Origin of the sequence: Microbacterium rhizomatis (assembly GCF_008710745.1) — a bacterium.
Lineage (GTDB): Bacteria > Actinomycetota > Actinomycetes > Actinomycetales > Microbacteriaceae > Microbacterium > Microbacterium rhizomatis.
This window is the reverse complement of the sequence record NZ_VYSA01000001.1, coordinates 1,252,440-1,713,812: the sequence shown is the minus strand read 5'-3', so window position 1 is coordinate 1,713,812 and position 461,373 is coordinate 1,252,440. Positions and strand designations below refer to the sequence as shown.

Here is a 461,373-nt window from a genome sequence, read left to right as displayed (position 1 = left end):
CGCCAGGGTGTCGAGGCCGCCGGCGAGCTTGTCTGCGCCGGAAGCGAGAGCTGTGGCGCCGTCAGTGAGGCCGCCCGCGCCGGTCGCGAGCTGCGAGACGCCGCCCGGCAGTTGCGCCGCTCCCGACGCCGCGGACGCGGCGCCCGTCGCGAGCTGTGTCGCGCCGTCGGCCGCCTGGCCGAGCTGGGTGGAGAGCGTCGAGAACCCGACGAAGACGTTCTTCAGGTAGGTCTTGGACAGCTCTTGGCCGAACACGTTCGAGGCCGTCGTCGCGATCTGCGCGGTGATCGCGTCGTCGACGACGCGGGCGTCGGGCGCGCTCTGGATCGAGATCGTCGCCTGCGTGGCCGTGGCCCCGTCCGCGACCGAGGTGGCGGCGGCCGAGAAGCCGGACGGGATCGTGATGACGGAGGTGTACGTGCCGTCGGCGAGGCCCGTGGCCGCGTCGTCGGCGTTCGAGATCGTCCAGGTGAGGTTGCTCGGCGCCGCGTCGCTGCCCTCGACGAGGCCGGCCGTCAGCTGGCGGCCGAGGGGTGCGAGCTGTCCGTTCACGGTCACGGGGACGTCTTCGTTGACGATCGCGGCGTTCATCGCGCCCAGACGCTCCACAGGGTTGTAGAGCGCGGCCACCAGGATGCCGCCCACGACGACGGGGAGGAGGAGCACGCCCAGGAGCGTCAGCCACGTCACCGGCCGCCGTGAGCGGGCCCGTTCGATCGGGAGAGTCATGCCGTCACCTCGGAGGGAGAAGATGTCGAAAAATCGGGAGAAACAGCCGCGGGGGAGCGGCGGACGGGGGCGGCGGCCACAGTCAATACCGGCGCGTTGACGCGCCCCACCTCGGCCAGCAGCGACTGCGCCGCTGATGCGTCGGCCGCCGAGGCGATGATCGTCACGGCGTCGGCGTCGAACAGTTCGTCCGGGGCGGCATCCCGCAGCGTCGCGGCGACCTGGTCGCGCACGGCGCCGGAGGTCGCAGCATCCAGCCCGTCGATCACCACGATCCTCGCCCGCCCCGACAGCGCCCTGCGGAGGGGGCCGACCGGATCGACGCCGTCCTGGAGCAGGGCGACGCCGACGTGCGAGCGGATCCAGGCGGACCGGCCGGGGAGGAGGTGCCCGGCGACTTTGAGGTGACCGTCGGTCGGCGCGGCACGCCCCGCGATCGTGAGGAGGAGCGCACGGGTGCGGCGCGGATCATCCGAGGTGACGACGAGCGTGCCGCCGGGCTCGACGCGCAGATCGACGTCGCGGTAGAGCGTCGCATCGCCCTCGCTCAGCGCCAGGTCGGCGGCGACGACAGCGGCGGTGGTCCGGGGCTCCGGCCAGTCGGCCATCGCGAGCTCGCGCTCGACGGCGGAGCCCTCGATGTCGAAGTGGGGGAGCACGCGGTCGAGCCAACGTGGGATCCACCAGGCGTGCGCGCCGAGCAGCTTCATCACGGCCGGAACGAGCGTCATCCGCACGATGAACGCGTCGAAGAACACGCCGGCGGCGAGGCCCAGCGCGATGGGCTTGATGCTCTGATCGCCCTCCGGAACGAACGAGGCGAAGATCGCGAACATGATGACGGCGGCGGCCGTCACGACGCGCGCCGACCCGACGAAGCCCGACTCGATCGCACCGACCGCGGCGGTGCGATCGCTCTCGTCTGGGTGGTCACGACGGCGGTGCACATAGTCCTCGCGCATACGCGAGACCAGGAACACCTCGTAGTCCATCGCGAGCCCGAACAGCACGCCCATCAGCAGGATCGGCATGAAGCTGATGATCGGACCGACGAACGAGACGTGCAGCGGCCCCGCGAACCACCCCCACGAGAAGACGGCCGAGACGACGCCGAACGCCGCACAGACCGAGAGCAGGTAGCCCACGGTCGCCTTGATCGGCACCCACACCGAGCGGAAGACCATCGTGAGCAGAATGAGCGAGAGGCCGACGACGAAGATCGCGAACGGGATCAGGGCGGCAGCGAGCTTGTCGGAGATGTCGATCGCGACGGCCGTGAAGCCGGTGACCTTGAGGTCGACCCCGTACTCCGCGAGAAGCCGATCGTGCTGGGCGCGCAGGTCGCGGACGAGCTGCGCGGTGGCCGGCGAGTCCGGTGCCGTGGTGGGGATCACCTGGATGATCCCGGTGTCGGCGGACTGGTTGGGCGTCGCGAGAGCGATCGTGTCGACGCCGGGCACCTTCGCGATCTCGTCGGCCAGGTCGTTCATCAGCTTCACGGGGTCGGTGCTCGTGACGATCGTGCCGGTGAGGATGAGGGGTCCGTTGAATCCGGGACCGAAGTGCTCGGTGACGAGGTCGTAGCTCTGCCGCGCCTGATTGTCTTCGGGCAGCATGCCGGCGTTGGGGAGAGCCAGGCCCAGGCTCAGGGCGGGGATCGCGACGATGCCCAGCCCGAGTACGACCGACACTGTCGTGACGACGGGATGCTTCGTCACGCCCCGCACCCAGCGTCGCGAGAACGGCACGCGTTCCTTCGGCGCGCGGGTGGCTGCGGCATCCTTCCCCGCGTCTTTCGGGGCGCGCGCCCGGCGCGGCGCCCACCCGCGTACGCGGCCCTTCACGAGGCCGAGGAACGCGGGCGTCAGGGTGACGGCGACCAGCACCGCGATGAGCACTGCGGCGGACGCCGCGATGCCCATCGTGGTGAGGAACGGGATGCCGGCGAACGACAGGCCGATGAGGGCGATCAGCACGGTGAGCCCCGCGAAGACGACAGCCGATCCTGCGGTGCCCGTCGCGCGGGCGGCCGACTCCTCCGGGTCGACGCCCGAGCGGACCTGGTCCTGATGTCGGGCGATGATGAACAGCGAGTAGTCGATCCCCACCGCGAGCCCGAGCATGAGCGCGAGCAGCGGGGTCGTGGACGAGATGGTGGCGAACGCCGTCGAGAAGAGGATCAGGGCCATCGACAGTCCGACACCGAGGATCGCCGTCATCAGTGGGAGACCGGCCACGACGAAGGAGCGGAAGGTGACGATGAGCACCATCAGCGCGATCAGGAGGCCGATCGCCTCGGTGATGCTCACGCCCGGCACGGATTGCGAGTACAGGTCGCCGCCCAGCGCGACCTTGGCGCCGGCGGGAAGGCTCGAGCTCAGCTCGTCGGTGACGGAGGCCAGGTCGGCCTTGGTCGCGGCGGTGATGTCGGAGGTCTGCCCGGCGAACTGCATGCGCACGATCGCCGCCGAGCCGTCGTCCGACACGAGCCCGTGGATGTTCTCGCCGAAGGGGTCGGTGACCGCGCTCATCTGATCGAGCGCGCCGAGGTCGGTGACGGCTTTCTCGATCTGGGGCTTGTACGCCTCGTCGGTGACCGACCCGTCCGCAGCGACCACCACGATCTGCGCGCTCGTGCCGCTGGCCTGCGGGAACGTGCGGTTCAGCTGCTCGATACCCGCGCTGGACTCGGTGCCGGGAATCGTGAATGCGTTGTCGGTGCCGGAGCTGAAGAGCACTGCTCCGCTCCCGGCCAGGATGAGCAGGAGCACCCACGTCGAGATGACCCGCCACGGGCGGCGATACGCCCAGCGACCCAGGCTGTAGAGCAGAGTGGACACGGTGCCTCCGGTGAGCGGGGAGTTTGGATACACCGATGTATCCGATACAGTTCTGTATCCTAGGCTCTGACGAGGACTCCAATCTGGGAGTCGCGTGTGAGGATGGAACCGGACGGGAGCGGACCGTGAGCGAAGTGATCCAGGCGTCCGCGCGCAGAGAGCGCACGCGGCAGCGTCTGCTCGATGCTGCGGCCGAGGTCTTCGCCGAGGAAGGCCTGGACGCAGCATCCGTCGAGGCGATCTGCGAACGCGCGGGGTTCACCAGGGGCGCCTTCTATTCCAACTTCGAGTCGAAGGACGAGCTGTTCTTCGAGCTGGCTACGCGGGTCTCGAACGAGAAGCTCTCGGCCGTGACAGCCAGGCTGCGTGAGCTCGAAGCATCCACGGATCGCCCCACCCATCCCGCCGAGATCGTCGGCCGCCTCCTGGATTTCGAGACCGACGACCGCCTCGGCGTGCTGATCCTCAGCGAGATCCGCAACCACTCGCTGCGCGACGCGACACTGTCTGCGTCGTACCTGGCGTGGGAGGACGCGATGAGTGCTCGGGTGGCCCGGGTCATCGAGGACGTCGCCCGCAGCAGCGGCCTTGCACCTCGGATGTCAGCCGACGAGTTGGCCAGGCTCTTCCTGATGACGTGGGAATCCGCGTCTCAGCGGGCCGTGATGATGGGGCTCGACAACGAGGCTCTGTGCGCCGCGGTCAGCGACCGGATGCGCGCGCTCGCCGAGGCGCTCGTCGGCTGAGGCGCCCGTCGGCTGAGCCCCCTCCGCTGACGGAGAAGCCGGCTCAGCGGCTCGCGTAGAGCTCGATGTGCGCGCGCGTCAGGCGGTCCATCCACCACTGCCTCCGCTCCGCGGGGGCGGCGAGCGCGGCAAGGGACGCGGCATCCGGCGTCACGCGTTCTACGGGGATCCGCCCCCCGACGGGCGCCATTCCCGGCGCGGCGACGTCGGCGGTGAAGAGGGATGCCGTACCCAGCCCGCAGTCGTAGTCGAGCTCAGGAAGCGCCGCGGCCAGTGCGGCGCCCATCGAGAGCCCGACCGACGTGTCGAGGGCGCTGGAGACCACAGCGGGAAGACCTGCGGAGGCGACGATGTCGAGGGCCCGGCGCAGCCCACCGAGCGGCTGCGCCTTGATCACGAGGAGATCGGCCGCGCCCGCCCGCGCCACCGCGAGGGGGTCGTCGGCCTTGCGGACGCTCTCATCGGCCGCGATCGGGATGCCCATGTACTTGACGCGGCGGCGCAGCTCGGCCAGCTCGTCGATCGTCATGCACGGCTGCTCGACGTATTCGAGGTCGAACTCCGAGAGCGCGTGGATCGCGTGCTCGGCCTCGTCGACGTTCCACCCGCCGTTCGCGTCGACGCGGATGCGGCCCTCGACGCCGACGGCTGCGCGCGCGGCGCGCACGCGCGCCACGTCGTCGGCCAGGCGCTGACCGGGTTCGGCGACCTTGATCTTCACCGTGCGGCACCCGTCGAAGCGGGCGACGATGTCGGCGACCGCGGCCGCATCCACCGCGGGGACGGTGGCGTTCACCGGGATCGACGAGCGCAGCGCGGCCGGGGAGGGGCTCCAGCCGAAATCGATGGCGGCGGCCAGCCAGACGGCGGCCTCGGTGTCGGGGTACTCGAGGAACGGCGAGAACTCGGTCCAGCCGTGCGGACCCTCGAACAGCATCGCCTCGCGGTGGTCCACTCCGCGGAACCGCGTCGCCATCGGCAGTCGAACGACGTGAGCCGTCGCGAGCAGCTCGTCGAGGGACGGGTGGGTTGCTCCGGCGTCTTTGCTCACGGCTCCATCATGCCTCCCGTGTGCCCGGATGAAGCCCGACGCGAACATTCGGGAGGATCGATGTGACGCCTGTCGCCTCCCGTGCCGCAAGATCCGGGCTTCACCGCCGTCCGTCCTTCGAGATGTACGCCGTGGCGGTCAGGGCGACCATAGGCTGGACGCATGCTCACCGATACTCCCGTGCGCTTCGGCGTGCAGATCAAGCCGCAGCACGCCCCTTACTCCGCGATCCGCGAGGCGGTGACCCGGCTGGAGGACATGGGGGTCGACATCCTCTTCAACTGGGACCACTTCTTCCCGCTCTCGGGCGAGCCCGACGGTCTGCACTTCGAGTCGTGGACGATGCTCGCGGCCTGGGCCGAACAGACCGAGCGGGTCGAGTTCGGTGCCCTGGTCAACTGCAACAGCTACCGCAACGCCGATCTCCAGGCCGACATGGCGCGGACGATCGACCACATCAGCGCGAAGGGCGGCGACGTCGGCCGGTTCATCTTCGGCACGGGCGCGGGGTGGTTCGAGCGCGACTACGACGAGTACGGCTACGAGTTCGGCACGCCGGGTACGCGCCTGAACGACCTGGCCGCGGGGCTCGACCGCATCGAAGCCCGCTGGGCGAAGCTGAACCCGGCGCCCACCCGCGACATCCCGGTCATGATCGGCGGCAAGGGTGAGCAGAAGACGCTGCGCATCGTCGCAGCGCACGCGAACATCTGGCACAGCTTCGTCGACGCCGGCGAGATCGCCCACAAGGTCTCGGTGATCGACGCGTGGGGCGAGAAGGACGGACACGACACGTCGGGGCTGATCGTCTCGAACGAGCTCGAACGACGCGATCAGGCGACGGCGGATGCTCTCTTCGAGGCGGGCACGCGCCTGTTCACGCTGGGTTTCCAGGGCCAGGACTGGGACTACGACCTCATCGCGTCGTGGCTGGCCTGGCGCGACGCCAAGAACGGCTGACCTCCGAGCGTTTCCCCGCATGGCGCAGCCCACGGCCGGGGACGAGAGGGGCGGCTAGAATCGCGCAGTGACCGCCCCCTCCGCCGTGCCTCGCTTCGCTCTCGACGTCGAAGGCGTCGCGCGCCCCGCGCGTTCCCAGGCGCTTCTGGACGCGGTGCAGACCCGCGTCGTGATCGCCGACGGGGCGATGGGCACCCAGCTGCAGGAGCACGACCCCAGCCTCGAGGACTATCAGCAGCTCGAGGGGTGCAACGAGATCCTCAACGTGAGCCGCCCCGACATGATCGGCGCCATCCACGACGCGTATCTCGCGGTCGGTGTCGACGCCGTCGAGACCAACACGTTCGGCGCGAACTGGTCGAACCTCGGCGACTACGGCATCGAAGACCGGATCACCGAACTCGCCGCCGCCGGGGCGCGCATCGCGCGGGAGCGCGTCGAGGCGGCCGAGGCCGCCGATGGCCGGGTGCGATGGGTGCTCGGCTCGATGGGGCCGGGCACAAAGCTGCCGAGTCTCGGCCACACCACGTACGACCACCTCAAGCAGACCTTCGCCGAGCAGGCCGAGGGGTTGATCGACGGAGGCGCGGACGCGTTCCTGGTCGAGACCTCGCAGGACCTGCTGCAGACCAAGGCGGCGATCAACGGGTGCAGGCAGGCGATCGTGAGCCGAGGAATCCGTCTGCCCATCTTCGTCGAGGTGACCGTCGAGACCACCGGCACGATGCTCATGGGCAGCGAGATCGGGGCCGCGCTCACCGCGCTCGAACCGCTCGGAGTCGATGCGATCGGGCTGAACTGCGCGACCGGCCCGGCTGAGATGAGCGAGCACCTCCGGCACCTGTCGAAGCACTCCACGGTGCCCGTGGCGTGCATGCCGAACGCCGGACTCCCGGTGCTCACGGCCGACGGCGCGCATTACCCCCTCGGCCCCGACGAGCTGGCCACGGCGCACGAGCAGTTCGTGCGCGAGTTCGGACTCGGACTCATCGGCGGATGCTGCGGCACCACGCCCGCGCATCTGAAGGCCGTCGTCGAGAGGTTGGGCGTTTCGTCTCGCTCCGCTCGCTCAACGACCGGGCGCGGCGATGTCCGGTCGTTGAGCGAGGAGCGCAGCGACGAGACGAAACGGTCGCCGGTCAGGGAGCCCGGAGTGGCGAGCCTGTATCAGCACGTGCCCTTCGAGCAGGATGCCTCGTACCTCGCGATCGGCGAGCGGACCAATGCCAACGGGTCCAAGGCGTTCCGCGAGGCGATGCTCGAGGAGCGCTGGGACGACTGCGTCGAGATCGCTCGTAACCAGATCCGGGTCGGGGCGCACCTCCTCGACGTGTGCGTCGACTACGTCGGCCGCGACGGGGTGGCCGACATCCGCGAGGTGGTGTCGCGCTTCGCCTCGGCCTCCACCCTCCCGCTCGTGATCGACTCGACCGAGCCCGCGGTGATCCGCGCGGGCCTGGAGCTGATCGGCGGCCGCCCTGTGGTCAACTCGGTCAACTACGAGGACGGCGAAGGTCCTGCCAGCCGTTTCGGTCGCATCATGCCGCTCGTCAAGGAGCACGGCACGGCTGTGATCGCCCTCACGATCGACGAGCAGGGCCAGGCCCGCACCGCGGTCGACAAGGTGCGGATCGCCTCGCGGCTGATCGACGCGCTGGTGGGCGAGTGGGGCATGAAGGTCGACGACATCATCGTGGACTGCCTGACCTTTCCCATTGCCACCGGCCAGGAGGAGACGCGGCGCGACGCGATCGAGACGATCGATGCGATCCGGCAGATCTCGGCGAAGTATCCCGGAGTGCAGACCACGCTCGGGGTGAGCAACGTCTCGTTCGGCCTGAACCCGGCCGCGCGGAGCGTCCTGAACTCTGTGTTCCTCCACGAGGCCGCCGAGGCCGGGCTGACGTCGGGGATCATCGACGCTGCGAAGATCGTGCCGCTCGCCTCCGTGCCCGACGACCGGCGCAAGGTGGCGCTGGACCTCGTGTGGGATCGCCGGGAGTACGACGCCGACGGCACCCTCACGTACGACCCTCTCGCGGCGATGCTCGACCTGTTCGACGGTGTCGACAGCGCCGCTCTGAAGGATGCGCGTGCCGCCGAGCTCGCGGCGCTGCCGGTCAACGAGAGGCTCGAGCGGCGCATCATCGACGGCGAGGCGAAGGGCCTCGAGGCCGACCTCGACCTCGCCCGCGCTGGTGGGCTCAGCGCCCTGCAGATCATCAACGACCACTTGCTCGAGGGTATGAAGGTCGTCGGCGAGCGGTTCGGCTCGGGCGAGATGCAGCTGCCTTTCGTGCTGCAGTCGGCCGAGGTGATGAAGACCGCCGTCGCGCTGCTCGAGCCGCACATGGAGAAATCCAGCGATGCGGGCAAGGGAAAGATCATCCTCGCGACCGTCCGCGGCGACGTGCACGACATCGGCAAGAACCTGGTCGACATCATCCTCACCAACAACGGCTACGACGTGATCAACCTCGGGATCAAACAGCCGATCGCCGACATCATCGCCGCCGCGGAAGAGCACGACGCCGACGTGATCGGCATGTCGGGGCTGCTCGTGAAGTCGACCGTCGTGATGAAGGAGAACCTCCTCGAGCTGCAGGCTCGCGGTCTCGCGAAGCGGTGGCCGGTCATCCTCGGCGGGGCCGCGCTCACTCGCGCATACGTGGAGGACGACCTCGCGTCGCTGTTCGACGGCGAGGTCCGCTACGCGCGCGATGCGTTCGAAGGGCTCGCGCTCATGGAGCCGCTCGTCGCCGTCGCGCGAGGGGCCGCGCCGGAGGACGTCGCCCTGCCGCCCCTGAAGAAGCGCATCCATGCCGCCGGCGCGCGCCTAACCCTCACCGAGCCCGAAGCCATGCCCGAACGCTCGGACGTGGCATCCGACAACACGATCCCGGCTCCGCCGTTCTGGGGTACCCGCGTCGTGCGTGGCGTCGCGCTCGCCGACTACGCCGCGTTCCTCGACGAACGCGCGACTTTCATGGGGCAGTGGGGCCTCAAGCCCGGTCGCAGCGATGGCGGCCTCACCTACGAGCAGCTCGTCGAGACCGAGGGCCGCCCCCGGTTGCGGTACTGGCTCGACCGGATCCTCGGGGAGGGGATGCTGGACGCCTCGGTCGCCTACGGGTACTTCCCCGTCGTCAGCGAGGGGAACGACCTCGTGGTGCTCCATCACGGCGCCGACCCGGGCGGCACTCTGGGCACGCCGGGGCTGCTCGCACCGGACGGGGGATCGGGTGGTCCGGTCGGCACCGACCGGCTGCGCTTCACCTTCCCGCGACAGCGCCGTGACCGGCACCTGTGCCTGTCGGACTTCGTCCGCTCACGCGAGTCCGGCCAGGTCGACGTGCTGCCGGTGCAGCTCGTGACGGCGGGCGCGCACATCGACTCGGTGACGGCGAAGCTCTTCGCCGAGGACAAGTACCGCGACTACTACGAGCTGAACGGGCTGGTGATGCAGCTGACGGAGGCCCTCGCGGAACGCTGGCACGCCCGCATCCGCGAAGAACTCGGCTTCGCCGACGAAGACCCGACCGACACCGCCGGCCTGTTCAAGCTGCAGTACCGCGGCGCGCGGTTCTCGCTCGGCTACCCCGCGTGCCCCGAGATGGAGGACCGGCGCAAGGTCGTCGAGCTGCTGCGGCCCGAGCGCATGGGCGTCGAACTCAGCGAGGAACTGCAGCTGCATCCGGAGCAGTCGACGGATGCCTTCGTGTTCCACCACCCCGAGGCGAAGTACTTCTCGGTCTGACGCTGCCCGCCACCGGCTTCGCGCGGCGCAGCGCCGAGAGCACCGCGCGACCGACGACGACGATGCCGATCACGCTCGTGATGGCCCGCAGGGTGTCCCACGTCGCGGTCGAGGTGACGAGGGAATAGAGCAGGAAGCTCGCGAGGTTCGTGGGGAGCGGAGCGCCCGGCTCGTACGAGATGCCGGTGCCGCCCCCGACGGCGAACGGCCAGAACCACAGGTTCATGATGAGCCCGAAGGCGTACGAACCGACGACCCCGTAGACGCTCAGCAGCGCGACCTCCGCCCATCCGCGGAGGCGGGGGAGCAGCCCCGCGCCCGCCCCCACCCAGCCGCACGCGAACATCTGGAACGGCGTCCACGGGCCGATCCCGCCCGATACGACCGACGACAGGGCGATCGTCAGCATGCCCAGCAGCAGGCCGAAGCGGGCGCCGTACGCGCGTCCGGCGAGGATGAGGAGGACGAAGACGGCCTCGACGCCGCCGACGCCGGTTCCGGCGATGCGGATCGCCGCGCCGATCGCCGCGAGCACGCCGAGGAGCGCGAGGGAGTGCGCCGAACGCACGGTGCCGTCGAGGAGTCCGAGCACGACGATGGCCGCGAGCGGGATCAGGGCCAGCGCCATGACCGGGACCGCCGCCTGGGCCTGCGCCGGCAGCGCGCTCGCGACGAGCGGCCAGCAGAACGCGGCGAGCGCGGCCGCGTTCGCCGCGAGCAGCGCGATGAGCGGGCCCGCCGACCGGGCTGACGGCCTGGGGTGCGCCGACGCCGGGCTGCCGTACTCGGGTGGGTCGAGGTTCGGGATCGGCGCGCGCTCGGACAGTCGGGCGGGACGCTCGAGCCCGCTCGATCCCTCCTGAGTGCGGTGCAGAGCCTGAGCGCGGTGCGGGGGAAGGACCGGTACCTGCTCACCCAGCCGCCCGTCCGCCATCGGCACGATGCGGCCTGCCAGCGCAGCGGCGAAGTCCGCGTCGTGCGTGGCCACCAGTACGGCGGCGCCTTCGTCCGCGCGGGCGACGAGGGCCCGGGCGACGAGGTCGCGTGCGGCGCCATCCAGCCCCCGCGTGGGTTCGTCGACGAGCAGCACGCGCGGCGAGGTCGCGAGCTGCAGTGCGAGCGCAAGGGCGCGACGTTGACCGACGGAGAGGTCGCGGGGATGCTGCATCCTCAGCCGTGCGAACTCCGGGCCGCCGGCATCCCACCCGATGAAGCCCGCGAAACGGGCCGACGTGCTGCCCGCCGACGCCCGTGCGCGACGATCCGCGCGTCGGCATTCGGCGGCGACCGTGTCGGATGTGAAGAGGTCGTCCGACGCGTCGGGGACGAGGGCGACGCCCCGCGCGGCGCGCACGCCGTCGACCGTGATGTCCGCTCCGGCCGGTGGCACGGCGAGGGCCTCCAGCAGGCTCGACTTGCCCGCCCCGTTCGGGCCGACGAGCGCGACGATCTCACCGGCCCTCACGCTGATCGTCGCCTCGTCGACGGCGATCGCAGAACCGCGCCGTACGGTCAGTCCCCGGGCTTGGAGCACCGGGTCGCCGATCGGGCTCGTCCGGGCATACCGCGGGGTCTCGACGGCGAGGTCGTCGCCACTGTCCAGGCGCCCGTCGCTCATGCGGATGCTGCGGTCGGCCACACCGCGCAGTTCGGCGCCGCGGTGCTCGGCGACGACCACGCAGACGCCGGCCTCGTGCGCGAGCGCACCGAGGAGCTCGATCACCCGACGTCGGTACGATGCGTCGAGGTCGGCGAGAGGCTCGTCGACGAGCAACAGGATCGGGTGCTCGACGATCGCCGCCGCAATCGCGACGAGGGTCGCTTCGCCCGCCGACAGCCCGCGCAGCCGTCGCGCGAGCAGGCTCGGGATCCCGACGCGTTCGGCAATCTCCGCGACGCGCGACGCGATGATCGAGGGTGCGACCCCGCGCAGCTCGAGTGCCAGGCCGATCTCGTCGGCGACGCGCTCCGTCGTGAACGCCTCGCGCGGGTGCTGAAGGACGACGCCGATGAGCTGCGCGGAGTCGCGCGGCGGAACAGCCGTTCGCTCGTGCCCCACGACCCGCACCGTGCCGGTGAGGTCGCCCCCGTCGAGGTGCGTGTGCAGGCCGCTCAGCGTGCGCAGCAGAGTCGACTTGCCCGACCCCGTCGGCCCGGAGAGCACCGTCAGGGTGCCCGCTGTGAGCGCGAGCGCGTCGATGTGGATGCCGGCACCTCCGCGGTGCGTGAGGTCGGCGCCGCGCACGGAGACCGGGGCGGCGCAGTCGCCGTCGACCGGTCGGCCCGCCAGGCCGCGGAGCTCGAGGGCGGCCGCCACCGCCGTCGCCCGTTCCAGGGTGTGCTCCAGCACGGGCGCGAGGAGGCGCACTCCGCCGCGCTCGCCGCGCAGGCGTTGCGCGAATCGGACCGAGCGCACGGCATCCGCCAGCGCGGGCAGGGTCGCCCAGGCGATCCCGAGGGTGCGAGCGATCCCACGCAGGGGCCCGCGGCGCGACCCCCGCGCGAACAGGCGGGCGACATCGAAGAGCGCGTTGAGGAGGCCGAAGACGAGGATCAGCGCGGCGATGGGCAGTGCGCTGGCGGCAGCATCCCACAATCCACCCGTCGTGACCGGCCCCAACATCACGACGTGCGCGAACGGCGCGGGAAGTCGTACCTCGGGCAGCGCGAGCAGCACCGGACCCGACCCGTCTGCGCCGTGGAACAGGACGCGGTAGATCACCCGCACCACGACGAAGCCGGCGGCGAGGGCTGCCGCCGCCTTGAGGGGTGCGGGTCGGAAGGTCACGCGGGGCGGCTCACCGGATCACGATCACGACGAGGGCGAAGCGGGAGCGCCGTTGAGGGTGAAGAGCAGCTCGAGGCTCTCGCCGGGTTGCAGCTGCAGCGTCGAGAGGCCCTCTTCCGCGTACGCCCACTCGCCGCCCGCGGGCTTCACCCACAGCGACCAGTATGCGAACGCGGCGGGCATCGCTGCGCACGTCTCGAAGTACTGCGAGCCGTCGGCGGCCGTCAGCGCGAAGTCTGCGGCGGGAACCCCGTTCACCCGGCACACGACCTGGTCGCCGTACTGGGTGGTTCCCTCCGTCTTCAGACCCGCGTCGGCGAGGACCGCGGTCGCGGCGATCGGTGCGGTCGTCGAGATGCACGTCGAGCCGGCGGGCCCGTTCTCGACCGCGAGGTCGCCGGTTTCGACCACGACCCGGACGCCGGTGCACTCGGCGGAGTCCGACGAGGCTGAGGCCGACGCCGAGCTCGAAGCGGCGGTCGTGCTCGAGGAAGTGGCGGCTGTGCTTGCACAGGCGGCGAGGGTGACCAGCAGCGCGGCGGTCGCCGCGGCGGTCACGAGGACGCGGGGCAGGGATATCACCGTTCCAGCGTAGGGCCGCGTCGTCTGCGCAACCCGCCGCATGACGCTCCGGGTCAGCGCCCCCGCCGTAGGCTGAGCGGGTGAGCGTTTCCGAATTGTTCGATGAGAGCGAATGGATGCCGGCACCCGGCTCCGAGACCTACACCGACGTCACGTCGCATCTCTCGAAGGACGGGCGCATCGCGCGGATCGCGTTCGACCGCCCCGAGGTGCGCAATGCGTTCCGCCCGCACACCGTCGATGAGATGTATCGCGCGCTGGATGACGCCCGCCAGAACCCGCGCATCGGGGTCGTCCTGCTGACCGGCAACGGTCCGAGTGCGAAGGACGGCGGGTGGGCGTTCTGCTCAGGCGGCGACCAGCGCATCCGCGGGCGCGACGGCTACACGTACGCCGGCGACGCCGCGACCGCGCCCGACCCGGCGCGCGTCGGGCGGCTGCACATCCTCGAGGTGCAGCGGCTCATCCGCTTCATGCCCAAGGTCGTGATCGCGGTCGTGCCCGGCTGGGCGGCAGGCGGAGGGCACTCGCTGCACGTCGTGTGCGACCTGTCGATCGCGTCGGCGGAGCACGGCAGGTTCAAGCAGACGGATGCCGACGTCGGATCGTTCGATGCGGGATACGGTTCGGCCTACTTCGCCCGCCAGATCGGGCAGAAGTTCGCCCGCGAGGTGTTCTTCCTGGCTGAGGAGTACTCGGCGCAGCGCGCGTACGAGATGGGCGCGGTCAACCGCGTCGTGCCCCACGTCGAGCTCGAGCGCGAGGCGATCTCGATGGCGCGGACCATCCTGACCAAGTCGCCGACCGCGATCCGGATGCTGAAGTTCGCGTTCAACGCGGTGGACGACGGCATCATGGGCCAGCAGGTGTTCGCCGGTGAGGCGACCCGGCTCGCGTACGGCACCGAAGAGGCGGTCGAGGGCCGCGATGCGTTCCTCGAGAAGCGCGAGCCAGACTGGTCGCCCTACCCGTGGCACTTCTGACCGGTCCGTCGGTGCGATGAGGCTCGAGCACGTCGCCGGCGACGATCCGCGCGACATCCTGCGCGCCCTCCGCGGAGCTCTGCACGGCGCAGGTCCCGCTCTCGGTCTGGGAATGGTCGGTGCCGAGCCCGTCGAAGTCGAGCCGGGCACGGCCGTCGTCGTCACGACCTCGGGGTCGACCGGCGTCCCCAAGAGCGTCGTCCTCAGCCGCAGCGCGCTCACCTCGAGCGCGCTGGCCACCGCCGCCCGCATCGGCGACGGCGCCTGGCTCCTCGCACTGCCGGCGAGCTACGTCGCAGGCCTGCAGGTGCTCGTCCGCGCGATCGTGTCGGGCCGTGAACCGGCCGTGCTCAGCGGGAGGTTCAGCCCGCAGGCCTTCGCCTCGGCGGCGCTCATGATGGCCTCGAGCGACGGCGGCCACCGCATCCCGACCTATACCTCGCTCGTTCCCGCGCAGCTGAGCAGGCTCCTGGATGCCGGCGAGAGCGACCGTTCCGTCGCGACGGCCCTGACGTCTTTCGAGGCGATCCTCATCGGCGGGCAGGCGCTCCCCGCCGCGACACTGGAGCGGGCCCAGGCCGCCGGAGTGCGCGTCGTCCGCACGTACGGCTCGACCGAGACGAGCGGGGGCTGCGTGTACGACGGCCGCCCGCTCGACGGCGTGCGGGCGCGGATCGTCGCCGGCGAGCTGCAGCTGAGTTCTCCGACGCTCGCGGACGGGTATCTCGGCGACCCCGAGCGAACGGATGCGGCATTCCTGCGTGATCCCGACGGCTCGCGCTGGTATCGCACCGGCGACACCGGCCTCATCGAGGACGGCGTCGTGCGCGTCCGGGGCCGGATCGACAACGTCATCGTGTCGGGCGGCATCAACATCTCGCTCGATCGGGTCGAACGGATCGTGCGGTCCGTTCCGGGTCTGCAGAATGCGGTCGTCGTGGGGATCCCCGATGAGAAGTGGGGCGAGGCGTCCGTCGTCGTCGCGTCCCGCGGCGAGGCGCTGCGGCGCAGCGAATCGGTGCAGCTCGAAGAGGCCCGCGCAGCGGTAGCGGACGAGATCGGTCCCCATGCCCGACCGGTGCGGCTCGTGCTCGTGGACGAGCTGGCGCTCCTGCCATCGGGCAAGCCCGATCGAGACAGCATCCGCCGCCTGGTCGCCGCGCTCCACTAGCGATCGTCAGCGCAGGGGCGCCCGAATCGGGCTTGCTGACTTAGCCTCTCGGCTCCGAGAGAGCATCCAGAGCGTGGCACCGACGACCGGTATGAGAGCGACGAAACACCACATCACCAATCGCCAGCCGGTGACTCTGAGAGTACGGAGGTGGAGGCGAGAGCCCACACAGCGTACGCAAGGGCGAGGAGCGCGAGCGTTGAGAGCACAGCGTCGAACAGCGAGGGAACCAGAGGATTGGCCGTGCCCACGCTCAACTCCAGCCCTGGGCGATCACTGTTCTTTACAACTTGAGAGCTGATCGCGGGCCTTATGCCGGGTGTGGAGATGAGATCAGTGACCGGCGGGTGATCACGAGGGGAAATGGGGAATATCGACGTGCGCCGGTGACGACGGACGGCCCCACTAACCCTCGCGCTGGCGTGCTCTCGCTGAATCTCGCGGGAAGAATCGCTGGGTAGAACGGTCGGCAACGCCGCGGTACGCGAGCGGGGGCGTCAGTTCTCCGGGCGGCGGTCGCTGACGTCGACGACGCAGAACCGATTGCCCTCGGTGTCTTCGAGCACGACGTAGTCGGCGTCGTCCGGATAGCCGTCCCAGTCGACCTCGCGGGCGCCGAGGGCGAGCAGCCTCTCGATCTCGGCCCCCTGATCCTCGGCGTACAGATCGAGATGGATGCGGGGCGGGTAGTGCTGCGGGTACCCGGTCACCGAGAGGGCGATGCTCGCCCCCGGGGCGTTCCACGACGGCTTGTCGGCCGGGTCGAGGATGACCCAGTCCTCCGACGGCTCGCGCCTGTTCACGTACCCCAGGGCCGACCGCCAGAAGTCGCCGGCGCGCGTGATGTCTTCTACGGTCAGCACGACCGTTCCGATGCTCAGCATGCCGCCATTGTCGCCTCACCGGCCGGATCGGCCAAGGGGAGTGCGCGGGGTCATCGCTGCGAGGCCTAGGATTTCTCCTCGTGGCAGGAACCCCGAGCAAGAAGCGCAAGACCGCAGGCACGAAGCGACGGCCGCCGCGCGGCAATCCGCAGCGGCCGCACCAGCCGCGCGACCCGCGGGCGGTGACCAAGGCGACCGCAGCGGACTGGATCGGCGCGGCCAGACTGCGCACGCTGCCCCTCACGATCACGCCGATCCTGATCGGCACGGGTGCCGCGCTCCTCGTCGACAACGCGCTGCACTGGGTGCTCGCGCTGCTCTGCCTGGCCGTGGCGGTGAGCCTGCAGATCGGCGTGAACTACGCGAACGACTACAGCGACGGCATCCGCGGCACCGACGACAATCGCGTCGGCCCTGCCCGCCTCACCGCGTCGCGCAAGGCCACGCCGCGGGCTGTGCTCGGTGTCGCCCTGGCGTTCTTCGCGATCGCTGCGGTCGCCGGGCTCGCGCTCACGATCCGCACGCAGCAGTGGTGGCTGATCGCCGTCGGCGCCGCCTGCATCGTCGCCGCATGGTTCTACACCGGCGGCAAGCGCCCGTACGGCTACGCCGGCCTCGGCGAGCTGTTCGTGTTCGTCTTCTTCGGGCTCGTCGCGACCGTCGGCACCACGTGGGTGCAGGTGCAGGCGATCCCCCAGGAGGCGTGGTTCGGCGCTGTGGCCGCCGGCCTCCTCGCGTGCGCCGTGCTCCTGGCCAACAATCTCCGTGACATCGACCAGGACCGCGCATCGGGGAAGCGCACGCTGACGGTGCTGATCGGACGCCGGGCCACCCGCATCCTGTTCACGGTCTTCGTGCTCGTGCCGTTCGCGATCGCGATCTTCCTGGCGCTGTTCTACCCGATCGCGTGGCTCGCGCTGCTCGCCCTGCTCGCGGCGCTCCCCGCGATCCTCATCGTGTGGACGTACCGGCTGCCCTCGGAACTCGTCGTCGCCCTCGCGCTGACCTCGCTCACCTCGGTCGCCTACGGGGCGTTCCTGTTCTGGGCGTTCCTCGGCTGATCCGGCGCGCTTGCACCGGTTCGGGATGCGGGGGCTCAGCGCGGGTCGGAGGCCTCGGTCGGGGCGGTGCGGGTTGCCCCGCTCTGCGTCGTGGTCGATGCGGCGGCGTCGGCCGCGGCATCCTCGATGTCTTCGTCCTTCGAGGCGGATGACGGGGCCTTCGCGCGCCGCTGCTGCACCTGCGCCGAGACCTGGGCGAGCGGGCGCCGCAGGAACAGCATCGACAGGCTCAGTCCGATCAGTGCCGCGAAGATCGCCGCGAGCCAGTAGAACTGCTGGAACAGCGGGAAGAGCATGAGGATGCCGAAGGGCACGAGGAACGCGAGGAGCCGGAGCACCGTATAGACCAGCACCGGAGGAAGCTTCACCTCCTCATCCTAAGACGGGTGCACGCGGGCGCCTCCGCCTGGGGGCTCCCTCACAGTTCGGTCTCGGCCGGGCCTGCGCCGGTGTGCGCGCCTAGGATGGGTGTGTGCCCAGAGTGCTGCTGATCCTGGCGCTGGTGCTGACCGCTTTCTGGGTTTTCACCATCGTCGACTGTGCTGTGCAGCCTCCGACGCGCCATCGCGGCGTCAGCAAGCCGATCTGGATCCTGATCGTGCTCCTGCTCCCCGTCCTCGGCGGCATCCTCTGGCTCCTGGTCGGCCGGGTCCGCGCGTCGGCGATCGCCGCACGCCGCGCCCCCGATGACGACCCCGAATTCCTCGGTCAGATCGGAACGCTCAGCGATCAGGACGAACGGATCCGCCGTCTCGAAGAAGAGCTCGCCCAGCTCGACGCCGAAGACGCCGATCCGCGATGGACGCCCCCGGCGAGCGACGTGCCGCCGGCTGCCGCCGAGTCGCCCGAGGCCCCCGCCGCGCCCCACGACGCCGAGCTCCCCGCTGACGGCGACGACGACGGCCGCGGTCAGCGCGGCGCCGTCAACTGAGCCGTGGACCATCCTTTCGAGCCCGAGCAGCCGGAGCCCGAAGGCGCTGAGGCGCCGATCGATCTCCGCAGCGCAGCGGCGCCCGCGACCGATGCCGCCGCGGCGCTGCTGTGCAGCCTCGTCGAGCTCGGCGTCCGCCACATCGTCCTCAGCCCCGGCTCGCGCTCGCAGGCGCTCGCTCTCGTCGCCGCAGAACTCGAGCGCCGCGGTGCGGTGCGCCTGCACGTCCGCATCGATGAGCGCGTGGGGGGATTCACGGCGCTCGGCATCGGACGCGAGACCCGGATGCCCGCGGTCGTCGTGTGCACGTCGGGCACAGCATCCGCGAATCTTCTTCCGGCAGCCCTCGAAGCGCACCACTCCGGGGTGCCGCTGGTGCTGCTGACCGCGGATCGGCCGCCCGAGCTGCGCGGAGTCGGCGCCAATCAGACGACGCGGCAGCCGGGAATGTTCGCGCCGAGCACCCGATTCGACACCGATCTGCCCGTACCGGAGGCGACCGACGTGGACGGCAGCGGCGAGCAGAGCGCGATGCTCCGCGATGTCGCCGAGCAGGCTGTTGCCGCCGCTCTGGGGGTGGGGACGCGGGCACCGGGGCCGGTGCACCTGAACGTGCCCTACCGTGAGCCGCTCGCGGGCGAACTGCCGCCGTGGATCGGCGTGCCGGCGACCGAGTTGGCGACGACGACCGGGCCCGATCCCGATGCCGTACCCGAGCCGGAGGGCTCCGAGTTCGAGCCGTCCGGCGCGCTGTATCAGGGCGGAGGCGGCATCGGCGAGGCCGATCTGCCCGCCGAGCCCGACGATGACCCCTATGTGGTCGTCCGCGGTCCGCGCACCGTCGTGGTCGCCGGCGCGGGCGCCGGCCCGGACGCCGAAGCCCTCGCCCACGCGGGCGGCTGGCCGCTGATCGCCGAGGTCGTGAGCGGTTCGAGGTACGGGCGCAACCTCGTGCACGGGTATCGCGCCCTGTTGCGTCGGCCCGAGCTCGGGGGCCGCATCGAGCGGGCGATCGTGCTCGGGCACCCGACGCTCAGTCGCGAGACGGCCGCGCTCCTGTCCGACAGCGAGGTCGAGGTGCTCGCCGTCCGGGGTCCGGGCGAGCCGCTGAACCTCAACGGGGCCACGGTGCCGCTCGACACGGTGGCCGTCGCCGGCGGCGACGTCGACCGGGAGTGGCTCGCGCAGTGGCAGCGGGCGTCGCGCGACGCATCCGTGGACCTCACTCCTCCTGCGCCGGACGCGGACGGCCTCGCCTCGGCCGTACCCGCCGAACGGCTCGGAGCCGTCGCGGCCGAACTCGAGGTACTGCGCGCACCGATCGACCGCGCGAACCTCGTCGATGCGGTCTGGCGGGCGACGTGGCCGCACGACCGGCTCGTCTGGGGCTCGTCGCGGCTCGTCCGGGTCGCCGATGCCCTGGTCGGCGGCAAGAAGGTGCCCGTGCACGCGAATCGGGGCCTCGCCGGCATCGACGGAACGATCGCGACGGCGATCGGTGTCGCCGTCGCGAGCCAGGACGCGGAGCGCGCGGGGGTCACCCGGGTAGTGCTCGGCGACCTCGCCCTGCTGCACGATGTGGGTGCTCTGCTCCTGCCCCCGGGCGAGCGCGAACCGCGCATCCAGGTGATCGTCGGCAACGACGGCGGCGGCACGATCTTCGACGATCTCGAGGTGTCGGCCGTCGCGGCGCCCGATGCGATGGATCGGGTGCTCTACACGCCGCAGTCGGTCGGCATCGAGGCGCTCGCCGCGGCCTATGGGTGGGACTACGTCCGGGTCAGCACCCGCTCGGCCCTCGACCAGGCGCTCACGTCGCCGGTCGGCGGGCGTCAGATCATCGAAGTCCCCCTCTCACGCTGACCTCGACACCCCGGGTGCAACCGCGCGACGTAGGGGCGGAGCATCCGTCATGATGTGTGCATGAACGCGAAGAACCAGCGCGACTGGTCAGTGGATGCCCTCGACGTCCTTCGAGTGGACGAGGGGTTCCGCCTCGCCGACGTAGACCCCGAGTCCTCGCCCGGCCACCCCGGTGGCAAGGCGCGCGGTGCCGACGACCTCGCGAGGGGGGCCGCCGGCCTCGACCAGCTGCAGGAGCGGCTCTTCGCCGCGAGTCGCACGGACGCGACGGACGCCTCGGTGCTGCTCGTACTGCAGGCGATGGACACGGCGGGCAAGGGCGGCATCATCCGCCACGTGGTCGGGTCGGTCGACCCGCAGGGCATCATGCTCACCGCTTTCAAGAAGCCCACGCAGGAAGAGCTCGCCCACGACTTCCTCTGGCGCATCGAGAAGCGCGTCCCGACGCCGGGCATGATCGGCGTCTTCGACCGTTCGCACTACGAAGACGTGCTGATCGGACGCGTGCGCTCGCTCGCGCCCGCCGACGAGATCGAGCGACGCTACGGCGCGATCAACGACTTCGAGAAGCGGTTGACGGATGCCGGAACCCGCGTCGTCAAAGTCATGCTGCACATCTCGCGCGACGAGCAGCGTGATCGGCTGATGGAGCGCCTCGACCGCCCCGACAAGCATTGGAAGTACAACCCCGGCGACGTCGACGAGCGCGAGCTGTGGGCGCAGTACATGGACGCCTACCAGGTCGCGTTCGAGCGCACCTCCACGGACTACGCGCCCTGGTACGTCGTACCGGCCAATCGCAAGTGGTACGCCCGGCTCGCCGTCCAGGCGCTCCTGCTCGAAACGCTCGAGGGGATCGACCCCCAGTGGCCGACCGCGACGTTCGATGTCGACGCGGAAAAAGCGCGCCTCGCGGCCGGCTGACCCCCCCGACCCCCCGCCCTCCGCGCCCCCCCCCGGGGCGGAGCATCCTGTGATCAAGTACTTGATGTGATACAGTACTTGCCATGACACAGGACGATGCCTTCGCCGCCGATCTGCTGCGCGGGCACACCGACACGATCGTGCTCGGGGTGCTGCGCCGCGGCGACAGCTACGGCTTCGAGATCTACAAGGCGATCCGCGAGGCGACCGGCGGCGAGCACGAGATCAAAGAGGCGACCCTCTACGCGACCTACCGCCGCCTCGAGAAGGACGGCCTCGTCGAGTCGTACTGGGGGGATGAGACGCAGGGCGGTCGCCGCAAGTACTACCGGATCACCGACGCCGGCCGTGCTGTCTTCGGTGGCAACGTGCAGGCGTGGGTCGCCACCCGCCGCGTCATCGACTCGCTGCTGGACGTCGCGTCCCGCCCACTCACCGGCCAGAAGGACTGACATGAACACCGACATCCACCGGCTCTTGGACGAGGCCTTCGCCGGCGTCGCGATGACCGCCGACGCGCAGGACCTCAAGGAAGAGATCCGCGCCAACCTCGTGGCCCGTGTCGCCGAGCTCGAGGCGACGGGTCGCCCGCCCGCCGACGCCGCCCGAGCGGCGATCTCCGAGCTCGGCGACATCCGCGAACTGCTGGGTGAGACGGATGCCGCGGCCCCGCCTCGCACGGATTCCGTGCAGGACGCATATCTGCGCCACCGGGTGCGCCCGAAGGCGGGGTTCGTCGTGAGGGTGGTCGTCTGGTCGCTCGCGGCCATCGTCGGCACCGTCCTCGGTGTCCTGGCCGCGACCGGCATCCTCCCGATCGTGCTCGGCCCCGTGTTCGCGTTCTTCGGAGTCGCGGCCACCGGGGCGGGCCTGGCCGTGGGAGATTCGCTCGCGCAGGAGACGACGACGAACCACCCGATGCCGCCGAACCGAGCGGCCGGATTCGCGGCCGCGACCTTCCTCGCCTTGTGGGGACTCGTGTTCGTGTTCCTCGTCGCGGTCGGGGCTCTCCCGGTCTGGGCGGTCGTCTTCGCCGCCCTCGGGGTGATCGCGGCGATCATCCTGTTCGCGTTCCTCGGTGCGACACAGACGAACCGCAAGAAGGCCTGGGTGCGTTCCGCCCATCAGGCCTACGAATATTCGAGCCGGTTCGAGGAGGAACCGCAGACCGCGGCACGCTTCGGCATCTACACGGCCGTCATCTGGCTCGTCACGTTCGCCGTCATCGCCGTGCTCGTCTTCACCGTCGGGTGGTGGTGGGCGCCGCTCGCCTTCGTCGGGGGCTTCGCCGCCATGATGCTCGTCCTCGCCCGCATGATGTTCGGCGCCCGCAAGAACGTCTGATCGCGCGGCCGTCCGGCCGCTCTCGCACACTCATCGAAGGAAGGGATGCTCCGCCATGCCCGCAACCACCACTCGCCGTGCCCTCGACGCGACCCTGCTCACGCCCATCGGCGCGGGCGTGTTCACGGTCGCCTGGCTCGTCCTCGGCGCTATCAGTCCGGGATACGAGCTGTTCGGCCACGTGATCGCGCCCTACTCGTGGATCGCCCAGCCCGTGAGCGGGCTCGGGCTCGGCGTGACCGCGGGGTGGATGAACGCCGCGTTCATCGTCGGAGGCGTTCTCGTCGCGGCGGGCACGGTCGCGGCGATCCCCCGATGGCGGGCCCTCGGGGGTCGCGGCACGACCGCCGTCGTACTCATGTCGGCGATGGGCCTCGGCATGATCGTATGCGGCGTCTTTACTCTCGAGTCGATGATGATCCACCTCTCCGGCTTCCTGCTCGCTGTGCCGGTGCCGGCCCTCGGTTTCGTGTTCGCGGCCGCGGCGACGCGTTCCACCCGCCCGCGCCTCGCTGTCGTCGGCGCGGGGGGCGGCATCCTCACCCTCGTCCTCTTCGCGATCTTCATGATCACGTTCGACGCGACCGGTGCCGGCGGCAACGCCGGCATCGCCGGCCTCACTCAGCGCTGCCTGATCACCGTCGCCCTGGTGACGCAGTCTCTCCTGGTCACCTCCGTCCCCGCCGTGCCCGCCCGCCCGCCCCGTCCTTCTTTCTCCCGCGAGACCGGATAGGCGCCACGAAACACCGACGAACGCGGCCGGTCTCGTCGCGCCTATCCGGTCTCGCGAAACGTGAGGGGAAGGGTCAGGCCAGGGCGTCGACGATCGGGCGGAACTTCACACGCGTCTCGATGAGCTCCGACTCGGGCTGGCTGCCCGCGACGATCCCGGCGCCGGCGTGCGCAACGACCCGGGTCGTCTCCGCGTGGGCGCGGGCGGGCGCGGAGCCGAACTGCGCGCACCGCAGAGCGATGGCCCACTCACCGTCGCCGCTCGCGTCGATCCACCCGACCGGGCCGGCATAGCGCCCGCGGTCGAACGGCTCGAGGCGTGCGATCAGCGCGAGCGCGGCATCCGTGGGAGTACCGGCCACGGCGGCGGTCGGATGCAGCGCCGCGACGAGATCGAGCGACGAGGCCGCATCGCTGAGCGCACCCTCGACGTCGGTGGCGAGGTGCCACACATTCGGCAGTTTCAGCATGAACGGCTGCTCGCTCGCCGCGAGTGCGCTCGTATGGGGGCGGAGTGACTGCAGCACGCTGTGCACGGCGTAGCGATGCTCGTCGAGATCCTTTGCGCTCGTTGCCAGACGGACGGATGCCGCCGCATCCGCATCCGCGTCCCCTCCGCGCGACGTCGTGCCGGCGAGCACCCGCGCCGTCACCGTCCCGGCCGAAACGGTGACCAGCGTCTCGGGGCTCGCACCGATGATGCCGTCCATGGCATACGTCCAGGTGTCGGGATACTCGGACGAGAGAGCGCGGGCGAGGCGGCGGAGGTCTGACCCCGCAGGGATCGTGCCGACGAGGTCGCGAGCGAGCACGACCTTGCTCACCTCGCCGGTGGCGATCGCGGCCAGCGCGTCGCGGACGGCGTCCTGATACCCCTCGGGCCCGAGCGAGCCCGGCCCGAGCGTCCCCGACCAGTACGGCCCGTACGGCGCCGGCGCGAGCGGCGGCGCCGGCGCGAGCGGCGGCGGGGAGTGCTCGATCGGGGCATGGATGCGGGTGAGCCACGACCGGCCGCCCCGGCGGCCGATGATCGCCGACGGCACGATGATCGAACTCGGCGACGCCGAGGCGTCGTCGAAGGCGAGAGCGCCGAAGCCGACGAGCCCGGTGCCGGGCACCCCGACCGCGTCGTCCACCTCGGCGACCGCCGTCAGGTCGCGCCAGGCCCGGGCGAGCCTCGTCGCACGGGAGAGGGGGGAAGCCTCGGAAGGGGCCGCATCGACGCGGAGCGTGGCGACGGCCGTCGATCCGGCCAGCGCCACCATTCCCTCTCCGCGTCGGAGCCAGGCCAGGGGCTGCCGGGGATCCGCGTACTCCAGCAGATCGTCGACCGGCTCGATCTCGCGGGTCTCGACGAAAAGACGCGGAGCATCGATCACTGTTCAACCTTAGAGCGTGTGCGAGTACCGGGTCCCGTGGGGACGCAGCATCCGAAAGTCGGAGGATCATGCGTATGTCGGAGGATTCGAGCGGGATGCTCCGGCTTTCGGCAGATTCTCCGACGTTCGGACAGACGCCGCGCCGGTGGCCCCGCAACCCTAGACTCGCGAACGTGAGCGAAGACCCGAAATCGACCTCCGACCAGCGTCCTGCCCCTGGAACACGGACGATCTTCCGATGGCGCAAATGGGACGGCGGACCTCATTGGGAGCACGACTGCGCCTACCTCGGTTCGGACCGATGGGGACAGTGGTTCGGTCAGCCCGCCGGATGGCGCAGCGCCCGGCCGGGGGCGGAGTTCGTGGCAGAGCATCCGAACGTCACCCTCCTTCCCCCCAGCGGCGACTACGCCTACACGCACAATGCGCCGCCGCACCATGTGCGCGTGTACATCGACCTCGCGTGGGACGCAGGCTGGCGCGGCGGCGAGCCGACGGGGATCGACATGGACCTCGACGTCGTGCGCGCCGACGATGGGCGAGGCACGTGGATCGACGACAGGGACGAATGGGACGAGCACCGGGTGAGGTTTGGCTACCCGCGCGACCTCGTGACTCGGCTCGAGGCGCTCGCGATCGATCTCGAGCGCGCCGTCGCGGCGCGCGAGGCGCCGTTCGACGATCGGACGGCGGATACCTGGCTCAGAGTGCTCGCGGGGTTCGACCTCAGCTGAGGTCGGTCGCGGCAGGCCGAACCGCGCGGGTCCTGCGCGCGTCGACGGCGGTGAGCGCGAGGAGCGCGACGCAGAGGATGCCGAGGGCCGGGGCCATGATGTCGACGGCTGCACCGAGCCCGAGTGCGGTGGCTACGGCGCCCGCCACTATCGCCGTGACAGCCTGGAGCAGATAGGCAAAGAGGTACAGGAGCGAGAGGGTCGCTCCTCGGTGCTGCACCGGCGCGGCGCGGTTGATGAGCCCGAGTCCACCCGTGAAGGCGAACGAGTATGCGACGCCGCCGACGACGCACCACACCAGGAACAGGCCGATCGAGCCGGTCGCGGCGACGACGGCCATGATTCCCAGGCTCGCGAGCGAGAGTGTGCCGCCCACCCAGGCGGCGGTGTGCGCGGGCACCCGGGAGAGCAGGAGGGCGGTGACTCCGATCGCGAGGGACGAGCATCCGAGCAGGCAGCCGACGACGATCATGTCGCTCGTCTGGCCGAACTGGCGCACCATCTGCGCGCCGAGCGAAAGGAAGATCGCGCCCACGCAGTACGCGATCGAGACTGACAGTGTCGCGATCACGAACACCGTCCGGATGCCGGCGGGCACGCTGAGCGGCTGAGGACGCCAGCGGGCGGTCGCCGCTTCGCGGTCGTCGGGCGTGGCCGCGAGGACACCGACGGCGACGGCTGCCAGGACGAACAGGACGACATAGGTCCACACGAGGGGGAGTGGAACGAGCTGCGCCAGGAATCCGGAAACGACCAGAGCCAGGGTCAGTCCCGTAGAGGTGGACACCGTGGCGAGCGAGCTGGCGAATCGTGGGTTGCGCGAGACGTTGTTCTCGACGAGCGCCGCGCTTGCGGCGCCGAGCGCAAGGGCCGTGCCGGCGCCCTGCAGCACGCGCCCCGCGAACAGGAAGCCGACGTTCGGGGCCACCGCGAAGATCACGGCGGATGCCGCGATCAGGCCGATCCCGATCATCATTGCGCGCTTCCGCCCGATGACATCGGAGAGGCCGCCGAACACCAGCAGCACGAGGATGAGAGCGAGGGGATACGTGCCGAACACGGCGGTGGTCACCGCGGGAGTGAGCCCCCACTCTGCCGCGTACAGCGGATAGAGCACGCTCGGTGCTCCGCTGGCCCATAGGCAGAGCGCCAGGACGGATGATGCCGACCAGAACGTGGCTCTCCCGCCGAGGCGGCGCCGGGCGCCCCGCCCTGCGGGCGCGTCGAGGGAGGACACGGCGGACGTGGGCGCTGCAGTCATGGCGCCACTGTAACGCCCTGGATTTGAATTGCCAACTCAGGGGGCGCGGCGTAGCCTGAGGGGCATGACTCCTCGTGATCCAGCCGGGCCCGACGGCGACCTCGGCGGCGTCGATCACGAGCGGGCTGTGTCGCGCCACGCCGATCCCGAGCCGCGCTGCCAGATCGTGCGCACGCTCGACATCGTCGGTGAGAAGTGGTCGCTGCTCGTCATTCGCGATGCGCTGCGAGGAGTCACGAGGTTCTCCGACTTCCGCGCCTCGCTGGGCGCACCGAGCGACATCCTCTCCGCGCGGCTCGCGCGACTGGTCGATGCCGGGATCCTCGAGAAGCGGATGTACCGAGAGGTCGGCCAGCGCGAGCGTCCGAGCTACCACCTGACCGAGGCCGGCCGCGGGCTTCAGCTCGTCATCGCCTCGATGGTGCAGTGGAACGACCGCTTCGATCCGGCGCCGGCGGGCGCGGCATCCGTCGTCGTCGACCCGGTCGAAGGCGCCCCGCTGGCCCTCGCCTTCGTCGACCTCGACGGCCGGGTGGTCGACCCCGACGAAGTGGCGATCGTTCCGGGTCCGGGCGCCCTCTCGACCTGGTAACCCGTAGGCCCCTCCGTTTCCCCATCGAGCGGTCGAAACACCGGGAGAGACCGCGTCCTACCGTCCTGTTCCGCCTCGTCGAGCCCATTCCGGCCCATTCGAGCCAGGGCTTCGACGCTCGGGCCGCTGACCGCCCCGCCGCGGGGCTGAGCCGGCCCGCCTAGACTCGTCGGGTGACCTCCGAGCCCCACCGCGCCGACCTCGGCAAAGACCCTGCGCGCGTCAGCGGCATGTTCGACGAGGTCGCCGCCGGATACGACCGCACCAACACGGTGCTGAGCCTCGGCAACGACCAGCTCTGGCGCGTGGCCACGACCCGCGCGGTGGCGCCCCGGCAGGGCCAGCGCATCCTCGACCTCGCCGCCGGCACCGGCGCCAGCTCGGTCGCCCTTGCCCGCAGCGGCGCCGAGGTCGTCGCCGCCGACTTCTCGCCCGGCATGATCGCCGAGGGTGAGCGGCGGCACGGGGCAGGGGCACCCGGAGGCGGGATCCCGAATCTGTCGTTCGTCGAGGCGGACGCGACGGCCCTGCCCTTCGGCGATGCCGAGTTCGACACCGTGACGATCTCGTTCGGCCTCCGCAACGTCAACGACCCGAAGAAGGCGCTCGCAGAGATGCTGCGCGTGACGAAACCCGGCGGGCGGCTCGTGGTGTGCGAATTCTCGCAGCCGCCCTCACGCACGTTCAACGGCCTCTACCGCTTCTACAACGACCGCGTGCTGCCGATCGTCGCCAAGGCGGTCAGCTCGAACGCGGACGCATACGACTACCTGAACGAGTCGATCAAGGACTGGCCCGACCAGCGCACCCTGGCGACGTGGATCCGCGAGGCCGGATGGACGGACGTGGCCCACCGCAACCTCTCGTACGGCATCGTCGCGCTGCACCGCGCGAGCAAACCTGGCGCCGCCCAGCCCACGGTAGGCTGAGAGCGTGTCCTCGAGTCCCTCAGCGCCGGGCTCGCCATTCGCGGGCAAGTTGGGCGCGGGCAAGCTGGGCCTGAGCGAACGCATCTTCGCCGGCCCGCGATCGCGCCGTCTCATGGCACGGGTCGAAGACGGACTCGCCGAGGTCGATCGCAACCTCTCCGTCGAGCTGACGATCACCGACCGGCTCGTCGACGCGGCGAGCCGCTACCTGTACGAGGCGGGCGGCAAGCGCATCCGTCCCCTGCTGGCGCTGCTGACCGCGCAACTGGGCAGGGGCGTCACGCCCGAAGTGGTGCAGGTCGCGACGGCGCTCGAGATCACTCACCTCGGCTCGCTCTATCACGATGATGTGATGGATGCCGCGGAGAAGCGCCGCGGAGTGCCCAGCGCCCAGACGGTGTGGGGCAACAACGTCGCGATCCTCACGGGCGACCTGCTGTTCTCACGAGCCAGTCAGATCATGGCGAAGCTCGGCGAGCGGGCCATCCATCTGCAGGCCGACACGTTCGAACGCCTGGTGCTCGGGCAGATGCACGAGACCCTCGGTCCCCAGGAGGGCGACGAACCGGTCGACTTCTACCTGAACGTGCTGTCCGACAAGACGGGTTCGCTCATCGCCGCTGCGGCCCAGGCCGGCGTGATCTTCTCGGACGGGCCCCGCGAGTTCGAAGACGCGCTCTCTCAATTCGGCGAGAAGGCGGGCGTCGCCTTCCAGCTCCTGGACGACGTGATCGACCTGTCGGCCGACCCCGACGAGACGGGCAAGGTGCCGGGCACCGACCTGCGCGCGGGCGTCCCGACCATGCCCTACCTGCTGCTCGGGCAGCGGACGGATGCCGCTTCCACCGCTCTTCGCGAGCGCATCGACGCGGGCGTCGCGGCGATCGCCGACGGCGGCGACCCGAGCATCCTCGATACTGACCTCAGCGAACTGCGCGAGCATGAGGCGACGAAGGCCACGCGCGAGCTCGCCAACTCGTGGTCGCGCGAGGCGGTCGACGCCCTCGAACCGCTGCCGGACGGCCCGGTGCGCGAAGGGCTGACGCGGTTCGCTCAGGCCGTGGCCGACCGCTCCAGCTGACCCGACGCGATCGGTCGCCGTGCTCGACGAAGCATCCGACGACGTTCCAGATCCCGTGCCAACCAAGGAGAACCACATGACCAAGCTCAGGCTGGCCATCGTCGGTGCCGGACCCGCCGGCATCTACGCAGCAGACATCCTGCTCAAGGCGGAGCGCAAGTTCGACGTGTCGATCGACCTGTTCGAGCAGCTTCCCGCGCCCTACGGGCTCGTCCGCTACGGTGTCGCTCCCGACCACCCGCGTATCAAGGGCATCATCACGGCGCTGCGCGACGTGCTCGACCGCGGCGACATCCGGATCTTCGGCAACGTCCGCTTCGGCGAGGACCTCACGCTCGACGACCTCAAGCAGCACTATCACGCCGTGATCTTCGCGACCGGGGCGATCCGGGACGCCGATCTCGACATCCCCGGCATCGACGCCGTCGGTTCGTACGGCGCCGCCGACTTCGTCAGCTGGTTCGACGGGCACCCCGATGTGCCGCGCGAGTGGCCGCTGGATGCGGCATCCGTCGCGGTCGTGGGGGTCGGGAACGTCGCGCTCGACGTCTCGCGCATGCTCGCCAAGCACGCGGAAGACCTGCTGCCCACCGAGATCCCCGAGAACGTGCACGCGGGCCTGGCCGCTTCGGCGGTGACGGATGTGCATGTGTTCGGCCGCCGCGGCCCGGCGCAGGTCAAGTTCACGCCGCTGGAACTCCGCGAACTCGGCGAGCTGCGCGACGTCGACATGGTCGTCTACGACGAGGACTTCGACTACGACGATGCCTCGCGCGCCGCGATCGCGAGCAACAAGCAGGTCATGGTGATCGACCGCGTACTGCAGTCGTGGCGGCAGCGACCCTCGGTGAACAACGCAGGGGGCGAGGCATCCCGCCGCCTTCACCTGCACTTCTGGGCGAAGCCCGTCGAGGTCAAGACCGACGCCGAAGGGCACGTGTCTGCGCTGGTGTACGAGCGCACGCGGCCCGATGCCGAAGGCGGGGTGGTCGGCACCGGCGAGATGCGCGAAGTGCCGATCCAGGCGCTCTACCGGGCCGTCGGCTACTTCGGGTCGCCCCTGCCCGGCGTGCCGTTCGACAAGCGTCACGGCGTGATCCCGAACCACGAGGGCCAGGCCGTGCACAAGGACTCGAACGAGCGGGTACCGGGCGTGTACGCGACGGGATGGATCAAACGCGGACCTGTCGGCCTGATCGGACACACGAAGTCCGACGCGATGGAGACCGTCCGCCACCTCATCAATGACCAGGCGTCGTGGTGGCAGCCGGCCGACCCGTCCGACGAGGCGATCCCGGCGCTTCTCGCCGCGCGCGGCGTGAAGTGGACCGACCTCGAGGGCTGGCACCGGCTCGACGAGCATGAGATCGCCCTGGGTGCGCCGCACGGCCGGGCGCGCATCAAGGTGGTTCCGCGCGACGAGATGATCACGGTCTCCCGCGGCGAGTAGGTCACCGCGCGCCGGCGGGCCCCCGAGCCTAGGCTGGCGCAATGACGACCTTCTGGGTGCCCGACCTCCTCGGCGACGGCTTCGAGCAGCTCACCCTGCCCCTCGGTCATGACGACGAGGGGTCTGTCGTGGCGACGCTGGTGCGGAGCATCCCGAACCGGCTCTCGCGCGTGACCGGCCCGCTCGCCGATGTCGACGTGCTCTACGTGCACGGGTGGTCGGACTTCTTCTTCCAGACCGAGCTGGCACACTTCTGGACCCGGCTCGGTGCCCGGTTCTACGCGCTCGATCTGCGGAAGTACGGCCGGTCGCTGCGCGAGGGTCACACTCCTGGCTACATCGAATCGCTCGAGACGTACGACGAAGACATCGCCGCAGCTCGGGAGGTGATGGCCAGGGATGCCGGAACCCGCCGCCTCGTGCTGATGGGTCATTCGACCGGTGGCCTGACGCTCACGCTGTGGGCCGCGCGTCATCCCGATGCCGCGTCGGCGATCGTGCTGAACAGTCCGTGGCTCGAGCTCCAGCTGGGTGCGGTGGGGCGCCAGGCGCTCGCTCCCCTCGTGGGCGTGCGGGCGAAGTTCGATCCGCGGGGCACCCACCCCGCGGTCGATCTCGGCTACTACACCCGCGCCCAGAACGAACTCGGCAGCCTGCCTCCGTCCGTCGACATGTCGGTCTGGCGTCCTCCGCGCGGCTTCGCCACCCACCCGGGCTGGCTGAACGCGGTCATCCAGGGGCACCGCACGGTCGCGGCCGGTGTCGAGGTCGGAGCGCCCGCGCTCGTCCTGCTCTCGAAGCGCTTCACGTCGCCTTTCACGTGGTCGGAGGCGCTGACGACGTCGGACTCGGTGCTCGTCGTGGACGACATCGCTCGCGCCGCGACGCGCATCGGATCGCTCGTCACGATCGCCCGCATCGACGGGGCCATCCACGACGTCTTCCTGTCGGCCGCGGAGCCACGCAGGCAGGCGTACGACGCGCTCGAGCAGTGGATCATCGGATGCCTCGACCCCCGGCATCCTCTCCTCTTCGGCGCTACAGATCCCCGACCGTGACGTAGACGAATTCGGGCGCCGCGAACGGGCCTGTGATGACGCAGATCACGGTGAGCGATGTGTCGGGGGTCGCGAGGCTCCACTCGACCGCGACGTTGGCCGCATCGATGCGCCACGAGCGCAGCGGGTCGGGGGCGACCGAGCCTTCGGCGTACACGGTCTGGACCTGGGGTATGCAGACCGACGCCACGGCCGCCGGGTCGTAGCTCTGGACCGTGCCGTCGGCCCCGATCGCGGGGCCGGGATCGGTCGGCGGGAGGTCGGGCTCGGTCGGGGCCTCGTCGGTGGGATCCGCGGGCTCGCTGGGCGCCGCGTCGGTCGGTGCGGCCGAAGCGCCGGACGAACCGGTCGGGGAAGCCGATGCGGTGGACGACCGAGTCGTCGTGGCCGACGGCGACGCGGAGGGCCCGGCCGAACACGCCGCCAGCGCGACTGCCAGCGTGGTGGCGAGCACCGTCGCCGTGAGGAGGGCGGTGGCGGCGCGGCGACTCATCCTTCGATGATCGCACCGGCCGGGCGGGGTCGAAACCACCTGGTGCCCCGGCGGACGCCGTGATATCGGCCCCTCGCGAATCGACCCCTCACGTGAGGTGGTCGAAGTCGCCGGAGACCCAGCCGATGTGCCGGTCGGCCGACGCGCGGACGATCTCGCCCGCGTGCGCGGGGATGACGTTGTCGAAGTTGCCGTAGAGCCGGTCGAACGCGAAGCGCTCCACGTGGGCCGCGACGCGCTCGACGACGGCGCCCGACAGCGGCAGACGATTCGGGAAGCTTCGCATGAAGCTCACCGTTGCGCGATCGGGGTTGGCGAAGATCGTGTCGCTCGACAGCAGCACGCCCCCGCCTTCGGCACCGCTCGCCCAGTGCACGACGGAGCTGCCGGGGAAGTGCCCGCCGGGCTGCGTGAGCGTCACCCCGGGAAGGATCTCCCGCTCACCCGACCAGGTCGCGATCGCTGCGTCGTCGCGAGCCACCCAGTGCCGGTCTTTCTCGGCCACGAGGATCGGCACGCCGCCCAGCGCGCGGCTCCATTCGACCTGCACGCCGTACATGTGCGGATGACTCGCGACGATCGCGACGACGGGGCCGAGTTCGCGGATGCTCTGCACCCCCGCGTCGTCGAGGAACCCGAGCGGGTCGAACAGCAGGCACCCCGCCGACGTGCGGATGATCTTGGACTGCTGACCGATGCCCGCCTCGGGAGTGCTGGTGAGGCCCCAGAGATCGGGCTCCAGCTCGACGATGTCGGTGCGGGTTCCCGCCCCCGCCATCTCCGTCAGAGTGGTCCATCGCTGCCCCTCGGCGGGGACCCACTGCCGCTCGTCGGCGCAGATGGCGCACACCTCGACCCGCTCGTCGTGCTCCACCGCGCAGGTCGCACAGATCCACCACGACGTCTCGGCCATCCTCCGAGCGTTGCGCCCGAGGCATCCCACGTCAACCGGCTGTACATGGACCGCCCACCTGGCGCATGACGCGCGTCGGCGCGAGGCGCGGCGGCCCGTTGTGCCAGCTGAGCGGTAAGGGAAGGGGGGGCGCGAGGAGCGGGTGGTCGTCATGGCACCCGGAGCTCGCGGATGGGCTCGCGACGGCTCGCGATGACGGCGGGAAGCAGTGCGGCGAGGACTGCGGAGAAGAGCGCGAGCAGGGTGAGTCCGGCCGTGAACCCGAATCCCGGGAGCGGGTCTCGTGTGGCGAGGAGGGCGATGACGGAGGCGGTGAGTCCGACGGCGATCCCTATGGCAGCCAGGACCGTGGTCTGAGTCAGCAGCAGCGCGATGATCAATCCGCGGCTCGCCCCGAGTGCGCGGCGGCGTCCGAAGTCTTTTCGGCGCATCATGACCAGTCCGTAGAGGATCACGCTGACAAACACAGCCGTCGCAGCGAGCATGACGAGCACGAGCCCGCGCGAGAACGTCTCGAGCTGGCTTTGGACGAGCGTGCGGAGCTGCGCGAGCGCTTCCGACGTCTGCACGCTGATCTTGGCCGGGTCGTCGACGGCGAGCACCGAGAGCACGGCCGCAGACACGGGGGTCACAAGGTCGGGTCGCTGCGCGATCACGACCATCAGGGTGACGGGTGCAGCGCTGTTCGCCTCGGCCTGCGGGACGATGAGGAGAGGTTCGAGGCCGCTCAGGAATTCGGGAGTGGCGACCCGCCCGACGACCGCGTAGTCGATTCCGGCGGTGGTGGTGACCGAACCGGCGACATCCGGGAGGCCCAGCTGGTCGAGCGCGCGCGGCGAAGCGTAGGCGGCCGTGCCCGAAAGGGCGGGCGCCCCCGGCACTCCGATGCGCTCGAGATCCGTTCCGTAGGCGAGGCGCGAAGGGACGCGGCGGCCGTCGGGCACAGCGGTATTGGTGGCGTCCGTCGCTGCCGAGAACGCTGCAGCCCACTCGATGCCTTCGATGCGGGCGATGCGGTCGAGAACCTCGGCGGTGAGGCCCGCGTCGCCCTCCGCGCGGACCTGAATGGCGCGCGTGCCGGCATCGTCGATCGTTCCGAGGACCCGTTGTTCGGCTCCGACAGTACGGCCCGTGGTGAGCATGACGGTCAGCACCATGCCGACGAGCACCAGAACCGTGATCGCAGACGCCACCGGCTGCGATAGTGCGGACGCCCATCCTTCTCGGATGACCGCACCCGCGCGCCCCATCACAGGTCTATCCGCCGATCGCATGCGCCCGCCACCGCTGGGGAATGCGTGACGATGACCACGACGGCTCCCGAAGCGGCGTGATCGGTGAGCGCGTCGACCACCACGGCGCTGGTGGCGGCGTCGAGGTTGCCCGTGGGCTCGTCGGCGAGAAGGATGCGGGGTTCGCTGACGAGGGCCCGGCAAAGGGCGATGCGTTGCGCCTGGCCGCCGGAGATCTGCCCAGGTTTGCGGTCCTCCGGCACATCGACACCGAGCCGCGTGAGGAGCTCTGCGCCCCGCACCGCGACCCCGTTGCGCCGTTCGCCGCGGTAGAGCGCTGTCTCGAGGATGTTGTCCATGACCGTGCGGGTGGTGTCGAGCGCGGCATCCTGGAACACGAATCCGAACTTCTGCGCTCGCAGGTGTGCCCTCGCTGCGTCGCGCAGCGCCGACGCGGGGGTGCCGTCGATGGAGATCTCGCCCGAGTCCGGACGCAACATCAGCCCGAGCAGGTACAGAAGCGTCGATTTTCCTCGCCCGGACGGGCCTGTCAATGCGGTCGTCGAACCGACGGGGAATTCCGCCGACCAGTCCGCCACCACCGGAGCGCCACCTCGGTGGTACGAGAACGTCACGTTGTCGGCGCGCAGCACGTCACGGTTCCTCGCCGGGCACGCGCACGCGTGTTCCCGCTTCCACACCATCGATGACGCTCATTCCCCTCGCAGCCGCCGTCACGATCACCGTCCGTCGCTCGCCGTCTTCGGTGAGAACCGCGACCTGGCCGCCGGCATCGGTCACCAGCGCTGCGGACGGTACGACGAGTCCGGTCACCGATTCGACCGTGACCACTCGCGAATCCAGCGCGACGTCGCCGGTGACCGGCACCTGGCCGCACTCATCGCCGCACACTGCCGCACCGCGCGCACCTTCGAGCGCGACCGTGACCGTCGCCGACTCGGGGTGGGCGGTACTCTCCGCCGTGTAGCCGAGCCACTGCCCACCGTCGGGTGACGTGAGCTCGACACGTGTTCCGGGGGGCAGGAGTCCGGCCTGCGTATCGGTGACCGGAACATCGAAGGTGGGCGATGAGGGAAGCGCTCGCACAGCAGGCTCGCCCCCGTTCAACGTGGCACCGCGGAACACGACGGCCCCGTCGAGCGCCACCCGCGTCGGAAGTGTAGGAACGAAGATCACGTCGCCCGGCTCGACGACACCGGTCTGCGCGACCCCCATGTTCTTCTGCCACGTCTTGATCGATTCGATCGTTCGGGCGCCGGCGGTCCCATCCGACGAGCCCGCGTAGACGCCCATGTCCGACAGCATCGTCTGCAACTGGGCGACGTCGGCTCCCTCGGCGCCCAACGAGATGGCACGAAATGCGGGCACCTCGCCCTCCGCGACCACGACAGGGCGCAGGTCGATCGTGTACAAGACCGAGCCCTGCCCGACCTCATCCCCGACGCCGACGGTCACGGAAGTCACCACACCGGTGCCGCGGTTCACCCCCACCGGGACGGGTTTCCACTCCACAACGGTGTTGAGGTGGATGCTCGCGCCCACCTCGCCGGCCACCACCGACACGTACGTGTACGGCGTCGCCTCCGACACATCCGGTGCCGGTGACACGACTGTCGTGACAGCCCACCCGATCGCACCACCCACCACCAGGAGAACAGCGGCGCCGGCAGCGAACCGGTACCAGGGGCGGCGCGGGGTCAGATTCTCAGGGAGATCGCTCAACGTCGACCCGCTCTCCGCCGACCGCATCCTCTTCTTCGCCTCACTTCTGCCCGGGCGGGTTCATGATCGGACAATCGGCTCGAGCCTGGACGATCTCCGCACCGTGAATGTCTTCGAACGGAAGCCAGGGATCCGAGTCGAAGCTGTCGATGAACGCAGCGAGTGTGGGGCGCTCGGGGACGGAGTATCCGTGGGCGGTCAGGCAGTTTGCGATCTCGACGTACCAGTCGTAGGCAATCTCGATCCTCTCCGGTGTCATCGTCATGTCGATGTTCCCGCCCACCTCGTCAGAGCAGGCGGCGCCGTCTTCGAAGTAGCGCGGCTTCTGGGCTTCGGGGATGTGGGCGACGATCGCGCCGTTCTCGAACGTGACGTCCCACCCTTTGTCGGCGAGGCATTCGGCCTTCTTCTTCATCACCTCGGTGCTGAGAAAGAGCGCCGTGGGTCCGGACGCCTCGGGCGGGGCGCTGGAACAGGCGGAAAGAGCGGCGCCCGTCAGCGCGAGGATCGCGACCATCGCGGAGTGCTTAATCACCATTTGCTGTCAAAACGACTGGCAGTAGCGTTCGACAGAAGACACTGTGCCGACGGTTGGGCCGCTATCGTATGCCTGCGTGATGAACGGGCCCGATCGACCTGTAATCCACTTCCATCCCCAGTAGGTAGTCGTTGAAGAGGTGCCCATCTCAATGACACCGATATCCGCCATACCGCCGAATGACTTGAGCTGGAAGTACACCTCACCCTTCGCGTACGCCGAGGTGCCGACGAAGATCGACGGCACAGCCATACATTCAATGTTTCCACCGACGGCCATCGCATCGCTGGCGAACGCGGCACTGGGCACCCCCGCGGCCACCGCCAGTCCCATGATCGACGCGATTGCTGTCGTGTAGATTCGCTTGTTTCGACGTTGCTTTTGCATGCGGTGGTCCTCATCAGATCCTTGGTTAGTAGTATCCTAACAAACATTACACTCGACACACCAATGCCCGTCAACCGGGCAGCCGGCTCGGCAACGGTGACATATCGTCCCGGTGGGATGAGCCGCCGGCGGCCGGGGATGAGTAGCTTCGGGCCATGAGCCACAGACCAGCCCTGCGGGCGGTGTCGCACCGGCGGACGGCACCAGCCCCGGCGCGCACGGGCCCGGCCTCCGTGCGGCGTCCGATCGCCGCCCTCCTCGAGCGGCCGCTCGGCATCGCCTTCATCGCCACTCTCGGCGTCCTGGGCGCGATCGTGTTCGGGTGGGCGATCGGGTCGATCACGACGATCCTCATCTACATCGTGCTGGCGCTCTTCGTGGCGCTCGGACTCGACCCGGGCGTGCGGCTGCTCGAACGGCGGGGGATGCACCGAGGGGCCGCGATCGGCGTCGTCTTCGGCGCGTTCGCGCTGCTTGCGCTGGGCGTGCTGGTGTTCGTCCTGCCGCCGGTGTTCGCGCAGATCGGGGAGTTCTTCCGCGCGATCCCCTCGTCGGTCGCCGAACTCGAGGCCACGGCGTGGTTCGGTGCGCTGTCGCCGGACGCGCAGGCCGCCGTGAGAGCCGGTCTCGACGAGTTCACCCTCGCGGTGTCCAAACCCGAGTTCATCGCCGCGATCGGGGGCGGAGCCCTCGCGATCGGGGTGGGGATCGCCAACGCGGTCACCGCCGGCTTCATCGTCGTCGCGCTGACTCTCTACTTCCTGTCGTCGCTCGGGTCGATGAAGCAGGCACTGTACGCCCTGGCTCCGGCACGGAACCGGCCACGCCTGACCGACATGACGGAGCGGGTGACAGCATCCGTCGGCAGTTCGCTGCTCGGGTCCGTCATCCTCGCGGCGATCAATGCGGCGGTCGTGCTGGTGCTGCACCTGCTGATCGGGTTGCCGTACGCGGCGCTCATGGCGACGTTCGCGTTCGTCATCACGCTCATCCCGCTGTTCGGATCGGTGATCTTCCTGGTGGTCGCCTCACTCGTCGCGCTGTTCTCCAGCCCCACCCAGGCGCTGATCTTCGCGATCTGCTACCTCGTCTACATCCAGATCGAGTCGTACGTCGTGACCCCGCGGGTCATGAACCGCGCGATCTCGATCCCCGCCGCGCTCGTACTGATCGGCGCGATGATCGGCGGGGCGCTGCTCGGCATCCTCGGGGTGGTGATCGCCCTTCCGGTGATGGCGACGATCCTGCTGATCATCCGCGAAGTGGTCATTCCGAAGCAGGACCTCAAGGTCTGATCCCGGCACCGTCACGTGGCATACGCGCGTGGCAGACGTGCGCCGGTGCGTCAACGGCCTCGTCGAATCGGCGGTCCGGGCGGAGACTGGGTTTCAGCGCGGCCCCAGGGGATCATGCATTCGCACGCTCGCCGCAGGGCCGCAGAAGGAGACAGGATGATCGACGACTCCATGGGCTTCAGGATGGTCCGAACCTTCGACGCCACGGCCCCGCAGGTGTGGGCGGCGTGGACCGACGCAGACGAGGCCGCACAGTGGTGGCATCCGCAGAGGATGACGACTCCCCGCGAGACCGTCGCGATCGACCCGAGGGTCGACGGTCGCTACACGTACACGATGGTCGATGACCAGACCGGCGAGAGCCATCCGACCGGCGGCGTCTATCGCGAGGTGGTCGAGGGCGAGAAGCTCGTCTTCACGTGGGGCAGGCCCGACTCCGACCCCGACGAGACCCCGGTGATCACCGTGACGATCACCCCGCTCGGTGAGCTCACGCGCCTGACCTTCGACATCCGCGGCGTGGACGGCATGAAGGGCGATGACAGCTACTGGGACGGGTGGGAGAGCGCACTGGACGAGCTCGCCGATCACCTCGGACAGACCGCTGTGCACGGCTGATCAGGGGTCCTCCAGGACCGCGTCGCGGCGATCAGCGCCGGGAGCGGAGGGGATGCGGCGACCAGACGTAGATCTGCGCGCACGCGAGCCCGAGCCACGTGAACTGCGCCAGGACGGCGATCCAGAGGAGGGCGACGCCGACCGGAGAGGTGCCCAGCGCCGCGCCCGCGAAGAAGCCCACGATCACCAGCACGCCGAGCACGATGCTCACGACCGCACGCCCCGGTGCCCCGATGCTCCGGCTCCAGGCGGCGTGTGCGAATGCGGCCACGGCGATCGCGAGGAAGCCGAGTGCTCCGAAGAGCAGATGCAGGATCCCGCTCAGCGTGAACTGCCCCCCGGTCGAACCGGGCGGGAACCCGGTGGCGGGGTCGGGGGTGAAGATCGCGCTCAGGATGAGTCCGCCGCCGTACACGATCACCAGCACGCCCATCGCCAGCCCGCGGCCGTTGCGGATCGCGCGCAGAATGCCGACGGCGGCGGCGATCGCCATCAAGCCGGTCAGGATGAGATTGGCGCGCTGGAGCCAGCCGAGGTCTCCGAGCGTGAGCAGTGACAGGGCGTGCCGGGTGAGATCGAAACCCGGCCTGGTCAGTGCGAGCACGAGGCCCACCACCACGTAGAAGGGCCCGGCGACGACGCCCCAGCCGAGCAGGCTGCGGGTGACGGCGGCGTCGCGGTCGAGGTCGGGATCGGCGGCCATGGGAGTCTCCTGCACTCTGGAGTGCATTAGTGCACTCGTGAGTAATCTAGCGGTATGCGGACGGGCACGCACGATCGGGATGGGCGTTGAGCGGGGGAGCCGAAGATCCGCGGATCGTCCGCTCGCGCGCACTCGCGCTCGACGCGGCGCGGCGGGTTTTCCTGGATGCGGGGTATCACGGCGCGACGCTGGAACGGGTGGCGGCGGAGGCGGGTCTGGCCAAGCGCACGATCTACAACCTGTACGCCGACAAGGACGCGCTCTTCCGCGCGACGATTCTGAGCGCCATCGCGATCGCGGAGGACTTCACGGCGTCGATCACCGCCGAGGTGCGCACCGTGCACGACGCGCAGCGCGATCTTCCGGCGCTCGCCGCGCGCCTTGCCGACGCAACCCTGCTCGGACCTGCGCTCGCCCTGCGCCGCCTCGTCATCATGGAGTCGATCCGGTTTCCCGAACTCGTCGTGGAGTACCGGGCGGGAGCGCCCGAGGCGGTGATGTCGGCGCTCGCCGCGCTCTTCTCGAGGATGTCGGCGGACGGGCTGATCCGCGAGTGCGTGCCGCGGGTGGCCGCCGAGCATTTCGCGTTCCTCGTGATGGGCGCCGACCTCGACCGTGGGACGTTCAGCGGCGAGCATCCCTCGGCCGACCGTGTGCGCACTCGCGCTCTCGCGGGAGCCGATGCGTTCCTGCGCGCGTACGCTGCCGATTCGGGATAGCCCGGGCCTGAGCATCACGCGGACGGTACCGGGTGTCGCCGTGTTACGGACGTGTTTCGGATCGCTCTGGCGTCCTGCTTATCGTCGTGGGGCACCGCGACGAGGCGAAGCGGGTGCGCGGCACCCGCCATGGCGGGGCACGATCCCGTCTCGCGGTGCTCGACCCACAAGGAGCACCATGTCCCGCAAGAGATTCCTGTCCGTCGCCGCGCTGGCACTTCCCCTCGCCCTGCTCATCTCCGGATGTGCCGGCTCCGCGAGCCCCGGCTCGACCGGCGACAGCTCGGACCCGATCCGGATCGGCGTCGTCGGTGCCGGCGACGCGTACTGGGAGACCTACAAAGAGGCCGCGGCCGCGGAGGGCATCAGCATCGAGCTGGTCGACTTCAGCGAGTACACGCAGCCCAACCCCGCACTTTCGGCGGATGAACTCGACCTCAACCAGTTCCAGCACATCATCTATCTGGCCACGTACAACGTGAACAGCGACGATGATCTGCAGCCGATCGGCTCGACGGCGATCTACCCGCTGGGGCTGTACTCGACGAAGTATGCTTCGGTCGCCGACATCCCCTCGGGCTCGACGGTCGCCGTCCCCAACGACGAGAGCAACCAGGCGCGAGGACTCCTGGTGCTGCAGTCCGCCGGCCTCGTCGAGCTCAAGGACGGCGGCTCGATCTTCTCGACCGTCGCCGATGTCGAGGCGAGCTCGAAGGTCAAGGTCGAGGCCCTCGATGCGGCGTTCACCGCGACGTCGCTGCCGGATGTCGCCGCTGCGATCATCAATAACGACTTCGTCCAGGATGCCGGTCTGACCTTCGACGACGCGATCGCGAAGGACGACCCGTCGGATCCGAAGGCGTTCCCCTACATCAACATCTTCGCCGCGAAGGCGGCCGACGCGAACAACCCGACCTACCTCAAGCTGGTCGAGATCTTCCAGACGAACAAGGACGTCCTCGCCGGCCTCCAGGAGGCGTCGGGCGGAACGGCCGTCACCGTCCAGACGCCGGCGACCGACCTCGTGGCCTCGCTCGCCGACGTCGAGAACGACATCAAGGCCAAGAAGTAGGTTCATGCCGGTGCGGCCCGTTCCACACGAACGGGCCGCACCGGCATGCCATCGCTCAAGGAGCTGCGAATGACCCTCATCCGACTCACCGACGTCACGAAGCGTTACCCCGCCACGACCAAGGACTCCGACCCGGTCGTCGCGGTCGACGCTGTCTCGCTGGACATCGCCGCGGGCGAGATCTGCGGCATCATCGGGTACTCCGGCGCGGGCAAGAGCACGGTGCTGCGCCTCGTGAACGCACTCGAGCAGCCCACGTCAGGGTCGGTCGAGATCGGTGGTCGCGACATCACGACGCTGCGCGAGAAGGAGCTGCGGTCGCTGCGCGGCGACATCGGAATGATTTTCCAGCAGTTCAACCTCTTCGACTCGCGCACGGTTGCGGGCAACGTCGCGTATCCCCTCGAGGTGGCGCGCCGATCGCGCGCCGAGATCAAGACCCGTGTGGCAGAGCTGCTGGAGTTCGTCGGACTCGCAGGCAAGGCGGGCAACTACCCCGAGCAGCTCTCCGGCGGCCAGAAGCAGCGCGTGGGCATCGCCCGTGCTCTGGCGACGAGCCCCCGCATCCTCCTCGCCGACGAGGCCACGAGCGCCCTCGACCCCGACACCACGCAGGAGGTCCTCGAGCTCCTGCGGAGAGTCAACCGGGACCTCGGCATCACGATCCTCGTCATCACCCACGAGATGGATGTGATCCGCACTCTCGCCGATCGGGTGGTCGTGATGGAGGGCGGGCGCGTCATCGAGAGCGGCGCCGTCTTCGACGTCCTGTCCGCTCCGCGGCATGCGGCTACCCGGCGATTCGTGGCGAGCATCATCGAGGACGTGCCGGTCGGCGCGCAGCTCGATACGCTGCGGTCCCGGCATCCCGGACGCATCGTGACATTCACGATCCGCGACGGCGACGTGACGCAGTCTGACGTGTTCGCGGCGCTCGCCGCGCAGGGCGTGCGGTTCGAGCTGATCCACGGCGGCATCAACGACATCCGCGGTCGTGTGTTCGGTCATCTCACGCTGGCGCTGGAGGGCGAGGCGGATGCTGTCGACCGCGCGATCACCGCCGCCTCGGCCTTCGCGCCGCTCATCGAGGAGGATGCTCGTGGATAGGCTCATCAGCCTGCTGCCCGAACTGTGGTCGGCGACATTCGAGACCCTGTACGTCGTCTCGCTCGCCCTCGTGTTCGGCGGGATCGCGGGGCTGCTGCTCGGTCTCGCGCTGTACGCGACACGACCGGGGAGCCTCTTCCCGCACCGCGCGGTGTTCGGCGTGCTCAACGTGATCGTCAACTTCTTCCGGCCGATCCCGTTCGTGATCCTGCTCGCGGCCGTCCAGCCGATCGCTCGCAGCGTCGGCATTCCCGGGATCGGGCCCGAGTTCGGCATCTTCGCGATCACGCTGGCCTCGATGTTCGCGATCAGCCGGATCGTGGAGCAGAACCTGCTCACCGTGCGCCCCGGCATCATCGAGGCGGCCCGCGCCGCGGGCGCGAGCCGGTCGCGCATCCTGTTCCGGCTCATTCCCCGCGAAGCGCTGGGCCCGCTCATCCTGGGCTACACGTTCATCGTGGTCGCGCTCGTGGACATGACCGCGATCGCCGGAGCCGTGGCCGCGGGAGGACTCGGCGAGTTCGCGATCGTCTACGGCTTCAAGCAGTTCAACCCGGTCGTGACCTGGGCGGCGGTGCTGATCATCATCGTCATCGTGCAGGGCGTGCAGTTCATCGGCAATGCGCTCGCTCGCCGGGTGCTGCGCCGCTGAGCGGTCGCCTTGCCGCCGCGGGTCCCTAGGGCTGCAGACGCTCCACGGCCCAGGCGCTCGCGGCCTCGCGGTCGCGCGTGAATACCAGCCGGTCGTGCAGGCGTGACGTGCGCCCCTGCCAGAACTCCACGCGCCACGGGCGCACGCGGTAGCCGCCCCACCGCGGCGGTCGCGGGACGTTCGTTCCCTCGGGGTAGCGGGCTTCGAGCTCGCGCACGCGCGCCTCGAGGTCGTCGCGCGAGGCGATCGGCTCGGACTGGGCGCTGGCCGTCCCGGCGATCCGTGAGCCGTGGGGGCGAGAGGCCCAGTAGGCGTCGGAATCGGCGTCATCCACCGGTTCGGCATCCCCCGTGACGATCACCTGCCGGTGGAGGGCGTACCAGGGGAAGAGCAGCGTCGTCACGGGGTGCGCCGCGAGGGCGCGCCCTTTGCGGGATGACCGGTCGGTGTAGAAGACGAAGCCGCCGGCATCCACTCCTCGTAGCAGCACCGTGCGGCTGGAGGGGATGCCGTCCTGGCCGATCGTGCCGACGACCATCGCGTTCGGCTCGTATACGCCCCGCTCGGCGGCGTCGACGAGCCAGCGCTCGAATTGCGCGATCGGGTCGCCGGCGAGATCGACCTCATCGAGACGCTCGACGCCGTAATCGGTGTGGCGGGACAGTGCGGCATCGGGATCGGTCACACCACGACGATAGACCGGCCAGGCTGCTCCGCGGCCGCGAGAGCGCGCAGCCGCTGAGCGATCGCACCGGCCACCCGGTCGGTCTGCCGCAAGGACAGGGAGTCCGACTTCGGACGGGTGAAGGCACCCGCCTCGGTCAGGGAGGTGAACGCACCGATGGCGAAGAGCCGTTCGTGCTGCGACCCGTCGGGAGCGATGACGCGGCCGTCGGCATCGGTCTCGATGCGGCCGAGCGACCCCGCGAACGACGCATCCGCAACACGGAACTCCCGCCCAAGCCCGGTCGCGAGGTCTCGTAGCGCGGCGTTCTGGCTGACGAGCGCGCCCGATCCGGGCAGCCACGCGTCCACGAGCGCCCGCGTCACGGTCTCGCCCGGCACCCGGGGGCTGGAGGCGACGAATCCGCGTTCGGGGATGACGCGCACCTGCACGTCCGGCCCGAGAAAGCGCACCACCCCCGCGTCCGCGAGCGCGATCAGCTCCTCGAGGCGGTGAGCGGGCGGGCCGCTGGCGACATAGCTGAAGAACGTGTGCCACGTGACGGGCAGATCGACCGCTCGTGAGCGGGCGCTCCACTTCTCGGGCGGCACGTCGGCGAGCGCGAGGAACGACAGGAGGATCGCGATGAAGACCGCCTGCGCGCTGCTGCGCTCCTGCGTCGTGCGCAGCGTCAGGTCGTCGCGGATGTGCGCGCGGATGCGGCGCTGCAGGTGATCGTCCGAGGCGAAGACCTCATCACCCAGAGGGCGATCCAGTGCCGGCACGTCGAACCGGTCGAGCGGATCCGGCACGAACTCCTCGGCTGCTCGCCGCAGCGCGTCGGTATCGCCGGCGTGATCGCGCAGCACCGCGGTGAACGCGCCCCACGTGCCGGTGACGCGGTCGGGGTGGCCGGTGAACAGCTCGCGGTAGTGACCCCAGACGAGCTCCTGGGCGATGAGCGGCCAGACATCCCGCGTGAAGTCCACCGAACCGGGGCGGGCGACCAGCTCCTGGACCGTCGAGGGGGTGAGCACGTGCAACCGGGGCGGGTCGCCCTGGATGACCGACGACACCTTGGACCGGTACGGCACGCCGCGGCGCGAGCCGATGTGGAGGCGCGGTTCCCGGCCGGACGGCTCGTATCGCAGCACGTCGTCTGTGCCGCGGTGGAAACGGCCGCCGCGACCTTCGGCCAGCAGCACGACGAGGTCGACGGCCGCGAGCCCCATGCCGCGCACGATCACGTCTTCGCCCGGGGCGAGCGCACTCAGGTCGGCATCGGCGGTGAACGCGGGCGGCACGTAGACCAGCTGCTCTCGGTCGGCCGCTGCGATCATCGCCGCGATCTCGTCGGCCGGCTCACGGCCGTTGTGCCCCACGGCGTAGACGACCAGGTCGGCTTCGAGCTCCGCAGCCGCCGCTGCGCCGCGGTCGAGGTGCACGGCATAGCCGTCACCCTCCGCGCGGAGCCCCGTGACGGTGGCTTGCACCCACCGCACGCTGGTGTTCCGCGGGGCACCGGCGACGGTCGTGCGCCAGAACCAGTCGAGGTAGGAGGACTGCAGTCGTCGCGTCGGGAAGCTGTCGCCCCGCAGGCTCTCGACCTCGGCGCGCACCCCGGCGTCGTCGATCTCGACCTCCGGCAGCATCCCGTCGCGAACCGACTCGGCCCAGGCGATGAGGGTCGGCCCGGGGCGCACGGGTCCCTCGATCGTGCACGTCTCGTCGGTGAAGACCGTGACGTCCTGCGCCATCGAGTTGAGCTTCAGCAGCGGTGACTGGTCGGCGCGCCAGATCCGCCCCGCACCCGGCGGGTACGGATCGATCAGGGTGATCTCCAGCGGCGACGCCGTCTCGCGAGCGAGCAGGCGCTCCAGCAGCATGACCGCTCGCGGTCCCGCACCGACCACCACGAGGCGCGCGGGTTCAGAGGGATCGTGCGGCGCGGCATCCGTCATCCTCAGGCCCCTCCTCCGGTGCTCGGTGCACGTCCTCCGGTGCTCGGTGCACGTCCCCACTGTCGAACCCGGGGCAGCCGATCTTCAAGTCGCGTCGTCACGGATCGTCAGATCAGGTCATCTCGCGTGATGTGGCGCGTCGCGGTGACCGCGGTGGTCGCTCGCAGGGTCCAATAGCAGGATGAGCAGATTCGTCCAGCAGTCCGAGATCGCCGACCCGTTCGTTCTGGAGGTCATCGATCGGCCCGAGCCGCACGCCGCACCCGGACAAGTGCGGGTGCGCGTCCGCGCCGCCGGGCTCAATCCGGTGGACTGGAAGATCGCGTCCCACCCGGAGGTCGCCGCTCACTTCGGCGTCACGGCACCGGCCGGATTCGGGAACGACTACGCCGGTGAGATCGACGAGGTCGGCGCCGGTGTCGAGGGCTTCGCGGTGGGGGACCGCGTCTTCGGCGGTGCCCGAGGGCGTGCCATCGCCGAGCATGTCGTTGTCACGATCGGTTCCGACACCCTCGCGCACACGCCGGCCGGGGTCTCGGACGAGGTCGCCGGCTCGCTGACCATCGCCGCGCGCACCGCCGACGCAGCGCTGAGGGTGGCGGCAGTCGCCGAAGGCGACACCGTACTGGTCGGAGGCGCGGCGGGCGGGGTGGGCGTGATCGTCGTGCAGCTCGCGGTGGCGAAGGGCGCGACCGTCATCGCGACAGCATCCGAGGGGAATCACGACTTCCTGCGCGGGCTCGGTGCGATCCCCACGACCTACGGCGACGGCCTGGCCGAACGGCTGCGATCGCTCGCGCCGAGCGGCGTGGATGCGGCGATCGACCTTCACGGCGTGGAGGCGGTTCACGCCGCACTCGAGTCGGGGGTCGATCCGCGGCGTATCGCGACGATCGCGGCCGGACCCCACCCGCCGGGGGGCGCGGTTCCGACCGGTGGACAGGATGCTGCTCCCGACGCGCTGGACCGGATCGCCCAGGCGATCGCCGACGGGGCTCTCGCCTTGCCGATCCAGGCGACCTTCCCGATCGAGCGGGTGAGCGAGGCGGTGGAGCTCCAGCGCGGCGGCCACGTGCGCGGGAAGATCGTCGTCACGGTCCCCTGAGGACGGTGCCGGCGCGTGAACGCGGTGCCGGTCCCTGAGCGCGGTGCCGGCTCCTGAGCGGGGTACCGGCTCCTGAGCGAGGTACCGGCTCCTGAGCGGGGTGCCGGTCGCTGCGGTCGCGCCCGTGCGCTACGCGGGTGTGCGCACCGCAGAGAACGTTGAACGCCGCCGCAGCGCGAAGCCGAGCCGTTCGTAGGCGGCGATCGCCCCGGTGTTCGTCGCGGCGGCATGCAGCAGCGCGCGGTCGCCGCGCGCCCGGATGTGGTGCGCGACGTCGAGGACGAGGCGCGATGCGAGGCCCTGACGGCGATAGTCGGCGTCGGTCGCGACCGCGCTGATCTCGGTCCACCCCTCCGGATGCAGCCGCTCGCCGGCCATCGCCACGAGCCTGCCCTCACGGCGGATGCCGATGTACCGGCCCAGTTCGTAGGTCCGCGGCCGGAAGGGGCCTGGCTGGTTGCGTTCGACGATCGCCAGCATCTCGGGAACATCGTCCGCCCCGAGCACGATCGCCTCCTCATCGGGCCGCGTGCACAGCGCGTCCGTCTCGACGAGCTGTACGCCCTCGCCCTGGCCGATGATCTCCCACCCGGGCGGGAACACGGGGTCGGCACCCGAGATGCCGATCTCGGCGCCGGGGGCGACGATGTGCGTGAGTGCGTCCCACACGCGCGGGTCGTCCCACGACCTGACCGCGACGAACGGCGCGACATCCTCCGGGTAGCGGCGGGCGATGTCATCACCGATCGCGAAAGACGCGTGCGGGCCGGTGAGAGCGTGCCATGCGGCGTTGTCGAGGACGATCGCATCCTCGTGGGGGACGACGTGCAGTGAACTCGCCATGGGTGCCTTTCCGCCGGATCGGACCGACGTGACGTCTACGGGGCAGGGGCGCCGACGGCGTCCCCCGTTCACGCTACGAGATCCGCGCGGCGCCTCGGGCCGGAAGTTCCCGCATTACCGCGTGTAACGGAGCATGTCCACGCTTGACGCACTCGCTGACGGCCCGCTCGGCGGTGCGTCACGCTCGAACCCACGAGGTCTCAGGGCCACCGCATCCACATCGCGTCCATCCCGCATCCACCCCCGACCGAAACAAGCAGGAGCACTCATGGGTTCATCACCTCAGCCGTCGTCATCCCGGCTGCGCATCGGCGTCGCCCTCGAGGGGGCCGGCTGGCATCCCGCCGCCTGGCGGGAACCCTCGTCACGTCCTGACGAGCTGTTCACGGCGGACTACTGGGTGGATCAGGTCACCACAGCCGAATCGGGGCTCATCGACTTCGTGACGATCGAGGACTCGCTCGCCCTCCAGTCGTCGGAGTTCTTCGACGCCGATGATCGCACTGACGAAGTGCGGGGCCGCCTCGACGCGCTGCTCATCGCATCGCGGGTGTCGCCGGTCACCTCGCGGATCGGCCTGATCCCGACCGTCACCGCGACGCACACCGAGCCGTTCCACGTCTCCAAGGGCATCGCCACGCTCGACTACACGAGCGAAGGACGGGCCGGGTGGCAGGTCAAGGTCTCGGGCCGCGCCGACGAAGCCGCGCACGTCGGTCGCCGTTCGCACCCCGGGCCGGCCGTCGACCCGAGCGATCCCGCCTTCGCGGAATTCGTCACCGAGCTGTTCGACGAGGCCGCGGATGTCGTCGAGGTGGTCCGGCGCCTGTGGGACAGCTGGGAGGACGACGCCGAGATCCGGGATGTCGCGACCGACCGCTTCCTCGACGCCGCCAAGGTGCACCAGGTCGACTTCGAAGGCCGCTGGTTCAGCGTCCGCGGGCCGGCCATCACGCCTCGCCCGCCGCAGGGCCAGCCGGTCGTGGCGGCGCTCGCCCATGCCGAGGTGCCCTATCGGCTCGCGGCGAAGTCGGCCGACATCGTCTTCGTCACGCCGTCCGACGAGGCGCGCGCCCGGTCGATCCTCGCCGAAGTGCGCGCGGCCGAGCGCGCCGAGGAGCGCGAGGGAGAGCCGCTGCAGGTGTTCGCCGATCTCGTCGTGCTGCTGGATGAGGCCGGGGGCGAGCTCGCCGCCGACCGCCTCGCCCGGCTCGACGGACTCGGGAGACCGCTGAGCTCCGACGCGCGGGTGTTCACCGGGTCTGCGCGCGGGCTCGCCGATGTCATCGCGTCGCTGGGTGAGGCCGGCTATGCCGGCGTGCGCCTGCGCCCCGGAGTCGCCACCGACGACCTTCCGCGAATCTCACGAGACCTGACTGCCGAACTGCGAGCTCGCGGCCTCTTCCACGACGAGTACGAGTCCGACACACTGCGGGGCCTGTTCGGTCTGCCCGAAGGCTTCCCCAGCCGCTATGCCGCCGCCTGCGCGGCCTGAACCTCGAGGAATTCTCCATGCCCAGCACACCGCGCAAGCAGATCATCCTCGCCGCGTACGTCGGCGGCGTCAACGAGCACACCCTGTGGGAAGACCCCGATGCGGGCAGCCAGATCGCGTTCTCGACGTTCCGTCACGTCGCGCAGACCGCCGAGCGAGGTCGCTTCGACTACTTCTTCCTCGCCGAAGGCCTCGCGCTGCGCGCGCGTGCCGGTGAGGTCTTCGACCACGACATCGCCGGTCGCCCCGACACGCTGCCGGTGCTGGCGGCGATCGCGGCCGTCACCGAGCACATCGGGCTCGTCGGCACGCTCAACGCGACGTTCAACGAACCGTACGAGCTCGCGCGGCAGATCGCGAGCCTCGACCACCTGTCGGGCGGTCGGGCGGGCTGGAACGTCGTGACGTCGTTCGACGCGTTCACGGGTGCGAATTTCCGCCGAGGCGGATTCCTCCCGCACGCCGACCGCTACGTCCGTGCCGAAGAGACCGTGGCCACGGTGCGCGAGCTCTGGGATTCGTGGGCCGACGATGCGATCGTCGCAGACAAGGCATCCGGCGTCTTCCTCCGGGAGTCGGACGCCGGCGCCTTCGCCCACCACGGCTCGCAGTTCGACATCGAAGGCCGCTTCACGGTTCCGCGGAGCCCGCAGGGGCGCCCGGTGATCGTGCAGGCCGGCGTCTCGCCGCAGGGCCGCGACTTCGCGGCCTCGACGGCTGACGCGATCTTCTCGCCGTACTCGACACTCGCCGAGGGGAAGGCCTTCTCCGCCGACATCAGGGAGCGCGCGACGCGGTTCGGTCGCCGGCCCGACGACATCAAGATCATCCCCGCCGCCGGCTTCGTGCTCGGCGACACCCTCGCCGAGGCCGAGGAGAAGGCGCGAGACATCCAGGAGCGGCAGTTGAGCGATCGTACGATCCAGGTGACCTTCGAACAGGTGTGGAACCGCGACCTCTCGTCGTACGACCTCGACGGGAGGCTCCCCGACATCGAGCCGGATCCGCAGGCACCGCCGATCATCCAGGGGCGTGCGTTCATCTTCCAGGATCGGTTCGAGACGGTGCGGAGATGGCGGGAGCTCGCCGACGCCAAGGGGCTTACGCTCCGGGGCCTCGCGCACGAGATCGCCGGGCGGGCCGGGTACGTCGGCACCCCCGAGCAGGTCGCGCAGCAGCTGGACGACTTCGTGCAGGAGGACGGCGCGGACGGTGTCGTGCTCGGCTCGCACCTCGTGCCGTCGGGGCTCGACGAGTTCGTCGACCGCGTCGTCCCGCTGCTGCAGGAGCGCGGATCGCTGCGCGCCGACTACGAGGGCACGACCCTCCGCGACAACCTCGGACTCCGGGTTCCCGGGCGCGCTGCGCTCGCGGGCGCCCGCTGACCCCCGCCCCCGCATCCCTCTCTCGCCGAGCCGGCCCTCTCTCGCCGAGCCGGCCCTCTCTCGCCGAGCCACCCCTGTGCCGACGTCGGTACCTGGCCGGTTCGGCGGGAAGAGGGTGGCTCGGCGGATGCGTGCGGCGCACGGGGGTGGGGAGCGGGATGCGTGCGGCGCACGGGGATGGGGGAGCGGGGTGGGTGCGGCGGGCGAATGCGGAGGTTCGGCGCGACGCGCCCAGCGCCGGCCTGCCCGTGTTACCGGCGATTTCCGTCGATGAGGAGGGCCGAGCGCCGACCGGCGAGACTGAGAGGGTGACTCACTCGGACGCCTCCTGGTCTCTGCTGCAGGTGGACTGGCATGACGAGCGCGCGATCGCGTTGCGCGCTGCGATGGACGACGAACTCGGCGCGCGGTACGCCGATCGGTTCGACGAGTTCGATGCCGAGACGATCGAGCGGTTCGACCGCGACTTCGCCGTGGACCCCGAGACGATCGTGGCGACCGTGCTCGTGGTCGATCCGACCGGCGAGGCGGTCGGGCACGCGGCGCTCCGCGCGCTCGGCGACGAACTCGAGGTCAAACGCGTGTTCGTGCGCACCTCGGTTCGGGGGCGCGGGGCCAGTCGGGCCCTGATGGGCGAGCTCGAGCGGATCGGCCGCGAGCGCGGCGCACGCCGGCTCATCCTGCAGACCGGCGACCGGCAGCAGGATGCGGTCACGCTGTACGAGCGCATCGGCTACACGCCGATCCCGATCTTCGCCCCCTACCTCGGCTTCGACTTCTCGCTCTGCTTCGAGAAGGCTCTCGGGCCCGCATGACCGAGTCGATCGATGTCGCGGTCATCGGTGCGGGCGCGATGGGCGCCGCCGCCGCGTGGCACCTCGCGCGCGGAGGGGTCTCGATCGAGGTCTTCGAGCAGTTCGAGCCCGGGCACGCGCACGGCGCGTCGCACGGGACCACCCGCAACTTCAACGTCTCGTACGACGAGCCGGGCTACCTCGCCTGGCTGAGGGACGCACGCGGACTGTGGCGCGAGCTCGAGGCAGAATCCGGCCTTCCCCTCCTGACCACGAGCGGCATCGTCAACCACGGTCCGGCCAGGGATCTCGCACTCGTCGCCGCCGCGATACGGGCGGGCGGCTTCGCCGCCGACATCCTTCCTGCCGACGAGGCGGCGAGGCGATGGCCGGGCTTCCGATTCGAGGGCGATGTGCTCTACACGCCCGACGCGGGGCGCCTCGACCCCGCCGCCGCGGTCAGGGCACTCCTGGACGGAGCCGCGGCCCGAGGTGCGGCGGTCTCGTGGCGCACCCCCGTGACCGATCTGCGGATCCTCGACGACGATCGCGTGCAGTTCACCGTCGACGGCGTGGACGGAGCGCGGACGATCCGCGCCCGTCGCGTCGTCGTCGCAGCAGGCGCCTGGAGCACGTCATTGATCGGGCGGATCGCGGGGACGGCCCTTCCGACCCTCCGGGTCACGCAGGAGCAGCCGGCCCACTTCGCTGTGCGAGACGAGTCGCTCGAGTGGCCCGGGTTCAACCACGGACCCGCCGCGGATGACCCGGCGACCGCATGGTTCCCGACGGGCGTCTACGGGATGCTGTCTCCCGGCGAGGGAGTCAAGGCGGGGTGGCACGCCGCCGGCCCCGAGATCGACCCCGATCGACGAAGCTACATTCCGGATCCTGCGCTGACCGCCGCCATCGTGCGCTACGCCCGCGAGTGGCTGCCCGGCGTCGACCCCGACAGCTTCACCGAGACGACGTGCACCTACACGTCGACCCCCGACTCGAGGTTCTTCCTCGATCGCATCGGCCCCGTCGTGATCGGTGCGGGCTTCTCGGGCCACGGATTCAAGTTCACGCCCGTGATCGGGCGAGTGCTCGCGGGGCTGGCCCAGCGGGACTGACTCGAAGGTTCTCCGGATCGACCTACGACGACCGAGCCGTGCGGCCCGGTCATCGACCGGGCCGCACGGGTGGATCAGGACTTCGGAAGCCCTGGCGGGTTGACGACCGACTCGTCGATCCCCTCGGACTCGAGCCCCCACGCCTCGAGTACGTCCTGATACTTGCCGTCGGCGATGAGCGCGTTCAGGACGATGCTGACCGGTTCGATCAGGCCGTTGCCCTTCGCCGTTCCCGCTGCGATGTTGGCAGCCAGCGGCCAGCCACCCGGGATGATGCCGACGAGCTTGGTCTGACCCGTCTCGCGCGCCGCCCACGCCGACGTGGCGTTGGGGCCGAAGTTGGCGTCCACACGGCCCGACTCCAGGGCGAGCGTCGCTGCGGCGTTGTCGTCGTAGTACTGCAGCTCGGCCGGTGCTTTCCCGGCGGCGGCGAGTTCTTCGTTCCACTTCAGCAGCACCTGCTCCTGGTTCGTGCCCGAGCCGACCACGATCTTGAGGCCCGAGATGTCTGCCGCTTCCTGGATCTTGTCGATCTTGCTGTCGGCGCGGACGTAGAAGCCGAGCAGGTCCTGGCGGTAGCTCGCGAAGTCGTACAGCTCCTTGCGCTCCTCGGTCACGGTGACGTTCGCGGTGATCAGGTCGTACTTGCCCGACTGGATGCCGAGCGGCCAGTCCGCCCAGGCGACGACGACCGGGTTGTACTCGAGGCCCAGGCCCTCTGCGATCAGCTTGCCGATGTTCGGCTCGGTGCCGGCGGGCAGCGTCTCGCCCTCCGGCACATAGCTGAGCGGCGGAACGAAGGCGCCGACGGCGACGGTGAGCTTGCCCGGCGTGGCGGGCGTGAAGCCGCTGGCCTTGAGCGCCGCGACGGCCTCGGGTACGGGATCCGTGTCGACCCAGGTGATCTCGTCCGTCGTCGTGTTCCCAGACGCGGACGCGGAGGGCGCCGGTTCGGCCGCCGCCTCTGCGGGGCGATTGAGCGTGACCGCCGTCACGATGCCCACGATCGCGACCAGGGCGACCGCTGCCGCTCCGATCGTGATGCCTTGCTTTCTGCTGAGTGCCATTTCTGTGTTTCTCCTTGGTGAGTGCTGCGGTGGGATGCTGCGGGTGCAGGTTCGGGTCGTGCGGGGCGTCAGCCCAGCACCTTGGCCAGGAACTCCCGCGTGCGGGGGTTCTGGGGATTGACGAGCACGTCGGAGGGCGGGCCCTGCTCCACGACGACGCCGTGGTCGAGGAACACGACGCGGTCCGATACCTCGCGGGCGAAGCCGATCTCATGGGTCACGATGATCAGGGTGGTTCCGAGCTGGGCCAGGTCGCGGATCACGTCGAGCACCTCGCCGACCAACTCGGGGTCGAGCGCGCTCGTCGGCTCGTCGAACAGCAGGACCTTGGGCTTGAGCGCCAGCGCACGGGCGATCGCGACGCGCTGCTGCTGGCCGCCGGACAGCTGCCGGGGGTACGCGGACGCCTTCTCGGCGAGCCCGACCCGGTCCAGCAGCCCCAGTGCCGACGTGCGGGCGTCGTCCTTGCTCAGCCGCTTGAGGGCGATCGGCGCCTCCGTGACGTTCTCGAGCGCGGTCAGGTGCGGGAACAGGTTGAAGCTCTGGAAGACGATCCCCACCTGCGTCCGGCGCTGGAGGATCTCGCGCTCGCGGAGCTCGTGCAGTCTGTCGCCGCGCAGCTCGTAGCCGATCAGCTCACCGTCGACGGTCACCGATCCGCTGTCGACGCTCTCGAGGTGATTGATCGTACGCAGGAGCGTCGACTTCCCCGACCCGCTCGGCCCGAGGATCGTGACGACCTCACCCGGTTCGATCGTCAGATCGATGCCCGAGAGCACCTCCACGCCTGCGTAGCTCTTGCGGACGTTGTGGATCTCGACGAGACCGCTCGTCGCGGTGGGTTCCACCGTGGCTGCGATGGTGCTCATCACAGACCCCCCTCGTTCTTCGCGGTGGCTGTCGTCGCGATGGTCGTGTCACGTCGGGTTGCGGGATCGGCGGCGGGCGCAGCATCCCCTCCGGAAAGAGGAGGAGGCGCGGGGGCGTCTCCGAGGCGCGCCCACTGGATGCCGATCCAGCCCCGCGCGCGCTGCAGCGGGGTGGGCGGCAGGGTGCGCACCGAACCCCGGGCGTAGTGCCGCTCGATGTAGTACTGCGCGATGCTCAGGATCGTCGTGATGATCGTGTACCAGACGACCGCGACCAGGAGCAGCGGGATGACGCGGCTGTTGCGGTTGTAGATGACCTGCACCGCGTAGAAGAGCTCGGGGATCGCGATCACGAACACGACGGATGCTCCTTTGACCAGCCCGATCACCTCGTTGGTCGCATTCGGGATGATCGAGCGCATGGCCTGCGGGAGGATGATGCGGAAGAGCCGCGTGCTCGCGGGGATGCCGAGTGCGGCCGCCGCCTCCTGCTGGCCCTGGTCGACCGAGATGAGCCCGCCGCGGATGATCTCGGCGGAGTAGGCGGCCTGATGCAGGCCCAGACCGAGGATGGCCGCGGCGAACGCGCTGATCAGCTGGACGGTGGGGAACTCGACGATCCAGAAGTCGGTGGTGAAGGGCGTGCCCAGCCCGAGCGTGGGATACAGGTACCCGAGGTTGTACCAGACGATGATCTGGACCACGAGTGGAACCGAGCGGAAGAACCAGATGTACCCCCACGCCGCCGCACTGAGCAGGGGCGACTTCGAAAGGCGTCCGAGGGCGATCACGGTCCCCAGGACGAAGCCGATGATCGCCGAGATCGCGGTGATCGACAGCGTGTACCCGATTCCGATCAGGACGGGCTCGGAGAAGAAGTACTGGCCGAACGTGTCCCACATGTAGCGGTCGTTCGTGAACAGGCTCCAGACGAACTGGGCGAGGACGAAGATGATGATCGCCGCGATGGTCCAGCGCCACCAGTGGCGGGTGTGCACGACCTTCACCGCGCCGAGGTCGACCTTGCGCCGCGTGTTCACGTTCGCCGGGGCGCTCGGTGCGCCTGATGGCGCCGGAGCGGTGCCCGGCTGCGCAGGAGCCTCCCGGACGGATGCGGCGACGGTGTGCGGCACGACGTGGCTGTTCACGACGGTGTCGGTCATGATGCTCCTCGTTCTCGAACGGCACCGGATGCGCCGTGGCCGCAAACGTAGGTGCGGGGTGGTGGCCGTCGCCCGCATCGGATTCATGTGCCGCAATGCACCGATACACGCCGTAACACGGGTGCCGCGGCTCCTGCGGAGGCGGTCGGAAGGTCTACCTCGTCGTCATGTGACGCGCGATGTCGCGCATCGGATCCCGGCTTCCTGAGCGGTGATAGCGTCTGCCGACATGAGCCCGATCACCGCGCTGCTCGCGCTCGCCGCCCTCGTGGTGGCGGCGGTGCTGTTCGCTGTCGTGGCGCGGCGCCGCGATGGACGCTCACGTCGCGTCCGCATCGCAGACGCGGTCGAACCAGCCGTCGTCGGGCTCGACCGCTGGGGCGACCGCGCGACGCTGCTGCAGTTCAGCACCGAGTTCTGCGCCCGCTGCCCGGGCGTCCACCGCACCCTCGCGGCGGTGGCCGACGCGCAGGACGGCGTGGAGCACGTCGATGTCGACCTCACCCACCGCGCCGATCTGGCCACGCGTTTCCACGTGCTCCAGACACCGACCACGCTCGTGCTGGATCGGCACGGCGTCATCCAGACCCGGTTCGGCGGCGTCGTGACCCGTGCCGCCGTCCAAGCCGAACTCACCCGCGTCGGAGGAGTCCATGATGTCCACGTCTAGCCCCACCTCGCCCGCCACCGCCGATCGCCCGAAAGGGATCGACCCGCGAGGGCCGCGCTTCGCCGCCGGGATCACGTCGGTGCTCGTGCTGATCGCCACATTCCTCTCGGCGATCGGCATCTCCACCGCGTTCGTGAACGGCAGCTGGGCGATCTCCGATGCGTCGCTGGCCCAGCGCGCGAGCGATCCCGGCTTCATCCTGTTCGTGATCATCGCTCTGCTGTTCCTGTGGGCGGTGCTCTCACCCGCGACACAGCCCTACGGCTGGCTGTACCGCACGTTCGTGCGGCCGCGCCTCAAGCCCCCCGCAGAGCTCGAAGACCCGAGGCCGCCGAGGTTCGCACAGGGTGTCGGCCTGTTCGTCGTCACCATCGGTCTGGTGCTGCACCTGCTGGGCGTTCCGCTGGCACTGCCGATCGCCGGCGCCGCCGCGTTCATCGCCGCGTTCCTGAACGCCTCGATCGGGCTCTGCCTCGGCTGCCAGCTGTACCTGGTCCTCGCCCGCGCGGGATTCATCGGCCGGAGCGCCCGCCCCGCCTGACGACGGGTCGGAAAACGGTGTCAGAGGTCGTGACCCGCCGGGGCCTCAGTGCTCGTGGACGGGCCGCGCGTCTTCCGCGAGTTTGAACGCGAGGCGCCCGTGCGCGTAGCCGCCGCCTGCGCGGATCGCGGTGGCGACCCAGGCGGCCTCGGCGAGCTCGGCCTCGGTAGCTCCCGCCTTGACGGCATTCTGCGAGTGCCCGTCGATGCAGTAGACGCACTGCGTCGTGATCCCGACGGCGAGTGCGATCAGCTCGCGGTACTTGAGCGGGATCGCGCGCCCTTCCGGCGCGAAGACGGCCTGGTCGAAAGCGGCGAACGCCGCCAGGATGTCGGGCGTCTCGTTCTTGTAGACCTTCGTGTAGGTCTTGTCGGCCGCGCGGTCGAAGTAGTCGGACATCGTGCTCTTTCCTCTGGGTGGTCTTCGGGGCGCTGACGGGCGACGCGCCCGCGTCAGGGGTGCTCGATCCTCGAGTGCTCGCCCAGGTGGTGCCACTGGCGGTTCACATAGACCAGGCCGCGACCGGAGTGCGTGTCGGGCACGTTGACCTGCACCGCGTGCGCGACGAACACGGTCGATCCGCCCGCGTCGAATCGATTGAGGACGCGGGCCCTGATCCATCGCGGAACGCCGTGGAACACGGGTTCTCCGGTGACGAGCCTGGTCCAGGCATCCGTGTCCGCGAAGCGGTCGATGCCGCTCGTAGCCCCGAGCTGCGCGAGCGGCAGCTGGTCGGCTTCGAGCAGGTGGACGACGACTGTCTCGGCCGCCGCGAGGGTGGGCGCGCTCGACGAGAGCGCCGAGACCGAGAAGACGAGCAGCGGCGGGTCGACGCTCACCGACGCCACGGACGTGGCGGTGAGGGCCACGGGCCCGTCACCGGCGTCGGCGGTGATGAGCGAGACGCCGCCGGGATGCTCGCGGAACGCGCTCTTGAAATCGTCGGCCGAGACGATTCCGAACGAACGGCCGGACGAGTGCGCGAGATGCTCCGCCGAGGCGTCCGCGGGTGTGCCGTGCGTCATGATTCCTCCGTCAGTCGTTGCCCTTCGAGCTTGCTGCACGACGAGGGGATCGGTGACGACTCCCGTCACGTGCGTTCACACACGGCACCAACCACCCGTCCGCGTGTGCGCGAATGTTGCGGCGCGTCTCGCCGGGTTGCTCCATGTTTCACCCGCCCGCGACGGAGCGGTGCAGATCAACCACCCTCGAGGTATGACCCCCCTCATCAGCGTCGGCGCTCTCGCAGAGCGCATACCGCGGGGGAGCGTGCGCCTGCTCGATGTGCGGTGGCGGCTGGATGCGCCGGAGGGCCGTGTTTCGTATGTCTCAGCACATCTGCCTGGGGCGGTCTACGTCGATCTGGAGCACGAGCTGGCCCAGCGCGGGCATCCCGAGCTGGGGAGCTATCCGCCGCCCACGTTCGCGCAGCTCGAGCGATCGGTCCGGCGCTGGGGGATCGATCAGGGCGATGTCGTCGTGGCCTACGACGACAACGACGGCGTCCCGGCCGCGCGAGCCTGGTGGCTGCTTCGCCGGCAGGGTTTCGAGGTCCGCGTGCTGGACGGTGGCCTGCGCGCCTGGGTGGCCGAGGGCCTCCCGATCGAACAGGGAGACGTGGCCCCGCCGCCGGGGAACGCGCAGATCGCCGACGTCGATCCCGGGGTCGCATCCATCGACGATGCGGCCCGGGCGCCCCGGCGGGGGTTCCTCGTCGATGTGCGTTCACCCGAGCACTATCGGGGTCGTGTCTCCGGCCGGGATCCGGTGGCGGGGCACATCCCCGGCGCGATCAACCTGCCCACCGTCGCGCACATCTCCTCGATCGGGACGCTCAAGTCCGCGGAGGAGATCCGCGCGACCGTCGCGGCGGCCGGCATCGACGCGCGTTCCGACATCGTGCTGTACTGCGGCACCGGGATCGCCTCCGCCCACTCCGCTCTGGCTCTCGCCTCCGCCGGGATCGAGACGCGGATTTTCACCGGGTCATGGAGTCAATGGGCGCTGCTGTCCAGTCGGCCGGTCGCGGTCGGCTCCCAGCCCGCCGCGGCGCTGAGGGGTGCCTGAGCGCCGCGCGACTCAGCACCACGCGGGCGAGACCGGCGGTCCTGTTCGCCTACGACGTCTGTCGGGTGCCCGCCAGATAGTCGACGAGCGTGAGGGGTGGCGTTCCGGTGATGTCGAGGACATCGGTGGTGACCTCCGCGAGCTCACCGGCGGCGATCGCGGTGTAGGTGCTGACCCAGGCATCGTTCTGCCAGTCGGGGGCGTTCCACTTCGCTCGCGACGCGTATGCCTCGTCCAGGGTCTCGTCGTGGAACCGCACCGTGCGCCCCGTATCTCGGGTGAGAATCGCTGCCACCTCGTCGAGGGTCAGCGCCTCGGAACCCGTGAGCGTGTAGGTCCGTCCCGCGTGCGCAGCGGGGTCGAGGAGGACGCGGGCGGCGGTGCGCGCGATGTCCGCACGGGTGACCGCGGCGACGCGCCCGTCGCCTGCCGGCCCTCGGATCACGCCGTCGTCGCCGACGAGCGCAGGCAGGAAATCGAGGTACAGGCTGTCGCGCAGCATCGTCCACCGCATGCCTGACGCCTTGATGCGCTCCTCGGTCGCATATTGGTCGCGCGCGAGCGTGAAGGTCGCGTCGGGTGCGGCGTTCTGGAACGAGGTGTAGACGATGTGCTGCACGCCGGCGTCTCGCGCGGCATCCACGAACGCGAAATGCTGGGCGAGGCGGTCGGCGCTCTCGGAGGCCGAGACCATGAACAGCACGTCGATCCCCTCGAGTGCGGATGCTGCGGCCGCCGTGTCGTCGTAGCTGCACGCGACAGCGGCCGAGCCGGGGAGCCGCGGCGCACGATCCGGCGTGCGCGCCAGCAGTCGCAGCTGTGCGCCGGCGGCGGAGAGGAGGGAGGCGACCTGGGCGCCGAGCAGGCCGGTGCTTCCGGTGATCGCGAGGGGCGGATTGCTCATGGGGCTCTCCCGGGTGGGGTGGAGGTGAGGCGGCGTGAAGGGGGCTCGACGCGGAGTCTAGCCCGCACGGCCGGCGTCCCGGCTGTCCCGGGACCGGCCACGATTGTGAGCGAGGCAGCGCCGGTTCCTAGACTCGACGATGGTGCTGCTCAACGACGTGCTGCTCAACGACGTGCTGCTCAACGACGTGCTGCTCAACGACGTGCTGCTCAACGACGTGCTGACGGCGTCGGCGAATCATCAGGGACAGGACAGACCACCATGCGGCAGCGACTCCGTTCGAACATCGACAACCTGCACCTCGCGCTGATGCTGGGGCTGACCTTCTCGACCGGTGTGGTCGACGCCGTCGGCTACCTCGGGCTCGACAAGGTGTTCGCGGGCAACATGACCGGCAATGTCGTGATCCTCGGCATGGCGATCGCGGGCGCCGACGACCTGCCGTGGGTGGGTCCGCTGCTCGCCCTGTTCGCATTCATGCTGGGTGCGGTGGTAGGCGGAAGGGTGCTTCGCCCGGTCGCGGCCGGATGGACGACCCGCACCACCTCGCTCATCGCCGCGGTCGGCGTCATCCTCGCCGGCCTCGCCGTGGCCATGTTCGTTCTGGGCGGCAGGCCGCCGCAGCCGTGGGAGCTCGTGATCACCGTCTTGCTCGCCGCATCGATGGGCCTGCAGGCGGCGACCGCCCGGCACATCGCCGTGAAGGATGTCACAACGGTGGTCGTCACCTCGACGATCACGGGCTTCGCCGCCGATTCCCGCCTGGCCGGGGGCAAGGGTCAGCCGTGGTTCCGCCGGGCTGCGGCGATCATCCTGATCGCCGCGGGGGCGGGTATCGGCGCTCTGCTGCTCATGGTCCACATCGCGTGGGGCGTCGCGCTGGCGGCGATCGTCACCCTCGCGGCCGCGCTGCTCGGGCACATCGCGGCACACGTGAAGCACGCCGAGTAGCCGAGCCGGAACGTGCCGGAGCGACCGCCCGGCGACGCGAGGGCGAAGCTCTCAACGCCGCAGCTCGGCGGGCGCGGCGAGGTGGCGGAGCTTGTCGGGATTGGCGATCGAGTACACGCGAGTCACTCGACCGGCGTGCACGGTGAGGCTCACGATCCCGATGAGGATCCCGTCGAATTCCATCCGGATGCCGGGCTGACCGTTGACCCAGGTCGCCACGGCCGCGATATGACCGTGCGCCTTCGCGAACCCGCCGACGAGATAGCGCGCGAGACGATCAGACCCGACGATCGGGCGCCGAGCGGCGCCGCGTACCTTTCCTCCGCCATCAGCGATCGACACGACGTCCGGGGCGAGCACCGCCATGAGACCTTGCAGATCGCCGTTGTTGAGTGCCACGACGAGGCGCGCGACCACCTCTTCGTGTTCCGTGCGCTCCACGCGCATTCTCGGGCGCCGGGCCGAGACGTGCTCTTTCGCGCGATGCGCGATCTGCCGGACCGCCGAGGGCGTCTTGCCGACGGCATCCGCGATCTCCTCGTAGGGCACATCGAAGACCTCGCGCAGAACGAAGACCGCCCGTTCGGCCGGCCCGAGCGTCTCGAGCACGGTCAGCATGGCGATCGAGACGCTCTCGGCGAGCTCGATGTCGTCTGCCACGTCCGGGCTCGTCAGGAGCGGCTCGGGGAGCCACTCGCCGATGTAGTCCTCGCGCCGGCGGGTGACCGTGCGCAGATGGTTGAGCGACTGGCGTGTGACGATCTGCACGAGGTACGCGCGCGGTTCGCGGACGTCGCTGCGCTCGACCGATGCCCACCGCAGCCAGGACTCCTGGAGCACGTCTTCGGCGTCCGCCGCGGAGCCGAGCAGCTCGTACGCGACGGTGAAGAGAAGGCTCCGATGGACGACGAACGGATCGTCGTCGGTGGGTACGACACCGCTGCTCATTCCGGTGAGCCTACGCCGGGGCCGACGCTGATCCCGGGGCAGAGGCCGAGGTCGCGCCGACGTTGGTCGCCACCGCCCGCACCTCGAAGGGGCGGCAGGCCGCACGCGTCTGCGAACTGCTCCGAGTGGATGCCCAGCGCGAGGTTCATCCGCGCCGACATGTTCATGAATGCCACCCGGGCGGCCAATTCGATCAGAGCGGGTGCGCCGAGCTCGGCCAGGAGCGCGTCTGAGAGCTCGTCGGTGACTCGAGGAGGGGTCAGGCTCGCCGCTTCGGCGTACTCCATCACCCTGCGTTCGAGGGGAGTGAAGACACCCGAGTCACGCCAGCGCACCACCTCGCGCACCTTCGTTTCGTCGAGACCATGGTCATGCGCGAGGAAGTAGTTCAGGTCCAGGCAGAAGCTGCAGCCGACCGTGGCAGCCGCCGCCATCCCGGCGTAGGAGGCGAGATTCGGATCGAGATCGTGCCACTTGGCGATCCTGCCGCCGACCCCCAGAGCCTCCTTCATGACTGCGCGGTTGTTCCAGAGCACTCCGAGCGAGTCGGGCACCCGACCGCTGATCCGGCGTGCGATGTACTTCACGACCGCTCCGGATATGCCGGTGACGGGCCGCGGAGGGATCCGGTTGGGTGCGTTCATGGCGAGCTCCTGTGTCGATGATCCGTGGGTTCGACATGAAGACACCGGCCGCGCCGCGTCTGTGACAGCGGGGTACTACGACCATCGGGCAATGGTGCAGTGCGTCGTGGCGGCGGAGTCTGGATACACAGGGCGCGGGATCACCGGAAGCGCCACATCCGGCCGGAACAGGCCAGAATCGAGGAGGACACCTCATGAAGCGAATTCTGATCGGCGCCGTCGTACTCGCGCTCGCCGCCGTGCCCGCGATCATCGGACTCTGGGGCAACGCGTCGTTCTCGCAGGAGGTGCCCGTGCGCGTTCCGGCCTCGGGGCAGATCGCGACACTCGCCCCCACTGCGTCGGCGACGCCTTCGCCCAGCCCCCGTGCATCGGACGACGATGCCGATGACAATGGCGGGGACATCCCTCGCGACCAGCGCGTCGAGCCGGGCGATGACCGCGATGTGCAGGGCGGGTCGTCCACCGGCAACGGCTCGGATGACAGCGGCTCCGGTTCGAGCAACAGCGGTTCCGGTTCGAGCAACAGCGGTTCCGGGTCGGACGACGGCGGTTCGCACGGCGGCGGGAACGGCGACGACAACGGTGACCGCCACGGTGGCCATGGGAGCGATGACTGAGTGACGACCGACGCGCACGCTTCTGCCCCGACCGGCCATGCCGTTGTCGGGGCGGGCGGCGTGCCGTGGGTCACCGTCGCGCAGGGCGACGCCGCCGTGTCCCCGCCCGAGCCGCTGCGCCCGCGCCGCGTGGTGCTGCGCCTCTCCCTGGCGCTCGTGGCGGCGGTCGTGGTGGTCGCGGCGCTCGGGGCGATCGCGGCGCAGCTGCTGGCCGAACGCCAGTCGGTCAACGACGCGGCGAGCCGAGCCGACCTCCTGGCCGAGGCGATCGTCCAGCCCGCGCTCACGGATGCGCTCGCCGACGGCGACGCCGCGGCCGTCGCGGCTTTCGATGCCCTCGTACGCGAGCAGGTGCTGGGCCAGAGCGTGGTGCGCGTGAAGCTGTGGCAGCCGGACGGACAGGTCGTCTACGCCGACGAGCCGCAGCTCATCGGTCGCTCGTTCCCGCTCAGCGCGGATCAGCGGGCTGCGCTGTCGGCCCCGCAGGTTCGTGCAGAGGTGTCGGACCTGTCCAGCTCGGAGAACCAGTTCGAGTCCGGAGGCCGCCTTCTCGAGGTCTACCGGCCGGTGTGGGCCCCGGATGGTCGCGAACTGCTGTTCGAGATGTACTCCCCGTACGCCCCCGTTGCCGAGAGGTCGGCCGAACTGTGGCGCGGGTTCGCCGGCATCACCATCAGCAGCCTGCTGCTGCTCGCGGCGCTCGCCGCCCCGATCATCTGGCGCCTCCTGCGCCGCACGCGCGAAGACGATCGGCAGAGGGCGACGCTGCTGCAGCACGCGGTGGATGCCTCGGATGCCGAACGCCGGAGGATCGCCGCGACGCTCCATGACGGTCCCGTCCAGGAGCTCGTCGCGACGACGTTCGCCGCCGAGAGCGCGGCGGCCACCGCAGCCGCGTCCGGGGATTCGGCCGTGGCCGACGACGTGCGGGCGGTCGCCGCATCCGTCCGCGGCAACATCCGCGTCCTGCGTTCACTGCTGGTGGACATCTACCCCGCCAGCCTCGCCGCTGCCGGCCTTCCGCAGGCGCTTCGCGACCTCGCCGACGGTGCGCGTGGTCGTGAGGTGGTCGTGCAGGTCGAGCTGGCGGATGACGTCCGGATGCTGTCGGACGCCGAGCAGCGCCTGGTGTACCGCGTGGCGCAGGAATGCGTTCGCAATGCGGTCGCGCACGCGGCCCCGTGCCGGGTGACCGTGCGTCTGGCCGCGGAGGGCGACCGCGTCGTGCTCGATGTGACCGACGACGGCCCGGGCTTCGCAGCCGAGACGCTGCAGGACCGCGCACCGGGGCATCTGGGCACACAGGTTCTCGCCGACCTGGTCCGCGAGGCGGGGGCGACGCTCCTGCTCGCGACTCAGCCGGGTGCGGGCACGCGGTGGCGCCTGGTCGTTTCGCCCACCGGTGCGGCGGCATCCGTATGATCCGGGTGCTCGTCGTCGACGACCACGCCATGGTGCGGGCGGGCCTGGCCGCCGTGCTCGCCGCGGACGGAGACATCGAGGTCGTCGCGCAGGCGGCCGACGGCCGGGCGGCGGTGGTCGAAGCGGCCGCGTCTATGCCCGACGTGGTGCTGATGGATCTGTCGATGCCGGTCCTGGATGGGGTGGCCGCCACCCGCGCGGTGCTCGCCGAGGTCACCTCGACGCGCGTCGTCGTGCTCACGTCCTTCGCCGATCACGAGCGCGTGCGCAGTGCTCTGGAGGCCGGCGCGGTCGGGTATCAGCTGAAGGATGCCGAGCCCGACGCGCTCCGCGATGCCGTGCGCGCCGCGGCGAGCGGTCATGTTCCGCTGGACGCCCGGGTCGCCGGGGCCCTGCTGCCACGGGTGGGCGATCCCGCCGATTCGCTCAGCCCCCGCGAGCGCGAGGTGCTGCTGCTCGCAGCGCAGGGGCAGGCGAACAAGCAGATCGCCCGCACGCTCGGCATCACCGAGCGGACGGTGAAGGCGCACCTGGGCAGTGTCTACCGCCAGCTGGGCGTGCCCGATCGCACGAGCGCGGCGCTGTGGGCCCGGGATCACCTCGCGTAGTGCCCCTGGGGTGATCCGGAGGTACTACGACCATCGGCCGATTGCCCGGTGACCCGGGGTTCGCGGAGGGTGGAGATACGCCTCGGGTCCCCGGGCGTCCTCCCCCGTGAAAGGCATCCATGTCGCTCTCCCGCACACCGCTCGCTGTGCTCCGCACCGCGGTCATCGCCACCGCCGTCGTGGTGGCCGGCTCGCTCGCGATCGCCGCGCCCGCCCAGGCCAAGACATCCGTGACCGGCGGCGACTTCGCCGTGACCGTCAACGGCACGACCTATAACCCGGCTCAGGGCAAAGACCTCAAGCTTTCGAACGTCGCACCATCGGGCCGTGTGGCCGTGCGGGGCATCCATGTCGGCTTCGACATCGACGTCGCCACTCTCGGGGTCTACGACTACACGCTGACCGGTGCGCCGGACCCGCAGCGCATGGTCACTTCGCCGACCGTCATCTTCGCGTCGAAGGTGCCGACGCTCACGCCCGCTCAGCTGGCGGGTGCGACGATCGAGAGCCTCGAGGTGAAGGACGACTCGGCCGTCATCATCTTCCAGACGGCGCTGGGCAAGTACAAGATCCAGGCGAAGGACGGCGCGCAGGGCGGAATCTTCCAGATGGAGACCGAGTTCGCCGGGCCCGTCGAGTTCACGCACACGCTCGCGCCGGGCATCTTCTACTTCCAGAACGCGTTCACGGGGAAGATCAACTTCGGCAACGGGATCGACGCGGTCACCGCAGCGCAGAGCGCGAGCGGCTATCACCAGATGCTCCTCGGCAAGGACAGCCCGCAGGTGGCGACCAAGACCCTGCAGACCGCGACCGTGACGAAGTGGATCGTGCAGCCGGGCGGACGCCTCGGCGGCGTCCTCGGCGAGGACGCGATCGAGCTCTCGGCCGGCGCGACGAACTGCACCAGCCAGTGCCAGGCCCAGAATCGTATCCAGGGTTCGCTGCCGGTTCCCCCAGACCCGCAGAACCCGACTCCGCTGCCCTGACCCCCAGGCAGGCCTGCGCGGCGCGGTCACCGGTCACGGTGCCCGCGCCGCGCGGCGCTTCAGCCCTCCGAGGCCGCGGGCTCGGATGCCGCGGGCTCGAATGCCGCGGGGTCGGATGCCGCGGGCTCGAATGACGCGGGCTCGAATGACGCGGCGACCTGATCGAGCACAGATTCGTCCCCCGCGTAGAGCCCGTTCTTCCGCGGCCAGTGCGCCACCACATCGGTGAAACCGAGCGTTTCGGCACGGGCCACCGAATCTTCGAACGCGGCCGCGCTCTGCAGCGAGTAGAACGACTCGTTGTCGAGGGAGAGGACGCGGGCGACACCATCCTGCCTCCCCGATGCCCGGTGCTCTTCCTCGAATCGCGCCGCCAGCTTCGCGACACCAGACCACCATTCCTCGCGGTCGGCCGCGTCGGGGCCGGTCGTCACCCAGCCCTCTCCGCGGGTCGCGGCGTAGCGGATCGTCTGGGGTCCGTTGCCCGCGATCAGCAGGGGCATGCGGGGTGCTCTCGTGGGCGTGCCGACCATGCGTGCGTCGTGCGCGGTGTACCACTGACCCGAGAACGAGATGCCGCCGGACCCCGGCTGCTCGAACCGCAGAAGCACGTCGAGCGCATCGGCGAACTCGATGAAGCGCGCGTGGCGCTCTCGGGCCGAGAGCTCGGGCTGCCCGAGCACGAATGCGTCGAAGCCTGTTCCCCCCGATCCGACGCCGACCAGCAGTCGTCCGCCCGAGATGTCGTCGAGCGTCGCGAGTTCTTTCGCGAAGGGTACGGGATGCCGGAAGTTCGGGCTCGCGACGAAGAATCCGAGCCCGATCCGCTCCGTCATGACCGCAGCAGCCGTCATCGCCGGCACCGTGGCATGCCATCTCTGATCGGCAAGACTCCGCCATGAGAGGTGGTCGTACGACCAGGCGTGGTCGAAGCCGTATGCTTCCGCACCGCGCCAGCGTCGCGCTGCAGCGGGCCAATCCTCCTGTGGAAGGATCACGATTCCATGTCTCATGCCGTCACGCTACGCGGCCTGGCCTGGTCGCCGCGACCGCGCCACCGGCCCGTCGGCTCGCGGCCGAGGGCACCTCACCCAGCCCTCCATCGCCTTCGATCGGGTGGTGGTGGTGGATCCCATGCCCACTTCCATGCCGCCTTGGTCGGCATCGCCGACGGTGCACCCCCGCCCGGCGGGTGGATCAGGAATTCCCCCAGGCCGTCGCGCGTGATTCGGGCCCCCTGGTTGTGCAACGCCATGTGGTGATGCCGGCAGAGCAGTATTCCTCGATCGATGTCAGTCGCGCCCCCTTCGCTGTACGGGTCGCAATGATGGGCTTCGCAGTACGAGGCCGGACGCGTGCAGCTCGGCCAGCGGCAGCCCCCGTCGCGGGCGGCAAGAGCGAGGCGCTGTCGCGGTGTGAACAGCCGCTGCTCCCGCCCGACATCGAGCGGGTTGCCGTGCGGGTCGACGGCGACCCGGACGGTGCCTGCGACGCAGACATTCCTATCGATCACAGACCCGGGCAGGGCGTCGCCGCCGTCTTCGGCGTGTCCCATGCCCAGAAGCCTTCCGAGGGGGTCGCGCGGCCCTGTGATGCCGTCGACGGTGATGACCCGCACGCCCGGTTGCCGCGCACCGTAGACATCGGGCGCTGTCGCGAGTGACCCTGCGCGCAGGACGTCCATGAGCAGGTCGTATGCGAGCTGATCATTCGTGCGCGGATCGTCCTGCAGCTTCTCCGCCGCTGCCCGCTCGTCGGCCGTGACGAACCTCGGCCCGCCGCGGCGGGGACGCAGCGCGGCGGCGAGCATCGCATCCACCCAGAGCCCCATCTCGTCGTCGTAGGCGATGCGGGCGTGGCGCTGACCGTCCGCGTCGATCCAGCGCCGATACGACCGGCTCTCGTATCGTCGGGCGAACCTCGATTCGGCCCCCGTCGGATCGAGCAGATCACGCATCGTCCGTGCGCGCTTGGCCAGTTCTTCCACCGGCATCGCCGAGGCCTCGTCGATGAGGCCCCGCGACGCCAGCGTCCACGCATCGCGCACGGCGTCTGCGTCACGGGTGTCGTCGTCGACGGCGGGTTCACCGAGACCGCCGCGGATCGCGTCGTGCTGCGCCGATGTGAGCACACCCGACAGCAGCGCGGCGCGCAACGAGTCATGCCACGGTGGCGGGGCTGGCGCGCGATCGTCTGCGAGACCGCCGCCCGGATGCGGCGCCCCGACGCACTCGAGAAGCGAGACACCCACCCGCACCTGGCGGGTTGCCTCTGCCTTGGTGCCACCCGTGATCGATTGGATCAGCGATGCGGGGCTCGCGTGCCCGCGCACTGCGGCAAGCCCTGCATGACCGTCCTCCCGGCGGGAGCGCTGCGATGCAACGCCCGCGAGCACCGCCTGCAAACGGCCCGCGTGATTGGCCAGGGCCGTCACCTCGGCAAGAGCGTCTATGACCGACGCATCGCTGAGCCGCACCGCCTGAGATGGCAGAGCCGCGGCGTCGACATCGAGTTCATCCCACGCAGCGAGGGCGTCGATTCGCTCTCGCATGGTCGTGAGAATATTCATATATACATTGTGCTCGAGGCGTCGGACATTCGTCTCTTCATACGAGGGGATGTGGACAGGTCGCGGTCGGGTCCAGCGCTGGGGAGGAGCCGATGCGACCATGCCCGGCATCCCACCCGCCACGGCGAGCCCCCGACGTGCTCAGATCTCGACGCGCGAACCCATCAGGATCGTGCGGTCGGGAGGCAGGTCGAAGTACTGGGCGGCATCGGCGGCCCCGCGCGACGTCGCGATGAACAAGGGCTTGCGCCATCGTGCGAGCCCGGGGGCCTTTCCTCGGTGCAGGTCGATCGTGGAGAGGAAGTACGACGCCTCGTCGAGCTCGATCGGGATCTCGAGACCCTCGGGGTCCAGCATCCCGAGCGTCTGCGGTACATCCGGGCGCTCCATGTACCCGAACTTCGCGCGCACGAGGATGATCCCGTCGTCGGTGTGCTTCAGCGCGTCGGTCGTGATGCGATCCTCGGGCGGGACGGTCGGGGTCTGGGCCGTCTCGATCGACAGGATGATCACGTTCTGGTGCAGCGAACCCAGGTGCCGCACCGTGGACTGCATCGCCAGGGGCGTGGTCTGCGTGCCCCGGTTGAGGTAGACGGCGGTGCCGGGCACGCGCACGACAGGAAGGGTGCGGTCGTGGAGGTGGTCGAGGAACTCGGCGAGCGAGCCCTCCTCGCGTTCCCGCCGGATGGTGACGAGCTGCCGTCCGCGGTACCACGTCATCAAGATGAGGTAGGTGACGACGGCGATCGCCAGCGGCAGCCACGCGCCATGGGTGATCTTGGTGAGGTTCGCGGCGAAGAACAGCCCCTCGACCGTCAGGAGGATCCCTCCGCCGACGAGCACGAGCCAGAGGGGTGCGCGCCACGATTCGCGCACGTAGTACAGGAACAGGGTCGTCGTGATGATGATCGTGCCTGTCACCGCCATCCCGAACGCGTATGCGAGTGCGGACGACTCGCGGAACGAGAGCACCAGCACGATCACGGCGATCAGCAGGATCCAGTTGACCAGGGGCACGTAGATCTGGCCGATCGTCCGAGCCGAGGTGTGCTCGATGCGCAGGCGGGGAAGGTACCCGAGCTGCACGGCCTGACGCGCGACAGAGAATGCGCCCGTGATCACGGCCTGTGACGCGATCACCGTGGCAGCCGTGGCGAGGATCACCATCGGGAGCTGCAACGGGCCGGGAATGAGGAGGAAGAACGGGCTGGCGACCGCAGCCGGATCGTTCAGGATCAACGCGGACTGGCCGAAGTAGCTCAGCACGCACGTGGGGAAGACGAGGATCAGCCAGGCGCGTGCAATCGGAACGCGGCCGAAGTGGCCGAGGTCGGCGAACAGCGCCTCTGCGCCGGTGATCGCCAGGACCACCGCGGCCAGCGCGAAGAAGGCGACGGAGGGGTTCGAGACGGCGAACGCGATGGCATACGTCGGCAGGAGCGCCCGGAGGATCTCCGGCTCGCGAGCGATGCCGAGGATGCCGAACACCCCGATCGCAAGGAACCAGGCGACCATGACGGGCCCGAACAGCCGGGCGACGGCAGCCGTGCCGAAACGCTGGAAGGAGAAGAGGACGACGATGATCACGATCGTGATCGGGATGACGAAGTCGGCGAGCGGGGGAGCGGCGACCCTGAGCCCTTCGACGGCGGAGAGCACCGAGATGGCCGGCGTGATCATGCTGTCGCCGAAGAAGAGGGATGCTCCGAAGATCCCGAGCGCGACCAGGATCGACTTCGTGCGGCGACTGCCCGCGAGAGTCTTCTTCCCGACGAGCGTGAGCAGCGCCATGATTCCGCCCTCGCCCTCGTTGTCTGCCCGCAGGATCAGCCCGACGTACGCGATCGTCACGATGAGCGTGACGGACCAGAAGATGAGGGATGCGATGCCGTACACGTTGTCCGGAGACATCGGCACGGGGTGCGGATCTGCGGGATTGAAGACCGTCTGGATCGTGTAGATCGGACTGGTCCCGATGTCGCCGAAGACGACGCCCAGCGCGCCGACCACGAGGAGTGTCTTGGCGAATCTTCGTGTACCGGGAGCAGCCATTCCCACAGTATGGGGCCGCGGATGCCGCCGCGGTGCTCAGCGCGCAGGGCGGCGCCTGGGCGGCCCCTGCGCGGCGGTGGTCAGGCGATGGGGTCGTTGTCGCTGACGCTCTGGCGGGTGATCCGCTCACCGGTGGCGGGATCGACCGCCGAGCGCGTGAGCGACTCGGTCTGCCGACGACGTGTCAGGAGAACGAGGCTGATGAGGAACACGAGGGCGCCGGCGCCCATGAGGATGTAGCCGATCAGATCGAGGTCGACGAAGCCGCCGGTGTCGATGTTGATCGCGAACACCAGGATCGCTCCGATCACGACGAGCGCGATGCCGCTTCCAATACCCATGAGCGTCGTTCCTTTCCGTGCCGCAACGGCTGCGACCCGCGGAGTCACGATATGGTCAACCCCGATCGGGTCGCACCCCGTGGACGCACGTCGTGGTGCGTGGTATGGCTGCGACGGTCTTCGAACCTGGACCGCCGCGCGCGACCATCGCGCGCGGCCGCCTCGGAAGGATCAGGACCGGCGGCGGGCGGCGCCGCCGCGTCCGCGCACGAGGCCGTACACGAGCAGCACGATGATGGCCCCGATGATCGATCCGATGATGCCGGCGGGCTGGAAGAATCCGTCCATCGCGTCATGCTGGAACAGCAGGAAGCCGAGGAATCCGCCGACGAAAGATCCGACGATGCCGAGCACGATCGTCATGAGGATGCTCATGTCCTGCTTGCCGGGAATGACGGCGCGGGCGATGAATCCCGCGATGAGGCCGACGATGATGATGCTGATGATGAGACCGAGCATGGTTTTCTCCTTCTGTCTGGTCACCAGGGGATGCCGATCGGCGGGTTCGTGACAGCCGATCGGATGAGGCAACGGATCGACTCAACCACCCCTGCGGGGGTATCGGCACACCCCTGGGGGTGTAAAGGTGAAGCATGCCCATCACTCGGACGCGCCCGGTCACCGTCGCCCTCATCGACGACTACGACGTCGTGCTGACGGGATTGGCGCACATGTTCGACGACTACCGCGACCGCGTCGTGGTTGCGGAGATCGATGCGAACATGCCCATCGACGATCACGTCGATGTCGTGCTCTACGACTCGTTCGCCCAACCCGAATCCGATGATGTCGAGATCGCGGGTCTCGTCGCGAACCCCCGAGCTCGGCGCGTTGTGGTCTACACCTGGAATTTCCACCCCGATCTCGTCGATCACGCTCGACGACAGGGGGTCCACGGTTACCTCTCGAAGACCTTGACCGCGCCGGAACTGGTGAGCGCGATCGAGGCCGTCCACGCGGGTGAGACGGTGATCAGCCAGCAGCGCAGGCGAGCGCCGAGCGCCGCGGGGTTGGAGTGGCCGGGTCGCCTGGAGGGGATCACCGACCGCGAGTCCGAGATCCTCGCGCTCATCACGCAGGGCAAGAGCAACGCCGATGTCGCGCGCCTCACCTATCTGAGTCCCAACACGGTGAAGTCGTACATCCGATCCGTGTACCGGAAGATCGGCGTGTCGAGCCGCACCCAGGCGGTGCTCTACGGGATCGACCACGGATTCGCGCCGGACACCCACCGGATCGACCACTGGCTCGGCGGGCCCTGAGGTCGCCGGACGACGGCGGCATCGGGCGGCGCGTCTGCGCGGTCAGGGCTCGATGACGGCGTAGCGGTCGGGTTCGGGCGCACGGTTGAATCGGCGCCCCGTCACGTCGGTGGGAGTGACGCGGACCCAGCGGTATTTGAGCGTGGGGATCCACGGCGTGAGCGGCAGCGTGTCGGCGTCGTCGATCTCGCTCTGCAGCTCGAGGCGTTCGGCGATTCCCTTCACGACCACGCTGGCGGCGGATTCCTCGTCGTATCGATCCACTTCGAACGCGACGCGGGGGTTCACGACCAGCTCGAGGAGCTTGGATCCGGGAGCGGTGCGGAAGTACAGAGTGCGATCGCGGACGACGAAGTTGACCGGGAACACGTCGATCTCGCCGCGCACCACCGTCACCAGGCGCCCGAGCGGAGAGTTCTCGAGCAGCTGCCAGCAGGCGTCGGCGCCGAGGCGCTCGACCGGGCTGTCCGCGCCGTCCGTAAGGGTCTGGGTGTTCATCTCGCTTCCTTCCCGCGGAAGGAGTCTCCCTCCGGGAGGGGGCGTGCGCACGGGTCGAAGGTCCCGTCAGGAGAATTCGCGAGGAACCTGCGTCCTGTGCTCCGCGCCGTACACGGCGGCCTGCGTGCGCCTCTCCATGCCCAGCTTGGCCAGCAGCCCGCTCACATAGTTCTTCACCGTCTTCTCGGCCAGCCCGAGGCGACCGCCGATCTCTCGATTGGTCAGGCCCTCGGCGATGAGGCGAAGCACCTGCGTCTCTCGCAGAGAGAGAGCCGGCGCGCCGGAAAGGCTCCCGTCGGACGCGGGTTCGAGGTCTCGCGCGGCCCGCGCCATGACGGCGGGTGCCTGGATGCTGCGACCTGTGGCCGCACTGCGGATGGCATCGACCAGCGCGCGGCTGCGCACATCCTTCAGCACGTATCCGCTCGCTCCGGCGAGCACGGCCGATCTGAGGGCCTGGTCGTCGTCGTAACCGGTGAGGATCAGGCAGAAGATCTCGGGATGCTGCGACCTGACCTCGCGGCAGAGGTCGATCCCGTTCCCGTCGGGGAGTCTGACATCCAGCACGGCGACGTCGGGAAGGGTGGCGTCGATGCGCCGCGCCGCCTCGTGCACCGTACCGGCTTCGCCGACCACTTCGAGGTCGGGCTCGGCGTCGATGAGCTGCGCGATCCCGCGGCGCACGATCTCGTGGTCGTCGACGAGGAACACGCTGATCATGGGAGGGCCTCGCTGTCTCGGTCGATCGGTCCTGGACTGTGGTCGATCGGTGCGGACCACGAGACCCTCGTGCCGCTTGCCGGTGCCGACACGATCGTGAACTCACCTCCGCGTGCGGATGCCCGAGCGCTCAGATTCGAAAGCCCGCTGCGCCGCTGAGGGTCGGTGATCCCCAGGCCGTTGTCCGAGACGACGAGGCTGACCTCATCGTCCTCCGCGACCACGACGATCTCGGTGCTGCTCGCATGGGCGTGCTTCCACACGTTCGTGAGCAGTTCGCGGAGCACCCCGACCAGATCGTCGGCGAGCGGCGCGGACACGAGGCTGTCCAGTGGTCCCGCGAACGAGATGCGCGGGGGAGTGCTCCAGCTTCCTGTGACCTCAGCGACAACATCCAGCAACCTGTCGCGGACGCGTTTGGACCCGGTCCGTTCGCTGTCGCTGAGAGCGAAGATGATCGTCCGGATATCCCGGATCGCGGCATCGATCGTGTCGATCTGTTCGTCGATGGTCGACGCGGTGGCCGCGTCCGCCGTCCCGGTCGCAGCCTGCAGCGCGAGCCCAGCTCCGAAGAGCTTCTGGATCACGTGATCGTGGAGGTCACGCGCGATCCGAGCGCGGTCGGCGGCAGTGTCGGCGCGACGTCGTTGTTCGCGCGCGCGGACGACCTCCATCGCGACGCTCGCCTGCGCCGCGAAGGCGAAGGCCATGTCGAGGTCGGTCGCGGTGAATCCGGGTCCATCGGCTCTCCGCGAGATCGACAGCACGCCGAACGCCTCGTCGCCGGCGATCAAGGGGATCGCGACCGTGGGCCCGAGGCTCGGCTGCGAGTCGAGGACGGCGCCGGCGGGTTGAGCGCGGATGCTGACCGCCTTGCGCTCCGCCAGCGCTCGACCGGCGAGAGTGTCGCCCAGCGGATACATCATGCCTCTGAGGGCCTCGGCGCCGCGACCGTGCACGGTGGTGATCTTCAACTCGCCCTCTCCGTGGGGGACCGTCACCGCGACCAAGTCGGCGTCGATGAGCGCGGCGACACGCTCGGCGATCACGTCGAGGACGTTCGCGCCCTGGACGTCGAGCATCGCGGCCATCACATCGGCGATGGTGGCGCTCCAGAGCTCTCGCCTCTTGGCCTGGTCGTACAGCCGGGCGTTTTCGATGGCGATGCCCGCCGTGGCCGCCAGGGCGACGACGAGGGTCTGATCGCCGTCGCTGAACGTGCCGTTCTCGCTGTCCGCCAGGTAGAGGTTGCCGTAGATCGCGTCACGGACCCGGACGGGCACTCCCAGGAAGGACTCCATCGGCGGGTGGTGGGCCGGAAAGCCCGCGAACCGGGGATCACCCGCGAGATGGTCCAGCCGGATCGGCTGTCGATCGGTGATGACCGCTCCCAGCAGACCCCGGCCCTCGGGGAGGTGGCCGATCCGTTCGGCCAGTGCACGATCTACTCCGACGTGGATGAACCGCTCGAGACCGCCCTCCGGACTGATGACGCCGAGCGCGCCGTAGCGGGCGCCCACCAGCCTCATTCCCGCTTCCACGATGCGTCGGAGAACGACCTCGAGGTCGAGTCGCTCGATGACGGTGGTGCTCGCATGCACCAGATCCTGCAGGCGCCGTCCCGCCTCCGCGGTCTCGCGTTCGCCGGCGTCGCGTCCCGCGGCGCCGGGGGCATCCTTTGACGAATGAGTGCTCTCGGTCATGGCCGTCCCCTGTCGCGGCGAGTCTAGCCATGTCTCTCCGAGGTAACAGGTGCCGGTCATACCGGGGGCGGGGTCGGCACGACGCAGACCGGGGTTGCGGAGTCGACCAGAAGGCTCTGCCCCACAGATCCGAAGAATCCTCCGGCAAGCACCCCGCGATGGTGCGTTCCCACCACGACGAGCGATGCATCGCGAGCGGTCCCCGCTATCGCCGCGGCGGGGCTGTCCCGTACCAGAGTCCGAACGATCCGCAGGCGGGGATGCGTTCGTGCGACCGACGTGCACGCGTCCTCCAGGATCACGCGGTGACGGGCCTGCTCCTCGATCGGCGACGCCAGGATCGCGACCGAACCGCTCATCTCGGGCGTGGGCATCTGCCACGCATGCACCAGGTGCAGTTCCGCATCAGCGGTGTCGGCCTCCCGCGCCGCGAAGGCGATGGCCGCGTCCGATGAGTCGTCGTCATCCACCCCGACCACGATCGTGCCGTCCGCGGCGGTCCAATCGTCGGGAACGACCACGACCGGCTTCTCCGATTGGGCTGCCACTCTGAGCGGCAGCCATCCGTGAATCGCTGCGCGGACCGGCCGGCGTCGATGCTCGCCGATGACGAGCAGGTCCGCATCCCTCGCTGCCCGCAGCAGCGCTTCGGGCATCCGGCCCGGCACGATGGTGGACTCGACCTCGGTGTTCGGTGCGATGTCCCTCAGGCGCGCTTCCGCTTCGGCGAAGGCGATGTCCTCGATCACTTCCGCGACGACCAGAGGAGAATCCACCCGCACGAGATCGACCCGACGGGTGGTGCCCGCGACCCGCTCCGCGACCCAGTCCACCGCCACCATCGACGGCTTGGACCCGTCGACTCCCACCACGATGGTCTCCATCGGATCCTCCTCCACGCCACGCACCGACTTCCGTGTCGACGGTAGGTCGGGCGCAGGGAACGCCACAGAGGCGAAAGTCCCTCGACCCGTCCGAGCCTGCGATCACGCGGTGGCGAGAGCATCCACGAGTCGCCCATCGACGAGGTGGACGACGCCGTGCATGCGGGGCAGGTGGACGAGGTCGTGGGTCACGAGCAGGGTCGACGTGTCGAGTTCGCCGGTCAGTCGCAGGATGAGGTCGATGATGCTCGCCCCTCGTTCCTGATCGAGGGCGCTCGTGGGTTCGTCGATGAGGAGCACGCTCGGGTCGTTCATGAGGGCGCGGGCGATGTTGATGCGCTGGCGTTGACCGCCTGAGAGCTGGTGCGGTCGCTTCTGTGCGTGGTCTGCGAGCCCGACGGCGTCCAGAAGCACGTCCGCCCTCGCGACAGCAGCGCTCCGGGTGCGACGACTGTGCCGAGCGCCGAGCTCGTTCATGACGGTCAGCTGCTCGCGAGCGGTGAGCGAGGGGATCAGGTTCGACTGCTGGAACACGATCCCGATCTTGTCGCGGCGCAGCTCGGTCGCGTCAGCGGCGTCCAGCCCGCCGGCGTCGACGTCGTCGATGCGGATCTGACCCGAATCGGGCCGGATCAGGGTGGCGGCGACGGCGAGGAGGCTCGATTTGCCCGATCCACTGGGCCCGGTGATACCGGTGACCGTCCCCGGGTGGGCGGTCAGTGAGACGTCGTCGACGGCCGTGACACGGCCGTCTCCGTCCGGGAAGGTCAGGGTGATGTGGTCGAGTCGGATCATCGGTTGCTCCCGAGGGCGGTGAGAGGGTCGGCGGAGGTGACGGAGCGGAGTGCGAACGCGGCCCCGGCAAGGCCGAGGGCGATCATGATCACACCCGGAAGGACGGTGGTGAGCGGACTGAGCAGGAACGGCAGCGCGGCGCCGGCGAGCGCGCCGAACACGGCGACGAGCCCCAAGCCGATTCCGATACCCGCGGCCAGCACGATCAGGGCCTGGCCGAGCGCGTCTCGGACGAGGGATGCCGTACTGGCGCCGAGGGCCTTGAGGACGGCGATGTCGCCTTTGCGCTGCATGGTCCAGACGGTGAAGAACGCGCCGATCACGAGTCCGGAGATGCCGAACAGCATCGCGACCATGAGCAGAAGCGAGCCGATCTCGGAGCGGAATGCGCTCAACGCCGTCAGCGATCCGATGATCGTCTCGGACACCGTGGCGTTCGCGGCGTCCGCCGCACCCCAGTCGGGGCTCCCGCTCACGGCGAGGACCGTGGCGTACGCGCCGAGATTGCCGGTGGCGGTCGAGGAAGCCTGCCAGTCGTGAAGGGTCATCTGCACGACCGGGGTGTGGCTGTACCAGCTGTCGCCGCCGACGGACTCGACGGTGTAGACCGTGCCCGCGATCGTGACAGCATCCCCGGTGGTGACGCCGAGGGCGGCCGCTGCGGGCTCGGACAGTCCGAGCCGGCCGTCTTGCGACGGGGCGGTGGCGTCGAATCCCGGGCGCACGCCGAAGACGGCGATGGCCGCGCGGGTGTCGCCCGCCTCGGCCCGGGTCTGGCTGATCCCCACGGGCGCAACCGCGGTGACGCCCGCCGTCTCCGCCCAATCGGTCGCCTGCTGCTCTGTGATCGTGGAATCGGAGAAGCTGACTGTGCCGCCGCCGGTCGGAGCCGCGAACACGATGCGGTCGCCGGGGAGCGCGAGCACCGCGGAGATGTTCTGAGTGGCGAGCCCTCCGGTCAGTCCGCTCAGGAATCCGACCAGGACGGTGATGAGGGCGACGACCGAGCCGATGAGGATGAACCGGCCTCGAGCGAAGCGGAGATCGCGCAATGCGACGAACATGGTGCGTGCCTTTCCTGCCGCCGGATGCGGCGACCACTCCACTCTCGCTCTCGGCCGAGTGCGCGTCATCGGCCACCCGGGCACCGTTCCCCGACCTGATGGTGGAGCGGCCGATCGTCCTTTCGTACGATGACCGCGGTCGGGGCGGCGCGTAAAGTTCAGCCCATGGCGCACACCGCATTGACCCCGGTTTTCGTGGGTCTGCGTACCGGCTTGCATGCGCTGTTCGTCGGCCTCAGCGTGCTGGTCGTCGTTCGCGCACTCGTGGCTCCGACGGATGCGAGCGTCACCGTGATCGTCATGACGGTGCTCCTCGTCGTCACCTACGCGCTCGGGGCTGTGCTCGCCCGGCCCGCCCGGGCCCGTGGCCCGCTGTCGTTCGTGTGGCTCGCGCTCCTGACGATCGAGTGGGTCGTCCTGGTGTGGGTGAGCCCGGATGCCGCTTACCTCGTCTTTCCGCTCTTCTTCCTCTACCTGCATCTCCTCGGTCGGGGGTGGGGCTCGCTCGCCGTCCTGGTGTCGACGGTCGTCGCCATCTGTGCGCTCGGTCTCCACAGCGGATGGACGGTGGGCGGCGTCGTCGGCCCGCTCGTCGGCGCCGGCGTCGCGCTCCTCATCGGACTCGGCTACCAGTCCCTCGCCCGCGAGGCCCGGCAGCGAGAGGCGCTGGTGGCAGAACTCCTGGCGACACAGGGGCTTCTGGCCGCGACCGAGCACGAGTCCGGAGTCCTCGCAGAGCGCGCGAGGTTGGCCCGCGAGATCCACGACACGCTCGCTCAGGGCCTCTCCAGCATCCAGATGCTCCTGCACGCCGCCGAGCGCGCCGACCCCGGCCGTCCCGGAATCGAGCACATCCGGCTCGCCCGCGAGACTGCGGCGGCCAACCTCGCCGAGGCGCGGCGGTTCATCCGTGAACTCACCCCTCCGCAGCTCGATGACCAGACCCTCGGCGGCGCGCTTCGCCGGCTCGCTCGCACGCAGTGGGCCACGCGGGGGCTCGACGTGCAGGTGCGCGTCTCCGACACGATCACCCTGCCGATGCACCTGCAGACGGCCCTGCTGCGCATCGCGCAGGGAGCGATCGCGAACGTCATCCAGCACGCCCACGCCACCGCCGCCACGATCGAGATCGCGATCGTCGACGACCAGCTCCGGTTGACCGTCTCCGACGACGGCACCGGGTTCGACCCCCGGGTCGCCCTGCAGGAGATGGGCGACAGATCGGACTCCTTCGGTCTGCGAGCCACCTCGGAGCGCGTCGAGCAGCTCGGTGGAACGCTCGCCATCGATGCCGCGCCCGGTCAGGGGACGACGCTGGCCGTCGACCTCCGACTGCCGGAGCCTGCATGATCCGGCTCGTGATCGCCGACGACCACCCCATCGTCCGCGCCGGCCTCATCGCCCTGTTCAGCACGGAGGAGGACTTCGAGGTCGTCGCCGAAGCCGGCACACCCGACGACGCCGTCGCACTCGCCCAGCGCGAGAATCCGGACGTGGTGCTGATGGACCTGCAGTTCGGAGCCGCTCACGCGGCGACCGGAGTGGACGCGACGCGGCGCATCCGCTCGCTCGACGCACCTCCTTACGTTCTCGTCCTGACGAACTACGACTCCGACGCCGACATCCTCGGCGCGGTCGAGGCCGGCGCCAGCGGGTACCTGCTGAAGGACGCCCCGCCGCACGAGCTCGTCGCCGCCGTCCGCGCCGCTGCGGGCGGCGAGAGCGCCCTGGCTCCCGTGATCGCGTCCCGGCTTCTGGGCCGGCTGCGCGCTCCGCAGGTCAGCCTCAGCAGCCGCGAGATCCAGGTCCTCGAGCTCGTTGCAGCGGGCCGATCGAACGTCGACGTCGCGGGGGAGCTCTTCGTGAGCGAGACGACCGTGAAGTCGCACCTGGCGCACATCTTCTCCAAGCTCAACGTCAACTCGCGCACCGCCGCGGTCTCGGCCGCGCGTCGGCAGGGGATCCTCCGCTAGGAGGGGATGCGGTGGCCCGATGCCGCCGAGTCACGCGTCACGGACCGCCCGCAGTACTCTGCGGGCGGTCCGGAGGCGATGGCTCATACGCGGACGCGAGCGGTCACGGTCTCGGGGAGATGTGCGGGATGGGGAGCGGTTTCGTGCTGCGCGAGCCCGTGGGCTCGACCCCGCGGTGGCCCGTTTCCGAGACGGACGCGATGGCACCCGCCTCCGCGCTCGAGCCGCGAGGTCGGGGCGGCACGCGAAATCGTCGCCCGCTGACGGAGCCGGGGGTGAGCCGGATGAAGTTGAACTTGCGCGTGGGGCTGGCTGACACGAGGTCGAGGACTCCCGCCTCGGTGATCTCGGCATCCACGTTCATCCGCTCCGCGGTCCCGCGCACCACCACGCTCCAGCGAATGCCCGCGACCCTCCCGTCCACTTCGAAAGCGACTTCGGGATTCTGTGCGATGCTGCGGAGTTTTCGACCCGGCGCCGAACGGAAGTACAGCTTCTCGTCACGCACGAGGTAGTTGACCGGGAACAGGTCAGGCGTTCCGTCGATGTTGTCGATGGCGACCCTGCCCAGGTCTTCGCTCTGAAGCATCTGCCAGCACTGGTCCACCGTCAGTTCCTCGACGCCGGACTCGGCTGCGCTGGGCGGAGGCGGGATGCTCATCGCGAGGTAAGGATTCGGATCGGTCGCCGAGGCGCCGATGGGTCGCCCCGTCGGGACGGCGGAGTGCGGTGACGCGGGGGTCTCGTTCACGACACGGCCCCGACGTGGTCGTGGGCTGTCCCGGAGGCGGCGGCCGCGCCGGGCTCGTCGACCGGGCGCATGATCAGCACGGGGCAGTGCGCGTGCTGGGCGCAGGACGTGCTCACCGAGCCCAGCAGCAGGCCGACGAATCCGCCCCTTCCCCGGCTTCCGACCACCAGCATCGACGCGTGCTCGCTCTCCGTGATCAGCGACCTCGCGCTCGGGCCTGCGACGGTGGCCGTCGTGAGGGCGAGGGGCGGCTCGTGGTCGAAGGCGCTCTCGATGGCGGAGTCCAGCAGCTCTCGGGCCGCCGTCTCCGGCACCCACGTCTCGGTGAGGCTTCCGTCGTACGTCACCGGGAACTGCCAGGCGGTGACGGCTCGGAGGGGCAGCTGGAGGGCTCGGGCGAGCTCTGCGGCTTTCCTCAGCGCGTCGATGGAACCGGGCGAACCGTCGACGCCGACGACGATCGGCTTCACGGCGGAGGCGTTGTCCATGATCGATCTCCGATTCTGTGCTGTCGTCCGTGCGGTGCCAGCAGCTCGTGCCTGCATCCACCTTCCGCTGACGCAGCTCCCCGTCATAGGGCCGTAGGTCCCATCGCCCGTGCGCCGCCGGCAGCGGTGGGGCGCTCAACGTTCGCGGGTGGCACGGAGAGCCCAGACGATCGCGATCACGTCGACTCCCTCCTGCAACCACGCGCCGAGGAGAGCGGGCACCAGCCCGAACGCGGCGACTCCCATGAGGGCGAGGCTGAGCGCGATTCCGATCCAGATGCTCTCGAGGCCGATGCGGATCGTACGCTGAGCGATCTGGACCGCATCCGCGACGCAGCTCAGGTCGTCGCGCAGGATCACGGCACCGGCGGCCTCGCTCGCCGCCGTTGCTCCTCGCGCACCCATGGCGATCCCGATGTCGGCGGCGGCGAGAACGGGCGCGTCGTTGACTCCATCGCCCACCATGGCCACCGGTCTGCCGGCGATGTGCTGAACGATGGAGACCTTGTCGGCCGGGAGGCAGTTCGCGTGCACGTCACGGATGTCGAGGTCGGCGGCGATGTGCTCGGCGGTCGGCGAGGTATCGCCGGTGAGCATGACGACCGTGCGCACGCCGGAGGATCGCAGCCGGTCGAGGGTGGCTCGCGCTTCGTCCCTGACGCGGTCCTCGAACACGAGCATCCCGGCGAAGCGGCCGTCGACGGCCACGTAGGTCGCCATCTCACCGGGTCGAGGACGGAGATCCGGGATGCCGGACTCGACGTGCTCAGCGACGTAGTCGCGCTTCCCGACCGAGACTCGTGCACCCCCGACGGTTCCGGTGATGCCGCTCGCGGTGGTCTCGCTCGCGTTCGTGGCAGGGGTGAGGATCAAGCCCCGCTCCCGTGCGCCTGCGACGGTCGAGGCGGCGAGGGCGTGTGACGAATTCGCCTCCACAGCCGCGGCCAGTCCCAGCACGGTGTCTTCCGTGAAGGGTGCGGCCGGCTGCACGCCCACGAGGGCCGGCGTGCCTTTCGTGAGCGTTCCCGTCTTGTCGAAGGCGAACGTGCGCACGCGATGGAGCTCTTCGAGCGTCGCGCTCGTCCGGATGATGATTCCATGCCGTGCCGCGCGGCTCATCCCGGCGATGAAGGCGACGGGCGCGGCGATGATCAGCGGACACGGCGTGGCGACCACCAGCACTTCCGCGAAGCGAGCGGGATCACCCGACATCCACCACGCCGCGCCCGCGATGACGTACGCGGCGATCGCGAACGGCAGTGCGAAGCGATCGGCGAGGCGCACGATCGGGGCCTTGGTCGCCGCGGCGTCCTCGACGAGCGCGACGATCTGCTGATACTGACTCTGGTCGGCGCGGCGGACCACGAGGAGGGTGATCGCGGTCCGTCCGTTCATCGCACCGCTGAGGACTTCGTCACCGGGTTCCTTCTCGACCGGCAGGCTCTCGCCCGTGAGCGAGGACTCGTCCAGCACACCGGGCGAGTCCAGCAGGGTCCCGTCGACGGGAATCATCTCGTCGGCGCGTACGAGTATCCGATCTCCCGGTGAGAGTGCCGCGACGGCCACGGGCTCGATGTCGCCACTGGGCTGGATGCGCAGAGCCGTCTGCGGATTGCGGGCCAGCAGCGCAGACAGGTCGCGTCGCGCGCGCGCAGCGGCGTACGCCTCCAGCGCCTCGCCCGTCGTCAGCATGAGCACGATCACGAGCGCGGCCCACTCTTCGCCGACCAGCACGGCGGCGGCGATCGCGGTCACCGCGATGACGTCGACGCCGAACGATCCCTTGACGAGGTCATGAACCATCGCCCACGCAGATCTGGCGGCCATGAGGACGACATAGGCGACGAGCAGCCACTGACCGGCGGGGCTCCACGGCGAGAGGGTCAGCAGCAGGGCGGCGAAGCCCACGACGAGTGTCGCCGCCACCCATGGGAAGCGTCGGACGAGCCCCACACCACGGCTCATCCACCCACCGACACCGCCGGCGCGACCGTCTGCGGTGCGTGCACGCGACGACGCGGGGGGACCCTCGAGCGATGACGCCCCGGACGCGGTCGGCGGGGATGCTCCCGCCCTCGCTCGCGAACCTCTCACGCTGTCCGGGTGCTCATTCCGAGTCTCTCAGTGCGGGCACCACGCACACCGGAATCGGCGCCGCGGGCAGGGTGTCTTGCGCGACGGAACCCAGGAAACCGCCCGCCAGCACTCCGCGATGATGGGTTCCCACCACGAGAAGGGATGCGGGCGGGGCGAGGCCGAGGAGTGCAGCCGTCGGATTGTTCTGGACGAGGAACTTCTGGAGGATGAGGTCGGGGTGCGCTTCGTGCAGTCGCGCGCACGCGTCCTCGAGAATGCGGCGATGCGCGGCTTTGGTCTCGGTCGGAGACACCACCAGCGACATCGCGCCATCCCGGTCGGGCACGGGCATCTGCCACGCGTGAAGGACCGCGAGGTCCACTCCCGCGGCGACCGCCTCGTGTGCCGCGAACATGAGCGCTTCAGCGGACGAGTCGTCGTCGTCCACCCCGACCAGCACGTAGCCGTCCGTCAGCTTCGCATCGTCGGGGACCACGACGGTCGGCACGGCGGCCTGCGCCACCGTGCGCAACGGTCGCCAGCCGGTGAGCGCGGTGCGCACCGGCCGATGCTGGTGCGCACCGATGACGAGAAGGTCCGCGCCGTGCGAGGCCGCCACGAGGGTGTCGGGCATCGATCCGATCACGGTGTGCGAGTCCACCTCCGCGTCCGGCGCGGCATCCAGGATTCGCCGTTCCGCCTCGTCGAACGCGAACTCGTCGGTCTCGTCGAACACGACGACGCCGGGGTCGATCCTCACGATCTCTACCCGGCAGGCCTTCCGCGCCGCGCGCTGGGCGACCCAGTCCAGGGCGGCGAACGAAGCCTCCGACCCGTCGAATCCCAGCACGATCGCTTCCATGTCCTGCCCCTTCCCTACCGGCGCGCTGCGCGCTCTCGGACGCTTCGACGCTAGGCGGGTGCGGTCGTCGCCGAACAGGGCCGAAGGTCCTGGGGTTCAGCCAGGGGTGGTGCGCTCGGCGAAGCGCGACGAGCGGCGGTGTACCCGGTGCGGGTAGCCGCGCGTGCGCCGCGGCGCCGCCGGCGCCCGCGGCGCGAGAGTGCGGAAGAACCACGTCTTGGCACCCTCCACGCAGACCAGATAGACGACGACCATGCCGACAAGAGCCAGGAAGAAGGGCGCGGGGAGCGGCTCGAAGCCGAGGAACCCGGAGGCGGGGGAGTAGGGCAACCAGACCCCGAGTGCGACGACCCACAGCGACGCGAGAATGAGTCCGACGGACGGCCGGCTGCGGAAGAACGGCACGCGCCGTGTGCGGATCGCGAAGATGATGAGGGTCTGGGTCGCGATGGATTCGATGAACCATCCGGCCTGGAACTCCCCCTCGACGGCATGGAACACGAACAGCATCAGCCCGAAGGTGGCGAAGTCGAAGAGCGAGCTGATCGGTCCGAAGAGCAGCATGAAGCGACGGATGTAGCCGATGTCCCAGTGCGACGGCCTTTCCAGCTGCTCCGGGTCGACGTGATCACCGGGGATGGCGAGCTGCCCGGTGTCGTAGAGCAGATTGTTCAGCAGGATCTGGCCGGGCAGCATCGGGAGGAACGGGAGGATCACCGAGGCGACGGACGCGCTGAACATGTTCCCGAAGTTGCTCGACGTGCCCATCAGCACGTACTTGATCGTGTTCGCGAAGATGCGCCGCCCTTCGGTGACCCCGTCGGCGAGTACGCCCAGATCCTTGTCCAGGAGGAGGACGTCGGCGGCGTCTTTTGCCACGTCCGCGGCGGATTCCACGGAGATCCCGATGTCGGCCTGGTGAAGGGCGAGCGCGTCATTGACCCCGTCCCCGAGGAATCCGACGGAGCGCCCTTTCTGACGGAGAATGCGGATGATCCGCGCCTTCTGCTCGGGAGAGACGCGCGCGAAGATGGACGCTCCAACGCTCCGCTCGCGCAGCTCGTCGTCACTCAGCGCGCTGATGTCCGTTCCGGTGAGGGTCCCTCCGGAGGTGACGCCGAGGTCTGCGAAGACCTTCTCGGCGACAGCGGCGTTGTCGCCGGTGGCGACCTTCACGGCGACGCCCAGCTGGGCGAGCCGGGCGAGTGAGGCGCGGGCATCGGCCTTGGGACGGTCGAGGAAGACGAGGAAGCCCGCCAGCGTCATGCCCTCTTCGTCGCTGGGCGCCAGACGCTGCACGCCGGTGGCGGGCTTGGTCGCAACGGCGACGATTCGGGCGCCCGTCGCGTACTCCGCGGCGAGCATCTCCCGAGCGGCGTCCGAGACGTCCGAACAGGCTGCCAGGACGTCCTCCGGCGCGCCCTTGGTGACCAGGAGGCGTGCGTTGTCCGGCGTGTCGACCAGGGCGGTCGTCCTGCGCCTCTCATGGTCGAACGGCACGATGTCGATTCGCCGATACAGGTCGGGGTGGACTGCCGGCGCTCGCGCGGCGCGCCAGAGGGCCGCGTCCAGCGCGTTCAGGCCGGTGACCTTTTCGGGCGCATTCTGATAATCGGTCTCGGTCATTCTGATAATCGGTCTCGGTGGAGAGGAGGCCGAGCAGGAGCACACGATCCGCCGCGGCGGCCGGGCCCACCGGCAGCGCCGTGGTGAAGCTGATGCGACCCTCCGTGAGGGTGCCGGTCTTGTCGGTGACGAGGATGTCCATGTCTCCCAGGTCTTCGATGCACACGAGTCGCTTGACCAGCACGCGGCGCTCGGCGAGTTCCCGCGACCCCGTGGCCAGGCTCGCGCTGACGATCGCGGGGAGCAGCTGCGGAGTGATGCCGACAGCGATGGCCAGGGAGAAGAGCAGGGAGTCCAGCACCGGACGCTGCAACAGGACGTTGGCGACGAAGATCGCAGTGCAGAGGATCAGGGCGACTTCGAGAAGAAGCACGGAGAACCTCCCGAGCCCGCGCTGGAACTCGGTCTGCGGCTGCTGCGCGGACAGCCCGATTGCGATCTTGCCGAACTCGGTGTCGGCACCGGTCGCCATCACGACCGCTGCCCCGCTCCCGGACTGCACGACGGTCCCCATCAGTACGCAGGAGGTCAGGGCGCCGATCTCGGGGTCGGCCTCGGCCGGTGCCATCGACTTGGCCGCCGGGAAGGATTCGCCGGTCACGATCCCCTCGTCGCACGACAGATTGCGGGCCGAGAGCAACCGCATGTCCGCCGGGATCACTTCGCCTACGGAGAGGTGAACGATGTCGCCTGCGACGATCTCGCTCACGTCCACGTCGGAGGGGATCCCGTCGCGCACCACCACCGCCGTGTGACGAAGCTGGTCGTGCAGCGCGTCCGCGGCACGCTCCGCCCGGAACTCATTGACGAAGCCGAGCCCGACGCTCGCCACCAGGATGACGCCGATGATGATCGCGTTCGCCGATTCGCCGAGGAACAGCGACACCCCGGCGGTGACGAACAGCAGGATGAGGATCGGACTCTTCAGCTGCCGGCCGAGCACCGGCCACGGCCGTGCGCGGTGGACGCGCAGCACGTTCGCGCCGGTCTCGGCGAGGCGGGCCGCCGCCTCGCCGGAAGTGAGGCCATTCGCGTGGGATCGCACCGTCGCAAGCACGGTGTCGATGTCCTGCGTTGCGGCCGTCCGCAGCGCGTCGGCGGCGGGCGTACCCGCCGCTGCCAGCATCCGGTCGTCCATCGCCCCCCGTCGCTTCGCTTCTGGCGCATCCGAGCCGTCTCGTCCTTCCTAGCCGGAGGTCTCCGCCCGCCGTCAGGACCTTCGACCCTCGGCGGGGCGCGGGACCTTCGGCCCTGCGCACGGGATGCGGGGGACTGAAGGATCGAGCTGAACATCCGGACAGCCGGACCCCGGCGAGGAAGCAGGAGCATCGCAATGGCCGCCGTCACCACCACTTCGCTCGAACCGCCCGTCGTCCTCCCGTCCGATCTCGCGCTTCCTCCGACCCAGCCGATCGACATCTCGGAGCTCGTCGCGGCGAAGCCGGCCACCCCATGATCCCGGTGGCGGCGTCGCTCACGGGAGCGCGCGATACCGACAGGGGGATGATGCGCGCGTGGGCGACAGCATCCGTCCCCGGCGTGATGGAGCTCATCGAACGGCCCGTTCCCACACCTTTGGACGACGAGGTGCTGGTGCGGGTCGAGGCCTGTGGAGCCTGCCGCACGGACCTGCATGTGGTCGACCGGGAACTCCCCGTCCATCTGGATCGCGTCACCCCTGGCCATCAGGTGGTGGGGATCGTCGCAGAGACAGGGCGGGCGGTGCGCGAACTGCGGATCGGGGACCGGGTGGGTATCGCGTGGCTTCGACACACGTGCGGCACGTGTCGCTGGTGCCGGGCCGGGCAGGAGAATCTGTGCCCATCGTCGGAGTACACCGGGTGGGATGCGCACGGCGGGTTCGCGGAGTACGCGACCGTCGCAGAAGCATTCGCGTACGTGCTCCCCGCCGATGCCGACCCTGTGGCCGTCGCGCCGTTGCTGTGCGCGGGGATCATCGGATACCGCGCACTGACCCGTGCGCACCTGCCGGTGGCAGGACGGCTCGGCATCTACGGATACGGCTCGAGCGCTCACCTCACCGCCCAAGTCGCCATGGCGCAAGGCGCGGACGTGTTCGTGATGACGCGGGGGGAACGCAACCGCGAGCTGGCGCGCCGCGCAGGGGCATCCTTCGTGGGAGAGGCGGCCGATCGGCCCCCCGTCGTCTTGGACAGCGCGATCGTCTTCGCTCCTGCGGGTGAGCTCGTCCCGCTTGCGCTCCAGGCGACGGTCCGGGGCGGAACCGTCGTGCTGGCCGGCATCCACATGAGCGACATACCCGCGATGTCGTACGCGCACAACCTCTTCCATGAACGCGACCTGCGCACGGTCACCGCGAACACGCGGGCAGACGGGGCCGAATTCCTCCGCGTCGCCGCAGCGCTCGGCATCGCCGCATCCACCACGACCTATTCGTTCGAACACGCCGCCGACGCGCTCGAGGACCTCAGAGCCGGCCGTTCCGCGGGCTCACTCGTCGTCGCGATCGGGCCGAAGTGATCAAGGAGTCCCCCATGAGTAACGTTCTCAGGTTCCGCGATATCCGCATGTCGGATCTACCCGAAGTCGGAGGCAAGAACGCATCGCTCGGCGAGATGGTCTCGCAGCTCGCGGGCCGAGGCGTCCGGGTCCCCGATGGTTTCGCGACGACGGCCACGGCGTTCCGTGCGTTCCTCGAGCAGGACGGCCTCGGCGCCCGGATCGATGCCGCCGTTGCCGCCCTGGACGTCTCCGACGTCACCCGGCTCGCGACCACGGGCGCGCGGGTGCGTGGGTGGATCGAGGCCCAGGGCCTCGCGGATGACCTCGTCCGAGACATCCGGGACGCCTGTGAGGAGCTGCTGGCGCGAGAGGACCACCCCGACCAGGTCACCTGGGCGGTCAGGTCGTCGGCGACGGCGGAAGACCTGCCTGATGCGTCGTTCGCGGGACAGCAGGAGACCTTCCTGCACATCTCAGGTGCCGACGACGTCGTCCGCGCAGTGAAGGACGTCTTCGCGTCGCTGTACACCGACCGGGCGATCGTCTATCGCGCAGAGCAGGGGATGAGCGCGGATCATGTCGCGATCTCGGCGGGTGTACAGCGCATGGTCCGCTCCGACATCGGGTCATCGGGAGTGATGTTCACCCTCGACACCGAGACGGGTTTCGACGGGGTCGTGCTGGTCACCAGCGTGTACGGGCTCGGTGAGACGATCGTGCAGGGAACGACGAATCCCGACGAGTTCTACGTCTCGAAGCCCTGCCTGCGGGCTGGGCGGCCGGCGATCCTGCGGCGGAAGCTGGGGACGAAGAGCACAGCGCTCCGGTTCGCGGCCATGAGCCCGTCGGGTGCGACCACCGCGTTGGAAGAGGTTCCGGCATCCGAGGGTGCTCGCTTCAGCCTGACCGATGCCCACGTCGAGGAGCTGGCGCGCAGTGCCCTCGTCATCGAGTCGCACTACGGGCGACCCATGGACATCGAGTGGGCATTGGATGGGGGGAACGCACTGCTCTACATCGTGCAGGCCCGACCGGAGACCGTCGCATCGCGCGCGTCGTCCGACAACGTCGTGACGCGCTACCGGCTGGAAGAGCGCGGCGATGTGCTCGCGCGCGGGCGAGCGGTCGGCGAGCGCATCGGCAGCGGAACCGTGCGTGTGCTCAGCGATCCGTCGAAGATGGCGGACTTCCGGGCGGGCGAGGTGCTTGTTGCGGAGCGCACGGATCCTGACTGGGAACCCATCATGAGGATGGCGTCCGCGATCGTCACCGACAGCGGCGGCCGGACTTGTCATGCGGCGATCATCGCCCGCGAGCTGGGCATCCCCGCCGTGGTCGGCACGACGACCGCCACACGCGACCTGAAGAACGGTGAATCGGTCACCGTCGCATGCGCGGAGGGCGATGAGGGGCTCGTCTACCGGGGAGCCCTCGAGTTCGCGATCGACGAGACCGCGATAGATCGGATGCCCGAGATCGGGGTGGATCTGATGCTCAACGTCGGCGCGCCCGACCAGGCCTTCAGCGTCGCGCGCATGCCCAGCGCGGGCGTGGGGCTGGCGCGGATCGAGTTCATCGTGAGCCGTGAGATCGGCATCCACCCGCAGGCGCTTCTCGATGTCGACAGCCTTTCGGATCCTCTGAGGTCCGCGGTCCTGCTCAGAACAGCCGCCTACGCGAGTCCCAGAGACTTCTTCGTGCGCAAACTGGCGGAGGGCGTCTCGACGATCGCCGCGGCGTTCGCGCCGCGTCCGGTCATCGTCCGCATGAGCGACTTCAAGTCCAACGAGTACATCGACCTGCTCGGGGGAGCCGGATACGAGCCGCACGAGGAGAACCCGATGCTCGGGTGGCGCGGTGCCGCGCGGTACACGACCGAGGCATTCGCGGAGTGCTTCAGGATGGAATGCGACGCGCTGCGATTCGTCCGCGACGACATGGGGTTCACCAACATCAAAGTGATGGTGCCCTTCGTGCGCACGGTGGGCGAGGCCACGGCGACGCTCGATCTGCTCGCGCGCAACGGCCTACGGCGCGGCCAGAACGGCCTCGAGATCGTGATGATGTGCGAGATCCCCTCCAACGCGCTGCTCGCGGATGCGTTCCTCGATCATTTCGACGGGTTCTCGATCGGCTCGAACGACCTGACCCAGCTGACGCTGGGTGTCGATCGCGAGTCCGCGCTCGTCGCGGGCGCCTTCGACGAGCGCGACCCTGCCGTCCTCGACCTCATCGATCGCGCGATACGGGCGTGCGTACGGCGAGGCAAGTACGTGGGGATCTGCGGGCAGGGCCCGTCCGATCACCCCGATCTTGCCCGCTGGCTGCTCGCGCGCGGAATCGACTCGATCTCGCTGAACGCAGACGCACTGATCACCACCTGGATGCGGCTCGCCGAGCCGGCCACCGAGGCCGAGAACGGTCACGCGGGAGCGGGCCTGCTCGAGGTGACGTAGCGCTCGGGCTCCGGGCCGCGCTCGAAGCGCCGGCCGGTCAGCGAGACGGGGGTGATCCTCACCCACCGGTACTTGAGCGTCGGGATCCACGACGTGAGCGGCAGAGCATCCGCTGCGTCGATCTCGTGCTGCAGCTGAAGACGCCGGGCATGCCCTCTCAGGACGACGCTGGCCGCGAAGGTCCCGTCGTTCTCCTCGACCTCGAAGGCGACCGCGGGGTTCACTCCGAGGTTCGCGAGCTTCGAGCCGGGCGCGGTTCGGAACAGCACGTGCGGCCCGTCGACGACGTAGTTCACCGGGAAGATATCGGGCTTTCCGTCCACGGCCACCGCGAGCCGCCCCACCTCTCCGCGCGAAAGGAGATTCCAGCACTCGTCTTCATCGAGCGTCCAGACGAACGGGCGAGGCGTTGAATCCATGGTGTTCCTCCTTCGGTGCGCCACTGCACGAAGAAGAGTCTCGACCCGCCGGAGAGTGGGAGACAGGGCCGAAGGTCACATTCGCCTGTCCGGACGGACGTGCGAGCGGCCGTGCGTCAGACCCCGAGTGCGCCGAGCAGGTGGTAGATGACGTAGGCCGGCCACACGGCAGCTTGCAGCAGGCCGACCACGACGTTCCAGAATTGCCCGTCCGACACCGAGATGAAGTAGATCGCCGCACCGATGTAGGCCAGGAGGAAGAAGAAGCCCCACGGACCGGCCGCCTGCTCGACGACTTTCACGCTTCGCCTGCTCTCGCTCACGGTGTCCTCATCGAGTCGTCGTGGGTGACGGCAACCATCTTCTCCGTGCGCTCCCAGGGGCGCCGACGGTAGAGCTCCAGGAGCTGTGCGCCGAGTCCGAAGAACACCATGGCGAGGAGCACCAGGATGTTGAGCCAGGGGATCTGAAGACCGACGATGAGGATGAGGCCGCCGACGAGCGCTTTCACGACGGGGTGGTGCGCGCCGCGGATCACGAGGCGTCCGAGGTAGTAGGCGCCGTAGACGAACGTCGCGAGCACCGCGCCGATCCACACCACGAGACCGGCGAGTGCGAGAGGTGCACCGACGATCGTGATGACGAGGAACAGGAGGACGGCGGGGACGGCGATGGATGCGAGGAACCCCACCAGCAGCGCCCGCCATGGCGACGGCAGGAGGTGATCGGTCACGCGCTCCAGCACGCGGGGGAAGAGCCACCCCGCGAGTGCCGTGACCAGGCTCAGCGCGATGAGGGCGTACAGAAGCGCGAGGATCCAGCCCAGGATCACCAGCCACGGCGAGATCTGGATGCGGGGGGATTGCGGAGGCTCGATGTGCTGGACGGTCCCCTTCACCGCGCCGTCCGAGATCTGTGCACTCTGGTCGCTCGTATAGGTCACATTCCCGCCGATCGACCCGGTGATCCCGAGGCGCCCGACGCTCACGAAGAGGTCCCTGCCGATCTTTCCCGCGATCGTCATCGCGCTGCTCGCGCTCACGAGATCGTCGCCGAGGGATCCGGTCGAGGCGACGGTCACGTTCGCAGCGAAGATCGTCCCGCTGCGCGAGACCTTGCCGCTGATCGTGACGTCCTGCCCCGCAAGGCGAACGTTTCCGTCGACGGTGCCGGTGACCGTGATGGTCTGTGCCGCCGCGATCACGTCGCCCGTCACGTCGCCGCTGATCGTCACCGTCTGGCCCGCCGCGTACACGTCGCCGTGCACGGCGCCTGAGACATCGATGAACGTCCCGCTGTAGAACTGCGGTCCGTTGCTCCCGGGAGGAGGAGCGGCGTCGGGGGTGGCTGCGAATGCGCCGAGGGGCGCACCGAGCGCCAGGAGCCCTGCCGCGAGAACGGCAGCGATGAGCCGTCGGGTGTGCGCCGCGAACTTCATTTCGAGCCTCTCGTGAGGGCGGGAGGACGCGACGACTCGAGCGCTCGTGCATGTCCCTCGCACCGCGGTGGTGCCCGCCGTCTGGAGTCTGCTGCTCTCGCGCATGAGGCCACAGGGTCGAACGTCCCGCCGGCGGTGCCGGGATGTCCGGAGTCGAGACTGGGCGATGCGAGGAGCCGCGAGCGGCCGGTGGGACCAATGGCCCTGGACCAGGCCTCGATGGTGAGGACGATGAGGTGTGAAGACCCGACCCGAAGGAGAGCAGTCATGAATGAGACACCCGTGAAGCCGATCGTCGTCGGCGTCGATGGTTCTGCCAGCTCGATCGACGCGCTTCGTCACGCGGCGGAGCTCGCCGCGGTGACGGATGCCCCGATCGAGGCCGTCACGGCGTGGCAGTTCCCGATCACCTACGACCGCACGATGACCCTCCAGCCGTGGGACCCCGAGAGCGAGGCGCGGAAGATCGCCGTCGAAGCGATCGAGGAGGCGTTCCCCGCGGGTGCTCCCGAACGCCTCACCAGCGTCGTCGCCGCCGGGCCGGCCGCCGCCGTGCTGGTCAGGAGGAGCGCGGAGGCATCCATGCTCGTGGTCGGAAGTCGTGGTCGAGGCGGATTCGCGGGAATGCTCCTCGGATCTGTCAGTACCGCGTGCGCACAGCATGCGCACTGTCCGGTGCTGATCATGCACCCGTCCGGCGACCGCCACGACCGGCACGGCGCGTCCGCCCGGACAGCCGCGGAGCCGGTCGCCCACTCCGTTCCCGCCTGATCGGATCGACGCCGATCCCACGGCGGGACGTGCGCCGAGCGCGATCCGACGAGAAGGAGCTCCGGTGCAGACGCCGATCGTGACGCTGACGATGAACCCCGCGCTCGATGTGTCGAGCGAAGTGGATCACGTGGTGTGCGAACGCAAGCTGCGTTGCGGACCGGCAGCACTGCATCCCGGGGGCGGCGGGGTGAACGTCAGCCGAGCGATCGCGAATCTCGGGGGTCGCTCCACCGCCGTGTACCCGCTCGGCGGGCCTACGGGTGCGACCTACCATGCGCTGGCCGCATCCGCGGGCGTCGCGGGCGTGGAGATCGCGATCGCCGAGAGCACCCGTGAGAACTTCACCGTGACCGACCGATCGACGGGCGAACAGTTCCGCTTCATCCTGCCCGGGCCCACTCTGCAGGAAGCCGAGTGGACGGCCTGCCTCTCCGCGCTCGAGCAGTGCATGCCGCACGGCGGCTTCCTCGTCGCGAGCGGGAGCCTGCCGCCGGGGACGCCCACAGACTTCTACGCGGTACTCGCGCGCGCCGTGGAGGGGAGCGACGTTCGGCTGGTCGTCGATGCGTCGGGGCCCGCTCTGACCGCGGCGCTGGAAGAGAAGGTCTTTCTCATCAAGCCGAGTGCCGACGAGCTCGCGGAGCTGATCGGCACGGATCACAGCCTGACACCGGATGAGCAGGTACACGCGGCCCGGTCGATTGTCGGGCGCGGAAACGTGCAGATCGTCGCGCTCACTCTGGGGGCCGCCGGAGCACTCCTGGTGACCTCCTCGCTCGTCCTGCGCTTGGCGACGCCGCCCGTCTCGGTCGTGAGCGCTGTGGGCGCCGGCGACGCTTTCCTCGCCGGGCTGGTGCTGCGGCTCGCGGAGGGAATCACGGTGGAAGGGGCATTCCGTACCGCGGTCGCCGCCGGCAGCGCCACCGCCGCGATGCCCGCCACGGAGCTGTGCCGCGCGGCCGACGTGGAACGCCTCGAGCACCTGGTTCTCGAGAGGGCCCCCGAACACGCCTGAGGGGATCGTGGTGGGTGACGAGGTCCATGACGCCGAACGGGTCGGTCGGGTCCTCCCGCCCCTGCGCACCAGATCGATCGACGCGTAGACCGCGGCGAGCCGATCGATGCCCGCCTTGTCCATCAGCGACCGGGTTCTGCCGCGCGACGAAGGCGGAGCCTCCTAGGATCTTCTACTCGCGCTCGTTCGCAAGACGCGCGCGGCGCTCCTCCTCGCGCTTCGAGTACGCGGCCGCGCGGATGGCATCGTCCGATTCGAGGCCCGTGCCCAGTGCGCCGCCGAGGGTCGCCACCGACGCGACGAACCAGGTGAGCACGAACAGGTCGCCATAGCCGGGGGAGTCGCCCACCAGTGACGGGTCGAGGACGAACAGCGCCCAGGCCAGATTCACCACGTACAGGGCCGAGTAGCAGATGACGACTCCGACCGTCAGGGTCAGCAGCGTCGAGGCGTTGTAGAGGCGTGACCTGGCCCGCGCCTGCGTCGATTCGTCTTCGGGGCGGTCCCACAACTCGCCGTCGATCACGATCCACGCGACCACGATCGCGATCGAGGCAATGGTCGCCACGGCAAGTCGCCAGCCTGACAGCGAACCCGCGAGCATCCATACCGTCGGCTCGATGGTTGCCACGGCGCCCGTCGCCAAGGCCGCCACGAGTGCCGACTTCAGACCGGCGGCGAGCAGCCACGGGCGGTTGGCCAGGACCATCCCGAGGAGCAGCCGCCCGCGCCCGCTCACGCCGGGAAGAGGCAGCCGCTTCTCTTCGCGGGAATCAGGTTCGGCCATTCCGCTGACGAGCCCGCGCACCGCCTCGCGGGCGCGGGTCTGAACCCGGAACCCCCCGAGCGCCGGCAGCGAGAGGACGGCGGAATGACGCTGGGGGTCTATCGCGGCGAGGAGGTAGCGGCCGTCATCGTCTCGCAGCGGAAGCTCGGTCACCCCGATCACGAGGTCCCACTCGCTCGTGATGCCCAAGGACCTCAGCCGTCGCAGAGCGGTGTCGATGTCTTCGGAGCCCAGGGTGAACGGCTCGCTCACGAGCTGGATGTCCCACCCCTGACGATCATCGCCCCCCGGCGGCGCCAGATCCGTCATCCGGCGCGCCACGTGGGTGGGTGAGGCCGGGTCGGCCACCAGTCCCACTCGGATCGGCTCCATCTCCGCAACGTACACCCGCACCGTCGAGTAGCCGCATACGAGTGGGCGGTCGATCCGTCTGAAGGGTTGACGTGCGCGCCGGTGCGGCCGGTGCGGCCTCACGACCGGCTTCGCGCGACCCGGCAGTCCGACCGCGGGTGACGGCGACAGGTACGGGGGGCGTCCGTCCCCCGGCGCGCTCGCCGCGTCAGTGGGAGTTCCAGAACGCGGCGATCTCGGATGCGATCGACCGGCCCTGGTCTCTGCCCGCTCGAGCCGCTGCCGGCCGGGTCGCCGGATCCAGCGGGTTGATGCCGATGGCCTCGATCGATGCGTCGTCGGCGAAGATCGTATGAACTCTTCCCGGTGCCAGAGCTGCCAGCTCGGCGTCGCTGATCGCCGGACCCATCGCGGTGATCGCGGCGCTGGGGACGATGATGAGGACGGTGTCGGCTCCCGCGGCGAGATCGGCGTTCGCGCTGGTTCGCGTACCGCCGTCGATGTACGACGTCCCGTCGATGTCGACCGGCGGCCAGACGCCCGGCACGGCGCAGCTCGCGGCGACCGCATCGACCAGGCCGACGCTCGAGTCGCGGTCGAAGACCCGCAACGCGCCCGTCTCGAGCTCCACCGCCGGGATCAGAAGGGGCTGCGCCGTCCACTCCTTCACGGGCAGGCGCGCGTCGATCGCGGCCCGGCGAGCGGCGGGGGCAACGGTGTCGGTGTCGGCGGCGATCCTCCCGATCCGGCGGCGGACCTCTTCGGGCGAGGATGCTCCGTCCATCGCCCCGGTCAGGAGCGCCACCAGTTTCGGCATGTCGAAGTCGACGCTCAGCTCGGCGGACTCCGGCGACACCTGTCGATCGAACAGCTCCGGCAACGGCGTTCCGCCGGCGAGCTGCGCGGCGACGGTCGATCCGGCCGATGTGCCGATGAACGTCGTCGTCGCCGACAGGATGCTCTCGATCAGACCGGGTTGCTCGTCCTGCAGCCCGGTGAGCACGCCCGTCTCCCACGCGATGCCCGCGACTCCGCCGCCCGCCAGTACCAGCGCTCTCTTCGTCATCCGCATGGCGCCATTCTCGACCCCGCCTGCGACATCGGGCCCGATCGATCCCAGCCGTTAGGGTCGAACCATGCGACCGGTGACGTTGACCTGGACGATCGGCGGGACCGGCCTCGTGCTGTGCGGCGTGCTGGGGATGCTGCAGTACTCCCTCTTCGGCGCGGGGCCGGTCGCGGGGATCGTGCAGGACCTGGTGTTCGCCGCGACGGTCCTGCTGTTCGCGCTCGGGCTGTCGAAAGAGGCGAGCGTCGTCGCCCGTAGGCCGCTGGGAGTGACCGCGCTCGCCGTCGTCGCCCTCTGGCCCCTCGTCGTCCTGCTCGCGAATCCACTTCTGCCGACCATGGACGCTGCGACGTTCGATGCCGGACTCGACGCGTATCGGGCGGCGGAGAGCATCCTGACGGCAGCCTTCTACGTGGACATCCTCGTCTCGATCGCCGCGGCCCTCGTCGCCGCCGTACAGATCGCCCGAGCCGGTGTCGTCCCGAGGCCGTGGCGGTGGGCGCCCCTGTGGGCGGTGATCGCTTCTGTCGCGGCAGGCGTGCTCCCTCAGCTGCTCTTCGCCTTCACGGGGCCCGGCGACACGCAACAGTTGGCGAACGCCGCCATGGTCATCGGCGCGCTGGGACTTCTTGTCCGCACCCTCGGGCTCGGCGTCCTGGCTCTGGTCCTCGCTGCGCGCGTCCCTCACCGCACCGTCGAGGTGTTCCGCTCGGCCTGATCCACGACGGCGAGCGTTACTTGGTCCCGGAGGGTGAGGGGCTGGACATTCTCCGCGCGATGTTTGCACGCTGCTCGATCCGGGTAGCGGGTAGGTGGCGAGTGGGGCCGTCGGCGCCCGCACATCCTGTTCGGTTGCGCAACCCCGGGTCGAATGCCCGCCTCGCGGGGTGAGGTGGGATCTCCGAATGAGAGGACGACACCATGTCGGCTCGAAACACCACCGTCCGAACGCTGCACGACCTCGGCCTCGCCGCATGGTTCGGCGGCACGCTGATGGGTGCCGTCGGGCTCAACGGCGGCACGGCGAAAGCATCCGATCCTGCCGAACGGCTGAAGCTCTCTTCGATCGGGTGGGCGAAGTGGTCGCCTGTGCAGGTCGGCGCGCTGATCTTGCACGGCATCGGTGGCGTAGGCCTCATCGTGGGAAACAGGGCCCGACTCGCCGCACAGCCCGGAGCGCGCACGAACACAGCCGTGAAGCTCGCCGTCACGGCCGTGGCCGTCGGCGCCACCGCGTACGCGGGAATCCTGGGCGCCAAGATCGCGCAACACGCGGACGAGGGCGGCGAAGGCGTGACCGAAGCCGACCGCACCGCCTCGGACGCGCTCGCATCTGCGCAACGGCAGCAGCGCGTCGTGCAGTGGGTCATCCCGGCCCTCACCGGTGTTCTGATCATCCTCGCCGCCCAGCAGGGTGAACAGCAGCGCCCGATCGCCGGACTGCTGCGCACGCTCACCCACCGGTGACGTGGGCCGACCCTCCCGGCGACAAACAGAAAGGCTTCGATGAGCACTCACGCTGACCACTCGGACTCCGAGGACTCCGACGACGATCAGAGTTCCTCAAGCGACTCGGCCGCCGAAGCGGGCGCCGAATCCCCCGAGGAAGGTGCCGCAGCGCTGGCCACCGCCGAAGACGCCATCGTCACGGACGAGGACTGATAGGCGCATGAGGTGCCGTTTCGCTGGCACGCTCACATTCTGACCATCCCCGCACCCGGGTTGCGTGTTCGGACCCGGTGCGCTTACATTCGAGAAAGTTGCCCCCGGTCCCCGGTCGACTCCACCGTCACCTCAGCGCTACGCGCGGGACTGGAGCAATCGTGGGAATCCTGAAGTTCGGCCGAACGCGGGCCTCCTTCGCACGCGTGCCCTGCGACACCGAGCCGCTGAGCGAGATCGGAGGGGCGGGCGACTCTTCGCACCCACGTGTCGTGGACATCGACCGTGCCATCGAAGACCTGCTGGGCCGAGTGGCGGGGGGCGACGAGTCGGCGTTGGCCGACCTCTACGACGTCGTCGCGCCGTACGCATTCGGTTTGGCTCTCCACATCGTGGACGATCGTTCGATCGCGGAGCAAGTCACCATGGATGCGTTCGTTCATGTCTGGCGTTGTGCAGGTCAATTCGATCGGTTGCTTGACGACCTGAAGAGCAGCGTCTGCCCCTCCCCGGGCTCAGCGCGCGTGGGCGGGTGCTTCTGGGCATGGTGCTGGCGAACCGTCCGTGGCTGCTGGCCGCAGGGCTCAAGTCCGCGCTCGTTGCGGCATTGGCAACCGGCGCGATCGCAACGATCGAACCGACGGTGTGGCTGCTCGCCGCGTCACTGTCGGGGTGGCGCCTCGCGGTGGCGACCATCGCGTCCATCGCGATCGTGATCACCTGGATCGTGATCGACGGGGGACTCTGGGGCCGTCCTGAAGACGGTTCGGCGCAGGCTCGGGAAAGGTCCCGCCTGTACAACACCTCGACTCTGCTGACCCTGACGGTCGGAGTCGTCATCTGCTATCTCGCCCTGTACGCAGTGAATCTGGCCCGGGCGCTGTTCGTTCTCGACCCGGCGGTGATGGGCGATTCGCTCGGCACATCGTTCGGCTACGTCGATCTGTTCGTGCTCACCTGGTTCGTCGCGTCGGTGGCGACCATCGGCGGTGCGCTCGGAACGGGCTTGGAGTCGGACGAAGCGATCCGCGCGGCGGCGTACTCGAAGCGTGAAGAGGATCGTCGCGCGCGGCTGGCAGGCGAGCCGGCATAGCAGGGCGCGCCGACGCGCGGCCGGGCTTCGTGACGAACCGACATCCTTCGGTCGGGAGAGCTCAGAGCGGGCTGACTCCCAGGGCAGCTCGCGCACGGACGGCGATGTGGAGGTTGAGCCGGGAGTCCGGGTCGGTGAGGTCACGCCCGGTGACCTCACGGATCCGCCTGAGCCGGTAGCGCAGCGTGCTGCGGTGGACCATCAGGCCATCCGCGGTGCGGTCGTAATTGCCCCCGGAGTCGAGGTACACGGTCAAGGTGTGGACCAATTCGGAGTGGTGGTCACGGTCGTGCCGGACCAGCTCACCGAGCCATTTGTCGAGGTACAGTCCAAGTTCGACCCCGCCGTCGGACGAGTTGAGGATCCGGAGCAGGCCGAGATCATCGTGGCTTGACAGTCCGTATGCCGGATGCGACCGCACCCGGACGTTTAACGCCGTGGTCGCTTCCGCGAAGGAGCGCGCAAGTTCGGCGGTTGTGCATCGTCCGCCCACACCGATCGTGCCTCGAGGGCTGGACACAGTGGATGACATCATGTCGTAGAGGTTCGAGATATCGCAGTCGGCGACCACCGCGAGGACGATGCCGGGTCGTCGTGAGATGAGGGCGGGCACCCGCATCGTCGCGAGTACACGCCGCAACGCGCCGCCGATGTCGACATGGTTCGGCGTCAGGTCCTCCCAGGAGACGAGCACGACGCGTTGGGAACGGCTGAGATCGAAATGGAGCGCCTCGGCGCGAGCGAGGGCGTCGACGACGTCGGCGCCGGTGACGAGGTCGTCCGCGAGGTCACGACCCAGCCGGATCTCGACCTCGGCGACCCTGCGATCATGGGCCAGTTCGACGGCGATCATCGCACTCGCATAGTCGACGGCGAATCGATCGTCGTCGCTGCGGACATCATCCGGATCATAGATCCCGATCACGCCGAGCATCTCCCTGCCCGACTGGATCCGGGTGGAGCGCCATCCGGCATTGAGCATGAGCAGGGCGGCGCTCAGATTCGTGACGAGGGCATACAGGTTTGACGGCGCGGGCGAGTCGCCGACGCCGATGAAGGCGCGTTGGTTGCCGAAGGAGTCCTGCAGCACAACCGATCGTCGGGTGATCGCGCTCAGCGCCTCGACGATCTGCGCCTCGCCATTGCTGGCGCCGGCGGCGGCGACGAGCGAATCTCGAATCTGCCCGTGCGAGTTCAGGCGCACGATCGTTGCCGCCAGCACGCGATTCGAACTCGCCTGAGTCTCGCCGACCTGCCGAAGCTCATCCGCTTGACGCCGCTCGCGCTCGATGAGTCCAGCCGTGGCCAGCGCGGCTCCGGTCGGCTCGGCGAGCGCGCCGAGTAGGAACACCACTTCACGCGACGGTTCGACGCCGGCGTCGAGCACCATTGCTCCCTGGACCTTGCCAGTCCCGCGGAAGAAGAGCGCGTACCGCCAGGGTTTTCCATGCTCAAGGACGCCGCTTATCCCTTCACGAGCATCCACCAATGAATCCAGTCGGCGATTCGCCCTGCCCGAGTACCGCACAAGATGATCCCCCGCGGCGACGTACACGGCGGGGATGGTGCATCCGGAGATCGCCCTCGCCGAGGCAACTGCGAGCCGGAGGGTTCGCTGCCTCGTCGGCTGCGCGAACATTTTCGAGCCCACTCTGAAGAGGCCGTATAGATCCGACTGTGTCGTGGCATCGAGGTCGGTTCTTGCGACGAGGTCTGGTTCGCTCCGGGGGCACATGCTGGTGGACTCCGCGCAGTCCACGCTACTCGCTCCCGGCCAGGCCCGACAGTGCTACGGCACCGACCTCTTCTGCCTCGCCAGGTCGAAGACACCGCCGCTAGGGAGGCGGACGCTCAATCGACCGAAGCGCAGACAGCGAAACCGCGTCGGGCGGTTGACACGACGACATCACGAAGGGGCGCATCTCATGGCCAAAGCAGTCGGAATCGACCTCGGTACTACCAACTCGGTGATCGCGGTATGGGAGGCGGGCGAGGCGAAAGTCATCCCGAATGCAGAGGGCGCGCGCACGACCCCGTCGGTCGTCGGGTTCACAGACACCGGTGAGCGACTCGTCGGACAGTTGGCCCGGCGGCAGGCGATCCTGAACCCCAAAGGCACCATCTCGTCGGCGAAACGGTTCGTCGGGCGCAATTTCGACGAGGTCGAAGAAGAGGCGAAAGCCGTGGGATTCGATATCGCGCCCGGTCCGAATGGGGAGGCCAGGTTCACGGTCCGCGGCAAGCTGTACGCGCCCGAGGAGATCAGTGCGCTGGTGCTCCGCAAACTCGTCGATGACGCCGCCAAGTTCCTCGGTGAGAAGGTCACCGAGGCGGTCATCACCGTCCCCGCCTACTTCAACGACGCGCAGCGCACGGCGACAAAAGACGCCGGCCGCATCGCCGGACTCGAGGTGCTCCGTATCATCAACGAACCGACGGCGGCGGCCCTCGCTTACGGGTTGGACAAGAAGGAGCACGAGACCGTGCTGGTCTTCGACCTCGGTGGCGGCACGTTCGACGTGAGCCTGCTCGACGTCGGCGACGGTGTCGTGGAGGTGCGCTCGACCTCGGGCGACACGCACCTCGGCGGGGACGACTTCGATCGCCGCATCGTCGATCACCTCGCCGATGAGTTCCAGAAGGAGAACGGCATCGACCTCCGCAACGATGCCCAAGCCCTCCAGCGGCTGTTCGAAGCGGCCGAGAAGGCCAAGGTGGAACTCAGCTCCGTGAGCCAGACCCAGATCAGCCTCCCGTTCATCACGGCGGACGCCGCCGGTCCGAAGCACCTCACAGCCACCCTCAAGCGCGCCACGTTCGAGAACATCACCGCCGACCTCGTCGAGCGCTGTATGGACCCGGTCCGTAAGGCGATGGCGGACGCGAAGGTCACCGAGAATGACATCGACGAGGTCATCCTCGTGGGCGGGTCGACCAGGATCCCGGCCGTGCAGAACCTCGTCAAGCGACTCACCGGGGGCAAGGACCCCAACATGACCGTGAACCCGGATGAAGTGGTCGCCATCGGAGCGGCCATCCAGGCCGGCGTGCTGAAGGGTGAAGTCACCGATGTGCTCCTGCTCGACGTGACTCCGCTGTCCCTGGGCGTCGAGACGCGCGGCGGCGTGATGACGAAGATCATCGAACGCAACACGACCATCCCGGCGCGTCGGAGCGAAGTGTTCTCCACCGCTCAGGACGATCAGGATTCCGTAGAGATCGTGGTTCTGCAGGGAGAACGCGAACGCGCTGCTGACAATCGCGTCCTGGGCCGATTCACGCTGACCGGCATCAGGCCGGCGCTGCGCGGAGAGCCGCAGGTCGAGGTCACGTTCGACGTCGACGCCAACGGGATCCTCAACGTGAATGCGCGCGATAAGGACACCGGCGTCGAGCAGGGGATCACGATCAGTGGCACCACCAACCTCGATCAGGCGGAGATCGAACGCATGGTGCAGGACGCCGAGCAGCACCGCGCCGAAGATCAGCATCTGCGCGAAGACATCGACGCGCGGAACGAACTGGATGCCGCGGCGTACCGGGTCGAGCGCACTCTGTCCGAGCACGGCGACTCTGTGCCGCAGCATGAGCGCGCCCGCGCCGAGATGCTGGTCGTGCAGGCGCGGGATGCGGTCGGACGGGATGTCCCCGCATCCGAGGCGCGAGAACTCACCAGCGAACTGCAGCAGGTCGATGCGGCTCTGGCCCTCGCTGTGGCGCGTGTCTCGGATGCGTCGTCACCCGGCGACCCCGCGGATGAAGACTCCGATGCGGATGACGTTGTCGACGCCGAGTTCGATCGAGCATAAGAGAGACCGAACATGGATGACCGGGATGCGCGGGCCGCGGACACCGATGACCGCCCTGCGTCGGACGAGCACGCCGACCTCCGGGAAGAGCCCCTGGGGGTCGCGTCCGACGAGGTGAGCCGACGGCTTGCCGAACTCGAGGATCGCTGGCATCGCGCGGCCGCCGACCTCGACAACGCGCGGAAACGGGCCGCTCGCGAACTCGCGTGGGCGCGCGACGCCGAGCGGGCTCGCGCCGCATCCGTCTTCCTCCCGGTCGTGGACGGTCTCCAGGATGCCGTCGCCTACGCCGAAGGGGCCAATGCCGGCCTTGTCGAGGGCATGGAGTCCATCCGGGACCAGGCAGTCTCCGCGCTCGAACACCTCGGATACCCTCGCATCGACACAGCGGGTGTGCCGTTCGATCCCCGGATCCACGAGGTCGTGTCGGTCGTCGACCCAGGGGAGCGGCCGCCTCAGACGGTGGTGGCCGTCTCACGTCTGGGATTCGGCACACCTGAGCGGCTGCTGCGGCCGGCAGGAGTCGTCGTCACCTCGGCAGACGGGTGACGCCGTGGCAGACGACTATTACCAGCTGCTCGGCGTCGCACCGTCGGCGGATGCCAAGGAGATCCAGCGCGCCTACCGCAAGCTGGCCCGCAAGTATCACCCGGACGTGAACAAGGGAGCCGGTGCAGAAGACACGTTCAAGCAGATCAGCGAGGCCTACCACGTGCTGGCCGATCCGGAATCCCGGACCCAATACGACAGGTTCGGGGCGGATTTCCGTCAGTTCGCGGGTGCCGAACGCGAGTACGCATCGCGAAGCCGCGCGGGCGAAGGCGCAGGCGGTGGCCGCGCGAGGACCCGCCCTGGCCCGTCCGGGTTCACCTGGTCGAGCGCGCGGGGCGCGGCCGGTCCCGGCGGAGCATCCGTCGACTGGGGCGACCTCTTCGGCGATGTCTTCGGTTCGGCGCGGGGGACGGATCACCAGGTCGAGATCGAACTCACCCTCGACGAGGCTTTCCGCGGCGGCTCCCGGACGATCGTCGTGTCCGGTCCGGATGGCGATCGTCAGACCTTCGACGTCCAGATCCCGGCGGGTGTTCTCGACGGCCAGCGCATGCGCATCTCCGGTGGCGGGGGCGCCGGGAGAGACGACGGCGGCGCCGGCGACCTTGTCATCACGTTCCGTGTGCGTCCGGACCGCCGCCAGAGGCTGGACGGCAAAGACATCGAGATCGATCTGCCGATCTCACCGTGGGAGGCCGCTCTGGGATCGAGCGTCCCGGCTCGGGCGCCCGGCGGCCAGATCACGGTTCGGGTCCCCGCAGGCTCGTCCAGTGGCCGTCGACTGCGGTTGAAGGGGCAGGGCATGCCGCAGCAGGGAGGAAAGCCTGGCGATCTGTTCGCGAGGGTCAAGATCATGGTCCCGCCCAGCCTCACCGACCGCGAACGCGAGCTCTTCGAACAGCTCAAGCGCGAATCCGCCTACGATCCGAGGTCCGCATCGTGACCAATCCTCTGCTTCCCGTGCTCCCGCCGCGGATGGACATCGGAATGGTCGCCGCGGCGTCGGGAACCCACCCTGAGCTCGTCCGGCGATTCGTCGAGCTCGGACTCGTACCCGCCCGTCCGGACGGCGCGGGGCGCTGGTGGTTCGACCCAACCGCGCCCGAGCTGGTGCGCCGGATCGTGCGCCTCCACGCCGATCTCTCGCTCAACTACGCCGCCGTCGCGCTCGTCATCGACCTGCTCGCACGGATCGATGTGCTCGAAGGCAAACGATGGCTGATCCGCTCCAGAACGGGGACCGCACCATGGATCTGAACAGACTCACCCAGAAGTCGCAGGAAGCACTGCACGACGCGCAGACCAAAGCGCTCCGATTCGGCCACCAGGAGGTGGATGGCGCGCATCTGCTGCTGGCGCTGCTGGATCAGAACGAAGGGTTGGTCCGGCCGCTGCTCGCCCGATCGGGTGCGGACGTGGACCGGCTGAGAGAAGACCTGGAGGCAGAGCTCGGGAAGCGCCCGCGCGTCACAGGCTCGGCTGCCGAGCCCGGGAAGGTGTACGTGACCCAGGGGCTCAATCGCGTCCTCGACGCTGCCGATCAGGAGGCCCGCAGGCTCAAGGACGATTACGTTTCCGTCGAGCACCTCGTGATCGCACTCCTCGACGAAGGTTCCGGCTCGGCAGCCGGCCGGATTCTCGCGCAGCACGGCGTGACCCGTGACTCGTTTCTGAAGACACTGACCGAGGTGAGGGGGTCGCAGCGGGTCACATCCGCCACCCCGGAAGGAACCTACGAAGCCCTCGCCAAATACGGTCGCGATCTCGTCGCAGACGCGGCCGCCGGACGCCTGGAGCCGGTGATCGGCAGAGACGCGGAGATCCGTCGCACCGTCCAGATCCTCTCGCGCAAGAGCAAGAACAACCCGGTGTTGATCGGCGAGCCCGGTGTCGGGAAGACCGCCATCGTCGAAGGACTGGCGCAGCGGATATACAACGGCGACGTGCCCGAGGGACTGCGCGACAAGTCGGTTTTCGCCCTGGACATGGCCTCCCTCGTCGCGGGTGCGAAATACCGCGGCGAATTCGAGGAGCGGCTGAAGGCCGTCCTCAACGAGGTGCTAGCCGCCGAAGGGGGGATCCTGCTGTTCGTCGACGAGCTGCACACCGTGGTCGGGGCGGGCGCGACGGAAGGTGCGATGGACGCGGGTCAGATGCTGAAGCCGATGCTCGCTCGCGGCGAGCTGCACATGATCGGCGCCACGACGCTCGACGAATACCGCACGCACATCGAGAAGGATGCGGCCCTCGAGCGCCGGTTTCAGCCAGTGGTGGTCGACGAGCCGAGCGTAGAGGATGCCCTGTCGATCCTCCGCGGCCTGCGGGAGCGATTCGAGGTGTTCCACGGTGTCAAGATCAACGACGGCGCTCTCGTGGTCGCGGTCAGCCTGAGCCACCGGTACATCTCCGAGCGGTTCCTCCCCGATAAGGCCATCGACCTGGTCGACGAGGCCTGCGCGATGCTGCGTACCGAAATCGACTCGATGCCGGCGGAGTTGGACGAGCTGACCCGCCGTGTCACGCGACTCGAGATCGAGGATGCCGCGGTGGCTCAGGAGACCGACCCGGCCAGTCAACGTCGACTCGAGGAGCTGCGGAAGGAACTGGCCGATCTGAAGGCGGCGGCTGACGCCATGCGTGCCCAGTGGGAAGCGGAGCGCCAGGCGCTGCGCGAGGTGCAAGCGCTGCGTCGGGAGATCGAGCAGGTGCGTTTGGAGAGCGAACGGGCCGAGCGCGAGTACGACCTGAACAGGGCGGCGAGCCTGCGTCACGGCAAGCTGCCCGAACTGGAGCGCCGGCTGCAGGCGGCCGAGGAACGTCTTGAGGCCAAGCAGGGCGCCAGACGTCTGCTCCGGGAGATCGTGACAGCCGACGAGATCGCCTCGATCGTGGCTCAGTGGACCGGCATCCCGGTCAGTCGCCTCCAGGAGGGCGAACGGGCGAAGATCCTCCGGCTCGACGAAGTGCTCCACGAGCGGGTGATCGGGCAGGACGAGGCGGTGCAGCTGGTCACGGACGCCGTGGTTCGGGCACGCTCCGGCATCAAGAACCCGACCCGACCCATCGGCTCGTTCGTCTTCCTCGGCCCGACAGGCGTCGGCAAGACCGAGCTGGCCAAAGCGCTCGCGGAAGCCCTCTTCGACAGCGAGGAGAACATCATCCGCATCGACATGAGCGAGTACCAGGAGCGGCACACCGTGAGCCGCCTCGTGGGAGCCCCACCCGGGTACATCGGCTTCGAGGAAGGCGGCCAGCTCACCGAGGCCGTTCGACGCAAGCAATACGCGGTGATCCTGCTCGACGAGATCGAAAAGGCACACGTCGACGTCTTCAACATCCTGCTCCAGGTGCTCGATGACGGGCGACTCACCGATTCGCATGGTCGTACCGTCGACTTCCGCAACACCGTGATCATCATGACCTCCAATATCGGGTCGGAGTACCTGCTCGAGGGCGTCACCCCGAACGGCGAGGTGACGTCGGAGGCCCGCACAATGGTGATGAGCTCGCTGCGGTCCCATTTCCGGCCCGAGTTTCTGAATCGGATCGACGAGATCGTGGTGTTCAAGCCGCTGACCTTCGCGGAGATCGAGCTCATCGTCGATCTCCAGCTCAATGAACTGCGCGAACGGCTGGCCGAGCAACGGATCACGCTCGAGACCACCGAGCAGTCTCGACGGTTCATGGCGGAAGAGGGCTTCGATCCGGCGTACGGCGCGCGTCCTCTGCGGCGGTTCATCTCCCGTGAGGTGGAGACACGCGTGGCGCGCGCTCTTCTGCGCGGCGACCTGCCAGAGGACTCCACCATCGTGGTCGACGTCGTCGACGGGGAACTCACCGTCGCGCCCCGCCAACCCGACAACCAGAAGGCAGCGGCATGAGCACAACGGTGAAGGGCCCGTCCACGGTCGTGGTGTGTCCGCATTGCGGCACGAAGAACCGGGCGCCCGCAGCGGCTCGAGGAACACCTCGCTGCGGAAACTGCAAGAACCCGCTTCCTTGGGTGGTCGACACGTCCGACGCGGATTTCACCACGGTGGCGGATGAGGCGACTGTACCGGTGCTCGTCGACGTGTGGGCGCCGTGGTGTGGTCCCTGCCGGATGGTCAGCCCTGCGCTGGAGCAGTTGGCAACAGAGCTCGCGGGAAGGCTGAAGCTCGTCAAAGTCAACGCGGATGAGGCGCCGGAGGTGAGCCGACGGTTCGAGGTGCAGGCGATCCCGACGCTGATTCTCATGCATCACGGCAGGGTGATCGTCAAGCAGGTCGGCGCCGCGCCCGTGCAGGTCCTGCGGTCGTGGGTCACCGAGCACCTGCCTACGGAGGATTCAGAGACCACCAGGGCGCAGAACCCATCGGCCGGGGAGGACGGGCTGTGACCGCGATCGCCGGTGGGGTGGTCCACGACCCGCACCTGCGCCTGGTGCGACCCGTGGGGCCGCCCAGAGCCAACGGCTGCGAGGAGTGCTTGCGACTCGGCACCCCGTGGGTGCACCTGCGGCAGTGCCTCACCTGTGGCGAAGTCCTCTGCTGCGACTCGTCCCCCATGCGCCACGCGCGCGCTCACGCCGCGACGACGGGTCACGTGATCGTGCGTTCGATCGAGCCGGGGGAGAGCTGGAGGTGGTGCTATGTCGACGAGCAGTTCGTCTGAAGCGGAGTTCTCCGACCTGCCCGAGACCCCCGACACGTACGGTGCGTATCCTCGGCTCGCCGACGAGCAGATCGGGCTGCTCTCTCGGTACGGTCAACGCAAGCGGCTGGCCAAGGGCTCGACGCTGTTCTGCGAGGGGGACCGGGACTGCGGTCTGTTCGTCGTGCTGGACGGACAGGTCCGGGTCGTCCAGGATGACAACCCGGAGGGGCCGCGTGTGATCGCCGTACACGGGCGCGGTCGATTCGTGGGCGATCTGTCGATGCTGACCGGGCAGGCCGTCTACGTCACCGCCGTCGCCCAGACCGACGTCGAGGTCTTGGAGATCCTCTACGACAGGCTCAAGGAGGCTGTCACCCAGAGTCAGGCCCTCGGCGACCTCATCCTGCGAGCCTTCATCCTCCGCCGCAACATCCATGCCGACCTCGGCATCGGACTCCGGATCATCGGCTCACGATATTCAGCCGACACTCGCAGATTGAGGGATTTCGCCAGCCGCAATCGCGTCCCGTACCGCTGGGAGGATCTCGAACAGGATGCAGAGGCCGAAAGCACACTGCAGGCATTCGACATCTCACCAGACGAGACCCCCATCGTCATCTGGAAGGGACACAACATCCTCCGCAACCCCAGCAACACGGAGCTCGCTGAGCTCCTGGGCCTTCGGGAGGACGCGGCGCCGCGCGATGCGGTCGACATTCTGGTGGTCGGCGCCGGGCCGGCCGGGCTCGCGGCGGCGGTGGCGGCGGCCTCCGAGGGACTTTCCACGGTCGTGCTCGATGCGATTGCGACCGGCGGTCAAGCGGGGACCTCGTCTCAGATCGAAAACTACCTCGGCTTCCCTGCCGGCATCTCGGGCGGCGAGCTCGCCGACCGAGCGGTGGTGCAGGCTCGCAAGTTCGGTGCCGCCTTCATGATCCCCGGCGAGGCTCAATCACTCGAACACATCGACGGCCATTTCGACGTGGGGCTGATCGACGGGGCTCATGTGGAGGCGCATACGGTGGTGCTCGCGACCGGTGTGCGGTTCCGCCGCCTCAGCGTCCCCGGAATGGACCGGTTCGAAGGACCGCATGTCTACTACGCGGCCACCGAGTTCGAAGCGCGCCTGTGCCGCGGCGACCCGGTCGTCATCGTCGGCGGTGGCAACTCCGCCGGGCAGGCTGCCTTGTTCTTGGCCCGCACCGCGGCGGACGTCACCCTCATGATCCGCCACGACGACCTCACCCGCGACATGTCGCGCTACCTGGCGGAGCGGATCACTGCGGACCCCCGTGTGCAGGTGTGGCGAAACTGCGAGGTCTGCGAATTGCGGGGTGACCAGCGCCTTGAAGAGGTGATCGTCCAGGACCTGAAGACAGGCGAGCGCCGCTCTCATGCAGCGACCGCTCTCTTCGTACTGATCGGCTCCGAGCCGCACACCCGATGGCTCACTGGCGCGATCGCGCTCGACGAACGGGGGTTCGTGATGACGGGTGCGGGCACGGGCGCCGCTGTGATGTTCGAGACCTCCAGCGCGGGCGTCTTCGCGGTGGGGGACGTACGCAGTGGTTCGGTGAAGCGAGTGGCATCCGCCGCGGGGGAGGGCGCTGTCGCCGTGCGCCTCGTCTACGAGCATCTCGTCCAGGCTGGCCGGAGGTGAGCTGGGCGGTGGAGGCGGCCGTCGACTCGCGGGTCTCCCGTACGAGTCCTCGCTGCATCGCGTTCGGACAGTTCGCATCGCGGGACGAGGATCGATACGCCAATCAGTTCTGTCCGCCTGGCGAGTACTGTTCGGCGGTCGCAGGGTCGAAATGTCCAAGAAAAGTCATGTGAGAGGAGCAGTCATGTCATACAACGTCGGGTACTTCGTGGGAAGCCTGTCGTCCACCTCCATCAACCGCATCGTCGCGAAAGCGCTGATCAGTGTGGCGCCGGATGATCTGGAGTTCACAGAGATCCCCATCCGGGAGCTTCCGCTGTACAGCCAGGACTACGACGCCGACTACCCGCCCGCGGCGCGGGCGTTGAAGCATGCGATCGCCGCGACGGATGCGGTGCTGTTCGTCACTCCGGAGTACAACCGCTCCATCCCGGGAGGTCTCAAGAACGCCATCGATTGGGCATCTCGCCCCTGGGGAGAGAATTCGTTCGACCACATCCCCGCCGCCGTCATCGGCGCCTCGATCGGCCAGATCGGCACCGCTGTCGCGCAGCAGAGCCTGCGCGGGGTACTGAGCTTCTGCAACGCTCGCCAGATGACGGCCCCGGAAGCGTACATCCAGTTCTCGGCTGACGACTTCGGTGAGGACGGCAGCTCGCTCAGCCCCCGAACGGCGGAGTTCCTCGGTGCATTCATGGCCGAGTTCCGCGATCACATTCAGCGTGTGCTCACCGTGTTGCCGCGGTAGGAGCCGACGTCACCTGACCTGCTGATAGGTGACTGGCACTGATGTCGTGAGACATCACAGTGCAGCGCGCCTCGAAAGATGTGGGCAAAATGTGGGCAAAACCGCTTTCGCCGTATACGCGAAGGGCCGCGATCCCTTATAAACACTGGGATCGCCGCTTACCGGAAGTGGACGCGACGGCGGGAGTCGAACCCGCAACGCTCCCGGGTATGAACCGGAGCCCGGGACCGCCCGGATCGCCGCGATGACTCGACGCTAACCGCCTGACACGCGCTGTGCCGTCGTATTTCCGCCCATTGCGCGGCGCGGCGGAGTATGACGGTCGGCCTCTGCGAACGTCATTCGTACCCGAATCGTCATACGCGCGATACCCACGGTGCAACGGGTGTGGCTAGAGTGACGCCCGGGACTAGTCGACGTACCGGGGGGCCACGTAGTGAGTGTCAGTGAATCGACGACCGAATTGCCGCGCATCGACGGTCCGCCGGCGAAGACGCCGAAGAAGCGACGCCGGGGTGGGCTGAGCATCCAGTCGAAGCTCCTGATCATGCTGCTGTCGGTGAGCCTGATCTCATCGGTCATCGTCGGCATCATCGGCTACGTGAATGGACGCGAATCGCTGCGCGAGGCGGCCATCGATCAGCTCACGACGATCCGCGAGCTGCGCGTAGGCGAGCTCGAGTCGGCCATGAAAGGCATCCAGGACGGCGTCGCCCTCGACTCTCGCAACCTGAGCGCGCAGACCGCGTCGAGGGCGATCAACGCCGGGTGGGACGACCTGCAGAATCGGCAGCTGTCGCCCGATGAGGAAGCGAAGCTCGAGGCCTACTACACCGATACGTTCAACCCGCAGCTCGAGGCGCGGACGGGCAATGCCTACAGCCCGACGGCTTTCATTCCGTCGTCCAACGCGGGCAGGTGGGCGCAGTACCACTTCACGACGCAGTTCTCCGATTTCGATCAGGCGCTCGCCGTCAACGACGGCAACGACGGCACCCCCTACTCGGCCGCGACGGAGCAGTACGGCGACTACCTGACGCGACTCGTGCAACAGGTCGGGTATGAAGACCTGCTCCTCTTCAACCTGCAGGGCGATGTCGTCTACTCGGCTTACAAAGGCATCGACCTCGGCACGAACGTGGTCGACGGACCGTTCCGCGACTCGGCGCTCGGCAAGGCCTATCAAGAGGCGATCGCGACCAACAGCACGTCGACCGTCATCACGACCGACTTCGAGCGGTACATCCCCTCACTCAACGCACCCGCGCTGTGGGTGCTCTCGCCGGTCGGCAACGACACCGCGATCACGGGGGTGCTCGCGGCACAGATCCCGATCTCGAAGATCAACGACGTCATGACCGGCAAGAACCGCTGGAAGGAGCAGGGGCTCGGCGACACCGGCGAGGTCTATCTCGTCGGCCCCGATCACCTGATGCGCAGCATCTCTCGCGGTCTCGTCGAAGATCCGGAGGACTACGCGCAGCGCGCCATCGCGAACGGCACGCCGCCTGATGTGGCCAAGCGCATCGTCGAGGTCAACGGCACGGTGCTTCTCCAGCCGGTCAACACCGTCTCGGTCGAGAACGCGCTGAAGGGAGAGACCGGCACCTCGATATCGACCGGCTACCTCGGCAATGAGAACATCACCGCCTACAGTCCGATCGACGTGGACGGGCTGAACTGGGTGGCCGTCGCCCGCATCGACACCGCCGAGGCGTTCGCGCCCGTCGTCGACTTCACGCGTACGCTCCTGCTCTCGCTGCTGGCGATCATGCTCGTGGTGAGCCTGCTCTCGCTCGTCCTCGCTCAGGTGTTCACGCGACCGATCAAGAAGCTCGTGGATGCTGTGCGCCGCGTCGCCGGCGGAGACCTCGCGGTGCAGGTGCCCAGCGGATCGCGCGATGAGATCGGCGACCTGGGCCTCGCGTTCAACGACATGGCATCGAGCCTGCGGATCAAGCAGGACCTCATCGACGAACAGCAGATCGAGAACCAGAAGCTCATGCACACGCTCATGCCCGAGGCTGTCGCCGACCGGTATCGCAGCGGTGAGGAGACGATCTCCGAGGAGCATGACAACGTCTCGGTCGTCTTCGCCGAGCTGGTCGGGTTCGACGAGCACGCGCGCGACCTGAACGGTGAAGAAGAGACCGTTCAGCTCAATGCCCTCATGCGCGGCTTCGACGAAGCTGCGACCAGGGCGGGCGTGGAGAAGGTGCGGGCCCTGCGAGGCGGGTACCTCGCCTCATCCGGGCTGATCATCCCGCGCGTGGACAACGTCCGGCGAGCGGTGGACTTCGCGAAGGAGATGCGCGGCGTCGTCGAGCGCTTCAACGCCCAGCACGGCGCCGATATCGACCTGCGCGCGGGTGTCGACACCGGAACGGTGACGAGCGGTCTCGTGGCGCGCACGAGTCTCGCGTACGACCTGTGGGGGGATGCGGTGAGCCTCGCCTACCGGGTGCGCAGCGTCACGGGTGAGCCGGGGATCTACGTGAGCGAATCGGTGCGCGACCGGCTGCAGGACTCCACGGTCTTCACTCAGGCCGGTACGGTCGAGCTGCAGGGCAAGACCCAGACGGTGTGGAGGGTGCAGTAGCCATGGCGGGGTTGTCGGACGCCTGGGTCACCTGGGCGATCATCGTCGCCATCGGGGTGCCGGTACTGCTGGTGGTCCTGACCGAGATCCTCGGCGCTCTCACTCGGCGGGGGAGCCCCGTCGCGGGCCCGATCAAGCTGCTGCGCAACTGGGTGATCCCGGTCGCGGCCCTGTTCGCCCTGCTGCTTTTCGCCGTACAGTCGCCGGCCGACATGGTGTGGACCCGCGTGGTCGCGACGATCCTCGGATTCCTGCTGATCCTGCTGGTGCTCTCGGCCTTCAACGTCGCCCTGTTCGCGAACGCGAAGGTCGGGTCGTGGCGCGAGCGCATCCCGTCGATCTTCGTCGAGATCGTACGTCTGATCCTCGTCGTCGTCGGTCTGGCTCTGCTGTTCCAGTGGGTATGGGAAGCGGATGTCGGTGGCTTGATCGCCGCGCTCGGAGTCACGTCGATCGTCATCGGCCTCGCTCTGCAGAATGCGGTCGGCGGCGTCATCTCGGGACTCCTGCTGCTCTTCGAGCAGCCGTTCAAGATCGGCGACTGGCTCGAGGTCGGCTCCATCAAGGGCCGCGTCATCGAGGTGAACTGGCGTGCATGCCACATCGACACGGGCTCCGGCATCCAGATCGTGCCGAATTCGACGCTGTCCGCCGCATCGTTCACGAACATGAGCCAGCCGACCGGCCCCTTCTACGCCGAGACGGCGATCAAATTCACGACGGACGATCCGCCGCACGAGGTCATCACCCTGCTGATCGAGGTCGCCGATTCGCTCCCGATGCGGGTGCCCGGCGAGCGTGCCTCGGCCGAGTACGCCGGCTCGGGGGCGTACAGCGTGACTCTTCCGATCGCCGGGCCGTCCGAGCTGCAGCGCGCGATGAGCCTGTATCTTGCCTGGCTCTGGTACGCGGCACGCCGCAGGGGTCTCGCGCTCGATGGCGATTCGACAGACCCGATCGCCGAGCCCGGCAGGCTCGAGGCCGCGCTCGAGGTGGTCGGGCCCACCCTCCATCTGGGGGAGACCGAGCGCGCGATGGTGCTCGCGAGCTCGCGTCTTGAACGCTACGGCGCCGGCGAGATCGTCATGCCGACAGGAGTGATCCCGGCCGAGATCCGCTTCATCGTCCAGGGCCACGTGCGCCTGGCCGTCGAGGCCGGCGGCGGCAGGATCGAGTTCGCCACCGCGGAACCGGGCGACTACGTCGGGCAGACCGCGCTCACGCGCGAGCGCACACTGACCACCGCGATCGCGGCCGACGTGCTCACGGTCCTCGTCGTCCCGCTCGCCACAGTGGACGAACTCGTGCGTTCCCGGCCCCGGCTGGCGGCCGAGATCGGCGAGTCGATCGAACTCAAGCGCAAGCTCGCCGCCGAAGCCCTCGCGGAGGCCGGAGTGGTCCGGGGGACTCTCCGCGGCTGAGTGCGGCACGTCGACCGCAAGCTTTTATGCGGTGAGTCGCTGACAATCTCCTATTTAGACGCTGGGAAGCTCCTGTGCAACCCTATTGACGATCGTGTGCGGATCTCTTAGCGTCGCCATGTAAAGGCGCCGCCGAGAACAGTATGCTGATATGCAGCATCGAACTCTCTTCATACGGTGCTCATCGCATCCCCCGAAAGAGGTAGCTGTGTACCGTCGTGTTCTTGCTGTCGTGGGCGCCGTGGCGCTCATGATCCCGGCTTCAGCGGCGTGGGCCGCGACTCCCACTCCCGACCCGTCCGCACGCTTCGAATCCGCGCCGTCGCGGGGCGAGGTGTACAGCGATGCAGAACCGTTGAGCGTCAATGCCGACGGCACGGTGAGTGTCGTCGTCGAGATGTCGGGCGATCCGGTCGCCGTCGTCGAGGCCCAGCAGGGTCGCGACCTGAGCGACGCCGAGAAGTCGTCGATCAAAGACACCCTCGCCGACGCGCAGGCACCCGTGGCCGACACGATCACGAGCGAGGGCGGGACCGTCGAGGCGACGATGCAGTCGGCCTACAACGGGATCCAGGCATCCATCCCCGCCGACAAGGTCGACGCGGTTGCCGCGCAGCCGAACGTGGTAGCCGTGCATGCGGCCGCGAATCACACGATCGAGAACGCCACCTCTGTGCCGTTCCTCGGTGTGCCGCAGGTGTGGCAGAACACCGGGTACACCGGCAAGAACGTCAAGATCGGGATCATCGACACGGGCATCGACTACACGCACGCGAACTTCGCGGGGCCCGGCACGGTCGCCGCGTTCGATGCCGCGAAGGCCACCTCCACACAGCCCGCCGACCCCGCGCTCTTCGGTCCGTCAGCGCCGCGCGTCAAGGGCGGCACCGACCTGGTCGGCGACGACTACACCGGCTCGAACACGCCCCAGCCCGACCCGAACCCGCTCGACTGCGAGGGGCACGGCAGCCACGTCGCCGGCACCGCCGCCGGCAGCGGCGTCGCGGCGGGTGGCGCGTCGTACACCGGTCCGTACGACGCCTCGACCCCGTCGCGCAGCTTCGACATCGGCCCCGGTGTCGCCCCGCAGGCCGACCTCTACGCCATCCGCGTGTTCGGCTGCACCGGATCGACGAACGTCGTCGTGCCGGCGATCGACTGGGCCGTGGCCAACGGGATGGACGTCATCAACATGTCGCTCGGCTCGGACTTCGGCCGTGGCGACACGCCCGACGCCGTCGCCGCGTCCAATGCGATCGGCGCAGGAGTGGTCGTCGTGGCCTCGTCCGGCAATGCCGGCACGAGCCCGTACATCACAGGGTCGCCGGCCTCCGGCGACGGCGTGATCTCGGTCGCCGCCATCGACAGCACGGCCAAGTTCCCCGGGGCCTCGCTCGCATTCGCCGGCAACACCGTCGACGCGATCAATGCGAACGGCGCCGACCTCACCGGCATCCCCCCGCTGACCATCGTGCGTCTGACCGGACCGAATGCGCTCGGATGCTCGGCTGCGGCCTTCACCGCGGCAGGCATCGTACCGGGGCAGAACCAGGTCGCCGTCGTCGACCGCGGCACGTGTGCGCGGGTGGCCAAGGCGATCTTCGGGCAGCAGGCCGGTGCGGCGGCCGTGATCATGGTGAACAACGTCGACAGCCTGCCGCCGTTCGAGGGCGCGATCACCTCGAACCCCGACGACGGCACGCCGTACACGGTCACGATCCCGTTCCTCGGCGTGACGAGCTCGACCGGTCCGGCGCTCACCGCCGCCGTCGGGCAGTCGCTCACGATCACTCCGAAGGAGCTCGACAACCCGAGTTTCCGCGACTACGCCGACTTCACCTCGAGCGGGCCGCGCAGCGGTGACAGCGCGATCTCTCCGGATGTCGCTGCCCCCGGTGTCTCGATCCGCTCGACCGCCGTCGGAACGGGGTCCGGTAGCGAGGTGCTCTCGGGCACGTCGATGGCCGCGCCCCACGTCGCCGGCGTCGCCGCGCTGACCGTGCAGGCGCACCCCGGCTGGAAGGCCTCGCAGATCTCGGCCGCCGTCGTCTCGACGGCCGACCCTGAGGGCGTCGCCGCGGTCAATCCGACTCGAGGCGGTCTGGGGCTGGTCGACGCCGCGCAGGCGGTGTCCACGCAGGTGACGGCGACCGGTGACGCGTTCCGCACCGACAGCGGGTGGCTGCGCGAGTCTGCGCTGAGCTTCGGCTTCCAGGAGTCGGCGCTGGGCTTCGCGGGGGTGAAGACGATCACGGTGGAGAACAAGAGCAATCACTCGGTGACCTACAGCGTCTCGTCGGCGCCGTCGCCGCAGTCCGCGCAGGCGAAGGTGTTCCTGAGCCGCAGCTCGATCACCGTGCCCGCCGGCCGGAAAGGCACGATCATCGTCGCCCTCGGCGCCGCCGCGAGCACCATCGGGACGTCGATGAGCACGACCGATCAGTTCGCGTTCTACGAGTTCTCGGGCGATGTCGTACTGTCGTCGGCTGATTCGACTCTCCGCGTGCCGTATCTGCTCGTGCCTCGTTCCACCAGCCGCGTCTCGGCCTCGAGCACGGGGGCGTGGTTCAAGCCGAACGCCACCGTCAAGGACCAGACGAAGAAGGTCACTCTGCGCAACCCCCTCGGGGCGCTCGCCGGCACGGCCGACTTCTACACGTGGGGTCTGAGTGACGACAGGGATGTCCCCAAGACACTGACCGACTCGGGCTACGATCTGCGAGCCGCCGGGGTGCAGTCCTTCGATGTCCCGGGTGACAAGCTGCTCGCCTTCGCGGTGAACACGCACAAACGCTGGTCGAACGCGGCAGCCAATGAGTTCGACGTGAACCTCGACACGAACGGCGATGGCACGACCGACTGGACGGTGTTCGCCGCCGACAGCGGCCAGGTCCGCACCCAGACGGCCGACGGGGTGAGCGAAGTGTTCCTCTTCGATCACGCCACGGGCGACACGTTCGCGGCGGGTTACCTGGCCACCGCACCGACGGACAGCAGCACGATCATCCTGCCGGTGAACGCGAGTGACCTGGGCCTGACCGCGGCCGCCGGCACGTTCAGCTACTCCGTCGAGAGCTTCGGTGTGGTCGATGGTGGATCGGACAGCATGCCCGGATCCGCCGTCTACAACCCGTGGTCGCCGGCACTGTCCAACGGACAGTTCGTGGAGGTCCCGCGCAACGGCTCGGTGAACGTCGACGTCGCGGTCAATGGTGCGGCCTTCGCCGCTCAGAAGCCGCTCGGCGTCATGAGCGTCGTGCTCGACAACGCGTCCGGCTCGGGGGAGGCCATCCTGATCAAGGCGAAGTGAGTCGCTGACCCGAGTTCCGAGTGGCGTCCCCTCGTTCGGGGGCGCCACTCGGCGCGAGGGAAAAGTCTCGAAGGACGCGGCATCTCCGTCTAGAGTATGTGGATGCTGATATATCCAACCGGCCCAGATTTGTCGTTCGCTCGGACCGTGCATCGCGGACTGGTGCATAAGTCGGCGGTGGGCGAAGTGTTCGTCACCGACAGTGCACGAGTGGCAGAAGACTCGTATGTCGTGGCTGCGCAGTGGCCCCGGAAGCACTGGTACTTCGGGGAGCCCGCCGTGTCGTTGAATCCGTTGCTGGTCGCCGAGACTCTTCGCCAAGCGTGCCTGGTCATCGTGACCGGTCACCTGGGGGTGCCCACGGACGCACGTGTGAGGGTCGACGACGTCGCGGTCTTCCTGGACTGTGCGCTGTTGCCGTGCCTCTTGCCTGCAGAGGTGACGATGAAGATCGACGCGAACGTGACCCCTTCCGCCGACGGGCCGATCCGATCAATCGCTGCGCGAGCCGCCTTCGTGTATGAGGGCGAGCAGTTCGCCACCGCCACAGGAAGGTCGACGATGGCGCCCGCGGTTCTCAGCAACAGTCTCCGGAAGCCGAGGGACGCCGATGGCGACGACGCAGTGATCGACGTGCGCCCGGAGTGGCCGCAGGTGGAGGTCGACCACGAGCACGCGGTGTACTGCGACCACCAGACCGACCACATTCCCGCCATGCTGCTCATCGACGCCGCCCTCAGCAGCGTGCGAGGAAAACTCACCGAGTCTGCCGGTGTCGTCGGTTTCGAGGCCACCTTCGACGGGATCGTCGAGTGGGAACCCTCCGCCGTCATGCGGCTCTCGTTCGATGAAGAGGACCCGAGGGGCGTGTCCGTGGACGTGATCCAAGGCGGGCGACGCCGGGCCGAGATCGTCGTCCTCGCCGCGTCGGAGGCGAGCTCGTGACGCCGTCCGACGGGAGGGCGCAGTGATGAAGCAAGAGCGCTCCCAGGTGACACGAGACCGGCTCATCGAAGCGGCGGGGGAGGTCTTCGCACGAGCAGGCTTCGAATCCGCCAGGCTGGCGGACATCGCACAGCTGGCGGGCGTCACGACCGGCGCTCTGTACTTCAACTTCGACGGCAAGGAGGCGCTCGCGGCGAACCTCATCCAGCGCCAGAGCGACATCGCCACCACCATCTCGAAAGAGGCTCTCGAGCGACCCGGCGAAGCGCTCGAGTCCATGGTCCAGCTCAGCCTCGACTGGGCGCGCCTGATCGGGTCCGACCCGGTGGCCGCCGGCGTCCGCCTCATCCTCGAACGCCCGGATCTGCTGCCGGATATCTCGACCCCCTACGCGCACTGGTTCTCCGTTGCGGAGCAATTCCTCCGAAGAGCCGACGCGAACGGGGAACTCGCCCGGCACATCGATCCCGACGAGGTGGCATTCATCTTCACCGCGGCCTTCGTGGGAGTCGACATCCTCAGCGGCGCAGTCCAAGCCCGGGAACGACTCATCGCCCGCGTCCAGCTGATGTGGGACGTGCTGCTCTACGGCATCGCAGACACGAGAAAGGCCCCCGGAGCAGCGCGGATTCTGAGAGGCACGGGGGCCACGATCTGATTCGGGCCTGCGGACGCCTGCAGGGGTGTCGGCTTCTGTATGACTTCCCGTTCGCGACACCCGGTAATACTTGCTGAATGGATACCGTCGGGATCGTCGCCTGGTCGGTCGCGTTCGTCCTGGTGACGGTCACCGTTACCGGGCTCGTCGGAAGGGTCGGCTTCAGCGCGCCTGTCGCCCTGGTCGTGGTGGGCGGGATCGCATCGTTCATCCCGGGCGTTCCCGGAGTGCACGTCGAGCCCGACGTCATCCTCTACGCGATCCTTCCGCCCCTGCTGTTCGCCACGGCGATCCGAACATCCTTGATCGACATCCGGGCGCGGCGCGACAGCATCCTGCTGCTCTCGGTGGGACTGGTCGCGTTCACCGTGGTGACCGTCGGGCTCACCACCTGGGTGCTCGTGCCCTCGCTCACCGTGGCGGCCGCCTTCGCCTTCGCGGCCGTGGTCGCCCCGACCGACGCCGTCGCGGTGTCGGCGATCGCGGGGAGGGTCGGCCTGCCTCGCCGGGTCGTCACGATCCTCGAGGGCGAGAGCCTGCTCAACGACGCCACCGCGCTGGTCGCGCTGAACGCGGCGATCGCGGCGATCGTCAGCGTGGTCGACCCGATCAGGATCCCCATCGACTTCCTCATCGCGGTCGTCGTCGGTGTCGGGGTCGGTCTCGGCGCCGGATGGCTCATCTCGCTCGTGCGCCAGCACTTGCGCGCACCCGTCCTCGATACGAGCCTCGTGCTGATCGTGCCGTGGGCGGTGTTCCTCGTCGCCCAGGTCCTGCACGGGTCAGGCGTCATCGCGGTGGTCATCGTCGGTATCTACATGGCATATCGCGCTCCCTCGGTGGCATCCGCCGAGTCGCGCGTCACGGTGAGGCTCAATTGGCGCACGATCCAGTTCCTGCTCGAGAACGCCGTGTTCCTGTTCATCGGCCTGAACCTCTCCGGAATCCTGGGGGGAGCGATGAACGCCGGCCCGGGGCTGTGGCCGACGGTCCTCATCGTCGCGGGCATCCTCCTGGCGCTCGTGGCTTCGCGATTCGCGTGGGTGATGGCCACCACGGTGATCTACCGGCACGGCCCCCGGCGACTTCGCGAACGCAGCTGGAGCTACGGCAACGGGGTGGCCGTGGCGTCCGCGAGCGTGCGCGGAGTCGTCACTCTGGCCGCCGTCTTCCTCCTGCCCGAGAGCACCCCGGAGCGCGCCTTCCTGCAGTTTCTCGCGTTCATCGTCGTGGTCGCGAGCCTCATCGGGGGGCTCGCGCTGCCCACGATCATCCGTGCCCTCAAGCTGCCACCGCCTAATCGGCAGCAGGAGCGTGTCGAGCTCAAGCTCCTTCTCGCCGAGGCCCGTCGCGCGGGAATCACCCGGCTCGACGAGGCGGTCACCCCCGCGGACGAGCCACGAGTGATCGAGCTGCTGCGTGCGGATGCGGCGTTCCTCGGCGACACCATCGACGGATACGAGCCCGAGGCCGCCTGGCCGCAGATCGAGTCGCAGATCCGATTGCGGCGGATCATGCTCAGCGCCCAGCGCGAGGCCGTGCTGACCGCGCGCAAAGAGGGGCGCTACCAGGAGCCGGCGATCGTCAGCGCGCTCAAGGCGATCGATGCCGAGGAGACATCGCTCAGCGCTCACGAGCCCGAGGAGACCGGCTGAGCCCTCGTGCGCCCGAGAGCCTCAGCGCTCGCAGAGGACGGGCGTGTCGTCGGCGCCGAAGCGGTAGTCGTAGGTCTTGCCGTCGACAGACATGATCACCTGCATGCCGTCGATGAGCGCCTGCGTGTAGCTCTGCCCCGGCTGCGGGCAGCCCAGTGCACCGTTCTGCCACGTGGTCGCGGTCGCCGAGACGATCTCGGGCGCCGACCCGCTGACGCCTCGCGTGGCCAGGTCGGCGATGATCGCGTTCCACTTGGCCGTCGGAAGCTCTGCGGGCGTGCCCGTGGCGGTGGGGATCGGTCCGGGGGTGGTGGTCTGGAAGGGCGGACGGGTGCTTGCGGATTCGACGGGATCGGCCACGGTTCCTCCTGAGCACCCAGTGAGCGACAGGAGCAGGACGACGCCGGTGAGCGCGATGGCGGTGCGGTTCATGTCTGCTCCTCTGATCGACCACACGATAGTCCGCGGACCTGCGCATTGCCCGAAGAATGCTCCCGTCGATATCGGACCGATCTCGATCGGGCGCCAGAGGGGTGGGCGGTGACGGGGGCGTCCGGCCGCTCCACTAGCGTTGTCGCATGACGACGGCGACACGGCGAGGGCTCCTCGCCGTCGTCGTCACCATCGTCCTCCTCGGCCTGGGCGCAGGCATCGGAGTCGTCGTCGGCGATGCGCTCGGCATCCGCTCGGAGCCCGCCGCCCAGATGGACTCCGCGCCGCCCGTCGTGCCCGCCGTCGCGCCCGCGATCCCCCCGCCGGTGTTCACCGCGGTGGATGTGCCGCAGACAGAGCGCGTGGGCGTGGCGATGCAGGAGCTGATGGATGCTGTGGCCGCCGCCTCCGCGCGTTCCGGTGAGGCCACGCTCACCGTGGTGGCCGGGGGCGGGGACGACGCGGACGACACCTACCGGCTCACGGGGACGCCCGCCGCGCTGCGCGTGGAGGCGGAGAGTCAGACGGGAGCGGTCCGCGGCATCTACGATCTTGCCGCGGGGATCCGCGGCGGGCATTCCGTCGCCGAGCACCTCGGCGAACAGGTCACCTCGCGCCTGCCGTTCCGGATGGTGGATCTGGGCGCCGTGGGCGTCACGCCCGATCCGGCGCAGTGGACTCCGGGCACCGACTATTCGCACGCGTCGAAGGCGTTCGCCGACGTGCTTCTCCCCGACGCTCCGTACATCGATCAGACCGCGCTCGCCGCGGCCTACGACGATTTCGACGTGTTCCTGCGCCATTCCCTCGCGAACGGCTACAACGCCGTGGCCTTCCCCGGCCTCGTGGAGTACCTGACCTTCGCGGACGTGCCCGACGGGCCCGTCTACGGCGAGGGCGACGATCACGCGGCCAAGGCGCTCGCCCTGCGCGACGCGTTCGGGCCCTTCTGGGCGCACGCGGCCGACCTGGGTATGAAGGTGTACCTCCGCACCGACATGCTCACGCTCACGACGCCGTTGCAGCAGTACCTCGAGCGGCGCTTCGGATCGCTCGACACCGAGAACCCCGAGCTCTGGGACGTCTACGCCGCGGGTCTCGACGAGCTCTACGCGGCCGAACCTGCGCTCTCGGGCGTACTCATCCGCATCGGCGAGGCCGGCCGGGTCTACGACGTCCCCGGCTGGGACTACTACTCCGCGCTGGCGGTGACGAGCGTCGACGCCGTGCGGACGATGCTGCAGACCCTCACTGCGCAGGCCGAGGCATCCCGGAAAGAAGTGATCTTCCGCAGCTGGAGCGTGGGGGTCGGCGCGGTCGGCGACATGCACACCAACCCGGTGTCGTACGAGGCGGTGCTCGCGGGGATCGATTCGCCGGCACTCATCGTCTCGACGAAGTACACCCTCGGCGACTTCTACAGCTGGGTGCCGCTGAACGACACGCTCGAACAGGGGTCGCAGCGGCGCATCATCGAGTTCCAGGCGCGCCGCGAGTTCGAGGCGTTCGGGTCTTTCCCCAACGACCTCGGCCCGCAGTACCAGTGGGCGATCCAGAAGCTGCTGGCGGCGAATCCGAGAATCGAGGGCATCTGGAACTGGACGCAGGACGGGGGCCCCTGGCGCGCCGGACCCATGTCGCTGTACCTGAAGTCGGGATTCTGGCAGCTGTACGAACTCGACACGCAGTTGGCGGCATCCCTCGCCCGTGATCCCGGGGCCGATGTCGGCGAGATCACGGTCGACTGGGCACGCCGATGGTTCTCGGACGATCCGGCCACCGTGACGGCGATCGCCGAGGCGATGGCGCTGTCGCGGAGCGCGGTCGAACAGGGGCTCTACATCCAGCCGTACGCGGAGCAGAAGGTGGCCGCGATCGGCCTCGAGCCGCCGCCGATGATGTGGATCTTCGAGTGGGACATCCTCACCGGCGACTCGGCGGCACTCGACGTCATCTACGCGATCGCCCGCGATGCGACCGGGGGCGACGTCGACACGGCGATCGCCGGGGGCCGGCAGGCCGTGACCGATGCCGAGCAGATGCGCGCGCTGATCGGGTCGACCGATCCGGCGACCTGGCATGACACCTCGATCCGTGACGCCTTCACCGGGACGATGGACTACCAGGTGGATGTGCTGCGGATGCTGTCGGCGTACCGGGCGATGGTGCTGCACCAGGCGCAATGGCACGACACCCTTTCGGCCGACGCCTATGCGGCGTGGTCTGCCGACCGCGACGCGTTCGAGGCGCTCGCCGCAGCTCACGTCGATCGGTACGGAGGGGACGTCTTCTTCCCGTCGTGGAACCTCGCCGCGGCAGAGCTCGGCGTGCAGCGCGCCGACCGCGACCTCGCGATGGCGTGGATGGCGCGCGCGCTCCTGCTGCTCGCGCTGGCGTGGGTCGTGATCGGCATGCTCGCCGCGCGCACCCGGCTCGTCGGGCGCCCGGGAGCGGCCGCCGCGCGGGCGACGTGGATCGCGTCGTTCCGCCCGTGGCGGGCGCGGGAGTCGACGCTCGGGATGCTGCCGCTGGACCGCTGGCTGCTCCTCGCCGTCCCTGGGCTGCTCCTGGTCGCCACGCGGGGCGTGCAGACGTCGTTCCTCGCCCCGGTGCAACTCGTCCTCACGCTCGGGGCGTGGTTCGTGTTCGTCGCGGTGGTGCGGCTGCTCCTCGGTCGGCGTTCACCGTGGCCGGTGATCACCGCGGTGGGCGGTGTGATGGTGCTGCGGTGCATCGTGACGCTCTCGGCGCTGTCGTTCACCGGGCCCGGCGGGTACTGGTTCGCATTCTGGACCGACCCCGTGCGCCGCACGCTCTACATCTCGATCGCGTTCGCCCTGTTCGTCTGGGTCTTCGTCGCGGCGGGGTGGGCGCTCGCGAGCCAGCTCGGCGCGCGACGCGCGTCCGGGGTGGTCATCGCCGCGGTCGGCGCAGGGCTGGCGGTTCCGTCGGCAGTCGTCGCTGCGATCGGTCTCGAATCCGCGCTGACCGCCTGGAACGACCAGCTCGGACTCCTCCCATGGGGGCTCGCGCGCATCCTCGGGATCACGGTCTACCTCGGCATCCCCGCCGACACCGCGCTGTGGGCTGCCGTGTTCGGTGCGGTGCTGCTCGTGATCGGCGTCCTTCTCGCGGTGCCCTGGCGTTCGCGCGCGGGCGGGGCTGCGGCATCCGTCCGCTGAACCGACCTCGTCAGCGAGGGATCGGCACGATGTCTTTGCCGAGCGGCATGAGCGAGATCGGCACGAGCTTGAAGTCGGCGATGCCCAGGGGGATGCCGATGATCGTGAGGCACAGGAGCGCGCCGGAGACGATGTGCGCGAGCGCCAGCCACCATCCGGCGAGGATCACCCACACGACATTGCCCAGGAACGACCCCACTCCGGCCGTGGGCTTCGCCACGATCGTGTAGCCGAACGGCCACAGCGCGTAGATCCCGATCCGGAACGACGCGATGCCCCACGGGATCGTCAGGATCAGGATGCACAGCACCACCCCGACGACCATGTAGCCGACGAACAGCCAGAACCCCGCCAGGATCAGCCAGATGATGTTGAGCACGGTGCGCATGCACTCATCCAACCAGTCGGCGGCCGACGTGCGCGCTCACTCGTCCCGAACCCGCCGCTGTGCGCGCGGCAGCACGGCGGACAGCCCGGCGACGAGCACGATCACGCCCACGCCGAGGACAGCGACCGCGATCCCGGTGGTAGGGGTGAGCGCCAGCATCCACTCGCCGACAGCGGCGCGGCGGGCAGCGTCCGGGAGGATCCAGAGGCCCGTCGCCGCGACAGCGGCGAAGAAGGTCCCCCAGACGATCGCGGCCCACCGCGTGCGAGGCGGCGCGATCGAATCGACGGGCACGGGGGATGCGTGGGGCTCGGTCATGGTGTCACCTCAGGGTTTGCGGAAGGGGTCGGGAGAGAGGTCGGGGTGGGATTCGGTGTGGCCCTCAGTCCGGGGCCGGTCATGGTGCCGGCGGGCGACCCGTCGGCCACGAGGATGATCGTGAGCGTGCCCTGTGTCTGGTCGAGCTCGATCGGCTGCGTCGTCAGGACGGGGACGTCGGCGAGCGCGTACTCGCCGGAAACGTCACCGGGCGGGACGACCTCGCTCGTGACCTCGTCGCTGGTCGCGCTCATCCGCTGCAGCCTGACCTCGGTGGTGCCGAACGTGCCGCGGAGGTCGACCGCGGCACCAGGTCTCACCTGGATGTACGTGTCGCCATCCTTCTTGGTCACGACGATCGGGGTCGGATCGGCCCGCGTCTGCTGCACGTCGATGAAGAGGTAGCCCGAGCGCTGAACGACCGGGCCCGTCTCGGCAGCGTTGGTGACGTACATGTTGTAGCTGGCGATCTCGGCGAGCACGGGCGGCGCGAACGCTGCCACGGTCGCCCCCGTCAGCACGAGTGCCGTGACGAAGGCGAGGAAGCCGCTCCGCCGGCGCACCGCGCCCGCGAGAATCATCGAGAGAGCGAGCACGAGGGCAGCCCCGAAGAGCCCCATCGCTCCCGCGAACATCGGGGTCGCTGACGCACTCGCGAGGGCGATCACCGCGCCGACCACCAGAGAGGCGCCCAGGGCGGCGGCGACGAACCCGGCGCTCGCGCGAGGCCGCGACATCCGCTCGACGCGTCGTCGTTCGTTCGCCTCGGCGGCGAAGGCCGCTCCGACTGCCGCACGCTCGATGCGGGCCTGCTCGCGTGCTGCGCGGTCGGCGTCCTGCTGCTGGCGTCGCCAGGCGTCGTTATGGGCTCGCCACGCGTCGTGCTGTGCGCGCCAGGCGGCGATCTCGGTGTCGGGCGCGCCGGGCGCGGGAGCGAGGGGTTCGGGCGCGGGGGCACGTGTCGCGTCGGCGTACGTGTCGTCGTATGCATCGCGGGCATGCTCGCCCGCCGGAGCGCGGAAGATCGGCGGCGGGGAAGGGAAGGCCGCGGGGGCTCCGTTCCCGGCGGAGCCCCCGGCGGCGCCCGAGGAAGACGCGCCAGCGGAAGCCGTGCGCGGCACCGTCTCAGAGTCCTCGGGAGTTCGGGTACGGGCCGAGGCCCGGGCGATCAGAATGATGACCGCGACGGCGAGCGCGAGGCCGATCTCCGTCAGAACCAACCCCACAGGCGACGAGCCGCCCCAGAGCCAGGACGGCACGAGCTGCGCACCGATCCACGGCACGGCGGGCACGAAGCTCACGATGAGCATGATCCCGATCCCGACCATCGCCGGATCGAATCGGCTCTTCAACAGCTCCTGAAGGTGGATACGGCCGCTCGAATCGGGAAGGAGCGCCCACGCGGTCGCATAGAGGAACAGCATCGGAAACCCGAGCACAGCGGTCACGGCGACGATTCCCCGCACGATCACGGGGTCGATCCGGAGCCGCGCGGCGATGCCGGCGCACACGCCCCCCAGCCAGCCGTCCGCACGCACCACGCCGAACCCGGTCACCCAGGCGAAGAAGCGGTCGGACACCGTCGGCACGCTGGTCGGAGCGGAACCGGCCGGGGGAGGAGGGGGCGGAGTCGTCGGCGGCGCGCTGGTCGGATCGGTCATGAGTCGATCGTGGCAACCCGGCCGGTCCGCGGCCATGGGGTGAATCCCTGACTCGACCCTGATTCTCGAACCCGTGGCGGGACGCGCGCGTGAGGGTGTGGTGGGATGGCGGCATGTCGTCGTCGCCCGCTGCGCTCGCGCGCCCGCCGCTCCGGCGCCCGCGTGAGTGCGTCGTGTCGGGTACCGCCGCGGCCGTCGCGGCACATCTGGGCTGGACCGTCGCCGGCGTCCGCGTCGTCTTCGTGCTTCTGAGTCTCGTCTCGGGCGCCGGCATCCTCCTGTATGCGTGGCTCTGGGCGTTCACGCCGTGGGCGGATGCTGTGGATGCCGGCGCCGTACCCGGGGCGCAGCCCTCGCGCCGTGCGCCGGTCGCCTGGATCCTCCTGTCGTCGTCGGTCGTGGGTGTGTTCGCGGCGATGGTCGTCACCGCCGTCTCGCTCTCGAACGGTGCGTACTACGCCGCGACGTCGTCCTGGTGGAGCGTGATCGTGCTGACCACGGTGCTGGCGAGCGCGGCCGGGCTGTGGGCGACATTCATCGACAGGCCGGATCCCGCACGTGGTCCGCGGCACGCGCTCGCGGTGCGCATCGCGGCGACGGTGGTGCTCGGCATCCTGCTCGTCGTCCAGGTCTCGTCGCTGCAGCGCGGCGGTGTGGTGTCGTTCGTGGGCGCGCTGGTCCTGATCGGCGGCATCGCGCTCATCCATTCTTCGACGTTCATCGATCGGTGGCGCGAGTTGTCGGGAGAGCGCGTGCGCCGCATCCGCGAGGAGCAGCGCAGCGCGATGGCCGCGCACCTCCACGACTCGGTGCTGCAGACCCTCGCGCTGATCCAGAACCGTTCGGGCGCATCCAGCGAGGTCGCCCGGCTCGCCCGCGCTCAGGAACGCGAGCTGCGGGCGTGGCTGTACGACGGCGACGCCCCCGCCGACAGCGATCTGCCGACCGACCTCCGCGACTACGCGGCCGCGCTCGAGCTCGACTACCCGGTCCACATCGACGTCGTCGCGACGGGTGCCTCGGGCGAGCGGGCGAGCGGCGAGGTGGCAGCCGCGGCGCGCGAGGCGATGCTCAACGCCGCCCGGCACGCGGGCGGCGAGGTGTCGGTGTACATCGAGGGAACCGCCGATGCGGTCGACGTCTTCGTCCGGGACCGCGGGCCCGGGTTCGACCTCGACGTCGTTCCCGACGACCGGCTGGGCGTGCGCGAGTCGATCGTCGGGCGCATGCGGCGCATCGGAGGCGCCGCGACCGTCCGGCCCGGGGCGGGCGGGACGGGAGTCGAAGTGCACCTGAGCTACGGGGGCGCCTCGTGAGCAGCATCCGCGTCGTGATCGTCGACGACCACTCGATCTTCCGCTCCGGTCTCCGCGCCGATCTCGACGCGGGCATCGACGTGGTGGGCGAGGCCGCCGACGTCGCCGCGGCGATCGAGGTGATCGCGCGCGAGCAGCCCGACGTCGTGCTGCTGGATGTGCATCTGCCCGGCAGGCCGGACGCGGGCGTCGAAGCGACCGGTGGCGAGTCGGTGATCGTTCAGGCCGCGCCGCACGCGCCCGCGACCCGCTTCCTCGCTCTGAGCGTGTCGGATGCCGCAGAAGACGTCGTGCGCGTGATCCGCGCCGGCGCTCGCGGGTACATCACGAAGGGCTCGTCGGGCACCGAGGTCAGCCGGGCTGTCGTGGCGGTCGCGGGGGGTGATGCGGTGTTCTCGCCGCGGCTCGCGGGGTTCGTGCTCGACGCCTTCGGAGCGGTCGTCGGCGAGACCGCCACGACGAGCGAAGAGCTCGACCGGCTCTCGGTCCGCGAGCAGGAGGTCATGCGGCTCATCGCCCGCGGCTACGCCTACAAAGAAGTCGCCGCCGAACTCTTCATCTCGGCCAAGACGGTCGAGACCCACGTGTCGGCGGTGCTGCGCAAGCTGCAGCTCTCATCGCGCTACGAGCTGACCGCGTGGGCGACCGAGCGCCGACTGCTGTAGACCGGGTGCTCGCCGGGGACTCTCGCGCTGTCGGAGCATATCGACATACTGACCCGTATGCTTGAGCATATGAGGACCACGGTCATTCTTCCCGACGAGCTGTACCGACAGGTCAAAGAGCGCGCGCGCGCCGAAGATCGGACGGTGACCTCGTTCCTCGAGGATGCGCTGCGGAGAGAGCTCGCGCGGCGTGAGCTCCCCGCACGGCCGCGCTACGTGGTCAAGTCCACAGGGAGCGGCGGAGTGATGCCCGGGGTGGACCTCACAAACAATGCCGCGTTGCTCGATCTTCTAGAAGAGGACCTCCCGATCGACAAGCGCCGCTGACCGTGTTGATGCCCGATCTCAACGTGCTCGTCGGAGCGTTCCGCCGAGACACGAACAACCACGAGTTCCTCAAAGATTGGCTCGAACGCGCCGTCGCTTCAGACGACGCACTGGGGCTCACGCCTGCGGTTGTGACGGGAACAGTACGGCTTGTGACACATCGACGGGTGTTCGCGCACCCCGATGATGTCGAAACGGCATTGCAGCACGTGGCGAGCCTTCTCGAACAGCCTGGCGTCTCGATGGTCTGCCCCGGCCCCCGGCACTGGCAGATCTTCTCCCGCCTGTGCCGCGAGGCGGACGCGCGCGGCAACCTCGTCAGCGACGCCGCGCACGCGGCGATCGCGATCGAGCACGGTGCGACGTGGGTCACTCTCGATCGCGACTTCGCACGGTTCCCCGGATTGCGGTGGGAAGTGCCGGGAGTGTCGCGATGACGGATGCCGGCACCCTGTGTCTGAGACCGCGCCTAAACTGAACGGGCCATGACCGACGCATCCATCCCGCTCATCGTCGGCGGCGACATCGGCCCGCAGGGCGACGCGGGCTCCGACCGGGCCCGCCCCGACGCCGACCTTCTCGAGGGCCTCAACCCTCCGCAGCGCGAAGCCGTCATCTACCGCGGCCCCGCGCTGCTCATCGTCGCCGGAGCGGGCTCGGGCAAGACGAGCGTGCTGACGCGCCGCATCGCGTCGCTGTTGCGCAGTCGCGAGGCGTGGCCCAGCCAGATCCTCGCGATCACGTTCACGAACAAGGCCGCGGGCGAGATGCGCGAGCGCGTCGCCCAGCTCGTCGGCGACCGCGCGCAGGGCATGTGGATCTCGACGTTCCACTCGGCGTGCGTGCGCATCCTCCGCCGCGAGGCCGAGGCGTTCGGCTTCACGAAGTCGTTCACGATCTACGATTCGGGCGACACGAGGGCGCTGCTCAAGCGCCTCGTGAAAGAGCATGAGGCCGATGCCTTCGGGCTGACGCCGGGCTCGGTGATGAGCAAGATCTCCAAACTCAAGAACGAGCTGGCGGACGCCGAGTCGTACGCCCGCTCGGCGAACATGTCCGATCCGGCCGAGCGTGTGTTCGTCGAGGTCTTCGGCGAATACCAGCGGGCCCTGCAGCGCGCGAATGCGTTCGACTTCGACGACCTGATCGGGCAGACCGTCTTCCTGTTCCGGGCGTTTCCGAAGATCGCCGACACGTATCGCCGGCGATTCCGGCACATCCTCGTCGACGAATATCAAGACACCAATCACGCGCAGTACGCCCTGATCAACGAGCTCACGCGGCCGGTCGGTTCCGACGCGCAGCCGTTCGACGGCGGCGGCGGGATGATGATCTTCGAGGCGACCCCCGAGCCCGGCTCCGATACGGATGCGGCATCCCTCACGGTCGTCGGCGACTCCGACCAGTCGATCTACGCGTTCCGCGGCGCCGACATCCGCAACATCACCGAGTTCGAACGCGACTACCCCGGCGCCAAAGTCGTGCTGCTCGAGCAGAACTACCGCTCGACCCAGAACATCCTGACCGCTGCGAATTCGGTCATCGGCAACAACTTCGACCGCAAAGACAAGAAGCTCTGGACCGATGTCGGCGCGGGCGAGAAGATCGTCGGCTTCACCGGCTACTCGCAGCACGACGAGGCCCAGTTCGTGGCCGACGAGATCGAGGCGCTGCACCGTACGGACATCGACTACTCGCAGATGGCCGTCTTCTACCGCACGAACTCTCAGTCGCGCGCGCTGGAAGAGATCTTCATCCGCTCCGCGATCCCGTACAAGATCATGGGCGGCACGAAGTTCTACGAGCGCGCCGAGATCAAAGACGCGATGGCGTACCTCGTCGCGATCGCGAACCCGGCCGACGAGATGGCCGTGCGCCGCATCCTGAACAAGCCGCGCCGCGGCATCGGCGACGTGACCGAGACGGCGATCGCCCGGTACGCCGCCGACCAGCAGATCACGTTCCGCGACGCGCTCGCCAACGCATCCGCGCTCGGCGTCGGGCCGAAGATCCAGGCCGCCATCGCACAGCTCGACGCGGTGCTCGCCGAGGCGGCCGAGATCATGCTGCCCTCGTCGGGCGAGCTCGCACCCCCCACCGCGGTCGCGGAGGGGCTCACGCTGCTGCTGCAGAAGAGCGGCTACATGTCGGCCCTGCGCCAGAGCAAAGACCCGCAAGACGAAGCGCGTCTCGAGAACCTCGACGAGCTCGTCGCCGTCACGCGCGAGTTCGCGCGCAACAACCCGGATGGCACGGTGATCGACTTCCTCACGGAGGTCGCGCTGGTGTCGGATGCCGACGACCTGGAGGACGCGTCCGGCTCGGTTTCGCTCATGACCCTCCACACGGCGAAGGGCCTCGAGTACGACGCGGTGTTCGTCACCGGCGTCGAGGAAGACCTCATCCCGCACCGGATCTCGGCCGGCGAGCCCGGTGGCCCCCAAGAGGAACGACGGCTCTTCTACGTCGGCATCACCCGGGCGCGCAAGCGGCTCTACATGTCGCTTGCGATGACGCGCGCCCAGTTCGGCGAGGTCACGGTGGCGATGCCGAGCCGGTTCCTGCAAGAGATCCCGGCTGACCTGATCGACTGGCGCCAGTCGCCGGGCGATGTGAACTCCCGCGGCGGCATCCAATCGCGGGCGCTGAACGCGAGGCGGCCCGGTGGCTCGGGCGGCGGATTCGGCGGCGCACCCGCTCGCCGGTTCGGCGACGACCTGGTGCCGAAGTCGACCGCGCTCGACCGCTTCCCCAACCGCATCCCCGCCCGGGTGCGCGACAACGGCGACATGATTCTCGGGCCGGGTGACCGCATCCGTCATGAAGACTTCGGCGAGGGCCGCGTGGACGCCGTGACGGGCGAGGGGGCGAAGCGGGTCGCGCACGTGCGGTTCGACAAGGTGGGGGCCAAGAAGCTGCTCATCAAGATCGCGCCGATCGAAAAGATCTGAGCTCCGCCGGGCGGTCGCGTGCGCCCGGGCTCCCCGCCGACCCGCGGGTTAGGCTGGCCCGATGGCCATGTTCTCGCGCCGTAAGAAGAACGATGTCGTCCGATCGGATGCTGCGGCATCTGCGCCCGATCCTTCGGCCCCAGATCCTTCCGCGTTCGATCGGGCAGCGGCGTCCGTTCCGTCCGCTCCGGCCGAGGCCGAGTCGACACCGACGCCGCCCGCCGAACAGGAGGCGCGTGCCGCACCGACGGTGGGTATCTCGGTCGGGACGTTCCAGGGGATCGGTGCGGCGACGATTCTGCGCGACGATCACGCCGACGCTGCGCCGCCGCCTGTTCGCCCGCCCGCGCCCGCCGAGGCGCCCGCGGCCACCGAGACGGTCCCAGGGCTTCGCGACAACGTCCTGCTGCGCGAGTCGGTCGCGACGCTGCCCGAGAACCCACGGCCGGTCGACCTACTGAATGTCGCCCGGCAGGTCCTCCAGGGAAACGTCTTCCTCCGCGTCAAGGGCGACGCGCGGTCACTGCTGTCGGCGGGGCGCGAACTGCCGTTCGCCGTCGCGGGCCAGGGCGACACCCAATTCGTGCTGGCCTACAGCAGTGGCGCGGCCATGCAGGACAGCCTGCGCGCAGATGGAGACACCGGCACGTCGGCGATGGGTCAGTCGTCTCTGTCGGTGATCAAGCTCGTTCTCGGCGGCCCCTACGCCGGCCTCATCATCGACCCTTCATCCACGCCGGCGCCGGTCATCCTTCCCCGTGAGCTGTTGCAGCACGCGGTCGACGACGGCGATGAGAACGCCGCGATCAAGACGCTGCTCGCGGGGCGGCGCACCGACGCGACGGCGCACGAGGTCGTGAATGCGATGATGGGCGCGCCCCTTTGGATCGCGGCCAACCGCGCGGCCGTTGACCAGCCGATGGGCATCGCCGAGTCGCGAACGCCGGACGGGGACAGATTCCTCGAGGTGTTCTCGCACCCGCTCGAAGTGCTCGCCCTCGGTCGCGGCGACACTCCGGTGGCGGTCAGGGCCGCGCAGCTGGGTGCTGCGCTCGCCGCCGATGAGGGGATCACCGGGCTGCTGTTCAATCCGGGCGGCCCGTGGCTGCGCGTGGTGCGCAGCGATCTGATGCCTGTCATCGCCCTCGCGCCCTGATGCTCCGGAGCCGCCGGACCTGCCCCTCCGGCCCGACCACCGCGCACAACGCAGGATCGATATCGGAATGAGCGCGCGACACGCCGTGATCTGAGTCTGCGTGAGCGGAACGGTCCTGCATTGTGCACCGCGCGGAGGAGGCAGGGGAATGCGCGGGGACAGAAATGACAGGGTAACTGTACAGTTTAACTGTGCAAATGCTACGCTGGTTGAATGATCGATTCCATCGACACCGATGACACGGCCGCCGCCCTCAGGACGGCCACCGCGCGCCTCAATCGCCGACTCCGCGCCGAAGCAGGGCAGTCGGAGTACACCTCGGCGCAGGTGAATGTCATCCGTCACCTGATGGAACAGGGTCCCGCCACGCCGTCCGAGCTTGCACGAGCCGAAGGCGTCAGGCAGCAGTCGATGAGCGCAACCGTCGCCGCGCTCGAGGCACAGGGCATCGTCGCGCGTCGGCCCGACCCGGACGACAAGCGCGCGTCACGCGTGTTCATGACGCCGGCCGGTGAGCGGGCGATCCTCGAAGGTCGCACGGCCAAGCAGGGCTGGCTCATCCGCACGATGACCGACCGCCTCACCGCGGACGAGCGGCGGATCCTGCGAGAAGCAGCCGCCCTCATCGAGCGGATGCTTGCGCCGTGACCGCTCCCGCCCGGTACCGGCCCGAAGGAGAACGATGACCATCACCACGATCGTCCCCCGCACGGCGAGGGCTGCCCACGAGCACGGCCACCACGTGACGATCGCCGTGGATGCGGTGGCCGACTTCGACCCGGAGGCTCACGCGAACTCGATCCAGCACATCGTTCCCGCGATCGGCGAGACCGGCACGACCGGCGAGATCGTCCGGATGCTCGAATCGCCCGAACGGTGACCCGCAACGCGGCCCCGACAAAGCGTCCCGAGCCCCCGTTCGGGCCTCGCTTCGTCGTCCCCCTTCTGTGGGGCACGTCACTCAACCCCATCAACTCGTCGATCATCGCGACGTCGCTGGTCGCGGTCGGCACGGCATTCGGCGTGAGTGCGGGTCAGACCGCCCTCCTCGTGGCCGCCGTCTACGTCTCCAGTGCCGTCGCCCAGCCCGCAATGGGGAGGCTGGGTGCGCACTTCGGGGCGCGACGGGTGTTCTTGTGCGGGCTCGGCGTGCTGTTCGTCGCCGGGCTGATCGGCACGTTCGCCCCGACGTTCGCGTGGCTCGTGGTCTCGCGGGCCCTGATCGGCATCGGCACCGCGGCGGGGTACCCCACCGCCATGTCGATGATCAGACGGCGGGCGGATGCCGCGGGCACCGGCATCCCCGGTGGGGTGCTCGGCGGAATCTCCATCTCTGCGCAGGTCACGGCAGCGCTCGGGCTGCCCATCGGTGGTGCGCTGGTCGGAATCTGGGGCTGGCCGGCTGCTTTCGCGGTGAACGTCCCGCTCGCGGCGATCGGCGTCGCGATGACGCTGGCATGGATACCGGCCGATGGTCCGATAGTCCGTTCGTCGACGCGCGAGTTGCTCCGCGCTTTGGACGTCGTCGGTATCGCGCTGTTCGCTGCTGCGGTGGTGTCGCTGATCGCCCTGCTCTCCGACATCCGTCATCCGGTGTGGTGGTTCGGGGTCGTCCTCGTCGCAGCGACCGCCGCTCTCGTGTGGTGGGAGCTTCGCTCCTCCGAGCCCTTCATCGACGTGCGGACGCTCGGCTCCAACGGTTCACTGGGCCGCACATACCTCCGCCAGATGCTCGCGCTGACAGCGAGTTATACCGTGCTCTACGGTTACGTGCAGTGGCTCGAGCAGGGCAGGGGGCTGACCGCGACGGGGAGCGGACTCATCCTGCTTCCGATGTCGATCGTTGCGGCGGCCGGGGCCGCCGTCATCTCACGGCGGGCGTTGGTGAAAGGCCCGCTGATCATCAGCGGGGTGGCCATCATCGCGGGCGGGGCAGCGCTCCTGTTCGTCGATGCGGGCACCAGCCTCGTCGCCCTCGTCGGCCTTAGCCTGTTGTTCGGTGTCGCTCTCGGGATGACCTCGACGAGCAATCAGGCGGCGCTCTACGTGCAGACCACGGCCGACCAGATCGGCGTGGCCTCGGGACTCCTCCGCACATCGAGCTACCTGGGTGCGATCTTCGCCTCCGCAGTGATCGGTCTCGCGTTCCCCGCGAGCGCGACCGATGACGGACTGCACGTGGCGGCCGTCACGATCGTCGGGGTCGGGGCCGTGCTCCTCCTCCTCATCCTCCTCGACCGCCGTCTCCCCGGTCGCGGTCGCTGAGCCGCTCGCGAGTCTCTGGTGCACAACGCAGGATCGACTATGGGTCTGAGGGGCGACACGCCGCGGGTTCGAGGCATCGGGCTCGATCGGTCCTGCGTTGTGCGCCGCGGGGAGGGGAGACGGATAAGGCGGGGGTGTCGCCGCGTCGTCCCTCACCCGTAGGGTCGGACCATGGCGAGCGAGTTCACGATGCTGACCGTGCCGGGGCCGTCCGGCGAACGCGAGGTGCGGCTGTCGAGCCCCAATCGGGTGATCTGGCCCGAGCCGGGAATCACCAAGCGCGAACTGGCCGAGTACCTCATCGCCGTCTCGGGCCCCTTCCTCGCGGCCAACGGCAATCGCCCCGTTTCGCTCGAACGGTTCCCCGACGCTGTCGGGGGCGACAGCTTCTTCTCCAAGAACCCGCCCAAAGGCGCGCCAGACTACGTCGAGGCCGTGACCGTCACGTACAACAGCGGGCGACGGCATCCGCAACTCGTCCTCACCGAGCCGGCCGCCGTCGTCTGGGCTGCCCAGATGAACACGATCGTCTTCCACCCGTGGGCATCTCTCGCCGATGCCACCGACAATCCCGTCGAACTGAGGATCGACCTCGACCCGCAGCCGGGAACCGACTTCTCGGATGCCGCGGCCGTCGCCCCCGCCCTGCGCGAGGTCCTTTCCGAGGCCGGCCTCGCGGCGTTCCTCAAGACCAGCGGCAATCGCGGCATCCACGTGTTCTGTCCGATCGAGCCGACGCACGAGTTCCTCGAGGTGCGGCACGCGGTGATCGCGGCGGCCCGCGAACTCGAGCGCCGGATGCCCGAGAAGGTCACGACGAACTGGTGGAAGGAAGAGCGCGGTCAGCGCATCTTCGTCGACTTCAACCAGGCCAATCGCGACCGCACGATGGCCGGCGCCTACAGCCCCCGCGCCCTGCCGGCCGCGACGGTCGCGACGCCGATCACGTGGGACGAGCTCGCCGGCGTCGACCCGACCGCGTTCACGATCCGCACGGTGCCGCAGCGGCTCGCCGATATCGGCGACCCGTGGGCCGACCTGCAGGCCGAGCCCGGCCGCATCGATGTGCTCCTCGAGTGGTGGGAGCGCGACCTGTCGAACGGGTTGGGCGAACTGCCGTTCCCGCCCGACTTCCCCAAGATGCCCGGTGAGCCGCCGCGGGTGCAGCCGAGCCGGATCAATCCCGACAACTGGGCCTGACCGCCCGGGTCAGTCGAGGACCGCCCCGACGTCGTACGCCGAGACCGACTCGAGCTGCTCGTACGTGCACGAACGCGGATCCCTGTCGGGGCGCCAGCGATCGAACTGCACGGTGTGCCGGAACCGCCATCCCTCGAGCTGGTCGTAGCGCACTTCGAGCACCCGCTCGGGGCGCAGCTTGACGAACGACGAGTCGCGATCGGCCGCCGAGAACCGCGACTTCTCACCCTCTCCGGTGAGCGCTTCGCCCGAGGCATCCGTCTGCACGAGCGGAGCGAGTTCGTCGACGAGCTCGAGTCGCCGCTTGTCGGTCCAGGCCGAGACGGCGCCGACGTTGTGCAGCCTGCCCTCGGCGTTGTACAGCCCGACGAGGAGCGAACCGACGCCCGCGCCGCTCTTGTGCACGCGGTACCCGAGCGCGACCACATCAGCGGTGCGGGCGTGCTTGATCTTGAACATCGTGCGCTTGTTCGGAGCGTACGGCTGGGCGAGGGGTTTGGCGACCACGCCGTCCAGGCCCGCGCCCTCGAACTCGGCGAGCCACCGCTTCGCGACGGCTGGATCGTCGGTCGTACGGGTCACGTGGATCGGATGCGGGAGCCCCCCGAGCAGGTCGACCAGCTGCGCGCGCCGCTCGGCGAACGGCTCGGACTGCAGGTCGCGGTCGCCACGGGCGAGCAGGTCGAAGGCGATGAACATCGCCGGCGTCGTTTCGGCGAGCATCTGCACACGAGACGCAGCGGGGTGGATGCGCTGGGTCAGTGACTCCCAGTCGAGGCGCTGTGCACCGGGCTCACCCCGAGGCACGACGACCTCCCCGTCGATCAGGCACGTCTCGGGGAGCAGCCGAGAGAAGGCTTCGACGAGCTCGGGGAAGTACCGGGTCAGCGGCTTGGCGCCACGGCTGCCGATCTCGAGGTCGGTGCCATCCCACGAGACGAGGCCGCGGAATCCATCCCACTTGGGCTCGAAGCTCAGTCCTCCGGGAGTCTTCGCCGGATCGGGGATGTCGGGCACGGACTTCGCCAGCATCGGCGCGGGGATCTCGTACTTCATGCGTCCATCCTGGCCCGGCGCCCGGACATCCGGGAGGATCGATGGGCCTGAGAGGGGCGGGAGCAGCCCCATGGGCCCACTTCTGCCCCTGGCATCCTTCGGGATGTCCGGGCCGGCCGCCGCGACGGGCCACGGCTACCCTTCGATCGGATGCTTCGGTCGCGCCCACCGGGCGGGTCGGTCCGGGCCGTCCCACACCTGGATGACGCCCCACGCCGCGGCGGTGATCGGTACGGCCAGCACAGCTCCGACGATGCCGCCCAATACGGTCCCGATCGTCAGGGCGACGAGGATGACGAACGCGTGCAGCTTCATCGACCGCCCCATGAGGAACGGCTGCAGGAAGTTGCCCTCGAGCTGGTTGACGAGGACGACGACACCGACGACGAACAGCGCGTTCACCCACCCGTTGGCGACGAGGGCGACCAGCGCCGCAAGGATGCCGGCGAGGGTTGCCCCGACGATCGGGATGAAGGCGAGAAGGAACACCAGCACGGCGAGCGGGATCGCGAGCGGCACCTGCAGGATGAGCAGGCCGATCAGGATGCCGATGGCATCCACGAGCGCGACTCCCGCGGTACCCCGCAGATACGATCCGAACACGGTCACCGTCTTGTCGCCGATGCGACGTGCGCGCACGTAGTGGTCGCCGTGGAACGGCCGAAGCAGGAACTCCCACATCTGCGGCCCGTCCTTGAGGAAGAAGAACAGCACCGTCACCAGGAGTACGCACCCGGTCACGAAGTTGGCAACGGCCCCGACGCCGGCCAAGGCTCCCGAGCCGAACTGCGAGCTCGTGAGGAAGCCGGTCACCTGTTGGCCCCACTCATCGAGTTGAGCCTGGTCGGGCGCGAAGGGAAGGGTCTGCACCCAGGTGATCAGCTGCGTGAATCCGTCCCTCGCCTGGGCGTACAGGTCGTTCCACTGATTCTCGACGGCCCACACGATCAGCCAGCCGACGCCGCCGAGCAGCACGACGATACCGAGCAGCGTGAGCACCGTTGCCAGGAGCGAGGGCACCCCGCGGCGGCGCATCCAGCGCATGACGGGCGCGAACGCGCACGCGATGATGAGCGCGAGCACAAGGGGGATCGTCACCACGGTGAGCGACTGGATGCCGAAGATCACGCCGCCCGCCACGATGAGGACGACGATCACCTGCACCGCGCGGATCGCGAGCCGGCCGAAGCCGTCGGCCCACAGGCTCCACGGCGGACGTGTGGCCGCCAGTTCGACGCTCGATTCCTCGAGGGTCACGCGTCGCCGATCGTCCGTCCCGAAGAGTCTCATCCCTCGAGGGTAGGGGCTGGATTCGGGATGCTCGGATCCCTTGTCGCGCGCGACTCCTGCCGCTAGGGCTCGGCCCTGATCAGGCGAACGCGCTCATCCCCGTGATGTCGCGGCCGATGAGGAGCGCCTGCACGCTCTCGGTGCCCTCATACGTGTGGATGGCCTCGATGTCGGCCATGTGCTGCATCACGCCGTACTCGAGCAGGATGCCGTTGCCGCCGAGCAGGTCGCGGGCGACGGTCGCGATGCGGCGCGCGGCGCGCGTGTTGTGGTACTTCGCGAGGGACGCCTGGGTCGGGCGGAGGGATCCGGCGGTCTCGAGGTCGGCCATGTGCCGGCAGTACAGCTGCATCGCGGTGAGCTCCTCGAGCATCTGCGCGAGCCGTTCCTGCACCATCTGGAACTTCGCGAGGGGCTTGCCGAACTGCACGCGCTGCTGCGAGTACTGCAGGGCCGCCTCGTAGCAGGCCGTCGCGTGGCCGAGCGCCGACCACGCGACGCCCGAGCGCGTGGAGTACAGCACGACCGACGCGTCCTTGAAGGAGGTCGCCCCCGGGAGCACCGCGGACGCGGGGAGGCGTACGTCGGTCAGCGTGATGAGCGCCTGATGGATCGCGCGCAGCGACGCCTTGCCGAGGATCGGACGGCCGTCGTAGCCCGGAGTCTCCTGCGGGACGAGGAAGCAGCGCACGGCGCCGTCGTCGTCGGCGCCGGGGGAGTCGACCCGCGCCCACACGAACGTCACGCCGCCGGACGCGCCGTTGCCGATCCACTTCTTCGCTCCGTCGAGCACCCATGAGCCGTCGGCCTCGCGGCGCGCGCGCGTCTCGAGAGAGACCGAGTCCGAGCCGTGGTCGGGCTCGGTCAGCGCGAACGACCCGAGCACCTCACCCCGAGCGATCGGCACGAGGTACCGCGCCTTCTGCTCGTCGCTGCCGAACAGCGCGAGGGTGCGGAGCGCGAGGCCGCCCTGGACGGCGAGGATCGTGCCCATCGACCCGTCGCCGCGCGAGATCTCCATGTTCACCAGGCCCGCGGCCAGCGGTGACAGCGACGTCAGGCCTTCGTGCTGGATGCCGTCGGTGAACAGATCGAGTTCGCCCATCCGGCGGGCGAACGCGAGGTTGTACTCGCCGCGATCCCACCAGTCCGCGATCTCGGGCTGGATCTCGGTCGAGAAGGTCCGTGCCCGGTCCCACGCGGCGCGATCATCGGGCGAGAGGTCGGCGAAGACGGCGTAGTAGTCGGTGTCGAGCGGCTGCGCGAGATCGTACGACTCGATCTGCTGGCCGGGCCGGGGGTGGAAATCTGACACGGCCGTGCTCCTGACGATGTGGGGTGGAGCATCCATCCTACTGGAACTGAATGCCGCGCCAAGGAGGACTGAGTCTCACCGCGATAGCCCCGCTGCCCGCGGTTTCGCCCGTGCTACAGTCGACGTGCAAACCGACTGGACGGTATGCGGGCGAGGAGGCGCACATGGCCGTAGGAGAGGGAATCCGCCGGATCGACGGCCGATTCGAGGGCACCGTGTCGCTCGTCACGGGAGCCAGCCGCGGGATCGGCCTGGCGATCGCCCAGCGCCTCGTCGACGAGGGCGGATCGGTCGTCATCACCGGTCGCAGGCAGGAATCGCTGGATGCTGCGGCCGCCCAGCTCGGTGAATCGGCCATGACCGTGGCGGGCCGCGCCGACGATGCCGAGCATCGCGCCGACGTGTTCGCGCAGATCGCCGAGCGCCACGGCCGGCTCGACCACCTCGTCAACAACACCGGCATCAATCCGGTCTTCGGTCCGCTGGTCGACGTCGATGCCGACGCGGCGCGGAAGATCCTCGAGGTGAACGTCATCGCGACGCTCGAGTGGACCAGGGCGGCGGTGGCCGCCGGCCTGTCGCGATCGGTCGTCACGATCGCCTCCGTCGCGGGGCTCGGGGCGAGCCCAGGTATCGGGCTGTACGGCATGTCGAAGGCCGCGCTCATCAACCTCACGATGCAGCTCGCGTATGAACTGGCGCCGGCGATCCGCGTCAACGCCGTCGCGCCCGCGGTCATCAGGACCCAGTTCGCCCGTGCGCTGTACGAGGGCCGCGAGCAGGAGGCGTCCGACGCGTATCCGCTGCGCAGGCTCGGCGAGACCGCCGATGTCGCAGGCCCGGTGGCCTTCCTCCTCTCCGACGACGCCGCGTGGATCACCGGCCAGACCCTGCCGATCGACGGCGGCGCCGGCATCCGGCCCTTCCTCTGATGAAGGAATCGCGCGTCGCGGAGGACGTGACCCGTGCCGCCGTCGAACTGTTCGCGACGCAGGGCTACGCCAACACGAGCGTCCAGCAGATCGTCGAGGCTGCAGGCGTCACCAAGGGCGCGATGTACCACTACTTCGAATCCAAGGACGACCTGCTCTTCGGCATCTACGAGACCCTCCTGTCGCTGCAGAAGTCGCGGATGGACGAGATCATCGCCCGTGGGGGCGCGGTCGGCGACGTGCTGCGGGCCGTCTGCGTCGACGTGGTCGAGACCACGATCGAGTTCCTGCCGGAGGGCACGGTCTTCTTCCGCAGCGCGCACCTGCTCTCGGAGCCGCGCCGGCACGAGGTCACGCGCCGCCGGCGGGAGTACCACGACGAGTTCTCGCAGCTCATCGTGCGCGGGCAGAACGAGGGCGTCTACCGCACCGACATCCCGCTCGCGGTGCTGGTGGCGCACTTCTTCAGCGACGTGCACTACCTGTCGAGCTGGTATTCGCCCGACGGACCGGAGGGGAAGACCCTCGTCGCCGAACAGCTCGCCGACCTGTTCATGATCAGCATCAGGAGGACGGATGCCTCAGCCTGACCGAATGCGCGCGTGGCGCGTGACCACGCTCGGCGAGCCCGCCGGCGCGCTGACGCTCGACGTCGTCGCCACTCCCTCGCCCGCGCCGGGGGAGGTGCTCCTGAGGGTCGCGGCCGTCGCGGCGAACTTCCCCGACGTGCTGCTCGCGCGCGGTCACTACCAGGTCAAGCCCGAGCTGCCGTTCATTCCCGGCGTCGAGTGCAGCGGCACGATCGCCGCCGTCGGGGAGGGAGTGACCGGCCTGGAGGTCGGCGACCGGGTCGTGGCCGCGAAGATCGGTGTGCTCGCCGAGTATGCCGTCGTGCCGGCGGCCGCGGTGCAGAAGATCCCGGATGCCCTGACCGACCTCGCCGCGGCGGGTCTGACGATCGCCTATCAGACCGCGTGGTTCGCCCTGCACCGGCGGGCACAGCTTCGCTCGGGCGAGTGGCTGCTCGTGCACGCTGCGGCCGGCGGGGTCGGCGCCGCGACCGTGCAGCTCGGCGCAGCCGCGGGCGCCCGCGTGATCGGGGTCGTCGGCTCCGAGGCCAAGGCCGCGGTGGCGCGCGCCGCGGGCGCGGAGCATGTCGTGATCCGCGGGGTGGACGACATCGCCGCCTCCGTGCGAGAGATCACGAGCGGTCACGGCGCCGATGTCGTGTTCGACCCGGTCGGAGGCGACGCGTTCGCCGCGTCCACGCGGTGCATCGCCTTCGAGGGGCGCATCGTCGTGATCGGCTTCGCGAGCGGCGAGATCCCCACGATCGCGGCGAGCCACACGCTCGTGAAAAACTACGGGGTGCTCGGCCTCTACTGGGGCCTGTACCAGGAGCGGTACCCCGACCTCGTCGCGGCCGCCCACGCCGATCTCATGCGGCTCTCCGCCGAGGGCGCGATCGACCCGGTGATCGACCACGTCGTGCCGTTCGACCGCGCGCCCGAGGCGCTGACGGCCCTCGCATCGGGAGCGACCGTCGGCCGCGTCGTCGTGGCGGTCGGCACGGGAGAGACGGGCACAGGCGGGACGGGCACAGGCGAGATGGGTTCCACGGGGGCCGACGCATGAGCGATCTGGGCGGGCGGGTCTGCCTCGTCACCGGCGGGGCGCGCGGGATCGGCGAGGCCTACGTCCGCGCGCTGCACGAGGCAGGGGCGCGGGTCGTCGTCGCCGATCTGCTCGATGAAGAAGGCTCGGCGCTCGCCGCAGAGCTCGGCGAGCGGGCGACGTTCGTGCACCTCGATGTGACGGACGAGGGGCAGTGGGAGGCGGCGGTCGCAGCATCCCTCCGCGCGTTCGGCGCGATCGACGTGCTCGTGAACAATGCGGGCATCGCGAACGCGGCTCCGATCGAGCACTTCACCACGGCGAAATGGGACGCCGTGATCGCCGTCAACCTCACCGGCACGTTCTTCGGGTGCCGCGCGGTCGTGCCGGCGATGAAGGCGCAGGGGCACGGTTCGATCATCAACATCTCGTCGGTCGAGGGGATGCGCGGCAGCCCCGGGCTGCACGGCTACACGGCCGCGAAGTTCGGGGTGCGCGGACTCACGCAGTCGCTCGCGGTCGAGCTCGGCCCCTTCGGGATCCGCGCCAATTCGGTGCATCCCGGCTTCATCCGCACGCAGATGACGACGCGGATCGATCCCGCGCACCTCGAGATCCCGCTCGGCCGGCCCGGTGAGCCGGCGGATGTGGCCGGCACCGTGGTGTTCCTCGCGAGCGACGCGTCGGCGTTCACGAGCGGTGCCGAGTTCGTCGTCGACGGAGGCATGATCTCGGGCATCCCGCACAAGTAGGGCGTCGCGCGGCGGTCAGAGACGCAGCTGGGCGCGGCCGAGACTCGACAGGTGCACTTCGTCGGGGCCGTCGGCGAGCCGCAGCGACCGCACGCCGGCGTACAGCTCGGCGAGCGGGGTGTCGGCGGAGACGCCGGCCCCGCCGTGCACCTGGATGGCGCGATCGATGATCGTCTGCACGGCACGGGGAACCGCGATCTTGATGGCCTGGATCTCGGTCATCGCCGCGCGATTGCCGACCGTGTCCATGAGCCATGCGGTCTTCAGGACGAGCAGGCGCAGCGATTCGAGCTGGATGCGCGCCTCGGCGGCCCACTCGCGGATGACGCCCTGATCGGCGAGGCTCCGGCCGAACGTGTGCCGGGCGTTCGCCCGCGCGGTGAGCAGGGCGAGCGCGCGCTCGCCCATGCCGAGGGCGCGCATGCAGTGGTGGATGCGGCCGGGTCCGAGGCGGGCCTGCGCGATCGCGAAGCCCGAGCCCTCGTCGCCGATCAGGTTCTCGGCGGGCACGCGCACATCCTCGAACGCGATCTCGGCGTGCCCGCCGTGATCGCGGTCGTCGTAGCCGAACACCGAGAGCGGCCGCACGATCCGAACCCCGGGTGTGTCGCGGGGCACGAGGATCATCGACTGCTGCCGGTGCCTGTCGGCGTCGGGATCGGTCTTGCCCATCACGATGAAGATCTGCGCGGCCGGGCTCATCGCCCCCGTCGACCACCACTTGCGGCCCGTGATCACGTACGAGTCACCCTCGCGGCGGATGCGCGTGGCGATGTTCGTCGCGTCGGACGAGGCCGCATCCGGCTCCGTCATGCAGAAGGACGAGCGGATGCTGCCCTCCAGCAGAGGCCGGAGCCACCTCTCCTTCTGCGCCGGGGTGCCGAAGTCGTGCAGCACCTCCATGTTGCCCGTGTCGGGTGCGGCGCAGTTGAAGGTGACCGGAGCCAGCCGCGGGCTCCAGCCCGTGATCTCGGCGAGGGGGGCGTACTGCAGGGCGCTGAGACCCGCTCCGTCCGCGCCGGGGAGGAAGAGGTTCCAGAGGCCCTCCGCGCGGGCCTTCGCCTGCAGCTCGCCGACGATCGGTGGAGCGCCCCACGCATCGGGCGCGGCGGCCAGCTGCTCGTCGAGAGTGTGCTCGGCCGGCAGCACGTGGTCGTCGACGAACGTGCGCACCCTCTCGATCAGCTCTTGCGTGCGTGCGTCGTGTGAGAAGTCCATGGTCACCGGTCCTGTCCGTGGGGGTGCTGTCCGTGGTGGGCCTGCTCCTGGTGGGCCCGCTCGTGGTGGTGCTGGCCGAGCCGGATGTCCGTGCCCGGATCGCCCGAGAGGTGGCGCAGACCGTCGGCCGACAGGGGTTCGACCAGGTCGCCGATGCGGTCGAAGCCGTCGCCGACGGTCTCGCCCGACCGGTAGCGCAGGTGGATGCCCTCGGCGATGACGGCGAGCTTGTAGGCCGCGAAGGCGCGGTACCACGAGAGAGCGGGCACGGCGATCCCGGCCCGCGCGGCGTAGGCGTCCACGAGTTCGTCGAAGCCGGGGTAGCCCGCGGCCGGGTCCACCGCCGTGGGCATCACTCGCGCGTCCTCGGCGATGTCGGCGATGTTCCAGTACATGCCGAAGATCCCCAGATCGACCAGGGGGTCGCCAAGCGTCGACATCTCCCAGTCGAGCACCGCCGCGATCCGCGGGGCATCGGGCGCGATGATCGCGTTGTCGAGGCGGTAGTCGCCGTGCACCAGACTCGTGCGCGCCGTTTCGGGCCGACGTTCGCCGAGCCGTTCCTGCAGGCGGTCGAGGGTGGGCACGTCGCGCGACCGCGAGGCATCCAATTGCCGCCGCCATGTCCGCAGCTGCCGCTCGAGGAAGCCGTCACCACGTCCGAAGTCGGCGAGCCCGACACGTGCGGGATCGATCGCATGCAGATCGGCCAGCACCTCGGCCAGCTCGATGCTGACCGAGCGGAGTGCGGCGGGGGAGCGACCGTCGTTCTGCGCCCGATGAGCGAGCACCTGTCCCTCGACGAACCGCATGACGAAGAAGGGGGTGCCCGTCACGCGCGCGTCGGCCGTATCGTCGACGAGGTCGACGACCTCCGGGACGGGCACCGCGGAACCACGCAGCGCGGCGATGACGCGATGCTCGCGTGCCATGTCGTGAGCGCTCGAGAGCACGTGCCCGAGCGGCGGGCGGCGCAGCACGAGCGGGACCAGGCCCCCGTCGAGGCGATAGGTCAGGTTCGACTTTCCGCCCGCGATCACCGTGGCGCGCAGCGCGCCGTCGGCGAGCTCGGGGTGGGTCTCGACGAGCCATGCGCTCGCGCCCGCGACATCCAGTCCGGGGACGGTTCCAGCCGTCACGCGGGCACCGCCTCGTGGCTGTCCGTCTCGGGAACCACGAGCACGAGCGTCTCGGCGACGAGGGCGGGCCGCGCGGACCCCTCGATCTGGACCGTCGTCGTGAGAGCGGCGCGGTAGCCCTGTGGCGAGGCATCCACTCGCGTGAGTTCGCTCACCGCCCGCACCCGTGATCCCACGACGACCGGCTGCACGAAACGCACTCTGTCGAGCCCATAGTTGACGAACATCGATGCGCCCTCGACCGCGAGGAGTCCCACCGTGAGGCGGGGCAGGAGCGAAAGGGTGAGGTACCCGTGCGCGATCGTCGCCCCGAACGGACCGGATGCTGCGCGCTGCGCGTCGAGGTGGATCCACTGCCGATCCTCGGTGGCGTCGGCGAATGCCTGGATGCGCTCCTGGTCGATCGTGAACCAGTCGCCCGTGGCGGATCCGCCGACGGCGGCGGCCAGCGCCGCGGGGGACGCCGCGGCGATCATGCCCGCGGACCTCCGGCGACGTAGAGCACCTGTCCGGAGACGAATCCGGCCTCCTCCGAGCAGAAGAACGACGCGGCGGCGGCGATGTCGTCGGGCTGCCCCGCCCGCCCGACGGGGATCTGCTCGGCGCTGTGCGCGATGAGCTCGTCGAATCCGACGCCCAGACGCTCGGCCGTCGAGCGCGTCATGTCGGTCACGATGAACCCGGGCGCGATCGCGTTCGCGGTGACGCCGAAACGCCCGAGCTCGATCGCGAGCGTCTTGGTGAGCCCCTGCATCCCGGCCTTCGCCGCGGCGTAGTTCGCCTGACCCCGATTGCCGAGCGCCGACACGCTCGACAGGTTCACGATGCGCCCCCAGCGGGCGGCGACCTGGTGGGCCTGCACAGCGCGCGACATGAGGAACGCTCCGCGCAGGTGCACCGAGAGCACGGCATCCCAGTCGTCCTCGGTCATCTTGAACAGGAGGTTGTCGCGGAGGATCCCGGCGTTGTTGATGAGGATCGTCGGCGCGCCGAGCTCCGACTCGACCTTCGCCACGGCCGCCGCCACCTCCGCGGCGTCGGCGACGTTCGCCCCGACGGCGATCGCGCGGCCCCCGGCATCCCGGATCGAGGCGACGGTCTCGGCGCCGTGGGCCTCGTCGAGGTCGAGGACGCCGACGGAGTTCCCGTCAGAGGCGAGGCGGCGGGCGATCGCGGCACCGATGCCGCGCGCGGCGCCGGTGACGATGGCGGTTCTGGTCATGAGCCGTTCCTTTCGAAGGCGACGCGCATCCGACGTCTTCGTCGGCACTGATCCTTCGCACGACAGCATACCGACCGCCCGGTATGTGATGTCTCTGCCCATCCGGACGTCGTCGACAAGTCGGAGAGTCATCCGGAAGTCGGAGGATTCGTCGCGAATCGTCCGAGATTCGTCCGATCCTCCGACGGAGCGCAGCCGGATCAGCTGTGGGGATACCCGCCGAGGCGTTCGCGCAGCCGGCGCGCCACTTCGGCCGAGGGCATCCGGCGCGGGAACACGGCGATGGCGATGTCGTCGTCGCGCGGTGTGGCGGCATCGGGATGCACGCCGAAGCGGATCATCGCATCGTCGAGCGCGCGCCGCAGCACGGTCACCGGCACGCGCCGAGGCCCCCGGAGCAGCTGGCGCAGGACGTGGTTGTGCACGGCGGTGACGAGTGCGGAGAAGCCGACCGCGTCGAGGGGGTCGAGATCGGGGATGGCCCGCCGCAGGTATTCGTCGAACAGGCGCTCGTAGCGGAAGACGGTGACGATCTCGCGGTCTCGCAGGGCCGGCACCTGCCGCACGACGACATAGCGCCGGCGGGCGAGCTCGGGATCGGCGGCGAAGTGGCGGAAGACGAGCACGGATGCTTCGCACACCGCCTCCCACGGATTGCGGTGCGGCTTGTCGAGGTACTCCCTGAGTTCTGCGAGCAGCTGCTCGTGATCGGCGAAGACGACGTCGTCCTTGCCGCCGAACTGGCGGAAGAAGGTGGAGCGCGACACCCCGGCGGCCTGGGCGATCTGCTCGACGGAGGTCTGGTCGAACCCCTGCTCGGCGAACAGCTCGATCGCAGCGGCCGCGACGGTGTTGGCGACGGCCGTGCGCGAGGGAGAGGATGTCGCGGTGTCGCTCATGGCGAGAGCCTAGCCGTCGAGCCCGGGCGGCCCGTGAGACCGCAACGGCGCGACCCCCTCGCGGACCGCGGTGCGGCCCTATCATTGCCGCATGCCAGTGGGGGTGGCGGGTCGTCGGCGTCGACGACGGCTGATCGCGGCCGTGTCGGTGACGTCGGTCGTCGCGATGGGCGCGGGAGCGCTCCTGGTAGCCGCGGACGTGCGCGCCCCCGACCCTCCCGGGGCGGCGGGTGTCTTCGTTCCGGCCGACGGATCGGCGGACTGGGTACGCACAGGAACGGACGTCGTGCAGCGCGAGAACGGCCGGACCGTGGGCGCATCGGTGCTGTTCGAGTTCGCCCAGCAGGCGCTCTTCACGGCCTGGAGCGACTATTCGATCGACTCCATCGGCACCGCGGCGAACTGGTCGGTGGTGTGGGCTGGAGGAACCGATCCGGCATCCGCCCCACGTGACCTGTATTCGCTCGACGGGGGCGCGGTGGGTCTGGTCATGACGACCGGCACCTCCACGGGGCTCGTCTACACACCGGCACTGCGGGTGCTCGCCGCGGACGCGCGCCCCGGATCGTCGTGGTCGAGCGAGGGCACGGCCCACTCCGCGGTCCCCGGCGGAGACGGCACGCAGGCCGTGAGCTTCGACTACGCAGCACGGTTCGCGGCCCGCGCGCCGCAAGACCCGGCGGTGCGCGAGTTCGCCGTCGACGGGTGCGTCGAAGTCGAGGCCCACCTCGTGTTCCGCGCCACCGGCGTCGCGCCGGCCGCCCCGATCACGATCGACGATGTGTCTCTCTGGTGCCCGGGAGCCGGGATCGTGGCCTCATCGACCTCGACAGGAGGCGCCGCTCCGCGGCGATCCGTCCCGGTCGTGGCTCCGACGGCGCGCGGCGTCACGAACGACACCGCCGTGTCGCAGTGGTCGTCGCCCGAGCTCTGGCGGGCGCAGGCGGTCTCGCCGACGGCGGTCGATGCGACGTTCGGGCCCACACCCCGTGCACTCTCGCCGGCGCTGCAGCCGATCGCGGTGGGAGACACGATCGTCGTGGCCGACATCCACACCGGTGACGTCTCGTTCCTGACCGCGTCGGGAGGCGGCGAGCCGGCCGGACTCGTCGAGAACCGCATCGTGCGACCGGGCGGAGACGTCACGGTCCTGGCGGCGATCGGCGATGCGATCGTCGTGGCGACCTCGCAGCGGCGGCTCGTCGCGTACGCGCCGGACGGCACGCGGCGCTGGGACCGTCCCCTCGCCGACATCGTCTTCGTCCCGCCGATCGGCGACGGCGGCACCGGCATCCTGATCGCCGGATCGGACGGGACCCTGACGGATGTGGATGCTGCGACCGGCGCCGAGCGCTGGGATGCACCCCTCTCGGGCGACGGTCTGACCCACCTCGTCCGCGACGGCGGCACGGTCGTCGTCGCCGACCAGACCGGCCGGATCACGGCGGTCTCGATCGATGAGGGCACGGTGAGCTGGACGGTCGACGGCCCGGTGATCACGGCGCTGACGGCGGTCGGCGGCGCCGTGTACGCGGCGGCCGACGACACGAGCGTCGCGCGGCTGGATGGCGCCGACGGGCACTCGGAGTGGGTCTCGTCCGCCGGAACCGGAGTCGATCAGCTCGCCGTGGTCGCAGGACGGATCATCGCCCTGACCTGGGAGGACCTCATCGCGTTCGACGCCGCCAGCGGGGCGCCGGCCTGGCGATCGCCCGGTGCCGACCGGATGGTGTCGGACGACGAAGCGGTGATCGTCGAGGGGCGCGGCGCCGCCCGGCTGATCGACGCGGACGGAGCGCAGGGGCAGCAGTGGCCGGTCGAGGCCGATGGGACGGCGGCGGCGCGCTACCTCGTCGCGCTCCCCGACCAGGTGTGGATCTTCGACACGGCGACCGGAGCGACGAGGATCGGCCCGTGACCGCCACCTCCCCCGTCGCGGGCCCCGAAGCGGCGCCCCCGAGCGCGAGCGGGCGGATCGTCGCGGCGCTCGCATCGATCCCGAAGGTGATCGCGGATTTCGGGATGCTGGTACTGGTCGATCCCGTCCGCCATGGCCGCCTGCGGGCCGATCGCTGGCCGCGCGGGCTCGCGCCGGTCGGCGTGATCGCACTCGTCGCGTACGCCGTCGCCGCCGTCGCGATCGTCACCGCGGGCTCGCTGCGCGCCGTCTCGGAGGTGAGTGCGTCGCCCGGCACGTCGCAACTGTCGTTCCCTCAGATCGCGGTCGGGCCCCTGCTCGCGCTCGTGGTGCTCGCGCTCGCGCTGGCGCAGACCGCTGCCCTCCACACCCCGATGTGGTTGACGGTCGCGATGACGGTCCTCACGACGCTGGTGCTGGTCTCGATCGGCGCGAACGACGTACAGGGCGAGGTGCCGGTCGGGCGGGTGGTCTCGGGGGTGGCGGCCGGCTGCGTGTGGGCGCTCGTGATCGTCCGCCGGCGCCGCACCTACGCGTGGGGCGAGTTCGCGGTCGTCTTCGGCGCGATCAGCGCCGGCGTCGCCGTGCCCTTCTGGATCGTCGCGCAGCGCTCGGCCGCATTCGGGCTCGAGATCGCACCTGTCACGCTCGCCTCGACGATGCAGAACATCGCCGCGCTCGCGGTGCCCGTCTCGGTCGCCGCGGGTGCTGCGGTGGCGCAGCTGTCGTGCGCGATGGCGACCGAATCGGTCACCTCGATGCGGCGCCACCTGCCGCTCGGTCTCGGAGTCGCCGTGCTCGCCGCGCTCGTGATCTGGCGGACGTGGGCCGTCGTCGCCGCGGCCGTCGACGGTGACATCGGGCGGTGGCAGGGTCTGGTCGTCGCCCTCCTGCTCGTCGCGGTCGTGGCCGGATGCTGGGTCGCCCTCGGTCGCCTTCGTCAGCGAGGATCCGGCCGAGGGGGACCCGGCCCGGGCGGGCCGAGCCTCGCGCCGGCCGCTCTCGAAGCGAACTTCGGCCGGATCGCGCAGCCGCTGGCGATGGCGCTCACGATCGGCGTCTTCCCCGCCACGATCCTCTACATCGGCTCGGGCGTCGTCTACACCTACACGTTCGCCGACGGCCCCGCGCAGGTGCTCTCGTCGATGGCGGACTGGCTGAGTCAGGAGTCGGTGGTGGCCGCCACGCGCATCGTCGTCGGGTTCGGGCTGATCGCGCTCAGCGTGCGAGATGCCCGGCGGGGGCGCGATGTCAGTCCCGAACTGTTCGTGGCGCTGGGCCTCGTGATCATTAGTCAGGCACTCTTCGCGCTGCTCGGCCTCGCCGAGTGGGCGTGGACGGGCACCAGCGTGACGGTGGCCGTCACGGTCGCCGCGGTGCTCATGCTGATCTGGCTGGTGCTGCGCCGCTCGCTCACCGTCGAACGCGGAGCGGCGCTCGGGGTGACCTTCCTGCTGGCCGCACTGTTCGACCAGCGGACGTTCGTGGAGGATCCGCTTCGCGTGTTCTTCGGCTTCACCGGATTCGCCTTCATCCTCTTCGGGTTCGTCTGGGCGGTGCTCACCGGTGCCGAACGGGCGAACGGCACTTCGCGTCGGTACCCCCGGTCGGCTCGCGTGCTGCTGTTCCTCGCCAACGCGCTCTTCGGTCTGACGGTGGTCGCGTTCTCCGCGCTCGCCCGCGACCCGTCCACGCCGATCGATCTCGCTGCGCTCACGGCGTTCGGCGACCGCACGCTCGGCAACGGGCTCCTCGCGGCTGCCCTGCTCGCGGCGCTCGCGACCGTGTTCCGGAGCCCGAAGCACGCCGTATGACGCGTGTTTCCGCGGCGGCGACCCGGGGAGCGCGTCAGGATCGGCCACTCACCGGTAGTAGGCTTGATGACCGTCCGATATCTCGATATCGAGACATTTCCGGCGCTCTTCGCGCCGCTCCCTGACCAGTCGCCCCCAGCGAAGGACTGCACTGTGGATCTGTACGAGTACCAGGCACGAGACCTCTTCGAGAAGTACGAGGTGCCGGTTCTCGCCGGCATCGTCGCGGACACGCCGGAGGAGGTGCGGGCCGCGGCCGAGAAGATCGGCGGAGTCGTCGTCGTCAAGGCGCAGGTCAAGGCGGGCGGCCGAGGCAAGGCCGGTGGCGTCAAGGTCGCCAAGACCCCGGACGAGGCGTTCGAGGCTGCGAAGGCGATCTTCGGTCTCGACATCAAGGGCCACATCGTCAAGCGCGTGATGGTCGCCCAGGGCGCCCGCATCGACAAGGAGTACTACTTCTCGGTGCTGCTCGATCGGGCCAACCGCTCATATCTCAGCCTTGCCAGCGTCGAGGGCGGCATGGAGATCGAGGAACTCGCGGTCGAGCGTCCTGAGGCTCTCGCCCGCGTCGAGGTGAACCCCCTGACCGGCATCGACCACGCCAAGGCGCTCGAGATCGCGAAGGCCGCCCGATTCGACGACGAGCTGGCCCCCAAGGTCGCCGACGTCTTCGTGAAGCTCTTCAACGTGTACAAGGGCGAGGACGCGACGCTCGTCGAGGTGAACCCCCTGGTCCTCACGGAGGAGGGCGACATCATCGCCCTCGACGGCAAGGTCTCGCTCGACGAGAACGCCGACTTCCGGCATCCCGCACATGCGGCTCTGGAAGACAAGGATGCCGCAGACCCGCTCGAGGCCAAGGCCAAGGCGAACGATCTGAACTATGTGAAGCTCGACGGCGAGGTCGGCGTGATCGGCAACGGGGCGGGTCTTGTGATGTCGACGCTCGACGTCGTCGCGTACGCGGGCGAGAAGCACGGCGGCGTGAAACCCGCCAACTTCCTCGACATCGGCGGCGGCGCCTCGGCCGAGGTCATGGCGGCAGGACTCGACGTGATTCTCGGAGATCCCCAGGTCAAGAGCGTTTTCGTGAACGTCTTCGGCGGCATCACGGCGTGCGACGCCGTCGCCAGGGGCATCGTCGGCGCGCTCGCCGAGCTCGGCTCGAGCGCCTCGAAGCCGCTCGTCGTACGCCTCGACGGCAACAAGGTCGAGGAGGGCCGTGCGATCCTCCGCGATGCGGCCCACCCGCTCGTCACCCTTGCCGAGACCATGGACGAAGGCGCCGACAAGGCCGCCGAGCTCGCGAACGCGTAAAGGACTGCAGAACATGTCGATCTTCCTCAACAAGGACTCCAAGGTCATCGTCCAGGGCATCACGGGCGGCGAGGGCACGAAGCACACCGCCCTCATGCTCAAGGCCGGCACGCAGGTCGTCGGCGGCGTCAACGCCCGCAAGGCCGGCACGACCGTGATCCACAAAGACAAGGACGGCGCCGACGTCGAGCTGCCCGTCTTCGCCTCCGTGGCCGAGGCGATCGCCGCCACCGGTGCCGACGTCTCGATCGCGTTCGTTCCGCCCGCGTTCACGAAGGACGCGATGATCGAGGCCATCGACGCCGAGATCCCGCTCCTCGTCGTGATCACCGAGGGCGTGCCCGTCGGCGACACCGCCGAGGCGTGGGCGTACACCCAGTCCAAGGGCGACAAGACGCGCATCATCGGCCCGAACTGCCCCGGCATCATCACGCCGGGCGAGTCGCTCGTCGGCATCACGCCGGCCAACATCACCGGAAAAGGCCCGATCGGGCTCGTTTCCAAGTCGGGAACGCTGACCTACCAGATGATGTACGAGCTGCGCGAGATCGGCTTCTCGTCGGCGATCGGCATCGGCGGCGACCCCATCATCGGCACGACGCACATCGACGCGCTGGCCGCTTTCGAGGCGGACCCCGAGACCAAGGCGATCGTCATGATCGGTGAGATCGGCGGCGACGCCGAAGAGCGCGCGGCCGACTTCATCAAGGCGAACGTGACGAAGCCCGTCGTGGGTTACGTCGCGGGTTTCACGGCGCCCGAAGGCAAGACGATGGGCCACGCGGGCGCCATCGTGTCCGGTTCCGCAGGCACGGCTCAGGCCAAGAAGGAGGCCCTTGAGGCCGCAGGGGTCAAGGTCGGGAAGACGCCGTCCGAGACCGCATCGCTGATGCGCGAGATCATCGCCGGGCTGTAGCCCGAACCCGCTCGACGACAGGGCGGATGCTGCGCGGAGAGCGCGGCATCCGCCCTTTCGTTCGTCCGCTCGCTTAGCAGCCGGATGTCGCTGGGGATGTATCACACGCGGCGTTGCGCAATCTTTCCTTGTGGCCGGTGACAGACAGGTCTACAGTCACACCCGGGCGCGATGGGGTCTTGATCCCGTCGTGCGTGGGGATGGGGACAGTGCAGCCGTTCGGGCGGAAAGGGCACCCCGTGCAACGAGCGACCCCCGATTTCGGGGATTCGTCACGACGCACCGCTGATCGCGGGGCGTCGATCGGCGAGCGTTCGGGCCGGATGGGTGCGCGCCGCGCCGGCATCGCGGCGGTCCTTTCGGCGCTGCTCGTCCTCGGTCAGCTGAGCTGGGGGATCCCGGCCTTCGCCGCGGTGCCCGCATCGGCTCCGACCGACGCGAACCGGTCTATTCCGGTGCCGGCATGGACGGCGGAACCGCCGGTCCTGACACCTGCCGCACCCGGCGACGATGTGCCTCCGACGGTCATCACGGACGTCGTCCAGACCGGTCCGAGCACCGTCCAGGTGACGGTGCCCGGCTCGTCCGACAACGCGCCGCTGACCGTCACGATCGAGATTCCGACGCAGACCCCGAGCCCGACTCCGAGCGCCTCTTCGCCGTTCGGTCCGAACTGCGTCCAGACCACGACAGGTTCCACCCCGGGGTCGGGAACGTCGTCCACCAGCACGAGCAGCACGAGCCTCACCTGCGGTCCCGGGACGGTAAATCCGGGCTCGATCGGCACGTCGCCCACCCCTGGCCCGACGCCGTCGATCCCCGGAGTCCCGACGCCCACGCCGACGCCGTCGCCCACGCCGACCCCCGCGCCGACGCCCACGATCCCGACGCCCACGCCCACGCCGTCCACCAGCGACACGCCCGCACCGACCGAGACGCCGCAGGCGTCCGGCGAGGTCGTCGGGTACGCCGCCGCGGTGTCGTGGCGACCCTTCGATGCCTCGGCTCCCGACGTCTCGACAGCCCCGGATGCGGCGGCCCCGTCTGACGCACCCACGCCGGGCGCGACGCCGTCCGATGCGGCCTCCGCTGCTCCGGCGGCGTCCTCCACCCCCGAGCCGACGGGCGCCTCGCCGGCGACCGATCCCACGCCCGACCCGACTTCGACGACCGACCCGGCCACGACCACCGAGCCCACGACGACGACCGACCCGGCGGCGACGCCGGCTCCGGCGCCGGTCACGACGACCGACCCCGGGGCGGCGGCACCCTCCGCATCGGCGGCTCCGGTCGCGCCCGCCCCGTGGGCGGTCACGGCGGCGGGCGATGTGACCGTGTCGGTCTCGGGCACCGACCTCGTGGTCGTCGCCGACGGGCACGAGGAGCGGCGGCCGGCAGCATCCGTCACCTCGCTCTCGATCACCGCCGGCGGACGCGTGACGGTACCCGCAGGACTCGCGGTCCCGATCTCAGTGGAATCGGCGGCCGAGCTCGCCGTCACCGGAGACGGCGTGACCTGGGTCTCCGACGGCGCGGGCGGCGGCACGGCCGGCGGCGTCGCGTTCCAGAACGTGGCCACCCTCGTCGCCGGCGGAACGGGAGCCGTGCTCGCGGGCCCTGCCGCCGACACCGCCTGGCAGGTCACCGGCACCGGTGCCGGCACGGTCGCGGGGCAGGCCTTCCGAGGATTCCTCGCCCTGCAGGGTGCGGCCGGCAACGACGACGACTTCGCGATCTCGGCCGGCGGATGGGTCGATTCGATCGACGGAGGGGCGGGCGGCTACGACACTGTCCGGTTCCCCGGCGCTCGCGCATCGGTCGTCTCGACCCCGACCGGACCCCAGTCCGGAACGATCGCTCTCGATGGCGGCGTGCTCACCTACAGCGGCCTGGAGCCGGTCGGTCCCGTCACGGTCGCCGACTTCAGCCTCAACGTGGCCGACGCCTCCGACACGGTCGAGGTCGCTCCCGACACGGCCAATGCCGGGTACATCCTGGTCCGCAGCATCGGATCGCTCTTCGAATCGCACTCGGTCATCCCGACCGCGTCGTTCACGATCACCTCGACCGGCGCCGGAGCGATCATCCGCATCGTCGGGCTGTTCACGTTCCACGGAGTGACCTTCCTCTTCCACGCCTCGCAGGTCGTCACCACAGCCGGGACCGTGCTGGACGCCGGATCGGGATCGATCTCGCTCACCGCCGACAGCGTGACCGCGGCGCCCGCGAAGGTCAGCGTCGCCGACACGCTCCTGCGCGGTGGGTCGGTCGCCCTGACCGCGACCGCGACGAACAGCTCGACGCCCGCGCCCACGGTCGGGCTCGCCGACGGCAGCATCTCGGCATCGGCGATCGTCGAGCTCACGGGCGCGAGCCGGATCGAGTCCACCGGCGATGTCACGCTCGCGAGCACGTCGACCGCGACCCTCACCACCGCCTCGACCGGAACGGGCGCGAGCCCCGCCGTCGACGCGGCCGTCGCGCACTCGGTCGTCGACAACACCGCGCGCACCTCGGTGACCGACACCTCATCGGTGCTCTCCGGCGGCGACGTGCGCCTCTCGGCCAAGACGATCACCACCGTGAACACATCCGCCGATGCGACTGCCGCGACGGCGGGTGCCGCGATCGCCACCTCCGCAGTGACCACCCGCACCTCGGCCGTCGTGGACACGACCTCGGCGCAGGGCGTCGCCGCCACCGGCTCCGTGGCGATCCTGGCCGACTCGACCCACGCGCTCGTCACGAGTGCCGTGGCGAGCCCCGGCGGCGCGACCGCGAACGGCACGTCCCCGAGCGCGGCGACGGCGACCGCCTCACAGCCGGGCGGCTACGCCTCCGCACCCGGCGGGGCGATCGGCATCGCCGGCGCGCTCGCGTTCTCGAACCTCGATCAGCAGACGGTCGCCACGCTGGGAGGCTCGACCCCGCTGGTGCTCGCCGCCGGCGGCACGGGCGTGGCTCTCTCGGCCCTCTCGTCCGGGTCGGCGTCCACCGACGCGAACGGCTCGGCCGTCGGCGGCTCGGCGACGGGCGTCGGCGTCGGCGTCTCGGTCAACGTCGTCCGGGCACGGACGAGCGCCCACGTGGGGCAGGTCACCATGACGGGCCCCGCGCTCGTCGCCGTCGCCACGGCGGCTCCGCGCACGAGCGCCGAGGTCAACAGCTACCGCGCATCGTCGACGTCGGGAGCCGGCGGCGCGACGCTCGTCGGGGCTGCGGGATCGCTCGCGGTCAACGTGGCGAGCTTCGACACGCGCGCGGTCATCGACCCGAGCGCCGTCGTCCTGGCTCCGGCGGCCGATGTCCGCCTGGCGGCGACCGCCGCGAACACGAATGAATCGCACGCCGTGCCCGGCACGCAGGCCGGTGCCACGACGGGGATCGGGGCGAGCGTCGCGGTCAACATCGTCAACGACGGCACGCTCGCCGAAGTGGGCGACGGCGCGACGCTCACGGGGGCCCACGACCTCACGCTCGCGGCCGACACGACGGCGCCCGCGACGACCGAGGCCCGCGGGGGCGTCTCGTCGGCGGATGTCGCGATCGCGACGGTCCTCGCCCTCACGATCTCGAACGTCAGCACGATCGCCCGCCTCGGCACCGGCAGCCCGACCGCCCTCACCGGGTCGTACGTCGGCAGCGCGATCCAGCGCGCCCCGGTCGTGACGACCGCGACGGGGAATGCGGATGCCGCGTCCGGCGCCTCGGTCGGCATCGTGGTCGCTCTGACATTCGCCAACCACTCGGCCCTGTCGCAGATCGCCCGCGACCTCGCCGCGGCAGGTGACATCACCCTCACCGCCACCGGCCTCGTCTCGACCGCGACCGCCGCGACCGCGTCGGCGACGGGGGCCGCGGGCAACGGGTCGCAGGCGACGCCGTCGGAGCACGCCGACGCGAGCCGCACCTACGCCGACTCGCTCGCACCGGCCGCGGGCTCGGCGAGCAACGGCACCGGCGGCACCGGGCCGATGCCCGCTCTGCCGCAGCCCGCGACGCCGCAGGGCAGCGTCACCGTCGCCGCAGCCCTCGCCCTCAACATCCACCACGCCGCCGCAGACGTGTCGCTCTCGAACGTGCACCTCACCGGATCGGCCGTGCGCCTCGATGCATCAGGCAACGTCGCCGCCTCATCGACGGCATCCGGTGCTCCGTCCGATCGCGGACCCCCCGCCGGCACATCGATCGCCGCGGCCATTGCGATCAATACGGCGGATGCTCTCATCCGCGCCGAGGTGGGCCCCTCCACTGTCATCACCGCCGAATCACTCCAGCTCTCCGCCGCCACCGCCGACCACAACGCGTCGGGCGCCGCGGACGCCACACACCGGTTCACCGCCACCGCCACCGGCGGCGCAGGTTCCGGAGGCGACCTGAGTGTCGCCGGCTCCGTCGCCATCAACGTCGTCGTCCTTCGCACGACGGCCGGATCGACCGGAAGCCCCACCGTCTCCCTCTCCGGAGGCTCCGCGGACGTCACCGTCTCCGCGTCGAGCTCCGCCGAGACGACAGCCCGCGCACTGCTCGCCAGCTCCGGCGCCGGCGCACCGACCACCGGCATCGGCGCGGCGTTCGCGCTCGCCAGTGTCGACCACGACACCGTCGCGTCGCTGGATGCCGCACTCACCGGAGCACGCGCGCTGTCGATCGCCGCTGCGACGAACGACGTCACGAGCAGTGAGGCCTCCGGTGCCGCGAGGGCCGCGACCACCGCGATCGCGCCGTTCACCGCCGTGACCCTCGCGCACGTCCACACCACCGCCCGGGTCGATGCCGGCACGCCGATCACGCTGACCGGTGCCCTCACCGTCACGGCGAACCAGACCGCGACGGCGAGCTCGCAGGCGAAGGCCGCCACCGGCACCACGTCCGGCACCGCGGTGGGCGCGGGCCTCGCCCTCACGATCGCCGACCACACCGTGCTCGCGACCCTGTCGCGCAGCGCGGCGGTCGGCGGCGCGGTCGCCCTGTCGGCCACCGGCCGGTCGGCGGCGACGTCGAGCGCAGAGGCGTCCGCGGCGGGCGCACCCGAGAACGCCGCGAGCTCCGGCGACGCAGGCAACCCGGGCGGCGCGGCAGGCGCGGGTGTCGACGACGCGGTCACCTCGACGCGCACGACCGCCGGCGACCTCGCATCGGCGTCCGGCGGCTCCGGCACCGGCACCACCGCTGCCACCCCGAGCGCGTCGTCGTCGCAGGGCAAGATCAACGCCGCGGCCGCGATCGCCGTGACCCTCTCGACCGCGACGGTCGAGGCATCCCTCGCCTCCGGCGTCGTGCTCACCGCCACCGGGGCGGTCACGCTGACGGCGCACGAGAACACGGATGCCGCGGCCACCGCGAACGGCTCGGCCTCGCAGGGCACCGACGCGACGATCGGTGCGGCGGTCGCGATCACCCTGGCCACGACGACGGCGCGGGCGATCGTGCCGATCGGCGCGAGCGTCGGCGCCGCGACGCTGACGATCGACGCCTCGACCGTCACCGCCGGCGCCGACACCACCTCGACGTTCGGCTCGTCCGCCGTCGCGGGAGCGGGTGGCGGAAAGGTCTCGGTCGCCGGAAGCTTCGCGCTGGCGATCGTGAACCACTCCGTGCTGGCGGCCGTCGACGGGTCGGTGACCGGTGCCGCCGTGTCGGTGACCGCCGCGGCGCGCGTCGCGGCGGCGACGTCGGCACTGCCCGCGGGCGAGGGCGTCACGTCGGCCGGCGACCTCGGGCTCGGAGCATCCGTCGCCCTCACCCTCTTCACTTCCGACACCGTCGCCCGGGTGGGCGACGGAGCGACCATCACCGCTGCACCGTCGCTCACGGTCGCGGCGACCGCGCAGACCGATGCCTCGAGCGAGGCGCGCATGGGCGCCAAGGGCGGCAAGATCGCGATCGCCCCGGCCGTCGCCGTCACTCTCTCGACCGCCACGGTGACCGCGAGGATCGGCACCGCGACCGGTGCGACGACGATCGCCGGTGCGGTGGAGGTCACCGCCACCCAGCACGCGTCAGCCACGTCGGTCGCCGGGGCGATCGTGACGGCGGCAGGCACCGCGGGAGTCGGGGTCGCGCTCGCCCTCACGATCGCGAACGACGCGGTCGCCGCGGAGCTCCTGCGGTCGATCGCCGCCGCCTCGCTCGCGCTCACCGCGGCGGGCGATTCGTCGTCGACGTCGACCGCGACCGCTTCTGCGGCGGGTGCCCCCGAGAACAGCTCCGACAGCGGGGATGCCGGAAGCCCGGGAGGTGCCGCAGGCGCCGGCGTCGACACGCTCGTCGAGGGTGAGCGGTCGAACGCGAGCGACACGGCCGCCGCGAACGGCGGGGCGGCGGCCCCGGCCGGTCAGGCCCCGAGCGCGTCGTCGTCGCAGGGCAAGATCAACGCGGCCGCCGCGATCGGGGTCACCCTCGCGACGGTCTCCAGCCGGGTCGAGCTCGGTGCGGGCATCACCGTCACGGCGACGGGCGCCGTGGCGCTGCACAGCTCTGCGAACACCGACGCGACGAGCTCGGCGAACGGCTCGGCCTCGCAGGGCGCGTCCGCGACGATCGGCGCGGCCGTCGCCATCACGCTCGCGAACGTCACGAACGAGGCGGTCGTGCCCGCCGGCGTCACGATCCACGCGCAGAGCGTGACCCTGACGGCCGACGTCACGACGAACGGCGCCGACACGACATCCACCTTCGGGGCGCAGTCCATCGCCGGCGCCGGCGGTGGGAAGGTCTCGGTCGCGGGCAGCTTCGCTCTCGCGATCGTGGGACACACCACCCGGGCCGGTGTCGACGGCACGGTCATCCTGGACGGCGGAGACCTGAAGGCCACCGCGACGAGCAACGTCGGCAGCACCGTCAAGGCCCTTCCCGCCGGGGCCGGTGTCACGTCGGCCGGCGACCTCGGGCTTGGAGCATCCGTCGCTCTCAACCTGATCACCGACCGCACGTCCGCGACCGTCGGCGACGGCGTCTCGCTCACGGGGGCTCGCAACGTCGAGCTCACGGCGACGGCGACCGACGACGCGATCACCGAGGCGCGGATGGGTGCCAAGGGCGGCAAAGTTGCCGTCTCGCCGGCGATCGCCGTCACCCTCTCGACCGTCACGACCTCGACAGGCATCGGAACGGGCGGCCTTTCGCTCGCAGGCAGCCTCACCCTGTCGGCGACGCAGAAGGCATCGCTCACGACCACCGCGTCGGCCGCGGTCCTGGCGGCGACGAGCGCGGGTGTCGGTGTGGGTCTCGCTGTGGGGATCGCGAACCACACCGTCACCTCGACGCTCGCCGGCAGCGTGACGGCCGGGGCGGACGTCGCGCTGACCGCGTCGAGCATCGCGTCCGCGACGTCGACGGCGTCGGCGTCGGCGGCGGGCGCGCCCGAGAACAGCGCCGACAGTGCGGATGCCGGTAACCCGGGCGGTGCCGCAGGGGGCGGCGTCGACGCGCTCGTCGAGGGCGAGAGGTCGCACGCGAGCGACACGTCTGCCGCGAACGGCGGTGCGGCTGCTCCTGCCGGGCAGGCGCCGAGTGCGTCGTCGTCGCAGGGCAAGGTGAATGCGGCGGCCGCCATTGCGGTGACCCTGTCGACCGTGCGCGCCGAGACGATCCTCGGCCCGGGCATCGCGGTCACGGCGACCGGTGGCGTGACCCTTCACTCGTCCACGAACACCGACGCGACGAGTTCGGCGAACGGCTCGGCGTCGCAGGGGGCGACGGCGACGATCGGCGCGGCCGTCGCGATCACGCTCGCGAACGTCACGAACCGGGCGGTCGTGCCGGCCGGGGTGACGATCACCGCGCACGACCTGACGCTGACGGCAGACATGACGGTCTTCGGGTCGGACGGTACCGCGACGTTCGGCGCCGAGTCGATCGCGGGCGCCGGTGGCGGCAAGGTCTCTGTGGCGGGGTCGCTCGCGCTCGCGATCGTGAACCACACCACCCGGGCCGGCGTCGACGGCGCGCTCGTCCTGACGGGCGGAGATGTCGCGCTCACGGCCACGAGCAGCGTGAGCAGCACCGTGAAGGCGCTCCCCGCCGGCGAGGGCGTCACGTCGTCGGGCGATCTGGGGCTCGGGGCATCCGTGGCCCTCAATCTGATCACCGACGCGACCACCGCCGACATCGCTGACGGCGCGTCGGTCGCGGGCGCGAAGAATCTGATGCTCACGGCGGCGGCCACCGATAAAGCGGTGACCGAAGCCCGGATGGGGGCCACGGGCGGCAAGGTCGCTCTCGCGCCGGCCGTCGCCGTGACACTCTCCACCGTGACGACGTCCACGCGAGTCGGCTCTCTCACCGGATCGCTGTCGCTGTCCGGGGACCTCACGATGACGGCCACGCAGAAGGCGACGGCCCAGGCGACCGCATCCGCCGCGGTGCTCGCCGCGGGCACCGCTGGAGTGGGGGTCGGACTCGCACTCACGATCGCCGGTCACACGGCGACATCCACGCTCGCGCGCAGCACCACAGCCGGCGGGAACGTGTCGCTGACGGCGTCGAGCGCGTCGTCCTCCACGTCAACCGCCTCGGCATCGGCCGCCGGTGCACCCGAGAACACCGCCGACAGCGGGGATGCCGCCAACCCCGGCGGAGCGGCCGGCGGCGGTGTCGATGCACTCGTCGACGGCGAACGATCCCACGCCAGCTCGACGGCGACCGCGAACGGCGGATCGGCGGCGGCCGGCGGCTCGGCGCCGAGCGCGTCGTCGTCGCAGGGCAAGGTGAACGCGGCGGCAGCGGTCGCGATCACCCTGTCGACCGTCCGCGCCGAGACGATCCTCGGGCCGGGCATCGCGGTCACCGCGACCGGCGGTGTGACCCTCCACTCGTCGACGAACACCGACGCGACGAGTTCGGCGAACGGCTCGGCATCCCAGGGAGCGACGGCGACGATCGGTGCCGCGGTGGCCATCACCCTGGCGAACGTCACGAACCGGGCCGTCGTGCCGGCCGGGGTGACGGTGACCGCCCATGACCTGACCCTGACGGCCGACATGACGGTGGACGGGGCGGACGGCACGGCGACGTTCGGGGCCGCATCGATCGCGGGGGCCGGTGGCGGAAAGGTCTCGGTGGCGGGCTCGTTCGCGATGGCGATCGTGAACCACGCGACCCGTGCGGGGATCGACGGCACAGTGGTGGTGACCGGCGGCGACGTGACGCTCGCCGCGGCCAGCACCGTCAAGACGACGGTCACGGCCCTTCCCGCCGGTGCGGGCGTGACCTCGTCGGGCGATCTGGGGCTCGGGGCGTCCGTCGCGCTCAACCTGATCACCGATGCGACCGCCGCCGATCTCGCAGACGGGGTCTCGCTCACCGGCGCGAAGAACCTCACACTCACGGCGGCGGCCACAGATGACGCAGTGACCGAAGCCCGGATGGGGGCGAAGGGCGGCAAGGTCGCTCTCGCGCCGGCCGTCGCCGTGACACTGTCCACCGTCACGACGACGACGCGGATCGGCACGGGCGCGCTGTCTCTGTCCGGCAGCCTCACGATGACCGCGGCGCAGAAGGCGACGCTCGCGACGACGGCCTCAGCCGCCGTGCTCGCGGCCACGACCGCCGGGGTCGGCGTCGGCCTCGCCCTGGGCATCGCCCATCACACCGTCACCTCGACGCTGGCGCGCAGCACCACCGCCGGCGGCAACGTCTCACTGACCGCGTCGAGCGTTTCGGCCTCGACCTCGACCGCCTCGGCATCCGCGGCCGGCGCCCCGGAGAACAGCGCTGACAGCGGGGATGCCGGAAACCCCGGCGGCGCACCCGGCGACGGCGTCGATGCGCAGGTCGAGGGCGCGCGGGCGAACGCGAGCGACACGGCGGCCGCGAACGGCGGCGCGGCGGCTCCGGCCGGTCAGGCGCCGAGCGCGTCGTCGTCGCAGGGCAAGGTGAACGCCGCCGCGGCGGTCGCCGTCACCCTGTCCACGGTGACGGCCGAGACCATCCTCGGTCCCGCCATCACCGTCACCGCGACGGGCGGAGTCGGCCTCCACAGCTCGGCGAACACGGATGCCGCGTCCTCCGCGAACGGCTCCGCGTCACAGGGGGCGACCGCCACGATCGGTGCCGCCGTCGCGATCACGCTGGCGAACGTCTCCAACCGCGCGGTCGTCCCGGCCGGCGTGACCGTCACCGCCCACGATCTGACACTCGCGGCGGACGTCACGCCGGACGGTGCCGATGCGACATCGACCTTCGGAGCGGAGTCGATCGCCGGGGCCGGCGGCGGCAAGGTGTCGGTGGCCGGCTCGTTCGCGATGGCGATCGTGAACCACGCGACCCGCGCAGGAGTCGACGGCACCGTCGTGCTGACCGGCGGCGACCTGACCGGCAGCGCGACGAGCAACCTCACGAGCACCGTGAAGGCGCTTCCCGCCGGCGCAGGCGTGACCTCGACCGGCGACCTCGGGCTCGGAGCATCCGTCGCCCTGAACCTGATCACCGACTCGACCGCCGCCGACGTGGCGAACGGCGTGTCGCTCACGGGTGCCCGGAACGTCTCGGTCACGGCCACGGCGACGGATGCCGCGATCACCGAGGCACGCATGGGCGCGAAGGGCGGCAAGGTGGCCCTGGCTCCCGCAGTCGCCGTGACGCTCTCGAACGTGACGACGACGACGCTCATCGGCTCCAGCGCCGGGTCGCTGTCGCTGAGCGGCACGCTCGCGATGACCGCCACGCAGAAGGCGACGCTCTCCACGACCGCATCGGCCGCGGTGCTCGCCGCCACCTCCGCGGGAATCGGCGTCGGCCTGGCCCTGGGTATCGCGAACCACACCGTCACCTCGACGCTGGCCCGCAGCACGGCGGCGGGGGGCGATGTGTCGCTGACTGCCTCGAGCTTCTCCTCGGCGATCTCGACGGCTCTCGCCTCGGCGGCCGGAGCGCCCGAGAACAGTGCGGACAGCGCGGATGCCGGCAACCCGGGCGGCGCCGCGGGCGGCGGCGTCGACACTCTCGTCGAGGGCGAGCGGGCGAACGCGGGCTCGACGTCGGCGGCCAACGGGGGCGCGGGCGCCGGCTCGGCGACGGCGCCGAGCGCGTCGTCGTCGCAGGGCAAGGTGAACGTCGCCGCGGCGATCGCGATCACCCTGTCGACCGTCCGTGCCGAGGCGATTCTGGGGCCGAGCATCTCGGTCACGGCGACGGGCGGCGTGACTGTCCACACCTCGACGAACACCGACGCGTCGACCTCGGCGAACGGATCGGCGTCGCAGGGGGCGACCGCCACGATCGGCGCCGCGGTGGCGATCACCCTCGCGAACGTCACGAACCGCGCCGTGGTCCCGACCGGCGTCACGGTGACCGCGCACGACCTGACCCTCCGCGCCGACATGACCGCGGAGGGGGCCGACTCGACGGCGACGTTCGGGGCCGAGTCGATCGCGGGCGCGGGGGGCGGCAAGGTCTCGGTCGCGGGCAGCTTCGCGCTGGCCATCGTGAACCACGCGACCCGGGCGGGGGTCGACGGCACCGTGGTCCTGACCGGCGGAGACCTCACCGCCACAGCGGTCAGCGCCCTGGCGAGCACCGTCAAGGCGCTTCCGGCCGGAGCGGGCGTCACCTCGACCGGTGACCTCGGCCTCGGAGCATCCGTCGCCCTGAACCTGATCACCGACACGACGCGCGCCGACGTCGGCGACGGCGTCGCACTCTCGGGCGCGCGCAACGTCGCCCTGACGGCGACCGCGACCGACGACGCCGTGACCGAAGCCCGGATGGGGGCGAAGGGCGGCAAGGTCGCCCTCGCGCCCGCCGTCGCCGTCACGCTCTCGACCGTGACCACGGCAGCGGGCGTCGGATCGGGCGGCGGCCTGTCGCTGTCGGGCGACCTCACGCTGAGCGCGACCCAGAAGGCGACCGCCCAGACCACGGCATCGGCGGCGGTGCTGGCCGCCACGTCCGCGGGCATCGGCGTCGGCCTCGCCCTCACGATCGCCGGTCACACCGTCACCTCGACCCTCGCGCGCAGCACGACGGCGGGCGGAGATGTCTCGCTGGCCGCGTCGAGCTTCTCGTCCGCGAGCTCCACGGCATCCGCGTCGGCCGCGGGCGCACCCGAGAACAGCGCGGACAGCGGGGATGCCGGCAACCCGGGCGGCGCCGCAGGCGGCGGGGTCGATGCGCTCGTCGCGGGCGAGCGCCAGAACGCGAGCGACACGTCCGCCGCGAACGGCGGCGCACCGGCTGCCGGTGGACAGGCGCCCAGTGCGTCGTCGTCGCAGGGCAAGGTGAACGTCGCCGCGGCGATCGCGATCACCCTGTCGACCGTCCGTGCCGAGACGGTCCTCGGGCCGAGCATCACGGTCACCGCGACCGGCGGTGTCACGCTCCACACGTCGACGAACACCGACGCGACGAGCTCGGCGAACGGATCGGCGTCGCAGGGGGCGACCGCGACGATCGGCGCCGCGGTCGCGATCACGCTCGCGAATGTGACCAACCGCGCGGTCGTGCCGGCCGGGGTGACGATCACCGCGCACGACCTGACGCTCACGGCCGATATGACCGCCGACGGCGCGGACGGCACGGCGACGTTCGGGGCCGAGTCGATCTCGGGGGCCGGCGGTGGCAAGGTGTCGGTGGCCGGATCGTTCGCGATGGCGATCGTCAACCACACGACGCGCGCAGGGGTCGACGGCACCATCGTGCTGACCGGGGGCGATGCCCGGGCCACCGCGACGAGCGCCGTCCTGAGCACCGTGAAGGCCCTTCCCGCCGGGGCGGGCGTCACCTCCACCGGTGACCTGGGGCTCGGAGCATCCGTCGCGCTCAACCTGATCACCGACACCACCACCGCGGATGTCGCGAACGGCGTCTCGCTCACCGGAGCCAAGGACGTCGTCCTCGCCGCGACCGCCGCCGACGACGCGGTGACCGAGGCGCGCATGGGCGCCAAGGGCGGCAAGGTCGCCCTGGCGCCCGCGGTGGCGATCACCCTGTCCAACGTCACGACCTCGACGCTGGTCGGCACGGGCATCCTCGCCGTCACCGGCAGCCTGACGATGGCCGCGACCCAGAAGGCGACGCTCGCGACAACGGCCTCCTCCGCCGTCCTTGCCGGGGCGACGGCGGGCATCGGCGTCGCGCTCGCCCTCGGCATCGCCAACCACACGGTCACCTCGACGCTCGCCCGCAACACGACAGCCGGGGCGAACGTGTCGCTCAGCGCATCGAGCATCTCGTCGGCGACCTCGACCGCGGTCGCATCGGCTGCCGGTGCCCCGGAGAACACGTCGGACAGCGGGGATGCTGCCAACCCCGGCGGTGCCGCAGGTGGGGGCGTCGACGCCCTGGTCGAGGGGGAGCGCACGAACGCGAGCACGACGTCCTCCGCCAACGGCGGAGCGGGAGCGGGCAGCAAGACGGCGCCGAGCGCCGAGTCGTCGCAGGGCAAGGTGAACGTGGCGGCCGCCGTCGCGATCACCCTCTCGACGGTGACGGCCGAGACGGTCCTTGCTCCCACGACGACCGTGCTGATCGCGGGCGCGAGGGTCACGCTCGCCTCGTCGGCCAACACCGACGCCGCCACGAGCGCGAACGGCTCCGCATCGCAGGGGGCGACCGCGACGATCGGCGCGGCCGTCGCGATCACCCTCGCGAACGTGACCAACCGGGCGGTCGTGCCGGGAACCCTGAGCCTCACCGCCCACGACCTCGAGGCCTCGGCGACCGTCACGAAGGACGGCGCCGACGAGACCGCGACGTTCGGTGCCGAGTCGATCGCCGGCGCCGGCGGCGGCAAGGTGTCGGTGGCCGGATCGTTCGCGATGGCGATCGTCAACCACGACACCCGCGCGGGCATCGACGGCACGATCGTGCTCACCGGCGGCGACGCAACCCTGACCGCGGCCAGCGCGGTGAAGAGCACCGTGAAGGCGCTCCCGGCCGGAGCGGGCGTCACCGCGACCGGCGACCTGGGGCTCGGAGCATCCGTCGCCCTGAACCTCATCACCGACACCACGACGGCGGACGTCGCCGACGGCGTCTCGCTCACGGGAGCTCGCACGGTCGCCCTGACGGCGACGGCCGTGGACGACGCGATCACCGAGGCGCGCATGGGCGCCAAGGGCGGCAAGGTGGCGCTTGCGCCGGCCGTCGCGATCACGCTCTCGAACGTCGCGACGACCACCCGGGTGGGCACCGGCATCCTCGCCGTCACCGGCAGCCTGACGATGTCGGCGTCGCAGAAGGCGACCCTCGACACGTCCGCCACCTCGGCGGTGCTGGATGCGACCAAGGCCGGTATCGGCGTCGCGCTCGCGCTCGGCATCGCGAACCACACGGTGACCTCGACGCTGGCCCGCAACACCACCGCAGGGGTGGATGTGACGCTGCAGGCGTTCGGCATCTCGGAGGCGTCGTCGAAGGCCACCGCGTCGGCGGCGGGCGCGCCGGAGAACACCGCCGACAGCGGGGATGCCGCGAACCCCGGCGGCGCGTCGGGCTCGGGCGTGAACGAGCTGGCCGCGAAAGAGAGGACGCAGGCCGACAAGCAGGCGGGCGACAACGGCGGCAAGAAGTCGGGCGACAAGGCGGCGCCGACCGCCGAATCCTCCAGCGGACCCGTGAACGTCGCCGCCGCGATCGGCATCACGATCTCGACGGTCGACGCCGAGGCGATCGTGACGAGCGATGTGTCCGCGATCACCGCGGGTGGCAGGGTCACTCTCGCCTCGTCGGCGAACACCGACTCGTCGTCGGCGGCCGACGGTGCGGCGACGGGCAACAGCGGCACGACGATCGGTGCGGGCGTCGCACTCACCCTCGCGAACGTGACGAACCGCTCGACGGTTCCCGCGACCCTCACGGTCACCGCGCACGACCTCACCGTCTCGGCGACGATCACCGCAGACGGTACCGACAAGACGTCGACGTTCGGCGCCGCAGCCGTGTCGGGCGCGGGCGGCGGCAAGATCTCGGTCGCGGGGTCGTTCGCCCTCGCGGTCATCACCCACACGACCCTCGCGGGCGTGTACGGCACGGTCGCCCTCACCGGCGGCGATGCGACGCTCACCGCCGAGAGCGACATCGCGGGAGTGGTCACCGCGTTCCCGCACGACGAGGGCGTGATCGCCACGGGCGACGCCGGGGTCGGAGCATCCGTCGCCCTCACGATCGACACGCACCGCACGACCGCCGAGATCGCCGACGGCGTCTCGCTCACGGGCGCACGGAGCGTCACGCTCACCGCGACCGCCGCCGACGACATGAGCACAGAGGCGAAGATGGGCGCGAAGGGCGGCAAGGTCGCCGCGGCGCCCGCCGTCGCCATCACGCTCTCGAACGTCACGACGATGACCCGGATCGGCACCGGCGTGCTCGCCCTCACCGGCAGCCTGCTCATGGCCGCGACCCAGAAGGCGCGGGCGCACACCGCGGCGACCTCGGCGGTGCTGAATGCGACGGATGCCGCGATCGGCGTCGCCCTCGCGCTCACGATCGCGAACCACACGGCGACCTCGACGCTCGCCCGCAACACCACGGCGGGCGGCAGCGTGACGCTCCGCGCGTCGAGCATCTCGGACTCGGCCGCGATGGCCAAGGCATCCACGGCCGGTGCGCCGGAGAACGCCGACTCGGGCGACCCGGCCAACCCGGGTGGCAAGCCCGGGCCGGGAGTGAACGAACTCGCGCAGGGCGAGCGCACCCACGCCGACAAGGTCGCGACCGACAACGGCGGCCAGAACTCGGGCACGAAGAGCAACCCGAGCGCCGAGACGAAGGACGGCCCGGTGAGCGTCGCCGCGGCGATCGGCATCACGGTCGCCACGATCGTCGCGGAGACCGTGATCGACCCGCTCGTGGCCGTCATCACCGCCGCCGATGCCGTGACCCTCGCCTCGTCGGCGAACACGGATGCCGCCTCCGGCGGTGACGGATCGGCCGCCGGCACCGGCAGCGCCACGATCGGCGCGGGCGTGGCCCTCACGCTCGCCGAGGTCACGAATCGCGCGACCGTCCCGGCGACGCTCACGATCACGGCCCACGACGTGACCGTCTCGGCTCTCGTGACGCCGAACGGCACCGACACGACGGCGACCTACGGCGCGGCTGCCGCCGCCGGAGCCGCGGGTGGCAAGGTCTCGGTCGCGGGCGCCGTGGCGATCGCGATCCTCACGACCGACACGCTCGCCGCGGTCTATGGCACGCTCGTGCTCACGGGAGGAGATGTCACCCTCACCGCCGCGAGCGACCTCAAGAGCACGGTCACCGCGCTCCCCGTGGGCGACAGCACCACGGGCGCGACCGACACCGGGATCGGCGCCGCCTTCGCCCTCACCCTCGACACGCACCGCACGACGGCGCTCATCGACGACGGAGTGAGCGTCACGGGCGCCCGCGACGTGAAGCTCAGCGCGGGCGCGACCGATGCCACCTCGACCGAGGCCCGCATCGGGGCGAAGGGCGGCGGAGTCGCGGTCGCCCCGGCGATCGCGATCGTGCTCTCGAACGTCACCACTCTGGCCCGCATCGGCACCGGCGTCCTCGTGGTCACCCGCGACGTGGTGATCCACGCCGATCAGCACGCGGCCGCCGACACGAAGGCCACCGCCTCGGCGATCGCGACCACCGACGCGGCCGTCGGAGTGGCCCTCGCCCTCACGATCGCGAACCACACCGTCACCGCGGCCCTCGGTCGCAACACGACGGCGGGTCGCGACGTCACGCTCGAGGCGTTCAGCTGGTCGTCATCGGCGGCGGCGGCCGCCGCATCCGCCTCGGGCGCTCCCGAGAACGACAAGAGCAAGGGCACGGGCGACCCGGCTACCGAGGGCGGCGCCTCGGGCGACGGCGTCGACAAGATGGTCGGCGGCCAGCGCACGTACGCCGACGGCGTCGCCGGATCGCACGCCGGCTCCGAGGGCTCGGGGTCGGCGGCGACCCCGAACGCCAAGACGAGCAGCGGTCCCGTGAACGTCGCGGCCGCGATCGGCATCGACATCTCGACGCTGCGCGCCCGTTCGATCATCGAGCCCGATGTCACCCTCATCACCGCAGGCGGCATGCTCACGGTCTCGTCCTCGGCCAACACCGACGCTGCGAGCGCCGCCGACGGCACCGCCGCGAAGGGCGGGGATGCGGCGATCGGAGCCGGCATCGCGATCACCTACGTCGACAGCCTCAACCGCTCGGTCGTCCCCGCGACCGTCGAAGTCCACGCGCACGCGCTCACCGTGACCGCGACGCAGACCGGATTCGGCGCCGACACGACCTCGACCGTCACGGCGATCGCCTCGTCGGGCGCCGGCGGCGGCAAGGTGTCGGTCGCCGGCTCGGTCGCTCTCATCATCGCGACGTTCGACACGCTCGCCGCGGTGTCGGGCACCGTCGTCCTCACCGGCGGCGACGCCGTCATCGCCGCGACGAGCTCGGTCGAGGCCACGGCCAAGGCGCTCCCCGCGGGCGTCGGAGTCGTCGCGACCGGCGACGCGGGCGTCGGCGCCTCGTTCGCGCTCACCCTCGCGACCTCCGACACGCACGCCCGGATCGACGACGAGGTGTCGCTCACCGGAGCGCACGACATCACCGTGGGCGCATGGTCGATGGACACCGTCAGCACCGAGGCGCGCATGGGTGCCGCCGGGGGAGCGGTCACGGTGTCGCCGGCGATCGCGATCACCGTCGCCACCGTCCGCACCTCGGCGAGCCTCGGGTCGCTCGCCTCCGGGCCCATCGCCGCGACCGGGTCGGTCATGATCGCCGCCATCCAGATCGCCGCCGCGCACACGATCGCCGGTGCCGTTGCGACGGGGGCGAAGGATGCCGCGGTCGGCGTCGCACTCGCCCTGAACTTCGCGTTCGACACCGTCACTTCGACCACCCTCCGCGACGTCACCGCCGGCGGCGCGATCTGGCTGGTCGCGACGGGCTCGTCGCTGAACGGCGCCGCGGCCGACGCCTCGGCGAGCGGGGCGCCCAGCACGAAGAGCAGCGACGCACCATCGGGTGGCGTCGACCAGCAGATCCTCGACCAGCGCACCTACGCGAACGACCAGAGCACGGCCACCGGCGGCTCCGGCGTGCAGAACTCGAGCAACCCGTCGGCGTCGACGAGCGACGGCGGTGTCGCCGTCGCCGCGGCGATCGGTCTCAATATCGCCGACGTCACCGCGACCGCATCGCTCCCCGACGGCCGTCACCTCGTCGCGGGCGGCGACGTCCGGCTGCTCTCGAGCGAGCAGGTCGACGGCATCGTGACGGCCGATGCCAAGGCCGTGACGAAGAAGAACACGAGCATCGGCGCGGCCGTCGCACTAAACCTCGTCTTCCTCACCAACCGGGCGTGGATCGGCGCCGACACGATCGTCGAGGCCAACGGCTTCACCGCGTCGGCTCTGATGACCACGGGCGTGGGCAACGGCATCCACGACTTCTCCGCGGTCGCGAAGTCCGGCGCGGGATCGACCGATGTCGGCGTCGCGGGTGCGCTCGGACTGAACATCGTCTTCGATCACACGGAGGCCTGGATCCCGGGCAGCGCCCGCGTCGACTTCGGCACCGGCGACGTCGTGATCGCGGCCCAGAACCTCCGCACCGACACCGCGAGTGCGACCTCCGATGCCAAGGGCGGCGGCTCGAGCACGGGGGTCGGAGCATCCGTCGCGATCAACGTCATCACCGACGACATCACGCGCGCCGAGATCGAGAACGGCGCCGATGTGACCGGCGGACGCAACGTGACCGTCAGTGCCGACGCCGCCGACACGGTCGTCGGCACGGTCAAGGCGGGGTCGCAGGGCGGCAATGCGGTCAGCCCCGGTGTGGGAATCAACCTCGTCTTCCACACCGTCCTCGCCCGCATCGGAACCCCCGGGCCCCGCCCGTTCGTCGCGACCGGCGACGTGATCGTCCGCGCCACGCTGGACGGGTCGGTGACGGTCACCGGCGACGCCGATGCCGCCGGGTCGAGCGTCGCGGTCGGGGCGATCATCGTCATCAACGTCGTCGACCTCTCTGTGCACGCCGCGGTCCTGCGAAACGTCACGGCGGCGTCGCTCTGGATGATCGCCACCAACGCGATTCACACGAGCGCGCACGCCACGGCCAGCGCGAAGGGCACCTCCAGCGCGACGACCCCTGGCTCCGCATCCGATTCGGACGGGCAGGCGCAGAGCCAGCTGGACGGCACTCCCGCCACCGCAGGCAAGTCCGGCACGCTGCCGTCGTCGCAGAGCCAGGTCTCGGGCGCCAATGGACAGGCATCCGGTCAGTCCGGGCAGTCGAGCGACGGGGTGGGTGTCGGCGCCGCGGTCGCGGTCAACTGGGTGACGGTCGACACGCAGGCGAGCCTCGCGCCCGCGCTGGTCGTCGTGCTCACCGGCCAGCTCGCCGCGCTCGCCTCGAACGAGACGGATGCCGAGGCCAAGGCCACCGGCACGAGCTACAGCCTCGAGACCTCGAGCGACAACATCGGCGCCGCCGTCGGGCTCAACGTCGTGAACGTGACCAACCGCGGCTCGATCGGCGCGGGCGCGATCGTGACGGCCGGCGGCGTCGCCGTCACGGGCATCACGCCCGCAGGCGCGCAGAACGACTTCCGCACGTGGGCCATCTCGGCGGCGGGCGGCAAGGGCGACGCGAGCGTCGCAGGGTCCGTCGCCGTGCAGGTCCTGAACCTCACGAACGAGGCCGTGATCGGCACCGGGTCGAGCTTCACGCTCACCGGCGGCATCGCGATGGACGCCTCCAACCCGATGGGCGTCCAGGCGATGGCCGTCTCGGGAGCCTTCACCACCAGCGGCACCGGAGTCGGCGCCGCGATCGTCGTCCAGGTGATCGACACCTCCACTCTCGCGCACATCGATTCGACCCTCGCCGACCCGACCACGATCGACGCCGGTGGGGCGATCGTCGGCCGCGCCACGGGCGGGATCGTCGCGCTCGCCGCCCCCGAGGTGCCGCTCGTCACCCTCCCTGCCTTCACCTCCGTCGCACTCGGCGCCGCGGCCTCCGGAGGCGACGCGTCGGTGGGCGGCTCGGTCATCGTCGACGTCGTGAACCGCCGCACGCTCAGCTTCCTGGGCGACGGCGCGGTCGTGAACCAGGGTCTGCCGGTCGCCGCCGGGCAGGATCTGGCGTTCACCGCCTCCGACCAGACCGAGTTCATCGAGCTCGCCGGGGCTCTGGGGCTCTCGACCGGCAGCGCCGGGGTCGGGTTCGCACTCATCGTCGGCGTCCACAACAAAGACGTCCGCGCCTCGATCGGCCGGGGCGTCACCGCCGACCTCGGCGGCTCGGTGTGGCTGACGGCGACCGCCGGCGAGACCTTCACCGAGGTCGTCGCCGGTGCCGCCGCCTCGACGAGCGCCGGAGTGACCGGGTCGTTCGTCGTCCTGATCGTGAACCAGGGATCGGATGCTCCGGGTACCCGCGCCTACATCGACGGCGGTGCGGAGAACCCGACGACGGTGCGCGCCCGCGGTGCGATGACGATCGCCGCGGCCGACCCGGTGAAGATGACGCTGTTCGCGGGCGGGATCGCGGCGGGCTCGTCCGCGGGCGTCGGCGTCTCGTCGGTCGTCTTCGTGCGCACCGGGATCGTGGATGCCGCGATCGCCGCGTACGACGTCGTGTGGGCGCGCGGTGGCGCGGGGCTCTCGATGACGGCGGCGCAGAGCGAAGACCAGTGGCTCGTCTCGGTCGCCGGAACCCTCGGGGGCACGGCCGGCGTCGCGGGGGCGGCCACCGTGGGGGTGCGCAACAACACGACCCACGCCCACATCGACCGGGGCGCCACCGTCGACGCCATCGGCGGCTCCGGATGGTCGTCGGCGATGCTCGCCGCATCCGATCACTCGATCATCCGCTCGGTGGCCGGCCAGCTCGCCATCGGCGGCACCGCAGGTGTCGGGGCGGGCGCCGACGTCCAGGTCGTGAACAAGGACACCCAGGCGTGGATCGCGCCACAGGCCGACGTCCGCGTCACGGGCGACGTCGCCGTCGACGCCACCTCGAGCGAGGAGGCGACGAGCATCTCGGCCGGCGGCAGCTTCGCCGGTACCGCATCGGTCGCCGTCAACGCCGCGGTCTCGGTCTACAACGTCGTCACGAAGGCGTTCGTCGGCGAGGTATGCGCGGCGGGAGCGATCTCGCTCGCGACATGCCCGACCTCGCGCGCCGTCGTCGTGGCGGGCGGCAGCGCCCGTGTCGCCGCGAACGAGACGCTCTCCATGAACATCATCTCGGGCTCGATCGCGGTCTCCGGCACGGCGTCGGTCGGCGTGACGGCCGCGGTGCCGGTGCTGAACAAGACGACGACGGCGTTCATCGGCGACCTGTCGCAGGTGACGGCGCTCGGCGGCGGTTCGGGCCTCACCGCCACCACGGGCGGGTACGACATCGGGTACATCGACACCCGGTTCGCACCCGCGAATGCCGTTCTCGGCGACGGCCGCACGATCGAGCTCGGCTATGCGCACGGCCTCGCCGAGGGCCAGCAGGTCAGCTACGACCCCGGCGGCGGAGCCGTCATCAGTCCGCTCGTGGCCGGGGGCGAGTACTTCGTGCACGTCGTCTCGCCGACCCGCATCCAGCTGTCGCTCACACAGGGCGGACCGATCCTCAGCCTCAGCGTGCCCGCGCGCGCCGGGCAGTCGCAGCGGATCTACCCGACCGACCAGGCCACCGTGCCGCAGCGTCCGTCGCCGTACTTCACACCGAGCGCCGACGTCTCGGGCGACATCATCACGCTCCCGTACGACCTGACCCTTTCCCTCGGCGACGCCGTCGTCTACAACGCGAACGGCGGAACGCCCATCGCGGGCCTGGTCGACGGCGGCACGTACTACGTCGTCCCGACGGGGGCACCCCACGCGTTCCGGCTCGCAGCGACCCTCTGCCAGGCCAACCCGGCCGCACAGGGGTGCGCCGGAACGCCCGCGCAGACCATCTCGCTCGGTCTCTCGGGCGGCGCGGGAGCCGGTCGCGCCCACAGCATCGTGCTGCAGGGCAGCCAGCCCCCAGGAGACCCGGCGCTGGTCACCGGCATCCGCGTGCAGACTCCGCGCACGGCGACGATCTGGGGCGTGGCGGTCGTCGCGAACAACAGCGACGAGATCCTCGCCGTCGGTGCCTCCGCTGCAGCCAGCGCCACCGCGGGTGTCGCGGTCGGTGGCAACGTCAACGTCGTCACCGCTCGCACGATCGCCTCGATCGGCCGCTTCGCCGAGATCAACCCCGACAACACCGGTGCGTCGAGCCTGCAGTCGGTCCGCGTCGGTGCGGGGTCGGCGTTCCGCCAGCTCATGGTCTCGGCCGCGGTCGGCGGCGGCATGGCCGGCGTCGGAGTGAGCGCCGCCGTCGACCTCGTGACCCTGACGACGGATGCCGTCATCGACGATTCCGCGCACGTCACGGCCGCGCGCGACGTGCGGGTGACCGCTGCCGGTGACGAGTCCATCACCGCGGTCGCCGCCTCGGCCGGCTTCGGTTTCGTCGGCGTCGGGGCCGCGGTCGCCGCCCTCGTCGCGCAGGTGCACACCTACGCCCGCATCGGCGAGCGGACGGTGATCGACGCCGGCAACAACGTTCTGGTCGCCGTGGCCGACGACACCAAGATCACCGTCGTCTCAGGCGGCATCGGCGGCGGTTTCGTCGGCGTCGGCATGGGCGTGTCGGTGGTGTCGATGACGAAAGACACGCGCGCGCTCGTCGGGGCAGGCAGCACGGTGGATGCGCGGGCCGAGCAGCCGGGTGCGCCGCTGAGCGGCATCCCGACCGGCACCGTGACCGACGACGGCTTCCCGGTCGGAGAGCAATCCGGCGTCGCCGTGCTCGCGAGCTCGACGCAGAAGATGTTCGGCATGGCCGTCTCGGCGGCGGGGGGCTTCGTCGGCGTCGCAGGAGCTGTCAACGTCACACTCGTCCGCGGCACGACCGTCGCCCGCATCGACAGCAACGACGCCCTGCGCACCCGGATCAACGGGGGAGCCGCGGGAGGTTCGCAGCAGTCCGTCTCGGTGTCGGCCACCGACATCACCCGCACCTTCACGATCGGCGGCGGCATCGGCGGCGGGTTCGTCGGCCTCGCCGGCGGGGTCGACATCGGCGTCGCTGACATCTCGACGACGGCGACGGTCGGCGACTTCGCCTCGCTGTATGCGGCGAAAGACCTCATCGTCCAGGCGCTGACGGTGCGTGACATCCAGTCCTACGCCGTGAGCGTGGGTGGGGGAGCGGTCGGGGTCGGCGCCTCGGTGTCGGTGTGGACCGCCGGCGGCTCGCCCACCGGCAGCTACAACAACGGCGAGGGCGACAAGGACGCGCTCACCTCGGCCCAGGGCACGCCGCAGGACACGGCCGGGCAGTTCGCCTCCGGCGGCGGCTCGAGCGGCTACACGAACATCCTCAACGGCGCGGTGAGCTCGTCGGGCGACAAGACGACGCAGCGCATCAACCCCTCGCTCGCGTCGGCGAGCGGCTCGATCGCCTCCGCCGCCCCGAACTCAGACCTGGTCTCGCGCGAATTCAGCCTCCCCGCGACTCCCGGTGGGACCTCGAGCGGGCTGGGCGTGGGAGTGACCGTCACGACCGGCGGATCCATCCGGGTCCGCTCCGGTGCCCGCGACGCGTTCTTCGCCCTCGCCGGGTCCGCCTCCGGCGGCATCGCCGCCATCGGCGTCTCGGTCGTCGTCGCCACCCTCGACACCCACGTGGACGCGGGAATCGGCTCGCGCGGCTTCCTGACGGCCGGGGGCGACATCGCTGTCACCGCCGCGCACACCGAAGACACCTCGGCGATCGCGTTCACCGGTCAGGTCGGGGGCTTCGCGATCGCCGGGCAGATCCTCGTGATCGACTCGCTCGGCTCGCAGAACGCGCACATCGACGACAGCACGGTGATCGCGACGGCCGGCGGAACCGTCTCGGCCGATGCGACGGCCTTCCGCCGCGTCGCCCCGCTCACGATCGGCGCCGCACTCGCCGCCGCCGCGGTGGGTGCCGCCGTGGCCACCGCCGACGTGCACGGTGACACGGTCGGCCGCATCGGCTCGGTCGTCATCGGATCCGCCGCACCGGCGGGCGCCCTGTCGGTGCACGCGGGCAGCGACATCGCCGTGCCGATCCAGGTCTACTCGGTCTCGGGCGGCATCCTCGGCTCGCTCACCGGCGCCGGCGCGACCGCCGAGATCTCGGGACGCACCGCCGCCGAGTTCGCCGGTGCCGCCACGCTCATCGGTGCCGCCGACGTCAAGGCCGACGCGATCAACGTGATCGACGCAGGCACGCTGAGCGTCAACACCGGGGCGTACTCGGTCGGGGCGAGCTTCGCCCGCGCCACGGTCTCGCGCACCACCACCGCGCTCGTCACCGACGGCGCGTCGCTCGCGACGAACGGCGCGATCACCGTCGCCGCCACGTCGCACAACCGGGCGAGCGCCTCGACCCCCGGCGGCAGCCTCGGCGCGATCACGCTGACCCTGCAGAACCCCGAAGCGCTCGTCAGCGGCCTCACCGAGGCGCGGATGCGCGGCGACGTCTCGCGCTCGGGTTCGCTCGCCGTGCTCGCCGCCGGGCAGAACCAGGCGTTCGCGCAGGCCTTCGTCGTCTCGGTCTCGTTCCTCGGCGGCGCGCAGGGCGTCAAGGTCAATGCCCGGGTGGCCGACACCGCTGCGGTGCGCGCGTCGCTCGATTCCGGGACGATCTTCAGCTCGGGCCTCGTCTCGGTGGGCGCGCGCGTGCTGACCGACGGCGGCTCGGGCAACGTGGCTTCGGCCCTGCTCACCTCGGGGTCGGGCGGCATCTTCCAGGCGGGCGTCTTCACGGCGACGGCACTGATGGATGCCGCGACCACGGCCGTGCTCGCAAGCCCCGTGTTCCAGTCGGGCGCCGTCGACGTCCGCGCCGAGGCGACGAACGCCGCGACGGCGAAGACCTCCACGACCGGCGTTTCGCTGTTCCAGGTCAGCGGCTCGGTCGTGGACGCCGAGATCCGCGCCGCCGCGGGGGTGAAGGCATCCATCACCGCGCCGATCACCTCGTCCGGTGCCACCGCGGTGGCAGCGACCGCCACCAACACCGCGGATGCGCGGACGGATGCCGCGAGCATCGGCGCCGTCAACATCAACGTCGCCGTCCCGACCGCGATCGTGGCGGCCGCAACCGTCGCCGAGCTGCGCTCGGGGCTGAGCGGCAACGGCCTCACCGTCTCGTCCACCGCGACCAACCGGGCCGAGACGCACGCGTCGCTCATCCAGGCGGGCCTCTTCAACGGCGGCATCGGCGGCGCGGTGGCGAAGATCCTCGATTCCGCAGCGGTCACCGCCGAGGTCGCATCCGGCGGCCTCGCCGTCCGGGCCGGCGCGGGCGCTGCATCGGTCAGCGCGAACGCGACGCAGACCGTCATCGCGGACATGGACCGCACAGGGGGCGGCGTCTTCGACATCAGCGGTCTCGTGCCCATCGCGACGATCGCCGCTGCCACGCGGGCGCTCTTCGACGGCGGGCAGGCCACCTCCGCGAACTTCACGGTCGGCGCTTCGGCCATGAACGCAGCGGACGCCACGGTCAAGATGCTCGGCTTCAGCGTGATCGGTGGCGGCGGATCGCTGGCCACGGCGACGATCGCCGATACCGCCGAGGTGCGCGCCGCGGTCTCGGCCGGCACGACCCTCACCGCGACCGGGTTCGTCTCGGTCGGCGCCGAGACGCGTGACGGCACGCACGCCCGCGCCGACGTCGACAGTGCGGGCGGCGGCGGAATCAAGGTCGGCCTCCTCGTCGCGCAGGCGCTGGTGGCTGCTCCGATCTCGGCGCTCTACGACGGTTCGATCGCAGGTTCGACGGGCGTCACGGTCGCCGCGACCGGTCGCGCCACAGCGACCGCCCGGATCCACGCCCTGTCGATCGCGATCGGCGCGATCGACGGCAGCGTCGCCGACGCCGAAGTTCTCTCGAGCGCGAACGTGCTCGCCCGCTACGGATCGGGCTCGCTCGCCACGTCCGGCGACGTCGCGATCCTCGCCGTCACGAACAACTCCGCGACCGCCGAGACCGACATGGCCTCGGGCGGAGTCCTCGTCGTCGGCGTCTCGGTGCCGACCGCCCGGATCTCCGCGGGCACGACCGCGGACTTCTCCGGCCACCAGATCGGCGGGACGAGCCTGACCGTCCGTGCGAACGGCACCAACACCGTCAGTTCGTCCTCGGGTTCGATCAAGGTCGGCCTGATCTCGGTGGCCGTCTCGTCGGCGGAGGCGCTCCTTCCCGACTCGGTCGTCGTGCAGGCGCGGATCCTCCCGGGCGCGACGGTCAACGCGCCGAACGCGGCGATCGTCGTCGAGGCCATCGCCACCAACACGGCCAACGCCACGGGCGGATCGCTGAGCATCGGCCTCGGCAGCATCTCCGACTCGAACCCGAGGGCGACCGTCGACACCCGCACCCACGCGGTCATGCAGGGCGCGGTGAACAACGGCGGAGGCGCCGGTGCGAAGTCGCTCGCGGTGCAGGCGACGGCCACCGACATCGCGGTCGCGAAGCTCACCAACACCTCGGGTGCGGCGTTCGCGATCGGCAACGCGAACGCGACGGCCACCGTCACCCCGACCGTCGACACGACCGTCGGTGTCGCGGGCGCTCCGATCGTGATCGTCGACGGGGTCGCCATCGGCGTCGCCGCGCAGCCGTGGGCCCGATCGGCGGCCGAGAACTTCTCGGTGGGCATCGGGCTGAACATCAACACGAACCGCGCGACGATCGTCAACACCCCCACGGTGGGCCTCTCGATCGGCAACGGCACGGTGCTCACGGCGGGTGGCACGATCACCCTGACCGCTTTCCAGAACACGCAGCCGCCGACGAACCAGCCGGGCCTCAGCTTCGACGCGGCGACCGGCGTCGACGTGGGCGGCAACAGCATCCAGCTCTCGGCGGAGCACAAGCTGACCGACGGTGCGACGGTGACCTATCTGCGCAACGGCGGCGGCTCGGTCGGCGGCCTCACCGACGGACACCGCTACAACGTGCTCGTCGTCTCGACGACGAGCGTGCAGCTCGGTTCGCTTTTCGACGGTGCGCAGGTCGATCCCGCCACCGACACGATCTCGTTCGGCCGCACCGTCGACGGCTCGTTCGTGCCGCTCAGCCACAACCTCGACGACGGCCAGCGCGTCGTCTACGTCGCCGGTGCCGGCGCCGTGCCCGGATTGATCTCGGGCCACACGTACATCGTGAAGGTCATCGACGACTTCCGCATCCAGCTCCTGGATGCCTCGACCCCGACCGCTGCGGTCACCGCGACCGGCAGCGATGTGACGGGTGGCGACACGATCACGCGGCCCAACTCCTACACCGACGGCCAGACCGTGCAGTACACGGCGCCGACGAGTCTCGGCGACTTCCGCAGCAACCTCGTCGACATCAAGGTCGACGGCGCGGGCAACCCCGTCCCGAACGACCCCTCCAACCCGACCGGATTCGTGCCAGAAGACAACAATGCGGTCGTCATCCACAACCACGGCCTGACGACGGGTCAGAAGATCATCTACCGCGCCACCGGCACCGCCGTCGGGGGCCTCGCGAACAACGCCGAGTACTACGTGATCGTGCTGGGCCCGAACCAGATCCGTCTGGCCGACTCGTTCTGCCACGCGGTCGGCACCTGCACTGACAGCGATGACAACCCGATCCCGGTCACCCCGATCGCCCTTGCCGCTGACACCTCGACGGCGGGCCTCGGCGTCCTCCACCAGCTCTTCGCGCCGGGCCAGCAGCCGATCGTCGGTCTCGAGAACGGCGGGCGGTACTACGTCGTCGGTGCGACCGCCACGAAGTTCCAGCTCTCGGCCACCCCCGGCGGCCCCGCGCTCGCGCTCAACGGCACCGGAAGCACAGGCACCGGCAGCTTCACGTCCGCGGTCGTCAACCTCGGCACCGGCGGCACAGGCGGCCAGCGGCTCGTGATCGATCTGACGAGCGTCGGCAGCGGCACGCAGATGCTCGGCTCGGTCGGCGTCACCGGGACCACCGCCGGCGGCGGCACGCTCTCCGAGGCCGTCGTCTCCGGCTCCGGAGGCGGATTCATCTCGTCCTCCACGTCGCGCCCGACCGCGACGGTCAACGCCACCGTGAACGTGACGGTCGGCGCCGGCGCGCAGCTCACCGCGGGCGGTGACGTGAATCTCCAGACCCGCTCGAACGCGGGAGCGCTGGCGGATGCCACGACCCGCGGCCTCGGCTTCGTGAGCGTCGGCTCGGCCCGCGGGCAGTCCAGTGCGACATCCACCACGACTGTCGACTTCCAGGGCGGAACCGCAGTGCGGGCGGGCGGCAGCATCCGCGTCCTTCCCGTGACCGTCGCCGACGCCCAGGCGTACGCGCAGTCCTCGGGCGGCGGTCTCGGCCACGGTGTCGGATCCGAGGCGCTCGCCCGCCCGGCCGTGACGTCGCATGTGACGCTCAGCGGCACGATGATCGCGGGCAACGACCTCACCGCGCAGTCGACGACCGGCCTGAACGGCAACACCGAGACCCGTGCGTCGGGCGGCTCGGCGATCGGCAGCTCGTCGGCGGGCGACTGCGGCGGCAACTGCGGGGTGCGCGCCACGTCAGACACGACGCTCACGGTCGGCGGAGCGGCCTACCTCCAGGCCGACAACGTGGCCCTGCGCGCGATCGTCGGCGACTTCGACCCGAACGCCTCGAACGAATCGCGTCTCCGCGACTTCGCCCGCTCGAACGCCGACGGCGCGTTCGAGGGCTCGTACGCGACGACCGCCGCGACGCTCGATTCCACGGCTTTCGTCAACATCCTGAGCGGCGCGAAGATCGTCGGCTACCAGAGCGTCGAGATCACCGCCGTCCACCGCGACATCCTGATGATCGCCGACTCGCGTGCCACGTGCGGCTGCTTCGGCGGCGACTCGACCGCGAACGCGAACATCGTGTACAACGCGGCGTCGCGCGTGACCGCCGAGCCCGGCTCGATCATCCGCACGGCTCGCCTCCTCGTCCAGACGCTGCACGAGCTGCCGACCTGGACGAACTCGGCCTCGACGGGCGGCGGGCTCATCGACATCGGCGGCAGCGGCGGGAGCACGAACTACAACGCGATGCGCAGCATCCTGTGGGAGGCGGACGTGATCCTGCACGCCGCGAACCCGACGCTCGTGGTGGATGCCGACGGCCGCATCGTCAAGATGTACAACGTCGTCGTGAAGAACACCGCCGGGACGGTCACGTACGCGCTCGGCGACGTGATCTCGGGCACGTTCGTCGTGCAGGACATCGTCAACGCCGGGGGCGGAAGCGCCACCTTCTTCTCGAACGTGCCGACGGGTCAGCCGCGAGCCGGTACCCCGCCGCAGTCGACGCTCACGGGGACCCTCGGCTCGTTCCGGGTGCAGAACACGTTCGACTTCGTGATCCTGCACAACTACTCGGGGCGCTCGATGATCGTCCAGCGCATCGAGGTGGCGAACCTCACGAACGTCGGCGCGACGGTGAACCTGCAGGTCAACGACTCGAGTGCGTTCCGCTTCACGATCCGGCCGCCGCTGTTCCTGCCGACCCTCGTCGACATCCAGAACTTCGACGGACCGGGGCTGCCGTCCCTCACGCTCGCCGGGGCGATCAACAACCCGATCGGCACGACGAACGTCATCAACCAGCACGGCGACATCCTCGGCACGGCGAACACCCTCATCCGCACCAACGTCGCCCTGCTCATGGCCAACAAGGGCACGATCGGCACGCTGTCGGGTCTCAGCCGCACGCCGATCCCGCTCGTGCTCGTGCAGAGCGACTACATCCTGGACGATGTCGACCCGACCCGCCTCATCAGCCTGATCGCCGACGCGCGCGACGATGTGGTGCTCGACATCACCTACAGCGTGCGCCAGCCGGCCGGCTCGCCGTACGCCAGCACGATGCAGCCCGTGATCGGCCCGATCCACGCCGGACGCAACATCGACCTCATCATCAACGACAGCCTGCGCGGGTCGGACGCCGCGCCGATGTCGTCCAACGGCGTGCAGGTGAACGTCTACAACCCGCCCAACATCTCCAGCCCGCTGCCGCCGCTCTCCGGCGTCTACCAGACCTACTTCCACCCGGACGGCACGTTCAGCTACAACGACCCCGTGCTCGTGGCCTGGGGCACGGTCAACGAACTCGTCAACAGCGGGTACCGGTTCACCGATCTCAGCGCGGGCAACGACATCACGGTCCTGCACCCCTCGACGAGCACGATCATCTCGTTCTACGCCTTCACGAACGTCGATGCGACGCTCTTCAGCCGCCAGTTCCCGTCGCAGCAGTACTCGACGTCGGACGGCACCGGCGTCATCACGATGTACACGAACGGACGCATCGACGACTTCGAGACGATCGCCGACCTGCGCGTCGGCACGATCACCTCGACGGGCGACGACGTCTGGCTCGAGACCCTCCAGAACACCGCATCGATCCTGGATGCCGGCACCATCGACGATGGAACCCCCCGCGTCGCCGGCCGCAACATCACGCTCCTGGCCGGCACGCTCTCGGGCCACATCGGCGGGACGGGCGCGACCCCGGACTTCCTCGAGATCCGATCGTCGCTCTCCAGCCGCGGCGCGGTCTACGCGGTAGCGGCGGGCGACGTGCTGCTCGACCAGGTCGCCGGCACCCTCTACGTCTCGCTCGCCCGCAGCCTGCACGCCGGCGACGTGTCGCTCCGCACCCGCGCCGGGTCTATCCGCAACTCGGCCGACGACGGAACCACGCGGGTCATCGGCGACAACATCGACCTCATCGCCGTCGGCGGCACGATCGGTGCCGACAGTGTCGACCGCTCGGCCGACATCACGATCGACACGTCGATCTACGGGCGCCTGTACGCGCTGTCGACGCCGGGCGCCGTCATCCTCGCCGTGCCGCCCACCGGTGTCTTCATCACCGAGGCCACCGGGTCGCTGCAGGTGCTGCGCGCCGAGGCGACGACCGGCGACGTGCGCCTCACCGTGCCGTTCGCCGCCACCGGCGACCCGACCAGCCTCTTCGTCATCGCCGACGGTGAGACGATCGACGGCCTCGTCGTGGTGACCGAGGGGCGCATCGTCGCCGGCCGCGATGTCACCCTCCTCGTCGGGCAGGACGTCATCGCCCCCGAGGCCACGCTCATCGAGGGCGCGACCGTCACGATCCGCGCGTCCTTCGGTCAGGGCAGCGTCGACCCGATCCCGTCGCTCCTCTTCTTCGCCGGCACCGTCACCGGCCACGACACGCGCATCTTCGGCGGCGCCGGTGGCGACGCGTTCTTCTTCTTCGGCACGCTGCTCGGGGGCCACACGCTGGTCTACGGCAGCGCGAGCGAGAAGGACGGCGCACCCGATGCGGGCGACCTGTTCATCGTGTGGATGCTGCAGGACATGACCGGCACGCACATCTCCCCGGCCGGCGACCCGTTCGCGGGCACCGAGGTGCGCGACTCGCTCGTGCTGTTCGGGCAGGGCGGCGACAACGTGTTCCAGATCCAGACGTGGGGCGGTGGAGACACCGTGACGCACGACTACGAGGTGATCGTCCGCGGCGGAGGCGTCCGGCAGGGGCTCAACACGCTGACGATCGACGGCACCGACGTGGCCGACACCTTCCTGTTCCGGGCGGTTCCCGCGATCGCGGGCCAGCCCGACGCGAAGTGGCCCGCTGCGGTGACGCAGATCGGCGGTGTCGACGGCACCTCCGAGCGCGTCGTCTACGACGAGGGCATCAACGCGCGGCTCACGGTCAACGGCTATGAGGGCGACGACACGTTCGTCTTCGACGACACCACCGTGCTCACCACCGTCAACGGCGGCGACGGCGACGACACCTTCATCGTCGGGCAGTTCTTCGCGACGCCGCGCATCGCCCCGAACGTCCTGCCGCAGGACGCGTTCGAGACGATCCCGACCGAATTCGGCTACGCGAGCCCCGGCATCAGCGCACCGACCACCCTGTACGGCGGAGCCGGCGACGACCACTTCATCGTGAACGGCAACGGCGCCGAGCTGCGCATGGAGGCGAACACCGGCGCCGACACCTTCCGCCTGCTGGCGAGCCGGCTCGCGGACGGAGCGACGTGGCGTCAGAACGCGCTCGTCTCGATGGACGGCGGGGTCGATTCCTCGGTCGCGACGGTCTACACCACGGGCCCCGCGTCCGACATCACCTCCACCATCGTGCACGTGACGGGAGCGGGGCTGAACGTCAACCTCTACAACCTCCCGGCGCCCACGATCGTCTCGGGGCCGTTCGTGCCCGTGCCACCGGTGGGTCTCGCCGGCGAGATGCTGCTGCCACCCCCGCCGCTCGTGATCCCGCTGCCCTCGCGCCCCGTCGGGCCGGGAGAGATCATCATCGTCGAGACCGACGGCGATACGACGCTCATCAGCGGGGTGAAAGAGACCGACAGCTACACGATCGCCCTCGGCGCCCCGTCGATCGAACGCGTCTACATCACGATCTCGTCGGCCTACGCGGGAGGCGAGCCGTACGCCGAGATCTCGATCGACGGCGGACTCACGTACGCCGACATGGTCGTGCTCATCTTCGAGCCTGGCGAGGTCGGGCCCAAGACTGTGATGGTGCGCCTGAAGGCCGGCAGCGGCGACCACCACCCGGTCGCCCTCCTGGCGCTGGCCTTCCCGTCGCCGCTGCCGCAGCCCGGCATGAGCGTCCAGACCGTCAGCCACATCGTCTCGAGCGACGACCCGCTGTACGACCACGCCGTCGCCCGCAACGTCTACATCAACCTCGTCACGCCGGTCATCCCCGTCGTGCCGGTGGTCCCGGTCGAGCCGGTCGTGCCGCCCGCACCCCCGGTGGTGCCCGTCGTGGCGCTCCCCGCCACCGGCGGCGTCGACATGGTGCCGGCGCTCCTCATGGGCCTGATGCTCCTGGCCGCGGGCGGGATGCTCGTGGGTCGCCGTCGCCGCCGGGCCTGACCCGTCGCCGGCGGTCGTAAGGTGAAGTCATGCCATTGACCGGAGAGTACAAACCGAGCACCGCCGAATGGGCCCGCGTGCAGGCCGAGAAGTTCGAGGCGTCGGGCGGCACCGAGGCGAACGAGCTGCGCGGCAAGCCGATCATCGTCCTCACGACCGTCGGCGCGAAGACCGGCGCGCTGCGCAAGACCGCGCTCATGCGAGTCGAGCACGACGGTCGCTACGCCGTCGTCGCGTCGAAGGGCGGCGCCCCCGACGAGCCGCGCTGGGGCGCCAACATGCGCAAGAATCCGCACGTCGAGCTGCAGGACGGCGCCGTCACGCGTGACTACCTCGCCCGCGAGGTCTCGGGTGATGAGCGCGCCGAGTGGTGGGGTTACGCGGTCGAGGCGTGGCCGGCCTACGCCGACTACCAGACGAAGACCGATCGGCAGATCGCCGTATTCGTCCTCGAGCCCATCGCCGACTGACCGCCGCCGGACGTCATCCGAAGGGGGTTCCGGACGACCCGGGACGTCACTGTGTCATTGGACTCCCGCACCGATTCTCAGCATCAAATAGGCCAGCCCGGTGATGAGAATTGATACTCCCATTCCTATGCCGAGCACTCGCCAGGGGCTTCGCCTCCATGCAAGCGCCCGGGCGAGAGAGAGCAGAGCTGTCACGGCCCACACTGCTATGAGCGCGGGCTGAATTCCGTTGACGGCGAGGTCGGTCATGGTCGCGTTGCAGGTCCGTTCCGCTCCGCATCCTGCCACCATGAGCCCATTTACCTGAACAAAGGTCCACGCGGCTACGGATCCGAGCAGATGAACGATGATTCCCGGCAGCGCTTCGAGTGCGTACCCGGAGCGCCGCCGAGAAGTATCAATAGGCTTCGTAACCACTAATATCTCCTCATCGCTGCTCCCGAAGGATATGCGTCATCTGAGCGATCTCGTCGGCATATTCGCTGGCATTGCGGGGCGTTATCAGTGCTACATTCGGCAGTTCCCCGGACCCTGGAGCCGGGAGCGAGTACGCAGATGGTTCCACAGTCGCCCCGTCGCGGGGTGTGCCTCGGGTCATTACTCTCAGCCTTTCCCCGAGGCTGTATCCGCCCATGACTGCTTCGTTGTTCGCATATCGATTGTGGGCAACGTTATCCAGCGCTCGCCCTGACTGGCAGTACCCGTCTTCGGCGTAGCAGTTATCCTCGATGAATCCCGCCCCAAAGGTTGCATTGATACTCGCGGTCACTGCCTCGTTGGAAGCCGCCGACGACATCGCTGCGAAGATTCCCTGGCCGTAGTTTGTGCCACTGCTCCACGATCTCCCGGGTGCGTAAAACATGGGACTTCCGTACAATTGAACGCTGCGAACCATCACGCGAGACTTCTCAGTGAGATACTCGTCGGCATTCGTCAGTAGGTTGATGATCACGGCCGCACCAAGAGAGTGTCCGGTAAGGAGAATAGCCGGGCCGTATGCGCAGGTATTTGCATACCAGTTGATTTCGTCCGCCAGGTGCTGCGCACCATCCCACACTTGTATGGGCGAAACTATTGAGGCGTCATAATTCAGACTTATTTCATAAGTGGGCCAACTCCAGTTTCTATTGTACGAACTGACAACCGACTGGGGAACATCGCCGTACCCGCCCGAAGTCCAACCGTGTCCCCCAGCTGATGTGCCGGTTCCTGATGGTGCCGTGAATCCGCGCACACCGATGAGAACGGAGAAATCACACGGATTGGCATTAACGTACGCAACTTCCGCGTCGGCAGGCGCAGGCGCGAAGACGGCACCGCCCGCCAAGGAGAGAGTCGCAACCGTGGTGGCAACTGCTCTATGGAGTTTCGATCTCATCTTCATCTCGGACCCTACTTCCTCGCGCCGAATCGTCTATTACGTGCACACTGTCGTGGCCGAGATATACCAGAAACCACAATGCGCATCTGACTATAACTTAAGTTCTGAACACACTGGTCCGACGTGAGCGAGGTCTCGGGTGATGAGCGCGCCGAGTGGTGGGGTTACGCGGTCGAGGCGTGGCCGGCCTACGCCGACTACCAGACGAAGACCGATCGGCAGATCGCCGTCTTCGTCCTCGAGCCCATCGCCGACTGACCGCGAAAGACGGGATGCCGCAGCATCCCGTCTCAGGTCAGCAGCGACTCGATCGGGCCACGGGCGAAGAACACGACGAACCCGGCCGCGACGATCCACAGGAGCGGGCTGATCTCACGCCCGCGGCCGGACAGCGACCGGATCACGACCCACGAGATGAAGCCGGCGCCGATGCCGTTCGCGATCGAGTAGGTCAGCGGCATGACGGTGACCGTCAGGAACACCGGGATCAGCGCCGAGAGCTCGGTCAGGTCGATGTGGCGGATCTGCGCCATCATGAGCGCGCCGACCATCACCAGCGCCGCTGAAGCGATCTCGGTCGGGACGATCGTGGTCAGAGGCGTGAAGAACATCGCCAGCACGAACAGCAGCCCTGTGACGATGTTCGCGACGCCCGTGCGTGCGCCCTCGCCGATTCCCGACCCCGACTCGATGAACACCGTGTTGGACGACGACGAGGTGTAGCCGCCGACCACCGCGCCCACGCCCTCGACGATGAGCGCCGAGCGCAGGCGGGGGAAGTCGCCCTTCTCGTTCGCGAGGCCGGCTTCGCGCGAGAGCCCCGTCATGGTGCCCATCGCGTCGAAGAAGTTCGTGAACACGAGGGTGAAGACGAGCATCGTCGCGGCGAGGATGCCGATCCGCTCGAAGCCGCCGAAGCTGACCTGCCCGATGAGACTCAGATCGGGGAGGCTGAACGGATTCCCGGGGATGGTCGGGACCGTCAGCGACCAGCCGTTCGGGTTGATCGCGCCGTCGGTTCCCACGCGAGGCCCCAGGTGCCAGATCGCTTCGACGATGACGGCGGCTACGGTTCCCGAGATCAGGCCGATCAGCATCGCTCCACGCACTTTCCGTGCCATGAGCACGGCGGTGAGCAGCAGGGTGAGCACGAACAGGAGCGTCGGCACCGTCGCCACCGAGCCCGCCTCGCCGAGTCCGACCGGGGGCGAGCTCGATCCGGTCGATGTGACGAAGCCGCTGTCGACGAACCCGATGAAGGCGATGAACAGGCCGATGCCGACAGTGATGGCCGTCTTGAGGGCGAGCGGAACGGCGTCGAAGATCATGCGCCGCAGACCCGTCGCGGCGAGGATCACGATGATCGCACCGTTGATGAGCACGAGGCCCATCGCCTCGGGCCACGTCACTTGCCCCACGACGCTGACGGCGAGGAACGAGTTGATCCCGAGGCCGGCGGCGAAGGCGAACGGCAGCCTCGTTACCAGGCCGAACACGATCGTCATGACGCCGGCGGTCAAGGCGGTGACGGCCGCGACGGCGCCGAAGGGCAGCCGGTCTCCGGCGACATCCGTCCCGCTCGAGAGGATGATCGGGTTCAGGATGACGATGTAGGCCATCGTGACGAAAGTGACCACGCCGCCGCGGATCTCGGTGCCGAGGGTCGAGCCCCGGCCGGTGATGTCGAAGAATCGGTCGAACCCGTTGCGGGGGCCGGGCGCGGAGCGCTGACCGGTTGTTGTCTCTGTGCTCATGGATGACCTCCGGGGGCTCGTGGATGATATCCGCGTACGACGTTAGTGCCCGCGCTCACCGCAACCTCGCAGGATCGCGAGCCGCGGCGAGCGGGCGTGGGGGCCGGGATCCGCGCCGGTCGCTGGGTAGGGTCGTGGAGGCATGAATCGGGTTCTCGTCGCTTTCCTCGCGGCCTTCGACGCCGCGCTCGCGGTCGCCGTCGGCCTCGTCGTGGTGCTTGCGCCGCTGACGGTGCTGTGGGTGCTCGGCCTGGGTCAGGGCGCGGATTGGACGGCGCTCTGGCCGGCGAGCGCGACCATCTGGCAGCTCGGCAACCTCGTCCCGGTCCTGATCACGCTGCCGCCCGAGTACCTCGCCGCGACGGGGATCGATGCGAGCACAGCATCCTTCTGGCTCTCTCTGGCGCCGCTCGGGTTCGCCGCGTTCACCGCGATCTTCGCCGCGCGCTCCGGCGCGCGGGCCTCACGTGCCGAGGGGTGGCTGACCGGAGTGGTGGCCGGCGGCCTCGTGTTCGGCGCGCTCGCGACCCTCGTCGCCGTCACCGCACGCTCGGGGATCGCCGCGATCCACCTGTGGCAGGCCGTCCTCTTCCCGACGCTCGTGTTCGTCGTCCCGGCTCTCATCGGCGCACTCGTCGTGGAGTGGCGCGAGGCGAGCGCAGGCCCGGTGGCGCGTCTGCGTGACCGGCTCGAGTGGCGCACGGACGGATGGAGCGAGGCGGTCGGACTCGCCGTGCGGGGCACAGCGGCCGTACTCGTCGGGCTCGTCGGAGCCGGCGCGGTCGTCGTCGCCGTGGCGCTGCTCCTCCGTGGCGGCGAGGTGATCGCGCTCTTCGAATCCGGCAACATGGATCTGCTCGGGGCGACGATGACGACCCTCGGCCAGCTCGCGTACCTGCCGACGCTCGTGGTGTGGGGCATGGCGTTCGTCGCCGGCCCCGGGTTCTCGCTGGGTGCGGGCACCTCGGTGTCGCCGGCCGGCACGCAGCTGGGGGTCGTCCCCGGCATCCCGGTGCTCGGTGCGATGCCCGAAACCGTCTCGTCCTGGCTCCTTCTTCTGGCTTTGATCCCCGTCGCGCTGGGCGCATTCGCAGGGTGGATCGTGCGGTCGCGCCTGGTCGGCGCGGGCGAGCGGGGCGCCGCGGGCCACGGCGTGGCGGAGCACGCCGAGCCGGTCCTCGTGCGATTCGTGCTCACGGTGGTGATCGCCACCGCGTCGGCTGCCGGCGCCGCCCTGCTCGCCGTGCTCGCCTCGGGGTCGCTGGGCCCCGGCCGGCTCGCCGACGTCGGCCCGCAGCCCGGCCCGGTCGCGCTGGCGGTCGGGCTGGAGGTGCTCCTCGGTGCCGGCATCCTGCTCCTCTCTCCGCGCCCGCATCGTCCCGACGGCCGGCAGGCCAAGGCCGACCGGCAGGCCAAGGCCGACCGGTCGGCGTCCGAGCTCGATGCGAGCCCCACCCCGGACATCTCGGAGGATGCCCGGTCCCGCGTCGACGAGAACGGCGACACAACGCCACTCGAGCCCCTGCCGTCCTTCGAGATGTCCGGTGACGCCGCGACACCACCGACCGAGCGCGGGCCTGCCGGCCCGCCGCCCCGTCGTCCGGCCGGTCTGCCGCCGATAGACTGACCGCGTGCTCACGGTCGCGGTCCTCATCTCCGGAGCAGGCTCCAATCTGCGTGCCCTCCTGGACGCCGCAGCCGACGCCGATTACCCCGCCCGGGTCGTCGTGGTCGGTGCCGATCGGGAGGCGGACGGCTTCGCGCATGCGGAGGCCTACGGCATCCCCACGTTCCTGGTTCCCTGGCGCGAGTTCGACTCCCGCGAGGACTGGGGTCGCGAGCTCTCCGCGCAGCTCGACGTGTGGCAGCCCGACCTGGTGGTGCTGAGCGGGCTCATGCGCCTGCTGCCGCACGGCGTCGTCGAGGCCTGGTCGCCGCGGATCATCAACACGCACCCGGCGTACCTGCCCGAGTTCCCCGGCGCGCACGGCGTGCGAGACGCGCTCGCCGCTGGCGCGACGCAGACGGGTGCGAGCATCATCGTGGTCGACGACGGGATCGATGACGGCCCCATCCTCGCCCAGGAGCGCGTGCCGGTGCTTCCGGGCGACGACGAGCACTCCCTGCACGAACGCATCAAACCCGTCGAGCGCCGACTTCTGATCGACGTCGTCCGGCGCATCGCGACCGGTGAGCTCGACCTCGCCGCGGCGACAACGACACTCTGACCCGAACCCCGAGGAGCCACCCCATGGCCGGACCGAGCCACGATCCCTCCCTGTACCGCCACCGCGACCGTGTGCCGGTACGCCGCGCGCTGATCTCGGTCAGCGACAAGACCGACCTCCTTCGGCTGGGCGAGGCGCTCGCCGCAGCGGGCGTCGAGATCGTCTCGACGGGCGGATCCGCGGGGATGCTGCGCGACGCCGGTTTCGCCGTGACCGACGTGTCGTCGGTCACGGGCTTCCCCGAGTCGCTCGACGGCCGGGTCAAGACGCTTCATCCGGGCGTGCATGCCGGTCTCCTCGCCGACCTGCGGCTCGAGGACCACGTGCGCCAGCTGGCGGAGCTCGACATCGAGCCCTTCGAGCTCGTCGTCGTCAACCTGTACCCGTTCGTCGAGACGGTGGCATCGGGTGCCGAAGGCGATGACGTCGTCGAGCAGATCGACATCGGCGGCCCCGCCATGGTGCGGGCATCCGCGAAGAACTATGCCAACGTGGCGATCGTCGTCTCGCCCGAGTCGTACCCCGGCATCATCGAGGCGCTCGGCGCCGGCGGAACCACCCTCGAGCAGCGCCGGCAGCTCGCGGCCCGGGCGTTCGCCCACACGTGCGAGTACGACCGCGCCGTCGCGACCTGGTTCACCGAGGGGACGCTGACCTCGGACGCCGACCTGCCCCAGCACCTCACGATCAAGGCGGAACGGCTGACGACGCTCCGGTACGGCGAGAACTCGCACCAGCGCGCGGCGATCTACACGCGGCTCGGCGGCCACGGCATCGCCCAGGCGACGCAGCTGCAGGGCAAGGAGATGTCGTACAACAATTACGTCGATGCGGATGCGGCGCTGCGCGCAGCGTTCGACATGGTCAAGCCGGCCGTGGCGATCATCAAGCACGCCAACCCGTGCGGCATCGCGGTCGCAGCCCCGAACGCGCTCGATCCCATCGCGAGCGCGCACCTGCGCGCACACGAGTGCGATCCCGTCTCGGCGTTCGGCGGCGTGATCGCCGCGAACCGTACCGTCACGTTGAAGATGGCCGAGAACCTGCGTGACATCTTCACCGAGGTGATCGTGGCGCCCGGCTTCGAGCCCGAGGCGCTGGAGGTCTTCGCCCTCAAGAAGAACCTGCGCATCCTGCAGCTTCCCGCCGACTGGCGTCAGGAGCGCATGGACGTGCGCCTCGTCTCGGGCGGCCTGCTGCTGCAGGACGCCGACCGCTTCCCGGACGACATCGAGTCGGTGGCCAAGGACTGGCAGCTCGTGTCAGGAGAGCGTCCTGCGGACGACGAGATGACCAACCTCATCTTCGCCTGGAAGGCCTGCCGGGCCGTCAAGTCGAACGCGATCGTGCTGGCGAAGGCCTCGGCGACGGTGGGAATCGGGATGGGGCAGGTCAATCGCGTGGACTCGTGCCGGCTCGCGGTCGAGCGCGCCGGGGATCGCGCTGCGGGTTCGACCGCAGCATCCGATGCCTTCTTCCCCTTCGCGGACGGCCCGCAGGTGCTGCTGGACGCGGGCATCTCGACGATCATCCAGCCCGGCGGGTCGGTGCGTGACGACGAGGTGATCGCCGCCGCGCGCCAGGCGGGCGTGACGATGTTCTTCACCGGAGAGCGACACTTCTTCCACTGATTCCGCGCTGATCTCCCTCTTCAGTCCGCGAGACCGGATACGCGCCACGAGACACGGGCAAAAGCCCACGGTTTCGCGGCGCCTATCCGGTCTCGCGCAATTCGGGGTGGGGGATGCGGCGGGTCGCGCGCGAAATACGCCGCTGGGGCGCGGGTGTCAAGGGGGTGGTCAACGACCTTCTGAACCGGTTTAGTAGCCACGTGCCCGCGACGCGTGGGCCACCACGAAGGAGTGACGATGGCCGACGAGCGACGACCCACGATCGCGGACGTCGCGCGCAGCGCCGGCGTCAGCAAGGGCCTCGTCTCGTTCGCCCTCAACGATCGGGCCGGTGTCTCGCCCGAGACCCGCGAGCGCATCCTCGCCGTCGCGCGCGACCTCGGCTGGACACCGAGCCTTCGAGCGAGATCCCTCAGCGTCGGTCGCGCATTCGCGGGCGGACTCGTCATCGGCCGCAGCCCCGACGTCATCGCCGCCGATCCCTTCTTCCCCTCGTTCATCGCCGGCATCGAAGACGAGTTCTCGGTGTCCGGCCAGGTGCTCGTCATCGCCGTCGCCACTCCGGGACGTCACGAGGCCGAGACCTACCGTGGTCTGGCAAGCGACCGGCGGGTGGACGGCGTGATCCTCACCGACCTCCGCGTCGACGACGATCGCATCGACCTGGTCGCGGGCCTCGGGCTGGCCGCCGTCACGCTCGGCGTTCCGGAATCCGCCAGCCCGTTCTCGTCGGTCTCCACCGATGACGGTGCCGGAATCCGGCTGGCCGTGGAGCACCTCGCCCAGCTGGGGCACAGAGACATCGCGCACGTCGCCGGCCCCGGATCGATGCTGCACGCCGATCGGCGCCGCCGCGCGTTCGACGATGCGGCCCGCCATGCCGGGGTGACCTCGCGCGTCGTCGAGACCGACTTCAGCGCGATCGAGGGTGCTCGTGCGACGGAAGAGCTCCTGGATGCCGCGATCCGGCCCACGGCGATCGTCTACTCGAACGACCACATGGCCATCGCCGGCATCGGCGTCGCCCAGCGTCGCGGACTCATCGTGCCGCGCGACCTCTCGGTCACCGGCTTCGACGACATCGAGATCGGCAAGCACGTCCACCCGACTCTCACGAGCGTGGCCACCGACGCGCGCGGGTGGGGCCGCATGGCCGCACGCGCTCTGCTCGCGGCGGTCGGCGGAGCCGCCCCCGAACACGTGAGCCTTCCGGATCCTCGTTTGATCGTGCGCGCATCCACCGGCGCACCCCCTCGCACCACTGCGGCTGCGGCCGCTCGACACCAAGGAGATTGACATGCGACGACGCATCATGGTCACAGCCGCGGCAGCGGTCGGGATCCTCGCCCTCAGCGCCTGCAGCGGGGCAGGCGGAGGCGGCGCAGGCATGGACAGCCGCGGCCCCATCACGATCTGGTATTCCAACAACGCCAGCGAGATCTCGTGGGGCAAGCAGATGGTGGATGCCTGGAATGCCGAGCACGCCGATCAGCAGATCACCGCTCAGGAGATCCCCGCCGGCAAGTCCAGCGAAGAGGTCATCGGCGCCTCGATCACCGCGGGCAACGCACCGTGCCTCGTCTTCAACACCTCGCCCGCCGCGGTCCCGGGGTTCGAGAAGCAGGGCGGACTCGTGAACCTGTCGTCCTTCTCCGACGGTGAGGCGTACATCACCGAGCGCAGCGGGGCGCTCGCAGATCAGTACCGTTCGAGTGACGGCGGCTTCTACCAGCTGCCGTGGAAGTCCAACCCGGTCATGATCTTCTACAACAAGGACCTCTTCGCCAAGGCGGGCCTCGACCCCGAGAACCCGAAGCTCTCGACGTATGCCGACTTCCTGCAGACGGCTCGCACGCTCAAGGATGCGGGAGTGTCGAAGTACGCGATCAATCCGGCGCCGACGAGCGAGTTCTTCCAGTCGTGGTTCGACTTCTACCCGCTCTATGCCGCGCAGAGCGGCGGCGCGCAGCTGGTCGAGGACGGAAAGGCGACGTTCAATGACGCCGCGGGAACTGCGGTCACCGACTTCTGGCACACGATCTACGCCGACCAGCTCGCCGGCAACGAGCAGTATCAGGGTGACGCCTTCGCCGACGGCTACGCGGCCATGGCGATCGTCGGCCCGTGGGCCGTCTCGGTCTACAAAGACAAGGTGAACTGGGGGTCGGTGCCGGTCCCGACCGAGAAAGGCACCCCGGCATCCTCGACGTACACCTTCAGCGACGCCAAGAACGTGGGACTGTTCAGCGCCTGCAAGAACAAGGCGACCGCGTGGGATGTCCTCAAGTTCGCCACCAGCCAGGAGCAGGACGGCAAGTGGCTCGAGGCGACGGGTCAGATGCCGCTTCGGCAGAACCTGACGACAGCCTTCCCGGACTACTTCGCGGCCAACCCCGCCTACCAGCAGTTCGGTGACCAGGCTGCGCGCACTGTCGAGGTTCCCAACGTCGCGAACTCGGTGGAGATCTGGCAGAAGTTCCGCGACGGGTACTCCAAGGCCGTGATCTTCGGTCAAGGCGACACCGCCGGCTTCCTCTCGACCGCGCAGCAGGACATCGACAAGCTCGCGGCGGGCCAGTGACATGAGCGCGACTCTCGAGGGTACCGCTGGGCTGACCGGGGGAGACCCCGGCCGGCCCAGCGGGAGGGGTGATTCCCACGCCGAGGGCGACTCGCGGAAGAGGCGCCGGCGCCTCCTCGGCGCCCAGCCGCTGGGCATCCTCTTCTCGGCGCCCTACATCGTCTTCATCGGGGTGGTCTTCGCCTACCCGATCGTCTTCGCGATCTGGATGTCGTTCCAGGACTACTTCTTCGCTGCTCCCGGCGCGAGCGTCGATCGCCCCTTCGTGGGATTCGACAACTACGTCGCGGTCCTCACCGATCCGGCGGTGCTCCGGTCGTTCCTGAACGTCGGGATCTTCCTGATCATCAACGTGCCCCTGACCGTCGGGCTCTCGATCGTGCTGGCGACGGCGCTCGACCGCGTCGTGCATGCGCGCACGTTCTTCCGTGTGAGCTATTACGTGCCCTACGTGACGGCATCGGTCGCCGTGGTCGCGGTCTGGCTGTTCCTGTTCTCGAGCCAGGGCCTGGTCAACAACATCCTCGGCCCGCTCGCACCGAATCCGTCGTGGCTCGTGAACTCGTTCCTCGCCATGCCGACGATCGCACTCTTCGTCACGTGGAAGGGTCTCGGGTTCTACATCCTGCTCTACCTCGCGGCGCTGCAGAACGTTCCCCGCGAGCTGTACGAATCCGTGTCGATGGACGGCGGCGGCCGCGTCCGCCAGTTCTTCTCCGTGACGGTTCCCGGCGTCCGGCCGGCGACCGTGCTGGTCGTGCTCCTGGCGACCATCACCGGAGCCAACCTGTTCACCGAGCCGTACCTGCTCACCGGCGGTGGCGGACCGGACGGCGCCTCAGCGTCGCCCGTGCTGCTGATCTATCAGAAGGGCATCCAGCAGCAGAACCCGGACCAGGCGGCCGCGATCGGAGTCATCCTCATGGTCGTCGTCCTGTTCATCGCGTGGCTCCAGCGGCGTTTCGTCGGAGGTGAGGAGCGATGAGGCGCGCACTCGGCAGCAAGATCGCCCTCTACATCGTGCTCGCTCTCGGTGCCGTGGCGTTCCTCTTCCCCTTCTATTACATGCTGGTCGGATCGTTCCAGTCGAACGTCGACCCGACCGTGGCCGGGGCGTTCCCCAACCCGGCGAACCTGACGACCGCGAACTACACCGCGATCAACGAGCGCGTCAATCTCCTCCAGGGGCTGGCCAACTCCGGCATCTTCGCCGGCGGAGTCGTCCTCGGCACCGTCGTGTTCGGTGTCCTGGCCGGGTACTCCCTCGCCGTGCTGCAGTGGCGCGGTCGTCAGGCGACGTTCGCGCTGGCACTGTTCGTGCAGGTCGTGCCTTTTCAGCTGCTGATGATCCCGCTCTACGTCATGATCGCTCGTGACTACGGCTTGTCGGACAGCTATCTCGGCATGATCCTGCCGTTCTTCATCAACTCGACGGCCGTGCTGATCTTCCGTCAGTACTTCCTGCAGTTGCCTCGTGAGCTGTTCGATGCTGCGCGGATCGATGGCGCCAAAGAGTTCCGTCTGCTGTGGAGCGTCGCACTGCCCCTGGTGCGTCCGGCGATTCTCACCGCCGTGCTGCTGACATTCATCGGGCCGTGGAACGAGTTCCTGTGGCCGTTCCTGATCACGAAGAACGCCGCGCTGCAGCCGCTGGCCGTCTCGCTCGCGAACTTCATCTCGAACGTCGCGGCCTCCACCGCCAACCCCTTCGGGGCGATGATGGCCGGCGCCGCCGTGCTGGCCGCCCCGGTCGTGGTGCTGTTCATCATCTTCCAGCGCTACTTCACCACGAATGACATCGGATCCGGAGTGAAAGGATGAGCATGACCACCCAGACGACAGTCCCTTACCGCCTCACACGCATGGGGATCGTGATGACCCCCGAGCCGGGGGCGTCGAACGAAGCCGAGGGGGTGCTCAATCCCGCGTCAGGACGCGGCCCCGATGGCGAGCTCTACCTCCTTCCGCGGCTCGTCGCCGGCGGCAACGTGTCGCGGGTGGGGCTGGCGCGCGTCGTGATCGAGGACGGGATCCCGGTCGGCGTCGAACGCGAGGGCGTCGTCCTCGAACCCGATCGCGGCTGGGAGCGCGGCGTCGGCAATGCGGGCGTGGAAGACCCGCGGACCACGTGGATCGAGGCTCTCGGCCTGCACGTCATGACCTACGTCGCGTATGGACCGCTGGGGCCGCGGACGGCGATCGCCGTGTCGGACGACCTGCGTGAGTGGCGCAGGCTTGGTCCCGCTCTGTTCCGGTACCAGGACGACCTCGACATGGACCTGAACCTGTTCCACAACAAAGACACCGTGTTCTTCCCCGAGCCGGTGACGGCTCCGGATGGCACCACCGCACTCGCCGTCCTCCATCGACCCATGTGGGACCTCGACGAGACGAAGAAGGGGCAGGGGGTTCGGCTGCCCGCCGGGATCGACGACCCTCGGCAGTCGATCTGGATCAGCTACATCCCGCTCGAGGCGGTGCGCGCCGATCTGACGAACCTCGCGCTGTGGGAGCAGCACCGGTTCGTGGCGGGGCCGGAGTTCTCGTTCGAGTCGCTCAAGATCGGCGGCGGGCCGCCGCCGCTGCGCATCCCCGAGGGCTGGCTCGTCCTGCACCACGGTGTCACGGGAGTGATCGACAGCGCGTTCAGTCAGCAGCAGAAGGTCAACTACGCGGCGGGGGCCTTGATCTTGGATGCTGTCGACCCGAGCCGAGTGCTCGCCCGGACGAGCGAGCCCCTGCTCGCTCCCGAGACCGACGACGAGCGCAGCGGCATCGTCCCCAACGTCGTCTTCCCGACGGCGATCGAGCAGATCGACGGACGCCTGTTCGTCTTCTACGGAATGGCCGACTCGAAGATCGGCGTCGCGCTCCTCGAGCGCACGACCGACTGACCCCCGAAAGGATCACTATGTCCACGCATGCACGATGGCGTGCGCGTGCGACCGCACTGGTCGGTGCGCTCGTGCTCGTCACCTCTCTGACTGCTCCGGCTGCCGCATCCGCTGCCGGAGCACCCGCACCGGCGGCGGCGGTGGCGGCCCCGCTCACCAACCTCGGCCACCTGGATTTCCTCCTCGATCAGGCCACCCCGGCGGCCGACGTCGCCGGGCACAGCACCTACCGACAGGCGGAGGAGCCCACGCTCACCATGCCGTGGACCTACGCGGATGCTCGCGACGGCGGCACGTTCGCCCGGGTGGGTGGGGGAGCCCTCGACCCCGCCACGGGTCAGTGGGGTCAGGGCGCCTACAACGCGGACGACATCGCGCGGGCGGCGGTCGTCTATATCCGGCACTGGCAGCAGTCCGGCGATGAGGCGAGCCGGACGAAGGCGTACGAGCTGCTCCGCTCGGTCGCCTACCTGCAGACCACCGATGGTCCGCACGCGGGCGAGGTCGTGCTGTGGATGCAGCCCGACGGAACGCTCAACCCCTCGGCCGAGCCCGTCGAGCTCCCCGATCCGTCCGATTCCGGGCCGAGCTACTGGCTCGCGCGCACGCTGTGGGCGCTCGGCGAGGGATACGCCGCGTTCGCGGACGAAGACCCCGCCTTCGCGGACTTCCTCGATCAGCGACTGTCACTGTCGCTCGGCGCGCTCGAACGCGACGTGCTCGTCGACTACGGCCGGTGGAACGAGGCCGACGGCGTTCGCGTGCCCGCGTGGCTCATCGTCAACGGTGCGGATGCCTCGGCCGAAGCCGCGCTCGGTCTGGCCGCCCGCGTCACGGCGCGACCCGACGACGACCGTGCCGCGACGGCCCTCCGCCAGCTCGCCGAGGGGATCGGCGCGATGTCGTCCGGCTCGACGCACGAGTGGCCGTACCGGGCGATCACGCCGTGGGCCGAATCCCCGGGCACGTGGCACGCGTGGGGCTCTCAGATGCCGGCGGCGCTGGCCGCGGCATCCGTCGCCCTGCACGATCCCGAACTGGCTGAACCCGCGATCGGCGACGCCGCGGTCTTCACGCCCACTCTGCTGACGGCCGGGGGGCCGGACAACGGGTGGATGCCGAGCCCCACCGATCGGGTGCAGATCGCCTACGGCGCCGATTCGCGTGTGCAATCGCTCCTCGCCGTCGCCGACGCCACCGGTTCGGACGGGTTCGCGCAGCTCGCCGGGATGCAGGCGGCATGGTTCTTCGGGGGCAATCATGCCGGCGCTGTCATGTACGACAGGGCGACCGGCGTGACCAACGACGGGCTGCAGCCGGACGGCACCGTGAATCGGAACAGCGGCGCCGAATCGACGATCCATGGGCTGCTCACCGCGATCGCGCTCGACGCGCATCCGGACGTCGCCGCTCGTGCGACGAGCATCACGCACATCGCCGCGCGTGACGGACTCGAGCTCGTCGAAGCCGAGAACGCGGTGTCGACGAACGGCACCGTCAGCACGCCGACCTCATGGACGGGCGAATCGAGCTGGTCTGGCGGCGCGCTCACCCTCGCACGGGGCCAGAACGCCGTCTTCGATATCGGCACCGACGCGACGCGCCGATGGGTCGAGCCCGTGATCTGGTCCGACCCGGGGAGCTCGAGCACGTCCATCTGGCGGGGAGGCGGATTGCCGAGCGGCCTCCTCCGGGTCACCGGACCGGCGCAGGGCATCTCTCCGGCGCCGGGGGTTCTGCGCCCGTACTCGCTGCAGCTGCCGGTCGCGGCCGACCGCTCGCAGGTGCGTGTCGACGTCCTGGCGGGGTCGCTGATGATCGATGCGCTCCTCGTGCGACCTGTGGTCTCGCGACTCGTGCTCGACGGCGACGGCGGGCGCACTGAGCTCGTCCACTCCAGCGCGACGCTCCCGCAGCTCGCGACCGTGGGCGGCGACGGTGTGACCGGCACGGCCCGGATCTACGACGATCACGGCGCGCTCGTGCGCCAGCGCGACGTGAGGGGCGCGGCATCCGTCCTGCTCCCGTCAGGAGGGTTCGCGATCGTCTCGGGCTGATCCGGAACGGAGGGCCACCTCCGAGGCGCGACCTCGGAGATCTGCGCAAGATCGGGGCGCCACCGCGAAATGGGGCCGAAGAACTGCAGATCTCCGAGGTAGTGCAGATCTCCGAGGTGGTGCAGATCTCCGAGGCAGTGCAGACCTCCGTGACACGACCTCGGAGATCTGCGCAAGATCGGGTCGCCACCGCGAAATGGGGCCGAAGAACTGCAGATCTCCGAGGTAGTGCAGATCTCCGTGGTGCTGCAGATCTCCGAGGCAGTGCAGACCTCCGCGGCACGACCTCGGAGATCTGCACAAGATCGGGCGCCCCCGCGAAATGGGGCCGAAGAACTGCAGATCTCCGTGGTGCTGCAGATCTCCGAGGCAGTGCAGACCTCCGCGGCACGACCTCGGAGATCTGCACAAGATCGGGGCGCCCCCGCGAAATGAGGCCGAAGAACTGCAGATCTCCGAGGTGGTGCAGATCTCCGAGGTAGTGCAGATCTCCGAGGTAGTGCAGGGATGCTGCGCCGCCGGCCGGGCGGGTCCCGCAGACGCCGCACGGCGATGTCCGATTTCCGCGAGCGAGGGTCGGAGGCGCATGTCAGGCTAGGTGTCGTGAGCCTGCAGATGTCGTTCGACGAGCGCTATCGAGCGATCGATTCGCGCGACGCGCGGTTCGACGGGCAGTTCGTCACGGCCGTGCGCTCGACCGGCATCTACTGCCGGCCCAGCTGCCCGGCCCGAACGCCCAAGCCCGCCAACGTGACGTTCTACCCGACGAGCGCCGCGGCGCACGAGGCGGGGTATCGCGCGTGCAAGCGGTGCCTGCCCGAGGCGGCGCCCGGATCGCCGGAGTGGAACCTCCGCAGCGACACGGCCGGCCGAGCGATGCGTCTGATCGCCGACGGCGTCGTCGAGCGCGAAGGCGTCCCCGGCCTCGCTTCGCGACTGGGCTACTCGCCGCGTCACCTCACCCGGCTGCTCACCGCCGAGCTCGGCGCCGGCCCGCTCGCGCTGAGCCGCGCGCAGCGCGCGCACACGGCGCGCATGCTGCTGGTCGGCACCGACCTGCCGGCGGCCGACGTGGCGTTCTCGGCCGGCTTCGCGAGCGTGCGGCAGTTCAACGACACGATCCGCGAGGTGTTCGGGATGACGCCGCTCGACCTCCGAGCGCGGCGCCGCGCCCACGAGGTGCACGTGCCGGGCGCGATCGACCTCGTGCTGCCGCACCGCGGCCCGCTCGACGCCGACGGACTGTTCGCCTGGATGTCGGCGCGCGCCATTCCCGGCGTCGAGACGGCGACGGCGACCTCGTTCGCACGGGCGCTGCGCCTTCCCGGGGGTCCGGTGTGGTTCGAGCTCCGGCTGGACGAGGCCGGCCGCGTCCACCTGAGCGCTCGGCTCACGCACCTCGGCGACCTCGCGACGCTCGTCTCGCGAGCGCGACGGCTCTTCGATCTGGATGCCGATCCCCTCGCCGTCGACGAGGCGCTCGCGGAGCATCCTGAGCTCGCCCCACTCGTGGCGGCGGTCCCCGGTATCCGCGTACCCGGGGCGGCCGACCCGCACGAGATGCTGATCCGCGCGATGATCGGCCAGCAGATCACCGTCGCTGCGGCCCGCACGGCGCTCACGCGGCTGACCGACGAGCTCGGCGAGCCGGTCGAGACGTTCGAGGGGGCGACCCGGCTGTTCCCCACGATGGCCGCGATCGCCGAACACGGGCACGAGGTGCTCCGGGGCCCCGCTGCCCGCATCCGCGCCGTCACCGGTGCCGCCGCCGCCCTCGCCGACGGTTCGCTCACCCTCACGACCGGCGACGACGGTGCCGAACAGCGCGCCGCGCTGCTGGCGCTTCCGGGGGTGGGCCCCTGGACCGCCGACTACGTGCGCATGCGCGTTCTCGGTGATCCCGACGTGGTCCTGCCGGGAGACGTGGCCGTGCGCGCCGGAGCGGCGGCCGCCGGCATCCCCTCCGATCCTGCGGGTCTCACCGCCTGGGCCGCCCGCACGGCGCCGTGGCGCTCGTACCTCACCGCACATCTCTGGCGCGCAGCGCCTGCCCGACCGACCAGAAGGAGCACTCCATGAGCACCGCGACCGCCCAGACCATCGACACCCCCGACGGCCCGTTCACGATCGTCGCCGACGACCAGGGCCGCGTGCTCGCATCGGGCTGGACCGCCGATGTCGACATCGCGATCGCCCGCATCCCGGCCGCGGCACGGCCCGCCGAGCTGCATGAGGGACGGACGGATGCTGCGGCCGCCGCCCTCGCCTACTATTCCGGCGACATCTCGGCGATCGACGGCGTGCCGGTGTGGCAGCCGGGCACCCCGATGCAGCACGCCGGGTGGGATGCCCTCCGTACGATCGTGCCGGGCGCACCGCTCAGCTACACCGAGTTCGCCGCGCAGCTCGGCGCTCCGCGCGCGGTGCGGGCCGCCGCATCCATCTGCGCACGCAACGCCCCCGCGCTCTTCGTGCCCTGCCACCGCGTGCTCCGCGGCGACGGGAGCCTCGGCGGATTCGCCTGGGGGCTCGAGGTCAAGCGCAGCCTGCTGGCTCGCGAAGCCCGGTGACCGGCCGGGGTGCGGAGCTGACGAGAGAGGACTTGCACGTTCCCCGGCACGGGCATAGCCTGGGGGGCTGTCTGCTGCGTCCGGCAGTGGGCCGTTCAGAGGAGGATGCCATGCACACGATCGTCGCCCGTACGCCGGTCCCTGCCGTCCTCCCGATCAAGACGCGCGCACCCCGCTCCTGAGCCGGGCCGGCATATCGCCGGCCGCCGCAGCGTTCTCGTTCTTCAGACGGCACCGCCCTCGACCTCTGTCACGCACGCGCGCCCGCGCGCCCCCCGCCCCACCCCGCCCCACCGGCACCAGAAATCCCACAAGGATCATGACTTCCACCGCCTCCGCTCCCGAGCGACTGTCCACGTTGAAGGCGCTCGCGCGCCTCATCCCGTTCGCGAAACCCGTGCTGGGCCGCCTCACGCTCGGCGCCGTCAGCGCGCTCATCGCGAGTCTGCTCGCGCTGTCGATCCCGCTTGTGCTCGAGGTCATCGTGCAAGGCCCCATCGCCTCTGGCGACCTCTCGCAGATCACGTGGGGCGCCGTCGCCGTGCTCGTGCTCGGGCTGTTCGAGGCCCTCATGGTATGGCTCAGGCGCTGGTTCGTGCTGGCCCCGGCGACGGGCGTCGAGTACGACCTGCGGAAGGGCTTCTACGCGCGGCTGCAGCGGCTGCCGGTGTCGTTCCACGATCGCTGGCAGTCCGGCCAGCTCCTCAGCCGCATGATGCAGGACATCAGCATGCTGCGGCGGTGGCTGGCATTCGGTGTCGTGCTGCTGCTCGTGAACGTGCTGACAATCATCGTCGGCACCGTCCTGCTCTTCCGCTGGCACTGGCTGCTCGGCACCATCTTCCTCCTCTGCTCCGCGCCGCTCTGGTACACCGGCTACCGCTTCGAGAAGACGTACGGCACGCTCGCCCGGCAGAGTCAGGACCAGGCCGGCGATCTCGCCACATCGGTCGAAGAGAGTGTGCACGGCATCCGCGTGCTGAAGGCCTTCGGCCGCGGAAAGCACGCCCTGCAGAAGTTCACACGTCAGGCCGAGACGCTGCGCGAGACCGAGCTGAGCAAGGCCCGCGCGGTCGGCGTCATCTGGTTCTGGCTCGTGCTGCTCCCCGACATCGCGTTCGCGCTGTGCCTGGGTGCGGGCATCTACCTCGTCCAGCTCGATCAGCTCACGGTGGCCGAGCTGATCGCGTTCTTCGCGATGGGCACGGTGCTGCGGTGGCCTATGGAATCGATCGGCTTCCTGTTCTCGTTCATGCTCGATGCGCGTACGGCGACCGACCGCATCTTCGAGGTGTTCGACGAGCAGAACACGATCACCGACCCCGCGGATCCGGCGACCATCGAACGCCCGCGCGGCGAGCTCGCGTTCGAGGGGGTGCATTTCCGCTATCAGGATGCTGCGGAATCCGAACGCGATCTGATCGACGGTGTCGACCTCGTGCTCCGCCCCGGCGAGACGATGGCCCTCGTTGGTCTCACCGGCTCCGGGAAGACCACCCTCACGACGCTCCCCACCCGGCTGTACGACGTGACAGGCGGGCGCGTCACGCTCGATGGCGTCGACGTGCGCGATCTCTCTCTGGACGAGCTGCGCACGCACATCGGCATGGCGTTCGAGGATGCGACCCTGTTCTCCCAGACGGTGCGCGACAACGTGCTGCTCGGTCGCGAAGACCTCGAATCCGGCAGCCCCGAGGCCGAGGCCGTCCTGCGCGAAGCGCTGTCGGTCGCCCAGGCGGGGTTCGTCGACGATCTGCCCCGGGGGGTCGACACCATCATCGGGGAAGAGGGCATGAGTCTGTCGGGCGGTCAGCGGCAGCGTCTCGCTCTGGCGCGCGCCGTCGCCGCACGCCCTGCGGTCCTCGTGCTCGACGACCCGCTGTCGGCGCTGGACGTCGACACCGAGGCACTCGTGGAAGACGCGCTGCGCGAGGTGCTCCACAGCACCACTGCGCTCGTGGTCGCCCATCGACCGTCCACCGTCATGCTCGCCGACCGGGTCGCGCTGCTCGAGGCCGGCCGGATCACCGCGGTGGGTACCCATTCCGATCTGCTCCGCGACAGCGAGCACTACCGTCACGTCATCTCGAGCCTCGAGCTCGACGATTCCCGCACGAGCGACAGAGCGCGCATCCGTGAAAGCGAGGGCAACCGATGAGCACCGTCACCGTCGCCGGCACCACCGGTGAAGACCGCTCGGATTACACGAAGGACGAGAGCCGCAGCATCCGGCGTCGCTCGCTGCGCCTGCTGAGCTCACTCGTCTCACCGCTCCGCTGGCAGCTCGTGCTGGCCGGTGTGGTGCTCATCGTCTCCACGGCGCTGCGGGTCGCAGGCCCCGCACTCATCGCCTACGGGATCAACACCGCTCTGCCCGCCGTCGTGTCGGAAGCCGACTGGCTCCCCACGATCGGTGTCGTCGCGGTGTACCTCGCCGCGGGAATCGGCGGGGCTGGGCTGATCGGGTGGTACGTGGTCGTCGCCGCACGCCTCACGCAGGCGATCATGCTCGACCTCCGCACGCGCATCTTCCTGCACACGCAACGGCTCAGCCTCGAGTTCCACGAGTCGTACACGTCCGGACGCATCATCTCGCGCCAGACGAGCGACCTCGACACGATCCGCGAACTGCTCGACGGCGGACTGAACGAGCTCGTCTCCGGCATCCTCTACGGCGGGTTCACACTCGTCGCCCTCCTGCTGCTGGACTGGGAGTCGGGCGTCATCCTGCTCGTCATGGGCCTGCCGCTTTATCTCTTGATGCGGTGGTTCTACCTCCGCTCGCAGCGGGTGTACCGCGAATCCCGGGTCGTGAGCGCGAAGGTGATCGTGAAGTTCGTCGAGACGATGACGGGCATCCGCGCCGTGAAGGCCTTCCGCAAGGAGGGGCGCAACGACGTCGATTTCGGAGAGCTCTCGAGCGACTACCGCGATGTGAACATGCGCTCGATCCGGCTGTTCGGCACGTTCGAGCCCGGTCTCATGGCCGTCGCGTCGGTCACCGTTGCCCTCGTGCTCCTGTGGGGTGGAATCCGCGTCGTCGACGGGACCCTCCTCATCGGCACGCTGTTGGCCGCCGTGCTGTACGTGCGCAACTTCTTCGCGCCGTTGCAGGAGGTCGCGTTCTTCCTGAACTCCTACCAGTCGGCGACGGCGGCGCTCGAGAAGGTCTCCGGCGTGCTCGAGGAGCAGCCGACGGTCCCCGACCCGACGCGTCCGATCGATCTGTGGCACTCTCGTGGCCACCTGCACTTCGATCGGGTGGAGTTCGGCTACGGCACGGGCAAGACGATCCTGCCCGACTTCACGCTCGACATCCCCGCGGGGCAGACGATCGCTCTGGTCGGCACGACGGGCGCGGGAAAGTCCACGCTCGCCAAGCTCGTCTCGCGCTTCTACGATCCGACGAGCGGTTCGCTCCGCCTCGACGGAGTAGATCTGCGCCAGCTGCATCCGAAAGACCTCCGGCGCGCCATCGTCATGGTGACGCAAGAGGCCTACTTGTTCAGCGGGACAGTGGCCGACAACATCGCGCTGGGAAAGCCGAGCGCGACGATGGAGGAGATCCGCGCGGCCGCCGAGGCCGTGGGTGCCGACTCGTTCATCACCTCGCTCCCGGACGGCTACGACACCGATGTCAACAAGCGCGGTGGGCGGGTGTCGGCCGGCCAGCGCCAGCTGATCTCATTCGCCCGCGCGTTCCTCGCCGACCCGGCGGTGCTGATCCTCGACGAGGCGACGGCGTCGCTCGACATGCCGAGCGAGAGGATGATCCAGGAGGCGCTGCAGACCCTGCTGGCCGACCGGACGGCGATCATCATCGCGCATCGCCTGTCGACGGTCGCGATCGCCGACCGCGTACTGGTGATGGAGCACGGGCGCATCATCGAGGATGACGATCCCGACACGCTGATCAGCGGCACGGGCAAGTTCGCGCAGCTGCACGCCGCATGGCGGGAGTCCCTCGTCTAGCAGGCGGGGCGCGAGGGTGGGCGTTGCGGGATGGCATCGCCCACCCTCGACGCTCAGGGTGCGCGCGTTCAGATCGGCCTGGTACCGTGCCCGGCGATGGCGACACGACTCGCGTTCCTCGCGCACCGCACGATCCGGGAGCCCCGATGAACGGGGTGGGCCGTGGTTCCGTGCGCCCGGGCCCGCGGCGCGCGGGGGTCGCGACGTTCGCGGTCGTGCTGGCCGTCATGCTGGGCGTCGCGGCGATCGCCGCGTTGAACCTCGCACGTGCACAGGCCGACGTCCCGTTCGGCTCCGGCGCCCGCATCGCGCAGCCGGCCGCCCCCGAGGCGGTGACCCCTCCCGAGGCTCAGGGCGTCAGCAACGCGGTGCAGCGCGTCGGGGTCGATCCGGCCTGGGTCGATGCGACGGCGCGGGCCACCGGCATCCCCACCCGCGCTCTCGCGGCATACGCGACGGCATCCCTCGTGATCTCGGGTGAAGAACCGGAATGCGGAATCGGCTGGAACACGATCGCCGGCATCGGTGCGATCGAGTCTGACCACGGACGCCACGGGGGCGCGACCTTGGGAGAGGACGGCTACTCGGTCCCCGCCATCCGTGGGCCGGCACTCGACGGGAACGGCGTCGCGGCGATCGCCGACAGCGACGGCGGACGGTGGGACGGGGATGCGACGTGGGACCGCGCGGTCGGTCCGATGCAGTTCATCCCCGATACCTGGGCGCGATGGGGTGCCGATGCCAACGGCGACGGGATCGCCGACCCCAACCAGATCGACGACGCGGCGTTGGCCACCGCGCGTTACCTGTGCGCGGGAGGCCCGATGACGAGCGTGGACGGCTGGCGCGCCGCCGTGTTCAGCTACAACCACCTCGACAGCTACGTCGACGACGTCGCCGTCGTCGCCAACCGCTACGCGACGGCGGTCGGCTGAGGCTCCTCCGCGTCGGAGGATCGCGCATACGTCGGAGAATCACCGCGGAATCCTCCGACCGAAGGCGGATTCTCCGACCGAGCCGCGCTCCGTGCGGGGGCTAGAGGCGGATCTCGGCGATGACCTCGCCGTACTCGGTCTCGCCGACCGGGGTGAAGCCGACCCGCTGGAAGAACGCCTCGGGCCCGCCCTCGCCGGCTTCGTAGATCACGTCGACGAGCTCCATGCCGCGCGCACGGGCTTCGTCCAGAAGCCGATCGACCGCGAAGCGGCCGACGCCGCGACCCTGGGTGTCGGCGTCGACGTTGATGCGCCACAGCACCGAGCGGAAATGCTCCTGCGGAGCCTCCGGATCGAAGTTCGCGCTCACGAACCCGACGACCTCGTCGTCGTCCAGGACGACGCGCTGCCAGCTCGTGCGCGGATCGATCACGGTCGCCGCGATCCCGTACGAGACAGGTGCGAGGAACTGCTCCTGCCCCGGCTTGAGTGACAGGTTGTTGACCGCGACGATCGTCGAGGCGGACAGTTCGACCAGACGCAGCTCAGCCATGTGCCCAGGGTAACGCCCCGGGCGAGAGCGTGCGCGCCGGATGTCACGGCGAGAAACCACGGTGCGGCGGAGATATCTCGATATCAAGATACTTTCGTCCTTGCGATAGGCTGGAATCACGACCCGAACGGAGACACCACCGGTGACTGAATCGACGATCTTCTACACCCACACCGATGAGGCTCCGGCGCTCGCGACCGCGTCGTTCCTCCCCATCGTTCGTGCTGTCACGAGCCGGGCGGGAGTGGATGTCGAGACCCGCGACATCTCGCTGGGCGGCCGTATCCTCGCGGCATTCCCGCAGCGGCTCACGCCCGAGCAGCAGGTCGGCGATGCGCTCGCCGAGCTCGGCGGCCTGGCGACGCTGCCCGAGGCGAACATCATCAAGCTCCCCAACATCTCGGCGTCGATCCCGCAGCTGAAGGCGGCCATCGCCGAACTGCAGGCGGCCGGCTACGACATCCCGAGCTATCCCGACGACGCGCAGTCGCTGGAGGAGAAGGACGTCCGCGCCCGCTACGACCGCATCAAGGGCTCAGCGGTCAACCCGGTGCTGCGCGAGGGCAACAGCGACCGCCGCGCGCCGCTGGCGGTGAAGAACTATGCCCGCAAGCATCCGCACCGCAACAAGCCGTTCGCCACGGGGTCCAAGACCCGCGTCGCGACCATGGGCCATGACGACTTCAAGCACAACGAGAAGTCGTGGGTGGCCGCGCACGACGATGTGCTCACGATCCAGCACGTCGGCGAGGACGGCACCGTCACCGTTCTGAAAGAGAGCCTCAAGGTGCTGCCGCGCGAGATCATCGACGCGACGTTCCTCTCGGCCGCCGCGCTCGACGCCTTCCTCGCCGAGACGCTCGACGAGGCCAAGAAGCTCGACGTGCTCTACTCCGTGCACCTCAAGGCCACGATGATGAAGGTCAGCGATCCGATCATCTTCGGCCACGTCGTCAAGACCTACTTCGCCGACGTGTTCGACAAGTACGGCACCAAGATCGCCGAAGCCGGGCTCACGCCCAACAACGGGCTCGGCTCGATCCTGTCGGGGCTGGCTGCTGTCGACGGCGGCGCCGAGATCGAGGCGGCCTTCGCCGCAGATATCAAGAGCGGTGCGCGCCTCTCCTACACCAACTCCGACAAGGGCATCACGAACCTGCACGTACCGTCGGACGTGATCGTGGATGCCTCGATGCCCGCCCTCGTGCGCAACGGCGGAAAGCTCTGGGGCGTGGACGGGGGCGAAGACGACACGCTCGCCGTCATCCCCGACTCGTCCTACGCGGGCGTCTACCAGGCCGTGATCGACGACGTGATCGCGAATGGGCCGCTCGACCCCGCGACGATCGGCACCGTCCCGAACGTGGGGCTCATGGCGCAGGCGGCAGAAGAGTACGGAAGCCACGACAAGACGTTCGAGATCGAGAGCCCCGGCCGCGTGCAGGTCGTCGACAGCTCCGGCGAAGTGCTCATCGAGCACGAGGTCGGCGCGGGAGACATCTGGCGTGCGACGCAGACCAAGCACATCGCCGTCATCGACTGGGTGCGTCTGGCCGTCGGTCGCGCGCGTGCCACCGGTTCGCCCGCGGTGTTCTGGCTCGACCTGAACCGCGCGCACGACGCGCAGCTGATCGCCAAAGTGCACCAGGCGCTCGCGACGCTCGACACGAAGGGCGTGCAGATCACGATCCTCGCCCCCGAAGAGGCGACGCGCTACACGCTCGCGCGCATGCGCCACGGGCTCGACACGATCTCGGTCACGGGCAACGTGTTGCGCGACTATCTCACCGACCTCTTCCCGATCCTCGAGGTCGGCACGAGCGCCAAGATGCTCTCGATCGTCCCCCTTCTCGCGGGCGGCGGACTGTTCGAGACCGGCGCGGGCGGCTCCGCCCCCAAGCACGTGCAGCAGCTGCTCGAAGAGAACTACCTGCGATGGGACTCGCTGGGTGAGTTCTTCGCGCTTGCGGCTTCGCTCGAGCACCTCGCGACCTTCACGGGCAACGCGAAGGCGCAGATCCTCGCCGACACACTGGATGCGGCGACCGGCACGTTCCTCGAGAACGACAAGTCGCCCGGCCGCGCGCTCGGCACGATCGACAACCGGGGCAGCCACTTCTATCTCGCGCTCTACTGGGCGCAGGAGCTGGCAGCGCAGGATGCCGATGCCGAGCTGGCGGCCGTGTTCGGCCCGCTTGCGGCCGACCTGGCTGCGCGCGAGGAGCAGATCGTCGGCGAACTGCTGGCGGTGCAGGGCTCGCCGGTCGACATCGGCGGCTACTACCGCCCGGACGAGCAGCTCGTCGAGGCCGTGATGCGCCCGTCGGCGACGTTCAACACGATCATCGACGCGGTGCACTGAGCTCACGAGGTCGGCGAACGCGCCGGCGCGCCCGCCCCGTGGCAGTGATCGGGGAGGCGCGCCAGCGCCGGATCGAGATCTCCGGACGTACGTGCGACGTCGGTTCAGCGGATCTCGGTACTCTCGCTGGCGCTGACACAACTTCGGAGAACCGCAGTTCTTCGGACATTCCGCGCGGCGAAGCTCCGATAACGCGCGGATCACCGAAGGTGTGCAGAGCAGCCCGCGCGTGCGGTCACCGACTCGCGCTCCCCACGGATCTCGGTACGCTCACGACTCGGTCACCACGACTCGGTCACCGCAGCTCGGCCGCACAGCATCATGCCGGTGGGGCCCCCGCCGGCGATGACGACGTCGCGCGTCGTGCTCAGTAGTGGACCCAGACCTCGGTGCCCATCGGAGCCCAATCGAACGTGTAAGCCGCCGCGCTCAGCGGCATGTTGACGCAGCCGTGGCTCATCTGGTTGCCGAAGTTGTTGTGCCAGTACGCGCCGTGCAAAGCCTCGTCGCCGTTGTAGTACATGACATTCGGCACGTCGGGCGTGTAGTAGTTCGGCGCCTTCGTCAGGTCGGGGTTGCCCATGTTCTGGTAGTCGAGCTTCGCGAAGACGCGGAAGTGGCCGGTCGCCGTGTTGTAGCCGTCGCGACCGGACGAGATCAGCCAGGACTGCACGACCTGCTCGTTCTCGAAGAGCGTGGCGCGCTGCTCGCTGAGGTTGACCTCGATGCGGCGAGCGAGGTTCGTCGTGGTGAACGCGGTCTCGGTGACGGGCAGCTCGTAGACGGCGTTGCCGGTCTTCAGCTGGGTCGCGAACGCGGCGGCGACGTTGTCCGTCGCGCCCAGGGCACGTCCGGTGACGCCGGCGGACTCCTCTTGCAGCACGCCGCCTTCGGAGTCGGTGATCACGGTGGCGTTCACGGGGGCGCGATTGACCGCCGCGGGGAGTGCGTCGACGGCGGTCTGGATCGCCGCCTGATTCACGTCGTATGTGACCGCACCGTCCGCGCCGGTGGAGAGAGTGATCCACGACGCCACGGTCGCCTTGTCGACCGGGACGGTGCGTTCGGTCCCGACGTAGAAGCCGGCGGTGTTCAGGATGTTGTTGAGCTTGTCGGCCGCACTCTGGGCCGCGGTCGTCGTGGTCTTCGCCTCGATCGGTGCCGCCTGGGCGGCGACCTCGACACGGGTCCGTCCCGTGTTGAATGCGTCCGTGACGGCTGCCTGTACGGCCGCGATGTCCACGCCCTGGCCCTCGACGGCCGGCGTTACGACGTACGCGGCGGAACCCGCGTCGAACGCGACGGCGGCGTCCACGGGATCCTTGTAGAGGCGGGGCGCGGCTTTGCGGAGGGCCGCGGTGGCGGAATCCGCGTTCAGAGTGACCGCAGTCGTGGCGGGGGAAGAGAACCAGGCGGTGGGATTCCAGGCGGGATGCTGCGCGAACGCCGCATCCGCAAGCGCTTTGGCGTCGATCCTCGCACCGAGTTCGGGGGCACCGATCTCTACGCCCGTGCTGGTGGAGGATCGGGCGACCGAAGCCCCGAGCTGGCCGGCGGTCACGGTGGCCTCGACACCATCGCCGGTGAGCACGATCGTGGTGTTGTCCAGCCGCTGCTGGAGGGCGTCTGCCGCACCGCCGGCCGTCATCCCGCCGACGGCGACGCCGCCGACGGTCGTGCCGGGGGCGATGAGGGTGAGCGACGCGGCGACGAGCGCTACAAGGGCGACGCCCGCCGGGATGCCGATCCACAGGCCCAGGCGCTTCTTCTTGCGCGCGGGCTCGGCGGGAGCCCATGCGTACGCGGGCTCGGCTGCTGCGGCATTGTCGATGGCAGTGGTGTTGACCCCGCTCGGGGTCGCAGGGGTAGTGTCGACAGCGGCATCGCCGACGACCGCGTCGTCGGCGATCGTCGCCGTGACGGATGCCGTGGGCACGCCGTCGTCGGACGCTGAGTCAGCGCCCGGCCTTGTGGCCAGATCGGTCACGCCATCACCCCCGGAAATGCGTATACGCGCTCCTTATGGTACGGGACGCGCAGATTCGAAGTCACAACGTTCCCATCACGGTGGGGGAGCAGAACCGGGGATCGCCCCTCAACTGCCGCAGACGGCCTGGAACTTCGCGCTGGTCTCGTCGAACTGGGTGCTCAGCTGGCTCAGGTCGCCGGCTTTGCTCACGTCGCCTTTCGCGACAGCACCCATGACGTCCGAGACCTTCGTGAACATGTCCTGCAGCGCGGGGACCAGGGGTGCGACCTGATCGTTCGTGATCGACGGAGCGGCGGCGGCGAGTTTCTGCGATGCGGATGTCATCGAGTCGACGATCGCCGCCGGATCGGATGACGTCGCCGACTCGAGCTGTGTGGTGGCGTCGGTGATCGCCTGCTGCACGAGCGTGCACGCCTCCGCGGCGGTCTGCGTGCTCGTGCCTGCGGCCGCCGAAGCCGCGGGGGACGGGCGGGAATCCGAGCAGGCGCTGAGCCCGAGAACGGCGGCGGCGGCGATGGTCAGTACGGCGATGGTGCGGCGCATGGAGAGTCCCCTCGTCTCTTCCAGCCTAAGCCGGGCTCCGCTGCCTCGAGGCCCGATGCCCTAGCGGCGGACTCGCTGATTGCCGCGTCTACGGACCCGCGCGTTGAGGACGACCGCGACCGTCAGGATCGCGACGCCGATCACGACGAAAGCCCCTCCGAGAGCCGGGGTCGGCTTTCCCTGCACCGATTGAGCCACGACGACGATGGCGCCGATCGCGGCCGAGATCGATGCAGTGACCACGACGATTATCACAGCAGTTCGTGACGAATTGATCATGCTCTGTGTTCTCTCTACCGAGTGAGGTTACCGCCGCAACGCGGCTACTCCCGAGGTTGCCCGTGCTGCCCGGGCGAGGTGGATTGCCATGATGACGCTGGCGATGGTCATCGCGAGGAGAGAAATTCCGATGCTGTTCCACACGACGAGCGGGTGCCCTGCCGCAACGCCGAGTGTTCCCGCGAGGAGTGCGGCACTGACGGCACCGGCGATGGCCCCTACACCTATGCCCAGGATCGTCCCGGCCCACTTCTGTGAGCGTGTCCACAGCTGGTTCCGCCAGAGCAGGACCACACTGGCCAGCCATACCAGCGGGAACACCAACGCGCTGAGCGCGACAGCGAGCACGGTAGTCATGAGCCGGCCGCGCCGGGCGGCCGAAGCCGCCGGGGCGTCAGGGAGAGCTTGCCGCGCGAGATCCTCCGGGGATCCGAGGCGACGGATCCGGCCGGGCACGTCCGCGTCGTCCAATCCGTGGAGGCTTTCTCGACCGCCAGCGAGTACCTCATCGCGCAGCGTCGGATCCGCGCCAGCCATCGCCCGCTTTAACCGTTGAAGGCATCCCTCCGGCATCATGTTCCCCTCAGTACGCACGCTCCACCCTTCCTCGATGCAGCCATCGGCTATCGCCGTGAACTCGCTCCGAGCCTGTCGGTCGGCCACCAGCGCTTCCCGTCCGGATGCATTTCCCTCGCGCGGTGATGGAGGGGCTGGTGCCGCCACACGAGGTGCAATGATCACGCCAGTTACATATACTAAAACTTTAAAAGAACATTTTGCCGCCAATGGGTGTCGAGTGATCAACTTCATCGGCGATGCTGTGGTGATCGCGTAGTAGAGGTGATGGTACGAGGCGCCTGTTTCGTTTTGATCCTCGCCCCGACACCTAGCGCAGGGGAGTCCGAGGCCGCCCCAGCGTCGTGTGGACTCCCGTCCTATCAAGCCCAAGCGCGCGTCCGACAGCACTGGGATCGCAGCTGCTGCGCTCAGCATTGGGGCTGGGGCATTCGGGGTGTGCGCTTGCTGGGGGAACGGGATCTACGGGAACACGCTCTACACGGGACACCGTTTTGCTGGGGGCAGTAGGGGATGGGGCCATGCTAAATAGTCATTGGATCGCCAGGGTTGTAGTAACGCTCCATGTGGCGCTCTCGCTCGAGCTCCGTCAGGCGAGATGGGCAGGAAGGGAATCCGGACTGTGAGCACTTCACGTCGCCGGCTGAAGGCGGTGAGTCTCACAGCGATCTGCCTCACTGCGGCGCTGGTTGTTGCCGGGGCCGCCATGACCGTGTATGCGGTGGTCGGCCTCGAGCGGGGTTCCGCCACCTTCACCGCCATCCTCTTTTGGGCACAGGCGTGCCTGATCGCCGGAGCAGCCATCGGACTGGGCGCCTTGCTCCTGCGGCGCGCATTGTCGCGACAGACGATGGCACGGGGGAGCGCCGGGACCTGATCGTCCGGGATGGATCGGAGGCACGTAAGTGCGGTAGCGGCAGAATCCGCTCGCTGTCTACGGCTCGGTGCCCGGGTCGGTTGCCGGCGGACCGCGCTCCGGGACGGTGGTATGTAACAAGTTTGTAAACGCGCCGTTCAAATTGCCGTCATGTCTTGCGCGGTGTTTGTTCGTAAGGTCTACTAACAAACATGTCCACGTCGGAAACGCACCGCGGCTCATCCACCCTCGACCCGCGCCCGAGCGTCGGCGCACCCCTGAGCAGCACGCTTTCGGCCGCGCGTTCCGTCGTCCCCAGCCGTGCCCTCCGCCACGGCGGCAAGGTCCTCCCCGAGCACGCCAGAGGCCACAACCGTTCCCTCGTGCTGCAGCTGCTCTTCCACCAGGGCGCCATGAGCCGCGCCGACCTCGCCCGCGAGACGGGCCTGACCCGTGTCACGATCTCCGATCTGGTGGGCGAACTCATCTCCGACGGATTCGTCGCAGAGATGGGCGTGCGTGAGGCATCCGGCCCCGGCAAACCCGCCATGCTCGTCGACCTCGACCGTGCGGGGCACCGGATCGTCGGCATCGACCTGTCGGGCAGCGACTCGTTCATCGGCGCGGTGCTCACGCTCGACGGCGACATCGTCGTCCGACGCGAAGTGCCGCTCCCCACGGACGACGTGGTGGGCACCGTCGTCGCCCTCGCCCGAGAGCTGGTCGCCGAGTCGCACGCGCCCGTGCTCGGAGTGGGCGTGGGCACGCCCGGTGTGGTGAACGACCGAGGCGTGATCCTCGCCGCGCCCGGCTTCGGGTGGGTGGACTTCGACCTGGAGGGCGCGCTGCACGAAGCGCTCGGCCTGCCTGTACTCGTCGCGAACGACGCGAACGCCGCCGTCCTCGCCGAATACACCTTCGGCGGCGCCGACGAAGACATCCTGCTCGTCAAGGTCGGCCGCGGTGTGGGCTCCGGCCTGCTCGCGTCGGGTCAGCCCATGCGCGGCAGTCGCTTCGCCGCGGGTGAGATCGGCCACGTGACGGTCGGAACCGATGGCGGCCCGGTCTGCGTGTGCGGCAAGGTCGGCTGCCTCGAGGCCTGGCTCGCGGTGCCGAAGCTGACGGCGCGGCTGGCCGGGGCATCCGACTCGGCCGCGCGCGACGGAATCCTGCGCGACGCGGGGGAGCGGCTCGGCATCGCCCTCGCCCCCGTCGTGGGGGCCCTGGATCTGTCGGAGATCATCCTCTCCGGCCCCACCGAACTTCTCGACGGACCCCTCAGCGAGGCGACCGTCGAGACGCTGCGCACCCGGACGCTCGCCGAGTTCCACGACGGCGTGCGAGTGCGGATGACGGGGCAAGGCCAGGACATCGTCCTGCGCGGCGCGGCCGTCATGATCCTCTCGGGACAGCTCGGCGTCTCGTAGAACCCCGCAGTTCCGGGTTCGCCCGGAGCAATCCCCCCAAGGTAATCCCCCCCGGATAGGCCACCCGGCCCGTCATCACATCAGGAAGAACAAGGAAGTCACCATGAACAAGAAGCTCGGAGCCCTCGCCATCCTCGGCGCGTCGGCTGTGGCGCTCGCCGGCTGCGCGGGCGGCGCGGGCGGCTCGTCGTCCAGCGCGGCAGCCACCGGCACCCTGACGGTCTGGCTCGTCGGCACGGACACCCCGCAGGACGCGCGCGACTACCTCAAGACCACCTTCGAGTCCGAGCACAGTGGCTGGACCCTCAACATCGAGGAGAAGACCTGGGCGGACACGAGCGACAACTACGTCGCCGCGCTGTCGTCCAACGATGCGCCCGACGTCGTCGAGGTCGGCAACACTCAGGCGCAGGGCTTCATCGCGCAGGGCCTCTTCGAGGACATCTCCGACATCCAGTCGACGCTCGGCGGCTCCGACCTGCTGCAGAGCTTCGTCGACCTCGGCTCGGACGGCGGAAAGCTCTACGCCGCCCCGTACTACGCCGGCTCGCGCGTCGTCTTCTACTCGCCCTCCACGTTCGGCGGCACCGTGCCGACGACGCTCGACCAGTACGTCGCCGACGGCAAGGCGGGCAAGACCGACACCAAGTCGGGCATCTACGCGCCCGGCAAGGACTGGTACAACGCGCTTCCCTACGTGTGGGCCAACGGCGGCGAGATCGCCGTGCAGGACGGCGGCAAATGGGATGCTCAGTTCTCCAGCGCCGACAGCCTCAAGGGCCTGACGCAGCTGCAGGATGTCTACCTCAACGCGAACGTGGCGCCCGCCGACAGCGACGAGACCGACCCGCAGGTGCCGTTCTGCGCGGGTGAAGTCGGCTTCCTCTCGGCCCCCGCGTGGGTGAAGTGGTCGATCCTCGCCGCGGCCGACGCGAAGGCGCCCGGATGCCCCGACACCTACGGCAAGGACCTCGCCGCGTTCGCGCTGCCCGGCACCACCGCAGGATCGGTCGCCCCGGTCTTCGCGGGTGGGTCGAACGTCGCCGTCGCCACCAAGAGCGACGCGAAGGACATGGCGAAGTCGGCTCTGGAGATCATGCTCTCGGAGGGCTACCAGAAGATCCTCGCCGAGAACGGCCTGATCCCCGCACTGACGACGTTCGCGAAGTACCTGCCGCAGGACCAGATCACCGCTGAGGCCGCGAAGGCAGCTGCCGGGTCTAAGGCCGTGCCGGCGAGCCCCAACTGGGCGCAGGTCGAGTCGTCGGGCGTCATCAAGGACGCGCTCGTGAAGATCGCGCAGGGCGGCGATGTGAAGGCGATCGCCACCGAGCTCGACACCCAGATCGAGGGCATCCTCAACAAGTAGTCGGCGAGTCAGCTCGCCGGGCAAGGGGTTCCGGCCTCTCGGAACCCCTTGCCCACCCTCCGGAAAGGCCCGATCCTTTCGACAACGCGTTACAGAAAGGAGGCGCCATGACCGAGGCCGTTCTCGCCGCCCCGCCGCGCGCGTCTTCCGCGAAGCCACCGTCATCCACGAAGCCGCCACGGCACCGCCCCACCGCGAGGGAGAAGTCGCGCGGGCGCCGCGATGCTCGGGGTGCATGGACGCTGCTCGCGCCGTCCGTGATCATCCTCGCCGTCATGGTCGGCTACCCCGCCGTCCTCATGGTGGTCCAGTCCTTCAGCGACTACTCGATCAAGAACAAGGTGCAGGGCACCCTCGGCAACTTCGTCGGTCTCGACAACTACATCGAGGTCTTCACGCAGTCCGACTTCCCGATCGTGCTCGTGCGCAGCCTGGGTCTCATGGTCGCCATGACGGTGCTGATCGTGCTGTTCGGGGTACTCGTCGCCGTGCTGATGACGCGCCTGTCGCGCGCATGGCGCATCACCGTGTCGGTCGGGCTGCTCCTGGCGTGGGCCATGCCGGCCCTCGCGGCCACGACGGTGTGGGGCTGGATCTTCGACACCCAGTACGGCGTGGTCAACTGGGCGCTCAACACGATCACCGGCACGTCCGACTGGACCAACCACTCGTGGCTGCTGAACCCGTGGTCGTTCTTCATGGTCCTCACGATCATCGTCGTGTGGCAGGGCGTGCCGTTCGTCGCCTTCACCACGTTCGCCGCGCTCGGCCAGGTCCCGGGCGAGGTGCTGGAGGCTGCGTCACTGGACGGCGCGACCGGCTTCGCGCGATTCCGTCTGATCGTCTTCCCGTACCTGCGGAGCGTCCTGACCGTGATCGTCGTGCTGCAGGTGATCTGGAACCTCCGGATCTTCACCCAGGTGTATGCGCTGCAGAGTCGCGGCGGACTGGTCTCGGAGACGAATGTGCTCGGGACGTACCTGTTCCGGCAGGGTCCGGGTGAGTTCGGCATCACGAGCGCCATCGGCGTCGTCATGGTCGTGCTCCTGCTCGCGATGTCATGGGGCTACGTGCGCACCACCCTGAAGGAGGAGGAGCTGTGAGCACCCAGGTAGGCGTGAGCGCCCAGCTCGGCACCGTCGGCGTCGACGAGATCCTCGAGGACGGCGGCGTCCCCCGCACTCCGCAGAAGCGCTCGCTCGAAGCCCGACGCCCGTCATCCCGACGGATCCTCTCCCGCACGGCGCTGAACATCGCGGCGTTCGTCGTCTTCATCTGCTCCGTGTTCCCCGTCTACTGGATGGTGAACATGTCGTTCACCCGGGGCCAGAGCATCATCAGCCGCAACCCCAGCCTCGTGCCGCTGGACTTCACGTTCGCCAACTACATCACCGCATGGACGCGTGAGGCCGCCCCCGGCCAGACCGACTTCCCTCATGCGCTGCTGACGTCGACGATCGTGACCGTCGGTGTGCTGATCGTGACCCTCGTCCTCGCGTTCCTCGCGTCGGTCGCCGTCGCGCGCTTCCACTTCCGCGGCAGGCGCGGGTTCATCGTCTCGGTGCTGATCATCCAGATGATCCCCGGCGAGGCGATGATGTTCACGATCTACGGGATGATCGACGACTGGCGCCTCATGAACACCCTGATGGGCCTCGGGATCGTCTACCTCGCGGCCGTCATCCCGTTCACGATCTGGACGCTGCGCGGCTTCGTCGCCGGCGTGCCGGCGGAGCTGGAAGAAGCCGCCATGATCGATGGATGCACCAAGTCGCAGGCGTTCTGGCGCGTCACGTTCCCGCTCCTGGCGCCGGGGCTCGTCGCCACGGGTGTCTTCGCGTTCATCCAGTGCTGGAACGAGTTCGTCATGGCGCTGCTCCTCATGAAGGGCTATAACCTGACACTGCCGACCTGGCTGAACTCGTTCCAGTCGGCGACCGAGGCGACGAACTGGGGAGCGGTGATGGCGGCATCCACCCTCATCTCGATCCCCGTGGTGATCTTCTTCCTGATCGTGCAGGGCCGCATGTCGGGCGGTCTGGTCGCGGGAGCGGTCAAGGGCTGATGGACGTGTGTGCAGCAGCCGCCCTCCGCGGGGAGGTCGGCCGATGAAGATCGGGCTGGATGTCGGCGGAACCAAGACCGACGCGGTCGCTGTCGCGCCGGGCGGCGCGATCGCGGGGCGCGTGCGCCTCGCCACCGGATGGGGTCCGGATGCCGTCATCCAGACCGTCATCGACGCGGTCGCCTCGCTCCGACGCGAACTCGCGCTGCCGGACGGCGCGATCGCCTCCGTCGGGATCGGCACGCCCGGCCAGGTCGTGTCGGGCACGGGACGCGTCGTGCACGCGGTGAACCTCGGCGTCGACGAACTCGACCTGGCAGCGGCCGTCGCCCCCGCGCTCGGGGTTCCCGTCCACGTCGAGAACGATGTGAAGGCCGCGGCGATCGGCGCGTACGCCCTGCTCGGCGCGACCGGTTCGATGGCCTACCTCAACCTCGGCACCGGCGTGGCTGCGGGGATCGTGCTCGACGGCGCGCTGCGCCGAGGGCCGCGCGGCACCGCGGGCGAGGTCGGCCACATCTCGGTCGACCCGCACGGTCCGCTCTGCCGCTGCGGCCAGCGCGGCTGCATCGAGGCGCTCGCCGGCGGCGGTGCGATCGCCGAGCGCTGGTCGCGCCCGGGGGCGCTCCCCGTCCGCGACGTGTTCGACGCCGCCGACGCCGGTGACGCGCTCGCCCGCGATCTGCGCCACGGGCTCGCCCGCGGCGTGGCGGCGGCGGTGCGGATCCTCGTGCTCACTGCCGACGTCGACACGGTCGTCCTCGGCGGGGGCATCACGGCACTCGGCGCTCGCCTCATGGCCGACGTCAGTGCGGAGCTCGGTGCCAGCGCGGCGGCCTCGCCGTTCATGCGCTCGCTGGGGCTCGAGGAGAGAGTCGCCCTGCTGCCGGCGGGCTCGCCCGCCGCCGCGCTGGGCGCGGCCCTGATCGGCGACAGCCGAGAACCCGAGGAGGCGCTCGCCCGTGGCTGAAGTGGTCATCGTCTCCTCCGCCGATGACGCCGGTGCGCTCGTCGCCGACGAGATCGTGCGGCTGATCTCGCGCACGCCCGACGCGGTGCTGGGCCTGGCGACGGGGTCGACCCCGCTGCCGGTGTACCGCGCTCTCGCGCCACGGCTCGCCGGGATCGACGTCTCACGCGTGCGCGGATTCGCGCTGGACGAATACGTCGGCATCGACCCCGGGCATCCCGAGTCGTATCGCAACGTGATCGCGCGCGAAGTCATCGAGCCGCTGGGTCTCGACCCGGCGCGCGTGCGCGTGCCCGACGGGTCGCTCGAGGGAATCGAGCACGCCGGCGACGACTATGAGCGGGCGCTGCACGACGCGGGGGGCGTCGACCTGCAGATCCTCGGCATCGGCACCGACGGGCATATCGGGTTCAATGAGCCCGGTTCGTCGTTCGCGTCCCTCACCCGGGTGAAGACCCTCACCGAGCAGACCCGCGACGACAACGCCCGGTTCTTCGACACGGTCGATCAGGTGCCACGGCACTGCATCACCCAGGGGCTCGGCACGATCCTGCGCGCCCGCCACCTCGTCCTCCTCGCGTTCGGCGAGGGCAAGGCCGATGCGGTCGCCGGGGCGGTCGAGGGTCCGGTGACGGCGTCGCTCCCCGGGTCGGCGATCCAGCTGCACCCGCACGCGACGGTCATCGTCGACGAGGCCGCCGCCCGCGCGCTGCGATTCGCGGACTACTACCGGTACACGTTCGCGAACAAGCCGGAGTGGCAGGGGCTTTAACCGGTGGGCGGCCACGTGCCGTGCACGGGCATAGGGTCGAGCACGTGACTCTTCCCGAGAACCTGCTCGCGCTGCTGCGCTCCCCGGCCATCTGCTACATCGCCACGCTGATGCGCGACGGCTCGCCCCAGCTCACCCAGGTGTGGGTCGACACCGATGGCGAGCACGTCGTGGTCAACAGCGTCGACACGCACCTCAAGGTGCGGAACCTCCGCCGCGACCCCCGGGTGGCGCTCACGATCAGCGACCCCGCCCGGCCGGGCGGGTACTTCCAGGTGCGCGGTCGCGTGATCGGCATCACCGAGGAGGGCGGCGCGGAGCACATCGATGCGCTCTCGCACAAGTACAACGGCGGCCCGTACCCCTGGTACGGAGGCCGCGATCAGGTGCGCGTGATCCTCACGATCGAGGCCGAGAAGGTCAGCGCCGTCGGCGTCTGACCGGCGCGACGTGGCCGCGTCAGCGCGGGGCGTCGCCCGGGCGGGTGCGGGCGACCCAGCCCGCGATCTCGGCACGCCGGGCGGCGCCGAGCTTGGCCAGGATGTGCTCGACGTGCGCCGAGACCGTCTTCGGTGCGATGACGAGCGCTTCGGCGATCTCGCGATTGGTCATGCCGGATGCGATGAGCTCGGCCACCTCGCTCTCGCGCGCGCTCAGCGGGCCGAGGTCCGCGCCCGAGCCCACGCCGTCGGCCTGTGCGATCAGCGCGAGGGCGGTCGCCGCGCGCGCGCGCTCGCGCGCCTCCGCAACGAGGCGGGCGGCATCGCGTGGTCGACGTGACCTGAGCGCGCACATCGCCAGATCGATCGCTGCCACGGTCCCCTCCCAGAATCGCCCCCACTGCGTCCACTCACGTTCGGCATCCTCGAGCAGACCGCGCGCGTCGCCGGTCCGTCCTTCGGCCAGCGCGATGAGTCCCGCCGCGTGCGTGAGCGCGGGGAGGGTCCCGGGAATCCCCCGCAGGGTGATGAGGCGCGCGCAGCGCTCCAGCCATTCTCGTGCGAGATCGCGTTCCCGCAAGGCCAGGTGCGCGCGCGTGCCGGTCACGACGAAGGGGAACAGGTACGCAGCATCCTGGACCGCTTCGGCGCGCGCGAGAGCCTGCTCGCACAGTTCGACCGCGGCCTCCGGATCGTCGGTGCGGAGCCTACGCTCGGCCAGACCCCACAGCACGGGAAGCACCCGCTGCAGCTCGTCCATGGGCTCAGCGAGGGCGAGAGCGGCTCGGAGGCGCTCGTCGGCGAGGGGGTCGTCCCTCCCGACGGCGACGTACCCGAGCACCGTGAGCGCCGTGATCCGGGTGGTGATGCCCCGGCCGTCGGCCAGCGCTCGCCGCGCGATCGCCTCGGCCTCGGTCCATTCACCCTGGGCCCAGCGCACATGTGCCAGGTGCGAGGCCAGGTAGTGGTGGTCGTTCCATCGCTCGGTTCGGGCGGTGTACTCCAGCCCCTCGGCGATCCATCTGTCGGCTCTGGCGTACTCGACGAGCATCGACGCCGAAGAGCCGATCATCCGGTATCCCCGTGCGGCCTGCGCCTCCCGCCCCTCGGCAGCCGACGAGAGGATGGATCTCTCCAGGCGCGCCCATCCGTCTGGATCTCCGGCGAACACCAGAACCGACCCGACGGTCTGCTCGATGTGCGAGAAGGTGCCGTCGTTGAGCTCGGTGGAGAGCCTGCCGTATTCGATGGCGTCGTCGAGACGGCGGTCGAGCATGTGGGCCGCCGCCAATGCACCGAACAGCTCCGATCGCACGCACTCCGTCTCCCGGGGATCGATCTGCGCGATGGCGTCCAGTGCGTCGAGGGCGAGTCGGCTCCGTTGCTCCAGCGGCCAGCCGAGCAGATGCCGGGCGGCCATGAGATCGGGCACCAGCTCGGCGGCGGCAAGCTCGTCGCCGAGAGAGCGGTAGAGCGCGATCGCCGTCTCCAGATCCGCCGCCGCCCCCTCGTTGTCGTCGATCGCCGCGAGTTCGGCCGCCAGCGCACGGTGCAGTCCCGCGCGATCGATATCGGCGATGCCGTGAGGAGCCATGCGCTGCGCGCGCCGGAACAGCTCCGCCGCTTCGCGGTGCGCGGACACCCGGACGGCTGTCACCGCGCCCGCAAGGGCGTGGGTGTAGGCGCCGCTCGCGTCTCTGGCACGCTCGAAGTGCTCCGAGATGAACGCATCCGACATCTCGGCCTCGTCGGCGGCATGGGCGACGGCCGAATGCAGCGCGCGCTTCCGGAGGGGCGGAACGGTGGAATAGACCGCATCGCAGATCAGGGCATGACGGAATCCGAACGTCCCCGGTTCGTCGAGCGCGGTGAGCAGGTGCCCGTCGACGAGCGCGCGCACCGCGGCGTCGAGTTCGTCGGCCGGTGAGTCAACGACCGCGGCGAGCAGATCGATGTCGAACGATCGGCCGATCACCGCCGATGCCGCCAGCACCTCGCGCACGGCGGGCTCGAAGGCCGAAGCCCGCGTGATCACCGCCTCGGCAACGGTGTCGGGAACCGCCTCGGGTACTCGGCCGGCAATCGCCGTCGGCGAGTCGACGGCGAGGAGCTCTTCGATGTGGAGCGGGATGCCGTCGCTCCGGCGTCTCAGGGATGCGACGAACTCCGCCGACGGGACCTCGCCGGTGATCGCCTCGACCACCTGTGCGATCTGCTCGGCGCTCAGCCGCCTGAGCACGACCTCCTCCGCGGCGCGCCGGTCGAGGAGTCGAGCCCGCCACGATCCCAGATGCGTACCGCGAGAGATCTCGTCCGTCCGGTAGGTCGCCATGATCATCGTGGGATGGCCGGGGAGTTGGGCGGCGATCCGTTCGAGGACCTCGAGACTGAGATCGTCCGCCCAGTGAAGGTCTTCGATCCGCAGCAGGGTCGGTGCGGCGGACAGCGTCGTGAGGATCAGGTCGGCCAGATCTCCGGCCATCAGGCGGCGGCGGCGCGCGGCATCGCCACCCGGGTCCGGGGCGAGCAGCCGGTCGCGAAGTGCGCGGGCGACGTCTTTCCTGCCCGAACGCCTGAGACCGTCTGCGATCGACAGCACGACTGCCCCGGCCGCCTCCGCGTCGTGCGGAAACACCCCCGCGTCGATGATCGTGGCCGACTCCATCGAGGTGGTGCGCTCGATCGAGGTGGTGCGCTCCATCGATGCGGACGGCCCGATCGACTCGCCGAAGTCCCGCAGCACCCGGGTCTTTCCGATGCCTGCCTCGCCGGCCAGCAGCAGAAGATGCCCGGCCCCCTCGATCGCACTCTCCCACCTGCGGCGAGCGAGTGCGATGACCTCGTCGCGCCCGACGAGAAGCGGGCTGACCCTCTCGCGCGTGCCCCGTCGCACCATGCCCGGATTCTATTGCGCGAACGGCGTGCGTCGACCGATCGGCTTGATCGGTCGAGTGACCGATGCGAGCCGTCCGGTGTGGTCGGCACACTCGGTTCCATAGACAGAAAGGCGGGTGTCCCATGGCACAGTTCATCGATGTTCACTACGGCCTCCACGGCGTCACGCAGGAGGAACTCGAGGCGGCGCACGCGCGCGACCTCGACAACGAGGGCGCTGAGGGGGTGCATTTCGAGCGGGCGTGGCTCGACGCCGATTCCGGTCAGGCGTTCTGCCTGTCGACCGCGCCCTCGAAAGAGGCCATCATGCGCGTGCACGAGAAGAGCGGCATCCCCGTCACCGAAGTGCACGAGCTCACGGCACAGGTCTGAGGCCCGGCCACGCGAGCGGGAGCAGGATGTCGACGCTGAGCGGGGCGAGCGGGAAGGAGGATGCCTCGGCCTGAGTGATCCACCTGACCTCCTCGATCTCGGCTCGCGCCGACACCCGCCCCGCTTCGGCGACGAGTGCGAACGAGTCGGCGACCACTCGGTGGCCCGGCTCGTTCGCCGCATCCGCTTCGAACGTCCCGAGCAGTCTCAGTTCGCCGACCGGCACCACGAGACCGAGCTCTTCCTCGAGCTCCCGCACGAGTGCCTCGGCGGCGCCCTCGCCCGGTTCGGGTTTGCCGCCGGGCTGCATGAACACGGTCGTTCCGCGCTTGCGTACGAAGAGCACACGGCCCGCGCTATCGGTGATGAGGGCTGCGCTCACCCGGATGACGGGTGGGCTCACGAGGCGAAGACCTTTCCCGGGTTGAGGATGCCTGCGGGATCGAACACCCTCGTGATGTCGCGTTGGAGTTGCCACTGGTCGTCGCCGAGCTCGTCCGCGAGCCAGCGCCTCTTGAGCACTCCGATGCCGTGCTCGCCGGTGAGCGTTCCGCCGAGCCTCAGTGCGGCGCGGAAGAGGTCATCGGCCGCGTCCCAGATGCGCGGCGGAACCTCGGGCCCCTCGAACACGAAGTTCGGGTGCAGGTTTCCGTCGCCGGCGTGCGCCACGGTGGGGATAGCGATGCCGTAGGCGCGCTCGATGCGATCGATCTCGTCGAACATCGCCGGCAGCGCGCTGCGGGGCACCGACACGTCTTCGATGAGGGTCGTGCCCAGACTCTCCATCGCCGGGTGCATCGCGCGGCGGATCGCGAGCAGCTGCTCGCCGTCGGCGGCGTCGCGCGCGATCGACACGGTGCCTCCGGCGGTACGGAGGACGGCACCGATCGCGTTCGCCTCGCCCTCGGCGGCGGGTCCGTCAGTCTGAACGGTGAGCTGAGCGGCACCCGGCGTCGGTCCCGGCAGCCGCAGCAGCGCGTGCACGGCGGCGAGCGATGCCGCATCCATGAGCTCCATGATCGCCGGCTGCAGCCCTGCGGCGGTGACGGCGGCGGATGCCGCGGCTGCCGCCCTCACGTCGGGGAACGTCGCGGCGAGAGTGCGCACCTCGCCGGGCACGAGCCGGCGGAGCTTCAGCGTCGCGCCGACAATCACCCCGAGGGTTCCCTCCGACCCGATCACGAGCGAGGTGAGATCCAGTCCCGTCACGCCCTTGACGCTCCGGTGACCCAGGTGCAGCAGCCGACCGTCGGCGAGGACGAGGTCCAGGCCCAGTACGGCGTCGCGGACGACGCCGTACTTGGCGCAGAGGAGGCCGCCGGCGCCGGTGGCGATGTTGCCCCCGACGGTCGAGATCTCGCGGCTGGCGGGATCCGGTGCCCACCACAGTCCGTGCGACTGGAGGGCGCGGTTCAGGTCGGCGTTGAGGATGCCCGGTTCGACGACGGCGAGCAGATCGTCGGGGCGGACCTCCAGCATCCGGTCCATGGCCCGCACCGACAGCACGATCTCGCCGTCGCCCGCGTTCGCGCCGCCTGCAAGGCCCGTACCTGCGCCGCGCGTGACCACGGGTGTTGCGGTAGCCGTCGCGATACGCAGCGTCGCCTGCACGTCTTCGACGCTGCGCGCTCTGACGACCGCGATCGGCCGGCCGGTCGCTGCATGACCCGATTTGTCAGCCCGGGCGCGCTCCAGAGCGCTCTCGGTCGTGTCGACCCGGTCGCCGAGCGCGGCGAGCAGCCGGGCGACGACCTCCGGGCGCGACATGCGGGTGGTCACGTGAGCCGCCGGTTCGGCAGGCGTCGCGTCACGTGAAGCGCCGCCGGCCCGAGAGGACCCCGACGGTCACCGCGACGATCGCGAAACCCAGGCCCACCCACGTCTGACCGATGCTCCACCACGCGATCGTGGCCGACAGGTACACGAACAGTTCGACGATGGCCCGGACGAACGGATGCACCGCGAGCACCGCGCGCGGTGAGACGAACAGTGCCCACAGCAGGATCGCCACGACGGGCGCGCCGATCCCGGCAGCGATGTTCCACGGGAAGGGCCAGGCCGCGAACCCCCAGAAGGCGAGGGTCGCGAACGCGAACAGCTCGCAGAGGAACGCGAGGATGTCGAGTGCCGACAGGGCGGGCCGTGTTCCGGGCGCCTGCCCGGTGCCCGGCTGAGCGGCCGGCTCGGCTGGCCGCGATGGCTGGACGCTCGGCGTGTCGGACATGGCTTCAGTTTACGGCGGCGCGACGCGGTCGAGGGATGCAGCGACCCCGGCCTGCGCCGTGCGATCGGCGTCGCCGGGGTCAGAGCAGCGAGCTGATCCGCACGGAGGTCGGCGGTCCGGTCAGAGCGTCGAGGGTGTACCGGAGGTCGAGTCGTGAGAGCAGGATCTGCGACACCGTCGGGCGGAACACGATCGTGGCCGAGCCGCTGTCGTCGACGGTCGTCGCCGCCACGACGCTGCCGCCGATGCTCGCCTGCACGGTCGAGCCCGGCGCGGCGGTCACGACGACGGCGATGTTGAGCTGGAGCGTGCCCGGTGTGAAGTACGACGAGCTGCTGGCGATCGTCGGTGAGCCCTCCGGAAGGGTCGGCTCGGTGGGGTTCGTCGGTTCTGTCGGGTCGGTGGGGTCGGTCGGAGCGGTGGGGTCGGTCGGGGTGGTCGGATCGATCGGATCGATCGGGTCGGTCGGAGTGGTCGGGTCGGTCGGAGTGGTCGGGTCGGTCGGGTCGGTCGGGTCGGTCGGGCTGGTCGGGTCGGTCGGGGTGGTCGGGGTGGTCGGATCGATCGGGTCGGTCGGATCGATCGGGTCGGTCGGCTGGGTCGGATCCGTCGGGTCGGTCGGCGCGACGACGGGGGGCGAGGTCGGCGCCGCGTCGCTCGGAGCGGCAGGGGTGACGGGAGCCGCGTCCACGTCCGGGGTGGGCGGCACCACGGCGTCGCTCGGCGCCACGAGGTCGCTCGGTGTCGACGGTGACGGGGCCGTTGTCGACGGCGAGGTCGAGGGTGTCGTGAGGGTGGGGCTCGCGGGAGCGATGACGGCGGTTTCACTTCCCGCCGCGGCGAGGGGTGCGGTCATCGACGGGAGCACGACGGCGGCGGCGACGACGGCGCCCACGACGACCAAGCCCGCGGTCACGAGGCCGGCCATCGCCCCCACTCCTGCCAGCGCGCCCGCGGCAGTGGCAGCGGCACCGGCCGCGACGCCCGCTCCGCCCGCAGCGGCACCGCCCGTGGCAGCCCCGCTGCCTGCGGCGACCGCAACGGGACCCGCCGTCGTGGCGGCTCCACCGGCCCCGCCGGCGCCTCCCGCTGCCGGGCCCACTGTCACGGCACCGGCCATCACCGTCGACGGCATGGCCGCCAGCGCGATCGCGGGGGCGCCGGACTGCAGTGACGCGAGATAGGCGGCTGTCCCGGCGATGCCGACCGTGAGCGGCAGGAGCACGAGCGCGAGGCGGCTCCCCACTTCGCGTGCCTCAGCCGCGACGATCGCGCAGCGGGCGCAGTCCGCGAGGTGCGCTTCCACTTTGCCGTGGTCGCGACGGCCGAGGTTGTCGCGGGCGTACGCGCCGAGTCGCTCGATCGTCCACTGGCACTCCGAGCCGGCTTCGACGCTGCGCAGATGCGCCTGGATCCATGCCTCGCGCAATCCCTCGCGTGCGCGGAAGGTCAGCTGTGCGACCGCGGTCGGCTTCATCCCCAGCAGCGGCGCGATGGCCGCAGGCTTCATCTGCTCGATCTCGGAGTACCACAGCACTTCCTGCCAGCGGGTGGGCAGGCTGCGGAATGCCGTGTGGGTCAGGCTGCGGTCCAGGGCGTCCATCGTCGCCTGATCCGACGAGGACGGGTCGATGACAGCATCCAGCTCGTCGATCGCGATCTCGCGACGTGCGCGACCCCAGCCGGCGGCGGTGTTGCGGATGCTCGTGAAAAGGTAGGCACGGAACGACCCGGTCGGGCCGCCACCCTTGAGGATCGCCTGGTAGATGCGGGCGTACGACTCCTGCACCAGATCGTCGGCGTCGAGACTCGACGTGATGGAGCGGGCCACCGTGAGTCCCGAGCGGTAGTGGCGGCTCCAGAGCTCGCCGAACGCTGCGCTGTCGCCCGAACGCACACGAAGGACGAGGTCGGCGTCGGCGATGCCGTCGCCGGAATCGTCGTACGCGTCCGGCGTGCCGTCGGGTTCTGTCATCGCGCTTTCCGTGCTCGTAGTCGTGTCAGTGATGAGACGCGAGACGAGAGGTTCCATTACGCGCGTCTCTCATTGTCTCGTACGCTGCCTCCGGATTCGCCCAACGGAAAGTTTTCTCCCAAGGCGCGTAATAGATCGAGCGCGGGGTCATCTCATGGGGTGAGAGACGTCGTTCGCGCTCCTCCGGGGGGACGAGCGCGAGCCACCGATGTCTCCCGAACGGCGAGGGTCCATTGCGGTCTGGGGAACGCAGCGGGCCCTCGCCGCTCGTCCGGCGTCGCCGCTCGTCCGGCGTCGCCGCTCGTCCGGCGTCGCCGCTCGTCCGTCAGCGCGTGCGGATGCCGTGGCTCAGTCGCGTCCCGCGGTCCATACGCGGCGCACGCGCAGGCTCTCGTCCAGGAGGACCGCGTCGGCGAGGAATCCCGGAGCCAGCCGCCCGAGATCCGCTCCCCGCCCGACCGCCCGGGCCGGTGCGGTGCTCAGCGCGTGGACGGCGGCCGGGAGCGCGACCCCGGAGGCGACGCAGAGGCGCAGCGCAGCATCCTGCATCAGCGTGGATCCCGCGATCGGGCCCCCGCCCGCGAGGCGCGCCACCCCGTCGACGACCTCGACGTCCAGGCCTCCGAGCTCGTAGCGACCCTCACCGGCCCCGGCCGCCGCCATCGCGTCGGTGATGAGCGCGATCCGCCCGGGCGCTGCCGCGAAGGCGATGCGTACGACCGTGGGATGCACGTGCACCCCGTCGGCGATCAGCTCGAGCGTGACCCGCGGGTCGGAGGCTGCGGCGCCGACAGGGCCGGGTGCGCGGTGGTGCAGGCCCGGCATGGCGTTGAAGGCGTGGGTCAGGATCGTCGCTCCGGCGTCGAACGCCTCGGCGCACATCCCGGCGTCCGCGCCCGTGTGACCGATGGCGGCGGCAGCGCCCGCCGAGACGACCAGGCTGACCGCGTCGATCCCGCCGGGCAGCTCGGGTGCGACGGTCACCTGCCGGACGGTGCCCCGCCCTGCCGCGAGCAGCCGCTGCAGGGCATCGGACTGCGGTGGGCGCAGGAGCCGTTCATCGTGGGCGCCCTTGTGGGCGTGGTCGAGGAAGGGTCCTTCCAGATGCGAACCCAGGATGCCGGCATCCGTCTCGGTGAGATCGGCGACCATCGCCACGCGGCGCTCCATGGCGTCCAGCGGCGCGGTGACGAGCGAGATCACCGCCTGTGTGGTGCCGTGCGCACGGTGCAGCTCGCGCGCGGCGCGGATCGCATCGGGACCATCGTCGTACGAGAAGCCGGCGCCGCCGTGGCCGTGGATGTCCACGAAACCGGGGGTGAGCACGGCCCCCGTGCCCGCGACGGCGGCAGCGTCGACGATCTGGTCGGAGGGCGCCGCGACGGCGCGCCACGCGCTCCCCGTACCGACCTCGGCGACCCGCTCGCCGTCGAACCTCACCCACGCGTCCTCGGTCGCCCGGTCGTCATCGACGAGGCGGGCGGAGTGGATGATGACGCTCATCCGGCGCTCCAGGACACGTCGTCCGATGCGGGGAGTGTGACGCCCATGCTCCGCCACACCGGCGCGAGTGCACCGGCGCGCTCACGGAACGACGGCCAGGTGCGCATCGGCGCGGTGCCGAGCGGCACCGACCAGGCGGCCTCGGCGGCTGCTGCGATCCGCGGGAACGCCATCGCGTCGATGTCGGCGAGCGTGCGCAGCGTCTCGGTCCACATGGGCGCCTCGACACCGAGGATGTCGCGCTCGCCGATCCCGTCGATGATCGCCACGGGATCCCATGTGTAGGCACGCTCGAGGCTCGTCGGGCCGTTGGCCCACGTGAGTCCGAGCGCGCTCGAGGGGGACGGCTTCATATCGAGGTAGATCGCGTCGGCGGGGGAGAGGATCAGCTGCGACCCGTTGCGCGCGAAGGTGCGCGCCTTCTCGTCCATGCCGTCGGTCGGGGTGAGGAAGCCCCAGTACTGCCCGATCGTCTCCTCATCCAATCCTTCGGCCGAACCCGCCTCGTGCCACGCGATCGGGGTCTTGTCCAGATCCGCCACGAGCGACGTCACGCGCCCCATGAACTCGGCGAAGTCCTCTGCCGACGTGCCGAGCGCTTCATCGCCGCCCACGTGCAGATACGGTCCGGGCGTCATCCCCGCGAGCTCGCCGAACACATCGGCGAGGAAGTCGTACGTCGCCTCGTCGTGGATCCGCAGCGACGAGAACCCCACGGCCATGCCCTCGTACGGCACGCCCGTCGTGGGCAGGTCGCCGCCGTACTCACGGACGATCTCGCGGATGTGCTCCGACAGCACGGGTGCTTCGACCAGTTCGGGGTACGCGAGCCCGACGGCATGCGTGTGCCCCGGAACGTCGATCTCGGGCACGACGATCATGTGCTGCGAGGCCGCGTACGCGACGATCTCGCCGTAGTCGGCCTTCGTGTAGAAGCCCCCGGGATCGCCGCCCACAGAGCTTCCCGATGCGACCTCGGTGAGCCTGGGGCGCGACTCGAGCTGGACCCGCCACCCCTGGTCGTCCGCGAGGTGCAGGTGCAGCGCGTTGAACTTGAGCGCCGCCGCCCTGTCGATGTAGGCCTTCACCGTCTCGACCGGGAAGAAGTGCCTGGCCACATCGAGCATGACGCCGCGGTAGGCGAACCGCGGAGCGTCCTCGATCGACACGGCGGGGATGCTCCATCCCGTGCCGTCCCTCTGCAGCAGCTGCCCGAGGGTCTGGGCGCCATAGAAGAGCCCTGCAGCGTCGGGTGCCGTGAGGAGGATGGATGCCGCCTCCACCGTCACGCGGTACGACTCCGCTGGGCCGCCCGGTGCGCGCCGGAGTGCGATCGCGCCGGCCACGTCGGCGTCGGCGTGCGCGGGCGCGATGCCCGTTCGCGTCTCGAGGATGCGGGCGAGGGCGGTCGCAGCATCCGCGTCTCCGGCGATCACCGTGCTCGCCGACAGCCGGAACGCCGGCGCCGACGCGTCGGATGCGAGCGAGACGGGGGCGGGGATCACAGCGGGGATCACGGCGGACAGCGACATCGGGCTCCGATCGCGGGAGGTCATGTAAAGGTCCCTAACAAAAGATCGCTCCAGCCTAGCCGTTCGACCTCGTGTCACGCGAGGCCTCCGGACCTCGCCGGGGTGTGCGGCATCCGTTATGCTCGGGGTGTCGCGACTGGCGTTGAGGTGGGCCACCACCGGGAAGCGACTGACACGGCATTCGACCGCTCGCCTGGGCCGATGGTCGACATCCTCCTCGGTTGTCGCGTGTCCGCGACGCGGGCTGATCGAGACACCGAGCCGTTGTCAGGAGAGCCATGTCAGATCCTTATTTCAACGCCCCCCTCGCAGAGGTCGACCCCGAGATCGCCCAGGTGCTGGAGCGCGAGCTCGAGCGTCAGCGCGGCTTCCTCGAGATGATCGCCTCGGAGAACTTCGTTCCGGTGTCGGTCCTGCAGTCGCAGGGCTCGGTGCTCACGAACAAGTACGCCGAGGGCTACCCCGGCAGGCGGTACTACGGCGGCTGCGAAGAGGTCGACGTCGCCGAAGAGCTCGCGATCGAGCGGGCCAAGTCCCTGTTCGGCGCCGCGTTCGCGAACGTGCAGCCGCACTCCGGCGCCACGGCGAACGCGGCAGTCCTGCACGCGATCGCCCGCCCGGGAGACACGCTGCTCGGCCTCTCGCTCGACCAGGGCGGTCACCTCACGCACGGTATGAAGATCAACTTCTCGGGCCGGCTGTACGACATCGTGGCGTACGGCGTCGACCCCGAGACATCCGTCATCGACATGGACGAGGTGCGCAGGCTCGCGATCGAGCACACGCCCAAGGTCATCATCGCGGGGTGGTCGGCCTACCCGCGCCAGCTCGACTTCGCCGCGTTCCGTGCGATCGCCGACGAGGTGGGCGCGCTGCTGTGGGTCGATATGGCGCACTTCGCCGGCCTCGTCGCGGCGGGCCTGCACCCGTCGCCGGTGCCGCACGCGCACGTGGTCTCATCGACCGTCCACAAGACGATCGGCGGCCCCAGGTCGGGCTTCATCCTGACCAACGACCCCGAGATCGCGAAGAAGATCAACACGGCCGTCTTCCCCGGGCAGCAGGGCGGGCCGCTCATGCACGTCATCGCCGCGAAGGCCACCGCGTTCAAGCTCGCCGCCACGCCCGAGTTCAAGGAGCGCCAGGAGCGGGTGCTGCGCGGCGCCCGCATCCTCGCCGAGCGGCTGTCGCAGCAGGACGTGAAGGATGCCGGCATCGCCATCCGCTCCGGCGGCACCGACGTGCATCTGGTGCTGGTCGACCTGCGCGATGCGGCCGTCGACGGCAAGCAGGCCGAAGACCTGCTGCACGACATCCGCATCACGGTCAACCGCAACGCGGTGCCCAACGACCCGCGGCCGCCGATGGTCACCTCGGGCCTGCGCATCGGCACTCCGGCGCTCGCCACCCGTGGGTTCGGCGATGTCGAGTTCACCGAGGTCGCAGACGTCATCGCGCTCGCGCTCCTGCCCGGAGCCGATGTCGAGGCACTCCGCCTCCGCGTCGCCGCCCTGACCGCCGCTTTCCCCCTTTACCCGGGCCTGCGTCAGTAGCTCGGGGTAGACCCAGCCACATACCTACGGGCATAGTGATATCAGCGCCCTTCTCTACCCCCTTCCCCTTCCCCACCCCCCCTCCCATTCCGCGAGACCGGATAGGCGCAACGAGACTGAAGCAGTCGCGTACCTTCTCGTGGCGTCCATACGGTCTCGCGGGGGCGCGGGGAGGGGAACGGGGCCACGACGAAGTGAGGACACAAGATGACGGCACAGAGACTCGACGGGGTCGCGGCTGCGGCATCCATTCGTGAAGAGCTGCGCGGGCGCGTTGCCGCGCTGCGGGAGCGCGGCACCGTGCCGGGGATCGCCACCGTGCTCGTCGGCGCCGACCCGGCTTCGCAGCTCTACGTCGGCATGAAGCACCGCCAGTCCGAGGCGATCGGGATGAACTCGATCCAGGTCGAGCTGCCCGCCGACGCCACGCAGGCGGAGGTCGAGGCGGCGATCGATGCGCTGAACGCCGACCCTGCGTGCCACGGCTTCATCGTGCAGCTGCCGCTTCCGAAGCACATCGACACCGACGCGATCCTCGAGCGCATCGACCCAGCGAAAGACGCCGACGGACTGCATCCGACCAACCTCGGACGCCTCGTGCTGAACGTCAACGCGCCGATCACCACGCCCCTCCCGTGCACGCCGCGTGGCGTGATCGAGCTTCTGGTGCGCAACGGCTACGACCTCGCCGGCACGCACGTCGTCGTCGTCGGCCGTGGTGTGACGATCGGCCGCTCGATCGGACTGCTGCTCACCCGGCGCGATCTCAACGCCACCGTCACCCTCACTCACACGGGCACGGTCGACCTCGGTCACTACCTCCGCGAAGCCGACGTCATCGTCGCGGCCGCCGGGGTCAAGCACCTCGTCACCGCCGCCGACGTGAAGCCCGGCGCGGCCGTGCTCGATGTGGGCGTGACGCGTGAGATCGACCCCGAGACGGGTAAGTCCAAGGTCTACGGCGACGTCCATCCCGACGTCGCCGAGGTCGCCGGCTGGCTCTCGCCGAACCCCGGGGGAGTCGGTCCGATGACCGTCGCCCTGCTCATGACGAATGTGGTCGAGGCGGCCGAGCGCGCCTCAGCCTGACGCGGAGCCCGTCCCCGCACGGCGCTCGCCGAGGATGCGCCTGTCCTTCCCGACCGTTTGCAGGGAGGAGCGTGGCTGAAGTGACAGGAGGGGCCTGGAGGGTGCCGCGCCGCACCATCTCCCTGCGCACGGCGTCGAACGCCTCGCCCATGCCGATTCACGCGCCGCTGGGGAGGCCCCCACGCAGCGTCGGAGGATGAGGCCGATGTCGGAGGATTCGGCCGAAATCCTCCGACCGAGGGCCGATCCTCCGACGAACGCAGCCGGGTCAGGCCATGAAGCGGGCGAGGAACTCGCGCGTGCGCGGCTCGCGCGGCGCGCCGAACACCTCGGCGGGCGTGCCCTGCTCCAGGATGCGCCCGGCGTCCAGGAACACCACGCGGTGGGCGACGTCTCGGGCGAACGCCATCTCGTGCGTGGCCATGAGGATCGTCGCTCCATCGTCGGCGAGCGAGCGCACGAGCTCGAGCACTTCGGTGACGAGCTCGGGGTCCAGGGCCGAGGTGATCTCGTCGAGCAGAAGCACCTCCGGGTCGGTGGCGATGGCCCGCACGATCGCAGCCCTCTGCTGCTGCCCGCCGGAGAGGCGGTCGGGGTGCTCCTTGGCCTGCGCGGTGAGCCCGATCCGCTCCAGCAGCTCCATGCCGCGGCGCTCGGCGTCTCGGCGCGAGACGCCCCGCACGACGCGGGACGCGAGCGTGACGTTGTCGATCACCGAAAGGTGCGGGAACAGGTTGTAGCTCTGGAACACCGCACCGAACCGCGCCCGAACCCGGTCGGCATGCACCCGTGGATCCGAGATATCCTCACCGCCGAGCAGGATGCGCCCGTCGTCGATCGGCTCGAGCAGGTTGAGGCAGCGCAGCAGTGTCGACTTCCCCGAACCGCTCGCGCCGATCACGGCGACGACCTCGTGCGCTGACAGGTCGATCGAGACGCCGCGCAGCACCTCGCGGTCGCCGAAAGACTTCCACAGGTCATGCGCCTCGAGCAGGGGGCCCGCCGTCGAACCGCTCACAGCACCGATCCCGTCTGCTCGCGCTGGCGCAGCCGCGCCGCGTACCAGTCGGTGAGGCGGATGGTCGGGATGGCGAGGAGTACGAAGAGGATGCCGGCAACGACGTACGGCGTGAAGTTGTAGGTCGTGGCGACTTCCGACCGTGCGGCCGCCACAGCGTCGATGGCACCGAGGATCGAGACGAGACCGACGTCCTTCTGCATCGAGACGAAGTCGTTCATGAGCGGCGGTGTCATCTTCCGGAGCGCCTGCGGAAGCACGACGTGCCGCAGCGTCCGGCCGTAGCTGAGGCCGAGTGCCCGCGCCGCGAGCCGCTGGGACGGATGCACCGCCTCGATGCCCGCACGGATCACCTCGGCCACGTATGCCGAATACGTCAGCGTCAGGGCGAGCACTCCCAGGACGACAGGGGGGATGCGCGTATTGAGGATCGTCGGAAGCCCGAAGCCGACGAGGTACAGCACGATGATCAGCGGCAGCCCGCGGAAGATGTCGGTGTACCCGGCGGCGATCGCCCGGAGCGGGAAGAACACCGGCCCGCGCAGCGTCCGGAGGAGTGCGAGCACCAGCGCGCAGATCGCGACGGTGACGATCGAGATGGCCAACACCTCGAGGTTCAGAAGGAACCCGTCCCACACCTTCGGGAGCGATTCGATCGCGACCGCCGGGTCGAAGAACGACTCCTGCACATTCGCCCAGCCCGCCGTGTTGATCACGGTGGCCCAGACGATCACCGCGAAGGCGATGGTCGAGGCGACCGCCAGCAGTACGGACCGCTGCGACCGACCGCGCCGGAAGGCGCGCCGATCGAGCTCGAGGGAGCTGGGCTGGTGGCCGGTCGCAGGCCCGGCCTGCGGCACCGTCATGCGGGCACCCGGACGGGGGCCGGCGGGACGATCGATTCCGCGATCGATATGCGGGCGATGACGCGGATCACTTGAGCTGGGTGACGCCCTGACCGGAGCCGAGCCACTTGTCGGTGATGGTCGCGAGCGTTCCGTCGTTGCGGAGCTCGTCGACGGCCGCGGTGACCTTCGCCGTGAGCGGCGAGTCCTTGGCCAGCAGCAGGCCCCATTCGTCGGGGACTCCGGCAGCGGGCAGCTCCCCGACGATGAACGAGTTGTCGATGTAGACGCCGGTGGCGTAGTACGCCGTCGGCAGGTCGAGCACGATCGCGTCGATCTGGTTCGCCTTGAGGGCGGCCACGGCATCCTCGTTGGAGCCGTACAGCTGCGGTGCGGTCGTCGGCTTGACCGCATCCTGGATCGTGGTCGCGCTCGTCGAGCCCGACATCGCGCCGAGCGTGAGGCCCTGCAGCCCGGCGATCGAGGTCACGCCGTCGGCCTTGCCGCCTTTAACCGCGACGACGGCCTGGCTGGCGGAGTAGTACGGCGACGAGAAGTCGACGGCCTGCTTGCGCTCATCCGTGATCGTGTACTGCTGGATGTTGAAATCGAAGCTCTTCGGCCCGGGGGCGATCGCCGACTCGAAGCTCGTGCGCACCCACTCGACGTCTTCCTTCGCGAACCCGAGCTTGTCGGCTACGGCATAGGCGACGGCGGCCTCGAAGCCCTCGCCGCTGGTCGGATCGTCGTCGATGACATAGGGGAAGTAGGCGGTCTCACCGGTGGCGATCGTGAGCTTGCCGGGGGTGATGTAGCTCGCGTCGGCGTCGCCGGACGCGCCGGGCGCCGCGCCGCTCGCGCAACCCGTGAGCGCGAGGGCCGCGGCGAAGAGGGCGACCGCGGCGGTGCGCAGCAGGGGACGGGAATGCGGCATGGATGCCTCCAGATTCGAGGTGCAGACCCCCGCTCGAACGCGGGGCGGGCGCCCGGTGCTGTCCAGGCGCGCCCTCCTATTCTGCCGTCCGCGGGGATGCGGGGGCCCGAAGGGCGTCGCATTGTTACGCGATGGTTGGCGACGTGCCGCGGGTCCTCAGGTCCGGCCCGCTCGCGGGCGAGGTGTCGCGGGCCAGGTGTTGTCGCTGTCACGCGGAGATGGCGCCCAGAAGCGACCCGCGAGGATGTGGCCCCCGTGGTCGCGGGCCACCCCGTGCCGTTCCCTGCCCGAAATGGCGACCAGATCTGGCCCCTGAATGACTCGGCGCGGCGCGCGAGGGGGGAGAGGGGGAGTGGGCTCAGCCGAGCTCGTCGAGCATGCGGCGCTGCTCCGGGGTGAGGCCGTCCTTCAGTTCGGTCTGCACGGCGCTGGTCTCAGGGGCGGATGCGCTGGCCGCCGCATCCGCCGTCGCCACCGGCTTTCCGGTGGCCTTGTCGTAGAGCACGCCCGCGTGGCCCTCGATGCGGTCGTCGATCGCGTCGTAGATCGCCCAGGCGATGAGCAGGATGACCGGCGGGATCACGTATCCCCAGAACCAGCCGTGCACGCGCACGCCCGACAGCAGTGCGACCAGGACCCACACGATGTAGGCGACGAGCAGCACGAGGAAGAACTGCACGACCTTCTCGCCGGCCTTCGTGCGCTGCCCGGCAGAGCGGGCGGCCATGCCGCGGAACCACCTGGTGATCAGTGGTTTGATCCACAGCGTCGCGGCGGTGAGGATGATGCTCGCCCAGAGCACCGCCCAGCCGACACTCACCTGCGGCAGCAGCAGTCCGATCAGCAGCAGCACCACGACGTTGAAGACGTAGAGCGAGACGAATCGGATCAGCCAGGCGCGCATGTGCCCAGAGTAGCTGCGCGGGATGCCGGGCGTCAGGCGATCGCGGCGAACTGCGTCAGATCGTCGTCGGGCAGTTCGTCGACGATCGCGGTCACGTTCACGTCGACGAGGTCGACGTTGCCCGAGAGGATCGTGAGGAAGGCCGAGTCCGCCGCATCCCTCCCGGTCGCGATCCGCACGAGGGTCGAGCGCGGGGCCAGGGTGGTGGCATCCACGACGCGCCACGCACCCTCGACCCACGCCTCGGTGACCGCGTGGAAGTCCATGGGCGAGAGTCCCGGCGCGTACACGGCGACGAGTCGGGCGGGCACGTTGAGGGCGCGCAGCAGCGCGACGCAGAGGTGGGCATAGTCCCGGCACACACCCTTGCGGGCGAGCAGGGTGCGCACAGCGCCGTCGGTGGGGAGGCTCGATCCGGGCACGTAGGCCAGTCGAGTGCCGACCCACGATGAGACCGCGGTCAGGAGGTCGGAGGGCGGAACATCACGGAACTCGGCGAACGCGGTCGGGCCGAGGGTGTCGGACTCCGCGTAGCGGCTGGGGCGCAGGTACGTCACCAGGTCGGTCTCGGTGGGGATCCCGATGTCACCCGGCCCCAGGATTGACGCGGCATACCGCACCTCGAGTCGGCCTGTACCGGAGGACACCTTGTGCAACCGGCCGCCGTGCGCATCGGGGAGGGTCGCGAAGGGGATCTCGTGCCCGTCGAGCGTCGCGATGAACGATTCGGTGACCGGCGTGTAGTGGCCCGCCACGGCGACCGCGAAGATCATCTCGGCCGGATTGGTGACGTCCAGGACGATGGTGCTCGAGACATCGCGTTTCATGCGTCAACCATGCCACGTGCCGACGCCGCGAATTGCCGCTTGACAGCTCCCCTTCGCACGATGCCGCCCGGGGCTCAGTGCGCGGGGCGCGGGGCGCTCTCGGAAGCGTCTGCGGGGATCCAGCGTGCCGCGAGTGCCTCCGACCCGCGGGCGAGCAGCGCGACGTCGGCGTCGACCAGCACGAACGACGCTCCGGCGTCGACATACTCCTGGGCGACGGCCGGGTCGAAGGCGTTGATGCCAACCGGCTTTCCCGCTCCGCGCACCGCGTCGAACGTACGCCCGACCGCGGCTCTGACATCCGGGTGCGTCTGCTGCCCGAGCAGGCCCATCGACGCGGCGAGATCCGAAGGGCCGACGAACACCCCGTCGATGCCGTCCACCGCGGCGATGCCGGCCGCGGCCTCGACCCCCTGGGCCGTCTCGATCTGGACGAACAGCGACACGTGCGCGTCGGCGTTCTCGAGGTATCCGTCGACGCGGTTCCAGCGGCCCGACCGGGCGAGTGCAGAACCGACACCGCGGACGCCCCTGGGCGGGTAGCGCACCGCCCGCACGATGTCTCCGGCCTCCTCGCGCGACGAGATCATCGGTACCAGGATGTTCTGCGCACCGAGATCGAGCACCTGCTTGATCGTGACGACGTCGCCGATCGGCACCCGCACGACGGGGGTGATCGGGTACGCCGCCGCGACCTGCAGCTGCGCGACGGTCGAGGCGAGCCCGTTGGGCGAGTGCTCCATGTCGATCAGCAGCCAGTCCAGGCCCGACCCGGCGCAGATCTCCGCCACGACCGGGCTCGCGGTGCACACCCACATCCCCGCGAGAGGGCGGGATGCCGCGCTCAGCGCGTCGCGGAACGTCGGGCCTAGACGAAGCGACATGTGATCATCCCCATCGGTCCATAGTCACAGACCACGTCATCGCCGCGCGAGACCCACATCGGGCGCGTGAAGGACCCCGCGAGGATGATCTCGCCGGTCTCGAGCCGCGCGCCGTGCAGGGCGAGCTTGTTCGCGAGCCAGGCGACCCCGGTCGCGGGGTGGCCGAGCACGCCCGCAGCGACCCCGGTCTCTTCGACCTCACCGTTGCGCGTCAGCACCCCGGGCACCCAGCGCAGATCGATCTCGTCCGGGCGCTTGCGCACATCGCCGAGCACCATCGCCCCGTATGCGGCGTTGTCGGCGATCGTGTCGACGATCGTCCGACCCTCGAGCTCGATGTGCGAGTTGAGCACCTCGAGGGCTGGAACGGCGTAGTCGATCGCGGCGATCGCGTCGTCGAGGGTCGCGCCGGGCCCTTCCAGCGGCTGCTTCAGCACGAACGCCAGCTCGACCTCGACGCGCACGTTCGAGAACAGATCGACCGGGATCTCGGCGCCCGTCGCGAAGACGGTGTCGTCGAACATCACGCCGAAGTCGGGCTCCGCGATCCCGGTCGCCCGCTGCATCGCCTTGGACGTCAGACCGATCTTGCGGCCGACCAGATGCCGGCCCCGCGCGATCATACGATCGCGCCAGAGCCCCTGGATCGCATACGAATCCTCGATCGTCGCGTCGGGATGCCGTGCGGTGATGCGCGTGATGACGCCGTGGTTGCGGTCAGCGTCGGCGAGTTCGTCGGCGAGCTGTGCGATCACCTCGGGTGCGAGGGTCACAGCTGATGGCCGAGCTTGTATTCGCCCTGTTTCCACGACGGCAGCTGTGCGGGCTCGTCCGGGCGGGTGAAGCTGAATCCGTCGGCGCCGATCGTGACCGCCATCTCGCTCGTGTCGGTCCGCGCGACGACGGGCTGCGGGTTGCCGTCGAGGTCGAGCACGAGCGAGGCCTCGGTGTACCAGCTGGGCACGACGGGGTTTCCCCACCAGTCACGACGCTGATTGTCGTGCACGTCCCATGTGATGACCGGGTTGTCGGGGTCGCCCGTGTAGTAGTCCTGCGTGTAGATCTCGACGCGGTGCCCGTCGGGGTCGCGCAGGTAGAGGTAGAAGGCGTTCGAGACGCCGTGGCGGCCAGGACCCCGCTCGATCGCATCCGAGCGGCGGAGGGCGCCGAGCTTGTCGCAGATCGCGAGGATGTTGTGCTTCTCGTGCGTCGCGAAGGCGACGTGGTGCATGCGCGGGCCATCGCCGCCGGTCATCGCCGTGTCGTGGACGGTGGGCTTGCGGCGCATCCACGCGGCGTAGACCGTGCCCTCGTCGTCCTGGATGTCTTCGGTCACCCGGAATCCCAGAGACTGCATGAAGTTCACCGCACGCGGCACGTCGGGAGTCACCTGGTTGAAGTGGTCGAGGCGCACGAGCTCGCCGGGCGTGTGCAGGTCGTAGCGCCACGAGAGGCGCTCGACATGCTCGGTCTGGAAGAAGAACTCGTACGGGAAGCCGAGCGGGTCGGTGACCCGCACCGAGTCGCCGATGCCCTCGGTGAAGCCGTCGACCCGGCGTTCGACGCGGCATCCGAGCTCTTCGTAGAACGCGACCGCTCGGTCGAGGTCTTCCGGGGTGCGCACGCGGTACGAGAACGCGGCCACGGCGGCGACCGGCCCCTGCCGGAGCACGAGATTGTGGTGGATGAACTCCTCGGTGGTGCGCAGATGGATCGCCTCGGCATCCTCCACGGTCACGTGGAGGCCGAGCACGTCGACATAGAAGATGCGGGATGCGGCGAGATCGGTGACGACGAGCTCCATGTACGCGCAGCGCAGGATGTCGGGTGGGGGCGACGTCGGAGTCGGCACCGGATCGCCGCTGACGATCGGCGCCTCCTGCGAGACGAAGAAGCCCGACGAGGTGGGGGTCTTCTCGGCGGTCATCTCAGCGTCCCTTTCTTCCCGAAGGTGGGATGGTGGGCCTCGCCGAGCGTGATGTGCACGGCCTGCTGGTCGGTGTAGAAGTCGATCGAGCGGTAGCCGCCCTCGTGGCCGAGTCCCGACGCCTTGACGCCCCCGAACGGAGTACGCAGATCGCGCACGTTGTTCGAGTTGAGCCACACCATGCCCGCTTCGACCGCGTGCGCGAAGTTGTGTGCGCGCTTCAGGTCGCTCGTCCACACGTACGCGGCCAGGCCGTACTTGGTGTTGTTCGCGAGCGCGAGGGCCTCGTCGTCCGTGTCGAATGGGGTGATCGCCACGACCGGGCCGAAGATCTCCTCCTGGAAGATCCGCGCGTCAGGCGGCACATCGACGAAGACCGTCGGGGCGACGAAGTTGCCGGTCTCGAAGCCCTCGGGCCGGCCGCCGCCGGCCACGAGCCTGCCCTCGGTCTTGCCCAGCTCGACGTACGACATGACTTTGGCGTAGTGCTCGGGGTGCACGAGCGCGCCCACCTCGGTCGCCGGGTCATGGGGGTACCCGACGACCACCCGCGACGCCTGCGCCGCGTACCGCTCGACGAAATCGTCGTACACCGAACGCTGAACGAGAATGCGCGAACCCGCCGTGCACCGCTCACCGTTGAGCGAGAACACACCGAAGATCGTGGCGTCGATCGCGGCATCGAGATCAGCATCCGCGAAGACGATCGCGGGCGACTTTCCGCCGAGCTCCATGGACAGGCCCTTGAGGAACGGCGCCGCGTTGGCGAAGATCAGTCCGCCCGTCGCGCTCTCGCCCGTGAACGAGATGAGCGGCACGCCGGGATGCTTCACCAGTGCGTCACCCGCATCCTCACCGAGTCCGTTCACGAGGTTGAACACGCCCCTCGGCAGGCCTGCCTCTTCGAAGATGCCGGCCCAGAGCGAGGCCGATAGCGGCGTGAACTCGGCGGGCTTCAGGACGACCGTGCTCCCGGTCGCGAGAGCCGGCCCGAGCTTCCACGACTCGAGCATGAAAGGGGTGTTCCACGGGGTGATGAGGCCGGCGACGCCGATCGGCTTGCGGTTGACGTAGTTCAGCTGGCGACCCGGCACCTGATAGGCGTCGTCGGCCTGAGCCACGATCAGGTCGGCGAAGAACCGGAAGTTCTCGGCCGCCCGCCGCGCCTGCCCGAGCGCCTGGGTGATCGGCAGCCCCGAATCGAACGACTCGAGTTCGGCGAGACGGGCGTCGCGCGACTCCACGATGTCGGCGATGCGATGGAGGACGCGCGAGCGCTCGCGGGGGAGCATCCGCGGCCAGGGTCCGTCGGTGAACGCGCGGCGCGCGGAGGCGACGGCGAGGTCGATGTCGGCCTTCTTGCCGGCCGCTGCCTGGAGGTAGGTCTCGTTGGAGACCGGATCGAGCACGTCGAACGTGCCACCGTCGGCGCTGTCGACGAACGCACCGTCGATATAGTGCTGGATCCGCGTGGGCAGGTCAGCCGGGACGTGCCGCCCCGCGAGTGAAGAATCAGGCATGAAGGCTCCTGTGGGTGCTCAGAGTGCGGCGAGGCCGACGGCCTCATCCGGATGCTCGTGGATCATGTACGCCTCGAGCGTTGCGGAGCGGTGGGTCCGCGCCGCCTTCTCGATGTCGTCGAGCGGCGCTCCGCTCTCGATGAGACGGAGGATGCTCTCGTGTTCGCGCACCGACTCGCCGGCGCGTCCGGGCACGAAGCTGAAGGTCGAGTCGCGCAGGTGCCCGAGACGTGCCCATTCGGCGTGCACGAGCTCCAGCATCCGCGGGTTGCGGCACTTCTGGAACAGCGTCGCGTGGAACTCCTGATTCAGGCGGGTGAACGCGCGGGGGTCGAAGTGAGGGAGAGTCTCGATCATCAGCTCGTTGATCGCGCGCGCGTGGCGGATGTCGTCGGCGGTGAGGCGTCGCGCCGACAGCGCCGTCGCACTGCCCTCCAGGATCGAGAGCGCCTGCATGCTGTCGCGGTACTGGGTGTCGTTGACCATCGAGACCCGGGCGCCGACGTTTCGCTCGAACATCACGAGGCCCTCGGCCTCGAGCCGGCGGATCGCCTCGCGCACCGGCACGACGCTCATGTCGAGCTCGCCCGCGATCGTCCCGAGGACGAGCCGGTAGCCGGGCGTGAACTCGTGGCTCGCGATGCGCGCCTTCATCCAGCGGTAGGCCTGCTGCGACTTGCTCAGGCTCGCGACCGCGGTCATCCCGCGGCGTCCTCGCCCGCGGCCTGCTCGGCCTCGTCGTTTGCGGCCTGCTCGGCGGCCAGAGCGCGCGCCTCGAAGCGGGCGCGCCACGTGGCGTTCATCGGGAAGAGTCCTTCCACAGGATGCCCCGCAGCGACCTGGTCGGCGATCCAGGCGTCTTCTTCCTCCTGCGCCAGAGCGTCGTCGACGATCTCCTCGGCGAGGCCGGGCGGAATGACGATGACGCCGTCGGCGTCGCCCACGATGACGTCGCCCGGCTGCACGGCCGCGCCGCCGCACGCGATCGTGAGCCCGACATCCCACGGCACGTGTTTGCGGCCGAGCACGGCAGGGTGCGCACCCCGCGAGTAGACCGGCAGGTCGATCGCTGCGATGGCTTCGATGTCGCGCACACCACCGTCCGTCACGATGCCGGCCGCTCCGCGGGCGCGTGCCCGGAGCGCGAGGATGTCGCCGAGCGTGCCGGATCCTGTCTCGCCGCGCGCCTCGATCACGATGACCTCTCCCTCGCGGACGCCGTCGAACGCGCGCTTCTGCGCGTTGTGGCCGCCCCCGTGGCTCTCGAAGAGGTCTTCGCGGTTCGGGACGAAGCGAAGGGTGGTGGCGACTCCCACGAGCTTCGCCCCGGGGTGCGTCGGGCGGACGCCGTCGATCGTGACATTGTTCAGTCCGCGCCTGCGCAGCTGTGCCGACAGCGCCGCGACGGGGGTCGCGACGAGCTTCTCCCGCAGGTCGGACGCCAAAGCTCCGGGAGACTTCGGCGCCTGCGGGTTCGAGGCGGGCAAGAACGGGCCGCCCGGCCCGGCCGTTTGACGGTCCGTCGCCGAGCCCCGCCCGGCCTCGGGGCCGAACCCGGCGTCGGGGCCACCCCCGTCTGGCCCGGGGCCCAACCCGGCAGCCTCGCGCGAGCCCCAGGCGTCCGCGCGCTGTGCGTCATCCGCGGCGGGCAGCGCACCGAGGGCGGGATCGAACGCGGCAGCGCCTGCCACCACGGTGGTGACCAGACGCCCGGAGGTCGGCGCACCGGGTGCGGTCGGAGCATCCACCTCCACTTCGACGACGTCACCGGGCACGATCACCGATGATCCGGCCGGCGTCCCGGCGAGGATGACGTCGCCCGGCTCCAGCGTGAAGTGCTGCGAGAGATCGGCGACGATCTGGGGGAGGGGGAACAGCAGGCCGGCGGTGGTGTCGTCCTGGAAGAGCTCGCCGTTCACCCACGTACGCACCCGCAGAGCGGCGGGATCGACGGTGCGGGCGTCGATCAGTTCAGGACCGATCGGCGTGAACCCGTCGCCGCCCTTCGACCTGACGTTCGAGCCCTTGTCGCTCGCGCGCAGGTCATAGAGGCCGAGGTCGTTGGACGCGGTGAGGGCAGCGACGTGCTCCCAGGCCGTGGCGAGACCGACGTGCCGCGCGGGCGCACCGATGACGAGGGCGATCTCACCCTCGAAGGCGAGGAGCTCCGTGCCGTCGGGCCGCTCGACAGTGCCGCCGGATGCGGCGACCGAGCTCGAGGGCTTCAAGAAGTACGAGGGCACGCCGGGTCTCTTCCCGCGCTGATCGGCCCGGGAGGCGTAGTTCAGGTGCACCGCGATGATCTTGCCCGGCCGCCCGGGGAGTGCGCAGAAGCGGGGGTCGACGGCATCCGATCCCTCAGGTCCGGCCGTGGTCGTATCGGTCATGAGCTCCCTCGCTCCGCGCGTTAGCGCAGATCGTATACGATCTGCGGCCGCTCAGGCAATCAGAGGGACGTCGGCGGCCGACAGCGGGAGTTCTTTCGCCCGGGCGAGATGAGCACCCTGCGTCTGCGAGCAGCGACCCTGTTGCAGGGAGGCGAGCGCGGCACCCTCATCGCGACAGCGCCTGGGCGCAGCACGATGGCCTGCACGCCCGTTCCGGCGAAAACACAGGTAGCCACCAATATACTGGCACACAAGTATGTGATCAGGTAGAGGGTTTGTGGTGTCTGCAGTGAATGCGAGTCGGGTCGTGTCGGGCGTGCGTGGTTTGGGCCGTGTGGGTCTAGGTGTCGTGTTGGTCGGGTGTCTGGTGCTCGGCGCCGGTGCCGTGTCGGCGAGTGCGGCCGATGGCGAGAGCGGGTCTGGTTCGGCGACGCCGGTGGTGGGCGGGTTTGGTCTCGGCGACGCGATCGAGGGCTTGATCGACGAGCGAGTGGGTTCGTTCACTTTCGATGTTCCGGTGGACGGCGTGGGGCTGCGGTGGGATTCCCGCGCCGTCGGGGCGGACCGGGTCGGGTTCGGTTCCGGATGGGTGGTCGCGGGTGCAGGGGCGGTCGAGGTGATCGGTGGGCTGAAGGTCTACCCGAGCTCTGGTGGGATGTACGCAGCGGACGCAAGCGCCCCGAGCGGCATGGCGGGGTATGTGCTCGGGGATGCTGTGTTCTCGCAGACCGGTGGGGTGCTTCCCGGCCGGGTCGACGGGCTGATCGGAGACCGGGAGTATCAGTTCACGCTGTCTCAGACGGGGGGTGCGACGGCGTATTTCGGTGCGAACGGTGACCCGTTGACGCAGGTGGATGCGTTCGGGAATCGGACCGATTGGGAGAGCGCGGCTGACGGGTCGCACCGACTGGTGCGGGTCGTGGACCAGGTCGGCGTGGTCACCGCGGTGGACTGGACCAACCCGGCCGCCGTCCGGGTCACCCGCACCGTGGGCACGGACGCAGGCGTGTCAGCGGTGGTCGAGCTGGATGGCGGCCGAGTCTCCGCTGTCGTGGACGCCACCGGCGGCCGGACCACGTTCGGGTACGACCCTTCCGGGTTGATCTCACGAATCACGGGGGTCTCGGGTGCAGTCACGGAGGTGTCGTGGCAGACCCTGGCCGATGGGTCCTCCGCCGTGGACCGCGTCCGAGTCATCGACGCACTCACGGGGGAGCAGCTGTCGGCGCGAGAGTGGGATGCGGCATCCGGAGTCGCGTCGGGGTGGCCGGTGTATGCCGGTGAGCGTGACGTGTTCGAGTCCGGTGACAGCGGGTTCCGGTATCAGACCGTCCTTTCCGACGGCGAGACCCGCGTGATGTCGGAGTACAACTCCACACACCTCCTCATCGACCGATCCGTGGAAGTGACCACCCAGAACGGGCCGGTGGTCCTGCAGGAGCAGGCGTTCGAATATCCCGACACCGCCGACGGCGGGGTACCGCTTCCGTGGGATCTGCCGGAACAGTTCAATCGGCCCACCACGACCGACGTCGTGTTCCGCGATGCGATGGGGAACGAGCGGGTCACGTCGGAGCACTACGAGTTCGACACCTTCGGGCGGGTCACGTCGCAGACCGCACCGGACGGGGCGGTCGCCGAGACGGAGTATGACCAGGCGATCCCCGTCGGTGCAGTGCTGCCGGTCGGGCTGCCGCTGTCTGAGACGGTCACCACCCCGGATGGGCTGGTCTCCCAGACCCGGTACGAGCTGAACCCCGAGCGCACGGCCCCCGTGGTCGTGGAAACCCTGACCGGGAAGACCGGAGGCGAACTGACTCGCACCGCGAGGACCGAGTACACCGTGCAGGCCGATGGGTTCGTGTCGGAGGAACGCACGTTCGGGCAAGGCGGGGAAGGCGTGCCGATCGTCACCACGCACGCCAAAGAGGTAGACCTCTCCTCGGGGACCCTCACGGTTTCCGACACGATCGCCGCGGGAACGGACCTCGCCGTCACCACCCGGGAGGTCACCGAGCTGCTGTCCGGTCAACCCGTTCAGGCGACCGACGCGCTCGGCAACATCGCCACGGTCCAGTACGATCCGGCCGGGCGGGTGACAGTCCAGACCGACCCGGCCGGCAATACGGTTCGCACCGGGTACCGGTCGGTGCAGGTCGACGGGGTCAACGCGACCGTCGTGACCGCGCCCGACGGGGTCGTCACCACGACCGAGGTGGATGTGCTGGGCCGGGTCGTGAAGATCACCGACAACCTCGACGACGGCCGGCCGGTCGACGGGCACGCGCGCGTCGTGGAGTCGCGAACATACCCCGACCCGGGGACGGTGCAGATCACGGATGCCTGGGGCGCGGTCACGGTCACGAAGCAGGATGTGTTCGGCCGAGAGGTGCAGGCGATCGCGCCCACGGGGCTGACCAAGATCACCCGCTACGACGACATCGCCCACACGGTCACGACCGCCCTGACCCCGACGGGCGACATCGGGGACGCGGAGTACGTCAGCACTCAGAGGATGGACGACGCCGGCCAGGTCGCAGAGACCGGTGGCACACGGGCCGATCGGGTGCCGGTCCCGACGATATCGAGGGTGTTCGACGGATTCGGGCGTGAGACGGGCGCGACCGACGGCACGATCCGCACCGAAGTGGAACGAGATGTCTTCGGAAATCCCGCCATCACCACGATCACTCCGCAGGACACTCCCGGGATGCCGGTGGTCGCCCAGCGCCGATTCGACGAGTTCGGTACGAGCGTGGAGAAGACCCTCACGGCGGGCGATCAGTCGCGCTCGGGCGGCATCCGCATCCCCGACATCCTGGGGCGGACGCTCTCCGACACCGACCAGGACGGGAAGGTCTCGACCTACGAGTACACGGCGGACGGGCTGGTCGCGAAAGCCGTCAGCGGCTATGGGGCCGTCACCGTGAACACCTACGACACAGTGACACGTGCGCTGACCGAGACGGTCACGACGTCGCCCATCGGCGAGCAGGTCCGTACAGCGTTCGAGGACGACCCGGTCACGGGAGCGGTCATCGCCGTGTTCGACCCGGCTGACCGCGCCGGCACCGAGATCTCGTACGACTATGACGGGTTCGGGAATGCGACCCGCATCCGCTACCCCGACGGGAGTGAGATCGCCCACACGTACGACCAGCACGGACGCTTGGCGACGACGAAGGACGTCGCCGGAAACATTACGTCCTACACGTTCGACATGGCCGGGCTGCTCACTTCGGCGGTCCAGACGGATGACGGCGGCGCCGAGATCGGCCGCGTCGGGTACATCTACGACGAGTACGCCCGGGTTTCCGAGTTGTCGCGGGGCAACGGTGTCACCACCGAGTACACGTTCACTTCCGCCGGTGAGATCGCGACGGAATCCACGAGCGGGCCTGACGGGACCGTTCAGGATGCTCGCGCCTATACGTACGACGAGCGCGGGAACCTCACCCACCGCACCGACACCGTCTCGGGCGACCTTTCGGACGGGCTCGAGTCGACCACCACGACGACGGTCTACGGGTACGACGAGCAGGACCGGCTCACCCGCTCCACCCTCCACGCGGGTGACAGTGCGGATGCGTCGATGCTCCGCGATGTCGCGTATCAGGTCACCGTGTCCGGCGACGTCTCGCAGGAGACCATCACCACCGTCGATCCCGACACCGGGAACCTTGCGGTGACGGTGCGGGCGTTCACGTACACCCCCACGGGCGAAGTGGCCACCCTCACCACCACCGAGCCGGACGGAACGCAGACCACGGTCGCCCCGACGTACGATGCGGCGGGCAACCTCACGGCCGCTGTCGACGGCACCCGGTACACGTACAACGCGCTCAATCAACCGGTCACCGAGACCACCCCGACCGGGGATGCTCTCACTACGGGGTACTGGGCTACCGGGCAGCGGGCCAGCCTCACCGCCGAAGAGGCGGGCGACCGGTCTGGATCTGCCGGGTTCTACTGGGACAGCACCACCCTCCTCAACGACACTCATGCTCAGGGTGACGGACTGGTGGGGACCGCGTCCTACCTGATCGGCGCCACCCGGCACGCTCGCAGCAACGATGGCCCCGACGCCGGGGCGGACACGGTGTACTACACGCAGGACCGGCACGGTAACACCACCACCCTCACCCAGGAGGACGGCGCCCCGGCGACCCGGTACACCTATACCGACTACGGAACCCCGACCGTTATCGGTCCCGACACAGGCATGGGCGCAGCAAGCGTCACGGCGCTGGGGTGGGTGGGAAGTCTGTCCTACCAGCCGTTCCAGTACGCCGGGGAACACACGACGCCGGACGGTATGCAGCGCGTGCAGGTTCGTACCTACGACCCGGTCACGATGCGGTTCACCACGAAGGACACCGCGCGGCTGCACAACACGTACAACTACGCGAACCTCAACCCCGTCATGATGAGCGACCCGACCGGCCGCACTCCCGACTGGGACACCATCCTCAACGGCACGTTGGGCGGACTCGCCGTCCTGGTGGGTGTGTTCAGCATCGCGGCCGCGATCTACACCGGAGGAGCCGCCCTCGCAGGCCTCGGTGCTTTCGGCGTCTTCGCCGACGCCGTGAGCGTCGCCGCCGCCACCGCCGGCCTCGTCGACACGCACATCGTGAACTTCATGGACGACGACTTAGCCAAAATCGTGATGTGGGGCGAAACCGCCCTCGGGCTCGGACTCGCCGTTGCCGTCGGACTCGGCGCCAAGGCGCTCAGTGTCTACGGCAAGACCGCCACGGGGGCAGTGCGTGGGTTCTGGGAATACAACAACGGTAAGGTCATTCCGGTCATGTTTCGCATCGATAAACTCGATGCGCTCGAACTGGACAAGGTATGGGCGCAACTGAATGATGTTCCTGGCTTCAACAGGGCGGGGACGGGCGTCGAGTACGTCATCGTTCCTCGCAAGAATGGTGTGGGCTACAAGATGTACGCGGGGCGCCTGCCAGGAGATGGAAAGGCTGGGCTCTTCGTCCGCAAAGCGGGTTCGAAGAAGTTCGCGACAGCGGAAGAATTTGATTTCTCGAGCCCCCATGAACGACTCCGCATGCTCGCAGGGTATAAGGCCAAAGGTCCGGAAGCCGTGGTTGGTGGACACCTCAACGGCGTCATTGCGTTAGGGCCAAAGAGGACCCTCCAGGTGAATGCGCACTCTGGTCACTTTGGGGCAAACTGGGCCAAGACGCATCATGGAATGAACATCCAAGAGTATTTCGAGTCGAGAGATATTCGGCTGGACTTCACCCCTTACTCGCCGGAACAGACGACCACCGCGCTCCAGAAGGAGGCGCCGACTAGGGCGAAAATCTACCTGGAGATCGAAGCCGCCAAAGGCGCATTCGTAGACGCACAATGAGATCGGCCTCTGGCCCTTCGAACGTGCACTGAGACAGGACTCCTGCGTGAACTTCCCTGTCAGACGCGTAGAGCTCTCGGATCGCCCGAAGCGCGAGCCCTCCCACTGTCGAAGATCCACTCCATAACGAGGTACGACGGGTAGGTGAGACCTCACCCCGCCGGATCCACGGACTCGCAAACGCCCAACCGGCGAGCGTAGCCTCGAGGGGAGACGAAGGAGTCCTCGTGCAGTTCCACCACCACGGCTACGTGTCCGGCGATCCTCGGGTGCAGCCCGCGGCGGGAACTGGGGTCGACCGGCCCGCCGACCTGCCGGATGAGGTGGACGTGCTCATCGTGGGGTCGGGGCCGGCCGGCATGCTGCTCGCTGCGCAGCTGTCGGCCTACCCGGCCCTGACGACGCGCATCATCGAGCGGCGTGGGGGCCGGCTCGTGCTCGGCCAGGCCGACGGCATCCAACCTCGGAGCGTCGAGACGTTCCAGGCGTTCGGATTCGCGGAACGCATCACCGCCGAGGCCTACAACATCGGGCACATGAACTTCTGGGGGCCCGACCCCGAGCATCCGGATCGGATCGTCCGAACCGCACGCACCGAGGATTACGCGCTGAAGATCAGCGAGTTCCCCCACCTGATCGTCAACCAGGCGCGCGTGCTCGACTACTTCGCCGAGGCGGCCGCCCACGGGCCGGCCCGCATCACACCCGACTACGGCGTCGAGTTCCTCGCCCTGACGGTGCAGAGCGAGGGCGATCACCCCGTCGAGGTGCTCGTGCGCGACGTCGCCGGCGACCGCGAAGGTCGGGAGAGGGTCGTGCGGGCGAAGTACGTCGTCGGCTGCGACGGCGCCCGGAGCGCGGTCCGCGAGGCGATCGGGCGTCGGCACATCGGCGACATCTCGGCCCATGCGTGGGGCGTCATGGACGTGCTCGTCAACACCGACTTCCCGGATTGGCGTACGAAGTGCGCGATCAACTCCGCGGCCGGCAACATCCTCCATATCCCGCGCGAGGGGGGCTACCTCAGCCGGATGTACATCGACCTCGGCGAGGTCGCCGAGGGTGACGCTCATCGCGTGCGCCAGACGCCGATCGACGAGATCATCCGTCGGGCGAACGCGATCCTCCACCCGTACTCGATCGATGTGAAGCAGGTCGCATGGCACAGCGTCTATGAGGTCGGTCACCGTGTGACGGAGAAGTTCGACGACGTGCCGGTGGGATCGGATGCGGCGCCCCGCGTGTTCCTCGCCGGTGACGCGTGCCACACGCACAGCGCGAAGGCCGGGCAGGGCATGAACGTGTCGATGCAAGACGGCTTCAACCTCGGCTGGAAGATGGGCTCGGTGCTGACGGGGCTGAGCCCGGCGTCACTGCTGTCGACCTACTCGGCGGAACGGCAGCCCGTCGCCCAGCAGCTCATCGACTTCGATAGGGAGTGGTCGTCTCTGATGGCGCGTAAGCCGGAAGAGATCACCGATCCGCAAGACCTCGCGACGTACTACCTCGCGACCGCCGAATTCCCGTCCGGGTTCATGACCCAGTACGGCCCGTCGGCGATCGTCAGCGGTGCTGGCGTACCCAGCCTTGCGGCGGGGTTCCCGATCGGCAAGAGGTTCATGTCTTCCGAGGTGGTGCTCGTCGCCGACGGCAACGCCGTGCACCTCGGGCATCACGCAAGGGCCGACGGACGGTGGCGGATCTATGCCTTCGCTGACGCGCCGGCGGCGGGTGAAGCATCCGCTCTCGCGAACTGGGCCACGTGGATGTCGACGTCTGAGGAGTCACCGCTGCGGCGGTTCACCCCCGCGGGCGGCGACGTCGACGCGGTGTTCGACATTAAGGTGATCTACCAGCAGCCTTTCGAGCAGGTCGACATCATGGCCGTGCCTGAGCTGTTCCGGCCGAAGACCGGCCCCCTCGGACTGACGGATTGGGAGAAAGTGTTCGCCGCGGCCCCCGGCGCATGGACCAGCACCGACATCTTCGATGAGCGCGAACTGTCGCGCGACGGCGTCGTGGTCGTGGTGCGTCCTGATCAGTACGTCGCGCACGTCCTTCCGCTGACCGCCCCCGCAGAGCTTGCAGGCTTCTTCGCCGGCGTGCTCCTTCCGCAGTCGCGGCCCGTCCGGGCCTGACCCTCCTCCGGGGGTCACCTGTTCACTCGGATGATCTCCTGTTGATAGGGCGCGATCACGTCGCCCGAGATTCGTAGGTCCAGCAGCAGGAAGGGCCGGGAGGATGCCGGGGCCGCCGCCCACTCGGAGAGTCGGTCGAGATCGGCGATCGTGCGCACGACGACTCCCTCAGCGCCGACCGCGCGCGCGAGGCCTGCGAAGTCGACTTCGGGGATGCGCATCGGCGCCTGGGCGAGTCCCTTCAGGCCGTACAGATTGACCTCGGCACCGTAGGCGGCGTCGTTCCAGACCACCGCGAGCCCTCGGCCGCCGGCGACCCGAACAGCCGATTCCAGGTCGGCGAGCGCCATGAGGCCGCCGCCGTCCCCGGTCGTCAGCACGATCGTGGCATCGGGCTGGGCGAGGGCAGCGCCGGGAACCGAGGCGAAACCGAGGCCTATGGACTGGAAGGCGGTGCCGACCATGAGCATCCGGTCGGGTGATGCCACCGGCCAGTACATGTTCGCCCAGCCGATGAAGTGACCACCGTCGGAGACGACGACGCGGTCGGCGGGCAGGAGTTCACCGATCCGGGCCGCCGCAGACCGGGGATCCAAGCGCCCGTCGGGGGCGAGGTCATCACCTGATTCGTAGGCACGGAGCGGCACGATCTCAACGCGCTCGCGCCAGCCGCTCGGTGCTGCGCCGCGCTCCGCCAGGTCGGCGACCAGGGCCCGCGCGACGAGTGCGGCGTCAGCGCGGACGAAGCCGCCCACGTGCGGGTGGGTCGCGGCCGGGGCGACGTCGATCTGGAACACGCGCGTGCCGGGGGCGAACAGGTCACCGAAGCGCATCGTGAACTGGTTCAGCGACGCGCCGAAGACGACGGCGACATCGGCCTCGCGGACGAGCTCCATCGCCCCTGCTGCGCCGAATCCTCCGGTGACCCCGAGGTCGTACCGTGCGTCGGGGAACACGCCGCGCCCGAGCGCCGTCGACGCGGTGACCGCCCCGGTGGCGTCCGCGAGATCGCCGAGGGCCGCTCCGGCGCCTGCGATCCACGCTCCGCGGCCGGCGAGCAGGAACGGTCGCTGTGCACCGGCCAGGGCGGCCGCGACGTCGGCGACCGCCCTCGCGGCGAAGGGGCCGCGCGGCTCGAGGGGGCGTGGGAGCGTCGGCTCGGGGGCGATGGGCACCGCGCCTGCCTCGAGCGCCGCGACGTCGTAGGGGATCGCCAGCACCGTGGGCACCCGGTACGACAGGGCGTGCTCGATGGCGATGACGGTCGTTGCCGCCGCATCTGCTCTGCCGACCGTGTAGGTGCGCGCGCCCACGGCAGACGCGAGCGCGATCTGGTCGACATCCCACGCCCTCGGGCCCGACGTCGGTTCGTCCCCCACGACGAGAATCAGCGGGACGTGGGCCTGGACGGCCTCGGCGAGTGCGGTCAGGGTATTGGTGAAACCGGCGCCATAGGTCGCCGTGGCGGCCGCGATGTGCCCGCATGCCCGGTGGTAGGCATCGGCGGCGACGACACCCCCTGCCTCGTGCCGGACTGCCGTGAAGGACACTCCTGTGCCCCTCTCGAGGGCGTCGAGGAAGTAGGCGTTGCCGTTGCCCATCACCCCGAAGACGTGGTCGATGTGCCGGGCGAGGGTGGCGGCGACGTGAGCGGAGACGGTCGACATGGTGGGCCCCTTGCATGGTCACGGGGAGACGTGTGGACGGATGCGAGGTTCCGTGCGCGTCTCGGTTACCGATCGTATGAGTTGGAGCTCCGGCACGGGCCATCGGATCGCCGCGGCCCAGGAGCCGACATCGTGAGATGTCCGCTCCCCGGCCGCGTCGCTCCGTTACGTGTCGCGGGATCCGTTCAGCGTGGTGTGCGTTTGTGTGTCGTGGAGTTCTTGCGGATGAGGGTGGTGCCGGTTGCTGCGAGGAGGAGTCCGAGTGCGAGTCCTGCCCAGGGTGTGGTGTTTGATCCGGTGGTGGCGAGGTTGTTGGGGGGTGTGGGGGGTGTGGTGGGTGGGGTGAGGGGGGCCCAGGGGATGTTGGGGGCGGGGTTGACGTCCATGGTGACGGGGAGGGTTGTGAGTCGTTCGACGCCGTTGGTGGCCATGAGGGTGAAGGCGAAGGTGCCGGTTTGGGTGGGTGTTCCGGAGAGGACTCCGGCGTCGGTCAGGGTCAGGCCTGGGGGGAGTGCGCCGGAGATCACGAAGACGGTGGGGAGGGGGTGCCCGGTGGTGGTGAAGGGGTAGGTGTAGGCGACGCCGTCGACGGCTGCGGGTGGGGTGCCGGTGAGGGTGGGGAGGCTGTCTACGTCGATGGAGGCGGGGAGGGTGGCGTCAGGGTCGATGCCGTTGGTGGCGGTGAGGGTGAAGTCGAAGGTGCCGGTTTCGGTGGGTGTTCCGGAGAGGATGCCGTCGGTGGAGAGGGTGAGGCCTGGGGGGAGGGTGCCGGAGGTCACGGAGACGGTTGAGGCGGGGTATCCGGTCACGTCGAAGTCGTAGGTGTAGTCGGCGTCGATCATGGCGGCCGGTGGGGTGCCGGTGAGGGTCGGGGCGCTGTTGACGTCCATCGTCACGGGGAGGGTGGCGTCAGGGTCGATGCCGTTGGTGGCGGTGAGGGTGAAGTCAAAGGTGCCGGTTTCGGTGGGTGTTCCGGAGAGGATGCCGTCGGTGGAGAGGGTGAGGCCTGCGGGGAGGGCGCCGGAGGTCACGGAGACGGTCGGGGCCGGGAACCCGGTGGTGGTGAAGGGGTAGGTGTAGTCGGCGTCGTTGATGGCGGCCGGTGGGGTGCCGGTGAGGGTCGGGGCGCTGTTGACGTCCATCGTCACGGGGAGGGTTGCGTCAGGGTTGACGCCGTTGGTGGCGGTGATCGTGAACGTGAAGGTGCCGGTTGTGGTGGGGGTTCCGGAGAGTACCCCACTCTTGGAGAGGGCCAGGCCCGGCGGGAGGGTGCCGGAGGTCACGGAGGCAGTGGGGGTGGGTTGCCCGGTGAGCGTGAACGGGTAGGTGTAGGCGACGTCGTTCATGGCGGCGGGTGGGGTGCCGGTGAGGGTCGGGGTGCTGTTCACCGTCAGCGTCACGGGGAGGGCGACGTTCGGGTCGATGCCGTTGGTGGCGGTGATCGTGAACGTGAAGGTGCCGGTTGTGGTGGGGATTCCGGAGAGTACCCCACTCTTGGAGAGGGCCAGGCCCGGCGGGAGGGTCCCGGAGGTCACGGAGACGGTCGGCAGCGGGATTCCCTGCCTGTTGTAGGTGAAGGAGTACCCCGCGCCCACCGTCGCTGCCGGGGCGAGGCCCGACACCTGCAGGGGCACGGAAGCCCCGACGGCCACTCCAAACGCCTCCTTCAGGCCGGAACCGATAGTGGTCTCCGTCCCGCCCGCACCAAACTTGACCACTCGACTGTTGAGGGAGTCGCTGCTGTCGGGGACGGCGACGGAGATGGCTCCGGACTCATCGACTGCGACCCCCCACGGCTCGCGAAGTCCGGAGCCGATGGTGGCCTCCGTGCCGCTGGGAGCGACCTTGAGCACGTCGGTCTTGTCCAGGTCGGTGATGAAGACGTTTCCCGATCCATCGACTGCCACTCCCGACGGGTAGGCCACGTTCTCCGTGGAGCCCACGCTGGTTTGCGTGCCGTTCGGGGCGACCTTGTACACCTGATGCTTGCCCGTATCGGCGATGTAGACGTTCCCTGATCGATCGACCGCCACCCCCGCCGGCAGATTCAGGTCGGTGCCCACAGTCGTTTGCATGCCAGATGGGGCGACTTTCAGCACCCGCGAGTTGCCGCTGTCGGCGATGTAGACGTTTCCCGAGCCATCCACCGCCACCCCGAACGGCAAGTACAGGTCGGAGCCCACGCTGGTTTGCGTGCCATCTGCGCCGATCCTGAGCACCCGATCGCTACCCGGGTCGGCGATGTAGACGATTCCAGACCCATCGACCGCGACACCGTAGGGATAGACCAGGTCAGACCCCACGGTGGTTTGCGTGCCATCCGGCGCGACCTTCAGAACCCTATCGTTGCCCGAATCGGCGATGTAGGTGTACTGGGTGAGCGTGTCGGCAGAGGCCAGGTCGCCAGTGGACAGTACACCGCCGATCGCGACGACACCCGCGATTGCCATAACGACAACGCCGGACATCATCCGACGAGCCAAGGTTCTAAACATGCACAGGGTCTCTACTGATATATGGAGTGTTGGTATTCGTCTATTCAGGTCACCGGATCGATGACCTCGCCTGGGATGCAGGCTGACATGGGCTGAGGGATGAAGACCGATCAGTTCGGGATGCGGTTGCGCCGACCGGAGTTCACACGCAGGAGGGCAACTCCCATCCCCGCGAGAAGAAGTCCCAGTCCGAGTCCAGACCAAGGTGTCGTGTCTGATCCGCTCTCCGCCAATCCACCGCTTCCGCTGCCGCTGCCGCCAGGAGTGACCGGGGCGCCGCCCACGTCGATCGATGCGGGAAAGGTCGAGTCAGGGTCGACTCCGTTCGCGGCGGTGATCGTGAACGAGAACGATCCGGCCTGGGTGGGCGTCCCGGACAGTACTCCGTCTTCCGAGAGGGACAGGCCGGGCGGAAGAGAACCCGAGGTCACGGAAAGATGAGGCAGCGGGATTCCCTGCCTGTCGTATGTGAAGGAGTAGGCGACACCCGTCGTCCCCGCGGGAGCGGCGCCGGAGACCTCTAGCGGCACAGAGACCCCTACAGCCACCGCTGACGGAAACTGCAAGTCGGAACCAACTGTGGCTTCGCTGCCATCCGTAGCCACCTTCAGCACGCGACTGTTGTCGGTGTCGGCGATGTACACCGCCCCCGATCCGTCGACCGTGACTCCTAACGGGCGATTGAGTCCTGAACCGACGTCGGTCTGACTGCCATCCGTAGCGATCTTCACCACTCGACTGGTATCCGACTCGGCGACGTACACCGCCCCTGATCGGTCGACCGCCACTCCGTACGGATGGTTCAGCCCAGAGGCGACGACAGTTTGCGTGCCGTCCGCAGTGACCTTCACAACTTGACTGTTGTCGGTATCGGCGATGTATACCGCGCCGGATTCGTCCACGGCCACGGCCCATGGGTGGTTCAGGCCGGTGCCCACGGTTGTCTGCGTGCCATCCGTGGCGACCTTCACCACCTGACTGTTGAATTCATCGGCGATGTACACCGCGCCCGCCCTGTCGACTGCCAGCCCGGGTCCGTTGACGTGAGAACCCACGGTGGTCTGGCTGCCATCCGCAGCGATCTTGACCACTCGGCTGTTGAATGTGTCGCAAACATAGACCGCGCCGGCGCTGTCCACCGCCACCCCCTGAGGTTCGATCAGTCCGAAGCCCACCGTGGCTTGGCGCCCGTCGGATGCGACTTTCAACACCCGATTGTTGAACGTGTCGGCGATGTAGGTGTAAGTCGTGGGTGTCTCGGCAGATGCCCGGGTGGCACCGGACGCCCACCCCCCACCGATCAGCACCGCACTCGCGATGATCGCGAGGGAGAGACATGACAGCATCCGGAGATTGAGAGAGAAGCGCACCCGCATAGATTACCTCCAGATACGCGCAAACTGAAATTCCAATATTCTGATGTGTTGCGGATTGCTTCGGGATTCTGCTTCGAGATGGCGGCCCTATTCATGGTGTGCAGTCGCGAGAGTTCGATGCGCGACCGGCGGTCGCCGGTCGCGCATCGAGGAGTTCTGATCAGCGGGAAGGGTGCTGGCGTCGACGGAGGCGTCCGGCGGTGAGCGTGGCTCCGGCGGCGGTGAGGAGGAGTCCTGCTGCGACCACGAGCAAGGGGGTGCCGCTTGATCCGGTGGTCGCTAAGGTGCCGCTCGGGGTGCTGCTCGGGATGACCGGTGCGGCATTGACGTTCAACGTGACCGGAAGCGAGGCGTCCGGCGCGGTTCCGTTGGACGCGGTGACGGTGAATGCGAACGATCCGGTTTGCGTCGGGGTTCCGGAGAGCGTTCCGTCTGCCGCGAGGGTGAGCCCGGGCGGGAGAGAGCCTGCGGTCAGCGAGACGTGGGGTGCGGGGAATCCGGAGGTTGTGAACGGGTATGCATATGCCGTTCCCGTCACGGCTGCCGGCGGACTCCCCGCGATGGTCGGCGTGGTGCTCACTTCGATCGATACCGGGAGGGATGCGTCCGGATCAAAGCCGTTGGATGCGGTGACGGTGAATTCAAAGGTGCCGGCTTGGGTGGGTGTTCCTGACAGCACTCCGTCCACCGAGAGTGACAGGCCAGGCGGCAGGGAGCCCGCAGTGAGGGAGATGTCGGGTGCGGGGAACCCGGATGTGGTGAACGGGAACGAGTATGCCTCCCCGGCGACGGCCGGTGGCGGGCTGCCGGCGATGGTCGGAGCCGCGTTGACATCCAGTGTGACCGGGAGCGTAACGTCGGGGTCGACTCCGTTCGAGCCTGTGATGGTGAACGTGAAGGTTCCGCCCTGGGTGGGTGTTCCGGAGAGAACTCCGTCCGCGGAGAGGGACAGCCCGGGCGGAAGAGCACCTGCCGTCACGGAAAGATCGGGCAGCGGGATTCCTTGCCTGGTGTACGTGAAGGAATACTCCACGCCCGTCGTGCCGGCAGGAGCGACACCTGTCACCTGTACTGGCGCAGACACCCCGGGTGCGACACCCTCCGGAGCGGCCAGGCCGTCACCGACGGTGGTTTGAACGCCATCCGCCGCGATCTTCAACACCTGACTCTCGGAGGTATTGGCGATGTACACGGCCCCCGAGTCGTCTACCGCAACTCCGAACGGATGGTTCACGCCCATCCCCACGTATGTTTGGCTGCCATCCGGCGCGACCTTCACCACCTGGCTGGCTTCTTGGTCAGCGATGTACACCGTCCCGGAGTCATCCACCGCTACTGCTTGCGGATAGTTCAAGTCGGTGCCCACGGTCGTCTCCGTGCCATCCGACGCGACCTTCAGTACGCGGTGATTACCGGAGTCGGCGATGTAGACCGCCCCAGCTTGGTCAACCGCCACTCCGTAGGGATAGCGCAGGCCGGTACCGACAGTGGTCGGCGTGCCATCCGTCGCGATCTTCACCACACGCCACATGTCGGTGTCGGCGATGTAGACCGCCCCGGACGCGTCGACTGCGACGCCGAATGGGCGGCTGAGGTCGGAAGTCACCGTGGTTTGACTGCCATCGGCGGCGACCTTCACGACGCGACTGTTGAACGTGTCGGCGATATACACCTGGCCGGATTCATCGACCGCCACCCCTGACGGAAAGGTCAGACCTGAGCCCACCGTGGTTTGACGGCCGTCCGGGGCGAGCTTCACCACGCGATTGTTGTTCGTGTCGGCGATGTACGTGTAGGTGGCCGGTGTCTCGGCGAACGCGCGGTCAGCACCGGACGCCCAGCCGCCACCGATCAGCAGAGCACTCGCGATGGCCGCGACTGTCACACCCGACATCAAACGAAAATTCAAAGATAAGCGCACTCGTCAACAATACACTGGTATACCGCTAATCCAAAATGTGAGTATGCTGAGTTACAGGATCTTCGGTAGGCTTCCTCGCCGAGTCGTTCTCGCCACCCGCGAACCGATAATGTGAATCCGTCTGATGCGTGTGATCGGGGGGACCAGCGTGACGACTGCAGCCGACGCCGCGCGGGTGAACGCGATCGCCGACTATGCGCTGATCGGCGAGCCGCCTCTCCTGGATCTGCAGGGTCTCGTACAGCTCGCCTCGACGATCTGCGGGGTCTCGACCGCGGTCATCAACATCATCGACGACCGGTTCCAGCATCAGGTCGCGTCAGTCGGCTTCACTCCTGCCACCTGCGAGCGCGAGGACTCGATGTGCGCCGTCGTGCTGGAGCATCCCGGTCTCGTCGTGGTTCCGGATGCCCGTGAAGATGATCGTTTCGCGCTCAACCCGTTCGTGACGGGGGAGATCGCGCAGGTGCGCTTCTACGCGTCGAGCCCCGTTGTCACGCCGGCGGGGGTTGCGATCGGCACGTTGTGTGTCTTCGATGAAGACACCGGCGATCTCACCGCCGAGCACAGCCGCGCGCTCGATCTTCTGGCACATCAGGTGGCGGAGGTCTTGGAGCTGCGCCGACTCACGCGCGAACTCGGAGAGTCGAACCAGCAACTCGAGCGCTTCGCCCTCCAGGTGAGCCACGACCTGCGTAACCCGCTCACCGCCCTCTCCGGGTTCCTCGAGCTCGCCGCAGACAGCCCCGAGATGGTGAACGCCCCGCATGCCGCGCGGAGCCTCGCCCGCGCCGAATCGGCCGCGGATCGGATGAGCATGATGGTCTCCGATCTCCTGGACTACGCCCGTGTGGGCGGCGCGAAGCCCCGGCGCGTGCCGGTCGACCTCGAGCAGGTCGTCCGCGCTGTGCTCGAAGACCTTGACGCCGCGCTCACGCAGGCCGGCGCGCGGGTCGTGGTGGATGCGTCGGTCGAAGTCACCGGCGACCCCACTCTCCTTCGCGCCCTCGTGCAGAATCTCGTCGGCAACGCGGTGAAGTTCAGTGCCGAGGGCGGCCGGGCGCCGCGCATCGAGGTGACGGCACGCATGTTTGCGGGCGGGTGGCGCATCACCGTCGACGACGATGGCCCCGGTGTTCCCCTCACCGATCGCGACCGCGTCTTCGAGCTCATGGAGCGGGGTTCGGATGCTGGGGCCCCGGGCCTTGGGATCGGCCTGTCCACCTGCAACAGGATCGTGGAGTCGCACGGGGGTCGAATCGGCATCGAAGATTCTGTGCTCGGTGGCGCGAGCGTCTGGGTGGTGCTGCCGGCCGGCGACTGAACGGCGGACTGCTCAGCAGCCGAAAGATCTCATTCCGCGTAAGACCCGGTGCCCCGGGGGCCCCGTTCATCGACCGAGCGAGGCGCGGGGAATGGATCGGCAGGGGAGAGAGCGGTCGGCACTGGGGTTTTCAGTGCTGACCCCCTTCACCGTGACGTCCGCTTGTGTCGCCGAAGGGGTCCGCGGAAGAGGGCGGCTCCGATAGCGGTGAGGAGGAGTCCCCCGGTGATTGCCGGCCAGGGGGTGCCGCTCGAGCCGGTGGCAGCCAAGCCGCCGCTCGGGATGACCGGTGTGTTGCCCGGGATGATCGGCGCGGCGGTGACGTCGAGTGTGAGGGGGAGGGTGGCGTCGGGTTCGGTGCCGTTGGAGGCGGTGAGGGTGAACGCGAAGGAGCCGGTCTGGGTGGGTGTTCCGGACAGGACTCCGTCTGCGGAGAGGGTGAGGCCTGGCGGGAGGGAACCCGCAGTGATCGAGGTGGTCGGGTTGGGGGTTCCGGTGGTGGTGAACGGGTAGGAGTATGCGGTTCCGGTGACTGCTCCCGGCGGGTTGCCGGTGAGCGTCGGGGCGGCGGTGACGTCGAGTGTGAGGGGGAGGGTGGCGTCGGGTTCGGTGCCGTTGGAGGCGGTGAGGGTGAACGCGAAGGTTCCGGTCTGGGTGGGTGTTCCGGACAGGACTCCGTCTGCGGAGAGGGTGAGGCCTGGCGGGAGGGAACCCGCAGTGATCGAGGTGGTCGGGGTGGGGGTTCCGGTGGTGGTGAACGGGTAGGAGTATGCGGTCCCGGTGACTGCTCCCGGCGGGTTGCCGGTGAGTGTCGGCGCGGCGGTGACGTCGAGCGTTTCAGGGAAGGATACGTCGGGGTCCACTCCGTTGGAGGCCGTGATGGTGAACGCAAAGGAGCCGGCTTGGGTGGGCGTTCCGGAGAGCACCCCGTCTGCGGAGAGGGCGAGGCCCGCCGGGAGGGAGCCCGAGGTCACCGAAAGCTGAGGGAGCGGGATGCCCCGCCTGCCGTAGGTGAAGGAGTACCCCACACCCGGTGCCGCCGCGGGAGCGACCCCGGTCACTTCTACCGGCGCGGACACCCCCGCTGCTACTCCAAACGGTTGGCTCAGGCCTCTGCCGATGGTGGTTTGACGTCCATCCGCAGCGATCTTCACGACTCGCAGAAGATCGGTGTCAGTGACATAGACCGATCCGGACGCATCCACCGCCACACCGAATGGGCGACCCAGAGCTGAACCCACATAGGTTTGTCCGCTGCCTGCGGCGTACTTCACTATCTCGGGGTTTTCCATGTCGGCGATGTACACGGCCCCGGATCCATCGACCGCGACCCCCGACGGAGCGCTCAGGCCGGAGCCGACGCTGCTCTGACTGCCGTCCGTGGCGACCTTCAGAACTCGGCTGTTGTGTGTATCAGCGACGTAAACGGTTCCTGATGGGTCCACCGCGACGCCGAAGAACGGGCTGCTCAGTCCAGAAGCCACGATGGTCTGGCTGCCGTCCGGGGCGACCTTCACCACGCGGCCATTGTCGGAGTCGGCGATGTAGATCATCCCGGATCCGTCTACGGCAACTCCGTAGGGATGGTGGAGGCCAGAACCAAAAGAGGTCTGCGTGCCGTCCGCGGCGACCTTCACCACGCGGTCGTGACCCGTGTCGGCGATGTACACGTCTCCAGAGCTGTCCACTGCTACGCCCGCTGGATAGCTCAGGCCGGAAGCCACGGTCACCTGCGCGCCGTCCGGGGCGACCTTCACCACTCGATCGTTGGATAGGTCCGTGATGTAGGTGTATACGGGTGGTGCGGCGGCCGATGCCTGGTCGGCACCGGAAATCCACCCCCCGCCGACGAGCACGACGCCCGCAATGGCCGCGACCGTGGCGCCCGACAGCATTCGCAATTTCACAGAGAAGCGCATTCACCAATACTATACTGATATATCAAAAAGGGTGAATGCGATATCGAACTGTCGCCATAACAGGATCCGCAGAGTGCACCTACCGCGACCGGGTCGGGCGAGGTGCGCTCTGCGGGCGCGGGCCTATTCGGACGGAGGGAGAAGAGGAGCTTGCGAGCCGCTGCCGAACGTGAAGTCCCAACCGATTTCCGGGGCCGGGGCTCGGTCGTCCGCCGCGATCGCGACAGACGGCGCGGTCTCGAGCGGCGCGGCCTGCGCCGCGGAGGGGAGGACGATACTGGCGACGAGGCCCGGGAGCATCACACCTGCAAGAACAAGCGCGCTTCGACGTTTCATGTATGCACCAACTTTCTGTAGGGAATACCAATATATTAAGGGGCCTCTTCATGCCACGGCAATTTCTCGCGCGGGGTATCCAACTCGTACAAACGCTCCGGCATCTTGTACCGCGCGTCCATCGGCGCGGAGAGGCGCGGGCGGCAGAATGAGCACGACACGTCCAGAGCGGATGCCGAAGCATCCGTGTGCGAGGAGGCCCCCACATGACCGACACCCGTGAATCCGCGCTGCTGGCGGCTGTGCCGGCAGGACTCTTCATCGGCGGGGAATGGGTGGACGCGGCCGACGGTCGCACGCTCGACGTCTTCGACCCCGCGACGGGCAAGGTCATCCGGACGATCGCGGACGCGAGCCCGGAAGACGGCATGAGGGCGCTCGATGCGGCGGTCGCGGCGCAGGCATCGTGGGCGGCGACGCCGGCTCGTGAGCGCGGCGAGATCCTGCGCCGCACATTCGATCTGCTGCAGGAGCGCAAAGAGGACTTCGCGTTGCTGATGACACTCGAGATGGGAAAGCCGCTCGCCGAGGCGCGCGGCGAGGTCGCGTACGGGGGCGAGTTCCTGCGCTGGTTCAGTGAAGAGGCCGCCCGCATCCAGGGCCGGTACGGCGCGAACCCCGAAGGCACCGGCCGGATGATCGTCTCGCAGCACCCCGTCGGCCCGTGCTTCCTCATCACGCCGTGGAACTTCCCGCTCGCGATGGCGACCCGCAAGATCGCGCCCGCCCTGGCCGCAGGGTGCACGGTCGTCATCAAGCCGGCCGAACTCACTCCGCTCACCACACTGGCGTTCGCGAAGCTCCTGGAGGACGCGGGCTTGCCCAAGGGCGTCGTGAACGTGTTCACGACCTCGACGTCGGGCGCCGTGTCGGGGCCGATCATCGCCGACTCGCGTCTGCGGAAGCTCTCTTTCACCGGGTCGACCCCGGTCGGCCAGAAGCTGATGGAGCAGGCCGCGAAGAACGTGCTGCGCACCTCGATGGAGCTCGGCGGCAACGCTCCGTTCGTGATCTTCGACGACGCCGACCTCGACAAGGCCGTCGACGGAGCGATCGCGGCGAAGTTCCGCAACATCGGGCAGGCGTGCACGGCGGCGAACCGGTTCATCGTGCACCGGTCGGTCGCCGATCAGTTCGCCCGGCGAGTGACCGAGCGGGTCGCGGGATTCAAGACCGGCCGCGGAACCGAGGACGGTGTGACGATCGGGCCCCTGATCAACGAGGCCGCGGTGGACAAAGCATCCGCTCTCGTCGATGACGCCGTCAAGCGCGGCGCGGTCGTCACCACGGGCGGATCACGGATCGACCGGGCCGGCACGTTCTACGAGGCGACCGTGGTCACGGACGTGAAGGCAGGCAGCGACATCCTCCGCGAGGAGATCTTCGGGCCGGTGCTCGCGATCGTGCCGTTCGACGACGAAGACGACGCCGTGCGCCTCGCGAACGACACCGAGTACGGACTCGTCTCGTACGTGTACACCGAGAGCCTCGCGCGCGGCCAGCGCATGATCGAGAGGCTCGAGACCGGGATGATGGGGCTCAACGTCGGTGTCGTCTCGAACGCGGCGGCACCTTTCGGCGGGTGGAAGATGTCGGGCCTGGGCCGCGAGGGCGGCGCCGAGGGCATCCACGAGTACCTCCAGACGAAGTACACGCTGACGCCGAACCCCTTCGCCTGAGCCGCAGAGGCGCGGAGGCTCCGGGATGTCGGTGGCATTCGCGATGATCGACGGATGAGCGCTCCGCAGGCGGTACAGCGCGTCCGAGACATGCGGCTGCGGTCGCACCGGCTCACGGCGCCCGTCGCGACCACCACCGCTGCTGCCGAGCACATGCTCGCGACCCAGGCTCAGGAGTTCTGGGGCGGGCGGTGGGCGCTCGCTGCCCGCACGAAGGGCGAGCCGACCCTGTCGGAGGTGGATGCGGCTTTCGATGACGGCACCCTCGTCCGATCGTGGACGGCGCGCGGCACGATCCACATCATCCCGTCGCGCCACCTGCACTGGGTGCTCGCGCTGACGGGTGAACGACAGTTCCGCGCAGCGGCGTCGCGGCATCGGAGACTGGGGCTCGGTGCCGGCGAGCTGGCGCGCGCCGAGGCGGCGATCACGTCGGCGTTGACAGGCGGCAATCGACTCTCCCGCTCCGAGGTGTTCGAGCTCTTGCGCGGAATCGGCATCGATCCGAGGGACCAGCGCGGAGTGCACGTGCTGTATGCCCTGTCGGTGCGCGGTGCGATCCTGCAGGGCCCTGTCGTGCCTCGCGAGGGCGCGCCGAGCCGCGAGCAGTACGTCATGATGGCCGACGAGTGGATCGTCGACCGGTGGACGCCTGAAGAGCCGCTCACTGAATTCTTCGTGCGCTACATCGTTTCGCACGGCCCGGCCGGAACCGCGGACTTCGCCTGGTGGGCCGGTCTCCCGATCGGGATGGCGCGTACCGCGGCCGCAGGGGAGGACCCTCGGCTTACGCGCATCGATGATGACCTGTGGGTCGCGAGCGACCTCCCACGGCGGCATCCGACCGCGCCCGAGGTGTTCGCACTGCCGCCGTTCGAGGAGTATTACCTGTCGTACGCCGACCGGTCGATCAGCTGTGCGCCCGAGCATGGCCCGGCCGTCATGACGGGCGGAGTCATGCGGCCGATCCTCGTGGCGCGGGGTGAGATCGTCGCGACCTGGAGTCACTCGCATTCGCTCGCCCGCCTGAACGCAGATCCGTCGGCCGAGCAACTCATCCGAGGCTCGATGACGGATGTCGAGGCATCCGGAGCACTCGAACGGTATCGGCGTTTCATGCGGGGGTGACCGGTCTGGCACACTGGGCACCGTGCCGCCCGCATCGAAGTCCCGCCGCTTCCGCGGACGAACAGTCGTCTGGGTCGTTTCGATCCTCGCGCTCTTCGCGGTGGTCTATGTGGGCGTCGTGTCGCTGTACGCCGCCGGAGACAGTCTGGAGAGCATCTCTGCGAGCGGTTGCGCCGAGGACGCGCCGAAGGATGCGGTGGTGCTCTCGTTCAGTCCGCAGTCGATGGATGCCGCGGGTGACAGGCTCAATGCGATCTACTCGGTCCTCGACTTCGGCCCCGTTCCTCAGGATGAAGCGGGATTCCTGAAAGATCCGCTGACCGTGATCGTCTTCCCGAATGACGGGTCGCGCAGCTTCACCGTCGCGGCCGGCCAGGTGCCGTCATCGCAGCCTCTCCGTCTGATCACGGACGGCTACATCGAGCAGTGGCCGTTCGACTCCCACTCCGTGGATGTCAGATTCCTCGCGGCGCAGACGGTGAACGGCGTCCTCACTCCGATCAAGACGGTCGTCTGCGGATCGGCGCATGTGCCGGGCTGGACGTTCGCCTCCGAGACCGTGAGCGGGAGTGACGATCTGATCGTCAACGGCGAGGCGCTGCCCGCCCTCCGGATCACCGCAACGCGCTCGAGCGCCACCGTCGCGTTCGGGATGGTCATCCTCGCCCTGATGATCGTCATGCCGGTGCTCTCGCTCACCGTCGCGATCCTCGCGTTCCGCGGTCGCCGCAAGGTCGAGGCGACGCTGATGAGCTGGATGGCGGCGGTGCTCTTCGCGACGATCCCGCTGCGGACCTTCCTTCCCGGCGCCCCGCCGATCGGGTCGTGGGTGGACTTCGTCGTCGTGCTGTGGGTGCTGGCCGCCCTCGTGACCGCGCTCGTGATCTACGTGATCGCGTGGGTGCGCTGGACTCCACCTGCTCCGCAGGCGCTGCCCGGACCGCCGGCTCCGCCGCCGACCTGATCCGCGCACGGCTGATGTCAGGCAGAAAGTTCGCAGATGACCGCGTCGCGACCATGTCCCGGACATGCGCCGGCGAGGGCTGGCGCAGATGTCCGGCTGGTTGCTGACGGAGGCCTGCGCCTCGACCGTTTTCCGGACGCGCCCTTCGGCGCCGAACGCGCCCATCCGGCCCGGCCGCGTCAGGCGTGCCGGTCGAGGAACGCGTAGACCTCGCTGTCGTCCACGCCGGGGAATGCGCCGCGGGGGAGCGGCGAGAACATCTGCATGTGCACGCGTGCGCTCGGCCAGGCCTTGCCCTCCCAGCGGCGGGTGACTTCGGCAGGGGCGCGGCGGCAGCACGACTCGTCGGGGCATGTCGAGGTCACCCGCTTGGACGCCTCACGGCCGCGGAACCACTTCGCGTCGTCGAACGGCACACCGACCGTGATCGAGAATTCGCCGTCCGAGGTGGTGCCGGTCTGCGTCGAGCACCAGAACGTCCCGTGGGGGGTGTCTGTGTACTGATAGTGCTCCGTCGTGCGGTTCTGCTCCTCGAATGCCGACCGGGCCAGGAACCGTCGGCAGGCGATCTGACCTTCGACGGCGCCCGTGACATCCATGGGCAGCGGAAGCTCGTCGTTCTCGTACACACGGGAGATCGCGCCCGAGCCGTCAACGCGGAGGAAATGGAGGGGGATATCGAGATGCTGCGTGAGCAGGTTGGTCATGCGCATCCCTGCCGCCTCGTGGGTCACGCCGAACGCGTCGCGGAAGTCTTCGACCGCGAGGTTGCGGTCTTTCTTGGCCTGCTGCAGGAACGCGACCGACGAGGTCTCGGGCATGAGGCAGCAGGCGGCGAAGTAGTTGATCTCGAGGCGCTGCTGCAGGAAGTCCGCATAGTCGGCAGGACGCTGGTGCCCGAGGAGCCGGTGGGCCATCGCCTGCAGCGCCATCGATCGCAGGCCGTGGCCGCCAGGAATCGAGGCGGGCGGCAGGTAGATCCGTCCGTTCTCGAGATCGGTGACCGAGCGCGCCGAGTGGGGGAGATCGTTGACGTAGATGAGTTCGAAGCCCAGCTGCTCCGCCATGATGCTGACCGTGCGGTGGGTGAGCGCCCCGGAGGTGTGACCCGCGGCCTTGAGCTGATTCTCGGCGAGCCTCTCGATCTCGGGGAGGTAGTTGTTGCGCTCACGCATGCGCAGTCGCAGCTCCGTGTTGGCGCGTCGCGCTTCTTCCGGAGTCGCGATCGCTTCGCGCTCGCGACGCTGCAGCTCACGATGGAGCCCCAGGATCGACTCGATCGTGTCGTCGCTCATGCCCTTCGTGATGCGCACAGGGGCGATGCCCAGCTGTCGGAACACCGAACCCGCCTGTGCGCGCTCCAGCTCGATCTCGAGGGCAGCGCGGTGGTTGGGCGGCTCGGGAGAGAGGAGCTGCGTCACTTCGATGCCGGCGACCTCTGCGATCGCCTGGAGGAGTGAGAGTTTGGGCTCACGCTTGCCGTTCTCGATGAGACTCAACTGGCTTCCGGCGACACCCACTCGGGCGCCGAGCTCATCGAGCGTGAAACCGTGGGCGACCCTCTCGTGGCGGATGCGGTGGCCAAGGGTGGCGAGTTCGAGCGATGACGGCGACATTCCTTGATGATATCTAAAGAATCACGATTCTTAAGCGTATTGGCGGTGGTAATTCTTCGGTCTACCACGGGATATTGGAGGAGAACTCGAATCCGTTCGTTGAAGGAGAACCGTCCATGGCTCTGGCCGACATCTTCACCCGCTCTGCGCCTCGTCCCGCGTCCCCGCGCGGTGCCGCCGTTCGTGACTTCGGCGCCCGTCCGGCCGTCGAGGGCGATGGCATGGCGGACCTCCTGGCCTGGGTCGACCGGATCGCTGCGCTCACGCAGCCGGACAGCATCCACTGGGTCGACGGCTCGCGCGCCGAGAACGACGCGCTGCTGCGGCAGATGGTCGACGAGGGCAAGCTCATAAAGCTCAATCCCGAGTGGCGCCCGGGCTCGTACCTCGCCCGTTCCCACCCGAGCGATGTGGCACGCACAGAGGGTCGCACCTTCATCGCCTCCGAGCGCGAGGTGGATGCGGGCCCTACGAACAACTGGGCCGACCCCGCCGAGATGCGCGCCACGATGGACGGCCTGTTCGAAGGATCGATGCGCGGCCGCACGATGTATGTCGTGCCCTTCTCGATGGGGGCGGTGGGCGGCCCGCTGTCTCACATCGGCGTGCAGATCACCGACAGCGCCTACGCGGTGTCGTCGATCGAGATCATGACCCGCGTCGGCACGGCCGTCGTGCGCGAGATCGCCGCCGGCGCGCCGTGGGTCAAGACGGTGCACTCGGTCGGTGCCCCGCTCGCACCCGGCGAGGAGGACGTCGCCTGGCCGTGCAACGACGAGAAGTACATCGTGCACTACCCCGAGACGCTCGAGGTGTGGTCGTACGGCTCGGGCTACGGCGGCAACGCCATTCTCGCCAAGAAGTGCTTCGCCCTGCGGATCGCCTCGGTCATCGGGCGCGACAACGGATGGCTCGCCGAGCACATGCTCCTGATTCGAGTGGTCGACCCGGCGGGACGCGCCTACCACCTCGCCGCGGCTTTCCCGTCGGCATGCGGCAAGACCAACCTCGCGATGCTGCGGCCGACGATTCCGGGCTGGCGGGTCGAGACGCTGGGCGACGACATCGCGTGGCTGCGCCCCGGCGAAGACGGGCGCCTGTGGGCGATCAATCCCGAAGCCGGCTTCTTCGGCGTCGCACCGGGTACGGGCGAATCGACGAACGTGACCGCCGTCGAGACGCTGTGGGGCAACACGATCTTCACGAACGTCGCGCTCCGCCCGGACGGTGACGTGTGGTGGGAGGGTCTGACCGACGAAGCGCCCCCGCACCTCATCGACTGGGAGGGCAACCCCTGGACGCCGGAGATGGGCCGGCCCGCTGCACACCCGAACTCGAGGTTCACGGTGGCGGCCGCCCAATGCCCCCAGATCGCCTCGGATTGGGACGCTCCGCAGGGCGTTCCGCTCGACGCGATCCTCTTCGGCGGTCGGCGTGCGACCAACGTGCCCCTCGTCCTCGAGGCGACAGACTGGACGCACGGGGTCTTCCTCGGTTCGACGATCTCCTCCGAGCGGACCGCCGCGGCCGAGGGGACGGTCGGCGAACTCCGCCGCGATCCTTTCGCGATGCTGCCGTTCTGCGGCTACAACATGGCCGACTACTTCGGTCACTGGATCAGCATCGGCCAGAAGCTTCGGTTCGACCGCGCGCCTCGCGTTTTCCAGGTGAACTGGTTCCGCAAGGGGTCCGACGGTCGCTTCCTCTGGCCGGGATTCGGCGACAACTCGCGGGTCATCGATTGGATCATCCGCCGGATCGACGGCGAGGTGGGTGCGGTCGAGAGTCCGATCGGTCGCCTCCCCGTGGCATCCGATCTGGATCTATCCGGCATCGACGTTCCCCAGGCCGATCTCGATGAGCTCTTCGCGGTCGACACCGCGTCGTGGCTTCGTGAGACCGACCTCACCGAGGAGTTCTACGACACCTTCGACGGTCGGATCCCGCCGGCATTGCAGTCCGAGCTGGCGGCCCTGCGGTACCGCCTGAAAGCGGCGCAGGACGCCTGACGCGCTTCACGTGGTCCCCGCGCGGCCACCCCCGGCCGCAGGCTTGCGGAAGGAGGGTGCGAGTGTGTCAGACCAGCAGCTGGTGGCGCGCGAGATCCCGATAGAGCGGAGTGGATTCCACAAGCTCCGAGTGCGTGCCCTGCCCCACGACGCGGCCATGATCGAGCACGACGATGTGGTCGCTGTCGACCACCGTCGACAGGCGATGGGCGATCACGATGAGCGTGCGCCCCTCGGCGACCGCGTCGATCGCGTCGCGCATCCGCTGCTCGTTGAGACCGTCGAGCGAAGACGTCGATTCGTCCAGGAGCAGGATCGGCGCGGCCGCAAGCAGGGCCCGCGCGATCGCGAGGCGCTGACGCTCGCCGCCCGAGAGCATGACGCCGCCCTCGCCGACCTCTGCGTCGACCCCGAGAGGACTGCGCTCGAGCACCTCGCCGAGGTTGACCGCCCGCAGCACGCGTTCGCAGTCGGCATCGGATGCCTCGGGTGAGGCGAGCCGGAGATTGTCGGCGATCGTTCCGGCGAGCGTCGGCGCGTCCTGTTCGACATAGCCGAAACGGGCGCGCAGTTCGTCGCGCTCGAGGGCACGGATGTCGACGCCGTCCACGAGGATCGCCCCGGCCGTCGGGTCGTAGAAGCGCTCGATGAGCGAGAGCGTCGTGCTCTTTCCCGCGCCCGACGGCCCGACGAGTGCCACCCTGCTGCCGCGCGGCACCCGGAACGAGACGCCCTGCAGGACTCCCGGTTGCGCGAGGTCGCCGTGCAGGGGTGCTGACTCGCCGTCCTGGACGACGGTGACCGATGACGTCGCCGGATCCACGTGCGCGTTCTCGAGGACGCGCACGGCCTCGGCCTCAGCGGCGGCGCGGGCCGCGACGACGTTCTCGGGGTAGGAGAAGTGCACGTCGACGAATTCGATCGCGGCCGGGGCGGCAGCATCCGGTCGGATCGAGGTACCGGGAAGGGACGCGGCGACTGCTGCGTCGGAGTCCGACTCGACCGGGAGGTCGAGCACCTCCTGGATGCGGCCGAGTGCGCCGAGGGCCTGATTGACCGAGGTGATCGCCCCAAAGGTCGAACCCAGCGGCGCGATGAGCATGAAGAGGAACATGATGAACGTGACCAGGCTCGCGATCGGGATGGCACCGGAGGCGACGCGGAATCCGCCCACCCCGAGCACGACGAGCAGCGACACCTGGAGCGCGATGCTCGCGACGGGGAGGACGAGCGCGGACACCTTCGCGATGCGGACCCCGACCGTATAGGCCTCGGTCGCGCGCTCGGTGACGCTCTGGACCTCGCGCTCGGTCGCCCCGGCCGCCCGGACGGTGCGGATCGAACCGATCGCGCGCTCGACGCCCGATGCGAGTTCGCCGACCTTGACCTGCTGCTCGGTCGAGGCGACGCGGATACGACCGCTGAGCAGGACGACGCCGACGACCGACGCTCCGATGACGATCACGATGATGGCGAGGAGCACCGGGTCGATGATCGCCATCGCGATCAGCGCGCCGAGGAAGATCAGGGCGTTGCCGATCGCGTCGGCGAGTCCCTGCGTCAGAACGGCATACAGGAGGGTGGTGTCGGTGCCGACCCGCGAGACCAGGTCGCCGGTGCGACGCGCATCGAACTCGCTGATCGGAAGGTGCAGGATCCGGGCGATCAGCTTGCGACGACTGGAGTAGACGACCGCCGTACCGGTGCGCTGGAGCAGGAAGTGCTGGAATCCGGAGATCAGCGCGGCGACGACGACGAAGGCGACCAGTGCCCACACCAGCATCCCGAGCGCCTCGTTGTTCTGGACCCGGGTGATCAGCTGCCCGACGAGGAGCGGTTGCACGAGCGTGGCGATCGCGCCGAGGATGCTGAGCACGGCAACGACGATGAGCGTGCGCCTGTGCTCGAAGATGAAAGGCAGGAGCTGACGGAAGGTCGCCCTCGGGCCGGCGGGCTCTTTGCCTCTGAGCCGAGATCGTCCGGTGCGGGCGGTGGTGCTGGTGGACATGACTCTTCCTTGCGTTCCTCTGGGGCGAAGCAGGGGGTGGAACCCTACCTTCGACCGTACTTCTTGTGCGCAGCCTGCCGGGTCACACCCAGCGCGGCCGCGATGGCCTGCCACGAGTAGCCCTGCACGCGGGCCCGGCGCACCTGCACCTCTTCGGCGCGGGCGATCTCTCGGCGCACCGCGGCGAGCCGATGCAGTTCGGCGATCGGCTCGCCCTCGGCGGCCGATCCGACGAGGGTGCGGATATCGTCGCTGCTCATTTCGTCAACGGTAGTTGACAGAGTCGGATGTTGTCAATCCAGGTTGACTACCCCCTACCCCCTAGCCCCGCGCCCCTAGCCCCTAGCCCCTAGCCCCTAGCCCCTAGCCCCTCCCCCCCTCCAACCTGACACGGCAGGTTGGAGGGGGGGAGGGGAGGAGGGAGGGGAGGGGGGAGGGAGGAGGGGGGAGTCGCGTCGGAGGCCGGTAATAGGCTCTACGGGTGCCAACAGCCGTCATCGCCGCCGAGAACCTCGTCAAGGCCTACAAGGTCAAGGGCAAGCCCGACTTCGTCGCCGTCGACGGTCTGAGCTTCGACGTCGCCCCGGGGGAGTCGTTCGGACTGCTCGGCCCCAACGGCGCAGGCAAGTCGACCACGATGAAGATGATCGGCGCGGTGTCGACGCGTACGAGCGGCGGGCTCAGCATCCTCGGACTCGATCCCGATCAGTACGGCCCTGAGATCCGCTCGCGGCTCGGGGTCGTCCCGCAGCAGGACAACCTCGACGGCGAGCTGAACGCCCGCGAGAACCTCTACATCTACGGCCGCTACTTCGGTCTGTCGAGCAAAGCGTGCCATGAGAAGGCCGACGAGCTGCTCGCATTCGCCGCGCTCGAAGACAAGGCGAAGAGCAAGGTCGACGCGCTCTCGGGCGGTATGAAGCGCCGGCTGACGATCGCTCGCGGCCTGATCAACGACCCGCGGATCCTGCTGCTGGACGAGCCGACCACCGGCCTCGACCCGCAGGCGCGCCACGTGCTCTGGGACCGGCTGTTCCGGCTCAAGGAGCGCGGCACGACTCTCGTGCTGACGACGCACTATATGGACGAGGCCGAACAGCTGTGCGATCGCCTCGTCGTCGTCGACAAGGGTCGCATCATGGCGGAGGGCACGCCGGCGTCGCTCATCCGCGAGCACTCCAGTCGAGAGGTGCTCGAGGTGCGCTTCGGGTCGGACCGCAATCAGCAGGTCGCGGGGAATCTGGAGGGTATCGGCGATCGGGTCGAGGTGCTTCCCGACCGGGTGCTCATTTACACCGACAGCGGCGAGAGAGCCCTCGAGCGCGTGGTCGCCGGAGGTCTGGAGCCGATCACATCGCTCGTGCGCCGGTCGAGCCTCGAGGACGTGTTCCTGCGGCTCACCGGAAGGTCGCTGATCGAATGACCGGCGAACATCCGGAGGATGCTGCGATGGATGCGGCGGCATCCGTCGCGGTCACGCAGCCGTCGCTCGACGATCTGCGCGCCGAAGCGCTCGCCTGGGGCCGCCGACCGCGCGCGTTCGGCGGCTGGTACGTCACCGAGCACATGGTGCGGGCCATGCGCGCCTACGGCTGGACGATCGTCGTGGGCGCGATCGGGCAACCCGTCGTGTACCTTCTCGGGCTCGCGCTGGGTCTTGCCGCCCTCATCCAGGCGCCCATCGTCGACGGCGGCGAGCAGGTCAGCTATCTCGTCTTCGTCGCGCCGGCATTGCTCATGAGTGCGACGATCGCCGTGGCGAGCGAGGAGTTCACGTACCCGGTCCTGTCGGGGTTCAAATGGCGGCGCTACTTCTACGGATTCAACGCGTCGCCGCTGTCGTCGTCGCAGATCGCGGTCGGCGTCACGAACGGCGCCGGAGCGCGGATGCTGGTGGTCGCCGTCGCCTACTATCTGTTCATCTGGGTCTTCGGTGCGGTTCCGGACCCGGCGACGGGGTGGCTGTCGATCTTCGTCGCCGTGCTGGCCGGGCTCTCGTTCGGCATTCCGCTGATGGCATATGCGGCCACGATCCGAGACGACAAGGGGCAGTTCGCCCTCGTGCAGAGATTCGTCTTCATGCCGATGTTCCTGTTTTCGGGAACGTTCTATCCCCTGGGGGCGCTCCCCATCTGGCTGCAATGGATCGGGTGGATCTCGCCGCTGTGGCACGCCTCCGAACTCGGCAGGGCACTCACCTACGGCCACGAAACCGGCGGGCTCGGGATCGTCGTCCATGTTCTCTACCTCGTCGCTCTCGCCGTCGTCGGGTGGATTCTCGCCCGGCGCATCTTCGAACGGAGGCTCGCGTCGTGACCGCAGTGACGAGCATGCGGACCCCGACCCGGCGCGGCAGCGTCGGCGCGCTGTGGGCCGGTAATCCGGGCGCGGTCGTGCAGCGCGGGCTTCTGGCGGCGCGCAGCAGCAGCTGGATCGTGGTGCTCTCGGGCTTCTTCGAGCCGGTGCTGTACCTGGCGTCCATGGGTATCGGCCTGGGCAGTCTGATCGGCGATGTGCAGACCACGACGGGAACGACGGTCACCTACGCGCAGTACATCGCCCCGGCCCTCCTGGCCGTGTCGGCGATGAACGGCGCGGTCTACGACTCGACCTGGAACGTCTTCTTCAAGCTCAACTACGGCAAGCTCTACGAGGGGATGCTGGCGACATCGCTCGGCCCGCTCGATGTCGCGCTGGGTGAGATCCTGTATGCGCTCCTGCGCGGCCTGCTCTACGCGTGCGGATTCATGGTGATCATGCAGGTCTTCGGGCTGAACCTCGCCTGGACCGCCATCCTCGCCCTCCCCGCGGTCGTGCTGATCGCGTTCGGGTTCGCCAGCCTCGGGATGGCGATCACGAGCTACATGAAGGCGTTCCAGCAGATGGACTGGATCAACCTGATCATGCTCCCGATGTTCCTCTTCTCGGCGACGTTCTACCCGATCACCATCTACCCGGAGTGGGTGCAGTGGATCGTGCAGGCGCTCCCGCTCTGGCACGGTGTCGAGCTCATCCGCGGTCTCACCACGGGTGCCCTCTCCAGTGCCATGTACATTCACGTCGGGTACTTCGTCGTGATGATCGCCGTCGGGCTCGTCTTCACGACGAAGCGGCTGCGGGCGCTGTTCCTGGACTGACGTCGGCGGGCCCCCGACCGATGTCGCGGCCCAGGGCGGCGGCATCAGCGTCACTCCACCGAGTGCCGTGGATCAGGTCGACTTCCCAGGGCTCTCGCGAACCTTCAGTATCACGTAAGCTCTGGCGCATGGACACCCTCATCAGCATCCTCCACATCGGCACCGCGGTCTTCATCGTCGGCCCCATGGCGATCCTTCCCATGACCGGGCTGAGGGCCCTGCGGGCGGGAAACGCGGGGCAAGTGCGCACGCTGGCGAAGTCGACCATGATCCTGACCTGGCTGTCATTGCTGACATTCGTGTTCGGATTCGGCGCGATGAGCCTCGCCGACCCGAAGTACGGACTGACGTTCACGACTCCGTGGATCCTGTGGTCGAGCATCCTGTACGTGATCGCTTTCGTCGCCACCATGTTCGTCGTCGTACCCCAGCTCACGAAGGCTGCGGCCGAGCTCGACGCCGGTTCGGTCGCAGACGGGGCCAAGCCGTCGGGCTACGGCGCGATCGCCGCAGCGAGCGGCGTGTCATCTCTCCTGCTGGTCGCCGTCGTCGTGCTCATGATCTGGAAGCCGTAGCGCCCGTCGGACAATTCGCCCGACGTCGGAGCATTCCTCGCGAAATCCTCCGACAGAGGCCCGATTCTCCGACCGAGAAGACCTCGGGCGACCGACTCAGCCGCGCAGCGCGCGGAGGACGAGTGCGGTGCGGATCGCGGCATCCGCCGCCTCGGCACCCTTATCTTCTTTGGAGCCCTCGAGACCCGCGCGGTCGAGCCCCTGCTGCTCGTCGTCGAGGGTGAGCACACCGAAGCCGACGGGTTTGCCCGTGTCGAGCGCGACGCGCGTCAGCCCGTCGGTGGCGGCGGCCGAGACGTACTCGAAGTGGGGCGTGCCCCCGCGGATGATGACGCCGAGAGCCACGACGGCGTCGGCGCCTGCATCCAGCGCGGCCTTGGCCGCGACCGGGAGCTCGAACGACCCGGGCACCCGCACGAGACGCCACCCGGCGCCGGCGGCATCGAGCGCCCGCTCGGCGCCTGCGATCAGGCCGTCGGTGATGACCTCGTGCCATGTCCCCGCGATCACGACGATGTCCAGCCCCGTGGCGTCCGTGCCGCCGACGATGGGTGCCCCCTTGCCGCTCACGCGTCTGCCCCCTTCGCCGCCGTGCCGGCTTCGTGCATCTGAGCGAGAGCGTCTTCGAGATCTGCTTCGGCGATGATGTGCCCCATCCGGTCGCGCTTGGTCGAGAGGTACTGGTGGTTGTTCGGTCCGACGCCGACCAGGAGCGGCACCTGCTCGCTGATCTCGAGTCCGAGTTCGCGCAGCTGGTGCACCTTGTCGGTGTTGTTCGTCAGCAGCCGCACCTTGTCGACACCGAGGTCGGCGAGGATGCCGGCTGCCGCCGCGTAGTCGCGGGCATCGGCCGGGAGCCCGAGCGCGAGGTTGGCATCGACGGTGTCGAGACCGCGTTCCTGGAGGCTGTAGGCGCGGAGCTTGTTGATCAAGCCGATCCCGCGACCCTCGTGGCCGCGCATGTAGATGACGACGCCGCCCTGGGTGGCGATGGCGTCGAGCGCAGCATCCAATTGCGGTCCGCACTCGCACTTGAGCGAGTCGAACGCCTCGCCCGTGAGGCACTCGGAGTGCACGCGCACGAGGGGCGCCTCGTCGGCCAGGTCGCCGGAGATCACGGCGAGGTGATCGGTCCCTGTCACGCGGTCTTTGTAGGCGAGGAACCGGAAGTCGCCGTGAGCGGTCGGAACCTGCGCCTCTGCGCGCAGGCTCACGCGACGCTTGTGCGCAGAATGTTCATCGACCTCGATCGGGTCGATCTCGTCGAGGTAGGCGATCAGCTGCTCGATCGTGATGACGAGGACGCCGTCACGTTCGCCGAGTTCGATGAGCCCCGGCAGGCGCATCATGCCGCCGTCTTCGGCGACCACCTCGGCGATCGCGCCGACGGGCTTGAGACCTGCGAGCTTCATGAGCTCGACCGCCGCCTCGGTGTGGCCGCCGCGCTCGCGCACCCCGCCGTCCACGGCACGGAGCGGGAGAATGTGCCCTGGGCGGATGACGCTGCCGGGGGTGGAGGCGGGATCGGCCAGGACGTTGAGCGTGTGGGCCCGATCGCTTGCGCTGATGCCGGTCGAGTTCTTCCGGTCGGCGGCGTCCACGCTCACCGTGTACGCGGTCCCTCGCGCATCCTCGTTCATGGCGACCATGGGCGGCAGATCGAGGCGATCCGCCCAATCAGCGGGCATCGGGGCGCAGATGAAGCCGCTCGACCACCGAACGGTCCACGCGATCCATTCGGGCGTGGCGAGTTCGGCCGACAGGATGACGTCGCCCTCGTTCTCGCGGTTCTCGTCGTCGGCGACGATGACGGGGCGTCCGGCGCGCAGAGCGTCGAGCGCTTCGGGGATGGTGGCAAGGCTCATCGTGAGCCTCCTTCCAGATGGACGGCGGCTGCCGCCCCGTTCGGGTTCGCGGCGCCGGGCGCGAAGGCGAGCAGGCGCTGGACGTGACGGGCGAGGATGTCGGTCTCGAGGTTGACGCGTTCGCCGGGAACCCGTGCGCCGAGCGTCGTGGCGACGAGGGTCTCGGGGATGAGCGAGACCTCGAACCACTGCTCGGCCGCATCGGCGGGACTGGCGGCGCTGACGGTCAGTGACACTCCGTCGACCGCGATCGACCCCTTGTCGACCACGAGTGGGGCGAGGTGGTCGGGGAGGGCGACGCGGATGACGCGCCACTGGTCGCCAGGGCGCACCTCGAGGATCTCGCCCGTGCCGTCGATGTGACCCTGCACGATGTGGCCGCCCAGCCGGCCGTGCGCCGCCGTCGCCCTTTCGAGGTTCACCGCGCGCCCCGCTTCGACGCCCGCGAGCGTGGACATGTCGAGCGTCTGGCGCATCACGTCGGCGGTGAACCAATCATCGCCTCGATCGACCACGGTCAGACACACGCCGCTCACGGCGATCGAGTCTCCGTGCGCGGCATCCGACACGGTCTTCGGCGACCGGACCGTCACGCGCACGCCGTCTCCTGACGGCTCCACGGCCGTGATCGCACCGATCTCTTCGACGATTCCGGTGAACATCAGCGAACTCCTTCTCGGCCGGGCGCTTCATACCCGGTCGCTTTCGACTCGGCTCTCGGCGTCGCGATCATGAGCAGGTCGTCGCCGAGACTCTGGATGGATGCCACGTCCAGGCGCACCGCGTCGCCGATCGTGCCGACCCCGATATCGGTGATGGCCAGGCGTCCTGCGCCCAGGAGGACGGGGGCGATGTACGCGAGCACTTCATCGACGAGCCCTGCACGCAGGAAGGCGGATGCCAGCGTAGGGCCGCCCTCGACGAACACGCTCTGGACACCTCGCTCGCGCAGGTCGGCGAGAACGGCGCCCAGGTCGTGGTCGGCGTAGAACAGCGGTGCCTTCGGGTGGCGGTGGATCGCGGCCTCGCCGGGGATCTCAGAGCGTCCGATCACGACCGGCCGCGGCTGGGTACCCCGCAGGGCGCCGCTCTCATCCCGCGCGGTCAGCGACGGATCGTCGGCGAGGACGGTGCCCGTGCCCACCACGATGGCGTCCGCGACGGCGCGCCTGCGGTGCACGTCGGCCCGGGCATCCGGTCCTGTGATCCACTGGCTCGTGCCGTCGGCCGCCGCGGCGCGCCCGTCCAGGCTCTGCGCCCACTTGAGCGTGACGCGGGGGCGACCGAGCCTTGTGGTCTCGAGCCACGAGGCGAGAAGCTCTTCGCCCTCGGCGCGTTCCACTCCGGCGACGACCTCGACGCCCGCCTCGGCGAGGCGCTCAGCGCCCCCTCCCGCGGCGGGGTTGGGGTCCTCGACCGCATAGACGACGCGCGAGACGCCGGCGGCGATCAGCGCCTCGGAGCACGGGCCGGTGCGGCCGCGATGGTTGCAGGGTTCCAGGGTGACGACGGCGGTCGCGCCACGCGCACCCCCGGCGGGAAGCTGCGAGAGCGCGTCGACCTCGGCATGGTTCGTTCCTGCGCCGCGATGCCAGCCCTCGGCGATCACATCGCCCGTAGGAGAGAGGATGACGGCACCCACCTGCGGGTTCAGACCGCGAGGGCCGTTCAGCGCGAGTGCGAGTGCGCGGTCCATCGCTGCGCGTTCCGCGTCCTGCGTCGTCATCCGTCTGCCTCTGATCGAACTCGAGGTTGCGGGAGGCGACCGCGCGCGTCACGCCGTCCTGTGCTGCCTCCCATCCGGACTGACGAGGGATTTTCCTCGCATCACCGTCGGTTCCGGAATTTCACCGGATCAGCTTCGGCAGCACCCGAATCGGGTGCCGGCGCCTCGGCTCGCGGACTGTCACCGCCGGTTCGGATTCTCACCGACCCCGGAGCACTGTGTTGCTCTGAGTCTACTCAACGCCCGATGCGGGGATTCATTCCATGTCGGCGCATGAACTTATGCTCGCTGATGCGTCCCCGATCTCGCCGGGACCTTAGCCTGGAAGGGGAGAGGGGGAGGCATGGCCGATCACCGGGCCCCGAGCTTGAGGGCATCCTTCACGAGCCTGGCGGAGCGCCCGTATGCGGATGTGCTGATCATCGGTGGGGGGATCAACGGCCTCGCGACCTTCCGCGATCTCGCACTCCAGGGTGTCGATGTGGCGCTGGTCGAACGCGCCGATTTCGTCAGCGGTGCCTCGGCGGCGTCGTCGCACATGATCCACGGTGGAATCCGCTACCTCGAGAACGGCGAATTCCGCCTCGTGCACGAGGCCGTCACCGAGCGGAACGCGCTGCTCCAGATCGCCCCCCACTACGTGCGGCCGCTGCAGACGACGATCCCGGTCTTCTCCACGTTCAGCGGGGTCTTGACCGCGCCGCTCCGGTTTCTCCGCCACGGCGCCGGTGCCCACCGAGAGCGCGGGGCCGCGCTCATCAAGATCGGTCTCGTGATCTACGACTCCTTCTCGCGCGGCGGTCTGTTCGCCACCGGGCAGCGCGTCGGGCGGCATTCCTTCCACGGGAGACGGCGGTCGCTCGAGCAATTGCCCGCGCTCACTCCCGCCGTCCGCTACACGGCGACCTACTGGGACGCCTCGCTGCGTGACCCTGAGCGGCTCGCGATCGATGTCCTCCGGGATGCTCTGGCCTCCGGCGCGGAGGATCCGACAGCGCCCGCCCCGGCCGACAGTGCGCGCGCCGCGAACTACACCGCGGCCATCGCGTCGGACGAGGGCCGCATCGTGCTGCGCGACGTCGAGACGGGCGAGGAGGTGGAGTTCACCGCATCCGTCGTCATCAATGCCAGCGGGCCGTGGACCGACCTCACGAACGCGGCGCTGGGCGACCCCACCGTGCGGATGGGCGGTACGAAGGGTTCCCACATCGTGCTGGACCACCCCGAGCTGGTGGCCGCGACGGGCGGTCGCGAGCTGTTCTTCGAGCACAAGGACGGGCGCATCGTGCTCATCTATCCGCTCAATGGGCGGGTACTCGTGGGCACATCCGACCTGGAGCACGACATGGCCGAGGCCGCCGTATGCACCGAGGCCGAGGTCGACTACTTCATCGATCTGATCGGGCACGTGCTGCCAGAGATCGAAGTGAGCCGTGCGCAGATCGTCTACCGCTTCGCGGGCGTGCGGCCACTGCCCGGTCACGGAGACCTCGCCCCCGGGTTCGTGTCGCGCGACTACCGCATCGATGCCGAGCCCCTGGGCGGACGGCGGGGTTCCCCGTCGCATGCCACGGTGCTGAGCCTCGTCGGCGGTAAGTGGACCACCTTCCGGGCATCGGCCGAGCATCTCGCCGATCACGCCCTTGCGCTTCTCTCGCGCCCGCGCCGGCGCTCGACGAAGGGGCTGCCGATCGGCGGCGGCCGCGGCTTCCCCACGACCGAGCGGGCCCGCCGCCAGTGGATCGGCGCGCACGACCCCGGTCTCGGCTTCGCCCGCGTCGCGACGCTCCTCGAGCGCTACGGCACAGTCGCCGCCGATGTCGTCCGGGCGATCGGGTCCGATCCCTCCGACCGCGCGCTCACCACGCTCCCCTCGTACAGCACGGGGGAGCTGCGGCACGTGGCCCGCACCGAGTCCGTCGTCCACCTCGACGACGTGCTCCAACGGCGCACGATCCTGGCCTTCGTCGGCGATGCCTCCGCCGGAGCCGCCGCTGAGATCGCCGAGGCGATCGCACCCGTGCTCGGGTGGGACGAACAGGAGTGCGCGCACGAGGTGGAGCGTGCGCTGCAGAAGGTGCACGCCGCCGATCCGAGCTGGTCGGCCGACCGGTCATCGAACGCGGACGACGGGCTCGTCGGCGCGCGATAGCCTGACGGAGCCGCCCCTGGGATGAATCCAGGGGCCAGCCACCGACTCGAAGGGGAACGACGTGGCCGATCATGTGCTCGCGCTCGACCAGGGAACCACCTCGACCCGGGCGATCGTCTTCGATGCCGACGGGGGCATCGTCGCCACGGCCCAGCGCGAGCACCAACAGATCTTCCCCCGCGCCGGATGGGTCGAGCACGACCCGATCGAGATCTGGACGAATACGCAGTGGGTCCTCGCCACAGCACTGGATGAGGCAGGGCTCGGACCGAGCGACATCGCGGGGCTGGGCATCACGAATCAGCGCGAGACCGTCATCGTATGGGATCGTCGGACGGGGCACCCGGTCTGCAACGCGATCGTCTGGCAGGACACGCGCACCCAACCGCTCATCGACGACCTCGCGGCCGACGGCGGCACCGACCGGTTCGTCGATGCGACCGGGTTGCCGCTTGCCACGTACTTCTCGGCATCCAAGATCGCGTGGGTACTCGAGAACGTGCGGCACGCGCGGAGGGATGCCGAGGCCGGCCATCTCCTGTTCGGCACGCCGGACACGTGGCTGATCTGGAACCTCACGGGCGACACGCGCGGCGGCATCCACGTCACGGACGTCACGAACGCGAGCCGAACACTTCTGATGGACCTCGCCACCCTCGACTGGTCGGACGAGCTCCTCAAGATCTTCGACATTCCCCGGAGCATGCTGCCGCGGATCGTCGCGTCGTCGGGGGTCGTCGGCGACGTGCACGAACCACCCGCAGCCCGCGGCATCCCGATCGCGGGCATCCTCGGCGATCAGCAGGCGGCGACCTTCGGCCAGGCGGCCTTCGACCCGGGCCAGTCCAAGAACACGTACGGGACGGGCAATTTCCTGCTCGTGAACACCGGCACCGAGATCGTGCGCTCGCAGCACGGCCTGGTGACGACGGTCGCCTACCGCGCCGGCGACGAGCCCGCGCGGTTCGCGCTGGAAGGGTCGATCGCCGTCACCGGGTCGCTCGTGCAATGGCTGCGCGACAACCTCGGCATCATCAACTCGGCCGCCGAAGTGGCACGACTCGCCTCGACCGTCGACGACAGCGGCGGGGCGTACTTCGTCCCGGCCTTCTCGGGCCTGTTCGCGCCCTATTGGCGCCCCGACGCCCGGGGCGCTCTCGTCGGCCTCACACGGTATGTCAACAAGGCGCACATCGCGCGCGCGGCGATCGAGGCCGCCGCCTTCCAATCCCGCGACGTGATCGACGCGATCGTGGCAGACACGGGCACAGCGCTCGCCGAGCTGCGGGTCGACGGCGGAGGATCGCGCGACGACCTGATGATGCAGTTCCAGGCCGACATCCTCGGCATCCCCGTCGTTCGCCCGGCGGTGGTCGAGACCACCGCTCTCGGCGCCGCCTACGCCGCGGGGCTCGCGACCGGAGTCTGGCGCGATCGCGATGCCCTCCGTGCCCAGTGGCGGGAGGGCGCCAGGTGGGAGCCGCGGATGCCGCAGGACGAGGCCGACCGTCGAGTTCGGCTGTGGCGCAAGGCCGTGACGAAGTCGCTCGATTGGGTCGACGATGACGTGACAGAGTTGTCATAGGTCGGCGTTGTCATAGGTCGGCCTTCGCCGACCTTCAGCTGCGCCTACTTGAGCAGCCGGCTCAGTCTCCGGTCGGCGAGGATCTTGCCGCCGGTCTGGCACGTGGGGCAGTACTCGAGGCTGTTGTCGGCGAAGAACACGCTCCGGACGGTGTCGCCGCACACGGGACAGGTCTCACCGCGGCGGCCGTGCACCCGCATCCCTCGGCGCTTCGCGTCCTTCAGATCCGCCGGGGGCTTGCCGGATGCCTCGGCCACCGCATCCGTCAGGGTCTCGACCATCGCGGCGTAGAGACGGTCGACCTCCTCGTCACTCAGCGTGGCGGCCAATGCGTAGGGCGACATCTTCGCCACGTGGAGGATCTCGTCGGAATAAGCGTTGCCGACACCGGCGATGACGGACTGGTCGCGCAGCACCCCCTTGATCTGCGTGCGACGGCCCGCGAGCAGCTCGGCCAGCGTGGTGCGGGTGAAGCCTTCGCCGAGGGGGTCCGGCCCGAGCCGGGCGATGCCGGGCACGTCCGCAGGGTCGCGCACCACGTAGACGGCGAGCGACTTCTTCGTGCCGGCCTCGGTCAGGTCGAACCCCGAACCGTCGCCCAACGCCACACGCAGCGCGATCGGGGTCTTCCCCGGTCGGATGAGCGTCGTCGACACCTGGTCGTACCAGCGCAGCCAGCCCGCCTTCGCGAGGTGGAAGACGAGGTGAGGACCAGCATCCGTCCCATTCGCGGGGATGCCCGTCGCGATGTCGATGAATTTGCCGTGGCGCGCGACGCTCGAGACCACGGTGCCCTCGAGCGCCTGCACCGGCGGATCGTAGGTCTTGAGCGCAGCGATCGCCGCGACGGTGGCGCGCGTGATCTCGAGCCCGGTCACACGCCCGCCGAGGAAGTCGACCAGACCCTGAACCTCGGGCATCTCCGGCATGCGCCAACCCTATCCCCGTGCCCGACACTCGGTCGCGCGTCAGTCCTCCAGCACGGGCCAGGGCTGCGGCGTCCGATCGTCGCCGGGAAGGAGGCCCGCGATCCAGCCGTCGTGGCGCGCGGTCGGGCTCAGCAGCGCCTGACGCAGCAGTCCCTCATAGCGGAAGCCGAGCGCGCGCCCGGCCCGCGCCGACGCTGTGTTGCCGACGACCGCACGCCACTCGATCCGCTCGAGCCCGAGGCCGTCGTCAGCGAATGCCCAGTCGATCACGGCGCGCGCGGCTTCGGTGAGAAGGCCCCGCCCTCTGGAACCCGGCGACATCCAGTACCCGAGCTCGGCGGAGCCGGTGCCCAGACGGTAGAGCCCGACCATTCCGGCGAGGACGGCACCCTCACGGACGGCCCAGGTCTGTTCGAGGTCCATGGCCCAGTTCTTGGCCACCCGCGGGATGAACTCTTCCGCGTGGCGGCGCTCATACGGTGACGGAACTGTCGTGTAGCGCTGGATGCCGGGATCCTGACACGCCTCGAAGATCGCATCGACGTCGGCCTCTGTGGGGATCGACAGCTCCAGGCGCGCAGTGCGCAGCGTGACCGGGTCCATCCCGCCCACCCTAGCCCGCGTCGCTGATCCCCGCCGCCCATGCTCGGACCCCGACCCGGGCTGCCGCCGTCTCCGGGCCGCCTCTTGCACGCCGCTTGAATGCACAACGCAGGATCAACCGGGCATCTACGGGGTGACACGCCGCAGAGCGAGGCCTTCGGCGGCGGTTGATCCTGCGTTGTGCGTCGGGGAAGGCCGCCCTCGAGTGCAGACGGGCCTCCCGGCGGTTCCTCCCCAGGCCCACCTCGATCCGGCTTCTTCACTGGTGGAGGGCAGTCCGCCCGAGGGTCGTGCGCAGGGACGGCAGCCTGTGCTGATGATCGGTGACCTCTTTGACGGCTTTGGAATCCCCGTCGATCGTGCTGTCGGATATCGCGAGCTCCGGGCGTCCGGCGTGACTCGAAGCGGTATCGATAAAGCGCTCGAGAACGGCCAGCTCATCCGAGCCCGAAGGAACGTGTATGTTTCGGCAGACGTCTCACCCAACGTCGTCAAGGCGCAGACCGTCGGCGGAAGGGTCACGTGCCTGACCGCGCTTCAGGAGCTGGGGGTCTTCGTGCTCCGCAACTCTCGTCTCCATGTCCAGGTCGAGAGATATGACGGGCGCCTCAGGTCTCCGCACTCTCGAAGAAGGTCCCTGGCGACCGTTCGGGATCAGGCGGTAACCGTGCACTGGTCGACGATCGATGCGCCAGAAGGCACTCACATCACACCGGTCATCTACGCGCTGGCGCATGCGGCACTGTGTCAGGAGCCGCGGGCCACCATCGCATCGATCGACAGTGCGCTGAATAAGGGCGTCCTAGCATCGGAGGAGCTGGAACGGCTCTTCGGCATGCTTCCGGCGAGGTTCGGCGCGCTTCGCCCGCTTGTCGATGGACGCGCGGAGGCCGGGTCCGAGACGTTCGCGCGTCTCCTGCTGCGTGCGTTCGGCCGACGAGTCGACGTCCAGAAGACCATCGCGGGCGTCGGAAGGGTAGATCTCGTCATCGACGGCTGGTTGGTCGTCGAGTGCGACAGCCGTGCCTTCCACCAGGGGTGGGAGCGGCAGGAGGCCGACCGCGAGCGGGATCTGGCGCTCGCCGCTCGCGGCTACGTCGTCATCCGTCCGACCGCGAACTTGGTCTTTCATCGACCCGAGGTCCTCATCGCAGCCATCCGGGGCTTGCTGTCCGGACGAGGTTGAGCAGAGCCGTCGGCATCGCACACAGCGAACCCCGAAAGAGGCGTCCCCGCAATGCACAACGCAGGATCGATCGTGCAGGGCAAGGGCGACACGCCGCGATCGGTATCCCGAATCGGCCATCGGTCCTGCGTTGTGCACCAGGGCTCGCGCAGCACGGCCGCGGGGGCGGATGGCCGCGGGGCTCGCGCAGCACGGCCGCAGGGGCGGATGGGCCGACGCCGGCGCCTGGGCTACCCCCGACGAAGCAGGCCGATCTTGTCGTAGACGTCCGCGAGCGTCCGATCGGCCACCTCGGCGGCGCGGCCCGCGTTGTGCGCGAGCACGCGGTCCAGCTCGGCGGGGTCGTCGAGCAGTTCCAGCGCCCGAGCGCGCACGGGCTCGAACTCCGACACCACCACCTCGGCGAGCCCCTTCTTGAAGTCGCCGTAGCCCCGCCCCGCGTACTCGTTCTCGATCGAGGCGATCTGCTGCCCGCTGAGCGCGGCGTAGATCACCAGCAGGTTCGACACCCCGGGCTTGGTCTCCCGATCGAACCGCACGACACCCTCGCTGTCGGTGACGGCGCGCATGATCTTCTTCGCCGTCGCGGTCGGCTCGTCGAGCATCCACAGCACACCCGCGTCCGACTCCGCCGACTTCGACATCTTCGCCGTCGGGTTCTGCAGGTCGTAGATGCGGGCGGTCCCCTTCTGGATCACCGGCATCGGAACCGTGAACGCCGTGCCGTAGCGGCTGTTGAACCGCTCGGCGAGGTCGCGGGTGAGCTCGATGTGCTGCTTCTGGTCCTCGCCGACCGGCACGATGTCGGTCTGGTACAGGAGGATGTCGGATGCCATCAGCACGGGGTACGTGAAGAGTCCGACGTTCGTCGCATCTGCGCCGTAGCGGGCCGACTTGTCTTTGAACTGGGTCATGCGCCCCGCCTCGCCGAAGCCGGTGATGGTGGAGAGGATCCACGCCAGCTCGGAGTGTGCGGGCACATGCGACTGCACGTAGAGCGTCGATCGCGATGGCTCGATGCCGGCCGCGATGTACTGCGCTGCGGTGCGCCGCGTCTTCTCGCGCCGCTCCGCCGGGTCGTCCGGCTGGGTGAGCGCGTGCAGGTCGACGACGGAGAAGAACGCGTCGTACGAGTCCTGCAGGTCGCGCCACTGCATGAGCGCCCCGATGTAGTTGCCGATCTGGAGCGAATCGGCCGAGGGCTGCATGCCGGAGTAGAGGCGCGGTTTGGTCACCCGTCAATCCTAGGCGCGGCGCGAATCCTCCCCGGCGGGGGCGCGGCGGGCGTGCGGGGCGCGTCGAGAGATCATGCCGAGCGGACGAAGACGCCCGCGCGCATCGGCGGTTCGATGGCCCGAAGCCGTCAACAAGCCGAAAGGACCCGTCGATGCCTGATCACGAGGTCGATCGCACGCAGCTCCCGATCCGAGACGTCCCGTTCAGCGGCACGATGGGCCGGACCCTCGCGGACTCCGTCCCGGACTGGGGGATCGTCGCCGATGTGCCGCCACCGGAAGGAGCACCCAACGTGCTCCTCATCCTCATCGACGACGCCGGGTTCGGCCAGGCCTCGACCTTCGGCGGGCCCATCGACACCCCGAATCTCTCGCGCCTCGCGGATCGGGGCCTGCGCTACAACGCGATGCACGTCGCCGCTCTGTGTTCGCCCACGCGCGCTGCGCTCCTCACCGGGCGCAACCACCACGCGGCCGGATTCGGGTCGGTCGGCGAGCTCCCCGGTCCGTTCCCCGGCTATTCGGGCGTGCTGCCGAAGAGCTGCACGCCGTTCCCCAAGATCCTGCGCGACAACGGCTATTCCACGGCCGCGATCGGCAAGTGGCATCTGTCGCCCAGTCGCGTGCACGGGCCGGCGGGGCCCTTCGACCGGTGGCCGAGCGGGTGGGGCTTCGACTACTTCTGGGGATTCCTCTCGGGAGAGTCCGGGCAGTACGACCCGATGATCTACGAGAACGACGCTGTCGACCAGGCCTACGGCGGGCCCGGTGACCGAGACTTCTACCTGCCGGACGCGCTCACCGACAAGTCGATCGAGTGGCTCCACGGGATCACGGCCCACAAGCAGGAGAAGCCCTGGTTCATGTACTACTCGACAGGGTGCGCGCACGCCCCGCACCACGTCCCCGAGGAGTGGTCGAACAAGTACCGCGGTCGGTTCGACGAGGGATGGGATGCTGCGCGCGAGGCGATCTTCGCCCGACAGAAGTCGCTGGGGGTCATCCCCGCCGACACCGAGCTGACTCCTCGCGACGACGCCTTTCCCGCCTGGGACTCGCTCACGGACGACGAGCGCGCGCTGTATGCGCGTCAGATGGAGGTCTACGCCGGCTACCAGGAGAACGCCGATCACAACATCGGTCGCCTGATCGACGAGATCGAGCGCATGGGTCAGCTCGACAACACGCTGATCCTCTACATCTGGGGTGACAACGGCGCCTCGCTCGAGGGTACGCTCACAGGCTCGTTCAACGAGCTGACGATGCAGAACGGCATCCCGCTGACCTCCGAGCAGCAGCTGGCCCTCATCGATGCCCATGGCGGACTGGATTCATGGGGTGGCCCCGACACGGCGCCGCACTGCTCGGCCGCGTGGGCGTGGGCGGGCAACACGCCGTTCCGGTGGGGCAAGCAGGTCGCGTCGCACCTCGGCGGCACCCGCAACCCGATGGTGGTGAGCTGGCCGGCAGCCATCACCGACCACGGAGGGCTCCGCAGCCAGTTCGGTCACGTGAACGACATCGGGCCCACGATCCTCGAGATCGCCGGCATCCCTGAGCCGCTCACCGTGGACGGCATCGTGCAGACGCCGATGGCGGGCACGAGCCTGGCGTACTCGTTCCACGATGCCGATGCGCCCGAACAGCACACCCGGCAGTACTTCGAGATCTACGGAAATCGCGGCATGTACCAGGACGGCTGGTGGGCGGCGTGCATGCTTCCGCGTATCCCGTGGGATGCCACGCCCGCCACGATCCGCAGGTTCGCGCCCGACGTGTTCGATCCGGACGCTCTCGAATGGGAGCTGTACTACCTGCCGGACGATTTCTCGCAGGCGCGCAACGTCGCGGCCGAGCATCCGGAGAAGGTCCGTGAGCTGGAGGCGCTCTGGTGGGAGGAGGCCGCACGCAACAATGCACTGCCGATGCTCGCCGGCATGTCGGCGTTCTTCGGTGTCGTGCCGCCTCTCCGCGAGCAGACCAGGTGGACCTATTGGGGAGCGGATGTGCAGAATTCGCCGGCCGGGATCATGCCGCCCATCCTCAATCGCTCCTACTCGATCACCGCGCACGTGACCGTTCCGCCTGAGGGCGCGGATGGCGTGCTGCTGGCGGCGTTCGATCACCTCGGCGGATTCAGCCTGTTCGCTCAGAACGGCCTGCTGCGCCACACGTACAGCTTCATGGGCGTCGAGACCTATCGTCAGGTGTCGGGAGTGCCGATCCCGTCGGGAGCGGTCGCGATCCGGCTGGACTTCGATGCGGATGCCGCGGTCATGGCGCCGCCCGGCGAGGTGACGTTGTGGATAGACGGCGAAGTCGTCGGCCGCGGCCGGATGGATCGCACGGTGCCGATCATGTTCAACGGGTACTCGGGGATGGACATCGGTCGTGACAACGGCGAGGTCGTCGATCGCGCGTACCAGCATCTCGCGCCGTTCGCGTGGAACGGCAGCATCGAGCGGATCGACGTCGATGTGCGTCCCCCCGGTCGGGCCGCGAACGAAGGCCTGCATCGTGCCGAGACGGCGGGGCGACACGCCCGTCACATCGAATCGTGAGGCACCCGGCCCGACGCGGCGAAGGGATGGGGTCAGGCCTCGATGAGGCCGAGGGTGCGCACCGCTTCGACGGCCTCTGAGCGGGATGAGACCCCCAGCTTGCGGTAGATGGAGATCGCCTGCGTCTTGATCGTGTTCTTCGAGAGGTGCAGGCGCCCGCCGATCTCTTCGAAGGTGAGATGGGTCGGGAGAAGGGGGAGCAGCCGCCATTCGGCCGTTGTGAGCAGGTTCGCGCCGGCGACAGGTCCCGTGCGCTCTCCGAGGGACAGGCCCGCGACGGCATCGGAGACAGATCGGATCTCTGCGGCGAGGGGGCCTCGGCCCGGTAGGAGCGCGATCATCTCCTCCGCCTCGCGCAGCGCTCCACGCGCCACGGCGATGTCGCCGAGCCGTATCGCCGTGCGGACGATCGCGATACGCAGCTGCACCGCGAGCCACGGGAGGGCCTTGCCCACGAGCGGCCGGTATCGCTCTGCCGCGGTCAGCAGCTCACGCGCTCGCTCGCGCTCGCCCCTGCGCGCCGCGGCAAGGGCGGCGAGGGCGGTCGGCAACGCCGTCTGCGGGTACATCGTCATTTTCGCGTCACGTGCCACCTCCATCGCTTCATCGACCAGCGGCTGGGAGTGATTCGGCGTCTCCATGAGGAGCGCACGCTGGGCGAGTGCCAGCACGAGGGCCGCGCTCGCGTTCTCTTCACGGCTGAGGTGGATCGCCTCGTCCAGCGCTGCGGCCGCTTCGGCGGGGTGACCCGTGAGCGACAGCGCGATGCCGGCGATCATGAGCGTCGGCGACCGCCACGGGCTCGACTCCGCGACCTCCCGTCGCGCAGCGAGGGCGTCTTCGAGCATCGCCGATGTGCCGTTCGCCGCGAGGTGGGCTCGATAGGTGAGGTAGGCGACCGCCTCATCGGAGTCTTTGAACGGATGCCGGGAGTAATGGTCTGCGGCCACCTTGCCCCACCGGGTCGCGCACACGTAGTCGCCGGTCATGACGCCCGCGTAGGCGAACATCGTCGCGAGGTAACCGTCGGTCGTCGCGATGTCGGCACCGATGCCGTGGAACAGGTCGACGAGGGCGGTGAGCTCGCCGGCGTAGAACATCGGAAGCACTGCGGCACCCAGTACTTCGAGCGCGTCGGCTCGCGCGCCGTCTGCCACACGCAGTCGCAGGGCCTCGACCGGCCGGTCGTGGTGGGCGAGCCAGTCGGCTCCGCGCCGTCGGATCGCACTGATCTCGCCGGGGAAACGGCGCTCGCACTCGTCTTCGAGCGCGGCGCGCACGAATCGCTGCCAGGCGAATCTGCGCGAACGGCGATCGACGGCGAACAGGAAGTGCCCGCTCCTTTCCAGTGCTTCGAGTATCTGCTGCGAACCGGTGCGGGCGAGCGCCGCATCGCAGAGGCCCGCCTCCAGCTCTTCGAACAGGGAGGCCCGCATCACGAAGTCAGCCACGTCGTCGGCGAGCTCGGCGAGCACGCGCGAGCGCACGTACTCCACCACGATCCGTTCGCGGCCGGTGAAGCCCTCGCCCGGCGTTCCTCGGTGGGCCGTTGATGCCGCGAGCCGGAGTCCGGCGGCCCACCCGTCCGTCACGCGCACGAGATCGTCGATCTCGTCGGCGTCCAGGTCGAGGAGGATCTGCTCGGCTTCTGCGACGCCGAGACGGAGCTCGTCGACTCCGACGAACCGCACCGGGCCGGCCAGCCGCGCGGCCGTGAGCGCGCGCTCGTCGAGCGAGCGACCCGCGACGACGATGTGGACACCGGGGGCGGTGGGCAGCTCGAAGATCGTGGAGAGGTGCGCCGCGGAGATTCGCTCGGTCTCGTCGAAGACCAGCACCAGAGGCTCGGGAGGCTGCGCGAGAAATGCTCCGAGCGCTGCGCGAGGGGGGAGTGTCGTGGGTACGGCGTCAGGCCACCGTTGTCCGATCGCATCGAGGATCGCCACGGCGAGACCATCGGGAGAGGCCTCAGCCGTGACCGGACGCGTCACCCAGAGGAACGGGAGCCCGCTGTCGGTCGCCCATTGGCGCAGGAGAGTGGTCTTTCCGTAGCCCGCGGGCGCGAGCACCACGACGCACCGGCTGTCGGCGCTCCAGGCGCGCGGCGTTTCGAGGTGATCGGCGAGAGTCACGTCAACCCCTTTCGATGGCGGTCAACCGCCCAAAGTGTAATCCACGATGACCGGAGCGTGATCACTCCATCGGGTGTCCCACGACGCGGCACGGGCGATCCGGTAATCGACGACCCGTTCGGCGAGCGCCGGTGTGGCCAGCTGGTAGTCGATTCGCCAGCCCGTGTCATTGTCGAAGGCTTTGCCCCGGCTCGACCACCAGGTGTAGGGACCGTCGACCTCGCCATGGAATCGGCGCCCGACATCCACCCACCCGAGCCCCGGACCGACCGACCCATCGACGCCGGTGACGAGGGTGCCCCTCTCGCCCATGAATCGGTCGAAGTATGCGCGTTCGCGGGGGAGGAAGCCGGCCTTCTTGACGTTGCCCTTCCAGTTGCGGATGTCGAGCTCGCGATGACCGACGTTCAGGTCGCCGGTGATGACCGCGAGCCCGTCGTCGGCGGCGAGCTGCGGCATCCGCACACCCATCGCATCGAGGAAGGCGTACTTCGCGTCCTGCTTGGGTGTGCCGTCTTCGCCGGTGAACACGTAGGCGCTGACCACCGTGAGGTTCTCGCCGTCGATCGCGAAGTCGGCCTCGATCCACCGGCCCTTCGAGTCGAGGGCGTCGTCGCCGAGCTCGACCCGCCAGATGTCGAGGGGTGCGCGCGCGGCGATCGCCACCCCGGCGCGCCCCTTGGCAAGGGCTTCGTCATTGACGATCTGCCAGCCGGGCAACGCCGTGGCGAGGTCGGCGCCCGTGGCGCGGACTTCTTGAAGCGTCAGGATGTCGACGTCGGCCGTCTCGAGCCAGTCGTGCATGCCGTTGCGGGCTGCGGCGCGGATTCCATTGACGTTGACGGTGGCGATGCGGACGCGTTGGGGCACCGGATCAGACTACTGAGGGTCACCGACGTCGCGTCCGGCACGGTCAGTCTTTGGACTTCCTTCCTCGGAGCGTGCCGTTTCGGGCGGGAGGTGTCGGCGGGGTGGTCGCCTCCACACGAGCCAGTTCGGTCTCGGCCTCGCGCACGGCGAGATCGGCGCCCCATGCCCGGTACCACGGCGCATCGGCGCGCGCCTCGCGCGCCGTGCGCAGTCGCACCTGTGCGGCGAGCAGGAGCGCTGCGTGCTCGGCCGCGAGGCGCTCGGCCTCGGTCTGGGCCAGGATCGGGATGTCTCGGTCATTCGAGGCCACTGCCACCCACGCGGCCGCGACGAGCAGGATGATGCCGTTGATCTTGAACCAGAGCAGCAGCCCGACGAAGATCGCGAAGGTCGCCAGCAGAGGGTTGGACGGCGTATAGCTCAGCAGCAGACCCGCACCGAACTGCACGATCGTCAGGGCCCCGCCGCCGAGCAGCGCGCCGGGCCAGATCCTGCGCCAGCGCAGCTGTGTGCCGGTCAGGAAGCGGAACATCGCCGCGAGCGCGACCGAGTTCAGCGCGAACGAGACGATGACGGTGCCGATCCGGATGCTCGAGTTGAGCACCCCCGATCCGGTGTCGATCCCGAACAATGACAGCACCCATGCGAAAGCCCACGCACTGATCGAGCTGAGGGCCGCACCGATCACGAGAGCGATGCCGAAGATCAGAGCGGCGACGAAATCGCGGGCCTTCAGGAGCACGTAGCTGCGTCGATCCGGCGGGATGCCGAACAGCTCGCGCACCCCGCGACGCGAATAGGTGACCCATCCGATCGCCGTCCAGATCACGGTGACGAGGGCGATCAGGCCGGTGATGCTCAGCACACTGCCTGTCTCGGAGGCGATCGCCTGCACCTGTGCGGGCGTGATGACCCCGCCGGACTCGGCGATCAGGTTGGGAATGTAGCTGTTGATCACGTCGATCATCGCCTGCACCGCTTGCGGGTTGCCGCCCAGCCAGATGCCCACCGCCGCGAAAGCGACGTAGATCGCCGCGAAGATCGCGAACAGCGCCTGATAGCTGATGCCCGCTCCCATCAGGAAGCCGTTGTTCTGGAGGAAGTGACGCCAGACGCGCACCGGGAACCAGGCCATCGTGGCGCGGGTGAGTTTGGTCGCAGCCTGGATCGGCTCGTCGAACCGCACGCGCAGCGAGTCCTGCGTCGACTCCCACCGCTGCCGGAGGCTCTCCTCCTCGCGCGCGGCCTCGTCGGCCGCGGTGCGGGGATCGGGTTTCCCGAGCCCCGCGCTCTTCTCGCTCACGCCCCCAGATTAGCGATCGGTGGATGCGGCATCCGCCGTCGCGGGGTCGTCCGTGCGCGTCGCGGCGCGGAAGCGCCGGGCCACGAACAGCACGGGCACGAGCAGCAGTGCAGGCACGAGGAAGCCGAGGCCGAGCCCCGGCCCGTCGGCGAGCAGTCCGATCACGACCGCCCCGAGCACGGCGCCCACGTAGTTGAAGAGGTTCACGCGCGCGATGATCTCGTCGCTGCGGAGCGGCGCCAGCGAGCCGGCGGACGTGAACGAGATCGGCACGAGCGCTCCCACCGCAACGCCGGCGAGCGCGAAACCGACGATCGCGGCGGCGGTGAAGGGGAGCGCTGCGACGAAGACCAGCCCCGCGATCGAGACGAGCGTGGCGCAGAGCACGACCGGGCGCGGTCCCCAGCGATCGACCACCCGATCCGTGGCGAGGCGGGTGAGGAGGATCGCAACCTGGTATGCCGCGTATCCGAGCGGCGCGATCGCTGCGACAGCGGCGAGGTCATCCTGCAGGTAGACCGTGCTCCAGGTGCTCACCCCCGAATCCAGGGTGAAGGCGGCCAGGATCACGAAGCCGAAGAGCCAGATGCCACGGCGGGGGAGCGGAGTCGTGCTCGGGGCGCCGGGTGCGGCGGCCGCGTGTGTGCGGTCGAAGGCGAACAGGCCCCAGACCGCGACCCCCGATGCCACCACGATCACGAGTGCGAGCTGAGCGGATGGTGCGGCGCCGATCGCGGCGGAGCCGGCGACGGCGAGTGCCCCGAGGATCGCCGCGGCGGTGTAGGCCGCGAAGAAGCCGCCCATGAGGTCGCGACCGTACCTCCGCTGCACGAGGACGCCCTGCATCGCCCCCGCGGCGTCGACTCCGCCGAGTCCGATACCGTAGATCGCGAATCCGGCGACGAACGCCCAGAGCGGCAGATCCATCCAGACGATCGCGACCCCGACGACCTCCAGGGCCAGACCGACCACGAGCGACATCCGGCTGCCCGCACGCTTGGCGATCAGGTCCGCGACGACCGATCCGATCGCCGCGGCCGCGCACACCAGCAGGATGATGAGCGCGATCGCGGTGTCGTCGATCTGCTGCTGAGCCTTGAAGGAGGGCAGCGTCGTGACGATCACGGCGTACCCGAGGCCTTGCGCGGCGTAGGCTGCCGAGACGGCGACCCTGGCGCGGGTCGGGACGACGGTGTCCCGGATGTCGGTCACGGCGCTCCTCGGTCAGGAAGGGCTGCGAGCTCGGTCGCTAGGAGCGACCGCGGAGGACGGCCTGCTTGACCTCGGCGATCGCCTTGGTCACCTCGATGCCCCGAGGGCATGCCTCGGTGCAGTTGAAGGTCGTGCGGCAGCGCCAGACGCCCTCTTTGTCGTTGAGGATGTCGAGGCGCACGTCGGCGGCGTCGTCACGCGAGTCGAAGATGAACCTGTGCGCGTTGACGATCGCTGCGGGACCGAAGTACTGCCCGTCGGTCCAGAAGACGGGGCACGACGATGTGCACGCGGCGCACAGGATGCACTTGGTCGTGTCGTCGAAGATCTCGCGGTCGGCGATCGACTGGATGCGTTCCTTGTCTTTCGGAGGCGTGGAGTTCGCGATGAGGAACGGCTGCACCTCGCGATAGGAGGCGAAGAACGGCTCCATGTCGACGATGAGGTCCTTCTCGAGGGGGAGTCCCTTGATCGCCTCGACGTAGATCGGCTTGGAGATGTCGAGGTCTTTGATGAGCGTCTTGCACGCGAGGCGATTGCGGCCGTTGATGCGCATCGCATCCGAACCGCAGATGCCGTGCGCGCACGAGCGGCGGAACGACAGCGAGCCGTCGACCTCCCACTTGATCTTGTGCAGGGCGTCCAGCACGCGGTCGGTCGAGTAGAGCTCGACGTCGTAGTCCACCCAGCGCGGCTCAGCGTCCACCTCGGGATCGAAGCGGCGGATGATGAAGGTGACGAGGAAGGCCTGGATGCCGGTGTCGGCTGCTGCCTGGGCGGTGTCCGAAGCGTCGGTGACGATCGTCATCCCTAGTACTTCCTTTCCATCGGCTGGTAGCGCGTGATCACGACCGGCTTCCAGTCGAGCTCGATGTGGTCGGCGGGGTGCGAGGAATGCGGGTCGCCGGTGAGGTACGCCATCGTGTGCTTCATGTAGTTCTCGTCGTCGCGCTTGGGGAAGTCGTCGCGCATGTGACCGCCGCGGCTCTCCTCGCGGTTCTGCGCGGCATAGACGACGACCTCGGCGAGGTCAAGCAGGAAGCCGAGTTCGACCGCCTCGAGCAGGTCGGTGTTGTACCGCTTGCCCTTGTCGTCGACGTGGATGTTCTTGAAGCGTTCGCGCAGGTCGGCGATCACTTCGAGCACGTGCGCGAGGGACTCGTGGGTGCGGAACACCTGCGCGCCCTTGTCCATCTCGTCCTGCAGGGTCTTGCGCAGCACCGCGATCCGCTCCTGGCCCTGGTTCGCGCGCAGGCCCTCGATGAGGTCGCGCACCTCCTGGACGGGATGCTCGGGGATCTCGACGAACTCGGCCGTCTTGACGTACTCCACCGCGTTCCGGCCGGCGCGCTTGCCGAACACGTTGATGTCCAGGAGCGAGTTGGTGCCGAGGCGGTTCGAGCCGTGCACCGAGACGCACGCGCACTCGCCGGCCGCGTAGAGGCCGGGAACGACGGTGGTGTTGTTCGAGAGCACCTCGGCGTTGTTGTTCGTGGGGATGCCGCCCATCGCGTAGTGCGCTGTCGGCATCACGGGCACCGGCTCGACCACCGGGTCGACGCCCAGATAGGTCCGGGCGAACTCGGTGATGTCGGGGAGCTTGGTCTCCAGAACCTCGGCGCCCAGGTGCGTGCAGTCCAGCAGCACGTAGTCCTTGTGGGGTCCTGCGCCGCGGCCTTCCGCGACCTCCTGCACCATGCATCGCGCGACGATGTCACGCGGGGCCAGGTCTTTGATGGTCGGCGCGTAGCGCTCCATGAAGCGCTCGCCACTCGCGTTGCGCAGGATCGCCCCCTCGCCGCGCGCACCTTCGGTGAGCAGGATGCCGAGCCCGGCCAGGCCGGTCGGGTGGAACTGGAAGAACTCCATGTCTTCGAGCGGGAGGCCCTTGCGCCAGATGATGCCGACGCCGTCGCCCGTGAGGGTGTGCGCGTTGGAGGTCGTCTTGTAGATCTTGCCGAACCCGCCGGTGGCGAAGATCACCGCCTTGGACTGGAAGACGTGCAGCTCGCCGGTGGCCAGCTCGTACGCGACGACGCCCGCGATCTGCGTGCCGCCGTCGTCGCCCTTGACGGTGATGAGGTCGAGCACGTAGAACTCGTTGAAGAAGTTGATGCCCAGGCGCACGCAGTTCTGGAACAGGGTCTGCAGGATCATGTGGCCGGTGCGGTCGGCGGCGTAGCAGGCACGACGGACGGGCGTCTTGCCGTGATCGGCGGTGTGCCCGCCGAAGCGGCGCTGGTCGATCTTTCCCTCGGGGGTGCGGTTGAACGGCAGCCCCATGTTCTCGAGATCGATGACGGCGTCGATGGCCTCTTTCGCGAGGATCTCTGCCGCGTCCTGGTCGACGAGGTAGTCGCCGCCCTTGACGGTGTCGAAGGTGTGCCACTCCCACGAGTCCTCTTCGACGTTCGCGAGGGCTGCGGCCATGCCGCCCTGCGCGGCGCCCGTGTGAGAGCGGGTGGGGTACAGCTTCGAGATGACCGCCGTTCGAGCGCCCGGCCCCGCCTCGATCGCGGCGCGCATCCCCGCCCCGCCCGCGCCGACGATCACGATGTCGAACTGGTGGTAGTGCACGCCGTCCTTGACGGTGCTCTGAGGAACAGTGTCGCCGGTGGTCTGGGTGCTCACGTGATGGATGCTTTCGTCTTGGTCTCGGGGCGCCCGCGGATGCCGGGCGGTCAGGCGGTGAGGAGGCTCAGCCCTGGCACATGCTCCACAGGCTGCTGTCGGGCGTGACGCCCAGGCACGGGTCGAACGTGAAGACCACGAGCGTTCCGAGCAGGATGAGGAACGCCGCGGCGATTCCCACGGCCCACACGAGCACGGCGCGCGTGCGGTTGTGGGTGACGTAGTCGTTGATGATGGTGCGCATCCCGTTCGCGCCGTGGATCAGGGCGAGCCACAGCATCAGCACGTCCCACCACTGCCAGAAGGGCGAAGCGTACTTGCCGACGACGAATGCGAAGTCGATCTGCCGGATTCCGTCGCCCGCGACGAGATTCACGAACAGGTGGCCGAAGATCAGCACGATCAAGAGCACGCCCGAGGCGCGCATGTAGATCCAGCCCCACTTCTCGAGGTTGGGTCCCTTCCGCCGCGGGCGGGCGATCGGGCTGCGCGGATCGGCGATGGCGGGGGCGGTCATCAGTGCGCTCCTGAGATCTCGGCGATGATGCTGACCATCTGTCGCGGGACGAAGCCGGCCATCGTGATCACCCACAGGCCGAGGACCCCCCACCACAGCTGTCGCTGGAAGCGGGCGCCCTTCGCCCAGAAGTCCACGACGATGATCCGCAGCCCGTTGTAGGCGTGGTACGCGATCGCGCCGACGAGGACGATCTCGCCGATGCCCATGATGGGGTTCTTGTACGTTCCGATGACAGCGTTGTACGCCTCGGGCGATACGCGGATCAACGCGGTATCGAGAACGTGCACCAGGAGGAAGAAGAAGATCGCGACGCCGGTGATGCGATGCAGCACCCACGACCACATGCCTTCTCGACCTCGGTACAGGGTTCCACGCGGAACCCTGGAAGTGGTTTCCGATACCGACGGTATGACGCGTGCTGGAGCAGACACGGTCGTCCTCCCTGGTCGAACACGAGTGGGGGCGGGTCGATGCCCCTCCGCGGCACGGGGCCGCGGGGCGTCACACGGACGTCGGAATCATCCTATTCCCGCGGCGCTGACGGCGACGATTAGGCGTGCCTAAGTATCTTGACGTCAAGAGATCTGTCGAAATGCGCCGGAGGATGCGGACACACGCATGTCATCCGCCGGTCATATCGGTCCCGATAGCCTGGGAGCATGGCCGAGCCGATCGAGAACTTCTACGCCGTGATCCCCGCCGGCGGCATCGGCAGCAGGCTCTGGCCGCTGTCGCGCGCCGACGCCCCGAAGTTCCTCCATGACCTGACCGGTTCGGGGCAGACGCTCCTGCGTGACACGTGGGACCGACTCGAACCGCTCGCAGGTCGCGACCGCATCGCCGTGGTCACCGGTCGCGCCCACCGCGCGGCCGTGGAGAAGGAGCTGCCGGGCATCCCGGACAAGAACGTGATCCTCGAGTCCGAACCGCGCGATTCGGCCGCCGCGATCGGCCTCGCCGCCGCGATCCTGGTCCGGCGCGAGCCCGACGTCATCATCGGATCGTTCGCCGCCGATCACGTGATCCGCGGGACGCGCCTGTTCGATCACGCCGTCCGCCAGGCCGTCGCCGTCGCGGCGGCCGGCTACATCTGCACGATCGGCATCCCCCCGGTCGAGCCGTCCGTCGGATTCGGCTACATCCAGAAGGGTGACGAGCTCGATGTCGAGGGCGCTCCCGAGGCCGCCTACGTGGCGCGCTTCGTGGAGAAGCCGAATCTCGAGACCGCCCGGGAGTATTTCGCCGACCGATCCTTCCTTTGGAACGCGGGCATGTTCATCTCCCGCGCGGATGTCCTGCTCGGCGAGATCTCCGAGAACCAGCCGCACCTGTACGCCGGGCTCATGGATCTCGCCGATGCGTGGGACGACCGAGACGCCCGCGGACCGGCCGTCGACCGGATCTGGCCCACCATCACCAAGATCGCGATCGACTACGCCGTCGCCGAGCCCGCCGCCGAGAAGGGGCGTCTCGCCGTGATCCCCGGTCACTTCGAGTGGGACGACGTGGGCGACTTCGCGAGCCTCGCGAAGCTCAACTCGCACGGCCGGAAGAACGACCTCGCGATCCTGGGCGAGAACGCCCGCGTACTCGTGGATGCCTCGAGCGGGATCGTCGTGAGTCAGACGCACCGGGTCATCAGCGTCATCGGCGTGAAGGACATCGTGATCGTCGACACCGAGGACGCGTTGCTGGTGACCACCAGCGAGCACGCGCAGCGGGTGAAAGGCGTCGTGGACGCCCTCAAGCTCACCGGCCAAGGCGATGTCCTCTGACCGCGAAGCGCAGTGATCGGCTCGCGCCGAGCAATCGTTCGTGACCTTTGTCTCGGCTCTGTTGCGTCTTTGTAACCATTCGCACGCATGCCCGTTCTGAGCATGCAAACCCGACGTCACAGTGAGTAACTTCGAACCACCCGCCCGCGAGGTCCGCGGGTCTTTGCACGTGGAGGCATAGTGACCACTTCTACCCGAAAGCGCCTGCTCGGCGGCCTTGCGGCCGTGAGCGTCGCCGCGTTGACCCTCGCCGGCTGCGCATCCGCCCCGACCGCGAGCACCTCTGCCAGCGCATCCATCAGTGCCGTCGCCGGCTTCAAGCCGTGCATGGTGTCGGATGCCGGCGGATTCGACGACAAGTCGTTCAACCAGCTCGGCTACGAAGGCCTCGTGAGCGCAGCGGCGACCCTCGGCGTGACGCCGGTGACCGTGCAGTCCAGCTCGGAGTCGGACTTCGCGCCCAACATCCAGAGCCTGCTCGACCAGAACTGCTCGCTGATCGTCACGGTCGGATTCGCCCTGTCAGCGGCGACGGTCGAGGCTGCCCTCGCCAACCCGAAGACCGAGTTCGTCATCATCGACGACGCCGCCGACAACGACTTCGACGGCAAGGTGGACGCGCCGAACATCAAGCCGATCCTGTTCGACACCGCGCAGGCGGCGTTCATGGCCGGGTACGCGTCCGCGTCGTTCTCGAAGGCCAAGAAGGTCGGCACGTTCGGCGGCATGAACTTCCCGACCGTCTCGATCTTCATGGACGGCTTCGCCCAGGGCGTGAAGTACTGGAACGACCAGAAGAAGGACACCGTCGCGGTCATCGGGTGGGACACGGCCGCTCAGGACGGCGTCTTCACCGGTGGCTTCGAAGCCAACCAGGACGCGATCAACGCCGCTCAGGGCATCGTCGACCAGGGCGTGGACGTGCTCCTGCCCGTCGGCGGGCCGATCTACCAGAGCGCCGCATCGGTGATCCGCAGCTCGGGCCGCGACATCGCATTGCTGGGTGTCGACGCCGACGTGTTCGAGACCGACCCGTCGGTCGGCGACCTGCTCCTCACCTCGATCCGCAAGCTGATCGACGTCGGTGTCAGCGACGCGGTCCTCGCCGCGGGTCAGGGCAACTTCGACCCGACGGCGTTCGTCGGCACGCTGAAGAACGGCGGAGTGGGCCTGGCCCCGTTCCACGACTTCGCCTCGAAGGTCTCGCCCGACCTGCAGGGTGAGCTCGACACCATTCAGGCCGGCATCATCGACGGGTCGATCCCCGTCACGTCCTACCTGAGCAAGTAGCCACACCCGCGATGGGGGGGCTGGGAGACCAGCCTCCCCATCGTCGTTGCGTGCACGCCCGCAGACGCCGATCCCTCGGCATCGCCGCCACCACCCTCACCAGGGCCACCACCCTCACTAGGATCGGGGACTATGAAGCTCGAACTCCGGGGCATCACGAAGCAGTTCGGCTCCCTGGTCGCCAACGATCACATCGACCTGGTCATCGAACCGGGTGAGATCCACTGCCTGCTGGGCGAGAACGGCGCGGGCAAGTCCACGCTGATGAACGTCCTCTATGGCCTCTATCGTGCCGACGACGGGCTGATCCTGCTCGACGATCAGGTGCAGAACTTCCAAGGCCCCGGCGATGCCATGCGCGCCGGCATCGGCATGGTGCATCAGCACTTCATGCTCATCCCCGTCTTCACCGTCGCCGAGAACGTCATGCTCGGCCACGAGACGACGAAGGCCGGCGGCATCCTGGATCTGGATGCCGCACGCACGCGCGTCCGCGAGATCTCCGCGCGATTCGGGTTCGACGTCGACCCCGATGCGCTCGTCGAAGACCTCCCCGTCGGCGTGCAGCAGCGCGTCGAGATCATCAAGGCGCTCTCGCGCGACGCGCAGGTGCTGGTGTTCGACGAGCCGACAGCCGTCCTGACCCCTCAAGAGACCGACGAGCTCATGGAGATCATGCGGCAGCTCAAGGCCGCAGGCACATCGATCGTCTTCATCACCCACAAGCTCCGCGAGGTGCGCGAGGTCGCCGACCGGATCACCGTCATCCGGCTCGGTAAGGTCATCGGCGAAGCATCGCCCGATGCGACCAACGCCGAGCTCGCCGAGCTCATGGTCGGTCGAGCGGTCGAACTGACCGTTCACAAGGACGCCCCGACGCTCGGCGAGCGCGCGCTCGTCGTGGAGGCGCTCAGCGTCGTCGACGCGAAGGATCAGATCGTCGTCAGCGACGTGAGCTTCGATGTTCGCGGTGGAGAGATCGTCGCGATCGCCGGCGTGCAGGGCAACGGCCAGACCGAGTTGACCGAGGCGCTGGTCGGGCTCCAGGATCGCGTCACGGGGTCTGTCCGGCTGGGCGGTACCGAGCTCGTCGGCGCGAGCGTGCGGCGCATCCTCGACGAGGGCGTCGGATTCGTTCCCGAGGACCGCACCGAGGACGGGCTCGTCGGGGCCATGTCGATCGCCGAGAATCTGGTGCTCGACCGCACGAACGGGCAGCCGTTCGTGCGCGGCGGCGGCCTGCGGCTCGCGTACATCGCCGAATTCGCGCAGCAGAAGTTCGACGAGTTCGACGTGCGCGCGCCCGGCATCGACGCGGCGGTCGGCACCCTGTCCGGCGGAAACCAGCAGAAGGTCGTGCTGGCGCGCGAGATGAGCCGCGAGCTGTCGCTCCTCGTCGCCGCCCAGCCCACGCGCGGGGTCGATGTGGGTTCGATCGAGTTCATCCACAAGCGGATCGTCGAGACGCGGGATGCCGGCATCCCCGTCGTCGTCGTCTCGACCGAACTCGACGAGGTCGCCGCTCTGGCCGATCGGATCATCGTGATGTACCGGGGCCGCATCGTCGGTATCGTGCCGGGCGACACGCCTCGAGGAGTGCTCGGGCTGATGATGGCCGGCGAGGCGCCGACCGACGCGGGACCGACGAACCAGGGACCGACGAATCAGGGGGTCGCCGCGTGAGTGACAGCATCACCGGAGGAGGAGTCGTCACCACGAACGCGGCGCCGCTCCCCACGCCACCCGAGCCGCCGTCGAAATGGCACAGCACGTTCCTGCGGATCACGCAGGGCAACGCCATCATCTCGGTGCTCGCGGTCGTGCTCGCCCTGATCGTCGGGGGCATCATGATCGCCGCGACCGACAAGAACGTTCAGGCCGCATCGGTCTACTTCTTCGCCCGCCCGGGCGACACCTTCGTCGCGATCTGGAACTCGGTGTCGGGCGCGTACGTCGCGCTCTTCCAGGGCTCGATCTACAACTTCGGGGCCGACTCGTTCGCCCGCGGCATCCGTCCTCTCACCGAGACCCTCACCTTCGCGACCCCGTTGATCGCTGCGGGCCTGGGCGTCGCGCTCGCGTTCCGCGTCGGGATGTTCAACATCGGCGGACGCGGCCAGATCCTGATGGCCTCAGCCGCGGCGGGGTGGGTCGCGTTCTCGCTGGATCTGCCGTGGGGTGTCCACATGATCGTCGCCCTGATCGCCGGACTCGTCGCCGGTGCGCTCTGGGCGGGGATCGCCGGCTACCTCAAGGCGCGCACCGGTGCCCACGAGGTGATCGTGACGATCATGCTCAACTACATCGCGTTCTACCTGATCTCATGGATGCTGCGCACTCCGGGTCTGCTGCAGGCGCCCGGCTCGAACAATCCGAAGACCCCTCCGATGAAGGACACCGCGGTCTTCCCCGAGCTGTTCGGGCCGCAGTACAACCTGCATTTCGGCTTCATCCTCGTGATCGCCGCGACCGTGCTGGTGTGGTGGATCATCAACCGCTCCAGCCTCGGCTTCAAGTTCCGCGCCGTCGGGGAGAACCCGAAGGCCGCGCGAGTCGCCGGCATCAACGTCAAGAGCATGTACGTCTACGCGATGCTCATCGCCGGCGCCCTCGTCGGCCTTGCGGGGGTGAACCAGGTGCTCGGCACGATCACGACCGGTTTCACCGCCGGCATCGACGCGGGCATCGGGTTCGACGCGATCACCGTCGCGCTGCTCGGCCGGTCGACCCCCTGGGGCACGTTCGCGGCCGGTGTCCTGTTCGGAGCGTTCAAGGCCGGGGGATTCGCGATGCAGGCCGGTCAGCAGATCCCGGTCGACATCATCGTCGTCGTCCAGGCGCTCATCGTTCTGTTCATCGCCGCTCCGCCGCTGGTCCGCACGATCTTCTTCCTGCCGTCGCCCGAGCGCGATCAGCGGCGGCGGGAGAAGGCCAGGGCCAAAGAGCTCAAGGCCGAAGCCGGGACGGTGCTGCGATGAGCGCCACGATCAGCGGAACGGCCGACGGCGCTCTCGTCGCCGAAACCCCCGAGAAGGCGGAGGTGCGCAGCTGGAAGGCGCCCATCGCGCTCGCGGTCTTCACGGTGCTCTACGCCCTGCTGATCCTCGCGGCTCCCCGGGGCGGCGAGACGACCTACCGGCTGTCGACGGACGCCGACGCGCTGCAGCTGCCCGCGATCACGGTCGGCGTGCCGCTCACGACATGGGTCGTGTTCGTTCTTCTCGCGCTGCTGACCGCGGCGGCCGCGTTCTTCGTCCGCGGATTCGGTACGACGCCGCTGTGGGTGGTGGCGGTGTACATCGTGATCGCGATCGTCGGGTTCCTCACGTGGGCGGCCGCGGGCGCGACCATCCCGGTCGCCGGTCTGCTCGCCGGTGCCGTAGCGCTCGCGATCCCGCTCATCTACGGCGCCTTGGCGGGTGTGATCGGCGAACGTGCGGGCGTGGTGAACATCGCGATCGAGGGCCAGCTGCTCGCGGGTGCGTTCACGGCCGCCGTCGTGGCGACACTCACCGGTCAGCCCTTCCTCGGCCTGCTCGCCGCCATGGTGGCCGGGATGCTGGTGGCCTTCGTCCTGGCCGCGTTCGCGATCAAGTACCTGGTCGATCAGGTGATCGTGGGCGTCGTCCTGAACGTGCTCGTGACGGGCCTGACCAGCTTCCTGTATTCGCAGGTGCTGCAGCCCAACCAGTCGACGCTGAACTCGCCGCCCCGGTTCGACCGCCTGGCGATCCCGCTGCTCAGCGACATCCCCGTGATCGGTCCCGTGCTTTTCCGGCAGACGATCATCGTCTACATCATGTACGTCGCGGTCGCACTGGTGTGGTTCGGCATGTTCCGGACCCGGTGGGGTCTGCGGCTCCGGGCCGTGGGCGAGCATCCGCAGGCCGCCGACACCGTCGGCATCAACGTCAACGGGACACGGTTCTGGAACCTCCTCCTCGCGGGCGCGATAGCCGGTCTCGGCGGAACGGTGTTCACGATCGGCAACGGCATCGCCTTCAACAAGGAGATGACCGCCGGAGCCGGCTTCATCGCCCTCGCGGCCGTGATCTTCGGCCAGTGGGACCCGATCAAGGCGACGCTCGCGGCGCTCCTTTTCGGCTTCGCCTCGAGCCTGCAGAACACGCTGAGCGTCATCGGCTCGCCCGTGCCGAGTGAGTTCATGCTGATGCTGCCGTACGTCGTGACCATCTTCGTCGTCGCCGGAGTCGTCGGACGCTCGCGTGCGCCCGCCGCCGACGGCGTTCCATACATCAAGGGATGACTGTGACCGATATCGACTGGGACGAACTGCGTGCCGTCGCCACCGAGGCCATGCAGCGCGCGTACGCGCCGTACTCCCGCTACCGGGTGGGAGCTGCCGCGCTGGTGAGCGACGGCAGGATCGTCTCGGGCTGCAACGTCGAGAACGCGTCGTACGGAGTGGGCCTCTGCGCCGAATGCGCACTGGTGGGCGACCTGCACATGTCGGGCGGTGGTGAGCTGGTCGCGTTCGTGTGCGTGAACAACGACGGGCAGACCATCATGCCGTGCGGGCGGTGTCGTCAGCTGCTGTATGAATTCGCGCTCCCCGGGATGCTGCTCGAAACGGTCTCCGGCATCCGCACGATCGACGAGGTGCTGCCCGACGCGTTCGGCCCGCGCGACCTCGAGGACGTCAGCAGGTGAGCGAGGCGTATGACGCCGTCGATGTGATCCGCATCAAGCGCGACGGCGGGGCGGTACCCGAGGCCGAGCTGCGCTGGATGATCGACGCCTACACGCGGGGCTACGTCGCCGACGCGCAGATGGCGGCGTTCGCGATGGCGGTGCTGTTGAACGGCATGGGCCGCGACGAGATCCGCGTGATGACCGATGCGATGATCGCGTCGGGGGAGCGCATGAGCTTCGCGGGGCTCGGCAAGCCGACCGTCGACAAGCACTCCACCGGGGGCGTGGGCGACAAGATCACCCTGCCGCTGGCCCCGCTCGTCGCCTCCTTCGGCGTCGCGGTGCCGCAGCTGTCCGGGCGTGGCCTCGGCCACACCGGAGGCACTCTCGACAAGCTCGAATCGATCCCCGGGTGGACGGCTGCACTCGACAACGATGAGCTGTTCGCACAGCTCGCCGACGTCGGCGCGGTCATCTGCGCGGCCGGCAGCGGACTCGCGCCGGCCGACAAGAAGCTGTACGCGCTCCGTGACGTGACGGGTACGGTCGAGGCGATCCCGCTCATCGCGTCGAGCATCATGTCGAAGAAGATCGCCGAGGGCACCGGCTCGCTCGTTCTCGATGTGAAGTTCGGCTCGGGAGCGTTCATGCGCGATGTCGACCGTGCCCGTGAACTCGCGCGCACGATGGTCGAGCTCGGCACCGACTCGGGGGTTGCGACCACCGCGCTCCTGACCGACATGAACGTGCCGCTCGGGCTCGCGATCGGCAACGCGAACGAAGTGCGCGAATCGGTCGAGGTGCTCGCCGGAGGCGGACCGTCCGACGTGGTCGAACTCACCGTCGCCCTCGCCCGCGAGATGCTCGCCCTCGCAGGTCAGCCCGACGCCGACGTCGAGGCCGCGCTCCGCGACGGGCGGGCGATGGATTCGTGGCGCGAGATGATCCGCGCGCAGGATGGCGATCCCGATGCTCCGCTCCCGCAGGCTCGCGAGACGCACACCGTCACCGCATCCTCCTCGGGAATCGTCACACGGATGGATGCTCTTCCGTTCGGCGTCGCCGCCTGGCGCCTGGGCGCGGGCCGTGCCCGCGCGCAAGACCCCGTGGTGCACGCGGCCGGAATCGATCTGCACGTCAAGCCCGGTGACCGTGTCGAGGCGGGTCAGCCGGTCTTCACGCTGCTCGCGCAGGACGCGTCCCGCTTCGAGCGCGCACTCGCGGCGCTCGAAGGGTCGTGGGACGTGGGGCAGGATGCTCCGGCCCCCCGCAGCCTGGTTCTCGAACGCATCACGGCCTGACACCGGCATCCGGTACCCTTCACACCGCAGCCCTTCTCACCGCCCACATTCATATGAAGGAGTCACCCATGCCCATCGATCAGAACGGCGACGCGATCATCGAGGGCATGTCGGTGCGCCGCCTGCCGAAGATCTCGCTCCACGACCACCTCGACGGCGGAGTGCGACCCGCGACGATCGTCGAGCTCGCCGACGCCGTCGGGCTCGAGCTGCCCGAGAACGACCCGGAAGACCTGGCCGACTGGTTCGCCGACAAGAGCGACTCGGGTTCGCTCGTCGAGTACCTGAAGACGTTCGATCTGACGATCGGCGTCATGCAGACCCGCGAGGGCCTCACGCGCGTGGCGCGCGAGTTCGTCGAGGATCTCGCCGCGGACGGAGTGATCTACGGCGAGGTGCGCTGGGCGCCCGAGCAGCACCTGGCCGGCGGACTCAGCCTCGAAGAGGTCGTCGAGGCGGTGCAGGACGGCATCGAAGAGGGTGAGGATGCCGCGGAGGGCAACGGTCACGACATCCGCGTCGGCCAGCTCGTCAGCGCGATGCGTCACACCGACCGGTCGCTCGAGATCGCCCAGCTCGCGGTCGCCTTCCGGGGCCGCGGCGCGGTCGGCTTCGACATCGCGGGGCCCGAGGACGGCTTCCCGCCGTCGCGGCTGCGGGAAGCGTTCGACTACCTCGCGTCGGAGTTCTTCCCCGCGACGGTGCACGCCGGCGAGGCGGCCGGGCTCGACTCCATCCGCTCGGCGCTCATCGACGGCCGCGCCCTGCGCCTCGGGCACGGCGTCCGCATCGCGGAGGATCTCGATGTCGTCTCGCGTGAGGGCGACGAGGTGCTCGTGCACTTCGGCGACCTCGCCCGCTGGGTGCGCGACCGCGAGATCCCGCTCGAGCTCTCGCCGTCGTCGAACCTGCAGACGGGTGCGATCGCGGCGTGGGGCACCGAGCTCGCCGACCATCCGTTCGACCTGCTCTACCAGCTCGGCTTCGCCGTGACGGTCAACGTCGACAACCGCACGATGAGCCGCACGTCGCTCACGCGTGAGCTGGCGCTCCTGGCCGAGACGTTCGAATACGATCTCGCCGACCTCGAGACGTTCCAGCTCAACGCCGCCGCCGGCGCTTTCCTGGCTATCGAGGAGCGCGAAGAGCTGATCGAGCTCATCGCAGAGGGCTTCGAGCGCTAGCCCGAGACCTTCCGCACGCAGGAGAAATCACGAGGGCAGGACGAATTCGGCCGGATTCGTCCTGCCTCCGCGATTCGTCCTTTTCCGGTGCGGAGGACGAGAGGGCTACGGGGCGACGGATGTCGCGAAGCCGCCGACCAGCGCCGTCAGGACATCGGTCATCTCGGCGTCCGAGATCGTCGGGTCGCCGTCACCGGGCTGCGGGCCGTAGTTTCCGAACGACGCGTGCCCGGCGCCGGGGATCTCGATCAGCTGGGCGTCAGCCGGGAGGAGGTGCCGAGCATCCGCGATCTTCTCGGGGGTCGACAGGCCGTCTTCGCTGCCCGCGATGCTCAAGACGGGCAGGCCCGATCGAGAGAGGTCGTTCGCGCAATAGCTGGCGAAGAGCACGAGCGCGTCGGCGTCGGGCGCGAGCTGGCACGCCTTCACTCCGCCCAGCGAATGCCCGCCCACGATCCAGGTGTCGATGCCCGGCGCGAGGGAGGTGAACGTCGACAGAGGCCGTAGGTCGAAGAAGGCCAGGTTCAGCCACGGTTTCGTGATCACGACCGTGATGTCGTCGTCGGCGACGACTCCCGACATCTTCGCGGCGTACGCCCACGGGTCGACCTTGGCCCCGGGGATGTACACCAGCCCGACGGTGGACTCGCCCTCTGCGGGCGCGAGCACGATTCCCTCGGGATGGTCGGTGATCGTGATCGCCGGATCCGCGCGCACGGAGGCGAGCGGATCGGGCTCTGCCGCCATCACCCCGAGCTGGCTCCACACGAGTACGCCGACGACGGCCGCGATGAGCACGACGACGATCGATCCGAGCGTCCACCACAGGATGCGCACGCCACGACGACGCTTGCGGACCGGAGCGACATCACCGGGAGCAGCCTCAGCGAGGTCGGTGCCGCCCGGAACCTCATCGACGGGGGTCACGGGAGCGGAGTCATCGGACGGCGGAGGAGTGGTCACGTCACGACTGTAGTTCTGCCTGTCTCTCGCGCACGACAGACTCGACCTGCGCGAAGAGCGGATGCTCGGGCTCCAGGCCCGTGACGGCGGCCGTGAAGGTCGCGGCATCCTGTTCGCGGAGCATCCGCTGCATGTCGACCGACTGGGCGTCCTCATCGTCGTCGAAGGCCAGGGCCGCGCCGATGGCCGCCACGAGCGCCGAGGTGGACAAGCCCCGTTCGGCGGCTTCGGCACCCGGCCCGACGAACCGCTCGTGTCTCGAGAGCTTGCGCAGCGGCTGTCGCCCGACGCGCCAGACGGTGTCGGGGAGGGCCGGATTGCGGAACCTCGCCAGGATCGTTCGGCGGTACTCGGCCTGCACAGCGGGATCGAGCTCGTGCTTGGCCACCAGCAGCGCGGAGGTCTCTTCGAGGGCGGCCTCGACCTGTGCGGCGATGCCGGCGTCGGCCAGTGCGTCCGAGATCTTCTCCACGCCGGCGCGCGCTCCGAAGTACGCGGCGGTCGCGTGACCGGTGTTCACGGTGAAGAGCTTGCGCTCGATGTAGGGCGTGAGGTCGTCGACGAAGTGGGCACCGGGGATCCGCGGCGGGTCGTCGCCGAACGGGGGGCGCTCGATCGCCCACTCGTAGAACGGCTCGACCGTGACATCGACGCCGCCGCCATCGGGCTGGCCGGGAACGATGCGGTCGACCGCGGTGTTGGCGAACACGGCACGAGAGGCCAGCGCATCCCACGCCTCGCCGGCGAGATCGATCACCGCGTCGCGAAGCACGTCGGTGGCGTTGATCGCGTTCTCGCACGCCATGATCTGAAGCGGAGGCGACGACGGATCCCGCAGGGCGAGTCCTGCGACGATGTGCGGGGCGACGAACTTCAGGATCGTCGGGCCGACGGCCGTGGTGACGACGTTCGCGCCGGCGATCTCATCGACCACCTCGTCGGGGTTCGTCGCGCTGTTGATGGCCCGGAACCCGGTGACGACCGTATCGCCGCCGCCCTCGCCGACCGCGTGCACGGTGTACTCGTCGACGGCGTTGATCGCGTCGACCAGGGGAGCCGCGACATCCGAGAACACCAGCTCGTAGCCGCCCTGATGCAGGAGCAGCCCGACGAACCCGCGGCCGATGTTGCCCGCGCCGAAATGGACCGCCTTCATCAGACGCCCGACGCCGAGACGAGGGCGTAGAGGTCTTCTGCGGTGTCGGCGGCCTTGAGCTTGGCCACCTCGTCATCGTCGGAGAACAGGATCGCGATCTGAGAGAGGATCTCCAGGTGCTCGTCGCCCTTGCCCGCGATGCCCACGACGAACGTCACGGGCTCCCCGCCCCAGTCGACCCCGCCGTCGTACCGCACGACCGACAGAGCCGATTCGAGGATCGCCGCTTTCGTCTCGTTCGTCCCGTGGGGGATGGCCAGCTCGTTGCCCATGTACGTCGACACGGTCACCTCGCGCTGCTGCATGGCGTCGTAGTAGGCGCTGGTGACGGCGCCTGCCGCCTCGAGGATGTCGGCTGCCTCCTTCATCGCCTCCTCGCGCGTCGCGCTGCCGGAGTGGATGCGGACCTGGCCGATGCTCAGGACGTCGCGTGCCATGGTGTTGCCTTTCTGTCGAAGGGGATGCCGCGGCCCGCGGCTGCGGCATCGGTGGGTCACTCAGACCGAGGCTGTGGGGACGGGGGCATCGCGCCGCCCGTCCCCACAGCGGTCTCAGGCCCTACGCACCATCCTCGTGCTGGGCGCGCACCAGGTCTACGACCTCTTCATACTTCGGCGAGTTCATGAAGTTGTCGACCGACACGTGCACCGAGCCGGGCGACTTCGCCCGAGCGCGGTCGGTGAGCTGGTTCTGCGTGATGACCAGGTCCGCCGAGCCGTCCAGGGCGGCGATCGCCTTGTTGACGACGGTGACGTCTTCGATGCCGGCCTTCTTCATCTTGTTGCGCAGCACGCTCGCACCCATGGCCGACGAACCCATTCCGGCGTCGCAGGCGAACACGATGCTCTTGATCTGGCGCTCGGTCATGACAGCGGGCTCGATGCCGCCGTCGGGGGAGGTGGCTGCCCCGCCGCGCAGGTTGCTGAGCGCGTCCGAGGACTTGCCCTTCGCCGCCTCGGTCTGGGTGATCGCCGCACCGAACGCGTCATCGGTGGCCGCCATCGCGGCGAGGTCGCGCTTGCGCGATGCCCGCAGCAGAACGGCGGCGATGAGGAATGTCACGCCCGCCGAGAGAACCACCGAGAGGATGACGGCGAAGTACGCGCCGCTCGCCGTCTGGGCGAGGACGGCGATGATCGAGCCCGGTGCCGCCGGCGCACGCAGCGCGCCGCCGAGGAGCATGTTCGTGGTCACGCCGGTCATACCTCCACCGATGAGCGCCAGGATCAGGATCGGCTTCATGAGCGCGTACGGGAAGTACACCTCGTGGATGCCGCCGACGAACTGGATCAACGCCGCGCCCGGAGCGGATGCGCGGGCGGCGCCGAGGCCGAAGAACGCGAATGCGAGCAGCAGGCCGAGTCCGGGGCCGGGGTTGGCCTCGAGCAGGAACAGGATCGACGAACCGCTCTCGGAGGCCTGCTGGATGCCGAGGGGCGTCAGCACGCCGTGGTTGATCGCGTTGTTGAGGAACAGCACCTTCGCCGGCTCGATCACGATGCTCGTCAGCGGCAGGAGGTTGGCCGCAACCAGCCAGTTGACCGCGTTGCTGAGGACCTGCATCAGGCCGTTGACGAGCCATGCGATGGGGTAGAAGCCCACAACGGCCATGACGAAGCCCCAGATGCCCGCCGAGAACATGTTGACGAGCATCTCGAAGCCCGCCCTGACCTTGCCCTCCCAGAGGCTGTCGAGCCACTTCATGGTGTACGCGGCGATCGGTGCCATGATCATCGCGCCGATGAACATGTGCACCTGGCCGAGCTGGTTGTCGGCGGGCTGGGTCGCGTTGAAGTTGGCGATCAGCAGGTCGGAACCGGCGATCGCACCCATCACGGCGATCGATGCGACGACACCGCCGCGGATGCCGTAGATGATGTTACCGCCGGTGTAGGCGATGATGATCGGCAGCAGATAGTGGATGAACGGGCCGACGATCGTCGCGAGATCGGCGTTCGGAGTGAACCCCTTCGCGATGAAGAACGCGGTGAAGATACCCCACGCGATGAGCGCGGGGATGTTCGGCATGATCATGCCGGACAGGAACGTGCCGAAGCGCTGAACTCCGACCCGTACCTTGCTAGCGCCCGGTGCGGGCGTCGACGTCATTGTCATGAGACGGTCTCCTTCTGGATGGTTGCTGTGATGGGGGCGGCAGCGGCCTCGCGGGCCGCATCTCGGGCTGAGGCCGCGTCGTCCGCGGCCAGGGCGGCCTCGGCGACGCGGCGCGCATCGTCGAGGGAGAACTGGAGGAGGCTCGCGCGAACGTCGGCGAGCGCCGTGGGGGCCATCGACAGGCTGGTGGCGCCCAGGCCGACCAGCACGACGGCCAGGAGCGGATCGGCGGCGGCCTCGCCGCAGATCCCGACAGGCTTGCCGTGCAGGCGCCCGGCGTCGCCGACCTCGCGGATGAGGCGGAGCACTGCCGGGTGCCACGGGTCTTGGAAGGACGCCACCGACCCGAGGAGGCGGTCGGCCGCCATGGTGTACTGCGTGAGGTCGTTCGTGCCGATCGAGGCGAAGTCGGCGTGGGCGAGCACGCGGTCGGCCAGGAGGGCAGACGAGGGCACCTCCACCATGACGCCCGCCGTGCGGATGCCGTAGTCGCGGGCCAGGGCGGTGAAATAGCTCGTCTCTTCGACGGTGGCGACCATCGGGGCCATGACCCACAGGTCGGCCGGGCCCTCCGGTGTCGCGCGGGTCGCGGCATCCGCTTCCGCCAGCGCGGTGAGCTGCTCGCGCAGGATGTCTTCGCTCGCCCGCAGGGCGCGGATGCCGCGGAGTCCGAGGGCCGGGTTCTCCTCGTGCGCGTCGTTGAGGAAGGGCAGTGGCTTGTCGGCGCCCGCGTCGAGCACCCGCACGACGACCTTCTTGCCCGGGAAAGCGGACAGGAGCGCGGTGTACGACTCCTTCTGCTGGTCGATCGTCGGCGCGCTGCCCGAGCTCAGGAACAGGAACTCGGTGCGGAAGAGCCCCACGCCCTCGGCTCCGAGAGCGACGGCCTCGGCTGCGCCCGCGGGGTTGCCGAGGTTCGCCAGCAGCGGGATCGCCGTGCCGTCCGCGAGAGCACCGGGAGTGATCGGCGCCGAGGCGGCCGATGCGCGCGCTTCGGCGCGGTTCTGCGCCCGATCGAGCTCGTCGGGCGTCGGCGATGTCGTCACGACGCCGCTCGCCGCATCCACGATCACCGTCTCGCCCTCGCGCAGGTCCTTCGCGCCGGCCACGCCGACCACGGCCACGATCGACTTCTCGCGCGCGAGGATCGCGGTGTGCGACGTGGGGCCGCCTTCGGTGGTCACGAGCGCGAGCACCTTGTCGAGATCGAGCAGCGCCGTGTCGGCCGGTGCGAGGTCTTTCGCGACGAGGACGAACGGATGCCCGGGATCGGGCACGCCGGGAGCTGCGACGCCGCGAAGGCGGGCGATGACCCGCTGAGCGACGTCGTCGAGGTCGGCCGCGCGCTCGCCGAGGTAGCCGCCCATCGCCGACAGGGTGTCGCGGAACGACGCGAACGCGTCGAACACGGCGAACTCGGCCGTCTTGCCCGCACCGATCCTGGCGTCGATCTCGGACTCGAGGCTCGGGTCCTCGGCCATCATCGCCTGGGCCTCGAGCACATCCTGGGCTGCGCCGCCCGCCTGTGCTCCTCGCGCTTCGAGTTCGCGGGCCACGGCGGCGACGGCGTCGCGCACGCGTGCCGTCTCGTCCTCCGGTGAAGAGGTGCTGGGGGCATCGCTCGGTGCCGGCAGCGGCTCGGCCATGCGGGCGATGGGGCCCTGGGCGACGCCCAGGCCGATTCCCACCCCTCTGAGTTCAGTCATCTTCTACTCCGCGTCGTGATCTGTCGTGAGCAGTTCGCTCAGGGTGTCAAGGAGGGCTTCGGCGTTCTCGCCGTCGGCGGTGAGGGTGACGTAGTCGCCCTGCTCGATCCCGAGCGCGATGACGCCCAGGATGCTCGCCGCGTTCACGGGCTTGCCCGCGTCTTTGGTGATGGTCACCGGTACGCCCGAATCCTTCGCGGCCTGGGCGAACAGCTTCGCCGGCCGCGCGTGGAGGCCGTGCGATGAGCCGATGCGCACCGTGCGGGTGAGCTGGGCCATGTCCGTTCCTCTCTGTCTGTGGTCAGGTGGTCTGCGGTCAGGTGGTCTGCGGTCGAGCGGGTCGATCGTCAGGTGGCGAGCGATTCGGGGGCGTCTATCGCATCGCGGACGAGCTGCAGTGTCCGTGAGCCGTCGAGATCCGTGAAGATGTCCGGAGGCAGCAGCACGACGGTCGTTCCCCTCGCGGCCGCATCCCTGCGGATCCGCTCGAGGGCATGCGCCAGGTGCGGACCCACGAGCACGACATCCGCCCCGTCCAGATCGATCGGCAACGAAAGCTCGGTGCCGGCGAATGCTGAGTAGGGGAGTCCGCGATCGTGCGCCGCGTGGCGCACACGCTGCGCCACGAACGTGCTCGACGCACCCGCACCGCAGACGACGAGGATCCTCACCGATCCACCTCCATGCGCCCATTCTTGTGAAAACGCTGGGAGCCGACAACCAGTCTTGTTTCCGCCCCCGCGGAACGCGTTCTGGGGCTCCAGGGCCCCTGGGAGTGCGGGCGTGGTTGACTGGATGCGCGCGAGGACTGCGCAGACTCCGGAGGAAGACGTGACCAGAGCGAGACAGGATCGCCTGCTCGGGATCCTCTCGCGCGACGGGGAGTGGGCCACGGCCGCGACGCTCGCCGATGCCCTCGGGGTCACTCCGCGGAGCATCCGCTCGTATGTCACGGCGGTCAATGCGCGCGTCAGGTCGGGCACAGCGATCGAGTCGGGCCCGCTGGGCTATCGCGCAGGTGCGGACGCGTCGGCAGCGCTTCGCGCGGGTGGTGGTTCGGATGCCGGAACCACGCGCGACCGTCTGCACACCGTGGTGCGGTCGCTGCTGAACGCCCCGGAAGGCATCGACGTGTTCGAGACGGCGGAGCGCCTGCATGTGAGCCCCGCGACGGTCGACTCTGATCTCGCGCGCGTGCGGAGCCTGCTCGGCGGCACCGAACTGACGCTGGAGCGGTCGGCGTCGCAGGCACGCTTGCGCGGCACGGAGATGGCGCAGAGACGCCTCCTGAGCCGGCTCGCGCACGACGAGATGGACGCAGGGTCCTTCGATCTCGCCGCGCTCCGCCGCACCCTGGGGGTCGGGTCGGTCGGCGCGCGCGCCTTCGGTCCGTTCAAGACCGACATGGTGGCCGAACTCGGTGCGCTCGGGTACTTCGTGAACGAGTTCGGCATCGGCGATGTCGTCATGCACATCGCGATCGCGGCGGACCGGGTGGAGCGCGGCCGGGGCCTGGAGCGCTCCGTGGCCGATGAGACCGCATCGCAGCGCGAGATCGGCGAGATCATCGACCGGCTGGCGCTTCGCCACCTCGGCGTCCAGCTCGGCGCGGGAGACCGTCAGCACCTCGCGACGCTCGTGCTGACGAGGGTCGTCGCACCCGGGGCATCCGCTCCTTCTCAGGATGCGCACGCGCGTCTGGAGCCCGAGGTCGCCGATGCCGTCCGCGACGTCGTGACCCTCGCGGCCTCGGAGTTCCTCGTCGACATCGCCCACGAGGACTTCATCCTCCGCCTCGCCCTCCACGTGCAGAATCTGCTGCACCGCTCGCGCGAGCAGGCCTGGTCGCGCAATCCGCTGACCCGATCGCTGAAGTCGACGTACCCGATGATCTTCGAGGTCGCCGTCTTCATCGCGAGCGGGCTGCAGGAGCGACTGGGCATCCCGCTTCTGGACGACGAGATCGCCTACATCGCGATGCACGTCGGAGGACGCCTCGAGCGCAGCAGGCGCGCCGATCAGCTCCTCACGGCCACGATCGTCTGCCCGGGCTACTACGAGCTGCACGAACTGCTCCGCTCCAGCGTCGACCGCTCGCTGGGTCAGGCGATCGAGGTCGTCGGCGTCGAGACGCGCGTCGACCCCGACTGGGGCGCGATCGACACCGACCTGGTGCTCACCACGATCGACCCGCCTGCCCCGAGCGACCGGATCGTGCGCATCCAGCCCTTCCTCACCGACAGCGACATCGAGCGCGTGCAGTCCGCGGCGAGTCGCATCCGGCGCGGCAGGCGCCTGGCGCGCCTGCGCACCGAACTGGAGCGGTACTTCGACCCTCGCGCCTTCGTGCGGGGACTCGATGCCACGCACGGCGAGGAGGCGGTGATCAGGCGCCTCGGGGGGCTCCTCGTCGACGACGGCGTGATCGATCAGGACTACGTCGAACGCACGATCCAGCGTGAAGCCCTGTCGTCGACCGCTTTCACTGACGCGCTCGCCGTGCCGCACGCGATGGCGATGACCGCGACGCGCACGGCGATCGCGATCGGTCTGGCCGATCCGTCGATCCCCTGGGGCGAAGCGCGTGTGCAGGTCGTCGCGATGGTGGCGTTCTCCGAGACGGATCGCGAAGCGTTCCAGACGGTGTTCGAGCAGTTCGTCGAGGTCTTCTCCGAGCGCGACAGCGTGCAGCGCATCGTTCGGCGAGGCACCGACTTCGCCGGGTTCCTGGACGAGCTCGTCGCCGTCATCGACGGCTGAGGCGCTCCTCGAGGTCGCGCCGCACCGCGGGCCACTCGTGGGGGAGGATCGAGTACACCACCGTGTCGCGCAGGGTGCCATCCGGGCCGATCCGGTGATTGCGCAGCACCCCATCGCGCTTCGCGCCGAGGCGCTCGATCGCCGCCCGCGACGGGCGGTTGTGCCAGTGCGTGCGCAGCTCGACGGCGATCGCGTCGCAGGCATCGAACGCGTGGGCGAGCAGAAGGAGCTTGGCCGCCGGGTTCACCGCGGTGCGTTGGGCCTCGACGCCGATCCAGGTGTGACCGATCTCGACGTGGCGGTTCGGCTGGTCGATGTTGCAGAACGTCGTCATCCCCACGACCCTGCCGCTGTCGAGGCGCCGGATCGCCCACGGGTTCATCGTGCCCGCGTCACGCCATCCGTGTCGCTGGGCGATGTCGGCGTCGATCGCCTCGGGCGCGGGCACCGACGTGTACCAGGCGTGCTCGAGTCCTACCGCTGCCACCGCGAGATCATCGGCGTGCGCGGTGGTCAGCGGCTCGAGCCGGACGAAGGCGTTCTCGAGGGTGACCGGCGTGATGAGGTCCATACGACGAGCCTAAGAGGCACACCCCGGACATCCGAGAGGATGGGCGGGGCCGGGGGCGCGCTGATCGGCCGGGTGAGCACTCTCCTGTCATGAGCATCCTCCCGGATGTCCGCTCAGCCGAGTAGCCGAGCCTTCGCCCCGCAGCTCGGTCAACAGGGCGCGCGGTGTCAGCGCAGTTCGTCCAGCAGCGTGCGGGCGCCCGCCGCCAGAGCCGAGATCCGTGCTCTGGCGTCGTCGGCCGAGTCGCCGCGGACATCGAGGTAGACCTTGAGCTTCGGCTCCGTGCCACTGGGCCGCACGATCACCCGCGACCCGTCGGTCAGGCCGAATCGCAGGACATCGCTCGGCGGGAGGCCGTCGACGCCGCCGAGGAGGTCGTCGACGCTCTCGACCGCGACCCCCGCGATCTGAGCGGGGTGCGCGTCGCGGAGGGCGCCCATGATCCGCTCGATCACGGCGAGGTCATCGACCCGGAGCGACACCTGATCGCTGTCGAAGAAGCCGAAGCCCGCACCGAACTCCTCGAGGAGCTCGGCGATGCCCGCACCGCGCCCGCGGGCTTCGGCGACCAGGCCGAGCATAGCCACAGCGGCGGAGATGCCGTCCTTGTCACGCACCGTGCCGGGGTTCACGAGGTAGCCGAGGGCCTCTTCGAATCCGTAGACGATACCCGGAGCGCGCGAGATCCACTTGAACCCGGTGAGCGTCGTGTGAAACGCCAGTCCGTAGTGCTCGGCGACAGCCTGCAGACCGGGAGACGACACGAGCGAGCAGGCCAGGGACGCATCGGCGGTCGCGCCGAGTTCGCTCGCGCGGCGCGCAGCCTGCCATCCGAGCAGCAGGCCGATCTGATTGCCGGTGAGCCGCCGCCAGCCCCCCTCCGCCTCGGGGTCGGGGATCGCCACCGCCAGACGGTCCGCATCCGGATCGTTGGCGATGACCAGCTCAGCGCTCACCGTGCGCGCGAGGTCGAACGCGAGGTCCAGGGCGCCCGGCTCTTCGGGATTCGGGAAGGCTACGGTCGGGAAGGCGCCGTCCGGCTCGATCTGGGCGACGACGACGTGCGGAGCCGGGTAACCCGCAGCATCCACGATTCTCGACATCGTCTCCCACCCCACGCCGTGCATCGCGGTGTAGACCCAGTTGAGGCCGGTCGCGCCCTCGGGGGCCGGAGAAACCGCGACCGTGGCGGCGACGTAGTCGGCCACGAGCGACTCGGGCGCCGTCTCGTACGCGACGGAGCGCGGAAGCACGGCGATGTCGCCCGCTTCGGCGACGCGCGCGATGTGGGCGGCGATCTCGGCGTCGGCCGGTGCGACGATCTGCGAGCCTTCGTCGGCTCCGCCGAGGTACACCTTGTAGCCGTTGTCGTTCGGAGGGTTGTGGCTCGCGGTCACCATGACGCCCGCATCGGCGCCGAGAGCGCGCACCGCGTAGGCGAGCACGGGCGTCGGGAGGAGCCGCGGCAGCACGATGGCCCGCAGCCCCGCGCCGGCGAACAGCTCTGCGGAATCGATGGCGAACACGTGCGAATTGCGTCGGCCGTCGTAGCCCACCACGACGGTCGGGGTGTGCGCGCCCGCCTTCTCGCGGAGGTAAGCAGCCAGTCCCGCGGCGGCCTGCGCCACGAGCACGCGGTTCATGCGGTTGCTCCCCGCTCCCAGCTCGCCGCGGAGGCCCGCCGTGCCGAAGGCGAGGCGCGTGGCGAAGCGATCGGAGAGAGCATCGGATGCCTCGGCATCGCCCTCTTCGCAACGCTCGATGAGCGTCCGCAGCTCGGCACGGGTCTGGCCGTCGGGGTCCTGCGCGAGCCAGGCGCGCGCGGTCGCGAGCAGGTCCGGCTCGTCGGATGCCGCGGTCGGTTCGGATTCGGCCCGCCCGGTGTCGCCGGTACCCGCGTCAGGCTCGGGGGCCGCGGCGTCGGGCTCGGGGGCCGCGGCGTCGGGCTCGGGGGCGGCGACCTCGCGCTCTGCGGCCGCGGCGTCGGGCTCTGGGTCCGCAGCGCCCGGCGCGGAGGGGGCGTCGGTGGCTGCGTCGGGCCCGGAGGGGGCGTCGGTGGCCGCGTCGGGCCCGGAGGGGGCGACGGCGTCAGGTTCGTCCGGAGCATCCGCGACAGCATCCGCGCTGCGCGCCTCGCGCTCCGCGGCGCGCGCCAGTTTGGCGGCCTGCCGCTCAGCCTTGCTCACAACGCCCCGATCACTCGAGCCAGCAGATCCGAGATGACCGGTTCGGCCTCACGACCCGCCTCGATCACCTCCTGGTGGCTGAGCGGCGTCGTCTGGATGCCGGCCGCCATGTTCGTGATGAGCGAGAAGCCCAGCACCTCCATCCCGGCCTGGCGGGCGGCGATCGCCTCCAGCGCGGTCGACATGCCGACGATGTGGCCGCCGATCGTCTTGGCCATCTGCACCTCGGCCGGCGTCTCGTACTGGGGTCCGCGGAACTGGCAGTAGACGCCTTCGTCCAGACTCGGGTCGATCGTGCGCGCGAGGTCGCGCAGGCGCATCGTGTACAGGTCGGTGAGGTCGATGAAGGTGGCGCCCTCCAGGGGAGAGGCGCCGGTGAGGTTGATGTGGTCGCTGATCAGCACGGGTTGCCCGGGCTTCCAGTGCGGATTGATTCCGCCCGCGCCGTTGGTCAGAACCATCGTGCGAGCTCCGCTGGCCGCGGCCGTCCGCACGCTGTGCACGACGCGCCGGGGTCCGTGACCCTCGTAGAAGTGCGTGCGTGCGCCGATCACCAGCACCCGCTTGCCGCGCGGGGTGAGCACGCTGCGAAGCGTCCCGACGTGGCCCTCCAGAGCGGGGGCGCTGAATCCGGTCACATCGGTCGCCGCGATCGTCGCGATCGTCTCTCCGACGAGCTCGGCCGCGCGTCCCCAGCCGCTCCCGAGCGTGAGGGCGATGTCGTGCCGCTCGACGCCGGTCAGGCGTGCGATGTCGGCGGCTGCGGCGGTCGCGATCGCGAACGGATCGGCAGCGGGATCGTCGAGAGGATTGGTGTCAGGCATGCCCCTACCTTAGGAACGCCCAGCCGCCAGGGCCAGCAGCGCCCGTCCGCGACGCGCGGGACGGGTGTCCGGAATCCGCGCCCACGTACTCCGACGGTGATCCGCCGTCAGCGCAGAAGACCTCATCCTGACGCGATCTCGAACGGCTCGGGCGCGCGAGCAGGCGCCCGAAGGAGCGTGGCGGCGTCGGCGGCTGCGACAGGGAAGAATGGACGCATGTCGTTGAGCTTCGAGAGCACCCAGAGCGTCGCGATCATCGGCGGCGGCCCCGGCGGATACGAAGCGGCGCTCGCCGCGGCTCAGCTCGGTGCCGAGGTGACCGTCGTCGAGCGCGCGGGGATCGGCGGGTCGGCCGTGATCACCGACGTGGTCCCCTCCAAGACGCTGATCGCGACCGCAGATGCCGCCGTCGCGATCTCGCAGGCCGGCGACCTCGGCGTGCAGCTGTTCGCCCGCGGAGCGGAGGGCAAGCCGCTCAAGCCCGAGATCGCCATCAACATGGGCGCGGTGAACAAGCGGCTCCTCTCGCTGGCGCGTCAGCAGTCCGACGACATGCGCGCCGGCCTCGTCGAGGCAGGGGTGCGGATCATCTCCGGCCACGGGCGGCTCGACAGCGACAACGCGGTCGTGGTGTCCACAGGCCCGGGCGGGACCGATTTCGACCGCATCGAGGCCGACACGCTCCTGATCTCGGTGGGCGCCTCCCCCCGAGAGCTGCCCAGCGCCAAGCCGGACGGTCAGCGCATCCTCACCTGGACCCAGCTGTACGACATGAAGGCGCTTCCCGGGCACCTGATCGTCGTCGGCTCGGGCGTCACCGGCGCCGAGTTCGCGTCGGCCTACATGAACCTGGGCGCCAAGGTCACGCTGATCTCCAGCCGCGACCAGGTGCTCCCGGGGGAGGATACGGATGCTGCGGCCGTCCTCGAACGCGTGTTCAAGCGCGGCGGAATGAACGTGCTGTCCACGTCACGCGCCGACAAGGTGGAGCGCGACGGCGACGGAGTGATCGTGACCCTGTCGGACGGCCGAACGGTCGAGGGCAGTCACTGCCTGCTGGCCGTCGGGTCGATCCCGAACACCGCCGGCATCGGGCTGGAGGAGGCCGGTGTGCAGATGACCGCCTCCGGTCACATCCAGGTCAACAAGGTCGCGCGCACGTCGGTGCCGAACATCTACGCCGCCGGCGACTGCACGACTTTCGTGCCCCTCGCGTCGGTCGCTTCGATGCAGGGTCGGACGGCGATCTTCCACGCGCTCGGCGATGTCGTCATCCCACTCGAGCGCCGGCGCATCACCTCGAACATCTTCACCGCGCCCGAGATCGCCACCGTCGGGTGGCAGGAGAAGGACATCACCGACGGGCTGATCAACGGCGTCGTCCACAAGCTGCCGCTCGCGGCCAATCCGCGCGCGAAGATGATGGGCATCAAGGACGGATTCGTCAAGCTCATCGCCCGCGAGGGGAGCGGCACGGTGATCGGCGGCGTCATCGTCGGGCCCCGCGCATCCGAACTCATCTATCCGATCGCGATCGCGGTGGAACGCCGACTGACAGTCGACCAGGTCTCTCGCGTCTTCGCGGTCTACCCCTCGCTCTCGAGCAGCATCACGGATGCCGCGCGCGCGATGCACGTCGTCGACCACACGGTCTACGGCGACGCCTGAGCGCGCGCAGGCGCCAGTCGACGGCTCGGCGCGGGGGCCCGTGTCCGTAAGCACGTCGTGCCGTGCCCAGGCGTCCGCCAGCTGGCAGACATGCGGCGCGTGGGGCGAGGGACCGGACCCTAGGAGATCGTGAGGAGCTGGTGCCCGGCCGAGACCGTGGTGCCGGGGGCGGCGTTGATCGCACCGACCACACCGTCCTTGTGCGCCTGGATGGGCTGCTCCATCTTCATCGCCTCGAGCACGACCACCAGGTCGCCCTTGACGACGGACTGGCCGTCCTCGACGGCGAGCTTCACGATGGTCGCCTGCATCGGCGCCTTCACGGCGTCGCCCGATGCGCCCGCGCTCACGCTGGGTGCGTGCGAGCGCCGCGAGGGCGGCACGGCTGCAGGGCGGCCGGCAGTGGCTGTGGCGCCCACGATCCGATCGGGAAGGCTCACCTCGAGTCGCTTGCCGCCGACTTCGACGACCACCGTGTGCCGAGACTCGGCGGCCTGGGGCGCCTCGAGTTCGCCGTCCCACGGCGGGATGTCGTTCACGAACTCGGTCTCGATCCAGCGCGTGTAGACGCCGAAGCTGCCGTCCTCCGCGGTGAACGCCGGATCGCGGACGAGCTTGCGGTGGAACGGCAGCACCGTGGGAAGCCCCGCGACCTCGAACTCGTCCAGGGCGCGCCGCGCCCGCTCGAGCGCCTCGGCGCGATCCTTGCCCGAGACGATGATCTTGGCCAGAAGCGAGTCGAATGCCCCGCTGACGCTGTCGCCGGCGGTCACGCCGGAATCCAGCCGGATGCCGGGGCCCCCGAACGTCTTGAAGACGTGGATCGGCCCGGGCTGCGGGAGGAATCCGCGCCCCGGGTCTTCGCCGTTGATGCGGAACTCGATCGAGTGCCCGACCGGTTCGGGGTCGGCATAGTCCAGCGTCCCGCCCTCCGCGATCCGGAACTGCTCGCGCACGAGATCGATCCCGGTCACCTCTTCGGAGACGGGATGCTCGACCTGCAGGCGAGTGTTGACCTCGAGGAACGAGATCGTTCCGTCGGCGCCGATGAGGAATTCGCATGTTCCCGCGCCGACGTAGCCGACCTCGCGGAGGATGGCCTTGGACGACTCGTACAGCGTGCGGTTCTGCTCTGGGGTGAGGAACGGTGCGGGCGCCTCTTCGACGAGCTTCTGGTGCCGGCGCTGCAGCGAGCAGTCGCGCGTGGAGATCACGACGACGTTGCCCGCAGCATCCGCGAGGCACTGCGTCTCGACGTGCCGGGGCTTGTCGAGGTACTTCTCGACGAAGCACTCGCCCCGTCCGAACGCGCTGATCGCCTCGCGGGTGGCGGACTCGAACAGCTCGGGGATCTCGTCCAGCTCGCGGGCGACCTTGAGGCCGCGGCCGCCGCCGCCGTATGCCGCCTTGATCGCGATCGGCAGCCCGAATTCCTGGGCGAAGGCCACGACCTCGTCCGCTCCGTCGACGGGCCCGGGGGTGCCGGGGGCGAGGGGAGCGCCGACCTTCTCGGCGACGTGACGCGCGGTGACCTTGTCGCCGAGCGCCTCGATCGCCTCGGGCGACGGGCCGATCCAGACGAGACCGGCACCGATGACGGCGCGGGCGAATTCGGCGTTCTCGGCGAGGAAGCCGTAGCCGGGATGCACCGCGTCGGCGCCCGAACGGCGCGCCACCGACAGGATCTTCTCTATCGACAGGTATGTCTCGGCGCTCGTACTGCCGCCGAGGGCATAGGCCTCGTCGGCGAGCCGCGCGTGCAGCGCATCGCGATCCTGGTCGGCGTACACGGCGACCGAGGCCTTGCCCGAGTCTCGGGCGGCGCGGATGATGCGGACGGCGATCTCGCCACGGTTCGCGACAAGGACCTTGGCAATCGAGGGCATGGATGCCAGCCTATCCAGGTGACGGCGGCCTCTTTTGACTGCTTTCGACAAGAAAGCCCGAGAAAGGTGTAGCGGAGTCTACGAACCGCTGCGGGTCACGTCCGGTTCCAGAGATCGGTCCACGTCACGCCCAGTTCACCGGCGAGGCGCCGAACGGTGGACAGCGACATACCGACGACGGTCGACGGCTCCCCTTCGATCCGCTCGATGAACGCGCCGCCGAGGCTGTCGATCGTGAACGCACCGGCCACGTGCAGCGGTTCGCCCGTCGCGACATACGCGGCGATCTCGGCATCCGTCACGTCTGCACTGAACGATACGGATGCCTCGGCCACCGCGTGCGCCTCGATCGGCGTCGCGCCGGGCGAGAGGCGCACGACGCTGTGTCCGGAATGCAGGACGCCGGTCCGCCCACGCATCGCCTTCCATCGGGCGGTCGCCGCGGGGGCGGTGTACGGCTTGCCGAGCACCTCCCCGTCGAACTCGAACATCGAGTCTCCGCCGATCACGATCCCGTCGAAACGCGGATGGCGGGTGCGCAGGGCGGCTGCGACGTCCTCGGCCTTGCGGCGGGCCAGAAGCAGCACGTGGTCGGCAGGCGCGAGTCGGCCCTGAGCCGCCTCGATCTCGGCGATGACCGCCTCTTCGTCGACGGCGGGCGCGCGGGTCTCGGGCTCGATCCCGGCCTGTCGCAGCAGCATGAGCCGGGCGGGCGAGGTCGAGGCGAGGCACACGCGCATAGGTCAACGCTAGCCCGCCGGTCGCCCACAGGCGGTTGTGCGATGCTCGGAGCGTGAACCCCGGCGACATCATCGACCTCGACATCTCCGGCGTGGCGCACGGCGGGGTGTTCGTCGCCCGCCACGGCGCCGCCACAGACAGTCCGGGTCGTGTGGTCTTCGTCCCCGATGTGATCCCCGGTGAACGAGTGCGCGTGCGGCTCACCGACACGGGCAGGCAGTCGTTCTGGCGCGCCGAGGCGCTGGAGGTCCTGGATGCGTCGCCCCACCGCCGTCCGCACGTCTGGCGTGCCGCCGACATCGACGTGGCGCCGCACGATCGGCCGGGAGGTGCGGAGTTCGGTCACATCGCGCTCGAGCATCAGCGCGACCTGAAAGACCAGGTGCTCCGCGACGCGCTCGCCCGCATCGGCGGCCTCGATCTGCCGACCTCGATGCGTGCCCCGCTGGTCCCGGCAGGCGGGCTCCCCGAAGAATCCGACGGCACCGCATGGCGCACCCGTCTCAGCCTCCACGTGGACGGCGAGGGCCGCGTGGGTCCGTACGCCGCGCGCAGTCACCGCGTGATCGCCGTCGATGATCTCCCTCTGGCCACTCCGGGCATCGAATGGGTGGGCCTGGGCCTGTCGACCGGCGCGCCGGGCCGCATCGACCTGGTGCAGCCCGCGGACGGCCGCGTGCGGGTCATCCCCCGACCGGATCCGCCGCGCATCGCTCGTGCGCGCGGCGGGCGGAAGCCGCCGCATCCGATCGCTCCCGTTCCCCCGGAAGCGCGAGAGGTCGTGGTCGAGCGCGTCGGCGACCGGGATTTCCGCGTGGATGCGGGCGGGTTCTGGCAGGTGCACCGCCTCGCCGCGCACTCACTGACCCGGCTCGTGACCGACGCGCTGCGAGACGTGGGGGTCGACCCTGACGCTTCGCACCTCGACCTCTACGGCGGCGTCGGGCTGTTCGCCGCCGCCATCGGGGATGTCGGGGGCGCGGCTACGAGGGTCACGTCGGTCGAGTCCGACCCGCGGGCGACCGAGCACGCCGGCCAGAACCTCGCCGAGTGGCTCGGTGCGCGAGCAGAGACCGAGCGGGTCGACCGATTCGTCGCCCGGCTGGCCTCCACCGCGTCGACCGCCGAGCGTGCGCGCCTTGCACGGGGGGTCGTGGTGCTGGACCCGCCCCGGGCCGGTGCGGGACGGGAGGTCGTCGAGGGCGTCGCCGCTCTCGGACCGTCGGCGATCGTCTACGTCGCCTGCGACCCGGTGGCCCTCGCGCGCGACCTCGCGACCTTCCGCGCGGCGGGTTATGAGACGCCCCGAGTGGATGCCGTAGACCTCTTCGCACACTCGCATCACCTCGAGGCGATCGCGGTGCTGACCCGCGGATAGGCTGGCCCCATGACGACGCGGGTGGCATTGATCGACGATCACGAGTCTGTGCGGCTCGGCCTCGAGGCCGCCTGTGCGCGTGCCCAGAAGACCGTCGTCTTCTCGGGTGCGAACGTCGCGCAGTACCTCGAGTGGCGCAGGCGCAGCAATTCGAGTCCCGCCGACGTGGTCGTGCTGGATCTGACGCTCGGCGACGGCACGACGATCACCGAGAACGTGCGCCGCCTCGTGGGCAACGGTTCCAGCGTGCTCATCCACTCGGTCGCCGATCGGCCGGCCGGCGTGCGCGAGGCCCTCGTGGCCGGGGCAGCCGGGGTGATCAGCAAGTCTTCGCCCATCGACGAGGTGATCAGCGCGGTCGCGACGGTCGCGCGCGGCGAGGCGCTCAACAACGTCGAATGGGCGAGCGCCGTCGAGGGCGATCGGGCCTTCGCCGATGCGCAGCTGTCGGTGCGCGAGCGCGAGGTCCTCCGTCTGTATGCGGCGGGACTGCCGCTGAAGATGGTCGCCGACCGCCTCGGAGTGGCGTACTCGACCGCGAAAGAGAACATCACGCGGGTGCGGGTCAAATACGTGGAGGTGGGCCGGCCCGCTCCGACGAAGGTCGACCTGCTGCGCCGGGCGATGGAAGACGGGATCGTGAGCCAGAGCGCGGGGGATGCTGGTGACGGCTGACACCGACCGGGCGGTACTCGCCGACGCCTGGGGGCACATCCCGCAGTCGCGCGACACGACCGCGGGCCTCGGGTCGTTCACGCGCCGGCGCATCGAGCGGATCCTCGCCCCGGTGGTCGCGGCGGGCTGTATGGCGCTCGGTGCCCAGGCCTTCCTCGCGGCGCTCGGCCCCGGCGACGAGCTGCCCGGATGGCACCTGCCGCTGATGATCCTCACGTTCGTGCCGCTCCTGGCCATGCTGATCGCGTGCTTCATCGGCCGCGGCGTCGCCATCTTCGCGGGAGCATTCGCGATCATCTACGTCTTGGCTCTCCTGCTCTGGCCGTTCGCGACTGCGGGGATGCCGTCCGATCCGGCCGTGGAACCGTGGATCTGGTATCTCGTCAACGTCGCGACAGTCTCGGCCGTACTCGCCTTCCCCATGCCGCTGCAGATCCTGTGGGCGGCGATGGTTCCCCTTCTGTTCGCCCTCACGCGCCTCATCCAGGGCGGCTTCGCCGCCGAGTATTGGATCGCGGTCGGCCTCGACGTGTCGTTCTCACTGATCCTCGGGTTCGTGCTCCTCGGCGTCGGCTGGGTGTTCCGAGGGGTGGCGGCCAACGTCGACGAGACGCGGGCCAGGGCCGTGTCCTCCTATGCGGGGGCTGCCGCCGCTGATGCCGCCGAGCAGGAGCGCGTCGCCGTCGCGGCACTCATGCACGACAGCGTTCTGGCGGCCCTCATCGCCGCGGCGCGCGCGTCCTCGCGCCGGGAACGCCAGCTCGCGGTGGGTATGGCGCAAGAGGCCCTCACTCGCCTCGCCAACACCGAGCAGGAGGCGGGTGAGGGCAGTGACGAGCCGAGGGATGCCGCGGCCCTCGCCGATGCCGTCGAGCGCGGCGCGGCCGATCTCGGCGTCGAGATCACCGTGGACAGGGCGCTGGACGCAGCCACGCCCGTCGTGCCCGGTCGGGTGGCGAGGGCGCTCGTGCTCGCGGCCATGCAGGCGATCGCGAACTCGATCGAGCACGTCGACGGGGTCGGCCTGCACGTGAAGGTCGCCAGTGCGCACGCGCCGAGCGGAGTGCGCATCGACGTGACCGATGCGGGCGGGGGCTTCGACCTCGATCAGGTCCCCGACGACAGGCTCGGCATCCGCGCCTCGATCATCGCTCGCGTCGCCGCCGTCGGTGGTACTTCTGAGATCGTCACGAACGCGCACGGCACGACGGTGACCCTCGAGTGGAGGCATCCGATCACATGATCAGCGTTCGACAGGTCCTGACCGCTCTGGGGTTCGCCTTCACCGCGTACCTCGCGGGCCGGAGTCTGTACTGGACCGGCCCCGTTCAGTACCCCCTGGTCATGTACGCCACGACCGGGCTGTACCTCGTCACCGCGTGGCTCTGCCTCTTCCAGTACCGCCGCCGGCCCGCCGAGGAGACCGGACCACCGGCCGGGATCCCCGCGCCTGACCGGTTGCCCATCTGGGCATGCGTGCTGGCGACCGCCGCCGCAGTCCTCATGCCCACGACGATCGCGCTCGCCGTCGGTCCCGACGTCCGCACGGCACCGTACGGGACATGGGCGATCGGCGCCATCGGCGTGCTGATGGTGATCGTCATGGTACGGCGGCGCCCGTGGGTGGCCTGGGCGGGCATCGTGATCATGGGCGTTCAGAGCATGATCTGGATGGGAGTCCTCCCTGCGCTCGCGTTGGGTCTCGTCGGATCGATCGTGTGGGTGTCGGGAACGCAGGTGATGATCGTTCTCCTCGACCGCGCCGCGCTCGACGCCGCGCACCTCGCGACGCTGCAGCGTGCCGCGTCGGCATGGCAGGCCTCACAGACCGTCCGGCAGCGCGAGCGCCGGCTGCAGGTGCAGCGCGCCCTCGTGGTCGCCGGTCCCGTGCTGACACGCACCGTCGCTTCGGGCGGCGAGCTCGACGAGGGCGAGCGGCTGGAGGCCCGCATCGCCGAGGGGCGTCTGCGGGATGAGCTGCGGGGGCCGCGGCTGCTCGACGATGAGGTGCGTGCGCAGCTGGACGCCGTGCGGCGTCGCGGCACGGCGGTCACCGTGCTCGATGAGGGCGGTCTCGAGGGTCTCGACGAGCGCTCGCTCACCCAGATCCGCTCGCGCCTGGCGGACACGCTCAGATCCGCGAGCTCTGACCGGCTGTACATCCGCACGTCTCCGCACGACCGTATCGCCGTGACCGTCGTCGGCCGGTCGGGCGCGGGCGCGGGTCTGTCCGACGAGGACGCCGTCGACCTCTGGGCCGAGATCCCGCATTCACCGGGCGAGGACGCCTGACCCCGGTCCGACGCCGCGGAGGCCGGAGATAACGCTTCCCCGCCCCGGTGGGGGAGGGAATACCGGGGCGGGAAAGCGTAAACAGAGGAGGCGAGGGGCGGCGAAGCCGCCGACCCCTCGCCTGGCGGACGATTACCCGAAAACCGTCCGCGTGGCCGAATCTGGCCCGGCAAACCCTGCAGCCGAACAGACCGACCGAACGCAAGAAGCGTTCCAGCTCATCCAGTATCGAACGAGAGCCGATCGGCGTCTGTAGGTACTTTGGGGGACAGCTGAACAGGGGGACAGATGAACGCCGCGCCGCGCCGGGTCGCGGTGCGCGTGCGTCACCAGGCCGAGCGGCTCCATCCGAGCTCTCGGCGCAGCGGCATGCGCAGCGTTCGCTGCGACACCGCCCACGCCGACATGCCCGGAGGATCGGAGGCTACGGCGTCCGCGGCTTCGCGCGCATAGGCGTCCGAGACGACCGCCGTGAGGGCGGCGAGCTCTTCGGGTGTGGGGTCGCCCCGTCGCACGCCGATCGACAAACCATCGCCGTGTTCGGCATCGCCGAAGGGCGCTTCCGCGTGGGGCGCGGCATCCGTCCCGCCGTTCGTGCCGGTCATAGCGGGATGTTGCCGTGCTTCTTCGGCGGCAGGCTCGCCCGCTTGCCGCGGAGCGACCGCAGCGCCTTCGCGATCGCGACGCGCGTCTGCGCGGGCTCGATGATGCCGTCCAGCTCGCCGCGCTCGGCGGCCAGGAACGGGGATGCCACGTTGTACGTGTACTCGTTGGCCAAACGCGTGCGCACCGCCGCGACGTCCTCGCCGGCCTCTTCGGCGCGCTTGATCTCGCCGCGATAGAGGATGTTGACCGCGCCCTGGCCACCCATCACAGCGATCTCCGCGGTCGGCCATGCGAGGTTCACATCGGCGCCGAGCTGCTTGGAACCCATCACGATGTACGCGCCGCCGTACGCCTTGCGGAGGATCACCGTCACGAGGGGCACCGTCGCCTCGGCGTAGGCGTACAGCAGCTTCGCGCCGCGGCGGATGACGCCGGTCCACTCCTGGTCGGTGCCCGGGAGGTAGCCGGGTACGTCGACGAGGGTCACGATGGGGATCGAGAACGCGTCGCAGAATCTCACGAAGCGGCTCGCCTTCTCGCCTGCCTCGATGTTGAGCGTGCCCGCCATCTGCGACGGCTGATTGGCGATGATCCCGACCGAGCGGCCTTCGATGCGCCCGAAGCCGATCACGATATTCGGCGCGAACAGGGGCTGCACCTCGAGGAACTCCTCGCCGTCGACGAGATGGCGGATGACGAAGTGGATGTCGTACGGCTGGTTGGGCGAGTCGGGGATGATCGTGTTGAGCGCCCGATCCGAGTCGGTCGTCTCGAACTCGAAGTTCGTCTCGTACACCGGCAGCTCTGCCATGTTGTTGTCGGGGAGGAAGCCGACGAGGGTGCGGACGTAGTCGAGTGCATCGTCCTCGTCTTCCGCGAGATAGTGGGCCACGCCCGAGCGGGTGTTGTGCGTGTAGGCCCCGCCGAGTTCTTCCATGCCGACGTCTTCGCCCGTGACCGTCTTGATCACGTCGGGGCCGGTGACGAACATCTGGCTGGTCTTGTCGACCATCACGACGAAATCGGTGAGGGCGGGCGAGTACACGGCACCGCCGGCCGCCGGGCCCATGATGATCGAGATCTGCGGGATGACGCCCGACGCCGCCGTGTTGAGGCGGAAGATCTCGCCGTACTTGCCCAGGGCCACGACGCCCTCCTGGATGCGCGCGCCGCCGGAGTCGAGCATCCCGATGATCGGCATGCCTCCGCGGGTGGCGAACTCCATGATCTTGATGATCTTGTCGCCCGCGACCTCGCCGAGCGATCCGCCGAAGGTCGTGAAGTCCTGGGCGTACACGGCGACCGTGCGGCCATGGATCGTGCCGACCCCTGTGACGACCGAGTCGCCGTAGGGGCGGCTGCGATCCATACCGAACGCGGTCGTGCGATGGCGGACGTACTCGTCGAACTCGACGAAGCTGCCCTGATCGAGCAGCAGCTCGATGCGCTGCCGGGCGGTGAGCTTGCCCTTGGCTTCCTGCTTGGCGCGGGCGACCGCCTCGGCGTCCACCACGGCCTCGTTGTAGCGCGCGCGAAGGTCGGCGATCTTGCCGGCGGTGGTCGAGAGGTCGGGCTGATCGGTCACGCGTTCCACCCTAGCGGCGGGGTTCGCGCTGACGTTGGAGGGTGCATACAAGGCGTTGCGCCTTCCGCTGTGGACTGTCGTGCGAAGGCGCCCTCCGCGCGGGGTCTCCCCGGCCGTATGCAGGGAGCTCGGGCCGGTAGCACGCGAGTGCGTCACTCCTGACCCGTGCGTCACAGCGCTCCCTGCAGACGGCGAGCACGGGTGTCAAGGCCGGACGGTCCCCGCCGGCCCCGCGTAGGGTGTGGGCATGCCGATCCCCGCCGCGGGCTACCCCCGCTCCGCCGCCGTCAGCCCTCGCGTCCAGGTGGTCGAGGCCACAGGCTCGACCAACGCCGACGTCGTGGCCGGTGTCATCGCCGACCCGGCCGCGTGGCCGCACCTGTCGCTCGAGCTGACCACGGACCAGCGGCACGGTCGCGGGCGGCTCGACCGCACATGGACGGCCCCCGCCGGGACGGCGCTGGCCGTGTCGGTCGCGGTGGGAGTGGCGGCTATCCCCGTGGTGAGCCGCGGGTGGATCCCGCTCATCGCCGGGGCGGCGATGACCCGCGCGATGGCGGCACAGGTGCTCGGCACGGGGCATTCGGTGGGTCTCAAGTGGCCCAACGACGTCCTGATCGACGGGGCGAAGATCTGCGGGATCCTCGCTGAGGCGGTCGCGGGGCATCCGGACGTCGTCGTCATCGGCTCCGGCGTGAACACGACGATGTCGCAGGCCGACCTGCCCGTGGCGACGGCGACGTCGTTCGCCGCCCTCGGGCTCGAGGTCGACGACGATGCGCTGCTGGCCGCCTACCTGACCGCCCTCGACGAGCAGCTGACGGCGCTCGCCGCGGCCGGCGGGGACGCGGCTGCGGCCGGGATCCTCGGCGAGATGGAGGCGCTCTGCACCACGATCGGCTCCGATGTGAGGGTGGCGCTCCCCGGGGGCGCGACGCTCGAGGGTCGCGCCCAGCGACTCGACCCGGACGGCCGGCTCGTGGTCGTCGCGGGTGAGGTCGAGACGGCGGTGGGCGCCGGCGACGTGGTGCACGTGCGCTGACTCGCGCACCGCGCGCACCGCCAGCACCGACGGTGCCGAGGGTGCCGAGCGCACCGAGGGCGGCGTGGGGCGACCGAGGGGTCGGCGGGTGGCGGCACAATGGTGGAGTGACTCAGCCGACGACCTACGGAGGACGCCCCGTCCTGCCCGGGCCGGGCGCCGCCACGCCGGAACTGCGCATCGCGCGGTTCCGCACGCACGCGCGTCGCCTGCTCTGGTCGGCGATCGTTCTGATCGCCGTGGCCGGAGCCGTCGGCTACTTCCTCGGCAACCTCCCCGCTCCTTTCGAGGATTGGATGCTGCTGACCGCCGCCGCCGTGGTGGTCGTTCTGGCGGTGGTGCTGCCGTTCCTCCTGTGGTGGGGCCACACCTTCACCGTCACCACGCGACGGGTCATGGAGCGCTCGGGGCTGTTCGGCCAGCGCAGTCGCGAGCTGTCGCACGTGCGCGGGTACACGATCGGGGTGCGGCGCGGGATCCTGCAGCGGATGTGGGGCGCCGGAACGCTCACGCTGTCGAACGGGGTCGACGCGCCCATGGTGCTGGCGAACATCCCCAGCGCAGAACTCGTGCATGAGGCCCTCGTCGATCAGGTCGAGGTGAACCAGATCCTCGCCCATCGCGATGCTCAGGCGCTGCCCGGCATTCCGCCGATGCCGCCGCTGCCGGCCTGACCGGCCACCGCGCACGGGCTCTCCACCGCGCGTGCCGCGCTCTCGGGTGCGAGAAGATGGGTGGGTCGGAAAGGGGCACCACCATGGTCATGCGCGTCGGAGTCGTCGGGGGCGGGCAACTGGCCCGCATGATGATCGCTCCCGCCGTGGAGCTCGGCGTCGAGCTGCGGGTCCTCGGCGAGGAGCCGGGCATGGCCGCGTCCCTCGCCGCGACCGCGGTCGGCGATTACCGCGATGCCGACACGGTGCTCGCGTTCGCCCGAGACGTCGATGTGATCACGTTCGACCACGAGCACGTGCCTCAGGACGTCCTTGCCGCTCTCGTCCATGCCGGAGTCGCCGTGCACCCCGGGCCGCACGCGCTGCGATTCGCGCAGGACAAGCTCGAGATGCGCACACGACTGGCGGAGCTGGGGATGCCGCAGCCCGAGTGGGCCGCGGTCTCGGACGCCACCGAGCTCGATGCGTTCGTCGCGGCGCACGGCGGCCGGGCCGTCGTCAAGACGCCGCGCGGCGGCTACGACGGCAAGGGCGTGCGGGTCGTGTCATCCGGGGCCGAAGCCGATGACTGGTTCACCGCGCTCGCCGAGGACGGGCGGGGCGGATCGCTCCTCGCCGAGGAGCTCGTGGATTTCTCGCGCGAACTCGCGCAGCAGGTCGCCCGCCGCCCGTCGGGCCAGGCCACGCCCTACCCCCTGGTCGAGACCGTCCAGCGCGGCGGCGTCTGCGCCGAAGTGCTCGCACCCGCGCCGCACGCCGGCGAGAGACTTCTCGAGGTGGCCGCCCGGCTCGGCGTCGCGATCGCGAACGGTCTGGACGTCGTCGGGATGCTGGCCGTCGAGCTCTTCCAGACCACCGATGACCGCATCCTCGTGAATGAGCTGGCGATGCGTCCGCACAACAGCGGTCACTGGACGCAGGACGGAGCCACGACGAGTCAGTTCGAGCAGCACCTGCGCGCCGTGCTCGATCTGCCGCTCGGCGCCACGGATCCGACGCAGCCGTGGTCGGTGATGGTGAACATCCTCGGCGGCCCGGCCGAAGGTGCGCTCGATGAGCGGTTCGCGGCCGCGATGGTCGACCAGCCCGCCGCGAAGATCCACACCTACGGCAAGGCGCCCCGCCCGGGCCGCAAGGTCGGGCACGTCAACGTCGCCGGGGACGACCTCGACGACGTCGCCTATCGCGCCCGCGCCGCGGCGGCGTTCTTCGGCGACTGATCCGGCGTCCGGCCGCGCCGTTGCGGGCTTCTTCCAGGGTCGCGCCATAGCCTGGTCGGGTGACTGCGTCCGCTTCGGGAATCGTGCCCCTGCACTCCTCAGACGCGCCCCTCGTCGGCGTCGTCATGGGCTCCGACTCGGACTGGCGCGTCATGAGCGACGCGTCGCAGCTCCTGACCGACTTCGGCGTCGCCCACGAGGTCGAGGTCGTCTCGGCGCACCGCACCCCCGACAAGCTCATCCGCTACGGCCGTGACGCTCGCGGGCGAGGCATCCGCGTGATCATCGCCGGAGCCGGGGGCGCCGCGCACCTGCCGGGCATGCTGGCCTCCGTCACGGCTCTGCCGGTGATCGGCGTCCCCGTCCCGCTCGCGACGCTCGACGGACTGGACTCGCTGCTCAGCATCGTCCAGATGCCCGCCGGCATCCCGGTTGCGACGGTCTCGATCGGGGGTGCCAAGAACGCGGGGCTGTTGGCCGCGCGCATTCTGGGAGTGGCGGATGCTGCTCTCGCCGACCGTGTCGAAGCCTATGCCCGCGAGCTCGAAACCCAGGTCGATGAGAAGAACCGCCGGCTGAAGGAGTCGCTGTGAGCGTCACAAGCCCTCCCCGTCCGCGCCCCGGCGGACACGCGCCGGCGGTGCCGTTGCTCGAGACCCGTCCGCTCCGCCGACCCGACAGCTCGTCCCCCCAGGTGATGACGCGCCGGGCCTGGTGGCTCGTCGGCATGAACTTCCTCATCCCGGGCTCGGCGCAGGTGCTCGCCGGCAATCGCCGCCTGGGCCGGTTCGGGCTCGCCTCGACGCTGGTCATGTGGACGCTGGTCGTCCTGGCGGCACTGTGCGGCATCCTCTGGCAGCAGGTCTTCCTCACGATCGCGACGAACTGGTTCGCCCTCCTGGTCGCGCAGGTCCTCCTCCTCGCGTACGCCGTGCTCTGGGTCGTGCTGACGATCGACACTCTCCGTCTCGTCCGGCTCGTCAAGGCCAAGCCCGCCGCGCGCGTCGGAGTCGCTCTCGTCGCGATCGCCGGACTCGTGCTCGCAAGCGGCGGGGCGGTCTACGCCTCGCAGGTCGCCGGGACGACACGTGACACGCTGGGTGCGATCTTCGGTGCGAGCGCGCCGTCGGTCCCGCCCTCGGACGGCTATTACAACATCCTCCTGCTCGGGGCCGACAGCGGCGAGGGCCGCGACTCGATGCGGTTCGACAGCATCTCGGTCGTCTCGGTGAACGCCACCACGGGGGCGACGACCATCACCGGCATCCCGCGCGACATGCCGAACTTCCCGTTCGCACCCGGCCCGATGCAGGACAAGTACCCCGACGGTCACACCGGCCACGCCGATGACACGTGCGGGTGGGGGAGCGGCATCAACCAGCTCCGCACCGAGGTCGAGGTCTGTCAGGACGGCAACACGCTCTATCCCGATGCCGTCGCGAACGGCTCCGAGCCGGGCATCGAGGCGACCAAAGACGCCGCAGAGGGCATCCTCGGCATCCAGATCCCGTACTACGTCTTCCTCGACATGCACGGCTTCGCGGCCCTCGTGGATGCGCTCGGCGGCGTCGACATCACCGTCACCGAGCGGCTCCCGGAGGGATGGGGCCCCACGTACGACGGCGAATCGGCCGACGACTGGGCGATCGGCTGGATCGAGGCCGGCCCTCAGCACATGGACGGCGACACGGCTCAGTGGTACGCCCGGTCGCGGTACACGACGAGCGATTTCGACCGGATGCGCCGCCAGCGCGAACTGCAGCAGGCGATCCTCGCGCAGTTCACCCCCGAGGTCGTGCTCACGAGGTTCCAGGACGTGGCGAACGCCGGCGCCAACCTCCTGCAGACCGATCTGCCGCAGTCCCTCCTGCCGACGCTTCTGGACCTCGCGGTGAAGGCCAAGGCCCAGCCGGTGACGACGATCGAGCTCACCCCCGCGCAGGGCATCGACGAGTTCGATCCCGACTTCGGCTACATCCAGCAGCTCATCCACGACACGCTGCACCCGCCCACCGCTACCCCGTCGACCGGCGGCTGAGGCCGATGACGGCGACTCTGAGGGTTGTGCTCGACCAGTTGGCCGCGCCGACAGACTCGAATCTGGCGACCGCGACCCGCGAACTGACCCGTGCCCTGATCCGCGCCGCTCCACGCGGGTGCGAGGTCGCAGGAATCATCCCGGCGATTCCACAGGACGGGCGGGATGCTGTCGCCCAGGCCCTGCCGGGGCTCGCCGATCTGCATTCGATGGCGCTGGCGCGCCGCGAGCTCGCCGGGACCTGGCAGCTCGGTGTCGCCCCCGGGGTCGGGGGCGGGATGATCCATTCCCCTTCGCTGTTCGCTCCGCTCGTGCGGCACGACCGGGTGCATGACAACGACCAGACCGTCGTGACCGTGTGGGACCTGCGTCCGTGGGAGGCACCGGAAGAGTTGCCCCGCACCACCGTCTCCTGGCACAGGGCGATGCTCAAGCGCGCGGCGAAGCACGCCGATGCCGTCGTCGTGCCGACGCATGCGATGGCCGAGCGTCTTGCCGGCCTCGGTCGCCTGGGCGACCGCATCCGGGTGATCTCGGGTGCCGCGCCCGCCGATTTCGCGGTGCCCCGCGATGAGATCGGCCGACGCCGCGAACTCGGTCTTCCCGAAGGCTTCGTGCTGCTGTCGGGGGGAGCGGCCGTCTCCGATGCGCTCGCGGACGGCTTCGCGGCCGTCGCCGCGGCCGGGCTCGACATGCCCGTCGTGGTCGTGGACGCACCGGAGGGCGAAGAGCCGGCGATCACCGAGATCGCGTCTGCTGCCGGCATCCCCGAGCGACTCGTCCACGTCCGTGGGGCGCTCTCCGCGACCGATCGCGCAGCGGTGCTCGGCAGCGCGGTCGCCCTCGTGGCCTCGTCGCGTCGCACCGCCTTCCCCTGGAGGATCGTCGAGGCGCTCGCGCTCGGTGTCCCCGTCATCGCCAGCGACTCGCCCGTGCACACCGACGTCGTCCTGGACGGCGGCGTGCTCGCAGCGGATGTCACCGCGCTCGGCGAGGGGCTGGCGCGGGCTCTCGGCTCCGCAGCGGAAGTGGAGCGGATGTCGGTGCTCGCCGCCGATCGCGGGCGCGCGTTCTCGTGGCGCGATGCCGCCGACAGGGTGTGGCAGCTGCATGCGGACCTCTAGGGCCACTCCGGCGTCGCGCCGTGCCTGCGCGGGGACATGGTTCCGCCCGATCCGAGGTGTCCGGAATCGGTGGCGGACGCTCGCGCCATAGGGTGATGTGCATGGCAGCAGCGCGGGTGGGTATCGTCGTTCGTACCAAGAATCGTCCGGACTTCGTCGCCCGGGCGTTGGCCGACATCTCCGCACAGACGTTCGTCGAGTGGGAGATCGTGATCGCTCACGACGCCGGCAATCGCGACGAGCTGGACGCCGTCGTGGCCGCAGCCGATCTGGGCGCGCGCGTGAGCATAGAAGAGGTGCCCCGTCCGGGGGGAAGGTGCGCGGCGGCGAACGCAGGAATCCGTGCGACGTCCGCACCGCTGATCGTCCTCCATGACGACGATGACCTGTGGGAACGCGAGTTCCTGGCCGAGACGGTCGCCTGGATCGACGCACACCCGGATGCGGCAGGTGTCGTGGCATCGACCGCGGTGGTCTACGAGGAGAAGCGCGGGACGAGATGGGTCGAGACCGCCCGGCTGCCATTCTGGAAGGAGATGACGCGAATGTCGCTGAGCGAGATGCTCGAGGTCAATCGCGCTGTGCCGATCTCGTTCCTCTACCGCCGCTCCGTGCACGACGATGTCGGGATGTACGACGAGTCGCTCGACGCGGTCGAGGACTGGGAGTTGCTCCTCAGAATCCTCCCGCGGTACGAGATCGGATACATCGACGGGCCCCCGCTCGCCCTGTGGATGCAGCGGCCCGACGCTGAAGGAATCGACGCGAACAGCATGTTCGCGCTGCAGCACCAGCACATCGACGATGACGCGAAGGTGCGGGATCGCGAGCTGGCGCGCTGGATCGCCGACAACGGTGTCGGGCTCCCGCTCTACCTCGCGTCCCTCGAGCAGCGTCTGGCCCACCGGATCGATGAAGGTCTCGCTCGACAGGAGGATCGGATCCGCTTCGAGATCGACGCGCATCAGCCCGTCTGGTCCAGGCTGCGTCGGATGCGCCGGCGTCTGCGCAAAGACCGCTGAACAGGCTCGTCTAACATCGATCGGGTGAGAGCGCGTCTGCGCGTCGCGTGGCGGAGGCTGCGCGACGTTCCCCTGGTCGGCTCGGCCGTCCGGGCGGCTGACCGTCTGTGGTGGGCACGAGCGATCGCGGCTTCGGGGCTCGTCGACGCGGAATACTACGGGGCACAACGAGGGTGGGCGGACACCTCCCCGGCCCGCGCGGTGAAGGACTATGTGAGACGCGGATTCCGGGCGGGTCTGAGCCTCAATCCTCTCTTCGACGAGCTCATCGCAGGCCGATCGCTCCCCGAGCCCGACAGGGTGCCCGCCCTTTACGCGTACCTGCTCAGCGATCGCTTCACCGTCCGGCTCCACCCCTGGTGGGATGCTCCGAGCACGCCGGTACGCGGAGACCGGCCGGCACTGGAGACCGTGTGGGACGCTCGGGCGGACGCGACCATCACCGTGCGGATCGGCTCGATCACGCGCGAGGTGGCAGTGGTCGACGTGCGGGCGTGGGCGCTCGAGGCAGCGCACGAATGGCGTCACGGCAAGGCCTCGCGTTCGCCGGCGGGGGAGGGGGATCTGGTGGTCCGGCTCCTCCAGAAGCGCGACAGGGACTACAGCGAGCGTCTCGCGCTCGCCGCGACGCTCGCGCCCTCCGCTGCGGTGAGCGTGGGCATGGTCGGCGGCGAACCCGCACAATGGGTCGCCTTCGACATGCTGACCCGTTTCGTGGCCGGCGTCGGCGGGCGCGTCCTCGACGCTCGGACGGAATACGGCGATGCCGTCGGCCAGTGCGTCCCCGTCGGGGTCGACGGGCGCCTGTGCGTCGTGGGTCCGCGATCAGACCTCTCCGCATCCCACGTCCGTCTCCTCCTCGAGTCTGCCTCGCCCGGCCTGGCGGTCTCTCCGGCCGAGCTCGCCGCAGACGGCACGATCCTGGCAGTGGGTTCGGCCGGCACCGGTACGCGCCGTCCGCTGCGGATCCTCAACGGTCATCCGTCCGAAGATCTGGAACGCCTTCCGTCTGAGGTGGAGGCGCCGCTCCTGTCCGGACCCACCTTCGCCGTCGCCCGCGCCGACTGGACACGCGCGGGCGGTCTGGACGCCGGGGCGGGAACGCTCTTCGCGGTGGAAGATCTGTCGCTTCGGCTCGCGCACGCCGTTCCCGGCTACCTCTTCCGCGTCCTCACGACGATCGTCAGCACCTCCTGGGCGCGCGAGGAGGTGTTCCTCGGCCGGCGTCGTGCCGGTGGCGGGCCGCGGTATGGCGACGATCGCGACATCGCCGCGCGCACGTATGGACTTGCCGGGTTCGATGTCGTCGGCTGGCACACGCACCGAGGTGAAACGAGCCCTCGGCTGGTCTGGCGGAAGCCGACGGCTGCTGCGTTGCGATGGTCGATCCGCATCAGCTCCCCCCCGGGCCCCGCGGGCGCTGTCTGGGGCGACACCCATTTCGCCCGGGGTCTGTCGCGCGCACTGAAGCGCCGCGGGCAGACCGTGGTCATCGACAGCCACGCGGCACGGGACCGTCCGACGGCCTACCTGGATGACGTCACCCTCGTCGTGCGCGGGCCGTACCGCATCCGTCCGCCGCGCTCGGGTACTCGCATCGAGTGGATCATCAGCCACCCCGACCAGATCACGCGTGCAGAGCTGGCCTCTTTCGACGCGGTGTTCGCCGCGTCGGACCGGTGGAGCCGCACCGCGTCAGCGCGGTGGGGACTGCCAGTGACCCCCCTGCTGGAGTGCACGGACGCCGACCAGTTCTATCCCCGCGGTCTCACGCGCACGGACGAGATCGTGTTCGTCGGCACCGCGAGGGGAATCGCGCGTCCGAGCGTGGTCGTGCCGATCGCCGCGGGAATCCCGGTTCGTGTGTACGGACCCGATTGGCGCACGTACATCCCCGCGGCGGCGATCGCGGCGGATTCGATCCCGAACAGCGAGCTCAGTGAGCGGTATGAGACCGCGTCCATCGTGCTCAACGACCAGTGGCCGGCGATGCAGCGGGAGGGATTCATCGCGATGCGGCCCTTCGATGTCGTCGCCGCCGGCGGGCGCGTCATCAGCGAGTACGTGGAGGGGATCGAAGCCGTCTTCGGTGATGCCGTTCCGGTGTTCCGCACGCCGGCGGAGCTTCTGGACCTCCTTGCGCAGGATCCGGATGACATCTTCCCCGACGCAACCGGCATCCGTCGGGCCTCCGAGCGCATCCGTCGCGAACACTCGTTCGACGCGCGTGCCGACGAGCTCATCGCGGCGGTCGCCCGACTGCGTGAGGACGTGGATGGTCTCTGAGCGCCGGGTAGACTTGTCGGGTCGCGTGCAAGGCGTCCGTCCCGGCTTCTACGCGGACTACCGGCGACGGGACGTCTCGATTCCGGTATCTCGGAAACGATCCGGACCGCGGAACAGAAAGTATTGCCTGTGACTGAAGTGACTGGGCGCGGTCCGTTCCCCGAGGGCGGGAAACGGATCATCGTTTACCTCCTCTGGGATCCGAGGGGTGACGTCGACGACTATGTCGACTACAAGCTCCGCAGGCTTCGCCCGTTCGCTGATCACATCTTCGTCGTGGTCAACGGTGATCTCACAGACCGCGGACGCGCGCGGCTCGAGGGTGTGGCCGACACGATCCTGCAGCGCGAGAACGTCGGATACGACGTCTGGGGATACAAGACCGCGCTCGAGAGCATCGGCGACGGGCTGGCCGAGTACGACGAGCTCATCCTCATGAACTACACCTGGTTCGGTCCGGTGAATCCGTTCGAGCCGGTTTTCGAGCGGATGGACGCGCTCGACGTCGATTACTGGGGTATGACCGATCACGGGAAGCTCCGCCCGAACCCGTTCACTCGGGAGGGCGTCCTGCACGCCCACATCCAGTCGCACTGGATCGCCGTGCGCCCGAGCCTGTTCCTGAGTGAGGAATGGCGCCGCTACTGGGCGGAGATGCCCCAGATCGTTTCCTACACCGACTCGATCCTGAGTCACGAGTCGAGATTCACCCACCACTTCCACTCGCTCGGCTTCGAGTACGAGGTCGCCTTCCCGCACCGCAACTACTCCACGTGGCATCCCGCGTTCTTCGACGCGGAAGCCCTCATGGATGACGGATGCCCGGCGCTCAAGCGTCGGCCGTTCTTCCACGACCCCCTGCTGCTGGATCGGCAGGCGATCATCGGTCGGCGCTATGTGGAGAAGGCTCAAGAGCTCGGTTACCCCGTCGAGCTCATCTGGCAGAACATGTCGCGCGGATCGCAGCCCAAGGTCTTGAACACCAATGCCGCGATGCTCGAGATCATGCCCGACGTCGACATCTCCTATGACACGGCGAAGCCGCTCCGCATCGCCGTGATCATGCACATCTTCTACACCGAGCTGACCCGCGAACTCTTCGACTACGCCGCCAACCTGCCGTCGCCGTACGACGTGATCGTGACCACGGACGATGCCGCGAAGGCGAGGGTCATCGCCGAGATCCTGCGCGAGCGCGAGGACCCTCGCCTCAGAGAAGTCGATATCCGCGTCCTTCCGTCCAATCGCGGGAGAGACATGGGTGCCTTCTTCGTCGGCTGCCGCGACATACTTCGCAGCGATGCCTACGACGTGATCTTCAAGATCCACTCGAAGAAGACCGTGCAGGAGAATCTGAACGCGGGGAACTTCTTCCGTCGCCATCAACTGATGAATCTGCTCAATTCGCCCGGCTACGCGGCGAACCTGGTCGCCCTCTTCCAGAAGGAGGAGGGCCTGGGGATGGTCTACGCCCCGACGATCCACATCGGGTACCCCACGCTCGGCAGGGGCTGGTTCGACAACAAGGCGAACGCGAAGAAGATGGCAGACAAGATCGGTATCCGCGTGCCGTTCGATGATCCTTCGCCGCTCGCGCCCTACGGGTGCATGTTCGCTTTCCGCCCCGCGGCCCTGCGCCTCATGAGCGATGTGGATCTCGGCTACAAGGACTATCCGTCCCCGAAGGAGCACTTCGACGGCAGCATCGCGCATGTGCAGGAACGCCTGTTCACCTACGCCGTCAATGAACTCGGCTTCCACACCAAGACGGTCGCGACCACACGGTACGCGGCGATCAGCCATACCTCGCTGGAGTACAAGCTCGACCGGATGAGCAAGAACATCCAGGGGTACCCGATCGACCAGGTCGGACTCCTCGACGGCGCGGGCGACTTCCTCGGCGGTGGGTTCTTCGGCTATCTGAAGGCCTACATCCGTCTCCGTCGGCCTCGCGCCATCCCGTTGCTCAGGTCCGTCTACGTTCCCCTCCGGGGCACGTACCGCGCGCTTCGCCTCGCGACGAACCCGCGCGCATGGAGACGCGCACGCCCTGAGCCGGAGAGCGCCGAGCTCGCCGTCGACGACATGGAGCTCCTGTGAGGAGCCTCGCCGCCGCCTTCGATCCTCGCAACAACGCCATCGGATTCCTGCGGTGGTTCCTCGCGTTCCTCGTCATCTTCTCCCACGCCGGCCCGATCGCCGGGTTCTACGGGGGAAAGGACCTCGGGACGCAGTGGAGTACTGAGCAGTCCTTCGGAGGGGTCGCCGTCTGCGGCTTCTTCTTCCTCTCTGGGTTCCTAATCTCCCGGAGCAAGATGGGTCGCACCACTACCGTCCGCTTCTTCTGGCACCGCTTCCTGAGGATCTTCCCCGGATGGTTCCTCGCACTGCTCGTGACGGCCTACGCCTTCGCCCCGCTGGCGTGGTACCAGGAGAAGGGGACGTGGGCCGGGTTCTGGACCGCCACGTCGGAGTCGCCCTTCACCTACTTCTCGAACAACTTCACCCTCATCCTGCGGCAGTTGAACATCGCCGGGATGGGCACCTCCCTGCCGCTGTACACCGACCACGGGATCCTCGACTGGAACGGGTCGGCGTGGACCCTCGCGTTCGAGTTCGGTGCCTACATCCTGGTCGCAGTCCTCGGAGTGGCCGGCGCGTTGTCGAACCGGGTCGCGGGCGGCATCGTGTCCGGGGCCATCATCGCTCTGGCCATGATGCAGTGGCTGAATCTCGGGAACGTGGCGAGTCTGCTTCCCCTGTTCGGCGACTTCCGGGCACTCCTGCTTCTGGCGCCATTCGCGTGGGGGATCCTGTTCAACCTCTACGGCGATCGGGTACCGATCGACGATCGGCTGGCGGTCGCATGCGCGCTCATCGCCGCGTACACCTATGCGAAGGGCGGCTGGCTGGTCCTCGGCCAGTACGCGTTCTGCTATGTCCTCATCTGGTTCGCGATCCGGATCCCGATCAGGCGGTGGGACCGCTACGGCGATCTCTCCTACGGCATCTACATCATCGGATGGCCGCTGATGCTGCTGGCGACCTATTTCAAGCTGGAGGACTTCGGCTGGATCGTGTACCACGCGGTGGTGATCGTGGGAGTCCACGTGTACGCGTACCTCAGCTGGCACCTCGTCGAGCGACCGGCGATGGCGCTCAAGAACTGGACGCCGCGGTGGGTGAGTCGCGCTCTTGAGCGAACCCACGCACGGCGCGCGAAGATCGGTTCGGCGGTCGGACGAACACTCGTGATCACGCCGAAGGCCGCCCGATGACCGCCGGCACGACAGGGATGCCGCCCGGTCAGGAGATGACTCCCGGCAGACGGTGGTGGCGGCGCGCGCGTTTCCTCCCCTTGGTGATCCTGGGGATCCTGGTGATCGTGGCGCTCGTGGTCGGACGGATCACCTCGGCGGAACTGGCCAGCCGCGCAGCCGAGATCGCCCTTCCCTCACCTGCGGCGACGTCGTCCGACGCTGTCGCCTCATCGTGCCGCCCGCCGGTCGCGCCCGCCGCACAGGAGCCGTGGATCACCGACCGCGCAGCCGCGGAGGCCACGTGGCAACAGCATTCCGCCGAGACGGCCGAGAGATACGTCATCGGACCGAATGGGTGGATCTTCTGGAGCGAGTACGTCGATCAGTACGCCTCACAAGCGGTCGGCCGCGATCTGCTGACCGCGACGCAGGTGCAGCAGTGGATCGACCACTTCACTGCTGTTCGCGATGCCATGGCTGCCCGTGGGATCGAGTTCTACGTGATGGTGACGCCGTCGACATCCAGCATCTATCCGGAGGAACTCCCGCTCTGGATGCAGGCTCTGCGTGGATCGACGATCATGGACCAGGTGATCGGCGCTTCGGGGGATCTGCCGATCATCGATCTACGTGCCGATCTCGTAGCGCAGAAGGACGGTCCGGCACACCTGTTCAGCTGGAGCAACAGCCACTGGACGGAGTACGGGGCGTACGTCGCGTGGAAGCAGATCGCGACGTGCGTCAACGCGATGAATCCCGACTCGCCGCCACTGAAGATCCCCGCGATCTCGGGTGCGACCGTCGTCGGGGATTTCAACGAATGGGCACCGTTCGGCGTAAAGAGTCCTGGAGCGGACTGGGCCGTCCCCGACTTCACGGATCCGCTGATGGACGTCACCCGCACCGACAAGACAGGGGTGACCGAAACCGTCCCCGGCACTTCCGTGACGGACCTCTCGATCCTCCCCGCCGAAACGACGGTCCCTGCATCGTGGACGGGCAAGTCCGCCCTGATCTTCCGGGATTCGATGGGTGGCGGGCTCTCGCCGCTGTGGCAGCAGGCGTACTCGCCGACATGGCAGGTGAACGAGCCGTACATCACGGGAACGACCCAGATGTCCAACTACGCGCAGGCCGTCGAGGAGCACCATCCTGACGTGGTCATCGTGCAACTCGCGGAGCGCTATCTGCTCAATCCACCGCCTCAAGCATCCGGCTACTAGCGTGGCAGCATGAGAGTTCCGGTGAATACGCCCGTTCGCGTCGCCGTCATGGTGCTCGCACTGCTGACCTGTGCCGGACTCGCCGCCTGCTCCACGCCACGGCCGGGGGCCGCGGTCTCGCCCTCTTCTTCGACCGAGCCGACGTCCATCGCCACCCCCACGGCGTCGCCGGAACCGACCGCGGCTGTCACCGCGGAGCCGACACCGCTGCCCGTGCCCACCGCATCACCCGGCCGTGCGTCCGACGTCGAGGTCGTCGTGATCACGCTCGACGTCGTCTCCGGCACCGTGGAGGCCTCGGGAATGGTTCCGAAGCTCCTCGAGGACGGAGGGGCGTGCACGCTCACGCTCGTCCAAGGGGGCGTCACGAGGACTGTCTCGGGCGCGACGGCGGCCGCACAGGAGAGCACGTACTGCGCCCTGCTCACCTATCCGACGGCCGACCTCGGACCGGGTGACTGGCAGGCGACGCTCGAATACAGTTCGGCCGCCCACTTCGGGCTCTCCGGCACTCAGACGGTCACTGTCCCGTGAGATATCGGAAGACGGCCGCCACGCTTTCGCGTACCGCCGCCGGCATCGTCGCCGTGCTGATCGCGGCGCTGTGCATCGCGATCCTTCCCGCGACCGCGCCCCCGGCGTCTGCGGCGAACGCCGCGGACTGGGATCCCGGCTACATCATCGACGACGCGATCTTCTACGACTCGAACGCGATGACCGCCCCCGACATCCAGACCTTCCTGAACGGGCAGGTCCGCGCGTGCCGGAGCGGGTACACCTGCTTGAAGGACTACGCGCAGTCCACCGACAACCGCCCGGCTGACGCCTTCTGCAACGGCTACTCGGCATCCGCGCGCCAGAGCGCGGCGGAGATCATCGACAACGTCGCCCGATCCTGCGGCATCAGCCAGCGCGTGCTCCTCGTTCTGCTGCAGAAGGAGCAGGGGCTCGTCACGGACACCGCACCGTCGGCCTGGTCCTTCTCGGCCGCCATGGGGCAGGGATGCCCCGACACCGCTCCCTGCGATCCGGCGACTCAGGGCTTCTTCTACCAGGTCTACTACGCCGCCCGGCAGTTCGAGGTCTACCGCGCGTACCCCAACTCGTTCGGCTATCGCGCGCAGCGATGGAACAACATCCTCTACAACCCGAACACGGCGTGCGGCACCCAGAGCGTGTTCATCAACAATCAGGCGACGGCTGCGCTCTACATCTACACGCCGTACACACCCAATGCCGCGGCGCTCGCGAACATGTACGGCACCGGGGACAGCTGCTCGGCCTACGGCAATCGCAACTTCTGGCGACTGTTCACGGACTGGTTCGGCGACACGCGCAGTTATGCGCCGCATCCGGGTTTCGTGGACTACTGGAACGCACGAGGCGGCGCGAGCGGGACGATGGGGCCGCCGACCGGGTACCCCGTCTTCGTCGACGCGAACGGCCAGGGCTGGTACCAGAGGTTCCGCGCGGGCGTCGTGTACGGCAGCAACTACGGGGGCACGGCCTTCGTCTTCGACAACGTGATCCTCGCCGAGTACAACCGACAGGGCGGTCCGGCGAGCGGCATGGGGTGGCCGACCGGCGAGCAGATCTGCTCCACGGGTCTGCGTTGCTCCCAGTCGTTCCTGTACGCGACGATCTCTTCGACAGCGGCCTACGGGGCGCACACGCTCTGGGGCGGTCTCAACGACTACTGGAAGGCGGGAGGCGGCACCGACGGCAGGCTCGGCGCTGCGCTGAACGACGCGGTCTACTCCACGGCGGGCGCGCAGCCCGCGTGGGTCCAGAACTTCGAGCGAGGGGTGGTCGCGCAGAATCCCGCAGGGACATTCCTCGTTCCGTACGGAGATGTGATGAGCGTGTGGCTCCGAGCGGGCGGAGGAGAGGGGTGGCTCGGCTGGCCGGCGAGCGAGTACAGCTGCGTCGCCGGCGGGTGCGCGCAGCGTTTCGCGGGCGGCACGATCACCTGGAACTCCACGTACGGTGCCCACGTCATCTCCGGTGGTTTCATCGCCGAGTGGACACGCCGCGGCGGGTTCGGGGCGCTGGGACCGGCGCTGACCGACCTCGTCACGGTCCCTGCCGGAGCCAACGGGGGCGGATGGGTGCAGAACTTCGGCGGCGGCGTGCTCGCCCAGAGCGGCGCGGGCATCTTCCTCGTGCCGTACGGGCCGGCGCAGGCGCTGTGGTCCGCGAGCGGGGGCCAGAGTGGAACGTGGGGGTGGCCGTACTCGGATCGGACATGCGTCGCGTCCGGCTGTGGGCAGTCGTTCCAGTACGGCGGAATATCGGACTCCACGACCTGGGGAGTGCACACCATCTACGGGGGCCTCGGCCAGGCGTGGAAGGCGGCCGGCGGGATGTCGGGCTACGGTGCGGCGCTCAATGACATCCGGTATGCGACGTCCAACGGCGGGGGCTACATCCAGCACTACTCGTCTGGAGTCGTCACCCAGCAGCGGGACGCCGCCCCGGTGTTCACGCCCTACGGCCGCATCCTCGACGTCTGGTTCTACTACGGTGCGGAGGCCACCTGGTTGGGCTGGCCCAAGGGAACGCAGACCTGTTCGTCCACCGGCTGCGTTCAGCAGTTCCAGAACGGCGTCGCGCGGTCGGATGCGGCGGGCAGCGTCTCGTTCTTGCCGCGCTGATCAGTGACCGCGGAGTGCGGGAGCCTCGACGGTGATATCGGCCTGTGCCACTCCGAGGTTGCCCTCCGGGCCACCGATCGTGAAGCGGGCGCCCTGCCAGAACACGTGAGTGTCGGCATCGACGGTCGGTGAGGCGTTCGCGTTGACGAAGAACTCGCCCGGTCCGAGGTGGAGCGCGGCGATGTTGAAGTCCATGTAGTGATCACCGGCGTCCAGGGGCGGCAGTACGGACTCGAGAAGGTCGGTGTTGGACGCGATCACCATCTGCCCGGTGGAGTTGTCGATGCTGAATCCCGTCATCCATCCTCCGACGGGAGCGGCGGCGTTCACATGTATCCGGAGCACCGCCGGCTGACCCGGGAGGAACACGTCCGAGGGCCGGCCATCGCTGTCGAGCATTTCGATCGAGGTGACGGTGATGGGAGGAGCGGTCGTCTCGCCCTCGGCACCCGCGTTCTCGCCGGCCGCGGTCTCTTCGGCGAGCGTCTCGCCGACACGACGGCCCTCCATGATGTCTCGCAGCGCGCTCAGCCCTCCGCGCGCGTCACCCTCGTAGGCGACGGCGCCGTCCTGCAGAACGAAGGTCGTGTCGCAGAGTTCCGAGATCTGCCCGGCGGAGTGACTGACGAGGATGATCGTGCGACCTTCGCGCTGGAAGCTCCGGATCTTGTCCATGCACTTGCGCTGGAACGCCTCGTCGCCCACGGCAAGGACCTCGTCCACGAGCAGGATGTCGGGGTCGGTGTGCACGGCCACGGCGAACGCCAGCCGCATGTACATGCCGGATGAGTAGAACTTGACCTCGTTGTCGATGAACTCGCCGATACCTGAGAAGCGCACGATCTCGTCGTACCGTTCGTCCGTCTCGGCGCGTGAGAGGCCGAGGATCGCCGCGTTCAAGTACACGTTCTCGCGTCCACTCAGCTCGGGGTGGAATCCTGCTCCGAGCTCGAGAAGGGCCGCGAGCCGTCCGCGAGTGTGGACCGAGCCCGAATCGGGGGTGAGGATTCCGCCGATGAGCTTCAGCAGCGTGCTCTTGCCCGAGCCGTTCACACCGAGCAGGCCGACGGTGGTTCCCGCCTTGATGGAGAGTGAGACCTCATTCAGTGCGACGTATTCGCGGCGGTGCTGTCGGTGGCGGGCGAAGCTGACGAGCCGGTCTTTCAGCGAGTTGTCCTGACGCACGATGAACGCCTTGCGCACGTTCTTGATGCGAACCACTTCGGGGGGCGCGACCTGTTCGTCGACCATCACAGCTCCTGCGCCAGATTGCCCTGCATCCGCTGGAAGCCCCAATGCGCGATGAGGAGGCAGATGAGTCCGATGCCGCCGGCGACGCCCATCCGCAAGGCCAGGTCGTCCGGGTAGTCGGCCGCGGTGCCGCCGGACCACAGGGCGCGGTGGAAACCCAGCACCGCCAGGGTGAGCGGGTTGTTGGTGTAGACATCGAGGAGCCAAGCGGGCAGACCGAAGCGAGCCAGGACGTCCTTGACCATCTGCCACGAATAGACGATCGGGGACCCCCACATCATGAGCGTGAGGAGGATCTCGGTGATGTACTGCACATCGCGGAGATACACGTTCATCGCGGAGAGCAGCAGACCGATGGCTATGACGTAGATGAGTATGAGTGCGATGGACGGCAGGAGATAGAGCAGACCTGAGGGGTCTGGCCACTGCTGGAAGACCACGATCGCGGCGATCAGAACGACCATCTGCATCGCGAACATGAAGATCGCACCGCCGACCGCCGCCAAGGGGAAGATCTCGCGGGGCACATAGATCTTCTTGACGAGCCCCCCGTTGCCGACGATCGATCCCGCCGAGGCTCCGAGGCTCTCGGAGAACAGCATGTAGATGGTCAGGCCCGAGAAGACATAGATCCCGAAGTTCGTGATCCCCTTCGCGGCGCCGAGCACCTGCCCGAGGATGACGTAGTACGTCGCCAGGAGGATGAGCGGCTTGATGAGCGTCCAGAGGAAGCCCAGGACGCTTCCGCGGTAGCGCACCTGCAGGTCGCGTCGGGTGAGCAGCCAGAGGAGCTGCCGATGGTCGGCGATGTCTCGCACCTGTCGCCAGATGGAACCGATGCCTCGGTTGTCGGGCTGGAACGAGCGCAGAGGCAGCGCAGCGAGCCGTTCGAAGCGAGCGTCAGCGGACACAGATGGCGCTTCGTGGTGTGTGGCTCGGGATCACTCTACGAATATACTTGGGTCCGACATGAGAGAACCCTCCACTCGCCCATCGGTCGTGATCACAGGAGCCGCGGGCTACGTGGGGCGTCACGTCGTACGTGCCGTCGCAGACCTCGGCTTCGACGCTGTCGCGGTGGTCCGACCCGGTCGCGGCGGCGACATCGACGAGCGCGCCCGTATCGTCGAGGCCGACATCCTCGCGCCGGGATTCGACGTGGGCGACATCGTCGGCGAAGAGACGGCCGGGTTCATCCACCTGGCGTGGCAGGACGGTTTCGTCCACAACGCTCCCTCCCATATGACGCACCTCTCCGCGCATTTCGCCCTGCTCTCCGCCGTCGCCGACGCCGGTGTGCCGCGCATCTCCGCGTTGGGGACGATGCACGAAGTGGGCTACTGGGAAGGTGCGATCACCGACGACACGCCGACCAACCCCCGGTCGCTGTACGGGGTGGCGAAAGACGCGCTCCGGCGTGCCGCCCACATCGCACTCGCGGACCGGGTCGAATTCGCATGGTTGCGGTGCTATTACATCTACGGCGACGACCGGCGGAACAATTCGATCTTCGCGCGCCTTCTCGAGGCGGTCGACGCCGGTAAGCCGACGATGCCGTTCACATCGGGCAAGAACCTGTACGACTTCATCCACGTCGACGAGCTCGCCCGGCAGATCGCCGTCGCGTCGGTGACGAAGGGCGTCACGGGCGTGATCAACTGCAGCACGGGTCACCCGGTCAGCCTCGCCGAACGGGTCGAGGGCTTCATCGCCGAGAATGAGCTGCCCATTGCGCTCGAGTACGGGGCTTTCCCTGACCGGCCGTACGACTCTCCGGGGGTGTGGGGCGACGCCGTTCGGATCACGCAGATCATGGCGGACGCCGCGCAGCCCACGGAGTGACGCCGCGGCGCTGACCAGGCCGAATCGCGCGTGCGGTGGCCTGTAAAGTGGCTCGGGTGCCTGTGAAATACGGAAAGCCGCTCGTGGCTCATGACACGCCCATTCCCGGCGTGCTGCTGATCGACCTGCCGGTGCACGGCGACAACCGCGGGTGGTTCAAAGAGAACTGGCAGCGCGAGAAGATGCTGGCCATCGGTCTTCCGGACTTCGCGCCGGTGCAGAACAACATCTCTTTCAACGATGCGGCCGGCACGACCCGCGGCATCCACGCGGAACCGTGGGACAAGTTCATCTCGATCGCGTTCGGCCGCGTCTTCGGCGCATGGGTCGATCTGCGACCCGGTGACTCCTTCGGCACCGTGTTCACGGCCGAACTCGATCCCTCCACTGCCATCTACATTCCGCGCGGCGTCGGCAACGCTTACCAGACCCTCGAGCCCAACACCGCGTACACCTACCTCGTGAACGCCCACTGGAGCGCGGACGCGCAGAGCGAGTACACGTTCCTCAACCTCGCCGACGAGGATGTCGCCATCCCGTGGCCGATCCCGCTCGGGGAGGCGGAGCTCTCGGACAAGGACCGCCAGCATCCGCGACTCCGTGATCTCACGCCCGGGCGCGGCGCGTAGACCTCACCTCCATCGGCAGCACGATCGCGAGGCGAGGATCGGTACAGATGTCGACCAGTGTGGAGCCACGCACGAGGCCGAGTGGTCGCTGAGTCGACTCCTGCACCTCGTGCCGACCGCAATGGGCCCGCCGTCCTGTTGGCGATCGGCTTCTTCGCCGTGGGAGCAGAGGCGCTCCCGCACGCGCTACCGCCCGGGGGGCTCGCCGACGCCGCGGAGTGCGTTGATGAAGGCCGCTGACTTCCCCTCAGCTCGATCCTGCCGATCCTGCGAGTTCGATGCAGTCGGCGGGGGTTGCCATCGGGCCGGGAGGCATCGGGTGGGCGACTCCGGATAGGCCCGCCCAGAGGAGCAGCGCAGCGAGCGCAACCCCTGCAGCGGCGACCGTGACGTCGCTCCCGCGGACGCGCCGGACGCGGCGCACCGAGTGGGGGATCACCGTGAGGACGCCGACGATTCCGATCATCGCCAGCGGAAGCGCGAAACGCGTCTCGGGGGTCGAGAGTACGACCGTGCCCATCACTCCGACCCCCATGGACAGCAGCGCGGCAGCCGCGAAGCGTCCGAGACCGACACTGTTGATGACAGCCCAGATCAGCCCCGCGGCCCCGGCGGCAACGACGAGCACGACCAGGAGGGCCATCGCGCTGATCTGCGGGGTCGGGGAGGGCTCGAACGGCGTCGTCAGCGACCACCGCAGCGTCGCCCCGATCTTCTCGAGCGCGAACCGGATCGAGTCGGGAAGGTGGCTCATCAGCGATCCCGCCACAGCGAATGGACTGGTCGGAGGATCATCCGCGGCACCGAGAGCCGCATAGCTCGGGCTGCAATACCACTGCTGCGGATGCCGGGCCGCTTCGAGAACGGTGTCGTATCGAATCGCGTAGGTCGCCTGCGCGGACTGCACTTTGACGAGGAAGGCCGTGGCATGAGGTGCGGGGCTCCACGAGCCCGTCGTGATCGCGTTGTAGAGAACCTGCGGCAGGACGCCGATCACGGCGCCCGCCCCGGTCCACAGGATGCTCCGCGGACGCGCGATGAACAGCACGATCAGTGCGAGCGCGAGAGGAAGCAGGTAGGACGGCCGGAGATCCACGGCGACGGCAGCAGCCAGGCCCGCGAGGAGGGCGGTCCACCACTCGGGGCGCGCCGTCAAGAGAAGGAGGGCCGTGATCGCGAAGGCGAGCGACCAGACGTCCAAGAGAGGGTAGGGCGCGAATCCCGAGAGCAGCACCGCGCCCAGGACGGCGGAGATCCACGTTCGAGTGATCTCGTGCCCCGGCGCCACCCGGCTCGCCAGCCGGGGCAGGAGCAGAACGCAGACGCCGGCGGCGAGCAGGGCATTCCAGACGAGCACCAGGAGCCCGGCGGATCCTGACCCGATGACCAGCGAGGCCGCAGCCGGGACGAGGTAGACGAGAGGCGTCAGGACTCCGCGGATGTTGAGGACGGCGACCTCGGAAACGCCTTCGTCGCCCAGCAGGGCCAACGGCCCGCCCCAGTACTGAACCCCGTCGTAGAGGAACGATGATGCCGGCCCACGCAGCAGCTGGACCGCGAACACCAGAGCGGCGGCCGCGGCAAGGTTGATCAGTCGCGCCCGCCGCCCCTCGGCGTTCCGTACAGTCGAGACGCTCATTCTCCGCGTGCGAGTTGCAGGAACTCCTCGTAATCGCGGATGTAGTCCGCGTTGTCGTACAGCTCCGACGCGAACACGCACAGCACTGCATCCGCGCTGTACCGGTATTGCGTTCCCCATGTCATGGGTGGCATGTGCAATCCCATCGACGGGTCGTTCAGCACGAACTCGCGGCGACTCGTGCCGTCGTCGACGATGCACGAGACGCTGCCGGTGAGGCTGATCAGGAACTGCTCGCAGCGGCGGTGCGCGTGCTCTCCGCGCACCTCTTTGGACGAGACGCCATGCACGAAGAAGACACGCTTGGGGGTGAACGGCAGGTCACCCGGGATGTCGAGCGGGAGGAGATCCCCGCGGATGTCGCTGACGGTCCGCAGTGTGTGGAGGCCTTCCGCCACGGGTGAACCGATGGCGGCGTTCCGGGTCTCGACGGTCGGCTCGGGTGTGTCCGAATAGCCGACGATCCGGGCGGGATTGCCGACCACGATCGCGTAGGGAGGGACGTCCTTCGTGACGACGGCGCCGGCGCCGATCATCGCGCGGCGGCCGACCCGGATGCCCGGCAGGATCACCGCTCCGCCGCCGATCGAGGCGCCGTCCTCGACCACGGTGCGCGCGAACGAATCCGGGTACTGCTTGCTTCGTGGGAAGCGATCGTTGGTGAACGTCGCGTTCGGGCCCACGAAGACATCGTGACCCAGACGGATGCCGTCCCAGATCTGCACTCCGGACTTCAGCGTGACACGATCGCCGATGACGACGTCGTTCTCGACGAACACATGATCGTTGACGTTCACATCCGATCCGAGGACCGCCCCGGGGAGCACGTGCGAGAACGCCCAGATCCGTGTTCCTCGGCCGATGCTGGTGCTTTCGCAGATTCCCTGCGGATGCACGAAGTATCCGTTGCCGTCGGTCATGCGGGGGGTTCCTCTCGTCGACGCTCTCGAAACACTAGCCGACCCGCTATGAAGCCGAGGGGAGCGGTCACGAGTATGCTCAGGGCGTTCAGGTATTCGGGCCATTCGAGTGCTCGGATGCCGGCCACGCAGGCCAGTCCGATCAGGTAGATCGCCACGTAGCTGAGGGCATAGACGGCGGTGGCACGCGCTGATCCGCTTCGGGTGAACACCCATCGAGACGCGAATGCGGTGTTGAACGCGACGCCGATCGCAAAGGTGATCGTGTACGCCAGCCAGCCGGGCAGGATATAGCTCAAGCCGACGAGGATGACGGCCGTGATGGCGGTGTTGAGTCCGCCGATGATCAGGAACCGCCATCCGGCCGACCCGAGAGAGCGCGGGTGGGGGCTGCTCACCACTCTTCCCGACTCATCACGATCGACGACGGTCGCCGTTTCGTGTTCTCGAAGATGCGCCAGATGTAGGCGCCCACGATGCCTATCGACATCATCGTCAAGAATGTCGAGAACAGGATCGTCAGCATGAGCGGCACATAGCCGGGTTCATGGATGGCTCCGGCGATGTAGAAGCCGAGGACGACGGCAGCGATGACCAGGACCGCCACGGTGCCCACCAGGCCGCCGAGGAGCAGAAGATCGAGGGGGAGGTTTGTGAACGAGAACACGCTGTCCAGGAGGTACTTGACGCGCTTCCGCAGCGTCCAGCCGCTCTCGCCGTGCTCGCGCTGCTGGCGGCGGTACGGGATCTCCGCGCGCCGGAACCCCACCCAATAGAGCTGCGCGACGAGGCTGGAATGTGCTTCGTCCAATCGCACGAGTTCGTCCGCGACGGCGCGCGTGCATCCGAAGACATCCACTCCGCCCGGGGGGATCTCCTTGATCACGACCCGCCGGTAGAGGGACCAGAAGGCGCGAGACCCCAGACTGGTCATGGCCGGGTCTTCTCGGGCGATGCGTCGCCCGACCGCGACGTCGACGGCCCCGGAGGAGAGCGCCCGCTGGAACTCGACCATCAGCTCCGCCGGCTCTTGCAGGTCCGCCGCCATGACACCGATGGCGTCGCCGTGCGCGGCTCCCAGCCCGGTACGGATCGCGGCGAATGATCCGAAGTTGCGCGAGTGCTGGAGCAACTGGGAGCGGAAGGCGGCGGTGGGGAGGATCGACGCGAGGACGGCATACGAGTCGTCAGGCGACCCGTCGACGACGAACACCACTTCGGTCGACTCGGGGAGCTCCGGCATGAGTTCGGTGAGACGCGCGACCAGCGCGACGATGTTGTGCTCGTTTCCGTATACCGGAATGACGATGGAGAAATCGGTCACGCAAGACTCCGGATCGCGTCGCAGACCGCGGCGATCTCGTCTTCGCGCAGCTCGGGGAAGAGCGGGAGGCTGAAGACCTGCGAGCAGGCCCTCACGGTCTCGGGTAGGGGCGTCGAGGGAGCGTACTCGGCGAACGCGGGCTGCTCCCAGTCCGGGATGGGGAAGTGCACGTCGCTTGCCACGCCGTGGGCGCGAAGCCGTGCCCTTACGGCTTCGCGGTCGGTGCTGCGGGCCGCGGCCAGATGACCGGTGTGCCCGTCGTCGAGTGCGGTGAGCACGCTCATCACGTCGGGATCCACGTTCGCCGCTGCGGCTGCGTAGCGGGCGATGATCTCGCGCCGGCGAGCGTTGAGCCCGTCGACCTGCGGGAGCCGGACACGAAGGAAGGCGGCCTGCATCTCGTCCAGGCGCGAATTCACCCCGCCCGAGATCGTGGCGTTGTACTTCGAACCCCAGCCGTATTGCCGCAGTTGGCGCAGGCGTGCCGCGATCTCGGGCGACGTCGTCACCACGGCGCCGCCGTCGCCGATGGCGCCGAGGTTCTTGGTGGGGTAGAAGCTGAGCGTGCCCGCGTGACCGACGGAGCCCGCACGCCTGCCCGGGGTTCCCGCGCCGATCGCCTGCGCGCAGTCCTCGATCAGGGCGGTGCCGGAGGCGTCGCAGAGCGACCGCAGCTCGGAGAGATCGGTCATGCGTCCATACAGGTGGGTCACGACCACGACGCCGACGCGAGCGTCGAGCACAGGCGCGACCGTCGCGGCAGTGAGGCAGAGGGAGTCGGGATCGACATCGGCGTAGCGCGGGGTATAGCCCGCGCGGACCGTCGCCGTCGACGTGTAGGCCCCGGCGTTTCCCGCCGTCACGACCACGTCGCGGCCGTCCGGCATGACGGCCTTGATGGCCAGCTCGAGGGCATCCGTGCCGCTCGCGACGCCCACGGCATCGGAGACTTCCAGATAGTCCGCGAGCTCACGCTCGAAAGCAGCGTGCTGCGCGCCGTGGATGGCGTATCCCGAGTCGATCACGAGAGTTGCGGCCCTGATCAGTGCGTCGCGATCGTGCTGCATGCCTCGCGACAGGTCGTTCATCGAAACCTCGATGTCAGCCATGACTACTCCAATCGGCCGATGTAGATGTCGGCCACGCCGCCCGAGAGCGGGACGCTGCGGATCAGGCGCATGTCGACGCCCGTATCCTTCGGATCGCATACGGACCCGCCGCCGGGCACCGGCGTCGGCGGCTCGAAGCAGAGCCACACCGGAGTGTCGTCGTGATTCCACACCACCGATGCCGGTCCGAGGTACTGGAGCGGGAACGAGGGGAACAGGCCGAGCGACCCGGATCGGTCGATGACCGTCACGACTTCGCCGGGACCTGCTTCGCGCACGACCGGTCCGAGTTCGGTGAGCAGGAGGTGCTGAGCGGCGATATACGGCTGCCAGTGACGGATGCCGACAGCGCCCCCCGCGAGGGACGCGAGGATCAGCGCCGATGCCAGAATGGCGGAGAGCGCGGGGCGCAGGCCGGTCCGCGCGATCGGCCAGACCATCAGCGCGGCGAACAGCGCGAGCGAGATCACGTAGCCCAGGCGGTCGATGTCGGACAGCCAACCCGTGTTCCCGAAGAAGACGATGGTGGTCACGGGGCTGACGAGCGCCGTGCCCGCGATGAGCCAGCCGTCGGGATGCGGGATCGCGCCCGAAAGCGCCAGCACCGCGCCGAGTACGGCGATCGCGGCGATGCCGGCGAGGACGATCGGTCCGTCGCGCAGCAGGGTCGTCTCCACATACGTGATCAGATCGTGCAGGCTTCCTACCGCGGCCTGCTGGATGTTACCGATTTCATAGCTCGGTGCGTCGGGGGAGATGAACCGGGTCACGACGAGCGAGTAGAAGGTCATCAGGGCACTCGTCGCCGTCGCGGTGACCGCGAGCAGAATCCCCCGTCGCCACGGCGCCTTGACTGCCAGTGCCAGCACCACTGCCGCGAGCGGGGCGACGGCCGCAGGGCCAGGATAGGTGGCCAAGCCCGCCAGAAGCACGACGGCGCCCCAGACGAGCCAGCGCACTCGGCCACGCAGGAGCCAGCGGATGAACATCCCGATCGCGATCGCCAGCGCGAGCGCGGCGGTCTGAGCGGGGAGGAACCTCTGGAGGTATCCACCCGGCCAGAGCGGATGCAGCGCAAGGAACAGGCCCACCGCGACGTTGAGCCACACCGGCGAGCCCATCGGCCGCAGCGCCCACATCACCGCAAGCAGCTGCCCGACGGCGACGAGCGCGAGCACGAGGAAGATCATGCCCGGCCAGCCACCGCCGATCGCGAGGCCGAGCATCGTGGGCAGGAGGTGCAGGGGTCGGCTCAGCGTCCATTGGACGTAGTTCGAGGCGAAGCCGAGCGCCCCGCCGCCCATCCAGTCGCGGGCGAGCGGCCACTCCTCCATGTATGCGACTTCCCACGGCCGGAAGTGGGCTGCGAAGACGACGAGGCAGCCGACGATGAGCGCGGCAGGCACGACCCACCTCGGGATGGTCGCACGTCGGCCGGACGGGCGTCCTTCGTCGCCGGCGCGACGTGATCGGTCGCGTCGCGCCGCGTCAGGAGACTGCGCGGAGTCCGGCGTGGTCGACGCGGAGGGAACGGTGAGCTCGGTCACTGGCCTTTGCTCGCGTAGAACGCCTCGACGCCGTCTTTGGCGCCGGCCCACCAGGACTCGTTGTCGCGGTACCACTGGATCGTTGCCGCGAGACCCGCCTCGAAGTCGCGATAGCGCGGACTCCATCCGAGTTCGGTCCGCAGCTTCGTCGAGTCGATCGCGTAGCGCAGATCGTGGCCCGTCCGGTCGGTCACGTGGTCGTAGGCGCTGCGCGGCTCTCCCATCAGCTCGAGGATCAACTCGACGACGTCCTTATTGTTCTTCTCGCCGTCGGCGCCGATGAGATAGGTCTCTCCGATCGTGCCCTTGTCGAGGATCGTCAGCACCGCGGAGGAGTGATCATCCGCGTGGATCCAGTCTCGGACGTTCTCGCCCTTCCCGTACAGCTTGGGCCGGATGCCCCGGATGACGTTCGTGATCTGGCGCGGGATGAATTTCTCGACGTGCTGATAGGGCCCGTAGTTGTTCGAGCAGTTCGAGATCGTCGCCTGCACCCCGAACGACCGCACCCATGCGCGGACGAGCAGGTCGCTCCCAGCCTTCGTGGACGAATACGGCGACGACGGGTTGTAGGGCGTGTCCTCGGTGAACCGGGCCGGATCATCGAGTTCGAGGTCGCCGTACACCTCGTCGGTGGAGATGTGGTGGTACCGGGTGCCGTGCGCTCGGGCGGCCTCCAGCAGGGTGTACGTGCCGACGATGTTGGTGTTGAGGAACGGGAGCGGATCGTGCAGTGAGTTGTCGTTGTGGGATTCCGCAGCGTAGTGGACGACGCTGTCAGCCGCGGCGAACAGCTCGTCGACGAGCGCGGCATCGGTGATGTCGCCCTTCACGAAGGTCACGCGATCCTCCGGCAGGCCGGCGAGGGATTCGAGGTTCCCGGCGTAGGTGAGCGCGTCCAGGACGGTGACGTGATGGTCGGTGTGCGCGACGACGTGGTGCACGAAATTCGAGCCGATGAAACCGGCTCCGCCGGTGACGAGCATCCTGGACATCAGCGGCCTCTTTCCAAGATCTCGAGAAGGTACGTCCCATAACCTGACTTCACGAGCTTGTCCGCGCGGGCGCGGAGCTCGTCGTCTGTCAGGAAGCCCTGACGCCAGCCCACTTCCTCGGGCACGCCGATGCGCAATCCCGTTCGGCGCTCGATCGTGCGGACGTAGTCGGCGGCATCCGTCATCTGGTCGAACGTGCCGGTGTCGAGCCATGCAGTTCCACGGGGGAGCACTTCCACCTGGAGCCTGCCCGCCTCAAGATAGGCGCGATTCACGTCAGTGATCTCGTACTCGCCCCGCGGAGAGGGCTTGAGGGCACGCGCGATCTCGATGACGTCGTTGTCGTAGAAGTAGAGCCCGGGGACGGCGTAGTTGCTCTTCGGCTTGCTGGGCTTCTCCTCGAGGCTGACCGCCCGTCCTGTCCCGTCGAACTCGACGACGCCGTACGCGGAGGGCTCGGCGACCCAGTACGCGAACACCGCACCGCCGTCGACCTCGCTGTACCGCTTCAGCTGAGTCCCCAGCCCCGGCCCGTAGAGCAGGTTGTCACCCAGGACCAGGGCGACCTTCTCGTCGCCGATGAAGTCCGCTCCGATCGTGAACGCCTGCGCGAGGCCGTCGGGCGAGGGCTGCGTCGCGAAGGTCAGCGTCACGCCGAACTGCGATCCGTCGCCCAGGAGGCGTTCGAAGAACGGTGCGTCGTGGGGGGTCGTGATGATGAGGATGTCGCGGATCCCCGCGAGCATCAGGGTCGACAGGGGGTAGTACACCATCGGCTTGTCGTAGACGGGCACCAGCTGTTTCGAGACCCCGAGCGTGATCGGGTGCAGACGCGTACCGGAGCCGCCCGCCAAGATGATTCCCTTCATGGTGGTCAATCCTGCCAGACGCATCCTGAGTTCTCTGCGCCCGTCGCTCCGGGAGTGCTCAGGTCGATCCGGATATCCTGAGTGCGGTCCGCGACCGCTCGCGGGCAGAAATCCGAGGATCTGTACGTGACCTGGCTCCCCTTCGTCCTCTCCGCGCTCGTCGCCATCGGCGTTCTCGCCGTCGTCGGCGGCTCTCTGAGCTGGGCTGCCGGCCTCCGCGGATTCTGGGCGGTCGCAGCCGCGCCGGCGTTCGCGGTCACCGTGGTCGCGATCGCCTCCATCGTGGCTCCGTGGGTGGGACTCGGGTGGTCTGTGCTCCCGGTCCTCATCGTGGCCGTCGTCCTCGGCGCAGTTGTCTTCTTCATTCGCCGCAGATGGGTGCGTCGGCCGGAGCTCGCGCGTCGGCCGTTCGACGGGTGGCTCGTCGGAGCCGTGGTGCTCGGGATCATGTTCCTGGCCTGGCGCGTGGTCGTCGTCATCGGCGAGCCGACCAACTTCTCGCAGACCTTCGACAACGTCTTCCACCTGAACGCGGTGCGATTCGTGCTGAGCACGGGGAACGCATCGTCGCTGCACCTCGGGCTGATGACGAGCCCGAGCGGATCCCTCCCGTTCTATCCCGCCGCGTGGCACGCCTTCGTCGCACTGGTCCTCGAGATCACGGGAGCATCCGTCCCCGTCGGCGTGAACGCGGTGAACCTCGTCATCGCGGCGGTCATCTGGCCCCTCGGAGTCGTGCTCCTCACCCGGACGCTGTTCGGCCCTCGCCCGCTGCTCACGGTGGCTGCGGTCGTGGTGGCGTGCGGTGTTCCCGCGTTCCCGTTCCTGCTCATGGACTACGGCGTCCTCTACCCGTTCCTCTTCGGGCTCGCCCTCGTCCCGGTGGCTCTCGCGGCCGCGCTGGAGGCGCTCGGCCTGTCCGCGGTCCGGACGCTGCCGGAGCCGTGGTGGGCGCTGCTGCTCGCCGGTACCCTTCCCGGAATCGCCCTCGCCCACCCCGGGGCGTTCGTCGCCGTGCTGGCGCTGACGCTGCCGATGACCGTGGTCTTCGCGTGGCGGCTGTTCCGCGGCGCGACGGCGCGGCGGCGAGTCGCCGTCGTGGTCGGGTTCGCCGCTTATCTGGCGCTCGGTCTCGTGCTCCTGCGCGTCCTCCGGCCCCCGGCGGACGCCCGCGGCTGGCCACCCGCTCTCAGCATCCCCGATGCCGTCGGCCAGGTCGCGACGGCCTCGATGTGGTACGCGATCCCCGTGACGGCCGTCGCGGTCGCCGTCCTCTGCGGCATTCTCGCGGCCCTCATCCAGCGGTCCACGCCCGGACTCCTCTCGCTCTCGATGTACGTGATCGCCGCGGGGTTGTACGTCGTCGTGTCGGCCCTGACATTTCAGCCGCTCCGCGACATCCTCACCGGCAGCTGGTACAACAACATCCCGCGGCTGGCGGCGATCCTCCCCCTGACGATGGTGCCGTTGGCTGCGCACGGCGTCGACCGGGCCTGGGCGGCCGTCACGCGTGTCGTCCGGCCGGTGGGCCCGACCGCCCGGCGCGTGGCCGGTGTCGTTGCGGCGATCGTCGCGGCCGCCGCGATCGTGTCGGTCCTTTCCGGGCCCGTGGTGACGATCACGGGCTATATCAGTGCGGGCTACCGCATCACGCCCGACTCGGCGCTCGTGAGCACGGACGAGTACGCCCTGCTGCAGCGGCTCGACCAGCATGTCCCCGCGGACGCGACGGTCGCCGGGAGCGCGTGGACGGGAGCCGGCCTGGCGTATGCGCTCGCTGATCGGTGGGTGCTGATGCCGCACACGCTGACAGAGGTCTCCGCCGATACGCAGACGATCAACGACGGGCTCGGCCATGCCGTCGCGGGTGGCGCGGTGTGCGCCGCGCTGGAGCGCGAGAACGTCCGGTTCGTGCTCGACTTCGGCCAGCGAGAGATCTTCCCCGGTGAGCACGTGTATCCCGGCCTTCAGAACCTCGCGGAGTCTCCCGCCGTCCGGTTGGTGGACAGCGAGGGCGAGGCGCGTCTGTATGAGGTCATCGCCTGTGGCTGACCTCGGGCCGGCGCAGTCGCTCGGATAGACTGGGGGGATTATGGGCCACCCGGTTGATCGCGTGCTCGTCATCGTGCCCGCGTGGAACGAGCGACACAGTGTCGGGGTGACTGTCCGCGAGATCCTCGCGGCGGATCCCGGTTTCGACGTGGCGGTCGTGGACGACGGATCGACGGACGGAACGGCGGATGCCGCTCGCGCGGCAGGGGCCATCGTGCTCACGCTCCCGTTCAACCTCGGTGTCGGTGGCGCGATGCGCACCGGCTTCACATACGCGCAGCGGTTCGGATACGCGCGCGCGATCCAGGTGGACGCCGACGGGCAGCACAATCCGGCCGACATCCACCGGGTGCTGGCCGGTCTGGACTCGGCCGACATCTCCATCGGGGCCCGGTTCAGCGACGTCGGGGACTACACCGTGCGCGGTCCGCGAAGATGGGCGATGGTCTTCCTGGCCGGGGTGCTCTCGCGCGTCGCGAAGACTCGCCTGACAGATGTGACGAGCGGTTTCCGCGCTGCGGGCCGGCGTGCGATCGAGCAGTACGTCCGCTACTACCCCGCGGAATACCTCGGCGACACCGTGGATTCGCTGGTCGCCGCATGTCACGCGGGCCTGACGGTGACGCAGGTCCCCGTGGCGATGCGTCCGCGCTCGCACGGCACGCCGAGTCAGGGCCCGTTCGGATCCACCGCATATCTCCTGAGATCCGTGTTCGCGCTGTCGCTCGCGTTGATGCGGCGCGCTCGGCCCATCCGCTCGGACGGCGTCACGGAGGCCTCCGCATGATCGTCTTCGTCGGGATCGCGCTCGCACTGGTGATCCTCGTGATCGTCGTATGGATGCTGCTGGCCCGCAGACTGCGCGAGAAGTACGCCGTCATGTGGCTCCTGATCGGTTTCGCGGTGCTCATTCTCGGCGTGTTCCCGCAGCTGCTGCTGTGGCTGACCTCCGCGCTGGGCGTTCAGGTGCCGGCGAACCTGCTGTTCGCGCTCGCGATCGTCCTGCTGCTCGGGGTTTCGCTGCACCTCTCGTGGGAGCTGTCGCAGGCCGAGGACGAGATCCGGCGCGTCGCCGAGGAAGCCGCGATCTCTCGCGCCGAGATCGAGCGTCTCGACGCCCGGATCGACGAGATCCAAGCGCGGCAGTCCCCGCAGGAGCACGACCCGGGATCGACCTCGCGGTGACGCGCGCCGACGTCTTCGCCGTCATCACCACCTTCCGGCCCGACGAGTCGCTCCTGACCGTGATCGACGCGCTCCGCGCGCAGACCGCCGCGACGATAGTCGTCGACGACGGCAGTGGTCCGAGCGCGGCACCGGTACTCGCAACGGCGAGCGATCGCGGGGCGCGGGTCGTGGCACTGGAAGAGAATTCAGGCATCGCGACGGCGCTGAACACAGGTATCCGCGCCGCGCTCGCGCAGGGCGCCCGGTTCGTGGTGACGTTCGATCAGGACTCTGAGCCCGCTGCCGGTTTCATCGACGCGTTGATGAGCGCGCGCGACAGGAGCACTTCGCGTGGCCACGCGGTGGGACCCGTCGTCCCCGAGTTCTTCGCCGGTGTCCGTCAGGTTCATCGAGAGGCGGAGGACGGCACGCTGATCGCGCGACACGCGATCCAATCGGGCATGCTCATGGGCGCGGATCTCTTCGAGCGCGTCGGTCTCATGCGTGAGGACCTCTTCATCGATCTCGTCGACACCGAGTTCGAGATGCGCTGCTCGGCGGCCGGTCTGCCCACTGTCGCGGCGCCGGGGCTGCGCATGGGGCACAGTTTGGGGCGCCAGTACGTGCGCACGCTCTTCGGCCGCCCGTTCAGCGCCCCCGGCATCCCCGCTGTGGTCACGCTCAGCACGCCGTTCCGGTACTACTACCGGGTGCGCAATCGGATCGTGGTCAATCGTCGGTACGCACGCACGCACCCCGTGTGGGTGGCCCGCGACACGGTGCTCGAGGTGCTTCACTTCGTGAACGCCCTCGCGCTCGCACGGCCCCGGCGCGCTCTGTGGAAGCTGTATCGCGCAGGTGTCGCCGATGCCTGGCGTCGCCGGATGGGGCGCATGCCCGCGTCGATCGAGACCGTGGCGGGTTCGATCAGCTGGTCGGGTCAGGTGTCGCAGCAGGCGGCCGCTCGATGACCTGCGCGTAGCTGCGCCGAGCCGGCAGCACGAGCACCGCGAATGAGGTGGCCTCCGACGCCGCGACACCGAGAGCGACGATGCTCGCCGACCCCATCGCCGATCCGAGCACCATCGTGACGATCCCGATGACCGCCGCAGAGACGGTCGCCGCGAAGACGATCCGGTAGCGATGCGCCGGGATGAGGATGTTGCGGATGAGCGGGGTCGTCGTGGAGAGGAAGAAGAACGCGACGCCGAAGAGGGCGCTCGGCAGCGGTTGGGCCGCGACGCTCGCCCCGAACACCAGCCCGGTCAGCGCGGGACCGAGGAGCGCGATGCCGAGTCCGCCCACCGCACCCAGCGCGACGTGCGAGGCGATCGCAAGGCGATGCCGGTGTCGGACATCGTGCGCTTCCGGATCGAGAACCCACGCCTGGAACGAGTTGCCGACCGCGATGACGGCCATGATCGCGATGCGGTACGCACGGTCGGCGGATGCGAACGAACTCGCGTCGCCGGGTGGGAGGCCCGCGGTGGCGATGGGGACGGCGGTCGAACCGTAGGCGTTCCCGGTGGCGTCGATGGTGGCGGTGGGAACGAGACCCCGCAGCACGCTCCGCAGTGCGCGGGGTTCGGCGTCGCCCAGAGCCTCGCCGTGGGCTGTTCGGCGGGCGTGCACCGCGAACGCGGGCACCGTCAGGGCGAGGAGGAGCACCGGGTACCACATCACCTGCCCGCTGAAGGCGACGATCGGGAGGGCGATCAAGGATGCCGCGAGTTTCGGCATCGCGTCGTACACCATCAGGCCCCGGGGATTGCCCTGGCCGATGCAGAACCACGCGGGGGTGAATCCGCCGATCGTCATCGCCACGGCAACGGCCACCGACTCCAGCCGGTAGGAAGGACCCGACACCAGGTAGGTCGCCAGCGCGGCTGCGGGCACGGCGATGAGCGCGGTGAGCAGGCGCGACCGGATGCTCTCGTGGAGGATCACCGCCCGCTCCTGCGCCGTGACGGCGCGGGCGACTCGCACAGGCCCGACGATGCCCCATCCGAAGAGCACGCCGACCATCCCCAAGATGCCGATCGACTGACCCGCGGAGAAGTTCGCCCAGCCGTCCGGCCCGACGATGCGCGACATGACCGGAAGTATGATGAAGGGCGCGAGCGCCGAGAGGATCGGCGCCCCCGTGAACCCCGCGAGCCTGAGCATGAGCGACCGCATCGGAAGCAATTGTACGTGCCGGCCCGCCCGACCCCCATTTCGAGGTGAGCCGCCGCATGCATGAGGCAGTCACCGCATCGGTGTGTATGGCGACCTACAACGGTGCGGAGTACGTCGCGCACCAGCTGCGCTCCATCCTCGATGAGCTCGCTCCGCAGGACGACGTCGTGGTGGTGGACGACGCGAGCAGCGATGACACGGTGGCCATCATCGAGGCGATGGGCGATCCACGCGTTCGCGTGATCCGTCAGAGTCCCAACCGCGGATACGTCCGCACGTTCGAGTCGGCCATGCTCAACGCGACCGGCGATGTGCTGCTTCTGGCGGATCAGGACGACGAGTGGATCGCCGGGCGACGCGACGCCCTCGTTGAAGCGGCCCTGGCGTCGGGGGTCGCGGCGTCCAATCTGGTGCTGCTGGGCTCCGGCCAACCGCTCCGTTCGCCGATCGGCGGGCGGCCGTGGCTGCTGCGTTCCTCGGATTCGGTCCAACGGCTGCGCAACGAGTTGCGGATACTAGCCGGAGTCGCCCCCTATTTCGGATGCGCGATGGCGGTCCGCCGCGACATGCTCCCGGTCCTCACGCCCTTCCCGGCCTACCTGAGCGAATCACACGACCTGTGGATCGCCACCGCGGCGAATGAGATGCGTGCGCTGCGGCATGTGGAGCAGGCGACGGTGCGACGTCGCATCCACGACTCCAATGCCTCCTCGTCAGCGCCGCGGGGTCTGCGCGCGGCGCTCCGTTCGCGTCTCATGCTGGCCCGCGCATGGGCGGACGCGCGTCGCAGGGTGCGGTCGCGCTAGGTCACCCCACCTGGATGTCGCCGGGCTGTTCCGCAGGGGCGGCGGGGGCGGGTTCTCGTGGCGGCCGCGCTATCCGCATCGCCGGGCGTTCGATCAGCACCCAGCTCAGCCAGGCGAACGCGAACGTGACCACGATCGTGATGAGGATGTACACAGGCATCCCGAGCGCGGCGCCGCCGATGAGCACAACGAGCTGCTGCATCGGCCACGCGTAGATGTAGAACCCGTACGAGACGTCGTTACGCGCGACCCACCGCGGCTGAGGGATCCAGGTCGACAGCGACAGAAGGCCGTACGCCAGGAACGGCGCGGCGAGCTGGCCGCCCCAGCGGGGGACGGTCCAGATCAGAGCCACCGTCACGATGAGCGAAACGATCCCGAGGATGCGGTTGATCCCGAACCGGTCGACGATGTAGAAGATCAGCGATCCACCGAGGAAGAAGGGCAGCAGGCGTGCGAACAGCTCGAAGCTGACGTCGAGGCCGGCACGCTGGGCGGCACCGATCCCCGCGTAGGTGGCGACGCTGACGACCCAGAGCGCGCCCACGAGGATAGGGGAGCGGCGGGCGAGGCCGATGAAGCCGAGCACCCAGATGACGACGTAGCACAGGAATTCGTAGAAGAGCGTCCACAACGAGCCGTTCCACGCGCCCGGGTAGGGCACGGTCTGCAGCGTTGCTCCGATGTCGTAGTGCTCGATGTACAACGCGAGGTTGCCCCACACGTACTGCAACGGGGTGATCGGTGTGCTGAGGAATCCGCTGAGCGAGCCCTGCTGGATGAGGAGGGCGACAGGAGCGAAGATGAACGCGGTGACCAGCAGCACGACGATGAACGCGGGGTAGATGCGGGCGACGCGGTGGAGCAGGTAGTCGCCGGGTGAGGTGCGCAGTCTGCTGCGCGTGATGAGGAAGCCGCTGAGCACGAAGAAGCCGGCGACAGCCCATCCGCCGAGGTTCTCTCCCTGGATCGATGGTCCGCTGCCTTGACCGGCGACGTACCAGCTGTGCGCGAAGAGGACGAGGCCGGCGAGGATGAGGCGGAACATGTTCAGACTGTTCGCGCGGTACGGATAGGGCGCCCCCCGCAGCCGGGCGAACCGCTTCACTTGAGGAGTTTCCGCTCCGCCATCTCGTCGAGCGAGCGCTGATAGCCGTCGGCTTCCACCGGCTCGGTGAGCACCCACTCGACGAAGCGTGCGACACCCTCGCGGAAGTCGACGGCCGGCTCGAAGCCGAGTGTGTCGCGCGCCCGGCGGGTGTCGGCGACGTTGTGGCGGATGTCGCCGAGCCGGTAGTTGCCCGAGATTCTCGTCGGGACCTCGGTGCCGAACGCGGCGAAGAGTGCGGCGACCACGTCGTTGACGGTGGTCGCGACGCCCGACCCGATGTTGAACACACCGCCGGCCGCACCCGGTCGGGTCGCGCCGAGGAACGTCGCCTCGACGACATCGTCGATGTAGACGAAGTCGCGGCTCTCCTGGCCGTCCTCGAAGATGTTGATGTCTTTCCCCTGCCGCACGAGGGTCGAGAAGATCGAGAGGATGCCGGTGTAGGGGTTCTTGAGCGACTGACCCGGTCCGTACACGTTCTGGTACCGCAGCGACACCGGCTCGATCCCGATGGTCGGCGCGACGGTCATGATGAGCGCCTCCTGCATCTGCTTGGTGATGCCGTACACGGACGACGGATGCAGGGCAGCCTGCTCGTCCGTGGGCACCATCTCGAGCTTGCCGAAGCCGTCGAGGTGCACATCGAAGTCACCCGCTGCCATCGCCGCATCGCTGCGATGCGGCGGGAAGACGATCGTGCCGTCCTCCGCGCGGTAGGCGCCTTCTCCGTAGATCGAGCGCGATGAGGCGATCAGAAGGCGAGTGACATCGTTCGCCTCGTTGGCGAGCACATCGAGCAGCTTGGCGGTGCCCCCGACGTTCGTCTCGGTGTAGCGATCGATCTCGTACATCGACTGACCGGTGCCGGTCTCGGCAGCGAGGTGGATGACGATGCTCGCTCCCGAGAGAGCGGAGCGGAGGTCGTCCTTGGAGGTCACGGTCCCGTGGATCACTGTCGCAACGCCGTCGAGCGAGCGCAGGAGGGGCGACGTCGTGGCCGGATCGTCTCCGTGCACCTGGGGGATCAGAGCATCCAGGACCGTGACGGAGTGCCCGGCCGCGGCAAACCGCCGTGCGAGACGCGTGCCGATGAATCCAGCGCCCCCGGTGATCAGAACGTGGTCGGGCATGCGGCAGACTCCTGTGGACGCTTCCCCGCGTGCGGGGTCATACGGCGACGATGTGCGCCAGCGTCGATTGTAGTCCGGAGCTGTTTCCGCGCCGGATCACGCCGGGCAGCTCGGTGACGGCGTGCAGGCGTGACATGAGGCGGATCCGCGCGGTGCGCTCGGTGGCCGACCAGCCTCGCTGGCGGGCGAGACCTCGCGCATCGGAATAGTACGCGCGTTCGTCGCGGAACCTGCGTCCGTCCAGGAGGGTCGTCTGCGAGGCGCTCTGCCCGTGGCGGCGATAGGAGAAAGCCGTGACGGGGTTATACGCGAGAGTGCCGCCATCGAACGCGATGTCCATCAGCAGCGCCAGGTCCTGGATGATCGGCAGCCCGTCTCGGAAGTCGATCCGACGAAGGGTCTCGGTCCGGAAGGCGAGCGACGGCCAGTAAAGCCAGTCACCGCGGATCAGGCTCGTCGCCATCGACTCGCCCGTGAGCACGCCGATGCCGCCCTCGGGCGTGCGCGGCGCCAGAAGACGCGTCTTGACGCGGTCGACGAGAGGGCGCACTGTGCGGCCCCGTTCGTCGATGACCTGGACGCCCGGTTGGATGACGTCGGCGTAGGACACCGCCGAGATCGTGCGGCGGATGACGTCGAGGTAGTGGGGGTGCAGCAGATCGTCGCAGCCGAGGATGACGATGTGCTCGGTCGTCGCACGTCGGATGGCCTCGCGGTAGTTCTCGGTGATCCCGAGATTCACCGCGTTGCGTCGGTAGGACACACGCGCGTCGTCGATGGCCGCGAAGTAGGCCGGCACCGACTCGTCGGGATAGCAGTCGTCGATCACGATCAGCCGCCAGTCCGGGTCGGTCTGGGCGCGCACCGACTCGACCGCGTCGAACAGCAGGGCGGGGTCGCCCCAGAACGGCACGAAGATCTCGATGGTCATGGCCTCTACAGCCTAGGAGACCATCGGCGAAGCGGTCTGAGCGGCGGGCCTCGGTAGAGTGGATGCGCGGCGGTGCGCTCGGCCCGCCGCGTCGCCGTGTCTGCGGCGGCGGTGCAGCAGGAGGCGGCATCCCATGGATCTTCTCATCGTCGGCTCGGGCTTCTTCGGCCTCACCATCGCGGAGCGGGCCGCAGCATCCGGTCGGAGGGTCACTGTCATCGATCGCCGCCATCACATCGGCGGCAATGCCTACAGCGAGGACGAGCCGGAGACCGGCATCGAGGTGCACCGCTACGGTGCGCACCTCTTCCACACGTCCAATCCGACCGTGTGGGAGTACGTCAATCGGTTCACGACCTTCACCGACTACGTGCACCGTGTCTATACGAACCACAAAGGCGTCGTCTTCCCGCTGCCGATCAATCTCGGCACGATCAACCAGTTCTTCGCAGCGGCATACTCGCCAGACGAGGCTCGCTCGGTCATCCACGAGCTCGCGGGGGAGTTCGACGCGAAGGATGCGCGCAACCTCGAGGAGAAAGGCATCGCCCTCATCGGCCGGCCGCTGTACGAGGCGTTCATCCGCGACTACACGGCCAAGCAGTGGCAGACCGACCCGCGCAATCTCCCCGCCGAGGTGATCAGTCGCCTTCCCGTTCGGTACACCTACGACAATCGCTACTTCAACGACACGTGGGAGGGGCTTCCCACCGACGGGTACACCGCATGGATCGAGCGGATGGCCGATCATCCGCTCATCGATGTGAAGCTGTCGACGGACTTCTTCGACGATACTCAGCCGCTGAACAAGGCCGCGACGGTCGGTCGGGTTCCCATCGTCTACACCGGCCCGATCGACCGCTACTTCGACGATGCCGCCGGTGCGCTCTCGTGGAGAACCCTCGATTTCGAGCAGGAGGTCATGCCCGTCGGCGACTTCCAGGGCACGCCCGTGATGAATTACGCCGACGCCGACGTGCCGTTCACGCGCATCCACGAGTTCAAGCACTTCCATCCGGAGCGTGCGGATCGCCACCCTGCCGACAAGACGGTCATCATGCGGGAGTTCTCGCGCTTCGCGAACCGCGATGACGAGCCGTACTACCCGGTGAACACGCCCGACGACCGGGCGGGACTGCTCGCCTACCGTGAGCTCGCGAGGGGTGAGAAGGACGTGTTCTTCGGCGGACGCCTCGGGACCTACCAGTACCTCGACATGCACATGGCGATCGGTTCTGCGCTCTCGATGTGGAACAACCAGCTCGCCTAGGCGCCGCGGGGCGCCCGTGCGCTCCTATTCGGGGCGGTCGAAGATCGCCCGCCACGACGACGCCGAGGTGAGCTCCGGCAGCGCGCGGCGATACTGTGCCGCCAGCCGGGGCCATTCCCGGCGGAGCCTCCGATGCAGGGCGATCGACTCACGGAGCATCGATCGATACATCGCCCTGTCTCGGACGTAGATGTTCTTGCCGGATCCGTCTGCAGCGCTCACCAGGGCGCTGTCGTACACCGGCACGCGCCACCACCACGCGTCGGTCTTGGCGAACTCCACCTCGGGCTGCGTCGTGTTCGCCGCCTTCGGTGAGTGCAGCCAGTGCGCGACGATCGTGCTCGCGGTGAACCAGCGCAGCCGCAGTCCCGTGGGATTTCCGAGCTCGCCCTTCCGCAGCTGAGCGAACAGCTGACGGCCTCGCCGCGAGCGGAGCGGCACACCCGTCTCTTTGTGCACGATCGTCTCGGGGTGCTCCGCCGCCAGCGCCCGGGCCTCAGGCATCGCCGTGGCGAGGTTCTGCCGCATGTGGTCGGGGCCTCGCAGGATGTCGCGGATCGCCCTGTGCCTGAGCGCGACGGGGTAGTACTGCATCATCATCAGATGCTTGAGATCGAGCCGACGACTGTGCCGCAGGAGGGTTCCGCCCCGCGGGACGGGGGAGTGGAGGAGTCCGGAGACGATGCGGTTGCGGGCGTGGAAGTACGCCTGCCAGTCGATCGAATCGTCCTTGCCCACCCATGACACGTGCCAGAGCGCGACCCCAGGGAGCGACACCGTCGGGAACCCGGCGCCGCGAGCGCGCAGGCAGAACTCGGCGTCATCCCACTTGATGAACGCGGGCAGGGACAGCCCGATCGTGCGGATCACCTCGAGAGGGATGAGGCACATCCACCAGCCGTTGTAATCCGCGTCGAGGCGCGCGTGCAGCGCCGGGGTCTGCCGCAGGTTCGAGACGCTGAAGTCGTGAGGCATCTCTTTCTGGTTGAGGGTGCGCCACATGAAAGGGACGTCATCGACCACTTCGGCCCAGGCATGCAGCTTCGGTCGATCGAGCAGGTCGAACATGTGAGCGCCGACGAGAGTGGGCACCGATGTGTAGCGGCCGTAGACGATGGATCGGCGCAGCGCCTCGGGCTCGATGCGCACGTCGTCGTCGAGCAGCTGCACGAAATCGCTTTCCGGCCGAGCGAGCGTTTCGAGCATCGCGCGCGCGAACCCGCCCGAACCTCCGAGATTGGGCTGGGTGATGATCTCCAGAGTCTCGCCCAGCGCGGCGGCGACCTCGGCGAACTCGGGCTCGGCGTCCACGCGCTGCGTTCCCTGATCCACGACGAAGACGCGATCGATCAGCGGCAGCACGTCGGGTGCGTCCGCGAGCGCCTTCAACGTCGAGACGCAGTAGTCCGGTTTGTTGTACGTCGTGATGCCGAGACTCGCCTTGCCGGTGCGGATCGGCTCCTGCTCGGTCGTCCACTCGGCACCCTCGAAGACTGCGGCCTTCTCGTCTGCGACGATGTCGAACCAGATCCATCCGCCGTCGCTGTACTGGGTCAGCGGGAGGTCGAAGATCGATTCCGCCGACCCGTCGACCTCGTGGCTCTCGATGCGCTGCGGCACGCCCGCTCCGTTCGAGCGGTACACCAGGATGGTCGCCGGGCCGGTCGTGCGCACGGTGAGTCGCACGGCGCGCACGGCGGTCCAGTGCTGCCAATAGGACGCGGGGAAGGCGTTGAAGTACGTGCCGAACGACACGCGCCGACCCGCCACGATCCGCGCGGTACGCCGGCCCAGGATGTTGCCGAGCTGCGCGCGGTTGGACACCCGGACGGGCTTCTCATCGATGACGGACCAGATCTCGGGGTCGACGTAGAGCGGGAGGAGGTCCGGGTCGCGGTCGATCGGGAAGATGACGTTCTGCAGGACGTGGGTCACGTCGGGGATCTCCTGGTGTGAGGGGTCTGGTCGGTGGGCACGACACTCTCGAGCGCCGGCATCGGCCGCCACAGCGCGTCGTGGTCGATGCGGCGGGCATCGCGGAGGCCACGGAACAGGTTGCTGGTGCCGCGCACCGTGCGTTCGACGAGCACGAGGCGGATGAGCTCCTTCGCGAACGTGAGCAGCGTGCCCAGGGCGAAGCGCACCGGACGATAGGCGCCCTGGCTCTTGAAGTAGTGCTTCATGAAGCCGCGGTTGCGCATGATGTAGTACCGGTACGCGTTGCTCGAGGCGTTGAGGTGGCGGATCCCCATGTCCCACTGGCGGATCTCTCGGGTGCGGCGCAGGACGAACTCGTTGACGATCACGGCGGTCGTCTTGAGCGAGGCGAGCCACCCGTAGATCGAATCGTCCCAGTAGATGAAGAAGCGCGGGTCGGGCAGGCCGATCTGCTGCACGATGTCGCGGTGGATGAACATGCCCTCGAAGCATCCCGAATTCATCTCGCGGTAGTTCGATGAGTCGAATCCGGCGGGCGCGAAAGGGATCGGGATGCCGAAGGGGATCGACAGGCGATACTGCCAGTAGAACTCGCTGCCGTCGTAGTCGTAGCGACGGCCCTGGATGCTGCGGAATCGCGGCGCCCAGTCGCCCATGCGCGCGAGCCCGTCGGCGATGACCTCGACGTCGTCGTCCATGACCCAGATCCACTCGGAGCCGAGTTCGTAGGCGATGCGCATGCCCTCGCTGAAGCCGCCGGACCCGCCCGTGTTGGTGTCGAGGCGGCGGTAGACGAGCTCGATGCCGAGCTTGTCGCGGTACGACTCGACGAGCGCTGTGGTGTCGTCGGTGGACGCGTTGTCGACGACGACGACGTGGCCGGGCTTGGGGTCCATCACGATGAGGCTCTCCAGCAGCTTGCTCAGAAGCGCGGAGCGGTTGTAGGTGACGATCGCGATCGTCGCCGATGCGGGGTCGAAGCTCGATGTGGACGGGGAGATGTCGGCTGCAGGCGGCATGGCCTCAGCATCCTATCGCGGCAGTCCTTCTCAACCTCTGAGCGGGCTTGTCAGCGAAGCGGACGCCATTCAGCGCGATCGCGCATATTGCCCTTCCGAAGAGCTTCCTCGCGAGCTCATAGATAAGAATCAGCGCGATCACGCTGATGAGGCGACGAAACCGCTATTCTTGAGCCGTGGGCAGTAAATTCGGCGCGATCGCGCAGACCGGGCCGAACGAGCAGCTCGACGATCCGGCGGCACTCGGCCGAGCGCTCCGCGTGCGGCGCAGGGAGCTGAAGCTCACGCAGATCGAACTCGCTGAGCTCGCCGGTGTCTCCGTGCGGTTTCTCAGCGACCTGGAACGAGGCAAGGCGAGCGTGCATCTGGGCATGGTGATGGCCGTGGCGCGGACGCTCGGATTGCGCCTGGTCGCGGTCATTCCTGGGGCCGACCGGTGAACGTGCGCGTCGCAGACGTGTACAAGGGCACTGTGCACGCCGCCATCCTGCGGCGCACCTCGGCGGGGACGGAATTCTCTTACGTCGACGGGTACGAGGGTGCCGACGTGGCCACGACGCTCGCGCTCAAGAGCGGGCCCCTCACGACCTCGGGCGCGTCGGTGCCTCCGTACTTCGCCGGGCTGCTGCCCGAAGGCCGACGACTCACCGCCATCCGACGAGCGATCAAGGCATCGGCCGACGACGAGCTCTCGCTTCTGGCCGCCGTCGGTTCCGATACGGTCGGCGACGTCTCGGTCTTCCCTGCGGGGAGGCCGATGATCTCGGCGGAGCCGGAGGTGATCGTCAAAGGTGAGAGGGTCGACCGCACATTCGCTGAGATCGTCGATGCAGCCGCCCCCTTCGATCGCATCGGTCTGCCGGGAGTGCAGGACAAGGTCTCCGGTCGGATGATCAGCTACCCGGCGCGAAGCGGGGGCGGCGAGTACATCCTGAAGCTCAACCCACCGGAGTTCCCGCACGTCGTGGAGAACGAGAAGTACTTCCTCGATCTTGCGAATACGTGCGGGCTCGATGTCGTGCACGCACGCATCATCCGCGACACCGACGAGCAGTCCGGATTGCTCGTCACACGTTTCGACCGCGTAGCGACCGTCGACGGCACGACGCGCCTGGCGGTCGAAGACGCCTGCCAGGCGAGCAACGCGTGGCCGGCTGACAAGTACTCCCTCGGGGCCGCGCCTGCGGCGATGTCGCTCACCCGATGGTGCGCGGCGGCTCCCGTGGCCGCACGGGATCTGTTCCGTCAGTTCGTCTTCGCTTCACTGACCGGTAACGGCGACCTGCATGCGAAGAACATCGCGATGATGCGCGGACAGAGTGAGTGGCGCATCGCTCCCGCGTACGACCTGCCGTGCTCGCTGTTCTACGGAGACGAGACGATGGCGCTCGAGATGGACGGCTCGACCGCACCGCTTTCCCGAAAGCGCGCCCGCCGGTTCGCCGCCGACCTCGGTGTGCCGCTCCGCGCGGCAGAGCGTGTCATGGACGATCTGCTCACAAAGCTCACAGGCCTCCCCGCACGTATCGAGGACGGTGCGCTCCCGTTCCCTCCCGCGCTCAACCGAGACGTCGCGCGCGCGCTGGCTTACCGTCATCGCCAGCTGCAGGCGTGACACCGCCGCACAGCCCCCGGGGGATCGCCCGGCCGCGGGTGCGCGTCACCCGGACGGGTGGAGCTCGCCGCGCTCGATCGCGATGCTCTGCTCGGCCGGCCCGAAGCCGATGTGCGGAGCCTGGATGACCTTGAACGCGAACATCACGAGGAACATCCAGCCCCACAGCAGCAGCGCCCCCGACTGGGCGATGCCCTGGACCAGCAGCACGACCCCCAGCAGCGTCGGGAGGAGCGTGAGGGAGGAGTACGGCCGGTCGGCGCGCAGATCCCATCGCGGCCGGTCCACGGCGAAGAACCACGCCCGCCAGACGAAGACGAGGTAGCTGAGGGTGAGCAGGATCGCTCCGGTCACTCCGAAGCGCGACGAGACATCGACCCATACGTTGTCGCTCGCCCGCTCGAAGGCGGTGAAGATCGCGTCGTGCCAGATCCAGACGGCGGCTGCGCCGGCGAGGGCGACGACGACGAAGCCGATGTAGTACCCGGTGCGCTCGCCCGGTCGCTTCGCGCGGCGCATGAGAAGGACCGTGATGAGTACGACCGCGACAGCGGCTGCGGCGACGTATGCCGTGCCCGATTGGGCGCGCACGAGCAGAAACGCCGACAGAGCGATCCAGATGCCGAGCTCCACTCGCGGCGCGCCGTTGGCGATTCTGATCGCGAAGACCACGATGGCGATGAGCGCCATGACGGCCAGCAGATTCGAATCGCCGAAGATGCCCTGGATGCGGCCGCCCGTGAACAACGCGCCCTCCGACCACGCCTGCCCCGTGCGGCTGGGCGCGATGAAGCCTGGCATCAGCGGCTCCTGCACGAAGATCGCGACCGCGAGTTCGAACACGAGCGAGAGGCCGATCGCCCACTTCAGCGCCGAAGAGACCGCACGAACGAGTTCGCGCCACGTGAGCACGCTCGCGACGAAGACCGCCTGCACCATGGTGACCACGAGCAGCACCCAGCTGACTGCGGACGCGGCGAGCGACGTCGACCAGATCAGGCACAGCCCTGCCCACAGCACGTAGGCGATCGGGAAGACGGGCAGGCGTCGCCATTCGATGTAAGGCCGGACGGCGAACCACAGCCCGATCGACACTGCGCCGGCAGCCACGGCGATGAGCGAAGCGATGGTCGCGCCGACGGCATCGACCCACGCGGCGCCGGTGACGGCGAGGAAGAGCACGAAGACGCACCACGCGCGCAGCAGCAGGTGACCGGTCTTCTCACGGACCGGCGCGGCCGGCGGGGCGGAGACCGGATGCTTCGTGTAAACGGCCATCGTGCACTCAGGCTAGCGCGGGGCCGGCACTGCCTCGTGAGGGTTGCCGGGATCCCTGCTCTGTCGCGCCCGCATCTAGGCTGGAGGGCATGCTCGCCCCGCTCTCGAACACGCCCCGCGACTCCGCGTGGGGCTCGCCGACGCTGCTCGCCCAGTTGGAGGGCCGCGAGCCCACAGGTGCACCCGAGGCGGAAGTCTGGTTCGGCGACCACCCGAGCTCTCCCGCCCTGGTGGAGGACGGCAGCGGGCGCGCCCTGGACGCCTGGCTCGCCGACGAGGCCGGCGCGGCGGGGGTGCCGGCCCGGCTGCCGTTCCTGCTGAAACTGCTGGCCGCGGCATCCACCCTGTCGATCCAGGCGCACCCGTCGAAGGCGCAGGCCGAAGAGGGGTTCGCCCGCGAGAACGCCGCGGGTGTGCCGCGCGCCGCGTCGGGCCGCAACTACCACGACGACAACCACAAGCCCGAGATGATCGTCGCTCTGAGCGAGCGTTTCGAAGTCCTCTCGGGTCTGCGCGACCTCGAGGCCACCCGCGATCTGCTCGCCGAGCTGGGGGAGCGCACTGACACGGGCCAGGGTGTTGCCGAGCTGCGCGACCGGCTTGGGGGAGCGGATGCACGTGGCGGTGCGGATGCTGCGGAGGGCCTCGCCTCGACGATCGGCTGGCTCTTGTCCGGCGACGCGCAGCACATCGTCGACGATGTGATCGCTGCGGCGTCCGCCGTGTCATCCGAACGGTTCGCCGCCGAACTGGCGCTCTCGCGCCGGCTGGCCGCGGAGTATCCGGGCGACGCGGGTGTGGTCGTCGCGCTCCTCATGAATCTCGTGACGCTGCGGCGAGGCGAGGCGATCTTCGTACCGGCCGGCGTACTGCACGCGTACCAGTCCGGGCTCGGCGTCGAGATCATGGCGGCGAGCGACAACGTGCTGCGCGGTGGCCTCACTCCCAAGAACATCGACGTCGAGGAGCTCATCGGCGTGCTGGATGCCACGACCGGGCCTGTTTCCCTCCTCCAGCCCGAGACCGTCGCCCCCGGCGTGTTCCGGTACGCGCCCCCGGTGGACGATTTCGCGCTCGTGCGCGTCGAGAGCTCCGACGACGTGGTGGAAGTGGAGATCTCCGGGGTGGCGATCGTCCTGGTCACCTCCGGACTGGTGTCGGTATCGGGGGCGAAGACGACGGATGCGGTCACCCTCCGTCCCGGACAGGCGCTCCTCTCTTCTTCCGACGAGTCACCCCTCCGGATCGGCGGGGGAGAGGCCTTCGTCGCCGAACCGGGGGCTCCCGCCGACCTCGGGGAGTCGCGACACGCCGATGGAGCAGCGTGAAGCTTCAACCGTGAGGTGAGGCTTTAGTATCCGCGACTTGACCACGGCGAACTACACCGGTGTAATTACCTTGTACACGCACACGGGCGTGGGGGGATACAAGCAGGGGAGAACGAGATGACGGGGTCACAATACCGTTCCGGCGTTCCCGACAACTGGTTCGTCGATCCGGTCCAGCTCGGCGTGCCAGGAGTGCGCCGCCCTCTCGAGGGCGACGGCAACACGCTGTCGTGGCAGACCGACGCGCTGTGCGCGCAGACAGATCCTGAGGCGTTCTTCCCTGAAAAGGGCGGATCGACCCGCGATGCCAAGCGAATCTGCACGACATGCGATGTGCGGGGCGAATGCCTCGAGTACGCGCTGCAGAACGATGAGCGCTTCGGCATCTGGGGTGGCCTCAGTGAGCGCGAGCGCCGCAAACTGAAGCGTCGCGCGGGCTGAATCGACACGGTTCTCGTGCCGTCGGCGCGTGCGCCCCGTCGCCGGGGTGACGCGCGCCTAGGCTGACCACGTCATGCCGTCCCGAGTACACGCAATTCTCGTCGTGCGCCCAGATGGGCGCGCGCCTGCGGCGTTCCATCTGCGGCGCACCCTTGCAGCCCTCGAGGCTCAGCATCGTCGCGTCGACGCGCTGACGATCGTGCTGTGCGGTGGCGACGAGTCCGTGCGCCAGCTGGCGGCGGCCTCCGGCGCGGAGTCGGTGATCACGACCACGGGTTCGACCCGATTCGCCGCCGCGACGGCGCTGGCGACGATTCGGCTGACGGGCGATGCCGTCTGGCTCCTCGCCCAGGACACCGCTCCGGAGCCTGAGGCGCTCGCACGCCTGGCCGGCGCTCTCGAGCTCGCCCCATCGGTGGCCTTCGTCGCGCCCAAACTCGTGCAGTGGGACGATCGCACCCAGATCGTCTCGCTCGGGGTGAGCATGACGACGCTGGGCAGATCGATGGGCCTCTCCGACGGCCAGCTCGACCAGGGCCAGCACGATGCGGAAGAGGACGTGCTCGGCGCCGACGTGCGCGGGCTGCTCGTGCGCACGGACGCGTGGCGCCAGCTCGCCGGCCTGGACCCGGCGCTCCTCGGCGCGGACGAAGGGCTCGACCTCGGCGTGCGTGCGCGTCTGGCCGGAGCGAGGATCTCTCTCGTACCGACTGCGCTCATCGCGGTGGCCGGCGACGGCGCGGCCGGCGTTCCGGCCGGCGATGCGCGGCGCAGCCGGCGTGCTTTCGCGCAGCGCACCGCACAGCTGCATCGCCGTCTCGCATACGCGCGCCCCTGGGCGGTGTTCTTCGTCTGGCTCGCGATCCTTCCCATCGCGCTGTGGCGCACCGTGCTGCACCTGATCGCCAAGCACCCGTTCCTCGTCGTGACGGAGTGGGGTGCGTCGGCGCTGGCCCTGGTGCGCGTCGGCGCCGTCGCCCGCGCGCGGGGCCGCATCCGCGCTGCGCGTCGAGCGCCGTGGAGTCAGGTGGCCCCGCTCAGGGTCACCCGCACCGACCTCCGCGAGCGGTTCGACATCGACGGCGAGGAGGCGGTCGCCCCGGTCGGCGAGCACATCCGCGGCGACATCCGCTTCTTCTCGGGCGGAGGTGCGTGGCTCGTGCTCGCGGCGCTGGTCATCTCGGTCGCCGCCTTCCCTGCTCTGCTCGCGTGGCCCGTGCTGGGCGGCGGCGCTCTCGCGCCGATGCGTGCCACGGTGGCGCAGCTCTGGGCCGACGCGGCGTACGGCGTGCGTGCCGCAGGGCTCGATGCGATCGGTCCCGCCGATCCGTTCGCCGCGGTCGTCGCCGTGATCGGCAGTCTGTGGCCCGGTGATCCGTCGCGGGCGATCGTCCTGCTCTGGCTCGCCGCGCTCCCGCTCGCCGCCCTCGGCGGCTGGTTCGCCGCCACCCGGGTCACCGAGCGCAGTTCCCTCCGCATCGTCGCCGGCGCGGTATGGATGCTCGCCCCCACGTTCCTCGCCGGTCTCGCGCAGGGTCGCCCCGGTGCCGTGATCGTCCACCTCCTTCTGCCGTGGCTCTTCTACGCGGGCGCCGTCGCGCATCGATCATGGGCGGCGGCGGGCGCAGCATCCGTCCTCTTCGCCGCGGTCGTGGCATGCGCGCCGTCGCTCGCCCCCGCGCTGGTGCTCCTGGTGATCGGCGCGATCATCGTGGCGATCGCCTCTCGGGCGGGCCGGGGGGTGGCGCGCCAGATCTGGGTGCTCGTGCCCGCCGTCGTGCTCTTCGCCCCGCTCGTCTGGAGCCGTCTGCGCAGCGGAGATGTCTGGGGCCTGGTCGCCGACCCCGGCGTGCCGTTCCTCGGAGACCGGGTGGGTGCCGACCCCACCGGCCGGGCGCTCCTGGCCGCCGGTTTCCCGACGAGCGACCCCGGCGGATGGTCGGCCCTTCTCGCCGGCACGGGCGTGCCGGTGTGGTGGGTGCCTCTGCTGGCGGCTCCGGTCGCTCTCCTCGCCCTGATCGCGCCCCTGACACGTCGTTGGGCAGCCGGTGTCGCCCTCCTCGTGATCGCGGCGATCGGCCTGTCCACCGCGTTCGTCGTCGTCGGTATCGCGGTCTCGTCGCTGCAGTCGACGTCCATTCCGCTCTGGCCGGGCCCGGCGCTCAGCCTCGCATGGCTCGGCGTCGTGGGCGCGGCGACCGTGACCCTCGACTCCGCCCTCGTGCCGCGCCTGCGCGCCGTGAGGTCTCTTGCCGCGGCCGTCGCCGTGATCGCCGTCGCGGTGCTCGCCGTGCCGACGCTTGCGACGATGACACGGGGCACGCCGCCGCCTCTGGCCAACGGGCCGGTCAGCACCCTTCCGGCGTACGTCGATGCGGAAGGGGCATCCAATCCCGACGTCGGGACGATCGTGCTCACCCCGCTCAGCGACGGGGGAGTCTCGACGCGGATCATCTGGGGCGGGAGCGAGACGCTCGGGGGTCAGTGGACCGTGGCGGCAACGCCGGCCACGGCCACCGAGGGCGACACCGTCGTGGCCGGGATCACGGCAGACCTCGTGACCTCCACCGCCGACGATGTGATCGACCGCCTCGCCGCCGCCGGTGTGGGGTTCGTGCTGCTGACACCGGCCGCGACGCCGGAGACGGACGCGGCGCGCACGTTCCGGCTCATGGCCGAGACGGCGATCGATCAGCGCGATGCGCTCGACTCGGTGGGAGCCACGCCCAAGGGCGAGCTGTGGCGCGTGACCGGTGCCGTGCAGCCGCGGGCTTCCGCGACCGAGGCCGTGCAGACCTCGGCGCAGTGGATCGCGTTCGCTCAGATCGCGGTGATCCTGGCCGCCCTGCTCCTGGCTGTGCCCACCAGGGCGTCGCGCCGGCAGGCCCGTCGCACGCCCCGCATCGTGGGGCCCTACGTGCAGGAGGAGCGATGAGCGATCGCCGCGTGTTCCGCTGGGCGGGTACCAGCGCACGGATGCTGGTAGGCACTCTCGTCGCCGTCGGCTTCGTCGTGGGCACGGTGACCGCCGTGGCCGCACCATGGCCGACCGTGGCGCGCGAGCCCCTCGTCGTCGATGCCGTCCCCGTCGCGTCGGAGACCGTGCTGTCGTGCGTGGGCGGACTTCTGGCGATCGGGCGTGACGCGACCAGTGCCGCGCAGCTTTCGGTCGCGGCCGACCAGGCCGTGACGGCGGGCGCGGGCGAGGGTGCACAGGCACCCGCGCAGACCCGCCTGAGCGCTTCGTACCTCGGTGGAGCAGAGGGCGCGGCGGTATACACCGCCCCCGCGTCCGGCTCGGCGGCGACCGATGCGGCCGCCGCGGGATGGGCGGCCGTGAGCGCCGAGGATCTGAGCGGTTTCGCAGCATCCGAATGCACAGCTCCGCTGATGGAGTCGTGGCTCGTCGGGGGAGCGAGCACGACGGGTGCGTCCGATCTGGTGCTGCTGGGAAACCCGGGCTCGGTCGCGGCCACCGTGCAGCTGACGGTCTACGGATCCCGGGGTGCGCAGATTCCTCCGGGGGGACGCAATGTCATCGTGCCGCCGGGCCAGCAGATCGCCCTGCCGCTCGCCGGACTCAGCCTGGGCGAAGAGAGCCCCGTCCTGCGGGTCACTGCGGCCGGGGCTCCCGTCCAGGCATCGCTGCAGGCATCCCTCACCCGCACCCTCGTGCCGGGCGGTGTGGACCAGGTGGGCGCCACCGCGACACCGGCGACCGATCTCGTGATCGCGGGAGTCGAGGTCACCGCCGAGCCGGGTCCGGCGGGTGCATCGAACGCAGCCACGCTGGTACGGATGCTGTCGCCCTCCGTCGACACGACGGCGACCGTCACGGTGACCGCCGTCGGTGGCGGCGCCCCCGCGCTTGCCCCCTCGACGCTGCAGCTCACCGCCGGGCTTCCCGCGGAACTGCAGCTGGGCGGGCTCCCGGTCGGTCAGTACGTCGTGGACGTCCGGGCTCCCGAGGCGGTGCTGGCCGCCGTGTGGCAGACGACGGGGTTCGGCGCGGGCGCCGACTTCGCGTGGTACACCCCCGCGCCCGAGCTGACCGGCGCCAGCATGTTCGCGGTCCCGGGCGGGGCGTCGGCGTCGCTGACGATCACGAATGCCGCACGCACCGCAGCCACCGTCTCCCTTCACGCCGCGACCGGGGCGTTCTCGCAGCAGGTCGCGGTCCCCGCCGGTGGATCCGTCGCGGTGCGCCTTCCGGCCCAGGGCGTGTACACACTGGATCCCGGCGGCGTCGCCGGAGTGCGGGCGGGACTGTCGTTCTCCGGCGCTGCGCCGGGCGGAGGGACTGCGCTCGCCGGTTATCCGGTCCTGCCCGTCGATGCGGCGGCCGCGACGATCCGCGTGTACCCGTAGCCGGCGCGCGTCAGAAGAAGCGGAAGCGCTCCGGCCCCAGGTCCCACGGGTCGCGGTCGAGGTATTCGGCGGCCGCGCGGAACACGCAGCCCTCCACGAGCATCCGACGGTGCATGTCGTCGTTGCGGTGCAGGTGGCTGAGCCGCTCGATCGGCAGGCGGTAGAGGATGATGCGCTTCTCGTCGGTGAGCACCTGCCAGCGCGGGATGCCGTCGTCATCGGAGGCGGGCGGCATCTCGCCGACTTCGAAGCTGACGTCGCGCAGTTCGGTCCATGCGGAGCGGAGGAACTCGGCGGCCGACCCGACGGCGAGATCGAAACGGTCCACCCGGGTGTCGAGCGGAGGCAGCGGCGGCCGTACCACGGGGCTGCGGTCCTCGCGGCCGTGGCGTCCGTGCCGCGACGGGCGCGGCGCGGTGGGAGCGGAGTTCGTCGCGCGTCGCCATGCCATGCGACCATCCTAGGTTTCGGCGACCCCGCTCAGGGCGCCGGGTGGCGCGCGCGTCCGCAAGCTGGCTGGCATGTGCGAGTCCGCTGGCCTTCGTCCGGACATGTGCGACATGTGCGGCCCCCCCCGGGGATCGGAACGCGCCGCCGTCCGGGGCCGCCGCGGCGCGGCATCCCGCGTCTGTCGGCGGGCGCCGATAGCGTGAGGGCGATGCGCGAGAGACTGTGTTCGAAGGTGGGTTGCGCCCGCGAGGCCGTATCGACCCTGACGTACGACTACGGCGACCAGATGGCGGCGATCGGCCCCCTCGGCGCCGGTGACGACCCGCACGCACACGACCTGTGCGCGATCCACACCGACCGGCTTTCGGTGCCGCGCGGCTGGGTGGTCGTGCGTCACGAGACGCTCCGCGCCTGAGGCCGCGGGATCGCGCGTCCTCAGGGACGCGGCGTCCCGCCGCGCATGGAACAATAGGAGGATGTCGACCCAGACCGTCTCCGCCGCCCCGTACGCCGTCGCCGACCTGTCGCTCGCCGAGGCGGGCCGCCACCAGATCCGCCTCGCCGAGAACGAGATGCCGGGACTCATGGCCCTCCGCGAGGAATTCGGGCCCACGCAGCCGCTCCGCGGCGCGCGGATCGCCGGCTCCCTCCACATGACCGTGCAGACCGCGGTGCTGATCGAGACCCTCGTCGCGCTCGGCGCGCAGGTCCGCTGGGCCAGCTGCAACATCTTCTCCACCCAGGACGAGGCCGCCGCCGCCGTCGCCGTCGGCCCCACGGGCACCGTCGAGGCCCCCGCGGGCGTCCCGGTCTTCGCGTGGAAGGGCGAGACGCTCGAAGAGTACTGGCAGTGCACCGATCGCATCTTCGACTGGTCGGCCGAAGGGTTCGACGGTCCCAACCTGATCCTCGACGACGGCGGTGACGCCACGATGCTCGTCCACAAGGGGGTCGAGTTCGAGGCCGTGGGCGCCGTGCCCGAGGCCGGTCCGGACGACTCGTACGAGTACCGGGTGGTGCTCGACACGCTCCGCGCGAGCCTCGCGGCAGACCCGCAGCGCTTCACCCGCATCGCCGCCGACCTCATCGGGGTCACCGAAGAGACGACCACCGGGGTGCACCGGCTCTACGAGCTCGCCGCCGCCGGATCGCTCCTGTTCCCCGGCATCAACGTCAACGACTCCGTCACCAAGTCGAAGTTCGACAACAAGTACGGCATCCGTCACTCGCTTCCCGACGGCCTCAACCGCGCCACCGACGTCCTGATCGGCGGCAAGACGGCCTTCGTCGTCGGCTACGGCGATGTGGGCAAGGGCGCGGCCGAGGCCCTACGCGGCCAGGGCGCACGCGTGATCGTGAGCGAGATCGACCCCATCAACGCGCTTCAGGCGGCGATGGACGGCTACCAGGTCGCACGTCTGGAGTCGGTGATCGGCGACGTCGACATCATCGTGACCGGCACGGGCAACCAGCGCGTCGTCACGGTCGAGCACCTGCTCGGACTGAAGCACCTTGCGATCGTCGCCAACGTGGGCCACTTCGACGACGAGATCGACATCGCCGGGCTCGAGACTCTCGAGGGTGCCGAGTCGATCGAGATCAAGCCGCAGGTGCACGAGTGGCGCCTCCCGAACGGCCGCAGCGTTCTCGTGCTGAGCGAGGGGCGCCTGATGAACCTCGGCAACGCGACGGGGCATCCCTCCTTCGTGATGAGCGCGTCGTTCACGAACCAGGTGCTCGCCCAGCTCGAGCTGTTCACGAACATCGACGACTACCCGGTGGGTGTGTACACGCTGCCGAAGGCTCTCGACGAGAAGGTCGCTCGCCTGCACCTGGGCGCCCTCGGCGTCGAGCTCACCGAGCTGACCCCCGCCCAGGCCGCCTACATCGGTGTGCCGGTCGAAGGCCCGTACAAGCTCAACCACTACCGCTACTGACGCCGTCGCGCGCTCAACCCTGCAGCGCCAGGGTTCGGGGGCGGACGTCTCAGCGCTCCGGAAAGCCGTGCGGGATGCCGGTGCCCGCTGTGAGCGCGTCGACCCGCTGCGCCTCGAGCACGAGCGCCCGGTATTCGCGGTCGCGGCGCACGGCGGCTACTGCGCGAAGCAGCGTCTCAGGGTCGACCGCGGGCAGCGGCGAGACGAAGGGCGCCGCTTCGGCGGCGAGGGATGCGGCGGCCCGCGCCCTGGCCGGGGGTTGCATGCGCTCGGCCTGAGTGACGAACTGCGCGATCCGGCGGGTCAGGCGGTCCGGCAGGCGCGCCACGTCGGCCGTGGCCGCCCAGCCCGTCAGGACGGACGGCGCGCCCGGGAGCGCAGGCGGAAGCGCCGGAACGCGCGTGCGCTCCGAGTAGGTGCCGGCGAGCAGATCGCCGAGCCGCTGCGATCGCGGCGTGAAGGCGCCGACCAGCGCGGCCACCGCGCCCAACGTCATCCAGATCTCGAACACTCCGACCAGGGCCCGGATGAACGCGTGCCGGAATCCGGTGCCTCCGCCGTCCGATCGCACGATCCGGCCGCCGACGACGAGCTTGCCCACGCTCCGGCCGTGCGTGGCGGTTTCGACGGCGGTGGGGATGACCACCATGACGATCACGGCCATCACGATCGAGAGGATCCCGAAGAGCGAGGGCGGCAACGCGCCCTGTGACGCGAGCCACGTGGCGACGAGGGCGAACACCACGAACACGGCGATGCCGATGAGCAGATCGATCAGAGCGCCCAGAGCCCTCAGGAAGAACCCGACCGGCTGCACGTCGAGCGCGACCGCTTCGCCGGTGAGCACCTCGTCCTGGTCGATGTCGATCATCCGGACGGGGGTGACCACGACGTCCCGGGTCTGTGCGTGCGGCATGGGTACAGTAAACCAGTGGACCTGGATGCGTTGGCCGCCGCCCGACGGCACGAGTGGGAGCAGCTGGACGCGCTCGGGCGCACCCGGCGCCCGAGCGGCGCGGAGGTCGATGATCTCGTCACGCGGTACCGTGCGGCATCCGCCGACCTCGCCGACATGAAGACGTCGGCCGGCCGCACGCCGCAGGGCGACCATGTCTCGACGCTGCTCGCCCGCGCGCGGCTGCGGCTGACCGGGAACCCCGACAACGTCCTCCGGCAGATTCCGCGCTTCTTCGCGCTGCAGCTTCCCGCCGCGCTGTACCGCGTGCGGTGGACCACTCTCGTGATCGCCGTGTGCTTCGTGCTCGCGGCCTCTCTCGTCGCCTTCTGGATCTCGGCAGACCCCGCGCTGGTGGCCGCGCTCGGCAGCCGGGCCGATCTGCAGTACTACGCCGAGAACTCGTTCACCGGCTACTACAGCGAGAACCCCGCCGCGGTGTTCGCGGGGACCGTGTGGACCAACAATGCCTGGATCGCCGCGCAGTGCGTGCTGTTCGGCGTGACCGGCGTCTGGCCGCTCATGGTGCTCGTGCAGAACGCTGTCGGAGTGGGCACCGCTGCCGCTGTGATGATCGCGTTCGGGCGCGGCGACGTCTTCCTGCTGTTCATCCTCCCGCACGGGATGCTGGAGCTCACGTGCGTCTTCGTCGCCGCGGCGGCGGGCCTGCACATCTTCTGGGCCTGGGTCGCTCCGGGCGCGCGCTCTCGCGGTGAGGCCCTCGCTGCCGAGGGCCGCTCCCTCGCGACGGTCGCGATCGGGTTGATCTTCGCGCTGGCGCTGTCCGGCATCGTCGAGGGCTTCGTCACCCGTCAGGACTGGCCATGGCCGGTGAAGATCGGGATCGGTGCGGCCGCCCTGGCTGTCTTCCTCGTGTACATGCTCGTCGTCGGCGGCCGCGCATACCGCCGTGGCGAGACGGGCGACCTCGACGAGTACGCCGCCGGCACGCCGAGGCTCGTCGCCGGCTGACCGGGTCGGAGGGGGCCCCGGCATCCGTCCCTTCGCGCCACCCCACCCCCTCCGGCGAGCCACCCCCTCTGCCGGGCAGTTGAGGGGTGGGCGGCGGCAGGGCCTGGTTCGGCGAAGGCATGGAGAGACGGGCGGGGGACAGAGAAAGGACCGGCCGCGTAAGCGACCGGTCCTTTCGTGACGGGGATGCTCCGTCAGGCCTTCTTCGTGCCGTCGAACAGCGCCTTGTAGGCGAAGCCGGCGATCAGGGCGCCGATGATCGGGAACACGATGAACACCCACAGCTGGGCGAGGGATGTCCCCCCGCCGTAGACGGCCGTCGCGATCGAGCGGGCCGGGTTCACCGACGCGTTGTCGATCGGGATGATCGCGAGGTGGATCAGAGTCAGCGTGAGACCGATGACGAGGCCGGCGAAGGTCGTGCCGCGCGTGGAGTGGGTCACGCCGAGGATCACGATCACGAAGATCGCGGTGAAGAGCACCTCGACGATGATCGCCGCCCCGATTCCGAAGCCACCAGGGGATGCCTCGCCGAAGCCGTTGCTCGCGAAGCCGCCGTCCTGGGCCTTGGCCAGCCAGCCGTCGGGACCGAAGAGGCCGATCAGGACGATGAGCGTCGTAGCCACGAGACCGCCGACGATCTGAGCGATGATGTAGCCCAGCACGCCGCTCCAGGGGAAGCGCCCCGCCGCAGCAAGGCCGAACGTGACGGCGGGGTTGAAGTGGCCGCCCGAGATCGGGCCGAACGCGTAGGCCCCGGCGATCACCGTGATGCCGACGGCCAGGGACACACCCGTGAAACCGACGCCGAGCGGAGTGCCGTTTCCGCCGAGACCGAAGTCGGCCGCGAAGAGGGCGGTGCTGATGACGCCGAGCACGAGCAGGAACGTGCCGAAGGCTTCGGCGACGAGTGTCGCTGCGGTCGAAGGCGCGACGGGAGTGTGGTCGAGAGCGGTGGGCTTGATGGGTTCGTCAGGACGAGGATCGCTCATCGCGGATCTCCTTCGCAGTGGAATCGAGCGGGCGCGGCGGCGCCCAATCGGGAGCATAGAGCACTTTCAGCCGATTCTCAGGGACCCGCACCGGGCATCGACATCCTCGTTCACAGTCGTCCTGCGGCCTTGAGTGCCAGGTAGCGATCGGCGATGCGCGGAGGCAACACCTCAGGGGTGTCGGTGAGAGCCTCGCCACCCGCCCGGCGGATCGCCGAGGCGACCCGCTCGGCGTCGCGGATCGCGCGCTCCTGGGCCGCCGCCCGATAGACGTCGTCGGCGGTCGCGTGGGCGGGTGGAAGGTCTGAGCGCAGATCGTCGGTCGCCGCGCCCACGAGCACATGCGCCCGCCGGGTCAGCGCCGGAAGCGATCCGAGCAGTCCGCGCGCGGCCTCGGGTGCATCCTGTGCCGTGAGGACCACGACCAGCGCGGGGCGGGACGAGAGGGCGCGCACCTGGGCGAAGGCGGCATCCCAGTCGGTGTCGATGAGCTGGGCCTCCACCGGAGCCATCGCATCGACGAGCGCCGGGAGGAGTGCCGCGCCGTCGATCCCCGTCACCCGCGCGCGCACGACTCGGTCGAACATCACGAGATGCACGTGGTCGCCGGCGCGGGTCGCGAGAGCGGCGAGCAGCAGGGCTGCTTCCATCGCCGCATCCAGTCGGATGCCGTCGCCCACGCGCGCGGCGGAGGTCCGGCCTGTGTCGATCACGATCACGACATGCCTGTCGCGCTCGGGGCGCCAGGTGCGCAGCATCGTGCTGCCCGCGCGCGCCGTCGCGCGCCAGTCGATCGAGCGCACATCGTCGCCGCGCACGTACTCGCGCAGGCTGTCGAACTCGGTGCCTTGACCGCGCACCTGCACGCTCGTGTTCCCGTCGAGCTCGCGCAGGCGCGCAAGGCGGGAGGGGAGGTGCCGCCTCGATGTGAACGGGGGAAGCACGCGGATCGCACCGGGCACGTCGAGCCGCGCCTGCCGCCCGGCGAGTCGCAGCGGACCGGCGCTGCGCACGACGACGAAAGCGCTCCGCAGTTCTCCACGCCGTCGGGGGAGGAGCGGCACGTCGACCCTGCGTCGCTCGCCTGCGGGGATGTCGAGCGCGAGCCGGTCGCCGGGTGCACCGGCGGTCGGCTGCCACGCGTCGCGCGCCTGGCCGTGGAGGCGCCTGGTTCCGACGTTGCGCACCGACAGGGTCGCCTTCACGGGCTCGCCGAGCCGAACCCGGCGGGGGAGCGCCCGCTCGATCTCGACGGAGCGCGGATCGGCGGCGGCCACGGCATCCGCTCCCGCGACCAGGGTGCAGACCACGAGCCAGCCGAGCGCGGCGAGCCACGCATCCACGCCCGCGACCGAGAGCAGGATCACGGGCACGACGCCCAGGGCGACGAGTACGGGCAGCCTTCCGGTGAGATACATGCCGACTAGATGGGTACGCGGGTCTGCTGCAGCACAGAGCCGAGCACGGCGTCGATCGAGACGCCCTCGAGCTCGGCGTCGGGCCGAAGCCGGATGCGGTGCCGCCAGGCGGGTACGAGCATCGTCTGCACGTGGTCGGGCGTGATGGCGGGGTAGCCGCCCAGCCACGCCCAGGCCTTCGCCGCGGCGAGCAGGGCCGTGGAGGCGCGGGGGCTCACCCCGAGCTGCACCGACGGGCTCTGCCGGGTCGCGCGGGCGAGGTCGACGACGTACGCGAGCACATCGTCGGCGACGGCGACGGATGCCGCGGCCCGCTGCGCCGCGCGGATCCCGTCGGCATTCACGACAGGCTCGAGCCCCGCCGCCGTGAGGTCCTGCGGGTCGAACCCCGAGGCGTGCCGTCGCAGCACCGCGAACTCGGCGTCGCGCGAGGGCATGTCGATCACGAGCTTGAGGAGGAACCGGTCAAGCTGCGCCTCCGGGAGCGAATACGTGCCCTCGTGCTCGATCGGGTTCTGCGTCGCGGCGACGAGGAACGGCTCGGGAAGGCGCCTGCTCACTCCGTCGGTCGAGACCTGGTGCTCCTCCATGGCCTCCAGCAGCGCCGCCTGGGTCTTGGGCGGGGTCCTGTTGATCTCGTCGGCCAGCACGATGTTCGTGAAGACCGGGCCCTCACGGAACTCGAACTCTCCCGTCCGTGCGTCGTACACGAGCGAGCCAGACACGTCGCCCGGCATGAGATCGGGCGTGAACTGGATCCGCTTCGTGTCGAGCCCGAGCGCGCGGCTGAACGACCGGACCAGGAGGGTCTTCGCGACGCCGGGCACGCCCTCCAGCAGCACATGACCGCGCGAGAGCAGGGCGATGAGCAGTCCGGTGATCGCGCCGTCCTGGCCGACGACGGCTTTGCCGACCTCGATCCGCACTCGGTTCATCGACTCGCGCAGGGCGGCATCCTCGTGTGCCGTGTCGGCGATGGCACTCACGGGGGTGTCGGTCATGGTCGGTTCCTTTCCGGGCGTACGGCATTTCGCACCGCCGCCTCGAGATCGCGCAGGCGGTCGCTGAGCGCGACCAGCTCGGCATCGGTGGCGGGAAGTTCGTCGATCAGGATGCCCCGCACCAGCGTGGGCGAGGCGTTCAGCCGAGCGGCAGCGGCGTCGGCGATCTCTGCCGCTGAAGCGGCTGGGCCGAGTCCCAGCATCCGGGCGAGGCGACCGGCGGCGCCGATGCGCACCTGGTCGGCCGCGTGAACGGAGTCGCGCGCGCGGGCGTACAACCGCGCGCGACCCTCGGTCGTCTCCGAGGCGCGCACCGTGACGGGGAGTCGCTCGAGGACGAGCGGGCCGAACCGGCGCCCGCGCCAGATCGCCGCGGCCACGGCCGCCGCCAGGAGCAGCACCACGACGGGGCTCACCCACGGGGGTGTCAGATCGCCGAGGGTCTGCGTCGCTGCCGCTCCATCGGCGTCCTCGACGGCGGGGACGTACCAGACGACGGTGGGGTGCGCACCCAGAAGCCCGATGCCGAGCGCCGCGTTGCCCGCATCGGCCAGGTGCTCGTTCGTGAAGAGCGCGCGCCCGTCGATCGCCGTCACACCGGCGGATTCATCCGTGAGGAGCCCGAAGGAACCGTCGACCGGGTAGCAGGCGGTGACGACCTCGGCGGGGCCGAAGACCACGCCCGGGGTGACGGGTCCTGCGCGTCGCGCCGTCTCCAGGGCGCACGAGGGAGCGACGGGAGTGCCGGGGGCGACTCCGTCCGGATACGACCCCGGCAGCAGCACGCGCAGCCCGCGTGCACGCGGATCGATGAGCACGACGTCGGTCGCGGCATCCGCGACTTCGCGAAGCCTGTCGTCGCTCAGCAGCGGGCTGTCGGCGAGGACGAGCGTCGCGTCGCGGCCGGCCAGCGCGGCCAGCGCCCCGTCTCTCGAGCGCGCGACGGTGACCTCGATCCCGTGCTGGCGCAGGATCTGCGCGAGCGCCCGGGTGCCCTGCGGGCCGGCGGAGTCGGGGTCCAGCGCGTCGCGTTCGGACCACCGGCCGACGCCCGACAGGACCGTGCCGGCGATTCCCACGACGACGAGTGCGACGACGATCGCCACCCACCCAGCCGCGCGGCGGCGACGCGGTGGCTCGCCATCGGGCGGCTGCGACCGCGCCAGGACGGCGGTCGGTTCGACCCGGGTCATCGCGTCACCGCCTCGCGGGCGTCCTGCGTCGGGCGCTGCGCCGACACCGCGTCATCTGTGTCGACGACACGGCGATAGAGGTCCGACGTGCCGGGGCGACGCAGGTAACGCACGTCGTCGAAAGCGGCGGCGGCGGCATCCAAGTCATCGATCGAGCCGGGGAAGCGCCTCCCGGCCGCGCGGGCGAACGAGTGCACCGTGGCTCCCGGGGGCGCATCGACGATCCCGCGCTCGTCAAGACCTCGGGCGAGCGCCCGGAACCTCAGCACGACGGCTGCGTCCCATTCCCCGCGACCGGCGTGGGATGCCGCGTCGCGGCGCAGCTCGGCGGCGCTGCGCCCTTCGGCTTCGCCGAAGAGCGTGGCGGCGGCACGGTGCGAGCGGCGGGTGAGCCGGGGGCGGCCCCAGATCGCGAAGGCGACGATGATCAGCACGACGACGACGATCACGGCGATGACGGCGAGCGCCGAGCCCCACCCGCCGGACACCTGCCCGTCGAACAGGCCCGCGAAGAAGTCGCCGATCGCGCGGGCTGCCCGATCGAACGGGGTGGGCTGTGCGATCTCGTAGGCCCGATCCGAGAGTTCACGCTCGGCCCAGCGCCGCGCTTCGTCGGCGTCGGGCGTCAACGGGGGCGCGTCCGTGCCGGCCCACGCGCCATCGCCGCCCGAAAGCATCCGCCCTACGACCACGGCGACTCGGGGTCGGCGTCGGGATTCCCGGTCGTCTGGCCGGGGGCGGCCCATCGAGTCGGGTCCGGAGGGCGGGTCGGGTCCGGGGGCCGGGGTGCCTCGACGGGGGCAGGGCCGGTCGGCTCGGCGACTGCCGGCGGCGCGTCGGCGGGCGGCGCGTCGGCGGGGGGCGCGTAGGCGGGAGGTGCGTCGGCGGGCGGCGCCGCATACGGGGGCGGCGGCGCGTACGGGGGCGGCGGCGCGTATTGCGGAGCCTGGGCGTATGGCGGAGCGTACGCCTGCGGTGCATACGGCGCCGGCGGATAGCCCGGGTACCCCGCAGGTGCTCCGAACACGGGTGCGGTCTGACGGGGCGCGATCACCCGGCCGATGTTCTCGGCGTAGGGGTCGGCGAGAGCTGTCGCCCCGGCGTCCCGCCGCTCCACATAGGCCAGGAGGTCGAGGTCGAGACCCTCCCTGCGCATGCGGCAGTCGACGTAGATGAGTGCTGTCGCCGTCGCCTGGACGATCACGGCGACGGACTGCACCAGCAGAGTGACGACCTGCGTGAGGACCGAGCCCACGATGAGGGTGATGATCGCATTCGGATCGCTCGCCCCCGTCGGAGCGATCACGGTGCTCAGGCCCGTGGACAGAAACGAGAACGGGATGCTGACGACCTGCGCCACCGCGCCGAAGACGAGCGAGATCAGCACGATGACCCCGAGCGCCGCCCAGAAGCGGCCCCGGATGAGGGTCCACGATCGAACGATCGCGGTGCGGATGCTCGCATGCTCCAGGATGATCGTCGCAGGCACGAGCAGCAGCTTCGTCGAGAGCCAGAGCGTGAGAGGGATCGCGGCGAGCACCGCCAGGACGCCGAGTGCGATGGCCGCGGGAGGAGCGACGAACCCGATCCCCACGAGCGCGGCCGCCACGGCGGCGATCAGCACGAGCGTGGCCAGGACGACGAGGAACGCGTAGCCGATCAGGCGCCACACGACCGGGCGGACCCGTTGCCACAGCATCCGCAGCGAGAGCTTCTCGGCCACGACCGCATGCGCCACCTCGCTGACGACGATGCCCTGCACGATCACGCCGAGAGCGCCGGCGGCGAGCCCGAGCACGAGCCCGGTGATCAGGGTGAGGGCTATCGACCCGGTCATGATCGCCTCGAAGTCATCACTGCCGGGGCGCACGGTGTCGAGGCGGATGAACGACCCCCACGCGACGAGGCCGACCCCCACGAGGACGAGAAGATAGGCGCCGGTCTGCACGCACAGCGCGAACCCGAGGAGCACGCGCGGATTCTGCCGGAGGGCGGCGAACGAGCGGCCCAGGATCGTGCCGAACGAGAGTGGATGAAGCGGGACGATGCCTGGTCGCGATGCCGGCGTCCAGGCCGGGTACGCGGTCACGTGTGCTCAACCACCTGTCGGAACCACCTTCTCTACAGGGGACTTTCTCCGTCGTGGACTCGGCGCGCGATGCCGGCCTCGTCCTATCGTGTCATACGGTCTCGCGCACGCTCGGGGTCTCCCCAGCCACCTTCTATTACTCTGTGAGAGCGGCAGGGGAAGGCGCGCGCACCGTCGCGCACCCCGGTCCGCCGCACATGCCTCACCCGGCAAGAAGGAACCCGCTGTCTATGACTTCACGAATCCTGGTGGTCGACGACGACACCGCCCTGGCAGAGATGATCGGCATCGTGCTGCGCACGGAGGGTTTCGACACCGCGTTCTGCGCCGACGGATCCCGAGCCGTCGAGGTGTGGCGTGAGGAGCGGCCCGACCTGATCCTGCTCGACCTCATGCTCCCCGGGATGGACGGGATCGAGATCTGCACGCGCATCCGGTCGGAGTCCGGCATCCCGATCATCATGCTGACGGCACGAACCGACACAGCGGACGTGGTGAAGGGGCTCGAGGTCGGGGCGGACGACTACATCGTCAAGCCCTTCAACCCGAAGGAGCTCGTGGCCCGCATCCGCACGCGCCTGCGCCCCGCCGCGCAGTCGGTCGCGGAGGTGCTGCGCATCGGCGATCTCACGGTCGATGTGGCGGCGCACGAGGTGAGACGTGGTGACGGCGCGATCGCCCTCACGCCGCTCGAGTTCGAGCTGCTGGTGGCCCTGGCATCCAAGCCCCAGCAGGTGTTCTCTCGCGAGATGCTGCTGGAGCAGGTGTGGGGCTATCACTACAAGGCCGACACGCGCCTGGTGAACGTGCACGTGCAGCGTCTGCGCGCCAAGGTCGAGCGCGACCCCGACAACCCGACGATCGTCACGACGGTGCGCGGCGTCGGCTACCGTGCCGGCACGGTCGTCTGAGGCGATCGTGCCCGGACCGAGCATCGCGCGCCCGTCGACATCGACGTCGGGCATCGCGGTCACGGCCGGCCCCCCTCCGCTGACCGGGTGGCGTGAGTGGCGCGCGTGGCCCGGCAACCTCGCCGCGCTCTGGAAGCGCTCTCTTCGCTTCCGCACGATCCTGGTCACGGTGGTGCTCACCGCCCTCGCGATTCTCATCGCGTGCATCTGGATGGCCTTGGCCATCCAGAACGACCTGTTCCAGTCCCGGCTGCTGCAGGTGCAGACCGACGCGCGTCGCGCCACGACCGCCGCGCAGGGCACGCTGGATTCATCTGTCGTGCAAGGCGACGTCGTGCAGATCCAGAACCTGATGACGAGCGTCCAGAACAACCTCGCCCAGCAGTCCTCGAGCGATTCGATCACGGTGCGCCGCATCGACCGCACTCCCTCAGCCCTCGCCCCTCAGGATTTCAGCTCGGGGGTGCTCAGCGACCAGAACCTGATCAGCGAGAGCCTGCGCTCGTCGGTTCAGGCGAGCCCCCAGAATCAGTGGTGGCAGTCGGTCGCACTCCCGACCGAGAACGGCGTGCTCCCCGGAATCATCGTCGGCCAACAGCTCATCGTCCCCGACGTCGGAGCCTACGAGCTGTATCTCGCGTATGACCTCGGGAGCGCCTCGCAGACGCTCGGGTTCATCCAGGGGACGCTCTGGGTCGTCGGGATCGGTCTCATCCTGCTCATCGGGGCCATCTCGTGGTTCGTGCTCCGATCGGTGACGATCCCGATCGGCGAAGCCGCCGACACCAGCGCACAGCTTGCGGCGGGCGAGCTCGGGGTGCGCCTGCCGGTGCGCGGCGAAGACGAGCTCGCGACGCTCGGGCGCTCGTTCAACGCGATGGCCGACAGCATCCAGTCTCAGATCAAAGAGCTCGCCGACCTCTCGCTCGTGCAGCAGCGCTTCGTCTCGGATGTCTCGCACGAGCTGCGCACCCCGCTCACGACGATCCGGCTGGCCGCCGACATGCTCAACGATCGGCGGGAGGATTTCGATCCCGCGACCGCTCGTGCCGCCGAACTCCTGAACGCGCAGGTGCAGCGATTCGAGACGCTGCTGACCGATCTGCTCGAGATCAGCCGATACGACGCCGGGTCGGTGCAGCTCGAACTCGAGCCCACGAGCCTCGCCCACCTCGCTGAGGACGTGATCGAGTCGATGCAGCAGCTGGCCGATCAGCACGGCACCGACGTCCGGCTCGTCGCTCCGGGCGGGTATTCCCCCGTCGAGATGGATCCGAGGCGCGTGCGACGCGTGGTCCGAAACCTCCTGGGCAACGCGATCGAGCACGGCGAGGGCCGCCCGATCGTCGTGACGGTCGACAGCGACCAGCAGGCTGTCGCGATCGGCGTGCGGGATTTCGGCCTCGGAATGAAGGCGGACGACGTCGACCGCGTCTTCGACAGGTTCTGGCGCGCCGATCCGTCCCGGAAGCGCACGATCGGGGGCACCGGCCTGGGCCTGTCGATCGCTCTGGGCGACGCGCGCCTGCACGGCGGCGAGCTCGCCGTCTGGTCGGAGCTCGGGCGCGGCACCCACTTCGTGCTCACCCTGCCCCGCACAGCGACCCGGGTCTGGGGTGCCTCGCCGATCCCGGTCGACCCCGGCGACGACGGGGCCGCAGGAATCGAAGCGCTCGGACTCACACAGCCGATCGAGATCCCGCGGGATGCTGCGGCCACCCGCGTCGGAGGTGCGAAGTGACCCGGCAGCGACACAAGGCATCGCGCCTCGGCGCCGTGGTCCTGGCGCTCGTCACCGCCGTCGTGCTGACGGCGTGCGCGGGTCTGCCGACCGGGGGCCCCGTCAGACTGGGCCTCGGCGCCGGCGACGACGGCGGGGTGCCCGCATTCGTCTTCGAGCCCGACAGTCCGCAGGTCGGCGCCTCTGCGCAGCAGATCGTCGAGGGGTTCATCCGCGCGGGTTCTGGCCCAGGCCCCACGAACGGCTGGAGCGTTGCCCGCGAATACCTCGCCCCCGAGATCCATGACACGTGGAAGCCGACGACCGGCGTCACGATCGACGACGGCACGCGCGATTACGGTGAGGAGGCCCCGGCCGACGCGACCGCGGCCAGCCCGAGCCCTTCCGCCGACACCACGATCGTCCTCACCCTGACGTCGGTCGCGAGCGTCGATGCGACCGGTGTCTATACGGTCGACGCCGGCTCGACGCGTCTGCTCTTCCGGCTCGCCAAGCAGGCCGACGGCGAATGGCGGATCACCCAGGCTCCCGACGGGATCGTGCTCGACCAGAACGTGTTTCCCAGCGTCTACCACCGTTACTCGCTCATGTTCTTCGACCCGACGTGGCAGTTCCTCGTGCCCGATCTGCGCTGGTTCCCGACGACGAACCCCAGCACGAGCATCGCGGGCGCGCTCCTGGGCGGACCGTCGGTGTGGCTGGCCGGCTCGGTGAAGTCGGCGTTCCCCGACAGCGTCCAGCTGGACGTCCCGTCCGTGCAGGTGACCGACAGCGTTGCGCAGGTCCGCCTGAACCGTGCCACCCTCGCCGTGGACGCGCCCACGCTCAATCGCATGCAGACGCAGCTCGAAGGAAGCCTGAAGACGGCCACCGTGACAGGCGTGCAGATGTCCGTGGGCGGGACGCCGCTGAACGCCACCGCGGTCTCGGTCCGATCGACACAGGTCGACGCCACGCCGCTCGTGCTCACCGCGGCCGGCTTCGGCTACCTCAATGGTGACGCCGTCGGTGGCGACAGCATCCCGGGGCTCTCCGATGCGATCGCCAAGGCCGGCCCCGTCGCGGTGCAGGTCGGTCCCGACCGGGATATGGCTGCGGTGCGGTTCGCGTCGGGATCGGTCGGACGCATCGAGGCGACGGGCGCCCTCGCCGAGCTCGACACCCGGCAGGGTTTGATAGACCCCTCGATCGATCCCTCCGGATTCGTCTGGAGCGTGCCCCGCGACCAGCCCACGGCCCTCGCCGCCTTCGACGACAGCGGCCAGCGGACGGCGATCACCGCAGCGTGGAACGGCGCCACCCAGGTATGGTCCATCGCGATGTCGCGCGACGGAACCCGACTCGCGGCGCTCGTGACGGCCGGCGGGCGATCGGCGGCGTGGGTGTTCGGTGTCATCCGCGATACCGCCGGGGTTCCGCGCCAGCTCGGCGAGCCGCTCGAACTGAGCGTCCCGCCGGGGTCTGGCACCGGCATCGCCTGGCTCGACGACACCACACTCGGGGTCGTCACGTCGTCGGGCGACACGTCGGTCGTGACGGAGCAGCCGATCGGGGGCCCGTCCAGCACCGTCGCCGGTCCAGCCGGTATCACCACCGTGGCCGGCGCCAATCAGACCACGACAGTGCGGATGCGCGATTCCGCCGGTGTCCTGTACGCCAAGCGCGGATCGAACTGGCAGCAGATCGCGACGGGAGTGCTCGTGCTGGCGACACAGCAGGGGTCGCCGCAGGAGTCGCCCCAGGGGCCTGCGCAGTAGCATCGCGCGACATCCCTCCCCAGCGAGCACGGGACGCGGGGAGTGCACGGATGCTGCCGCCCAGCGCCCACCGATTCGGCCACGCCTGCACGATCGTGGCATGAACGTTCCGATCTCGCCCCGTCCCACGGATCCCGCGTGGCTCGCGACCGCGGTGCGCACGGCGCTCGCGCAGGCGATGTCGCTCGCGCTGCCCGTGGAGTGCGCGGGCTGCGACCTGCCCGATGTGGCGCTCTGCCCGCGTTGCCGCGCCGCGCTGGCGCCGGTGGCTCGATCGCAGCGGCTGGGCTCAGGTCTGGCGGTGTGGAGCGGACTGCCGTTCGAGGGGGTCGCCGCGCGCGTGATCCGGGCGCTCAAAGAAGAAGGCCGCACGTCACTGGCGAGGCCGCTCGCGGACGCACTGCGGATCGCGGCGCTCGCCGGTGCCGATGGCGCGGGGGATGCCGCCTTCGTGCCCGTGCCGACCTCACGGGCGGCGTTGCGCCGTCGCGGGTTCCGCGTGGTCGAGCTCGTCGCACGCCGCGCGGGTCTTCCGGTCACGCGAATACTGACGACCCGGCGAGGCACAGCGGATCAGCGTTCGCTCGGGCGCAGCGCGCGCAGGCACAATGTCGATGGCAGCCTCCGCGCCCGCCCTGCCGATGCGCTGCAGGTGGTGATCATCGACGACGTCGTCACGACCGGCGCCACGCTCGAGGAAGCTGCCAGGGCACTGAAGGCGGTCGGCGCCGTCGTGCTGGGCGCCGCGACGATCGCGGCGACGCCGCGACTCGGGAAGCCGTCCGGTGAACGCCGGGTTGCCGCATCCGAAACCCATAGGTGACATGCCGTCCGCCCCGGGATAGCGTGGGAGGACCAAGGCGACTCGCGGTCCGCCCTTGACCCGGCGGACCCGGAACAAGGAGGTCAAGGATGGAAACCAGCATCGTCGGCGTAGGAGTGAGCATTACGGATCGATTCCGTTCGGTCGCCGAAGAGAAGGCCGTTCGCATCGACAACCTCGCGCCACGCGCGCAGCGTCTCGACATCAAAGTCACGCACAGCGCTTACCACAACGGTCATGTGGAAGACGACACCGTCGAACTCACCCTGACGGGCAAGGGCCCGGTCGTGCGCGCAGAGGCCGTCGACGGCGACAAGTTCGCCGCACTCGATCTCGCCGTCGACAAGATGACGGAGCAGCTGCGCCGCGCGAAGGACAAGCGGGTGGATGCGCGCAACCACCCGCGCGGCGCGAACTTCGACAAGGGGAGCGGCGAGCTGCAGGGCATCGACGTGCAGCCCGCCTCCGCGGATGTCCTGCGGGCCGTCGCGACGGGCGAGATCCCGATCGTGGCGGTCGACGACGAGGCCGACTACACCCCGGTCGTGATCCGCACGAAGAACTTCGATGCCGAGTGGATGACGGTGGAAGAGGCCGTCGACCGCATGGAGCTGGTCGGACACGACTTCTTCCTCTTCATCGACGTCCGCAGCGATCACCCGAGCGTCGTCTACCGCCGAAAGGGGTGGGACTACGGCGTGATCTCGCTGACGGCCGCGGCGCCGCCCATCGAGCTCGCCTCTTAGCGCTCGCCCCCAGGGCACGGAGCGCTCCGCGGGGGTGGGGCGCGCTCCGCGGGGTGTCCCACCGGCGAAGCTTCCCGAGCGGCGGCCTTCGGTCGCCGCTCCCGCCAGTCCCGAGCCAGCTTCGCCGGCGGGACACCTCGCTCCGCGCTACCTCCGTCGAGTTCCTCGCGCGGGGTCAGCCGTCGAAGATGTCGCCGAGCAGGCTGCCGATCACGAGACCGCCGAGGATCCCGCCCATGCCGCCCATGCCGCCGCGGCCGCCCTGTGGCGGGCCCCCGCCCCACCCGCCGTCCTGCGGGCGTGACGAGTCGATATCGCGTTGCGCGAGCTGCAGCGCCTCGCTCGCCAGGAGGGCTGCGCGGCGGGCCATCTGGAAGGCGGGCTCGAGTGAGTCCTCACCTCCGGGTAGCGCCTCCATGTCCAGTCGGATGCGCTCCGCCTCAGCAAGGCGCGTCCGCGCGTCCGCTCCGATCCAGCCCCGATGCCCGGCGATGACGCTCCGGGCGACCGCGAGTTGCCGGTCGGCGTCGTCGACGGCATGCCGGATCTGCTCCACCGTGGGCAGGGGATTCGCCGCGCGCTGCTGAGCGGCTGCGATCGCCGCATCCAGAGCCGTGTTCGCTTCGCGCAGCTGCGTGAGTTCGGCGAAGGGGTCGGATTTCGCGCTCGCGGGAGGAAGCGCCGCGAGGGCTTGCTCGAGCGCTCTGGCCGCCGCCGTGACAGCGGGAACCTGCGGGGCTGAACGGGCGATGACCAGGTCGTCCCGGGAATCGTCGACGACGGCGGCCAGCGTGGATTCGGCGCGCAGCGCCTCGATCTCGAAAGACTCCACGGCGTCCAGCAGCACACCGGCTCGTCGTACCGCTTCGGTGGCGGTCTCGAGCGCAAGGTTCGCCTGCTCCCGCTGGCCCGCATCGCGCCGCCGCTCCGACACGTCCGCGCTGTGCTCGGCGAACGCGAGCAGCTGTTCGGTCTCGTCGGGGTTCGCGGCGATCTGCGAGAGCGCCTGAGGGCTGTAGCGTTCGGCGACGCGCGCGACGGTCTCGCGGGCCTGGGGGAGTCGCTCGCGGAAGCGGACAGCATCCATCCGCACTCCCGCGATGATCTCGGGCGCGCGGCGCGCTGTCGCGATCTTGTCGGCGAGCACGGTCGTCTTCGCTTCGATGAGGTCCTCGGCCCATTCGCACAACTGCACGATGCGCGCATTGCGCGTGCGCAGCTCTTCGGCGGTGTCGGGGATCTCGTCGTGATTCAGCTGATGGAGCTGGAACGCCTCGCCCATGTGGTGCCGAACGGACGCGAGCGAGGTGCGCAGCTCAGAGGTGGCGTCGGTACCCAGTTCGGCTTCGGCGAAATCGAGCTCGTCGGTCGTCAGACGGATCTTCTCGTCGGCGGCGACCAGGGCCGATTCGGCGCGACGCGCGAGATCAGCGTCCTGCGCGGCCAGCGCCTGCTGCTCTTCACGTTTGCGCTTGCCCCAGAAACCCGCCATGACTCGATCCTATGAGTGCCTGCTCGGAGCGGCCTGCATACCGGCGGCTCCTCGAGAGCCCCTCAGGACGCTCCGGGGCCGTCCTTGTGTCGCGGCTTCCGCGCAGGGCGGTCATCGCTCTGACGCCGGCCGGGGCCGCCCGTGTCGAGCCGGAGCTGGATGAGCTGGCCCGAGATCCGCGTGCCGGTGAGGCGGTCGAGTGTCTCGCGCGGCAGGTTCGCGGGCAGCTCGACGAGCGAGAAGTCCGGCCGGATCTGGATCGCGCCGAAGTCGCCGCGCCCGAGGCCGCCCTCGTTCGCGAGAGCGCCGACGATCTGACGGGGTTCCACGCGGTGCCGCTTGCCGACGGCGATGCGATAGGTCGCCATAGGTCCGCTCGTCGGCCGGGCCCGACGCTCGGGCCGTTCGCCGCGATCGTCGCGGTCGAATCGGCCAGGTCGGTCTCCGCGATCGCCGCGGTCTTCGAACTCGCGCTTCGGCCGGGCCGGCTCAGGCTCGAGCAGGAGGGGAGATTCGCCCTGGGCGACGACCGCGAGCGCGGCGGCGACATCCACCTCGGGCACGTCGTGGTTGCGCACGTAGTGGGCGATCACATCGCGGAAGCCGTCGATCCGCTCGGTCTGGCCGAGCGCGGCGGTGATGCGGTCGTCGAATCGCGCGAGCCGCGTGACGTTGACGTCTTCGGCCGTGGGCAGCTGCATGAGCGTGAGGGGTTGACGCGTGGCCCGCTCGATGGCGTTGACCAGTCCACGCTCGCGGGGGGTGACGAAGCTGATCGCATCGCCCGAGCGACCGGCGCGGCCGGTGCGGCCGATGCGGTGCACGTACGACTCGGGATCGGTCGGGATGTCGAAGTTCACGACGTGCGAGATGCGCTCGACGTCGAGGCCACGGGCGGCGACGTCGGTGGCGACGAGGATGTCGAGCTTGCCGGACTTGAGCTGGTTCACCGTGCGCTCGCGCTGCACTTGAGCGATATCGCCGTTGATCGCTGCCGCCGAGTACCCCCGCGCGCGCAGCTTCTCGGCGATCTCCTCCGTGGCGCTCTTCGTGCGGGCGAAGACGATCATGCCCTCGAAGTTCTCGACCTCGAGAATGCGGGTGAGCGCGTCGATCTTCTGCTGATACGACACGATCAGATAGCGCTGGGCGATCGTCGCGGACGTCGTGGTCTTGGTCTTGACCGTGATCTCTTCGGGGTCGTTCAGGTACTGCTGCGAGATGCGCCGGATCGCGGAGGGCATCGTGGCCGAGAACAGCGCCACCTGCTTGGTGTCGGGAGTATCGGCGAGGATCGTCTCGACGTCCTCGGCGAAGCCCATCTTGAGCATCTCGTCGGCCTCGTCGAGCACGAGGTACTTGAGCTCCGACAGATCGAGCGTGCCCTTGTCGAGGTGGTCCATGATGCGGCCGGGGGTGCCGACCACGATGTGCACGCCGCGCCGCAGGGCCGACAGCTGCACGCCGTAGCCCTGGCCGCCGTAGACGGGGAGCACGTGAACGCCCTTCACATGTGAGGCGTACTTCTCGAACGCCTCGCACACCTGCAGGGCGAGCTCGCGCGTGGGGGCGAGCACGAGCGCCTGAACGCTCTTCTGCGAGACGTCGAGCCGGTCGAGGATCGGGAGCGCGAACGCGGCAGTCTTGCCCGTGCCGGTCTGGGCGAGCCCCACCACATCGCGGCCCGCGAGCAGCGTCGGGATCGTCGCCGCCTGGATCGCCGAGGGGGTTTCATAGCCGACGTCGCTGAGCGCCTTGAGGACGGCATCGCCCAGTCCCAGGTCGGAGAAAGTCATCGCGGCGGGCTCTGCAGGAGCCTCGGCCTCGATCGAGACATCGTCAGTGGACACAATTCAGGGTAGTGGTTCGCGCCTGAGTGACGACAGGATGCCGCGATCGAGGCATCCGGCACCCGTCATCGGGTCCGCGGGCGGCCTCGTGAGGGTCTCGCCGACGACGGTTCGAGGTTCATCTCGCGGTCGGGATGCTCGGCCAGCAGCGCTGCGACATGGTCGAGCCAGCGCAGCTCCGCCTCAGCGGCGAACACCTGCGAATCGGCGATGAGCGAACGCGCGAACCACAGGGGGCCGGCATCCTTCCCGATCTCGTTCCCGTCTCGGGATGCGCTCAGGGTCTCCAGCCTCGACGCCGTCTCGCGCCGCTGCGCCGCGACGACCTCCGCCGCATCCACGCCCGGGAGGGTCGCGGAGACGGCGATCTTGATCGCCACGTCGCTGCGCGCCGCGGGCGCGCTCTCGCCGGGCCCCGTCAGCCATTCGGCGACCGCGGCGGAGCCGGCGTCCGTGATCGCGTAGTAGACGTGGCCCTGGGGATCGGTCTCGCCCTTGGCGACGAGGCCGTCACGTTCCAGCCGTTCGAGCGTGCGATAGATCTGACCGACGTTCAACGGCCACGTCGATCCGGTACGCCGTTCGAACTCGGTGCGCAGCTGATAGCCGTAGCAGGGCCCTTGGTCGAGAATCGCGAGCAGGCTCGATCGCACGGACATCGTCACTCCGATCGGTCCAGGCAGGTACGGCAGGTGCCGAGTATATGCATGCCGGGCAATCATCGGAGCACTCCTGCGCGGATCATCTCCGCCGCCCTCGGTCCTTTGCCCAGCCCATTCCAAGGTCACGGGCAGGTAACATAGGCCCGTATGCCCGAGCGCTGAGCGCGACGGCTCCGGCGCTTCGACCGCGCCACCACCCGACAGATGGAGTTCCTTCGTGGCCAATCCTCTCGAGAAACTGCTCCGTGCCGGTGAAGGTCGCATCCTTCGCCGTCTCCAGCAGGTCGTGAAGGCCGTCAACGCCCTCGAAGAGGACTACGCCCAGCTCACCGACGACGAGCTCAGGGGCGAGACCGCAGAGCTGCGCACGCGCCTGGCAGCCGGTGAGACCCTCGACCAGCTCATGCCTGAAGCGTTCGCCGCCGTCCGCGAAGCCGCCAAACGCACCCTCGGCCAGCGCCCGTACGACGTCCAGCTCATGGGCGGCGCGGCCCTGCACTTCGGCAACATCGCCGAGATGAAGACCGGTGAAGGAAAGACGCTCACCGCGGTGTTCGCGGCATACCTCAACGCGATCGCCGGCAAGGGCGTGCACATCGTCACGGTGAACGACTACCTGGCGAGCTACCAATCCGAGCTGATGGGCCGCGTCTATCGCACTCTGGGCATGACCACGGGCGTGATCGTCGCGGGGCAGACCCCCGACGTACGGCGCGAGCAGTATCTCGCCGACATCACGTACGGCACGAACAACGAGTTCGGCTTCGATTACCTCCGCGACAACATGGCGTGGCAGTCGCAGGACCTCGTCCAGCGCGAGCATTTCTTCGCGATCGTCGACGAGGTCGACTCGATCCTGATCGACGAGGCGCGCACCCCGCTCATCATCTCGGGGCCGTCATCGGGTGAGGCCAACCGCTGGTTCGTCGAGTTCGCCAAGATCGCCAAGACACTCGAGCCCGGCGTCGACTACGAGGTCGACGAGAAGAAGCGCACGATCGGCGTCCTCGAGCCCGGTATCGAGAAGGTCGAGGACTACCTCGGCATCGAGAACCTCTACGAGTCGGCCAATACCCCTCTCATCTCGTTCCTGAACAACTCGATCAAGGCACTCGCCCTGTTCAAGCGCGACACCGACTACGTCGTGATGAACGACGAGGTCATGATCGTCGACGAGCACACCGGGCGCATCCTCGTCGGACGCCGCTACAACGAGGGCATCCACCAGGCGATCGAAGCGAAGGAGGCGGTGCCGGTCAAGGCCGAGAACCAGACCTTGGCCACCGTCACCCTGCAGAACTACTTCCGCCTCTACGACAAGCTCGCCGGCATGACCGGTACCGCCGAGACAGAGGCGGCCGAGTTCATGTCGACGTACCAGCTGGGTGTCGTGCCGATCCCGACCAACCGGCCGATGGTCCGCAAAGACCAGTCCGACCTCGTCTACAAGAACGAGCAGGCGAAGTTCGCCCAGGTCGTCGAAGACATCGTCAAGCGCCACGAGTCCGGCCAGCCCGTGCTCGTCGGCACGGTGAGCGTCGAGAAGAGCGAGTACCTCTCGCGCCTGCTTGCGAAGAAGGGCATCAAGCACGAGGTGCTCAACGCGAAGAACCACGCGCGCGAGGCCGAGATCGTGGCCCGCGCCGGGCGTCTGGGTGCCGTGACGGTCGCGACCAACATGGCCGGGCGCGGTACCGACATCATGCTGGGGGGCAACGCCGAATTCCTCGCCGTCCAGGAGATGAAAGCCCGCGGGCTGGATCCGATCGACACGGCGGAAGAGTACGAAGCCGAGTGGGAGAGCGTCTACGAAGAGATGCGTGAGCGCGTTGCCGGTGAGAGCACCGAGGTCGTCGCCGCAGGCGGCCTCTACGTGCTCGGCACCGAGCGTCACGAATCACGCCGCATCGACAATCAGCTGCGTGGTCGCTCCGGCCGTCAGGGCGACCCGGGCGAGAGCCGCTTCTACCTGTCGCTGACGGACGACCTCATGCGTCTGTTCCAGTCGGGTGCGGCCGAGGCGATCCTCGCGCGCACCAACTTCCCTGACGACGTCGCGATCGAATCGACCATGGTCTCCCGCGCGATCCGCAGCGCGCAGACGCAGGTCGAGGCCCGCAACGCCGAGCTCCGCAAGAACGTCCTGAAGTACGACGACGTCCTGAACCGACAGCGCGAGGCGATCTACTCCGACCGTCGGCACATGCTCCAAGGCGATGACATCGCCGACCGCGTGCAGCACTTCATCGAGGACGCCATCAACGCCGTCATCGATGACCACACCGGCAGCGGGCACACCGAGAGCTGGGACTTCGACGCGTTGTGGACCGAGCTGAAGACCCTCTACCCGGTCAGCGTGACGATCGACGAGGTCGTCGCCGAGGCCGGCACGAAGGGCCGCATCACCACGGACGGGCTCAAGCGCGAGATCCTCTCGGACGCGAAGATCGCCTACCGCGCGCGCGAAGAGAACCTCGGCGCAGCCGCGACCCGTGAGCTCGAGCGTCGCGTGGTGCTCCAGGTGCTCGACCGCCGCTGGCGCGACCACCTGTACGAGATGGACTACCTCAAGGACGGCATCGGCCTGCGGGCGATGGCACAGCGCGACCCGCTCATCGAGTATCAGCGCGAGGGGTATCAGATGTTCCAGGCGATGATGGGCCAGATCAAGGAAGAGTCCGTCGGCTACCTGTACAACCTCGATGTCGAAGTCCGTCGCCCGGTGGACGGCGAAGAATCGATCCCGCAGGTCGAGGCGAAGGGTCTGGGCGCCGTTCCCGTCGAAGGTCAGCGGCTCGAGTACTCGGCGGCCAATGATGCCGGCGAGGTCGAGGTGCGCAACGACCGCGGCCAGGTGCAGCAGGGGTCGACGAACCGCGTGCGGCAGGCCGCTGCCGCTGCTGCGGCTGCGTCGAAGGCGCCTGAGCCCGCGCCCACGCGCGGAGCGTTCGGGCAGCGCACCGATACGCCCGCCGCAGCGCCGGCTCCGCAGAATCGTTCCGAGCGGCGCGCCGCCGACAAGCGCAAGTAACCGGCGGCCTTCGCCCGGTCCACGGCCCGTCGATTGGCCGCATCAGCCCGGGACTATCCTGAATCGATGAGCCCCCTCCGCACGCTCGACCAATCGTCGAAGCTGAAAGACGTCCTCTACGAGATTCGCGGGCAGGCGCTCGTCGAGGCCGGGCGCCTCGAGGCGGAGGGCCATCGCATCCTCAAGCTCAATACGGGCAATCCCGCCGCCTTCGGATTCGACGCTCCCTTTCAGATCGTGCGCGACATGATCGCCGCCATCCCTCATGCGCACGGCTACAGCGAGAGCCGTGGCATCCTCTCGGCTCGTCGGGCGGTCGTCTACAGGTACGAGCAGTTGACCGGCTTCCCCACCGTCGACCCCGACGATGTGTTCCTCGGCAACGGTGTCTCCGAACTCATCACGATGACGATGCAAGCGCTTCTCGACGAGGGCGACGAGGTTCTCATTCCCGCCCCGGACTACCCCCTGTGGACGGCGATGACGAGTCTCGGCGGCGGAACGCCGGTGCACTATCTGTGCGACGAGCAGAACGGGTGGCAGCCCGATCTGGAAGACATCAGGTCGAAGATCACCCCCCGTACCAAGGCGATCGTGGTGATCAACCCCAACAACCCCACCGGCGCGGTCTACTCCCGTCAGGTACTCGAAGGCATTGCCGAGGTCGCGCGGGAGCATTCGCTTCTGCTGCTCGCCGACGAGATCTACGACCGGATCCTGTTCGACGGTGCTCAGCACATCCCGATGGCCACCGTCGCGCCCGATCTGCTGTGCCTCACCTTCAATGGGCTCTCCAAGACGTACCGTGTTGCCGGCTACCGGTCGGGGTGGCTCGTGATCACCGGGCCGAAGGCCCACGCCGCCGGATTCCTCGAGGGGATAAACCTGCTCGCCTCTACCCGGCTGTGCCCCAACGTCCCCGCCCAGCACGCCGTGCAGGCCGCGCTCTCGGGTGTGCAGTCGATCGACGCGCTGATCGCGCGGTCCGGGCGGCTGCACGAGCAGCGCGACGCCGCGTGGCAGGGCCTCGAGGCGATCCCGGGCGTGACGTGCGTCAAACCTGAAGGTGCGCTGTACGCGTTTCCGAGATTCGATCCGGAGGTGCACGAGATTCGCGACGATGCGAAGTTCGTGTACGACTTCCTCGTGGCCGAGCACGTCCTCCTCGTGCAGGGGACCGGCTTCAACTTCCCCACTCCCGACCACGTGCGGATCGTGACCCTGCCCGAATCCAGGGTGCTCACCGAGGCGATCGAGCGGCTGGGCAACTTCCTGTCGTCGTACCGGCAGTAGCCGCCCCGGTCAGAGCAGGGCGAGTGAGGTGGCGCGCCGGCGCCGATCCAGACCCTCGAGCCGGATGGCGACCGCCCGCGTACGGGCGGGCCCCGCAACGATGACGACGGACTCCACCACGTGGTCGCTCGGGGCCGAACAGTGCACCGAGAGGATCGCGTGAACGGCACGGGATGCCGGAACCCCGCGTGCGCTGCGTGCGCGCGTCGCGAGGTTCGCCCGGGTGACCAGCTTGCGGTAGGCGTCTTCCGTCATCCAACGAGCCAGCTGGTCGACCTCTCGCACACCTGCGAGCACCTCGAGCACACCACGCGTGAGGTTGCGGAGAAACGGCTCGGGATCGGGGAGGAGATCGAATCGGGTGCGCTGTGTTGCGAAGAACTCGGATATCTCGCGTGCGTCGCCGAAGAGGGACGAAACACGATCGGGGGCTGCCGGCGTGGACGCCATCGGATACCTGTCTCTGTGTGGATGTCAGAATATTAGAACTCGAAATATATCACCTATTACTATGGCTGCAAACTGTGGAAAGACCGCGACACTGTCCCGAAGATTCGCCTAGGGTCTCTGGAGTGCGTTGGGATCGCCTCTTCGAAGATCTCGAAGACCAGCTCTGCTCCGAGTGGGAGGCGGAACGCGCTGCGCTCGACAGCGAGGCCGAACGTCTCCGCCTGTCGCGCGTCATGCTGCGCGATCGCCTGCGCGCGATCGCCTCGCGCGACCGCGCGCAGGTCGTCGCGTCCTTCGAGCTCGTCGACGGGACGATCTTCTCCGGCGAGGTATCGGGTGTCGGTGCCGACTGGGCCGCGATCGACCCGACGGGTCAGCACCGGGGCATCGTCGTTCCGTTGAGCGCGATCTGCGCGATCGGGATGCCGCATGCCGACCTTCTGCGCTCAGCACGCCCCGTAGAAGGGTCTACGGCGCTCGCCGATCGAATGACGTTCGGATTCGTACTTCGCGACTTCGTGCGCCGACGCCTGGCCGTGACGATCCATCGTGTCCATGGCGCCACGCTGGCCGGAACGATCGATCGCGCCGGAGCCGATCATCTGGACATCGCCCTGCACGACCCGGGCGTGTCGCGCAGGGCCGAGCTGGTGAGCGGTCACCGCATCGTGCCCTTCGGAAGCGTCGCCTGGGTCCGGCCGGAGATCGCGTCCCCGCTCATCTAGGGGGTATCGGCAGGCAGCGACCGAACCGGGCGGCCACAAGCCGGGGCGGGGCGATGGCGAGTGGAAGAGCGTGCGCGGCGCGGCGGCAGCCGGCCCCGCACGTGATCAATCGGGATTGCGGATGACGCCTGTCCCCCATAGCTCGGGGAAGCTCGCGGCGTTGGACTGCTCCCACAGCGCCATGCGGCGAACCTCCTCAGCTCGATCGTCGAGGTAGGCGGCGAGGCTGCTCTGCTCCACCCGCCACTGGGGAGGAACGCCTACTCGCACACCGCGGATGCTGCCGTCGATCACCAGCGCGATCACTTCGTCGACGGACACATTGAGCACTTCAGCCACCTGGGCGGGAGCGAGCATGCGCGCCTCGGGCGACGGGCTTTCGGGCATCCCCCCATTATCGTCGAGACCTGTCGTGCGGTCCGAGGCGACACCCCATTGTGGATAACGCGCGAGGCCCTCGGGGCGATTAGGCGACGATGGAGCGCATGACAGTGCTCGATACCTCCACCCGTCGACGACCGCGTGCCTTCTGGAGCGACGCACGATTCCTCCTCGGAATCGTGCTCATCGCGGCATCCGTGGCGGGTGTGTGGTTCGTGGTCGTCTCGGCGCGCCAAACCGTGCCGGTCTTCGCGGCCGCGCGCACGATCGTCCCGGGGGAGAGTCTCTCGGGCGATGCCATCCGGGTGGTCGAGGTCGCACTCGGTCAGGCCGGAGAGGCATATCTCGCCCCCACGGCGCGGCAGGAGGATCAGGTGGCGACCCGCACGATCGAGGCAGGTGAGCTCGTCCCGCAGAGCGCCGTGGGGTCGCTGAGTGCCTCGAGCGTCACGACGGTGGTCGTGCGGAGCACGGTCGACGTCCCCTCGTCCGTCGCCATCGGTACCGACGTGGAGCTCTGGTCGGCGCCGCGGCTGGAGGGCGGGGCGTACGACAGCCCGCGCGTCCTGGTGGGCGACGCGACGGTGTCATCGATCGCGCAGGACGAACCGATGATCGGTGGAGGCTCGTCCGCGCTCGAACTGGTGATCCCGCGTGAGGACGTCGCCGCCGTGCTGTCCGCGATGGCAGCGGAGGCTGCGCTGTCGATCGTGCCCGCGGCCGGCGCCGGCCGATGAGGGTGCTCGTCGCGGTGGACGGACCGCGCGGCGAGGTCCTTGCCGACGGACTCGCGCGAGAACGGGTCGATGTGCTCGCGACGGTCCCGGCATCCGCTCTCGCGCACGCGGCGGCCGCGGTCACGCGCGACGCAGACCGCGTCGCCAGTTCTTCGACGGTGGTCCCGCACGTCGCAGAGGCGGATGCCATCGTGCTCCACGTCACGCGTCACAGCCTCACGGCCGACGTCGTTGCGCTGTGCGATCGGCTCGGAGCGCGCATCCTGCCGCTGTGCGACACGGATGCCGACACCCGGCTCGCAGAGGCGTTCGGTCTCGGCCCGGCGATGACGCTGGACGCCGAACCCTGGCGGATCGCGGAGATGTCCGGCTCGGCTCCGGCCCCGATCGCGCGGCGAGCTGTCGTCGTGCGGGCCGCGCCCGTGATCGCGGTCTGGGGTCCGGCCGGTGCGCCCGGTCGCTCGACGGTGGCGATCGAGCTGGCGATGGAGCTCGCCAGGGGCGACCGGCGGGTGGGTCTGGTGGATGCCGACACGCACGCCCCTTCGATCGCGCTCGCACTGGGCATGGCCGACGAAGGCCCCGGGTTTGCCGCGGCCTGCCGGCAGGCCGCGCTCGGCGGACTCGACTCGCGCGAACTCACCCGGATCTCCACGCCGCTGGAGGAGGGGGTTGAGGTGCTCACCGGCATCAACCGCCCTTCGCGCTGGCCCGAGCTCGGCGAGGCGCGCGTGACGACCGCGCTCGCCGCATGCCGGGACTGGGTCGATCACACCGTGATCGACGTCTCCTCATCGCTCGAGCGCGATGAAGAGATCATGAGCGATCTGAGCGGTCCCCGCCGCAATGCCGCCACCCTGGCGTCGCTGTGCGCTGCCGATCTGGTGGTCGCGGTGGCCGGTGCCGACCCGGTCGGCATCGCCCGCTTCATCCGCGGCTATGCCGACCTGCGGGCGGCGATCGGCTCCACGCGTGTCGTCGTGGTGGCCAATCGCCTCCGGCCGGGTTCGCTGGGTGTCGACGCGCGCGGACAGATCCGCCGCGCGCTGGACCGATTCGCGGGGATCGAGGATGCCTGGTTCCTGCCCGCTGACCCGCGCGCGGCGGATGCCGCGCTCCTGGCCGCCCGCCCGATCGCGTCGGTCGCTCCGCGATCGTCATTCACTCTCGCATTGCGGAGATTCGTCGGGGAGGCTGTCGCCCCCGTTGCCGCGAATCCGGCCGATCCCGATCCCGGTCCCGATCACGATCCCGGCCGCGAACGGCGACGCGGGCTCCGTCGCCGTGTCCGTCCCGCGCACGAAGTGGACGAGCAGGTACGTCCGGCCGGGACCACGCACTCGGAGGATCGCATCAGACTCTAGGCTGGAACGCGTGTCGACCCTCAGCGATCTCGTCTACGCCCAGGGCCGCTCCAGCGAAGCCGACGTGGAATGGCTCCATCGACTCGCCGGCGACGGCCAGCTGCTTGCCGACCTCGCTTTCGCCGACATCGTGATCTGGGTGCCCACATCGGACGACTCGTTCGTCGCGGTCGCCCACACCCGTCCTGGTGGCGCCGCCACGCTGTTCTACCGCGACATCGTGGGTGACCGCGTCCGGCCGCAATGGCGTACGCAGGTGCGCGACGCGTTCCAGACCGGCCAGATCGTCGATTCGGCGTCTCCCGACTGGTTCGAAGAGACCCCGACCCGCGTGCGAGCCGTTCCGATCGTCCGAGAGAAGCCGCGCTCCGGCGGGCCGATCGTGACCGTCGGTGTGCTGACACGCCACACCAACCTCGGCGAGACCCGCACCCCGTCCCGGCAGCAGATCACCTTCAACGATTGCGCGGACGACCTGTTCCGGATGGTCGCCTCGGGAGAGTTCCCCGACCTGTCAGCGCCGACCTCGCCTCGCCGCGGAGCCCCGCGCGCCTCCGACGGGCTCATCCGTCTCGATGTCGACGGCATCACGACGTTCGCCAGCCCGAACGCCCTGTCGGCCTTCAACCGGATGGGGTTCGACGACGAGCTCGAGGGCGAGTCCCTCGTCGAGGTGACCACCCGCATCCTGCCGTCCACGCGCCAGTTCGACGAGTCTCTGCCTCTGGTCGTGACCGGGCGCGCGCCGTGGCGGGCCGACATCGAGGCTCAAGGGGTCGCCGTATCGCTGCGGACGATCCCGCTCCGCGACCACGGGACGAGGATCGGTGCGATCGTGCTGAGCCGCGACGTCACCGAGATCCGCCACCAGGAGCAGGAACTCATCACCAAGGACGCGACGATCCGCGAGATCCATCACCGTGTGAAGAACAACCTGCAGACCGTCGCCTCGCTGCTGCGCATCCAGTCCCGCCGTTCTCATTCGGATGAGGCACGAGAGGCTCTGACGCAGGCGATGCGACGCGTGTCGGCGATCGCGGTGGTGCACGACACGCTTTCAGAAGGGCTCGCCCAGAACGTCAACTTCGACGACGTCTTCGACCGGGTGCTCAAGCTCGCCGCCGAAGTCGCTGCGGCACCGACGACCCGCGCGCACACGACGACGTCGGGGGAGTTCGGTACCCTTCCGAGCGAATATGCGACGCCGCTTGCGCTCGCCCTCACGGAGCTCGTCACCAACGCCGTCGAGCACGGTCTCGCCGGTCAGCAGGGCGAGGTGGAGATCATCGCCCGGCGCAGTGAGGAACGGCTCGAAGTGCGGGTCCGCGACAATGGCGTCGGCATGCCCGAGGGGCATGTCGGGCAGGGGCTCGGGACGCAGATCGTGCGCACGCTCATTCAGGGTGAGCTGGGCGGCACGATCGACTGGCACACGATCACCGGAAGCGGCACCGAGGTCACGATCGACATCCCGTTGCGCTACATCGCCCGGGGCACCGAACCCGCTTCCTGAGCTCGCTGCGATATGCCGCTCACGCGTCCTCAACGCGGGGGCGCCCACCCACGCCTTTCGCATCGAACCACCCCTTCGTCACCGACCATCAGAGGGTGGCTCGGCGGGAGAGGGGTGGCTCGGCGGGAGCGGGTGCGGCGGGAGAGGGTGCGGCGGGCCGCGTCAGCTCGCGCGGCGGGCGCGGGCGGCGCGGCGCTTGAGGGCGCGGCGCTCGTCTTCGGACAGACCGCCCCAGACGCCCGAGTCCTGACCGGTCTCGAGGGCGTACTGCAGGCAGACCTCGGTCACCGTGCAGCGAGCGCAGACGGACTTCGCCTTCTCGATCTGATCGACAGCCGGACCGGTGTTCCCCACGGGGAAGAACAGCTCGGGGTCGACGGTGAGGCAGGCGGATTTGTCGCGCCAATCCATGGTGGTGCTCCTTGATGACGAAGTCGGTGAGAGTCCGGGTACCCGATTCGGGTCCGGTACCCTGTGAGATGTGCGAGCGAAGCTCGCCCCACTTCGCTGTGGGAGCACACGGCTTGTTCAATGCTTCCACAGCACGAGGGCCGAATCAAGGGCCTTCTCTCGGGAAATGTGCGGGATCAGCTGAGCATTGCCCGCAGGCCTTGGCGGGTTCGCACAAGGACGGCGCCGAGCGTCGAGAGGATCGTGGCGATGAGAACACATTCGAGCGCGCGAGCGGCTGGCGTGATCGTAGGACTCGAAGGAGTCGCTGTGGTCGTCCTGGTGATCGCGCAGGTGCTGGCGCTCTCCGGTGGGGATGCGGGTGACCCGACCAGTGGCATCGCCCTCATCGTCCTGACCGCCGTCGGGGCCGTGGCGTTGCTCGCCTTCGCACTCGCCATCCTCCGGGGTCAGTCCTGGGGTCGGTCGGGCGGCATCGTGTCGCAGCTGCTCATCCTCGCCGTGGCGCTCGGCGCCGTGACGGGCGCGGACGCGAACCCTCTGATCGCTCTCGCGCTCGCGGTGCCCGCCGTGCTGACGCTCGCTCTGCTCATCGTGGCCGCGCGGAGGGCGGGTGCCGACAGGTCGGCGGCGCAGGGGCGGGGCCGACCGGGCGCCGGCGGCCCTGCGGACGAGGGGCCGGACGAGGCAGAGCGCCGTCGAGGCTGACCGCGTCGCTCAGGCGCCGACAAGCGCGCGAAGCCGTTCGACGTGCCCGGTCGCCTTGACGTTGTAGAGCGCGTGCACGATGACGCCCTCGGCGTCGATCACGAACGTGGAGCGGATCACTCCCTCGACGAGCTTGCCGTAGTTCATCTTCTCGCCCCACGCGCCGTACGCCTCGTGGACCGCGTGGTCGGGGTCGCTCAGGAGCGCGAACGTGAGTCCGTCGCGCTCGCGGAACTCGCGCAGCTTCGCGGGGTCGTCGCGCGACACGCCGAGCACCGTGTAGCCGGAGCCCGCGAGCGAGCCGAGGCTGTCGCGGAAGTCGCACGCCTCGGTGGTGCACCCCGGCGTCATCGCGGCCGGGTAGAAGTACAGGATCACGTTCTGCCCGCGCAGATCGGCGAGCGAGACGGGATTCTCGTCCTGGTCGACGAGGGTGAACGGGGGAGCGGCATCGCCGGGAGTGAGCTGCACGGTCATGCCTCCAGCCTAGGACTGATCGTCGCGCGTCTTCCGATCGGCGAAGGTGGAGAGCAGCCGTTGCAGCGAGTCGAGGCGGGCAGGGCCGCCGGGGCCGAGCCGGCCCTCGGCGACCGCTTCGACGATCGCGCAGTCGGGAGCATCCGGCAGGTGCGTGCACCCGCGGGGGCAGTCCTCGGCGATGAGCGCCAGCTCGGTGAACGCGTCGATGATGCGCGCGGGGTTGACATGGCCGAGGCCGAAGGAGCGGACGCCGGGCGTGTCGATCACCCACCCGTTGCCCGTCGGTCCCTGGTAGCGCAGAGACACGGTCGACGACGACGTGTGCCTTCCGCGTCCCGTGACGACGTTCACATGACCCGTCGCGCGGTCGGCGCTCGGGACGAGAGCATTGACGAGCGTGGATTTACCCACCCCCGAGTGGCCGACGAAGACCGTCGAGTGCCCGACGAGGCTGGCGCCGATGCGCTCGAGCGGCATCTCGGCCTGCGCGCTCGTGAAGACCTCGAGGTCGAGACCTTCGAAGTGGGCGAGGAATGCGGTCGGGTCGGCGAGGTCGGTCTTCGTGACCACCAGGAGGGGCCGGATGCCGGCATCCAGCGCCGCGACCAGGTACCGGTCGACGAGCCGCTCCCGCGGCTCGGGGTCGGCTGCGGCCACGACGACCAGCATCTGATCGGCGTTGGCGACGATGATCCGCTCGACCTGGTCGGTGTCGTCGGCGGATCGGCGCAGCAGCGACGTGCGCTCCTCGATCCCGATGATGCGTGCCAGGGTGCCTTCGTCCCCGCTGAGATCGCCGACCACGCGGGCACGATCGCCCGTGACGATCGCGATCTTCCGCAGCTCCCGCGCGCGCGTGGCGAGCACGCGTCTCTCGCCGGGCAGATCCTCCTCGACGAGGACCGAGTAGCGCCCCCGGTCGACGCCGATCACCCGGGCGATCTGCGCATCCGCGTGGGCTGGCCGCCGTTTGGTCCGTGGGCGGTTGGCCTTCGGGTTCGGGCGGGACCGGATGTCGCTCTCGTCGAACTCGTCCTCGTCGTCGTCATCGTCGGCGAGCCAGCTCACGCGAGGGCGCCCTCCGGGGAGCCGGCGAGCATGCGATCCCACAGCTCGGGGAACTCCGGCATGGTCTTCGCGGTGGTGCCGATGTCATCGACCTCGACGCCGGGGACGACGAGGCCGATGAGGGCCCCGGTCGTGGCGAGTCGATGGTCGTGGTGGGCGTGCCATGTTCCGCCGTGCAACGCCCGGGGGAAGATCCGGATGCCGTCGTCGAGCTCGTGCGCCTCGCCGCCGAGCGCGCGCAGTTCGCCCACGAGCGCTGCGATGCGGTCGGTCTCGTGGCCCCGGATGTGGCCGATCCCGTACAGCGTCGTCGGAGAGTCGGCGAAGGCGGCCAGCGCGAAGACGGTCGGCGCCAGCTCGCCCGCCGCCGAGAGGTCCAGATCCATCCCCAGGATGCTCGAGCCCCCGGTGACGGTCAGTGCGCCGCCCCTCCGCGTCACGCGCGCACCCATCTGGGTGAGGATGTCGCCGAGCATCGCTCCGGGCTGTGTCGAGTGCGCCGGCCAGCCGGTGACCGAGACGGAGCCGCCCGCGATCATGGCCGCCGCCAGGAACGGCGCCGCGTTGGAAAGATCCGGCTCGATCGCGATGTCCTTCGCGCGGATCGGCCCGGCCGGCACGATCCACTCCGCGGGGGCGGGACGTTCGACGTGCACTCCGCGGTGGCCGAGCGCTTCGATCGTCATGTCGATGTGCGGCTGGCTCGGCAGTCGTGCGCCGGAGTGGATCAGATGCAGTCCGACGTCGTATCGCGCGGCAGCCAGCAGCAGGCCCGAGACGAACTGGCTCGAACCGCTCGCGTCGATCGTGATCTCGCCGCCGCGCGTGTGGCCGCGCCCGCGCACGGTGAACGGCAGAGCCCAGTGGCCGCCATCGTCGATGTCGACTCCGACATCGCGCAGCGCCGTGATCATCGCGCCCATCGGGCGGTGCAGGGCACTCTCGTGCGCGGTCATCGTCACGTCGCCCCGGGCGAAGCCGGCCAGCGCTGAGACGAAGCGCATCACGGTGCCCGCCTGACCGCAATCGATCTCGATGTCACCCCGCAGCGGCCACACCGGCGTGACTTCGAGGTCCGGTCCGAACCCGCCGGTGCCCTCGACCTCGTCGACGCCTACCCCGAGCGCACGGAGGGCGTCGACCATGCGCGCGGAATCGTCGGAGTGCAGGGGGGCGGACAGGCGGCTGGGCCCATCGGCGAGGGACGCGAGGATCAGCTCGCGATTGGTCAGCGACTTCGAACCGGGAACGGCGACGGTCGCTCGCAGCGCGCTCGTCGCGATGGGCGCGCTCCAGGCCCCGCGGACCGGGGAAGGCCGCGTCGCTGGGAGGGAATACCCGTCGCCACTCATCGTGTTCTACCCTACTGAACCCCCGTATCACCGGACGCCGTGAGGAGAGCGATGCCTGCCGTTATGGAACGCCCCGCTGTGGACCTCACCGCCCTCGGGTGGGAGGTCGCCGACAGGGAGGCGATGGACCTCGACGTAGAATTACGCGTGATGAACGACGAGGTCGATACTCCGGCGGACGCGCGCACCCAGTTCGAGGTGCAGGCGCTTCCGTTCATGGACCAGCTGTACGCGGCTGCGATGCGGATGACCCGCAACCCGGCCGACGCTGCCGACCTCGTGCAGGAGACGTTCGTCAAGGCCTTCGCGTCGTGGAAGACGTTCACCCAGGGCACGAATCTCAAGGCGTGGCTTTATCGCATCCTGACGAACACGTACATCAACACGTATCGCAAGAAGCAGCGCGAGCCCTATCAGGGCACGATCGACGAACTCGAGGACTGGCAGCTCGGCGGAGCCGAATCGACCACGGCCACGAGCAGCCGCTCGGCCGAGGCGGAGGCGATCGATCGGATGCCGGCATCCGTCGTCAAGGACGCGCTGCAGGCGATTCCTGAGGACTTCCGACTGGCGGTGTACCTCGCCGACGTCGAGGGCTTCGCCTATCAGGAGATCGCCGACATCATGAAAACCCCCATCGGCACGGTCATGAGCCGTCTGCATCGTGGCAGACGACTTCTTCGTGAACTGCTCGCCGACTACGCGAAGGAGCGCGGCATCCAGTCAGCCGCGCCGAAGGAACGCGGCGTGACCGCCGCCACAAGGAGCGCGAAATGAGCGATTGCGGCTGCGACAAGGCCAGGCGCGACCTCGAGGAGTACCTGCGGCACGAGGTCTGCAAGACGTCGGCGGTAGACATCGCCGACCACCTGGAGAACTGCCCGCAGTGCCAGGAAGAGGCTCTCGTGGCGCGCACTCTCACCGAAGTGGTGGCGAGGGCGTGCAAGGAGACCGCTCCCGACGAACTGCGCGACCAGGTGATCGCCCGTCTTCGCAGCGTGCAGGCGACGCACTGACCTCTCAGGGCTGACGCATATCCCGCCCATAGGTGGATAGGGGCGCCGGCACAGCGCGCCGTCATAGGATCTCCTCGTTGGAGAGACGGGGAGTGCATGGACGGACCGACCGTGGACGCGGTCGAGCGGGTCGATGACGAGATGCCCGCCCCGTCGTGGGTTCGCCGTCGCCTGACCGGCGTCGGCGGTTACGCGCGGCGGAACCCGGTCGCCGTCGGCTTCGCGGCCATCGTCCTCGTCGCGTCCGCCCTCAGCGGTGCCCTCGAAGGGGCCCACGTTCCCGACGCGCTCGGGTGGGGCGCGATGTCGTTGATGACGCCCGCCGGCTGGTGGGCCGCGGGCACGTCGCTCATCGTCCCCGACTCGCCGGTGGATGCGATCGTCTCGCTCATCCTCGCCCTGACGGTGCTCGCGGGGGCTGAGCGGATCCTGGGGTCGGCTCGGACCGTGCTCGCGATGGTCATCACCGGTCTGATCGCCCTTTTCGCGGGCGCCACTGTGCAGCTGCTGCTCTCGGATACTCCGGAGGTGAGTGCCGCCGCCACCCAGGCAACGGTGCTCGACCCGGCGATCATGATGGCGGGGGCGCTCCTGGCGGCCTCGGGACTGGCCGGTGCCCTCTGGCGTCGGCGGATCCGGGTGGCCGCCCTCGCGGTGCTGGGGATGTTCGCGCTCTATGCGGGCGATGTCGACTCGTGGTATCGCCTGCTCGCCGCGCTCACCGGACTGGGGCTGGGCGTCCTGTTCGCGCGCGGAGTGCCGCGCCGCCCGTGGCACAGCAGCTCCACCCGCGAGACGCGGTCGCTGGTCGCGACGATCGTCGCGGTCACCGGGCTCGGCCCCATCGCCGCTCTCGTCGCCGGGGGCGGGCGCGGCCCACTGTCGCTGGTGGCGACCTCGTTCGCCCAGTTCGACCAGAAGATCGTGAACCGATGCGCCGCACAGTACGCCCGCGTCTGCGACCACGAGTTCGCGCTGTTCGTGACCCGCGGCGTCGGACCGGCGCTGCTGGCGATCGTGCCGCTCGTCCTCCTCGTGGTCGCCGCATGGGGACTGCGATCAGGTCGGAGAGCTGCGTGGATGATCGCCGTGGGTGTGAACGCCTCGCTGGCGGCGCTCGCCATCGGCTCGCTCGTGCTCGGCGATGTCACCTTCACCGACCCCGCCGGCGGCGCGGCGTTCGAGTGGGCGCTGTGGGTGATCTCTGCGATGGGGGTTCCGATCGCCGTGCTCGTCACGCTGATCGTCACGCGCCGCCGATTCCTTGTGCGTGCTCCGCGTGCGGCGGTTCGCACCCTCTGGAGCACGATCGGCACCGCCTTCGTCATGTGCGTGGTCGTGTTCCTGCTCGTCGAGTCGCTCTTCCCGCGGGCTTTCGGCGTGCAGCCGAGTCCGGCCGATCTGTTCGTCGAGGCGGTGCGCCGGTTCATCCCGCCGATCTTCCTGGAGGGCTTCGGCCAGACGCCCTATCCGCGCCAGGGGGCGGGGCTCGTCGTCTATCAGTGGACGGGCGTGGTTTTCTGGCTGGTCGCGGTGATAGCGATCCTGCGCCTCTACCGGGCCACCACGCGCTCCGGCGGTGCCGCCGCCGAGTCCTCGACGCGCTACCGGGAACTTCTTCGCCGCGGAGGCGGCACCCTCTCGTTCATCGGCACGTGGCGCGGGACCGAGCACTGGTTCAGCGACGACGGACAGGCGGCTGTCGCGTACCGCGTCGAGGGCGGAGTGGCGCTCGCCGTCGCCGACCCGCTGTGCACGGCGGAGCGAGCGGCCGACACGCTGCGAGGATTCGCCGAGTTCGCGATCTCTCGTGGCTGGACGCCGGTGTTCTACAGCATCCACGACGACTATCTGCCCGCGTTCGCCGAGATGGGCTGGCACGTCGCCTCGGTCGGCGAGGAGACGGTCATGCACCTTCCCGAGCTCGAGATGGTCGGCAAATCGTGGCAGAAGGTGCGCCACCCGCTCAACCGAGCCGAGCGCGAGGGCATGACCGCGCAGTGGACCAGCTGGCGCGCGCTGACGCCGGCGATGGCCTCGCAGATCGTCGCGATCAGCGAGCAGTGGGTGACCGAGCGCGCCCTGCCCGAGATGGGGTTCACACTGGGCGGCATCGAAGAGCTCACCGACCCGGACGTCGCCCTGCTGCTCGCCGTCGATGCCCACGGGCACCTTCGCGCCGTGACGAGCTGGATGCCTTCGTGGCGGGACGGCGTGCTGGTCGGATGGACCCTCGACTTCATGCGCCGCGACGCGGCCGCGCCGAACGGTGTGATGGAATTCCTCGTCGCCAAGGCCGCCCTGCTGATGAAGCAGCAGGGCCTCGAGTTGCTGAGTCTGTCGGGCGCGCCTCTGGCCGAGAAGCCACTCGCCGACGGTGAGGCGGCCCCGGAGCCGACGACGCTGTCGTCGTTCCTCGGCTGGCTCGGCACCGCCCTCGAACCCGTGTACGGATTCGCCTCCCTGTTCCGCTTCAAGAGCAAGTTCCACCCCGCGTACCGGACGCTGTACATGGCCTACGCCGACCCGGTATCGCTCCCCGCGATCGGCTCGGCCGTCGGGCGCGCCTACCTTCCCGACGCTTCCCCGCGGGAGTACGTCACGCTGATCCGGAACCTGCTGGCCGGCCCCGCCACGACCACCGGCGGGCCGCGGTGATCTACTGGCTCCTCGGACTCGAACTGATCGACGGGGGCATACTTCCGGGATGCGGCATCCTCACCGCCGTGCTGATCGTCGTGGTCGCCTCGGTGTCGCCGCGCCATCCCCGCCGTCTCCTGATCGGTGCGCTCGCGGGGGCGGGGGTCGCGGTCGGCATGGTGACCTTCTTCGATGCGCAGAAGACGTTCGGCGTGCAGATCCCCGGTCCGGCGGAGCTGTGGGCCGCGATCGGACTCGGATCGATGGGTGTCGGGGTCGCGGCGCTGTGGAGTGCGCCCTGGTGGCGACGCCTGATCGCCGTGCTGCTGATCCTCTCCTCTCTGGTCCTCGGCGCGCTCGGGGTGAACCGCGCGTTCAGCATCACCCACACGATCGCCGCGATCGTCGGAGTCCAGGCCGTCGGACCGATCTCGCTGCCGGCCAGGACGACCACGCCGGTCTCGGACTCTCTCTACACCAGCTGGACGCCTCCGGCGGGGATGCCCCAGAAGGGCGAAGTGGGCGCGCTCAGCGGCGAGAACGCCATCCCCTCGCCGGGGTTCGCTGCGAGAGACGCGTCGATCTACCTGCCACCCGCCGCCCTCGTGGCCGATCCGCCGCCTCTTCCGCTCCTGGTCTTCATGATGGGGCAGCCGGGTTCCCCCGAGCCGAACGCGATCGCGAAGGCGATGGACGCCTTCGCCGCCCAGCACGGCGGCCTTGCGCCGATCACGATCATCGCCGATCAGCTCTCCAGCCCGACCGTAGACCCCGCGTGCCACGACTCCACGACCTTCGGCGCGGTCTCGACCTACTTCAACGCAGGAATCCCCGCCTGGGCGAGGACGCACCTGAACATCATCGACGCACCCTCTTCGTGGGTGATCGGCGGATACTCCAACGGCGGGGCGTGCGCGACACTGTGGGGCAGCCAGCATCCTGAGATCTGGGGCAACCTGCTGGATGTCTCGGGCAACGAGTTCCCCGGCTCGGAGACCGTCGACGCGACGATCGCGAAGGTGTTCGGCGGTGACAGCGCCGCATTCGAGGCGGCAAAACCCGCGGCGGTCATGGCCGCCGCGCCCGCCGGGTCGTACGCCGGTCACACGGCGGTCTTCACGACCGGCGGCGATGACGGGCAGTTCGGCGCGGGAACGCTCGCCAACGCCGATGCCGCCCGCGCGGCCGGATTCACCGTGTTCGTCGAGACGGTGCCGGGAGCCGGCCACGTCGGGCCCGCGCTGGACGGCGGCCTCGCGCGGGCGATACCGCTGCTCGGGCACGCGCTCGGACTCGCCGGCCCCTAGCGAGGACTCGATGGACGGGACGCGCGCGGTTCGGGCGCGAAGAGCGACAGCGCGGCCGGAACGACGTCGACGACCAGCGGCAGCACGCCGATCGGATCTCCGTCGGCGTACGCGGTGACGCCGGGCGAGGCCAGCCGTGCGCTGAGCACGCGGAACATCGACACCTCGGGGACGGACGCGTGCGTGCCCTTGTACACGCGGGGGAGCAGCCGAAGCAGTCGCAGGCGTCCCGCGGGGCGCACGATCGTCACGTCGAGGAGCCCATCGGACGGATCGGCGGCGGGGCAGATCGGGATCCCGCCTCCGTACGTGTCGCCGTTGCCGATCGTCGCCATCACGAGGTCACCCGAGATGCGCTCGGTCGATCCGTCTGCCAGCGTGAGCTCGACCTCGTAGGGGATGCCGCGCAGCGTCAGGAATTCGATGAGGATCGCGATGTTGTAGCGCGATCCTCCGCGGGGCCACCGCATCGCGTTCGCGCGGTCGTTCACGCGCGAGTCGAAGCCGCTCGCGAGCACGCTGCCGAAGAACTCGGTCGTGCCGTCCTCGCGCGTGACCCTGGCGAGATCGAGGCGGCGCCTCCACCCCGCGGCGATCGTGTCGGCGGCAGCGGCGACGTCGAGTTCGCGCAGGCCCACGGCAGAGGCCAGGTCGTTGCCCGTGCCCGAGGGGATGATCCCGAGGGGGATGCCGCTCCCGGCGAGCTCCTGGATCGCGAGGTGCACCGTGCCGTCGCCTCCGGCCACGACGACGGCGTCCGTGCCGATCTCGAGCGCCTTGCGCAGCAGATCGGAGGACTCGGCGGCGCTCCCGCCGCTGATGATCGTCGTGCGGATGCCGTGTGCACGCAGTCGCTCGGCCGCCTCGGGGGCAGCCCTGGTGTGCGCGCCGGAACGGGCGGCAGGATTGGCGAGCAGGGTGACGTTCATCCGGCTTCGCCGTCGCCGACGAGCGCGCCGGGGTTCATGATCCCTCGAGGATCCAGGGCGTCCTTCACGGCGCGCAGCACGGCGACGCCGAGCGGACCGATCTCGTCCTGGAGGTAGCGGCGGTGATCGCGACCCACAGCGTGGTGATGGGTGATCGTCGCACCGGCCTCGAGCATCGCGCGGGACGCGGCATCCTTCGCCCGCGCCCACTGGGCACCCGGATCGGGGGTCAGAGCCGCGATCACCGTGAAATACAGCGAGGCGCCCGCCGGGTACACGTGCGAGATGTGGCACATCACGATCGGCTTCGTGCCATCGGCGATGAGACTCGTCGTCAGTGCGTCGGTGACGGCCTGCTTGACGGCATCCAGGCGGGACCAGGTCGCCGCGGTCTCGAGCGTCTCGGCGAGCACGCCGATGTCCAGCAGCGTGTCGCGGAGCGCGGGCGACGCGAAGCGCCCGCGCTCCCAGGATCGGGCAGGATCGGCGCCGCGGGGTTTGGCGCCGTGCGCGACGAAGATCGCCTGAGTCGCCTCTGCGGCGATCGCGGCCTCGTCGTCGCTCGCGCCCACGGAGGTCGCCGTCGTCTCGAAAGTCGCCACCGCGAGGCAGCCGCGCAGACGCGTCAGGTGGCCGCCCATCAGGGCATTGACCCGGGTCTCGGCCTCATCGCTCAGCCGAAGGACGGTGGGACGGATCCCGCGCTGAGTGAGAGCGCGGAGAGCGGCGGCACCGGAGGCGAAGTCGGGGAAGGTCCACGCTCCGTAGCGCGTGACCGCGGGCACGGGGCGGATGCGGACGGTGACCTCCGTGATCACGCCGAACGCCCCCTCCGAGCCCAGGAAGAGCTCGCGGAGGTCAGGTCCCGCCGCGCTCGCCGGGGCCCTGCCGAGGTGGAGTTCGCCGACCGGGGTCGCGACGCGCAGGGCATGCACGACATCGTCGAATCGGCCGTACCCGCGCGAGGCCTGACCGCTCGAGCGGGTGGCGGCGAAGCCGCCGATCGAGGCGAACTCGAAGCTCTGCGGGAAGTGGCCGAGCGTGTACCCGCGCGCCCCGAGCAGCTCCTCGACCTGGGGCCCGGTGGTTCCTGCGCCGAAGGTGGCCAGCAGGGAGACCTCGTCGATGTCCTGGAGCGCGGCGGTGCGGCCGAGATCGAGCACGACGATCGAGGAGTGACGGCCCGCTTCGGGGTCGACGCCGCCGACGACGCTCGTCCCGCCGCCGAAGGGAACGACCGCGATGCCTCGAGCGGCGCACTCGACGAGGACGCGGAGCGTCTCACCGTGGGTGGCGGGCGAGATGACGGCATCCGGTGCCTGCTGGACAGGCGACAGGCGCCGACGCAGCAGGTCGGGCGTGCTCTTGCCTCCGAGGTGGAGCCGTCGGATGCCGTCGTCACGGGTCGCGTTCGCGGTGCCGACGATCGCTCCGAGCGCGGCGAGATCGGCCCCCGCGATCCGCGACGGCGTGAGCGGGGCGTCCTGCGCGGGGCGCCGCGGGATCGGGTGCGCGCGGCCGGGAAGAACGGTGGCCACGAGCGCCTTCGCCCCGGGTGGCAGGTGCGCGGGGTGGGTGCCGTCGCCCCAGGCATCCCACTGCATGCGCGGTCTCGGCGTCGGAAGAGCGAGGGGTCCGGTCTCTCCGCGCGACGAATGCTCGGGGGGGAGTGAGGGGGGCGCCGTCGCATCCATGGCGAAAGTATGCCATGGCGCAACCCGCAGATGTGACAGTGCGACACTCTCTGTATGGTTGTCACATGGTGACGGGTCCCCCTTCCGAGAGCAGCACGGGCGACGCCGTCGGTGCCGACGTCGTCACGGGCACCGAAGCGGTGATCCTCGATGCCGCGCTCGCCGAGGTGCTCGCGCACGGCATCCGCCGCACCACGATCTCCGACATCGCCCGGCGGTGCGGCGTCTCCCGTCAGACGCTCTATCGCTACTGGCCCGACGCGCAGTCGGTGTTCGCCGCGCTCGTGACGCGCGAGCTCGCGAGAGTCGTCCCGGTGGGGAGCGCCCCACTCGCCCTGGAGGTCACCGTCTCACTCGCCGGTCTGGTCGAGCCGCTCGTCGAGGCGGCGGACCGCGTGCGCCGAATGCCTCTGATCGCCCGTCTGCGCCAGACCGATCCCGAGCTCTTGGCCCGATACGTGCTCGACCGGCTCGGCACGAGCCAGTACGCGATCCACGACGAGGTGCGCCGGAGGCTGGACGCGGCGCAGCGCGCGGGGTCGATCCGCGACGGCGACCCCGCACGCATGGCCGCAATGGTGCTCCTGATCACGCAGTCGGCCGTGCTGTCGGCCCCGCTCGTGCGGGAGTGGCTGGACGATCCGGCATGGGCCGCCGAGCTCGGCCGGGCGCTCGAGGGCTACCTCCGGAAGGAGGGCGGATGAGCACGCGCATCGTCGGCCGCACGCCCTTCTCCGCAGCGCTGACGGCGCGTCGCCGCACACGCGAACTGACGGCGCTGGGCGATGAGGACTGCATCGATCTGCTCGTCGTCGGCGGCGGGGCGACAGGAGCCGGGATCGCGTTGGATGCCGCATCCCGCGGGCTTCGCACGGTTCTCGTCGAGCGTCACGACCTCGCCTTCGGCACGAGCCGCTGGAGTTCGAAGCTCGCGCACGGCGGGCTGCGCTACCTCGCTTCGGGGCAGTTCGGGATCGCCCACGAGAGCGCGGCGGAGCGCCACCTCTTGATGACCCGGCTCGCTCCGCACCTCACGCGTCCGCTCGCGCAGGTCATGCCGCTCTACGAGCCCGGGTATATCGCCCGCGGGGCATACGTGGGTCTCGGCTACGGACTCGGCGACGGCCTGCGCCGCTTCGTGGGCACTCCGGATGCGGTGCTGCACGCCCCGGGGGCCATCGGGCGCGACGAGACTATCCGCCTCGTGCCGGCGGTGCGCCGCGACGCGCTCCGCGGCGGACTGCGGGGGTGGGACGGGCAGCTCATCGATGACGCCAGGCTCGTCGTGGCGATCGCGCGAACGGCGGCGGGGTACGGGGCATCCGTTCTCACGCGCGTCGACGCGCTCGAGCTCACCGGCGACGGAGCCCTGCTGCGCGACGCCGTGACCGGCGAAGGGCTTCGCGTGCGGGCGCGCGCCGTGCTGAACGCCACAGGGGTCTGGGCGGGCGGTCTCGATCCGGACGTGCACCTTCGTCCGAGCCGTGGCACGCATCTCGTGGTGGAGACCTCTCGGCTCGGCGGGTCGGATGTCTCGCTCACGGTGCCCGTCGGAGGGTCGCACAGCCGGTTCGTCTTCACGGTGCCCTCGATGCACGGTCGTTCCTACATCGGGTTGACCGACGTCCCCGCCGATGGTCCCCTGCCGGATGTGCCGACTGCGACGCATGCCGAAATCGACATGCTTCTCGCGACGGTGAACAGCGTGCTGGCTCGACCCCTCGAGCGCTCTGACGTGATCGCGACGTTCGCCGGGCTCAGGCCGCTGCTGACGGATGCGGACGGCGATCGGAATGCCACGAGCGACGTCTCGCGGCGCCACGCGATCATCCCGTCGTCCTCCGGTGTCCTGAGCGTCGTGGGCGGAAAGCTCACGACGTATCGCCGGATGGCGCAGGATGCGGTGGATGAGGCCTTCCGGCGCCGCCTGGGCGGTGAGATCGTGCCGAGTCGCACCCGCACCCTTCCGCTCGCGGGAGCGTGGCCCCGAGACCGGATGGGCGAGATCGCGGCGCGGCCCCGCTCTGTGCGGCGCTACGGGGCCGAGGCGCCGTTCGTCGAATCGCTCCCGGACGGGCCGATGGCCGCGCGCGGGGTCACCGCGCAAGAGCTGCAGTGGGGTGTCGAGGTCGAGGGCGCCCTCTCGGTGGACGACCTCCTCGACCGGCGCACGCGGCTCGGGCTCGTCGCAGCAGATCGTGCGGCCTCGGCTGGTGCCGCGGCGGAGGCGTTCGCCCGTGCGGGGGTCGAGCCGGTCGGCTGAGCCGGTCGGCTGAGCCGGTCGGCTGAGCCGGTCGGCAGTCGTTGCTCGGGCTCGGGGAGCCGGCTGCGGGGCGCGTTCCGCGGAGATCTGCGCAACCTCGGACCGTGGGGGCTCCGGTGCTCCGAAGAACGGCAGATCCCCGAGAAACGGCAATCTCCGGAGAACGGCAGATCCGCGAGAAACGGCAATCTCCGGAGAACGGCAGATCCCCGAGGAACCCGCCTCCGGCATCGTGTCCGCACCGCTCGGTAGCCTGAGGCAATGGCACCACTCGACGCGCAGACCGTTCCCCTCGACCCCGGGGCGGGCGGTGTGCTCGCCGCCGCCGGGCTGCGCTATCGCACCGTCGACATCGCCACCTCCGATTTCGTCCCGTTCATCAAGGCGGCCAACCGTGGATTCCTGGGCGAGGAGCCCAACGACGAGCAGATCGAGGGGTCGCGCGAGCGGTTGGCCGGTCGCCGCCTCACCGGGATCTTCGACGCCACCTCCGCCGAGCCGGCGACACCGATCGCGACGGTCGACTCGTGGGTGACCGATCTCAGCCTCCCTGGGCGGCGCACCATCCCGATGTGGGCCATCAGCGGTGTCACGGTGTCGCCGACCCACCGCCGGAAGGGAGTCGCGAGGGCGATGCTCGAGGGCGAGCTGCGCGCGGCCGCCGGCGCGGGCATCGCGCTTGCCGGCCTCACCGTGACGGAGGCGACGATCTATGGCCGCTTCGGCTTCGCACCCGCCGTGTCTGCTGCCGATTGGGTGATCGACACGCGCCGAGCGCGCTGGGTCGGCCCGGCTGCACCCGGACGCGTGCACGCGGTCGATCGAGAGCGGCTGCGCAGCGAGCTCGCGAGCGTGCACGACCGCGCCCGGCTCGCACGGCCGGGCGACGTGCCGGGATGGACGGGGCTCTGGCGCAGGATCGCGGGACTCGCGCCCGGTAACGACGACCGGAAAGTGCGGGGCGTCATCTACGTCGACGAATCCGGCGCGACGCGCGGGGCCATGGCATACACGATCGGCGAGGAGCCCGCGGACTTCACCCGGCACGACCTCGCGATCGCGATGCTGGTCACCGAGAGCGAAGACGCCTACCGTTCGCTGTGGCGTTTCGCCCTCGAGCATGATCTCGTCTCCACGGTCAGAGCGCCGCTCCGCTCGGTGGATGAACCGCTGCGCTGGATGATCGAGGACCAGCGCGCCGCGACCGTGACCGTCTCCGACCACGGGTGGCTCCGCATCCTCGACGTGCCGGCCGTGCTCACCGCACGCGCCTACTCCGCTCCGCTCTCGCTCGCGCTCGGGATCACCGATGACCTGGGTTTCGCCCACGGTGTCTGGCATCTCGACGTCGACGACGACGGTCACGGCACGGCCGAACCGATCGATGCCGTCCCCGACCTGACGATGACCGTCCGCGAACTCGGGTCCGTCCTCCTCGGCGGGGTTCGACCGGCGACGCTTCGCGCCGCAGGTCGTATGCAGGGCTCGGCGGATGCCGTCACCGCCCTCGATCGCTCCTTCGCGTCCGTCGACACGCCGTATCTGAGCATCTGGTACTGACGCGGTGGGGCGTCGGTTGGCAGTCAGGCGCTGTGTTCTGACCGGGACGACCCACGCGCACGTCGGACCCGGGCGACAGACTCGTCTCGTGAGTATCAGAGCGGATGCCGTTGCCGACGGCGCGGAGGGCCACCGGGGCTCGATCGGGGTCGTGCAGGGAACGGCCCTGTACATCGCGGCCGTGCTGGGCACCGGCCTGCTCGTGCTGCCCGGAGTCGCCGCTGCGGCGGCGGGTCCGGCATCCGTCCTCTCGGTGATCGTCGTCCTGGTGCTCTCGATACCGCTGGCGGGCACGTTCGGCGCCCTTGCGGCCCGGTACCCCGACCCGGGCGGAGTGGCCAGCTATGTGCGGCGCGCGCTCGGTCCCACCGCCTCGCGCATGACCGGGTACTGGTTCTACTTCGGTGTCTGCGCAGGCACGCCCGTCGTCGCCGTCCTGGGCGGTGAGTACATCGCCGCCGTGGGGGGGATCGACCGCGCGGGGATCCCGATCATCGCGCTGACGATCATCGCGCTCGCCCTCGCCGCCAACCTGTTCGGGGTCCGCATCGCCGGCTGGGTGCAGTTCGTTCTGACGGGGCTCCTCCTCGCTGTGGTCGTGGGAGTCGTGGCCGTCGCCCTCCCTGCGGTCGAGCCTGCACGGTTCAGCCCGTTCCTTCCGCACGGCTGGGGAGGGGTGGGCACCGCCGTGCTGCTGTTCGTCTGGGCGTTCGCCGGGTGGGAGGTGGGCACCCACATCTCGGCGGAGTTCCGCGAACCGCGCCGCGTCATCCCGATCGCGACCACGATCGCCCTCGTCGTGACCGGCGCGTCGTACCTGCTGCTGCAGATCGCGACGGTCGGCGTGGTCGGTGCGTCGGCGGGTGAGGGTGCAGTCCCGCTTCTGACGCTCGCGTCGGCGGTGGCACCCGGCGTCGGGCCCATCGCGGTCGGGGCGGTTGCGGCCATCGTCTCGCTGGGTGTGCTCAACGCCTATCTCGCCGCGTTCGGCAAGCTCGGCGCGTCACTCGCGCGCAACGGCGACCTGCCGCGGTGGTTCGAGCGGGGTGCCGATCCTGGGACGGTACCCCGGCGGGCGCTCGTCCTGACCCTGTGCGTCGGGCTCGTGTACTTCGGCTTCATGCTGTGGAGCGGCCTGGACCTCGAGCCGTTCATCCTGATCCACACGAGCAACATGGTGGCGATCTATGCGGCCGGGATGCTGTCGGCGGTGCTCATCCTGCCGCGACGCACCGCGGGGTGGTGGATGGCCGTGGTCGCCACCGTGCTGTCCATCGGTCTGCTCGTGCTCGCCGGGGGCAACCTGCTCCCGAGCGTGCTGCTCGCCGCCATCGCGGTCGCGGTGACCGGGTGGCGGCGAGTGCGGGGGAGGGCTAGAGGGTCAGCGCCTTCTGCATGATGGTCGCGTGCTCGGCCGCGTGCACCTTGGGCGACCCGGTCGCCGGCGATGCGGCTGCCGCGCGCGACACGCGGCGGATCGTCCGCCCGTGCAGGTGCTTGACGACCTCGAGGGCGATGAACGGCCACGCGCCCTGATTCTCGGGCTCGTCCTGCACCCAGACCAGTTCGGCGTTCGGGTAGCTGTCGAGCACCGCGTTCAGCTCGTCGATCGGAGCGGGGTAGTACTGCTCCATCCGCACGAGCGCCACTTCGGGGTTCGGCTTCTTCTCGAGCTCGGCGCGCAGATCCCAATGGATCTTTCCCGCGTGCAGCAGCACGCGCTTGACGGCCGACTTGTCCAAGGTGCGGCTGTCGTCGAGCACCGGCTCGAACTTGCCGGAGGTGAAGTCTGCGACCGGGCTCGTTGCTCCGCGCAGACGCAGCATCGCCTTCGGCGTGAACACGATGAGGGGGCGACGGGGACGCTGGTAGGCCTGACGGCGAAGCAGGTGGAAGTACGACGCGGGCGTCGACGGTCGGGCCACGATCAGGTTGTCCTGCGCACACATCTGCAGGTACCGCTCGATGCGGGCAGAGGAGTGGTCCGGTCCCTGGCCTTCATAGCCGTGCGGGAGGAGCAGGACGACGCTCGACTGCTGGCCCCACTTCTGATCGGCGGCCGAGATGTACTCGTCGATGACCGACTGCGCGCCGTTCGCGAAATCGCCGAACTGCGCCTCCCACAGCACGAGGGCGTCGGGACGCTCGACGGAGTACCCGTACTCGAACGCCATCGCCGCATACTCGCTCAGGAGCGAGTCGTAGACCCAGAACCGGCCCTGGTTCTCGCTGAGGTTGGTGAGCGGGATCCATTCCTGCCCGTTCACCCGGTCGTGGAGCACCGAGTGGCGCTGCACGAACGTGCCGCGACGGCTGTCCTGTCCGGCGAGGCGCACGTTCGTGCCTTCGAGCAGGAGCGATCCGAACGCGAGCAGTTCACCGAACGCCCAGTCGATGTTGCCGTTGCGGCTCATGTCGAGTCGCTTCTCCAGGAGTTGCTGGAGCTTGGCGTGCACGGTGAAGCCTTCGGGCTTGTTCGTGAAGGCGTCACCGATCAGCTGCACGACGTCCGTGCTGACCCCGGTGGTCTCCGGCTCGCCCGTCGCCGGCTCCGCCAGTTCGGCGGCATCCGTCGTCACGACCTGCGAGGCGCCCGTCTCGGCGGCGTGCGTTTCGGCGAAGGCGATCTCGAGGCGGTCCTGGAAGTCGCGCTTGGCCTGCTCGTACTCTTCCTCGGTGATGTCGCCGCGACCGACGAGTGACTCGGTGTAGAGCCGGCGGACCGAGCGCTTGGCCTCGATCAGGTTGGTCATGAGGGGCTGCGTCATCGAGGGGTCGTCGCCCTCGTTGTGGCCGCGGCGGCGGTAGCACACCAGATCGATCACGATGTCGCGGTGGAACCGCTCGCGGTACGCGAAAGCCACCTGCGATACGCGGACGACGGCTTCGGGATCGTCGCCGTTCACGTGGAGCACGGGCGCCTGGATCGTCTTGGCGACGTCGGTCGAGTAGACGGAGGTGCGAGCATCCCCAGGAACCGTCGTGAAGCCGACCTGGTTGTTCACCACGACATGGATCGTGCCACCCGTGCGGTAGCCGCGCAGCTGCGACATCTGCAGCGTCTCGACGACGACGCCCTGCCCTGCGAACGCGGCATCGCCGTGGACGAGGATGGGCAGCCACGAGAAGCTTCCGACGGGGCGGCGGTCCTGCTTGGCGCGCACGATGCCCTCGAGTACGCCGTCGACGGTCTCGAGGTGCGATGGATTGGCCGCCAGGAGGATCGGCAGCTCTTCGCCCCGGTCGTCGACGAACGTGCCCTCGGTTCCGAGGTGGTACTTGACATCGCCCGAACCGCTCTTGGATCCGACGGCGACGGAGCCTTCGAACTCGCGGAACACCTGGCCGTAGGTCTTCCCCGCGATGTTGGTGAGCACGTTCAGCCGGCCGCGGTGCGCCATGCCGATCGCCGCGCCCTCGAGCCCGGCCTGGGCCGCGCCCTGCAGGATCTCGTCCAGCAGCGGGATCAGCGACTCGCCACCCTCGAGGCTGAAGCGCTTCTGGCCGACGTACTTGGTCTGCAGGAACGTCTCGAAGGCCTCGCCCTCGTTGAGCTTGCTCAGGATCCGCAGCTGCTCGTCGTGGCCGGGCTTCTGGTACTTGACCTCGATGTTGTCCTGGAACCAGCGGCGCTGCTCCGGGTCCTGGATGTGCATGTACTCGATGCCGATCGTGCGGCAGTACGAGTCGCGGAGGACGCCGATGATGTCGCGCAGCTTCATCTGGCGCTTGCCGCCGAAACCGCCCGTGACGAACTCGCGGTCGAGGTCCCAGAACGTCAGCCCGTGTTCCTCGATCTCGAGGTCGGGGTGCGTGCGCTGCTGGTACTGCAGCGGGTCGATGTCGGCCATCAGGTGCCCGCGCACGCGGAAGGAGTTGATGAACTCCTGCACGCGGGCGGTCTTGTCGACGCGCTCGGCCAGGTCGACGTTGATGTCGGATGCCCAGTGGATCGGCGCGTACGGGATGCGCAGCGCGGCGAAGATCGACTCGTAGAAGCCGCGCTGCCCGATGAGGAGCTCGTGCACCTTCTTGAGGAACTCGCCAGACCCCGCGCCCTGGATGACGCGGTGGTCGTACGTGCTGGTCAGCGTGATGGTCTTGCCGATCGCCAGCTCGTTCAGGGTCTTGGCGCTCGCGCCCTGGAATTCCGCCGGGTACTCGAGCGCCCCGGCGCCGACGATGCAGCCCTGACCCTTCATGAGGCGAGGCACGGAGTGCACCGTGCCGATGCCGCCGGGATTGGTGAGCGAGATCGTCGTGCCCTGGAAATCGGCGGCGGTGAGCTTGTTGGTGCGGGCCCTGGTGACCAGATCCTCGTACGAGGAGAGGAACTCGCCGAACGTGAGGGTGTCGGCGCGCTTGATGCTCGGCACCATGAGAGCGCGCGTGCCGTCGGGCTTGGGGAGGTCGATCGCGATGCCCAGGTTGATGTGCGCCGGAGCCACGACCGACGGCTTGCCGTCGACCTCGGCGTAGAACACGTTCTGACTCGGGAACTCCTTGAGAGCCTGGATGATGGCCCAGCCGATCAGGTGCGTGAAGCTGACCTTGCCGCCGCGCGTGCGCGACATGTGGTTGTTGATCACGATCCTGTTGTCGATCATGAGCTTCGCCGGAACGGTGCGCACGCTCGTCGCGGTCGGCACGCTCAGCGACTCGTCCATGTTCGCCGCGAGGGTCTTGGTCATGCCGCGCAGCGGCGTGACGCTGTCTTCCTCGCTGCTCTCTCCGCGGGCGGGCGCGGCCGCCGGCGCTTGCGCCGGGATCGGCTGCGGCGCGGCGGGCTTGGCCGTGGTGCGGGCGACCGGCTGCGAGCCGATGACCGGGATCGGAGCGGTCACGGGGTGCGGTTCGGATGCTGCGGGCGGAGTGGGCGCCGGGGCGGTCGGCGCCGCGGGCGCTGGCACCACCGGGGCGGCCGGGGCCGCAGCGGCGGACGCCGGAGCAGGGGGAGCGGCGGCCGGAGCGTCGCCTGCCTCTTCCACATCGACGGGGTGGTAAGCCTCGAGAATCGGCCACCAAGCCTTGTCTACGGAGTTCTTGTCGGACTTGAACTGCTCGTAGAGTTCATCGACGAGCCATTCATTGGCCCCGAACTCTCCCTCGCTCGAAGTCCCGATGCCCGTCATCTGGCTCGACACGCCCGATCGCCTGCTTTCATCGATGATGATTCTGGAGAAAACGCGGGGTTTGGGTGCGACCCACGCGCACAACAGTTAAGCCTAACCCAGTCTGGCAGGCCCACCGCCGGTCGCGCCGTCGCCCCCGCGGTCGATGGCGAATGGTTACCTTAGAAAGGTGGAGTTCTACGGAGACCAGCCCGACGTCGACCTGACCTATTCCGACGTGTTCCTCGTGCCCCGGCGATCGGCGGTCACCAGCAGGCTCGACGTCGACCTGTCACCCCGCGACGGCACGGCCGCCAGCATCCCCCTCGTCTCGGCGAACATGAACTCGGTCACCGGTCCGCGGCTCGCCGCCACCCTCGCTCGTCGCGGCGGACTGGGCGTGCTGCCGCAGGACATGCCGCTGCAGGAGCTGGATGCGGCGATCCGATGGGTCAAGGATCAGCCCGTGCCGTGGGACACGCCGGTCATCCTCCCCCCTGAGGCGACCGTCGCCGAGGCGGCGCGTCTCCTCCCCGCCAGTGAAGGGCACGGGATCGTCATCGCCGATGCCGGCGGCGGCCCGCTCTCGATAGACGACGTCCAGGGCATCGTTCCCGCGGCGCGGCTGGGCACGGCCCTGCCGGACGCTCGGCTGGGCGATCTCGCCCGCGGACGGACCGCGTCGATCGACGCGGACGACGTGGAGAGCGCGCGGCACGCGTTCGACCTGATCGTCGGCGCCGACGCCGAGACCGTGTGCGTGCTGCACCACGGGTTCGTCGTGGGAACGCTGTCGCGGCGCAGCGCCCTGCGCACGACCCTGTATCGCCCCGCCGTCGATTCCTCCGGTCGCCTCATCGTGGCCGCCGCGGTCGGCATCAACGGGGACGTGCAGGCCAAGGCCCGTGCGCTCGCCGCGGCCGGCGTCGACGTGCTCGTCCTGGACACCGCGCACGGACACCAGGACGGGATGCTGCGCGCCCTGCAGGCGGTGTCGTCGCTGGAGCTCGGCATCCCGCTCGTGGCCGGCAACATCGTCACCGCCGAAGGCGTGCACGACCTCGTCTCCGCGGGAGCCGACATCCTGAAGGTCGGCGTCGGACCCGGCGCGATGTGCACGACGCGCATGATGACCGCGGTGGGGCGGCCGCAGTTCTCCGCGGTGCTGGAGACGGCCGAGGCCGCCAGGATCATGGGCGCCCACGTCTGGGCCGACGGCGGGGTGCGCTACCCCCGCGACGTGGCGCTCGCGCTCGCGGCGGGCGCGGCATCCATCATGATCGGCTCGTGGTTCGCCGGCACGATCGAGTCGCCGGGAGAGCTGCAGGTCGACGACGCGGGCCGGCTCTACAAGGAGTCATGGGGGATGGCATCGACCAAGGCGGTGCACGCGCGCTTCGGGCGACTCGATCCCTACGAGCTCGCCCGCAAAGAGCTCTTCGCCGAGGGCATCTCCTCGTCGAAGATCTACCTCGATCCGCTGCGGCCGGGCCTCGAGGACCTCATCGACATGATCACCTCGGGCGTCCGTTCGTCCTTCACCTACGCCGGGGCGGCGACCGTCGCGGAATTCCACGACCGGGCCCGCGTGGGACTGCAGTCCGCCGCGGGCTACGAAGAGGGGAAGGCGCTCCCGGTCAGCTGGTGACCTTCCCCGCCGCCGCGGTGACGGTCACGGCAGCTTCGAGCGTCATCCACGCCGAGAGCTGCACCGAAAGATCGCCGTCCGGATGGTCGTGGCCGGCGGTCGCGCCACCATCCGCGCGACGCGGGCGCGACGGTCCGGCCGGTACGACCGCAGGGCGTCGAGGGTCCGCCGAGAAGAACGGACGGCCGTCCACCTCGGATCTGCCGTCCCAGAGCGCACGAGCGTTGGCCAGGACCAGGCGGCGGGCGGATGCGGCGGCATCCCCTCTCTCCCCGTCATCACGCATCGCGACCGCAGCTTCGGAGAGGTAGCGGCAGAGGATGCCGGCGAACAGGCCACCGTCGCCACCGCCCGTCGGGGGGATCAGATCCTCATCGCACCACGAGCGCACGGCCGCGATCAGCGCAGCCGCGCGACCCCGCTGCGCTGTCCGATCGAGCGCGTCGGGCGCGTCCGCGAGTGCAAGCGCCGCACCGATCGCGACACCCTGGTTGTAGCTGTAGATCGCCGGCCTCACGGAGCCGCCGGGGCCCCCTTCGAGGCCGTCGCGCACGAGGCCGGTGACCGGATCGTCCAGCGTGGCAGCCATCCACCCGGCCAGTCGCCGCGCGGGGGCAGCCGCTCCGATGCGCGCGAGCAGGATCGCGGCCGGCCCGTTCGCGGGCGCGTTGTAGAGATCGCTGCCGACATGCCAGGGGAGTGCGCCGACGCGGGGATCGATGCCCCGGACGAGCCGGTCGGCGATGCGCGCGACCGCGCCCGCGCGCGATCGGGGCGCGGCGCTCTGCAGGGCAACGCCCATCCACGCGATGTCGTCGTAGAACCTGTTCACCCACCGCCCCGCCGTCCTCACCGCGACCCCGCGGGCGAGGCTCTCGATGCGCGCGCGCCTGCCGGGCGATGGACGATGGCGTGCGGCATCCGCCGCGCAGTGGATCAGGTGCGCGTGCCACCAGTAGTGCCATACGCGCACCTCGTCGGAGACGCCGGCGACCCCGGTGCGGGCCGGCCAGTGCGCCCGGGCCGCGGCCAGCGGCCCGACGCGTCGCACGTACCGCGACAGCACCGCGTACTCGGCCGCAGCGGCGCGATCGTTCCAGGGCTCGAGGTCAGGCATGCCCCCATCCTCCGTCGGAGGATCGCAGGATCGTCGGAGGATCGGCGGCGAATCCATCCGACGAAGGGTCGATCCTCCGACGGGAGCTCTGCCGTAGACTGGACGGCACGATGGACGACCCTCCCAGTAGACGCCCGCCCCACTGCCGAACCTCCCGCGAAGGGGGGGATGCGTGATGGAGTACGTCATGCTCGGAGTGGGGCTTCTCCTCACCGTGGGTACCGGCCTGTTCGTGGCGAGCGAATTCGCGCTCGTCAATCTCGATCGCGCCGATCTGGAAGCGCGTCGCGACAGAGGCGAGACGCGACTCGCCCTGACGATCGCCGCTCTCAAGATCACCTCGACGCATCTGTCCAGCGCGCAGCTCGGCATCACGCTGACGACGCTCCTGACCGGCTACACGATGGAGCCGGCGATCTCGAGCCTGCTCCGCCCGGTGTTCGTCGCGTGGTCCTTCCCCGAGAGCCTGGTCTCGCCGCTCGCGGTGTTCATCGGCATCACGATCGCCACGGTGCTGTCGATGATCCTCGGCGAACTCGTGCCGAAGAACTTCGCGCTCGCGTTGCCTCGTCAGGCCGCGAAGTTCGTCATGCCGTTCCAGGTCGGGTTCACCGCCGTGTTCCGGCCGGCGATCACCGTCCTCAACGGCAGTGCCAACGGTGTCCTCCGGCTGCTCGGCGTCGAGCCCAAGGAGGAGCTGTCGGGCGCTCGCACGGCCGAGGAGCTCTCCAGCCTCGTGCGCCGATCCGCGAGCGCCGGCGTGCTCGAGGAAGACACGGCCTCGCTCCTCGACCGCAGCCTGACCTTCTCGCGCCTGAGCGCCGCCGACGTGATGACGCCCCGCCCGAGCGTGCACGCTCTGGCCGCGGACGACTCGGCCGACGACGTGATCCAGCTCGCGCGTCGGACGGGGCACAGCCGGTTCCCCGTCTACGGCGACGACATGGACGACATCCTGGGCATCGTTCACCTCAAAGCCGCCGTGAGCGTGCCGCGCGACCGCCGGCCGGACGTTCCCGCCGCGGCGCTGGCGACCGAACCCCTCCGCATCCCCGAGGCAGTCCACCTCGACACCCTGCTCACCGAACTGCGCGCCCGCGGCTACCAGATGGGGATCGTCGTCGACGAGTACGGGGGCACGGCCGGCGTCGTGACGCTCGAGGACCTGGTCGAGGAGATCGTGGGCGAAGTGCTGGACGAACATGACCGCCGGCGCGCCGGAATCGTCCGTGCCGAGGGCTCGCTCACGATGCCCGGCGACCTGCGACCTGACGAGATCCTCGACCGCACCGGCATCCGCGTCCCGGAGGGCGATGTCTACGACACCGTCGGCGGGTACCTGATGAGCGTGCTCGAGCGCATCCCCGCGGTGGGCGACACGGTCGAGATCGAGGACGGCACGCTGACCGTCCAGCGCATGACGGGGCGCCGCGTCGAGCGCGTCGCGTTCACTCCGGCCGCGGTGGATTCGCCGGCGACCCGCGCCGGGAACGCCGCCTCGTCGCAGAAGGGTGCGCGCGATGAGTGACTGGGCCGGAATCGCCTGGCTGGTCGTCCTCCTGGCCTTCAACGCGTTCTTCGTCGGCGCCGAGTTCGCAGTCATCTCCGCGCGCCGATCGCAGATCGAGCCCCTCGCGGAGAAGGGCTCGCGCTCCGCGAAGACCGCGCTGTACGCGATGGAGCACGCGACCCTGATGCTCGCGACGAGTCAGCTCGGCATCACCATCTGCTCGCTGCTGATCCTGAACGTGTCCGAACCTGCGATCCACCACCTTCTCGCCGGACCGCTCGGCCTGACGGGCCTGGCGGAGACCACGGTCGACGTGATCGCGTTCATCGTGGCTCTCCTGCTCGTCTCGTATCTCCACGTCGTGTTCGGCGAGATGGTGCCCAAGAACCTCGCGTTCTCGGTCCCCGACCGCGCCGTGCTGATGCTGGCGACGCCGCTGGTGTGGGTCTCGCGCGTGTTCCACCCGGTCATCGTCGCCCTCAACTGGGTCGCCAACAGCATCCTGCGGCTGTTCCGCGTGGAGCCGAAGGACGAGGCGGCCTCGACGTTCACCCTCGAGGAAGTCGCGACGATCGTCAATCAATCGCGCATCGAGGGCGTGCTGGACGACGCCGCCGGTACGGTGGCGGCGGCCGTCGAGTTCAGCGACAAGAAGGCAGGAGAGGTGGCGGTCCCGCTCGCCGACCTGGTGACGCTGCCCGAATCGACCACGCCGGACGAGATCGAGCGCGCTGTCGCGACGCACGGATTCTCGCGCTACGTGATCGTGGATGCCGGGGGCGAACCGGTCGGCTACGTGCACCTGAAAGACATCCTCCGCGCCGCCGAAGGATCGCGGAGCGAGGCCGACGTGGTCCGGCGCATCGCGCCCAAGCGCATCCATCAGATGGTGCCGGTGATGGACACGACCGACCTGGAGGACGCGCTCGCGCTCATGCGTCGCGCGGGTCGCCACCTCGCGCAGGTGCGCGACCAGGAAGGACGGACGACCGCCGTGCTGTTCCTCGAGGACATCATCGAGGAGCTCGTCGGCGAGGTGCAGGACGCCACACGGCGCGGCCGGCGCTGAGCCCCGGCCGAGCGGGTCAGGCGGCGCGGCGCTTGGCCCGCTCGTACTGCTTGGGCCAGTAATCGATGTCGTCGCCGAGCTCGGCCGCCGCGCGGAGGGCGAAGTGCGGATCGCGGAGCCACTCCCGTGCGGCCATGATCGCATCCGCGTCGCCGTCGGCCAGGATCTGCTCGGCCTGTGCCGCATCGGTGATCAGACCGACCGCGCTCACCGGCATGCCGGCCTCGCGCACCCGGGCGGCCAGAGCCACCTGGTAGCCGGGACCCACGGCGATCTGCTGGTGGGCGACGAGCCCGCCGCTGGAGATGTCGAAGAAGTCCGCGCCGGCGTCACGCGCCCAACCGGCGACCGTGGCGACCTCGTCGACGGTCAAACCGCCGTCGGCCCAGTCGGTGGCGGAGAACCGCACGAACAGGGGTGCCTCGGGCGCGGCATCCCGCACCGCCGTCACGACCCGCAGAATCAGCCGGGCGCGGTTCTCGAGCGAGCCGCCGTACTCGTCGGTGCGGAGGTTCGACAGCGGCGAGAGGAATTGGTGGAGGAGGTAGCCGTGGGCGGCGTGGATCTCGAGCACCTGGAATCCGGCCTCGACCGCACGCACCGCGGCGGCGGCGAAGTCGGCCACGACGCCGTCGATGCCCGCGGCATCGAGGGCGACCGGCTCGGCGTAGCCGTCGAAGGCGACGGCCGATGGGGCCACCGCGGTCCATCCGCCCGACTCGGCCGGCACCGATCCGCGCTCGCCGGAGAACGGCGACCACGTCGACGCCTTGCGGCCCGCGTGGGCCAGCTGCACGCCCGCCACCGCGCCGCGCGAACGGATCGCCGCGGTGATCGGTCGCCACGCCTCGCGCTGCGCGTCGTTCCAGATCCCGACGTCCTCGGGCGAGATCCGACCCTGGGGCGAGACCGCCGTCGCCTCGGCGATCACGATGCCCGCTCCGCCGGAGGCGAATTGTGCGAGGTGGGTGTGGTGCCACTCCTGCGGCACGCCGTCGACGGCGCTGTACTGGCACATCGGCGCCACCCACAGTCGGTTGCGTGCGGTGACACCGCGCAGAGTGAGGGGCGAGAAGAGGATGCTCATGCGAACGCTCCAGCTATCGTGGGCGTGTGACCCAGCGGTGGACGGCGAAGGACGCGGCGAGCGTCCTCCGTGAGCCAACCGCAGCCGACGACAAGTATTCCCGCGGCGTGGTGGGCCTGCGCACCGGATCCACCTCCTACCCCGGAGCCGCCGTCCTCGGGGTCGAGGCGGCATGGCGAGCCGGAGCCGGGATGGTGCGTTACCTCGGGCCCGAACGGGCCACCTCGCTCGTCCTCGCGCGCCGGCCCGAGACGGTCACCGTCGAGGGGCGGGTGCAGGCGTGGGTCGTGGGATCCGGCACGGATTCCCACGAGCGGACGGATGCCGAGACCTCTGCGCTGCGCGAGCTGCTCGCCGGCAGCATTCCCGTCGTCGTGGACGCCGGGGCGCTGGAGCTCGCCGTGGGGGCGGCCGCGCCGATCATCGTCAGCCCCCACGGCCGTGAGCACGATCGGCTACGGGCGGCACTGGAGCTGGAGGCGGTGCCGGGGGATGCCGACGACGCCGAGCGCGAGGCATCCGCTCTGCAGTCCGCGGCCGCGCTCGGGGCGACCGTCCTGTTGAAGGGTGCTGTGACGATCGTGGCAGCCCCCGACGGCTGGTCGACCCGCGTCGAGAACGGGACGCCGTGGCTCTCGACCGCCGGTACGGGCGACGTGCTGGCGGGTGCGCTCGGCGCCGTGCTGGCGGCTCAGGGCGCTGCGGGCAGCGCCCTGCGCGGCGGCCACCGGCTCGCGGAGGTCGCCGCGACCGCCGCGTGGCTGCACGGTCGTGCGGGCACGGCCGCGGCCTCGGCTGCCGGTCTGTCGGAGTATCAGGCAGGGCCGATCACGGCGCTGGACGTCGCAGTGCATCTGCCGATCGCGGTGGCGGAGGCCCTCGCCGCGCGCTGAGGATCCGCACGGTCCTCACAGGCAATGGAAACGGAAGCGGCATACGTCGCCCGGTAGAATCGCCAGGTGTCCAAGCGTGCCATCCTGTGGGTCGCATTCCTCGTCGTGCATTTCGTCGTGGCAATGCTCGGCTGGTGGTGGCCGAATGCGCCGATGGGCGATGTCTACCTCGTCTACGATCCCTGGTCCGCCGCGGCCGTCAACGGCGGCGTGCTGGACGGGCACAACGTCGGCATCGTCGGGCTCACCGTGCCGTGGGTGTATCCGCAGCTCGCCCTCCTGCCGATGGTGCTCGCCAAGGCGTTCGCCTGGATCGGCGGCTACATCGTCGGCTGGGCGATCCTCGTCACCGTCGTGGATGCGCTCGCCTTCGCGATGCTGGTCGGCAAGGGCCGCTCGAACGGGCGCAACATCGCCGCGGCGTTCTGGCTCGCGTTCATCCTGCTCCTGGGCCCCGTCCACCTCTACCGGCTGGACGGCTTCACCGTGCCGATCGTGCTGGCCGGATGCCTGTGGCTCGTCGGGCGCCCCTGGCTGGGTGCGAGCCTCCTCGCGATCGCGACCTGGATCAAGGTCTGGCCGGCCGCCCTCATCGCCGCCGCGTTCATCGCGGTACGCCGTCGCCTCGCCATCCTCGGCGGGGTCGTGGCGGTGTCGGCGGTGACCCTCGGCACGGTGATCGTCACCGGCGGCGGCGCATACGCCTTCGGGTTCATCAGCGATCAGACCGGCCGTGGCCTCCAGATCGAGGCGCCGATCAGCACGTTCTACATGTGGCGTGCGGCATTCATGCTGCCCGATTCGGCGATCAACTACGACCCCGACATGCTCACCTTCCAGGTGACGGGCCCCGGGCTGAACGTCGTGATCGCGATCATGACGCCGCTGCTCGCCCTCGCCGTGCTGTCGGTCGCGGGCCTCGGGGCGTTCAAGGCCTGGCGGCGAGCATCCTTCGTGTCGCTGTTCCCCGCGCTCGCGCTCGGCCTGGTGCTCGCGTTCATCGTGTTCAACAAGGTGGGCTCGCCGCAGTACATCTCGTGGATCGCGGCACCGCTCGCGGTCGGCCTCGTCATCGACAGGCGACGGTGGTGGAAGCCGGCGTGGCTCGGCCTCGGCATCGCCGTCATGACGCAGGCGATCTACCCGCTCGCCTACGGCGGCCTGATGCTGAAGTGGCCCGAGCCCTTCTCGGTGCTGCTGCTGACCATCCGCAACGGACTGCTCGTGGTGCTCTTCGTCTGGGCGGTCATGCGGCTGGTGCGGGTGCCCACGCGCGTGCCTGCCACGGCGGCACCCGCGCCCATCGAGGTGGCTGCCCCCGCGCCGCGCGCGTTCGTCGAGTCGTGATCTCGTGCTGATCGCCTTCTCGGTCGCCCCATCGGGGGCGGGTGTGATCCCGGTCGGTGAGGACGCGTCTGTGCACGATGCGGTCGCCGCCGCGGTACGTGTCGTTCGGGAGTCTGGCCTGCCTAACCGCACGACGTCGATGTTCACCGAGGTCGAGGGCGAGTGGGACGAGGTGATGGATGTCGTGCGCCGCGCGACCGAGGCTGTGATGCCGTACGGCTCGCGGGTGTCGCTCGTGCTGAAAGCCGACATCCGGCCCGGTTTCGCCGGCGAGATCGACGGCAAGATCGCCCGCCTCGAGGCTGCCGTGGATGCGGCGGATCCTTCCGCTGCGCGGTCGTGATCGGCCCCTTCGAATCGATTCGACAGCGGGGCTCGGGCGGACTATCGTAAGGGCGTGACCTCCTCGATCTCTTCGAAGAGGGCGGCGATGTGGGCGCTCCTCTCCCTCGCCATCGGCAGCTTCGGCATCGGCATGACCGAGTTCGTCGTGATGGGACTCCTGCCCGATATCGCCGCGGATCTTCTCCCTGCCGCGTACGCCGCGCGCCCCGAGGACGCGATCGCGCAGTCCGGATGGCTGATCAGCGCCTACGCTCTCGGGGTCGTGATCGGCGCCCCGACGATCGCCGCCGTCGTGGCCCGGTATCCGCGCCACCGCGTGATGTTCGTGCTGGCGCTCGCGCTCACCGTCTTCACCGCGCTGACGTTCCTCGCTCCGTCGTTCGGGTGGGTCGCAGCATCCCGTTTCCTCGCCGGTCTTCCGCACGGTGCCTACTTCGGCATCGGCGCGCTGGTCGCCGCCGACGTGCTCGGACCCGGCAACCGGGCCAAGGGCGTCGCCTTCGTGCTCACGGGCCTCACCGTCGCGAACGTGGTGGGCGTGCCGCTCGGCACCTTCCTCGGCCAGCAGTTCGGGTGGAGGGCCGCCTTCCTCGTCGTCACCGCGATCTTCGCTCTGGCGGCGGTGGCGATCGCGTTGTTCGTTCCTGCACACGCCGGAGATCCGCTGCGCACGATGCGCGCCGAGCTCGGCGTGTTCCGCATCGGTCAGGTGTGGCTGACCCTCGGCGTCGGCGCGATCGGGTTCGGTGGGTTCTTCGCCGTCTACAGCTATGTCGCCCCGATGGTCACCGAAGTCGCCGGGTCGCCTGCGTGGGCGGTGCCCCTCATCCTGGTGATCATGGGGCTCGGGATGACGGTGGGCAACCTCGTCGGGGGCCATCTCGCAGACGTAGACCTGCGCCGAACCCTGATGTACGGGCTCGTCGTGCTGGCGTTGGTGCTCGCCGGAGTCGCCGTCACCGCCCCGTGGGTGTTCGCACTCGCCGTGCTCATCTTCGCGACGGGATTCGTCTCCGCCGCGATCAGCCCGGCGATCCAGACCCGCCTCATGGATGTGGCCGGCGCCAACCAGTCGATCGCGGCAGCCTTGAACCACTCCGCGCTGAACATGGGCAACAGCGCCGGCGCGTTCCTCGGCGGGGTGGTCATCGCCCTGGGGTGGGGCTTCGTGGCACCGCCGTGGGTCGGAGTCGGACTCGCGCTCGCGGGCTTCGCGCTCGTGGTGGTCAGCTACGCCCTGCAGGACCGGCACCCTGTGCCCGTGTCGGTGAAGGCGTCGGTCTGAGGTCGATCCCACGAGTGCAGGAGATCTCTCCTGCGCAGGGCGATGCTGGCCGCAGGTGCCCTGTTGCGGCGAGATCTCCTGTCGCAGTGCGGTGTCTGCTGCCAGCCACATCCGTGTGACGCGGGCTCAGGATTCCAGCAGCCGCCGCAGATGTGCACCGACCGCATGAGTCTCGATGAGGAAGCCGTCGTGCCCGAAGTCGCTGGTGAGCACGACAGCGCGCTCGCCGTCGAGCGTCGACCGGATCGAGCGGGCGATACGGTGCTGGCCGTCGATCGGGAAGAGGCGGTCGGTGTCGATCCCCAGCACCAGCGCCGTCGCGGTCACGCGGGCCAGCGCATCCTCCACCCCGCCTCTCCCGCGGCCGACGTCGTGGGAGTTCATCGCCTCGACGAGCGTGATGTACGAGTTCGCGTCGAAACGCCGCGTGAACTTGTTGCCGTGGAAGTCCAGGTACGAGGTCACTGCGAAACGGCCTCCGTGCCCGAGCGGGCTGACCTCGGACTGCCACGAGCGCTGGAAACGCTGATTCAGCTCGGTCGGCGAGCGATAGTTCAGCAGCGCCATGCGGCGCGCGAGCGCGAGGCCGCGGTGCGGGCCGTCCCCGTCGCCCGCGTCGTAATACTCGCCACCGTGGAAGCGCGGGTCGATGTGGATCGCCTCCAGTTGCACGGAGTTGAGCGCGATCTGATCGGCGGTGTTGACCGGGGGAGCAGACAGGACGCCGAGGCGAGCGACGCGGTCGGGGGTTCCGACGGCCCACTCGAGGGCGTGCATTCCGCCCATCGAACCGCCGATGACACCCGCCCACACGTCGATCCCGAGTGCGTCGGCGAGCCGGACCTGGGCGGCGACCTGGTCGCGGATCGTCAGATAGGGGAAGCGTCCCGCCCACTCGTAGCCGGTGGGGCCGATGCTCGCAGGACCGGTGGAGCCCTGGCATCCGCCCAGCATGTTCGGAGCGATCACGAACCAGCGGTCGGTGTCGATGGGCGCACCCGGTCCGACGATGTCGTCCCACCACCCCGCGGTCGGGTGCCCGGGCCCTGCGGCACCCCGGACGTGGCTGTCGCCCGTCAGCGCGTGCAGCACGAGAACCGCATTGTCGCGGGCGGCGTTGAGCTCGCCCCAGGTCTCGTACGCGAGGCGGTAGGCGGGAAGCTCGCGGCCGCCCTCGGTGCGGAAGGCGCCGAAGCTCGCGAACCGGCGATCGCCCACGGGGTCGCCGTCGCGCCAGGCGCCGGTGACGGGCGGTCGGCCCAGCAGCAGACGCGCGTCGGCCTCGGTCACCGGCGACGACGGCACGGTGTCTTCCGACGTCTGCCAGTCCATCAGGCCTTCTCCGTTCGTGGCGCGGCGGTGTCGGTTGCCGCACTTCGTGCGGCGGGCGACGTCTGCCAGTCCATCAGGCCTTCTCCGTTCGTGGCGCGGCGGTGTCGGTTGCCGCACTTCGTGCGGCGGGCGACGTCTGCCAGTCCATCAGGCCTTCTCCGTTCGTGGCGCGGCGGTGTCGGTTGCCGCACTTCGTGCGGCGGGCGACGTCTGCCATCAGCCCATTCTCGCCGGTCGGAAGCGGCTGTCGCCGCGTATTACATGCGCTGCGGGCCGAGCCTTCATTCCATCTGCAGGGAGAGGCGGTGCGACGGCAGCGCCTACGGCTGTTTCGGCCTCGTCGGTCACACTCCACCCTGCATACGGATGCAAACGCCTCGCATGGTGGGATGCGTCGGGCGACGCGCAACCGGTCGGCGGAGAGCCACGCGGCGGCGCTAGGGTCGGAGCATGACGACGCCGATCGATCCCACCACGACTCCCGCCTGGGCAGCGCTCGAGGCGCTGCACGCGACGTTCACCCCCGACCTGCGCGGGTGGTTCGACGAGGACGAGGGCCGGGTCGAGCGACTCTCGTTCCCGCTCGCCGACCTGCACGTGGACCTCTCGAAGAACCTCGTCACCGCAGAGGTCCTCTCGGCGCTCGTCACGCTCGCCGAGCAGACCGGGGTTGCCGAGCGCTACGCCCAGATGCTCGCGGGAGTGCACCTGAACACGACCGAGGACCGCGCGGTGCTCCACACGGCGCTGCGTCGGCCGCGCGGAGCATCGCCTGAGCTCGTCGTCGACGGCCAGCACATCGACACCGACGTGCAGGAGGTGCTGGACGCGCTCTCGGCCTTCGCCGACCGGGTCCGCTCCGGCGACTGGCTCGGGGTCACCGGCAAGAAGGTCACGCACGTCGTCAACATCGGGATCGGCGGCTCGGATCTCGGCCCCGTCATGGTCTACGAGGCGCTGAAGCCCTACGCGGATGCCGGGATCCAGGCGCGATTCGTCTCCAACATCGACCCGACAGACATCGCCGAGAAGACGGCCGATCTCGACCCTGAGACCACGCTGTTCATCGTGGCATCCAAGACCTTCACGACGCTCGAGACGCTGACCAATGCACGACTCGCGCGTGACTGGCTGTGGGCGGGGCTTGCGAGCGCCGGCGCGATCGACGGGACGGATGCGGCCAAGACCGACGCCGTCTCGCACCACTTCGTCGCCGTGTCGACCGCTCTCGACAAGGTCGAGGCGTTCGGCATCGACCCTGCGAACGCCTTCGGGTTCTGGGACTGGGTGGGTGGGCGCTATTCGGTCGACTCGGCGATCGGGCTCTCGCTCGCGATCGCCCTCGGTCCTGTGGCGTTCCGCGAGCTCCTCGCCGGCTTCCACGCGGTCGACGAGCACGTCGCGACGACTCCGCTGGCCCAGAACGTGCCCGTCCTGATGGGGCTGCTCAATGTCTGGTACACGAACTTCCTCGGCGCGCAGACCCACGCCGTGCTCCCGTACGCGCAGCAGCTCAGCCGCTTCCCCGCCTACCTGCAGCAGCTCACGATGGAATCCAACGGCAAATCGGTGCGCTGGGACGGCACGGCCGTCACGACCGACACCGGCGAGGTGTACTGGGGCGAGCCCGGCACGAACGGCCAGCATGCGTTCTATCAGCTCATCCACCAGGGCACGCGACTGATCCCCGCCGACTTCATCGCCTTCGCGAATCCGGCTTACCCGCTGACCGATGACGGACGCGACGTGCACGCGCTGTTCCTGGCGAACTTCCTCGCCCAGACCCGGGCCCTCGCCTTCGGAAAGACCGCCGAAGAGGTCGAGGCCGAAGGCACGACGGGCGCGCTGGTCGCCGCCCGGACCTTCTCGGGCAACCGGCCGACGACCTCGATCTTCGCTCCGGCTCTGACCCCCTCGGTGCTCGGCCAGCTCATCGCCCTCTACGAGCACATCGTCTTCACGCAGGGCACGATCTGGGGCATCAACTCGTTCGACCAGTGGGGCGTCGAGCTCGGCAAGCAGCTCGCCCTGCAGATCGCCCCCGCGATCGAAGGAGACGACGATGCGCTCGTGAAACAGGATGCTTCGACCCAGGCGCTCATCCGGTACTACCGCGCGCACCGCAGCTTCTGACCGCAGACGACGGATGCCTCGGTCCACACGGGACCGAGGCATCCATTGTGTCCGGGCCTCAGGCGCGGGCGGCCTCCGAGACGCGGCGTGCTGCCTCGAGCGCCTGCTCGAGGTCGGCCTTGAGGTCGGCGATGTTCTCGAGTCCGACCGACAGGCGCACGAGCCCCGGCGTGACACCCGACGTGAGCTGCTGCTCGGGCGTGAGCTGCGAGTGGGTCGTGGATGCCGGGTGGATCACGAGCGAGCGCACGTCGCCGATGTTGGCCAGATGGCTGAAGAGCGTCAGGCTGTTGACGAACTCGCGGCCCGCTTCGACGCCGCCCTTCAGCTCGAACGACAGCACCGCGCCGACGCCCTTGGGCGCGTACTGGTTCGCCGCCGCGTACCACGGCGAGGTCGGCAGACCCGAGTAGTTCACGGATGCGACGTCGTCGCGGTTCTCGAGCCACTCGGCGATCTCCTGCGCGTTCTGCACGTGGCGCTCGATGCGCAGTGACAGCGTCTCGATGCCCTGGATGAGCAGCCACGCGCTGATCGGAGCCACCGACGCGCCCAGGTCGCGCAGCAGCTGCACGCGGGCCTTGATGATGTACGCGAGACCGTCGCCGACAGCCGCCGTGTAGCTGGCGCCGTGATACGACGGGTCGGGCACGGTGAGGCCGGGGAACTTGTCGACGTTCTTGGACCACTCGAACGTGCCGCCGTCGACGATGATGCCGCCGATCGTGGTGCCGTGGCCCCCCAGGAACTTCGTGGCCGAGTGCACGACGATGTCGGCGCCGAACTCGATGGGCTTGATCAGGTAGGGCGTGGCGATCGTGTTGTCGACGATCAGGGGGACACCGTTCGCGTGGGCGACGTCGGCCACCTTGCGGATGTCGAGGATGTTGATCTTCGGGTTGCCGATCGTCTCGGCGAAGAAGAGCTTCGTGTTGGGGCGCACGGCGGCGGCCCACTCGTCGGCGTCGTCCTGGTTCTCGACGAACGTGGTCTCGATGCCGAGCTTGGCAAGCGTGTACTTGAAGAGGTTGTACGTGCCGCCGTAGATCGACGACGACGAGACGATGTGGTCGCCGGCCTGGGCGATGTTGAGCACCGCGTACGACTCGGCCGCCTGGCCGCTGGCGACCAGGAGCGCGCCCGTGCCACCCTCGAGTGCGGCGAGGCGCTGCTCGACGACGTCCTGCGTCGGGTTCTGGATGCGGGTGTAGATGTTGCCGAACTCCGCGAGCGCGAACAGGTTCGCGGCGTGGTCGGCGTTGTCGAAGACGTACGAGGTCGTCTGGTAGATGGGGGTCGCCCGAGCCTTGGTGACCGGATCGGGCGCCGCGCCCGAGTGGATCTGCTTGGTCTCGAAACGCCAGTTCTCGGGGGCTGCCATGGCCGTGCTCCTGCTTCGTTCGGGTGGGACCGCGATGCGCCGATGCGCCTGGTCTGAGTGCGAGCGTAGGCGCGGCATCCCGTGCGGACAACGAGGGGGCAATGTTACGTAACACAGCCGGGCCCGGCCAGCTGGGTAGCCTTGACCCTGACAGCAGGAGGAATACGTGGCACGACGTGCGGTGGTGACCGGGGCGAGCTCCGGAATCGGTGAGGCGACAGCGCGCGCGCTGCGCGCAAAGGGCTGGGACGTGGTGGGCGTCGCACGCCGCGCCGACCGATTGGAGGTGCTCCAGGAGGAGGCCGGGATCGCGGCGTTCGCCGCCGACCTGACCGCTCAGGCGGACGTCGACGCCCTCGCCGCGTGGCTGGCCGAAACGGGTCCCGTCCATGCGCTCGTCCAGGTGGCGGGCGGCGCTCGCGGCACCGAGCGGGTGGAGGATGCGTACGCCTCGGACTGGGAGTGGATGTTCCAGATCAACGTCGTCGCCACCCAGCGGCTCGTCGCAGCGCTGATCCCGCAGCTACGGGCGGCCGCAGCATCCGATGGTCATGCGGATACCGTTTTCGTCACGTCCACCGCTGCGCAGACCGCGTACCCGGGCGGTGCCGGCTACAACGCGGCGAAGGCCGGGGAGGCGATGCTCGCGCACGCACTTCGTCTGGAGCTCGCCGGCGAGCCCATCCGCGTGGTCGAAGTCGCCCCCGGAATGGTGCGGACCGAGGAGTTCACGATGAACCGGCTCGGCGGCGACGCCGATGCGGCCGACGCGGTCTACAACGGCGTCGAGGCTCCGCTCGTGGCGGCCGACGTGGCCGACGTGATCGCCTACGCGCTGAACGCGCCCGGGCATGTCAACCTCGACCTCATCACGATGCGGCCGGTCGCGCAGTCCGCCCAGCACGTGCTCACGCGTGGGCCTCTCCGCGTGCGTCCGGAGCATGACTGACCCGCTCTACGCTGGAACGACGATCAGGGTGATGAGCGGGGCCGATGCGGGCGAGAGGAAGCCGATGACCGAGGTGCTCGACCAACCGACCCAGGGGGGACCCGTTCGCGAGAGCCTGACCTGGGACGCTTTCGGGGGTGCGACGCGCGACATCGCCCGCACGATCGTCGCCGACGGATTCGCACCGGAGGTCGTCGTGGCCATCGCCCGGGGCGGCCTCCTGCCCGGTGGCGCGATCGCGTACGCGCTCGGTGCGAAGAACTGCGGAGCGCTCAACGTCGAGTTCTACACCGGCGTCGGCGAGGTCCTGGACGCTCCGGAGATCCTCCCGCCGGCCCTCGACATCACGTTCCTCGAGGGGCGGCGCGTGCTTCTCGTCGACGACGTCGCCGACAGCGGACGCACCCTCGCGCTCGCCGTCGCGCTGCTGCGCGACGCAGGAGCAGACGTGCGCTCGGCCACGATCTACACCAAGCCGGGGTCGGTCGCGATGCCGGACTACTCGTGGCGGGAGACCGCCCTGTGGATCGACTTCCCCTGGTCTTTCCGCGGATCGGTGATCGAAGAGGATGCTGCCTGAAACGATGGCGATGAGTCTCGGCGAGCTGGCAGAGGCCGGCCTGATGGACGCCGGCTGGGCGGCCTCGCTGGCTCCGGTCGGGCCGGACATCGCCGCCGTCGGCGATCGGCTCCGTGCCGAGGTCGCCGCCGGCCGCCACTACCTGCCGGCCGGGGACCGCGTGCTGCGCGCGTTCGTGCGCCCGCGGGACGGCGTCAAGGTGCTCATCGTCGGTCAGGACCCGTATCCGACGCCGGGGCACCCCATCGGCCTGTCGTTCGCGGTCGACCGGCATGTGCGGCCGCTGCCGCGGAGCCTCGCGAACATCTATCGAGAGCTGGACGCCGACCTCGGCATCCCTCCCGCCGTCCACGGCGACCTCTCGAGCTGGAGCGACCAGGGCGTCATGCTGCTCAACCGCGTGCTCACCGTCGCACCCGGTGCCCCCGCATCCCATCGCGGCTGGGGATGGGAGAAGGTGACCGAGCATGCGATCCGCGAGCTCGTGGCCCGCGACCGCCCGCTGGTCGCGATCCTGTGGGGGAGGGATGCGGCGAACCTGCGCCCGCTCCTCGGGGATACGCCGATCATCGAGTCGGCCCACCCGTCGCCGCTCTCGGCCAGCCGGGGTTTCTTCGGCTCGCGGCCGTTCTCGAGAGCGAACGACCTGCTCGCGCAACAGGGTGCCGAACCGGTCGACTGGCGTCTGCGCGACTGACGCGCGGACCGAAGACGGCATAGGATTTCGGCATGCTCGAGGAGGAATACGATAAGCGTCGCGTGCTGCCCCGTCACCTCCGCAAGCAGATCGTCGAGACGCCGTTCGCGTACGCGATCCGGCCGGCCGAGGCCCGCGACATTCCCGACATCCGCGAGATCTACAACTACTACGTGACCAACTCGGTCGTGACGTTCGACGAGAAGAAGTGGAGTCTCGCGCAGTGGCGCGAGAAGTTCGCCCACCTCGCGAAGCTCGGGATGCCGTTCCTCGTCGCCGAGTCGCCCAGCGGCCAGATCCTCGGCTACGCGCTGGTCTCGCCGCTCTCGACGAAGTCGGCGTACCGGTTCAGCGTGGAGAACTCGATCTACCTCGGGCACGCGGCTGCGGGGAAGGGTCTCGGCCGAGCACTCCTCGAGGCACTGATCTCGGCCTCGGAGGCCGCCGGGATCCGCGAGATGGTCGCGATCATCAGCGACAAGGGTGCCGAGGCTTCGATCGCCCTGCACGAGAAGCTCGGCTTCGTCGAGGTGGGGCGGATGGGTCGCGTCGGCTTCAAGTTCGGGCGCTGGCTCGGCACCATCTCCATGCAGAAGCACCTCACCCCCGCGAAGAAGCGCGGGCTGTTCGGGCGGTCGTGATCACCTACGGCCTGGACGCCGTTCCGCGCACCACATCGACGAGATCCCGCCACGGGCCGCTGACGTCGTCGTCGGCGAGTTCGGCGGCATGCTCATCCGGACCGCATCGCGCGTGGATGCGCCAGACGAAACGGTCGGCGCCCCGGGGAGTCGGCTCCCGCGTCGCAGCCTCCCACGGGCAACTCTGAATGAGCGCGATCCACTGCGACTCCTGGTCGGCCGGCGGTGCGGCGCTCCACTCTCGACGCAGGCCCGCGAACCCGCCCGAGCGGGTCACGGTCACCGTGACGGGCGCCCGGGATGCCCCGACGTCCGTGTCAGGCGCGTGGGGTCGTCGATCGGTCATCCTTGAGCACACCGACTCCGACCCACCCGGCGCGGACGGCGGCGGCCTCCTTCGAGGTCTCACCGTACTCCGCGCCGGCCGCCTTCAGGGTGGCGCCCGCGAAGGTCGCGAAATCGGCCGACGACGGAAGGTCGCCCGTGATCGTCCGGTACCAGATGAGGCCTGCGCGCTCCCACGCATGTCCGCCGAGGGCGGTCGCGGTCAGATAGAACGCATGGTTCGGGATGCCGGAGTTGATGTGGACCCCGCCGTTGTCGTCGGTCGTGTGGACGTAATGGTCCATGTGGGCCGGCTGCGGGTCTCGCCCGAGCACGTCGTCGTCGTAGGCGGTGCCGGGCGCCTTGAGCGAGCGGAGGGCCGTGCCCTGCACGGCCGGAGTGAAGATGCCCGCGCCGATGAGCCACGTCGCCGCCTCGACGGTCTGGCTGAGCGCGTACTGCTCCACGAGTACGCCGAACACGTCGGACAGCGACTCGTTCAGCGCTCCGGACTGCCCGGTGTAGTTCAAGCCCCCCTCGTGCTCGGTGACCCCGTGGGTGAGCTCGTGCGCGATCACGGTGAGTGACCCGGTGAAGCCCGTGAAGACCTCGCCGTCGCCGTCGCCGAAGACCATGCGCTCGCCGTTCCAGAACGCGTTGTCGTACTTCTGCCCGTAGTGGACGGTCGCCTCGAGGGCTCCGCCCGCGGCGTCGATCCCGTTGCGCCCGTATGCCTGCGCGTAGAAGTCGAATGTCGCGCCGAGCCCGTCGAACGCCTGGTCGACCGCCTCGTCCGCCGAAGGCGGATCGTCTTCGCCGCGCACGCGAGTGCCCGGCAGCGTCTCGCGCCCCTTCGCGTCGAAGATCGTGCGATCAGGGGCGGGGGCCGCCTCGGCCACGAGGGTGCCCTTGCCCTCGATGGAAAGGCGGAGCCGCGTGCGAGGCGTGCGGTACTCGCGGCCCGCAGCCAGAGTGGTGCGCGCGGCCTCTGCCGCGTGCGCCCACGCCGGCTCCTGCACGCTGGCGATGCGGGCGAGCAGGTACGGGGGAACGATCGCGTGCGTCATGCTCAGAGGCTAGCCCGAGCCTCCGACGACGATCAGGATCGGTCCGGATCGATCGTGGGGATGGACGCCAGCAAGCGACGGGTGTACGCGGCCTGCGGCTCCAGGAGGACCTTCTCGGTCGTGCCCGCCTCCACGACCTGCCCGTCCTTCATGACCACGACCTCGTCACACAGGTTCTGCACGACGCCGATGTCGTGCGACACCATGATCAGGGTCAGGTTCTCGCGTGCGCGGAGCTCCCCGAGCAGTTCGAGGATCTGCGCGCGCACCGTCACGTCGAGGGCCGAGAGCGGCTCGTCGCCCACGAGGAGCCTGGGGCGGTGCACGATGGCGCGTGCGAGGGCGATCCGCTGGCGCTGGCCGCCGGAGAACTCGTGGGGGAAACGGCCGGCCATGTCGGCTCCCAGCCCCACCTCTTCGAGGACGTCGCGCACGCGCGCGCGACGATCCCCCTCGATCCCGAGGGCCCAGAGCGGCTCGCCCACGATGCGTCCCACGCTCATGCGGGGGTCGAGTGATGCGTACGGGTCTTGGAACACGATCCCCGTCTGTCGGCGCAGCCAGTGCAGACGGCGGGCGGAGGCCCCAGCATCCACGGCGCGCCCGTCGAACTCGACGGTTCCTGCCGTGGGCCTGTCCAGAGCCAGCAGCTGACGGATGAGCGTGGACTTGCCCGAACCCGACTCGCCGATGATGCCGACGGCCGAACCGGAGCGGACGTCGATGTCGACGCCGTCCAGAGCGGTCGTGGAGCGCTTCGGCTCGAACAGCGACTGCTTCGGAAGCGGGAATCTGCGGGTCAGGCCCCGGCCGCGCAGGAGGATCTCGGGAGCGGGGATCATGCTTCGCCCCCCGGGCGCCAGAGGGTCGCCGTCGCATCCCGCAGCAGACCCTGCGTGATCGGCGAGGCAGGTGCCGTCAACAGCTGCGCGACGGGTCCGTGTTCGACGACGTGTCCGTCCTCCAGGACGACGCCGTGCGTCGCGATCTGCGACAGCACGGCGAGGTCGTGCGTGATGAAGACGAGGCCCATCCCGTCGACCTCCACGAGGGCGCGGAGCAGATCGAGCACCTCCGCCTGGATCGTGACGTCCAGTGCCGTCGTCGGCTCATCCGCGATCAGAAGCCGCGGCCGGCACGCGAGGGCCATCGCGATGGCGACCCGTTGGCGCTGCCCGCCGGAGAGCTGGTGCGGGTAGCGATCGACGATGCGCTCCGGGTCGGGGAGGGCGACTCGGGATGCCTCGGCGACGGCGCGCGCGAGCGCTTCGCGCCTGCTGACCTTCTCGTGGATCCTGATCGACTCGGCGATCTGGCGGCCCACCGTCCGGATGGGGTTCAGCGCGGTGCGCGGCTCCTGGAAGACGATGCCGATCTCGTCGCCGCGGAGCTTTGCGAGGTCGCGATCGGCCAGGCCGATCAGCTCGAGACCGTTCCATCTGACGCTGCCGCCGGCGGTCGCCCCCTCGGGAAGGAGCCCGAGAATCGCGAGGGCGGTGAGCGATTTGCCCGAGCCTGATTCGCCGATCAGTCCGACGCGGGCACCGTCGGGCACGTCGAACGACACGCCGTCCACGACACGACGACCTGCGATGTCGACGGTGAGATCCCGCACCTCCAAGCTCACGAGACCACCCCCGGGACGTGCCGGATCGAGCCGCGCGGAGGATGGAGGGGATCGCTCCCGCGGGAGAGGGTGGGGTCGGTCGCCTCGCGGAGGGCATCGCCCAGGAGGTTGAGCCCCAGCACCGTGACGGTGATGGTCAGGCCGGGCCACACCACAGACAGCGGATGCACGGTGAGGAACTGCTGGAGGTCCTTGAGCAGCAGGCCCCACGAAGGATCGGTCGGCGGGGCGCCGAATCCGAGGTACGACAGGCCCGCCTCGGCGAGCACGGCGATCGCCATCGCCCACGACAGCTGCACGATGAACACGGGCGCGACGTTGGGCAGCAGGTGGCGCCACAGGTTCTGGGCTGCGGTCAGGCCCGAGGCGCGACCGGCCAGGACGAAATCGCTCTGCAGCACGCGGCGCAGCTCAGGTCGGGTGACGCGGGCGATGTTGACGCCGAACCCGATGCCGACCGCCCAGATCACGACCCACAGGGACCCGCCCCAGATCGACGAGATCATCATCGCGATGATCAGGACGGGGAAGGCGATCAGGATGTCGACGAGCACGGCGACGGATTCGCGCACCCACCGGACGGTGAGAGCGCCCAGCGCCGCCAGCGAGATCCCGATGACGGTCGCGATCACCCCGGCGCCGACCGCCACCACGATCGTCGTGCGCGCGCCCGCCATGAGCAGGCTCAGGATGTCTCGGCCCGACCCATCGGTCCCGAGCACGTTCGGCCAGCCGGGCGCCGCCCAGCGGTTGGCGATGTTCACCTGCCGCGGGTCGAACGGCGTCCACAACAGCGAGACGATCGCGGCGGCGATGACGACGGCGACCACGATCAGGCCGAACCGTCCGGTCGACAGCGACCACAGCCGACGGAGCCAGCCGAACCGCCCTCCCGTCCGCGAGCCGCTACCGGCCTCCGAGCCGGTCGATGAGCTCACGACGCCTCCCGCTGCCGCGGGTCGATGACCCGGTGGAGCAGGTCGACCACGAAGCCGACCACGAGCACGAATCCGGTGAGCAGCAGGAGTTCGCCCTGCACCTTCGGCAGATCCCGCGCGCCCACGTCTGCCACCAGCATCCGTCCGATCCCCGGAAGGGCGAAGAGCTGCTCGATCACGACCGCGCCGACGATGATGCCGGCCACCTGGAGCCCGAGGACGGTGATCACGGAGAGACCGACGTTGGGCAGCCCGTGCCGGATCAGGGCGGCGTTGCGAGTGAGGCCCTTCGCCGCGGCCGTGCGCACGTAGTCCTGTCCGACCGCCTGGAGCGTGGCGCTGCGGACGAACCGCAAGAGCATCGCGCCCTCGACGATGCCGATCGTCAGGGCCGGAAGGATCAGGGACCGGAGGGCGGCGGCCGGATCCTGCCAGCCGCTGCGGGGGAAACCCTGCGCCGGGAGCCAGCCGAGCCACACCGCGAACACGACGACGAGCATCATTCCCGCCCAGACCACGGGGACGGCGGCCATCGTCTGGGCCCCCACGCTCAGCGCCGTGCCATCCGATCGGCCGCGACGCATCGCCGAGAGGACGCCGAGCGGAACGCTGAAGAGCACCGCGACCGCCAGGGCCATGATCCCGAGCGGCAGCGTCACCTGGGCCTTCTGAGCCACCTCCGCGGCAACGCTCGAGCCGGTCAGGAGAGAGGTGCCGAGGTCGCCGCGCAGCACCCCGCCGATCCAATCGACGTACTGCGCGGGCAGCGGTTCGTTCAACCCGAGCTGTTCGCGGATCGCGGCGATCTGCTCCGGCGTGCTGTTGGTTCCCGCGATCAGCTGCGCGATGTCACCGGGCAGCACGCGGAGCGTGAGGAAGATCAGCACGCTGGCCACGAGAAGACCGAGCAGAAGCAGGGCCAGTCGGGTCAGCGCGTAACGGATCACCCGTTGCTCTTGGCCAGTTCGGCGAGGTTGAGTCGCTCGTTGACGTTGACCGACGGCATACCGGTGATGTTAGTCCCGA

General features: G+C 69.4%; 379 protein-coding genes, 1 tRNA gene, 2 pseudogenes and 2 riboswitches (2 of these 384 running past the window's edge). Of the genes and pseudogenes, 204 read left to right on the top strand and 178 right to left on the bottom strand.

Translation table 11 applies throughout. The annotated features are described in order from the left end of the window. Both F6B43_RS07925 and F6B43_RS07920 read right to left on the bottom strand, forming a co-directional pair. On the bottom strand, nucleotides 1–729 hold the 5' end (the start) of the coding sequence (locus F6B43_RS07925; protein ID WP_150448250.1) for a YhgE/Pip family protein. It extends 1,278 nt beyond the left edge of the window; 729 of the gene's 2,007 nt are visible here — the first part of the coding sequence; it begins with the start codon at nucleotides 727–729; the stop codon falls past the left edge of the window. Continuing rightward, nucleotides 726–3,569 (bottom strand): MMPL family transporter, encoded by a 2,844-nt coding sequence (locus F6B43_RS07920; protein ID WP_150448249.1) that lies wholly within the window; start codon nucleotides 3,567–3,569, stop codon nucleotides 726–728. The genes F6B43_RS07925 and F6B43_RS07920 overlap by 4 nt, the downstream gene beginning before the upstream one ends. 125 nt (nucleotides 3,570–3,694) lie before the next feature. Here F6B43_RS07920 and F6B43_RS07915 point away from each other — a divergent pair, with 125 nt between their 5' ends. Next, a complete protein-coding gene (locus F6B43_RS07915; protein ID WP_246159848.1) occupies nucleotides 3,695–4,315 on the top strand; it encodes a TetR/AcrR family transcriptional regulator in 621 nt (206 codons plus the stop codon). 43 nt (nucleotides 4,316–4,358) lie between these two features. On the opposite strand, the gene F6B43_RS07910 is transcribed toward F6B43_RS07915, so the two are convergent. After that, nucleotides 4,359–5,366, bottom strand: a complete 1,008-nt coding sequence (locus F6B43_RS07910) for an o-succinylbenzoate synthase (protein ID WP_281349523.1) — start codon at nucleotides 5,364–5,366, stop codon at nucleotides 4,359–4,361. A gap of 162 nt (nucleotides 5,367–5,528) precedes the next feature. On the opposite strand from F6B43_RS07910, the gene F6B43_RS07905 reads away from it, so the two are divergent. Together F6B43_RS07905 and metH are read left to right on the top strand one after the other, a co-directional pair. Continuing rightward, entirely contained in the window at nucleotides 5,529–6,326 is a 798-nt protein-coding gene (locus F6B43_RS07905) for an LLM class F420-dependent oxidoreductase (RefSeq protein WP_150448246.1), read from the top strand. 67 nt (nucleotides 6,327–6,393) lie between these two features. Then, nucleotides 6,394–10,083 (top strand): methionine synthase, encoded by a 3,690-nt coding sequence (metH, locus tag F6B43_RS07900; protein WP_246159847.1) that lies wholly within the window; start codon nucleotides 6,394–6,396, stop codon nucleotides 10,081–10,083. Here the strand turns inward: metH and F6B43_RS07895 are convergent. Both F6B43_RS07895 and F6B43_RS07890 read right to left on the bottom strand, forming a co-directional pair. After that, complete coding sequence (locus tag F6B43_RS07895; protein WP_150448245.1) at nucleotides 9,998–12,871, bottom strand: ATP-binding cassette domain-containing protein; 2,874 nt, start codon at nucleotides 12,869–12,871, stop codon at nucleotides 9,998–10,000. The two genes, metH and F6B43_RS07895, sit on opposite strands and share 86 nt — an antisense overlap. A gap of 24 nt (nucleotides 12,872–12,895) precedes the next feature. Then, entirely contained in the window at nucleotides 12,896–13,453 is a 558-nt protein-coding gene (locus tag F6B43_RS07890; protein WP_343030080.1) for a hypothetical protein, read from the bottom strand. A gap of 80 nt (nucleotides 13,454–13,533) precedes the next feature. On the opposite strand from F6B43_RS07890, the gene F6B43_RS07885 reads away from it, so the two are divergent. Further along, nucleotides 13,534–14,436, top strand: coding sequence for a 1,4-dihydroxy-2-naphthoyl-CoA synthase (locus F6B43_RS07885; RefSeq protein WP_150448244.1), 903 nt, complete (start codon nucleotides 13,534–13,536; stop codon nucleotides 14,434–14,436). A gap of 16 nt (nucleotides 14,437–14,452) precedes the next feature. Next, nucleotides 14,453–15,607, top strand: coding sequence for an AMP-binding protein (locus F6B43_RS07880; protein ID WP_150448243.1), 1,155 nt, complete (start codon nucleotides 14,453–14,455; stop codon nucleotides 15,605–15,607). 497 nt (nucleotides 15,608–16,104) lie between these two features. Here F6B43_RS07880 and F6B43_RS07875 read toward each other — a convergent pair whose 3' ends face one another. Continuing rightward, the gene (locus F6B43_RS07875; protein WP_150448242.1) at nucleotides 16,105–16,491 is read right to left on the bottom strand and encodes a VOC family protein; all 387 of its coding nucleotides are present in this window, start codon (nucleotides 16,489–16,491) and stop codon (nucleotides 16,105–16,107) included. 80 nt (nucleotides 16,492–16,571) lie between these two features. Here F6B43_RS07875 and F6B43_RS07870 point away from each other — a divergent pair, with 80 nt between their 5' ends. Further along, nucleotides 16,572–17,552, top strand: coding sequence for a 1,4-dihydroxy-2-naphthoate polyprenyltransferase (locus F6B43_RS07870; protein WP_150448241.1), 981 nt, complete (start codon nucleotides 16,572–16,574; stop codon nucleotides 17,550–17,552). Nucleotides 17,553–17,587: 35 nt separating this feature from the next. On the opposite strand, the gene F6B43_RS07865 is transcribed toward F6B43_RS07870, so the two are convergent. Then, nucleotides 17,588–17,920, bottom strand: coding sequence for a DUF4229 domain-containing protein (locus F6B43_RS07865; RefSeq protein WP_150448240.1), 333 nt, complete (start codon nucleotides 17,918–17,920; stop codon nucleotides 17,588–17,590). Between the two features lie 104 nt (nucleotides 17,921–18,024). On the opposite strand from F6B43_RS07865, the gene F6B43_RS07860 reads away from it, so the two are divergent. The 6 genes from F6B43_RS07860 to F6B43_RS07835 all read left to right on the top strand — a co-directional run bounded on the left by F6B43_RS07860 (nucleotide 18,025) and on the right by F6B43_RS07835 (nucleotide 23,347). Then, on the top strand, nucleotides 18,025–18,483 hold the full coding sequence (locus F6B43_RS07860; RefSeq protein WP_150448239.1) for a PLDc N-terminal domain-containing protein: 459 nt from the start codon (nucleotides 18,025–18,027) through the stop codon (nucleotides 18,481–18,483). Between the two features lie 57 nt (nucleotides 18,484–18,540). Further along, entirely contained in the window at nucleotides 18,541–20,346 is a 1,806-nt protein-coding gene (gene menD, locus F6B43_RS07855; RefSeq protein ID WP_150448509.1) for a 2-succinyl-5-enolpyruvyl-6-hydroxy-3-cyclohexene-1-carboxylic-acid synthase, read from the top strand. A 60-nt stretch (nucleotides 20,347–20,406) separates the two neighbouring features. Next, nucleotides 20,407–21,270 (top strand): polyphosphate kinase 2 family protein, encoded by an 864-nt coding sequence (locus F6B43_RS07850; protein ID WP_150448238.1) that lies wholly within the window; start codon nucleotides 20,407–20,409, stop codon nucleotides 21,268–21,270. An 83-nt stretch (nucleotides 21,271–21,353) separates the two neighbouring features. After that, the gene (locus tag F6B43_RS07845; RefSeq protein ID WP_150448237.1) at nucleotides 21,354–21,722 is read left to right on the top strand and encodes a PadR family transcriptional regulator; all 369 of its coding nucleotides are present in this window, start codon (nucleotides 21,354–21,356) and stop codon (nucleotides 21,720–21,722) included. 1 nt (nucleotide 21,723) lies between these two features. After that, on the top strand, nucleotides 21,724–22,614 hold the full coding sequence (locus tag F6B43_RS07840) for a permease prefix domain 1-containing protein (RefSeq protein WP_150448236.1): 891 nt from the start codon (nucleotides 21,724–21,726) through the stop codon (nucleotides 22,612–22,614). A gap of 55 nt (nucleotides 22,615–22,669) precedes the next feature. Further along, nucleotides 22,670–23,347, top strand: a complete 678-nt coding sequence (locus F6B43_RS07835) for a DUF998 domain-containing protein (protein ID WP_150448235.1) — start codon at nucleotides 22,670–22,672, stop codon at nucleotides 23,345–23,347. Nucleotides 23,348–23,420: 73 nt separating this feature from the next. Here F6B43_RS07835 and F6B43_RS07830 read toward each other — a convergent pair whose 3' ends face one another. Then, nucleotides 23,421–24,722, bottom strand: coding sequence for an isochorismate synthase (locus tag F6B43_RS07830; RefSeq protein WP_425486822.1), 1,302 nt, complete (start codon nucleotides 24,720–24,722; stop codon nucleotides 23,421–23,423). Nucleotides 24,723–24,898: 176 nt separating this feature from the next. Between F6B43_RS07830 and F6B43_RS07825 the strand changes: the two genes are divergently transcribed. After that, nucleotides 24,899–25,459 carry a DUF402 domain-containing protein gene (locus F6B43_RS07825; protein ID WP_246159846.1) on the top strand — a complete coding sequence of 187 codons (561 nt, stop codon included), beginning with the start codon at nucleotides 24,899–24,901 and terminating at the stop codon, nucleotides 25,457–25,459. On the opposite strand, the gene F6B43_RS07820 is transcribed toward F6B43_RS07825, so the two are convergent. Then, nucleotides 25,452–26,720: an MFS transporter gene (locus F6B43_RS07820; RefSeq protein WP_150448233.1), complete on the bottom strand. Its 1,269-nt coding sequence runs from the start codon at nucleotides 26,718–26,720 to the stop codon at nucleotides 25,452–25,454. The two genes, F6B43_RS07825 and F6B43_RS07820, sit on opposite strands and share 8 nt — an antisense overlap. Nucleotides 26,721–26,784: 64 nt before the next feature. On the opposite strand from F6B43_RS07820, the gene F6B43_RS07815 reads away from it, so the two are divergent. From F6B43_RS07815 to F6B43_RS07795, 5 genes are all read left to right on the top strand, one after another. Next, a complete protein-coding gene (locus tag F6B43_RS07815) occupies nucleotides 26,785–27,312 on the top strand; it encodes a winged helix-turn-helix transcriptional regulator (protein WP_150448232.1) in 528 nt (175 codons plus the stop codon). A gap of 173 nt (nucleotides 27,313–27,485) precedes the next feature. Further along, the gene (locus F6B43_RS07810; protein WP_281349521.1) at nucleotides 27,486–28,241 is read left to right on the top strand and encodes a class I SAM-dependent methyltransferase; all 756 of its coding nucleotides are present in this window, start codon (nucleotides 27,486–27,488) and stop codon (nucleotides 28,239–28,241) included. A gap of 4 nt (nucleotides 28,242–28,245) precedes the next feature. After that, nucleotides 28,246–29,322 carry a polyprenyl synthetase family protein gene (locus tag F6B43_RS07805; RefSeq protein ID WP_150448231.1) on the top strand — a complete coding sequence of 359 codons (1,077 nt, stop codon included), beginning with the start codon at nucleotides 28,246–28,248 and terminating at the stop codon, nucleotides 29,320–29,322. Between the two features lie 76 nt (nucleotides 29,323–29,398). Continuing rightward, on the top strand, nucleotides 29,399–30,772 hold the full coding sequence (locus tag F6B43_RS07800) for an FAD-dependent oxidoreductase (protein WP_150448230.1): 1,374 nt from the start codon (nucleotides 29,399–29,401) through the stop codon (nucleotides 30,770–30,772). 41 nt (nucleotides 30,773–30,813) lie between these two features. Continuing rightward, entirely contained in the window at nucleotides 30,814–31,830 is a 1,017-nt protein-coding gene (locus F6B43_RS07795) for an alpha/beta hydrolase (protein WP_150448229.1), read from the top strand. On the opposite strand, the gene F6B43_RS07790 is transcribed toward F6B43_RS07795, so the two are convergent. From F6B43_RS07790 to F6B43_RS07760, 7 genes are all read right to left on the bottom strand, one after another. Then, a complete protein-coding gene (locus F6B43_RS07790) occupies nucleotides 31,811–32,323 on the bottom strand; it encodes a hypothetical protein (RefSeq protein WP_150448228.1) in 513 nt (170 codons plus the stop codon). The two genes, F6B43_RS07795 and F6B43_RS07790, sit on opposite strands and share 20 nt — an antisense overlap. A gap of 88 nt (nucleotides 32,324–32,411) precedes the next feature. Further along, the gene (locus F6B43_RS07785) at nucleotides 32,412–33,236 is read right to left on the bottom strand and encodes an MBL fold metallo-hydrolase (protein WP_150448227.1); all 825 of its coding nucleotides are present in this window, start codon (nucleotides 33,234–33,236) and stop codon (nucleotides 32,412–32,414) included. A 149-nt stretch (nucleotides 33,237–33,385) separates the two neighbouring features. Further along, a complete protein-coding gene (locus F6B43_RS07780) occupies nucleotides 33,386–34,429 on the bottom strand; it encodes an ABC transporter permease (protein ID WP_246159845.1) in 1,044 nt (347 codons plus the stop codon). A 56-nt stretch (nucleotides 34,430–34,485) separates the two neighbouring features. Beyond that, nucleotides 34,486–35,121, bottom strand: a complete 636-nt coding sequence (locus tag F6B43_RS07775; RefSeq protein WP_246159844.1) for an ABC transporter ATP-binding protein — start codon at nucleotides 35,119–35,121, stop codon at nucleotides 34,486–34,488. A gap of 1 nt (nucleotide 35,122) precedes the next feature. Beyond that, nucleotides 35,123–36,211, bottom strand: coding sequence for a peptidoglycan-binding protein (locus F6B43_RS07770; protein WP_246159843.1), 1,089 nt, complete (start codon nucleotides 36,209–36,211; stop codon nucleotides 35,123–35,125). 40 nt (nucleotides 36,212–36,251) lie between these two features. Beyond that, complete coding sequence (locus tag F6B43_RS07765; protein WP_150448225.1) at nucleotides 36,252–36,749, bottom strand: hypothetical protein; 498 nt, start codon at nucleotides 36,747–36,749, stop codon at nucleotides 36,252–36,254. Between the two features lie 6 nt (nucleotides 36,750–36,755). Next, complete coding sequence (locus tag F6B43_RS07760) at nucleotides 36,756–37,136, bottom strand: hypothetical protein (RefSeq protein WP_150448224.1); 381 nt, start codon at nucleotides 37,134–37,136, stop codon at nucleotides 36,756–36,758. Between the two features lie 155 nt (nucleotides 37,137–37,291). Here F6B43_RS07760 and F6B43_RS07755 point away from each other — a divergent pair, with 155 nt between their 5' ends. Both F6B43_RS07755 and F6B43_RS07750 read left to right on the top strand, forming a co-directional pair. Then, nucleotides 37,292–38,431, top strand: coding sequence for an AI-2E family transporter (locus F6B43_RS07755; RefSeq protein ID WP_150448223.1), 1,140 nt, complete (start codon nucleotides 37,292–37,294; stop codon nucleotides 38,429–38,431). A 156-nt stretch (nucleotides 38,432–38,587) separates the two neighbouring features. Next, nucleotides 38,588–39,049 (top strand): SRPBCC family protein, encoded by a 462-nt coding sequence (locus tag F6B43_RS07750; RefSeq protein ID WP_211368057.1) that lies wholly within the window; start codon nucleotides 38,588–38,590, stop codon nucleotides 39,047–39,049. Between the two features lie 31 nt (nucleotides 39,050–39,080). Here F6B43_RS07750 and F6B43_RS07745 read toward each other — a convergent pair whose 3' ends face one another. Continuing rightward, complete coding sequence (locus tag F6B43_RS07745) at nucleotides 39,081–39,752, bottom strand: DUF998 domain-containing protein (protein WP_150448221.1); 672 nt, start codon at nucleotides 39,750–39,752, stop codon at nucleotides 39,081–39,083. Nucleotides 39,753–39,838: 86 nt separating this feature from the next. Between F6B43_RS07745 and F6B43_RS07740 the strand changes: the two genes are divergently transcribed. From F6B43_RS07740 to F6B43_RS07725, 4 genes are all read left to right on the top strand, one after another. Then, the gene (locus tag F6B43_RS07740) at nucleotides 39,839–40,471 is read left to right on the top strand and encodes a TetR/AcrR family transcriptional regulator (RefSeq protein WP_150448220.1); all 633 of its coding nucleotides are present in this window, start codon (nucleotides 39,839–39,841) and stop codon (nucleotides 40,469–40,471) included. Nucleotides 40,472–40,649: 178 nt separating this feature from the next. Continuing rightward, nucleotides 40,650–41,543, top strand: a complete 894-nt coding sequence (locus tag F6B43_RS07735) for a MetQ/NlpA family ABC transporter substrate-binding protein (protein WP_150448219.1) — start codon at nucleotides 40,650–40,652, stop codon at nucleotides 41,541–41,543. A gap of 69 nt (nucleotides 41,544–41,612) precedes the next feature. Continuing rightward, the gene (locus tag F6B43_RS07730) at nucleotides 41,613–42,650 is read left to right on the top strand and encodes a methionine ABC transporter ATP-binding protein (protein WP_150448218.1); all 1,038 of its coding nucleotides are present in this window, start codon (nucleotides 41,613–41,615) and stop codon (nucleotides 42,648–42,650) included. Beyond that, entirely contained in the window at nucleotides 42,643–43,302 is a 660-nt protein-coding gene (locus F6B43_RS07725) for a methionine ABC transporter permease (RefSeq protein WP_150448217.1), read from the top strand. Before F6B43_RS07730 ends, F6B43_RS07725 begins: the two co-directional genes overlap by 8 nt. Before the next feature lie 25 nt (nucleotides 43,303–43,327). Here F6B43_RS07725 and pdxH read toward each other — a convergent pair whose 3' ends face one another. Beyond that, nucleotides 43,328–43,987: a pyridoxamine 5'-phosphate oxidase gene (pdxH, locus tag F6B43_RS07720; protein WP_150448216.1), complete on the bottom strand. Its 660-nt coding sequence runs from the start codon at nucleotides 43,985–43,987 to the stop codon at nucleotides 43,328–43,330. Further along, the gene (locus F6B43_RS07715; protein WP_150448215.1) at nucleotides 43,984–45,927 is read right to left on the bottom strand and encodes an FAD/NAD(P)-binding protein; all 1,944 of its coding nucleotides are present in this window, start codon (nucleotides 45,925–45,927) and stop codon (nucleotides 43,984–43,986) included. The genes pdxH and F6B43_RS07715 overlap by 4 nt, the downstream gene beginning before the upstream one ends. Before the next feature lie 181 nt (nucleotides 45,928–46,108). On the opposite strand from F6B43_RS07715, the gene F6B43_RS07710 reads away from it, so the two are divergent. Next, a complete protein-coding gene (locus F6B43_RS07710; protein WP_150448214.1) occupies nucleotides 46,109–47,032 on the top strand; it encodes an NADP-dependent oxidoreductase in 924 nt (307 codons plus the stop codon). A gap of 129 nt (nucleotides 47,033–47,161) precedes the next feature. Here the strand turns inward: F6B43_RS07710 and F6B43_RS07705 are convergent, their stop codons facing one another. Next, complete coding sequence (locus tag F6B43_RS07705) at nucleotides 47,162–47,875, bottom strand: GNAT family N-acetyltransferase (protein WP_150448213.1); 714 nt, start codon at nucleotides 47,873–47,875, stop codon at nucleotides 47,162–47,164. 268 nt (nucleotides 47,876–48,143) lie between these two features. Here F6B43_RS07705 and F6B43_RS07700 point away from each other — a divergent pair, with 268 nt between their 5' ends. From F6B43_RS07700 to F6B43_RS07685, 4 genes are all read left to right on the top strand, one after another. Further along, complete coding sequence (locus tag F6B43_RS07700) at nucleotides 48,144–49,370, top strand: LLM class flavin-dependent oxidoreductase (RefSeq protein WP_150448212.1); 1,227 nt, start codon at nucleotides 48,144–48,146, stop codon at nucleotides 49,368–49,370. 17 nt (nucleotides 49,371–49,387) lie between these two features. Then, the gene (locus F6B43_RS07695; protein ID WP_150448211.1) at nucleotides 49,388–50,755 is read left to right on the top strand and encodes an NtaA/DmoA family FMN-dependent monooxygenase; all 1,368 of its coding nucleotides are present in this window, start codon (nucleotides 49,388–49,390) and stop codon (nucleotides 50,753–50,755) included. Nucleotides 50,756–51,063: 308 nt separating this feature from the next. Further along, nucleotides 51,064–51,570, top strand: a complete 507-nt coding sequence (locus tag F6B43_RS07690) for a GNAT family N-acetyltransferase (RefSeq protein ID WP_246159842.1) — start codon at nucleotides 51,064–51,066, stop codon at nucleotides 51,568–51,570. Continuing rightward, nucleotides 51,567–52,664 (top strand): FAD-dependent oxidoreductase, encoded by a 1,098-nt coding sequence (locus F6B43_RS07685; RefSeq protein WP_150448210.1) that lies wholly within the window; start codon nucleotides 51,567–51,569, stop codon nucleotides 52,662–52,664. The genes F6B43_RS07690 and F6B43_RS07685 overlap by 4 nt, the downstream gene beginning before the upstream one ends. Before the next feature lie 74 nt (nucleotides 52,665–52,738). Here F6B43_RS07685 and F6B43_RS07680 read toward each other — a convergent pair whose 3' ends face one another. From F6B43_RS07680 to F6B43_RS07670, 3 genes are all read right to left on the bottom strand, one after another. Then, complete coding sequence (locus tag F6B43_RS07680; RefSeq protein WP_150448209.1) at nucleotides 52,739–53,731, bottom strand: ABC transporter substrate-binding protein; 993 nt, start codon at nucleotides 53,729–53,731, stop codon at nucleotides 52,739–52,741. Nucleotides 53,732–53,799: 68 nt separating this feature from the next. Next, a complete protein-coding gene (locus F6B43_RS07675; RefSeq protein WP_150448208.1) occupies nucleotides 53,800–54,600 on the bottom strand; it encodes an amino acid ABC transporter ATP-binding protein in 801 nt (266 codons plus the stop codon). Beyond that, a complete protein-coding gene (locus tag F6B43_RS07670; protein WP_150448207.1) occupies nucleotides 54,600–55,763 on the bottom strand; it encodes an amino acid ABC transporter permease in 1,164 nt (387 codons plus the stop codon). The genes F6B43_RS07675 and F6B43_RS07670 overlap by 1 nt, the downstream gene beginning before the upstream one ends. Nucleotides 55,764–55,992: 229 nt before the next feature. Here F6B43_RS07670 and F6B43_RS07665 point away from each other — a divergent pair, with 229 nt between their 5' ends. Beyond that, nucleotides 55,993–56,433 carry a TlpA family protein disulfide reductase gene (locus tag F6B43_RS07665; RefSeq protein WP_150448206.1) on the top strand — a complete coding sequence of 147 codons (441 nt, stop codon included), beginning with the start codon at nucleotides 55,993–55,995 and terminating at the stop codon, nucleotides 56,431–56,433. Then, nucleotides 56,420–56,974, top strand: coding sequence for a DUF4395 domain-containing protein (locus F6B43_RS07660; RefSeq protein WP_150448205.1), 555 nt, complete (start codon nucleotides 56,420–56,422; stop codon nucleotides 56,972–56,974). The genes F6B43_RS07665 and F6B43_RS07660 overlap by 14 nt, the downstream gene beginning before the upstream one ends. Nucleotides 56,975–57,019: 45 nt before the next feature. On the opposite strand, the gene F6B43_RS07655 is transcribed toward F6B43_RS07660, so the two are convergent. Then, entirely contained in the window at nucleotides 57,020–57,373 is a 354-nt protein-coding gene (locus tag F6B43_RS07655) for a carboxymuconolactone decarboxylase family protein (RefSeq protein ID WP_150448204.1), read from the bottom strand. A gap of 53 nt (nucleotides 57,374–57,426) precedes the next feature. Further along, nucleotides 57,427–57,999 carry a flavin reductase family protein gene (locus F6B43_RS07650; protein ID WP_150448203.1) on the bottom strand — a complete coding sequence of 191 codons (573 nt, stop codon included), beginning with the start codon at nucleotides 57,997–57,999 and terminating at the stop codon, nucleotides 57,427–57,429. A gap of 193 nt (nucleotides 58,000–58,192) precedes the next feature. On the opposite strand from F6B43_RS07650, the gene F6B43_RS07645 reads away from it, so the two are divergent. Next, nucleotides 58,193–59,044 (top strand): sulfurtransferase, encoded by an 852-nt coding sequence (locus tag F6B43_RS07645; RefSeq protein WP_150448202.1) that lies wholly within the window; start codon nucleotides 58,193–58,195, stop codon nucleotides 59,042–59,044. 49 nt (nucleotides 59,045–59,093) lie between these two features. On the opposite strand, the gene F6B43_RS07640 is transcribed toward F6B43_RS07645, so the two are convergent. After that, nucleotides 59,094–59,948, bottom strand: a complete 855-nt coding sequence (locus F6B43_RS07640; protein WP_150448201.1) for an SDR family oxidoreductase — start codon at nucleotides 59,946–59,948, stop codon at nucleotides 59,094–59,096. A 139-nt stretch (nucleotides 59,949–60,087) separates the two neighbouring features. Between F6B43_RS07640 and F6B43_RS19570 the strand changes: the two genes are divergently transcribed. Together F6B43_RS19570 and F6B43_RS07635 are read left to right on the top strand one after the other, a co-directional pair. Further along, the gene (locus tag F6B43_RS19570) at nucleotides 60,088–60,258 is read left to right on the top strand and encodes a hypothetical protein (protein WP_170285588.1); all 171 of its coding nucleotides are present in this window, start codon (nucleotides 60,088–60,090) and stop codon (nucleotides 60,256–60,258) included. After that, a complete protein-coding gene (locus F6B43_RS07635; RefSeq protein ID WP_150448200.1) occupies nucleotides 60,210–60,899 on the top strand; it encodes a YoaK family protein in 690 nt (229 codons plus the stop codon). Before F6B43_RS19570 ends, F6B43_RS07635 begins: the two co-directional genes overlap by 49 nt. Nucleotides 60,900–60,950: 51 nt before the next feature. Here the strand turns inward: F6B43_RS07635 and F6B43_RS07630 are convergent, their stop codons facing one another. Together F6B43_RS07630 and F6B43_RS07625 are read right to left on the bottom strand one after the other, a co-directional pair. After that, on the bottom strand, nucleotides 60,951–61,847 hold the full coding sequence (locus tag F6B43_RS07630) for an RNA polymerase sigma-70 factor (protein WP_150448199.1): 897 nt from the start codon (nucleotides 61,845–61,847) through the stop codon (nucleotides 60,951–60,953). Further along, entirely contained in the window at nucleotides 61,844–62,491 is a 648-nt protein-coding gene (locus F6B43_RS07625) for a carboxymuconolactone decarboxylase family protein (RefSeq protein WP_150448198.1), read from the bottom strand. Before F6B43_RS07625 ends, F6B43_RS07630 begins: the two co-directional genes overlap by 4 nt. A gap of 194 nt (nucleotides 62,492–62,685) precedes the next feature. On the opposite strand from F6B43_RS07625, the gene F6B43_RS07620 reads away from it, so the two are divergent. The 4 genes from F6B43_RS07620 (at nucleotide 62,686) to F6B43_RS07605 (ending at nucleotide 66,130) form a co-directional block, all read left to right on the top strand. Continuing rightward, nucleotides 62,686–63,111 carry a hypothetical protein gene (locus F6B43_RS07620; protein ID WP_150448197.1) on the top strand — a complete coding sequence of 142 codons (426 nt, stop codon included), beginning with the start codon at nucleotides 62,686–62,688 and terminating at the stop codon, nucleotides 63,109–63,111. After that, nucleotides 63,112–64,533: a sensor histidine kinase gene (locus F6B43_RS07615; protein WP_150448196.1), complete on the top strand. Its 1,422-nt coding sequence runs from the start codon at nucleotides 63,112–63,114 to the stop codon at nucleotides 64,531–64,533. It begins immediately after the preceding gene. After that, entirely contained in the window at nucleotides 64,530–65,141 is a 612-nt protein-coding gene (locus F6B43_RS07610; protein ID WP_150448195.1) for a response regulator, read from the top strand. Before F6B43_RS07615 ends, F6B43_RS07610 begins: the two co-directional genes overlap by 4 nt. A gap of 119 nt (nucleotides 65,142–65,260) precedes the next feature. Continuing rightward, on the top strand, nucleotides 65,261–66,130 hold the full coding sequence (locus F6B43_RS07605) for a hypothetical protein (protein WP_211368056.1): 870 nt from the start codon (nucleotides 65,261–65,263) through the stop codon (nucleotides 66,128–66,130). Nucleotides 66,131–66,189: 59 nt separating this feature from the next. Here F6B43_RS07605 and F6B43_RS07600 read toward each other — a convergent pair whose 3' ends face one another. The 5 genes from F6B43_RS07600 to F6B43_RS07580 all read right to left on the bottom strand — a co-directional run bounded on the left by F6B43_RS07600 (nucleotide 66,190) and on the right by F6B43_RS07580 (nucleotide 71,551). Continuing rightward, nucleotides 66,190–67,143, bottom strand: a complete 954-nt coding sequence (locus tag F6B43_RS07600; RefSeq protein ID WP_150448194.1) for an LLM class flavin-dependent oxidoreductase — start codon at nucleotides 67,141–67,143, stop codon at nucleotides 66,190–66,192. A gap of 74 nt (nucleotides 67,144–67,217) precedes the next feature. Then, on the bottom strand, nucleotides 67,218–68,681 hold the full coding sequence (locus tag F6B43_RS07595) for an HNH endonuclease signature motif containing protein (RefSeq protein WP_246159841.1): 1,464 nt from the start codon (nucleotides 68,679–68,681) through the stop codon (nucleotides 67,218–67,220). A gap of 159 nt (nucleotides 68,682–68,840) precedes the next feature. Next, nucleotides 68,841–70,751 carry a potassium transporter Kup gene (locus F6B43_RS07590; RefSeq protein WP_150448192.1) on the bottom strand — a complete coding sequence of 637 codons (1,911 nt, stop codon included), beginning with the start codon at nucleotides 70,749–70,751 and terminating at the stop codon, nucleotides 68,841–68,843. An 80-nt stretch (nucleotides 70,752–70,831) separates the two neighbouring features. Further along, nucleotides 70,832–71,092: a DUF6458 family protein gene (locus tag F6B43_RS07585; protein ID WP_150448191.1), complete on the bottom strand. Its 261-nt coding sequence runs from the start codon at nucleotides 71,090–71,092 to the stop codon at nucleotides 70,832–70,834. A gap of 171 nt (nucleotides 71,093–71,263) precedes the next feature. Next, a complete protein-coding gene (locus F6B43_RS07580) occupies nucleotides 71,264–71,551 on the bottom strand; it encodes a GlsB/YeaQ/YmgE family stress response membrane protein (protein WP_150448190.1) in 288 nt (95 codons plus the stop codon). A gap of 134 nt (nucleotides 71,552–71,685) precedes the next feature. On the opposite strand from F6B43_RS07580, the gene F6B43_RS07575 reads away from it, so the two are divergent. Further along, the gene (locus F6B43_RS07575) at nucleotides 71,686–72,354 is read left to right on the top strand and encodes a response regulator transcription factor (RefSeq protein WP_150448189.1); all 669 of its coding nucleotides are present in this window, start codon (nucleotides 71,686–71,688) and stop codon (nucleotides 72,352–72,354) included. A gap of 42 nt (nucleotides 72,355–72,396) precedes the next feature. Here the strand turns inward: F6B43_RS07575 and F6B43_RS07570 are convergent, their stop codons facing one another. The 6 genes from F6B43_RS07570 to F6B43_RS07545 all read right to left on the bottom strand — a co-directional run bounded on the left by F6B43_RS07570 (nucleotide 72,397) and on the right by F6B43_RS07545 (nucleotide 78,018). Continuing rightward, entirely contained in the window at nucleotides 72,397–72,852 is a 456-nt protein-coding gene (locus tag F6B43_RS07570; protein WP_150448188.1) for a pyridoxamine 5'-phosphate oxidase family protein, read from the bottom strand. A gap of 66 nt (nucleotides 72,853–72,918) precedes the next feature. Continuing rightward, complete coding sequence (locus F6B43_RS07565) at nucleotides 72,919–73,572, bottom strand: response regulator (protein ID WP_150448187.1); 654 nt, start codon at nucleotides 73,570–73,572, stop codon at nucleotides 72,919–72,921. Continuing rightward, the gene (locus F6B43_RS07560) at nucleotides 73,569–75,275 is read right to left on the bottom strand and encodes a GAF domain-containing sensor histidine kinase (protein WP_170285587.1); all 1,707 of its coding nucleotides are present in this window, start codon (nucleotides 75,273–75,275) and stop codon (nucleotides 73,569–73,571) included. The genes F6B43_RS07565 and F6B43_RS07560 overlap by 4 nt, the downstream gene beginning before the upstream one ends. 56 nt (nucleotides 75,276–75,331) lie before the next feature. Continuing rightward, nucleotides 75,332–76,159 (bottom strand): universal stress protein, encoded by an 828-nt coding sequence (locus F6B43_RS07555; RefSeq protein ID WP_150448185.1) that lies wholly within the window; start codon nucleotides 76,157–76,159, stop codon nucleotides 75,332–75,334. A gap of 102 nt (nucleotides 76,160–76,261) precedes the next feature. Beyond that, nucleotides 76,262–76,954 carry an ABC transporter ATP-binding protein gene (locus F6B43_RS07550; RefSeq protein ID WP_150448184.1) on the bottom strand — a complete coding sequence of 231 codons (693 nt, stop codon included), beginning with the start codon at nucleotides 76,952–76,954 and terminating at the stop codon, nucleotides 76,262–76,264. After that, nucleotides 76,951–78,018, bottom strand: coding sequence for an FtsX-like permease family protein (locus tag F6B43_RS07545; protein ID WP_150448183.1), 1,068 nt, complete (start codon nucleotides 78,016–78,018; stop codon nucleotides 76,951–76,953). Before F6B43_RS07545 ends, F6B43_RS07550 begins: the two co-directional genes overlap by 4 nt. Nucleotides 78,019–78,183: 165 nt before the next feature. Between F6B43_RS07545 and F6B43_RS07540 the strand changes: the two genes are divergently transcribed. Together F6B43_RS07540 and F6B43_RS07535 are read left to right on the top strand one after the other, a co-directional pair. Next, entirely contained in the window at nucleotides 78,184–79,368 is a 1,185-nt protein-coding gene (locus F6B43_RS07540) for a sensor histidine kinase (protein WP_150448182.1), read from the top strand. Beyond that, nucleotides 79,365–79,991, top strand: a complete 627-nt coding sequence (locus F6B43_RS07535; RefSeq protein WP_150448181.1) for a response regulator — start codon at nucleotides 79,365–79,367, stop codon at nucleotides 79,989–79,991. The genes F6B43_RS07540 and F6B43_RS07535 overlap by 4 nt, the downstream gene beginning before the upstream one ends. Nucleotides 79,992–80,094: 103 nt before the next feature. Here F6B43_RS07535 and F6B43_RS07530 read toward each other — a convergent pair whose 3' ends face one another. The 6 genes from F6B43_RS07530 to F6B43_RS19870 form a co-directional block, all read right to left on the bottom strand. Continuing rightward, nucleotides 80,095–80,742 carry a pyridoxamine 5'-phosphate oxidase family protein gene (locus F6B43_RS07530; protein ID WP_150448180.1) on the bottom strand — a complete coding sequence of 216 codons (648 nt, stop codon included), beginning with the start codon at nucleotides 80,740–80,742 and terminating at the stop codon, nucleotides 80,095–80,097. Next, nucleotides 80,739–81,230, bottom strand: a complete 492-nt coding sequence (locus F6B43_RS07525; protein WP_150448179.1) for a universal stress protein — start codon at nucleotides 81,228–81,230, stop codon at nucleotides 80,739–80,741. The genes F6B43_RS07530 and F6B43_RS07525 overlap by 4 nt, the downstream gene beginning before the upstream one ends. Before the next feature lie 135 nt (nucleotides 81,231–81,365). Then, on the bottom strand, nucleotides 81,366–83,156 hold the full coding sequence (locus tag F6B43_RS07520; protein ID WP_246159840.1) for a heavy metal translocating P-type ATPase: 1,791 nt from the start codon (nucleotides 83,154–83,156) through the stop codon (nucleotides 81,366–81,368). A 181-nt stretch (nucleotides 83,157–83,337) separates the two neighbouring features. Beyond that, on the bottom strand, nucleotides 83,338–84,168 hold the full coding sequence (locus tag F6B43_RS07515; RefSeq protein ID WP_150448177.1) for a universal stress protein: 831 nt from the start codon (nucleotides 84,166–84,168) through the stop codon (nucleotides 83,338–83,340). A gap of 96 nt (nucleotides 84,169–84,264) precedes the next feature. After that, on the bottom strand, nucleotides 84,265–85,689 hold the full coding sequence (locus F6B43_RS19875) for an HAD-IC family P-type ATPase (RefSeq protein WP_246159877.1): 1,425 nt from the start codon (nucleotides 85,687–85,689) through the stop codon (nucleotides 84,265–84,267). Next, complete coding sequence (locus tag F6B43_RS19870) at nucleotides 85,652–86,932, bottom strand: HAD-IC family P-type ATPase (RefSeq protein ID WP_246159839.1); 1,281 nt, start codon at nucleotides 86,930–86,932, stop codon at nucleotides 85,652–85,654. Before F6B43_RS19870 ends, F6B43_RS19875 begins: the two co-directional genes overlap by 38 nt. Nucleotides 86,933–87,127: 195 nt before the next feature. Here F6B43_RS19870 and F6B43_RS20005 point away from each other — a divergent pair, with 195 nt between their 5' ends. From F6B43_RS20005 to ppsA, 3 genes are read left to right on the top strand one after another with little or no spacing between them, the layout of a single operon-like run. Then, nucleotides 87,128–87,250 (top strand): hypothetical protein, encoded by a 123-nt coding sequence (locus F6B43_RS20005; protein WP_281349519.1) that lies wholly within the window; start codon nucleotides 87,128–87,130, stop codon nucleotides 87,248–87,250. Beyond that, entirely contained in the window at nucleotides 87,247–88,296 is a 1,050-nt protein-coding gene (locus F6B43_RS07505; protein ID WP_246159838.1) for a zinc-binding alcohol dehydrogenase family protein, read from the top strand. Before F6B43_RS20005 ends, F6B43_RS07505 begins: the two co-directional genes overlap by 4 nt. A gap of 14 nt (nucleotides 88,297–88,310) precedes the next feature. After that, complete coding sequence (gene ppsA, locus F6B43_RS07500; protein ID WP_150448176.1) at nucleotides 88,311–90,734, top strand: phosphoenolpyruvate synthase; 2,424 nt, start codon at nucleotides 88,311–88,313, stop codon at nucleotides 90,732–90,734. Here ppsA and F6B43_RS07495 read toward each other — a convergent pair. From F6B43_RS07495 to F6B43_RS07485, 3 genes are all read right to left on the bottom strand, one after another. Next, nucleotides 90,701–91,153 carry a pyridoxamine 5'-phosphate oxidase family protein gene (locus tag F6B43_RS07495; protein WP_150448175.1) on the bottom strand — a complete coding sequence of 151 codons (453 nt, stop codon included), beginning with the start codon at nucleotides 91,151–91,153 and terminating at the stop codon, nucleotides 90,701–90,703. The two genes, ppsA and F6B43_RS07495, sit on opposite strands and share 34 nt — an antisense overlap. 116 nt (nucleotides 91,154–91,269) lie before the next feature. Then, complete coding sequence (locus F6B43_RS07490; protein ID WP_246159837.1) at nucleotides 91,270–91,476, bottom strand: hypothetical protein; 207 nt, start codon at nucleotides 91,474–91,476, stop codon at nucleotides 91,270–91,272. After that, nucleotides 91,473–92,591 (bottom strand): DUF8173 domain-containing protein, encoded by a 1,119-nt coding sequence (locus tag F6B43_RS07485; protein WP_150448174.1) that lies wholly within the window; start codon nucleotides 92,589–92,591, stop codon nucleotides 91,473–91,475. The genes F6B43_RS07490 and F6B43_RS07485 overlap by 4 nt, the downstream gene beginning before the upstream one ends. A gap of 267 nt (nucleotides 92,592–92,858) precedes the next feature. Here F6B43_RS07485 and F6B43_RS07480 point away from each other — a divergent pair, with 267 nt between their 5' ends. Further along, entirely contained in the window at nucleotides 92,859–93,362 is a 504-nt protein-coding gene (locus F6B43_RS07480; protein WP_150448173.1) for a universal stress protein, read from the top strand. A 64-nt stretch (nucleotides 93,363–93,426) separates the two neighbouring features. Then, entirely contained in the window at nucleotides 93,427–94,380 is a 954-nt protein-coding gene (locus tag F6B43_RS07475; RefSeq protein WP_246159836.1) for a 1-phosphofructokinase family hexose kinase, read from the top strand. 172 nt (nucleotides 94,381–94,552) lie between these two features. On the opposite strand, the gene F6B43_RS07470 is transcribed toward F6B43_RS07475, so the two are convergent. Next, complete coding sequence (locus F6B43_RS07470) at nucleotides 94,553–95,539, bottom strand: hypothetical protein (protein WP_246159835.1); 987 nt, start codon at nucleotides 95,537–95,539, stop codon at nucleotides 94,553–94,555. A 187-nt stretch (nucleotides 95,540–95,726) separates the two neighbouring features. After that, a complete protein-coding gene (locus F6B43_RS07465) occupies nucleotides 95,727–96,584 on the bottom strand; it encodes a patatin-like phospholipase family protein (protein ID WP_211368054.1) in 858 nt (285 codons plus the stop codon). Nucleotides 96,585–96,654: 70 nt separating this feature from the next. Here F6B43_RS07465 and F6B43_RS07460 point away from each other — a divergent pair, with 70 nt between their 5' ends. The 4 genes from F6B43_RS07460 (at nucleotide 96,655) to F6B43_RS07445 (ending at nucleotide 99,342) form a co-directional block, all read left to right on the top strand. Beyond that, complete coding sequence (locus tag F6B43_RS07460; RefSeq protein WP_150448171.1) at nucleotides 96,655–97,305, top strand: hypothetical protein; 651 nt, start codon at nucleotides 96,655–96,657, stop codon at nucleotides 97,303–97,305. A 203-nt stretch (nucleotides 97,306–97,508) separates the two neighbouring features. Next, nucleotides 97,509–98,054, top strand: a complete 546-nt coding sequence (locus tag F6B43_RS07455) for a hypothetical protein (RefSeq protein ID WP_150448170.1) — start codon at nucleotides 97,509–97,511, stop codon at nucleotides 98,052–98,054. Between the two features lie 39 nt (nucleotides 98,055–98,093). Continuing rightward, nucleotides 98,094–98,249, top strand: a complete 156-nt coding sequence (locus F6B43_RS19865; RefSeq protein ID WP_246159834.1) for a hypothetical protein — start codon at nucleotides 98,094–98,096, stop codon at nucleotides 98,247–98,249. Between the two features lie 532 nt (nucleotides 98,250–98,781). After that, nucleotides 98,782–99,342, top strand: a complete 561-nt coding sequence (locus F6B43_RS07445; protein WP_246159833.1) for a hypothetical protein — start codon at nucleotides 98,782–98,784, stop codon at nucleotides 99,340–99,342. Between the two features lie 61 nt (nucleotides 99,343–99,403). Here F6B43_RS07445 and F6B43_RS07440 read toward each other — a convergent pair whose 3' ends face one another. Next, nucleotides 99,404–100,732, bottom strand: a complete 1,329-nt coding sequence (locus F6B43_RS07440) for a PucR family transcriptional regulator (protein WP_246159832.1) — start codon at nucleotides 100,730–100,732, stop codon at nucleotides 99,404–99,406. 535 nt (nucleotides 100,733–101,267) lie between these two features. Between F6B43_RS07440 and dnaK the strand changes: the two genes are divergently transcribed. From dnaK to F6B43_RS07395, 9 genes are all read left to right on the top strand, one after another. Then, on the top strand, nucleotides 101,268–103,151 hold the full coding sequence (gene dnaK, locus F6B43_RS07435) for a molecular chaperone DnaK (RefSeq protein ID WP_150448168.1): 1,884 nt from the start codon (nucleotides 101,268–101,270) through the stop codon (nucleotides 103,149–103,151). A gap of 12 nt (nucleotides 103,152–103,163) precedes the next feature. After that, nucleotides 103,164–103,700, top strand: coding sequence for a nucleotide exchange factor GrpE (locus F6B43_RS07430; protein ID WP_150448167.1), 537 nt, complete (start codon nucleotides 103,164–103,166; stop codon nucleotides 103,698–103,700). A 4-nt stretch (nucleotides 103,701–103,704) separates the two neighbouring features. Next, the gene (locus F6B43_RS07425; RefSeq protein WP_150448166.1) at nucleotides 103,705–104,646 is read left to right on the top strand and encodes a DnaJ C-terminal domain-containing protein; all 942 of its coding nucleotides are present in this window, start codon (nucleotides 103,705–103,707) and stop codon (nucleotides 104,644–104,646) included. Beyond that, on the top strand, nucleotides 104,643–104,960 hold the full coding sequence (locus tag F6B43_RS07420; RefSeq protein WP_211368052.1) for a chaperone modulator CbpM: 318 nt from the start codon (nucleotides 104,643–104,645) through the stop codon (nucleotides 104,958–104,960). The genes F6B43_RS07425 and F6B43_RS07420 overlap by 4 nt, the downstream gene beginning before the upstream one ends. Further along, the gene (clpB, locus tag F6B43_RS07415; RefSeq protein WP_150448165.1) at nucleotides 104,951–107,584 is read left to right on the top strand and encodes an ATP-dependent chaperone ClpB; all 2,634 of its coding nucleotides are present in this window, start codon (nucleotides 104,951–104,953) and stop codon (nucleotides 107,582–107,584) included. Before F6B43_RS07420 ends, clpB begins: the two co-directional genes overlap by 10 nt. A 122-nt stretch (nucleotides 107,585–107,706) precedes the next feature. Then, on the top strand, nucleotides 107,707–108,081 hold the full coding sequence (trxA, locus tag F6B43_RS07410) for a thioredoxin (protein WP_343030078.1): 375 nt from the start codon (nucleotides 107,707–107,709) through the stop codon (nucleotides 108,079–108,081). Continuing rightward, nucleotides 108,078–108,356, top strand: coding sequence for a UBP-type zinc finger domain-containing protein (locus F6B43_RS07405; RefSeq protein WP_150448163.1), 279 nt, complete (start codon nucleotides 108,078–108,080; stop codon nucleotides 108,354–108,356). Before trxA ends, F6B43_RS07405 begins: the two co-directional genes overlap by 4 nt. Then, entirely contained in the window at nucleotides 108,334–109,998 is a 1,665-nt protein-coding gene (locus tag F6B43_RS07400; RefSeq protein ID WP_150448162.1) for an FAD-dependent oxidoreductase, read from the top strand. The genes F6B43_RS07405 and F6B43_RS07400 overlap by 23 nt, the downstream gene beginning before the upstream one ends. Before the next feature lie 184 nt (nucleotides 109,999–110,182). Beyond that, nucleotides 110,183–110,746: an NADPH-dependent FMN reductase gene (locus F6B43_RS07395; RefSeq protein WP_150448161.1), complete on the top strand. Its 564-nt coding sequence runs from the start codon at nucleotides 110,183–110,185 to the stop codon at nucleotides 110,744–110,746. 168 nt (nucleotides 110,747–110,914) lie between these two features. Here the strand turns inward: F6B43_RS07395 and F6B43_RS07390 are convergent. Continuing rightward, a tRNA-Met gene (locus F6B43_RS07390) sits at nucleotides 110,915–110,990 on the bottom strand. A gap of 192 nt (nucleotides 110,991–111,182) precedes the next feature. Between F6B43_RS07390 and F6B43_RS07385 the strand changes: the two genes are divergently transcribed. The 6 genes from F6B43_RS07385 to F6B43_RS07360 all read left to right on the top strand — a co-directional run bounded on the left by F6B43_RS07385 (nucleotide 111,183) and on the right by F6B43_RS07360 (nucleotide 121,334). Beyond that, on the top strand, nucleotides 111,183–113,345 hold the full coding sequence (locus F6B43_RS07385) for an adenylate/guanylate cyclase domain-containing protein (protein ID WP_150448160.1): 2,163 nt from the start codon (nucleotides 111,183–111,185) through the stop codon (nucleotides 113,343–113,345). Between the two features lie 2 nt (nucleotides 113,346–113,347). Beyond that, the gene (locus tag F6B43_RS07380) at nucleotides 113,348–114,766 is read left to right on the top strand and encodes a mechanosensitive ion channel domain-containing protein (RefSeq protein WP_150448159.1); all 1,419 of its coding nucleotides are present in this window, start codon (nucleotides 113,348–113,350) and stop codon (nucleotides 114,764–114,766) included. 208 nt (nucleotides 114,767–114,974) lie between these two features. Further along, the gene (locus tag F6B43_RS07375; RefSeq protein WP_246159831.1) at nucleotides 114,975–118,076 is read left to right on the top strand and encodes a S8 family peptidase; all 3,102 of its coding nucleotides are present in this window, start codon (nucleotides 114,975–114,977) and stop codon (nucleotides 118,074–118,076) included. 102 nt (nucleotides 118,077–118,178) lie between these two features. Next, entirely contained in the window at nucleotides 118,179–119,021 is an 843-nt protein-coding gene (locus F6B43_RS07370; RefSeq protein WP_170285586.1) for an AfsA-related hotdog domain-containing protein, read from the top strand. Between the two features lie 25 nt (nucleotides 119,022–119,046). Further along, nucleotides 119,047–119,679, top strand: coding sequence for a ScbR family autoregulator-binding transcription factor (locus F6B43_RS07365; protein WP_150448156.1), 633 nt, complete (start codon nucleotides 119,047–119,049; stop codon nucleotides 119,677–119,679). 77 nt (nucleotides 119,680–119,756) lie between these two features. Beyond that, nucleotides 119,757–121,334 carry a cation:proton antiporter gene (locus tag F6B43_RS07360; RefSeq protein ID WP_150448155.1) on the top strand — a complete coding sequence of 526 codons (1,578 nt, stop codon included), beginning with the start codon at nucleotides 119,757–119,759 and terminating at the stop codon, nucleotides 121,332–121,334. A gap of 21 nt (nucleotides 121,335–121,355) precedes the next feature. Here F6B43_RS07360 and F6B43_RS07355 read toward each other — a convergent pair whose 3' ends face one another. Beyond that, nucleotides 121,356–121,766: a hypothetical protein gene (locus F6B43_RS07355; protein WP_150448154.1), complete on the bottom strand. Its 411-nt coding sequence runs from the start codon at nucleotides 121,764–121,766 to the stop codon at nucleotides 121,356–121,358. 146 nt (nucleotides 121,767–121,912) lie between these two features. On the opposite strand from F6B43_RS07355, the gene F6B43_RS07350 reads away from it, so the two are divergent. After that, entirely contained in the window at nucleotides 121,913–124,948 is a 3,036-nt protein-coding gene (locus F6B43_RS07350; protein ID WP_150448153.1) for a hypothetical protein, read from the top strand. 10 nt (nucleotides 124,949–124,958) lie between these two features. Here F6B43_RS07350 and F6B43_RS07345 read toward each other — a convergent pair whose 3' ends face one another. The 3 genes from F6B43_RS07345 to F6B43_RS07335 are packed head-to-tail and all read right to left on the bottom strand — an operon-like array spanning nucleotide 124,959 to nucleotide 127,315. Next, nucleotides 124,959–125,336, bottom strand: coding sequence for a YccF domain-containing protein (locus tag F6B43_RS07345; protein WP_150448152.1), 378 nt, complete (start codon nucleotides 125,334–125,336; stop codon nucleotides 124,959–124,961). A 36-nt stretch (nucleotides 125,337–125,372) separates the two neighbouring features. Then, the gene (locus F6B43_RS07340) at nucleotides 125,373–125,654 is read right to left on the bottom strand and encodes a hypothetical protein (protein WP_150448151.1); all 282 of its coding nucleotides are present in this window, start codon (nucleotides 125,652–125,654) and stop codon (nucleotides 125,373–125,375) included. Then, nucleotides 125,651–127,315 carry a PspC domain-containing protein gene (locus F6B43_RS07335; protein ID WP_170285585.1) on the bottom strand — a complete coding sequence of 555 codons (1,665 nt, stop codon included), beginning with the start codon at nucleotides 127,313–127,315 and terminating at the stop codon, nucleotides 125,651–125,653. The genes F6B43_RS07340 and F6B43_RS07335 overlap by 4 nt, the downstream gene beginning before the upstream one ends. Nucleotides 127,316–127,428: 113 nt before the next feature. Between F6B43_RS07335 and F6B43_RS07330 the strand changes: the two genes are divergently transcribed. The 10 genes from F6B43_RS07330 to ligD all read left to right on the top strand — a co-directional run bounded on the left by F6B43_RS07330 (nucleotide 127,429) and on the right by ligD (nucleotide 137,195). Next, the gene (locus F6B43_RS07330; protein WP_150448149.1) at nucleotides 127,429–128,631 is read left to right on the top strand and encodes an ATP-binding protein; all 1,203 of its coding nucleotides are present in this window, start codon (nucleotides 127,429–127,431) and stop codon (nucleotides 128,629–128,631) included. Next, on the top strand, nucleotides 128,628–129,296 hold the full coding sequence (locus F6B43_RS07325) for a LuxR C-terminal-related transcriptional regulator (RefSeq protein WP_150448148.1): 669 nt from the start codon (nucleotides 128,628–128,630) through the stop codon (nucleotides 129,294–129,296). The genes F6B43_RS07330 and F6B43_RS07325 overlap by 4 nt, the downstream gene beginning before the upstream one ends. Nucleotides 129,297–129,365: 69 nt before the next feature. Continuing rightward, nucleotides 129,366–129,623 carry a ribbon-helix-helix protein, CopG family gene (locus F6B43_RS07320; protein WP_150448147.1) on the top strand — a complete coding sequence of 86 codons (258 nt, stop codon included), beginning with the start codon at nucleotides 129,366–129,368 and terminating at the stop codon, nucleotides 129,621–129,623. Nucleotides 129,624–129,631: 8 nt separating this feature from the next. Then, the gene (locus F6B43_RS07315; protein ID WP_246159830.1) at nucleotides 129,632–130,060 is read left to right on the top strand and encodes a TA system VapC family ribonuclease toxin; all 429 of its coding nucleotides are present in this window, start codon (nucleotides 129,632–129,634) and stop codon (nucleotides 130,058–130,060) included. A 48-nt stretch (nucleotides 130,061–130,108) separates the two neighbouring features. Then, nucleotides 130,109–132,574, top strand: a complete 2,466-nt coding sequence (locus F6B43_RS07310) for an ATP-dependent helicase (protein WP_150448145.1) — start codon at nucleotides 130,109–130,111, stop codon at nucleotides 132,572–132,574. Between the two features lie 61 nt (nucleotides 132,575–132,635). Next, nucleotides 132,636–133,730 (top strand): SseB family protein, encoded by a 1,095-nt coding sequence (locus F6B43_RS07305; protein WP_150448144.1) that lies wholly within the window; start codon nucleotides 132,636–132,638, stop codon nucleotides 133,728–133,730. Between the two features lie 213 nt (nucleotides 133,731–133,943). Then, entirely contained in the window at nucleotides 133,944–134,378 is a 435-nt protein-coding gene (locus tag F6B43_RS07300) for a MarR family winged helix-turn-helix transcriptional regulator (RefSeq protein WP_150448143.1), read from the top strand. Between the two features lie 34 nt (nucleotides 134,379–134,412). Beyond that, a complete protein-coding gene (locus F6B43_RS07295) occupies nucleotides 134,413–134,610 on the top strand; it encodes an isochorismatase family protein (RefSeq protein WP_150448142.1) in 198 nt (65 codons plus the stop codon). Further along, entirely contained in the window at nucleotides 134,607–135,995 is a 1,389-nt protein-coding gene (locus F6B43_RS07290; RefSeq protein ID WP_150448141.1) for an MFS transporter, read from the top strand. Before F6B43_RS07295 ends, F6B43_RS07290 begins: the two co-directional genes overlap by 4 nt. 171 nt (nucleotides 135,996–136,166) lie before the next feature. Further along, the gene (gene ligD, locus F6B43_RS07285; protein WP_150448140.1) at nucleotides 136,167–137,195 is read left to right on the top strand and encodes a non-homologous end-joining DNA ligase; all 1,029 of its coding nucleotides are present in this window, start codon (nucleotides 136,167–136,169) and stop codon (nucleotides 137,193–137,195) included. A gap of 9 nt (nucleotides 137,196–137,204) precedes the next feature. Here ligD and F6B43_RS07280 read toward each other — a convergent pair whose 3' ends face one another. The 3 genes from F6B43_RS07280 to F6B43_RS07270 all read right to left on the bottom strand — a co-directional run bounded on the left by F6B43_RS07280 (nucleotide 137,205) and on the right by F6B43_RS07270 (nucleotide 140,856). Further along, a complete protein-coding gene (locus F6B43_RS07280; RefSeq protein WP_150448139.1) occupies nucleotides 137,205–138,251 on the bottom strand; it encodes an ATP-dependent DNA ligase in 1,047 nt (348 codons plus the stop codon). Between the two features lie 135 nt (nucleotides 138,252–138,386). Then, nucleotides 138,387–139,541, bottom strand: a complete 1,155-nt coding sequence (locus F6B43_RS07275) for an AI-2E family transporter (RefSeq protein WP_150448138.1) — start codon at nucleotides 139,539–139,541, stop codon at nucleotides 138,387–138,389. 79 nt (nucleotides 139,542–139,620) lie between these two features. Continuing rightward, nucleotides 139,621–140,856: an acyl-CoA dehydrogenase family protein gene (locus F6B43_RS07270; protein ID WP_246159829.1), complete on the bottom strand. Its 1,236-nt coding sequence runs from the start codon at nucleotides 140,854–140,856 to the stop codon at nucleotides 139,621–139,623. 164 nt (nucleotides 140,857–141,020) lie between these two features. Here F6B43_RS07270 and F6B43_RS07265 point away from each other — a divergent pair, with 164 nt between their 5' ends. Genes F6B43_RS07265 through F6B43_RS07250 form a run of 4 tightly spaced genes read left to right on the top strand, consistent with a single transcriptional unit; the run spans nucleotide 141,021 to nucleotide 144,154 of the window. Further along, nucleotides 141,021–141,788 (top strand): SDR family oxidoreductase, encoded by a 768-nt coding sequence (locus F6B43_RS07265; RefSeq protein WP_211368046.1) that lies wholly within the window; start codon nucleotides 141,021–141,023, stop codon nucleotides 141,786–141,788. Further along, complete coding sequence (locus F6B43_RS07260; protein ID WP_150448136.1) at nucleotides 141,788–142,378, top strand: TetR/AcrR family transcriptional regulator; 591 nt, start codon at nucleotides 141,788–141,790, stop codon at nucleotides 142,376–142,378. Before F6B43_RS07265 ends, F6B43_RS07260 begins: the two co-directional genes overlap by 1 nt. Further along, entirely contained in the window at nucleotides 142,365–143,423 is a 1,059-nt protein-coding gene (locus tag F6B43_RS07255; protein ID WP_246159828.1) for an NADPH:quinone oxidoreductase family protein, read from the top strand. Before F6B43_RS07260 ends, F6B43_RS07255 begins: the two co-directional genes overlap by 14 nt. Further along, a complete protein-coding gene (locus F6B43_RS07250; protein WP_150448135.1) occupies nucleotides 143,420–144,154 on the top strand; it encodes an SDR family NAD(P)-dependent oxidoreductase in 735 nt (244 codons plus the stop codon). Before F6B43_RS07255 ends, F6B43_RS07250 begins: the two co-directional genes overlap by 4 nt. 15 nt (nucleotides 144,155–144,169) lie before the next feature. Here the strand turns inward: F6B43_RS07250 and F6B43_RS07245 are convergent, their stop codons facing one another. The 5 genes from F6B43_RS07245 to F6B43_RS07225 all read right to left on the bottom strand — a co-directional run bounded on the left by F6B43_RS07245 (nucleotide 144,170) and on the right by F6B43_RS07225 (nucleotide 148,632). Continuing rightward, a complete protein-coding gene (locus F6B43_RS07245; protein ID WP_150448134.1) occupies nucleotides 144,170–145,372 on the bottom strand; it encodes an acyl-CoA dehydrogenase family protein in 1,203 nt (400 codons plus the stop codon). A gap of 2 nt (nucleotides 145,373–145,374) precedes the next feature. Beyond that, complete coding sequence (locus tag F6B43_RS07240; protein WP_246159827.1) at nucleotides 145,375–146,511, bottom strand: phosphotransferase family protein; 1,137 nt, start codon at nucleotides 146,509–146,511, stop codon at nucleotides 145,375–145,377. Continuing rightward, nucleotides 146,508–146,987: a MaoC family dehydratase gene (locus F6B43_RS07235; RefSeq protein ID WP_150448133.1), complete on the bottom strand. Its 480-nt coding sequence runs from the start codon at nucleotides 146,985–146,987 to the stop codon at nucleotides 146,508–146,510. The genes F6B43_RS07240 and F6B43_RS07235 overlap by 4 nt, the downstream gene beginning before the upstream one ends. Continuing rightward, nucleotides 146,984–147,733 (bottom strand): SDR family oxidoreductase, encoded by a 750-nt coding sequence (locus F6B43_RS07230; RefSeq protein ID WP_150448132.1) that lies wholly within the window; start codon nucleotides 147,731–147,733, stop codon nucleotides 146,984–146,986. Before F6B43_RS07230 ends, F6B43_RS07235 begins: the two co-directional genes overlap by 4 nt. A gap of 200 nt (nucleotides 147,734–147,933) precedes the next feature. Further along, complete coding sequence (locus tag F6B43_RS07225) at nucleotides 147,934–148,632, bottom strand: TetR/AcrR family transcriptional regulator (RefSeq protein ID WP_150448131.1); 699 nt, start codon at nucleotides 148,630–148,632, stop codon at nucleotides 147,934–147,936. Nucleotides 148,633–148,723: 91 nt separating this feature from the next. Between F6B43_RS07225 and F6B43_RS07220 the strand changes: the two genes are divergently transcribed. The 4 genes from F6B43_RS07220 to sucD all read left to right on the top strand — a co-directional run bounded on the left by F6B43_RS07220 (nucleotide 148,724) and on the right by sucD (nucleotide 154,597). After that, the gene (locus tag F6B43_RS07220; RefSeq protein WP_150448130.1) at nucleotides 148,724–150,550 is read left to right on the top strand and encodes an outer membrane protein assembly factor BamB family protein; all 1,827 of its coding nucleotides are present in this window, start codon (nucleotides 148,724–148,726) and stop codon (nucleotides 150,548–150,550) included. Further along, nucleotides 150,547–152,364 (top strand): hypothetical protein, encoded by a 1,818-nt coding sequence (locus tag F6B43_RS19565; protein ID WP_170285584.1) that lies wholly within the window; start codon nucleotides 150,547–150,549, stop codon nucleotides 152,362–152,364. The genes F6B43_RS07220 and F6B43_RS19565 overlap by 4 nt, the downstream gene beginning before the upstream one ends. Nucleotides 152,365–152,517: 153 nt before the next feature. Next, entirely contained in the window at nucleotides 152,518–153,681 is a 1,164-nt protein-coding gene (gene sucC, locus F6B43_RS07210) for an ADP-forming succinate--CoA ligase subunit beta (protein ID WP_150448489.1), read from the top strand. A 13-nt stretch (nucleotides 153,682–153,694) separates the two neighbouring features. Then, a complete protein-coding gene (sucD, locus tag F6B43_RS07205; protein WP_150448129.1) occupies nucleotides 153,695–154,597 on the top strand; it encodes a succinate--CoA ligase subunit alpha in 903 nt (300 codons plus the stop codon). Nucleotides 154,598–154,976: 379 nt separating this feature from the next. Here sucD and F6B43_RS07200 read toward each other — a convergent pair whose 3' ends face one another. Then, on the bottom strand, nucleotides 154,977–155,948 hold the full coding sequence (locus F6B43_RS07200; protein WP_150448128.1) for a hypothetical protein: 972 nt from the start codon (nucleotides 155,946–155,948) through the stop codon (nucleotides 154,977–154,979). Here F6B43_RS07200 and F6B43_RS19560 point away from each other — a divergent pair. Further along, complete coding sequence (locus F6B43_RS19560) at nucleotides 155,926–187,497, top strand: beta strand repeat-containing protein (RefSeq protein ID WP_170285583.1); 31,572 nt, start codon at nucleotides 155,926–155,928, stop codon at nucleotides 187,495–187,497. The genes F6B43_RS07200 and F6B43_RS19560 overlap by 23 nt on opposite strands. Nucleotides 187,498–187,526: 29 nt before the next feature. Next, nucleotides 187,527–187,967, top strand: a complete 441-nt coding sequence (locus tag F6B43_RS07185) for a nitroreductase family deazaflavin-dependent oxidoreductase (RefSeq protein ID WP_150448127.1) — start codon at nucleotides 187,527–187,529, stop codon at nucleotides 187,965–187,967. A gap of 54 nt (nucleotides 187,968–188,021) precedes the next feature. Here F6B43_RS07185 and F6B43_RS07180 read toward each other — a convergent pair whose 3' ends face one another. Next, the gene (locus F6B43_RS07180) at nucleotides 188,022–188,384 is read right to left on the bottom strand and encodes a hypothetical protein (protein WP_150448126.1); all 363 of its coding nucleotides are present in this window, start codon (nucleotides 188,382–188,384) and stop codon (nucleotides 188,022–188,024) included. A gap of 10 nt (nucleotides 188,385–188,394) precedes the next feature. Further along, nucleotides 188,395–189,345, bottom strand: coding sequence for a cutinase family protein (locus F6B43_RS20105; RefSeq protein WP_425486821.1), 951 nt, complete (start codon nucleotides 189,343–189,345; stop codon nucleotides 188,395–188,397). A 126-nt stretch (nucleotides 189,346–189,471) separates the two neighbouring features. Between F6B43_RS20105 and F6B43_RS07170 the strand changes: the two genes are divergently transcribed. Beyond that, nucleotides 189,472–189,606, top strand: coding sequence for a nitroreductase/quinone reductase family protein (locus tag F6B43_RS07170; RefSeq protein ID WP_211368044.1), 135 nt, complete (start codon nucleotides 189,472–189,474; stop codon nucleotides 189,604–189,606). Between the two features lie 32 nt (nucleotides 189,607–189,638). Here F6B43_RS07170 and F6B43_RS07165 read toward each other — a convergent pair whose 3' ends face one another. After that, nucleotides 189,639–191,102: an NCS2 family permease gene (locus tag F6B43_RS07165; protein ID WP_150448124.1), complete on the bottom strand. Its 1,464-nt coding sequence runs from the start codon at nucleotides 191,100–191,102 to the stop codon at nucleotides 189,639–189,641. A gap of 142 nt (nucleotides 191,103–191,244) precedes the next feature. Here F6B43_RS07165 and F6B43_RS07160 point away from each other — a divergent pair, with 142 nt between their 5' ends. From F6B43_RS07160 to F6B43_RS07095, 14 genes are all read left to right on the top strand, one after another. Further along, complete coding sequence (locus tag F6B43_RS07160) at nucleotides 191,245–192,729, top strand: cell division protein PerM (protein ID WP_211368042.1); 1,485 nt, start codon at nucleotides 191,245–191,247, stop codon at nucleotides 192,727–192,729. 4 nt (nucleotides 192,730–192,733) lie between these two features. Next, complete coding sequence (gene purN / locus F6B43_RS07155; protein WP_150448123.1) at nucleotides 192,734–193,330, top strand: phosphoribosylglycinamide formyltransferase; 597 nt, start codon at nucleotides 192,734–192,736, stop codon at nucleotides 193,328–193,330. Between the two features lie 23 nt (nucleotides 193,331–193,353). Further along, on the top strand, nucleotides 193,354–194,961 hold the full coding sequence (gene purH / locus F6B43_RS07150) for a bifunctional phosphoribosylaminoimidazolecarboxamide formyltransferase/IMP cyclohydrolase (RefSeq protein ID WP_150448122.1): 1,608 nt from the start codon (nucleotides 193,354–193,356) through the stop codon (nucleotides 194,959–194,961). Nucleotides 194,962–195,198: 237 nt separating this feature from the next. Further along, a complete protein-coding gene (locus F6B43_RS07145; protein WP_150448121.1) occupies nucleotides 195,199–196,257 on the top strand; it encodes a LacI family DNA-binding transcriptional regulator in 1,059 nt (352 codons plus the stop codon). 1 nt (nucleotide 196,258) lies between these two features. Further along, a complete protein-coding gene (locus F6B43_RS07140) occupies nucleotides 196,259–197,542 on the top strand; it encodes an ABC transporter substrate-binding protein (RefSeq protein WP_150448120.1) in 1,284 nt (427 codons plus the stop codon). A 1-nt stretch (nucleotide 197,543) separates the two neighbouring features. After that, nucleotides 197,544–198,527 carry a carbohydrate ABC transporter permease gene (locus F6B43_RS07135; protein WP_150448119.1) on the top strand — a complete coding sequence of 328 codons (984 nt, stop codon included), beginning with the start codon at nucleotides 197,544–197,546 and terminating at the stop codon, nucleotides 198,525–198,527. After that, complete coding sequence (locus tag F6B43_RS07130) at nucleotides 198,524–199,363, top strand: carbohydrate ABC transporter permease (protein WP_150448118.1); 840 nt, start codon at nucleotides 198,524–198,526, stop codon at nucleotides 199,361–199,363. Before F6B43_RS07135 ends, F6B43_RS07130 begins: the two co-directional genes overlap by 4 nt. A 2-nt stretch (nucleotides 199,364–199,365) precedes the next feature. Next, nucleotides 199,366–200,436 carry a glycoside hydrolase family 130 protein gene (locus F6B43_RS07125; RefSeq protein WP_150448117.1) on the top strand — a complete coding sequence of 357 codons (1,071 nt, stop codon included), beginning with the start codon at nucleotides 199,366–199,368 and terminating at the stop codon, nucleotides 200,434–200,436. Nucleotides 200,437–200,453: 17 nt separating this feature from the next. Further along, nucleotides 200,454–202,493, top strand: coding sequence for a hypothetical protein (locus F6B43_RS07120; RefSeq protein WP_246159826.1), 2,040 nt, complete (start codon nucleotides 200,454–200,456; stop codon nucleotides 202,491–202,493). A gap of 615 nt (nucleotides 202,494–203,108) precedes the next feature. Beyond that, on the top strand, nucleotides 203,109–204,572 hold the full coding sequence (locus F6B43_RS07115) for an AlkA N-terminal domain-containing protein (RefSeq protein WP_150448486.1): 1,464 nt from the start codon (nucleotides 203,109–203,111) through the stop codon (nucleotides 204,570–204,572). Beyond that, nucleotides 204,569–205,063, top strand: a complete 495-nt coding sequence (locus F6B43_RS07110; RefSeq protein ID WP_150448116.1) for a methylated-DNA--[protein]-cysteine S-methyltransferase — start codon at nucleotides 204,569–204,571, stop codon at nucleotides 205,061–205,063. Before F6B43_RS07115 ends, F6B43_RS07110 begins: the two co-directional genes overlap by 4 nt. Before the next feature lie 319 nt (nucleotides 205,064–205,382). Next, entirely contained in the window at nucleotides 205,383–207,221 is a 1,839-nt protein-coding gene (locus tag F6B43_RS07105) for an ABC transporter ATP-binding protein (protein ID WP_150448115.1), read from the top strand. Further along, nucleotides 207,218–209,035, top strand: a complete 1,818-nt coding sequence (locus tag F6B43_RS07100; protein ID WP_150448114.1) for an ABC transporter ATP-binding protein — start codon at nucleotides 207,218–207,220, stop codon at nucleotides 209,033–209,035. Before F6B43_RS07105 ends, F6B43_RS07100 begins: the two co-directional genes overlap by 4 nt. 146 nt (nucleotides 209,036–209,181) lie before the next feature. Further along, the gene (locus F6B43_RS07095; RefSeq protein WP_150448113.1) at nucleotides 209,182–209,970 is read left to right on the top strand and encodes a lytic transglycosylase domain-containing protein; all 789 of its coding nucleotides are present in this window, start codon (nucleotides 209,182–209,184) and stop codon (nucleotides 209,968–209,970) included. Between the two features lie 100 nt (nucleotides 209,971–210,070). Here F6B43_RS07095 and F6B43_RS07090 read toward each other — a convergent pair whose 3' ends face one another. Then, on the bottom strand, nucleotides 210,071–210,523 hold the full coding sequence (locus tag F6B43_RS07090; RefSeq protein ID WP_150448112.1) for a GNAT family N-acetyltransferase: 453 nt from the start codon (nucleotides 210,521–210,523) through the stop codon (nucleotides 210,071–210,073). A gap of 142 nt (nucleotides 210,524–210,665) precedes the next feature. On the opposite strand from F6B43_RS07090, the gene F6B43_RS07085 reads away from it, so the two are divergent. Beyond that, nucleotides 210,666–212,885, top strand: coding sequence for an NADP-dependent isocitrate dehydrogenase (locus F6B43_RS07085; RefSeq protein ID WP_150448111.1), 2,220 nt, complete (start codon nucleotides 210,666–210,668; stop codon nucleotides 212,883–212,885). A 367-nt stretch (nucleotides 212,886–213,252) separates the two neighbouring features. Here F6B43_RS07085 and F6B43_RS07080 read toward each other — a convergent pair whose 3' ends face one another. The 4 genes from F6B43_RS07080 to F6B43_RS19555 all read right to left on the bottom strand — a co-directional run bounded on the left by F6B43_RS07080 (nucleotide 213,253) and on the right by F6B43_RS19555 (nucleotide 216,360). Beyond that, complete coding sequence (locus F6B43_RS07080; RefSeq protein ID WP_150448110.1) at nucleotides 213,253–214,872, bottom strand: L,D-transpeptidase family protein; 1,620 nt, start codon at nucleotides 214,870–214,872, stop codon at nucleotides 213,253–213,255. 108 nt (nucleotides 214,873–214,980) lie between these two features. Further along, entirely contained in the window at nucleotides 214,981–215,418 is a 438-nt protein-coding gene (locus F6B43_RS07075) for a hypothetical protein (RefSeq protein WP_150448109.1), read from the bottom strand. 60 nt (nucleotides 215,419–215,478) lie between these two features. Beyond that, nucleotides 215,479–215,661 (bottom strand): hypothetical protein, encoded by a 183-nt coding sequence (locus F6B43_RS07070; RefSeq protein WP_150448108.1) that lies wholly within the window; start codon nucleotides 215,659–215,661, stop codon nucleotides 215,479–215,481. A 63-nt stretch (nucleotides 215,662–215,724) separates the two neighbouring features. Further along, nucleotides 215,725–216,360, bottom strand: a complete 636-nt coding sequence (locus tag F6B43_RS19555) for a DUF1700 domain-containing protein (RefSeq protein WP_170285582.1) — start codon at nucleotides 216,358–216,360, stop codon at nucleotides 215,725–215,727. 535 nt (nucleotides 216,361–216,895) lie between these two features. Here F6B43_RS19555 and F6B43_RS07060 point away from each other — a divergent pair. From F6B43_RS07060 to F6B43_RS07025, 8 genes are all read left to right on the top strand, one after another. Next, nucleotides 216,896–217,150 (top strand): hypothetical protein, encoded by a 255-nt coding sequence (locus tag F6B43_RS07060; RefSeq protein ID WP_150448106.1) that lies wholly within the window; start codon nucleotides 216,896–216,898, stop codon nucleotides 217,148–217,150. 191 nt (nucleotides 217,151–217,341) lie between these two features. Continuing rightward, nucleotides 217,342–218,556 carry an ROK family transcriptional regulator gene (locus F6B43_RS07055; RefSeq protein ID WP_150448105.1) on the top strand — a complete coding sequence of 405 codons (1,215 nt, stop codon included), beginning with the start codon at nucleotides 217,342–217,344 and terminating at the stop codon, nucleotides 218,554–218,556. Nucleotides 218,557–218,659: 103 nt separating this feature from the next. Beyond that, on the top strand, nucleotides 218,660–219,925 hold the full coding sequence (locus F6B43_RS07050) for a type 2 periplasmic-binding domain-containing protein (RefSeq protein WP_150448104.1): 1,266 nt from the start codon (nucleotides 218,660–218,662) through the stop codon (nucleotides 219,923–219,925). A gap of 107 nt (nucleotides 219,926–220,032) precedes the next feature. Then, nucleotides 220,033–221,028: a carbohydrate ABC transporter permease gene (locus F6B43_RS07045; RefSeq protein ID WP_150448103.1), complete on the top strand. Its 996-nt coding sequence runs from the start codon at nucleotides 220,033–220,035 to the stop codon at nucleotides 221,026–221,028. Beyond that, complete coding sequence (locus F6B43_RS07040) at nucleotides 221,025–221,990, top strand: carbohydrate ABC transporter permease (RefSeq protein ID WP_150448102.1); 966 nt, start codon at nucleotides 221,025–221,027, stop codon at nucleotides 221,988–221,990. The genes F6B43_RS07045 and F6B43_RS07040 overlap by 4 nt, the downstream gene beginning before the upstream one ends. A 43-nt stretch (nucleotides 221,991–222,033) precedes the next feature. Next, entirely contained in the window at nucleotides 222,034–222,960 is a 927-nt protein-coding gene (locus F6B43_RS07035) for an ROK family protein (RefSeq protein ID WP_150448101.1), read from the top strand. After that, the gene (locus F6B43_RS07030; protein ID WP_150448100.1) at nucleotides 222,953–223,732 is read left to right on the top strand and encodes a glucosamine-6-phosphate deaminase; all 780 of its coding nucleotides are present in this window, start codon (nucleotides 222,953–222,955) and stop codon (nucleotides 223,730–223,732) included. The genes F6B43_RS07035 and F6B43_RS07030 overlap by 8 nt, the downstream gene beginning before the upstream one ends. Nucleotides 223,733–223,776: 44 nt before the next feature. Beyond that, the gene (locus tag F6B43_RS07025; protein WP_150448099.1) at nucleotides 223,777–224,172 is read left to right on the top strand and encodes a PPOX class F420-dependent oxidoreductase; all 396 of its coding nucleotides are present in this window, start codon (nucleotides 223,777–223,779) and stop codon (nucleotides 224,170–224,172) included. Between the two features lie 19 nt (nucleotides 224,173–224,191). Here F6B43_RS07025 and F6B43_RS07020 read toward each other — a convergent pair whose 3' ends face one another. Next, nucleotides 224,192–227,068, bottom strand: coding sequence for an ATP-binding protein (locus F6B43_RS07020; RefSeq protein WP_150448098.1), 2,877 nt, complete (start codon nucleotides 227,066–227,068; stop codon nucleotides 224,192–224,194). Between the two features lie 122 nt (nucleotides 227,069–227,190). On the opposite strand from F6B43_RS07020, the gene F6B43_RS07015 reads away from it, so the two are divergent. Continuing rightward, nucleotides 227,191–227,439, top strand: coding sequence for a nickel-binding protein (locus F6B43_RS07015; RefSeq protein ID WP_150448097.1), 249 nt, complete (start codon nucleotides 227,191–227,193; stop codon nucleotides 227,437–227,439). Here the strand turns inward: F6B43_RS07015 and F6B43_RS07010 are convergent. The 6 genes from F6B43_RS07010 to F6B43_RS06985 form a co-directional block, all read right to left on the bottom strand. Then, the gene (locus tag F6B43_RS07010) at nucleotides 227,423–227,842 is read right to left on the bottom strand and encodes an NUDIX hydrolase (RefSeq protein ID WP_150448096.1); all 420 of its coding nucleotides are present in this window, start codon (nucleotides 227,840–227,842) and stop codon (nucleotides 227,423–227,425) included. The genes F6B43_RS07015 and F6B43_RS07010 overlap by 17 nt on opposite strands. Then, nucleotides 227,839–229,206 (bottom strand): FAD-binding oxidoreductase, encoded by a 1,368-nt coding sequence (locus tag F6B43_RS07005; RefSeq protein ID WP_150448485.1) that lies wholly within the window; start codon nucleotides 229,204–229,206, stop codon nucleotides 227,839–227,841. The genes F6B43_RS07010 and F6B43_RS07005 overlap by 4 nt, the downstream gene beginning before the upstream one ends. Nucleotides 229,207–229,246: 40 nt before the next feature. Further along, the gene (locus F6B43_RS07000; protein WP_150448095.1) at nucleotides 229,247–229,663 is read right to left on the bottom strand and encodes a YrdB family protein; all 417 of its coding nucleotides are present in this window, start codon (nucleotides 229,661–229,663) and stop codon (nucleotides 229,247–229,249) included. 79 nt (nucleotides 229,664–229,742) lie between these two features. Further along, nucleotides 229,743–231,638, bottom strand: coding sequence for a sigma-70 family RNA polymerase sigma factor (locus F6B43_RS06995; protein ID WP_170285581.1), 1,896 nt, complete (start codon nucleotides 231,636–231,638; stop codon nucleotides 229,743–229,745). A 348-nt stretch (nucleotides 231,639–231,986) separates the two neighbouring features. Further along, a complete protein-coding gene (locus F6B43_RS06990; RefSeq protein WP_150448093.1) occupies nucleotides 231,987–233,141 on the bottom strand; it encodes an N-acetylglucosamine-6-phosphate deacetylase in 1,155 nt (384 codons plus the stop codon). Beyond that, nucleotides 233,138–234,697, bottom strand: a complete 1,560-nt coding sequence (locus F6B43_RS06985) for a beta-N-acetylhexosaminidase (RefSeq protein ID WP_246159825.1) — start codon at nucleotides 234,695–234,697, stop codon at nucleotides 233,138–233,140. Before F6B43_RS06985 ends, F6B43_RS06990 begins: the two co-directional genes overlap by 4 nt. Nucleotides 234,698–234,795: 98 nt before the next feature. After that, nucleotides 234,796–234,879, top strand: a riboswitch (ZMP/ZTP riboswitch). Nucleotides 234,880–234,951: 72 nt separating this feature from the next. Here F6B43_RS06985 and glyA point away from each other — a divergent pair. Both glyA and F6B43_RS06975 read left to right on the top strand, forming a co-directional pair. After that, the gene (glyA, locus tag F6B43_RS06980; protein ID WP_150448092.1) at nucleotides 234,952–236,226 is read left to right on the top strand and encodes a serine hydroxymethyltransferase; all 1,275 of its coding nucleotides are present in this window, start codon (nucleotides 234,952–234,954) and stop codon (nucleotides 236,224–236,226) included. A gap of 207 nt (nucleotides 236,227–236,433) precedes the next feature. Further along, nucleotides 236,434–237,315, top strand: coding sequence for a bifunctional methylenetetrahydrofolate dehydrogenase/methenyltetrahydrofolate cyclohydrolase (locus F6B43_RS06975; protein ID WP_150448091.1), 882 nt, complete (start codon nucleotides 236,434–236,436; stop codon nucleotides 237,313–237,315). A gap of 268 nt (nucleotides 237,316–237,583) precedes the next feature. Here F6B43_RS06975 and F6B43_RS06970 read toward each other — a convergent pair whose 3' ends face one another. The 11 genes from F6B43_RS06970 to F6B43_RS06920 all read right to left on the bottom strand — a co-directional run bounded on the left by F6B43_RS06970 (nucleotide 237,584) and on the right by F6B43_RS06920 (nucleotide 248,561). After that, nucleotides 237,584–238,333: an amino acid ABC transporter ATP-binding protein gene (locus F6B43_RS06970; protein ID WP_211368039.1), complete on the bottom strand. Its 750-nt coding sequence runs from the start codon at nucleotides 238,331–238,333 to the stop codon at nucleotides 237,584–237,586. Next, the gene (locus F6B43_RS06965) at nucleotides 238,330–239,199 is read right to left on the bottom strand and encodes an amino acid ABC transporter permease (protein WP_150448090.1); all 870 of its coding nucleotides are present in this window, start codon (nucleotides 239,197–239,199) and stop codon (nucleotides 238,330–238,332) included. Before F6B43_RS06965 ends, F6B43_RS06970 begins: the two co-directional genes overlap by 4 nt. 67 nt (nucleotides 239,200–239,266) lie before the next feature. Further along, the gene (locus F6B43_RS06960; RefSeq protein ID WP_150448089.1) at nucleotides 239,267–240,112 is read right to left on the bottom strand and encodes an ABC transporter substrate-binding protein; all 846 of its coding nucleotides are present in this window, start codon (nucleotides 240,110–240,112) and stop codon (nucleotides 239,267–239,269) included. A gap of 358 nt (nucleotides 240,113–240,470) precedes the next feature. Next, nucleotides 240,471–241,016: a hypothetical protein gene (locus F6B43_RS06955; RefSeq protein WP_150448088.1), complete on the bottom strand. Its 546-nt coding sequence runs from the start codon at nucleotides 241,014–241,016 to the stop codon at nucleotides 240,471–240,473. A 32-nt stretch (nucleotides 241,017–241,048) separates the two neighbouring features. Continuing rightward, nucleotides 241,049–241,843, bottom strand: a complete 795-nt coding sequence (locus tag F6B43_RS06950) for a transglutaminase-like domain-containing protein (protein WP_150448087.1) — start codon at nucleotides 241,841–241,843, stop codon at nucleotides 241,049–241,051. Between the two features lie 74 nt (nucleotides 241,844–241,917). After that, nucleotides 241,918–242,727, bottom strand: coding sequence for an HpcH/HpaI aldolase family protein (locus F6B43_RS06945; RefSeq protein WP_150448086.1), 810 nt, complete (start codon nucleotides 242,725–242,727; stop codon nucleotides 241,918–241,920). Then, a complete protein-coding gene (locus F6B43_RS06940; RefSeq protein ID WP_150448085.1) occupies nucleotides 242,712–243,500 on the bottom strand; it encodes a 2-keto-4-pentenoate hydratase in 789 nt (262 codons plus the stop codon). The genes F6B43_RS06945 and F6B43_RS06940 overlap by 16 nt, the downstream gene beginning before the upstream one ends. Beyond that, entirely contained in the window at nucleotides 243,497–244,654 is a 1,158-nt protein-coding gene (hpaD, locus tag F6B43_RS06935; RefSeq protein ID WP_150448084.1) for a 3,4-dihydroxyphenylacetate 2,3-dioxygenase, read from the bottom strand. The genes F6B43_RS06940 and hpaD overlap by 4 nt, the downstream gene beginning before the upstream one ends. Beyond that, entirely contained in the window at nucleotides 244,651–246,174 is a 1,524-nt protein-coding gene (hpaE, locus tag F6B43_RS06930; protein WP_150448083.1) for a 5-carboxymethyl-2-hydroxymuconate semialdehyde dehydrogenase, read from the bottom strand. The genes hpaD and hpaE overlap by 4 nt, the downstream gene beginning before the upstream one ends. An 18-nt stretch (nucleotides 246,175–246,192) precedes the next feature. After that, complete coding sequence (locus tag F6B43_RS06925) at nucleotides 246,193–246,876, bottom strand: GntR family transcriptional regulator (protein WP_150448082.1); 684 nt, start codon at nucleotides 246,874–246,876, stop codon at nucleotides 246,193–246,195. Beyond that, a complete protein-coding gene (locus F6B43_RS06920) occupies nucleotides 246,873–248,561 on the bottom strand; it encodes a fumarylacetoacetate hydrolase family protein (protein ID WP_150448081.1) in 1,689 nt (562 codons plus the stop codon). The genes F6B43_RS06925 and F6B43_RS06920 overlap by 4 nt, the downstream gene beginning before the upstream one ends. 352 nt (nucleotides 248,562–248,913) lie before the next feature. On the opposite strand from F6B43_RS06920, the gene F6B43_RS06915 reads away from it, so the two are divergent. Together F6B43_RS06915 and F6B43_RS06910 are read left to right on the top strand one after the other, a co-directional pair. Beyond that, nucleotides 248,914–253,938: an RHS repeat-associated core domain-containing protein gene (locus tag F6B43_RS06915; protein ID WP_170285580.1), complete on the top strand. Its 5,025-nt coding sequence runs from the start codon at nucleotides 248,914–248,916 to the stop codon at nucleotides 253,936–253,938. Between the two features lie 227 nt (nucleotides 253,939–254,165). Then, nucleotides 254,166–256,076: an FAD-dependent monooxygenase gene (locus F6B43_RS06910; RefSeq protein ID WP_150448079.1), complete on the top strand. Its 1,911-nt coding sequence runs from the start codon at nucleotides 254,166–254,168 to the stop codon at nucleotides 256,074–256,076. 14 nt (nucleotides 256,077–256,090) lie between these two features. Here the strand turns inward: F6B43_RS06910 and F6B43_RS06905 are convergent, their stop codons facing one another. The 4 genes from F6B43_RS06905 to F6B43_RS06890 all read right to left on the bottom strand — a co-directional run bounded on the left by F6B43_RS06905 (nucleotide 256,091) and on the right by F6B43_RS06890 (nucleotide 263,508). After that, complete coding sequence (locus F6B43_RS06905; protein ID WP_150448078.1) at nucleotides 256,091–257,743, bottom strand: thiamine pyrophosphate-binding protein; 1,653 nt, start codon at nucleotides 257,741–257,743, stop codon at nucleotides 256,091–256,093. 185 nt (nucleotides 257,744–257,928) lie between these two features. After that, a complete protein-coding gene (locus F6B43_RS06900; protein WP_170285579.1) occupies nucleotides 257,929–260,214 on the bottom strand; it encodes an NHL repeat-containing protein in 2,286 nt (761 codons plus the stop codon). Nucleotides 260,215–260,348: 134 nt separating this feature from the next. Then, nucleotides 260,349–261,608 carry a putative Ig domain-containing protein gene (locus F6B43_RS06895; RefSeq protein ID WP_170285578.1) on the bottom strand — a complete coding sequence of 420 codons (1,260 nt, stop codon included), beginning with the start codon at nucleotides 261,606–261,608 and terminating at the stop codon, nucleotides 260,349–260,351. A gap of 166 nt (nucleotides 261,609–261,774) precedes the next feature. Continuing rightward, on the bottom strand, nucleotides 261,775–263,508 hold the full coding sequence (locus F6B43_RS06890) for a putative Ig domain-containing protein (RefSeq protein WP_150448075.1): 1,734 nt from the start codon (nucleotides 263,506–263,508) through the stop codon (nucleotides 261,775–261,777). 175 nt (nucleotides 263,509–263,683) lie between these two features. Here F6B43_RS06890 and F6B43_RS06885 point away from each other — a divergent pair, with 175 nt between their 5' ends. Further along, the gene (locus F6B43_RS06885) at nucleotides 263,684–264,859 is read left to right on the top strand and encodes a sensor histidine kinase (protein WP_246159824.1); all 1,176 of its coding nucleotides are present in this window, start codon (nucleotides 263,684–263,686) and stop codon (nucleotides 264,857–264,859) included. 146 nt (nucleotides 264,860–265,005) lie between these two features. Here F6B43_RS06885 and F6B43_RS06880 read toward each other — a convergent pair whose 3' ends face one another. Further along, nucleotides 265,006–266,778, bottom strand: a complete 1,773-nt coding sequence (locus F6B43_RS06880) for an NHL repeat-containing protein (protein WP_150448074.1) — start codon at nucleotides 266,776–266,778, stop codon at nucleotides 265,006–265,008. Nucleotides 266,779–267,320: 542 nt separating this feature from the next. On the opposite strand from F6B43_RS06880, the gene F6B43_RS06875 reads away from it, so the two are divergent. Genes F6B43_RS06875 through F6B43_RS06865 form a run of 3 tightly spaced genes read left to right on the top strand, consistent with a single transcriptional unit; the run spans nucleotide 267,321 to nucleotide 270,885 of the window. Next, nucleotides 267,321–268,793 (top strand): NAD-dependent succinate-semialdehyde dehydrogenase, encoded by a 1,473-nt coding sequence (locus F6B43_RS06875; RefSeq protein WP_150448073.1) that lies wholly within the window; start codon nucleotides 267,321–267,323, stop codon nucleotides 268,791–268,793. Nucleotides 268,794–268,847: 54 nt separating this feature from the next. Further along, complete coding sequence (locus tag F6B43_RS06870) at nucleotides 268,848–269,921, top strand: winged helix DNA-binding domain-containing protein (protein WP_150448072.1); 1,074 nt, start codon at nucleotides 268,848–268,850, stop codon at nucleotides 269,919–269,921. Between the two features lie 22 nt (nucleotides 269,922–269,943). Continuing rightward, complete coding sequence (locus tag F6B43_RS06865) at nucleotides 269,944–270,885, top strand: DUF4436 family protein (RefSeq protein WP_170285577.1); 942 nt, start codon at nucleotides 269,944–269,946, stop codon at nucleotides 270,883–270,885. Nucleotides 270,886–271,064: 179 nt separating this feature from the next. Here F6B43_RS06865 and F6B43_RS06860 read toward each other — a convergent pair whose 3' ends face one another. Continuing rightward, nucleotides 271,065–272,501 carry an XRE family transcriptional regulator gene (locus F6B43_RS06860; protein ID WP_150448070.1) on the bottom strand — a complete coding sequence of 479 codons (1,437 nt, stop codon included), beginning with the start codon at nucleotides 272,499–272,501 and terminating at the stop codon, nucleotides 271,065–271,067. 116 nt (nucleotides 272,502–272,617) lie between these two features. Here F6B43_RS06860 and F6B43_RS06855 point away from each other — a divergent pair, with 116 nt between their 5' ends. Further along, the gene (locus F6B43_RS06855; RefSeq protein WP_150448069.1) at nucleotides 272,618–274,510 is read left to right on the top strand and encodes a phosphoenolpyruvate carboxykinase (GTP); all 1,893 of its coding nucleotides are present in this window, start codon (nucleotides 272,618–272,620) and stop codon (nucleotides 274,508–274,510) included. A 67-nt stretch (nucleotides 274,511–274,577) separates the two neighbouring features. On the opposite strand, the gene F6B43_RS06850 is transcribed toward F6B43_RS06855, so the two are convergent. Together F6B43_RS06850 and F6B43_RS06845 are read right to left on the bottom strand one after the other, a co-directional pair. After that, nucleotides 274,578–276,518, bottom strand: a complete 1,941-nt coding sequence (locus tag F6B43_RS06850) for an ABC transporter ATP-binding protein (RefSeq protein ID WP_150448068.1) — start codon at nucleotides 276,516–276,518, stop codon at nucleotides 274,578–274,580. A 44-nt stretch (nucleotides 276,519–276,562) separates the two neighbouring features. After that, a complete protein-coding gene (locus tag F6B43_RS06845; RefSeq protein WP_150448067.1) occupies nucleotides 276,563–276,778 on the bottom strand; it encodes an AsnC family protein in 216 nt (71 codons plus the stop codon). Between the two features lie 221 nt (nucleotides 276,779–276,999). Between F6B43_RS06845 and F6B43_RS06840 the strand changes: the two genes are divergently transcribed. The 4 genes from F6B43_RS06840 to F6B43_RS06825 all read left to right on the top strand — a co-directional run bounded on the left by F6B43_RS06840 (nucleotide 277,000) and on the right by F6B43_RS06825 (nucleotide 280,230). After that, nucleotides 277,000–277,941 carry an ABC transporter ATP-binding protein gene (locus F6B43_RS06840; RefSeq protein ID WP_150448066.1) on the top strand — a complete coding sequence of 314 codons (942 nt, stop codon included), beginning with the start codon at nucleotides 277,000–277,002 and terminating at the stop codon, nucleotides 277,939–277,941. After that, nucleotides 277,938–278,834, top strand: coding sequence for an ABC transporter permease (locus F6B43_RS06835; protein WP_425486805.1), 897 nt, complete (start codon nucleotides 277,938–277,940; stop codon nucleotides 278,832–278,834). The genes F6B43_RS06840 and F6B43_RS06835 overlap by 4 nt, the downstream gene beginning before the upstream one ends. Nucleotides 278,835–278,848: 14 nt before the next feature. Further along, the gene (locus F6B43_RS06830; RefSeq protein WP_150448480.1) at nucleotides 278,849–279,655 is read left to right on the top strand and encodes an ABC transporter permease; all 807 of its coding nucleotides are present in this window, start codon (nucleotides 278,849–278,851) and stop codon (nucleotides 279,653–279,655) included. A gap of 128 nt (nucleotides 279,656–279,783) precedes the next feature. Further along, nucleotides 279,784–280,230: a DUF2269 family protein gene (locus F6B43_RS06825; RefSeq protein WP_150448065.1), complete on the top strand. Its 447-nt coding sequence runs from the start codon at nucleotides 279,784–279,786 to the stop codon at nucleotides 280,228–280,230. A gap of 96 nt (nucleotides 280,231–280,326) precedes the next feature. Here F6B43_RS06825 and ribH read toward each other — a convergent pair whose 3' ends face one another. Genes ribH through ribD form a run of 4 tightly spaced genes read right to left on the bottom strand, consistent with a single transcriptional unit; the run spans nucleotide 280,327 to nucleotide 283,821 of the window. Beyond that, nucleotides 280,327–280,800 (bottom strand): 6,7-dimethyl-8-ribityllumazine synthase, encoded by a 474-nt coding sequence (gene ribH / locus F6B43_RS06820; RefSeq protein WP_150448064.1) that lies wholly within the window; start codon nucleotides 280,798–280,800, stop codon nucleotides 280,327–280,329. Further along, nucleotides 280,797–282,095, bottom strand: a complete 1,299-nt coding sequence (gene ribA, locus F6B43_RS06815; protein ID WP_150448063.1) for a GTP cyclohydrolase II — start codon at nucleotides 282,093–282,095, stop codon at nucleotides 280,797–280,799. Before ribA ends, ribH begins: the two co-directional genes overlap by 4 nt. Further along, entirely contained in the window at nucleotides 282,092–282,757 is a 666-nt protein-coding gene (locus F6B43_RS06810; RefSeq protein ID WP_150448062.1) for a riboflavin synthase, read from the bottom strand. Before F6B43_RS06810 ends, ribA begins: the two co-directional genes overlap by 4 nt. Further along, nucleotides 282,757–283,821, bottom strand: coding sequence for a bifunctional diaminohydroxyphosphoribosylaminopyrimidine deaminase/5-amino-6-(5-phosphoribosylamino)uracil reductase RibD (gene ribD / locus F6B43_RS06805; protein ID WP_150448061.1), 1,065 nt, complete (start codon nucleotides 283,819–283,821; stop codon nucleotides 282,757–282,759). Before ribD ends, F6B43_RS06810 begins: the two co-directional genes overlap by 1 nt. 58 nt (nucleotides 283,822–283,879) lie before the next feature. Next, nucleotides 283,880–284,040, bottom strand: a riboswitch (FMN riboswitch). 124 nt (nucleotides 284,041–284,164) lie between these two features. On the opposite strand from ribD, the gene F6B43_RS06800 reads away from it, so the two are divergent. Both F6B43_RS06800 and glpK read left to right on the top strand, forming a co-directional pair. Further along, a complete protein-coding gene (locus tag F6B43_RS06800; RefSeq protein ID WP_150448060.1) occupies nucleotides 284,165–285,973 on the top strand; it encodes a glycerol-3-phosphate dehydrogenase/oxidase in 1,809 nt (602 codons plus the stop codon). A gap of 61 nt (nucleotides 285,974–286,034) precedes the next feature. Then, nucleotides 286,035–287,558 carry a glycerol kinase GlpK gene (gene glpK, locus F6B43_RS06795; RefSeq protein ID WP_150448059.1) on the top strand — a complete coding sequence of 508 codons (1,524 nt, stop codon included), beginning with the start codon at nucleotides 286,035–286,037 and terminating at the stop codon, nucleotides 287,556–287,558. A gap of 44 nt (nucleotides 287,559–287,602) precedes the next feature. Here glpK and F6B43_RS06790 read toward each other — a convergent pair whose 3' ends face one another. Next, complete coding sequence (locus F6B43_RS06790; protein ID WP_150448058.1) at nucleotides 287,603–288,487, bottom strand: Fpg/Nei family DNA glycosylase; 885 nt, start codon at nucleotides 288,485–288,487, stop codon at nucleotides 287,603–287,605. Nucleotides 288,488–288,526: 39 nt separating this feature from the next. Beyond that, a complete protein-coding gene (locus tag F6B43_RS06785) occupies nucleotides 288,527–289,090 on the bottom strand; it encodes a GNAT family N-acetyltransferase (RefSeq protein WP_150448057.1) in 564 nt (187 codons plus the stop codon). Between the two features lie 316 nt (nucleotides 289,091–289,406). Here F6B43_RS06785 and F6B43_RS06780 point away from each other — a divergent pair, with 316 nt between their 5' ends. After that, entirely contained in the window at nucleotides 289,407–290,276 is an 870-nt protein-coding gene (locus F6B43_RS06780; RefSeq protein ID WP_150448056.1) for an endonuclease domain-containing protein, read from the top strand. A gap of 230 nt (nucleotides 290,277–290,506) precedes the next feature. Here the strand turns inward: F6B43_RS06780 and trpS are convergent, their stop codons facing one another. Then, complete coding sequence (gene trpS / locus F6B43_RS06775; protein WP_150448055.1) at nucleotides 290,507–291,511, bottom strand: tryptophan--tRNA ligase; 1,005 nt, start codon at nucleotides 291,509–291,511, stop codon at nucleotides 290,507–290,509. Between the two features lie 152 nt (nucleotides 291,512–291,663). Here trpS and F6B43_RS06770 point away from each other — a divergent pair, with 152 nt between their 5' ends. After that, nucleotides 291,664–294,072, top strand: a complete 2,409-nt coding sequence (locus F6B43_RS06770; protein WP_150448054.1) for an arylsulfatase — start codon at nucleotides 291,664–291,666, stop codon at nucleotides 294,070–294,072. A 32-nt stretch (nucleotides 294,073–294,104) separates the two neighbouring features. Here F6B43_RS06770 and F6B43_RS06765 read toward each other — a convergent pair whose 3' ends face one another. From F6B43_RS06765 to sdhC, 8 genes are all read right to left on the bottom strand, one after another. After that, nucleotides 294,105–296,204: a winged helix-turn-helix domain-containing protein gene (locus tag F6B43_RS06765; protein WP_150448053.1), complete on the bottom strand. Its 2,100-nt coding sequence runs from the start codon at nucleotides 296,202–296,204 to the stop codon at nucleotides 294,105–294,107. A 21-nt stretch (nucleotides 296,205–296,225) separates the two neighbouring features. After that, nucleotides 296,226–297,074: an exodeoxyribonuclease III gene (locus F6B43_RS06760; RefSeq protein WP_150448052.1), complete on the bottom strand. Its 849-nt coding sequence runs from the start codon at nucleotides 297,072–297,074 to the stop codon at nucleotides 296,226–296,228. Between the two features lie 43 nt (nucleotides 297,075–297,117). Continuing rightward, entirely contained in the window at nucleotides 297,118–298,377 is a 1,260-nt protein-coding gene (locus F6B43_RS06755; protein ID WP_150448051.1) for a YihY/virulence factor BrkB family protein, read from the bottom strand. 9 nt (nucleotides 298,378–298,386) lie between these two features. Beyond that, complete coding sequence (locus F6B43_RS06750; protein ID WP_150448050.1) at nucleotides 298,387–299,589, bottom strand: MFS transporter; 1,203 nt, start codon at nucleotides 299,587–299,589, stop codon at nucleotides 298,387–298,389. Between the two features lie 37 nt (nucleotides 299,590–299,626). Further along, a complete protein-coding gene (locus tag F6B43_RS06745; RefSeq protein ID WP_150448049.1) occupies nucleotides 299,627–300,397 on the bottom strand; it encodes a succinate dehydrogenase iron-sulfur subunit in 771 nt (256 codons plus the stop codon). Nucleotides 300,398–300,399: 2 nt separating this feature from the next. Then, on the bottom strand, nucleotides 300,400–302,220 hold the full coding sequence (sdhA, locus tag F6B43_RS06740; protein ID WP_150448048.1) for a succinate dehydrogenase flavoprotein subunit: 1,821 nt from the start codon (nucleotides 302,218–302,220) through the stop codon (nucleotides 300,400–300,402). A gap of 67 nt (nucleotides 302,221–302,287) precedes the next feature. Then, complete coding sequence (locus tag F6B43_RS06735) at nucleotides 302,288–302,737, bottom strand: succinate dehydrogenase hydrophobic membrane anchor subunit (protein WP_150448047.1); 450 nt, start codon at nucleotides 302,735–302,737, stop codon at nucleotides 302,288–302,290. Beyond that, nucleotides 302,737–303,171 carry a succinate dehydrogenase, cytochrome b556 subunit gene (sdhC, locus tag F6B43_RS06730; RefSeq protein ID WP_150448046.1) on the bottom strand — a complete coding sequence of 145 codons (435 nt, stop codon included), beginning with the start codon at nucleotides 303,169–303,171 and terminating at the stop codon, nucleotides 302,737–302,739. Before sdhC ends, F6B43_RS06735 begins: the two co-directional genes overlap by 1 nt. A 228-nt stretch (nucleotides 303,172–303,399) precedes the next feature. Here sdhC and F6B43_RS06725 point away from each other — a divergent pair, with 228 nt between their 5' ends. From F6B43_RS06725 to F6B43_RS06690, 8 genes are all read left to right on the top strand, one after another. Beyond that, the gene (locus tag F6B43_RS06725) at nucleotides 303,400–304,515 is read left to right on the top strand and encodes a mannose-1-phosphate guanylyltransferase (protein WP_150448045.1); all 1,116 of its coding nucleotides are present in this window, start codon (nucleotides 303,400–303,402) and stop codon (nucleotides 304,513–304,515) included. A 180-nt stretch (nucleotides 304,516–304,695) separates the two neighbouring features. Then, the gene (locus F6B43_RS06720; RefSeq protein WP_150448044.1) at nucleotides 304,696–305,805 is read left to right on the top strand and encodes a BMP family lipoprotein; all 1,110 of its coding nucleotides are present in this window, start codon (nucleotides 304,696–304,698) and stop codon (nucleotides 305,803–305,805) included. A gap of 132 nt (nucleotides 305,806–305,937) precedes the next feature. Continuing rightward, entirely contained in the window at nucleotides 305,938–307,488 is a 1,551-nt protein-coding gene (locus F6B43_RS06715; RefSeq protein WP_150448043.1) for an ABC transporter ATP-binding protein, read from the top strand. Continuing rightward, on the top strand, nucleotides 307,485–308,783 hold the full coding sequence (locus tag F6B43_RS06710; RefSeq protein ID WP_246159823.1) for an ABC transporter permease: 1,299 nt from the start codon (nucleotides 307,485–307,487) through the stop codon (nucleotides 308,781–308,783). Before F6B43_RS06715 ends, F6B43_RS06710 begins: the two co-directional genes overlap by 4 nt. Next, entirely contained in the window at nucleotides 308,780–310,072 is a 1,293-nt protein-coding gene (locus F6B43_RS06705) for an ABC transporter permease (RefSeq protein WP_150448042.1), read from the top strand. Before F6B43_RS06710 ends, F6B43_RS06705 begins: the two co-directional genes overlap by 4 nt. 2 nt (nucleotides 310,073–310,074) lie before the next feature. After that, complete coding sequence (locus F6B43_RS06700; RefSeq protein ID WP_150448478.1) at nucleotides 310,075–310,476, top strand: cytidine deaminase; 402 nt, start codon at nucleotides 310,075–310,077, stop codon at nucleotides 310,474–310,476. Then, nucleotides 310,473–311,759, top strand: a complete 1,287-nt coding sequence (locus F6B43_RS06695) for a thymidine phosphorylase (protein WP_150448041.1) — start codon at nucleotides 310,473–310,475, stop codon at nucleotides 311,757–311,759. The genes F6B43_RS06700 and F6B43_RS06695 overlap by 4 nt, the downstream gene beginning before the upstream one ends. Before the next feature lie 68 nt (nucleotides 311,760–311,827). After that, nucleotides 311,828–312,943: an adenosine deaminase gene (locus F6B43_RS06690; protein WP_150448040.1), complete on the top strand. Its 1,116-nt coding sequence runs from the start codon at nucleotides 311,828–311,830 to the stop codon at nucleotides 312,941–312,943. Between the two features lie 105 nt (nucleotides 312,944–313,048). Here F6B43_RS06690 and F6B43_RS06685 read toward each other — a convergent pair whose 3' ends face one another. The 7 genes from F6B43_RS06685 to F6B43_RS06655 all read right to left on the bottom strand — a co-directional run bounded on the left by F6B43_RS06685 (nucleotide 313,049) and on the right by F6B43_RS06655 (nucleotide 319,554). Then, entirely contained in the window at nucleotides 313,049–313,906 is an 858-nt protein-coding gene (locus F6B43_RS06685) for an alpha/beta hydrolase (RefSeq protein WP_246159822.1), read from the bottom strand. Nucleotide 313,907: 1 nt separating this feature from the next. Beyond that, the gene (locus F6B43_RS06680; RefSeq protein WP_150448038.1) at nucleotides 313,908–315,062 is read right to left on the bottom strand and encodes a mannitol-1-phosphate 5-dehydrogenase; all 1,155 of its coding nucleotides are present in this window, start codon (nucleotides 315,060–315,062) and stop codon (nucleotides 313,908–313,910) included. Next, entirely contained in the window at nucleotides 315,062–315,499 is a 438-nt protein-coding gene (locus F6B43_RS06675) for a PTS mannitol transporter subunit IIA (protein WP_150448037.1), read from the bottom strand. Before F6B43_RS06675 ends, F6B43_RS06680 begins: the two co-directional genes overlap by 1 nt. A gap of 121 nt (nucleotides 315,500–315,620) precedes the next feature. Further along, the gene (locus F6B43_RS06670; protein ID WP_150448036.1) at nucleotides 315,621–317,177 is read right to left on the bottom strand and encodes a PTS mannitol transporter subunit IIBC; all 1,557 of its coding nucleotides are present in this window, start codon (nucleotides 317,175–317,177) and stop codon (nucleotides 315,621–315,623) included. Then, the gene (gene ptsP / locus F6B43_RS06665; RefSeq protein WP_150448035.1) at nucleotides 317,174–318,883 is read right to left on the bottom strand and encodes a phosphoenolpyruvate--protein phosphotransferase; all 1,710 of its coding nucleotides are present in this window, start codon (nucleotides 318,881–318,883) and stop codon (nucleotides 317,174–317,176) included. Before ptsP ends, F6B43_RS06670 begins: the two co-directional genes overlap by 4 nt. Before the next feature lie 3 nt (nucleotides 318,884–318,886). Continuing rightward, nucleotides 318,887–319,162: an HPr family phosphocarrier protein gene (locus F6B43_RS06660; protein ID WP_150448034.1), complete on the bottom strand. Its 276-nt coding sequence runs from the start codon at nucleotides 319,160–319,162 to the stop codon at nucleotides 318,887–318,889. A 68-nt stretch (nucleotides 319,163–319,230) separates the two neighbouring features. Then, on the bottom strand, nucleotides 319,231–319,554 hold the full coding sequence (locus tag F6B43_RS06655) for a PTS sugar transporter subunit IIB (RefSeq protein WP_150448033.1): 324 nt from the start codon (nucleotides 319,552–319,554) through the stop codon (nucleotides 319,231–319,233). A gap of 160 nt (nucleotides 319,555–319,714) precedes the next feature. Between F6B43_RS06655 and F6B43_RS06650 the strand changes: the two genes are divergently transcribed. Next, nucleotides 319,715–321,643 carry a BglG family transcription antiterminator gene (locus F6B43_RS06650; RefSeq protein ID WP_246159821.1) on the top strand — a complete coding sequence of 643 codons (1,929 nt, stop codon included), beginning with the start codon at nucleotides 319,715–319,717 and terminating at the stop codon, nucleotides 321,641–321,643. On the opposite strand, the gene F6B43_RS06645 is transcribed toward F6B43_RS06650, so the two are convergent. From F6B43_RS06645 to F6B43_RS06635, 3 genes are all read right to left on the bottom strand, one after another. After that, nucleotides 321,630–322,214, bottom strand: coding sequence for a GNAT family N-acetyltransferase (locus F6B43_RS06645; protein WP_150448032.1), 585 nt, complete (start codon nucleotides 322,212–322,214; stop codon nucleotides 321,630–321,632). The two genes, F6B43_RS06650 and F6B43_RS06645, sit on opposite strands and share 14 nt — an antisense overlap. Nucleotides 322,215–322,381: 167 nt before the next feature. After that, nucleotides 322,382–324,049 (bottom strand): phospho-sugar mutase, encoded by a 1,668-nt coding sequence (locus F6B43_RS06640; RefSeq protein WP_150448476.1) that lies wholly within the window; start codon nucleotides 324,047–324,049, stop codon nucleotides 322,382–322,384. 347 nt (nucleotides 324,050–324,396) lie between these two features. Continuing rightward, nucleotides 324,397–325,224, bottom strand: coding sequence for a purine-nucleoside phosphorylase (locus tag F6B43_RS06635; protein ID WP_150448031.1), 828 nt, complete (start codon nucleotides 325,222–325,224; stop codon nucleotides 324,397–324,399). Nucleotides 325,225–325,440: 216 nt separating this feature from the next. Between F6B43_RS06635 and F6B43_RS06630 the strand changes: the two genes are divergently transcribed. After that, on the top strand, nucleotides 325,441–326,892 hold the full coding sequence (locus tag F6B43_RS06630; RefSeq protein ID WP_150448030.1) for an NAD(P)H-quinone dehydrogenase: 1,452 nt from the start codon (nucleotides 325,441–325,443) through the stop codon (nucleotides 326,890–326,892). 119 nt (nucleotides 326,893–327,011) lie between these two features. On the opposite strand, the gene F6B43_RS06625 is transcribed toward F6B43_RS06630, so the two are convergent. Together F6B43_RS06625 and F6B43_RS06620 are read right to left on the bottom strand one after the other, a co-directional pair. Further along, a complete protein-coding gene (locus F6B43_RS06625) occupies nucleotides 327,012–328,778 on the bottom strand; it encodes an acetyl/propionyl/methylcrotonyl-CoA carboxylase subunit alpha (RefSeq protein ID WP_150448029.1) in 1,767 nt (588 codons plus the stop codon). A 95-nt stretch (nucleotides 328,779–328,873) separates the two neighbouring features. Then, nucleotides 328,874–329,518: a Maf family protein gene (locus tag F6B43_RS06620; RefSeq protein WP_150448028.1), complete on the bottom strand. Its 645-nt coding sequence runs from the start codon at nucleotides 329,516–329,518 to the stop codon at nucleotides 328,874–328,876. A gap of 53 nt (nucleotides 329,519–329,571) precedes the next feature. Between F6B43_RS06620 and F6B43_RS06615 the strand changes: the two genes are divergently transcribed. The 4 genes from F6B43_RS06615 to F6B43_RS06600 are packed head-to-tail and all read left to right on the top strand — an operon-like array spanning nucleotide 329,572 to nucleotide 333,864. Beyond that, nucleotides 329,572–330,897 carry a class I SAM-dependent RNA methyltransferase gene (locus F6B43_RS06615; protein ID WP_150448027.1) on the top strand — a complete coding sequence of 442 codons (1,326 nt, stop codon included), beginning with the start codon at nucleotides 329,572–329,574 and terminating at the stop codon, nucleotides 330,895–330,897. 9 nt (nucleotides 330,898–330,906) lie between these two features. Next, the gene (locus F6B43_RS06610) at nucleotides 330,907–331,572 is read left to right on the top strand and encodes a response regulator transcription factor (RefSeq protein ID WP_150448026.1); all 666 of its coding nucleotides are present in this window, start codon (nucleotides 330,907–330,909) and stop codon (nucleotides 331,570–331,572) included. Then, nucleotides 331,562–332,815: a sensor histidine kinase gene (locus F6B43_RS06605; protein WP_246159820.1), complete on the top strand. Its 1,254-nt coding sequence runs from the start codon at nucleotides 331,562–331,564 to the stop codon at nucleotides 332,813–332,815. Before F6B43_RS06610 ends, F6B43_RS06605 begins: the two co-directional genes overlap by 11 nt. Then, the gene (locus F6B43_RS06600; protein WP_150448025.1) at nucleotides 332,812–333,864 is read left to right on the top strand and encodes a hypothetical protein; all 1,053 of its coding nucleotides are present in this window, start codon (nucleotides 332,812–332,814) and stop codon (nucleotides 333,862–333,864) included. Before F6B43_RS06605 ends, F6B43_RS06600 begins: the two co-directional genes overlap by 4 nt. Nucleotides 333,865–334,190: 326 nt before the next feature. On the opposite strand, the gene F6B43_RS06595 is transcribed toward F6B43_RS06600, so the two are convergent. Both F6B43_RS06595 and F6B43_RS06590 read right to left on the bottom strand, forming a co-directional pair. Beyond that, complete coding sequence (locus tag F6B43_RS06595) at nucleotides 334,191–334,469, bottom strand: acyl-CoA carboxylase subunit epsilon (RefSeq protein WP_150448024.1); 279 nt, start codon at nucleotides 334,467–334,469, stop codon at nucleotides 334,191–334,193. Then, complete coding sequence (locus F6B43_RS06590) at nucleotides 334,466–336,055, bottom strand: acyl-CoA carboxylase subunit beta (RefSeq protein ID WP_246159819.1); 1,590 nt, start codon at nucleotides 336,053–336,055, stop codon at nucleotides 334,466–334,468. The genes F6B43_RS06595 and F6B43_RS06590 overlap by 4 nt, the downstream gene beginning before the upstream one ends. A gap of 247 nt (nucleotides 336,056–336,302) precedes the next feature. Between F6B43_RS06590 and F6B43_RS06585 the strand changes: the two genes are divergently transcribed. The 13 genes from F6B43_RS06585 to F6B43_RS06525 all read left to right on the top strand — a co-directional run bounded on the left by F6B43_RS06585 (nucleotide 336,303) and on the right by F6B43_RS06525 (nucleotide 352,598). Beyond that, nucleotides 336,303–337,097: a biotin--[acetyl-CoA-carboxylase] ligase gene (locus F6B43_RS06585; RefSeq protein WP_150448023.1), complete on the top strand. Its 795-nt coding sequence runs from the start codon at nucleotides 336,303–336,305 to the stop codon at nucleotides 337,095–337,097. A 107-nt stretch (nucleotides 337,098–337,204) separates the two neighbouring features. Beyond that, a complete protein-coding gene (locus F6B43_RS06580) occupies nucleotides 337,205–337,771 on the top strand; it encodes a PH domain-containing protein (RefSeq protein ID WP_150448022.1) in 567 nt (188 codons plus the stop codon). 83 nt (nucleotides 337,772–337,854) lie between these two features. After that, nucleotides 337,855–338,991: a 5-(carboxyamino)imidazole ribonucleotide synthase gene (locus F6B43_RS06575; protein ID WP_150448021.1), complete on the top strand. Its 1,137-nt coding sequence runs from the start codon at nucleotides 337,855–337,857 to the stop codon at nucleotides 338,989–338,991. Between the two features lie 125 nt (nucleotides 338,992–339,116). Then, nucleotides 339,117–339,584, top strand: coding sequence for a 5-(carboxyamino)imidazole ribonucleotide mutase (gene purE / locus F6B43_RS06570; protein WP_150448473.1), 468 nt, complete (start codon nucleotides 339,117–339,119; stop codon nucleotides 339,582–339,584). Beyond that, nucleotides 339,581–341,029: an LCP family protein gene (locus tag F6B43_RS06565; RefSeq protein WP_150448020.1), complete on the top strand. Its 1,449-nt coding sequence runs from the start codon at nucleotides 339,581–339,583 to the stop codon at nucleotides 341,027–341,029. Before purE ends, F6B43_RS06565 begins: the two co-directional genes overlap by 4 nt. A gap of 5 nt (nucleotides 341,030–341,034) precedes the next feature. Continuing rightward, nucleotides 341,035–342,153, top strand: coding sequence for a glycosyltransferase (locus F6B43_RS06560; protein WP_150448019.1), 1,119 nt, complete (start codon nucleotides 341,035–341,037; stop codon nucleotides 342,151–342,153). Nucleotides 342,154–342,254: 101 nt separating this feature from the next. Next, on the top strand, nucleotides 342,255–343,175 hold the full coding sequence (locus F6B43_RS06555; protein WP_150448018.1) for a glycosyltransferase family 2 protein: 921 nt from the start codon (nucleotides 342,255–342,257) through the stop codon (nucleotides 343,173–343,175). Between the two features lie 24 nt (nucleotides 343,176–343,199). Then, entirely contained in the window at nucleotides 343,200–345,461 is a 2,262-nt protein-coding gene (locus tag F6B43_RS06550) for a CgeB family protein (RefSeq protein WP_150448017.1), read from the top strand. A gap of 129 nt (nucleotides 345,462–345,590) precedes the next feature. Continuing rightward, nucleotides 345,591–347,561, top strand: coding sequence for a rhamnan synthesis F family protein (locus tag F6B43_RS06545; protein ID WP_170285575.1), 1,971 nt, complete (start codon nucleotides 345,591–345,593; stop codon nucleotides 347,559–347,561). Continuing rightward, the gene (locus F6B43_RS06540) at nucleotides 347,558–348,739 is read left to right on the top strand and encodes an acyltransferase family protein (RefSeq protein ID WP_150448015.1); all 1,182 of its coding nucleotides are present in this window, start codon (nucleotides 347,558–347,560) and stop codon (nucleotides 348,737–348,739) included. The genes F6B43_RS06545 and F6B43_RS06540 overlap by 4 nt, the downstream gene beginning before the upstream one ends. Further along, nucleotides 348,736–349,944: an alginate O-acetyltransferase AlgX-related protein gene (locus tag F6B43_RS06535; RefSeq protein WP_150448014.1), complete on the top strand. Its 1,209-nt coding sequence runs from the start codon at nucleotides 348,736–348,738 to the stop codon at nucleotides 349,942–349,944. The genes F6B43_RS06540 and F6B43_RS06535 overlap by 4 nt, the downstream gene beginning before the upstream one ends. Nucleotides 349,945–349,953: 9 nt before the next feature. After that, nucleotides 349,954–350,478: a hypothetical protein gene (locus tag F6B43_RS06530; RefSeq protein WP_150448013.1), complete on the top strand. Its 525-nt coding sequence runs from the start codon at nucleotides 349,954–349,956 to the stop codon at nucleotides 350,476–350,478. Continuing rightward, entirely contained in the window at nucleotides 350,475–352,598 is a 2,124-nt protein-coding gene (locus F6B43_RS06525; protein ID WP_150448012.1) for an LGFP repeat-containing protein, read from the top strand. The genes F6B43_RS06530 and F6B43_RS06525 overlap by 4 nt, the downstream gene beginning before the upstream one ends. Here F6B43_RS06525 and F6B43_RS06520 read toward each other — a convergent pair whose 3' ends face one another. After that, entirely contained in the window at nucleotides 352,599–353,849 is a 1,251-nt protein-coding gene (locus F6B43_RS06520; RefSeq protein WP_150448011.1) for an ABC transporter ATP-binding protein, read from the bottom strand. It lies immediately after the preceding gene. Further along, the gene (locus F6B43_RS06515) at nucleotides 353,849–354,760 is read right to left on the bottom strand and encodes an ABC transporter permease (RefSeq protein WP_150448010.1); all 912 of its coding nucleotides are present in this window, start codon (nucleotides 354,758–354,760) and stop codon (nucleotides 353,849–353,851) included. The genes F6B43_RS06520 and F6B43_RS06515 overlap by 1 nt, the downstream gene beginning before the upstream one ends. Before the next feature lie 58 nt (nucleotides 354,761–354,818). Here F6B43_RS06515 and F6B43_RS06510 point away from each other — a divergent pair, with 58 nt between their 5' ends. Together F6B43_RS06510 and F6B43_RS06505 are read left to right on the top strand one after the other, a co-directional pair. After that, nucleotides 354,819–355,691 carry an NAD-dependent epimerase/dehydratase family protein gene (locus tag F6B43_RS06510; RefSeq protein ID WP_150448009.1) on the top strand — a complete coding sequence of 291 codons (873 nt, stop codon included), beginning with the start codon at nucleotides 354,819–354,821 and terminating at the stop codon, nucleotides 355,689–355,691. 56 nt (nucleotides 355,692–355,747) lie between these two features. Beyond that, nucleotides 355,748–356,305 (top strand): annotated as a pseudogene (locus F6B43_RS06505) (dTDP-4-dehydrorhamnose 3,5-epimerase family protein); the annotation flags it as partial. Between the two features lie 262 nt (nucleotides 356,306–356,567). On the opposite strand, the gene F6B43_RS06500 reads toward F6B43_RS06505, so the two are convergent. From F6B43_RS06500 to rfbA, 9 genes and pseudogenes are all read right to left on the bottom strand, one after another. Continuing rightward, nucleotides 356,568–357,959, bottom strand: coding sequence for a hypothetical protein (locus F6B43_RS06500; protein WP_150448007.1), 1,392 nt, complete (start codon nucleotides 357,957–357,959; stop codon nucleotides 356,568–356,570). After that, nucleotides 357,956–358,444: a sugar 3,4-ketoisomerase gene (locus F6B43_RS20100; protein WP_425486820.1), complete on the bottom strand. Its 489-nt coding sequence runs from the start codon at nucleotides 358,442–358,444 to the stop codon at nucleotides 357,956–357,958. Before F6B43_RS20100 ends, F6B43_RS06500 begins: the two co-directional genes overlap by 4 nt. After that, a pseudogene (locus F6B43_RS20095) lies at nucleotides 358,418–358,879 on the bottom strand (acyltransferase); the annotation flags it as partial. The pseudogene F6B43_RS20095 and the gene F6B43_RS20100, both read right to left, overlap by 27 nt. Beyond that, nucleotides 358,876–359,277 (bottom strand): GtrA family protein, encoded by a 402-nt coding sequence (locus F6B43_RS06490; protein ID WP_170285574.1) that lies wholly within the window; start codon nucleotides 359,275–359,277, stop codon nucleotides 358,876–358,878. The pseudogene F6B43_RS20095 and the gene F6B43_RS06490, both read right to left, overlap by 4 nt. After that, on the bottom strand, nucleotides 359,274–360,203 hold the full coding sequence (locus F6B43_RS06485) for a glycosyltransferase family 2 protein (protein WP_150448004.1): 930 nt from the start codon (nucleotides 360,201–360,203) through the stop codon (nucleotides 359,274–359,276). The genes F6B43_RS06490 and F6B43_RS06485 overlap by 4 nt, the downstream gene beginning before the upstream one ends. Continuing rightward, on the bottom strand, nucleotides 360,200–361,312 hold the full coding sequence (locus F6B43_RS06480; protein ID WP_170285573.1) for a DegT/DnrJ/EryC1/StrS family aminotransferase: 1,113 nt from the start codon (nucleotides 361,310–361,312) through the stop codon (nucleotides 360,200–360,202). Before F6B43_RS06480 ends, F6B43_RS06485 begins: the two co-directional genes overlap by 4 nt. A gap of 2 nt (nucleotides 361,313–361,314) precedes the next feature. Further along, nucleotides 361,315–362,859: a hypothetical protein gene (locus F6B43_RS06475; RefSeq protein ID WP_150448002.1), complete on the bottom strand. Its 1,545-nt coding sequence runs from the start codon at nucleotides 362,857–362,859 to the stop codon at nucleotides 361,315–361,317. Further along, nucleotides 362,856–363,854 carry a dTDP-glucose 4,6-dehydratase gene (gene rfbB, locus F6B43_RS06470; protein WP_150448001.1) on the bottom strand — a complete coding sequence of 333 codons (999 nt, stop codon included), beginning with the start codon at nucleotides 363,852–363,854 and terminating at the stop codon, nucleotides 362,856–362,858. Before rfbB ends, F6B43_RS06475 begins: the two co-directional genes overlap by 4 nt. Next, entirely contained in the window at nucleotides 363,854–364,723 is an 870-nt protein-coding gene (gene rfbA / locus F6B43_RS06465; RefSeq protein ID WP_150448000.1) for a glucose-1-phosphate thymidylyltransferase RfbA, read from the bottom strand. Before rfbA ends, rfbB begins: the two co-directional genes overlap by 1 nt. 126 nt (nucleotides 364,724–364,849) lie before the next feature. Here rfbA and F6B43_RS06460 point away from each other — a divergent pair, with 126 nt between their 5' ends. From F6B43_RS06460 to F6B43_RS06445, 4 genes are read left to right on the top strand one after another with little or no spacing between them, the layout of a single operon-like run. After that, nucleotides 364,850–366,775, top strand: coding sequence for a DUF6541 family protein (locus tag F6B43_RS06460; protein WP_150447999.1), 1,926 nt, complete (start codon nucleotides 364,850–364,852; stop codon nucleotides 366,773–366,775). Nucleotides 366,776–366,815: 40 nt separating this feature from the next. Then, entirely contained in the window at nucleotides 366,816–367,562 is a 747-nt protein-coding gene (locus F6B43_RS06455; RefSeq protein WP_150447998.1) for a glycosyltransferase family 2 protein, read from the top strand. After that, nucleotides 367,559–367,960 carry a DUF2304 domain-containing protein gene (locus F6B43_RS06450; protein WP_150447997.1) on the top strand — a complete coding sequence of 134 codons (402 nt, stop codon included), beginning with the start codon at nucleotides 367,559–367,561 and terminating at the stop codon, nucleotides 367,958–367,960. Before F6B43_RS06455 ends, F6B43_RS06450 begins: the two co-directional genes overlap by 4 nt. Next, nucleotides 367,957–368,913 (top strand): glycosyltransferase, encoded by a 957-nt coding sequence (locus tag F6B43_RS06445; protein WP_170285572.1) that lies wholly within the window; start codon nucleotides 367,957–367,959, stop codon nucleotides 368,911–368,913. Before F6B43_RS06450 ends, F6B43_RS06445 begins: the two co-directional genes overlap by 4 nt. Here F6B43_RS06445 and F6B43_RS06440 read toward each other — a convergent pair. Beyond that, nucleotides 368,870–370,120 (bottom strand): lipopolysaccharide biosynthesis protein, encoded by a 1,251-nt coding sequence (locus F6B43_RS06440; protein ID WP_150447995.1) that lies wholly within the window; start codon nucleotides 370,118–370,120, stop codon nucleotides 368,870–368,872. The genes F6B43_RS06445 and F6B43_RS06440 overlap by 44 nt on opposite strands. A 56-nt stretch (nucleotides 370,121–370,176) precedes the next feature. Here F6B43_RS06440 and F6B43_RS06435 point away from each other — a divergent pair, with 56 nt between their 5' ends. Next, nucleotides 370,177–370,926 (top strand): glycosyltransferase, encoded by a 750-nt coding sequence (locus F6B43_RS06435; protein ID WP_246159818.1) that lies wholly within the window; start codon nucleotides 370,177–370,179, stop codon nucleotides 370,924–370,926. 1 nt (nucleotide 370,927) lies between these two features. Here the strand turns inward: F6B43_RS06435 and F6B43_RS06430 are convergent, their stop codons facing one another. From F6B43_RS06430 to F6B43_RS06420, 3 genes are read right to left on the bottom strand one after another with little or no spacing between them, the layout of a single operon-like run. Beyond that, on the bottom strand, nucleotides 370,928–372,034 hold the full coding sequence (locus F6B43_RS06430) for an acyltransferase family protein (RefSeq protein ID WP_150447994.1): 1,107 nt from the start codon (nucleotides 372,032–372,034) through the stop codon (nucleotides 370,928–370,930). Continuing rightward, nucleotides 372,031–373,167 carry an NAD-dependent epimerase/dehydratase family protein gene (locus F6B43_RS06425; RefSeq protein WP_150447993.1) on the bottom strand — a complete coding sequence of 379 codons (1,137 nt, stop codon included), beginning with the start codon at nucleotides 373,165–373,167 and terminating at the stop codon, nucleotides 372,031–372,033. The genes F6B43_RS06430 and F6B43_RS06425 overlap by 4 nt, the downstream gene beginning before the upstream one ends. A 37-nt stretch (nucleotides 373,168–373,204) precedes the next feature. Beyond that, nucleotides 373,205–374,098 carry a glycosyltransferase family 2 protein gene (locus F6B43_RS06420; protein WP_150447992.1) on the bottom strand — a complete coding sequence of 298 codons (894 nt, stop codon included), beginning with the start codon at nucleotides 374,096–374,098 and terminating at the stop codon, nucleotides 373,205–373,207. A gap of 133 nt (nucleotides 374,099–374,231) precedes the next feature. Here F6B43_RS06420 and glf point away from each other — a divergent pair, with 133 nt between their 5' ends. After that, nucleotides 374,232–375,368, top strand: coding sequence for a UDP-galactopyranose mutase (gene glf / locus F6B43_RS06415; RefSeq protein WP_150447991.1), 1,137 nt, complete (start codon nucleotides 374,232–374,234; stop codon nucleotides 375,366–375,368). Nucleotides 375,369–375,392: 24 nt separating this feature from the next. Here the strand turns inward: glf and F6B43_RS06410 are convergent, their stop codons facing one another. Continuing rightward, nucleotides 375,393–377,303, bottom strand: coding sequence for a glycosyltransferase (locus tag F6B43_RS06410; protein ID WP_150447990.1), 1,911 nt, complete (start codon nucleotides 377,301–377,303; stop codon nucleotides 375,393–375,395). Beyond that, nucleotides 377,300–378,325, bottom strand: coding sequence for a glycosyltransferase (locus F6B43_RS06405; RefSeq protein ID WP_150447989.1), 1,026 nt, complete (start codon nucleotides 378,323–378,325; stop codon nucleotides 377,300–377,302). Before F6B43_RS06405 ends, F6B43_RS06410 begins: the two co-directional genes overlap by 4 nt. 176 nt (nucleotides 378,326–378,501) lie before the next feature. On the opposite strand from F6B43_RS06405, the gene F6B43_RS06400 reads away from it, so the two are divergent. Both F6B43_RS06400 and F6B43_RS06395 read left to right on the top strand, forming a co-directional pair. Continuing rightward, nucleotides 378,502–378,765 (top strand): helix-turn-helix domain-containing protein, encoded by a 264-nt coding sequence (locus tag F6B43_RS06400; RefSeq protein WP_246159817.1) that lies wholly within the window; start codon nucleotides 378,502–378,504, stop codon nucleotides 378,763–378,765. Further along, nucleotides 378,762–379,940: a type II toxin-antitoxin system HipA family toxin gene (locus F6B43_RS06395; protein ID WP_150447988.1), complete on the top strand. Its 1,179-nt coding sequence runs from the start codon at nucleotides 378,762–378,764 to the stop codon at nucleotides 379,938–379,940. Before F6B43_RS06400 ends, F6B43_RS06395 begins: the two co-directional genes overlap by 4 nt. Nucleotides 379,941–379,985: 45 nt before the next feature. On the opposite strand, the gene F6B43_RS06390 is transcribed toward F6B43_RS06395, so the two are convergent. After that, nucleotides 379,986–381,218 carry an O-antigen ligase family protein gene (locus F6B43_RS06390; RefSeq protein ID WP_150447987.1) on the bottom strand — a complete coding sequence of 411 codons (1,233 nt, stop codon included), beginning with the start codon at nucleotides 381,216–381,218 and terminating at the stop codon, nucleotides 379,986–379,988. An 89-nt stretch (nucleotides 381,219–381,307) separates the two neighbouring features. Between F6B43_RS06390 and manA the strand changes: the two genes are divergently transcribed. The 4 genes from manA (at nucleotide 381,308) to F6B43_RS06370 (ending at nucleotide 387,355) form a co-directional block, all read left to right on the top strand. Beyond that, a complete protein-coding gene (gene manA, locus F6B43_RS06385; protein ID WP_150447986.1) occupies nucleotides 381,308–382,546 on the top strand; it encodes a mannose-6-phosphate isomerase, class I in 1,239 nt (412 codons plus the stop codon). 117 nt (nucleotides 382,547–382,663) lie between these two features. Beyond that, the gene (locus tag F6B43_RS06380; RefSeq protein WP_150447985.1) at nucleotides 382,664–382,987 is read left to right on the top strand and encodes a WhiB family transcriptional regulator; all 324 of its coding nucleotides are present in this window, start codon (nucleotides 382,664–382,666) and stop codon (nucleotides 382,985–382,987) included. A 73-nt stretch (nucleotides 382,988–383,060) separates the two neighbouring features. Then, entirely contained in the window at nucleotides 383,061–385,922 is a 2,862-nt protein-coding gene (locus tag F6B43_RS06375) for a glycosyltransferase (protein ID WP_150447984.1), read from the top strand. Beyond that, entirely contained in the window at nucleotides 385,919–387,355 is a 1,437-nt protein-coding gene (locus tag F6B43_RS06370) for a DUF5719 family protein (RefSeq protein WP_150447983.1), read from the top strand. The genes F6B43_RS06375 and F6B43_RS06370 overlap by 4 nt, the downstream gene beginning before the upstream one ends. A 10-nt stretch (nucleotides 387,356–387,365) precedes the next feature. On the opposite strand, the gene F6B43_RS06365 is transcribed toward F6B43_RS06370, so the two are convergent. Continuing rightward, nucleotides 387,366–387,806, bottom strand: coding sequence for a metallopeptidase family protein (locus F6B43_RS06365; RefSeq protein WP_211368036.1), 441 nt, complete (start codon nucleotides 387,804–387,806; stop codon nucleotides 387,366–387,368). 207 nt (nucleotides 387,807–388,013) lie between these two features. Between F6B43_RS06365 and F6B43_RS06360 the strand changes: the two genes are divergently transcribed. Together F6B43_RS06360 and ahcY are read left to right on the top strand one after the other, a co-directional pair. Next, on the top strand, nucleotides 388,014–388,220 hold the full coding sequence (locus F6B43_RS06360) for a DUF3499 family protein (RefSeq protein ID WP_150447982.1): 207 nt from the start codon (nucleotides 388,014–388,016) through the stop codon (nucleotides 388,218–388,220). 61 nt (nucleotides 388,221–388,281) lie between these two features. After that, nucleotides 388,282–389,742 (top strand): adenosylhomocysteinase, encoded by a 1,461-nt coding sequence (ahcY, locus tag F6B43_RS06355; protein ID WP_150447981.1) that lies wholly within the window; start codon nucleotides 388,282–388,284, stop codon nucleotides 389,740–389,742. A gap of 49 nt (nucleotides 389,743–389,791) precedes the next feature. Here the strand turns inward: ahcY and F6B43_RS06350 are convergent, their stop codons facing one another. Next, on the bottom strand, nucleotides 389,792–390,658 hold the full coding sequence (locus F6B43_RS06350; protein WP_246159816.1) for an RDD family protein: 867 nt from the start codon (nucleotides 390,656–390,658) through the stop codon (nucleotides 389,792–389,794). Nucleotides 390,659–390,673: 15 nt separating this feature from the next. On the opposite strand from F6B43_RS06350, the gene F6B43_RS06345 reads away from it, so the two are divergent. After that, nucleotides 390,674–391,669, top strand: a complete 996-nt coding sequence (locus tag F6B43_RS06345) for a stage II sporulation protein M (protein WP_150447980.1) — start codon at nucleotides 390,674–390,676, stop codon at nucleotides 391,667–391,669. Nucleotides 391,670–391,863: 194 nt separating this feature from the next. Here F6B43_RS06345 and F6B43_RS06340 read toward each other — a convergent pair whose 3' ends face one another. The 6 genes from F6B43_RS06340 to F6B43_RS06315 form a co-directional block, all read right to left on the bottom strand. Continuing rightward, a complete protein-coding gene (locus F6B43_RS06340; protein ID WP_150447979.1) occupies nucleotides 391,864–392,661 on the bottom strand; it encodes an aquaporin in 798 nt (265 codons plus the stop codon). A 110-nt stretch (nucleotides 392,662–392,771) separates the two neighbouring features. Then, nucleotides 392,772–394,079: a DUF58 domain-containing protein gene (locus F6B43_RS06335; RefSeq protein ID WP_150447978.1), complete on the bottom strand. Its 1,308-nt coding sequence runs from the start codon at nucleotides 394,077–394,079 to the stop codon at nucleotides 392,772–392,774. Between the two features lie 5 nt (nucleotides 394,080–394,084). Continuing rightward, nucleotides 394,085–395,080 (bottom strand): AAA family ATPase, encoded by a 996-nt coding sequence (locus F6B43_RS06330; RefSeq protein WP_150447977.1) that lies wholly within the window; start codon nucleotides 395,078–395,080, stop codon nucleotides 394,085–394,087. Further along, entirely contained in the window at nucleotides 395,077–396,273 is a 1,197-nt protein-coding gene (locus F6B43_RS06325) for a DUF4350 domain-containing protein (RefSeq protein WP_150447976.1), read from the bottom strand. Before F6B43_RS06325 ends, F6B43_RS06330 begins: the two co-directional genes overlap by 4 nt. Then, nucleotides 396,270–396,902: a DUF4129 domain-containing protein gene (locus F6B43_RS06320; protein ID WP_170285571.1), complete on the bottom strand. Its 633-nt coding sequence runs from the start codon at nucleotides 396,900–396,902 to the stop codon at nucleotides 396,270–396,272. The genes F6B43_RS06325 and F6B43_RS06320 overlap by 4 nt, the downstream gene beginning before the upstream one ends. Nucleotides 396,903–396,955: 53 nt before the next feature. Further along, nucleotides 396,956–398,362 (bottom strand): DUF7847 domain-containing protein, encoded by a 1,407-nt coding sequence (locus tag F6B43_RS06315; RefSeq protein ID WP_211368034.1) that lies wholly within the window; start codon nucleotides 398,360–398,362, stop codon nucleotides 396,956–396,958. 230 nt (nucleotides 398,363–398,592) lie between these two features. Here F6B43_RS06315 and mtrA point away from each other — a divergent pair, with 230 nt between their 5' ends. From mtrA to hpf, 5 genes are all read left to right on the top strand, one after another. After that, entirely contained in the window at nucleotides 398,593–399,273 is a 681-nt protein-coding gene (gene mtrA / locus F6B43_RS06310) for an MtrAB system response regulator MtrA (RefSeq protein ID WP_150447974.1), read from the top strand. Nucleotides 399,274–399,280: 7 nt separating this feature from the next. Continuing rightward, complete coding sequence (gene mtrB, locus F6B43_RS06305) at nucleotides 399,281–401,014, top strand: MtrAB system histidine kinase MtrB (RefSeq protein WP_425486803.1); 1,734 nt, start codon at nucleotides 399,281–399,283, stop codon at nucleotides 401,012–401,014. Beyond that, nucleotides 401,011–402,771, top strand: coding sequence for an LpqB family beta-propeller domain-containing protein (locus F6B43_RS06300; protein WP_150447973.1), 1,761 nt, complete (start codon nucleotides 401,011–401,013; stop codon nucleotides 402,769–402,771). Before mtrB ends, F6B43_RS06300 begins: the two co-directional genes overlap by 4 nt. A gap of 100 nt (nucleotides 402,772–402,871) precedes the next feature. After that, nucleotides 402,872–403,594 carry a ComF family protein gene (locus F6B43_RS06295; RefSeq protein ID WP_150447972.1) on the top strand — a complete coding sequence of 241 codons (723 nt, stop codon included), beginning with the start codon at nucleotides 402,872–402,874 and terminating at the stop codon, nucleotides 403,592–403,594. Nucleotides 403,595–403,683: 89 nt separating this feature from the next. Beyond that, entirely contained in the window at nucleotides 403,684–404,340 is a 657-nt protein-coding gene (gene hpf, locus F6B43_RS06290) for a ribosome hibernation-promoting factor, HPF/YfiA family (protein WP_150447971.1), read from the top strand. A gap of 175 nt (nucleotides 404,341–404,515) precedes the next feature. On the opposite strand, the gene F6B43_RS06285 is transcribed toward hpf, so the two are convergent. The 3 genes from F6B43_RS06285 to F6B43_RS06275 all read right to left on the bottom strand — a co-directional run bounded on the left by F6B43_RS06285 (nucleotide 404,516) and on the right by F6B43_RS06275 (nucleotide 408,341). Then, nucleotides 404,516–405,832 (bottom strand): hypothetical protein, encoded by a 1,317-nt coding sequence (locus tag F6B43_RS06285; RefSeq protein WP_150447970.1) that lies wholly within the window; start codon nucleotides 405,830–405,832, stop codon nucleotides 404,516–404,518. A 62-nt stretch (nucleotides 405,833–405,894) separates the two neighbouring features. Further along, nucleotides 405,895–407,628: a DEAD/DEAH box helicase gene (locus F6B43_RS06280; protein ID WP_211368084.1), complete on the bottom strand. Its 1,734-nt coding sequence runs from the start codon at nucleotides 407,626–407,628 to the stop codon at nucleotides 405,895–405,897. A 119-nt stretch (nucleotides 407,629–407,747) separates the two neighbouring features. Next, the gene (locus F6B43_RS06275) at nucleotides 407,748–408,341 is read right to left on the bottom strand and encodes a PadR family transcriptional regulator (RefSeq protein WP_150447968.1); all 594 of its coding nucleotides are present in this window, start codon (nucleotides 408,339–408,341) and stop codon (nucleotides 407,748–407,750) included. 220 nt (nucleotides 408,342–408,561) lie between these two features. Between F6B43_RS06275 and secA the strand changes: the two genes are divergently transcribed. Together secA and F6B43_RS06265 are read left to right on the top strand one after the other, a co-directional pair. Continuing rightward, on the top strand, nucleotides 408,562–411,375 hold the full coding sequence (gene secA, locus F6B43_RS06270) for a preprotein translocase subunit SecA (RefSeq protein WP_150447967.1): 2,814 nt from the start codon (nucleotides 408,562–408,564) through the stop codon (nucleotides 411,373–411,375). A 66-nt stretch (nucleotides 411,376–411,441) separates the two neighbouring features. Then, nucleotides 411,442–412,668, top strand: coding sequence for a pyridoxal phosphate-dependent aminotransferase (locus tag F6B43_RS06265; protein WP_150447966.1), 1,227 nt, complete (start codon nucleotides 411,442–411,444; stop codon nucleotides 412,666–412,668). 9 nt (nucleotides 412,669–412,677) lie between these two features. Here F6B43_RS06265 and F6B43_RS06260 read toward each other — a convergent pair whose 3' ends face one another. Continuing rightward, entirely contained in the window at nucleotides 412,678–413,118 is a 441-nt protein-coding gene (locus tag F6B43_RS06260) for an Rv3235 family protein (RefSeq protein ID WP_150447965.1), read from the bottom strand. 122 nt (nucleotides 413,119–413,240) lie between these two features. On the opposite strand from F6B43_RS06260, the gene F6B43_RS06255 reads away from it, so the two are divergent. Then, nucleotides 413,241–413,843, top strand: coding sequence for a hypothetical protein (locus tag F6B43_RS06255; protein WP_150447964.1), 603 nt, complete (start codon nucleotides 413,241–413,243; stop codon nucleotides 413,841–413,843). A 105-nt stretch (nucleotides 413,844–413,948) separates the two neighbouring features. On the opposite strand, the gene F6B43_RS06250 is transcribed toward F6B43_RS06255, so the two are convergent. After that, nucleotides 413,949–414,230: a helix-turn-helix domain-containing protein gene (locus F6B43_RS06250; RefSeq protein ID WP_211368032.1), complete on the bottom strand. Its 282-nt coding sequence runs from the start codon at nucleotides 414,228–414,230 to the stop codon at nucleotides 413,949–413,951. A gap of 98 nt (nucleotides 414,231–414,328) precedes the next feature. On the opposite strand from F6B43_RS06250, the gene F6B43_RS06245 reads away from it, so the two are divergent. From F6B43_RS06245 to F6B43_RS06235, 3 genes are read left to right on the top strand one after another with little or no spacing between them, the layout of a single operon-like run. Next, nucleotides 414,329–414,961 (top strand): SAF domain-containing protein, encoded by a 633-nt coding sequence (locus tag F6B43_RS06245; RefSeq protein ID WP_150447963.1) that lies wholly within the window; start codon nucleotides 414,329–414,331, stop codon nucleotides 414,959–414,961. Further along, a complete protein-coding gene (locus F6B43_RS06240; protein WP_150447962.1) occupies nucleotides 414,958–416,325 on the top strand; it encodes a CpaE/TadZ family protein in 1,368 nt (455 codons plus the stop codon). The genes F6B43_RS06245 and F6B43_RS06240 overlap by 4 nt, the downstream gene beginning before the upstream one ends. Before the next feature lie 10 nt (nucleotides 416,326–416,335). Further along, nucleotides 416,336–417,838 (top strand): sensor histidine kinase, encoded by a 1,503-nt coding sequence (locus F6B43_RS06235; RefSeq protein WP_150447961.1) that lies wholly within the window; start codon nucleotides 416,336–416,338, stop codon nucleotides 417,836–417,838. Nucleotides 417,839–418,000: 162 nt separating this feature from the next. Here F6B43_RS06235 and F6B43_RS06230 read toward each other — a convergent pair whose 3' ends face one another. Then, nucleotides 418,001–418,249 (bottom strand): WhiB family transcriptional regulator, encoded by a 249-nt coding sequence (locus F6B43_RS06230; RefSeq protein WP_055967481.1) that lies wholly within the window; start codon nucleotides 418,247–418,249, stop codon nucleotides 418,001–418,003. A gap of 249 nt (nucleotides 418,250–418,498) precedes the next feature. Here F6B43_RS06230 and F6B43_RS06225 point away from each other — a divergent pair, with 249 nt between their 5' ends. After that, nucleotides 418,499–418,957 carry a histidine kinase gene (locus F6B43_RS06225; protein ID WP_150447960.1) on the top strand — a complete coding sequence of 153 codons (459 nt, stop codon included), beginning with the start codon at nucleotides 418,499–418,501 and terminating at the stop codon, nucleotides 418,955–418,957. Nucleotides 418,958–418,966: 9 nt separating this feature from the next. On the opposite strand, the gene bcp is transcribed toward F6B43_RS06225, so the two are convergent. The 3 genes from bcp to aroA are packed head-to-tail and all read right to left on the bottom strand — an operon-like array spanning nucleotide 418,967 to nucleotide 421,857. Next, the gene (gene bcp / locus F6B43_RS06220; protein WP_150447959.1) at nucleotides 418,967–419,434 is read right to left on the bottom strand and encodes a thioredoxin-dependent thiol peroxidase; all 468 of its coding nucleotides are present in this window, start codon (nucleotides 419,432–419,434) and stop codon (nucleotides 418,967–418,969) included. Between the two features lie 9 nt (nucleotides 419,435–419,443). Continuing rightward, a complete protein-coding gene (gene rsgA, locus F6B43_RS06215) occupies nucleotides 419,444–420,505 on the bottom strand; it encodes a ribosome small subunit-dependent GTPase A (RefSeq protein ID WP_150447958.1) in 1,062 nt (353 codons plus the stop codon). After that, nucleotides 420,502–421,857: a 3-phosphoshikimate 1-carboxyvinyltransferase gene (gene aroA, locus F6B43_RS06210; protein WP_150447957.1), complete on the bottom strand. Its 1,356-nt coding sequence runs from the start codon at nucleotides 421,855–421,857 to the stop codon at nucleotides 420,502–420,504. The genes rsgA and aroA overlap by 4 nt, the downstream gene beginning before the upstream one ends. Nucleotides 421,858–422,007: 150 nt before the next feature. Between aroA and F6B43_RS06205 the strand changes: the two genes are divergently transcribed. The 4 genes from F6B43_RS06205 to F6B43_RS06190 all read left to right on the top strand — a co-directional run bounded on the left by F6B43_RS06205 (nucleotide 422,008) and on the right by F6B43_RS06190 (nucleotide 426,820). After that, nucleotides 422,008–422,634 (top strand): sigma-70 family RNA polymerase sigma factor, encoded by a 627-nt coding sequence (locus F6B43_RS06205; protein ID WP_246159873.1) that lies wholly within the window; start codon nucleotides 422,008–422,010, stop codon nucleotides 422,632–422,634. Continuing rightward, nucleotides 422,631–422,873 (top strand): alpha-ketoglutarate decarboxylase, encoded by a 243-nt coding sequence (locus F6B43_RS06200; RefSeq protein ID WP_150447956.1) that lies wholly within the window; start codon nucleotides 422,631–422,633, stop codon nucleotides 422,871–422,873. Before F6B43_RS06205 ends, F6B43_RS06200 begins: the two co-directional genes overlap by 4 nt. A 96-nt stretch (nucleotides 422,874–422,969) precedes the next feature. Further along, a complete protein-coding gene (locus F6B43_RS06195; protein WP_150447955.1) occupies nucleotides 422,970–425,531 on the top strand; it encodes a bifunctional lysylphosphatidylglycerol flippase/synthetase MprF in 2,562 nt (853 codons plus the stop codon). Continuing rightward, nucleotides 425,528–426,820, top strand: coding sequence for an alpha/beta hydrolase (locus F6B43_RS06190; protein WP_150447954.1), 1,293 nt, complete (start codon nucleotides 425,528–425,530; stop codon nucleotides 426,818–426,820). Before F6B43_RS06195 ends, F6B43_RS06190 begins: the two co-directional genes overlap by 4 nt. Here the strand turns inward: F6B43_RS06190 and F6B43_RS06185 are convergent. Continuing rightward, on the bottom strand, nucleotides 426,817–427,749 hold the full coding sequence (locus F6B43_RS06185) for a diacylglycerol kinase (protein ID WP_150447953.1): 933 nt from the start codon (nucleotides 427,747–427,749) through the stop codon (nucleotides 426,817–426,819). The genes F6B43_RS06190 and F6B43_RS06185 overlap by 4 nt on opposite strands. Continuing rightward, on the bottom strand, nucleotides 427,746–429,443 hold the full coding sequence (locus F6B43_RS06180) for an FAD-binding oxidoreductase (protein ID WP_211368030.1): 1,698 nt from the start codon (nucleotides 429,441–429,443) through the stop codon (nucleotides 427,746–427,748). The genes F6B43_RS06185 and F6B43_RS06180 overlap by 4 nt, the downstream gene beginning before the upstream one ends. 65 nt (nucleotides 429,444–429,508) lie before the next feature. On the opposite strand from F6B43_RS06180, the gene F6B43_RS06175 reads away from it, so the two are divergent. The 4 genes from F6B43_RS06175 (at nucleotide 429,509) to F6B43_RS06160 (ending at nucleotide 434,665) form a co-directional block, all read left to right on the top strand. Then, the gene (locus F6B43_RS06175; RefSeq protein WP_150447952.1) at nucleotides 429,509–430,147 is read left to right on the top strand and encodes a TetR/AcrR family transcriptional regulator; all 639 of its coding nucleotides are present in this window, start codon (nucleotides 429,509–429,511) and stop codon (nucleotides 430,145–430,147) included. Further along, nucleotides 430,144–431,706: a glycerol-3-phosphate dehydrogenase/oxidase gene (locus tag F6B43_RS06170; protein ID WP_150447951.1), complete on the top strand. Its 1,563-nt coding sequence runs from the start codon at nucleotides 430,144–430,146 to the stop codon at nucleotides 431,704–431,706. The genes F6B43_RS06175 and F6B43_RS06170 overlap by 4 nt, the downstream gene beginning before the upstream one ends. Before the next feature lie 261 nt (nucleotides 431,707–431,967). Continuing rightward, nucleotides 431,968–433,266: a GNAT family N-acetyltransferase gene (locus F6B43_RS06165; RefSeq protein ID WP_150447950.1), complete on the top strand. Its 1,299-nt coding sequence runs from the start codon at nucleotides 431,968–431,970 to the stop codon at nucleotides 433,264–433,266. Nucleotides 433,267–433,354: 88 nt separating this feature from the next. Beyond that, nucleotides 433,355–434,665 carry an APC family permease gene (locus F6B43_RS06160; protein WP_246159815.1) on the top strand — a complete coding sequence of 437 codons (1,311 nt, stop codon included), beginning with the start codon at nucleotides 433,355–433,357 and terminating at the stop codon, nucleotides 434,663–434,665. Here F6B43_RS06160 and F6B43_RS06155 read toward each other — a convergent pair. Continuing rightward, the gene (locus F6B43_RS06155; protein WP_211368028.1) at nucleotides 434,640–438,410 is read right to left on the bottom strand and encodes a multifunctional oxoglutarate decarboxylase/oxoglutarate dehydrogenase thiamine pyrophosphate-binding subunit/dihydrolipoyllysine-residue succinyltransferase subunit; all 3,771 of its coding nucleotides are present in this window, start codon (nucleotides 438,408–438,410) and stop codon (nucleotides 434,640–434,642) included. The genes F6B43_RS06160 and F6B43_RS06155 overlap by 26 nt on opposite strands. 157 nt (nucleotides 438,411–438,567) lie before the next feature. Between F6B43_RS06155 and guaB1 the strand changes: the two genes are divergently transcribed. Next, nucleotides 438,568–440,025 (top strand): GMP reductase, encoded by a 1,458-nt coding sequence (gene guaB1 / locus F6B43_RS06150; protein WP_150447949.1) that lies wholly within the window; start codon nucleotides 438,568–438,570, stop codon nucleotides 440,023–440,025. Here guaB1 and F6B43_RS06145 read toward each other — a convergent pair. Continuing rightward, the gene (locus tag F6B43_RS06145; RefSeq protein WP_170285570.1) at nucleotides 440,015–441,142 is read right to left on the bottom strand and encodes a glycoside hydrolase family 76 protein; all 1,128 of its coding nucleotides are present in this window, start codon (nucleotides 441,140–441,142) and stop codon (nucleotides 440,015–440,017) included. The genes guaB1 and F6B43_RS06145 overlap by 11 nt on opposite strands. 175 nt (nucleotides 441,143–441,317) lie before the next feature. Between F6B43_RS06145 and F6B43_RS06140 the strand changes: the two genes are divergently transcribed. Next, complete coding sequence (locus tag F6B43_RS06140) at nucleotides 441,318–442,670, top strand: hemolysin family protein (RefSeq protein ID WP_150448461.1); 1,353 nt, start codon at nucleotides 441,318–441,320, stop codon at nucleotides 442,668–442,670. Beyond that, nucleotides 442,663–443,721, top strand: a complete 1,059-nt coding sequence (locus tag F6B43_RS06135; protein WP_150447947.1) for a hemolysin family protein — start codon at nucleotides 442,663–442,665, stop codon at nucleotides 443,719–443,721. The genes F6B43_RS06140 and F6B43_RS06135 overlap by 8 nt, the downstream gene beginning before the upstream one ends. A 16-nt stretch (nucleotides 443,722–443,737) precedes the next feature. On the opposite strand, the gene F6B43_RS06130 is transcribed toward F6B43_RS06135, so the two are convergent. Further along, on the bottom strand, nucleotides 443,738–444,808 hold the full coding sequence (locus tag F6B43_RS06130) for an NADH:flavin oxidoreductase/NADH oxidase (RefSeq protein WP_150447946.1): 1,071 nt from the start codon (nucleotides 444,806–444,808) through the stop codon (nucleotides 443,738–443,740). Between the two features lie 26 nt (nucleotides 444,809–444,834). Here F6B43_RS06130 and F6B43_RS06125 point away from each other — a divergent pair, with 26 nt between their 5' ends. The 4 genes from F6B43_RS06125 to F6B43_RS06110 all read left to right on the top strand — a co-directional run bounded on the left by F6B43_RS06125 (nucleotide 444,835) and on the right by F6B43_RS06110 (nucleotide 448,678). Beyond that, on the top strand, nucleotides 444,835–445,701 hold the full coding sequence (locus F6B43_RS06125; protein WP_170285569.1) for an ADP-dependent NAD(P)H-hydrate dehydratase: 867 nt from the start codon (nucleotides 444,835–444,837) through the stop codon (nucleotides 445,699–445,701). A 66-nt stretch (nucleotides 445,702–445,767) separates the two neighbouring features. Continuing rightward, complete coding sequence (locus tag F6B43_RS06120; protein WP_150447945.1) at nucleotides 445,768–447,048, top strand: glycosyltransferase 87 family protein; 1,281 nt, start codon at nucleotides 445,768–445,770, stop codon at nucleotides 447,046–447,048. A 4-nt stretch (nucleotides 447,049–447,052) separates the two neighbouring features. Next, the gene (locus F6B43_RS06115; RefSeq protein WP_150447944.1) at nucleotides 447,053–447,391 is read left to right on the top strand and encodes a thiamine-binding protein; all 339 of its coding nucleotides are present in this window, start codon (nucleotides 447,053–447,055) and stop codon (nucleotides 447,389–447,391) included. Nucleotides 447,392–447,478: 87 nt separating this feature from the next. Further along, nucleotides 447,479–448,678, top strand: a complete 1,200-nt coding sequence (locus F6B43_RS06110) for an MFS transporter (protein ID WP_150448459.1) — start codon at nucleotides 447,479–447,481, stop codon at nucleotides 448,676–448,678. Between the two features lie 126 nt (nucleotides 448,679–448,804). On the opposite strand, the gene metX is transcribed toward F6B43_RS06110, so the two are convergent. Next, nucleotides 448,805–450,010: a homoserine O-acetyltransferase MetX gene (gene metX / locus F6B43_RS06105; protein WP_150447943.1), complete on the bottom strand. Its 1,206-nt coding sequence runs from the start codon at nucleotides 450,008–450,010 to the stop codon at nucleotides 448,805–448,807. Nucleotides 450,011–450,083: 73 nt separating this feature from the next. Beyond that, the gene (locus F6B43_RS19550) at nucleotides 450,084–450,227 is read right to left on the bottom strand and encodes a hypothetical protein (RefSeq protein WP_170285568.1); all 144 of its coding nucleotides are present in this window, start codon (nucleotides 450,225–450,227) and stop codon (nucleotides 450,084–450,086) included. Nucleotides 450,228–450,460: 233 nt separating this feature from the next. Here F6B43_RS19550 and pgi point away from each other — a divergent pair, with 233 nt between their 5' ends. Beyond that, nucleotides 450,461–452,143, top strand: coding sequence for a glucose-6-phosphate isomerase (pgi, locus tag F6B43_RS06100; protein WP_150447942.1), 1,683 nt, complete (start codon nucleotides 450,461–450,463; stop codon nucleotides 452,141–452,143). 58 nt (nucleotides 452,144–452,201) lie between these two features. Here pgi and F6B43_RS06095 read toward each other — a convergent pair whose 3' ends face one another. Next, on the bottom strand, nucleotides 452,202–453,524 hold the full coding sequence (locus F6B43_RS06095) for a bifunctional o-acetylhomoserine/o-acetylserine sulfhydrylase (protein WP_150447941.1): 1,323 nt from the start codon (nucleotides 453,522–453,524) through the stop codon (nucleotides 452,202–452,204). Between the two features lie 181 nt (nucleotides 453,525–453,705). Here F6B43_RS06095 and F6B43_RS06090 point away from each other — a divergent pair, with 181 nt between their 5' ends. The 4 genes from F6B43_RS06090 (at nucleotide 453,706) to F6B43_RS06075 (ending at nucleotide 456,391) form a co-directional block, all read left to right on the top strand. Beyond that, nucleotides 453,706–454,473, top strand: a complete 768-nt coding sequence (locus F6B43_RS06090; protein WP_150448458.1) for an SDR family oxidoreductase — start codon at nucleotides 453,706–453,708, stop codon at nucleotides 454,471–454,473. 64 nt (nucleotides 454,474–454,537) lie between these two features. Continuing rightward, on the top strand, nucleotides 454,538–455,053 hold the full coding sequence (locus F6B43_RS06085; RefSeq protein ID WP_150448457.1) for a phosphoribosyltransferase: 516 nt from the start codon (nucleotides 454,538–454,540) through the stop codon (nucleotides 455,051–455,053). Nucleotides 455,054–455,057: 4 nt separating this feature from the next. Further along, the gene (locus F6B43_RS06080; RefSeq protein ID WP_150447940.1) at nucleotides 455,058–455,750 is read left to right on the top strand and encodes a uracil-DNA glycosylase; all 693 of its coding nucleotides are present in this window, start codon (nucleotides 455,058–455,060) and stop codon (nucleotides 455,748–455,750) included. Between the two features lie 32 nt (nucleotides 455,751–455,782). Further along, on the top strand, nucleotides 455,783–456,391 hold the full coding sequence (locus F6B43_RS06075) for a GNAT family N-acetyltransferase (protein WP_150447939.1): 609 nt from the start codon (nucleotides 455,783–455,785) through the stop codon (nucleotides 456,389–456,391). A 4-nt stretch (nucleotides 456,392–456,395) separates the two neighbouring features. Here the strand turns inward: F6B43_RS06075 and F6B43_RS06070 are convergent, their stop codons facing one another. The 7 genes in view from F6B43_RS06070 to F6B43_RS06040 are tightly spaced (at most 32 nt apart) and all read right to left on the bottom strand, a layout consistent with a single transcriptional unit that may run on beyond the window. After that, on the bottom strand, nucleotides 456,396–456,737 hold the full coding sequence (locus tag F6B43_RS06070) for a protealysin inhibitor emfourin (protein ID WP_246159814.1): 342 nt from the start codon (nucleotides 456,735–456,737) through the stop codon (nucleotides 456,396–456,398). Further along, a complete protein-coding gene (locus tag F6B43_RS06065) occupies nucleotides 456,709–457,782 on the bottom strand; it encodes a M4 family metallopeptidase (RefSeq protein ID WP_150447938.1) in 1,074 nt (357 codons plus the stop codon). The genes F6B43_RS06070 and F6B43_RS06065 overlap by 29 nt, the downstream gene beginning before the upstream one ends. Before the next feature lie 32 nt (nucleotides 457,783–457,814). Next, nucleotides 457,815–458,624: an ABC transporter ATP-binding protein gene (locus F6B43_RS06060; protein WP_150447937.1), complete on the bottom strand. Its 810-nt coding sequence runs from the start codon at nucleotides 458,622–458,624 to the stop codon at nucleotides 457,815–457,817. After that, nucleotides 458,621–459,409 carry an ATP-binding cassette domain-containing protein gene (locus F6B43_RS06055; protein WP_150447936.1) on the bottom strand — a complete coding sequence of 263 codons (789 nt, stop codon included), beginning with the start codon at nucleotides 459,407–459,409 and terminating at the stop codon, nucleotides 458,621–458,623. The genes F6B43_RS06060 and F6B43_RS06055 overlap by 4 nt, the downstream gene beginning before the upstream one ends. Continuing rightward, nucleotides 459,406–460,347 carry an ABC transporter permease gene (locus tag F6B43_RS06050; protein ID WP_150447935.1) on the bottom strand — a complete coding sequence of 314 codons (942 nt, stop codon included), beginning with the start codon at nucleotides 460,345–460,347 and terminating at the stop codon, nucleotides 459,406–459,408. The genes F6B43_RS06055 and F6B43_RS06050 overlap by 4 nt, the downstream gene beginning before the upstream one ends. Next, nucleotides 460,344–461,294: an ABC transporter permease gene (locus F6B43_RS06045; protein ID WP_150447934.1), complete on the bottom strand. Its 951-nt coding sequence runs from the start codon at nucleotides 461,292–461,294 to the stop codon at nucleotides 460,344–460,346. The genes F6B43_RS06050 and F6B43_RS06045 overlap by 4 nt, the downstream gene beginning before the upstream one ends. Continuing rightward, nucleotides 461,291–461,373, bottom strand: partial view of an ABC transporter substrate-binding protein gene (locus F6B43_RS06040; protein ID WP_150447933.1) — the 3' portion only. It continues 1,426 nt past the right edge of the window; 83 of the gene's 1,509 nt are visible here — the last part of the coding sequence; its start codon lies beyond the right edge, outside the window; its stop codon occupies nucleotides 461,291–461,293. Before F6B43_RS06040 ends, F6B43_RS06045 begins: the two co-directional genes overlap by 4 nt.

Coding starts and splice junctions, on each gene's coding strand:
- F6B43_RS07585 (WP_150448191.1), bottom strand. CDS start 71,092: ATGGGTATTGGAAGCGGCATCGCGCTCGTCGTGATCGGAGCGATCCTG.
- F6B43_RS07055 (WP_150448105.1), top strand. CDS start 217,342: ATGTCCACGTCGGAAACGCACCGCGGCTCATCCACCCTCGACCCGCGC.
- F6B43_RS07875 (WP_150448242.1), bottom strand. CDS start 16,491: ATGCTGAGCATCGGAACGGTCGTGCTGACCGTAGAAGACATCACGCGC.
- F6B43_RS06080 (WP_150447940.1), top strand. CDS start 455,058: ATGGCGATGAGTCTCGGCGAGCTGGCAGAGGCCGGCCTGATGGACGCC.
- ppsA (WP_150448176.1), top strand. CDS start 88,311: ATGAGTAACGTTCTCAGGTTCCGCGATATCCGCATGTCGGATCTACCC.
- F6B43_RS07590 (WP_150448192.1), bottom strand. CDS start 70,751: ATGGCTGCTCCCGGTACACGAAGATTCGCCAAGACACTCCTCGTGGTC.
- F6B43_RS07715 (WP_150448215.1), bottom strand. CDS start 45,927: ATGACGGATGCCGCGCCGCACGATCCCTCTGAACCCGCGCGCCTCGTG.
- F6B43_RS07230 (WP_150448132.1), bottom strand. CDS start 147,733: ATGACCAGAACCGCCATCGTCACCGGCGCCGCGCGCGGCATCGGTGCC.
- F6B43_RS07330 (WP_150448149.1), top strand. CDS start 127,429: ATGTCGTCGTCGCCCGCTGCGCTCGCGCGCCCGCCGCTCCGGCGCCCG.
- F6B43_RS06745 (WP_150448049.1), bottom strand. CDS start 300,397: ATGACGATCGTCACCGACGCTTCGGACACCGCCCAGGCAGCAGCCGAC.
- F6B43_RS06855 (WP_150448069.1), top strand. CDS start 272,618: ATGGCTCTGGCCGACATCTTCACCCGCTCTGCGCCTCGTCCCGCGTCC.
- F6B43_RS06375 (WP_150447984.1), top strand. CDS start 383,061: ATGCCGTCCCGAGTACACGCAATTCTCGTCGTGCGCCCAGATGGGCGC.
- hpf (WP_150447971.1), top strand. CDS start 403,684: ATGGAAACCAGCATCGTCGGCGTAGGAGTGAGCATTACGGATCGATTC.
- F6B43_RS07110 (WP_150448116.1), top strand. CDS start 204,569: ATGAGCACCGCGACCGCCCAGACCATCGACACCCCCGACGGCCCGTTC.
- F6B43_RS07575 (WP_150448189.1), top strand. CDS start 71,686: ATGCCCATCACTCGGACGCGCCCGGTCACCGTCGCCCTCATCGACGAC.
- F6B43_RS06130 (WP_150447946.1), bottom strand. CDS start 444,808: ATGAGCATCCTCTTCTCGCCCCTCACTCTGCGCGGTGTCACCGCACGC.
- F6B43_RS06275 (WP_150447968.1), bottom strand. CDS start 408,341: ATGTCCGTGCGATCGAGCCTGCTCGCGATTCTCGACCAAGGGCCCTGC.
- F6B43_RS06955 (WP_150448088.1), bottom strand. CDS start 241,016: ATGCGCGCCTGGCTGATCCGATTCGTCTCGCTCTACGTCTTCAACGTC.
- F6B43_RS06575 (WP_150448021.1), top strand. CDS start 337,855: ATGGTCATGCGCGTCGGAGTCGTCGGGGGCGGGCAACTGGCCCGCATG.
- F6B43_RS06095 (WP_150447941.1), bottom strand. CDS start 453,524: ATGGCAGCCCCCGAGAACTGGCGTTTCGAGACCAAGCAGATCCACTCG.
- F6B43_RS06240 (WP_150447962.1), top strand. CDS start 414,958: ATGAGGGTGCTCGTCGCGGTGGACGGACCGCGCGGCGAGGTCCTTGCC.
- F6B43_RS06880 (WP_150448074.1), bottom strand. CDS start 266,778: ATGCGCTTCTCTGTGAAATTGCGAATGCTGTCGGGCGCCACGGTCGCG.
- F6B43_RS07625 (WP_150448198.1), bottom strand. CDS start 62,491: ATGAACGCACCCAACCGGATCCCTCCGCGGCCCGTCACCGGCATATCC.
- F6B43_RS07640 (WP_150448201.1), bottom strand. CDS start 59,948: ATGAGCAATCCGCCCCTCGCGATCACCGGAAGCACCGGCCTGCTCGGC.
- F6B43_RS06250 (WP_211368032.1), bottom strand. CDS start 414,230: ATGCCCGAAAGCCCGTCGCCCGAGGCGCGCATGCTCGCTCCCGCCCAG.
- F6B43_RS06140 (WP_150448461.1), top strand. CDS start 441,318: ATGGAGTACGTCATGCTCGGAGTGGGGCTTCTCCTCACCGTGGGTACC.
- F6B43_RS07645 (WP_150448202.1), top strand. CDS start 58,193: ATGACCCCCCTCATCAGCGTCGGCGCTCTCGCAGAGCGCATACCGCGG.
- F6B43_RS07785 (WP_150448227.1), bottom strand. CDS start 33,236: ATGGCCGAGACGTCGTGGTGGATCTGTGCGACCTGCGCGGTGGAGCAC.
- F6B43_RS07345 (WP_150448152.1), bottom strand. CDS start 125,336: ATGCGCACCGTGCTCAACATCATCTGGCTGATCCTGGCGGGGTTCTGG.
- F6B43_RS07790 (WP_150448228.1), bottom strand. CDS start 32,323: ATGAGTCGCCGCGCCGCCACCGCCCTCCTCACGGCGACGGTGCTCGCC.
- F6B43_RS06995 (WP_170285581.1), bottom strand. CDS start 231,638: ATGACAGAACCCGACGGCACGCCGGACGCGTACGACGATTCCGGCGAC.
- F6B43_RS06185 (WP_150447953.1), bottom strand. CDS start 427,749: ATGAACGTCACCCTGCTCGCCAATCCTGCCGCCCGTTCCGGCGCGCAC.
- F6B43_RS06715 (WP_150448043.1), top strand. CDS start 305,938: ATGAAGCTCGAACTCCGGGGCATCACGAAGCAGTTCGGCTCCCTGGTC.
- F6B43_RS07505 (WP_246159838.1), top strand. CDS start 87,247: ATGATCCCGGTGGCGGCGTCGCTCACGGGAGCGCGCGATACCGACAGG.
- F6B43_RS07310 (WP_150448145.1), top strand. CDS start 130,109: ATGACCGACGCATCCATCCCGCTCATCGTCGGCGGCGACATCGGCCCG.
- F6B43_RS07710 (WP_150448214.1), top strand. CDS start 46,109: ATGAGCAGATTCGTCCAGCAGTCCGAGATCGCCGACCCGTTCGTTCTG.
- F6B43_RS07630 (WP_150448199.1), bottom strand. CDS start 61,847: ATGAGCAGCGGTGTCGTACCCACCGACGACGATCCGTTCGTCGTCCAT.
- F6B43_RS07565 (WP_150448187.1), bottom strand. CDS start 73,572: ATGATCAGCGTGTTCCTCGTCGACGACCACGAGATCGTGCGCCGCGGG.
- F6B43_RS07745 (WP_150448221.1), bottom strand. CDS start 39,752: ATGGCCGCCGATCCCGACCTCGACCGCGACGCCGCCGTCACCCGCAGC.
- F6B43_RS07495 (WP_150448175.1), bottom strand. CDS start 91,153: ATGGATTCAACGCCTCGCCCGTTCGTCTGGACGCTCGATGAAGACGAG.
- F6B43_RS07045 (WP_150448103.1), top strand. CDS start 220,033: ATGACCGAGGCCGTTCTCGCCGCCCCGCCGCGCGCGTCTTCCGCGAAG.
- F6B43_RS06725 (WP_150448045.1), top strand. CDS start 303,400: ATGGCCGAGCCGATCGAGAACTTCTACGCCGTGATCCCCGCCGGCGGC.
- F6B43_RS07735 (WP_150448219.1), top strand. CDS start 40,650: ATGTCCCGCAAGAGATTCCTGTCCGTCGCCGCGCTGGCACTTCCCCTC.
- F6B43_RS07320 (WP_150448147.1), top strand. CDS start 129,366: ATGAGGACCACGGTCATTCTTCCCGACGAGCTGTACCGACAGGTCAAA.
- F6B43_RS07140 (WP_150448120.1), top strand. CDS start 196,259: ATGCGACGACGCATCATGGTCACAGCCGCGGCAGCGGTCGGGATCCTC.
- F6B43_RS06675 (WP_150448037.1), bottom strand. CDS start 315,499: ATGGCACGCGACGTCCTGAGCATCGGCCAGGTCCGCATCCACTCCGGC.
- F6B43_RS07305 (WP_150448144.1), top strand. CDS start 132,636: ATGGCCATGTTCTCGCGCCGTAAGAAGAACGATGTCGTCCGATCGGAT.
- F6B43_RS20005 (WP_281349519.1), top strand. CDS start 87,128: ATGGCCGCCGTCACCACCACTTCGCTCGAACCGCCCGTCGTCCTCCCG.
- F6B43_RS07845 (WP_150448237.1), top strand. CDS start 21,354: ATGACACAGGACGATGCCTTCGCCGCCGATCTGCTGCGCGGGCACACC.
- F6B43_RS07095 (WP_150448113.1), top strand. CDS start 209,182: ATGAACGGGGTGGGCCGTGGTTCCGTGCGCCCGGGCCCGCGGCGCGCG.
- F6B43_RS07840 (WP_150448236.1), top strand. CDS start 21,724: ATGAACACCGACATCCACCGGCTCTTGGACGAGGCCTTCGCCGGCGTC.
- F6B43_RS07440 (WP_246159832.1), bottom strand. CDS start 100,732: ATGGTGCTCGACGCCGGCGTCGAACCGTCGCGTGAAGTGGTGTTCCTA.
- F6B43_RS07430 (WP_150448167.1), top strand. CDS start 103,164: ATGGATGACCGGGATGCGCGGGCCGCGGACACCGATGACCGCCCTGCG.
- F6B43_RS06630 (WP_150448030.1), top strand. CDS start 325,441: ATGTCGTTGAGCTTCGAGAGCACCCAGAGCGTCGCGATCATCGGCGGC.
- F6B43_RS07075 (WP_150448109.1), bottom strand. CDS start 215,418: ATGCGCCGCACCATCGCCGTACTGACCATCGCCGCCGCCGCCGTTCTC.
- F6B43_RS07555 (WP_150448185.1), bottom strand. CDS start 76,159: ATGGAGACCATCGTGGTGGGAGTCGACGGGTCCAAGCCGTCGATGGTG.
- manA (WP_150447986.1), top strand. CDS start 381,308: ATGCTCGCCCCGCTCTCGAACACGCCCCGCGACTCCGCGTGGGGCTCG.
- F6B43_RS06360 (WP_150447982.1), top strand. CDS start 388,014: ATGCGCGAGAGACTGTGTTCGAAGGTGGGTTGCGCCCGCGAGGCCGTA.
- F6B43_RS07570 (WP_150448188.1), bottom strand. CDS start 72,852: ATGAACACCCAGACCCTTACGGACGGCGCGGACAGCCCGGTCGAGCGC.
- F6B43_RS06600 (WP_150448025.1), top strand. CDS start 332,812: ATGATCAGCGTTCGACAGGTCCTGACCGCTCTGGGGTTCGCCTTCACC.
- F6B43_RS06135 (WP_150447947.1), top strand. CDS start 442,663: ATGAGTGACTGGGCCGGAATCGCCTGGCTGGTCGTCCTCCTGGCCTTC.
- F6B43_RS06990 (WP_150448093.1), bottom strand. CDS start 233,141: ATGAGCGTCATCATCCACTCCGCCCGCCTCGTCGATGACGACCGGGCG.
- F6B43_RS07695 (WP_150448211.1), top strand. CDS start 49,388: ATGCCCAGCACACCGCGCAAGCAGATCATCCTCGCCGCGTACGTCGGC.
- F6B43_RS19570 (WP_170285588.1), top strand. CDS start 60,088: ATGGTGCTGCTCAACGACGTGCTGCTCAACGACGTGCTGCTCAACGAC.
- F6B43_RS06075 (WP_150447939.1), top strand. CDS start 455,783: ATGCTCGAGGAGGAATACGATAAGCGTCGCGTGCTGCCCCGTCACCTC.
- F6B43_RS06500 (WP_150448007.1), bottom strand. CDS start 357,959: ATGAGCGTCTCGACTGTACGGAACGCCGAGGGGCGGCGGGCGCGACTG.
- F6B43_RS07880 (WP_150448243.1), top strand. CDS start 14,453: ATGAGGCTCGAGCACGTCGCCGGCGACGATCCGCGCGACATCCTGCGC.
- F6B43_RS07255 (WP_246159828.1), top strand. CDS start 142,365: ATGCCTCAGCCTGACCGAATGCGCGCGTGGCGCGTGACCACGCTCGGC.
- F6B43_RS07350 (WP_150448153.1), top strand. CDS start 121,913: ATGACGACGGCGACACGGCGAGGGCTCCTCGCCGTCGTCGTCACCATC.
- F6B43_RS07360 (WP_150448155.1), top strand. CDS start 119,757: ATGGATACCGTCGGGATCGTCGCCTGGTCGGTCGCGTTCGTCCTGGTG.
- F6B43_RS06560 (WP_150448019.1), top strand. CDS start 341,035: ATGACGGCGACTCTGAGGGTTGTGCTCGACCAGTTGGCCGCGCCGACA.
- F6B43_RS06520 (WP_150448011.1), bottom strand. CDS start 353,849: ATGGTCGACGAACAGGTCGCGCCCCCCGAAGTGGTTCGCATCAAGAAC.
- F6B43_RS07760 (WP_150448224.1), bottom strand. CDS start 37,136: ATGCAAAAGCAACGTCGAAACAAGCGAATCTACACGACAGCAATCGCG.
- F6B43_RS06230 (WP_055967481.1), bottom strand. CDS start 418,249: ATGGATTGGCGCGACAAATCCGCCTGCCTCACCGTCGACCCCGAGCTG.
- F6B43_RS06280 (WP_211368084.1), bottom strand. CDS start 407,628: ATGACTTTCTCCGACCTGGGACTGGGCGATGCCGTCCTCAAGGCGCTC.
- hpaD (WP_150448084.1), bottom strand. CDS start 244,654: ATGACCGCCGAGAAGACCCCCACCTCGTCGGGCTTCTTCGTCTCGCAG.
- F6B43_RS06925 (WP_150448082.1), bottom strand. CDS start 246,876: ATGACCGCGGTCGCGAGCCTGAGCAAGTCGCAGCAGGCCTACCGCTGG.
- F6B43_RS07655 (WP_150448204.1), bottom strand. CDS start 57,373: ATGTCCGACTACTTCGACCGCGCGGCCGACAAGACCTACACGAAGGTC.
- F6B43_RS07550 (WP_150448184.1), bottom strand. CDS start 76,954: ATGATCCGACTCGACCACATCACCCTGACCTTCCCGGACGGAGACGGC.
- F6B43_RS07525 (WP_150448179.1), bottom strand. CDS start 81,230: ATGGACAACGCCTCCGCCGTGAAGCCGATCGTCGTCGGCGTCGACGGT.
- F6B43_RS06965 (WP_150448090.1), bottom strand. CDS start 239,199: ATGACGGTGCCGCAGGCCGGGCCTGCGACCGGCCACCAGCCCAGCTCC.
- F6B43_RS06585 (WP_150448023.1), top strand. CDS start 336,303: ATGCCGATCCCCGCCGCGGGCTACCCCCGCTCCGCCGCCGTCAGCCCT.
- ribD (WP_150448061.1), bottom strand. CDS start 283,821: ATGACGACGCAGGACGCGGAACGCGCAGCGATGGACCGCGCACTCGCA.
- F6B43_RS06380 (WP_150447985.1), top strand. CDS start 382,664: ATGACGGGGTCACAATACCGTTCCGGCGTTCCCGACAACTGGTTCGTC.
- F6B43_RS07480 (WP_150448173.1), top strand. CDS start 92,859: ATGAATGAGACACCCGTGAAGCCGATCGTCGTCGGCGTCGATGGTTCT.
- F6B43_RS07260 (WP_150448136.1), top strand. CDS start 141,788: ATGAAGGAATCGCGCGTCGCGGAGGACGTGACCCGTGCCGCCGTCGAA.
- F6B43_RS06455 (WP_150447998.1), top strand. CDS start 366,816: ATGGGCCACCCGGTTGATCGCGTGCTCGTCATCGTGCCCGCGTGGAAC.
- F6B43_RS07400 (WP_150448162.1), top strand. CDS start 108,334: ATGTCGACGAGCAGTTCGTCTGAAGCGGAGTTCTCCGACCTGCCCGAG.
- F6B43_RS06175 (WP_150447952.1), top strand. CDS start 429,509: ATGGTGACGGGTCCCCCTTCCGAGAGCAGCACGGGCGACGCCGTCGGT.
- F6B43_RS07000 (WP_150448095.1), bottom strand. CDS start 229,663: ATGTCCGACACGCCGAGCGTCCAGCCATCGCGGCCAGCCGAGCCGGCC.
- F6B43_RS07245 (WP_150448134.1), bottom strand. CDS start 145,372: ATGGACTTCTCACACGACGCACGCACGCAAGAGCTGATCGAGAGGGTG.
- hpaE (WP_150448083.1), bottom strand. CDS start 246,174: ATGCCTGATTCTTCACTCGCGGGGCGGCACGTCCCGGCTGACCTGCCC.
- bcp (WP_150447959.1), bottom strand. CDS start 419,434: ATGACCGTGCAGCTCACTCCCGGCGATGCCGCTCCCCCGTTCACCCTC.
- F6B43_RS07465 (WP_211368054.1), bottom strand. CDS start 96,584: ATGACGAAGAGAGCGCTGGTACTGGCGGGCGGCGGAGTCGCGGGCATC.
- F6B43_RS07335 (WP_170285585.1), bottom strand. CDS start 127,315: ATGACCGATCCGACCAGCGCGCCGCCGACGACTCCGCCCCCTCCTCCC.
- F6B43_RS06170 (WP_150447951.1), top strand. CDS start 430,144: ATGAGCACGCGCATCGTCGGCCGCACGCCCTTCTCCGCAGCGCTGACG.
- F6B43_RS06870 (WP_150448072.1), top strand. CDS start 268,848: ATGAGCGCTCCGCAGGCGGTACAGCGCGTCCGAGACATGCGGCTGCGG.
- rfbA (WP_150448000.1), bottom strand. CDS start 364,723: ATGAAGGGAATCATCTTGGCGGGCGGCTCCGGTACGCGTCTGCACCCG.
- F6B43_RS07540 (WP_150448182.1), top strand. CDS start 78,184: ATGGCGCACACCGCATTGACCCCGGTTTTCGTGGGTCTGCGTACCGGC.
- F6B43_RS07280 (WP_150448139.1), bottom strand. CDS start 138,251: ATGAAGTACGAGATCCCCGCGCCGATGCTGGCGAAGTCCGTGCCCGAC.
- F6B43_RS06405 (WP_150447989.1), bottom strand. CDS start 378,325: ATGCCGCCTGCAGCCGACATCTCCCCGTCCACATCGAGCTTCGACCCC.
- F6B43_RS06535 (WP_150448014.1), top strand. CDS start 348,736: ATGACCGCCGGCACGACAGGGATGCCGCCCGGTCAGGAGATGACTCCC.
- F6B43_RS06595 (WP_150448024.1), bottom strand. CDS start 334,469: ATGACCGGCACGAACGGCGGGACGGATGCCGCGCCCCACGCGGAAGCG.
- F6B43_RS06945 (WP_150448086.1), bottom strand. CDS start 242,727: ATGTCGCTTCGTCTAGGCCCGACGTTCCGCGACGCGCTGAGCGCGGCA.
- purH (WP_150448122.1), top strand. CDS start 193,354: ATGGCCGGACCGAGCCACGATCCCTCCCTGTACCGCCACCGCGACCGT.
- F6B43_RS07470 (WP_246159835.1), bottom strand. CDS start 95,539: ATGGAGCCGATCCGAGTGGGACTGGTGGCCGACCCGGCCTCACCCACC.
- F6B43_RS06790 (WP_150448058.1), bottom strand. CDS start 288,487: ATGCCGGAGATGCCCGAGGTTCAGGGTCTGGTCGACTTCCTCGGCGGG.
- F6B43_RS06670 (WP_150448036.1), bottom strand. CDS start 317,177: ATGACAATGACGTCGACGCCCGCACCGGGCGCTAGCAAGGTACGGGTC.
- F6B43_RS07605 (WP_211368056.1), top strand. CDS start 65,261: ATGTCGCTCTCCCGCACACCGCTCGCTGTGCTCCGCACCGCGGTCATC.
- purE (WP_150448473.1), top strand. CDS start 339,117: ATGGGCTCCGACTCGGACTGGCGCGTCATGAGCGACGCGTCGCAGCTC.
- F6B43_RS06420 (WP_150447992.1), bottom strand. CDS start 374,098: ATGACCATCGAGATCTTCGTGCCGTTCTGGGGCGACCCCGCCCTGCTG.
- glf (WP_150447991.1), top strand. CDS start 374,232: ATGGATCTTCTCATCGTCGGCTCGGGCTTCTTCGGCCTCACCATCGCG.
- F6B43_RS06180 (WP_211368030.1), bottom strand. CDS start 429,443: ATGGATGCGACGGCGCCCCCCTCACTCCCCCCCGAGCATTCGTCGCGC.
- F6B43_RS06065 (WP_150447938.1), bottom strand. CDS start 457,782: ATGACGCACGCGATCGTTCCCCCGTACCTGCTCGCCCGCATCGCCAGC.
- F6B43_RS06530 (WP_150448013.1), top strand. CDS start 349,954: ATGAGAGTTCCGGTGAATACGCCCGTTCGCGTCGCCGTCATGGTGCTC.
- F6B43_RS07795 (WP_150448229.1), top strand. CDS start 30,814: ATGACGACCTTCTGGGTGCCCGACCTCCTCGGCGACGGCTTCGAGCAG.
- F6B43_RS06830 (WP_150448480.1), top strand. CDS start 278,849: ATGCGGACCCCGACCCGGCGCGGCAGCGTCGGCGCGCTGTGGGCCGGT.
- F6B43_RS07250 (WP_150448135.1), top strand. CDS start 143,420: ATGAGCGATCTGGGCGGGCGGGTCTGCCTCGTCACCGGCGGGGCGCGC.
- F6B43_RS06330 (WP_150447977.1), bottom strand. CDS start 395,080: ATGACCGACACCCCCGTGAGTGCCATCGCCGACACGGCACACGAGGAT.
- F6B43_RS06165 (WP_150447950.1), top strand. CDS start 431,968: ATGGCACCACTCGACGCGCAGACCGTTCCCCTCGACCCCGGGGCGGGC.
- F6B43_RS07300 (WP_150448143.1), top strand. CDS start 133,944: ATGATCGATTCCATCGACACCGATGACACGGCCGCCGCCCTCAGGACG.
- F6B43_RS07235 (WP_150448133.1), bottom strand. CDS start 146,987: ATGATCGCCGCGGCGTCCCCCGCGGCGCTGGCCGCCGCCGTCGGCGGA.
- clpB (WP_150448165.1), top strand. CDS start 104,951: ATGGATCTGAACAGACTCACCCAGAAGTCGCAGGAAGCACTGCACGAC.
- F6B43_RS06890 (WP_150448075.1), bottom strand. CDS start 263,508: ATGTCGGGTGTGACAGTCGCGGCCATCGCGAGTGCTCTGCTGATCGGT.
- F6B43_RS07705 (WP_150448213.1), bottom strand. CDS start 47,875: ATGGCGAGTTCACTGCACGTCGTCCCCCACGAGGATGCGATCGTCCTC.
- F6B43_RS07485 (WP_150448174.1), bottom strand. CDS start 92,591: ATGAAGTTCGCGGCGCACACCCGACGGCTCATCGCTGCCGTTCTCGCG.
- F6B43_RS06335 (WP_150447978.1), bottom strand. CDS start 394,079: ATGTATCTCACCGGAAGGCTGCCCGTACTCGTCGCCCTGGGCGTCGTG.
- F6B43_RS07100 (WP_150448114.1), top strand. CDS start 207,218: ATGAGCACCGTCACCGTCGCCGGCACCACCGGTGAAGACCGCTCGGAT.
- F6B43_RS06705 (WP_150448042.1), top strand. CDS start 308,780: ATGAGCGCCACGATCAGCGGAACGGCCGACGGCGCTCTCGTCGCCGAA.
- F6B43_RS07800 (WP_150448230.1), top strand. CDS start 29,399: ATGACCAAGCTCAGGCTGGCCATCGTCGGTGCCGGACCCGCCGGCATC.
- mtrA (WP_150447974.1), top strand. CDS start 398,593: ATGACTTCACGAATCCTGGTGGTCGACGACGACACCGCCCTGGCAGAG.
- F6B43_RS07370 (WP_170285586.1), top strand. CDS start 118,179: ATGCTGATATATCCAACCGGCCCAGATTTGTCGTTCGCTCGGACCGTG.
- F6B43_RS07105 (WP_150448115.1), top strand. CDS start 205,383: ATGACTTCCACCGCCTCCGCTCCCGAGCGACTGTCCACGTTGAAGGCG.
- F6B43_RS06070 (WP_246159814.1), bottom strand. CDS start 456,737: ATGACCGATCGACGACCCCACGCGCCTGACACGGACGTCGGGGCATCC.
- F6B43_RS07020 (WP_150448098.1), bottom strand. CDS start 227,068: ATGGTGCGACGGGGCACGCGCGAGAGGGTCAGCCCGCTTCTCGTCGGG.
- F6B43_RS06145 (WP_170285570.1), bottom strand. CDS start 441,142: ATGCCTGACCTCGAGCCCTGGAACGATCGCGCCGCTGCGGCCGAGTAC.
- glyA (WP_150448092.1), top strand. CDS start 234,952: ATGTCAGATCCTTATTTCAACGCCCCCCTCGCAGAGGTCGACCCCGAG.
- F6B43_RS06905 (WP_150448078.1), bottom strand. CDS start 257,743: ATGTCGACCGTCTCCGCTCACGTCGCCGCCACCCTCGCCCGGCACATC.
- F6B43_RS06440 (WP_150447995.1), bottom strand. CDS start 370,120: ATGCGGTCGCTCATGCTCAGGCTCGCGGGGTTCACGGGGGCGCCGATC.
- F6B43_RS06370 (WP_150447983.1), top strand. CDS start 385,919: ATGAGCGATCGCCGCGTGTTCCGCTGGGCGGGTACCAGCGCACGGATG.
- F6B43_RS06365 (WP_211368036.1), bottom strand. CDS start 387,806: ATGGCATGGCGACGCGCGACGAACTCCGCTCCCACCGCGCCGCGCCCG.
- F6B43_RS07685 (WP_150448210.1), top strand. CDS start 51,567: ATGACCGAGTCGATCGATGTCGCGGTCATCGGTGCGGGCGCGATGGGC.
- F6B43_RS07820 (WP_150448233.1), bottom strand. CDS start 26,720: ATGACTGCAGCGCCCACGTCCGCCGTGTCCTCCCTCGACGCGCCCGCA.
- F6B43_RS07700 (WP_150448212.1), top strand. CDS start 48,144: ATGGGTTCATCACCTCAGCCGTCGTCATCCCGGCTGCGCATCGGCGTC.
- F6B43_RS07595 (WP_246159841.1), bottom strand. CDS start 68,681: ATGCGAGAGCGAATCGACGCCCTCGCTGCGTGGGATGAACTCGATGTC.
- F6B43_RS07160 (WP_211368042.1), top strand. CDS start 191,245: ATGAATCGGGTTCTCGTCGCTTTCCTCGCGGCCTTCGACGCCGCGCTC.
- F6B43_RS06285 (WP_150447970.1), bottom strand. CDS start 405,832: ATGGCGGGTTTCTGGGGCAAGCGCAAACGTGAAGAGCAGCAGGCGCTG.
- F6B43_RS07455 (WP_150448170.1), top strand. CDS start 97,509: ATGTCGGCTCGAAACACCACCGTCCGAACGCTGCACGACCTCGGCCTC.
- F6B43_RS07265 (WP_211368046.1), top strand. CDS start 141,021: ATGGCCGTAGGAGAGGGAATCCGCCGGATCGACGGCCGATTCGAGGGC.
- F6B43_RS07185 (WP_150448127.1), top strand. CDS start 187,527: ATGCCATTGACCGGAGAGTACAAACCGAGCACCGCCGAATGGGCCCGC.
- F6B43_RS06110 (WP_150448459.1), top strand. CDS start 447,479: ATGTGGGCGCTCCTCTCCCTCGCCATCGGCAGCTTCGGCATCGGCATG.
- F6B43_RS06800 (WP_150448060.1), top strand. CDS start 284,165: ATGGCCGATCACCGGGCCCCGAGCTTGAGGGCATCCTTCACGAGCCTG.
- F6B43_RS07545 (WP_150448183.1), bottom strand. CDS start 78,018: ATGTTCGTCGCATTGCGCGATCTCCGCTTCGCTCGAGGCCGGTTCATC.
- F6B43_RS07560 (WP_170285587.1), bottom strand. CDS start 75,275: ATGACCGAGAGCACTCATTCGTCAAAGGATGCCCCCGGCGCCGCGGGA.
- F6B43_RS07005 (WP_150448485.1), bottom strand. CDS start 229,206: ATGTCGCGCCCGGAGGTCGTCGCCCGGCTGCTCGCCGCGCTCGGCGAC.
- F6B43_RS06450 (WP_150447997.1), top strand. CDS start 367,559: ATGATCGTCTTCGTCGGGATCGCGCTCGCACTGGTGATCCTCGTGATC.
- F6B43_RS19865 (WP_246159834.1), top strand. CDS start 98,094: ATGAGCACTCACGCTGACCACTCGGACTCCGAGGACTCCGACGACGAT.
- F6B43_RS06975 (WP_150448091.1), top strand. CDS start 236,434: ATGACGGCACAGAGACTCGACGGGGTCGCGGCTGCGGCATCCATTCGT.
- F6B43_RS07600 (WP_150448194.1), bottom strand. CDS start 67,143: ATGAGACATGGAATCGTGATCCTTCCACAGGAGGATTGGCCCGCTGCA.
- F6B43_RS07115 (WP_150448486.1), top strand. CDS start 203,109: ATGTCGTTCGACGAGCGCTATCGAGCGATCGATTCGCGCGACGCGCGG.
- F6B43_RS06810 (WP_150448062.1), bottom strand. CDS start 282,757: ATGTTCACCGGAATCGTCGAAGAGATCGGTGCGATCACGGCCGTGGAG.
- F6B43_RS06435 (WP_246159818.1), top strand. CDS start 370,177: ATGCATGAGGCAGTCACCGCATCGGTGTGTATGGCGACCTACAACGGT.
- F6B43_RS07750 (WP_211368057.1), top strand. CDS start 38,588: ATGATCGACGACTCCATGGGCTTCAGGATGGTCCGAACCTTCGACGCC.
- F6B43_RS06920 (WP_150448081.1), bottom strand. CDS start 248,561: ATGACCGATACGACCACGGCCGGACCTGAGGGATCGGATGCCGTCGAC.
- F6B43_RS06625 (WP_150448029.1), bottom strand. CDS start 328,778: ATGCCCTCGATTGCCAAGGTCCTTGTCGCGAACCGTGGCGAGATCGCC.
- F6B43_RS06610 (WP_150448026.1), top strand. CDS start 330,907: ATGACGACGCGGGTGGCATTGATCGACGATCACGAGTCTGTGCGGCTC.
- F6B43_RS07815 (WP_150448232.1), top strand. CDS start 26,785: ATGACTCCTCGTGATCCAGCCGGGCCCGACGGCGACCTCGGCGGCGTC.
- F6B43_RS06860 (WP_150448070.1), bottom strand. CDS start 272,501: ATGTCGCCGTCATCGCTCGAACTCGCCACCCTTGGCCACCGCATCCGC.
- F6B43_RS06645 (WP_150448032.1), bottom strand. CDS start 322,214: ATGGACCTCATCACGCCGGTCACCCTCGAGAACGCCTTCGTCCGGCTC.
- F6B43_RS07635 (WP_150448200.1), top strand. CDS start 60,210: ATGCGGCAGCGACTCCGTTCGAACATCGACAACCTGCACCTCGCGCTG.
- F6B43_RS07035 (WP_150448101.1), top strand. CDS start 222,034: ATGAAGATCGGGCTGGATGTCGGCGGAACCAAGACCGACGCGGTCGCT.
- F6B43_RS06950 (WP_150448087.1), bottom strand. CDS start 241,843: ATGAAACGCGATGTCTCGAGCACCATCGTCCTGGACGTCACCAATCCG.
- F6B43_RS06340 (WP_150447979.1), bottom strand. CDS start 392,661: ATGAGCGATCCTCGTCCTGACGAACCCATCAAGCCCACCGCTCTCGAC.
- F6B43_RS06225 (WP_150447960.1), top strand. CDS start 418,499: ATGAGAACACATTCGAGCGCGCGAGCGGCTGGCGTGATCGTAGGACTC.
- F6B43_RS06205 (WP_246159873.1), top strand. CDS start 422,008: ATGAACGACGAGGTCGATACTCCGGCGGACGCGCGCACCCAGTTCGAG.
- F6B43_RS06850 (WP_150448068.1), bottom strand. CDS start 276,518: ATGTCCACCAGCACCACCGCCCGCACCGGACGATCTCGGCTCAGAGGC.
- F6B43_RS07535 (WP_150448181.1), top strand. CDS start 79,365: ATGATCCGGCTCGTGATCGCCGACGACCACCCCATCGTCCGCGCCGGC.
- F6B43_RS06480 (WP_170285573.1), bottom strand. CDS start 361,312: ATGGCTGACATCGAGGTTTCGATGAACGACCTGTCGCGAGGCATGCAG.
- ligD (WP_150448140.1), top strand. CDS start 136,167: ATGGCGAGCGAGTTCACGATGCTGACCGTGCCGGGGCCGTCCGGCGAA.
- F6B43_RS06390 (WP_150447987.1), bottom strand. CDS start 381,218: ATGGCCGTTTACACGAAGCATCCGGTCTCCGCCCCGCCGGCCGCGCCG.
- F6B43_RS06770 (WP_150448054.1), top strand. CDS start 291,664: ATGCCTGATCACGAGGTCGATCGCACGCAGCTCCCGATCCGAGACGTC.
- F6B43_RS07515 (WP_150448177.1), bottom strand. CDS start 84,168: ATGGAAGCGATCGTGCTGGGATTCGACGGGTCGGAGGCTTCGTTCGCC.
- F6B43_RS07905 (WP_150448246.1), top strand. CDS start 5,529: ATGCTCACCGATACTCCCGTGCGCTTCGGCGTGCAGATCAAGCCGCAG.
- F6B43_RS06660 (WP_150448034.1), bottom strand. CDS start 319,162: ATGGCCCAGCTCACCCGCACGGTGCGCATCGGCTCATCGCACGGCCTC.
- F6B43_RS06510 (WP_150448009.1), top strand. CDS start 354,819: ATGAGAGAACCCTCCACTCGCCCATCGGTCGTGATCACAGGAGCCGCG.
- F6B43_RS06350 (WP_246159816.1), bottom strand. CDS start 390,658: ATGCCGCACGCACAGACCCGGGACGTCGTGGTCACCCCCGTCCGGATG.
- F6B43_RS06735 (WP_150448047.1), bottom strand. CDS start 302,737: ATGACCGCCCCCGCCATCGCCGATCCGCGCAGCCCGATCGCCCGCCCG.
- F6B43_RS07660 (WP_150448205.1), top strand. CDS start 56,420: ATGTCCACGTCTAGCCCCACCTCGCCCGCCACCGCCGATCGCCCGAAA.
- F6B43_RS07835 (WP_150448235.1), top strand. CDS start 22,670: ATGCCCGCAACCACCACTCGCCGTGCCCTCGACGCGACCCTGCTCACG.
- F6B43_RS07755 (WP_150448223.1), top strand. CDS start 37,292: ATGAGCCACAGACCAGCCCTGCGGGCGGTGTCGCACCGGCGGACGGCA.
- F6B43_RS06265 (WP_150447966.1), top strand. CDS start 411,442: ATGAGCCCCCTCCGCACGCTCGACCAATCGTCGAAGCTGAAAGACGTC.
- F6B43_RS06985 (WP_246159825.1), bottom strand. CDS start 234,697: ATGACCTCCCGCGATCGGAGCCCGATGTCGCTGTCCGCCGTGATCCCC.
- F6B43_RS07165 (WP_150448124.1), bottom strand. CDS start 191,102: ATGAGCACAGAGACAACAACCGGTCAGCGCTCCGCGCCCGGCCCCCGC.
- F6B43_RS06690 (WP_150448040.1), top strand. CDS start 311,828: ATGCCCATCGATCAGAACGGCGACGCGATCATCGAGGGCATGTCGGTG.
- F6B43_RS07145 (WP_150448121.1), top strand. CDS start 195,199: ATGGCCGACGAGCGACGACCCACGATCGCGGACGTCGCGCGCAGCGCC.
- F6B43_RS07355 (WP_150448154.1), bottom strand. CDS start 121,766: ATGAACCGCACCGCCATCGCGCTCACCGGCGTCGTCCTGCTCCTGTCG.
- F6B43_RS07275 (WP_150448138.1), bottom strand. CDS start 139,541: ATGAGACTCTTCGGGACGGACGATCGGCGACGCGTGACCCTCGAGGAA.
- F6B43_RS07015 (WP_150448097.1), top strand. CDS start 227,191: ATGGCACAGTTCATCGATGTTCACTACGGCCTCCACGGCGTCACGCAG.
- F6B43_RS07315 (WP_246159830.1), top strand. CDS start 129,632: ATGCCCGATCTCAACGTGCTCGTCGGAGCGTTCCGCCGAGACACGAAC.
- F6B43_RS07120 (WP_246159826.1), top strand. CDS start 200,454: ATGTCCACGCATGCACGATGGCGTGCGCGTGCGACCGCACTGGTCGGT.
- F6B43_RS07670 (WP_150448207.1), bottom strand. CDS start 55,763: ATGACCGACACCGTCGTGAACAGCCACGTCGTGCCGCACACCGTCGCC.
- F6B43_RS07090 (WP_150448112.1), bottom strand. CDS start 210,523: ATGGCTGAGCTGCGTCTGGTCGAACTGTCCGCCTCGACGATCGTCGCG.
- F6B43_RS06245 (WP_150447963.1), top strand. CDS start 414,329: ATGACAGTGCTCGATACCTCCACCCGTCGACGACCGCGTGCCTTCTGG.
- F6B43_RS06635 (WP_150448031.1), bottom strand. CDS start 325,224: ATGCCTGACACCAATCCTCTCGACGATCCCGCTGCCGATCCGTTCGCG.
- F6B43_RS06900 (WP_170285579.1), bottom strand. CDS start 260,214: ATGATGTCCGGCGTTGTCGTTATGGCAATCGCGGGTGTCGTCGCGATC.
- ribA (WP_150448063.1), bottom strand. CDS start 282,095: ATGAGCCTTGCCACCATCCCCGAAGCGCTCGACGCTCTGCGCGCCGGA.
- F6B43_RS06680 (WP_150448038.1), bottom strand. CDS start 315,062: ATGAAGGCGGTCCATTTCGGCGCGGGCAACATCGGCCGCGGGTTCGTC.
- ptsP (WP_150448035.1), bottom strand. CDS start 318,883: ATGACTGAACTCAGAGGGGTGGGAATCGGCCTGGGCGTCGCCCAGGGC.
- F6B43_RS06295 (WP_150447972.1), top strand. CDS start 402,872: ATGAACGTTCCGATCTCGCCCCGTCCCACGGATCCCGCGTGGCTCGCG.
- F6B43_RS06425 (WP_150447993.1), bottom strand. CDS start 373,167: ATGCCCGACCACGTTCTGATCACCGGGGGCGCTGGATTCATCGGCACG.
- F6B43_RS07295 (WP_150448142.1), top strand. CDS start 134,413: ATGACCATCACCACGATCGTCCCCCGCACGGCGAGGGCTGCCCACGAG.
- dnaK (WP_150448168.1), top strand. CDS start 101,268: ATGGCCAAAGCAGTCGGAATCGACCTCGGTACTACCAACTCGGTGATC.
- F6B43_RS20105 (WP_425486821.1), bottom strand. CDS start 189,345: ATGAGATCGAAACTCCATAGAGCAGTTGCCACCACGGTTGCGACTCTC.
- F6B43_RS07365 (WP_150448156.1), top strand. CDS start 119,047: ATGAAGCAAGAGCGCTCCCAGGTGACACGAGACCGGCTCATCGAAGCG.
- F6B43_RS19870 (WP_246159839.1), bottom strand. CDS start 86,932: ATGGACGACCGGATGCTGGCAGCGGCGGGTACGCCCGCCGCCGACGCG.
- F6B43_RS06835 (WP_425486805.1), top strand. CDS start 277,938: ATGACCGGCGAACATCCGGAGGATGCTGCGATGGATGCGGCGGCATCC.
- F6B43_RS07220 (WP_150448130.1), top strand. CDS start 148,724: ATGCCAGTGGGGGTGGCGGGTCGTCGGCGTCGACGACGGCTGATCGCG.
- metX (WP_150447943.1), bottom strand. CDS start 450,010: ATGGACTGGCAGACGTCGGAAGACACCGTGCCGTCGTCGCCGGTGACC.
- ahcY (WP_150447981.1), top strand. CDS start 388,282: ATGTCGACCCAGACCGTCTCCGCCGCCCCGTACGCCGTCGCCGACCTG.
- F6B43_RS06260 (WP_150447965.1), bottom strand. CDS start 413,118: ATGGCGTCCACGCCGGCAGCCCCCGATCGTGTTTCGTCCCTCTTCGGC.
- F6B43_RS07730 (WP_150448218.1), top strand. CDS start 41,613: ATGACCCTCATCCGACTCACCGACGTCACGAAGCGTTACCCCGCCACG.
- F6B43_RS06200 (WP_150447956.1), top strand. CDS start 422,631: ATGAGCGATTGCGGCTGCGACAAGGCCAGGCGCGACCTCGAGGAGTAC.
- F6B43_RS19550 (WP_170285568.1), bottom strand. CDS start 450,227: ATGGCAGACGTCGCCCGCCGCACGAAGTGCGGCAACCGACACCGCCGC.
- F6B43_RS07665 (WP_150448206.1), top strand. CDS start 55,993: ATGAGCCCGATCACCGCGCTGCTCGCGCTCGCCGCCCTCGTGGTGGCG.
- F6B43_RS06785 (WP_150448057.1), bottom strand. CDS start 289,090: ATGGACCCGGTCACGCTGCGCACTGCGCGCCTGGAGCTGTCGATCCCC.
- F6B43_RS07050 (WP_150448104.1), top strand. CDS start 218,660: ATGAACAAGAAGCTCGGAGCCCTCGCCATCCTCGGCGCGTCGGCTGTG.
- F6B43_RS07680 (WP_150448209.1), bottom strand. CDS start 53,731: ATGGCACTCAGCAGAAAGCAAGGCATCACGATCGGAGCGGCAGCGGTC.
- F6B43_RS06085 (WP_150448457.1), top strand. CDS start 454,538: ATGACCGAGGTGCTCGACCAACCGACCCAGGGGGGACCCGTTCGCGAG.
- F6B43_RS07125 (WP_150448117.1), top strand. CDS start 199,366: ATGACCACCCAGACGACAGTCCCTTACCGCCTCACACGCATGGGGATC.
- F6B43_RS06325 (WP_150447976.1), bottom strand. CDS start 396,273: ATGACCCGGGTCGAACCGACCGCCGTCCTGGCGCGGTCGCAGCCGCCC.
- F6B43_RS07850 (WP_150448238.1), top strand. CDS start 20,407: ATGAACGCGAAGAACCAGCGCGACTGGTCAGTGGATGCCCTCGACGTC.
- F6B43_RS06780 (WP_150448056.1), top strand. CDS start 289,407: ATGATCGGTGACCTCTTTGACGGCTTTGGAATCCCCGTCGATCGTGCT.
- sucD (WP_150448129.1), top strand. CDS start 153,695: ATGTCGATCTTCCTCAACAAGGACTCCAAGGTCATCGTCCAGGGCATC.
- F6B43_RS06555 (WP_150448018.1), top strand. CDS start 342,255: ATGGCAGCAGCGCGGGTGGGTATCGTCGTTCGTACCAAGAATCGTCCG.
- F6B43_RS06825 (WP_150448065.1), top strand. CDS start 279,784: ATGGACACCCTCATCAGCATCCTCCACATCGGCACCGCGGTCTTCATC.
- F6B43_RS07340 (WP_150448151.1), bottom strand. CDS start 125,654: ATGACCGAGCCCCACGCATCCCCCGTGCCCGTCGATTCGATCGCGCCG.
- F6B43_RS06620 (WP_150448028.1), bottom strand. CDS start 329,518: ATGCGCGTGTGCCTCGCCTCGACCTCGCCCGCCCGGCTCATGCTGCTG.
- aroA (WP_150447957.1), bottom strand. CDS start 421,857: ATGAGTGGCGACGGGTATTCCCTCCCAGCGACGCGGCCTTCCCCGGTC.
- F6B43_RS07135 (WP_150448119.1), top strand. CDS start 197,544: ATGAGCGCGACTCTCGAGGGTACCGCTGGGCTGACCGGGGGAGACCCC.
- F6B43_RS07610 (WP_150448195.1), top strand. CDS start 64,530: ATGATCCGGGTGCTCGTCGTCGACGACCACGCCATGGTGCGGGCGGGC.
- F6B43_RS06845 (WP_150448067.1), bottom strand. CDS start 276,778: ATGAGCAGCGACGATATCCGCACCCTCGTCGGATCGGCCGCCGAGGGC.
- F6B43_RS07130 (WP_150448118.1), top strand. CDS start 198,524: ATGAGGCGCGCACTCGGCAGCAAGATCGCCCTCTACATCGTGCTCGCT.
- rfbB (WP_150448001.1), bottom strand. CDS start 363,854: ATGTCCAGGATGCTCGTCACCGGCGGAGCCGGTTTCATCGGCTCGAAT.
- F6B43_RS06875 (WP_150448073.1), top strand. CDS start 267,321: ATGACCGACACCCGTGAATCCGCGCTGCTGGCGGCTGTGCCGGCAGGA.
- F6B43_RS07765 (WP_150448225.1), bottom strand. CDS start 36,749: ATGGTGATTAAGCACTCCGCGATGGTCGCGATCCTCGCGCTGACGGGC.
- pgi (WP_150447942.1), top strand. CDS start 450,461: ATGACGACGCCGATCGATCCCACCACGACTCCCGCCTGGGCAGCGCTC.
- F6B43_RS07460 (WP_150448171.1), top strand. CDS start 96,655: ATGCGACCGGTGACGTTGACCTGGACGATCGGCGGGACCGGCCTCGTG.
- F6B43_RS07380 (WP_150448159.1), top strand. CDS start 113,348: ATGGCGGGGTTGTCGGACGCCTGGGTCACCTGGGCGATCATCGTCGCC.
- F6B43_RS07675 (WP_150448208.1), bottom strand. CDS start 54,600: ATGAGCACCATCGCAGCCACGGTGGAACCCACCGCGACGAGCGGTCTC.
- F6B43_RS07620 (WP_150448197.1), top strand. CDS start 62,686: ATGAAGCGAATTCTGATCGGCGCCGTCGTACTCGCGCTCGCCGCCGTG.
- F6B43_RS07395 (WP_150448161.1), top strand. CDS start 110,183: ATGTCATACAACGTCGGGTACTTCGTGGGAAGCCTGTCGTCCACCTCC.
- F6B43_RS06960 (WP_150448089.1), bottom strand. CDS start 240,112: ATGCCGCATTCCCGTCCCCTGCTGCGCACCGCCGCGGTCGCCCTCTTC.
- F6B43_RS06195 (WP_150447955.1), top strand. CDS start 422,970: ATGGACGGACCGACCGTGGACGCGGTCGAGCGGGTCGATGACGAGATG.
- F6B43_RS07650 (WP_150448203.1), bottom strand. CDS start 57,999: ATGACGCACGGCACACCCGCGGACGCCTCGGCGGAGCATCTCGCGCAC.
- F6B43_RS06060 (WP_150447937.1), bottom strand. CDS start 458,624: ATGATCCCCGCTCCCGAGATCCTCCTGCGCGGCCGGGGCCTGACCCGC.
- F6B43_RS07225 (WP_150448131.1), bottom strand. CDS start 148,632: ATGAGCGACACCGCGACATCCTCTCCCTCGCGCACGGCCGTCGCCAAC.
- F6B43_RS07580 (WP_150448190.1), bottom strand. CDS start 71,551: ATGCTCGGTCTCATCATCAGCATCATCATCGTCGGCCTCATCGCGGGA.